We start from the raw sequence: 461,373 nt of genomic DNA on the forward strand, positions 1-461,373 counted from the left end.
ATGAAAAAGCTTGTGAACCGCCCGTCCGATGTCGTGCGAGAAATGCTGGAAGGCATCGCGCGACAATCGCCGCATCTCGCGATCCTCGGCGACGAGCACGTGCTCGTCCGCCAGCCGCTGCCCGAACCATCTCAGCGCCCCGTCGCGATCCTGTCCGGCGGCGGCAGTGGCCACGAGCCCGCACACGGCGGCTATGTCGGCGAAGGGATGCTGAGCGCGGCCGTCTGCGGCGAAGTGTTCACGTCGCCGTCCACCGACGCCGTGCTCGCCGCGATCCGCGCGAGCGCCGGCCCCAACGGCGCGCTGCTGATCGTGAAGAACTACACGGGCGACCGGCTCAATTTCGGGCTCGCCGCCGAGCTTGCACGCGCCGAAGGCATTCCGGTCGAAACGGTCATCGTCGCCGACGACGTATCGCTGCGCGGCCGTGTCGACCGTGGCCAGCGGCGCGGGATCGCCGGCACCGTGCTGATCCACAAGCTCGCCGGCGCGGCCGCAGCGCGCGGGCTGCCGCTTGCCCGCGTCGCGGCCATCGCGCGCGACGCGGCGGCCGAGCTCGGCACGATGGGCGTCGCGCTCGACGGCTGCACGATCCCGGGCGCCGACAAATCGGGCTTCAGCCTCGGCGATCACGAGATCGAGCTCGGTCTCGGCATTCACGGCGAGAAAGGCGTCGAACGCCGTGCGCCGCTGCCGGCCGACGCGCTGGTCGACACGCTGCTGTCGAGCATCGCCGCCGATCTCGTGCTCGACCGCGGCGAACGCGTCGCGCTGTTCGTCAACGGTCTCGGCGCAACGCCGGACATGGAACTCGCGATCGTGCTGCGCGCCGCGTACGACAACCTGGCCCGGCGCGGCATCGTCGTCGCGCGTGCGTGGGCCGGCACGTTCCTGTCCGCGCTGAACATGCCCGGCTGCTCGATCTCGGTGCTGCGGCTGAACGACGAACGCGCGTCGCTGCTCGACGCGCCGACGCAGGCGCGTGCGTGGCCGGGCGGCGGCGCGGTGAATACGCAGATCCGCGTGGCCGCAGCCGCGTCGCAGGATGCACCGCTGCCGCCGCTCGATGCGGCCGGCCGCGCATGGGCCGCGCGTCTGCAGCCGGCGCTGCAGGCGGTTGCACAAACGCTGATCGACCACGAGCAGACGCTGACGGATCTCGATGCGGCGGCCGGCGACGGCGACCTCGGCGCAAGCATGCTGCGCGCCGCGCAAGCGATCCTCGCGTTGCCCGAGACCGCGTACGCCACGCCGGCCGGCGCACTCGCGGCGCTCGGCGCGGCGTTGCGCCGAGCGATCGCCGGCAGCTCCGGGCCGTTCTATGCAACCGCGCTGCTGCGCGCGGCGCGCAGGCTGGCGGATGTCGCCGAGCCGTCGGCGCGCGACTGGGCCGCGGCATTCCGCGCGGCCGTGGATTCGATCAGTGAACTGGGTGGCGCGCATGCCGGCGACCGGACGATGCTCGATGCGCTGGTGCCGGCCGTCGACGCATTCAGTCGCGCGCTCGACAGCGATCGCGACACCGCAAGCGCATGGACGGCGGCCGTCGAAGCGGCCGTCGAAGGCGCGGAGGCCACCGCGCGCATGACACCGCGCGCGGGGCGTGCGAGCTATCTCGGCGAGCGTGCAATCGGCACGCCGGATGGCGGCGCGGTAGCCGTGTCTTATTGGTTGGGTGCGTTGCAGCCGCACGTGCGCTGAGCGGCGACTCGCGCGATGCGGGAAGGCGGCCACGCCGCCCGCATCAGCCTGCCTTCATCCGCCCGGGCAACAGCATCGCGCCGACCAGCGCCGCGCCGAAACTCGCGAGCCAGCACCAGTAGCCGATCGCATCGAGATGAACCGGCTCGACGGTGCCCGCTTCGTTCACGACGATCTGGTGCTGCGACAGGAAGCTCAACCCGAACAGCAACGCAAGCGCGGCCAGCACGGCCGCCTGCACACGCAGGCGCTTCACGGTCAGCAACCACGCGCCGAACACGAGCGGGTTCGCGAGCCACGCAAAGATGCCGCCAAGCACGCCCATCCAGCCCGTCAACAGCACCTGCCAGCCATCGGCCCACGGGTGTGGGTCCGGCGCGCCGACGCGGAACGGCGCGGTGAACATCGCGACGAGATAGCACAGCATGCTGGCGGCGAGCAGCGCGGTGGCCGCGCGGCCCATCGGCTCACGGATGCGCGCGGAGGAAGGCGTCGTCGGGTTCATGGTGTCATCGCGTGCGGGAGATCGTCGCGATTCTGCCATACGCGGGCCGGCCGCCCTTCGGCTCGACGACTTCACCGGTACCGCGCCGCCGACGCATCGACCCGCGCCTGCCGGTGCCCGGCCGCGTTACGCAGGCGGCTTCGTGCCGGTTCAGCGGGACACGGCAGCACCCGCCGCCGCCCCGCTCGCCCGCACGCGCTTCGCCGGATGGGTTTCCGGCATCCGCCAGTACACGAGCAGCGAAATCGCCGCGCAGGCCGCGACGTACCAGAAGAACATCGTCTCGCTGCCGCTCGCCTTTAGCCGCAGTGCGACGAACTCGGTCGTGCCGCCGAGGATCGCCGTCGTCAGCGCATACGGCAGCCCGACCGCCAGCGCACGGATCTGCGGCGGAAACAGCTCGGCCTTGACCAGCATGTGCACCGACGTGAACCCGCTCAGCACGACGAGCCCCGCGAACACCAGCGCGAACGCGGCGAGCGGATCGTGCACGTGTGCGAGCGTCGTGAAGATCGGCACGGACAGCAACGTGCCGCCGATCCCGAACCACAGCAGCACGGGCCGCCGGCCGACGCGGTCCGACACGAGGCCGAACAGCGGCTGCAGCGGCATGTACAGCAGTAGCGCGGCCGTGCAGATCCAGGTCGCCGTCTCCTTGTGCAGCCCGACCGAGTTGACGAGGTACTTCTGCATGTAGACGGTGTACGTGTAGAACGCGACGGTGCCACCGATCGTGATGCCGATCGCGAGCAGCAGTTCGCGCCAGTGGGCCGCGAGATCGGCCGACACGCGCGTCTTCGCCGCACGCGCGCGGCTGGCGATGAACGCGTCGCTCTCGACGACGTTGCGGCGCATGTAGAGCGCGAACAGCGCGAGCACGCCGCCGACGAAGAACGGGATCCGCCAGCCCCAGCGTTCGATGTCGTGCGTGCCGGCGAAGATCCGCTGCATCGCAAGCATCAGGCCGAGCGCGACGAGCTGGCCGGCCACCACGCTCACCTGCAGGAAGCCGACGTAGAAGCCGCGCCGGTTCGGCGGCGCGATCTCGCTCAGGTAGGTTGCGCTGGTGCCGTATTCGCCGCCCATGCTGAGCCCCTGCAGCAACCTTGCGGCAACGAGCAGCACCGGCGCGAGCACGCCGATCGTCGCATAGCCGGGCGTGATAGCGATCAGCATCGATCCGGCGCACATCGCGAGCACCGACTTCGTCAGCGCGGCCTTGCGCCCGCGCCGGTCCGCATACAGGCCGACGAGCCAGCTTCCCGCGGGCCGTGCGATATACCCGACGGCCGCGATCGCTGCGGTGTTCATCAACTGCACGGTCGGCCGGTCGGCGGGAAAGAACGACGGCGCGAAGTAGATCGAGAAGATGCTGTAGGCGAGAAAGTCGTACCACTCGATCAGGTTGCCGGCCAGCCCGCCGACGATCGAGCCGATGCGCGGCGGTTCGCCGGCGGCTTCGGGAGAAGAAGTTGCCACGGTTGTCTCCAGGTTTTTTTCGTATGTGCCGGGCGGCTGCCGACGCCGCCCGTGCCGCCTGCCGATGCGCGTTATGCGCGGTCGGCCGCATAGCGGGCGTCGAGCACGTCGAAGCGCGCCTTGTCGACGAGCCGCTGCCGTTCGGCGAACGGCGCGACGAGCGCGGGATTCTCGTCGAGCCGGCCCGTGTCGCGCAGTTCCGTCAGCGCGGCCTGCATCCCGTGCACCGCGCCTTGCAGCGCCGCGTTCGCATACAGCACCACGCCGTAGCCGAGGCGCGCGAGCGCGTCGCGTGAACGCGTCGGCGTCTTGCCGCCGATCACGATGTTGATGAGCTGCGGCGTATCGAACAGCGCCGGCAGACGCTCGACGTCCTCCGGTGACTCCATCGCCTCGATGAACAGCACGTCGGCGCCCGCTTCCGCATAACGATGGGCGCGCTCGATCGCGTCGTCGATGCCGTGGACCGCGGCCGCATCGGTGCGCGCGACGATCAGCAGGTTCGGATCCACGCGCGCGTCGACGGCCGCCTTCAGCTTGCCGACCATCTCGCCGGCCTCGATCACTTCCTTGCCCGCGAAATGGCCGCACTTCTTCGGCAGCACCTGGTCTTCGAGCTGGATCGCGTCCGCGCCGCTGCGCTCGAGCGTGCGCACCGTGTGCAGCACGTTCAGCGCATTGCCGAAGCCGGTATCGGCGTCGACCATCAGCGGCAGCTCGACCGCATCGCGCACGCGCGCGGTGTGTTCGGCCAGCTCGCCGAGCCCGACGAAGCCGAGATCGGGCAGGCCGAGCGACATGTTGGTGACGCCCGCGCCGCTCAAGTACAGTGCGCCGAAGCCGAGATCGGCCGCGATACGGGCGCTGAGCGCATTGAACGTGCCGGCGACGAGCAGCCCCTGGCGGGCGGCGATGCTGCGCCGGAACCCGGCGCGACGAAGTGCGGTGTGATCGGACATGCGGGGCCTCATTGGTCGAAACGAAACAGGGTGCGCGGCGAATCGCGCAGCACGCGCAGGCGCTCGCCGGAGTCGGGCAGCCAGCGCGCGAGCGCCGCATAGGTGGCGTCGAAATCGACACGTTCGCGGTGCTGCGTGTGCGGCCAGTCGCTGCCCCACACGAGCCGCTCGGCCGTGAACGCGGTGCGCAGCGCGCGCGCGGCACCGAACGCGTCGATCGCGCCGTCGCCCGCCACGCTGTTGCGATACGCTGCCGACAGCTTGACCCAGACGCGGCCGGTATCCGCGAGCAGCAACAGGCGGCGGAAGCTGGGCGCGCGTTCGGCGAGCGCGGGTGACGGGCGGCCGAAATGATCGATCACCAGCGTGCACGACTGCGCGAGCAGCGGCGCGGTGATGGTGTGCAAGTCCTCGATGCCGCGATGGATCTCGACATGCCAGCCCAGCGCGTTGACGCGGGCGAACAGCGCGCGCCACGCCGACGCGCCGAAATCCGGAATCGGCAGCCCGACGAGGTTCAGCCGCATCCCGACCACCCCCGCACGGTCGAGCGCGTCGAGGTCGTGATCCGCAATCGTGGGGTCGACCACCGCGACGCCCCGGAAGCGGCGCGGGTAACGCCGCAGCACGTCGACGAAGAACGTGTTGTCGGTGCCGAGAAAGCTCGGCTGCACCAGCACCGCATGCGTGATGCCGTGTTCGGCGAGATGCGTGACGTACGTGTCGAGCGACGCGTCGTAATCGGGCGCGTGCCGCACCACCGGCGCGAGCGGCAGGCCGCGCGCGAATACATGCGCATGCGCATCGACGGCGGCGACGGCCGGGTCAGCTGCACACCACGCGTCCATCGACCGCGCAGCCGGAATCTGTTCGACGAGGGGAGTCACGAGTCGATCCATGAAGTCTGCAAGAGGCGCCCGGCCGCAGTGCCGGGCGGTTCGGTGGCGACGCGGCGAGCGCTACAGCGACGCCTCGGCGCGCGGCCGGCTTTCCGCATCCGTGTCACCGCCGGACGCGACGCCGGACAACCGGTGGCTGCGCGTTTCCGGCAGGAACCACACCGCGATCACGACGAGCCCGTAGGCAATGCCCGCGTCGATGCCGAGCGCCGTGCCGAGCGGCAGCGACTCGCCCATCCGCCCGACCAGCACCGGGAAACCGGCCGACACGATGCGGCCGAAGTTGTAGCAAAAGCCCACGCCGCGCCCGCGCACGTTGCGCGGGTAAAGCTCGTTGAACAGCGTGCCGAGCGTCGCCGGAATGCCGGCCGAAAACAGTCCGAGCGGGAACCCGAGCAGCAGCATCGCGACATCGTTCAGCGGCAGGAACACATACAGGTTCACCATCACCGCGCAGCACGCGGCGAACAGCATCACGTTGCGGCGGCGGCCGATCCGGTCCTGCAGGTACGCACTCAGGAAACAGCCGCAGATGAACGCGACGATCACGACCGCGAGATACGCGCCGGTGCCGAGCACCGACAGGTGGCGCTCGGTCTTCAGATAGGTCGGCAACCAGATCGTGATGGCGTGATAGCCGCCGTGTGCGCCGACGCCGATCAGCCCGCCGACCACCGTCGCGCGCAGCACCGACCGGTCGAAGATGCCGACGGTCGGCCCTTCGTCGGCATTCGCTTGCGCCGATGCCTGCGCCGCCGTCGCGTGCGGCGGCTCCGGAATCGCACGACGGATATACAGCACCAGCAGCGCGGGCAATGCGCCGATCGCGAACAGCACGCGCCACGCCCACTCGGCCGGCACCCATGCAAACACCAGCATGTACAGCACCACGGCGCCGCCCCAGCCGAACCCCCACGCGCTCTGCACGACGCCCATCGCCTTGCCGCGGTGGCGCGCGCCGACCGTTTCGGCGAGCAGCACGGCGCCCGCGGTCCATTCGCCGCCGAAGCCGAGGCCCTGCAGCGCCTTCAGCACGAGCAACTGCTCGAAGTTCTGCGCGAACGCGCTCAGGAACGTGAATAGCGAAAACCAGCACACGGTGATCTGCAGCGCGCGTACGCGGCCGTAGCGGTCGGCGATCATGCCGGCCAGCAACCCGCCGAGCGCACCGGACACGAGCGTCGCCCCGCCGATCAGCCCGGCCTGCCCCTTGCCGATGCCCCAGGTCGTGAGCAGCACGGGGATCACGAGGCTGAACATCTGCGTGTCGAGGCCGTCGAGTGCCCAGCCGGCAAAGCAGCCGCGCAACGTGCGCCGTTCGGTCGTCGATAGCTCGCGGGTCCAGTTCAATGCGGGTCTCCTCGTGTCGTCATGCCGTCGCGGCGCACGGCAATGCCGTGGCCCGATGTGCATCCTATGAAGCGTGGAGATAATTCGCTACTATGTTTTGAATAATTATTCATAACGCAAGCTTATGGAAATCAGGCACGTCCGCTACTTCCTCGCGATCGTCGATACGGGCAGCTTCACGCGCGCGGCCAACGAGCTCGGCATCGCACAGCCGGCGCTCAGCCAGGCGCTGAACCGGATGGAGAAGGAGTTGGGTGTCCGGCTGTTCGACCGCTCGCGTCGCGGCGCGACGCTGACGCCGGCCGGCCTCGCGATGGTCGACGACCTGCGGCTGAGTCTCGCGCGGCTCGACGCGGCCGCGCACCGGGCCGGCGAGATCGGCGCGCAGCGCGCCGGGCGCCTGACGATCGGCTTCGTCAGCGCCGCGCTGTTCGACACGCTGCCGCGCGCGATCCGCGCGTTACGCGAAAGCGCACCCGACGTCGAGCTCGTGATGCGCGAGATGAGCAATGCCGAACAGGCGATCGCGCTCGAGCGCGGCGAGATCGACATCGGGCTGCTGCACACGCCGGTGGCGGTGAACGGCCGGATGCGCGAGAAGCTGATTCGGCGCGACCCGCTCGTCGCCGTACTCCCGAAGGATTTCCGGCGCCAGCCCGACGGCACGGTTACGCTGCAGAATCTCTCTGCCGTCGGCCTCGTGTGGTTTCCGCACGATCAGCTGCCGCTGATCCGCGCGGGCATCCTCAGCGCGTTCCGTCAGGCCGGGCATCCGGTGGACATCGTGCTCGACGTGAACCGCACGCTGACCGTCGTCGCGTGCGTCGCTGCCGGATGCGGCGTGTCGCTGCTGCCACGCTCGATCCACGCGTTCGCGTTCGACGGCGTCACATACAGCCCGGTCCGCGACGGCGCCGCGCTGCCGAATTTCGAACTGAGCGCGATCTGGCCCGCACGGTCGCGTCCGACGCTCGCGGACCGCTTCGCCGCGCTGCTGCCGTCGGACGATACGCGTGCCTGAGCATCAGGCGCGTCGGCGAACCGGCCGCCACGGCGCGGGAAAGCCCTGGTCCCCACATCGTCACATGGCATCGGGCATCGCGACGCCCGACCACAACGTGCCCTTGCCGCCCGTCGGCAGATAGGCCCAGGTCGCACCGCCGTCGGCCGACTTGAGCACCATCCCCTACTCGGACACGATGTAGAGCGCGTGCGCGGGATCGGCAAACACGTGATAGAGATTGCGGTCGGCCTTGCCGCCGCCCGGCGGCTTCGTCAGCGTCGTCCGCGCCCACGTCTTGCCGCCGTCATGCGTCTGCAGCATCAGCGACCACAGGCCGACCGCGATGCCTTCCTAAGCATTCCTGAACAACACCGAGAACAGCGGCTAGTCGACCGACGTGTCGAGCCGCGGCTTGAGACACTAGGTCGGATAACCTACAATCAGCATCGCATCCGCAAGACCCGGGCAAGCGTTGCCCGCCGGAGGAGAAACTTCGATGGAACCGAAATCGACGAGCCCTGATGACATTCGCGCGGAACCTGCGTCGCCGCGTCGACCAGAGCCCGCGTCAGACGCGAAGTCGGCCGACGGCACGCGTGCGCCAACCCAGCGCGGCCGCAACACGGTCGGCCGCATTCTGGAGAGTGCGTTCGAGATCTTCGTCGTCGACGGCTACGGCGGCCTGACGATGCGCAAGGTCGCGACCGGCGCGGGGCTCGCGCTGTCGAACCTGCAGCACTACTTCCCGTCGCGCGAGGCGCTCTACGCGGCGATCATCAGCGAGACCATCTCCGAGTATTCGAGGAACTACGACAGCGTGCGGACCGACGAGACGCTGTCGCCCGAAGCGCGGCTGGAGAAAGTGGTCCGGATGCTGATCGAGGATGCGAAGCTGCCGCGAACCCAAAGCCTGTTCGTGAACATCTGGGCGCTCGCGCATGCGCACGAGTTTGCGCGGCAGGCGATGGAAGACGCGTACCTGTTCCAGCGCCAGATGATTGCCGGCTTCGTCACGGCGGTGAATCCCGGCCTGACGCCGCAGCAACTCGCGCGCCGCTCCGCGCTGATCACCGCGCAGATCGAGGGGCTGAGCGTATTGATCCCGCAGCGCAATCGCTTCCCGTCCGATATCAAGGGAATGGAAGACGAAGCGGTTAAGGCCGTGCTCGCCGTGGCATCGTTGCCGGGCTGAACGCGCGGCAACGGTCTGCCGCCGCTGCAAACGGGAACGCTTGCGGCCATGCGCCCTTGCCGGCCAGCGGAGCGGAGCCGAGCCAGTCGACATAGAGGTCGACCGTGCGCGCGACGACACCCACCGGAATCGCGTCGAAGCGCAGTTGCGACGCGAACGTCGCGAGCGTGAGGCCGGGTGCGGGAATCGTGCTCGCCATCATGGCGTACGGAAGCGGAATCGGATCGTGCCGTTCGCGCAGCGTGTCGGTCTGTCGCCGCGCGCCGGCGCCGCGCCTGTGACGCGTCTTGCGCCCCGTCGCCGTCAGCGCACCGAAGCGCGTCAGGCAAGCGTCGCGGTCGCCTGCATCGTCAGCCAGCCATCGCGATCCTTCGCCCACAGCTCGATCGTGCGGCCGTCGTCCGACGGCTTGCCGCACAGCGTGAACGGCTCCCCGTCGAAGGTCGGGCGCACCGCGCGGAATGCGAAGCTCGCGAGCGTCGCGTCGGGCCGTTCGCGATGCACGAGATCGACGAGCAGCGTCGCGATCAGCGGACCGTGCACGACGAGCCCCGGATAGCCTTCTTCCTGCGTCACGTAGCTGCGGTCGTAGTGGATACGGTGGCCGTTGAAGGTCAGTGCCGAATAGCGGAACAGCATCACGGCGTCGGCCGTGACGGTGCGCGCCCACGTTTCGCCCGTGGGCGCCGCGACCGGCTTCTGCGCCGGCGCGCCCGGCTGCGGCGCGTCGCGATAGACGATGTCGTGCTCTTCCTCGACGCATAGTGCGTCATCGGATTCGATCCGATGCTGGACCGTCACGAACACGAGCCGCCCGCTGCGGCCCGTCTTGTCCTCGATGTTCGCGATCGTCGATTCGCGCGTCGCGCGCCGCCCCGCACGCAGCGGCGCATGAAACGTCAGCCGGCCGCCGGCCCACATGCGGCGCGGCAGCGGCACGGGCGGCAGGAAGCCGCCGCGCTTCGGGTGGCCGTCGGGGCCAACCTCGGCCAACGGCGCGACGGGCAGGAAGTAGAGCCAGTGCCACATCGGCGGCACGACGTCGCCAGGCGACGGGCGGTCGAGCGTGGCGGCCAGCGCGTTCAGCGGGAACGCGGTGATGTCGTCGCCGAGCGTTTCGGTCTTGCCGACCCACGCGTCGAGTGACACGGGTGCGGCGGGCTGCGAGGATGAGTTCGACACTGATGGAGTCTCCGGTACGCTGGCAATGGCCCTAATATGCACGCCGCACGCCGTTTCGCGAAGTCGGCTTTCCCGAACCGGGGCTTCGAATTTGCTTAACCCATGCGGCCCTGCCGGTCCTGCCGGACGATTTTCGTCTGACCATTCAAACCGTGCAATATAGTCGCCACGCGCGCCGTGTGCGATTCCTGGCGCCAAGCTTACAGCTTGACCACCGTCGGCACGCCGCCTAAATTGCTTCTGACGGACCGGCCGCGCCACGAGCGACATGTCATCCGGGTGAAAAAACGATAGTTTGCTATCGAATATTTTTGCCCCTATCATCTCGGCCATGACCAATCTGCACGACCTCCGCCTCGCCGTCAGCAGCCTGCTCGTGCTGTCCGCGCGCAAGTGGCGCCGCACCAGTGACGGCGTGCTGAACGCGTACAACGTGTCCGAGGCCTGCGCGACGCCGCTCCTGATCGCCGGCCGGCTCGGCGAAGGCGTCCGGCAGGGCGCGCTCGCCGAACACGTCGGCATCGAAGGGCCGTCACTCGTGCGCCTGCTCGACCAGCTGTGCGCGGCCGGCCTCGCGCGTCGCGACGAGGATCCGCACGACCGCCGCGCGAAAACGATCTCGCTGACGGCCGCCGGCCGCGCGGTCACCGCGAAGATGGAAGAAGACCTGCGCGTGCTGCGCGCCCAGGTGCTCAAGGGCGTGTCGCGCGCCGATCTCGAAACGACGCTGCGCGTGCTCGAAGCGTTCAACGCATCCGAGTCGCACTCGCCCGCCACGCGTCTCCCGCACGCCGACGACACCACGTCATGACCTATCCGAGCCTTCGCGACTGGCTGTTCTCGGGCAAGACGTTCGCCGCGTCGATGCTGGCGCTGTACCTCGGCCTGTATTTCCAGCTGCCGCGTCCGTACTGGGCGATGGCGAGCGTCTACATCGTGTCGAACCCGTTCGTCGGCGCGACGCGCTCGAAGGCGCTGTACCGCGCGCTCGGCACCGCGCTCGGCGCGGCCGCCGCGATCTTCTTCGTGCCGCCGTTCGTCGAGACGCCGCTCCTCTTCAGCATCATCGTCGCGACCTGGTGCGGCACGCTGCTCTACCTCGCGATCTCCGACCGCACGGCGCGCAGCTACGTGTTCATGCTTGCCGGCTATACGATGCCGCTGATCGCGCTGCCGACCGTGACCGATCCGTCCACCGTGTTCGACGTCGCGATCGCGCGGACCGAGGAAATCGTGCTCGGCATCGTGTGCGCCAGCGTGGTCGGCAGCGCCGTGTTCCCGAACCGCCTCGCGCCGACACTGATCGAGCGCACCGACGCATGGTTCAAGGACGCGGCGTTCTATGGCCGCGAGACGCTGTCCGGGCAGATCGCCGGCAAGGCGTTGTCGGCATGCCGGCAACGGCTCGCGGCGACGATCACCGGCCTCGAATTTCTGCTGAGCCAGCTGAGCTACGACCATGCGCACCCGCGCATCCTTGCGCGCGCGCAGGCGCTCGCGGGCCGCATGCAGTTGTTCCTGCCGCTGATGTCATCGCTCGCCGATCCCTTGATCGCGTTGATGCGCGACCTGCACGTGCGCCCGCCCGCCCTCGACGCGCTGCTGGTCGATGCCGCGAAGTGGTTCGACGCACCGTTGCCGGCCGTGAAGGCCGGCACCGACGGCGACATGGCCCACGATCCGGTCGCGGACAACCTGCGCGAGCGCATCGCCGCGCTGCAGCCTGACGACAGCGCGCTCGCGAGCTGGGACGGCGCACTGCTGTCGAACGCGCTGTGGCGGTTGCGCCAGGTCATCGATATCTGGCAGGACTGCCGCTCGCTGCGCGCGCTGATCGCAAACGAATCGGGCGTGTGGCAGCCGCGTTACCGGCACTGGCGGCTCGGCGGCACCGAGCGCTTCTTCGATCGCGGGATGATGCTGTTCTCGACGCTGACCGTCGTGCTCGCGATCGTGTTCGCTTGCTGGCTGTGGATCTCGTCCGGCTGGCACGACGGCGCGGCGGCCGTCACGCTCGTGGCCGTGTCGTGCAGCTTCTTCGCCGCGCTCGACGAACCGGCGCCGCTGGTGTTCAAGTTCTTCCTGTCGACCGCCGCGAGCGTCGTGTTCGCGGGTCTGTACCTGTTCGTCGTACTGCCGCACGTGCATGACTTCGCGATGCTCGTGCTGATGTTCGCGGGCCCGTTCATCCTGATCGGCACGCTGCTGCCGCGCCCGCAGTTCAATATGGTGACGATGCTCGTCGCGGTGAACACGGCCACCTTCATCAGCATCCAGAGCGCGTACGAAGCCGACTTCTTCGTGTTCCTGAACAGCAACCTCGCGGGTGTCGCCGGGTTGCTGTTCGCGTACGTGTGGACGCGGGCGACACGGCCGTTCGGCGCGGAGCTCGCGGTGCGGCGCCTGCTGCGCTCGGGCTGGGAAGACGTCGCGCGCTCCGCGTCGACGCAACCGCTCGACGACCAGCGCAACCACGCGTCGCGAATGCTCGATCGTGTCACGCAGCTGCTGCCGCGCCTCGGCGCATCCGACGACCACCGCCACCCGTCAATCGAAAGCTTCCGCGACCTGCGCATCGCGCTGAACGCGCTCGACCTGCGCCGCTCGCGCCGCCGCCTGTCTGGCGACGTGCCCGACGCAATCGATCGTGTGCTCGTCGGCGTCACCGATCACTACGCGCGCTGCGCCGCCGCGAACGCGCGCCAGCCTGCACCGCCCGCGCTGCTCGCGACGATCGACGACGCGCTGCACCGCGTCGCGGGCAGCAACCTGCCGGGCGCCGCACCGGCGGAACACGGCACGGCGCCTGCCGTGCCGGCCACGGCCGCCACGCACCGCCGGCTGCGCGACACGCTGCACGCGCTCGTCGGGCTGCGCCTGTCGCTGTATCCGGCCGCTGCCGGCCAGGCGCCGCAGGCTCCGGACGGAGCACGCGCATGATCCGGCTTTCCAACCTGTCCTTCCGACCGCGACCATGATCGGCGAAATCGACATCTTCGGCGTATTCGTGCCGGCTCCGCTCGTGCTGATGCTGATCGCCTACCTGATCAACATCGTCGTGCGCGCCGCGCTCGAGCGCGTCGGCTTCTACCGCCTCGTCTGGCACCGTTCGATTTTCGACCTCGGCATCTACGTGTTCGTGCTTGCCGCCGTCATCATCGCTTCCCACCATCTCGTGGCTACCTAACGTGAAAAAATCCTGGCTCTCGGCAGGACAAATCCTGCTTACCCTGATCGTCGTCGTCGTGGCCGGCCTCGTGCTGTGGCGGATCATCAACTACTACATGTTCTCGCCGTGGACCCGCGACGGGCACGTGCGCGCCGACGTGATCCAGGTTGCGCCGGACGTATCGGGCCTCATCACGTCGGTGCAGGTCGCCGACAACCAGGAGGTCAAGCGCGGCCAGGTGCTGTTCGTGATCGACCAGGCGCGCTACACGCTTGCGGAACGGCTCGCCGAAGCGACGCTCGCGCAGCGCCGCGCGACGCTGGCCCAGGCGAAGCGCGAATACGCGCGCAACCTGCAGCTCGGCAACCTGGTCGCGAGCGAGCAGGTCGAGGAAAGCCGCACGCGCGTCGAGCAAGGCGAAGCCAGCGTCGCCGACGCGCAGGTGTCGCTCGACACCGCGAAGCTGAACCTGCAGCGCACGACGATCGTGAGTCCCGTAGACGGCTACCTGAACGACCGCGCGCCGCGCGTCGGCGAATACGTGCCGGCCGGCCGCGCGGTACTGTCGGTCGTCGACAGCAATTCGTTCCGCGTCGACGGCTACTTCGAGGAAACCAAGCTGCGCGGCATCCATATCGGCCAGCCGGTCGACATCATCGTGATGGGCGAGCCGCATGCGCTGCGCGGCCACGTGCAGAGCATCGTCGCCGCGATCGAGGATCGCGACCGCACGCAGGGCGCGAACCTGCTGCCGAACGTGAACCCGGCGTTCAGCTGGGTGCGGCTCGCGCAGCGCGTGCCGGTGCGCGTCGTGCTCGACGAAGTGCCCGACGATTTCCGGATGATCGCCGGTCGCACCGCGACCGTCTCGATGCGCGACGCCGACACGCGCCGCAACGACAACGCGAAGCCGGCAGCCGGCGCCAGCGCGGCCTCGACCGCAGTGCCGGTCTCCGCGGCATCCGGGGCAGCCGCCAACGCGGCGGGAGCATCGCAATGAACCGGCACGGTCTGCGCCTCGCGGCTGCATTCGCGCCGCTTGCGCTCGCACTCGGCGCGTGCAAATCCGTCGGCCCCGACTACAAGCTGCCGCAGCAGGCGTACGTGAATGCGCCGCTCGCGAACCATGCGCTCGACGACGCGAACGGTACGCTCGTGTCGCGCGACGCGGTACCCGGTAACTGGTGGCAGCTGTACGACGATCCCGTGCTCGACACGCTCGTGCGCGATGCGCTGAAGTCGAACACCGACCTGCGCGTCGCCGCGGCCAACCTCGCGCGTTCGCGCGCGGCGCTGGAGGTCGCGAGCCAGCAGGGCGGGTTCTCGGGCGGGGCCGAAGCCGCCGTTCAGCGCGCACAGGAATCGGCCGAGCAATACCTGCTCGAGAACAAGCTGCCGGTCGTCAACGAAGGCGCAGTCGGCATCAACGTGTCGTATGAAATCGACCTGTTCGGCAAGCTGCGGCGCGGCGTCGAAGCCGCACGCGCGGACAGCGACGCCGTCAAGGCGGCCGGCGACCTCGCGCGCATCACCGTCGTCGCCGACGTCGTGCGCGCGTACGTCGAATCGTGCTCGGCCGGTGACGAACTCGCGATCGCGAAGCAGTCGCTCGCGCTGCAGAAGCAGCGCGTCGCGCTGTCGCAGCGGCTGCGCGATGCCGGGCGCGGCAACCAGACCGACGTGACGCGCGGCGTGACGCAGGTGCGCACGCTTGCCGCCGACATCCCGCGCTTCGAAGGTCGCCGCAAGGTCGCGCAGTACCAGCTTGCCGCGCTGCTCGCACGCTCGCCGGCCGACCTGCCGAAAGCCGTTGCCGAATGCGAACGGCTGCCGAAGCTGCGCCAGCCGATCCCGATCGGCGACGGCGCCGCGCTGCTGCGCCGCCGCCCCGACGTACGCGAAGCCGAGCGGCAACTCGCCGCCTCGACCGCGCGGATCGGCGTGGCGACCGCTGCGCTGTATCCGTCGGTCAGCATCGGTGCGTCGGCCGGCTCGGTCGGTGTCGCCGCCGACCTGTTCTCGTCCAACACAAATCGCTGGTCGTTCGGCCCGCTGATCAGTTGGTCGTTCCCCGTCAACGGCCAGCGCGCACGCGTGCGCGAAGCCGAGGCCGCGACGGGCGGCGCGCTCGCACATTTCGACGGCGTCGTGCTGAACGCGCTGCGCGAAACGCAGTCGAGCCTCGCGACCTATGCGGCCGACGTGCAACGCACCGATGCGCTGCGCACGGCGTACGAATCGGCTCGCAATTCCGCCGACGAAACGCATCGTCTCTATGCGGCCGGCCGCGAATCGTTCATCTCCGATCTCGATGCGACGCGCACGCTGACGAGCGTGCAGGCGCAGGTTGCGGCGGCCGAAGGCCAGGTCGCGGCCGATCAGGTGCGGCTCTTCCTCGCACTGGGCGGTGGATGGGACAGTGACAACACGGCGAGCGCGCAGGGCGCCCGGCCCGACACCGCGCACGCCGCTTCGGCACCCGCGACGAACGAGTAAAACCCCGAGCGTCATAGACTTCGGTATATAGCGCTGGCATCGCAAAACACCGTGCACAAAGGGGTTTTCGTGATTCGCACCATAGCATCCGGAGGGCGACGGACGCCCGTATCGGCGGTAAACTCGCCGATGCGTTCCACTCATCTTTCGCTGCCGGTCCGGCAGCGACATCCACTCCGGAGATCCATCATGCAAACCAGTGCTCGCAACCATTTCGCCGGCCAGGTCAGCGCCGTCAAGCCCGGTGCCGTCAACGACGAAATCACGCTCCGCACGCAGGACGGTCTCGACATCGTCGCCGTGATCACCCACGGCAGCGCCGCTTCGCTGGGCCTCGCGGCCGGCACGAAGGCGTTCGCACTCGTCAAGGCGTCGTCGGTGATCGTGATGGTCGACGTCGACAGCAGCAAGGTATCGGCGCGCAACTGCGTCGCAGGGACCGTCGCGACGGTCACGAAGGGCGCGGTCAACTCGGAAGTCGTGATCAAGGCCGCGGGCGGCGCCGAGATCGTCGCGATCGTCACCAACGACAGCGTCGATCGTCTCGGCCTCGCGAGCGGCTCGGCCGCGTCCGCGATCTTCAAGGCATCGAGCGTGATCGTCGGCGTCGAGTGATCGCGTGACGGTCGCAATGGCGAACCGTCCTACGCCGCGCATCCGCGCGGCCCGTCTGTCATCCGGAGGCATGCGATGACGGCCACGTTCGGTCGCCCGCGACAACAGGCGTTGCAAACGCTGCATTCAGCGGCGGCCCGCACCGCTACGCCTGACGCACTGCTGTTCAGCGCGCTCATCGCGGCACGCGCGTGCCGCGACGAACTCTCGCTGCTGGGCCTGTCTCCCGGACAGTTCGCCGGCTTGCTGGCCCGGCAGTTTCCGCACCTGACTCCCGCCCATACCACCGCACTCATGCCGACGGTCGCGTTGGCACTATTGCCAGCGGCCCATGCCGAATTCGTCGCGACGCTGCACACGCGGCTGATGGACGACGCGAATCCCGCCGTCGCCCGCGACGATGCCGACTGCCTCGCATCGATCATCGCGCATGCGTGCCTGCGCCCCGACCATCTGTGGCGCGATCTCGGGCTCGACGGGCGTGACGCGGTATCCGCGATGCTCGATCGCTATTTCCCCGCGCTCGCCGCGCGCAACGTCACCCACCTGCGCTGGAAGAAATTCCTCGCACAGGAAGTGGCGGCCTCACTCGGCGTACCGCCGGGCCCGGCACCCGGATGCCCGGGCTGCGAGGATTTCGGTTTCTGCTTTCCGCACGCGCGATAGCCATCGCGGCGACTCGAACGCTGGCGTCATCGCCGTCACGGACGGGTTCGCAACGCATTCCCATAAATGGTCACCTTGAGGCGTGCGTCGCCAGCCGTCCATGGCTGTGATCAATGCCGATGCCGGTGATGAATGTCCGGAAAGTGCGCGTGACTGTGCGTGATCGGCAGATGCACGTGCGGATGCGAGTGCGGCTCGTTGCCGTCGTACTCGAAATCATGCGTGTGCTGGTGATGTTCGTCGTGCCGATGCCGGTGCGTATGCTCGAGCCGCTCGTGCTCATGCGTGTGCTCATGCCGCTCGCGCACGTGCAGCCAGATACCGAGCGCCATCAACGCGGCGGCGACCCAGAAAGTTGCCGGCGGCAACGCAGGCCAGATCAGTAGCGACAGCACGACGCCGAACAGCGGCGCGATCGAGAAATATGCACCGGTGCGCGCGCTACCGAGATGGCGGAGCGCAACGACGAACAGCACCAGGCTGATCCCGTAGCCGCCGAGCCCCGTCAGCATCGCGGCAGCCGTGACCGATGCAGCGGGCAGCGACGCGCCGGTCGCGAGCGCAATACCGATGTTTACCGGCCCGGCGATCAGCCCCTTCGCGCACGCGATGACCATCGCGTCGTTCGCGGCGACCTTGCGGGTCAGGTTGTTGTCGATCGCCCAGCACAGACATGCACCGACGATCAGCAACGCGCCGACCGGCACGCCGACCCGACCCAGCCCCCACGACAGCAGCGTGCCGCCTACGACGATCGCGACCATGCCGAGAAACACCTGCGTATCCACGTTCTCGCGAAACACGACCCATGCGATGACGGCCGTCAGCACGCCCTCGAGATTGAGCAGCAGCGCACTGGTTGCCGCCGGCGTGCTCGACAGCCCGAGCATCAGCAACGCCGGGCCGGCCACGCCACCCGCCACGATCGCGCCGGCCAGCCACGGCAGCTCGGCGCGCTGCAGCGGCGCGGCCTCCGTCACCGGTGCGCGACGATTGTGCAGCCTGCGCAGCAGGATCCCGATGCCGAGCCCGACGCCGCTGCCGAGATAGAACAGGCCGGCGACCATGAACGGCGACATCGCGCCGATCAACGCCTTGGCGAGCGGTGTCGCGGCGCCGAACAGCGCGGCGGCGGTGAGTGCGACAAGAATCGCGGAATGTCTCGGGGTCATGATCCGGCTAGGATTGACGTTGAAAATCGGTGGACGTGACTTCGGATCATGCCGGCACATGCCTTTCACACCTTTCGAAATGCAAGCTGATTCGTGCAGTGCGACGATCCGGTCGGGATTATCGCGCGTCATCGTGTCGCGACGCCCCCGATCGGATCGTTCACATCCCGGCCAATGATTCCGCTATTTATCAGGAAACCGAATTATCAGGCGATAAATCTCTACATTAAGTTATGCAAATCATTAGCCTGAAAATTGCGAGTGCCTGCAGTGCCGATTGACGAACGTCTTTCGTCCGGTTGCGTTGCCTGTCTTGCTCGGGATAAGTGTGTGCTGGCCGGCAAGCGCCGGGAAGGCAGTCCTGACCTGCCTCTATCGAGGCAGGTCAGTCCGTCGCGTGATGCGCCGCTACGACATCCATGCGGGTACGCGCCGTGCAGTAGACGGCAGCGGTATTACTCGTTGCCGGCCACTTGCTGCTCGACCTGTGGTGCGGCATCGGTCTGAACTTCTGCTGCTTCCGCCGCTTGCGGTGCGGCAGCGGCCTCAGCTTGCTGCTCGGCCTTCGGCTGCTGCGGTGCGCCCTTGGCCCCTTGCGCAGCGCCCTTGCCGGGACGGCGCGACTTCAGCCGGCGCGCCCGTGCTGCGTCGTCATGCGTGACGCGCCCTGCTTCGTTGCCCTGCAGGTCGACGCGCACGGCGTCTTCGACGAGGCACGACCAGTAGCGGTTGCCGCGACACCACGTCGACATGGCTTCGCGCAGTTCGGCTTCCGTGAGGCCGACGGCCTGTGCTTCGCGCGCCAGGTCGTCCCAGATGCCGACCTTGAGCGGCACTTTGGGGGCCGGATTCTTCGGGAACGCGCTCGGAAACTTTCGCTGCAGTTTGCCGATCGCGACGATGACCGGATCGACCGGCGCCGATGGCTTGGCCGAAGCGGGCTTCGCGCGATGCGGTGCCTTCGTGCCGGCACCCGCCTTGGCGCCAGCACCCGGCTTGGCACCGCGGGACGGCTGGTCGCCGGACTTCGGCTTCGCACCGGTGTCCGCCGGCGCTGCCGGCCGCTTTGCGTTGCGCTCCTGCTTGGCCTTCGCTGCGAGCTGCGCCCGCAATTCGGCAAGTTGTTCAAAACCCATAAATTCAATCCACCAGGAATATAAGGTGTGGTTCGTGCGGCCATGCCGCGCGGCTCGAAAGCTTCGCCGCCGTGCGGGCGGCCCGTCTGCCGCCGATGCGGAACACTACGGGGCCGCATCGCGCACGCCACTCTGTTTTCAGGCACCCGGCCACGATGCCGGACAAGGCAGGAGTGGAAGTATACCGGTACGCGCGGTGGCCGGTTGACTCGCCGGTCTGCATTTGCCCGACCCCGGAGGCCGAAAAGGCGTCCGCGCGGTCATGTTGCGCATTATATGGATACGTTTCCGGATGTCACGCCATTCGAGGCCGTCGCGGAAATCGGGCCAGGCCCGGCTTCGGCACAGGCGCGCATCCGGCGTGCTGCATTCTGCGTGGCGGACGTCAAACGCCGTCGCGCGACACGTCACCTGAACACCGCCGGTTGTACCGGGCACGCCTTCGACTCGTTGCGTCCGCATCGAACGCGCCTCGGACGAAAATGCCGGAAAATGCGTAGTATGGCCGCATCGACGTCGTCGGCAGCGCGCCTCGGCCTGTTTCGCTGCACGCCCGGCCAGCCGGCGATGTTCGCCTTTGCCTGCGTAAAGAACCGGTTGTACGAAACGGAGCGGATACATGGTTCCCCGACACGACATCGCGCACGACGACATCACGCGCGAGGAAATTCACCATCGGCACATCGACATGCGCGGCTATCGGCGCAGCGACGGCCTGTTCGAAGTGACAGCCTGCCTCGCGGACCGCAAGACCAGCGATTTCACACCGCCGGGCGGCACGCGGACGGTCGCGGCGCTGTCGCCGATCCACGACCTCGGCGTGACGCTCGTCTTCGACGCCGACATGGTCGTTCGCGCGGTATCGACGTTCATTCGCGCGCATCCGTATGCGCAGTGTCCGGGCGGCGGCGACTCGCTGCAGGCACTCGTCGGACTGAACATCGGCGCCGGCTGGAACAGCGAGGTTCGCAAGCGCCTGCCGTCCTGCGATACGTGCACGCACCTGAAGGAATTGCTCGGCCCGATCGCCACCACGGCCTATCAGACGATGGTCGGCGTGCGGCGGTCGTCGCTGGACCACCGCGACAGCAAAGGAAAGCCGCTCAAGATCGACAGTTGCCACGCGTATGGCGCATCGCGCGATCTCGTGAAACGTCTTTGGCCCGAATACCACCGGCCTTCGTCAGCGGCAAAAAGCAGCTAGGGTTTGGGGATTCGGCCGGTTTCGTGTCCTCACGAAGCGCGCCGGCAAGTCGTCGCAGCCACAACCGGCATCAGAAGACGCCCAGCGCGAGTCCCGCGGCAAGACCTGCGCCGAGCTCCGCGCAGCGCTCGAGATCATCGCCGTCGATCGTCTTCGCCGCGAGGATACGCTCCGGTGTCTGCGCGTGAGTACAGACGATCAGGCCCGGCGCCACGTTCTTCAGCCGCCATCCGGTCGCGATCCGGTCGATCTGGCGCAACGCGTTCTGCCCGTCGCTGCCCGCGCAAATCATTGCCGCATACGGGCGGCCGTTCACGCGATCGAGCGCCGCGTAGTAGCAGCGATCGAAGAAGTCCTTCATCAGCCCGGACATCGCCGCGAGATTCTCCGGCGTCGCAAACAGGTATGCGTCGGCGGCCAACACGTCGTCTGCACTCGTCGCGTCCGCGCGCTGCAGCCTGACGTCGATGCCGGGCTGCTCGCGCGCCGCACCGGCAGCGGCTTCGGCCATCTGTTGCGTGCCCCCGGTCATCGTGTGATAGACGATCAACAGCGTCTTCATGCGTAATCGCTCGCGTTCGGCTTCAGGTGCGACGGTTCATCGGTGCTGCGCGCACCGCTCGTGAGCATCGCGCCGGCTTCGCTTCGCGCAGGGCGTCCCGATGCATGGTCAGTCCTGCGTCGCGCGCATTGCATCGCCGTCGTCCAGCCGCGCGTAGTACGCGAGAAACATGTCGGCCGCGGATTCCGCGACTTTCCGTTGCTCCTGCACCGTGAGCGGCGGCTGGCCCATCGTGATCTGCGGCCAGAACGCAAAGGCCTTCACGACGCCATGCAATTGATGCGCGGCGAACACCGGATCGATGACCGACAGGCGGCCGGCCGCGGCGGCCGCACGCACCCAGACCGTCATGTCTTCCTCGCGCTCGCCGAGACGCTCGACCATGTCGCGCGCTCGCTCCGGCGAATGGATCGCCGCTCCGATCGCCACGCGCGCAAGTGCGAGAAACGCCTCGTCGTTCAGCAAGCGAAGTTTGCGATCCAACAACGCGAGCAGTTGCTCGCGTAGCGGCACGTCGGCGCGATAGGTCGGCGAACCGCCGGTCTGCGTCGCATCCCACAGCTTGTGCAGGATCGCGGCAAACAGCGTTTCCTTACCGGGGAAGTGGTTATAGACCGTGCGCTTCGACACGTCCGCGCGCGCAGCGATACGATCCATGCTGGTCGCATCGTAGCCCGCCGCGAGAAATTCCTCGATCGCCGCATCGACGATGGCCGCGCGCTTTCGATCGGTCAGGCGCAGAGGGGGAGTGCTGGTATCCATACGAAAATTTTACACCGGACAGTTTACTTATCCAAAAAATAAACTACACTGTTTAGTGTACTTTATCTTCCGGACGAACCGACATGGCATCGCCTCTCGTTTTGATTCACCGCATTCTGGGTTTTGCAGCCGCCCGGCGCGGCCGCGCGCTGTCCGGCGGCTCGCCGCAGCACAACGGCGAACGCTTCGCCAATGTCGCGCCGCGTCCTGTCGAAGGCCTCGGCAAGACGCTCGGGATCGTGTGGAACATGCTGGTCAACAAGCCGCGCAACACCGTGCCGACCGGTGCGCTGCCCATCGATTCGCTGACTCGCGCGGCGCTCGACGCGGCGCCCGATCGCAGCCTGTACCGGCTTGGCCATTCGACGCTGCTGCTCAAGCTGCGCGGCGAATTCTGGCTGACCGACCCCGTATTCGCCGAGCGTGCGTCGCCGTTCCGGCACGTCGGCCCCAAGCGCTTCCATGCGCCGCCGATCGCGCTTGAAGATCTCCCGCCGCTGCGCGGTGTGATCCTGTCGCACGATCACTACGATCACCTCGACCGCGACACGGTGCTGGCGCTTGCCGCAACCACCGACGTGTTCGTGACCACACTGGGCGTCGGCGATCGCCTGATCGAATGGGGCATCGACGCAACCAAGGTTCGGCAACTCGACTGGTGGCAGAGTGTCGACGTGGCCGGCCTGACGCTGACGGCCACGCCCGCACAGCATTTTTCCGGGCGCAGCCTGTTCGACGGTAACAGCACGCTGTGGGCGTCGTGGGTCATCGTCGACGACGACCTGCGCGTGTTCTTCAGCGGCGACACCGGCTACTTCGACGGGTTCCGGACGATCGGCGAGCGCCTCGGACCGTTCGACGTGACGCTGATCGAAACAGGCGCCTATGATGCGCAATGGCCGTACGTACACATGCAGCCGGAAGAAACCGTGCAGGCTCACATCGATTTGCGCGGACGCTGGCTGGTCCCGATCCATAACGGCACGTTCGATCTTGCAATGCATCGCTGGCAGGAACCGTTCGAGCGTGTCACGGCACTGGCTCTCGTGCGCGGAATCGAACTGTCGACGCCCAACATCGGCGAGCGCCTCGATCTCGGCACGCCGCACCGCGGTGAGCGGTGGTGGCGCACGGTCGACGAGCGCGCAACGGCGCCGGCAACGAAATCGCGCCGCTGGCAGTTTTGCGCATCGCAGGCGACCAAGTAGGTCCGTCGGTCGTTGCGCCTTTCATCCGGAAGCGCGCCCATGGCGCGATTTCCGAAGAATGGCGCATGCGTTGCCGGGGCACCCGCGCCCCGACGGCCGGCCTGACCACCCGATTACCTGAATAGAGAAGTCATGCATCCGGCACCCGTCCGATACACACCCGGCGAACGAGACGACGACGTCGCCATCGCTGCATTCAACCAGGCAGGCCAACCGTCGAGCAATCGCAGCCGCATGTGCGATCTGCGGCAGTCGCTCGCAGCGCGCGTCGCGAGATGGACCGAATGCGCCGACCACGTCACCACGGCCATTCCGAACCTGAGCTTCCATCGCAGGGAAGCGCCGACTCAGCCAATGGAGTGCATGGTCGAGCCGAGCTTCGGTCTCGTCGTTCAGGGCGCGAAGCGGGTCATTCAGAGCGGCGACGCTTATATCTATGACGCCAACCGTTTTCTGATCACGTCACTCGATTTGCCAGGCTCGACGCAAGTCATTGAGGCCAGCCACGAGGAGCCGTTTCTCGGGATCGGGCTCAAGCTCGATTTTCACGTCCTGGCGGAACTGATGATGCAGGTCGCACCGGATCACGATGATGCCCCCGTGGGCCGCGGCCTCGTCGTCGGCGACATGACCGAGCCGCTGTTCGACGCATTGAACCGGTTGCTGGCGTTGCTGGACGACCCGAACGCCATTGCCGTTCTCGCCCCGTACGTCGAACGGGAAATCTACTATCGGCTGCTGACGAGCGACCAGGGCGCTCGCCTGCGTCAGATCGCGTCCGTCGGCAGCCAGGGCAGCCGCGTGTCACGCGCGATCCGGTGGTTGCGGGCCCACTATGACGAGTCGTTGCGGGTCGACGATCTCGCAGCGCAGGTTCAGATGAGCAGTTCAACCTTCCACCACCACTTCCGTCAGCTCACGGGCATGAGTCCGCTGCAATACCAGAAATGGATTCGGCTCAACGAGGCACGTCGACTGATGCTGTCCGAGCGACTCGACGCTGCGTCGGCGTCGTTCAGGGTCGGGTATGCGAGCCCGACCCAGTTCAATCGGGAATACAGCCGGTTGTTCGGCAATTCACCGCGGCGAGATATCGATAGCCTGCGGAGCGGGACGGATGTCGTTCTGTCGATCGCCGCAAGTTATTGATCGCAGGCAGCGATCTCGAAAATGCAGGGTGCCCTGCTTTGGCGGCATCCACAGCATTGCAGGATCGGCTCCGCGCTTGAGTGATCGGGCCGGTTGAATCGAGTGCGCGAATAGATCTGTCTGTCTTGCCCACTCACGGTCAATTGCTGGACATCTGCCCAGTGAATTCCCTTTGAATACCCGGAGCACAGTGATGACCACGTTCAAGGGCGCACGCATCCAGACCCAAACGCCGATTCATTGCCGACACTCAGTTACTCCTCCTCCCCGATCGGATGTGAGCTTCCCCCTCCCGACGATCAAGGCCCTGCTCCAGGATTCAGGCCCTCGGCCGCAGATTTCTTATCGATCTATTTCTCCTGAGACACCGCGCTTCACCGGATCGTGCGACTGACGCGATGCGTTGTCACGTGACAACTCGGGTTGAATATCAGCACGACGTGTCGAGTCCGGGCGCCGGCATGGTCCCATGATTGCCCCGACCAGTAACCAATCTGCCTTCCTCAGGCCTAGGCAACCCCAAACCATCTCATAAACTACGAAATACGTATCATATATTACAAATCAGCCTGCCCATGATCGTGCCAATGGCAACGGCGAGTGAAAATATCATACGCCCCTATTTCCGCGGGGAATTTCGCTCAGTTCGCGTGAAACAACATGAAGAATGTGGCGCAAGCCATTGCCAGACAAGGATTTCCCAGAATGGTCCATTTTTCGAAAATGTTTCACGATGCGGTCCGTATTCGTTGTCGCAGGTCCTCCGACGCCTGAATTTCCGCCGATTTGTCTGCTCCTATGCGCTGCGGTCGCAGATCGACGTCGGGACACATTGCCAGCAACGGTGGTGTACGACGAGGCTCCCCTCCCCTACTGACTGTTGGACGAGAAAACTACAGTGACGCACCGTTTAAATGGGGTCATATCATTCGCATCCGCAGTGCGCTTCGATGGATACGTCTATCCTGGCTGCCGGGGAGCTCATGCGAGGACGAATGCGCGCTTTGGCAGGAGCCCGTAGCGCCGAATTCAGATCGGCAGGTCGCTCGTCGATTCGTCATCTTCAGCCGCGTACCTAAAGCACCACTGGGGACTTCCTATCAATCAAACGATCAAGTGACCACGTCCGGACTTTCTGTTGTCACGTGACAACTCGTCAGCGAACCGCGCGGCGAGCCACGGTTAACGGTGAATCGCCACCGGCGACGCTACTCCTTAAAGGATCGCGTCTACGCTCGACATGCTGTTCAATCCCACTATCTTCGAAGAATTTGCGAAGCCAACTTCGGCGCGCACCACGAGGATTTGTCACGTGACAACTCACCTTAGCGGCAAGCAACGATGCAAGGCCCCATCCCGAATATCGAATCTAGAAGCAGCATTGCGAGCGCCTGCATCACGTCCTGATCAAAAGCCGCCTGGCGATGGAAAGCGACAACACGAATCGATTTCTAGCGACTTGTCACGTGACAACTGCCGAGCTCGTCGACGTTCGAGATCCCAGCCAATCGGAATCTCAATGCGTTGCGATAGAAATGGAAAATTCGTGACGGTTGGCTTTCGTACTTCACCTTCGCTATCGACATAAAAACAAGCGAATTTCTCAGAATCTGGTGGGTGCATTGACAATGTGATCGACAATTTTATTTTTACTCGATCTCTTACTTCTGATACCAACTAGGCCATTTGGCCCACTTGTCACGTGACAACCACATCGACCATCAAGATATGCATTGCATCCAATGCTTTTCTGGACATTTTGACAACAACTGCATATATTACGCAAAACTCCTTGGAGGAATTTAATGGCTTTCAAGATCGCCGTCAGTAATCAAAAAGGTGGGACCGGGAAGACGACCATCTCCGTCAACATCGCGGCTGCGTTCGAAGCCGGCGGCAACAAGGTCGCCCTGATCGATGCCGACCCTCAAGGCACTTCTGTCCGCTGGGTAACGAGCGGCGAGAACACGTTGCCGATGACGGTTCTTTCGCTGGCGCCCGCCGGCCGTGGCATCGGTGGCGAGATCAAGAAGCAGGACGCAAACTTCGACGTGATCGTCGTCGACTGTCCCGGCAACCTCGAAGATCCGCGCATCGCATCCGTCCTTGAAGTAGCCGACTTTTGCCTGGTGCCGCTGTCGCCGTCGCCGGCCGACCTGTACAGCACCGTCGCGATGATCCGCATGATCGAGTCGATGCGCTCCGTTCGAAACCCTAATCTTTCTTCCGCATTGATGCTGAATAGTGTCAATGGAAAAACTAAAATGCGTGAAGAAATTTTAAAAATTCTAAGAGCTGAAGAAATAGGGGAGCATTTGCTCGACAGCCAGATCGCGCAACGCGAGGTCTACCGTCAGACATTCGCGCTCGGCACCACGATCCATCATCACAATCGATACCTGAAGGGCCTGAAAGAAGCCCGTGCGGAAATCGAAAAGCTGGTCACGGAAATGGCCCAATACATCGCGTCGACGCGCGCTACCGGAGCCGCCCATGGCTAAGGACACTTCGAAAGACAAGAAGCCGACCGGCAACCTGCACCTCGCTGCCGGCCTGTTGCGCGGACTCGCGCAGGAAAATGCGGCCCTCGAAACGCGGCTGCCCGAACCGGCGGCCGCTGCGAATGTTGCCGTCGAGGCGGTGCCTGCCAGCGTGCCGGCCGCGGTCACGCCCGCCGGTACGACGGATCTCGGCGCGCCGCAGAAGGTGCTGGTCAAGGACTGCATCCCCAACCCGTTCAACCCGCGCGTGTTCTACTCCGAATCGAGCCTGCACGAACTCGCGCTGACGCTGAAACGGGAAGGGCAGATCGAGCCGATCAAGGTTACGCGGCTCCCGGAATTTCCCGGCAAGCTCGTCGTGATCGACGGGCAACGTCGGCTGCGCGCGACGAGCATCAACGGCGACGAGACCATCAACGCCACGTTCCGCACGGACCACACGCCCGAGCAGCTCTACACGATCGCGTATCGCGCGAACCACGACCACGAGCGCCAGACGATCTTCGACGATGCGGTTGCGTGGAAGCGCCTCCTCGACGAGAAGGTCTTTTCCGACCAGAACACGCTGGCGGAAAAAATCGGCAAGGACAAGGCATCGATCAGCAAAACGCTGTCGCTCAACGCACTGCCTAACACGCTGCTGGAGCGGATGGCCAGCGCGAACGACGTGGTCGGTCTGCAGGCGGCGTATTTCCTGAAGCTGATCTTCGAACGCCTGGGCGAGCCGACGGCCGACCGGCTGCTGACGGCCGTGATCGACCGGAAAAAATCGGTCCGCGATCTCGAGAATTTCTTGCGGGCGCAGAGCGACGGCAACAAGAAAACGGGCCGCACGCGTTACAGCGTTCGTCACGACTTCGCGCTCGAATCGCGCGCGATCGGCCAGTTGAAGACCTACCCGGATGGCCGTCTGGATCTGCAACTCAAGGGGGTCGACGCGTCCCATCAGGAAGCGCTTGCCGACCAGCTCAAGACCGTCATCGATGCTTACGTCGCCGAGCTGGCGACGGCCGCGCAAAAGTAACGCGCCAAAAGCAGAAGGCCTCGCATCCGCCTTGCACCGCGAAACCGGACGACCACATAGTCCGGCGCACGATGCACCCTCGGCTGCGAGGCCTTGATCAGTTGCCTGCGAGGCTGCTTTTGAGCAGGAATTCCAGCAGGTCGTCCGAGGTCGGTTCGCCCCAGGTATCCAGTGCCAGCCATCGGAAGAAGCTGGTCTGCGCGAGCTTGCTCGCCTTCTTCTTCGGCGACAGCGTCAGGTCCTTCGAGCCCACTACCGTCTCGTTGTAGCGTTCGAGCAGCTTGGTCTGGTCGTCGATCTCCAGCTCGCGGAAATACGCGCCGGCTTCCTCGACCTTCGCCGCCAGATACTTGTCGCGAATCTGCTCCTGCTTGCTTTGTGCGGATTCCTTCGCCGGTGCGGCCGCCTCGGTTCCCTGCCCGTCGGCCAGCGTGTAGCCGTGCGTGAGCGCCTTGCGGAAATACGCGGCCACGTTGTCGACCGGCGCCGCATTCTTCTTCGTTGTCCGATTGAGCGTATAGGCGATCGCCGCCTTGATGCGCTGTACGCCGTATTGCGTGATCAGCCGGCGCGCCTCCGAACGCGGAATGCCGAACTTGGCGACTTCCTCGACCAGCGCTTCGTTCTTGACGTCGCCGTCCTCCACCGTATCGGCGCTCTGCTTGCGCGTCACCTTGAACTGCACGGCTTCCACGCTGCGGCCGGACTTGTGTTCGATCAGCTCGAGCGTGTGATCCGATACTTCGTTCACCTCCTGAATGCACGGCACCAGGACCTTGCTCTTGAACAGCTTGTATTCCTTGTACGACTGCGACGCCTTGTCCTGGCCGAGAATGAGGTCACGGAATTTCGGCAGCGGGATCTTTGCGGTGATGCCGATCCCTTCGTAGCGCACCGTGTTTTCCCACAGCGCGAGCGAGTGCGACCGCCGGAACTCGCGAGCGATCCGCATATCGATCAGCGCATAGATTTCGGGGTTCAGCAACTCGCTGCGAATCTGGTCGGAGAAGCTGTACTTCAGCACCGATTGCTCAAGCTCCGCACCGGCCAGCAGACCCGACGCTTTCCAGACCGTCGAACGGTCCGCGGCCAGGTAGTCCCAGTTGACGACGGTACTGATCAACGAGTTGACCGTGTCTTTCACGTACTTCGTGTTGTTGCTGTTCAGCCCGCTCTCGTGCGAAAGCGACGCGATCGAGATCGAGAAGCTGGTCCGGCCAGGCTCGAACGCCTCCTGCCGAAGTGCGTTCTTGATCAACGAGCTGAACATCTTGCGCTGCTGCAGCCCGATCTTTCCCGACTTGGGCGCGATATGAATCGCCTGGACCGCCTTGCGCAGCAAGTCGGGAGGCTCGGGTGTCTGAAACAGTGAAACCTGTTTGTCTGAGCCTTTGCTTGCGGGCTTGCGCGGCATCGTGATGTCCGGATAAGGTGACCTTGTTGATAGCGGACTTTATACCTTTTCTCGCCCCGGAGCAACGTCCTTACTCCAGCATCACTTTCACTACCACGCGTAACTATCAGATATAAAAGGGAAATTGATGATTACGCGACTGGTGATGAACCCCATATCCATCTACCTTTGGAAAAAAAAGCTTCCCAAAAGTCGCTACCTTTGGTGTCTGGACACCGAAACCCGGCACGAGAATTGCCCTCGGGAAGGTAACCATCCATGGGAGGCAAACGAACGGAATCGAGATCGTCGACCGAATTCGTGGTGCCCTGCAGCACAGCTGCGTTTTTCTCCCATAACTTGCTACCTTCATCGTTTCCCATAGGAGGTTACCTGTCGGCTTCATCGATTGCGTTGTTTTCGATCCTCACGGTGGAAATCGCTCCCATAAATGGCAACCATCTACTTTCCCCATAGCAGGTAACCTATCCGCAGCAACGATCCAGTCCATGGGAAGGGGTTCCGGAGCACAGTGATGAAATGCAGCCGATCGGCCCAGAGTTCACCCCATAAACAGGTACCTTCGAGATTCCCCATAACCGGCTACCCGAAGAAAATCGCTGTGCATCAAGGCATCCGAGGATCGAGAGAACTGCCCCATAAAAGGCTACCTTCATGCGTTCCCATAGACGACTACCCTGTGTGATTTATGACCGCTTTCCCATAACCGGGTACGCTCGCCCCATATCCACAACCCCGATTCCCCACAACCCGGTACCCCATTCCCCAAATCCACAGACCTGAAACCCCAGACCCTTCCACCTGTGCTCCCATAAATGGGTACCGAACACCGCTCAAACCCTTGTCGCACAAGGCTGTGAGCTGTCTAAAAGTAGTTAAAGAAGTAAACGTGGTTTACAAAAGATGTAAACACACGTGTGCTGCCACAGAAAGACGAACCCCATAAACCGCTACCAATGGGGAGCCGTCTGTGGTGGGGAAGGCCCGTGAATCCTTCGATCCGGGCCTGCCGAACATGGGATTGGCCCATGTTTTACCGGGCCTTCAGGCCTGATAAGGCTTTCCGGAGAGGTAAGTACCCACTCACAACCCCCAAAAGTAGAAACCTATGGGAGGAAATCAGGAAGAAATCCCCCGATTCCGCGCACAGGTTCCTGTTTATGGGACCGAAGAGTCCACGTCATCATCACCTGCGCACCTGAGATCGGCCGGCAAAGCCGATTCGCAACCGGGTCCGCCAACCTCTTCGGATCCTCCCGCGGCAGTTCGAAATCATCGTGGATTGCACGCGAGTGGTTTTTTGTACTCGAGCTCCCGCGTCCCTGGACAAGTTTTTACCGATCGGCTGTCGACGAGTCTCGACAAATTTAGCCTGTGGCCTGTGCGCAGGTAAGATCGCCACCAGCCGCTTCGCCACGCGGCAGCCTTCCGATTTTCTACCTTTGCATCAACCGAAGCGTCACGCTGTGGCCCTGGCCAGCTGCAACAGACCCGCACAACCGACCTGAAACGAACGTCATGCCGAACGTCATCCGCACAGGTCGTCGGTTCCTGGCCCGATCTGGAGATCGTTGCGAGCCGACGTGATGATTCGATCGACGACGAAGCTCACCGTAGCCGAATCGGAAGTGGCTCCCGAATTTGCTCACCCTCCGGAATGTTCCGATCCCGTAAAAGCTCACCGATCGCCATCGCAACAGGTATCAGCAAGCTGTGATGATCGCAGCACCGTCCGGCTGGCGGACTACCGAAGCGATCCAATGAGAAGCCTGTGGCAAACGTGCGCTGCGTGAGGTATCCGCATGCACAGCTACGCGAACCGACAAGCCTTTTCGCGACTTCGACGCTGAAACAACGTCTGCCAGACAAGCACCGCGCCTTCGCGCAGTTCCTCGACACATACGTGAAGCGATGCCGGCCGACGCATTCACCGAATACACAGCGTTCGGTTTTTTGTCATACGTAACTGTCGGTGTCGACCTTCACGTCTACAGGTAACCAAAGCCACAGGTAGCCATCGACATCACAGCATGGCGACTCGACGCGATCGTCTCGATCGCCGGGCGAATCGAATCGTGACCGTTTATGGGAAGAATCGTCGTTCGAGCCGCGTCGAAAGACAGCATGACGAGCAGGTCGACGGCTGCTGCGGTGATCGTCGGTGCGCGAGGAGGCTCACGTCACACATGAGCGTGTCGACATCACCACCAGTGAAACAGGCGCCAATGTCTCGCATCGTACTGTGCGGGCACAACCCATTGCCGTCACCGAAGCGTGCGATACAGCGTCCCTGTCTCTACTACGCGAAGGCCACGCAGCGTTCCCGTCTTCTCCCATACGTGTATCCCGATTCCGCCATCACGTTCGCGCCACATTTTTCGCGAGGCGGTTATGATGCACAGGTCCCGATCGCGACATGACGACCGATCAGGACTGGGGCGGTATCTCGATGGTTTTTCAATCCGTGATAGTCATCAAAAAAGAGAGTTCAGCGATGCAAATCCAGATCAGAAAATTCGCGCTGGCTGCTACTGCAGCCGCTTTCCTGTTCGGCTCGGCAGTTCCCGCGTTTGCACAGACCGACGCCGCCAGCGCACCTGCTGCACAGGATGCCAAGGCAGCGAAGAGCGAGGCACGCAAGGCGGCCCGGGCCAAACGCAAGGCCGAGCACAAGGCAGCACGTGCGAAGAACACCGCCGAACTGAAGAAACTCGAAGACGCCGGTTACAAGCCGGCGGCCAATGATCCGAACTATCCGCAGAACCTGCAGAACGCAGAGAAGAAAGCCGGCGCTGCAGCAAGCCAGTAAGCGTCGACCGGCGGCAAGCCGCGGCTCGCACCGCGGCTTGCCGTGTGCATCATGCATCGCAGATGCACACCGAAAATCACGTTCCGTGATTTTTCGTTATTTGATTCGGAATCCTTCTTTTCTCGTTGCGCACGACCGGTAACTCGACGCGGTCAGTGGCGCGCGTCCGGCGCAGTCGCGTTCCCCGTCAGTTTCAGCCAGTCCTTGAATGCGCGCACGGCATCGTCGTTCGCACGCGCCGATGCCACGTACGTGAAGTAGCGCCACGGCGGCAGTGCCGGTTCGCTGAACGGCTGCACCAGTCGGCCTTCGGCGATGTCGTCAGCGACAAGCGCGATCGGTCCCATCGCGACACCGAGCCCGTCGAGCGCGCCTTGCAACGTCAGATAGAAATGCTCGAGCGTGAGCGAGTGTCGCGGCACGAGATTCGGATGTCCGGCCGCCGCGAGCCACTCGGGCCACATGCCGGGATAGGTTGCCGCGTGCAGCAGCGTAAAACCCGCGAGATCGGCTGGCGTGTCCAGCGGCCGGCCCTCCAGCAGCTTCGGCGCACACACGGGCAGCCGCACTTCGGACAGGAATTCCTCGGCGACGTACCCGTCGATGGCTTGCGGGCCACCGCGAACGATCAGGTCGACCTTGTCGCGCAATTTCTCGATCGGCTCGTTCGACGTCGACAGCCGCACCTCGATGGCCGGATGGGCGACCTGGAACGATGACAGCTTCGGCACGAGCCAGCGCAGCGAAAACGTCGCGGGCGCGCTGACGCGCAGCACGCGCTGCTGTGCGTGTCCGAAGTGCTGCGCGGTCGCGAGCGCGATCCGGTCGAACGATGCGCCAACTTCGGCGAGATACGCACGGCCGGCGTCGGTCAGCTCGACGCGCCGGTTGTGGCGTTCGAACAGCGGCCGCCCGAGCCACGCTTCGAGTTGTTGCACGTGCCGGCTGATCGCGCCGTGCGTCACGCACAACTCGTCGGCAGCCAGCGTGAAGCTGCCAAGCCGCGCGGCGGCTTCGAACGCGCGCAGTGAATTCAACGGAGGGAGGCGTCGGGCCATTGCATCGTTTCGCGTGAAATTTACTCACACGAAGGTTCAGGATTAATCGTTTGATCGGGCGATTCAGCTCCGCCAATATGGCACACAAACGGCCGGCTTGGCCGAACGAGTGTCTGAATTTCTCACATGGAGTGCGGAGTATGCCGAACGTGGTGGTAGTGGGCGCCCAATGGGGCGACGAGGGCAAGGGGCGCGTCGTGGACTGGCTGGCGGCCCAGGCCGATCTCGTCGCGCGCTACAACGGCGGCCACAACGCGGGCCATACGCTGGTCGTCGGCGGCAAGACGTACAAGCTCGCGCTGCTGCCGAGCGGCGTCGTGCGCGGCAAGCGCGGCGTGATCGGCAACGGCGTGGCGCTCGATCCGGAAGCGCTGCTCGCGGAAATCGGGCGGATGGCCGAGCTCGGGCTGTCGGTGACGCCGGACAATCTGTCGATCGCCGAGAACGCAACGCTGGTGCTGCCGATTCACCGCGCAATCGACCAGGCGCAGGAGCGCCTGCGCCACGAACCGATCGGCACCACGCTGCGCGGGATCGGGCCGGCCTACGAGGACAAGGTCGGGCGCCGCGGTTTGCGCGTCGGCGATCTCGCGGAGCCTGGCCGGCTTGCCGCCAAGCTCGACGTGCTGGTCGATCATCACAACGCGTGGTTCCGTGGCCTGGGGCTCGACGAACATGACCGCGACACGATGCTGGCGACGCTGGTCGACCTCGCGCCGAAGATCCTGCCATTCGTGCGCCCCGTCTGGGCCGACCTCAACGACGCGATCGATCGCGGCGAGCGCATCCTGTTCGAGGGTTCGCAGGCCGTGATGCTGGATATCGACTGGGGCACGTACCCGTTCGTGACGTCGTCGGGCACCGTGGCGTCGGCCGCGGCGGCCGGCACCGGGCTGGGCGCATCGAAGCTCGGCCATGTGCTGGGTGTGACCAAGGCGTATGCGACGCGTGTCGGCGGCGGCCCGTTCCTCACGGAGCTGAACGACCTCACCGGCGAAACGCTGCGCGCGCGCGGGCAGGAATTCGGCGTCAATACGGGCCGGCCGCGACGCTGCGGCTGGCTCGATGCCACACAACTGCGCCAGGCCGTCAGGATCTCGGGTATCGATTCGCTCGCGCTCACGAAGCTCGACGTGCTCGACGGCTTCGCGTCCATCGAGCTGTGCGTCGGTTACGAGCTCGATGGTGCGCGCGTCGACCATCTGCCGGCGAGCCTCGAGGCGCAGTCGCGCGCGACGCCTGTATACGAACGATTCGAAGGCTGGCACGGCACCGTGAAGGGCGTGCGCGAGCGTGCGGCGCTCCCGCGCGCGGCGCAGGATTTCATCGCGCGCATCGAAGCGGTCGCGGGCGTGCCGGTGTCGATGATCACGACCGGTGCGGAGCGTGACGACACGATCGTGTTGTGCAATCCTTTCGATGCGGCCGCTGCTGCATGACGCGCGAGCATGGAAGGACGTAAATTGCGCTGCGGCATCGCGGCCGGCGAGTAGTTTTTGCCGGCCCGATGCCGTTTGCCCGTGGGCGCGTTCGGGGGCGCGCATGGCCGGCCCGGATACCACGAGACGAGCGGTTGCGCGGCATGATTCGGCAGCCGGATCACGCCGCGTACGGCGAACTGGACACGCCTGCAGCGCTGCTGTACTGTTCCGCACAATTCGCGCCAGACCGGCCTGTGCCGGAGCCGCCGGCACTCGGGCCGCACGGTGGCGCGACGTGATCTCAATCCCGGGGACAGGTCGATGGACACGTTACAGATGATGCGCATTTTCGTCCGGGTCGCGGAGGAGGGCAGCTTCACGAGCGCGGCCCATCGCCTGGATATCACGACGGCCTATGCATCGCGCTCGGTCGCGCAACTCGAAACGCATCTGCGCACGCGCCTGCTCAACCGCAGCACGCGCCGCATTGCGCTGACCGACGCCGGGCAGCGCTATCTCGACCGCTGCCAGCGCATCCTCGGCTATATCGACGAAGCGGAAGCCGAAGCGGCCGACGCACAGGCGAAACCGTCGGGACGGCTGCACGTTCACGCGACGACGAGTTTCGGCCAGTCCTACGTGGTGCCCGCGGTCGTGCGCTACCGTGAGCGCTATCCGTCGGTCGCGGTCGAACTGACGCTGTCGCAGCACGTGCCCGACATCATCGACGAAGGCTACGACGTATCGCTGCAGTTAAGCACGACCGAGCTGCCCGATTCCGGCCTCGTGTCACAGCGGCTCGGCGACGTGGGCAGCGTGCTGTGCGCGTCACCGGCGTACCTGAAGGCGCGCGGCACGCCGCACACGGTGAGCGACCTCGAAGGGCATGCGTGCCTGCAGATCGTCACGCCGCTCTTTCCGCGCGACCGCTGGCATCTCGACGGCCCCAACGGACGCGAAACGTTCGAACTGCCGCTGCCGGATTTCCAGGTGAACATCGCCGATGCGCTCGGTGCCGCGCTGCGTGCCGGCCTCGGGATCGGCTCGCTGCCGATGTCGGCCGCATTGCCCGGGCTCGCGAGCGGTGCGCTGGTGCGCGTGCTGCCCGAATACCGGTTGCAGAAGCTGACGGTCTACACGCTGTACGCGTCGCGTCAGTATCTCGACGCGAAGATCCGCACGTTCGTCGATTTCCTGCGCGAATGCGTACCCGAGTTGCTGGCTGCCGACGAGGCTGCGCTGACCGCGTCCTGCGCGTCACGCCATTCCTGATTCAGCCATGGTCGGCGCGTGTGCACCATGTATTGCCTGATCGGTAAAGATAATATGGAGTCCTGTATTTAAGACAGGTGCCATCGCGCGAGCGCACACCCGTTCCGGGAAACGGAACCCGTGCAACGGGCGCGCCCTTATGAAAACGCTTGCTTTCGATATCGAACATCGTTGGTTCGATGCACGGCGCCAACCTCCTAGAATCGGTTCGACCTGCGCGCCATCCGCGCCCTCTTCATCGAACCCGAAACGACATGGCAGATCGACACTCAAGAACCCGCCGCCGGCTCCTTCAAGCTGGCCTGGCGATTGCGGCCGGCGCCGCCGCGCACCCGGGCTTCGCGCTGGCGAGCGCGGCCGGCGCGCGGACGTTGCGCATCGGTTATCAGAAAGGGCCGCTCAGCCTGTTGAAGGCGCGCGGCACGCTGCAAGGCAAGCTCGCGCCGCTCGGCGTGAACGTCACGTGGACCGAGTTCCCGTCGGGGCCGCCGCAACTCGAGGCGCTGAACGCGGGATCGATCGACTTCGGCGATGTTGGCGAAGCGCCGCCGATCTTCGCGCTCGCGGCCGGTGCGCCGCTCGTCTATTACGCACAAACGCCGTCGGGCCCCGCAGCCGAGGCGCTGATCGTCCCGAAGGAGTCGTCGGTCAAGACCTTTGCGGACCTGCGCGGCAAGCGCATCGCGCTGGTGAAGGGATCGAATACGCACTTCCTGCTGGTCAGGCTGCTGCAGGCCGCGAAGCTCAACTATGCGGACGTCACGCCCGTCTGGCTGTCGCCGTCCGACGCGCGCGCCGCATTCGAGAACCGCTCGGTGGACGCGTGGATCATCTGGGATCCGTTTCTCGCGGTAGTCCAGCAGGCGTTCGGTGCGCGTATCGTCGCGGACGGCACGGGGCTCGTCGAGAATCGCGGCTACTACTTCGCGTCGCGCACGTATGCGCAGCACAATGCCGACGTGCTCGACGTCGCCGTGGCGGAATTGACGTCCGTTCAGCGCTGGCTCGATGCGAACCGCGCGCAGGGCGCGGCCGAATTCTCGAAACTCTGGGGGATTCCGGAGCCGGCCGTCGCGCTCGCGTTTCGCCGTGCACGCTTCGGTGTCGAGCCCGTCACGCGCGACACGCTTGCGTATCAGCAGCGCATCGCGGACGTGTTCTACCAGGCCGGCATCCTGCCGAAACGCGTCGACGTCAGCCAGGCTGCGCCGCCCACGCTCGCGTGACGACGCAACCGGCGCGGCACGACATGCTCAGCGGCGAAACGGCAGCGCGACGTCGTCCGGAATCGGGCACACGTACGGCCGGCCGCCGCGCCGCTCGAGCAGTTCCGCCTTCGCGCTGGCGAGCGTGTCGGGTGCGCCGAGCAGGTCGATCGCGGTTGCGGCCATCGTCTTCGCCGCGAGCATCATCCCCTTGTGCGCGAGCGCCGTCTTGCCTTGCGCGACCCACTGCCACGAGTGCGGCGGCGTGCCGAACGCATAGCAGCTCGTGTGGCATTGTGCGGTCGGCGTGACCCAGCTCACGTCGCCGACGTCGGTCGAGCCGCAGATCGGGCGGCCCTTGCCCGGCTCGTACGGGTCGATCCCGTCGAACAGTGCCTTCGGATCGCGCCACGCCTGGTTCAGCGAACGTGACGACGTTTCGATGTCCTGTGCAGTCAGCGTCTGGCGCTGGTATGCATCGGCGAGCGCCGCGTCGTCGGCGTCGAAGCCGGCCGTGCCGATCGCCTGCAGATGGCCGTACATGACCTGATTCAGTACCGCGTTTTCCAGCAGGTTCGAACACGCCTTGTCGAACACGATCTCGAGCTGGCAGTCGGTCATCAGCGCCGCACCGCGCGCGACGTTCTTCACGCGCTCGAACAGTTCGGCTGCCTGGTCGTTGCGGGCCGCGCGCACGAGGTACAGCACTTCCGCATTCGCCTGCACGACGTTCGGCGACAACCCGCCGGTGTTCGTCACCGCGTAGTGCACGCGTGCTTCGGGCAGCATGTGTTCGCGCAGATAGTTGACCCCCACGTTCATCAGTTCGACTGCGTCCAGCGCGCTGCGGCCGAGATGCGGCGACGCGGCTGCGTGCGACGCCTTGCCGGTGAAGCGGAAGTACGCCTGGATGTTCGCGAGCGAACCAGCCGGAAAGATGCCCGTGTATACGTGCGGATGCCACGACAGCGCGGCGTCGAGATCGTCGAACACGCCCGCGCGCGCCATGAAGGTCTTGCCGGAGCCGCCTTCCTCGGCCGGGCAGCCGTAGAAGCGCACGGTGCCGGGTTGGCCCGTGCGTTCGAGATGCGCCTTCACCGCGGCCGCGGCGAGATGCGCAGCCGTGCCGAGCAGGTGGTGGCCGCAGCCGTGACCGTTGCCGTTCGAGATCTCGCCCGACGGCCGGCACGTGAGTGCACCGGCTTCCTGGCTGAGCCCGGACAGCGCATCGTATTCGCCGAGGATGCCGATCACGGGGCCGCCGTGGCCGGCTTCGGCGACGAATGCGGTCGGGATGTCGGCCACTCCGCGCGTCACGCGAAAGCCGGCTTCTTCGAGCATCCGGATGTGCAGGTCGGTCGACGCGAATTCCTCGTAGCGCAGTTCGGCGAGATTCCAGATCCGGTCGGACAGCTCGGTGAATTGCGTACGCTGGCTGTCGATGAAATCGAGGGCGAGTGAAGTCATGAATTGCTCCTGTGAAGAGACTGGCGCGGTCAGAATTTCTGCCGGAGGCCAAGGGCGAAGACGGTGCTGCTCATGCAGGGGGCGGATATCGGCGCGGAGCCGAACGACAGCGCCGACTGTCCGGTGTTCCTGAAGCCGCCGAACCGTACGTACACGCCGGTGAGTTTCGAGAACTGGTAGTCGTAGCCAAGCAGCGCGCCGAGTGCGTGGCTCGCCTGGCCGGCAATGGTGCGATAGGCGAGATCGGCGCGGAGGGCGTGCGGGCCGCGCTGCCAGATCGCGCCCAGCGAATAGACCTGCGCGACGAGCGTGCCAGGCGCGGTGGGACGCATCAGCGTGTACGCGAACGACGCGAGCGTCGGGCCGAACGCATACGACGCGCTGGCCATGACCGAGTCGGTGCGCGGGCCGTCGGGCGTGCCGCCGGGTGTCGACGACGTGCCGGCCCACATCGCGTTGTACGCGCCGCTCAGCATCACCGGGCCGCGCGCAAAGTTGGCGACGGCGCCTGCATTGCTCGCGATCGGGCTCGCGCCCGCCGCGTTGCGAAAGGCATAGAGCACGGTGACGTCGAGCCCGCCGTAGGTCGGCGTCTTGTAGCTGATCGCGTTCTCGATGCGCCCCGGCAGCGATGCGGCGCCACGCCCGAGGTCGCTGCCGATCAGCGCGGTGCTCGCGAACGGCGACAACTGGCCGACCAGGTAGAACGGATCGGCCGCTTCCGGCACGATCGCCGGATACTGCTTGCCGAGCTTGATCGTCCCCCAGTCGTCCGAACCGATCGCGACGTTGGCTTCGCGGTTGTAGAACGACGCCGCGCTTTGCTGACGGCCGGACATCAGATCGAAGCCGCTTTCGAGGCGGAAGCTCGCGCGCAGGCCGCCGCCGAGATCCTCGCTGCCGATGAAGCCGAAGCGCGACGTCGATGCGCCGCCGCTCATCAGGCCGATGCTCGTCTGGCTGCCGACGCGCGCGTATTGCAGGAAGCTGTCGAGTGCGCCGTAGATCTGGACGTTTGCGCGGGCCGGCGCGGCCCACATGCAGGTTGCCGCGCAGCACGCGGCCATCAGGGTTGAATTGCGCACGTTTGTCTCGTCGTGTCGCGATCGTCGGCGCGCGAATCGCAGGCGTGCAACGGCCCGCCCGCGCACGCGTCGACGTCGCGGATTCTGTTGTCGGGTAGAAAGAGGCGGAGCCGGTGCCCGGCGTCGCCGTGAATGAAGCGGTGCGCCGGTCAGCGGCCGTCGTCGAGCGAATCTGCCGGGCGTTCGCGGAAGCGCCACAGCGCGATCATGCTGACGGTGCCGCACGCGAGCACGTACCACGCGGGAGACATCGGATCGCCGGTGCGATGCAGCAGCCACGTGACGTTGAACTGCGCGAAGCCGCCGAAGATCGTCACGCCGAAGCTGTAGATCGTCGCGAGCGCGGTGGCGCGCACGCGAGGCGGGAACGCTTCCATGATCAGCAGCAGGAAGGCGGAACTGCCAGCGGTCGCGAACGCCATCACGACGGTGACGATCGCGACCATCAGCCCGACCGACGGCGCGGTGATCAGCAGCCGGAATGCCGGATACACGCATGCGAGCGACAGCAGCCACGTGACGGCGATCATCGGCTTGCGGCGCGGCAGGCGGTCGATGATCCACAGTCCCGATACGAGCGCGGCAACGATCATCGCGAGCCCCGACGCGCAGCCGGCGAGCAGCGACGTCGCCATCGGCAGGTGGAGCGTGCGTACTGCATAGGCCGGCATGTAGAACACGAAGATGTACAGCGTCGACGTGCCGCCGATGATCATCAGCGTGCCGAGCACGACGCGGCCGAGGTAGCGCGTGAACACTTCGCGTACCGCGCTGCCGCCGGCGTCGTGCGTCGACACATGCGTTTCGTCGAGATGCCGGCGGATATAGAAGCCGACCGGGCCGAGCAGCAGGCCGAGCAGGAACGGCACGCGCCAGCCCCAGCTTTCGAGCGCGTCGGTCGACAGCACGGCCGACAGCAGCGCGCCGCTGAGCGCGCCGAGCAGCGCGGCGACGCCCTGGCTGATCATTTGCCAGCTCACCATGAAGCCGCGGCCGGACAGCGGGCCCGATTCCATCAGGAAGGTGGTCGATGCGCCGATCTCGCCGCCGGCCGACAGGCCCTGCAGCAGCCGGCCGATCACGACCAGCACGGGTGCGACGACGCCGATGCGCGCATAGGACGGCGTCAGTGCGATCAGCGCGGTGCCCGCGATCATCAGCTGGATCGTCAGCGTCAGCGCCGCGCGCCGGCCGGCGCGATCGGCGTAGTTGCCGATCAGCACGCCACCGAGCGGGCGCATCACGAAGCCGACGCCGAACGTCGCCATCGCGAGCAGCAGCGGGCCGGCACCCGAATCGACCGGGAAAAACGTCTTGCCGATCAGCGCGGCGAAGTAGCTGAACACGGTGAAGTCGAACATCTCGAGCGCGTTGCCGGCCGAGGTGGCGATGATCGTCCGGGTCTGCGCCGAGCGGCGGCGCGCGGCGGGCGGCGCGTCGACGAGCGGCGTGGCGGCGTCTTGCATCGGGGGTGTCTCCATGGGTATCGGTATCGTGAGCGCCGCATGGATCGTCAGGCATCCTGCGAGAGCTGGCCGCATGTTAAGACCGGGGAAAACATCGCGATACGCGCAAATTTTTATCCTGATAACATCTGTTTATCCCCTGATGCCCAACGACTGCCTCCCGGCGGCCGTTTCCATTCGTCGCATGAAACTTCACCAGCTCCGCGCGCTCGTGGCCGTCGCCCGCTCGGGCAGCATCCATGAAGCCGCACGCACCCTGCACCTCACGCAACCGGCCGTCACGCGCTCGCTGCGCGATCTCGAGGACGAACTCGGGTTGATGCTGGTCGCGCGCAGTTCGTCCGGCGTGACGTTGACCGATGCGGGGCGCGCGATGCTGCAGCGCGCCGAGCTGGTCGTCAACGAGGTCGCGCGTACCGAGGAGGAAATGGCGCAGCTGCGCGAGAACCGGCAGGGGCAGCTCGCGATCGGGATGACGCCGCTGGCCGGCATCACGGTGCTGCCGGCTGCGTACAACCGCTTTCGCCGCGCGATGCCCGACGTGCAGCTCGAGTTCGTCGAGGGCAGCCCGTCGCAGCTCGTCGAGCAGTTGAAGAACGGCGCGCTCGATTTCGCGCTGGGCGCGGGCGCGGATGCGCAGGACTTCACGTCCGTGCGCTGCGAGCATCTCGACACGTTTCCGATGTGGTTCGCGGTGAGCGGCAAGGGCAAGCTCGCCGGTGCGACGTCGCTTGCCGACCTGCAGGACGCGGAGTGGCTGCATACGGGGCCGTCTGCCGAGTTCCGCGCGTATCTCGCCGAGCTGTTCGGGCAGGCCGGCCTGCCGGTGCCGCGCCGCGTGACGCGTTGCGCGTCGCAGACGTTGTTCTACGCGCTGGCCGTCAACAGCGACGTGGTGACGGCGTGGACGCAGCTGGCGCTGCGCGGCGATGCTTCCGATACGCTGAAGACGCTCGATCTCGTCGGGCAGCCGCCTGCGCGCAACCTGTATCTGCTGTTTCGCGACAGCGCGGTGCTCACGTCGTCGGCCGAATACTTCGTGCGTTGCATCGACGAAGCCGTGCAGGCCGAGCGCGCAAATGCGGGCGGGAAGAAGGGCGGCGCACGCTCGCGGACGCCCCGCGCGTAAAGCTGCCTACGGGGCGACGCGCGACAGCGGCACCGCTTCGCCGCGCAGCCTCGCGACGTCGCGGCCCGGCGCATCGCCGAACAACCGCGCGTATTCGCGGCTGAACTGCGACGCGCTGACATAGCCCACGCTGCGGCATGCTTGTCGCGCATCCATCGCCGACAGGCACATCAGGCGGCGCGCTTCCTGCAGCCGCAGCACCTTCTGGCATTGCAACGGGCTCATCGACGTGACTGCACGGAAGTGGTGATGGAAGGTCGACGGGCTCATGTCGACCTGCTGCGCGAGCGAGTCGACCGTCATCGGATCGAGGTAGTGGTCGCGAATCCATGCGACCGCGCGCGAGATGCGCTGCGTCGTCGAACCGGCCTCGCCGACCTGCGCGACGCGCGCCCCCGACGGGCCGCGTAGCAGCCGGATGAGGATTTCGTCGACGATCAGCGGCGCGAGCAGGTCGAGGTCGTCGGGTTGCGCGATCAACTGCATCAGCCGCGCGACGGCGTCGACGATTTCGGGCGTCGCGTCGAGTGTGTCGAGCGCGCTGCAGTCGACGGCTTTCGGCAATCCGCGCGGAAAGACAACCGGCGTGAGCGCCGCGATGCGCACCGGATCGAGTTCGAGCTGCGCATAAAGGAACGGCTCGGCCGGGTTCGCGCGCGTCACGCGGCCGGTGACGGGCACGTCGGCCGTCGCGACCAGCATCCGCGCTTCGTCGGTCGCGTAGGTGGCATCGCCGACCCGCATCGACTTCGCGCCCTGGCCGACGATGCTCAGGCACGCGTGGTGCACGCCGTGGTTCCACTGCGGCGGCGCGCCGGATGCGCGTGAGATGCGCATGCCGCGCACCGGGAGGTCGAACGACCCGTCGTGCGGCGCATACGCGGCGATCAGCGCCGCAAGCCGGGCCGCGTGCGGCCGTACCGGCGACCGAGGGTCGTGCTCGTGCAGGGGGCGCGGTTGCGATGGCGTTCGGGCGTCGATTTCCATGTTAAGTGAGCGGATGGCGGAGTGAGCGATGCGAGGTGCGCGGCTGCGATTCCCCGTCGAGGTGCAGGCACGGGCGCCGGCACGGCGGTCACATCGTACGGCCAGATGCGTGCGCGAGATTGCCCAAACCTGTCGGAAATTAGCCCGATCATCCGGACCTGCACGGTCGGTGGTCGCATCGACCGTCGTGGCGTGGTGTGCAGCGCACAAATTCGGAAATTAAGGCAAAACAATCGCAGGATCGGGCAAGCCAATTTCCGGCGGTTTTCATACCATTACACCTGCTGAAAGAAATGTGTTCCAGCGTGTCCGGGTGACGCAGGCAAGACCGTCGCATGATGCGCGGTCGCCGCCGCGCAGGTTGCCGTTGCGAACCGCTGGAAAAGACTCAGGACTGCTATCGAATGATCGTGCATCGGGCCAGCCGAGGCCGGCTTGCGTCCGTTGCATGCCGGCGCGCACCCGTGGCGAGCATACCGACCGACCCGGCGTGGCCGGTGTCGGCGCCGCCGCATTGGCCGGGTCGATGCAGATCGGCCGCGAGGTGACGGCGGGCGCCGGTGGAACGGCAGCCGTCCGCGCAGGGGAATCCGGACAAATGGACCAACTTCAATCGATTCGGGCATTCGTGACGGTGGCAAGGGAAGGCGGTTTTCGCCGGGCGGCGACGCGGCTTCGCGTGTCGACGGCGATGGCGAGCCGGCTGGTCGATGCGCTCGAAACGCGACTCGGCGCGCGGCTGCTGCAACGCAGCACCAGCCACCAGTCGCTGACGGAAATCGGCGAGCTGTATCTCGTGCGTGTCGAGCGGATTCTCGGTGCGATCGACGAGATCGACGGCCGTTTCGTCGCGATGGGCAGCAAGCCGGAAGGCGTGTTGCGCGTGGCCGCGCCGGTCGCATTCGGGCTCAGCCAACTGAGCGCGTTGCTCGATCGTTTCGTGCACCTGTTTCCGGACGTGCGGCCGACCGTGACGCTGACCGATGCGCACGTCGACCTGACCGCCGAAGACATCGACGTCGCGTTCCTGACCGACGGCATGCCGTTATCCGGTGCGCACGCACTGCATACGCTTGCCGCGTACGAATCCGTGCGCGTGGCGGCGCCGGGTTACGTCGCCGCGCATGGTGGCGCGGATGTATCGGGCGACTGGCCGGACCTCGCAACCGTACGGCTCGAACTGCCGGCGACCGACAACGACCCTGCAGCGGCGATTCGACCGGGCACGGTGCCCGGCAATGCGGGCGTCGGCCATCTTGAGATGGCACGACGGCTGGCCGTGGCCGGCATGGGTGCGGCGGTGCTCCCCGCGTATCTCGTCGATGGCGATCTGGCGGCCGGCACGCTGGTGCGTATCGCGCCGGTCCGCCCGCTCGCGCCCGTCACGCTGAAGCTTGCGTATGCGCGTGCCGCGCATTTGCCGGCCGCCGCGCGCGCATTCATCGAATTTGCCGGCGCCGCGTTCCGGCCCGCGCGCTAGCGCCCGACCGGCCGCCACGGCAACGCGAGCCCGCCGGGGCCGCGGGCTCGCCGTTCCTTTTTACGGAAGCAGTTCGGCAAACGAACGCTCCGCAGGGTGCAACGCACACCCGAAGCAAGCGCCCGCATGGGCGGCGAACCGGAAGCGACAGCATTCCGTTCGCGCATGCGGGCCGTGAGGAGATCTGGTGATTCCCATTGAAGGTCGTCTATTTGTGAGAGGTCGCTCCATGCGCGTCGAACGGGTTCCATACCGCTTAATCACTGCCGCAACGGCTGCCGTTTTCCTGGCCGCGTGCGGGAAAAAAGAATCGGCGCCGCCGCCGCAAACGCCGGAAGTCGGCGTCGTCACCGTCCAGCCGCAAGCCGTGCCGGCCGTGACCGAACTGCCCGGCCGCACCAGTGCGTTCCTTGTCGCGCAGGTGCGTGCACGGGTCGACGGCATCGTGCTGCGCCGTGAATTCACCGAAGGCACCGACGTCAAGGCTGGCCAGCGTCTGTACAAGATCGACCCGGCGCCGTACGTCGCCGCGCTGAACAGCGCGAAGGCGACGCTTGCGCGGGCGCAGGCGAACCTCGTCACGCAGAACGCACTGGTCGCGCGCTACAAGGTGCTGGTCGCCGCGAACGCGGTCAGCAAGCAGGACTACGACAACGCAGTGGCCACGCAAGGGCAGGCCGCCGCGGACGTCGCGGCCGGCAAGGCGGCGGTCGACACCGCGCAGATCAACCTCGGCTATACGGATGTCGTGTCGCCGGTCTCGGGTCGCGTCGGCATCTCGCAAGTGACGCCGGGTGCCTACGTGCAGGCGAGCCAGGCGACGCTGATGTCGACCGTGCAGCAGCTCGATCCGGTGTACGTCGATCTCACGCAGTCGAGCCTCGACGGCTTGAAGCTGCGCCAGGACGTGCAGAGCGGCCGTCTGAAGACGAGCGGGCCGGGCGCCGCGAAGGTGTCGCTGGTCCTCGAAGACGGCAAGACGTACTCGGAAGCGGGCAAGCTGCAGTTCTCGGACGTGACGGTCGACCAGACCACCGGCTCGGTGACGATCCGCGCGATCTTCCCGAACCCGGGTCGCGTGCTGCTGCCGGGCATGTTCGTGCGCGCACGGATCGAGGAAGGCGTGAACGAGAACGCGTTCCTGGTGCCGCAGATCGGCGTCACGCATGACCAGAAGGGGCAGGCGATCGCGCTCGTCGTGAATGCGGCCAACAAGGTCGAGACGCGTCCGTTGACGACGACTGGTACGTACGGTCAGGACTGGATCGTCGAGGGCGGTCTGCAAGCGGGCGATCACGTGATCGTCCAGGGCGTCGACAAGGTGCGCCCGGGTGCGACCGTGAAGACCGTCGCGGCGCAGCTTGCACCGGCACCGGATGCCGCTTCCGCTGCACCGGCGAACGCCGCGCCGGCGAGTACCGCCGCCAATGCTGCTGCGAGTTCGGCCGCCGCGTCGGCCGCGCAATAACTGGGAGTCCGTTTCATGGCCAAGTTCTTTATCGATCGCCCGATCTTCGCGTGGGTGATCGCGATCGTGCTGATGCTGGCCGGCGTCGCATCGATCTTCAAGATGCCGATCGCGCAGTATCCGACGATCGCACCGCCGACGATCCAGATCCAGGCGAACTATCCGGGCGCTTCCGCGAAGACGGTGGAAGACACGGTGACGCAGGTGATCGAGCAGCAGATGAGCGGTCTCGACAACTTCCTGTACATGTCGTCGACGAGCGACGATTCGGGCAACGCGACGATCACGCTGACCTTCTCGCCGGGCACGAATCCGGACGTCGCGCAGGTGCAGGTGCAGAACAAGCTGTCGCTCGCGACGCCGAACCTGCCGCAGGTCGTGCAGCAGCTCGGCATGCAGGTCACGAAGTCGAGCAGCAACTGGCTGATGTGGTTCGCGTTCAACTCCGAGGACGGCAGGATGTCGAAGGAGGACCTGACGAACTACGTGGCCTCGCACGTGCTCGATCCGCTGAGCCGCGTCAACGGCGTCGGCCAGACGCTGCTGCTCGGTTCGCAGTTCTCGATGCGGATCTGGCTCGACCCGAACCGCCTGACCAACTACGGCCTCACGCCGGTCGACGTGTCGACCGCGATCACGCAGCAGAACGTGCAGATCGCGGGCGGCCAGATCGGCGGCACGCCGGCGAAGCCGGGCACGATGCTGCAGGCGACGATCACCGAATCGACGCTGCTGCGCACGCCCGAGCAGTTCGGCAACATCCTGCTGAAGGTCAACCAGGACGGCTCGCAAGTCCGGCTGAAGGATGTCGGCCGTGCGGCACTGGGTTCGGAGAACTACACGTTCGACACGAAGTACATGGGGCAGCCGACGGCCGGCCTCGGTATCCAGCTCGCGACCGGCGCGAACGCGCTGGCGACCGCGACGGCGCTGCGGGCCAAGATCGACGAGCTGTCGAAGTACTTCCCGCACGGTCTGGTCGTTCACTACCCGTATGACACGACGCCGTTCGTGCGCCTGTCGATCGAGGAAGTGGTCAAGACGCTGATCGAAGGTATCGTGCTCGTGTTCCTCGTGATGTATCTGTTCCTGCAGAACCTGCGGGCGACGATCATCCCGACGATTGCGGTGCCGGTCGTGTTGCTCGGCACGTTCGCGATCATGGGTGTCGCCGGATTCTCGATCAACACGCTGTCGATGTTCGGCCTCGTGCTCGCGATCGGCCTGCTGGTCGACGATGCGATCGTGGTGGTGGAGAACGTCGAGCGCGTGATGGCGGAGGAGGGACTGTCGCCGAAGGAGGCGACCCGCAAGGCGATGGGCCAGATCACCGGCGCACTCGTCGGCGTGGCGCTCGTGCTGTCGGCGGTGTTCGTGCCGGTGGCGTTCTCGGGCGGCTCGGTCGGCGCAATCTATCGTCAGTTCTCGCTGACGATCGTGTCGGCGATGGTGCTGTCGGTGCTCGTCGCGTTGATTCTGACGCCGGCGCTGTGCGCGACGATCCTGAAGCCGATCCCGCAAGGGCATCACGAAGAGAAGAAGGGCTTCTTCGGCTGGTTCAACCGCACCTTCGATCGCAGTCGCGATCGCTACACGGGTGGCGTGAATCACGTGATCCGGCGCTCGGGCCGTTGGCTCGTGATCTACCTGGCCGTGTTCATCGCGGTCGGCGTAATGTTCGCGCGCCTGCCGAAGTCGTTCCTGCCTGATGAAGACCAGGGCTACATGTTCATGATCGTGCAGACGCCGTCCGGTTCCACGCAGGAAACGACCGGCAAGACGCTCGACAACATCAACACGTACCTGACGACCGCGGAGAAGGAAGTGGTCGATTCGGTGTTCACGGTCAACGGATTCAGCTTTGCGGGCCGCGGCCAGAACGCGGGCCTCGTGTTCGTGAAGCTGAAACCGTACGAGCAACGCCAGCGTTCGGACCAGAAGGTCCAGGCGCTGATCGGCCGGACTTTCGCGCACTATTCGACGTACAAGGACGCGATGGTGATTCCGTTCAACCCGCCGTCGATTCCCGAACTCGGTACGGCCGCCGGCTTCGACTTCGAGCTGACGGACAACGCCGGTCTCGGCCACGAGGCGCTGATGGCCGCGCGTGGCCAGTTGCTCGGGATGGCCGCGAAGGATCCGGCGCTCGCGCTCGTGCGTCCGAACGGTCTGAACGATACGCCGCAGTACAAGGTCGACATCGATCGGGAGAAGGCGAATGCACTTGGCGTCACTGCTGCTGCGATCGACCAGACGTTTTCGATCGCGTGGGCCTCGCAGTATGTGAACAACTTCCTCGATACCGATGGCCGGATCAAGAAGGTGTACGTGCAGTCGGACGCGCCGTTCCGGATGACGCCGGAGGACATGAACATCTGGTACGTGCGCAACAGTGCGGGCGGGATGGTTCCGTTCAGCGCGTTCTCGACCGGCCACTGGATCTACGGTTCGCCGAAGCTCGAACGTTACAACGGCGTGTCGTCGATCGAAATCCAGGGGCAGGCCGCGGAAGGCAAGTCGACCGGCCAGGCGATGGCCGCGATGGAAGCGCTCGCAAGCAAGCTGCCGGAAGGCATCGGCTATTCGTGGACGGGGCTGTCGTTCCAGGAAGTCCAGTCCGGTTCGCAGGCGCCGATCCTGTACGCGATCTCGATCCTCGTCGTGTTCCTGTGTCTGGCGGCGCTGTATGAGAGCTGGTCGATCCCGTTCTCGGTGATCATGGTCGTGCCGCTCGGCGTGGTCGGCGCGCTGCTCGCGACGATGCTGCGCGGCCTCGAGAACGACGTGTTCTTCCAGGTCGGCCTGCTGACTACCGTGGGCTTGTCGGCGAAGAACGCGATCCTGATCGTGGAGTTCGCGCGCGAGCTGCAGGCGAAGGAGAACATGGGGCCGGTGCGCGCGGCGATCGAGGCGGCGCGCCTGCGGTTGCGCCCGATCCTGATGACGTCGCTTGCATTCATGCTCGGCGTGCTGCCGCTCGCGATCAGCAACGGCGCAGGCTCGGCCAGCCAGCATGCGATCGGCACGGGCGTGATCGGCGGGATGATCACGGCGACGTTCCTCGCGATCTTCATGATCCCGATGTTCTTCGTGCGGGTTCGCGCGATCTTCAGCGGCGAGACGGAAAACGTCGACGACGCATGGCGTCTCGTGCAGGGCGACCTGCAGCGCGGTCACGGCGACGCACACGATTCGAAGGGGCAGTAATGATGCAAAAACACGCTTTGACTGCAACGGTGGCGGCTTTCGCTGCCGCGCTGTTCGCCACGGGCTGCACGATGGCGCCGCATTACAAGCGGCCCGATGCACCCGTCGCGCAGGCGTACCCGGCCGGCGGCGTCTACGCGAGGCAGCCGGGTGCTGCCGGCGCGCGCAGCGCGAACGGCCAGGCGGCGACCGCCATCGGCTGGCGCGAATTCTTTGTCGATCCGCGCCTGCAGCGGCTGATCGAGATCGCGCTGAAGAACAACCGCGACCTGCGCGTGTCGGTGCTGAACATCGAGGCGGCGCGCGCGCAGTACCAGATCACGCGCGCGGGCCTGTTCCCGACGCTCGACGGCACGGGCTCGGGCAACATCCAGCGCGTGCCGCAGGGCCTGTCGACGACCGGTGCGCCGTACATCTCGCGCAGCTACAACGTCGGGCTGTCGGCGTCGTGGGAGCTCGACCTGTTCGGCCGCGTGCAGAGCCTGAAGGACCAGGCACTCGCGCAGTACCTGTCGACGTCGTACGCACGACAGGCGTCGGAAATCTCGCTGGTCTCGTCGGTGGCTGACCAGTACCTGACGCTGTTGTCGACCGATGACCTGTTGCAGGTCACGGAAAACACGCTGAAGTCCGCTCAGGCGCAGTACGACCTGACGAAGCTGCAGTTCGACAACGGCACGGGTTCCGAACTCGAGCTGCGTCAGGCGCAGACGGTGGTCGAGACGGCGCTCGCGAACCAGCAAGCGCAGGCGCGTGCGCGTGCACAGGCGCTGAACGCGCTGGTTCTGCTGATCGGCGAACCGCTGCCGGACGATCTGCCGGCGGGCATGCCGCTCGACTCGCAAAACCTGCTGACGGACGTGCCGGCCGGGTTGCCGTCGGATCTGCTGACGCGTCGCCCGGACGTGATGCAGGCCGAGCAAACGCTGCTGGCCGCGAACGCGAACATCGGCGCGGCCCGCGCGGCGTTCTTCCCGCGCATCTCGCTGACGGGTGCGTTCGGCACCGGCAGCCCGACGCTCGGCGGGCTGTTCAAGGCCGGCACGGCGGCGTGGTCGTTCGCGCCGCAGATCACGATGCCGATCTTCGAAGGCGGCCAGAACATCGCGAACCTGAACCTCGCGAACGTGCAGAAGCGCATCGAGATCGCCAACTACGAGAAGGCGATCCAGTCGGCATTCCGCGAAGTGTCGGACGGCCTGGCCGCACGCGGCACGTACGACCAGCAGATCGCGGCGCTGGAGCGCAACGAGCACGCGCAGCAGCGACGTTTCGACCTGTCGGACCTGCGCTACAAGAACGGTGTGGACAGCTACCTGTCGGTGCTGACCGCGCAGACGGACCTGTACTCCGCACAGCAGACGCTGATCAACGCGCGTCTGGCGCGCTGGACGAACCTCGTCACGCTGTACCGCGCCTTGGGTGGCGGCTGGATCCAGCGCGCAGGCGAAACGCCGCGCGCGCCGGATGCGCCGGCCGACTACGACAAGGCGGCCGCTCCGGCGGCTGCGTCGGCAGCGGCGACGAACGGGTAAGTGCAACGAAGGGCAGGAGCGGTTTAGCGCGCTTGTCCTTCCAACCGGCTGGTTGCGGAAACGGAAACGCCACGGACGAAAGTCCGTGGCGTTTTCTTTTTGCAGAGCAATTCGAGCGGAAAGCCGCGCTATGTCAGCCCTGCTTCGCCCACAGCGTGCGGCCGAAAAACGTGAGCGTGCGGTCCCACGCGATCTGCGACCAAACCGGATCGAACTGCGTGCCCGCGATGCGGCCGGGGCCGACGGCCGTTTCGTTCGCGAATGCGTGATGGGCGAGATAGCGATGGAATTCGAACCCGACCTTCGCATCGGTCAGCTTCTTTTCCAGCGCGTCGACCTGGTCGATCGCGAAGAACGCATCCTGCGTGCCCCAGTGGCCCATCAGCGGCACCTTGAGCTTCGCCGGATCGATGTAGTCGAGCGGCGGGAGGCCGTACCACGTCACGCCCGCGTCCGCATCGGCGTACTGCAGCGACAGCAGCGTGAGGGCGCCGCCCATGCAGTAGCCCGTGATCGCGACACGCGAGGCCAGCGTCTTCAGATATGTGACGGCGCCGGGAATGTCCTGCGATGCGGCATCGCCGAAATCGAGGCCGGTCATCAGGTGGTGCGCTTCTTCTTCCTCGACCGTCGATTTGCCGCGATACAGGTCGGGCACCAGCGCGAAGTAGCCGCAGCGTGCGAGGCGGTCCGCGACGCCGCGGATCTGGTCGTTCAGCCCCCACCATTCCTGGATGACGACGACGGCAGGCGCGCCTTCGGTCTTTGCGGGCGTCGCGAGATAGCCCTGCAGTTCCTGGCCGTCCGGGCGGCGAAACGTGATCATGGAACTGGATGTTTGAGACATGAAACCGCTCCTTTTCGAAAAATGCGCTGAGTGCGGCATCGGGCCGGCCGGCGGGCACGGCGACGATCGGGCATCCCGAGGTCGAGATTCCGCGCGCGTTCGAGTCGGCCGGCGCCGACCACGCGGCCATTCTATGCGCAAACACCGGCTGCCTGCGTGAACGGTGCCGTGCCGGATGCGATCGGTGCACGGAGCGGGCGACCGGAAAGCAAACACCCCGCCCCGATGAACGGGAGCGGGGTGTTGCGGGTGCGGCGCGCGTATCGGAATACGCGGGCGCGGGTCCGGCTTACTGGCCGAAATAGACGGAGTCGCGGCCTTCCTGCTTGACTGCGATCGCGCGGCCGGCACGCACGCCGGCGGCAGCTTGCGCGCCGTAACCGGCTTCATCGGCGTTCGTCACGCGGGCCTGGGCGGTCTGCAGTGCGCGCGGGTAATACTGATCGGAGACTTCGGGCTTGTAGCCGGCCTGTTCGAGCTGGACGAGTTCCGCACGGACCTGGGCGCGCGTCAGCTGGTCCGACGGGTTCGATTGTGCGAATGCGCCGTACGAGGCGGACAGGGCGGTTGCGGCGACGACAGCGGTGATGAACGACTTCATGGTGACCTCCGGTTTCATTGATTTCTCGCTTCGCTCGTTGCGTTCAGCGGTTGATTGCATCGTAGCGATCGCGTTACCGGTCGGAAATACGCGTTCCAGTGAATCATTATTGCAACTGGGTAAACGATCCACGTGGGCGACTTTTTGTCTGATGATTGTGGGCGTAACGGACGGCTGACCGCGCCGTCGGTGTGCGCAGATGAGGGCGTTGGATCCGGTCCGACAGGGGTTCGGCTCGGTGCCGCCAAAATGCCTGTTGCCGCGCGACATTCAATTGCATCGCATTCCGAAGTATGTGAATGACGCGGCCGGCGTCGTCGATGCGTTGCCGCATCACTCGACAGGAGCCGCCTGCCGTTTCCGGTACTCGGCCGGCGTGATCCCGACGTGCCGGGTGAACGACCGCCTGAGCGTATCGACATTCGCGAAGCCGCATTTCGCGGCGACCTGCTTCGGCGCGTCGTGGCCGTTCTCGAGCAACTGGCGGGCCGCCGAGATGCGGGTTGCCTCGACCCACGCGGCCGGCGTCATGCCGACCTCCGCGCGGAACAGCCGTGCGAAGTGGCGCGGGCTCATGCCTGCATGCTTCGCCAGGTCGGCCACCGAATGCTCGAGTTCCGGATTCGCCGCGATCCAGCGTTGCACCTCCTGCAGCACCGAGCGCCCGGCGGGGCGCGCCTCGCCCTTGCGGCTGAACTGGAGCTGCCCGCCCGGGCGTTTGAAGAACATCACCAGTTGCGCGGCGACGCGCCGCGCGATCTCACGGCCGAGATCCTCCTCGACCAGCGCGAGTGCGAGATCGAGCCCGGCCGTGACGCCGGCGCCCGTGCGCAGCTTGCCGTCGCGCACGTACAGCGCATCGGCATCGACGGCGAGCGACGGAAAGGCTTCGGCGAGCGCGTCGGCAGCGGCCCAGTGCGTGGTCAGGTGGCGCCCTTTCAGCAGGCCGGTGGCGGCGAGGATGAACGCGCCGGTGCAGATCGAGCCGTAGCGCTTGCTCTGTACGGCCGCCGATCGTAGCCACGCGAGGACGTCGGTGCGCAGCGAGAGGTGGCACGCGCTCGGCGCGCCGGCGACCAGCAGCGTGTCGATGCGCTCCGGGACGTCGGGAACGATCCAGTCAGGCAGCAGCTGCGCACCGGATGAACTTCGGATCGGACCGGATTCGCTCGCGATGATCCGCAACGTATAGAACGGCTTCCCGCATTCGGCGTTCGCTTGTGCAAACACGTCGAGCGGTGCGGAGACATCGAGCAGTTGAACGCCAGGAACGGCGAAAATTCCCACGACCTTCGGCATGATCGGATGCTGTGACGAACGTGATGCGTAGCAGTATAGAGGCGCGGATCGGGTATGAGATGCGCAGGCTGAGCCCGTTTCCTGCATCTTTCCGGTCATGCGGGCCCCGTGTCCGTTCGTCATGCAAAATGGCAGGATTTGACGTAGTACGTCTATTGAAGACAGCTATCGGACTACGGAGAATCGGGGGTGTTTTCAATGGAGGTCAATCATGACTGAGAACGTTGCAGGCATCACCATTCCCGATAGCCAGATGACGCGCGAGATCACCGAACTCGTTCGCGATACTGCTTCGCCGCTGCTGTTTCATCATTCGAGCCGCGTCTACTATTTCGCGGCGCTGGCAGGACAGCGTCGCGGGCTCAAGTACGATCCCGAGCTGCTTTACTGCGGCTGCATGTTTCACGACATGGGGCTCACGCACAAGCACAGCAGCGCATGCGAGCGCTTCGAAGTGGACGGCGCCAATGCCGCCCGCGATTTCCTGAAGGGCAAGGGCATCTCGCAGCAGGACATCGACGTCGTGTGGACCTCGATCGCGCTGCACACCACGCCAGGCATTCCGCAGCACATGCATCCGGTGATCGCGCTCGTCACCGCGGGCGTCGAGATGGATGTGCTGGGCCTCACGTATCCGGAATACAGCGACGTCGAGCGCGAGGCCGTCGTCCATGCGCATCCACGGACGCCGCATTTCAAGGAAGACATCCTCCAGGCGTTCTACGACGGGATCAAGCACAAGCCGGACACGACGTTCGGCAACGTGAAGGCCGACGTGATCGCGGACAAGGATCCGCATTTCCACGCAGGTAATTTCTGCAGCGTGATCCGGTCATCGGCGTGGGCCGGATGATCGCGTCAGGTATCGCGCACGGTTCCCTGTACTGAGCGGGAGCGTGCGTGCAATGCGAATCGCGATTCACTCATTACACAGGAGAACGACTATGTTGGATCCATCAAAAGAAAGCTGACCCGCTCGAATGGCGTGACGGACATTCGGCAACCGCACATCGACAACTGCACTAAGGCCGATCCGGCTTATGGCGCGGGCATCGTGGCAGAACTGGCGAGACTGGAGGCCGAGGCGAAATGAGCGGGGCGGGCCGGGCGATGCGGCGCGGGCTGCATCGCCGGTGGCAGGGTAGCCGCCTATGGGAGTGCGGACGTTTCCCTGCCGGATATTCAACCGAGACGAGAGTTCCGATGGCTTCCACGCTTCACGACGTACCCGACAGCCCCTGTGTCGGCGTGTGCTCGACACTGTTCGACGATATCTGCAAGGGATGCGGCCGTACTGCCAACGAGGTTTCGCACTGGGTGTTCATGAGCGACGACGAGAAGCGCGCGATCTGGACGCGCATCCGGGCGGAGGGGACGGCGATGCGTTTTCGTCGTGATGGGCGGTGAGTGGCCATGCCGAGCGTTCCGGTCAATGGATGTTCATTGTGCGATGGCGGACGCGTGTTCGGCAGCGCGATTTAAATCGGTAAAAGAGTTGTTACGTGACAACTAAAAGGCATCCCGATGGACTTTATATACTGAATGACAGCCACACCCCCTCGAGGCGAATCTTCGATTCGCGATCATCCCAACCGGCTACCAGGCAGAAGGGGACATCCGACCCCGTGGCTAACGCCCCAACCGGCGGGCCACAGCGGCACTGCCCACTCCGGCACCGCAAGTTTTCGGCAAAACGCCTATAATGAACGGGCAAATTGCCGGAGACGGGTCATGAGCATCATTGCTTTTCATCCTTCGGGTGTCGCGCATCCGCGCCAGGCCGAATTCACGATTCTCGAGCAGTTACTGGCGATCCGCGTCCGTTCGGGTGCCGATCTCGCCGAGCTGGCGAGCGCGCGCGTAGACGTGTCGGTGATCGACCGGCTGTCCGAGCGCGGGCTGAAATCGGACGAGCTGGCCTTCATCATTCCGCGCCGCACGCTGAGCCATCGTCGCCAGGCGCACGAACGCCTGTCGCCGGAGGAATCCGACAAGGCGATCCGCCTCGCGCGCATCGTCGCACAGGCGACGGCCACGTTCGGTGATCAGGACAAGGCGATGGCGTGGCTGCGCAACGGGTTGCAGCGCTTCGGCGGCCGCACGTCGCTCGACATGGCGAGCACCGAGCATGGCGCGCGGCTTGTCGAAGAAGTCCTCACGCAGATCGACGAGGGGTACTTCGCTTGACGACGCTGTGGCGGATCAGCAATTACGCCGATCTGAAGGGCATCGGCGGGTTGCGGGCCGGCGGGCGCTGGCATTTTGCCGGGCAGCCCGTCGTGTATCTCGCCGAGCATCCGGCACTCGCCCTGCTCGAGACGCTCGTTCATTTCGAAATCACCACCGTTGCCCAATTGCCGAGCGGCTACCAGTTGCTTCGGATCGACGTGCCCGATTCGGTGGATGTCGCCGAAATCGCGGAAGGCGACGCACCGGACGACTGGCAAACGAATGTCGACTGGACCCGTAGCGCCGGCACCGAATGGCTGCACACGCAGCCGAGCGCACTGTTGCGCGTGCCGAGCGTCGTCGTGCCGCACGCGCACAACTTCCTGCTGAATCCGCTGCATCCGGCCGCGTCCGACATCCGCATCGCGGAAGTCATGCAATCGCCGTACGACACACGGATCCTGTGCCTGATCCAGTCGAAACCGGGCGCATAGCGAACGAGAAGGAAAACGATGCGCACCGTGCGCTGTTTAGCGCTCGTGCGCAGCGCGATCCGCGGCTGCGTCCGGCGGCAGCGTCTGCCGGATGCGCGTGACCGTTCGCGTGCTGACGAGACCGAGCATCGCGCTGACCTCGGCATGCGTGTGGCCGGCGAGCAACTGCCGACGCGCATACGTGTTGCGCAGCACGCGTGGGCTCATGTCCGCCGCGTGAAAGCCGATCGCGGTCAGCGCGTCGCGCACCACCAGCAGCAGGAACATGTCGTTCATCGCGCCACCGCCGCGCGGCGCGGGAAACAGCCGCGTCGATGCGGGTGTATCCGCCGAACGCATGCGCCATGCGGCGAGCGGCGCCAGCGCGAACCCGGCAAGTTCGATCCGGCGTGCCGGCCGCGCGCGATCGCGCGGCACGGACAACGCCGGTGGTTGCGCGTCGAGGTCGGGCGCGTGGCAGGGCATCGCACGAATTTCGGCCGACGTGATGCCGCTCGCGAGCAGCAGCGCGACGATCGCGCGATTCCTGCACTCGGTGGGCGTGTCGTCCGGTCGAGGCTGGACATGACGCTGCAGTGCGACGTCGGCGTCGGGCGGCAGGTAGCACGGCTCCGGTTCGCCGTCCGGCCAGGCGAAATCGCGTGTCGTCCGGCCGGCCGGGTGGATCGTCCGCACACCGATGTCGACCAGGTGCCGGCCCAGCCGGTCGATCAACTTCGCATAGCGCACGCGCGTCGATGTGCCGGGCGTGCAGGTACGGTCGAGATCCGCCAGGAAGGCCGCGACGTGGTCGGGCCCGAAGGTGGCCAGCGACACACGGTGTGCGATCAGGTGGCGCAGGAGCCGCTCGAACATCGCGACGTGCTGCACGACCGAACGCGGCGCGAACGGCCGGCGGCCGGCGCCGGTCGCGGCGGTTTCCTGCCACGCGCGAAACGCGCCGACGGGGTCGTGAATCCAGCGATTCGTGTCCATCCACGATTTATAGCCGGAGACGGTGACGCCGGCAATCGTCCCGATGTCGGTCCGGCCAGCGCGACGCCACCGGCGTGTCAGTGCGCGATACGCGTCTCGTCGATACCGTCGTTGTTCATCGTCAGGTAGACGAGCACGAGCAGCAACGTGATGAAGAAGCGGAACGCGTCCGGCACGCCGTTCCATTGCTTCGACATCCACATCCCGAACCATTCGCCGCCGACCGACATGAACGCAACCTGCCATGTGAGGAAGCCGAGCGTCAGGCCGGCGATCGCGTACGCCTTAGCCGCGTGGAACGCCGCTTCGCCGGCGCGGCGCGCGCGCAGCAATCGGACCCCGCCGATCCAGCACAGCACGGCCGTCAGCGTTTCCATCGAGATGATGCCGATATAGCCGGCGTGATGGAGCCACGTCGCGCCGATCGCGCGATACATGATCCCGTTGCCGGGAAAAGTCGTATCCATCAGGAACACATGGTGGACGAACGCGAAATTCGTCGCGTAATCGGTGATGTTGCCGAACGCGACGAGCGACGCGAACAAGGCCATGGCAAGCACCATGGCTGCCTTGGAAAGACGAACGATCATAATGGACTCCGAAATGAATGGGCAGGCGAAAGCGCGACCGCGCGGCAACGAGCCGGCGTTCGGGGCGATACCTGCGTAAATGTGCACGGCCAGGCCGGCGGATTTGCGTGCGTGGGCACGACGGCGCGGAGATCGGGACTGGAAAACCTGAAGCCGGGGCGGCGTCGAGGAGACGCACGTGCCGGCTGGATCGAGTGCCCGCGCCAGGAGGGAGCGGCGATTTTCGGTTGAACCGATGAAGTCGTCAAGCGGACCAGAGCACAGTGGGCACTACGCTAGCCCACTGGCGCCGTCACGCGTCGCGCGAAGGTGCCGGTGTCACGCTCGCCTGCGCCGGTCCGCTCAGCCGTGCAAGCGCGGCGAACGCCAGTTGCGTCGCGATGGCCGCGAGCGTGCCGGCCGCCATGCCGTTGCCGAGCACGATCTGCACGGGCGCGCTGAAATGACGATACAGGTTCGGCACCAGGATCGGCGCGAGGCCGACCACCAGCGCGGCCGCGAGCGTGTACTGGTTGGCGCGCGCGTGCAGGTCGACGCTGGCGAGTAGCCGGATGCCCATCACGCCGATCATCGCGAACACGACCAGCGCGGTGCCGCCGACGACGGCGGCCGGAATCGCATACGCGAGCCGCGCGAGCGGCGCGAACAGCGCAATGACGATCAGGATCGCGCCCGCGGCGGCCGTTACGTAGCGCGAGCGCACACCGGTCGTCTGCACGACGCCGATGTTCTCGGCGCTGGTCACGATCAGCGGCGTGCCGAACAGCGCGCCGGCCAGCGACGCCAGCGCATCGCCGCGTATCGTCTTCGGCACGTCGCGCGTCAGCGAGATCGCCTTGCCGCACGTTTCGCCGACGGCAACTGTCTGCGCCGTCGCCTCGGCCATCGAGATCGCGGTGAAGATCAGTAGCGGCAGCGCGGCCAGCACGTCGAAGCGCGGCATCCCGAACGGCAGCCACACCGGATGCGTGAACCACGGGCCGTGCCACACGTCGGCGAGCGCCGGCATCGCATCGAGCGCCCAGCCGAGCGTCGCGCCGGCCATCAAGCCGACCAGCACCGCGAGGCGGCCGAGCGTGCCGCGGAACGCGCCCGCGACGACGACGGTGGCGACGATCGTCGCCAGCGCGAGCCCCAGCGCGCGCGGCTGCGCGAAGTCGGCCGAGCCGGGCTGGCCGACGACGATCGTCGCGTAGATCCGGATCAGGTTGACCGACACGAGCAACAGCATCGCGCCGACGACGATGCGCGGAAAGAGCCGCAGGCAGCGCGTGAACACGGGCAGCAGCACCCAGTAGAACGCGCTGGCGAGCAGCGCCGCGCCGGCGGCGGTCGGCAGGCCCGACTGCGCGGCGATGCCCGCGAACAGCATCGTCGGTGCGCCACCGGGCACCATCACGAACGGCATGCGCGCGCCGATCGGGCCGGCGCCGAGCGATTGCACCAGCGTGCCGATACCGCACGCGAAAAACGTCGCGCCGATCAGCTGGACCGTCAGGTCGGCCGGCAGCGAGAGGACTTTCGCGATGAGGAAGACGGCCGTGATCGGCGAAGCGGCCATCGACAGCACGTGCTGCAGTCCGAACAGCGCGAGCTGCCACGTGGGCAACCGTGCGTCGACGGGCGGTGAGATTGGATCGTGCGACACGGTAGGCCCCCCGGAAGCGAACGGCGGCGATGGCTGGGATGCAACGGCGAACGGCGCGTCAGGTCCGCAGCCAGGGCAGTTGCGCGGCGCTGTAGCGGAACGTCTGGAACACGCTGTTCAGCTGGCCGGGGCCGGTCTTGCGCGCGGCTTCGTCCGGGTATTCGGCGAACCACGGAATCACGTATTCCCACACGACTTCGCCGGCCGGCGTCACTTCGAACAGCCGGCCCGTCGACGATTCGGTGACGTGCGTGTTGCCGTTCGGCAGGCGCTGCGCGTTGCCCATGAACGGCGTGTAGAACAGGTTCACGACGTCGTCCGCATACGACCACACGACGCGTTGCGTGGCGGGATCGATCTCGACGACGCGCGAGAACACGACGTGCGCGCCGTGGCGGAAATTGCCGTTGTCGAACGCGAGGATGTTGCCGTTCGCGAGCGGCACCGGCGCATGCTGGTGCGACACGACGTCCGGCCCGATCCGCAGGTCGACCTGGCCGGTTTCGCGGTTCACGCCGATGATCCCCGACGTCGTGCGCAGGCTCATCAGCACGCGGCCGTTCGCGTCGACCGCGAGGCCGTTGACGAGCGGCCAGTGATAGCGGCCGAAACCGGCCGCGATCGGAAAATCCTCGGGTCGCAGATGCTCGCGCGCGTGCCATTCCCACACGATCTGTCCGGCCCGATTCACTTCGCGGATCACATCCGTGTACATCACCTCGTCGTCGCCGTGCGGCGTGCCGCCTGGCACGCGCCGCGCGAATGCCGCATCGACCGGTTCGCACGCGGCGTAGAGCAGGTTGCCGTTCGGCAGCCACTGCGCATCGTGGTGATGCGCGGGATCCTCGTAGCGCCACACCGTTTCGCCTTGCGGCGTGACCTCGTAGAAGTCGCCGCCATGCCACATCGACCACGGCGCGTAGCGTGACTCCGATTGCGGATGGTTGCCGTTGTAGCCGAGGTTGCCGTTCGCGAGGATGACCGCGTGGCGGCCGGGGCGCACGGGCATTTTCCACTGATGGGCGACTTCGCCGTCGATGCCGACGAGATAGACGTTGCCGTCGGCCGTCTGCGGCGCGATGAGCGTGTAGCCGCCCGCGGACAGCGCGGGATCGTGGGCGATGAGGCCGACGCCACGGCGGCGCTGGGTAATCTGGTCGACGGTCGTCACTGCAGTCTCCATTCGAATCGGATACGGGAATGCAGCGGAATCTAGACGATTCGGCGTGTCGGTAAAATCGGATTATTCTTGACGGCCTGTTCGAAAAAATCTAACGGTACCTTCATGCGTTCGATATCGCAGACATTCCGCTGTTTCGACGAAGTCGCACGACGCGGCTCGATTCGCAAGGCAGCCGACGCATTGCACCTGACCGCCGCGGCGGTGCACCAGCAGATTCGCAATCTCGAGGAGCAGGTCGGCGTGCCGCTGTTCGACCGGCTGCCGCGCGGCATGCAGCTGACGCTCGCCGGCGAGATCGTGATCGCTGCCGTGCGACGCGGCCAGCGCGACTTCGACAATGCGCTGACGCAGGTCGAGGACTTGCGTGCGCTGCGGCGCGGGCACGTGAACCTGGCCGTGCCGGCATCGACGGCCGAGAAGCTCGTGCCCGACGCGATCCTCGCCGCGATGCAGCGCTACCCGGGCGTCACGTACGGCGTGCGCTCGGGAAACGGCGAAAGCATCGTGCGCTGGGTCGAGACGGGCGAGGTCGACATCGGCTATGCGCTGCGCCGGCGCACGGCAGCGGGCGTGGTCGAGGTACGCGCGTTCGCGCAGCCGCTGGGTGTCGTCACGGCGCCGGGCCATCCGCTGGCGTCGTCCGGCGGCAAGGTGCGGATGCGCGACTGCTTCGCCCATCCGCTGATCCTGATGACACCCGACACCGAACTGCGCGCGATGTTCGACCAGATCGATGCGCGACAACCGCGCAACATGCGGCCGCTGGTCGAGACGGGCTCGGTGTCGATGGTGCGGCGTCTCGCGGCCGAAGGCGCGGGCGTCGGCTTCCTGATCGCGGAGAACGTTGCGGACGACGTCGCCGCCGGCCGGCTCGCGTGGACGCCGCTTGCCGATGCAGGCGCGCGCTCGTTCAGCTGCATCTACCAGCGGGCGGACATGAGCGCAACAGTTGCGATGACGATGTTCCTCGAGTTTTTCTCCGAGGCGATCGAAGCGATGGAACGCGAATTCGCGCCTGACGGCAGGGTGTCCGGCAAGCGTCGCCGGGCGGCAAGATAGCGACACCGGCCGCGCCGCTCCGCTCGATTGCGATGCGGTGCAACAAGCGAACCCGCAGGCCGGCCGCGTGACGTTGCGCACGCAATGCCCGGTAGCATTACGTCATTCCCTTATTGCGGAAAAAATTTTGTTCATGGGACTATCGAACGCGCTGCCCGCGCACCGAGGGGGTCGCAGGCAGCGATGATGCCCATCGCAACGACCCAGAAGAACATCGACACACAATGAACAGAACAGCGATTTTTCCGTATGCATCCATGTTGCTCGCGGCCGCGCTGCTGACCGCATGCGGCGGCGACGTCGAGAACGACGCGGGCCCCACGACAACACCTTCCACCGATGCGAGCTGCCTCGCGGTAGACAACAGCGGCGCGACGGTCGTCGTGGGCTCGAACCAGCCGGGCGATCCGTCGCTGCCGGAAGCGTCGTCGGGTTATCGCACCGGGATGAAGCCCGTCTATGCGAAGACCTACCTGGTGGCCACGTCGAACGCATACGCGAGCGCGGCCGGCTGCGCGGTGCTGAAGAAAGGCGGCACGGCCGCCGATGCGGCCGTCGCCGTGCAGGCCGTGCTCGGCCTGACGGTGCCCGAGGCGACGGGCCTCGGATCGGGCGGCGTGCTGCTCTACTACGATGCGCGCGGCAAGACGCTGCAGGCCTACGACGGCCGCGAGACCGCACCGGCCGCCGCGACGGAAAACTACCTGCGCTACGTCGACGACACGACCGACCATTCGGTGCCGCTGCCGAACGCGCGCGCGAGCGGCCGCTCGATCGGCACGATCGGCGTGCCGCGGCTCATCGAGGCGCTGCAGCAGGATCACGGCCGCCTGCCGTGGCAGAACCTGTTCGGCGATGCGATCACGCTCGCGACCAACGGCTTCCCGATCGGCGGCCGGCTTGCCGACGCGATCGCGGCGAACGCCACGAGCCTGAAGCGCGACCCCGAGGCCGCCGCGTACTTCCTGAACGCCGACGGTTCGCCGAAGACGCTCGGCACCGTGCTGAAGAACCCCGCATACGCGCACACGCTGACGCTGATGGCGCAGTCGGGTGCGAATGCGCTGTACACCGGGCAGATCGCGCAGGACATCGTCGCGAAGATCGCGGTGACGAAGGGCGCGGACGGCTCGACGCTCACGCCGGGCAAGACGACCGTCGCGGATCTGGCCGCGTATCAGGCGAAGCGTCGCGAACCCGTGTGCACGACCTATCGCAGCTACTGGGTGTGCGGGATGCCGCCGCCGTCGTCGGGCGGCATCGCGGTCGCATCGGCGCTCGGCATTCTCGAGAACTTCGACCTGAAGTCGCTGAAGCCGACCGCGATCGATCTCGAAGGCGGCAAGCCGACCGTCGCCGGTGTGCACCTCGTCACCGAGGCCGAGCGGCTCGCCTATGCCGATCGCGACAAGTACGTGGCCGACACGGATTTCGTGCCGCTGCCGGGCGGCACGTGGGACACGCTGCTGAACAAGCCGTACCTGAAATCGCGCGCGGCGCTGATCGACACGACCAAGAGCATGGGCACCGCGCAGCCCGGCAATCTCGGCGCAGTGCCGCTCGGTGTCGACACGACGCTGATCGAGCATGGCACGAACCAGTTCACGATCGTCGACGGTGACGGCAACGTGCTGAGCGCGACGACCACGGTCGAGTCGAGCATGGGCTCGTTCCACATGACCAACGGCTTCCTGCTGAACAACCAGTTGACCGACTTCTCCGCGAACCCGCTCGACACATCCGGCAATCCGGTGGCCAACCGGCTGCAGCCGGGCAAGCGGCCGCGCAGTTCGATGGCGCCGACGATCGTGTTCGGGCAGGCTGCCGACGGCTCGCGCGGCGACTTCGTGATGGCGACCGGTTCGCCGGGTGGCGGCACGATTCCGCAATACGTGGTCAAGACGCTCGTCGGCGCGCTCGACTGGGGCCTGGACGCGCAGCAGTCCGCGGGGCTCGTCGATTTCGGTGCGAGCAACAGCCCGACGACCACGATCGGCGGTGAGCATCCGAATGTCAACACGGCGAACAACGGTGCGAACGATCCGCTGATCACGGGGCTGCTCGCGCTCGGGCACAAGGTGTCGACGTCCGCGCAGGCGAGCGGCGTCAATACGGTGATGCGCGTGACGGTCGGCCAGTCGCCGGCGCTGCAAGGCGGCACCGACCCGCGTCGCGAAGGCGTCGTGCTCGGCGATACGTTCCGGCCGTAATCGGGTGGGACGCGCACGGCCCCGACCTGCCGATGGGCAGTCGGGGCCGTATTTCATGGCGAGGCTGCAGGGATGGCCGAGCAACGTACGTCCTTCGGAGTGCCGATAAAAGCTGCCTGCGCGTCAGCCAGCCGATTCACTGCCGGATGTCCCGATACGTGACGATCGGGCCGATCGCCATCGCGGAGCATCCGCTCCCGTTCACCAGCCAATACGGTGTCCATCCTGCTGCAAGCCCCCGATTGTCAAACAGTGTGAGTCAATCGTCAGCATTTGCAACCGAAGTAACAGTCCCCGCAATTCAATCGTTTTGCGCGTCGGCGCCGCTACATTAGCTCCACCTGCCGCACTTCGCGGTGAGGCATGCGACAAGCCGCACGAAGGCGGCCCGCAGCAACAACGTCTTTGGGGAGAATGACCATGAACAAGATCCATACGATTCTGCTGGGTGCCGCTCTGACGGCGATGGCGACTTCGGCTGCATTTGCACAGACGGCCCAGACCGGCGCACAGGGTTCGGCTGGCGTCGGCGCACAAGTCCAGACGCCGCTGCTCGGCGGCGGTGTGGGTGTGCAGGCTGGTGCCGGCGCGAACGCGGCGGGCTCGGGTTCGGGCGCGGGCAACGTTGTTGGCGGCGCGCTGAACGGCGTCGGCAAGACGGTTGGCGGCGTCGGCTCGGCCGCGGGCAATGCGGTCGGCGGCGCGACGCAGGCGGTCGGTTCGGCAGCCGGCACGGCGAAGGATGCCGCGGCATCGGCCGTTCACTCGACGAAATCGCACGTGAAGCACGTCGCAAGTTCGGCGAAGAGCCACGCGCAAGGCGCGATGTCGACGGCAGGCGACGTTGCGGGCGGCGCGAAGGCGAAGGCCGGCGAAGCGCTTGAAGGCACGACTAACGCAGTGCAGGGCGGCGCATCGGTCGGCGTGAAGGGTTCGGCGTCGGCGCAAGGCGGCGCGCTGTAAGCAGCACGCATTCCGTCAAGGCCCGGCCCGCATTCGTGCGGGCCGGGCTTTTTTTGTTGGCGCGCGGCCCCTGCCCATTGCCCGCTCGCCATGCTTAAATAGCGGGGCACCCGGTTACGGGGCCGCCGGGATGGCGGTACCGGCCAACAAGGGCAAGCATGTCCGATCGACATCGTGACGACAGACGACACCAAAACGCCGCTCCGGCCGGCCCGGCGCGGTCCGATAACATTCCGAGGCATCACGTCATGACCATCCTGTTCCGTCTTCTCGCGCTTGCCTGCGCGCTCTGGCTGGCCGCTTGCGCGGCGCCGCCCCCGCCGTCCGCCAGTAACGCCGCGTCCGCCGCCGCACCTGACGCCAGTGAACGCCGCGGGCTCGGTACCGCGTGGGGCGAGTCGGTGCGATCCGAAACCCGCCAGGTCGAGTTCGAGCGCGCGGATTCCACCAAGCCGACGGATCTCGCGTCGGTCTACTACAACGATGCACTGCCCGGACATCCTCCGGCCTCGCAGGTTCGCCGGCTGCCGACTCGCGTCGCGCTTGCCAATGGCGACATCGCGCTGTCGTTCACGGACGAAAAGGGTGCGCCGCTGCGTCTTGCACGTAGCAACGGCCGCTGGCACATGGCGGGCGTCGAAGGTTCGCGCTACATCATCGTGCTGCGCAATCAGGGGCGCCGCACGTTCGAAGTCGTGTCGACGGTCGACGGGCTCGACGTGCTGTCGGGCCGGCCGGGCAGCTATACGAACGGCGGCTACGTGCTGTATCCGGGCCGCACGTTGACGATCGAGGGCTTCCGCAAGAGCCGCGACGAAGTCGCTGCGTTCCGCTTTGCGGCCGTGCCGGACAGCTACGTCGCGAGCTCGAAGTACGGCGATGCCGCGAACGTCGGCGTGATCGGCGTTGCGCTGTTCGCGCAGAAAGAAAACGACGAGGAAGCACTGCGCCGCAACGCGAATCCGTTCCCCGGCAACGACAACGGCTTCGCACCGCCGCCCGTCCCGCGCGGCGAGTGACGGCATGTAGCCGATCGGCCGTGTGCGTGTTCTCGCATGGCGTGCACGGCGCGGTCCTGGTGATTGATCGAGCTCGACGCGACGGGCAAGAGGACGTCGGCGTTGAGCGTGCCGGCCGCACTTCGGCGTGCGCTGGCCGGCGCATCGAGCGTGGTGTTCCCGTCGGATCGTGCGAAGCGGATCGACGGCAGCGATCATGTGCTGGTCGTCATCAACCGATTGTCAACCGATCGTCAACCAGCCGTCCGGCCGGATATTGCGGCGCAAGCGAAGAAGGTACGCTTTACGTGCTGGCGCGCTGCACGGTACCCGGGCGGTGCAGCGCTTCTCGCTGCCCGTGCAAGGCTGCCTCGACTCCGTTTCGCTCGAAACCGAATCCGGAACCCGATCGCCGTATCGGGCGATCACGTGGCGCGACGCGCCGGCCGGCATCGATATCCGGTGGGAATATGTCGCGTACGACGGCGCCACGCATCGCGTCTATCGATTCGTGAACGGTACGTTTGCCGAGGTCGAAGGTTCGCGGTAACGCGGTCGTGCTGCGGCACAATGGCGGTTCGCATCCATCGCGTGTGCTTCCCGATCATCCGGACCGACGGAGAATTCCATGTCGTTACCCGCTTTCAGGTACCATCCCGACCCGCTCGCGACGGGCAGCGTGATCGCCTCGGACGTACGTTGTGCATGCTGCGGCGATGCGCGCGGTTACGTTTACGCCGGCCCGGTGTATGCGGTCGACGACTACGAGCAGTGCATCTGCCCGTGGTGCATCGCCGACGGCTCGGCGCACACGCGGCTCGACGCAAGTTTTACCGACACGGACGGTATCGGCGGCGACGAATGGGACGCGGTGCCCGAAGCAGTCGTCGACGAGATCGCGAATCGTACGCCGGGTTTTCAGGGCTGGCAGCAGGAGCGATGGTGGACGCATTGCGGTGACGGCGCGCAGTTCATCGGTCGTGCCGGCGCTGACGAACTGAAGGCGTTCGGCCCACAGGCCGTCGCGGCCATCCAGGCCTCGACCGGGCTCGACGACAGCGTTGAGTGGGAACGCTTTTTCGCGGCGCTCGACAAGGACGGCTCGCCAACCGCTTACGTGTTTCGTTGCCGCCATTGCGGCGAACTCGGCGGCTACCAGGATTGCGATTGACGGCTGCACCCGTTCGAGCGGCATCACCCCTTCGTCATGAAACAGAGGAATCTTCGTGAAGTTCATCCACGCGGCAGACATTCACCTTGACAGCCCGTTGCACGGCTTGAGCGCGTATCCCGACGCGCCGGCCGCGCAGTTGCGCAACGCGTCGCGCGAGGCGCTGCGGCAGCTCGTGGATTGTGCAATCGAAGAGGAAGTCGCGTTTCTCGTGATCGCCGGCGACCTGTACGACGGCGACTGGAAGGATCACAACACGGGCATCTTCTTCGGCCAGCAGATGGGGCGGCTGCGCAAGGCCGGCATCCGCGCATTCGTGCTCGGCGGCAACCACGATGCCGAAAGCGAGATGACGAAGAAGCTGACGCTGCCGGACAACGTCACCGTGTTCGGCCACCGCAAGCCGGAAACCGTCAAGCTGCCCGAATTCGACGTCGCGCTGCACGGGCAGAGCTTCAAGGACAAGGCCGTCGTCGACAATCTCGCGATCGGCTATCCGGATCCGGTACCCGGCTACTACAACATCGGCGTGCTGCACACGGCGCTCGAAGGCTATGCCGCGCACGCGAACTACGCGCCGTGCACGCTGGCCGAACTTCACGCGAAGGGCTACGACTACTGGGCGCTCGGCCACGTGCACGAGTTCCAGCAGTGGACGGGGCCGTCCACCGTCGTGTTTCCCGGCAACCTGCAGGGGCGTCACATCCGCGAGACGGGCCGCCGCGGCGCGGTGCTCGTAACGGTCGAGCAAGGCCGTACGCAGGTCGAGCGCCTGTATCTCGACGTACTGCGCTGGGAAGCCGTGTCGGTCGACGCGTCCGATTGCCTGTCGGTCGCCGATCTGTCGAGAAAGATCGGCCAGTCGCTGGAGGCGCTGCTGACCGTCGACGGCCATGTGCCGCGCGCGGTGCGCGTGACGGTCACGGGGCGCACGCCCGCGCACGGTCTCTTTTTTGGCCGCGCGCCGCAGTTGCGCGCGGAGGTGCTGAACCAGATCGGCATCATCGGCAACGAGCGGCTGTGGCTGGAGAAGGTCCGGCTCGCGACGTCCGCCGCCGATCACCAGCCGGGCGAAAGCGAGCAGCTCGAAGCGCTGGAGGATCTGAAGCAGATCCTCGCCGATGCCGCGCACGATCCGGATTTCCTCGCGCTGCTCGAACGCGACCTGAAGCCGTTCGTCGGCAAGGTGCGCAGCGACGTGAAGGAGGAGGTGCCGTTGCTGGCGATGGCGCGCGCCGGCGAGCTGACGGCGCTGGTCGAACAGGTCGGGCCCGCGTTGCTCGCGCGGCTGGCGAGGGGGGAGTAAGCGATGCGCATCAGCCAGCTGGATCTGATCAAGTACGGCAAGTTCACCGACGAGACGCTGCGGTTCCCGTCGGCCGGCGAGGATTTTCACGTGATCGTCGGGCCGAACGAGGCCGGCAAGTCGACGATTCGCACGGCCGTGTCCGAGTTGCTGTTCGGGATGAAGCTCCAGACGCCGCTCGATTTCCTGCACAGCACGCCCGAGCTGCGGATCGGCGGCGTGCTGGAGAACGGCAGCGGCGAACTGTCGTTTCACCGTGCGCGCGGACGCAGTCCGTTGCGCACGCCGGCCGACGACAAGCTGCCCGACGATTACCTTGCCGCGATCCTCGATGGCGCGACGCGTGAATTCTTCGAGCAGATGTTCGGGCTCGATCACGGGCGGCTGGTCGACGGTGGCCGAAGCATTCTCGATGCATCCGACAAGCTCGGGCAGGTGCTGTTCGAATCGGCCGCCGGCGTCGGCAGTCTCGGGCCGGTGCGCGAGGAGCTCGATGCGCGCTCGGTCGAGCTGTGGGCGCCGCGTCGGAGCGGCAGTGCGTTTGCGCTGGCCGAAACATCGTTCAACGAAGCCGTGACCGAATTGAAAACGGTCCAGGTGCGCACGCGCGACTGGGTCGATCGCAAGGACGCGCGCGAAGCGGTCGAACAGCAGATCGAGCAGGCGCGTGCGGAACAGCGCCGGCTCGAAACGCTGCGCTCGAAGCTCGAACGCGTGCGTCGGCTCGCGCCGTATCTGAAGGAGCTGACGGTCAAGGACGCCGCGCTGGCCGAACTGGGCGCGGTCGTCGAGTTGCCGCCGACCGCGTATGCCGATCTGCTGAAGGCGCAGGGCGATCTCGCGGCCGAGCAGAAGGTGCTCGAAGAACGGCGCGCCGACCTGCTCGCGAAACGGCAGGCGCGCGATGCGATCGATGCGGACGCCGACACGCTGGCGCTCGAAGCCGATATTGAAGCGCTCGACCGGTTGCGCGGCGCGTGCATGAATCATGCGCAGGATCTGCTGCTGCTCGGCGCTGACGTCGAGCGGCATGTGTCCGCCGCTTGTGCGGCGGCCGACCAGCTCGACTGGCCGACGGACGAAGCGTCGCTGCGCGCGTCGCTGCCGACGGCGCTGTCGCTGAAGACCGTCGCGAACCTGTTGCGTGAACACGGCGCGCTGCACCAGGCGCTCGCCGGTGCGCGCGAATCGCTCGACGAACGCACGCGCGAGCTTGCGCAAGTGCAGGAACAGCAGGCGCGCCTGTCGACCGTCGACGTGCCGGAGGCGCTGCGCGCGGCGCTGGCCGATGCGCAAGGCTTTCGCAACAGCGGCCAGCGCGAGCAGGCGCTGGAGCACGAGATCGCTGCCGCCGAACGCACGCTGTCGGGCGCGCTCGATGCGCTCGGCCAGTGGCGCATGCCGGTCGATACGCTGCGCGCGCTCGACGTGCCGTCGGCGGCGCGGCTCGGCGCGCTGCTGAAGGAAGACAGCGAGCACGCGAGCGCGGCCGCTGCGGCACGTGACGCACGGGACAGCGCGTTCGAGGAACTCGAGCGGCTCGAACTGCAGGAGAAGCATTTCGCGGAGAACCACAAGGTCGTCACGACCGCCGACGTGCTGGCGGCGCGTGCGCGGCGCGATGGCGCGTGGGGAGATATCCGCAGTGGCGCAGTCGATCTCGCCACGGGCGCACCGGCAGTCGACGACGCGATTCGCCTCGCCGACGAACTCGTCGACGCACAGCTCGGTGCCACGCAGGCGGCCGCGACGCTGCAATCGTTGCGTCAGCAGGTCGAATCCGCACGCGTGGGCGTGGCACGCCGGCAGTCCGCGCTGGACGAACGCGAGCGCGGACTGACTGCACATCGCGACGCCTGGGCCGCACTCGCTACGACGGCCGCAGTGCCGGGCATGCCGCTGGCGGCAATGAGCGACTGGCTCGCGAAGCGCGAAACGGTGTTCGCCGCACAGGCGGATCTCGACCGTCAGCGCCGCGAATTCGATGCGATGCGTGCTGCCCGGGCCGGCGCGGAATCAGCGCTGCGTGCGGCGCTGCGCACGGTATCGCGCGGTGGCGAGTCGGACGGGCTGGCCGCGCTCGTCGCGATCGCCGAGACCTTTGTGCAGTCGGCCGAGAAGGCGATTGCACAGAAGGACAGCCTGGACGACCGCGCGCGGGAAGCCGACCGCGGATGTGCGACGGCGCAATCGCGGGCCGGCCATGCGCAGACGGCCTACGATGCATGGCGTGCGCAATGGCATGACGCGCTGGCTGACGCGAAGCTGTCCGCGAGCGCGACGACGCTGGCCGCGGCGGAAGGTGCGCTCGGGCTCGCGAACGCGGTGACGGCCGAGCTGGCCGATGCCGACGCGCCGCGCAACCGGATCGCCGCGATCCGTGCGGAACTGGCCGCGCTCGAGGCCGGCGCGCGGCGGCTTGCCGAAGCGCTTGCACCGGAATGGCTCGCGAGCGGCGACTGGCCGGACGTCGCGCGACGGTTGACGATGCGCCTCGCGGCCGCCAGGGAAATCGCACGCGCGATCGGGCGTGCCGACGAGGCCGTGCGGCAGGCAGACGGCAAGGTTGCGGACGCGGTCGCCGCGGTGGCCGGTGCGGATGCACGAATTCAGCCGCTGCTTCAGCTGGCCGGTGTCGCGTCGATCGACGCGGCGCTGCCGCTGGCCGAGCGCTCGGATCGTCAGCGCCAGCTTCGGCAGGCGGTCGACGCCGCGCACGAGGCATTGGTGCGCGATGGCGACGGGCTTTCCCGGTCCGCCGTCGAAACGGAGGTCGCGGCGCAGGACATTGCCGACGTGCCGGCGCATCTCGAAGCGGTGAAGCAGTCGCTGGGCGATGTCGGCAAGCGGTTGAACGAGCTGTCGCAGCAGCAGGTCGTGGCCGACCAGGCGTTCGGCGCGATCGACGGCCAGGCGAATGCGGCCGTCGCCGAGTCGAAACGGCAGGAAGCACTGGCGGCGATGGGCGATGCGGCTGAACAGTATCTGGAGGCGGCCACCGCGAGCCGCTTGCTGAAGTGGGCGACGGATCGCTATCGCGACCAGAAGCAGGGGCCGATGCTCAGGCGCGCGGGCGAGATCTTCGCGGGGCTCACGCTCGGCGAATTCGCGAAGCTGACCGTCGATACCGAACGGACGCCGCCTGCGCTGTATGCGCGGCGCACGAAGGGAACGTCGGTCGAGGTTGCGGGATTGAGCGAAGGCACGCGCGACCAGTTGTTCCTCGCGCTGCGCATCGCGGCACTGGAGCTGCAGCTCGGCAGCCGGACCGCGCTGCCGTTCGTCGCCGACGATCTGTTTATCAATTTCGACGATGCGCGCGCGAAGGCCGGGCTCGATGCGCTGCGCGATCTGTCGACGCGAACCCAGGTGCTGTTCCTGACGCACCACGACCACCTGCTGCCGCTTGTGCGGGACGTCTTCGGCGAGCGGGTCAACGTGGTCGAGTTGCAGCGCGCGCCGGCCGGCGCGTGATGCGGGGGCGTGCCGGGATGCCGGCACACGGGAGGGGGCATCGCGTACAGGTAGTATGAGCGGTTCCGAAAGGCGCGCGGCCGGGGCAACCGGTCGCGGGTCTGGCCACACGAGGGGAAAATATGAAAAAGCTGGTAGCCGCCATCGCGTTCGCGGCGGACAAGCATCGCAATCAGCGTCGCAAGGACGAAGAGGCGTCGCCGTACATCAATCATCCGATCGCACTCGCCGACGTGCTGGCCAACGAGGCCGGTATCGAGGACGAGCGCGTGATCGTCGCGGCGGTGCTGCACGACACGGTCGAGGACACGGAGACGACCGAGCAGGAACTGCTGCGGCTGTTCGGCAAGGACGTGGCGGACATCGTGATGGAAGTCACCGACGACAAGTCGTTGCCGAAGGAGGAGCGCAAGCGCCTGCAGGTCGAGCATGCGTCGACCATCAGCCGGCGCGCGAAGCTCGTGAAGCTCGCCGACAAGATCTGCAACCTGCGCGACATCGCGCAGCATCCGCCCGCGGACTGGCCGCTCGAGCGCAAGCAGGCGTATTTCGACTGGGCGAAGTCGGTCGTCGACCCGATGCGTGGCGTGCATCCCGGTCTCGAGATGATCTTCGACACCGCATACGGTGCGCGGCCGGCGGACTGAGGCTCCTGCATGACATCGGCCCGATCCGTCGAAGCCGCCGCGCGGCAAGTGCCCGCTGTGGCGGGTGTCGACGTCGGCGGCGACAAGAAGTTATGCGACCTCGTGATCCTGCGCGGGTCGACGGTCGTCTGCCGCGAAGCGCGGATTGCACCCGAGGCGGTGCCCGCGCTGTGCGTTGCCCATGATGTCGTGGCCGTCGGCGTCGACGCACCGAGCGTGTGGTGGACGGGCGTCGGCCGCCGGGCGGCCGAACAGGCGCTCGCGCGCGAACGGATCTCGTGTTTTCCGACACCGTCGCGGGAGCAGGCCGTCGCAAGCACATCGGGCTTCTTCGACTGGATGTTCATCGGAGAACGCGTGTACCGCGCGCTGGCGGACACCTATCCATTGCTGACCGGCGAGCACTATGCGGGCGGTCGCGCGAGCTTCGAGACCTATCCGTACGCGATTACCTGCGCGATGCTGGGCAAGGCGGTGGCCTCGGCGAAGCAGAAGCGTACCCAGCGCCAGCAATTGCTGGTGCGGCTGGGAGTCGACGTGTCGACGCTGCGCTCCGTCGATGCGCGAGACGCGACCCTTTGCGCGTTGACTGCGCAATATGTGATCGACGGGAACGCGCATGCGTATGGTGATACGGAGGGTGGCTACATCCGCGTGCCGATCGTGAGCGAGTCGATCGTGCTCGACTCACTTTAGCGATGGAACGTGGCGACTGCGGGGCAGGTGCCACGGCAAGGTGAGCTTTTGCAGGAGAGGTTCGGTCTTCGTGGCGCGGATGTCGTCAGGCGTCGAGTGGTCGACCGACAAACATCAGGATTGCCGGCGCGCACGACATGAAGCCGGTGCGCCGCGCAATCCCGGGCGGCGCTGTTCAATCCTCGAGGATGGACTTCGGCACGCTGGACAGGTCGCAGGCTTGCGCTTGTTCGAAGTAGTCTTCCGCATCGTTGATCATCACGACGGCGACGTCGATCAGCTCGTCGAGCCGTTGCAGCAGCGATTCACGCCACTCGATGTCTTCATCGCGCTCGGGCGTCTTGTCCAGCTGCTCGATGATCGAATCGGCCGTCTGCAGGAAGGGGATCGCCTGCTGATAGTTTTCGATCGAGACCATCGCCGCGTTGCGCGCGCCGACCAGTCGTTCGCGGTGCTCGTCCGCCAGTTCGGATTCGCCGCTGATCCGCGGCAGTACATCCGAGATGCGCTGAAGAAGCGGCGGCGTCTGTTCTTCCAGCAGGATGGCGCGTTCGCGCAGCGCCGCATATTCGTCGCGAAGATCGGCGTCGCCGGATTGAGTCGTGCTGTCCATCGTCGATATGAGTGCGTGGTTCGGTCGCGGCATGATACTCGACAGCGCCAGGTTCCTTGTCCGTTCCGCTGGCCTCTATATAGGCGGAAAGGCGGACATACGTCATATCGATAGGGAACCACTCGCGTTGCGATCCGCGCCCGTCGAACCCAAAGCTCTCGTGCGCGTCAGCGCACGAGAGCTTTTTCAAATATTTTTCGCAAAAGGGCTTGCGGAGATCGGGGCGGATGCATAGAATCACGCCTCTTTCGCGCTAACGGAAACACGGCGCGGGAGGGAAGGGAAGCGGTGCTGTTGAGGCAGGTGGTACGGGCCTCGGCGGTACAGGAAGTTGAGCCCCGCAGTCGCAACGATGTAGTAAAAAAGTTGTTGACGAGCTGCGAAACACGGTTCATAATCTCGCTTCTCTGCTGCTGAAAACGCAGCGCTGCCGGGAAACACGAAGTTCCTCGCAGATTGCTCTTTAAAAATTAACAGCCGATAAGTGTGGGCGCTTGATGGAAGCGAGCTGATCCTCGGATCAGATAGCGAAAGTATCAAGAGTCTCACACTAAAGTAAGTCAGGTTTATGAAGTGATTCATATTCCTGTCAGCTTTGAGTGAGCGACCGGTTCTTAACCGAACCGAAAACAGTAACAGGTTTAAACTGAAGAGTTTGATCCTGGCTCAGATTGAACGCTGGCGGCATGCCTTACACATGCAAGTCGAACGGCAGCACGGGTGCTTGCACCTGGTGGCGAGTGGCGAACGGGTGAGTAATACATCGGAACATGTCCTGTAGTGGGGGATAGCCCGGCGAAAGCCGGATTAATACCGCATACGATCTATGGATGAAAGCGGGGGACCTTCGGGCCTCGCGCTATAGGGTTGGCCGATGGCTGATTAGCTAGTTGGTGGGGTAAAGGCCTACCAAGGCGACGATCAGTAGCTGGTCTGAGAGGACGACCAGCCACACTGGGACTGAGACACGGCCCAGACTCCTACGGGAGGCAGCAGTGGGGAATTTTGGACAATGGGCGAAAGCTGATCCAGCAACCTGATCAGCCGCGTGTGTGAAGAAGGCCTTCGGGTTGTAAAGCACTTTTGTCCGGAAAGAAATCCTTGGTCCTAATACGATCGGGGGATGACGGTACCGGAAGAATAAGCACCGGCTAACTACGTGCCAGCAGCCGCGGTAATACGTAGGGTGCGAGCGTTAATCGGAATTACTGGGCGTAAAGCGTGCGCAGGCGGTTTGCTAAGACCGATGTGAAATCCCCGGGCTCAACCTGGGAACTGCATTGGTGACTGGCAGGCTAGAGTATGGCAGAGGGGGGTAGAATTCCACGTGTAGCAGTGAAATGCGTAGAGATGTGGAGGAATACCGATGGCGAAGGCAGCCCCCTGGGCCAATACTGACGCTCATGCACGAAAGCGTGGGGAGCAAACAGGATTAGATACCCTGGTAGTCCACGCCCTAAACGATGTCAACTAGTTGTTGGGGATTCATTTCCTTAGTAACGTAGCTAACGCGTGAAGTTGACCGCCTGGGGAGTACGGTCGCAAGATTAAAACTCAAAGGAATTGACGGGGACCCGCACAAGCGGTGGATGATGTGGATTAATTCGATGCAACGCGAAAAACCTTACCTACCCTTGACATGGTCGGAATCCCGCTGAGAGGTGGGAGTGCTCGAAAGAGAACCGGCGCACAGGTGCTGCATGGCTGTCGTCAGCTCGTGTCGTGAGATGTTGGGTTAAGTCCCGCAACGAGCGCAACCCTTGTCCTTAGTTGCTACGCAAGAGCACTCTAAGGAGACTGCCGGTGACAAACCGGAGGAAGGTGGGGATGACGTCAAGTCCTCATGGCCCTTATGGGTAGGGCTTCACACGTCATACAATGGTCGGAACAGAGGGTTGCCAACCCGCGAGGGGGAGCTAATCCCAGAAAACCGATCGTAGTCCGGATTGCACTCTGCAACTCGAGTGCATGAAGCTGGAATCGCTAGTAATCGCGGATCAGCATGCCGCGGTGAATACGTTCCCGGGTCTTGTACACACCGCCCGTCACACCATGGGAGTGGGTTTTACCAGAAGTGGCTAGTCTAACCGCAAGGAGGACGGTCACCACGGTAGGATTCATGACTGGGGTGAAGTCGTAACAAGGTAGCCGTATCGGAAGGTGCGGCTGGATCACCTCCTTTCCAGAGCTATCTCGCAAAGTTGAGCGCTCACGCTTATCGGCTGTAAATTAAAGACAGACTCAGGGGTCTGTAGCTCAGTCGGTTAGAGCACCGTCTTGATAAGGCGGGGGTCGTTGGTTCGAATCCAACCAGACCCACCATTGTCTGACGTGTCGATGATCGTTAGCGCTTTAGCGCTTACGAGAATCCCATGCCGAGGCTGTAACACACCTGAGGTCATCTGTACTCATGGGGGCATAGCTCAGCTGGGAGAGCACCTGCTTTGCAAGCAGGGGGTCGTCGGTTCGATCCCGTCTGCCTCCACCAATCTTCAATGACAAGCGTTCGACTTGGGTCGAATCTTTGTCATTGGCGATTGAGCCAGTCAGAGTGATACGTAGTACGTATCGGCTGTCGTTCTTTAACAATCTGGAAGAAGTAAGTAATTTGGATAGCGGAAGCGTCTAATGAGATGGACGTGGAAACTATCCGGGTTGTGATTGTATCGATGTATCTCAAGATGATTCGAACTCTATGTTTGACTCAATTGGAATACGGCACAACGCGAGAACTCAACCTGTAGCGACTGTCGATGAGACAGACTCGTTATAGGGTCAAGCGAACAAGTGCATGTGGTGGATGCCTTGGCGATCACAGGCGATGAAGGACGCGGTAGCCTGCGAAAAGCTACGGGGAGCTGGCAAACAAGCTTTGATCCGTAGATGTCCGAATGGGGAAACCCACTCCTTTTGGAGTATCCATGGCTGAATACATAGGCCATGTGAAGCGAACGCGGTGAACTGAAACATCTAAGTAACCGCAGGAAAAGAAATCAACCGAGATTCCCAAAGTAGTGGCGAGCGAAATGGGATGAGCCTTGTACTCTTTATTTGTATTGTTAGCCGAACGCTCTGGAAAGTGCGGCCATAGCGGGTGATAGCCCCGTAGGCGAAAACAGTATGAAAGAACTAAGTGTACGACAAGTAGGGCGGGGACACGTGAAATCCTGTCTGAAGATGGGGGGACCATCCTCCAAGGCTAAATACTCGTGATCGACCGATAGTGAACCAGTACCGTGAGGGAAAGGCGAAAAGAACCCCGGGAGGGGAGTGAAATAGATCCTGAAACCGCATGCATACAAACAGTCGGAGCCTCGTAAGGGGTGACGGCGTACCTTTTGTATAATGGGTCAGCGACTTACGTTCAGTAGCAAGCTTAACCGTATAGGGCAGGCGTAGCGAAAGCGAGTCCGAATAGGGCGTTCAGTTGCTGGGCGTAGACCCGAAACCAAGTGATCTATCCATGGCCAGGATGAAGGTGCGGTAACACGTACTGGAGGTCCGAACCCACTAACGTTGAAAAGTTAGGGGATGAGCTGTGGATAGGGGTGAAAGGCTAAACAAACTTGGAAATAGCTGGTTCTCTCCGAAAACTATTTAGGTAGTGCCTCGTGTCTCACCTTCGGGGGTAGAGCACTGTCATGGTTGGGGGGTCTATTGCAGATTACCCCGCCATAGCAAACTCCGAATACCGAAGAGTGCAATCACGGGAGACAGACATCGGGTGCTAACGTCCGGTGTCAAGAGGGAAACAACCCAGACCGCCAGCTAAGGTCCCCAAATATAGCTAAGTGGGAAACGAAGTGGGAAGGCTAAAACAGTCAGGAGGTTGGCTTAGAAGCAGCCACCCTTTAAAGAAAGCGTAATAGCTCACTGATCGAGTCGTCCTGCGCGGAAGATGTAACGGGGCTAAGCTATATACCGAAGCTGCGGATGCGTGCTTTGCACGCATGGTAGGAGAGCGTTCCGTAAGCCTGCGAAGGTGCGTTGAAAAGCGTGCTGGAGGTATCGGAAGTGCGAATGCTGACATGAGTAGCGATAAAGGGGGTGAAAGGCCCCCTCGCCGTAAGCCCAAGGTTTCCTACGCAACGTTCATCGGCGTAGGGTGAGTCGGCCCCTAAGGCGAGGCAGAAATGCGTAGCTGATGGGAAGCAGGTCAATATTCCTGCACCATTGTTAGATGCGATGGGGGGACGGATCGCGGAAGGTTGTCCGGGTGTTGGAAGTCCCGGTCGCTGCATTGGAGAAGGCGCTTAGGCAAATCCGGGCGCGTAATTCAAGGGTGTGGCGCGAGCTCCTTAGGGAGCGAAGCAATTGGAAGTGGTTCCAAGAAAAGCCTCTAAGCTTCAGTCTAACGATGACCGTACCGCAAACCGACACAGGTGGGCGAGATGAGTATTCTAAGGCGCTTGAGAGAACTCGGGAGAAGGAACTCGGCAAATTGGTACCGTAACTTCGGGATAAGGTACGCCCTTGTAGCTTGATGCCCCTGCGGGCAGAGGGTGAAGGGGTTGCAATAAACTGGTGGCTGCGACTGTTTAATAAAAACACAGCACTCTGCAAACACGAAAGTGGACGTATAGGGTGTGACGCCTGCCCGGTGCCGGAAGATTAAATGATGGGGTGCAAGCTCTTGATTGAAGTCCCGGTAAACGGCGGCCGTAACTATAACGGTCCTAAGGTAGCGAAATTCCTTGTCGGGTAAGTTCCGACCTGCACGAATGGCGTAACGATGGCCACACTGTCTCCTCCCGAGACTCAGCGAAGTTGAAGTGTTTGTGATGATGCAATCTACCCGCGGCTAGACGGAAAGACCCCATGAACCTTTACTGTAGCTTTGCATTGGACTTTGAACCGATCTGTGTAGGATAGGTGGGAGGCTATGAAACCGGAACGCTAGTTTCGGTGGAGCCGTCCTTGAAATACCACCCTGGTTTGTTTGAGGTTCTAACCTTGGCCCGTGATCCGGGTCGGGGACAGTGCATGGTAGGCAGTTTGACTGGGGCGGTCTCCTCCCAAAGCGTAACGGAGGAGTACGAAGGTACGCTAGGTACGGTCGGAAATCGTGCTGATAGTGCAATGGCATAAGCGTGCTTAACTGCGAGACCGACAAGTCGAGCAGGTGCGAAAGCAGGTCATAGTGATCCGGTGGTTCTGTATGGAAGGGCCATCGCTCAACGGATAAAAGGTACTCTGGGGATAACAGGCTGATACCGCCCAAGAGTTCATATCGACGGCGGTGTTTGGCACCTCGATGTCGGCTCATCTCATCCTGGGGCTGTAGCCGGTCCCAAGGGTATGGCTGTTCGCCATTTAAAGAGGTACGTGAGCTGGGTTTAAAACGTCGTGAGACAGTTTGGTCCCTATCTGCCGTGGGCGTTGGATATTTGAAGGGGGCTGCTCCTAGTACGAGAGGACCGGAGTGGACGAACCTCTGGTGTACCGGTTGTCACGCCAGTGGCATCGCCGGGTAGCTATGTTCGGAAGAGATAACCGCTGAAAGCATCTAAGCGGGAAACTCGCCTTAAGATGAGATATCCCTGGGGACTAGATCCCCTTGAAGGGTCGTTCGAGACCAGGACGTTGATAGGTCAGGTGTGTAAGCGCAGTAATGCGTTCAGCTAACTGATACTAATTGCCCGTAAGGCTTGATCCTATAACAAGTCTGCCTTGTAGATCGGCGCCGTGCGCAAGCACTGGCTGCAGGATCCAGAGCGACAAGTTGGATTCTCGTGTGTGATACACACAACTCAAAAATTACTGCTTCTTCCAAGATTGGTTGTGCTGCGAAGCCAGCACAACAACCCTCTTTGCCTGATGACCATAGCGAGTCGGTCCCACCCCTTCCCATCCCGAACAGGACCGTGAAACGACTCTACGCCGATGATAGTGCGGATTCCCGTGTGAAAGTAGGTAATCGTCAGGCTCCCTAAGCCAGAAACCCCCGCCCGAAAGGCGGGGGTTTTTGCATTTCGGCGACGGAAATGCACGTCGAATGGCAGGTGACGACGCGACCAGTGCCAATCCTTCGAAAACACCCCCAGTCAGGAAACGACAACCGTAAATTCGACGCCTGATTCGAAGTCCAGCGTTGTAGTCGAAAACCGCGGATCGTTGTCGAGATAGTGCTTGTACGATCGAACGGCGTCCTCGGCGGTGTACATATTGTCGGCAAGTACCACCGATCCCGGGCGCAGCAGGCGCTCGATCTGCTTGAACAGTTTCAGATAGGCATCGGCCCATACATCGATAAATACCATGTCGAACGTACCCTCCAGATCGGCAACGGTGTCGAATACGTTGGTTCCGTCATCGACGAACCCGGGCGATGCTATGTCCTTCGAGTGAGCGTGATCGCGCGTTCGGGACACGCCGTCACGCAAAGTCCGCATGACTGGCAGGCTTGTGCATTCGGCGTGTAGGCGACTTTCATTCCGTGCACGCGCTGCTTCAGGCGATGCATCAGACCGAGGCCGAGGTAATCGGCGCTGTCGATGCGCCGGATCTCAAACACGTTCTCGGGGCAAACGGCGATGCAATCTCCCTTGCCCTCGCAACGTTTCAGATCGACGATCGGCGCAATCACACCCGGCTTCTGTTTGCAGTCGCCCGTTGATTTCTCGCGCATGATCACTCTCCCGTGCGCGGGTTGCTGTCCGATCGCCATGCGGCCCGAACACGCTCGCGTTCTTCCGGCGTCATGGATTCCCACTTGCGCCAGTGGCGCCGGCCGTGCCAGCCGCGGTGCCCGCGAAATCCGCCGAACAGAATGCGGCTCAACACGAGCAGGCCCAGCGCATGGGCGAAGTCGATCGTACGGGCGCCGACGAACAGCGCCGGAATCACCCAGTTCCACAGCATCATGACGACCCATCCGAGCACGCCTATGGCAATCACCGCGAACAGCGCCTTGCCGGCACATCTGATTCGAAAATTCATTCGTCGACTCCTCTAGATATCCAGTTCATCAAAAATGGGCTGCAGTCGGGCGCGCAGATGCAAGACCGCATAGCGTTTGCGCGCGAGCAGGGTATTGAGCGCGATACCGCTTTGCGCGGTCATCTCCTTGAAGGACTGCCCTTCCAGTTCATGCGCGATAAAAACCTCACGCTGATTCGGTGGCAACTCGTCGAGTGCATCCTGCAACGCCTTGAGCACCAGCGTGCGAGCGTAGAGCGCTTCGGGGCCGGCATCGTGTGCCGGGAGCGCGAGGTCCAGGCGATACTCGCTGCTCGTTTCGTCCTCGGCGTCGAGCAGGTCGGCCAGCGGCTGCTCTTTCTTTTTGCGAAAACGATCGATGATGCGGTTGCGCGCGGTACGGAAAAGCCACGCGCTCGCCTGTTCGATGGGAGCTGGCAGCCGATAGGCTTGTACGAATTCGTAAAACACGTCCTGCAGGATGTCCTCGGCATCGTCCGGGTCGCGGATCCGACGCCGGATGAAATTGGCTAGCCTCGTTCGTTCGCGCATCACCGTCGCAGTGATGTCGCGGTCTGGGTCGGTCATCATGTGCGAAGTGGGTGGCGATTCCATGCCTGTGAAGACGTTTCAGGCGCCCGAATATTGTGACGCGCGTGAAAATCCGCTGCCGAACGCATCGCCTCCATGCACCACGGACAGTTGGCACGGAAGTCCGGTCCTGCCGAATCAGTCCCGCCTTCCTCCCGCGGCTCCGCAGCCTCGCCGGACCCTTGTCCGAACTGGTCAGGCCAGTCAGGCCTTAAGTTCCCGTTGCCGCGGTCGTTAAACAGGTCGTTGCCGGCCTTCGGCGACCCCATTCAAAAAACGCGGTAACGGAGATCGAAGTCATCATGCTGTCCTCGATTCGTGCTCGGATACTTGCGACCTGCGTCGCCATCGTGGTCACGGCGCTGGCCGTGACGGGGGGGCTGGTCTATTACGTCGTCAAGAACCACAACGACGAGACCATCGACCAGAACCACAAGTCGATCCTCGCCGGTCACGCGCTGGCGATCAACGAATGGGTGGCCAGCAGGGGACGGGAAACCCAGGCACTCGCCGACACAATCGCGATCGGCGAAGGCGACCCGCTGCCGGCGTTGAAACTGCTCGGTAAGTCGGGCGGCTTCGAGGTGCTGACGCTTGGTCTTCCGGACAAGACCGCGTTCTCGAACGTCCCGCTCGCGCCCGGCTACGACCCGACCGCACGGCCCTGGTACAAGCAAGCCGTCAGCGCGGGCCAACTGGTCGTGACGGCACTCTACCGCGATGCGACGACCGGCAAGCCGGCGTTCGCGTTCGCGGTGCCCGTGGTGCGCGACGGCACGGTGAAGGGCGTGCTGGCCGCCAGCCTGTTCATGGAGAGCGTGAGCGCGATCGTCACCTCCGTTCACCCGACACCGGCGAGCTTCGCGTTCCTGGTGGACAAGAGCGGGCGCGTGATCGCATCGGCCAAGACCGACCTGATCATGAAGCCTGCGACCGGTCTTTCGCCGGCGCTCGATTCCGATCACCTCGGCGCGCTGCAGACGGCGTCTACGCCTGTCGCGGTCGACATCGACGGGGCCACCAAGCTGGTGCGCGCACAGCCGATCGCCGGCACCGACTGGTCGCTGGTGCTCGCGCTCGACAAGGCCGACGTGACGGCCGGCATGCGCGCGGTCGCGACGACGACGCTGGCTGCCATCCTGATCGTTGCCGTCATCGCGGCGGCGCTCGTCGGCGCGATGACGAACGCGGCCTTCAAGCGCATCCTGCTGGTTCGCGATGCGCTCACGGACGTCTCGAGCGGCAGCGGCGACCTGACGAAACGCCTGCCTGCCGACGGCGAGGACGAAGCCGCGCAGATCGCGCATGCGTTCAACCTGTTTGCCGAAAAGATCAGCACGATCCTGCTGCAGATTCGCGAATTCAGCGAATCCGTCAACCTCGCGAGCGCCGAGATCGCACAGGGCAACCAGGATCTGTCGAGCCGGACTGAACATGCGGCGTCGAGCTTGCAGGAAACGGCCGCCGCACTCGAGGAAATCGCCGGCACGGCCCGCAACTCGGCCGATGCGGCAAGTCAGGTGAGCCGTCTGGCCGAATCCGCGTCGAATGTCGCGCTGCGCGGCGGCTCGGTCGTGAGCGAGGTCGTGTCGACGATGAACGACATCACGCAAGCGTCCGGCGAGATTGCCAACATCGTAGGCGTGATCGACGGCATCGCATTCCAGACCAACATTCTCGCGTTGAACGCTGCCGTCGAGGCCGCACGCGCGAACGAGCACGGCCGCGGTTTTGCGGTCGTTGCCGGCGAGGTGCGTGCACTCGCGCAGCGCAGCGCGCAGGCCGCCAAGGAGATCAAGCAGCTGATTCACTCGTCGGTCGAGAAGATCGAAGGCGGCTCCGGACTCGTCCAGACGGCCGGTGCGACGATGGACGAAATCGTCGAGGGCGTGCGCAGCATCACGGGCGTGATTGCCGAGATTACCGTGGCAGCGAAGGAGCAGAGCACGGGGCTCGAGCAGGTGAATCAGGCTGTGTCGCATCTCGACAATGCGACACAGCAGAATGCGGCGCTCGTCGAGCAGTCGGCGGCCGCGGCAGCGTTGTTGCGCGAGCAGGCCGCCAGGCTTGCGCAGACGGTCGGAGAGTTCAAGCTCGAGGACAACCGTGCATTGACGTTGCAGCCTGCTTGACGAGGTGCGACCGGCTACGTCCATCGGCGGCACGGGCGGGCGCAGCATCCTTCACGTATGCGTGAATGCCCGGACAGCCGGAATCGGGCGTTGCCTACATGACCTGCGAAGCATGCCCGGCGACGATTCTCCAGCCAGTGCCCGAGCGGCGCCAGAGGCGCGTATAGGCAAACGTGCCGCCGAACGCCACGCCGTCGAAATGGCCGGCGAGGGTCGCTTGCGTCGTCGTCAGAATCAGCTCGTCGATCGCGCATGCGCGCATTTCGTGGACGTCGAGCTTCTCCAGGCGCAGAAGCTTTGCGCGATGCGCGGCCAGATCGTCCTCCTTCGAGATGACCTGGCCGGTCGGGACGGTAAATACCAACTGGTCGTCCAGCAGCGCATCGAGCGCGTCGACATCGTTGACCTGCATCGCCGCGCATAACGCAGTTTCAAAAGGTTCGATAACGGTACGGATTGCATCCATGTCGGATCCTCGCTTCATCCTTGAAGGGTTGAGACTGCGCACGCAGTGGCGACGGCGGACGAAGGCTACCGCGCATTCGACAGCGCCTGACGTCGCACCAGCATCACCGCGCAGATGCCGATCGACGCGATGACGTTGACGACCGGATAAAACGCGACCGCGACACTCCACGTGCTCAGTGCCAGTAACGCCAGCGCGTACTTGAGCACGCACAGTGCGAAATAGGCGAGGCTCTCGCTCCACGGATCGCGGATCGTCTTGCGCACGGTCGGGCCGAGGCCGGCCAGCTCGATCAGCGTGACCAGGCAGATCGAGATCGTCGGGTCGTCGGTGAGCATCCACAGCGGAATGGCCGACAGCGCCGCGCCCAGAAAAACCCAGTCGAGGCCGGTCCAGCCGCGTTCGCCGCGAAAGATACTTGCCACCAGCGTCAGAAAGCACGTGACGGCAATCGCCGCCGTGCACCACGCGGACGGCCCCGCACCTGAAACGAACTGGCCGGCCGCCGCGATCGCCGTGACGACCGACCAGACGAGCCACGTGAACAGATGCGGGCGCACGGTGCGTCGGTAGATCGCGAGCGCGTACGGAATCGCCGCCAGCAAGGACACGGCCGTGCCGATCACGCCAAAGATCGATGCGGCACCCTGATCGACACTCACCATCGACGCACCTCGCTCGGACTGGCCGACCAGTATGTGGTCGGACGAATCGCGGCGCAATGTCGTGCTGGCGCTTGTGCTCCGGAACGCCGAAGAAATCCAACCCCAAAACAAACGGCACCGGGATCGTGAAGCGGCAGGAAAACCCACTGTACGACGGTCGAATGAATAGAAATAACCTCTTCAATGAGAAGAAAAACTGTTCTTTCAAATCTCTTTTTGATGACCGACAGTTTGCCAACCGGACGACTGCTGCGATGCCCGGCGGTCATGGCCAAGGTCGTGGCTGCCAACGTCGGTCGTCGGGTCGAATCCAGGCGGAGCGCAACACACAAGCGCCGGGTCGTCACAACGGAGTCTTGAATGAACCCAACTTCAGCAGAAAACCATCAGCACGCGGACTGGAGACGTCTCGCGGCGCAGGTCATCCCGAGAACGCTTGCGCATATCGACGGCCGCAGCGTGCCGGCGCGCAGCGGCCGGACGTTCGCCGCGATGAATCCGGCGACCGAGGCCGTCATCGCGGAGGTCGCGTCGTGCGACGCACCGGATGTCGACGATGCCGTGCGCGCGGCGCGCCACGCGTTCGAATCCGGCGTCTGGTCGCGCTGCGCACCGGCCGAGCGCAAGCGCGTGCTGTGCCGGCTCGGCGAACTCATCGCGGCGCATGGCGAAGAACTCGCGCTGCTCGACTCGCTCAACATGGGCAAGCGAGTCGCGGACGCGTTCAGCATCGACGTGCCGGCCGCCGGCGGCCTGTTCAGCTGGTACGGCGAAGCCGTCGACAAGCTGCATGGCGAAGTCGCGTCGACCGACCCCGGCAACCTCGCGGTCGTCACGCGTGAACCGCTGGGTGTGGTCGGCGCGGTCGTGCCGTGGAATTTCCCGCTCGACATGGTCGCGTGGAAGGTGGCGCCGGCACTCGCGGCCGGCAACAGCGTGGTGCTGAAGCCGGCGGAACAGTCGCCGCTGTCCGCGCTGCGTCTCGCGGAGCTGGCGCTCGAGGCCGGCCTGCCTCCCGGCGTGCTGAACGTCGTGCCCGGTTATGGCGAGACCGCGGGGCGCGCGCTCGGGTTGCATCCCGATGTCGACGTACTCGCGTTCACGGGATCGACGGCTATCGGCAAGAAATTCCTCGAGTATGCCGCGCAGTCGAACATGAAGCAGGTATGGCTCGAATGCGGCGGCAAGAGCCCGAACCTCGTGTTCGACGATACGGACGATCTCGACCTCGCCGCTCGCAAGGCGTGCTTCGGCATCTTCTTCAACCAGGGCGAAGTGTGTTCCGCGAACTCGCGGCTGCTGGTCCAGCGCTCGATCCACGACGCGTTCGTCGACCGGCTGATCTCGCATGCGGCCGCGTTCATGCCTGGCGATCCGCTCGATCCGTCGAGCGGGATGGGTGCGATCGTCGACGAGCAGCAGCATCGGCGCGTGCGCGAGTGGATCGCGCGCGGCCGCGACAGCGCAACGCTCGCGATCGGCGGCGGTGCGCCGCGTGTCGACGGCAAGGGCTACTTCATCGAACCGACGATCTTCATCGACGTGAAGCCTGACGATGCGATCGCGCGCGAGGAGATCTTCGGACCGGTGCTGTCGGTGATAGCGTTCGACACCGAGGACGAGGCCGTGCGGCTCGCGAACGACTCGATCTACGGTCTTGCCGCGTCGGTGTGGACCGGCAGCCTGTCGCGTGCGCATCGCGTAGCGGGCCGGCTGAAGGCCGGGACGGTGTCCGTCAACACGGTCGATGCACTGAGTGCGCAGACGCCGTTCGGCGGGTTCCGCCAGTCGGGCTTCGGCCGCGATCTGTCCTTGCACGCGATCGACAAGTACACGGGCCTGAAGACGACCTGGATCAGCTACTGATTCGACCCGGCGGGCCGCCAGCGGCCGCGCCGGGCTGCACAACCCCATTTTTTATCCATACAACGAACCGGAGACTTGCCCATGAATGCGCCCAACTTTCCGCATCGCACGACGCAGGACTATCAACGCAGCGACGCCGCGCACCACCTGCATGCATTCGTCGACCAGAAGGCACTGAACGAGGAAGGCGCGCGCGTGATGGTGCGCGGCGAAGGTGTATATCTATGGGATAACGACGGCAACCGCTATCTGGACGGCATGTCCGGGCTGTGGTGCACCAACGTCGGCTACGGCCGGCCGGAGCTGGTCGACGCCGCCGCGCGGCAGATGAAGGAACTGTCCTACTACAACATGTTCTTTCACACGACGCACCCGTCGGTGATCGAACTGTCGGAGCGGCTGTTCGCGCTGCTTGGCAATCGCTTCAGCCACGTGGTGTATACCAATTCGGGTTCCGAATCGAATGAGGTGCTGATCCGCACGGTGCGGCGCTTCTGGGACGTGATGGGCAAGCCGGAGAAGAAGGTGCTGATCGGCCGCGTGAACGGCTATCACGGCTCGACGGTCGGCAGTGCGTCGCTGGGCGGGATGGCGTTCATGCATGAAATGGGCGACCTGCCGATTCCGAACATCACGCACGTCGACGAACCATACTGGTACGCGAACGGCGGCGACCTGAGCCCCGAGGCGTTCGGCAAGCAAGCGGCGCTGTCGCTCGAGCGCAAGATCCTCGAGATCGGCGCGGACCGCGTCGCCGCATTCGTCGCGGAACCGTTCCAGGGCGCGGGCGGGATGATTTTCCCGCCGGACGGCTACTGGCAGGAAATCGAACGCATCTGCCGCCAGTACGACGTGCTGCTCTGCGCGGACGAAGTGATCGGCGGCTTCGGCCGTACCGGCGAGTGGTTCGCGCATCGCCACTTCGGCTTCGAGCCCGACCTGATCTGCATGGCAAAGGGGCTGACCTCGGGCTATGTGCCGATGGGCGGCCTGATCATGAGCCGGCGCGTCGGCGAAGCGCTGGTCGACAAGGGCGGCGTCTATGCGCACGGGCTGACGTATTCGGGGCACCCGGTCGCGGCCGCCGTTGCACTGGCGAACCTCGACGTGCTCGAGCGCGAGGGCCTCGTCGAGCGGACGAAGACGGATACGGGACCGTACCTGCAGAAGGCGCTGCGCGATGCGTTCGACGGCCATCCGCTCGTCGGCGAGATCCAGGGCGTAGGCGCGGTCGGCGCGATCCAGTTCGCGAAGAACAAGGCGACGCGCGAGCGCTTCGCGAACGAGGCCGACCTGACCTGGCACAGCCGGACGGTCGGTTTCGAGCTCGGTGCGATCGTGCGTTCGACCAACGGCCGCCTGATCGTGGCGCCCCCGCTGGTGATCGATCATGCGCAAATCGACGAACTGGTCGGCACGATGCGCAAGGCGGTGGATGCGACCGCGCGCGAAGTGCTCGGGATCGACTGCTGACCGGTCAGGCGACGCGCTTTCGTCCGGCGACTGGCTGGCGGAAGCGCGTTTCGCTCCGAAGCGGGTAACCGTGGCGCCGAGAATCGGGCGTCGAAGGTAGCGGGCGATCAAACGACGTGCTTGCGGCCGCGCATCAATTAGGATTGCAAATGACATTGCATTCCGGATGACGATCGTAGGCTTCAATCGGGGCCGAGCGGCCGCGTGACCCTGCTGTCCGCATACCGACACACATCACGACATCAACAAGGAGACGAAATGAGTCAGGGCGAGTCCATTGCTCATCTCGAGGAAAGCACCATCCAGCCGATTCCGCTGACCGAGCGGCATGGCAGTGCGAAGGATCTGTTCACGATCTGGTTCGGATCGAACATCATGATGCTGACGATCGTCACGGGCTCGCTTGCGACGACGGTGTTCAAGCAGCCGTTCTGGTGGGCCGCGCTCGCGACGCTCACCGGCAGCCTGATCGGCGCGGTCTTCATGGCGCTGCATTCCGCGCAGGGGCCGCAGCTCGGCGTGCCGCAGATGATCCAGACACGCGGGCAGTTCGGGTCGTTCGGCGCGCTGCTCGTGGTCGCACTGGTCGTCGTGATGTATGTCGGCTTCTTCGCGTCGAACTGCGTGTTCGGCGGGCAGGCGCTGCACAGCCTGAGTGCCGCGATTCCGCTCGATGCCGGCGTCGTCGTGATCGGCCTGATCAGTCTGCTCGGATCGATCTACGGCTACAAGCTGATCCACGCGTATGCGCGGCTGCTGAGCTGGTGCTCGGGTAGCGTGCTGGTGCTCGCGTTCGTGTGGATCATCTTCGTGCACGGGTTGCCGGGCGATACGTTCTCGAAGCATTCGCTGAACCTGTCCGGTTTCCTCGGCGCGATGTCGGTCGCCGCGCTGTGGCAGATCGCGTACGCGCCGTACGTGTCGGACTATTCGCGCTACCTGCCGCCCGATACGGGGCCGCGTACGGCATTCTGGTCGAGCTACTGGGGCTGCGTGCTCGGCTCGTTCTTTCCGATGCTGCTCGGCTGCCTGGTCGGCCTGGCAACGCCCGACGGCAACGTCGTGAGCGGTCTGACCGGCCTCACGCAGGGGATCAGCGTGCTCGTGATCGTCGTGCTGTCGTTCGGCATCGCGGCGAGCAACGCGATGGAGCTGTATTGCGGTGCGCTGTCGGCCATCACCGTGCTGCAGACGCTCTTTCCGTCGTGGTCGGGCAAGGCGCGCGCGCGGGCGATCACGGCGATCGTCCTGTGCGCCATCGCGCTCGCGATCGCGCTGTTCGGGCAGGACAATTTCCTCGCCGGCTACACGAACTTCATCCTGCTGCTGCTGTACGTGCTCGTACCGTGGACCGCGATCAACCTCGTCGACTACTACCTCGTCTGTCACGGCGAGTACGACGTCGCGTCGTTCTTCCGTCAGGACGGCGGCATCTACGGGCGCTTCAACACGATCGCGGTCGGGTCGTACGTCATCGGGATCGTCGCGCAGGCGCCGTTCATGGCGACCGATCTCTATACGGGCGAACTGGCGAGCCGGCTCGGCGGGGCGGACGTGTCATGGATCGTCGGCCTGTCGCTGACGTCGCTCGTCTACTACGCGGGTTGCAAGCTGTTCTCGCGGCCGCTGCAGGGTGTCGCGGCGAGCGTCGACTGAGTGTGTCGGGGCGTCGGCGCCTGCGCGATGTTACGGGTTGAATGTCCGCAGGCGCTTCAGGTGCGCTTCGAGCCCGAAGTCATGGCCGAGCCTTCCGGTGCGAATCTCGCGGAGGTTCGCGTCGTATTGGCGTCGCGGGACGGGCTCCCCGCGACTTTCGCACGCGTCGCGCGTCATCCGCCTGCGCTTCAAGGCTCCGCCTTCGCTTCAAGGCTCCGCCTTCGCCGCATGCACGTCACGCCGGAATGCGCCGGGGCTCGTGCCCGTCCACTTGCGGAACGCACGATGGAACGCGCTCGGTTCGGTGAAGCCGAGTTCGGTCGCGATCTCCGCGACGCTGAGCGCGTGCCCGCGCAACAGCGACTGGGCCAGCGCGCCGCGCAGTTCGTCCTTGATCGCCGCGAAGCTCTGCCCTTCGCTGCGCAGACGCCGCCGCAGCGTCGCCGGCGTCGTGCCGAGGCGAACGGCCAGCGCATCGAAGTCGGGCCACTCGGCCGCCGGTAGCGCTTTCAGGTGCGCGCGCGTTTTCGCGACCCAGCCGGTATCGTGCCGGTAGCGGACCAGCAGGTTGCCGGGCGCGCCGCGCAGGAAGGTTTTCAGCGCCTGCGCCGAGCGGATCGTCGGCAGCGCGAGATACGCGGCGTTGAACGCGAGCCGGCTGTCGGGCCGGTCGAAATGCACGGGTACGCCGAAGAACTGGTGATAGTCGCTGCGCTGGCCGGGGCTCGGGCACGCGAAATCGATGCGCTGCAGCGGAATGCGTCGGCCGATCAGCCAGCAGGCGACGCCGAGCAGGATCAGCCAGAACGTCCGGTATGCGAACGCCGGATACGGCGCGCCCGACTGCGTCAGCACGATCTGCGCCTGCCCGTCGGCCACGACGAGTTCGCCGCGCGGCTCGTCGAGCACCACGCGCAGGAACTGTAGCGCACGCCGCAGTGCCTGCTCGAGCGTGCCGGCGTGCAGCACCGCGTGGCACAGCAGCGTGAAGCTGCCTTGCCGCATCGGGCGCGCGGCGAGACCGAAGAATTCGTCGTCGAGCGTGGCGGCGATTGCCAGCCACAGCCGGCCGTACTGTTGCGGCGTGACGGGCTCGCGCACGGCGGCCGGCAGGCCGGCGGCGCGCAGCACGGGTTCCGTCGGCAGGCGTTGCCGGCGCAGGCTCGCGAGCGCGTCGTCGACGAAATCCGGCGAAATCATCTGCGGCCCCATTTTCCGCATCCTCCCGACATGGCAAAAACGATCACGATTCTAGATTCTGTTTGTCATTGATTGCAATGTACGGGCTGTCTACTATCGATATATCCCCCGTCGCGCCCCTGGCTCGCCGGCGGCCATAACGCACAGGAGACACGCATGCCTGATGGAGCTACCGCCCGGGCGGTGCCGGCCTACGCCGACGCCGTGGCCCGGTTCAGTATCGAGACCGCCGCCGCGCAGTTGCACGGCGACCTGGAACGCGGCCTGAACGCGTGCGTCGAATGCTGCGACCGGCACGCGACGGCGGACGCGGTCGCACTCGACTGGATCGACCTCGGCGGGCGGCACCACCGCTTCACGTTCGCGCAGATGCAGGCGTTGTCGGCCCGGGTCGCGAACCTGCTCGTCGCGCAGGGCGTGAAGCCGGGCGACGTCGTGGCCGGCCTGCTGCCGCGCACGCCGGAGCTGGTCGCGACGATCCTCGGCACGTGGCGCGCGGGCGCCGTCTATCAGCCGCTGTTCACCGCGTTCGGCCCGAAGGCGATCGAGCACCGGTTGCGCATGAGCGATGCGCGGCTCGTCGTGACCAATGTCGCGAATCGCGCGAAGCTCGACGAGATCGCCGATTGCCCGCCGGTCGCGACGGTGCGCGATGCAGGCGAGACGCTGCCGGCGAACGACATCGATTTCCGCGCGGCGCTCGATGCGCAGTCCGATACGTTCGAACCCGTGCTGCGCAAGGGCACCGACCTGTTCATGATGATGTCGACATCGGGCACGACAGGCCTGCCGAAGGGCGTCCCGGTACCGCTGTACGCGCTGCTCGCGTTCGGTGCGTACACGCGCGACGCGGTCGACCTGCGCGCAGGCGACCGGTTCTGGAACATCGCCGATCCGGGCTGGGCGTACGGCCTGTATTACGCGATCACGGGCCCGCTGGTGCTCGGTCATGCGACGACGCTCTACGAAGGCAGCTTCACGGTCGAGAGCACGTACGACGTGATCGAACGGCTCGGCATCACGAGCCTGGCCGGCTCGCCGACCGCGTACCGGATGCTGATGGCGGCCGGGCCGGAAGCGGCGGCGCGCGTGAAGGGCAAGCTGCGCGTGGTGAGCAGCGCGGGCGAACCGCTGAATCCGGAGGTCGTGCGCTGGTTCGACGCGGCGCTCGGCGCGCCGATTTACGATCACTACGGCCAGACCGAGCTCGGGATGGTCGTGAACAACCATCACGGTCTCGCACACGTGGTGCATGTCGGTTCTGCCGGCTTCGCGATGCCGGGCTACCGGGTCGCGGTGCTCGACGAAGCGGGCCGCGAGCTTGGCCCCGGTGAACCGGGCAACCTCGCGGTCGACATCGCGCGCTCGCCGCTGCTGTGGTTCCGCGGCTACTGGCAACAGGACACGCCGGCGATCGCGGGCGGCTACTACCGGACCGGCGACAACGTCGAGCTGGAGCCGGACGGCACCGTGAGCTTCATCGGCCGCGCGGACGACGTGATCACCTCGTCCGGCTACCGGATCGGCCCGTTCGACGTGGAAAGCGCGCTGATTGAGCATCCCGCCGTCAGCGAAGCCGCGGTGATCGGCGTGCCCGATCCGGAGCGCACGGAGATCGTGAAGGCGTTCGTCGTGCTGTCGAAGGGCGTCGACGGCACGCCGGAACTGGCCGAGGAATTGAGCCTGCATGTGAAGCGGCGGCTGTCCGCTCACGCATATCCGCGCGCGATCGACTTCGTCGACGCGCTGCCGAAAACCCCGAGCGGCAAGATCCAGCGCTTCGTGCTGCGCAAGATGGAAGCCGAGAAGGCCGCTCAACCCTGAATACGGACTGCGAATGAATATCAAGGATCGCGTTTTTCTGATTACGGGCGCCGGTTCGGGCCTCGGCGCCGCGGTGGCGCGCATGGTCGTCGAGCAGGGCGGCAAGGCCGTGCTGCTGGACGTCAATGACGATGCGGGCACGAGCCTCGCGCACGAACTCGGTGCGGCCGCACGCTTCGTGAAGACCGACGTGACGAGCGAAGCCGATGGGCTGGCGGCCGTCGCCGTCGCGCGCGATGCGTTCGGTCGCATCGACGCGCTGGTCAACTGCGCGGGCGTTGCGCCGGGCGAGAAGGTCGTCGGCCGCGAGGGTCCGCACTCGCTCGAGCGCTTCGCGCGTGCTGTGTCGATCAATCTGGTCGGCACGTTCAACATGATCCGGCTGGCCGCCGAAGCGATGTCGAAGCAGGACGCCGATGCGGAAGGTGAGCGCGGCGTGATCGTCAACACCGCATCGGTCGCCGCGTTCGACGGGCAGATCGGGCAGGCGGCGTATGCTGCATCGAAAAGCGGCGTGGTGGGCATGACGCTGCCGATCGCGCGCGAACTCGCGCGCTTCGGCATTCGCGTCGTGACGGTCGCGCCGGGCATCTTCGCGACGCCGATGATGGCCGGCATGCCGCAGGACGTGCAGGATGCGCTCGGCAAGAGCGTGCCGTTCCCGCCGCGGCTCGGCCGCCCGGAAGAATTTGCGGCGCTGGTGCGCCACATCGCCGAGAACACGATGCTGAACGGCGAAGTCATCCGTCTCGATGGCGCGTTGCGCATGGCACCGCGCTGACACTGGAGGAAGCGAATCATGACGACTCAGGATCCGATCGTAATCGTTGGCACGGCGCGTACGCCGATGGGTGGTTTTCAGGGCGACCTGGCGGCGGCCAGCGCGAGCGACCTCGGCGCGGTGGCGATTCGCGCGGCGCTCGAGCGCGCGAACGTGCCGGCCGAGCGCATCGACGAAATCGTGTTCGGCTGCGTGTTGCCGGCCGGCCAGGGCCAGGCGCCGGCGCGACAGGCCGCGCTGAAGGCCGGGCTGCCGCTCGGCGCGGGCGCGACCACGGTCAACAAGATGTGCGGTTCGGGGATGAAGGCCGCGATGTTCGCGCATGACCTGCTGCTCGCCGGTTCGGCGGCGGTGGCCGTCGCGGGCGGGATGGAGAGCATGACGAATGCGCCGTACCTGCTGCCGAAGGCGCGCGCGGGGATGCGCATGGGGCACGGGCAGGTGCTCGACCACATGTTCCTCGACGGGCTCGAAGACGCGTACGAGAAAGGCCGCCTGATGGGCACGTTCGCCGAGGATTGCGCACAGGCGTACCAGTTCACGCGCGAGGCGCAGGATGCGTTCGCGATCGCGTCGCTGACGCGTGCGCAGCGCGCGATTGCCGAAGGGCATTTCGTGTCGGAGATCGCGCCGGTGACCGTGAAGGCCGGCAAGACCGAAAGCGTCGTGTCGATCGACGAGCAGCCGGGCAACGCGAAGCTCGACAAGATCCCGACGCTGAAGCCGGCGTTCCGCGAAGGTGGCACGGTGACGGCCGCGAATGCGTCGTCGATCTCGGACGGTGCGGCCGCGCTCGTGATGATGCGCCGCTCGGAAGCCGAGCGCCTCGGCCTCACGCCGAAGGCCATGATCGTCGGGCATTCGACGTTTGCGGACAAGCCCGGCCTGTTCGCGACCGCGCCGATCGGCGCGCTGCGCAAGCTGTCGGAGAAAACCGGCTGGAACCTGCGCGACGTCGACCTGTTCGAGATCAACGAAGCGTTCGCAGTCGTGCCGATGGCTGCGATGCGCGATCTCGACCTGCCGCACGAGAAGGTCAACGTGCATGGCGGCGCGTGCGCGCTCGGGCATCCGATCGGCGCATCGGGTGCGCGCGTGATGGTGACTTTGCTGGCCGCGCTCGAAACGTACGGCCTGAAGCGCGGCGTCGCATCGCTGTGTATCGGCGGCGGCGAGGCGACGGCGATCGCGATCGAGCGCATCGCGTAACCAACGCCTGCGAAGCGTACGCAGGCGATTCGGCCAGGACGCCGGATCGCCTGTGTCGCCGTCGGCACGCGTACCCTGGCCGCGTGCCGATCCACCGTCGTCATTCGACGGTTTCGCCCCGCGCCTGCAGGTCGGCGTGATAGGACGAACGCACCATCGGCCCCGACGCGACCTGACTGAACCCGAGCGCGAGCGCGCGTTGGCGCAACTGCGCAAATTCCGCCGGGGTGACGAAGCGTTTCACCGGCAGATGATGGCGGGTCGGCTGCAGGTACTGGCCGAGCGTCAGCATGTCCACGCCGTGCGCGCGCAAGTCGCGCATCACCTGTTCGACTTCGTCGAGCTGCTCACCGAGGCCCAGCATCAGCCCGGACTTGGTCGACACGTTCGGCAACGCGGATTTGAACGCCCGCAGCACGTGGAGCGAGTGCTGATAGTCGGCGCCCGGCCGCGCTTCGCGGTACAGGCGCGGCACGGTTTCCAGATTGTGGTTGAACACGTCCGGCGGCGACGTCGTGAGCGAGTTCAGCGCGATGTCGAGCCGCCCGCGAAAATCCGGCGTCAGCGCTTCGATCCTGAGCGCCGGACTGACCCGTCGCGCGTCGCGGATGCATGCGGCGAAGTGTGCGGCGCCGCCGTCGCGCAGGTCGTCGCGGTCGACCGACGTGATCACGACGTACTTGAGCCGCATCGCCGCGATCGTTTCGGCGAGCCGCGCCGGTTCGTCCGGATCGAGCGGAAGCGGTCGGCCATGCCCGACATCGCAGAACGGGCAGCGCCGCGTGCAAATGTCGCCCATGATCATGAAGGTGGCCGTTCCGTGGCTGAAGCATTCGCCGAGGTTCGGACAACTCGCTTCCTCGCAGACCGTATGCAGCTTCTGCTCGCGCAGCACCTGCTTGAGTGCGATCACCTCGCGCGAGCCGGGGAACGCCGCGCGTATCCACTCCGGCTTGCGCAGCATGCCGGCCGGTTCGGTGGCGACGATCTTCACGGGGATGCGCGCCATTTTTTCGGCGGCGGACAACTTGGTTCCCGCGGCCATCGGCGCGGGGCGGGTTTCCGGATGCGCCATGGCTCAGCCTCGATAGTATCGTTGGGGGACGAACGGGGTTTTCGCGACTTCGATCGCGACCGGCCTGCCACGGACGATTGCATGCAGCGCCGTGCCGGGCGTCGCGCATTCGGCGGCGACATAGCCGATTGCCACCGGGCCGCCGTGCGTCGGACCGAATCCGCCGCTCGTCACCGTGCCGATCGACCGGCCGTCGGGCCCGGTGATGTCGGCGCCTTCGCGCACGGGCACCTTGTCTTTCACGACGAAGCCGACGCGCTTTCTTTGCACGCCTTCGCCGAGTTGTCTTGCGACGATATCGGCGCCCGGATAGCCGCCGGCACGCGCGCCGCCCGGACGGCGCACCTTCGAGATGGCCCACAGCAACCCGCCTTCGATCGGTGTCGTGCCGGTGTCGATGTCGTGTCCATACAGGCACAAGCCGGCTTCGAGGCGCAGCGAGTCGCGCGCGCCGAGGCCGATCGGCTCGACTGCCGGATCGGCGAGCAGCAAACGCGCCAGCGCGTCCGCGCGATCGGCCGGTACCGAGATCTCGTAGCCATCCTCACCCGTGTAGCCGGAGCGACTCACGTAGCATGCCGCGCCGGCTAACTCGATGCGCATGCTCTGCATGAAGGTCAAACCGGCCAGCGGCGGCGCGAGGCGGCCCAGCACCGCCGCGGCAACCGGGCCTTGCAGTGCCAGCAGCGCACGGTCGGCCAGTTCGACAACCGCGCAGCGGTGGCCGATCCGGTCCTTCAGATGCGCGATGTCGCGGGCCTTGCACGCGGCGTTGACGACCACGTAGAACACGTCGTCGTCGAGGCGGGTGATCATCAGGTCGTCGAGAATGCCGCCTTGTTCGTTCGTGAACAGCGCATAGCGTTGCATGCCGACCGGCAGGTCGATCACGTCGATCGGCACCAGCGTTTCCAGCGCGGCGGCGGCGTCCGCGCCCGTCAGCATGACCTGGCCCATGTGCGAAACGTCGAACAGGCCTGCATGGTCGCGCGTGTGGAGATGCTCTTTCAGGATGCCGAGCGGATACTGCACGGGCATCTCGTATCCGGCGAACGGAACCATCTTCGCGCCGAGTTCGAGATGCAGGTCATGGAGTGCGGTGCGGGAAAGCGGGTGGGTCATCGTGATTCCATGTAGTTAGGATGTCAAATGTTTCACGCCGTCGTTGCGTCAGCGATGAACGATGTGGACCGCTCGCGGGGCGTTGATTCCGCCCCCGCGAGCGATTGCGTGATGACCGTGGTGCGTTACTTGCCGTATACCGGCAGTGCGCCGCAGAGTTCCGCAACGTGCCGTCTCACGCGTTCGATGACGGCCGGGTTTTCGATGTCGTCGAGAATGTCGCAGATCCAGCCGGCCACCGCGCGCGCTTCGGCTTCCTTGAAGCCGCGGCTGGTGATCGCCGGCGTGCCGATGCGGATTCCGCTGGTCACGAACGGGCTTTGCGGATCGTTCGGCACCGCGTTCTTGTTCACGGTGATGTGCGCACTGCCCAGCGCTGCATCGGCGGCCTTGCCGGTCAGCCCCTGGCGGATCAGGCTCACGAGGAACAGGTGGTTGTCCGTGCCCCCGGAGATGATGTCGTAGCCGCGCGCGACGAACACCGCGGCCATCTCTCGCGCATTGGCGACGACCTGCCGCTGATACACGGTGAATTCGGGCGACAGCGCTTCCTTGAACGCGACGGCCTTCGCGGCAATCACGTGCATCAGCGGGCCGCCCTGAATACCGGGGAACACGATCGAGTTGAGCTTCTTCTCGAGCTCCGGGTTCGCGCGCGCGAGAATCAGGCCGCCGCGCGGGCCGCGCAGCGTCTTGTGCGTCGTCGTCGTCACCACGTCGGCGTGGGGTAGCGGATTCGGATACAGTCCGGCTGCGACGAGGCCGGCCACGTGGGCCATGTCGACGAACAGGTACGCGCCTACCGCGTCGGCGATCTGGCGGAAGCGGGCCCAGTCCACCACGCGCGAATATGCGGAGAAGCCGGCCGTGATCAGTTTCGGCTTGTGCGCTTTTGCCAGTGCTTCGACCTGATCGTAGTCGATCTCGCCGGTTTCGACGTTCAGACCGTATTGCACGGCGCGGTAGATCTTGCCCGAGAAATTCACGTGTGCGCCGTGCGTCAGGTGGCCGCCGTGCGCGAGGCTCATGCCGAGTATCGTGTCGTGCGGCTCGAGCAGCGCCATGTAGACGGCTGCGTTCGCCTGGCTGCCGGAGTGCGGCTGCACGTTCGCATAGTCCGCGCCGAACAGCGCCTTCGCGCGATCGATCGCCAGTTGCTCGGCGACGTCGACGAACTCGCAGCCGCCGTAGTATCGCTTGCCCGGATAGCCTTCCGCGTACTTGTTGGTCAGCACCGAGCCCTGCGCCTGCATCACGCGCGGGCTCGTGTAGTTTTCCGACGCAATGAGTTCGATGTGGTCCTCCTGGCGAATGCGCTCGCGCTCCATCGCCGTCCACAATTCATCGTCGTAACCTTCGATCTTCATGTTTTTGCTGAACATTTGTCTTTCTCCTGATGTCGGAGCCGCGTGGCGGCGCGCGATGCCCGGTCGGGCATCGCGGCCGGCGCGTCGTCTCGGCTCCTTGGCGGGTTGAGTGAGGTCGTGGCCGGAGCGGCCCGTCCTAGGATTGATACGCTTCGATCGGCGGGCACGAGCACACCAGGTTGCGGTCGCCGTATACGTTGTCGACGCGCGAAACCGGTGGCCAGTACTTGGCCGCAGCCATCGCCGCGACGCCATGCGGATAGACGGCCTGCTCGCGCGAATAGGCGTGACGCCATTCGCCGACGAGTTCGGCCGCCGTGTGCGGCGCATGCTTCAGCGGATTGTCGTCGGCGTCCAGCGTGCCGGCTTCGACGGCCGAGATTTCGGCGCGGATCGCGATCATCGCGTCGATGAAGCGGTCGAGTTCCGCCTTCGATTCCGATTCGGTCGGTTCGATCATCAGCGTGCCGGCGACCGGGAAGCTCATCGTCGGTGCGTGGAACCCGAAATCGATCAGTCGCTTCGCGACGTCGTCGACGCTGATGCCGCTGCTGTCCTTCAGCGGCCGCAGGTCGATGATGCACTCGTGCGCGACACGGCCGTTCGGGCCCGCGTAAAGAATCGGATAGTGCGGCGCGAGGCGGCTCGCGACGTAGTTGGCGTTGAGGATCGCCGTCTCGGTCGCGCGCCGGAGGCCTTCGGCGCCCATCAGCGTGATGTAGGTCCACGTGATCGGCAGGATGCTCGCGCTGCCGAGCGGCGCGGCGGACACCGCGCCGATGCCGGGCACGCGGCCTTCCCGGTGGCCGGGCAGGAACGGCGCGAGGTGGGACTTTACGCCGATCGGGCCGACGCCGGGGCCGCCGCCGCCGTGCGGGATGCAGAAGGTCTTGTGCAGGTTCAGGTGCGACACGTCGCCGCCGAATGCGCCGGGTTGCGCGAGGCCGACCAGCGCATTCATGTTTGCGCCATCGATGTACACCTGGCCGCCGTGCGCATGGACGATGTCGCATGCGTCGCGCACGCGTGCCTCGAACACGCCGTGCGTCGACGGGTACGTGATCATGATCGCGGCCAGCCTGCGGCTGTACTGCACGGCCCTGGCCGCGAGGTCGTCGATGTCGACGTTGCCGTCGTCGTCGCATTTGACGACGACGACCTGCATGCCGACCATCTGCGCCGATGCCGGGTTGGTGCCGTGCGCGGACGACGGAATCAGGCACACGTCGCGCTGCGCCTCGCCGCGACTCGCGTGATAGGCGCGGATCGCCAGCAGCCCCGCGTATTCGCCTTGCGAGCCCGCGTTCGGCTGCAGCGACACCGCGTCGTAGCCGGTGATCGCACACAGCATCGCTTCGAGTTCCTGGGCGAGCGCGCGATAGCCTTCGGCCTGTTCCGCCGGCGCGAACGGATGCAGCTTCGCGAACGCCGGCCAGGTGATCGGCATCATCTCGACGGTCGCGTTCAGCTTCATCGTGCAGCTGCCGAGCGGAATCATCGTGCGGTCGAGCGCGAGATCGCGGTCGGCGAGCTGGCGCAGGTAGCGCAGCATCTGCGTTTCCGAATGATGGCTGTTGAATGCAGGATGCGTGAGAAACGCACTGCGGCGCAGCAGCGCGGCGGGCAACGCGTCGGCGGCGGCCGCTTCGACGGCCGCGAAATCGGGCACGGCCCGGCCATCGGCGAAGATCGACCAGAGCGTTACGACATCGTCGGGCGTGGTCGTTTCGTCGAGGGCGATGCCGATCTGCCGCTCGCTGATCGCACGCAGGTTCATGCGGCATGCGTGCGCCGCCGCATGCACGGCGCCGGTATGGCTGCCGCTGTCGACCGTGACGGTATCGAAGCAGTACTCGGTCGGCACCGCATGGCCGAGCTGGCGCAGGCCCGCGGCCAACGTGACGGTGAGGCGATGGACGCGGCGCGCGATCGTGGTCAGTCCGTGCGGGCCATGGTAGGTCGCATAGAAGCCGGCGATGTTGGCGAGCAGTACCTGCGCGGTGCAGATGTTGCTGGTGGCCTTCTCGCGCCGGATGTGCTGCTCGCGCGTCTGCATCGCGAGGCGCAATGCCGGGCGGCCGTGCGCATCGACCGACACGCCGACGAGCCGCCCGGGCATCGTGCGCTTGAACGCATCGCGCGTGGCGAAGTAGCCGGCATGCGGGCCGCCGAAGCCGAGCGGTACGCCGAAGCGCTGGGTGGTGCCGATCGCGACGTCGGCGCCGAATTCGCCCGGCGGCGCGAGCAGCGTCAGCGCGAGCAAATCGGCGGCGACTACCGCCAGCGCGCCGTTCGCGTGCAGCGTCTCGACGACGCCGCGGTAGTCGTGGATGTCGCCGAAGGTGCCCGGATATTGCAGGAGCGCGGCGAAACAGCCGACGCCGGCCAGGTCGCGGCGCGGGTCGCCGACGACGACCTCGATGCCGATCGGCTCCGCGCGCGTGCGGACGATCTCGACAGTCTGCGGATGGCAATCGCGTGCGACGAAGAACACGCGGCTGTCCGACTTCGCCAGGCGTTGGCAGAACGTCATCGCCTCGGCGGCGGCCGTGCCTTCGTCGAGCATCGACGCATTGGCGATTTCGAGGCCGGTCAGCTCGGCGATCATCGTCTGGAAGTTGAGCAGCGCTTCCAGGCGGCCCTGCGAGATCTCCGGCTGATACGGCGTGTAGGCCGTGTACCAGGCCGGGTTCTCCAGCACGTTGCGCTGGATGACCGGAGGCGTATGCGTGTCGTGGTAACCCATCCCGATGAAGGACCGGAACACCTGGTTGCGGCTGGCCAAATCGGCCAGCTTGTCCAGGGCCTCGGCCTCGGTGCAACTCGCCGCCAGCGCGAGCGGTGCACCGCTGCGGATCGTGGCCGGCACCACCTGCGTCATCAGTTCGTCGATGCCGTCCACGCCGAGCTCGGTGAGCATTGCCGCCTGCTCGCCGGCATCGGGGCCGATGTGGCGGCGCACGAACAACTCGCGTTGCGCGAGAGAATCGAAAGCACTCATGGCCGTCTCCGTCATTCGCCGATATACGCGCGATAGGCGGCGGCGTCCATCAGGCCGGCCAGTTGTTCCGGGCGGTCGATGCGCATCCGGAAGAACCAGCCGTCGCCTTCCGCCGCTTCGTTGACGAGGCTCGGCGTGTCGCCGAGGGCGTCGTTCGCCGCCAGCACGGTGCCGGACACCGGCATCTTGACCTCGCCGGCCGCTTTGACCGATTCGACGGTGGCCGCTTCGGCGTGCTGCTCGAACGCATCGCCTTCTCCGGGCAGCGCGACATAGACCAGATCGCCCAGCTGCGACTGCGCATGATCGGTGATGCCGACCGTCGCGCTACCGTCGGTTTCCAGACGCAGCCATTCGTGGGATTCGGTGTACCTGACCTCGCTCATATGCTCTCTTCCTGACAGGGTTGCGTTAAGTGGAACGGCAACGCAAGCCGGAAGGGCGACGGCGGGAGGATGGGCGAGACGCGGCATCCGGACCAGACCGGGGCATTCCAGGCTGCGTGCCTGATGCCCCCTCTGTCCATTTGCCTGAGAGATTCGCGACCCGACGACGGGACGCTTCTCCTTCGGCGAGGCTTGGTCGGCGACCAGAGGCCTACTCTCCAGAGCGCTAATCGATGTGTCAGTCCTTTTGCCTGAGAGTTTCTGGGGCGATTCCCCTTCGGCGCCGCCGGACGGCGGTCTCTCCTGACACATCACGATAGCTGGCGACAATCTAGTCGCACGCGCGCCGCGCTGTCAACACCTCGTTTGACCCGACGCAGGCAGGGGACGGATGCCGGCGCGCGGCGCCGGCATGGCGACGGCGCTGCAATGCGTTGCGCGACAAGGCTTTGCCGCGATCGCGGCGAGCCGATACTTCGGTGGAGTCCGAAGCGAATATCCGATACCGACTATCTGTCCGGGGACGGGGCGTGACGGCCCGCGTGTGCCATCAGATCGTCGACGAACGCACGCAACACGGTCGGCTGCGCGGCGCCGCGCCGAGTGATCGACGAGAACGGCCACGTCGACGTCAGGTGTTCCGCGGCGATCTGGCGCATCCGGCCGGCATCGACCCATTGCTTCGCGTAGTGCGTGGGCAGAAAGCCGATATAGGCGCCGGTCAGGATCAGTATCGCCTGCGCTTCGACGTTGTCGACGGTCGCGGCGGCGCTGCCGCTTTCGAGCAGTTGCAGGTCGCGCTGCTGCAGGAACGCGCGGGCGACCACCTGGCTCTGCCGGATACGCTCGATCAGCGCATCGCCGGTGGCGTCGCTCGAGAACAGCGGGTGATAGCGGCTGCAGTAGAGCCCGTCGGGTTCGTCGTACAGGTGCGTGTAGGACAGGCCGGCGACGGTCAGCGGAAAGTGGCCGATCGCGATGTGCAGCCGCCCGTCGAGCACGCGCGCCTCGAGTTCGGCCGGCGTACCGATGTAGATGTCGAGCTGGACGTCGTGGCCGCGCGACACGAACTGGCGCAGCGCGCGCGGCAGCACGGCGTCGGTGTCGGTGACCGTGTTGTCGATGATGCCGAGATGGAGCTTGCCCGAGATGCGCTGCTTGAGCGCATGGGTGTCCATGCAGAACGCCTCGACGGCGACCAACAGGCGCTGCGCGGATTCGTAGGTCGCGACGCCGTGTTCCGTCAGACGAAAGCCGCTGCGCCCACGTTCGCACAGCTTGACGCCCAGGCGCGTTTCGAGGCTCGTCATCTGTTCGCTGATGGTCGACTGGCTCACGTTCAGCGCCGCCTGCGCGGCGGAGAAGCCGCCGCATTTCACGATGGTCATGAAAATCCTGAGCAGTTTCAGGTCGACGTCCTGCAGTTGCTTCATGTCTCGCTCCGCTCCGTTCATTGCATCGGAAAGTCCGATATGAACATCTGATGCTTGCTATTTTTCCGTTGCAAATTCTTGCCCATAGTGGCTGCAAAGGCAAGCGCACGGACCGCCGTGCGCATGAAAACAGATCCATACGAATGGAGACGGAGACAATGCAGAACAACAGCTATGAGAAAGGCAGGCTGAACCTGCCGTTCGTCGGTCACTGCACGTTCGCGAAAGCGCCGGTGTGTCTCGACTGGGAGCACATCGACGCGGACGTCGCGATCCTCGGTGCACCGAACGACATGGGCACCCAGTGGCGCTCAGGCGCGCGCTTCGGCCCGCGCGGCATCCGCGAAGCGTCGACGCTGTTCTCGTTCGGACACGCAGGTGCATACGATCACGAGGACGACGCGCTCTACCTGACCGAGGACCAGGTCCGGATGGTGGACGTCGGCGATGCCGACATCGTGCACACCGACATGGCCACCAGTAACGCGAACATCGAACTGGCCGTGCGCAAGATCCTCGCCTCCGGCGCGATGCCGGTGGTGCTCGGCGGCGATCATTCGGTGCATGCGCCGGTGATCAAGGCGTTCGAAGGGCGCGGGCCGATTCACATCGTGCATTTCGATGCGCACCTCGACTTCGTCGACGAGCGCCACGGCGTGCGGTATGGGCACGGCAATCCGCTGCGCCGCGCGTCTGAAATGGATCATATCGTCGGCATGACGCAGCTCGGCATCCGCAACGTGTCGTCGTCGAACCGCAGCGACTATGACGCGGCGCGCGCCGCGGGTTCCAGCATCCTGTCGGTGCGTGACGTTCGGCGGCTCGGCACCGAAGGCGTGCTCGAACAGATTCCGCAGCGCGGTGCGTACTACATCACGATCGACATCGACGGCTTCGATCCGTCGATCGCGCCGGGGACGGGCACGCCGAGCCACGGAGGTTTCCAGTACTACGAAGTGCTCGAGATCATCCAGGCCCTCGCGAAACGCAGCCGCGGCAACATCATCGGCATGGATCTGGTGGAAGTGGCGCCGGCCTACGACCCGACCGGTACGACTTCGATTCTCGCTGCGCAGTTGCTGATGAACAGCATCGGCTTCATTTTCCACGCACGCAGTCTCGCGAAGGGGCGCTGAGCGTCCGTATCGGGAAGCGGGACCAACGTTCCGCCACACGTCCGAAGTCATTACCGCTTTGCCCGGCGAACCCTCGTCGCGAGGGGGCGGGCACGCCACAAAGGAAAATCAAAATGGATGCCGTTGTAGCGCAATATCTCGATCGCCATGGCGTTTCGCAGGCGACCCGCAGTTTTCTGGCAACGCCGATGAAGATGTTCATCGGCGGCGCGTGGGTGGATGGCAGCGACGGTCAGTTCGGCACCGTCACCGAACCGTCGACCGAAGGCGTCATCACGCAGATCCCGTTCGCGACGACCGACGATCTCGATCGTGCGGTAGCCGCCGCGCGTCACCAGTTCGATCGCGGCGAATGGCGCCGCCTGAAGCCGCTCGAGCGCGAGCGGCTGCTGCACCGGCTGGCCGACCTGATCGAAGCTCACGCGGACGAACTGGCCGAAATCGAATCGATCGACATGGGCAAGTCCGTCGCGCAAGCCCGCGCGATCGACATCCAGGGCACCGTCGACACGTTCCGCTATTTCGCCGGCTGGGCGTCGAAGCTGCATGGGCGTACGGTCGAGCCGTCGCTGCCCGGCAATTATTTTGCCTATACGCGCAAGGAACCGATCGGCGTCGTCGGCGCGATCGTGCCGTGGAACTACCCGTTGCAGACCATGGCGTGGAAGCTGGCGGCCGCGCTGGCGGTCGGCTGCACGACCGTGGTCAAGCCGGCCGAGCTCACGTCGCTGTCGACGCTGCGCTTCGCCGAGCTGGTCCAGGAAGCCGGCATTCCGGACGGCGTGGTCAATATCGTGACCGGTCGCGGCAGCGTGATCGGCGCCGCGATGGCGAATCATCCGGGCATCGACAAGCTGACCTTCACCGGTTCGACGCCGGTCGGACGCACGGTCGGGCAGAACGCGGTGCAGCACATCAAGCGCGTGACGCTGGAACTCGGCGGGAAGTCGCCGGTGCTCGTGCTCGACGATGCCGATATCGGCGCCGCCGCGCAGGCGGTGGCCAACGGCGTGTTCTTCAACTCCGGGCAGGTGTGCGATGCCGGCACGCGCGCGTATGTTCACCGCGATATCTACGACCGCTTTCTCGCGGCGCTGGCCGACTACACGTCGACGCTGAAGATCGCGCCCGGCCTCGATCGCGACTGCTTCATCAGCCCGCTCGTATCGGCGCGGCAGAAGGATACGGTGCTGTCGTACGTCGAAGCCGGCCGTCGCGAAGGTGCGGAAATCTGCTATGGCGGGCGTCCGCAGGCAGGCCCCGGCCACTTCGTCGAACCGACGATCTTCGCGAACTGCCGCAACGACATGCGCATCGTCCGCGAGGAGATTTTCGGGCCGGTGCTCGTGACCGCGCCGTTCGACACGCTCGATGAGGCCGTTACGCTCGCGAACGATTCGGCGTTCGGCCTGGCCGCGGCGATTTATTCGAACGACCTCGGCCGCGTGCACGGGCTGATTCCGCAGTTGCAGGCGGGCACGGTCTACGTGAATGCGCACAGCACAATCGATCCGGCGCTACCGTTCGGCGGATTCAAGACGTCCGGATTCGGCAAGGACCTCGGACCCGAGCAGCTCGACTACCTGATGGAGACCAAGACGGTTTGCATGACGCTGCCCTGAGCGGCGGCGCGTGACGTGTCGCTTCGTGCCGGCATGCATGGTAAAAACTTGCAGTCGGCCGGACGCGGCACGGTCCTGACATGAAGCCGTCGACCCGTTCGTTCGAACAGGTCTGATGAATTCGCACTGCTTCGCCCTTTGAAAGAAACCATGGGGTACGACATGCAAGCAGAAACAAACGTATTGAAGGCGCCGCGCGGCGACCACGGCGCCATCGAAGCGCATTCGATCGACTTCGTCCCGGAAAGCGAGCGGACCGACAGGCTGGCCAGCCAGGGGCCGTTCTGGTTCGTCGGGAATTTCACGTTCTTCACGATGACCATCGGCTTCGTCGGGCCGAGCGTCGGCCTCGATGCCTTCTGGACGACCGTCGCCGGCACGCTCGGCATCATGTTCGGCACGCTGTTCATGGCTTTCCACGGCTCGCAGGGGCCGCATCTCGGGTTGCCGCAGATGATCCAGTCGCGCGCGCAGTTCGGCTACCGCGGCGTGGTGCTCGTGCTGTTGGCGACGCTGTTCGTGTTCGCGGGCTTCAACATCGTCAACCTCGTGCTGATGATGCAGGGCCTGAAGACGCTGTTCCATTGGGATCCGATGCGGGTCGCGCTGGTCGTGACGGTGCCGGCCACGATCCTGGCGATCCTCGGCCACGACTGGATGCACCGGACGTTCAAATGGTCGCTGTATCTGTCGCTGCCGCTCTACGGCCTCGTGACGCTGGCCGTGCTGACCGGGTGGATTCATGATGCGCCCGCGGCCGCGGCCGCGGGCAGCGCGCCCGCAGTCCGGCTGGGCTTCAACTGGACCGGCTTCATCGCGCAGTTCGCGGCGGCGGCCAGCTACAACATCGCGTATGCGCCGTACGTGTCGGACTATTCGCGCTACCTGCCGAAGAACACGCCGAGCGGCAGGCTGATTGCCGCGGTGTTCGTCGGCGCGTCGCTGTCCGGTGCGTGGATGATCGCGGTGGGCGGATGGCTTGGTGCACACCTGCACGCGACCGACGTGCTCGTCGCACTCCATACGGTCGGCGCCGGGATCGCGCCGCAACTGGGCGGCATCGTCGTTGCGATCACGATCCTGGCGTTCCTCCCGGTGATCGCGATGAACATCTACAGCGCGAAGCTGACGGCCATCACGAGCGTCGATTCGTTCCGGAAGATCGAGCCGACCGCGAAAGTGCGGATCCTCGCGATCCTGTTCGTCGTGCTGCTGCAGTTCGGCGTCGCACTGCGCATCTACGAATCGGGATCGGGCTTGTCGGTACTCAACATCTATCTGGTCGTGATGCTGTATTTCCTCGTGCCGTGGACGGCGGTCAACCTGACCGACTACTTCTTCGTGCGCAAGGGCCGCTACGCGGTGCCGCATTTCTTCCGTCCGCGCGACAGTCTGTACGGAAACTGGGGTGGGCGCGGCCTGCTGTCCTACCTGATCGGATTCGTGTCGATGATCCCGTTCTTCTGCATCTTCGACGGCGATCGCGAGGTGTACGTCGGCCCGCTCGCGAAGGCGATGGGCAGTGTCGACCTGGCCTGGCTGGTCGGGCTGATCGTGTCGGCGCTCGTGTACTACGTGCTCAGCCGCTCGCTGGACCTGCAGCGCGAGGAAGCGGAAATCGCGCAGATCGAAGCGCACATGCCGGAATACACGACCGGCGAGAAGAAGCGCGGCTGACGCAGCGTACGAATACCAATCATCGAGCTAGATAATCAAGATGACTAAGCAATACGACTACATCATCGTGGGCGCCGGGTCGGCCGGCTGCGTGCTGGCCAACCGTCTGACCGAAGATTCGAACGTCAGCGTGCTGGTGCTGGAATACGGCGGCAGCGATCGCAGCGTGATCATCCAGATGCCGAGCGCCTTCTCGATGCCGATGAACACGAAGAAGTTCAACTGGCACTACGAGACCGCGCCCGAGCCGAAGCTGGATGGACGCCGCCTGCACTGCCCGCGCGGCAAGGTGCTCGGCGGCTCGTCGTCGATCAACGGCCTCGTCTATATCCGCGGACATGCGTGTGATTTCGACGAATGGGAATCGCTCGGTGCGCGCGGCTGGGGATACCGCAACTGCCTGCCGTATTTCCGCAAGGCTGAAGGCTACAAGTTCGGCGGCGATGCGTACCGCGGCGCGGACGGCCCGCTCAGCACCAACAACGGCAACAACATGCAGAATCCGTTGTACGGCGCATGGGTGGAAGCGGGCGCCGAGGCGGGCTACATCAAGACCGACGACTGCAACGGCTACATGCAGGAAGGGTTCGGCGCGATGCACATGACGGTCAAGAACGGCGTGCGGTGGTCGACGGCCAACGCGTACCTGCGCCCGGCGATGCAGCGTCCGAACCTGACCGTCGTCACGCACGCGATGACCCGCCAGATCGTGATGGAAGGCAAGCGCGCGGTCGGCGTGATCTATGAACAGGGCGGCGTCCGGCATACGGTGCGCTGCTCGCGCGAAGTGCTGGTGTCGTCCGGGCCGATCGGCTCGCCGCATCTGCTGCAGCGCTCGGGCATCGGGCCGGCCGACGTACTGCGCCAGGCCGGGATCGCGGTCGTGCACGATCTGCCGGGCGTCGGCGAGAACCTGCAGGATCACTCGGAAATCTACATTCAGTACGAGTGCAAGGAACCGGTGTCGCTCAACGGCAAAATGGGCCTGTTCGGCAAGGCGATGATCGGCCTGCGCTGGCTGCTGTTCAAGGACGGGCTCGGCGCGAGCAACCACTTCGAAGCGGGCGGCTTCATCCGGTCCGAAGCAGGCCTGCGCTGGCCGGACATCCAGTTCCATTTCCTGCCGGCGGCCATGCGTTACGACGGCGACAAGCCGTACAAGGGGCACGGCTTCATGGTGCTTACCGGGCCGAACAAGCCGAAGAGCCGCGGGCATGTCCGGGTGCGTTCCGCCGACCCGTACGAACATCCGGAGATCCGCTTCAACTATCTGGATCGGGAAGAGGATCGCGAGGGCTTCCGTCGCTGCGTGCGCCTGACGCGCGAGATCGTCGGGCAGCCGGCGATGGACCGCTTCCGCGGCGTCGAGCTGGCGCCCGGCCCGGACGTAAAGACCGACGACGAAATCGACGCGTTCGTGCGCGCGAACATGGAGAGCACGATGCATCCGTGCGGTTCGTGCCGGATGGGCGAGGACGACATGGCGGTGGTCGATTCGGAACTGCGCGTGCGCGGCGTTCAGGGGCTGCGCGTGATCGATTCGTCGGTATTCCCGACCGAGCCGAACGGGAACCTGAATGCACCAACCATCATGCTCGCCGAGCGCGCCGCCGATCTCGTGCGTGGCCGCAGGATGCTCGCACCGTCCGATGCCGCGGTCGGTTTGGTCGAGAAGTGGGAAGCGCAGCAGCGCACCGGGGCGCCGAAGCGCAAGGTTGCGGTGTAAGTGCGGTGCGACGTCGCGCGTCGGCCTGGCGGCCGGCACGCGGCGGATGTGCTCGCACCGGCAGCCGCGCGCGAGCGGCGGGCTGCCCTGTCACCGCTCGGGCTTCGCGTTCGGCGACACCGCGCCGCATGCGCGAATCACGAGCTGCACGACCTGCTCGGTCTTCTCGTCGAACGCCTTCTTCGTGAAGGTGCGCTTGCCGCTCAGCGCGCGGATCTGCGCATCGAAATCCGCATAGTGCTGCGTGGTCGCCCAGATCAGGTACATCAGCGCATGCGCGTCGATCGGCGCGAGCAGCCCGCGTGCGATCCAGCCGTCGATCACGCTCACGCGCGTGTCGAACCACGGCTTCACGCGTTCCGACAGGATGTCCTGCATGTGCTCCGCGCCGTGGATGATCTCGTTGGCCCAGACCTTCGAGCCGAGCGGGCGCCGCTGCGACAGCGCCATCTTCGCGCGCACGTAGCCGCCGATCGCTTCCACCGGATCGTCACCGGCCTCGAACGAGCCGGCCGCGCGATGCCAGTCCTCGAACAGGTCATCGAGCACGCGGCGGTACAGCGCGAGCTTCGTCGGGAAGTAGTAATGCAGGTTCGCTTTCGGCAAACCGGCGCGTTCCGCGATCATCGCGGTGCTCGCGCCGTCGAGCCCGCGTTCGGCGAACACGGCCTCCGCACAGGCGAGCAGATGCGCTTCGTTGGACTCGCGGATGTGTGCCTTGCGTCGCCGCAAAGGGGCGGACGTTTCGTCGCTGTCGGTGGCTTCGGTTGCCGCCTCGTCATGTCTCATCGTTACCCTCGCGCGGCGGGCATGCCGCGTTGGGCTTCATTCTAGCCGCTGATCCGCGTCGAACGCACGCATGCGGATATCGCGCGTCCGCCGCGATGCTGCATTGCGATGGCACGTTTCTCGCTCTAAAGATTCCCGCAAGAAAGACATTGCTTTGGTCATTTTGATCGTCTAAAACCTGTCCAATCGGACAGGATTCGATGAGCGGCGGAAACCTCTCGACCCGATTCGTCGGACGAACTTCGCGAACGATCGGGGCATGCACCGCGCTTGGGCGGCGTTGCCCCGAAACAGGCATGACACGCACCGGCACAGACCGGCTGACGACATTACCGACCCCACAGGAGCGATACGAATGAATGCGGTATCGGAAACAGTGAAGCGGGCAGCGTTCGACACGTCGATCAAGGTCGACGGGAAGCGGTTGTGGGACAGCCTGATGGAAGTCGCGAAGATCGGCGCAACGCCGAAAGGTGGCGTATGCCGCCTCGCGCTGACCGATCTCGACAAGGCCGGCCGCGACCTGATCGTCGGCTGGGCGAAGGCTGCCGGCTGCACGGTGACGGTCGATACGATGGGCAACGTGTTCATGCGCCGCGCGGGCCGCGTGGCCGACGCGGCGCCGGTCGTCACGGGCTCGCACGCGGATTCGCAGCCGACCGGCGGCCGCTTCGACGGTATCTACGGCGTGCTCGGCGGCCTCGAGGTGATTCGCAGTCTCAACGATCACGGGATCGAGACCGAGCATCCGGTCGAGGTCGTGATCTGGACCAACGAGGAAGGCTCGCGCTTCGCCCCCGCGATGGTCGCGTCCGGCGTGTTCGCCGGCGTTTTTTCGCTCGAATACGGGCTGTCGCGCAAGGACGTGGACGGCAAGACGATCGGCGAGGAACTGGCGCGCATCGGCTACGCGGGCGACGTGCCGTGCGGCGGGCGCAAGCTGCACGCGGCGTTCGAGCTGCATATCGAACAGGGGCCGATTCTCGAAGCGGAATGCAAGACGATCGGCGTCGTGACCGACGCGCAGGGGCAGCGCTGGTACGAGATCACGTTCACCGGCCAGGAAGCGCATGCGGGGCCGACGCCGATGCCGCGTCGCCGCGATGCGTTGCTCGGTGCGGCGCGCGTGGTCGATCTCGTCAACCGGATCGGCCTCGATCACGCGCCGTTCGGCTGCGCGACGGTCGGCATGATGCAGGTTCACCCGAACTCGCGCAACGTGATTCCAGGCCGCGTGTTCTTCACCGTCGACTTCCGGCATCCGGACGACGCCGTGCTCGCGAAGATGGATGCTGCGCTCCGCGACGGTGTCGCGCGCATCGCGGCCGACATCGGGCTCGAAACGGAACTCGAGCAGATCTTCTATTACAAGCCGGTCGCGTTCGATGCCGCGTGCGTCGAAGCCGTGCGTGGCGCGGCCGATCGCTTCGGCTACTCGCATCGCAACATCGTGTCGGGCGCAGGGCACGACGCATGTTATCTGGCTCAGGTCGCGCCGACATCGATGGTGTTCGTGCCGTGTGTCGACGGCATCAGCCACAACGAGATCGAGGACGCGACGCCCGCATGGATCGAAGCCGGCGCAAATGTGTTGCTGCACGCGATGCTGTCGCGCGCATGCGAGCCGGCTTCATGACGCATCGACCGTAGCAGCCCGGAGGCTGCGTATCGCCTGACTACAGGATTCCTCAGCATGACCGCCCCGACTGTGCGCTCGCAGCCGGCGGGGACGGCTTTGTCTCCACTCAGTCGAAGGAACGCGTATGACCACCAAGCCAACCGGCGATATCGCCGCGCATCGCCTGTCGTCCACGCAACTCTCGTGCGAATTCTCCGATATCGCGCCGCTGCTCGATCCGACCGCCGCCGCAGCCGCCGCGAGCCGCTGCCACTACTGCTACGACGCGCCGTGCGTGCAGGCGTGCCCGACGCAGATCGACATCCCGAGCTTCATCCGCAAGATCGGCAACGGCAACCTGAAAGGCGCCGCGACCGACATCCTCTCCGCGAATCCGCTCGGCGGGATGTGCGCGCGCGTGTGCCCGACCGAGATTCTGTGCGAAGGCGCGTGCGTGCGGAATCACCAGGATGCGCAGCCTGTCGCGATCGGCGCGCTGCAGCGCCATGCGACCGACTGGGCGATGGAAACCGGCGCGGTGCAATTCCGGCGCGCGCCCGAGACGGGCCGCCACGTCGCGGTGGTCGGCGCAGGGCCGGCCGGGCTCGCGTGCGCGCACCGGCTCGCGCTGGCCGGGCATCGCGTCACGCTGTTCGATGCGCGACCGAAGGCCGGCGGCCTCAACGAATCCGGGATCGCCGCGTACAAGACGGTCGACGATTTCGCGCAGCGCGAAGTCGAGTGGCTGCTGTCGGTGGGTGGCATCACGCTGGAAACGGGCGTCGCGCTCGGACGCGACGTGACGCTCGACGCGTTGCGCGAGCAGCACGACGCGGTGTTCCTCGCGATGGGCCTCGGCGGCGTGCGGGCGCTTGCGATCGACGGCGAGCAACTCGGCGGCGTGATGAACGCGGTCGACTTCATCGAACAGGTGCGGCAGGCCGACGGGCTCGAGAACGTGCCGGTCGGGCGGCGCGTGGTCGTGATCGGCGGCGGCAATACGGCCATCGATGCGTCCGTGCAGAGCCGCAAGCTCGGCGCCGAGCGTGTGACGATGGTGTATCGGCGCGGCGTCGAAGCGATGAGCGCGACGTGGGCCGAGCGCGAGTTTGCGCAGAAGAGCGGCGTGGCGCTCGTCACGCACGCGAAGCCCGTACGCATCGCGGGCGCGAACGGGCAGGTGACGGGCGTCGAATTCGAGGGCGCATCGGGCGAGCGTTTCACCGTCGATGCGGACATGGTGCTGAAGGCGATCGGCCAGACGCTGGCGCCTGACGGTGTCGCGGCCGCGTTGCTGACGGCCGACGGCACGCGCATCGCGGTGGAAGCGGACGGGCGCACGGCGCTGCCCGACGTATGGGCCGGCGGCGATTGCGCGGCGACGGACGGCGTCGACCTCACGGTGCAGGCCGTGCAGGACGGCAAGCGCGCGGCCGCGTCGATCGACGCGGCGCTCGCCGCACGCGACGCGAAGGCGGCCTGAGCGCGCGGCGCACCCGAGCACTTCGATCACGACCCCATTCTCACGGAGCCGAACATGGCCGACCTTCGCTGCACCATCGCAGGCATTACCTCGCCGAATCCCTTCTGGCTCGCGTCCGCGCCGCCGACCGACAAGGCCTACAACGTCAACCGCGCATTCGAGGCGGGTTGGGGCGGCGTCGTCTGGAAGACGCTCGGGCTCGACCCGCACGTCGTCAACGTCAGTTCGCGCTACGGCGCCGTGCAGTGGAACGGGCAACGCATGGCGGGGCTGAACAACATCGAGCTGATCACCGACCGTCCGCTCGACGTGAACCTGAGAGAGATCGCGCAAGTGAAGCGCGACTGGCCGGATCGTGCGCTGATCGTGTCGCTGATGGTGCCGTGCAACGAACGCGACTGGAAATGGATCCTGCCGCTCGTCGAGGATACGGGGGCCGACGCGGTGGAGCTGAATTTCGGCTGCCCGCACGGGATGAGCGAACGCGGGATGGGCGCGGCCGTCGGGCAGGTGCCCGAATATGTCGAGATGGTCACGCGCTGGGTGAAGGAAGGCACGAAGCTGCCGTGCCTCGTGAAGCTCACGCCGAACATCAGCGACATCCGGATGGGATCGCGCGCCGCGTACAAGGGCGGCGCGGACGGCGTGTCGCTGATCAACACGATCAACTCGATCGTCGCGGTCGATCTCGACCACATGGCGCCGATGCCGACCGTCGACGGCAAGGGCACGCACGGCGGTTATTGCGGCCCGGCGGTCAAGCCGATCGCGCTGAACATGGTGGCCGAGATCGCACGCGATCCGGAAACGCCTGACCTGCCGATCTCGGGCATCGGCGGCATCTCGTCGTGGCGCGACGCGGCCGAGTTCATGGTGCTCGGCGCCGGCAGCGTGCAGGTGTGCACCGCCGCGATGCATTACGGATTCCGGATCGTGTCGGACCTTGCCGACGGGCTGTCGAACTGGATGGACGAGAAGGGCTACGCGACGCTCGACGACATCCGCGGCCGCGCGGTGCCGAACGTCACCGACTGGAAATACCTGAACCTGAAGTACGACATCAAGGCGCGCATCGACCAGGATCGCTGCATCCAGTGCGGGCTGTGCCATATCGCATGCGAGGACACGTCGCACCAGGCGATCACGGCGACGAAGGACGGCGTGCGGCACTTCGAAGTGGTCGATTCGGAATGTGTCGGGTGCAATCTTTGCATGCACGTGTGTCCGGTCGAGCAATGCATCACGATGGAGCGTGTCGATTCGGGCGACTACGCGAACTGGACCACGCATCCGAACAATCCGGCGAGCGCGGATGCGGGTGCAGGTGCGGCGGCGGCACCCGAGAAGCACGCGAAGAAGGCTGCCTGACGACCGGCGTCCGGCGGCGCGGGACCTTCCGCACCGCCGCTTTTCGTTACCCCCTGGGCCGGCATCGCACGATGCCGGCGCTGACGTTTTGCGTGGAGTGCGATCGATGAAATCCGCAGCGAATCCCGCCGATCCCGACAGCGCCGCGGCGCACGGCGGCAGCCTGTACAACGACGACCTCGCGCCGACGACGCCGGCGCAGCGCACGTGGAAGTGGTATCACTTCGCGGCGCTGTGGGTCGGGATGGTGATGAACATCGCGTCGTACATGCTCGCGGCCGGGTTGATCCAGGAAGGCATGTCGCCGTGGCAGGCGGTGATGACGGTGCTGCTCGGCAACCTGATCGTGCTCGTGCCGATGCTGCTGATCGGCCATGCGGGCGCGAAGCACGGGATTCCGTACGCGGTGCTCGTGCGCGCGTCGTTCGGCACGCAGGGTGCGAAGCTGCCGGCGCTGTTGCGCGCGATCGTCGCGTGCGGCTGGTACGGCATCCAGACCTGGCTCGGCGGCAGCGCGATCTACACGCTGCTGAACATCCTGACCGGCAACGCGCTGCACGGCGCGGCGCTGCCGGTCATCGGCATCGGGTTCGGGCAGCTCGCGTGCTTCCTCGTGTTCTGGGCGCTGCAGATCTACTTCATCTGGCACGGCACCGATTCGATCCGCTGGCTCGAGAGCTGGTCCGCGCCGATCAAGGTCGTGATGTGCGTGGCGCTCGTCTGGTGGGCGACGTCGAAGGCGGGCGGGTTCGGCTCGATGCTGTCGGCGCCGTCGCAGTTCGCGGCCGGCGGCAAGAAGGCCGGGCTGTTCTGGGCGACGTTCTGGCCGGGCCTGACCGCGATGGTCGGCTTCTGGGCGACGCTTGCGCTGAACATTCCCGATTTCACGCGCTTCGCGCATTCGCAGCGCGACCAGATGATCGGGCAGTCGATCGGGTTGCCGCTGCCGATGGCGCTGCTGTCGGTGGTGTCGGTCGTCGTGACGTCGGCCACCGTCGTGATCTACGGCAACGCGATCTGGGATCCGATCGACCTGACGAGCCGGATGACGGGGATCGGCGTGGGCATCGCGCTCGTGATCCTCACGCTCGACACGATGTGCTGCAACCTCGCCGCGAATCTGGTCGGTCCCGCGTACGATTTCTCGAGCCTGTGGCCGAAGGCCATCTCGTACCGCACCGGCGGGATGATTACCGCGACGATCGCGATCGTGATGATGCCGTGGAAAATCCTCGCGACGACAGACGGCTATATCTTCACCTGGCTCGTCGGTTATTCGGCGCTGCTCGGGCCCGTCGCGGGCATCCTGATGGTCGACTACTTCCTGATTCGCGGCACGCAGCTCGATACGCGCGCGCTGTTCGACGAACGCGGCGGCTTCAGCTACGCGCGCGGCTGGAACCCGGCCGCGCTGGCCGCGCTCGCGGTCGGCGTGCTGCCGAACCTGCCCGGCTTCCTGCACACGGCATTTCCGGCGTCGTTTCCGAACGTGCCGGCCTTCTTCAACACGCTTTATACGTATGCGTGGTTCGTCGGCCTCGTGTTGGCGTCGTGCGTGTACGGCACCTGGATGAAGTGGCGCGCCGGACAGCGCGCGCAGATCGCGAGCGCATGACGCGCGAGATGCGTGTCGTGCGGCACCCGACAGTCAACGAGGAGGCAACCAAATGGCAATCCTGATTCGCGGCGGCACCGTGGTCGATGCGGACCGCTCCTATCGCGCGGACGTCCTTTGCGCGGACCCGCAGGACGGCGGCACGATCCTGCAGATCGCCGAGAAGATCGACGCGCCCGCCGGCGCAACCGTCGTCGACGCGCACGACCAGTACGTGATGCCGGGCGGCATCGATCCGCATACGCACATGGAACTGCCGTTCATGGGCACGACCGCGAGCGACGATTTCTACTCGGGTACGGCCGCGGGGCTGTCGGGCGGCACGACGAGCATCATCGACTTCGTGATCCCGAGCCCGAAGCAGCCGCTGATGGACGCATTCCGCGAATGGCGCGGCTGGGCCGAGAAGTCGGCTTCCGATTACGGCTTCCACGTGGCCGTGACGTGGTGGGACGAGAGCGTGCACCGCGACATGGGCACGCTCGTGCGTGAGCACGGCGTGTCGAGCTTCAAGCACTTCATGGCGTACAAGAACGCGATCATGGCCGACGACGAGGTTCTCGTGAACAGCTTCACGCGTTCGCTCGAACTCGGCGCGCTGCCGACCGTGCACGCGGAGAACGGCGAGCTGGTGTTCCAGCTGCAAAAGGCGCTGCTCGCGCGCGGGATGACGGGGCCGGAGGCGCATCCGCTGTCGCGGCCGCCGGAGGTCGAGGGCGAGGCCGCGAACCGCGCGATCCGCATCGCACAGGTGCTCGGCGTGCCCGTGTATATCGTGCACGTGTCGGCGAAGGACGCGGTCGATGTGATTACCCGCGCACGCAGCGAAGGGCTGCGCGTGTTCGGCGAGGTGCTGCCGGGCCACCTCGTGATCGACGAGGCGGTCTATCGCGACCCGGACTGGACGCGCGCGGCCGCGCACGTGATGAGCCCGCCGTTCCGCTCGGCCGAGCATCGCGAGGCGCTGTGGCGCGGGCTGCAGTCGGGGCAGTTGCATACGACGGCGACCGATCACTGCGTGTTCTGCGCGTCGCAGAAGGCGATGGGCCGCGACGATTTCACGAAGATCCCGAATGGCTGCGGCGGCGTCGAGGATCGCATGTCGGTGCTGTGGCACCACGGGGTGAATCATGGGCGCATCACGCCGAACGAGTTCGTGCGGATCACGTCGACGAACGCCGCGCAGATCTTCAACCTGTATCCGCGCAAGGGTGCGGTGCAGGTCGGCGCCGATGCCGATCTCGTCGTGTGGGACCCGGCCGCGACGAAGACGATTTCGGCCAAGACCCATCACCAGCAGGTCGACTTCAACGTGTTCGAAGGGATGACGGTGCAGGGCGTGGCGACGCACACGCTCACGCGCGGTGCGCTCGCGTGGGCCGACGGCGAATTGCGCGCGGAGCGCGGCGCGGGCCGCTACCTGAAGCGCCCGCCGGCGGCCGGCTACTACGAGGCCGCACGGATCGCGAACCGGTTGCGCGAGCCGCATCCGGTCGAACGCGCGGGTTGAACGACGCAGGTCATGTGGGGCGTGTCCGTTCTAGCGGCGAACGGCACGCCCCGAACACGTTTACGCATGGCAGGTAGTACAACTGATCGAATCGGCGAAGCACGAAGGAGGAAACGATCGATCCGATTGGATACAGCGATTTTGACGTCGTTGCAGGCGTGCGCATCGAGCGAGTAACATCCACCAACCCCATGAAGGGGCCGCGGGCAAGGGCCGCCCGCCGGACAGTTCAACTAGTGAGAAAGGAGCACAAGGTGGATATTCTGCGCAGTCTCCTCGGTATGCTGTTCCTGTTGCTGGTTGCCTATCTGTTGTCGAATAACCGCCGTGCGGTAAGCGGCCGGACCATGATCGCCGCGCTGCTCACGCAGTTCGCGATCGGCGCGCTGGTGCTGTTCGTGCCGTCGGGCCGCACGGCGCTGGCCGGGGCCGCGAATGGCGTCAATCGCGTGCTCGACATGGGCAATCACGGCATTGCGTTCGTGTTCGGCGGGCTGGTCGACGCCCGGATGTTCCAGCTGTTCGGCGACGGCGGATTCGTATTCGGCCTGCGCGTGCTGCCGATGATCATCTTCGTCACCGCGCTGATCTCGGTGCTGTACTACATCGGCGTGATGAAGTGGATCGTCGCGATCCTCGGCGCGGGGCTCGCGAAAGTGCTCGGCGTGAGCCGCATCGAGGCATGTTCGGCCGTCGCGACGATCTTCCTCGGGCAGAGCGAGATGCCCGCGCTCGTGAAGCCGTTCGTGCGCAACATGACGAGCGCCGAGATCTTCACGGTGATGGCGAGCGGCATGGCATCGGTCGCCGGCTCGGTGCTGGTCGGCTATGCCGGCCTTGGCGTGAAGATGGAGTACCTGCTCGCCGCATCGTTCATGGCGGTGCCGGGCGGGCTGCTGTTCGGCAAGCTGCTGTTTCCGACCGTCGAGCCGAGCCGCGTCGTGGTCGAGGGTCTCGATTTCGACGAAAAGCGGGCCGCGAACGTGATCGAGGCCGCGGCGTCCGGCGCGTCGGTCGGCATGCGGATCGCGATCAACGTCGGCGCGATGCTGATCGCGTTCGTCGGGCTCATCGCACTGATGAACCTGATCGTCGGCGGCGCGGCCGCGTTCGCGGGCTTTCCGCAGGTCACGCTGGTGGGCATCATCGGCCACCTGTTTGCGCCGCTGGCGTGGATCATTGGCGTGCCGTGGCACGATGCGACGCTGGCCGGCAACTTCATCGGCGAGAAACTGATCTTCAACGAATTCGTCGCGTACGGCGACCTGTCGCCGTACCTGAAGGGCGGCGAGCACGTCGCGGCGGCCGGCTTGCAGGTGCTCGACCCGAAGACGCTCGCGATCGTGTCGTTCGCGCTGTGCGGCTTCGCGAACTTCTCGTCCATCGCGATTCTCGCGGGCGGCTTCAGCGCGGTCGCGCCCGAGCGTCGCTCGGAAGTGGCACGCCACGGCCTGCGCGCGCTGACGGCCGCGACGCTGTCGAACCTGATGAGCGCGGCGATTGCCGGCCTGTTCTTTTCGCTGCATTGAATCGTGCAGTAGACTCCGACCGATCGAAGAGAGGCAACGATGTTTCTACCGCAGGAATTCATTCGCAGGAAGCGTGACGGGCAACCGCTCGATCGCGACGGGATTGCCGCGTTCGTGCGCGGCGTGACCGACGGCAGCGTGACCGAGGGCCAGGTGGCGGCGTTCGCGATGGCCGTGTTTTTCAACGACCTGAGCACCGACGAGCGCGTCGCGCTGACGCTCGCGCAGCGCGACTCGGGCGACGTGCTCGACTGGCGTGCGCTCGATCTCGGCGGGCCGGTGATCGACAAGCATTCGACGGGGGGCGTCGGCGACGTCGTGTCGCTGATGCTCGGGCCGATGGTGGCCGCATGCGGCGGCTACGTGCCGATGATCTCGGGGCGAGGGCTCGGCCATACCGGCGGCACGCTCGACAAGCTCAGCGCGATTCCCGGCTATGACGTGATGCCCGCTACGGAGGCGTTTCGCCGCACGGTGCGCGACGTCGGCGTCGCGATCATCGGGCAGACCGCACGGCTCGCGCCGGCCGACAAGCGCATCTATGCGATTCGCGACGTGACGGCGACCGTCGAGTCGGTCGCGATGATTACCGCTTCGATCCTGTCGAAGAAACTCGCGGCGGGGCTCGACGGGCTCGTGATGGACGTGAAGGTCGGCTCCGGCGCGTTCATGCCGACCGCGGAGAAATCGGCGGAACTGGCGCGCAGCATCGTCGACGTCGGCAACGGCGCGGGCATGAAGACGACCGCGATCCTCACCGACATGAACCAGTCGCTCGCGCCGTGTGCGGGCAATGCGCTCGAGGTCGCGTGCGCGATCGACTACCTGACGGGCAAGTCGCGCCCGGCGCGCCTGCATGACGTGACGATGGCGCTGTCGGCGGAACTGCTCGTCACCGGCGGGCTGGCACGCGATGTCGCGGAGGCGCGCGCGAAGCTGCAGCAGGCGCTCGACTCGGGTGCGGCGGCCGAGCGTTTCGCGAGAATGGTCGTGGCGCTCGGCGGCCCCGCGGACCTGATCGATGTTCCCGCCCGGCATCTGGCACGGGCGGCGGTGATCGTGCCGGTTCCGTCGCCTGCGACCGGCGTGGTGCAGCGGGTCGATTGCCGCGGGCTCGGGCTGGCCGTCGTCGCGCTCGGCGGCGGCCGTACGCGCGCGGAAGACGCAATCGACGTCAGCGTTGGACTGACGGCGCTGGCGGAGATCGGGCAGCGCGTCGAGGCCGGCGAGCCGATCGGCTACGTGCATGGGCGCGACGACGCGGCCGCGGCGCACGCGGTGGACGCGGTCCGGCGCAGCTACGTGCTCGGCGAAACGGGCGAAGCACCGCCGACCCTTTACCAGCAGATCGGTTGATTCTGCTCCCGGAGGCACCATGTCGATGGAACGAAACGAACTGATCGAACAGGCCAAGGCGGCGCGCGAACGCGCGTACGCGCCGTATTCGCGCTTCAAGGTCGGCGCGGCGCTGCAGGCGCGCGACGGGACGGTTTTCCACGGCTGCAACGTCGAGAACGCGTCCTACGGATTGTGCAATTGCGCGGAACGCACGGCGATGTTTGCGGCGATCGCGGCCGGCTATCGTCCGGGCGACTTCGCGCGGCTCGCGGTCGTTGGCGACACGGAGGGTCCGATCGCGCCATGCGGCGCGTGCCGTCAGGTGATCATCGAGATCGGCCTGCCCGACATCGAAGTGATCCTGGCCAATCTGAAGGGGGCCGTCGAAGTCACGACGGCCCGTGCGTTGCTGCCGGGCGCGTTCAGCCTGTAACGGCGCGCGCCGCGGCGAGCCGCACGTATCACGCGCCTTCGCGCGCGTCGTGGATCGGAATCACGGTGCGCGCGCCGCACTGGCGCAGCAGGTCGCGCAATTCGTTGATGACCGGAAACACCTCGTGATTCCAGTCGGCGCCCTGGCGATCGTGCGCTTCCTGTTCGCGCTCGACGATCCAGCGATCCTCGCGGAAGATGCGCTCGGTGAACCACACGAGCAGCGGCCACGCGAGATCGAGTGCGAACGGGATGCCGGGCTTGTGGATCGACAGCAGTCCGAACGTGCGGTTGGTGCGCTGTTCGGCGTCGAGCGGCACGTAGACGATCCACAGGTCCATCACGAGCGTGCCTTCGCTCGACCGGATCTGCAGCGTCTGGTACGGGTAGCCGGTGCGTACCGTCATCACGCTCTTGTCGGACTGGTCGGCCGGCTTCTTGCTCGCGCCGAACACGAGCGCCTCGCCGACCGGCTGCTTGCCTTCCATCCGCGCGAACGTGTAGTCGACTTCGACCCAGTCGTCGCCGCGGCGGCGGCCGACCGAGCGCGCGCGCATCTGCCCCATCTGCTTGCGGTGCAGGAACTGATGGTTCATGTCCATCAGGTTCTCGTGCATGAACGAGTAGTGGCACTTGACCTCGCGGCCGAAACGGCGCGTCTTGTACGCGCGATTGTCCGCCGATTCGAGCGCGGGGAACGGCCGTGAGTCGGCAAGCGTTGCGTCGCCCGGGAACACAAAGATCAGCCCGTGAGACTCGCGGCACGGATACGCGCGCACGCCGTTGGGCAGGCGTTCGCGGCCGAGGTAGGGTACATCGACGCAGCGGCCGCTGTCGCACGCGTAGGTCCAGCCGTGATAGCAGCAGCGCAGCGTTTCGCCGCTGACGACGCCCGCGTGCAGCGGCACCTGGCGGTGCGCGCAACGATCTTCGAGCGCGTACACGGCGCCGGACTCGGTGCGCACGAGCACGATCGGCTCGCCGGCGAAGTGCACGCCGAGCGTCTTGCCGCGCTTGAGCTCGCGCGACCATGCGAGCGGGTACCAGTGATCGGGATGAATGGGCACGCGGCGCAGGTCGCGCACCGTCGCGCCGGAGGACGATTCTCCAACGGTGTTGCTGTCAGGCAAGGGCACTGCGAGCATGCGTGACGCCTCCTGGCTGGGCGGGTGGTCCGGGCGCCGCGGGAAGCGGCGGGGATCAGGAGAAGTCTACGCGAAGTTGTCCGCCGCGGCGGACGCGATGCGGGTTTGCCCCGGCACGGCGGCCGGGGTTTCGTTGATGCGGCGCAAACCCGGCGGCAGGCGGCGCGCGGCGGGCGGTCACCCGTCACGCGGCCGGTGGCCGGTCAGGAATGGGCTTCACGCCACAGCACCGCGTCGGTGCGGTACAGCGCCGGGAAGTACTGCTTCAGCCCGGTGATCTTCGGCATGTCGTTGTACGCGATGTACGGCGCATCGGGGTGCAGCTCGAGGTAGTTCTGGTGATAGGCCTCGGCCGCATAGAACCCCTTGTAGTCCTCGACACGCGTGACGACCGGCGACGGGAACACGTGCGCCGTGCCGAGCTGCGCGATGTACGCGGTCGCGACCGCGCGTTGCTGGGCGGTGGTCGGGAAGATCGCGGACCGGTATTGCGACCCTTCATCGGGGCCCTGCCGGTTGAGTTCGGTCGGATCGTGCGCGACCGAGAAGAACACCTGCAGCAGCCGGCCGTACGTGATCTGGGTCGGGTCGTAGACGATGCGCACCGATTCCGCATGCCCCGTCAGCCCCGAGCCGACGAGCGCGTAGTGCGCGGTTTCGGATGCGCCGCCCGCATAGCCGGCCGTGACCTGCTTCACGCCCTTCACGTGTTCGAACACGCCCTGCACGCCCCAGAAGCAGCCGCCGGCGAGCACGGCCGTCTCGTCGTGCGACGTGCCGGGTGTTTCGTCGAGCGTCGGCGCGGGCACGGTGCGCATCGGCTCGGCTGAATTGACGATGCGCTGGTAGCCGAACACGGCGGCGGCCGCGAACGCGACCGCGCCGATGCGGCGCAGCAAAGTCGTGCGCCGTCGGGCTGCAGCATCACGGGTGGAGATCGGGTTCATCATTGGCTCCTTTTCAATGGGTCGGGGAACGCAGTGGCCGGATGGCGGCGGCACCCGCGATCAACCGAAAGTGAATGCGTACGCATCGACACCGGGATCGAGAAACTCGATCGCGAACGTGCGATCGGCGATCGCGCCCGGCTGCCGGACGAGCTGGTACAGGCGCTGGCCGGTGACGGTGCCGTAGCCCTGCGCGTCGACGTCGGCGCCGTGCGCGGCACCGGGCGCTGCACCGTCGAGCGTCACACGAAAGCGCACGGGCTGGCCGTTCGTGCCCGGGCCGAGCACGAGGTGCAGGTCGCGCGCATGGAAGCGGTAGACGATCCGGCCGGCCGGCGCGGCGAGCGACGCGCGTTCGGCCCCGACTCGCCACATGCCGGCGAGGCCCCAGTCGTTCAGATCGGGACGGGCCGGCTCGGCGTAGTGGTACGCCGCATCGCGCACCACGCCGCCGGGCGACACGAAATCCTCGGCGCGTGCGTAGCCGACGTAGGTCTCGGGCGAGCGGACGTCCGCGCTGTCGGCCGCCGCGAGCGCACCCTTCGCGGGCGTCCCGGCCAGCCCGAGCGGCACGTTCAGCGCTTCGGGATGGCCGGCCTCGGCGAGCAGCGACTGGATCGCGCGTTCCGATTCCGCATACTCGCCTTCGCCGAAGTGGTGGCGGCGCACGCGCCCCTGCGCGTCGACGAAGTAGTGCGCGGGCCAGTATTCGTTGTTGAACGCGCGCCAGATCGCGAAGCGGTTGTCGATCGCGACCGGGAAGTCGATGCCGAGGTCGTGCACGGCCTTCTTCACGTTGCCGATGTCGCGCTCGAACGCGAATTCGGGCGCGTGCACGCCGATCACGACGAGCCCGTAGGGCGCGTACTTGCGCGCCCATGCGGTCGTGTACGGCAGCGTGCGCAGGCAGTTGATGCACGAATACGTCCAGAAATCGACCAGCACGACCTTGCCGCGCAGGCCGGCCGCGGTCAGCGGCGGCGAGTTCAGCCACTGCACGGCGCCGTCGAGCGACGGCAGCGTGCCTTCGACGGGCAGCGTGGACGGTGTCGTGACGGCCGCGCGCATCATCGCGCCGCCGGCCATCGCACCGGCGGTGGCTGGTGCGCCATCGGCTGCCGCGGCCATCATTGCACCGCCGGTGGCGTTGCCGGTGGCGTTGTCGGCGGCGTTGCCGGTTGCGGCCATTGCACCCGGTGCGCCGTTCGAGCGTCCGCCGAGGCGATCGACGAGCTTCGTTTCGAGGCCGCCCGTCGTGACGGTCGACAACTGCGCGAGCGCGCCGGTGTCGAGGCCGAGCGCGATCGCGCCGACGCCGGCGAGCAGCGCCGCGCCGATCCCGCGCCGGATCCATTCGCCGGCGCCGAGCGAGCGCTTCATTGCCGCGAACACTTTCCCGCCGATCACGAGCGCCACGCCGAGCGACGTTGCCGCGCCGGCCGCATACGCGACGAGCAGCAGCGTCGTACCGACGCTCGCGCCGCGCAGTGCGGCGCCGGTCAGCACGAGCCCGAGGATCGGGCCCGCGCACGGCGCCCACAGCAGGCCCGTCGCGACGCCGAGCAGCAACGACGACGCAGGGCCGGCCGGGCGGCCGTCGCGTTGCGCGAACCCGGTGAGCCGGTTGCCGGCGGCGACGAGCGGGCGCGTCAGGTGTTCCGCGAAGCGCGGCATCAGCAGCGTCAGGCCGAACACGGCGAGCAACACGATGGCGATCCAGCGGCCGGCCTGGTTCGCCTGCGCGACCCAGCCGCCGCCCACGGCGGCGAGCGTCGCGACGACGGCGAACGTCAGCGCCATACCGGCGAGCAGCGGCAGGCCGGTACGCACGAACGGCTGGTCGGCGCGTGCGAACACGAATGGCAGCACGGGCAGAATGCAGGGGCTCAGGATCGTGAGCACGCCCCCGAGATAGGCAAGGACAATGAGCAGCATGATGCGTTCTCCAGTCGGTCGGGAGTGGGGCCGGATCAGGCGGCAGCCGGGTGGAAGGTGAGCGCGAGGCCGTTCATGCAGTAGCGCAGGCCGGTCGGCTGTGGGCCGTCGTCGAACACGTGGCCGAGATGGCCGCCGCAGCGCCGGCAGTGCACTTCGGTGCGGACCATGCCGAACGTCGTGTCGATATGGGTGTCGACCGCGTGGTCGAGCGGCTTCCAGAAGCTCGGCCAGCCCGTATGGCTGTCGAACTTGGCGGCGGACGAGAACAGCGCGAGGCTGCAGCCGGCACAGGCGAACGTGCCGGTCCGGTGCTCGTCGTTCAGCGGGCTGGTGTACGGCCGCTCGGTGCCGGCTTCGCGCAGGATCGTGTATTGGGCGGGCGTGAGCCGGCGATGCCATTCGGCGTCGCTGAGCGTGACCTCGAAAGGGGCCGCCGGTGTGCTGGCCGGCGGTGCGGCGAACGCACGGCCGACCAGCGCACGGCGGCCGGCGGACGACAGCGCCGCGAGCGCGGCAAGGCCGGTGGCGCCGGCGAACAGCAGATGTCTGCGGGTGGGCATGATGGGCTCCTGGAAGCAGGTCCTGAAAACATGCGCCTATCGTAGGCAGCGGCCGGTGTCGAAGTCCTCACGGAAAGTTAAATGAATTGTGATGATTTACCGGGTGTTCCGACCGTGTCCGACGAAATCCGTCTGAGCCCCGTCGGACAAGGGTTTGCGGGGAATCGGTGGTCCGCCCGATTCCGCCGAAATCCCGCGCGAGCCGCAACTTTTTAGTGTCTTTTTAGTGTTCGTGGTGTGGGGTAGGCTCTGTTCAGGATGCGCGGGCCGATCGGGTCACGATATCGATGGAGGGCGATCATGGGTGCACTGACGGTCAGGCAAATCGAAGCTGCGAAGGCGACCGGAAAGCGGTATTTCCTGTCGGATGGGCGTGGACTGTTCCTGCGCGTCGGCCCGGCCGGTGGGAGGACCGGGTTTGTTCGCGTCAGTATCAATGGCAAGCAACGCGATAAGCCGCTCGGCAAGACGTGGGTGCGCTCGACAACCGATGCGCAGTTATCGCTAGAGGATGCGCGCGCAGCGGCTGAGACGATTCGTTCACAGGCGCGCGACGGTGTGGATTTTCTCGAAGCGAAGAAGCGTGAACGCCAGGCCAAGGTTGAACAAGCGGTGACGGCGGACCTCACGTTCGGCGACTTATTCGATGCGTGGTTCGCGACGATCAACAAGAAACGCGGAAAGAAAGGCCGAAAGGATGGCGGTAAGTCGCTTCGAGGTGCGATGGAGAAGCATGTGCTGCCGACCATTCGTGCGCACCGGATCGCAGGCGTGTTTGCGTCGAACGTTCTGCCGTTGCTTACCGCGATTTCCGATGGGGGGTGCAACCGGCAAGCGGTCGAGATGTTGGTAACCATCCAACAAATGATTCGGTGGGGCGGGCTATCCAACAAGCCAGATCATCGACAAAGTGACGCGTCCAGAGCGCGTGCTGAACACGCACTACATGATGCCGCCCAACGCGCGAGCGGTAGAGCTGATGTCTTGCGGAAAAACGGACGGGCAAGTGATTGCCTTGTTGCAAGACACGTTGCCGCGCTATGGACTCACGCCGTACATCGTGCAACGCGAAAGCATCGGCTTCATCTTTAACCGCATCTGGGCGGCGATCAAGCGCGAAGCGCTCGCCGTCGTTGCCGAAGGTGTCGCGTCGCCGGCGGTCGTCGATGCGATCTACATGCAGACTACGGGTGGCGAGGCCGGGCCATTCCGTCGAATGGGTGCGGTTGGACTGGACGTCGTGCTGGGCATTGAAGAGCATTACGCACACGTGCGTCCCGGGCTCCCCGAAGGGCCGCGCGAGTTGCTCAAGCGCATGATTGCCGACGGGCATTTCGGTATGAAGAGCGGGCAGGGCTTTTACGACGATTATGCGAAGCGCGGCGAAGGAGCGAAGTCATGAGCGGGCACGGGATTCATGCCCGCCTGCTGGTCCTGGAAATCCGGCCGCCGCGTCTGCTGTCGATGGCGGAAGACGGTACAGACCTTCGTGTGTTGATCGCCGATCTCGGCGCAACGCCTGACGGTATCCGGGTCGATCGCCGGCGCGGGCACATCTACTGGACCAACATGGGCGCGGATTTCGATGCGCCGGACGGCACGATCGAGCGATGCGACCTTGATGGCACAAATCGTATCGTGCTGATCGGCGGTGGCCGGATCGTTACGCCGAAGCAGTTGGAACTGACCGATACGCATCTGTACTGGTGCGATCGAGAGGGAATGGCCGTCATGCGTGCGCGGCGTGACGGCAGCGATGTCGAGGTGTTGGTGCGGCGTGGCGAAGGAGAAGCCGATCGCGCAGACGAGATGCGTCACTGCGTCGGCATCGCAGTTGACGTTGCGGGTGGCTATGTCTACTGGACGCAGAAAGGACCGGACAACGGTGACCTGGGCCGCATTTTCCGCGCACCACTTCAACTGCCGATTGGCGCGACGCCGGATGCGCGTCCCGACATCGAATTGCTCATCGACAAACTACCGGAACCGATCGACCTCGAACTCGATGCGCCCGAGGGGTTGCTGTACTGGACGGACCGTGGTTCGCCACCCGACGGCAACAGCTTGAATCGCGCTCGAGTCGACGCTGCCGGTCTGAGCGGCCACGAAATCGTTGCGCGCGGACTGCAGGAGGGCATCGGTTTGGCGCTCGATACATCAGCGCGCGTTGCGTACGTATCCGATCTCGGTGGCAAGATTCGCCGCATCGGGCTCGATGATGGCGTGTCAGCAGTCGTACGCACGTTTGGTCCGACAACAGGGCTGGTGCGCTATGTGCCGGATTGATATTCCACAAGGGCGTCGATCACGTTGATGGTGTCCGGTGGCGCGGGATGGCGGGATTTCGCGCCCTCGGTCCCGCTTCGCTGCAAATCGGCCGCGAATGCAATATATTTCGCGGTGATCGTGGCGTGCGGCAATCGAGTCCCTTCATCGTGGAAACGTATCGCCTTCACCACTACCGACCGACACCTGAAATAAATCAGGCTCAACCGTATCAGCGACTTATGTTCTCGAAGACATTCCGGACCCTCGGCGTGGTTGCCGCGATTTTCGCGCTCCATGCGGAAGCACAATCCACCGAACCGACGACGGTCCCCGAACAACTCCCGTATGACATCCCCTACGGTCCGCCCATCAAGCTGGCGCAGGCACGCACCATCATTTCGGCAGCCGAAGCAGAGGCGCGACGTCGAAACTGGAAATATGCTGTTGCCGTCGTCGATAGCGGCGGGAATCTGGTTTCGTGCGACAAAATGGACGGCACACAACTCGCATCTGTTGAAATCGCGGAAGCAAAGGCGCGAGCGTCGGTGCGTTTTCGAAGACAGACCAGGGATATGCAGAACGCAATCAACAACGGGGCGACCGGCAACCTCAGCATTCCAGGCATTCTCGCCGGAGAAGGAGGTATCCCGATCGTGATCGACGGGCAGCTGATAGGCGCCATCGGGGCCAGCGGCGGTGCGGGTGTGCAGGATAGCGTCATCGCGGCCGCGGGCGCTGGGGCAATCAGGTGAGTCGCAGCGTCATTCGCCCTCGGTCGCCATGCAGTGTCGCTGCCGGTCATTGCGACAGGCATGGTGTCGATACCGCGAGAATACTTTCAAATAAATAATAAAAATCTGACGTTTTTATTTCGGCCAGTTTTTCACTTGCTCTGGGCCGGTGACGGTCCGATGGATTCGGCGTTCGATTCCATCGCGAAAATACGCGAATCGGCCGATATCGATACACTGCTGCCTTCTCGATGAAAATTTTAAGCGAGTACTGGACGCACGAATGGAACCGGTTCCATAATCCGACACCCGTGCCATGTTCAGCTTGAAAGAACCAATCCGATTTACACGACGTATGCAATACTTTGCTCAACCGGCAACGATCGTTTGACGGTGCGTCTGGGCGGGCGGAGCAGTGCCGTGGAGAGGAGCAGGTCGGCTGTTGCGGCCCGAGGCGACTCCCGTCGCGGAACATTCGGAAGAAAGCATGCGAGCAACCTCTCGCGAAAAAGACGAAAACCACATGCCCTCACACGATCATGAAAGGCGCGTCACTGCACGCGCCGGCGTTACCCGGAGAGCGGCCCTGAAGGTCATGGCGGCGGCGCTGACGCAAGTCGGGCTGTTCACCTCTGCGCCCGAATATGCATTCGCGCAGCAGCCGTCGCTCGACGGCAAGACCTTTCTTGCGCTATCGCAAGCGCTGACCGGCCACGCGAATCTCGACCCGGCGACGGCTTTGCGCCTCGCCGACGCATTCCATCGCACGGACGCCGGTTTTGCCGCGCGTGCGGCCGCGCTGGCGCAACGCGTCCGCGCCGGCCAGACCCCCGCACAACTGCTGGCCGATGCCGACGGCGCCGGTCTGCACGACACGGCACTCGCGATCGTCGCTGCGTGGTACACGGGCACCGTCGGGCATGGCCAGAAGGCCGTGATGGTCACGTATGCCGATGCGCTGATGTACGACACCGTCCACGACGGCATGAGCGCGCCGACCTATTGTTCGAACGGACCGCTGTGGTGGACCGCCGAACCGCCGCCGGCCGATGTCGCGCCGCCCCGTAAAACGGTTGCGTCAGCAACCAACCCGCACCTGCAAAAGCGCGTCTGATTCCCATGAGAACTCCCGTATTTGAATCCAGCGGCGACGTGTCTGCCGACGTCGTGATCGTGGGGTCCGGCGTAGTTGGCGGCCTGATCGCCGACCAGTTGGTCAGCCAGGGCCATTCGGTGTTGATCCTCGAATCCGGCCTGCGCATCGAGCGCGGGCAGGCGGTCGAGAACTGGCGCAACATGCCGTTCGACAATCGCGTCGGCTCGGACTTCCAGGGGCTCTATCCGCAGGCGCCGAATGCGCCGGCCCCGCTGTATTTCCCGAAGAACAACTACGTCGGCCTGAGCGGTCGTGACGGGCAGAGCTTCCAGCAAGGCTACCTGCGCACCGTCGGCGGCACGACGTGGCACTGGGCTGCTTCGAGCTGGCGGCATCTGCCGGTTGATTTCCGGATGAAGTCGACGTATGGCGTCGGCCGCGACTGGCCGATCTCCTATGACGATCTCGAGCCGTACTACTGCCGTGCAGAAGAGGAAATGGGTGTCGCCGGGCCGAGCGATCCGGCCATGCAGTCGCCGTCGCAGCGCAGCCGCCCGTATCCGATGGACATGGTGCCGTGGGGGCATGGCGACCGGCGCTTCGCCGAAATCGTCAATGCGCACGGTTATCGGTCGATCCCGATTCCGCAGGCGCGCAGCACGCGGCCATGGCATGGCCGTCCGACCTGTTGCGGCAACAACAACTGCCAGCCGATCTGCCCGATCGGTGCGATGTACAACGGCATTCATCATATCGAGCGCGCGGAACGCAAGGGCGCGAAGGTGCTCGCCGAATCGGTCGTCTACAAGATCGACACCGATGCGCACAACCGCGTGACGGCCGTGCACTGGTACGACGCGTCGCGCAAGTCGCACAAGGCGAGCGGCAAGATGTTCGTGCTCGCGTGCAACGGCATCGAGACGCCGCGCCTGTTGCTGCTCGCCGCGAACGAGCGCAATCCGCGGGGCATCGCGAACGGTTCGGACCAGGTCGGCCGCAACATGATGGATCACTCGGGCTTCCACTGCACGTTCCTTGCGAACGAGCCGATGTGGCTCGGCCGCGGCCCGGCACAGAGCAGCTGCATCGTCGGCCCGCGCGACGGCGATTTCCGCGGGCAGTATTCGGCGAACAAGATGATCCTGAACAATATCTCGCGTGTCGGGCCGGCCACGCAGCAGGCGCTGAAGCTCGGCCTGGTCGGCCAGGCGCTCGACGAGGAAATCCGGCGCCGCGCGATATACGGCGTCGACCTGTCGATCAGCCTCGAACCGCTGCCGGATCCGAACAACCGCCTGACGCTCAGCAAGACGCGCGTCGACCCGCTCGGCCTCGCATGCCCGGACATCCACTACGACGTGGGTGACTACGTGAGGAACGGCTACACCGCCGCATGCAAGCAACTCACGCACATCGGCCGCCTGTTCGATGCAGTCGAGTTCAACATCACGACGACGCTGAACGCGAACAATCACATCATGGGCGGCACCATCATGGGCTCCGATCCGAAGAATTCGGTCGTCGACGGAGACTGCCGCACGCACGATCACGCAAACCTGTGGCTGCCGGGCGGCGGCGCGATGCCGTCGGCATCCGTCGTCAACACGACGTTGTCGATGGCAGCTCTCGGCCTGAAGGCCGCGGATTCGATTTCCGCAAGCCTCGCGAAGGGTTGATGCGATGAAACACACGATTCAACGACAACTTAGGCTGCTGCGCAGCGCCGGCAATCGCACGGCCGTCGCACTTGGACTGTTCGGCATCGTTTGCGGGTCACCCGCGTTTGCGCAGGAGGCGGCGGCCGGTACGACATCGGCGGACGCCGCGCTGATCGACAAGGGCCGTCAGATCGCGGTCGCAGCGGACTGCATGGCATGCCATACGGCGCTCGACGGCGGCAAGCCGTTCGCGGGCGGGTACGGCATCGCGTCGCCGATGGGGCAGATCTATTCGAGCAACATCACACCGTCGAAAACAGCCGGCATCGGCAATTACACGGAGGTACAGTTCGCGCGCGCGCTGCGCGAAGGCGTGCGCGCGGACGGCGCACACCTGTATCCTGCGATGCCGTATACGTCCTACAGCGGCCTCAGCGATGACGACGTGCACGCACTTTACGGCTACTTCATGCATGCCGTGAAGCCGGTCGACGAACCCGCGCCGGTCACGAACCTGCCGTTCCCGTTCGGCATGCGCGTGGCGATGGCGGGCTGGAACATGCTGTTCCTGTCGAACAAGCGTTTCGAACCCGATCCGGCTCACGACGCGCAGTGGAACCGCGGCGCCTACCTGACCAACGTGCTCGCGCACTGCAGCGCGTGCCACACGCCGCGCAACGCGCTGATGGCCGAAGACTTCGGCCGTGACCTGGGCGGTGCGCAGCTCGGCGCGTGGTATGCGCCGAACATCACGTCGGACCCGGTGAGCGGAATCGGCGCGTGGACCGACGACGAACTGGTGTCGTACCTGAAGACTGGCCGCGCACCCGGCAAGAACCAGGCGGCCGGTCCGATGGCGGAAGCCGTGCAGAACAGCCTGCAGTATCTGTCGGACGCGGACCTGCAATCGATCGTCACGTATCTGCGCAGCACGAAGCCGATCCGCGACGAGCGCGAATCCGTCCCGGCATTCACGCATGGCCGAGCGGTCAGCAGCGAAGGGACGCTGCGCGGCACGTCTGCGCTGAATGCGAACGGCACGCTGACGACGGGTGCGGCACTGTTCAGCGGCTATTGCGCGAGCTGCCACCGGGTCGACGGCAAGGGCAGCCCGAGCCAGGCCTATCCGTCGCTGTCGAACAATACCGCCACGGGCTCGCGCAATCCGTCGAACCTGATTGCGGCGATCCTGTACGGCGTCGATCGCGAGGCGGGTGGCCAGCATGTGCTGATGCCTTCTTTCGGCGAGGATTCCTACGTCCAACCGCTGAAGGATGATCAGATCGCCGCGATCGCGACCTACGTGCTCGCGCAGTACGGCAATGCCGACGTGACCGTGACGCCGGAAGACGTTGCCGTCGCGCGCAACGGCGGCCCGGTTCCGCTGCTCGTGCGGGCGCGTCCGCTGATGATGGCGGCGCCGGTCGTTGTCGCGCTGCTGATCATCTTCGGCATTATGTTCCGGCGACATCGGGCAAGTCGTGCTGCCCGCACAGGCATATCGCCTGACAAGGTGGCTGGTCGCAGGTGACGATCGGAGCGTCGGAGATTGATTCGACATCCTGCCCGATTTGCCTGAAGATGTTTGAAGCGCGCCGGATTGTCGTTGACGGCGAATCGCATGCATGGCGCGAAGGCTGGGCCGAGAACAGTATCGATCGCGGCCAGGCGATGATGACGGACGGGCACTGGTCATCCAACCCGCCTGGGTTCCCGCCGTCATAATTTCCTCATCCGGCGGCAGCGGTTGTCGCCGGAGCACGATAGCGCATCGAGGATCATGTCCGACCTGTTTCACACTGACCCGCGCCAGCCGCTCGCCGAGGCGCTGCGGCCGACGACGCTTGCCGACGTGATCGGTCAGTCACACCTGCTCGGCGAGGGTAAGCCGCTATGGCGTGCGTTCGAATCGGGCAAACCTCACTCGATGATCCTGTGGGGACCGCCAGGCGTGGGCAAGACCACGCTTGCGCGGCTCACCGCGCAGGCGTTCGATTGCGAGTTCATCGCGCTGTCCGCGGTACTTGGCAGCATGAAGGACATCCGCGCCGCGATGGCGCGTGCGCAGGATGCACTCGAGCGCAACGGTCGTCGTACGATCCTCTTCGTCGACGAGATCCATCGCTTCAACAAGGGCCAACAGGAAGCGCTACTGCCATTCGTCCAATCGGGGCTCGTGACGTTGATCGGCGCGACTACGGAGAACCCGAGCTTCGAAGTGAGCCGGGCCTTGCTGTCGCACGCGCAGGTCCACGTACTGACACCGTTGACCGACGACGAATTGCGTCGCCTGTTCGAGCGGGCGCGCGACACCGCACCTGGCGAGCTGGCGTTCGACGGCCAGGCGGCCGATACGCTGATCAGCTACGCGGACGGCGACGCGCGACGCCTGCTAAACCTGCTCGAGCAAGCCTGGTCGGCAGCGACGGCGGCAGGTGTGACTACGATCGATGCGGCTTTTGTCACGGGTGCATTGACGGTCGGCGCGCGGCGATTCGACAAGGGCGGCGAGAACTTCTACGACCAGATTTCAGCGTTGCACAAATCGGTGCGTGGCTCGAATCCGGACGCGGCGCTCTATTGGCTGTGCCGGATGCTGGACGGTGGCTGCGATCGCAAATACCTCGCGCGCCGGATCGTCGCGATCGCATGGGACGACATCGGGCTCGCTGATCCTCGCGGGCCCCGGATGGCGAACGCCGCGGTCGAAGCCTGTGAACGGCTTGGTGCGCCGGACGGCGACCTGGCGCTCGCGCAGGCAGTGCTTTACCTCGCGTGTGCGGCGAAGAGCAACGCCGGCGGCATGGCGTTCATGCAGGCGAGGGCGTTTGTTCGGCAAGACCTGCCGCGCAACGTGCCGCAGCATCTGCGGGACGCGCCGGCGCAGGTGCTGCGCGCGCTCGGGCACACGTATCGCGATCCGCATGGTGAACCGCATGGGTACGCGGCGGGAGAAACCTATTTGCCGGACGGAATGTACGAGCCGCATTGGTACCAGCCAGTGCCGCGTGGGGTCGAGGCGAGGATCGCAGAACGGCTTGCCTGGTTATGCACGCTCGACCGAGGCGCAGGCAAGCGCGACTGACGCAGAGCTGCGTTCGTCAAGCGCTGTCCGGTTGATCGAGCGTGCCTGATTGGCTCCCTCGGTATCTCACTATGCGGCACCCAAGGACATGAACAGGAGCGTGTGTTTACTGACCTGCGGTGGAATTTTGTAGTCAATCAGGCAGTGAGTCTCGCGTCGATATTATCGGAATCCAGCCAGGCTCGACGGACCGTGGCAGGAGGTTGATAGCGATGCGCGCTATGGGGCCGACGCTCGTTGTAGAACTGCCGCCAGCGTTCGATGAGCACCTTGGCCTCCGCGCGGCTGCGGAACCATTCCCGGTTCAGCAATTCGTCACGCAGCTTGCCGTTAAAGCTCTCGACGAATCCGTTTTGCCACGGACTGCCGGGCGCGATGAAGGCCGGACCGATTGCAGCGTCTCGTAGCCGGTGCATGACCTTGGCGGCGGTAAACTCAGCGCCGTTGTCAGACCGAACGAACGCGGGCTTACCGTACAGCCGCATCAGTCGCGACAGCGTCAAGATCACATCGTGCGACCGCAAGCTGGCGCCGACTTCGATCGCCAGGCACTCGCGGGTGTATTCATCGATCACGCAAAGTATCTTCAACGCCCGCCCGTCCACCAACTGGTCATGCACGAAGTCGTAGCTCCATACCGAATTCGGCTGTGTCGCACCGGGCAAGCGAATGTCGTTGCCACAACGACGACGGCGAGGACGCCGCCGCGGAATGTTGAGCTGCAAGGCTCGCCACATTCTCCGCACGCGCGATTCGCCCAGCGCCAGCCAGGCCGACATCCGCCGGTAGCCAAAGCGCGGCACTTCCTGAGCGGCCGCAATCAGTCGCTCGCCCAGGCTCCGATCCTTCTCTGGTTGCTTGTTCCTCGCGACGGATGAATTCATGACGCATATCGCAGGTGCTTTTCGGCCGCTTGCGGGTGAAGCAACTGGGCTCGCCGTCCTCGAGCAGTCGTCGACGCGTGACTTCAACTGAGTGAGATGCTGAGTTGTTGCATCCGCAGACTCCGCGAGGATTCCGTTGGAAGTTCCTGACGGTATCGATGACGGTATCCGCGCAGAAATCGTTCTCACGCGTCCAGATTTTATGGTCGTGCAGTGAAAGCGCGGGTTGATGCTCGGACGCAGTCCGTCAAAAGCTGATAACTGTCGACCGGGTTTTTCGGTATCGAGGACGGTATCGCCGGCACCTGCGGTGGCGAGAATCTCTTCCCCACAAGGGTGCGACCGCTGGATTGACAATCGAGTGGGTGTCAAGAACTCCGGCATTGGATCATCGAAGTCAGTTCAGGTCCAATGCCACGGACCTTTTTGAGTCTCTCCCAACTAGACAAGACGTCGTTCAAGATCGGGGGCTCGCCGAGGCGAGAGGCGAGGGTTTGTCTTGCCGACTGGACTCGCGCCGCATGGGGCACCTTGCCCAAGATCGAAGCCAGTTTGGCGACATCAATCAGTTCGATGCGCTCGATCAGGCCTTGGGGGTCACTCCGAGGGCGCAGGGCCAAGATTGCGCCCTCGGTCTGTGCGTAGGCCATCACCGCCTCGAAGTCCTCTTTGGCTTTCAGGCCGCGAAACTTGTGGTACTCGGACAGCGCGGAGTCCGTCAGGGCAGGCCGCCGCACGGTGGCGCCAGCCTCGACGTCGTGGTGCAGGGCAGAGGAACGGCGGGCAGCAGGGATTCTGCTCGGAAATCCGCGGACTCCCATCGCCGCTCGCCACATGTCGCCGTCGCTTTTTAGTGTTTGCGCGAGATGCGAGGAGTCGAGTATTAGGGGGCTGAACGGAAAGCCTTGGGGGCATTGGCTGACGGGACAGGCACAATCCAAAGTTAAATGAATCGTGAGATTGTCAGCGCGCAGGCGCCGCGCCCGCATCCGTCACAGCAGGCACACGCGACGCAGCGCGACCGTCCTCAGATACACCGATTTGTCGAGCCACGGCACGAACACATATTCGTCGTATGCGTCGCAACCGACCAGGATCCAGTGCGACAGAACGTTTGACATGGCGGTCTCCTCGATCCCGCTCGCTTCGAAGTGAAGCGGGGCGGCGCGTCACGATCGCGATCCGTCGTGCCCGCACACGGTATACCCCGCGCACACGGCTTCTATTCCAGCCGCCGCGCGATGCGCTTCATGTGCAGGATGTCGCACGTCGCCGGAATAAACGGGCCCGCGCCGCGGTATGCGGATCAGGTGCCGGACGCATCGACGGGGAGGGGCCAATGAGCGACGGGGAGAAGCAACTCGGGGACGTTCCGGACCGGTCGCAGTGCGATCGCGAATCCGCGTCGAGCGCGAACGACGAACCACGGCCGCCGGGGTTCCGGGACCGGATGCGCAGTGCCGCGCGAAGGCTGCAGCTCGGCTCCGGCATCATGTTGTGGATCTATATTTCCATACACATGGTCAATCACGCGCTCGGCATCTGGTCGATCGACGTCGCCGAGCGCGCCCTGCACCTGGCGATCGGCGTCTGGCAAAGCCGGCCCGGAACGATCCTGCTGTACGGCGCAGCCAGCCTGCATTTCGCGCTGGCGATCCGCACCATCTACGGTCGCCGGCACTGGAGGCTGCCGCCGGCCGAATGGTTGCGTCTGTGGGCCGGACTCAGCCTGCCGCTGCTGTTGATCCGCCACGTCGTCGGCACACGCGTCGCGACGTCGTTCTACGGCTTCGAACCGAACTATGCACGGGTCGTCGTGGCGTTGCTGACGAGTGGCACGCAGGGCCTGCAGATCGCGCTGCTCGCGCCGGGGTGGGTGCACGGCAGCCTCGGGTTGTGGTTTCATTTGCGCCGGCGTGCGTTCTTCCATCGCGCGAGGTTCGTGCTGCTCGGCGTGCTCGTCCTGCTGCCCGTGCTGTCGGCGGCCGGATTCGTGCAGATGACGCGCGCGGTGGTGCCGGGCAGTCTCGCCGCGCCGGTCCCCGACGCCGCGCTGGTTGCCCATCGCGCCGCGCTCGACAGCTGGCGGCATCTGCTCGTCGCCGGCTACCTGTCGCTGATCGTCGTCGCGTTCGCCGGCGGGCATTGGCGAAACCGGTTCGCGGGTGGCGTTTCGCGCGAGCAGCCGTGAACGGCGCGCGCGTCCGTGGCGCCCATGCCGGGGAGACGATCCGCATCTGTCGGCTGCCGGCTGCGTCCCGTGCGGGCGCGTTCCGGCCGGGCACGGTCTACTGACAGGAATTGGCATGGGCTTCGGCGATACTGTGCGCTTTCGTATTCATCGATCCGCGGCGCACGTCGACTCCCTTCCGTCATGACCACCACTCAGGTTTCCGCCCCGCTGAAGGATTCGTTGGGCGAGCAGCAATTCCGAACGCTGTCCGATGCGCTGCATGCGATCGAACCCGGTTTCGACCGCGCGGCATTTCTGGCGACGGCGCTCGACGGTCTCGACGACCTGACGCTGATGGAGCGCGTCAGGCGCGCCAGCGTGGCGATCGACGCGGCGGCGCATTCGTTGGCCGGCGGATACGACGCCGTGCTGGCGTTGCTGCAGGAGGCGGCGCCGCGATTGGGCCGCGGCTTCGTGTCGCTCATCGCGCCCGATTACGTCGGGCAGTACGGTCGGCACGCGTTCGATCGTTCGATGGACGCGCTGAAATGCTTCACGCGGTTCGGCACGTCGGAATTCGCGGTGCGCGAATTCCTGCGCATCGATACGGCGCGTGCGCTCGCAACCATGGAAGCCTGGTCGCACGACGCGGACGATGCCGTGCGCCGGCTGGCGAGCGAGGGAAGCCGTCCGCGCCTGCCCTGGTCGTTCCGCCTGCGCGACATCGAGGCCGACCCGGCGCTCGCGGCGCGGATTCTCGACACGCTGCGCGCGGACCCGAGCGCCTACGTGCGCCGCTCGGTCGCGAATCACCTGAACGATGTGGCGAAGTCGCATCCGGCCTGGGTGCTCGAGCGCGCCGAACGATGGGGCGGCGACCATCCGCATACGCGCTGGATCGTCCGGCATGCGCTGCGCACGCTCGTGAAGCAGGGCGACGCGCGCGCGCTGGCGATACTCGGTGCGGAAAGCGCGCCGCGTCTCGCCATCGGCCCGTTCGGCGTGACGCCCGCGCGGGTGGTGCTCGGCGAGTCGATCACGCTCGACTGTGAGCTGCATTCCACGGCCGACACCGCGCAGCGGCTCGTCGTCGATTACCGGATTGCGTACGTGAAGCAAAATGGCGAGACCTCGCCGAAGGTGTTCAAGCTGAAGGGGTTGACGCTCGAACCCGGCGCGCGCATCGCGCTGCGGCATAGCCGGGCGATCGGCGATTTCACGACGCGCCGGCACTATGCGGGCCGGCACGCGGTCGAGCTGATCGTCAACGGCCAGGTCGTCGCGCGGTCGTTCTTCGAGCTCGCCATGTGAGGATGGCCGGCCGGTTCGATCCAGGCAGGTGAAGCGGCGGGGGCGTGTTCTGGTCCGATCGCCACCCGGCGCACTGCATGTGCGCGACGATCGCGACCGGACAGCGAGCACGTCGAGCATCAGCACGACATCGACTGCGGAACAACCGACCAGTGCGGCCGCGCCATCAATGGTGATTCGCGCTGCCATCCACCCACAAAAGTCGACAAATCGGAACAGATTGGCCCGGCGTTCCTGCCTACCATTCCGACACGCCTCCCGGATTCCCGTACTCCCTCGGTATCGGCAGATGCGCCGCCCGCATCCTGCCGCCCGTCTTTGCCCCGCATCCTGACAAGCCGCCAAAAACGCAAAGGATTCGCCATGTCTGCAAGATCACTCGCTTCAGTCGCGCTGATGCTGCTGCTTGCCGCGTGCGGCGGCGACGCGGATTCGTCCGCACCGGCCGCCTCCGTCGCCGCGGCCGCGATGCGCGCGTCGCCGGCCGCCGCCTGGAAACCGCTCGTGCCCGGCACGAGCTGGCAATGGCAGATCGACGGCAATACGATCAACGAGACCGTGCTCGACCGCGTGAACAATCCCCGCAAGATGTTCGACGTCGACATGGAGCGGACCGATGCGGCGACGATCCGGCGCTTGAAGGCGAAGGGCATCTACGTCGTCTGTTACATGGAGACGGGCGGCCGGGAAGACGGCCGCGGCGATGCCGACCAATTTCCCGACAGCGTGCTCGGCTACCCCGTCGAAGGATACGAAGATCATGAGCGCTGGCTGGACATCCGCCAGACGAAGATCCTGATGCCGATCATGCTGGCGCGTCTCGACCAGGCGAGGAAAAAGGGCTGTGACGGCATCGAACCCGATCTGGACGACGGCTATCGGCAGGAAACGGGCTTTCCGCTGACACGCGACGACCAGCTGCGTTACAACACGGCGCTGATCGCCGCCGCGCACGATCGGGGGATGTCGATGGGCCTGAAGAACGGCTCGGGAATTGCCGTCGCGATGGCGAAGGTTGCCGACTGGGCGCTCAACGAGGAGTGCAACAAGTTCCACGAGTGCGACGGCTACGCGAGTTTCATCGCGCTGAACAAGGCCGTGTTCAATGTCGAGTACACGCACCCGGACGGCATGACGCTCGCCGATTTCTGTCCGGCCGACAACCGTGCCAACTTCGACGGCATCCTGAAGTGGTCGAGCGACACGCTCGCGGCGTTGCCACGTGCCGCGTGCCGGTTCGAGTGAGCGGCATCACTGCATGACGGCGCGGCCAACGCACCTTGCGTTTCGCTGGCCGCGCTTCGTCGTCGACACCCGCCGCAGGAGGATGCCGAAGCCTGCGTGACGCACGGCCGCCCGATGGCGCGCCCGCGGATGGATGCCCGTAAAATCCCGACGGCGTCCGTCACCGCCCCCGCACCGGTAAATCCTTCCCTGAACGGGAGGTCGCGTTTATGATCCGCCATGCAAGCGGTGGTCGCTGGAATCGCCTGATTGGTCGCACGACCAGTCCGTTCCTTCGGACACCGCTTTACTTTTGTGCCCGACCTTCACGCGAATTCACGAAGACCCCGTGTAACGTACGGTCTCGTCACTGCCGAACCGAAAGCGATCTGTAAATAACAATGCTGCCGACAAGTTATAACGCGTTGCTCGTTCTTCTTTCGCTCTTGATCGCCATATTGGCGTCCTACACCGTGCTGGACATGGCCGGGCGTATCAAGACCACGCAGGGGCACGCCGCACATTGGTGGCTGGTCGGCGCGGCTTGCGTGATGGGTACAGGCATCTGGTCGATGCATTTCGTCGGCATGCTCGCTTTCGCGTTGCCGATTCCGGTCGGGTACGATCCGGCCATTACATTGCTGTCCTTGCTGATCGCCATCGCCTGCTCCACGTGTGCGCTGTGGCTCGTCTGCCGGGACACGCTGAAGTGGTACCGACTGTGTGGCGGGGCGATGTTGATGGGGGCCGGCGTAGCGGGGATGCATTACACGGGCATGGCCTCCATGCGCATGTCGCCGGGCATCCAGTACGACCCGTTGCTCGTTTGCCTGTCGGTCGCGATTGCCGTGGCCGCATCGGGCGCCGTGCTGTGGATCGTCTTCATCCGGCGTGCCAACTCGTCTCGCGTGCGCCTGCTCAATCTGGGCTCTGCCGTCCTGATGGGGGCCGCCATCGCCGGGATGCACTACACCGGGATGGCCGCCGCCCGATTCCCGCTGGGCAGCATCTGCGGGGCGGCCGGCTCCCGCATGGACGCCGGCTCGCTGGCGCTGGTCATCATCGTCGCCACGTTGGCCATCCTCGCCATCGCGCTGGTCGTCTCCATCCTTGATCTGCGTCTGGAATCCCGCACAGCGGTACTGGCGACGTCGCTCGCCGAAGCCAATCAGGAACTGACGTATCTGGCGCTGCACGACAACCTCACCAAGCTCCCCAATCGCGTGCTGCTCGAGGACCGGATCGATCAGGCGATCCAGAACACCGACCGCGAGAAAGGGTGTTTCGCGCTGATGTTCATGGACCTCGATGGATTCAAGGCCGTCAACGACGCCTACGGTCATCATGTCGGCGATCTGTTGCTGGTTGACGTGGCGCGGCGCATCGGCGCGAACCTGCGCTCGCAGGACACGATTGCCCGTCTGGGGGGCGACGAATTCGTGCTGGTCGTGGCGGTGGACGAGCCTGCAGATGCAGCCGACGTGGCGGACAAGGTATTGGCGGTGATTCGGAGACCGTTCCGCGTGTCCGAGCACGAATTGCGCGTGTCGGCCAGTATCGGCATTGCGCTCTATCCGGGCAACGGCAGCGATTTCCGGGACCTGATGACCAACGCCGATGCAGCGATGTATCACGCGAAGGCGCTCGGCCGGAACGCGTACTGTTTCTTCGAAGCATCGATGAACGCGAATGTCCGCGAGCACCTGAAAATCGTGCAGGAACTCCGTCTGGCGCTGGAGCGGCGCGAACTGGTGCTGCATTACCAGCCGAAGTTCGAAGTGCCCCATGGACCGATCATCGGCGTCGAGGCGCTGTTGCGGTGGATGCACCCGACGCGCGGCCTCATTTCACCCGACCAGTTCATCTCGATCGCGGAAAAGACCGGCTTGATCGTGCCGATTGGCGAATGGGTGCTGGACGAGGCCTGCCGGCAGATGCGCGCGTGGTGCGATGCAGGTCGTACCGACTGGACGATGGCCGTCAACCTGTCGCCGTTGCAATTCGGTCACGCGAGCCTGATCCAGGTCGTGCAGGCGGCATTGCAACGGCACGCGCTGGAACCGCACTGCCTGACGCTGGAGATCACCGAATCCACCGCGATGCGCGACGCCGACGCCAGCTTGAGAATCCTGCAGCAGCTTCACGACATGGGCGTGCGCATTTCCATCGACGACTTTGGAACGGGTTATTCGAGCCTGCTCTATCTCAAACGCTTGCCGGCCAGCGAGCTCAAGATCGACCGGGGATTCATCCGGGATCTCGAACACGATTCGGAAGATGCCGCGATCATTTCCGCGATCGTCGCGCTCGGCCGGGCACTCGACCTGAAGATCGTCGCGGAGGGCGTCGAAACGACGGCGCAGCAGCAGTTCCTGACGCGGCTCGGTTGCAACTCGCTGCAGGGCTTTCTGCTCGGGCGCCCGATGCCGGCGGATCATTTCATCGAAATGACCACGCAAGGCAATGCGGTCAAGAACAGCTGATCCCGTCGACATCACGCATCCGGCAGCACCTGTGGGTTCGGCGCTGCCGCCGGCACGGGCGACTATGCGACTGGGGGCGAGAATCATGCCGGGCCTGGCTGGCCATAGCCCCGATTATCGGGGCGTGAAGATAGTAACGGGGGCTACACCCGGTGAACTCCACCTCATCCCAATTCGACAAGGGGTTTCGAGAGGTTGGTGGTCGAAGCCGCGTCAAACCATCGCGCGAGGAACACCAATGTGCGCATCGGGAAGAGGCGGTCCCGGTACTTGACGACACGAAGCCGGGTTCGACGCAACGCTCGTCGTCTTTCTCGCAGCCGGACACGACCAAGTGATCCGGTACGGATGGGACCGCCAGCCAGCACAGGTTTTTAGTCTCCCGTCACCGGTCGTACTCGAAGGACTCGGTAAAGAGCGTGTCGACCGGATCGGACCAGCTCAAATTCACGAACGAGAAGTCCGTGCTGCCCGTCCAGCCGGCCACCGATGGGAACGCGACGCCCTGGTCGCCCGGTACGTTAAGCGTTACCGCGGCGCCGGGCTGGACCGGCAACGCCGATGCTGAACCGTTGACGAACGTCGCCGCCGTCTGCCCGGCTGCGGTTGCGCGAATCTGCACGTTGCCGCGCTTGACGAACGGCAGTCCGGTTTTCGACGTCCAGGCCAGCGGGAAGGTCGTCCCACCCGCGAACGTGCCGGCAGTGCCCGGCGTCAGCTTGTCACGCGTGGACTGCGCCAGATCGTGCCACGCGTATTGGCGCAACGCGTCGGGAAGCGGCGACGGCGTACGCAACCGGACCGTATAGTGTTTGGCCGGTGTCGATGTGTTGCCGTTCTGATAAACGTCGATCGTATAGGCGCTGAAGGGCTTGATGTCGGACAGCTCGGTGGCATTCAATTGCGGTTTCGCCCATGCGGTATTGTTGCGCGGCGCGTCGCCAGGCCACGTGAACTGGCTTTGGCTGGCCGGATCCTGCGCGACGCCGGCCAGGCGGAAATTGTTGCGGCACTGCGCATTCTTAGCCAGCGTGGCAAGCTGCGCCGGTGTCTGCCCGCTCGCGATCTGTGCGCGGATGTTCAAGGTGTCGCAGGTGCCGCTCGACGGCTGCAGGAACACGCCGTTGCGCAAGCCGGGGCCGTTGACGATCGCGAAGTCCACGGCGGCACCGGTCGCATCGACAGTGCCCACCTGCAGGTTGAGAGAATCGACGAATGCGTTGGTCCCCGTCGACGGGTTGGCCGGATTCAGCCAGTCCCATTTCTGCGCGTTCGCGTTTACCTTGCTTAGTACTGCACGCTGATTGCCAACCACGCGCCAGCCGTTGTCGCCGCTCGCGAGACTACCCGCCCGCACCGCGAGTTGCACATGCTGCTGCATGCCGTCGCGAATGCCGTCGCTGCGCGTCCATGCGACCTTGACCCACATTGTGTCACTGGCCACGACGCGGATGACCTCGGGCAAGCTGAAGCTGGCGTTGTTCATTGCGTCGTCGGCCACGATACCCGGCGTTCCGCCGGCCGGCGCACCGAACTCCTGAGCGGCCGACATCCCGTTGTTGAGATACGCGGTCGGCACGCCGGAATTCAGCGCACTCGACGCGACGTCGTCCACGAAGATCCGGCCGCACGCCGCTACGCTGCCGCCCTCGCGCGCGGCGCCGGTCGAACCGGCGAAGCACTGGTTAAGTGCGCTCTGCAATGCTGCCAGATCGTCGGCGCTCGGGAGATTCGACACTACCGCGCCGTTGATGGTCGCGGCGGCCGGCAGGCTCGCCTTGTCGCTGGCCTGCGGCGCGACACCAGGTGCGAGCTGAAGCTGTACCGGCGTATCGCTGGATACACCCGCCACCGAGCTGATCTGAACGCCGCCATCCGGCAGCACGTTGACCTTTACCTGGTCGAGCAGCCGATCGAGGCCCGGTGCGCCGGCGGTCAGCGGGCCGGAAATCAGGTCGACACCCGTGTTGCCGGTCGCGGCCAAAAGGTCCGACAGTGCAGACGAATAAGCCTGCACTGTGCTCGCAATCGCCTGGGCGGTGACCTTGCTCTGCAGCAAGCCGGTGTCGGCCAGTAGCTTGGTCGGGTTGTCGCCGATGATCGTGGCGGCGATCGCGTTCGTGATCGGCGTGATGTTGATTGTCTGCGTGCCGGCCTTCGCGCTGAGCGCGATCAGCGTGGCCTGTGAATCTGCGACGTTGCCGTACGCGGACAACGCGAAAGGTGCGCTCAAGCCGGTCACCGTGCAATGAAACGCGCCGGTCGATGCATCGGCAGGGCAGTCTACCGCTTTGCCGGTGGCGTCGAACAGTTTCACGGTAGAACCCTGCATCGCCGCGCCGGCGGCCGCGACCCCGCTGACCGTCTGTGCTGCTGGTTCGGCGGGCGACGAGGACGAACTGCTGCCGCCGCCGCAAGCCGACAGGACGAGCACTGCGATACCGGATACGACAGGTGTGAGCTTCATTGTGTTTTCCCCGAGAGCCTGCTGGTTGATGCGTGTCATCTGCACTGCTCATGCACGCTGAATGGCGAGGATTCTCGCAAAGCCGTTTTTTTTGATCATCATTCAGGTGGATGAAAATCGGGAAATAACATGACACTGCGTAAAAATATCCTGTGTTAGCCTGAAAACATTCGGTATTCGAAATAATATCGTCAGACAAAATTCGCATACGAAGACTGCGAAGCGACGGGGGAAGCATGCAGCGTGACCAACTCATCGGAGACCTCTACGAGGCCGCACTGCATCCAACTGGTTTTCTCGAAGTCTTTCACCGGGTATCCGAATGCCTCGGCGCAAATGTATTTCACATGTTCAGTTGGGACGCCGCACGCAATGCACCGAAATTCTCGATCTATTCGCCGCGTGCGGAATTCGACGAGATCGTCGCGCTCTATGACCAGTATTACGGGGCGCTCGACCCGCGCCGAGGTTTCGTTGAGAATGCACCGCTAGGCGAGTTCGTTTGCTGCCAGGATCACCTGACCGAGCGCGATGTCGAACGCAGCGAATTCTTCCAGGATTATCAGATTCCATCGGGTATTCGCTATCTGATGGGGATTCGCTTCGCGCGCCCCAATAGCGACAACATTTTGCTCGGGCTGCTGCGCGCGCACGGCCGCCCGCCCTATTCACCGGAAGAGCGCGCGACGCTGAGCGGCATGGCCGGGCATCTGCAACGCTCAATCAACCTCTGGCAGGACGCCAAGGTACTGCATCACGACGCGGCGCTCGGTACCGAACTCATGGAGGAACTGGGCCTGTCCGTCTTCGCGCTGGACCGGCATGCACGCATCGTGTTCGTCAACAGGGCGGCCGAAGCGATGCTACGCGCGACCACATGCATCAAGCTCGAGAACGGTCATCTCGGCGCGGTAAGTGCGCGTCAGAATGACGCGCTCAAGGGGGCGCTGGCGCGTGTCGCGAAAACCCGAAAAAGCGAGAGTCTAGCCCTGTCCAGCACCGTGAACGCCGCGCACGACATCTTTCTGAGCATCGCTGCCGTGTCGGGACACTGGGGGCATGCCGTCCTCGGCGACGCGACGCTGCTGGTCACAGCCAGGCAACGCAGCGGGGCGCCGCTCGTCGCCGCGCAACAGCTACGGCAGGCGTTCGGCTTGTCGAGTGCGGAAGCCGTCGTCGCAGAAGCGTTGATTGGTGGCAAGACCCCGGACGAATGCGCGGTCAGCGCAGGCGTGTCACTCGCGACCATTCGCACCCAGTTACGCGCGATCTATGAGAAGACGCATTCCCGCAATCAAGCCGAGGCGGTGGGACGGATGCTCTGGGTGCTACCTCAGCATTCGCGCGGTGATTGATGCTTCAAACCGCTCGCTAAGTGGGGTTGGGGAGGGCAGGACGAATGATTTCCGTGCGCGTGTCACGCAGCGTCGTGGATGCGATCGCCATCGACCATGACAGGAGCTGTTTCGCCGGGGTGGCACTAAGGCGGCATGCAGCGTGGATGCTGGCCGGAAATTCATGCACTAGCGCCGTCGCCCGGCGCATCTGGCGTCTGCTTTTTAGTGTCGATTTTGTGTTCAGGCGGGATAACGCGAATTTTGTTTTAGGGGACAGGGCGGAAAGCGTTGCGGGTATTGGCTCACAGTACGGGCGTGATCCAAAATTAAACGAAATGTGATCACTCCCCACCGCAAAATTTTGCACAATGACGGCAGCGCGGCTTTCCGCCGCGATTCGACCCGGGCGCCCGATCGCCCGCCGACAACCGTTATCGAACCCGGCTTCGACGTGCCTCCGCCCACCACCATGGACCAACCGAAACGCATCCTGATCGTCGAGGACGACGCCGATATCGCCGACGTGCTGAGCCTGCACCTGCGCGACGAGCGCTACGAAGTCGTGCACAGCGCGGACGGCGCCGAAGGGCTGCGCCTGCTCGAACAGGGCGGCTGGGATGCGCTGATCCTCGACCTGATGCTGCCGGGTGTCGACGGCCTCGAAATCTGCCGGCGGGCCCGAGCGATGACGCGCTACACGCCGATCATCATCACGAGCGCGCGGTCGAGCGAGGTACACCGGATCCTCGGTCTCGAACTCGGCGCCGACGATTACCTGGCGAAGCCGTTCTCGGTGCTCGAACTCGTCGCGCGCGTGAAGGCGCTGCTGCGGCGCGTCGATGCGCTCGCACGCGATTCGCGGATCGACGCGGGCACCCTCGACGTCGAGGGGCTCGCGATCGATCCGATCGCGCGCGAGGCAAGCGTCGACGGCGCGCGCATCGACCTCACGCCGCGCGAATTCGACCTGCTGTATTTCTTCGCGCGGCACCCGGGCAAGGTGTTCTCGCGGATGGATCTGCTCAATGCGGTGTGGGGCTACCAGCACGAAGGCTACGAGCACACGGTCAACACTCACATCAACCGGCTGCGCGCGAAGATCGAGGTCGATCCGGCCGAGCCCGTACGGATCCTCACCGTATGGGGACGCGGCTACAAGCTCGCCGCGCCGGGCCAGCGGGACGCATGATGAAGCTCACGCTCACCCAGCGGCTATCGCTCGTATTCTCGATCCTGTTGCTGGCGTGCTCCGGCGCGTCCGCCTGGCTGCAGATCCGCGCGAACGACATGCGTGAAAAAGAAGTCGTGCAGGCGTTGTCGCGCGACCTGGCCGCCAACATCGCCAACAGCGCGCCGCTGATGGATGCGAACGGGCTGCGCCCGGATGCCGTGCGCACGCTGTTCAGCCAGCTGATGGGCGTCAACCCGAGCGTCGAGGTGTACCTGCTCGACAACGCCGGTCGCATCAAGGGCGACGATGCGCCGCCCGGCCACGTGAAGCGCGACCGCATCGACCTCGCGCCCGTGCAGCAATTCATCGCGGGCCGGCCGCTGCCGATCCTCGGCGACGACCCGCGCAGCCCGGACGCGCGCAAGGTGTTCAGCGCCGCGCCGCTGCAGCGCGCGGGGCAGCCGCCGTCGGGCTACATCTACGTGGTGCTGCTCGGCGAGGCGCACGACCGGCTCGCCGCACGCGTCGATGCCGGCAACGTACTGCGCACGACGCTGTGGTCGATGGCGCTCGTCGCGCTGCTCGGCCTGCTGGCGGGCCTCACCGCGTTCAGTTTCATCACGCGCCCGCTGCGCCGGCTGACCGACGCGATGCGCGGTTTCGACGCGAACGGCGCGCCCGACACGCAGCCGCCGGTGCCGCGCTCGCCGGGCCGGCGCGGCGACGACATCGTGGTGCTCGAATCCGCGTTCGCGCAGATGGCCGAGCGGATCGGCGACCAGTGGCGCGCGCTGACGCGCCAGGACCAGCAGCGGCGCGAACTGATCACGAACATCTCGCACGACCTGCGCACGCCGCTGACCTCGCTGCACGGCTATCTGGAAACGCTGTCGCTGAAGGCCGACACGCTCGCCGAGCCCGAGCGGCGGCGCTACCTGTCGATCGCGCTTGCGCAGAGCGCGAAGGTCGGCCGGCTCGCGCAGGCGCTGTTCGAGCTCGCGCGGCTCGAATCGGGCGGCGTGCAGGCCGAACGCGAACCGTTCTCGCTCGTCGATCTCGTGCAGGACGTGTTCCAGAAATTCGAGCTGACCGCGCAGCGCGCGGCGTCGCGCTGCATGCGCGGATTCCGCCGCGCGTGCCGGTCGTGTCGGCCGATCTCGCGATGATCGAGCGCGTGCTGACCAACCTGCTCGACAACGCGCTGCGGCACACGCCTTCGCACGGCGAGGTCGAGGTGGCGCTGGAGCCGCAGGGCGACCGTGTGGTCGTGACGGTGGCCGATACCGGCGAAGGGATTCCGGCCGCGCGCCGCGAAGGGCTGTTCCAGCGGCCGCAGCGGCCGATGAGCGGCGGCACGGTGACGAGCGGCGGTCTTGGCCTGCTGATCGTGCACCGGATGCTTGCGCTCAACGGCAGCGGCATCCGGCTCGTCGATCGGGCCGGGCGCGGCGCGGTGTTCGAGTTTGCGCTGCCGGTCGCGTCGCCGGCGGCCGGCGACGCACACTGACCGCCGTCGGCGGTGGCGTCCGCCGCGCTTATCGGCCGCGCTTGCGCCGCACGTCGCTCGGCGTCGTGCCGGTCCAGCGCTTGAACGCGTGGCGGAAGCCGACGGCATCGCTGAAGCCGAGCGTCAGCGCGATGTCCTCGGTGCTGAGCGTGGTCGTGCTGAGGTAGTCGATCGCGAGCGCCTTGCGCACGCTCGTCAGCAGTTCGCTGTACGACGTGCCTTCGGCTTCGAGCTTGCGGCGCAGTGTGCGCGACGTGATGCACAGGCTGTCAGCGATCGCATCGATGTCGGGAAACTGGCCGGGCGTGCGCGTGAGTTCCTGGTACACGCGCCGCGTGACGCCGGCCTGGCTGCGCAACTCGTCGAGCAGGCTCGCGCAGTGCGACGACACCTGCGCGGCGGTGATCGGGTTCGCGAGCTGCGGCGCGCGCGTGAGCCACGCGGCCGGATAGCTGAGCACATGATGCGGCTGGTCGAACGCGATCGGGCATTCGAGCGCGTCGGCCAGCAGTGCCGCGTGCGGCGGCTCCGGCTGCGCGAACTGCGCGCGCGCCGGCACGCACCACGCGCCCATCACGTCCTTGATGATCGTCACGTGCAGCGCGAACTGCATGTCGATCAGGAAACGGTACAGTGGCTCGTCGAGATCGGGCAGCCCGACTTCGTGCCGATCCGGAAACAGCCACGAAGCGGTGTCGCCCTGTTCGACCCAGCGGATCGCGAGCATGCCGTTCGCGAGCCGGTGATACTTGACGGCCGAATCGAACGCGTGCGCGAGCGATTCCGAGCACAGCATCGCGTAGCCGTACATTCCGTAGCTCGACGCGTGCAGCCGGCGGCCGACGCGCACGCCGAGATCGGTGCCGTCGTACTGGCCGATTGCCTGGCGCGCGGCTGTCAGGAACTGCAGCGGCGACGTGAGCGTGAACGGATCCGCGACGTCGGCCGGCGTGAGGCCGGTGCCGTCGAGCACCGTGGCCGGGTCGAGGCCGGCCTGCGCCGCGACGTCGAGCAGCACGGCCAGCTTGGCCGGCGTGAAGCGTTGCTCGCGCAACGCGTGGGTGGGTGCGGCGTCCGGCAGGCGGGCTGCGCGGGCGGCCGTCGGGTTCAAGAGCGCACTGCGCGGCATGACGGGATCCTGCGTCCGATTCGATATCGTTTACGGCACGCAATTCTGCGCGGGAACGGCCCCGTGCGCATCAGGGTTCACCCTGATGCGCGCGCCGGTGCTACCCGGCGCGCCCGGCCCCGTCCTGCGTCAACCGGCCTGGAACACGCCGGCCTGCCACGCGAACGGCTTGGCGAGCCGGTTCCACGTGTTGATCTGCGCGACGATCAGCGTGAGCGTCGCCAGTTCGTCGCGATCGAAGTGTTCGCGCGTCGCGGCGACGAGCGCGTCGTCGATCGCGTTCTCGCTGATCAGCGTGAGCGCTTCGGCCCAGCGCAATGCGGCCTGTTCCTTCGGGCTGTACAGGTCGGGTGTCTCGTGCCACACGGGCAGCAGGTTGTAGCGTAGCGGATTCTCGCCTGCGTGGATGCCTTCCTTGATGTGACGGTCGAGACAATACGCGCAGCCGTTCAGTTGCGACACGCGTGCACGCACCAGTTCGACGAGCTTGAAGTCGTGTCCGGTGTGGTTCGCGTACTCCTCGACATTGAGCACGACGTCGAGCAGCCGGGCGGGAAGTTGTCCAAACGAGATGCGTTCTGGCATGGCGACTGGCCTCTTGATGGAGCGGGATAGGATCATTGGTTGGATGTGTCGTGTCTCTTGCTCCGGCATCGCACGTCGCCGCGATCGGCGGCAGGTGTGAAGTCATCCTGATCAAAAGGCTGCGGGATCGACCGGCCGGGCCAGGCTATGGCGTACGCGGAAGCCGTTGTGCGGATGCGTATATGCCGGCTTCATCGGTGGCGTCGAGCGGTGCGCTCGGCCGCGGCGAACCGGAAGCGAAGCGATCGTATCAGGCGCGACCGGCGGCAGGAATCGCCTGATCCCGTATGTTGTCCATGCCGATATCGCGATAGTCGGACCGCCGGGCCGGTCAGCCCTGATCGTCGGGGCGAGCACGCAGGATCGCGTCGGCGAACTCGACGAATCCGCTGCCGCCGGGGCCTTGCGTGATCCATCGCGGCAGCACGGGCAACTGCTGCAGATAGTCGACCACGGTGCTTACGCCGGCCGTGTGCGTGAAATAGCCGAACATCGGCGCGTCGTTCGTGGAATCGCCGGAATACGCGACGCACGCCGGCGCTCCATCGGCGTCGACGCCGTAGGTGTCCGACAGCACGCGCAGCGACATCGACAGCTTGTCGTATCCGCCGACCCAGCCGACGATCCACAGGTTATTGATGGTCGCGTCCGCGCCGGCCGCGACCAGCGCGTCGCGTATCCGGTCGTCCTGGCCGGAGCCGGTGCGTGCGTATGCGAGCGACGTCAGCCTGAAGTCCTGGTCGTCCGCGAGGCGTGCGGCAGGTACGGCCTTCGCTACATGCTGCGCGATACGCCGGCGTGCGTCGCGCGCGCCGTCGAGCGCGTCGTCCGCATGCCAGTATCGGCGTTCGACGCCGTGCCCGTGCGGGCTGCGCCGGATGAAGAGTCCGCCGTTCTCCGCGATCACGCCGTCGACCGGCCACATGCGCGCCATCTGGTCGCACCAGCCGGCCGGCGCGGCGGTCACGGGAATCACGCGGATGCCGTGCGCCTGCAGCCGCTCGAGTGCCGCATAGGTTTGCGCGGCCAGGCGGCCGCGATGGGTCAGCGTCTCGTCCATGTCGGTCAGCACGAATCGAACGGACGAGAAGGTGTCGGCGGGGGCCAGGGAAAGCGGCTGCATCTTCTCGACGAATGAATGACGATCGTCGATTATGAAGAAGGGCGGCGGGCCGTGCCATGCCGCTTGATGCTTTGCAATCCGCGCTGTGGAATATGCGGCTGCCCGCCGTTGCAAATGAAGTTGTCTGGACAAGCGCGCCCGCACGCGTGTCCGTTTCGATCATCTTTTCGGCCGCCCGGATCATTTGCAAAGCGCGTCGCGCGGGCGATAGTCGCCGGTCAGGCGACGGCCCGCGTCCTTCCGGCGTGCAGGCCGCCGTGCGAACGGTGTGCTACGGGCGCACCGTCCCCCGAGCCTAGGAGCGAGACATGACGAAGAGACACTGGACCGGGTCGTATGGCTCGATCCCCGCCGAGATCGATGCCGATCGCCATCCATCCGTAAGCGCGCTGCTGGACGACGCGATGCGCCGCTTCGCCGATCGTCCGGCGTTCCATGCGTACGGACGCACGCTCACCTATGCCGATGTCGACCGCCTGTCGACCGCGCTGGCCGCGTATCTGCAGCAGGTCGTCGGCGTGCGCAAGGGCGATCGCGTGGCCGTGATGCTGCCCAACGTGCTCGCGTTTCCGGTCGTGTTCGTCGCCGTCGCGAAGATCGGCGCCATCCAGGTCAACGTCAACCCGCACTACACCGCGCGCGAGCTCGAGCATCAGCTCAACGACGCGGGCGTCGAGGTGGCCGTCGTCTGCGGCGGCTCGATGGGCACGTTCGCCGAGGTGGTTGGCGGCACGCGCGTGCGCACCGTGCTGAGCGTGGGGCGCGGCGATCTCGGCGTCGTCGATGCGCCGGCCGGCACCTGCGACGCACTGCCGCCCGGCTCGATCCCGCTCGCGGACGCGCTCGCCGCAGGCGAATCGCTCGCGTGCGAGCCGGTTGCGCTCGGCGGCGCGGACCTGCTGCTGCTGCAATACACGGGCGGCACGACCGGCCTGTCGAAGGGCGCGGCACTGTCGCACCGCAACCTCGTCGCGAACATCGAACAGTTCGCGGCGATCGTGCCGGCGGCTCGCGAGCCGGGCGAGGAGGTCGTCGTCACGGCGATCCCGCTGTATCACATCTTCGCGCTGACGGTGAACTTCCTGTCCTACTTCGCGATCGGCGCGCAGAACTGGCTCGTCGCGAACCCGCGCGACATGGACGGGTTCATCGACGTCCTGAAGGCGGCGCGGCCGACGGTGTTCGTCGGCGTGAACACGCTGTACGCGGGGCTCGCCGGCCATCCGCGCTTAAAGGAAGTCGACTGGTCGCGGCTGAAGCTGTCGGCCGGCGGCGGCGCGGCGGTGATCGACGTGATCTCGTCGCGCTGGAAGGCCGTGACGGGCAATTTCATCCGCGAGGGCTACGGGCTGTCGGAAACGTCGCCGGTCGTATCGTTCAACCCGCAGTCGATCGATGCGTTCACGGGCACCACGGGCCTGCCGCTGCCGTCGACCGACGTGAAGCTGCTCGACGACCAGGATCGCGAGGCGCCGATCGGCGAAGCGGGCGAGATCTGCGTGAAGGGGCCGCAGGTGATGGGCGGCTACTGGCAGAAGCCGGACGCAAACGCGGCCGCGTTCACGGCGGACGGTTATTTCCGTACCGGCGACGTCGGCGTGTTCGACGAGGCCGGCTTCCTGCGGATCGTCGACCGCAAGAAGGACATGATCATCGTGTCGGGTTTCAACGTGTATCCGAACGAGGTGGAGGCCGTTGCGACCGCGCTGCCGGGCGTCGCCGAATGCGCGTGCATCGGCGTGCCGGACCCGCGCACGGGCGAGGCCGTCAAGCTGTTCGTGGTGCTCGCGCCGGATGCCGACGTGAACGAGGCGCAACTCGTCGAGCATTGCCGCGCGAGCCTGGCGGCGTACAAGTTGCCGAAGATCGTCCGCTTCGTCGACCGGTTGCCGAAGTCGACGGTCGGCAAGATCCTGCGGCGGGAACTGAGCCGCACCGACTGATGGCCGCGACGTTCCGCACGGCCGCGGGCGCGGCCCGGCATGCCGAAGGCCCCGAATGTGCCGAAAGGGCCGCGCGGGCCGCGCGGGCCGCTCAAGTACAATGCGAGCGGTTCGACCGACGGGGACGCGATGACCGGTTCAGACTCACTTGCCGCCCGGGCAGGGCATGCGCTGCCGTCGCCGAGCGCGACGGTGCCGATCTCGCTCGTCAACGGTTTTCTCGCGAGTGCGGGCGCTCAGCGCGATGTGGTCGAACGCTACCTGCGCGGCGCGGGCATCCCGATCGAGCTGCTTGGCGAGCCGCATGCGCGCGTGACGGAGGAGCAGTTCTCGACGCTGTACCGCACGCTCGCGATCGATCTCGACGACGAGATGCCCGGCATCTTCTCGCGCCCGCTGCGAGGCGGCACGCTGAAGTACCTGTGCCTGAGCCTGCTCGATGCGCGCAACCTCGAAACGACGCTGCATCGTTTCGGGCAATTCTTCCATATCCTGCTCGACGACTTTTTCGTCGAAGCGAAGCGCGACGGTCTCGTCGCGCAGGTGCTGCTGCGCCCGAACGACGCGATCGGCCCGATCGGCGCGCTCGGCCAGGAGCTGATGCTCAAGCTCGTGCACGGCGTGTGTTCCTGGCTGATCGGGCAGAAGATCCCGCTGTTGCAGATCGAGTTTGCGTGCCCGCGACCGCGCCATGCGGTCGAGCACCTGTATTTCTTTACCGGCTCGGTGAAGTTCGACTGCGAGCGCACGCTGATGCGCTTCAGCGCCGACTACCTCGACGCGCCGATCCGGCAGAGCAAGCGCAACCTGAGCAAGTTCCTCGCGCGCGCGCCGGGCGACTGGATCTTCGAATCGTTCAGCGAACAGCTCGTGTGCCATCGCGTGCGGCAGTACCTGTCGGCGGCGCTGCCCGACCTGCCCGTGATCGACCAGGCGGCCGAGCACCTGCATTGTTCGGTACGCACGCTGAGCCGGCACCTTGCAGCCGAAGGGACGACGTTCCAGGTACTGAAGGACGAGCTGCGGCGCGACATCGCGATCCAGCGGCTGACGGACACGCCCGACACGATCGCGGCGATCGGCGCCGATATCGGCTTCGATGACCCCAGCGCGTTTCATCGCGCGTTCCGGCACTGGACGGGGAGTACGCCGGGGACCTACCGGCGGCAGGTGTAGTACGCGGGGAGGCCGGTATTCGCGGCCCGTTCCCGTCTCCGGCGCGCGTCGGGAATTCCGTCGCGGGTCGCACGCTGATTTCGAAACATCCACATGATTCTGGTAACTTGACGCACCGGCCCGAGCGCTTTGCGATGGCCATCACCCATCTTTCATAATATGACATTACAGATTGGGATTCCTCTGGAGACAGCCACCGGCGAACGGCGCGTAGCGACCGTCCCCGAAGTGGTCGAGAAGCTGATCAAGCTGGGGTTTTCGGTCGCCGTCCAAAGCGGCGCCGGTGCCGGCGCGAACTTTGATGACGACGCCTACCGTGCGGCCGGCGCAACCGTTGCCACAACGGCGGCCGACCTCTGGTCCGGCAGCGACATCGTGTTCAAGGTGCGCCCACCGACCGGCGAAGAAGTCGCGTTGATGCGCGAGGGCGGTACGCTGATCGGCTTCGTCTGGCCGGCGCAGAACCCCGAACTGATGGAGCAACTGGCCGCCAGGCGGGCCACCGTGCTGGCGATCGATTCGCTGCCGCGCACGCTGTCGCGCGCCCAGAAGATGGACGCGCTCACGTCGATGGCCAGCATCAGCGGCTACCGTGCGGTGATCGAGGCCGCGCACGCATTCGGGCGCTTCCTGAATGGCCAGGTCACGGCGGCCGGCAAGATTCCGCCGGCCAAGGTCTTCATCGCCGGTGCCGGCGTGGCCGGCCTCGCCGCGATCGGCACGGCCGCCAGCCTCGGCGCGATCGTGCGCGCCAACGACACGCGTGCGGAAGTGGCCGATCAGGTCAAGTCGCTGGGCGGCGAGTTCGTCAAGGTCGACTACGAGAGGAAGGCTCGGGTGGCGGCGGCTATGCGAAGGTGATGAGCGAAGGCTTCAGCAGGCGCAGCGCGCGATGTACGCGCAGCAGGCCAAGGACGCCGACATCATCATCACGACCGCGCTGATCCCCGGCAAGCCCGCGCCGAAGCTGATCACGGCCGAGATGGTGCAGTCGATGAAGCCCGGCAGCGTGATCGTCGACATGGCTGCCGAACAGGGCGGCAACTGCGAACTCACGGTGCCCGGCGAGGCCGTCGTGCGCCACGGCGTGACGATCGTCGGCTTCACGGATCTCGCGTCGCGCCTGTCGCGGCAGTCGTCCACGCTGTATGCGACGAACCTGCTGCGCGTGGTCGAGGAGCTGTGCAAGGGCAAGGACGGCACGATCAACGTCGACTTCGACGACGACGCGATCCGCGGCCTCACCGTCATCAAGGAAGGCAACGTCACGTGGCCGCCGCCGCCGATCAAGCAGGCGGTTGTCGCGCCCAAGCCCCAGGCGGCGCCCGCAGCGGCCGCGCCCGCGAAGTCCAAGGGCCATGGACATGCCGGCGAACCGATGTCGGCCAAGGCGCTCGCGATCGTGTTCGCGGTCGGCGCGCTGGCGTTCCTGTTCGTCGGCCAATTCGCGCCGGCGAGCTTCCTGTCGCACTTCACGGTGTTCGTGCTCGCGTGCTTCGTCGGCTACATGGTGATCTGGAACGTCACGCCGTCGCTGCACACGCCGCTGATGAGCGTGACCAACGCGATCTCGTCGATCATCGCGATCGGCGCGCTCGTGCAGGTCGCGCCGCCCCTCGGTGAACTGGCCAACGCAGGCGATCGCCCGTCCGGGCTGATCCTCGGCCTGGCGGTGGGCGCGCTGACGCTCACGGCCGTCAACATGTTCGGCGGCTTCGCGGTCACGCGACGCATGCTGGCGATGTTCCGCAAATAAGGGGACGACAACAATGACTTCAAACCTGACTACCGTCTCCTATATCGGCGCCGCGATCCTCTTCATCCTCAGCCTCGGCGGGCTGGCCAACCCTGAAACGGCACGCCGCGGCAACCTGCTCGGCATGATCGGCATGCTGATCGCGGTGCTGGCCACCGTGGCCGGTCCGCGCGTGTCGGCCGCGGGCATTCCGTATGTGGTCGCCGCGCTGGTCGTCGGTGGCGCCGTCGGCCTGTACGCCGCGAAGAAGGTGCAGATGACGCAGATGCCGGAACTGGTCGCGCTGATGCACAGCCTGGTCGGTCTGGCGGCTTGCCTGGTGGGCTTCGCGAGCTACATCGACACGTCGCTGCAGCTCACGGGCGCCGAGAAGGCCATCCACGAAGTGGAGATCTACGTCGGCATCCTGATTGGCGCGATTACCTTCGCGGGCTCGATCATCGCGTTCGGCAAGCTGTCGGGCAAGATCGGCGGCAAGCCGCTGCTGCTGCCGGCGCGGCACTGGATGAACCTGGCCGCGCTGCTGATCGTGATCTACTTCGGCCGCGCGTTCCTGCATGCGGAAAGCATCCAGGACGGCATGCTGCCGCTCGTCGTGATGACGGTGATCTCGCTGCTGTTCGGCGTGCACATGGTGATGGCGATCGGCGGGGCGGACATGCCGGTCGTGGTGTCGATGCTCAACAGCTACTCGGGCTGGGCGGCGGCGGCCACCGGCTTCATGCTCGGCAATGACCTGCTGATCGTGATCGGCGCGCTGGTCGGCTCGTCCGGTGCGATTCTGTCGTACATCATGTGCCGCGCGATGAACCGCAACTTCATCAGCGTGATCGCGGGCGGCTTCGGCAGCGGCGCAGGCGTTCCGGCGGCAGCCGGTGGCGGCGCGCAGCCGGCCGGCGAGGCGGTTGCGGTGAGCGCGGCGGAAACGGCCGAACTGCTGCGCGAGGCGAAGCGCGTGATCATCGTACCCGGCTATGGGATGGCGGTGGCGCAGGCCCAGCACACGGTGTTCGAGCTGACGAAGCTGCTGCGTGAAAAGGGCGTCGATGTGCGTTTCGCGATTCACCCGGTCGCGGGCCGCATGCCGGGCCACATGAACGTGCTGCTGGCCGAAGCGAAGGTGCCGTACGACATCGTGCTGGAAATGGACGAGATCAACGGCGATTTCCCCGAGGCCGACGTGTCGATGGTGATCGGCGCGAACGACATCGTGAACCCGGCGGCGCAGGACGACCCGACGAGCCCGATCGCCGGCATGCCGGTGCTGGAGGTGTGGAAGGCGAAGACGTCGATCGTGATGAAGCGCAGCATGGCTTCGGGCTATGCAGGCGTCGACAATCCGCTGTTCTACAAGGACAACAACCGCATGTTGTTCGGTGATGCGAAGTCGATGCTGAGCGAGGTGTTCGGCATGCTGAAAGCCTCCTGAGCGCGGCCACGCGACCGGAGCGGGCCGCAGGTCCGTTCCGCAAGCGCATGGCCTCGACATACAGTCGGCCCGCCACGCATCGGTGATGCATGGCGGGCCGATGCACATGTGCGCGGCGCGTGGCTGCCGGTGCTGATGCGTTCCCGTGCCGGCGCCCGCCGGCGGTTCCCATAACCGGCTCCCTTTGCCGCCCGCCCGGGCCGGCTCCGCGGCGTCGGTGCCTGCCGCGGGCACGTCGATTGCTCGTCGAATCCGCCAAACCCGATCCGGCCGAATCCCTGTCCGGCCGGCCGTTCCCGGCAAAGGCTGCAAATTCCGTGGCCGATTTTGTCACTATGTGGGCCGGATATGACAATGGGAATTGGCGACCGCGGCATTACGATGGGTCATCACGTCGCCCCGGGTTCAAAGGGTTTTCCCGTATCGCTCCCCGAGCGCGCCTCATTCACCGCCTGATTGGAACATCGACCATGAGCTATAACGCCCCCGTCAAGGACATGCTGTTCGTGCTGAAGGAACTCGCAGGCATCGACGCCGTTGCGCAGTTGCCGGGCTTCGAGGATGCCGGTTACGACACGGCGCAGGCCGTGCTCGACGAGTCCGCGAAGTTCTGCGGCGAGGTGCTGGCGCCGCTGAACGTCGAAGGCGACCGCAACCCGAGCAGCTGGAAGGACGGCGTCGTGACCGCGACGCCGGGCTTCGCGGAAGCGTTCCGCCAGTTCGTCGAAGGCGGCTGGCAGGGGCTGCAGCATCCGGCCGAATACGACGGCCAGGGGCTGCCGAAGCTGATCGCGACGCCGTGCATCGAGATGCTGAACGCATCGAACCTGTCGTTCGCGCTGTGTCCGCTGTTGACCGACGGCGCGATCGAGGCGCTGCTGACGGCCGGCACCGACGAGCAGAAGCAGCGCTACGTACCGAAGCTGATCTCGGGCGAATGGACGGGTACGATGAACCTGACCGAGCCGCAGGCGGGCTCCGACCTCGCGCTGGTGCGCTCGCGCGCCGAGCCGCAGGGCGACGGCACGTACAAGGTGTTCGGCACGAAGATCTTCATCACGTGGGGCGAGCACGACATGGCGGACAACATCGTCCACCTGGTGCTGGCACGCACGCCGAACGCGCCGGAAGGCGTGAAGGGCATCTCGCTGTTCATCGTGCCGAAGTTCATGGTCAACGAAGACGGTTCGCTGGGCGCGCGCAACGACGTGCACTGCGTGTCGATCGAGCACAAGCTCGGGATCAAGGCGAGCCCGACGGCGGTGCTGCAGTACGGCGACCACGGCGGCGCGATCGGCTACCTGATCGGCGAGGAGAACCGCGGCCTCGAATACATGTTCATCATGATGAACGCGGCGCGCTTCGGCGTCGGGATGCAGGGGATCGGGGTGGCCGACCGCGCGTACCAGAAGGCGGCGGAATTCGCGAAGGAACGCGTGCAGAGCCGCCCGGTGGACGGGTCGGCGAAGCAGTCGGTGACGATCATCCATCACCCGGACGTGCGCCGGATGCTCGGCACGATGCGCGCGCTGACCGAAGGCGCGCGGGCGCTGGCGTACGTGGCAGCGGCGCACAGCGACATTGCCCACCGCCATTCGGACGAGGCGACGCGCAGCCGTCATCAGGCAATCTACGAGTATCTGGTGCCGGTGGTGAAGGGCTGGAGCACGGAGATGGTGAACGATGTGGCGAGCCTGGGCGTGCAGGTGCACGGCGGGATGGGCTTCATCGAGGAGACGGGCGCGGCGCAGTATTACCGCGATGCGCGGATCCTGGCGATCTACGAAGGCACGACGGCGATCCAGGCGAACGACCTGGTGGGGCGCAAGACGATGCGCGACGGCGGCGCGGTGGCGAAGGCGCTGCTCGCGGAAGTCGGCGACACGGTGGCGGCGCTGGGCAAGCTGGACGGCGCGGCGGCCGCGTCGATGAAGGTGCAGCTGGAGAAGGGTGCGCAGGCGCTGTCGTCGGTGGTGGATTACGTGGTGGCGAACGTGAAGCAGGACCCGAATGCGGTGTTCGCGGGCAGCGTGCCGTACCTGAAGCTGGCGGGCGTGGTGCTGTGCGGTTGGCAGATGGCGCGCGCGCTGGTGGCGGCGCAGGCGAACCGCGCGAGCGACCCGGCGTTCTTCGATGCGAAGATCGCGATCGCGCAATGCTATGCGGAGCACATTCTCGTGCAGGCCGGTGCGCTCGAAGCGTCGATCGTCGGCGCGCAGGGCAACGAGAGCGTGCTCGCGTTGACGGAAGATCAGTTCTGACCGGTTGACGGTCGGGACGCAGGAGGAGACAGGATTTTGACCACACAGGACTTGCTCGCGCAATACGGCCCGCGCGAATCGATGGAATACGACGTCGTGATCGTCGGCGGCGGCCCCGCCGGGCTGTCGGCGGCGATCCGGCTCAAGCAGCTGGCCGCCGAGAAAGGCACCGAGATCGGCGTGTGCGTGCTCGAGAAGGGTTCCGAGATCGGCGCGCACATCCTGTCGGGCGCGGTGATGGATCCGCGCGCGATCAACGAACTGTTCCCCGACTGGAAGGAACGCGGCGCCCCGCTCGACGTCGAGGTGACGGAAGACCGCTTCCTGTTCCTGTCCGAGAAGAGCGCGGTCACCACGCCCAACTGGGCACTGCCCGCCAACTTCCAGAACCACGGCAACTACGTGATTTCGCTGGGCAACGTCACGCGCTGGCTGGGCCAGCAGGCCGAAGCGTTGGGCGTCGAGATCTTCCCGGGCTTCCCGGCCGCCGAGATCCTCTATAACGACGACGGCTCGGTCAAAGGCGTCGCGACCGGCAACATGGGCGTGGGCAAGGACGGCGAGCCGACCGAGAACTTCCAGCTCGGCATGGAACTGCACGCGAAGTACACGCTGTTCGCCGAAGGCTGCCGCGGCCATCTCGGCCGCCAGCTGATCTCGAAGTTCAAGCTCGACGCGAACGCCGAGCCGCAGGCGTACGGGATCGGCATCAAGGAACTGTGGGAAATCGATCCCGCGAAGCACAAGCCGGGCCTCGTGATCCACACGGCCGGCTGGCCGTTGAAGTCGGATACCTACGGCGGCTCGTTCCTGTATCACATGGACAACAACCAGGTCGTGGTCGGTTTCGTGGTCGGCCTCGGCTACACGAACCCGTATCTGTCGCCGTTCGAGGAATTCCAGCGCTACAAGACGCACCCGTCGATCCGCGCGTTCCTCGAAGGCGGCAAGCGCGTGTCGTACGGCGCGCGTGCGATCACGGCGGGCGGGCTGCTGTCGTTGCCGAAGACGGTGTTCCCGGGCGGTGCGCTGATCGGCGACGACGCGGGCTTCCTGAACGCGTCGCGAATCAAGGGCAGCCACGCGGCGATCAAGACCGGCATGCTGGCGGCCGACGCGGCATTCGACGCGGTGCAGGCCGGCCGTCAGTCGGACGAGCTCAACGCGTATCCGGATGCCTTCAAGCAATCGTGGCTGTACACGGAACTGTACCGCGCGCGCAACTTCAAGCAATGGATGGCGAAGGGCCTGTACCTGGGCACGCTGATGGTCGGGCTCGAGCAGAAGGTGATGGGCGGCAACGTGCCGTGGACGCTGCATCACAAGCACGCGGACCACGAGATGCTGAAGCCGGCGTCGCAATGCCAGCCGATCGAGTATCCGAAGCCGGACGGCAAGCTGACGTTCGACCGGCTGTCGTCGGTATTCATCTCGAACACGAACCATGAAGAAAACCAGCCGGCGCACCTGACGCTGAAGGATGCGAGCGTGCCGGTGAACGTGAACCTGCGCACGTATGCGGGGCCGGAGGGGCGCTTCTGCCCGGCGGCGGTATATGAATTCGTGAAGAACGACGACGGCAGCGACCGGCTGGTGATCAACGCGCAGAACTGCGTGCACTGCAAGACCTGCGACATCAAGGACCCGACGCAGAACATCGTGTGGGTCACGCCGGAAGGCGGCGGCGGGCCGAATTACCCGAACATGTAACGCAACGCATCCCCGCGCCTGCGGGCGCGAACGAACCGGAGTGAGACGATGAGCAATGCAGCGAAAGAAGTCGTGGTGGTGAGCGGTGTCCGTACCGCGATCGGTGATTTCGGCGGCAGCCTGAAGGATTTCTCGCCGACCGATCTCGGCGCGAAGGTGGTCGCCGAAGTGCTGTCGCGCGCGAACGTGTCGGGCGATGCGGTTGGCCACGTCGTGTTCGGCCACGTCGTGAACACCGAGCCGAAGGACATGTATCTCGCGCGCGTCGCGGCGATCAATGGCGGTGTCGCGCAGCACGCGCCGGCGCTGACCGTGAACCGTCTGTGCGGCTCGGGCCTGCAGGCGATCGTGTCGGCCGCACAGACGATCATGCTAGGCGACGCCGACGTCGCGATCGGCGGCGGCTCGGAGAGCATGAGCCGCGCACCGTACACCGTGCCGGCCGCGCGCTTCGGCCAGCGCATGGGCGACGGCAAGCTCGTCGACATGATGCTCGGCGCGCTGCACGACCCGTTCCAGACGATCCACATGGGCGTGACGGCCGAGAACGTCGCACGCAAGTACGACATCTCGCGCGACGCGCAGGATGCGCTGGCGCTCGAATCGCATCGTCGCGCGGCGCGCGCGATCGCGGAAGGGCGCTTCAAGGATCAGATCCTGCCGATCGCGATCCGCACGAAGAAGGGCGAGGTTGCGTTCGACACCGACGAGCACGTGCGTCACGATGCGAGCGTCGACGATTTCTCGAAGCTGAAGCCGGTGTTCGCGAAGGAAAACGGCACCGTGACGGCCGGCAATGCATCGGGCATCAACGATGCGGCGGCAGCCGTGCTGATGATGAGCGCGGACGCTGCGCGCGCACAGGGCGTGAAGCCGCTCGCACGCCTCGTCGCGTATGCGCACGCGGGTGTCGACCCGGCGTACATGGGCATCGGCCCGGTGCCGGCCACGCAGAAGGCGCTCGAACGCGCGGGCCTGAAGATCAGCGATCTCGACGTGATCGAGGCGAACGAGGCGTTCGCCGCGCAGGCGTGCGCCGTGACGCAGGAGCTCGGCCTCGATCCCGCGAAGGTCAACCCGAACGGCTCGGGCATCTCGCTCGGTCACCCGATCGGTGCGACCGGCGCGCTGATCACGGTGAAGGCGCTGTACGAGCTGAAGCGCATCGGCGGGCGTTACGCGCTCGTGACGATGTGTATCGGCGGCGGCCAGGGGATTGCTGCGATCTTCGAGAACATCTGATAATCGACCGCTCAGCACCCGAACACACAGGAAATTTCATGGCCATCGAAATCGTCGGCGTCGTGGGCGCCGGAACCATGGGTAACGGCATTGCGCAAACCGCAGCCGTTGCCGGACTCAACGTCGTGATGATCGACGTCAGCGACGCCGCGCTCGAGAAAGGCGTCGCGACGCTGAAGGGCAGCCTCGAGCGGCTCGTGTCGAAGGACAAGCTCGACGCGGCTGCACGCGATGCGGCGCTGGCTCGCATCACGACGTCGACCGACTACGCGAAACTCGCATCGGTCGACATCGTGATCGAGGCCGCGACCGAGAACGTCGAGCTGAAGGGCCGCATCCTGAAACAGATCGAGGCCGTCGCGCGTCCGGACGCAATCATCGCGACCAACACGTCGTCGATCTCGATCACCGCGCTTGCGGCACTCCTTGCCGATCCGTCGCGTTTCCTCGGCATGCACTTCTTCAACCCGGTGCCGCTGATGCCGCTCGTCGAGATCATCCGCGGGCTGCAGACAAGCGATGCGACCGCGTCGGCCGTGCGCGCGCTGACCGAGCGTTTCGACAAGTCGCCGATCGGCGTGCGCAATTCGCCGGGCTTCGTCGTGAACCGGATCCTCGTGCCGATGATCAACGAAGCGTTCTTCGTGCTGGCTGAAGGTATCGCGTCGGCCGAGGAGATCGACGCGGGGATGAAGCTCGGCGCGAACCACCCGATCGGGCCGCTCGCGCTGGCAGACCTCGTGGGCCTCGACGTGTGCCTCGCGGTGATGGACGTGTTCCTGAAGGACTTCGGCGATCCTAAATATCGTGCCTGCCCGCTGCTGCGCGAGATGGTGACGGCCGGGCGGCTCGGGCGCAAGACCGGGCGCGGGGTGTACGACTACAGCAAGTAAGCGGCGAATCATGCCACTTCGCGCGGCCGCCTTCGGGCGGCCGCGTGCATTGATCGGTGCGGTTACGCGTCGAGCACTGCCAGATCCCGCGGCAGCGTGTGCTTGAACATCGCGAGGATCTGCCGCGCAGCCTTCGGCGGCAGCATGATGGCGTGACGCACGGCCGCCGCGATCTGGATCATCATCAGCTCGGCGAACGCGCTCCGTTGCGCGCGTGTCGTGTCGGGCGCCACTTCTCCCAACGCATCCGCGAACAGGCCGGCTAGGAACTCGCCGTCTGCCTGGTCGAGTGCCTGCAGCGCGCGGTCGGCTTGCGTCGCACGCCAGATGTCGCGCATCAGCGGCTCGTCGACGAACAGCCGGTAGTAGCTGTCCGTGATGCGGGCGAGCGTGCCGTGCAGGTCGTCGAGCGTCTTCATCGTCGCGAGGTCGCGCCGCACGCATTCGTGCCCGGCCTCGTTGTAGCGCTCCGCGAGCGTACCGATCACGGCCGCCTTGTCCGGAAAGTACTGATACAGCGAACCGAACGAGATGCCCGTGCGTTCCACGATGTCGCTCATCCGGAATGCGTCGCAGCCCTTCTCGATCATCACTTCCGACGCGCACGCAAGGATGCGCTCGAACCGCTCGCGGCTGCGCTGCTGTGTCGGGACGAGCCGCGCGCGCGCCGGCGCGTCCGCGCCCGTCGCTGCAGGCTCGCTGTTCTGCCCCGATTTTTGTCGGCCCATGCCGCCTCCGGAAAAACTTGACGTTGCTAATGCGAGAGTCTATCGTGTTTTTGAAATGAGAGAAAGTCTCGTATTTTCATCAAAGGAGACGCACATGTCGGCACTTCCCATTCTCATCGTCGGCGGCTCGGGCAAGACGGGCGCCCGCGTCGATGCCCGGCTGCGCGCGCGCGGCTTCGCGACGCGGCCTGTGTCGCGTACGTCGGCCATCCGCTTCGACTGGACGGCGCCCGCGACCTGGCCGGCCGCGCTCGATGGCGTGTCGGCTGCGTATGTGACGTACCAGCCTGACTTGTCCGTTGAAGGCGCGGTGGAAGCGATCGCCGCGTTTGCGCGGCTCGCGCGGGAAAGCGGCGTCGAGCGCGTCGTGTTGTTGTCCGGGCGCGGCGAGCCCGGTGCGCAGGCGGCCGAGGCGGCACTGCAGGCGTCGGGCATCGGCTGGGGTGTCGTGCGTGCAAGCTGGTTCAACCAGAACTTCTCGGAGGGCTACCTGATCGACGGTGTGCTGGCCGGGGAGGTTGCGCTGCCGGCGGGCGCCGTGCGCGAGCCGTTCGTCGATGCGGACGACATCGCCGATGTGGCCGTGGCGGCGCTTACCGATGCGCGGTTCGCGGATCGCGTGATCGAAGTCACGGGCCCGCGCGCGCTGACGTTTGCCGAAGCCGTCGGCGAAATCGCGCGTGCCGCCGGGCGGCCGATCGCCTATCGCGAGATTCCGCCCGATGCGTTCGTCGCGGGGCTGCGTGAGGTTGGCGTACCGGAGCCGGTCGTCGAACTGCTCGACGAACTGTTCCGCGTGGTGCTCGACGGGCGCAACAGCGCGGTGGCGCACGGCGTCGAAGAGACGCTCGGGCGGCCGGCGCGCGATTTCGCCGACTATGCGCGTGCGACGGCCGCAACCGGCGTGTGGAGCGCATGACCATGATCGCGTTCGTGACTTCCGCGCTGCTGTGGGGTTCGGCCATCGGCTGCGGGTTGATGGCCGGCGTGTACTTCGCGTTCTCGACGTTCGTGATGACGTCGCTCGGACGGATCGCGCCGCAGGCCGGCGCGGCCGCGATGAATGCGATCAACGTCGACATCGTGCGTTCGCCGTTCATGCCGCTGTTTCTCGGCACGACGCTGATGGCGCTCGCGCTCGTCGTGGTCGCGCTGTTCGATCGCGACCGGCCGGGCGCGATGGCCGCCGCCGCGGGTGGCGTGCTCTATGTGTTCGGCATGTTCGCGGTGACGATGGCCGTCAACGTGCCGCTCAACGACGCGCTTGCCGCGGCCGATCCGGCAACCGCGCAAGGCGTGGCGCAGTGGACGCGCTACGTGCACGACTGGACGATGTGGAATCACGTGCGCACGGTTGCGTCGGCGGCTGCGTGTGTGTGCTTCATCGTGGGGATTGCGGCGCGGTAGCGCTGCCGCTACGCATAAAACGCCGACGGCGACACGCCGAAGTGCCGCTTGAACATCGCGGAGAATGCGCTCTGGCTGCTGTAGCCGTGATCCATCGCGACGGTGACCACCTTCTCGCCGTGCGCAAGACGCTTGAGCGCGAGCAGCAGCCGCGCCTGCTCGCGCCAGCGGCGGAAGCTGAGCCCCGTCTCGCGCCGGAACGCGCGATGCAGCGTGCGAACCGACAGGCCGAGCAGGTCGGCCCATTCGGCGATCGTGCGCAGGTCGTCGGGCGCGGCGACGAGCGTGTCGCAGATCGTCCGCAGGCGTGCATCGTGCGGCCACGGCAGGTACAGCGGCAGTAGCGGCGCGACCGTTACCTCGGCGAGCAGCAGGTGCATCAGGTGATCGTGGCGCGAGCCTGGCGCGTAGTCGAGCGGCACGTCGACCGCGGCGAGGATCAGCTCGCGCAACAGCGGATGCACTTCCACGACGCAACTGCGCGCGGGCAGGTGCTCGACCGCGCCCGGTTCGACGAACACCGTGCGCATCTGCACGTCGCCGCTCATCTGCACCGTATGGTCGAGGCCGGCTTCGAGCCATACGCCGCGCGTCGGCGGCACGACCCACGACGCGCCTTCCGACTGCACGTGCATCACGCCCTCGATCGCATAGAGGAGCTGCGCGCGGCGATGGCTGTGCGTCGGGATCGATGTGCCGTGCGCGTACGCCGCCGCCATGGCCGACACGGGCATCGGTGTCGATTCGTAGCGCAGGTGCGCAAGCGGCTGGGTGGACTCGAATGTCCGATTGGCGATAAGTCCTGACATTTTGGCGTGAGACAGGCAGTGGGCGGGCGGGCACGATGGCGTTCCGATTCACGCCAGATTCCCTGTCAGGATAGTAATCCGTCAAACGCGATGAACAAGTCTCCTTTTCTGTTTCCTTTCTGCGCGATCGCGCTGTGGGCCGGCAACGTCGTGGTGTCGAAGCTGTCGGCGTCGACGATCGACCCGTCTGCCATTACGTTCTACCGGCTGCTGCTGGCGGTCGCGCTGATGAGCGTCTTCACGCTGGCCCCCGCGTGGCGCAATCGCGCGGTACTCGTCGCGCACCTGCCGAAGCTCGCGGTGCTGGGCTTTCTCGCGATGGCGCTGTTCCAGAGTCTGTCCTACGAGGCCGCGAGGACGACCAGCGCGACCAACATGGCGATCATCACCGCGCTCGTGCCGCTGATGACGATGGTGCTCAGTTCGCTGCTGCTCGGCGACCCGCCGGGCGCGGGCATGATCGGCGGCGGGGTGCTGTCGCTCGCGGGTGTCGTCTACCTGATTGCCGAAGGGCACCCGACGGCGATCGCCGCGCGTGGCGTGCACGTGGGCGACCTGCTGATGCTGGCCGCGTCGGCCGCGTACGCGCTGTACGGCGTGCTGCTCAAGCGCTGGCGCATCGGCGCGCTGCCGGCATGGCAGTCGACCTACGTGCAGGCGCTGGCCGCGCTCGTGTTCATGCTGCCGATGCTGCTGCGGTTGCCCGCGCAAGCCGCATGGCCGACGCGCGCGAGTGTGCCGCTGATCCTGTACGCCGGCGTGCTGGCGTCGGTGGTGCTGCCGTATCTGTGGATGCAGGGCGTGCGGCTGCTCGGCCCGAGCCGCTGCGCGATGTTCATGAACCTGCTGCCGCTGATGACGGCCGGCGGCGCGATCGTGTTGCTCGGCGAATCGCTGCGGCTGTATCACCTGATCGGCGGCGGTGTCGCGCTCGTCGGCGTGGCGATCGCGCAGCGATTCCCGTTCCAGGCAAGTGCGTCGCAAGGTGTCCGCCAATGAGCGCCGATTTCGACATGCAGGACCTGATTGCCGCGCTGCCGGATGCGCGTGTGCCCGTTGCCGACCCGTCGCTGTCCCGCCAGCTCGAACGAATCGCGACCGCGCTCGAAGCGATGGCGCACACCGGGCAGCCGGCGGCCGTCGATTTCGATGCGGCGGTCGCGTTTCGCTGGCGCGGTTTCGGCGGCGGCCCTCGAACGGCGCCGCTCGAACCGATCGCCACATCCGCGCTCGCCGGATTCGACGCGCTGCGCAACGTCGGCCGGCAAGCGGCGATCGTCGAACGGAACACGCGGCAGTTCGTGCGCGGGTTCGCGGCCAATCACGTGCTGCTGACCGGCGCGCGCGGCACCGGCAAGTCGTCGATCGTGAAGGCGTGCCTGCACGCGTTCGCCGCGCACGGGTTGCGGCTGATCGAGGTCAGCAAGGAAGGGTTGAACGACCTGCCGGCGATCGTCGAGCTGGTGCGCACGCGGCCCGAGCGCTATATCGTGTTCTGCGACGACCTGTCGTTCGAGGCCGGCGAGACCGGCTACAAGGGGCTGAAGACCGTGCTCGACGGCTCGGTCGCGAGCGACCTGTCGAACGTGCTGGTGTATGCGACCTCCAATCGTCGCCACCTGATGCCCGAGCAGGCGAGCGACAACGCGAACGTGACGCGTGCGGAGAACGGCGAGCTGCATCCGGGCGACGCGGTCGAGGAGCGGATTTCGCTGTCGGAGCGCTTCGGGATCTGGGTCACGTTTTACGGCTTCACGCAGGACGAGTACCTGGCCGTGGTCGAGAGCCGTCTCGGCGCGGCCGGCTTCGATGGCGAGCAGATCCGCGCCGCGCGGGAGCCCGCACTGCAGTGGGCGTTGGAACGCGGCGCGCGCTCGGGCCGGATTGCGGTGCAGTTCGCGCGCGATTACGCGGGGCGGCTTGCGGACGAAGATTCACCCGGGCACCGGCCCGGCTGAATGTCGCGCTACAGCAACCGCTCGGACAATACGCGGAACGCGACGTCGGTGACGACGAAGCACATCGGTTCGCCGGTGGCGCCGATGCGCGCGAGGAAATCGCCGCCGCCGATGGGGCCGACCGTCTTCAGCGGTCGGACCGCGTCGATGTCGATCGGCAGATCGATCGATGCATGGGCCAGACGGTCGCAGTCCGCGACATGCGCGATGGCCGCGTGCTGAAGCGACAGGGATGCGACGGCCGCGCGCCAGTCGCTGAAGAACGGCGCGAATGCGGTGGGCAGCGTGCGGTCGTCCGACGCTTCGGCCGTGCAGCGGAAGTCCGGCGCGCTGCCGCCGCCGCTGGCCAGCAGCGTGTCGTAGCGTCCGTTTCGCACCTCATGCGTGAAGCGCCGCGCCAGATGCGACGGCAGCGCGTCGCTGAAGAGCCGGCTGCCGAGCGCATAGAGCGGGTGGTCGAACACGTTCTTCACGAACAGCACGGTGCGCTCGGCCGGCTTGCCGTCCGGCAGCGCGTCGACGTAGAGCCGCCAGTTGCTCTGCAGAGGCGAAGGAAACACGCGCCGCAACGGGCCCGCGAGACGCGGGCCGAAGTGCCGGTGCGCATAGGTGAGCGTTGTGAACAGCGTGCGGCCGTCGCGGCTAGCGAGCGTGACGCCGCGCGGCACGAGATGCGCGACGGCGGCGACATCGACGATCCATGTGCAATACACGACGTTCTCGACGTCGCTCGCCAACTGCAGGAACGGCAGCCGCGACAGCAGCGCGCGGCGTGCGCGCAAGAGCGGGCCACTCGCGACAATCCGGTTGGCGAGCCGGCCGGCGATGCCGGCGGACGGGTAAACGAAGGTGTTGTCGTAGCGCATGAGCGGCATTGTGCCGGGGTTGCGGCGTGGAATGAAGATGATGTGCGACGACGATCGGCGCCACGCCCGGGTATTGTGGGATTCGTGCGGTGCAGGCATATTGTCCGGGCGATCGGGGCCGGGCCGTACCGGATCGCGTCGGAGATCAAAAAACAGAACACGCACGCACCAATCCACGGGGTTTGCATCATGACCGACTCTCTCGATCGCAGGCGCTTCCTCAAGACGGCATTCGGCTCGGCATTGGGCCTCGGCGGCCTCGGCATGCTGCAGGCATGCGGCGGCGATTCGGTGTCGGCGGACCCGCTCGCGCCGGTGTCCGATGCACGGATCGCGGCGGCCGTCGCACAGCTCGATCCGCTCGTGAGCGCGCTGCTCGGCAGCTCGGGCGTGCCCGGCATCGCGGTGGCCGTCGTGCACGGCGGGAAGACGCTGTTCGCAAAGGGTTACGGCGTGTGCAGCACGGCCACCGGCCAGCCCGTCGACGCCGATACGATCTTTCAGCTTGCCTCGGTCTCGAAGTCGATCGGCGCGACGGTCGTTGCGTCGCAGGTCGGCAAGGGTGTCGTGAGCTGGGACACGCGGATGCAGCAGCTGATGCCGTCGTTCGCGCTGTCCGACCCGTCGGTCACGCAGTCGCTGACGGTCGCCGACCTGTATGCGCACCGTTCGGGGTTGCCGGAGCATGTCGGCGATCAGCTCGAGGAACTCGGGTTCGACCGGGCAACCGTGTTCAACCGGCTGCGCGAGATCCCGCTCGTCGGCTACCGAAGCCATTACGCCTATACGAACATCGGCCTGACAGCCGCGGCGATCGGCGTCGCGAATGCGGCGGGCATCGATTGGGCGACGCTATCGGAGCAGGCCGTTTATGCGCCGCTCGGGATGACGCGCACGAGCTCGCGATATGCGGACTACCAGGCGAGCGCGAACCATGCGGTCGGGCACGTACCCGTCAACGGCGTGTTCGTGCCGGTCGCCGCGCCGCGCGATGCCGACCTGCAATCGCCGGCGGGCGGCGTGAGCTCGTCGGTCAACGATCTCGCGCGATGGATGGCGATGGTGCTGGCCAATGGCCGCGCTGGCGGGACGCAACTGATCCCCGCCGCCGCGCTGTCGCCCGCACTGTCGGCGCAGATCCTGATCCACCCGGCGAGCGCGGACGGCGCCGCCGCGTACTACGGCTACGGCTTCAACGTCGGCACGACCGCCGACGGCGGGCGGCCGATGGTCAGCCACTCCGGCGGCTTCCTGCTGGGCGCCGGTACCTTCTTCGTGCTCGTGCCGTCGCTCGACATCGGCATTGCGGTGCTGACCAACACCTGGCCGGTCGGCGTGGCGGAGGCGATCGGTTTCGCCTTCCTCGACCTGGTCCAGTACGGTGCGCAGCAACGGGACTGGGCGGCCTTCGCGAAAGAGCAGACGGCCCCGCTGACCGCGCCGGCCGGGTCGCTGGCCGGTGCTGCCGCTCCCGTGTCGCCTGCGCCGCCGCAAGCGCTGACCGCCTATGCCGGCACCTACGGCAACGACTACTACGGACCGATGACGGTGAGTGTCGTCAACAACGCGCTGGTGCTGACGATCGGTGCCGGCAACGTGTCGTTCGCGTGCACGCACTGGGACGGCGATACGTTCGCGATCAGCCCGTCGGGTGAAATGGCGCCGCCCGGTTCGAAATATGCACTCACGTTCGCCGGCACACCGCCAACGCGCGTGACGGCCGAACTGTTCAGCGACGGCGGGTTGAACGTCTTCACCCGCTGACGCCGGCGCCGGTCAATACCCCGACCCGCTGCCGCCCTGATCGGTGACGATCGCGACTCCCGAACTCGTGCCGAGCCGCGTCGCGCCGGCCTCGAGCATCGCGAGCGCGGCCGCGCGGTCGCGCACGCCGCCCGATGCCTTCACGCCGAGTGCCGGGCCGACCGTGCGGCGCATCAGCGCGACATCCGCGAGCGTCGCGCCGCCGTGGCCGAACCCGGTCGACGTCTTCACGAACGCGACGCCGAGATCGCGGCACATCTCGCACACACGCACCTTCTCGTCGTCGGTCAGCAGCCCCGTTTCGAGGATTACCTTGAGCGGCACCGCACCGCATGCGCGGTGCACGGCCGCGATGTCGGCCTTCACGTCGTCGCCGCGGCCGCTCTTCAGCGCGCCGAGGTTGATGACCATGTCGATCTCGCCGGCGCCCGCGTCGATCGCGGCGGTGGCTTCGAATGCCTTCGCGGCCGACAGCCCGGCGCCGAGCGGAAAGCCGACCACCGCGCAGACGAGCACGCCGGTATCGGCCAGCTCGCGAGCGGCCAGCGGCACGTTCGCCGAATTCACGCAGACCGAGTAAAAGCGATGCTCGGCCGCCTGGCGGCAGAGTTCGCGGATCTGCGCGTCGCTCGCGTCGGGCGCGAGCAGCGTGTGATCGATGGTTTGGGCGAGTTGGGCGTTGGAAAGCGGCATGTGTCAGGACTCCACGGTTCGTGTGCCGGAAGGGCACACGGAAAGTTGATGTTTTCACATCGGTTTGTTACAAATACGACATTCCGGCCGGGCCTGTGTGCCCGGCACGACACGCGACGGATGCGACGGGTACGCAGGATACTGGCATGGAAACGAAGAAGGGCGAACGGATCAAGACATTGATGAACGTGCTGCAAGGGCAGAACGCGATTCATCTGAAGGAAGTGGCCGAGTTGTTCGGCGTGTCCGAGATGACGATCCGCCGCGATCTCGCGGACAATCCGCACGGCCTCAGCCTGATCGGCGGTTATGTGACGCGCCATTTCGCCGCGCAGCGCAGCGACATCGGCGAATACCTGATCAGCGCGGAGAACAACCGGCAGACCGAGGAGAAGCGCCGCATCGGCAAGCTGGCCGCGCAGTTCGTGACGACCGGCGACACGATCTTCGTCGACTGCGGCTCGACCACGCCGTTCATCGTCGATTTCATCCCGGACGACCTCGAGTTCACGGCGGTCTGCAACTCGCTGAACGTGTTCGCGAAGCTGCAGCAGAAGCCGCATTGCAACGTGATTCTGTGCGGCGGCGCGTATCACCGCCAGAACATGGTGTTCGAATCGGTCGCCGAAACGGGCATCCTCGATTCGGTGCGCGTGTCGAAGGCATTCATCTCGGCGGCTGGCGTCAGCGATCGCTGCGGCGTCACATGCTTCAATTTCCACGAAGTCGATGCGAAGAAGAAGGTGATGGCGCGCGCGCAGAACCGCTTTCTGCTCGTCGACCACACGAAGTTCGACGAAGTGCGCGCGGCCTATTTCGCCGAACTGACCGATTTCAACTACGTGATCTCCGACGGGCAACTGAGCCAACGCTACGAAACGGCGATCCGCGAACACGGGATCGCGCTCGTGACCTGACGCCGCGCGGGCGGCCTTCGCGCTTTGCATCGCATCAGGCATCGCGTGCTTCCGCTGCGCTCAGGTAGCCGGTGAGCACCTCGAAGTGTCGTGTCGCGCCCGGCGCAAGCGTCGCGACATGGCCCTTGCGGCGTTCGGCTTCATACCCCTCTGGCTCGCAGGTCGACGGCAGCGCGAACGCGGCGACCTGCTGGTCCGCGTTGTGCAGGATCCAGCGCGTCGCATGCGGGAATTGCCCGGGGCGATATGCTGTGTGGAAAGCACCGCCGTCCGGATGCGTGAGCCGGAAATGCGCGACGCCGTCGGCGTCCGTTTCCACGCCGTTCATGAAGAACACGATCTCGGGGTCGTACAGCGCGGGCGTATCGAGCGTCGTGAGCCGTTCGGGTTCGCGTGCGAGCGTAGCCGTGTAGTCGCGCCACGCTGCGGTCGGCTTGACGTGGGCGGGCACGCTGTCGCGCAGCCGCAACCCGCCGCGCGACAGCGACTGCACGAAGCGGCCGCCCGGCACGTATGCGTAGTTCAGGTGGGCCATGTACATCAGGTCCATCGGCGTGCCGCCGAGATTCGTCACGTCCATCGCAATCGTCATCTGCGCGTCGCGTTCGGCGAGCCGCACCGACGGGCGCGCGACATAGTGGCTGCCGAAGCCCTGCACGTACTCGTATTCGCCGGTCACTTCGACGATTGCGCCGCGCGCATCCGTGCCGACGACCAGGCTCGCACGGTCCATCGGTGCGCACGGCATCTCGCCGTGCAGCGCATGCGTGTCGTCCGGCCCCGGGCAGCCGTTGCGCAGCAGCCCGCTGTGGAACATGAAGCAGCCGTAGGTGTCGACGATCGATGTTGCGCGCTTCGGCTGCCGGAACATGTGCTTCATCGTCAGGTCGTGGCCGTCGAATTCGGCGGCCCAGATCATCTGGCCAAGATACGGCAGCACGACGAGATGGCCGCGGCGGTTTTCGAGCTTCAGCGCCTCGACGCCGGACGGGTACGCGAACGCGGTGACGGTGAGGCCGTCGGTGCGGTACAGCGTGCGCGGGGCTTCGCGGAAGTCGTCGCGCCGCAGTTCGATCTCGCCTCGCATGGTCACGCTCCGGACGTGTTGCGCGACGCGGCGTAGCGCGCCGGCGCGCGGCCGTCGGCGGCTGCGTCGGGCGTTGCGGCCGGCAGGTGGCGCAGGCAGTAGAAGCCGTAGTAGACGATCACGACGAAGCACGCGAGCGGCACGACGAACGCGAGCTGCATGTTGCCGCCGGTGTGGTCGGAGATCAGCCCCTGGATCAGCGGCACGACCGCGCCGCCGACGATGCTCATCACGAGGATCGAGCCGCCGTATTCGGTGTCCTTGCCGAGACCGTCGATCGTCAGGCCGTAGATCGTCGGCCAGCACGGGCCGAGGAACACGCTTACGCACACGGCCGCATAGACGGCCGTGATGTTGTGCACGCTGATCGTGTACGCGAGCAGCGCGATGCACAGGATGCCGTAGACGATCAGCACCTTGGCCGGGCCGACGCGCTTCATGACGAGCGTTGCGACCAGCTTGCCGACGAAGAACGCGAAGAACGTCGCGAGCAGGTAGTGCGACGCGCCGCGCTCGGTGAGGCCGCCGATCTGCATCGCGAGCCGGATCGTGAAGCTCCACACGCCGACTTGCGCGCCGACATACAGGAATTGCGCGACCACGCCCGCGACGAAGCGCCGGTTGCCGAACAGGCGCGCGAGCGTGCCGCGCGCGTCGATCCGGTGCGTGACCGCGCCGGGCCCGTTGCCCTTGCAGGCCGGGTAGGGCGTGAGCGCGAACACGATGAACACGGCGACGAGCACGACGATCAACCATTTGTACGGCTCGAGCGTGGCCTGGATCATCGCGAGCTGGTGCACGTGCGCTTCGGCGGCCGACATCGCCGCGAGCTGCGCGTGCGACGCGTCGCCTTCCTTGAAGATCAGGAGGCTGCCCATGTAGACGCCGGCCATTGCGCCGAACGGATAGAACGTCTGCGAGATGTTCAGCCGCCGCGTGCTGGTATCGCGCGGGCCCATCAGCGTCGAGTACGAGTTCGACGCCGTTTCGAGGAACGACAGGCCCGCGGCGATCACGAACAGCGCGACGAGGAACATTCCGTATTTCGCCATCGACGCGGCGGGGAAGAACAGCAGGCAGCCGGTCGTGTAGAGCAGCAGGCCAACGAGGATCGTCGTCTTGTAGCTGAACTTCTTCACGACGGTCGCGGCCGGAATCGCGAGGAAGAAGTAGCCGAGATAGAACGCGGACTGCACGAATGCCGATTCGAAATCGGACAGGAAGAACGATTTCTTGAACTGGGCGATCAGCACGTCGTTCAGGTTCGCGGCGGTGCCCCACAGCGCGAACAGGCAGCACAGCAGCGTGAACGCGAAGAGCGGCGTGCGGTTCAGGTAATAGCCGTCGGGTGTGTGTTCGATCCTGGCTCGGCTCATGGGTGTCTCCTTCCCAATGTCTCGTCGATGAAGGCGCCGTTCAGAGGCCGGCGTCGTGGAGGAAGCGTTCGAACGTCGCGGCGTCGGCGTACGACTTCTGCGTGCCGAGGCCCGTGACGGAGTGCGCGGCATACGCGGATGCGTAGCGCATGGCGTCGACGGCATCGCGCGACCTGGCGTAGCAGCGCGCGAAGCAGCCGATGTAGGCGTCGCCCGCGCCCGTCGTGTCGCGCGCGTCGACCGGCACGCCCGGCACGTGCCGCACGCCGTCGCGCGAGACGAGCAGCGAACCGTTGCTGCCGAGCGTGACGAGCACGTGCTTCAGCCCGCGCGCGACCAGCGCTTCGGCGGCGCGGGTGGCGCTCTCGCGCGAATCGACCGGCAGGCCCGACACGATCGCGAGCTCGGTTTCGTTCGGCACGAAGAATTCGACGGAGCGGATCCGTTCGAAATCGAGGTCGGCCACTGCGGGCGCGGGGTTCAGCAGCACGGGGATGCCGTGCCGCGCGCCGAAATCGACCGCGTGATAGACGGTGTCGAGCTCGATTTCGAGTTGCAGCACGATCAGCGCGCATTCGGCGAGCGCCGGCGCGGCCGCGTCGATGTCGGCCGGCTTCAGATGGCGGTTCGCGCCCTTGACGATCAGGATGCTGTTGCTCGAATCGGGTTCGACGAAGATCGGCGCGACGCCGCTCGGTACGCCGGCGACCTTGCGCACGTGCGTGGTGTCGATTCCTTCGCGCTCGAAGTTGCGGATCGTGTTGTCGGCGAACACGTCGTCGCCGACCTTCGTGACCATCACGACGCGCGCGCCGAGACGCGCGGCCGCGACGGCCTGGTTCGCGCCCTTGCCGCCGCAGCCGAGTTCGAAATTCGGCGCCTCGAGCGTTTCGCCCCGCGCGGGCATGCGTGCGACATAGGTCACGAGGTCGACCATGTTGCTGCCGATGACGGCGATTGTCTCCATCTGCGTCTCTTCCTTGGTATGAGGTGGGCCACGCGCGTGGTCGTCGGCGGCCGCAATAAGTGATAATAAAATCACATAAAATGTGAGAATGCAATCTTATGATGTTAGTGGGGTCACTTGCGGAGCCGTGGGGCGAGCGGGTAGTTCGGCGGGAAATCGGGGGTTTCAGCGTGACTTATCGTCAGATGGCGCTTGAAATGGACGAGGCTGTCCCTGTTTTCGCGGGAAGCCGAGCCCCGCGAGCGCGGCGGCGATGAAGGTGTGTTCGCGCGAACGGGCGCGGTGACGCTTACGCGTATGCGTCGATCAGCGTGTCGAGATTGCGTTGCGCGAGCGGCGCGAGCGCCGCAAATTCCGCCGATCGAAACAGCGGCGTCTGTTCGCGCAGGTGTTCGAGCGCGTGCTTGCGACCGGCGCGGAAGGCGGCCGACGGTGCATCGGGATCCTGCGCCCATTCGCGTGCGATCGCGCGATCGTATTCGCGCAGCCGGTCGGGCGTAGCCGCGAGGATCGCGAGATCGGCATCGAGAAAGAGTTGTCCGGCGCGCTGCAGCGCCGGATCGAGCGCGAACGATTCGGGCAACCGGTGCGACTTCGTGGCGAGCACGAGATCGTGTGCGACGGACACGTGCAATGCGTGTGCATGCCGCCAGGATGCCGCGCAGTGTTCGTGCGTGACCTGCACGAGCCATTTCGCGCTATGTGATTCGTTATGCGAATAATCTGGCAGTGTCGTCGCGTAGACGACATCGTGTGCCCAGACGGCGAGTTCGATCGCCGGCCACAGCGGTTCCGCACGATACGGCGCGAGATGCGCGAACAGTTCCACCAGATGTGCGAGCGTGTGGTAGAAGCGCTGCGGCTCGCTGTATGCACGCTCGACGAGCGGCCAGACAGCGGCCGTACCGAAACAGGCATCGCAGGATGAGCGCAGTGTGAGGGTGAGGTCGTTCATGCCGGTGAGCGGATCGGGAGCGGGCGGTGAGATGTCCGTCGGCTGTCCTTACACGTTGACGACGCCGCGTCCGAGCTCCACCACGCGACCGCCGACGCTGATCGCGCCAGCCACGCCGACCGACAACCGCAGCAGGCAAGGCCGCCCGACGGCTTCGCCTTGCTCGACCTGAAACGCGGCAGGCAGATCGCGTCCGGCGGCAAGCAGCCAGCCACCGAGGTTCGCACAGGCCGACCCGGTGCCCGGATCTTCCGACACACCGCCGCCTTGCTTCACGAAGAAGTAACGGGACACCACCGTCCCCGGGCGTTCCGCGTCGAATGCAAACACATACGCGGTCTTGCGGCCGAGGCTGCTGGGCGGCCAGATGTCGAGGCGGGCGCTGTCGGGCCGTGCGCGCCGCACGGCTGCGGGGTCCTTGAGCGCGACCAGCAGTTGATCGGCGCCCGTGTTGACCCAGACCGGCGGCGCGAGCAGATCGTCCTCGGCGAGCCCCAGCAGTGCCGCCGTCTGCGCGTCGGACAATTCGCATGGCGCCGTCTTCGGCATGCCCGCGTGCGGCGCGACGAACGTCCACACGTCGTCACGCGCGTCGACGTTGACGACGCCGGCCTTGAATTCGAGCGACAGCGCGTCGCCCGTTTTCAGCAGGTCGCGCACGACATGCGCGGTGCCGAGCGTCGGATGGCCAGCAAAGGCCATTTCATAGCCCGGCGTGAAGATGCGGACCCGCGCGTGCGCATGCTCGGACGGCAGAACGAAGGTCGTTTCCGACAGGTTGAACTGCACGGCCAGCGCCTGCATGGTCGCGTCGTCCATGCCGCGCGCGTCTTCGAACACGCACAGCGGGTTGCCGCCGAACGTCGATTCGGCGAAGACATTCAGCAGGCGGAAGGCATACGGCATCATTGGAATCTCGCGTAGGGGGCGATTGCCAGACTCTGGTACAGGATCGATCGGTTGCTTGCGCCGACGTTCTCGATGCATGGCGTGGCGATGCGGTATGCCATTGTGCCCGCAAGATGTGAAGAAGGGGGGCGGCGCACCTGCGATCCGCTTTTCATGCATCATCGGGGTGCTCCGATTCGTCGACGGTGACCCGGTCCGGTCGTTCAGGTTGACGCAACGATGGCGGATATTCTTGTGCTGGAGCAGCGAGTCGAGTGTGTGCGCGTGCCATTGGCGAGCGCATCCGGATGCGGATCATCCGGTATTACGACCAAGACTGCGACGCCGCGCCCAGGTCACATGTGTCGGGTTCGGTGTCGCTCGGCGCTTGCCGATTCAGGCGGGCAGGAGGAACACATGGTTTCCGATGGAAACGTGTCGAGCAACGGCGGCGGGCAAGCTGCCCTGGAAGCGATCGTGCGTGGCGTGGAAGGCTTCCGGATTCCGGCCGCAACGGATTGGCCGACGGCGAAGCAATATCTTGCGGACAACGACGGGCAATGGAAATTCTCCGCCGTGCTGGTCGCGATCGTTACGCGGCGCGAGCCGACGATCCTGCTGACCAAGCGTTCGTCGGGGCTCAGCGAATACTCGTCGCAGGTGAGCTTTCCGGGCGGACGTCCGGCGGAGGGAGACGTCGGTATCGGCGCGACGGCGCTGCGCGAAGCGTTCGAGGAAATCGGCCTCGCGTCCGGCGCGGTTCGCGTGGTCGGGTGCTTGCCGATTCATAAAACCCGAAAGCGGAATCACGCGATCTTTCCCGTGATCGGCATCGTGCCGGAAACCGCCGCATGGGAGGCCGCGCCGGCCGAAGTCGAGGAGATTTTCGAGTTTCCGTTCTCCGCGTTGCTGAATCCGGACCTGCCGCGTCAGTACAGCGACGGCGAACGCGTGGGCGGCTGGTACTGGGCGGACCAGCCGCAGGACATTTGGGGCGTGACCGCGTTCATCCTGAAGTCGCTGGCCGGTCTGGCGCTCGATGCCGGGCACGGGGAGCGGGCCCGTCTCGACTAGGTTCACGTAACGGGCGTCAGGCCCGCAAAGGTCGCGCCGGCAGATGGCAGAGACGGTCGGCGACCAAGGCTTCGACATCCCCCGGCGTTACTTTGCCGCCGTCGTGATCCTGATCGGCGTCGGTAACGGTCTCCATCGGGTGATCTTTCCACCCGCTTCGCTAGGTACGGCGTTCGGCGTCAATGCGCTGGCCTTTGCGCCATGGCCGATTGCGGTCGCACTGTGCGCGCCGTTTGCCGGGCGGCTGGCGAACCGCTTGATTGCGACCCCGCGGTCGAACACCGGGGTGTTGATGTTCCGCGTGGGGATCGGTTTGTTGATGTTGTTGCGTGCGCAACCAACTGTCGACGACTTCCCCTGGTGCGTCGCGCTCTGCGACGTGGGGTGCGGGTTCATCCTGCTGGCCGTTTTGGCGATTCTGCATGAAGCCGATTCCGCCGTGCTTGAACAACGCACGTTGCTGGATGCGATGTCGAAAATCGCCGGTAGATGCCGGTGGTTCGCTAGCGCAGCACCAGATCCAACGGCAGCATCGCCGGTCCGACGGATGCCAGCAGGCGATCCTTCGTGACGCCATCGCGGGACTGGACGGAAATGCCATGCAACAGCGCGGCATAAAAATCGGCCAGTGCGTCGACATCGGTGCCAGGCTTGAGCTGGCCCTGGTCCAGCGCTTCTCGCAGGCGCTCGAGGATCGATTGCGTTCGGGCTCGCCGATGCTCGGCCAGCCACGTCATCACGCCTTCGTTACTGGCCGAGTAGTTCGTGGCCGAGGAGACCACCATGCAACCATGGGGGCGGCCGCGCCTCGTATAGGTGGCGATCGCGTCATGCAGCATGGTCTCGATCGCCGCGCGGACATTCGTTTCCTTGAGGGCGTGGTCGGCGAAACTGCCGTCGCTTTGCTCGTAGAGCATCACGGCTTCCTGGAACAGGGCCTCTTTGCTGCCAAAGGCGGCATAGATGCGTGCAGATGCGATGCCCATGACTTCGACCAAGTCGGACATCGACGTGCCTTCGTAACCGCGCCGCCAAAACACGAGCATTGCCTGTTTCAAGGCCGCGTCGCGATCAAATTCCCTCGGTCGTCCTGCCATTGCCCCTCTCGTTTGCAATACGTCGATGCGCTGATTTTATCGCGTGCGGTGTTGACACGACAGATTCCCATGTCCTATTCTTTGTCGATCAATAAACAATAGGACATGCATATGCGTACCCTCAAGGGGCCCAGCCTCCATCTTGCGCAGTTCGCCGCCGACGTCGCGCCCTTCGACAGCTTGCCGAACATCGCGCAATGGGCCGCTGGTCTTGGTTTCAAGGCACTGCAGATTCCCGCTTGGGACCGGCGCTTGTTCGATGTGGAGACCGCTGCGCATAGCCAGGATTACTGCGACGAAGTGCGAGGCACCCTGGCCGAGCACGGCCTGGAGATCAGCGAGTTGACGACGCACATCTTCGGGCAACTGGTTGCCGTGCATCCGGCCTACGACGCGATGTGCGACAGCTTCGTCCCGGAGCCCCTGCGTGGCAATCCTGCCAGGCGCACGGCGTGGGCGCTGGATCGACTCGAGTTGGCGGCACGCGCTTCACGGCGCCTGGGGCTGACCGATATGGGCACCTTCTCGGGCTCGCTGGCGTGGCCCTACCTGTTTCCGTTCCCGCAACGGCCCGCGGGCCTGATCGAGACGGCCTTCGACGAACTGGCGCGCCGCTGGCGGCCGATTCTCGATGTCTGCGATGACAACGGCGTCAACCTTTGTTACGAGATCCACCCCAGCGAAGATCTGCATGACGGCGTCACTTTCGAACGCTTCCATGCGTTGGTCGGCCAGCACGCGCGTTGCAAGATCCTGTTCGATCCCAGCCATTTCGTGATGCAGCAACTGGACTATCTGGCCTACATCGACATCTATCGCGAACACATCCGCATGTTCCATGTGAAAGACGCGGAATTCCGGCCTTCGGGGCGGCAAGGCATCTACGGTGGCTACAGTTCATGGCTTGATCGTGCCGGCCGTTTCCGTTCGCTTGGCGACGGTCAGGTCGACTTCAAGACGATCTTTTCCAAACTCGCGCAGTACGACTACACGGGCTGGGCGGTCCTGGAGTGGGAGTGTTGCCTGAAAAATCAGGAGGACGGCGCACGCGAAGGCGTTGCGTTCATCAACGACCACATGATCCGCGTGACGGAGCGCGCCTTCGACGATTTCGCCGGCGCGGCGGTCAATGCACGGCAAATTCACACCATGCTCGGCATGGCGTGAGCCGCTCCCACCTCACTACGGAAAATCGATATGTCCGCTCAACTTCTGTCGCCGTCGTCTGGCTCCAACGGCTTTACTCATCAATATGTCCGCATCGACGGCCAGCGGGTACATTGCGTCATCGCCGGCACGGGCGCCCCGGTCCTGCTGATTCCCGGTTGGCCGCAGACCTGGTACGCATGGCGCCACGTCATGCGGGCGCTCGAGGAACGTGGGTTCATGGCCATTGCAGTCGACCCGCCAGGCACCGGCTATTCCGACCGGCCTCACGATGGTTACGACACGGGGCACATTGCCGCGATCATGCATCGCGTGATGGTGGAACTTGGCTTCGACACCTACCAGGTGGCAGGCCACGATGTCGGGATGTGGGTGGCCTATGCGTTGGCCAGCGACCAGCCCGAGGCAGTGACGGCGCTGGCATTGACCGAGGCGGTGATCCCCGGGCTGGCGCCCGCGCCTTCGATCTTCGTTCCACCGGAAGAAAACATCTTCCTGTGGCATTTCATGTTCAACCAGCTGGTCGACCTGCCCGAAACGCTGATTGCGGGGCGTGAACGGGCCTACCTGGAGTTCATGTTCAATCGCTGGTCGTTCCGGCGCGACCGCGTGGCCGTCGATGTCTACGTCGATGCCTATTCATCACCGGGTGGCCTGCGTGGCGGTTTCTCCTACTACCGCGCGATCCCGGAGACGGTTCGCCAGAATCAGGCGCGGGCAAAGCGCAAGCTGACGATGCCGGTGCTCGCCATCGGCGCGGAACATGCCACCCGCGATGCGCCGCTGGTTACCATGCGGGACAACGTGACTGATCTGCAGGGCGCGGTCGTGCCCGACTGCGGACACTTCATTATGGAGGAGGCGCCCGAGGTCTTTATCGGGCACCTGATCCCCTTCCTGGAACGGAGCCGCTGATATGCCGGTCGACGCCGACATTGCGGCATTGCTGGAACAACTGGCCTTGGGCGAACCCGCTTCGTCCCTGACCGAGTTGCGCGATGCCACGGATAGCGCGCTGCGGGCGTGGCACGGGCCATTGGAATCCGTCGACCGCGTTGAAACCTTCGCGGTGCCGACGCGCGACGGGCAACAGATACGCATGCGCGCCTATTGGCCATCCGGTATCGGGGATGGCGGGTTACCTCAACCGGCCATCGTTTATGCGCATGGTGGCGGGTGGTGCCTGGGTACACTCGACCTCTACGACAATCCTTGCAGCGCCTTGGCCAGCGCGACGCGCTGTGTCGTGCTTTCAGTCGATTACCGGCTTGCGCCCGAGCATAAATTCCCGGGGCCGCTGGAGGACTTCTGCGATGCGCTGGCCTGGGTGTTTCGACATGCGGGCAGACTGGGGATCGACCTCGGGCGCATCGCCGTCGGCGGCGACAGCGCAGGGGGCAACCTCGCGGCGGCGGCCTGTCTGGTCGCCCGCGAGCAAGGCGGCCCTTCCATCGCGCATCAGCTGCTGCTGTACCCGCCGCTCGATGCGTCCATGGACACGGCGTCCTACCGGACTTACGGGCAGGGCTACTATCTGACGAAAGAGGTCATGCAGTACTGCTATGCAATGTATCTGAACGATCCGGCCGAGGGCGGATCGCCTTACGTGTCGCCGCTGCGCGCGGGCTCGCATGAGGGGTTGCCGCCCGTCACATTGCTCGCGTGTGAATTCGATCCGTTGCACGGCGATGCGCAAGCGTATGCGGAGCGGTTACGGCATGCCAACGTGCCGGTCAATCTGCGTGTGCTGCCCGGAATGGTGCATGGCTGCATTCATATGTGTGGCGTGACGCCGGCAGCGCGCCGTTTGTTCGAGTGGGCCGCAGCGGATATGCGCAACGTGTTCCGATAGCGATCCGCTTGCGCATGGTTCCAATGCGCAGTGTCGCCAGGCGGGGTTGAACGGCTCGCGGGTGCCGCTGCATGCGGCTTTTGCCGTGGCATCCGCATCAATGTCGATCGTCCGACCATGCGGGCTGGCATCGCATTCGGGCCGCTCCAGGTGCTCCAGTCAATGCGACGACACGAACACCGCATCCTCGAATGCTTCCGGAATCGCGAAGCTTGCGCGCATGCGCTGCGTCTCCTTCGCCGGCGTCAGGCCGAACAGGCGCTTGAATTCCCGGCTGAACTGCGACGGGCTCGTATAGCCGACCGCGTAGCCGGCCGCCTCCGCCGTCAGGTCCTGACGCACCATCAACAACCGCGCCTGATGCAAGCGCGTCGACTTCAGGTATTGCATCGGCGATACCTGCGTGATCGCCTTGAAGTGACTGTGAAAGCTCGGCACGCTCATGCCGGCTTCGTCGGCCAGTTGCGACACGTCGAGCGGCTGCGCGTAGTCGGCGTGGATCACGCGCAGTGAACGACCGATCCGGCCGAACTGCCCGCGCATCGCAAGCGCGCTGCGCATCGCGCTGCCCTGCGCGCCGGTGAGCACGCGGAAATACAACTCGCGCAGCAGCGCCGGGCCGAGCACCGCGGCGTCGAGCGGCCGGTGCATGGCCTCGACGAAACGCAGCACCGATGCGTGCATCGTTTGATCCATCGGCGTCGACATCATGCTTCGCGGTGGCTGCACGGGTTCCGCGCTGCCTTCGCGGTCGATCTGCGCCGCGAGTTCGGCGGCCAGCGTGAAATCGAGGTGCAGATTCAGCGCGAGCAGCGGGCGCTCGGGCGTCGCATCGGTTTCCATGCTGAACGGGACGGGCACGGACACGGCCAGGTAATGGTGTTCGTCGTACAGATAGCGCTCGCCGCCGAAGTAGCCGCGCTTGGATCCCTGGCACACGATCACGATGCCCGGGTCGTACAGCACCGGCGTGCGCGACAGCGCGCGGTTCGAGCGCAGGATGCGCACGCTCGGCAGTGCCGTCAGGTTGTAGCCTTCGTCGGGCGCCAGCGTGCGCAGCAGCGTCACCAGGCGCTTCCGGTCGCGCGGCGGCAGCGATGGCGCTGGAGTCGAGGTGGGGGCGGCACTCATAGGTTTGTGCAAGAAAATCAGTGGAATCGGGCTTAATCGGCGTCGATGGTCAGACTAGTATGCATGCTCCAATCGAGATTCGGGAGAAGCACACATGGCATCCGGCAACATCATGCTCATCACGGGCGTCAGCAGTGGCTTCGGCCGCGCGCTGGCACAGGAGGCGCTGGCGGCCGGTCACACGGTGGTCGGGACGGTGCGAGGCGCGCAGGCGGCGCGGGAATTCGAAGCGCTGTCCGCGCAGGCGGCGTTCGCGCGCGTGCTCGACGTGACCGACTTCGAGCGCATCGACGGCGTCGTCGCGGAGATCGAGGCGAACGTCGGGCCCGTCGACGTGCTGGTGAACAACGCTGGCTACGGGCACGAAGGGATCATGGAGGAAGCGCCGCTCGCGGAGATGCGCCGGCAATTCGACGTGAACGTGTTCGGCGCGGTTGCGATGATGAAGGCCGTCGTGCCGTTCATGCGAGAACGCCGGCGCGGGCGCATCCTGAACATCACGTCGATGGGCGGCCACATCACGATGCCGGGTATCGCTTACTACTGCGGCAGCAAATTCGCGCTGGAAGGCATTTCCGAAACGCTCGGCAAGGAGCTCGCGCCGTTCGGCATCGCGGTGACGGCCGTGGCGCCGGGATCGTTCCGAACCGACTGGGCTGGCCGCTCGATGGCGCGCACGCCGCGCTCGATCGCCGACTACGACGCGCTCTTCGACCCGATCCGTCAGGCGCGCGAGGAGAAGAGCGGCAAGCAGCCCGGCGATCCCGCGAAGGCCGCGCGGGCGATGCTCGCCGTCATCGCGGCCGACCACCCGCCCGCGCATCTGCTGCTCGGCAGCGATGCGCTGCGGCTCGTGCGGAACAAGCTGTCGGCACTGGACGACGAAATCCGCGCGTGGGAGGCCGTGACGGTCTCGACGGACGGCTGACGCGCGCGGTGCGCGACGCAACGGCGCCGTTCATTTCCTGCCGGTGGATGATCGGCCGTCGCGTCGCGTCGTGGCGTCGTGGTTTCACAATAATGTCCGATAATGACCGTCGGCCAGTGCGCCACGTTCATCCACCTCACAGGAGTCAATCGCGATGCCATACGTCACCACGAAGGATCACGTCGAGATCTTCTACAAGGACTGGGGCCCGAAGGACGCGCAGCCCATCATGTTCCACCATGGCTGGCCGCTGTCCGGCGACGACTGGGATGCACAGATGCTCTTCTTCGTACAGAAGGGCTATCGCGTGATCGCGCACGACCGGCGCGGCCACGGCCGCTCGGCGCAAGTCTCGGACGGCCACGACATGGATCACTACGCCGCGGACGCATTCGCGGTCGTCGAGGCGCTCGACCTGCGCAATGCCGTGCATATCGGTCACTCGACCGGTGGCGGCGAAGTCGCGCGTTACGTCGCGAAGCACGGCGAGCCGGCCGGCCGCGTCGCGAAGGCCGTGCTGGTCAGCGCGGTACCGCCGCTGATGCTGAAAACCGAATCGAACCCCGAAGGCCTGCCGCTCGAGGTGTTCGACGGCTTCCGGAAAGCGCTCGCCGACAATCGCGCGCAGTTCTTCCTGGACGTGCCGAGCGGCCCGTTCTACGGGTTCAACCGGGAAGGTGCAACCGTGCATCAGGGCGTGATCCGCAACTGGTGGCGCCAGGGCATGGAAGGCAGCGCGAAGGCGCACTACGAAGGCATCAAGGCGTTCTCGGAAACCGATCAGACCGGCGACCTGAAGTCGATCTCCGTCCCGACGCTCGTGCTGCACGGCGAAGACGACCAGATCGTGCCGATCGCGGATTCCGCGCTGAAGTCGGTCAAGCTGCTGAAGAACGGCACGCTGAAAACCTACCCGGGCTATTCGCACGGGATGCTGACGGTCAACGCGGACGTCCTGAACGCCGACCTGCTGGCGTTCGTGCAGGCGTAACGATGTCGGGCGCATGCCTGCTTCGGCGGGCTGCGCCATGATGGGCGGCAGGCGATCCGACCGCCTGCCGCAGGTTTCAGCCCATCCCGTTGAAGCGGACGCCCGGACGCGTCAGGCGCGGCATCCGGCTCGCCAGAAATGCATGCAGCTCGCGCACCTGCGCGGCCTTGCCGGAATCCTCGGGCCAGACGAGGTAGTACGCGTCGCCGGTGCTGACGGCAGTTTTGAACGGCAGCGCGAGTTGCTTCTCGTCGATTGCCTTCGCGCACAGCGCGAGGTCGCCGATCGAAATCCCGTGGCCGGCGATCGCCGCCGCCACCCCCTGTTCGAGCATGTCGAACACCTGCCCGCGCGTGATATCGACGTCCAGATCGTGGCCGCTGCCCTTGAGCCAGCGGCGCCAGTCGCGCCGGTCGGGCGACGGGTGAATCAGCTCGCACGCGGACGGGTTCGCACGTGCGAGCGTCGCGGTCGCGCGCGAGCACACCGGAATCAGCCATTCGTCGAACAACTTCACGCAGTGCGTGCTTTCGCCAAACCTGCCGGCGCCGAGCAGGATCGCGCAATCGTAGGATTCGCTGAAGAAATCGACCGTATCGACATCCATCCACACGCTCGCGATCTGCACTTCGAAGGCCGGCCGTGTGGCGCGAAAGGCGGCGAGCGCGTCGAGCAGCCAGCGCATCGTGAGCGTGGACGGCGCCTTGAGCCGCAGTACGTCGCGTTGCGTCTGGAACAGCATGCACGCTTCCTCGACTTGCCGGAAGCCGCGCCTCAGCCCCGACGCGAAGATGTGCGCCTCCGCCGTCACGGTCATCTTCGGCCCGCGCCGGACGAACAGCTTCCGGCCGAAGTAGGCCTCGAGCGTCTTCACATGCTTGCTGACCGCGCTTTGCGTCAGGCTCAGTTCCTCGGCGGCAAGCGTAAACGAGCCGGTGCGCGCGGCGCTTTCGAATGCGCGCAGCGCGTAGACGGGTGGGATCGGTTTGGCCTTCATGGGTTTCGAATATGAATAAAACTCATGTGATGCAACAGGATTTTCCGTTTTTCAGCAGTGGCCCGGACGCGCAATACTCCAGAAAACGGTGAAATTATGCGTGCTGGATCACCATGATGCCACCGTGACCGGCCCATCCATCAATCGATAGAACAACTTTTTGTCATGCCATTCCATTACCCGCTGCTGTTCGCCTATCTTGCCGCGATCGTGCTGCTCATCGCGACGCCCGGCCCGGTCGTCATGCTCGTGACGGGCACTGTTGCGCGACGCGGCTTCCGTCAGGGCATGCTGACCGCGGTGGGCGCGAATGCCGCGAGCCTCGTGATGATCGCGGGCGCGATGCTGATGGTGTTCGGCGTCGTGCTCGTCAGCGATCGCCTGCTCGACGGGCTGCACGTGATCGGTTGTGTGTTCATCGCGGTGCTGGCGATCCGCACCTTGCTCGGCGAATGGCGCGCCGGCCGCATGCGCGGCAGCGGCGGCGCAGCGGCGGGCGAAGCGGTCCCGCAACCGCGCGGTTTGCCCGGCATCGTGCGCGGCTTTCTCGTCGGCATCGCGAATCCGAAGGACCTGCTGTTCTTCGTCGCGTTCTTTCCGCAGTTCGTCGCGATTACGCCGGACTCGCGCGTGAGCCTGGCGATCCTGGCCGCGCTGTGGATCGTGGTCGATTTCACGATCCTGACCGGCTACATGGCCGCGATCAACCATCCGCTGATTCACCGGAAGCAGCGCTGGATCACCGCATCGTCGGCGCTCGCGCTGCTCGTGATCGCGCTCGCGGGGCTCGCCGGCACGATCGCGGGAGCCGCGTAGGGCATCGGCGATCTGCGTTACGCTTCGTTTGCCCTGACTTCATCCATCGAGATCCCTCATGTCCAGCACCGATCCGACTTTCTCCGAGCATCTTTTTTCCTACGGCACGCTGCAACTCGAACGGGTGCAGCTCGCCACCTTCGGCCGCAAACTCGACGGTCATGAAGATGCGATGCCCGGCTACGCGATGACGATGCTGAAGATCGAAGATCCGGAAGTGGTCGCGACGAGCGGGAAGACCCATCATCCGGTGGCGGCTTATACGGGCTGGGCCGGAGACCGCGTGACCGGCGCCGTGTTCGCGATCACGCGCGAGGAACTGCAGCACGCGGACGACTATGAAGTCGCCGCCTATCGCCGCGATCGCGTCATGCTCGAATCGGGCGTCTCGGCGTGGGTGTACGTCGACGCGAGTTCGCCGCGTCCGGACTGACGCCCATGCACGTACCGGCTCGCCGTCGGCACGTTGCCACCCGCTAGTCGTTACGCAGGAACACGACGTAGCCGCGGAACCACGGATTCGACGCGAGGTAGGGCGGCGCGTCCCACTCGCCGCCCTGGATCACGCCGACGCGAAATGGCAGTTGCAGCCGCGCGACGCGCGGCAGGTAGGCAGCGTAGTCGGGAATCGTGCGGCGCCCCTGGTAGGTCTGCACGACCACCTCGTCGACGATGCCCCTGAGCTGGTTGACCTGGTCGGTATCGATGCGGCTGCTCCAGTCGAGCAGCCCCGTGATGCTCAGCCGGCAATCGGCGGGCAGGGTCGTGCGCAGCGTCCGCAGGAATTCGAGGTAATCCTGCAGATGGCGAGTGCGCGCATCGAAATCGATCTGGATGCCGGTGATCGTGCTGCCCGACGCGCGCCAGCGTTCGAGCTGCGCGAGCATGATCTGCGTGACGCGCGGCGTCCAGCGCAGCGTATGCGCGCGATAGACGAGCCACATGTGCGCGTTGGGTGCCGGCGGCAGCGCGACGCCCTGCGCGATCACGCGGACTTGCGACTCGTCGCGCGGCGCAGCTTCGATCTGCCCTTGCAGCACGTAGACGGTGCGCGCGCCGCGCACGACGGCCTGCGGCTTCACGCCCGCCCACAGCCAGAACGCGTCGTACCGGGCGGCATCGACGGTGCCGGCCAGCGCGACGCGTGCGGCCAGCAACAGTGCGATGCACGCGATGCGCTTCATGCGGCGCTCACCAGTAGTAGCGGAGCTTCTGCGCCCACGGGCTGCCCGGATAGGCGGTCTTCAGCGTGTCGAACCAGCGCTTGCGCGTGTTCTTCGGCACCTCCTTGCCGCCGCATTCGTTGCTGCCCGCCGGCGCATAGCACTTGATCGCGCGGTAGAGCGCGTAGGCGCGGTCGTTCGGGTTCGCCTGCGCATCGGCCATGACCGTCACGTAGCTCGACATCCGTTCGTACGGCTTGCCCGCGAATTGCGACGGTGCGTTGCCGAGGGTCGGCGGCGGCGTGCGCGGGGTGCTCGACGGCGGCGTGTAACGCACCCACGGCGCCGAATCGCCTTCGAGGTTGGCCACGAGCGGATTGAGGCGCACGAAATCGGCGAGACAGTTCAATCCTTTCGCGTCGGCGGGATTCTGCTGGAGTGTCGTCGCGATGTCGCGCGCGGACGGGCAGGTATAGCCGTCGTCTTTCTTTGGGCCGGCCGCGATGAACGGCTTCAGCGGATCGGCCGGCGTGCCGGACACCAGTGCGGTATCGGCGATGAACTCCGCGTAGTGCGAACGCGTGAGTTCCTTGTACAGCAACGCATACAGCGCGGTGTCGCGCAGCGCGCCGCCGGCCGCCTGGTTTTGCGCCTGCGCGCGCAGCAGGTCCGCATTGGCCGCGCGCCTGAGCAGGACTGCACGAATCGCGGCGTTTTGCACGAGCGAATCGTCGGCGAACACGTCGTTGACGAGCCCGGCCTGCTCCAGGTTGATCGCGAGCGCGAGTTCCAGCGCTTCACGCTGGAAACGGAATTTCGCGAGCGGGATCAGGTCGCGCCACAGCTGGCGTGCCTTGTCGCTCTGGCCGCTGTCTTCCAGCGCGAACGCGCGCAGCGCCTGCTGGCTCAGGCCGAAGTAGTCGAGCGGTGCGGCGGGCGTCTGCGGCAGCAGTTCGAGCGCGGCGTCCGGCTTGTGCCCGATCTGGACATACCAGGTCGCGAGCAGATAGTCGTAGAGCACGGGCGCGTTCGCGAAGCGCGGCTTCTGCGCCTGCAGTTCGTCCAGCGTAATCGGCTTGTTGCTGCTCGAATCGCCGCTGTCCGACACGCGCATGCGCATCAGGTCGACGGTCGCGAGCACGGTCGGCGACTGGATCTGGCGTGCGTCGAAATCCGGTCCGAACAGCAGCTTGCTGTCGAGCTCGTTCGCCAGCTGCATCAGCGGCACGTTCGACGTCGCCGGCGACCAGCGCGCAAGCGCGTGCCCGTAAAGGTCGGCCTGCTGCGTGACGTTCCCGCCGAGCCACGCGACACGCCGCAACAGGCCCGTCGCGGACACCGCATAACGCCCTTGCGGATACACCTTCAGGTAGGTGCGAAATACCGTATTCGCGGCGTCGAGCGACACCTTCGCCACGCGCGCGCGCGTCGGCGTCGGGCTGTCGTTGTCGAACACGTTGGCCTGCGCGGCGTTCAGCTGCGCGCGCCCGGCCATGTAGAGCCCGGTTTCCTTCAGCCACGGGTTCGCGCTGTGCGAAGCCTTCGCGAAAGACTGGGTAGCGGTAAGGAAGTCGGCGCGATAGAACGCGTTGGTGCCGTCGAGGTATGCGGCGAACTGCTGGCCGAGCGGCGACTTGACCGGCGGTTTCGCCCACGCGGCGCTCGCACCGCCGGCGGCACAGGTCTTCTGCGCGATGTCGGTACGCGCCGCGCGCAGTCGTGTGGCTTCGTCGGCGGGCAGGCCGCCGGCGCCGGTCAGGGCATCGTCGAACGCATCGGCACCCGCGTTCATGCTGCGGCAGATGCTGCCTTCGCCGTCGGCATACCGGTTCGACGAGGCATCGGCATCCGTCGTGCCGCCGGCCTTCTCGGGCTCCTTCTGGCCGATGTCGATCCATCCGGAGAAGTCCATCGGGAACGGCACGATGATCTGGTTGATTCGGTCCTTCGCCGGGATGGCCTTCGGGTCCGGAAACACCTGCGCGACCTTGGCGCTGTCGACCATCAGCAGCATCGCGTTGACGCGCGTGTCGTTGGCGGGGCTCAGCATCGGCAGGTTGGCGCACGAGTAGCCGGGCTGCCGGAGCGTGGTCGGTGCGTAGCAGCCGTCGTCGCCGCTGGCATGGGCGGCCGGAATCCAGAGCAGGCTGGCCGCCAGCGCGGCGAACAGGTGTCGGTGCAGCAATGGGTTGCTTGGCATTTTTCTTGTGCTGGGTAGGGGGCCGCGACGGCCGGGTCTCTCAGGCGGGGCGCGTCGCCCCGGCGCGTATCGTACCGCACGCGCGGCGACGGTTGCCGGTATGCGCCGGCGGGCCGGTTGCGTCGCTCGCCGCCGGGTGAAATGGAAGTCCACTCAGTGTGGACGCAACGCCACCTTGAATCCGGACTGCCTGAATTAAGATGCAGCCGGCAGTGACGGACATCCGACGATAGACGACCTGTCGTCGTTCTCGCTGAGCGACGGGGGCGGTTTGCCGAAAGCGGCGTTCGCATCGATCCGCACGACGGAGTCGATCGTGACCGGGGCGCGAAAGGATGCCGGTTTCCATGCCTTATAAATAGCATTGCTTATTAATTTATTGGCAATGTGATGCGCTGTTTCGGCAAACGAAACATGAGCGTGCGCCGACAAATGAAAACAAGAGGATTCCGATGAAACCCATTACATGGATGGTCATGGCAGCCGCGCTCGCGCTGACTGCATGCGGCGGCGACGACGTCGCGCCGAACGGCGGTGCGTCGCTGTCGACACCGAACAATCCCGGCTCGCCTTCTAGCCCGACCTCGCCCGGCGGCGGTTCGAGCGGCGGCCCGACGGGCGGTGGTACCACGCAGCCGCAGGCCGGCTGGTCGCAGGCTGTCGCGGCGGATGGCAAGGGGCCGGAGGGCGATCCCAGCGTGACGATCGACGCGAGCGGCAACGCGCTTGCGACCTGGATGACCAACGGCCCGGCCGGCGCGAACGGCAACGAGATGTGGGGTGCGCGTTATGTCGCGGGATCGGGCTGGGGCAGCGCGACACGACTCGACACCGGCGACGGCTCGCATTCGATGAACACCACGAGTTCGAGTCCGCCGCAACTGGTGGGCAACGCGAGCGGGCAGGCCGTCGCGTTCTGGACCGAATGGATGCCGGGCCCCAACACGTACGCGCTATGGGCGCGCCCGTACAGCCCTGCCGGCGGATGGGGCGCGGCATTCGAACTGGTGCCGGACGTGACGGGTTCGACCTATTCGGCCGGGATCGACAGCCAGGGCAACGCGCTCGTCGCCTGGACGCAGTCGATCAGCCTGCTCGATACGCGGATCGCCTGGTCGCGCTACACGCAGGCCGGACAGTGGTCGCCTGCGGCGGTGATCCAGATGCCGGTGCAGAGCGGCCCGGGCGCGGTGACCGGCGATACCGACAACGTGCGGCCGATGATCTCGGTCCTGTCGTCGGGCCGTGCCGTGCTCGCGTGGCGGCAGACCAACCATACGCACTCGGCGCTGTGGACGGCCACGTACGACGCGACCAACGGCTGGACCAACGTCAATCAGGCCGTGTCGAACACGAGCCTGTTCACGACGATCATCTCGCCGGTGGCCGGCATGGACGCGAAGGGCAACATCACGCTGCTCTGGGGGGAGATCGACGTGACGGGCGGCAAGATCTACACCGCCACGATGTCGCAACGCTACGTGTCCGGAACCGGGTGGCAGCCCGCGCAACCCGTCTCGCCGGCGATCGTGGAGCCGACGGGTTTCATCGCCACGCCGATGCTGACCGTCAACGACAACGGCGTGGCCGCTGCGATGTGGGCGGAGGGCGGCGCGGCCCTGCAGGTGAGCGTGTCCGATGCCAGCGGGAACTGGGGGCCGCTGCAGCGACTGACGGAACACCTGAACGGCGCGGCTATCCAGTTCCCGCCGCTCGTGATCGATGCGGCCGGCAACGTAACGGCCGCATGGCAGGACACGGGCTTGCCGGGCGCGTCGGCCGTCATCGCGGCCAGCTACCGGAAGGGCGCGTGGAGCGCGTCGACGGTGGCGGCGCAAAGCGCGTCGTGGCCGGCACTGGCCGTCAACGCGACGGGGGCGATGGCGCTCGCCTGGCTATCGTATGTCCCGAGCATCGGCAGCCAGGTGCAGGCCAGTTTCTATACGCCGGGCTCGTAACGGGCTCGCGCCGCGAATTCGAAGGAGAAACCATGAAAAGAACCTTGCATCGCACCGTCCGGAGCGCACTGGGCATCACGGTCGCCGGCCTCGTGCTGTCCGCGTGCGGCACGACGCAGATGAACATGATCGACGTGCAGACGTCGACCGCGAAAACGCTCGGGCTCGCGTCGTCGGACGAGATCACCGTCGCCAACGTGCAGTACGGGAAAAAGGATGGGCTGGGCGGCCAGAAAGTGAGTTACGACGCGACGACCGGCAAGGGGCGGCGTTTCGGCTGTACGGTGTTCATGATTCCGGGGCTCACGCCGATCGATCGGCCGACGTACAACAACTGGGAATGCCATCCGCAACGCTGATGGCCGCGGTGTCGACGGCGCCCGTCACAGGGCGCCGGTCGACTGCTTGAGTGGACGATATGCCGCGTCGGCCTTGCGCCGGCGCAATTTGGTCCGATAATCGACGAACCGATTCCTCCTTTTCCACCGGTTCGATAAAAAACTGTCATGGATCAAGCGGCATTCGTCCCTGTTTTCAAGTTTCGCACCATCGACTATCCCGAGCCGGACCGGTTCCACGTCTGGGTCAAGGACATGCTGTGCGACTACCGGCTCGATGACGACGGCGGGCTTGGCCCGTTCGACGCGGAGGCGAGCGGTGCGGCACTCGGCCCGCTGATCCTGTCGGGCCGGCAATGGCGCTCGCGCGCGCCGACCTATACGGTCCGCCGGACGCCGCGGCGGATCCGGCTCGACGGCCAGGATTCGATCCGCTTCACGCTGCTGCTCGGCGGGCGGCTCGCGAGTCATACCGGTGGCCCCGAGCTGGTCAAGCGCGCGGGCGACCTGTTCGTCTACGACGTCGCGCAGATCAACGACTGCCGGGTCGACGCCGGCGACGTGATCAGCCTCGTGGTGCCCAGATACCTGTTGCCGAGCCATGCGGCGCAGGCGCACGGCCAGACGCTGACGAGCGGCGTGGGTCGCCTGGTCGGCGACCAGATGCTGTCGCTGTTCCGGAACCTGCCGAACCTGCGCACGCACGAGGTGCCGAGCATTGTCCAGTCGATGTTGCTGCTGCTGGCCGCGGCCGTTGCGCCGACCGCGCAGGCGTTGAACGACGCACGCGGTCCGATCGACCACGCGCTGGTCGACCGGGTCCGGCGCTACATCGACGTGCATCTGCTGGAGCCCGACCTCACGCCCGAGCGGATCTGCCGCGACATCGGGGTGTCGCGGGCGCGGCTCTATCAGTTGTTCAAGGAGGAAGGCGGCGTGATGCGGCAGATCACGCGCCGGCGGTTGCGCCACGCGTACCACGTGCTCGGCGATCCGCAGCGTCGGCACCAGCGCATCGCGGAAATCGCGTGGGCGCACGGCTTCCCCGACGAGAAGTATTTCCACCGGCTGTTCAAGTCGGAATTCGGTCATACGCCGAAGGAAACGCTCGAGTGCGCGGCCGCACCGGTCTTGCTGCCGGTCGATGCGGCCGACGCGCGCTGGGGCGATGGCGGCCGGCTGGCCGGTTGGACGCTACCGTTCGGTGTGCTCACCAACTGAGCGGCCGGTGCCGCTCGTCCGTCACGCGCACACGCTGCTGGCGACGTCCCCGTCATCGGCATCGCCGATCGCGGCACGCAGGTCGTCGATCGCGACCATCAGTTCGCGGACCTGCCGCAACGACGGGTACTGATGCAGCACGGCATGCCATTGCGGCAGTGTCAGCAGTGCGTGCCAGATGACGCCGAGCCCGTCCGGGTCGGCATCCGGCTGCTGCTGCGCGAGCGCGCTCGCGTATTCGAGGCTCGCCTGCGCCGACAGCAATTGCATCCGGCTCGCGGCGCCGAGCAGGCGCGGCGTCGCGTCCGCGGAGGCGTCGCAGCAATAGAGCACTTCGCGTTGCAGCGCGGCGTCGTCGGTCGTCAGCGCGCGCAGCGATGCGCCATGCACGCGCACCGTGCCCTGGTGCGTCTCGAACGCATAGACCGTGTCCGGGTCGGCCTGCGCAAGCAGGTTCAGGCCACGCAGCAGCCGCGGCAAATCGGTGGTCGCGGCATCGGCGGACGCCTTTGCTTCGACGAGGAAGCGGACGTTCCACGCGGACGTCGCGTCATCGCTTCGTGCGCGTTCGAGCAGGATCGCGTCCCATTCGGTTTTTGCGCGGTCGTGGCGGCCGGGGATCGATGACGGCACGCGCATCGACGTGACCACCCGGTAGGTCCGCTCCCCGTCCACCGCATCGAGCCTGCCGGCCAGCGCGTCGAGCGCCTGCGCCGCCAGCGCCTCGACGGCCGCGCCACGCTGTTGGGAGGCGACGCCCTGCGCGACCGCGATCGTGCTGCCTTCGAGCGGCCCCTGGCGGACCCACAGCGCGCGGTATCGACGGACGTCGTCGTCCGATGCCAGCACGTCGAGGCGCAACATGCGTTCGAGCGCGGGGCTGTCCTTCAGCTTGACGATGTCCTGCTCGAAAGCGGCGTCGGTCGCCATGTCGGGCAGGGCGAGCAGTTGCTGCAGCGTCGCATGAAGATCGGCCCACGACGCGGCGGTTGCGGCCGCATGCAGTCGTGCGAGCCCGTCGCGTTGCCACGTCTGCGCGCTGCGTTCGAGTTTGGCCGGGTGCGCGATCGCGTTGACGGCCGAGTACAGCGCGCGCCGATCCTGTTCGGCGTGTGCGGCCAGCGACGCATATTCGCGCACGCTCGGGGCATCGTGCCTCAGCACCGACGCCTGAAAGGACGGATCGCCGGATTGAGGATCCATCGCGTCGCGGATCATCTGCGCGAGTGCATCGATGAAGTGCTGCCGCAATGCCGCGCCGGGCGACTGGCCGTCGGTCCGCATCCGGCGCGCTTCCTCGATCACGATCGCAAGGGCGGTGGCCGGATTCGTGGTGTCGCTCAATGACGACGTGCCGTCGAGCGGCGGCAGCCGGTAACGGCGGGCGACGACGCGCAGGGTTTCGTCGAGCAGGGCGGGAAGCGGTGTCAGTGACATGGCGGGTTCGAGCGTAAAGGCAGTTCGCGTGCGCGGCCCTCGGGCCGGAACGCGCGACGATCTGCAACGGTATCACGGCGGGCAACAGGTGCACGGTGGCGCGGCCCGGCACCCACGCACCCGATCCGTCACGCCGTCAATGTCACCGACAGGCTGCCGAGCTCGCCGAAGCGGACCGTCAGCGCATCGCCGAGCGGCACGTCGATCGCGCCCGCGTACGAACCGGTCGTCACGATCTGCCCGGCGCGCACCGCGTCGCCGCGCGCCGCGAGGAAATTGACGAGCCACACGAGCGGCTTCAGCGGATCGCCGTCCGGATGGCGGCCGTCGATCGCGCGGTTCAGCGCGCCCTCGAACGAGAGCGCCAGCGTCGCGAGCGGCACGTTCAGCCCGTCGGGCACGACGGGGCCGACGCACAGCCCCTGGTTGAATTGCCCGTCGGCCAGCAGCTCGAACTTCGACGCGCGCGCCGGCTCCGCATAGCGGCAGCCGAGCACTTCGAGCACGATGCGCACTTCGCCGATCGCCGCGCGCACGTCGCTTTCTTCATAAGGTCGCTCGCGCGCGGGCAGGTCGCGATCGAGCACGAAGGCGATTTCCGGTTCGATCCGCACGATCGGCCCGCCGACGACGCGGTACGGCGCATCGGCTTCGCGGATCGTCGACGCGAAGATCGGCGCGAGGATCACGCGATCGGGCGGCGGCAGCGCGCATTTCCATCCGCCGACGGGTTCGCCGAGCAGGTCGGCCACGCGCTGCTGGATCGCGAGTGCGGTCTCGACGTCCTCGGGGCGCAGCGCATCGGGCAACAGCGGGCCGGGCGAGCCGGCATGGCGGGCGGCGACGAGATGCTGGGCGGCGCCGTCCACGCGTTCGGTAGTCGTTGTCATGTCGGTTGTGCGAGTTGAAAGTGGGGCCGGCAAAAAAGGGCCGGACGAAAGTCGCAGAGTCGATGATAGCGCCTTCGGCACGATGGCCGCTCGATCCGGTCGCGTCCGGGCGGCTCGCGGCCGCCGCGACAGGCCCTCGGGATATCCCCTAGACGATCGTTTCATGCCGGTGCTTGCACGCCGGGCAGGTTGTGCGACACAATAGGGAAAGCGCTTTCCCAAATGAATCGAACGACGGGAAACGCGGGCTTCCGGCGCGACGGATCAACAACAACGTGGAGACAGCAGATGTTCAACAGGCTTCGGACGATAACTTTCGCAGTCCTTTCAGTGCTGGCGGCGCAGGTGTGCGCCGCGCCGGTCACGCTCGACGTGACGGGCTGGAAGGGCGGCGGCGCCGAGCCCGCCAACATGGCGGCGCTGATCGCAAAGTTCGAGAAGGAAAACCCCGACATCAAGGTCAAGTTCGAATACATGTCGCGCAACGACACGACGACGGTCGTGTCGTCGCGGCTGCAGGGCGGCAACGGCCCCGACGTGTTGATGGTCGATCGCGAGCTGATGCGGCAATGGCAGGGCGCGCATCAACTGCTGGACCTGAGCGGCGAGAAGTGGGTGCCGACGATCTGGCGTGGCGTGCGCGCGCACACGCAGATCGGCGGGAAGACCTACATGCTGCCGATGGAACTGGTCGGCATCGGCCTGTTCGCGAACCTCGACCTGTTCAAGCGCGCGGGCATCGCGACGGTGCCGACCGACGTCGACCAGTTGAAGGCCGCGTGCGGGAAGCTCGCGGCGGCCGGCATCACGCCGATGCTGCTGCCCGCGAAGGAAGGCTGGGCGCCCGCGGCGCTCGTGATCGCGTCGGGGCTCGCCGCCGGCGGCGGCGACGCGGATGCGCGCGCCGAGTCGTTCGTCGGCGCGGGCAGTGCGCGCTTCGCGGCCGATCCGGCGTTCAGGCAATCGATGGCCGCGCTGAAGGTGCTCGCGGACGCGAAGTGCTTCGTGCCGCGCCTGAACAATGGCGTGAGCGCGTGGAGCACGGGGCTGACCGAGTTCCAGGCCGGCCGCGTCGCGATGATGCCGCAGGGCGCGTGGAATATCGCGAAGTTCAGCGCGACGAAGGGACTGTCGTTCCAGTTCGCGCCGCTGCCGGCGCTCGTGCCCGGCAACGGGCCCGTCGCGCTCGACATGCTTGGCACCGCGTGGGCGATCAATGCGGCGTCGCACCAGGCCGACGCCGCGAAGAAATGGCTCGCGTTCTGGGCGCGCTCCGACAACGACCGCCAGTTCCTCGACGCGGAAGCCGGGTTCAGCCCGTTCGAAGGCGGCACCGACGCGATGCCGCCGCAGGCGCAGCCGTACGCGGCCGCGCAGAAGAACGGGCACGTCGTGCTGTATCCGAAGGGCGTGTGGACCGGCACGTTGTTCACGGCGATCTGGAATTCGATGTCCGCGTATTTCCTCGACATCGGGCAGGACCCGGCGAAGCTGCTCGCCCGTTGGGATGCGGCCGCGCGATGAACCGCCCGTCCGCTGACATTTCCCGTGCCGCGCGAGGTCGCGCGGCACGGTTCGACGAAGGAGGCGCACGATGAAGCGCAACCGGACCTTGCTGTGGTGCGCCGTGCCGGCGCTCGCGCTGTACGCGCTGCTGAGCCTGTATCCGCTGTTCAAGGCCGCGCGGATGAGCCTGACGGATTTCTCCGGTGTGGGCGACGCGCACTGGATCGGGCTCGCGAACTACGCGGCCGCGTTTCGCGATCCCGCGAGCCTGCATACGCTCGTCGTCACGTTCGCGTATGCGGCGATCGTCGTGATCGTGCAGAACGGGCTCGGGCTGCTGTTCGCGGCGCTGCTGTTCTCGCTGCCGCGGCTGCGCGGCGCGTTGCGCGTCGGGCTGCTCGTGCCGAGCATGTTCTCGGCGGTGATCGCCGGGTTCGTGTGGGAGTACCTGTACTCGCCGCTCGGCGGCGGCATCAACGAACTGCTGCATCTCGTGCATCTCGACGCGCTGCAACAGGTGTGGCTCGGCGATCCGTCGGTCACGCTGCCGGCCGTCACGGCCGTGCACGTGTGGATGTACGTCGGCTATTCGACGGCGATCTTCCTGGCCGGCTACCTGAACATTCCGACGGAGCTGCACGACGCGGCGAAGCTCGACGGCGCGAATGCGTGGGTACGCTTCACGCGCATCGACCTGCCGCTGCTCGCGCCGGCGTTCACCGTGAACATCACGCTGAGCACGATCGGCACGCTGAAGACCTTCGAGCTGCCGCTCGTGCTGACCAACGGCGGGCCGGACGGCGCGACGACCACGCTCGGGCTGCAGATCTTCCACAGCCTGTTCAACGACTACAAGTTCGGCTTCGCGAGTGCGCTGTCGATGATCATGCTCGCGATCGTCGTGGTGGTTGCCACCACCCAGAACACGATCCTGCGCCGCCGGGAGGACAACCTGTGAACGTCATCCGTCAACGCTTTCATGCGGACCATCCGTCCGCCGGTACGTCGGGCGGCGGGCTGCGCGCGGGCACGCTGCTGCGCCGCGTGCCGGGCCTCGCGCGGCTGGTGGCCGCGATCGCGATCGTCGCGATCGTGCTGCTGCCGACGATCTACATGGTGCTGATGTCGCTGCGCACCGGCGACGACATCATCGCGCGCCCGCTCGGGCTGCCCGATCACGTGTTCTTCGGCAACTACGCGGCGGTGTTCACGCAGATGAACTACTGGCGCAGCGTCGCGAACACGATCGGCATCACGCTCGCGGTCACGTTCCTCGTCGCGCTGCTTTCGTCGCTCGCGGCGTATCCGCTGGCGCGCGTGAAGGGCCGGCTGTCGACCGCGGTCTACATCGTGCTGACGCTCGGCCTGACGATCCCGATGTTCGTCAGCCTGACGCCGCTGTACGTGCTGTTTCGCGACCTGCACCTGCTCAACACGTATCTCGGCGTCGTGCTCGCGTACACCGTGCAGAGCCTGCCGCTCGGCGTGTTCTTCTACACGAGCTTCCTGAAGCGCATCCCGCTCGAACTGGAAGAGGCGGCGGTGATGGACGGCTGCAGCCCGCTGCAGGTGTACTGGTACATCGTGCTGCCGCTGCTGCGTCCGATCACCGGCACGCTCGCGATGTTCGTCACGCTGTCGGTATGGAACGACCTCGTCTATCCGTTGCTGTTCCTCACCGATTCGTCGAAGTTCACGATCACGGTCGCGGTGTTCCGCTTCATCGGCACCAACGACATCGATCCGACCAAGCTGTTCCCGGCGGCCGTGATGGGCACGCTGCCGCTGCTCGTGCTGTTCTTCATTCTCCAGCGCAGGATCGTCGCGGGCATCACGGCCGGCGCGGTCAAGGGGTGACATCATGAATCCATTCGAATCGCTCGACGGCCGCGTGGTCGTCGTCACCGGCGGCGGCGACGGCATCGGCCTCGGCATCGTCGAAGTCCTCGCGTCGTGCGGCGCGCGGGTTGTCGTCGCGGAGAAGAACGCCGCGCGTGCCGACGTGGTGCGCGAACGGCTCGACGGGCGCGACGCGCTGTTCGTCGAAACGGACGTCGCGGACCCGGCGAGCGTCGCCGCGCTGTTCGAGCGCGTGGACGCGCACCACGGCCGACTCGACGGGCTCGTGAACAACGCGGGCATCACGCTGCACGGCCAGTTCGATGCGTTCTCGCTCGACGACTGCGACCGCCTGTACCGCACCAACCTGCGCGCGATGTTCCAGTGCGCGCAGCTCGCGGCGCCGCGCATCGCGCGCGCCGGCGGCGGCGCGATCGTCAACATCGCGTCGAATCACGCGGGCGCGAGCGTGCCGGGCTTCGAGATGTACGCTGCGACCAAGGGCGGCATCGTCGCGATGTCACGTGCGATGGCGACGAGCCTCGCGCCGCAGCACATCCGTGTCAACACGCTGAGCCCCGGTTTCACACTGAACGCGCCGATCGGCGCGGCGCTCGAGCGCGATCCCGCGCTGCTCGACGCGTATCGCGCGCTGCATCCCGCGCAGCGCATCAACGAGCCGGCCGATATCGGCCGCATCGCCGCGTTCCTGCTGTCGGACGCGGCGATCGGCATCGCCGGCGCGGATCTCGTCGCCGACAACGGCATGTCGGCACTGCTGTTCAACCGCACCCGTTCCTCCTCATGAAGATCACCGAAATCGAAACATTCGCGGTCGCACCGCGCTGGCAGTTCGTGAAGGTCAGCACCGACGAGGGCCTCGCCGGCTGGGGCGAGCCGATCGTCGAAGGGCGCGCGGCCACCACGGCCGCCGCCGTGCACGAGCTCGCCGACTACCTGATCGGTCGCGACCCGCGCCACATCGAGGACCTGTTCCAGGTCATGTATCGCGGCGGCTTCTATCGCGGCGGCCCGATCCTGACGAGCGCGATCTCGGGCATCGAGCAGGCGCTGTGGGACATCAAGGCGCGCGCGCTCGGCGTGCCCGTCTACGACCTGCTCGGCGGCCCCGTGCGCGACAAGGCGCGCGTCTATGCGCACGTGAAGGGCGACTCGCCGGAGGAGATGGCCGCGAATGCACGACAGCTCGTCGAGGCCGGCTACACGGCGCTGAAGATGGGCGTCGTCAATGCGACCGACTGGATCGAGTCGCCGGCGGCGATCGATCGCGCGGTCGCGCGCTTCGGCACGGTGCGCGACGCGATCGGCAAGGAGGTTGGGCTCGGCATCGACTTCCACGGCCGTGTGCGCCGGCCGGTGGCGAAGGCGCTTGCAAGGGCGCTCGCGCCGTTCGACCCGATGTTCTACGAGGAATTGCTGCTGCCCGAGCACAACGACGCGCTGCGCGAAGTCGCGCGCGACTGCGCGGTGCCGCTCGCGACCGGCGAACGGCTGTTCACGCGCTGGCAGTTCAAGGAGTTGCTGCAGGAAGGCGTCGTCGACATCGTGCAGCCCGACGTGAGCCATACGGGCGGCATCTGGGAGCTGCGCAAGATCGCGGCGATGGCCGAGGCGTATGACGTTGCGGTCGCGCCGCATTGCCCGCTTGGGCCCCTGACGCTCGCGGCGTCGCTGCAGATCGATTTCTGCACGCCGAACGCGTTCATCCAGGAGCAGTCGACCAATGTGGCCTATCACGACGACAACGCGATGTACGCGTACACGCGCGGCATCCCGTTCGCGTTCGACGCGGGCTACGTCGCGCGCCCGGATGCGCCGGGTCTCGGCGTCGAGATCGACGAGGAGAAGGTGAGGGAAGCCGCCACCACGGGGCACCGCTGGCGCAACCCGGTGTGGCGCCGCGAGGATGGCTCGGTCGCCGAATGGTAAGCGGCGCGAACGGACGAGGAGAAACGCAATCATGGCAAGTGTGTCGCTCAAGCAGATCCGCAAGCGTTACGACGACGGCGCGGATGTGATCAAGGACGTCAGCCTCGACATCGAGGACGGCGAATTCATGGTGTTCGTCGGCCCGTCGGGCTGCGGCAAGTCGACGATGTTGCGGATGCTCGCGGGGCTCGAGGAGATCACGTCGGGCGACCTGCTGATCGACGGCCGCCGCGTCAACGACGTGCCGGCCGCGAAGCGCGGGCTCGCGATGGTGTTCCAGAACTACGCGTTGTATCCGCACATGACGGTGTTCGAGAACATGGCGTTCGGGCTGAAGCTCGCGGGCGTCGATGCGGCCGAGACGCGCACGCGTGTCGGGCAGGCAGCCGAAGCGCTGCGGCTGTCCGCGCTGCTCGAGCGCAAGCCGAAGGCACTGTCGGGCGGCCAGCGGCAGCGCGTCGCGATCGGCCGTGCGATCGTGCGCAAGCCGGGCGTGTTCCTCTTCGACGAACCGCTGTCGAACCTCGACGCGGCGCTGCGCGGCGGGATGCGGCTCGAACTCGCGCGGCTGCATCGCGAACTCGGCAGCACGATGATCTACGTGACGCACGACCAAGTCGAGGCGATGACGCTCGGTGATCGCATCGCGGTGTTCAACGGCGGGCGCATCGAGCAGGTCGGCTCGCCGCTGTCGCTGTACGAGCAGCCGGCGAACCATTTCGTCGCATCGTTCCTCGGTTCGCCGTCGATGAACTTCCTGCCGTGCCGCGCGCACGGCGGCGCCGATGCGCCGCGCTTCGACGTGCCGGGCGGCTCGCTCGCCGCGGCGCCGGACGCGTCGCGCACGTGGCCGGCGGGTTCGCTGCAGCTCGGTATCCGGCCGGAGAACCTCATGGTCGGCGCGCCCGGCACAGGGCTCGACGGCCGCGTCACGCACGCCGAGCATCTGGGTGACGCAACGATCGTCTATGTCGAGCTCGCGGGTCACGACCGGCTGCTGTCGGTACGGCAGAACCGCGACGCCTACGCAGTCGCGTCGGGGCAACCGGTCGGCGTGCGCGTCGATATGCGGCACGCGCACTTCTTCGACGACGCCGGCCGCGCGCTCTGAGTCCGGCCCGGCTGGCAGGTTCCGCCCGCCGTACCGGCGGGCGGCCGAACGCATGCATAAAAACAGAATTTCGATGACGACAGTAAAACTGGTACAGGGCGCGAACGCGATCCTGGGTGAGGGCCCGCTCTGGTGCGAACGCTCGGCGTCGCTCTACTGGATCGACATCAAGCGCACGGCGCTCTACCGCTACACGCCCGGCCACGGGCAGACGGGCTTCTGGCTGCTGCCGGAGCTGGCCGGCTGCGTCGCGGGCGTCGACGACGGGCGGCTGCTCGTCGCGTTGAAGAGCGGCCTGCACCTGTTCGATCCCGCGCACGGCACGCTCGAGCGGCTGGCCGACGCCGCGCATGCACGGCCGTCGCTGCGCTACAACGACGGCGCGGTCGACGCGCGTGGCCGCTTCTGGGTCGGCACGATGGCCGACGACGGCGACGGCCCCGGCGATCTGCATTGCTTCGAGCATCCGCGTGCGTCGCGCGTCGCGGTCGCCGGCTTCGCGTGCGCGAACGGAATGGGCTGGAGCCCCGACGGCGCGACGATGTACGTGACGGATTCCGGCCGCCGCACGATCTTCGCGTACGACTTCGACGTCTCGGCCGGTCAGTTGTCGAATGCGCGGCCGTTCGCGACGTTCGGCGATGCGCGCGGCGTGCCGGACGGGCTCGCGGTCGATGCGCAAGGCGGTGTGTGGTCGGCGATCTGGGACGGCTGGCGGCTGCATCGCTACGCGCCGGACGGCGCGCTCGACAGGGTTGTCGAGATGCCGGTGCAGCGGCCGACCAGCGTCGCGTTCGGCGGCGCCGATCGCGCGACGTTGTTCGTCACGTCGGCGTCGGTCAACGTGAGCGCGGACGGGCTGCTGCGCGGGCCGCTCGCGGGCAGCCTGTTCGAGACGCGCCCGGGCGTGGCCGGGCTCGAACAGCATTGCGTCGCGCGTGCATGGCTCGGCGAAGCGGTCGCGGCCGCGCCGCGTTGAACGGGGAAACGGGCGGTTAGCGGCGCCGCGCGTCGCGCGGCCGCACCGTCGATTCGCGCACGACGAGCCGTGCCTCGAGCATCGTATGCGGTTCCGGTGACTTGCCCGCGAGCGCATCGAGCAACGTCGTCATCGCGACTTCGCCCGCGCGCTCGGTTTCGGTGTCGATCGACGTCAGCGTGGGCGACGTGAGCTTGCCGAGTTCGAGGTTGTCGAAGCCGCACACGGCGACGTCGTGCGGGATCGCGATGCCGAGCCGTTCGGCTTCCTTGATGAAGCCGGCCGCGATCATGTCGTTGTAGCAGATCACCGCATCGGGCGGCTCGGCCGACAGCATCACCGACGCGCACACGCGCTCGCCGTCGGCCACCGTCGCGCGCGGCACGCTGAACGTGCGCAGCGGCAGGCCGGCGCGCGCGAGCACCTGCTCGGCGCCGGCGCGGCGTTCGTCGTCGCCGCGCGCGTTCGGCAGGCTGATGTACGCGAAGCGCTGGTACTTCTCCATCAACAGGTGCTGGCCGAGCATCTCGCCCGCGCGAACCGGATCGGAGTAGAGCGTGAGCAAGCCGTCGCGCGGCGCGGAACCGACCGCGACCACCGGCTTGCCGAGACTCGCGGTCCAGCGCAGGTCGTCGTCGGGCATGCTGGTGTTCAGGATCAGCCCGTCGACGCGCCGGCTCAGCTTCGTCAGCGCCGGCCGTTCGCCCTTGCGGTTTTCGTCGGCATCGACGATCAGGACGACGAAATCGTTGCGCTGCGCGATCCGGTTCACGCCCTTGACCATCGCGGTGAAGTACGGGTTGAGAATGTCCTGGATCACGACGCCGACCGCGCCCGTCTGGCCAGTGGCCATCGAGCGCGCGAGCGGGTTCGACTCGTAGCCGAGCTGCGCGATTGCTTCGGCAATGCGGCGCTCGACGTCAGGCGAGAAGCGCTTCGTCTTGTTGATGAACTTCGAGACGGTTCCGATGGAGACGCCGGCAGCGGCGGCGACTTCGTTGATCTTGGCCACGATGAAAGTGAGTGTCAGTGCATTTTGCCGGCGAGCATAGCATGCGCACCGGCGGTGGCGACCGTGCGGCGGCATCGCATGCGTGCCGCGCGACCGGACTCGGTAGTATCCCTTGGAGGGCCAGAATTTTCTTGAAAAAGCGCAATCGCGCGTCGACAATGAAAGCGCTTTCCCACTTCGCGAGCATAGCACGCGTGCCTTCCGTTCGAGATGCAACGGAAAACGACGCACGACAACCGCCGCGATATTTTTTTGCTTTAGAGGGAAAGCGTTTTCCCAAATCAGACGAGACGTCAACGAAAAGCAGGAGGAGATCTAGATGCGACAGTATGGGTGGATCGCGGCGCTGGCCCTGGCGGTGCCGGCCGTGGCGCAGGCTCAATCGAGCGTGACCGTATGGGGGCGCGTCGGCGGTGACGTGCAGTACCTGAGCGGCGTGCAGAACGGCCCGCATTCGACGGGTTCACGCTTCTCGGAGGGCAACGACTGGGGGACCAGCATCCTCGGCATCACCGGCAAGGAGGATCTCGGCGGCGGCAACCAGGCCGTGTTCTGGCTCGAATCGTCGATCAACGCGGCGAACGGCAACTACGGCGGCGGCGTGCTGTTCCAGCGCGGCGCGTGGGTCGGGCTGAAGAACGAACGCTACGGTTTCCTCCGGCTCGGACAGGGCTCGTTCATCAACAGCTACATCTGGTCGTACGATCCACTGCTCGAGGAGAACTATTCGGTCGAGTCGCTGACGTCGTACCGCAACGGCCCGAAGCTGTCGAACGGGATCCGCTACGAATCGCCGAAGTTCGGCGGTTTCTCGTTCGCGCTGCAGGCGAACCTCGGCAACAGCTCGAACGGCTGGCTGCGCGGCTCGCCGAACAACGTGAACGCGACGGGCTTGTCCGACGGCGCGACGGTCGCGTACACGCACGGCGATTTCGAAGTGCGCGCCATCTGGAACGAGATCCGCAACCAGTACGGCCGCGAGGACAACCTGTTCACCGCATCGCAGGAAGCCTTCATTGGCGTGCGGCAGCGCTTCGGCCCCGCGCTGGTGCAGCTCGGCTATACGCGCTACAGCGCGCCCGACACGCCGGCCGGCCTGTCGCGTACCGCGAACTACTACTGGGGCGGCTTGACGTACGACGCGACGCCGTTCCTGCATCTGCAGGGCGCCGTCTATTCGATGAAGATCGACGCGGGCCAGTGGACCGCCGACCACAGCGGCGAAGGGCGCTCGACGATCCTCGGGCTCGGCACGATGTACGACCTGTCCAAGCGCACGTTCCTGTATGCGACGGCCGCGCACGTGTTCAACAGCGCGAGCGCGAACCTGGGCGTGAACCCGCAGTCGCCGGGGCTCGGCAACGGTAGCGGGCTCGGTGCATCGCCGATGCCGGGGCATGGGCAGACGGGCATCTACGCGGGGATCGAGACGCTCTTCTGATCCACGCATGAATCATGCGGCGAGCCACGACCTTCAAACAGAGGAATCCTATGCAAGATGCAACACCATGCGCCGGCGGGCAATCACCGATGCCTCGCCTGATCGCGCTCGACTGGGGCACCACGTCGCTGCGTGCGTACCTGATGGCGGACGCGCGCACCGTGCTCGACGAGCGCGCGGCCCCGAAGGGCGTGATGCAGATCGGCGGCGCGGGCGTTGCGATCGCCGGCGCATGCGACGAGGCGTTCGAGGACGTCTGCGGTGCGTGGCTCGACGCGTGGCCGGACTTGCCGGTCGTCGCGGCCGGCATGGTCGGCAGCGCGCAGGGTTGGCGGGAGGCACCGTATGCGGACGTGCCGATCGATGCGACGCGGCTCGGCGCGTCGCTGCAGTCGGTGCATGCGACGCGCGGCGTGACCGTGCACATCGTGCCGGGGCTGATCCAGCGCGGCGCGCTCGCGAACGTGATGCGCGGCGAGGAGACGCAGATCGTCGGCGCGTTGCATGCGGGCGGCGCGGCGCACGATTCGGCGCCTGCCCGGTGGATCGGGTTGCCGGGCACGCATTCGAAATGGGTCGCCGTGCGCGGCTCGCGCATCGAGCGCTTCCGCACGTTCATGACGGGCGAGCTGTACGCGCTGCTGTGCACGCACAGTCTGCTCGGCCGCACGATGCGGCCGCCGGCCGCGTTCGCGCGCGACGCATTCGAACGCGGCGTGCGGGCCGCACAGGCCGGCCATGCGACGGGGCTGCTCGCGACGATCTTCGGCAGCCGCGCGCGGCTGCTGGCCGGCGAACTGGCGGCCGACGAGCAGCGCGACTACCTGTCCGGCGTGCTGATCGGGCACGAGCTTGCAGGACTCGCCGCGGAGGGCGACGGGCCGGGCGCCGACACGAGCGCACGTGCGCCGCGGCCGATGCTGATCGGCGATGCCGCGTTGTGTGAGCGTTACCGGCACGCGGCTTCATTGTTCGGCTGGCCGCCGGTGGACACGATCGACGGCGCGGCGGCAGCCGGTTTGTGGGTGCTGGCCGAGCGGGCAGGGCTGTTGCCCGCGGCAAGCGAGGGGGCACCGGGTCGTCTGGACGAACCGGCTGCCGGAATGGGCGGCCGGCATGCGGAACGACCAGCGGTCGACCCGGTGCCGGATCGCGAATGCAATATTTCGGGAGACTGACTTTGAAACACTGGAAGATTGTCGTGGCGCCGCTGATCGGCGCGCTTGCCGCATGCGGCGGTGGAGAATCGGCGGATGGCGTGGCGGGGCAGCAACTCGCCGCTGCGCCCGTGGCCGGACGGGCGGACGGCGCGACGCCGGGCACGCTGCACGTCGACTGTTCGCTCGGCTCGGCTGGAACAGGTTCGCCCGCGACGCTCGGCACCCCGGCGAATCCGATCCATGATCTCGCGACGCTGAACCGGATCGTGCTTGTGCCCGGCACACACGTGCGCTTCAAGCGCGGCACCACCTGCAACGGCAGCTTTACGCCCGCACCGGGCAGTACCGGCGCGGCCGGCGCGCCGATCGTCGTCGACGCGTACGGCGACCCGAAGGCATCGCGCCCCGTGATCGCGGCCGGCTGTACGGATGCGGCGGCCGACCCCGACCAGTCGGTCACCGAGCAGCACAAGACGCCGGGCGGGTTCAGCGGCTATTACTCGCTGTGCAAATCGGATAACCCCACCGTGAACCGTGCGGCGATCTATCTGTACAACACGCAGTACTGGGAGATTCGTTCGCTGGAGTTGACCAACGACGCGACGACGCCAGGCGGTCGCCTCGGGCTGTACGTGCGGCTCGAGGATTACGGCACGGGCAGCCACTATGACGTCGACGACGTGTACGTGCATCACGTTCGCGGCTATCTGAAGGACGTCGCGGGCAATACGGTCGGCTCGTACAAGACGACCGGCGGGATCCTGTTCGAGGTGACGCGCGACAACGAAGTCGTCGGCACGAAGGAGAAGCCGACCAGGTTCGACGACATCGCGGTCGAGAACAGCGAAATCTACAACGTCGATGCAGTCGCACTGTCGACGCGATCCGCGTGGATGTGTCGCGAGGGTGGTGCGCCGTGCGGCGACTATCCGCCGTACAAGGGCAATCCGGCCTACTTGACGAATCCTGCCACGCAGGCAGCGTCGGACTATTTCCCGATGACGCGTGTCGTACTCCGCAACAACCTGATCCACAACGTCGGCGGCGACGGCATCATCGTGCGCACGGCGACCGCGCCGAAGGTCGAGGCGAACCACCTGTACGACATCTGGATGCGTGCACCGGGCAACAGCGCCGGCGCCTGGGCGATCAACACCGACGATGCGCTGTTCCAGTACAACGAGGTCAACGGCGTGCGGTTGCAGAACAACATCGAGGCTGGCGACGGGATGGCGTTCGACGCCGATCTCGGCACGCGCAACACGCGCGTGGCCGCGAATTTCAGCCACGACAACGACGGCGGGCTGATGCTGTTCTGCGGATGCGGTTCCGACGGGCTGGGTCACACGGCGCAGGAGACGGGCGCAATCGTCGAAAACAACCTGAGCCTGAACGACAAGCGGCGGATCATTTCGGCAGCGGGGTCGGCCGATTCCGTCGTGCGCGACAACGTGGTGATCACGCGCACGCCGGGGCTGGTGACGCCGATCGTCGAGAACCTCAGCTATGCGAACGCATTCCAGGTGACGGGCAATCGCTTCTACAACGCATCGGACAGTGGCGCGATCTTCCGGACGAAGAATCCGCAGGGCAGCTACGCGAACATCGTGTGGAGCGGCAACGCCTACTTCGGTTATGCGGCAGATCCCGAGTTCACCGGGCCGAACTATCGGCACGGCGCCCAGCCCGATACGGTGCTGCCGTTCGCGGGACAGGACGTGGATGCGGTCGCCAGCGCATGGTCGAAAGCCAGCGGGTTCGACACGTACAAGTACCGCGCGCCGCACGCGCGATGACGGCACGGGCGCCGGCGTCGCCGCGCGGCGCCCGCGTCGTCCGGTCGCAGGCAGGCTGCCTGCCCGCTTGATCGTCGTCAACATCCGAATCCGTCGTCGGCCGATGATGGTGACATGGCCGCGCGCGATATCGCGCGCGGCAGTTCACCCCAGCGAGGTTCGCATGTACGAAAAGATCATGGTGGCCGTCGACGGCAGCGCTTCGTCGAAACAGGCGCTTGCCGAGGCCGTGAAGGTGGCGCTGGCGGGCGATACGCACGTCAGGGTTGTGTATGTGGTCGACAAGTCGGTGCTGTTCACTTATGCGGGCCGAATCGATCCCCACGCGCTCGTCGAGGAAATCCGCGACGACGGGCGCAAGGTGCTGCGCGAAGCCGAACAGATCATCGCGCTGGCCGGTGCGAGCGGCGAAGCCGAACTCGTCGAGACCGAGAGCATCGGCGAGGATATCGCGGAGCGCCTGCAACGTTACGTGAAGGAGCGCGGCATTGATCTCGCGGTGGTCGGCACGCACGGGCGGCGCGGCATCCGGCGCGTGCTGCTCGGCAGCGTCGCCGAGCGCTTCGTGCGCGGCTCGAACTGTCCGGTGCTGCTGATTCGCGGCGACGACGCCGACGAGCCGGCGGTCGCGGCAGCGTAACGCGGCGAGCGCGCGATGATACGCCGCCAGTACCGCATCGTCGTCGCGGCGATTGCCGTGTTCGTGTCGCTCGCGGGGATGATGGCCGTCGTGACGGGGCTGCTGTTCGATGAAACGATGGCACTGCGCGGCGGCGCGATCGCGTTGATCGTCGGCGTGACCGGCTTCGTCGTGATGCTCAATCCGGGCGCGAAAGGGGAGGAGTGACGCGGGAAGGCGCATCTCTTCTTGAAGGAATGAGCGCAGGCACTATAGTGCTCGAAGAACGACAACAACAACGCGAGCGCGACAACAATGAAAACGAGGGACCTTGCGGCCGTCGCCGTCATCATGGGCGCGGCCGCGCTGCCTGTATTGCCTCGGGCCGACACTGCGGCGGTGCCGGCAGGATTCGGTTCGCAAGCGGCGTCCGGTACGTCGGTGGCGGGTGCTTCCGGCACGACGGCGCAACATCCGGCAGCCGACCGCTATGGCGATCGTTCGACGGACTTCACCGATACCATCGGCGGAATCGACTCGCAGGGTGACGGCATCCGCGACGATGTCCGGAAGTACATTTACGATCAATACCCGGACCCGATACAGCGCGCGGCGATGCTGCACTACGCGGCTGCGCAGCGCGATTTCATGATGCACGGCGACACGCGTGCCGGCGCGATCGAAGGGTTGACGCGCGTATTCGGCACGCTTGAATGCGTCAGAAAGCTGATGGGGAAGCCGGGCCTCGATGAGTCGCAAGTCGTCCTTGCGATGATGTCTAACACCAGGCAGCGCTTTGCCGCCAATGGTCATGCGATGGCGCACGCGTCGGGTCACGTCGATATGTTGTCCCGCGACGATCCCTGTCAGCAGTGATGTCGTCGTCCTGACGATCACCGGTTCCAGCGAGATTACGTGCCGCTCGTACCAGGCGCTGACGCGCCGTCCGGGCGTGTGTCCACGTTCAGCCGCTTCAACGTTTCTTCCAGGTCCGCGTTTTCCGTCTGAATCTTCCACGCCTGCGCGAACGCATCGCGCGCGTCATCGTGGTGCCTCGGTTCGGATCGTCGGCTGTTCCAAACCGGAGCATCGTTCACGGCGTGCGACGCGCGGCGCATACACATGATTCGGCTTCACTGTCCGACAGGAGTCGTGACTGCCCGTGAGTGTTTGTGCCTGTCACCCAGGCCGCTTCGCCCTGCCACGATACCCGGACATTTCGTGGAATCCTTCGATGATCAGCTCATCCCTTTGGTCGGGATCACCCAAGCGAACAAGGACGATTTCGATCGGCTCGGTTGACTTGTGTTGGCACGACGAAACGTTCTACTCGGATGGAGCATCCCGAAATTGCGTAGGCGATACGCCCGTCCATCGCTTGAATGCGCGGGCGAAATTGCTGGTGCTGGTGAATCCGAGCAGGAAAGCGATTTCGGTGACGGAGCTGGTTCGCTGCCTGACGTAGTTGCAGGCAAGTTCCCGGCGCGTGTCGTCCATGATCTGCAGGAAATGGGTGCCGCGCTGGGCCAATCGCACCTGCAACGTAGCCGGGCTCACGCATAACGCTTCGGCCACCTTCTCCCTGCTGCACTCGCCGGAGGGCAGCAGTTCGATGATTTTCTGCGTGACCCCGGTTACCACGTCGTGCTTGTCCAGCCGCGCAAGATATTGATTCGCGATGTTGTCGTTGACTTGTGCCAGTTCCGGGCAGGCGCCGCCGAGCGGTTGCATCAAGTCACGCCGGTCGAAAGTCAGCGTCGTGGCCGGATTCGAAAAGCTGACCGGTGCCCGCATCAGTGCGCGGTACGGCTCGTCGCCTTCGCGCGGCATCGCACGATGGAATTCGACGGACAGCGGGTTGAACCCAGGTCGATGCAGCATGCGCATCGTGTGTACCAGGAACCCGACGAATGCGTCTTCCGTTTCGCCGCAGACCTCGATCCTGAAATCGGTGGCGCGCACGGCGATCGTGTCGCCATCTTCGATGACGCGAACGGTTGCCGCTTGCGACACCAGCCGGAAGTACTGCTCCAACCGCCGACAGAAGTCGAGCAGCGTGCTGCTGGCCGCGAGCGCGTAGCCGAGCGCGTGCAAATGGGAAATGTGGATGTGCCGGGCGACCGACAGGCCGAAGTACGGATTGTGAGTGGCCTCGACGCAGGCACGGTATAGCCTGGCCAATGTCGAGGCGGGCAGCCGGACCATCGGGCCGTTCGCCATCTGCGGCTGCACGCCGACGGAGCGGAAAATGCGCTCGCTGTCCATGCCGCTGGCTTGCAGGGTCTTGGCGATTGCCGTGCAGTACCCCCCTATGGTCGTCGCTTCCTGCGTCGCGGCGCGGGATGGTTGGCGGTCAGGTTTCAAGGCGCGGCAAGGTCGATAGACAGTCTTGCCGCCGATTCTACACCGCGGCCGAACCACTCACGGCACCCTCGTGACGGCCGCCATTCGAACGTGCCGGAACGGCACCGCTTCCTTGCGCGTTCACGTTCGCCCGTGTGTGCTGCGAATCATTACCGCGGATTGCTTTGCGGAATGCACTTTTCGCTCCAAAGAGCCGCGCGGTCGTTTCCCCCTGCCTATGATCACTTCCTATCGCGGGCAGGTCTGGGCCTCTCCGCCACGAAAACATTCCAAGACAATCCGGAGACATCATGACCGAAGAAGCATTGCTGTTTGACACGATTGGCGCGGTCGCGCGCTTGACGTTGAATCGCCCCAAGGCGATGAACGCGATGAATGGCGCGCTGCTGGCCGAACTCGACCGCCGGCTGGCACAGATCGCCGCCGATGATGATATTCGCGTCGTGGTCGTGACCGGCGCGGGTCCCGCCTTCTGCGCCGGCGCGGACTTGAAGGAGGTGCTGGCAAGCCAGAAGGCGGAGGCGGGCGAGGCGGATTTCCTCGACTGCGCCGACGCAACGCTTGCACGCCTGCGCAATTTCCCGAAGCCGGTGATCGCCGCACTCAACGGCGTAACCATGGCCGGCGGCCTGGAACTGGCCATGTGCGCCGACATCGTCATCGCAGCTGAAAGCGCTGCCATCGGGGACGCCCACGCCAACTTCGGCGTCTATCCCGGCGCCGGCGGCGCGGCGGTCCTGCCGCGGCTGATTCCTCAGAATGTTGCCATGTATCTGCTGTTGACCGGCAAGACGCTGTCGGCGAGCGAGATGAAGGCTTACGGCTTTGTATCCGAAGTGCATCCCGACGCCGAATTGTCCGATGCGGCGATGAAGCTGGCCGGCCGGATTGCCGAAAAGAGCCCTGTCGTCTTGCGGCGCATGAAGGAAGTTGCGCGCACCTCCACTGACAAGAGCCGTGACGACGCGTTGCTGCACGAGCAAGTCATGTTGCGTCGCCATCTGCGCAGCTTCGACCTGCAAGAAGGCTTGCAGGCGTTTGCCGAAAAGCGCGCGCCGCGATTCCAGGGCCGTTGAGCCGCTCCGGTTTCCTCAGACCTCATTTCTCATTCCTCTTTCGGGAATTACATGAACGATATCTATGTTGCCGGTGTCGGCATGACGCCGTTCGGCCGCTTGCTGGAGCGCAGCGTCTACGACATGGTCGGCGAAGCCGTCGCCCTTGCCTTGAAGGATGCCGGCGCGGAAGCGGCCGACATCGGTTCGGCATTCTATGCAACGCTGACCAATGGCCTGTTCCAGGGGCAGACCGCGATTCCCGGCCCGATCGCCATGCGCCGCGTCGGCATCGAAGGCATTCCGGTGTTCACTGTCGAGAACGCCTGTGCATCCGGTTCTTCGGCATTCACCCTGGCCGTGATGGCGCTGCGCGCCGGGGCCTGCGACATCGCGCTGGCCGTCGGGGCGGAAAAGATGAACATCGCCGACAAGGCCAAGATGTTCGCCGCGTTCGATGGCGGCTGGGACGTCTCGACCGTCGACGAAAACAAGACGACGCTGCTGGCGATGGGCGAAGGCGTCGAGCCGCCGCCCGGCACCATGTCCGAGCGTCCGTACAGCGTGTTCATGGATGTCTACGCCGCCATCGCGCGCAACCACATGAAGCGCTACGGCACCACGCAGCGCCAGATCGCCGCGGTGGCCGCCAAGAACCACCAGCACTCGGTTCATAACCCGCTGGCGCAATTCCAGCAGCCGATGACGATCGAGCAGGTGCTGGCTTCACCGCCGATCACCTATCCGCTGACGACGACCATGTGCTCGCCGATCAGTGACGGCGCCGCTGCCGCGGTGCTGTGCACCGCCGCCGGCCTCAAGCGTCTGCAAGGCGAGGCTGGACGTGCAGTTCGCGTGCTGGCCAGCGTCATTCAGACCGGCACGACGCGCAGTATCGACGAGCCGCACAAGATCATCGCCCATCTGGCGGCGAAGAAAGCCTACGACCAGGCCGGTGTCACGCCGCAGGACGTCGACGTTGCCGAAGTGCACGACGCGTCGGCGATCGGGGAAATCCTCAACGCCGAATCGCTGATGCTGGTGCCGTTCGGCGAAGGCGGCCCCGCAGCCGAACGCGGCGACTTCACGGTCGGCGGGCGCATCCCGATCAACCCGTCCGGCGGCCTCGAATCGAAGGGCCATCCGATCGGCGCGACCGGTCTCGGCCAGATTCATGAACTGGTGACGCAGCTGCGCGGCGAAGCCGGACAGCGCCAGGTTCGAGATGCACGTATCGCGATCCAGGAAAACGGCGGTGGCCTGTACGGCATCGAAGAGGCCGTGGTCGGCGTCAACATCCTGGCGAAACAATAAGGAGGCTGCCATGGGACACGTATTCCGCAACGAAGAGCAACAGGCAGCCGTCGATGGGCTGAAACGCTTCCTCGACGCCGAGATCGATCCGGTCTTCAGCAAGCAATACCGCGACACGTTCGTGCCGCGCGACAAGATGGCCGACATCATGCGCCGGCTGACGGAATTCGGGCTGGTGTCGGGCATCGCGAGCGAAGCCAACGGCGGCATGGGCCTGGACTGGCTGACGTCGCTGATGCTGTTCGAGGAGGTGGCGACCACCTCGGCTGACCTGTCGGTGCCGGTGTTGATCAACTCGTTCGGCGTCGTGCTGCTCGAGAAGGTCGCGCCTCCGCATTTGCGTGAACGCTACCTGCCCGGCCTGCTGAGCGGGGACAGTTTCGTCTCGATGGGCATTTCGGAACCCGACGTCGGCTCCAACGTGCTGGAGATCAGGACGCGTGCGCGCCGCGATGGCGATCATTTCATCATCAACGGCGAAAAGACCTGGATCAGCAACGGCGAGTACTCGGACTTCCTGATCTGCACCTGCCGCACCAGCGACGATCCGCGCAAGGGGCTGACGCATTTCCTGCTCGACCGCAAGGAACACCCCTACGAAGTACGCGGCATCCACAAGATCGGCTTCAACAGCCAGTCCACCGCACAGATCTTCCTGACCGATGTGCGCGTGCCGGCCACCAACATGATCGGCAATGAAGGCGAGGGGCTGCGCAATACGCTCTCGCTGTTCGAACGGTCGCGCGTGTTCGTCGCCGCACAGGGGCTGGGCATCGGTCGTCGAGCGCTCGAAGAGGCGGTTCGCTATGCAACGGAGCGTCGCCAGCACGGCAAGGTCATCGCGGGTCACCAGTTGATCGCCGCGATGCTGGCCGAAATGGCGACCCACGTGGATGCGGCGCGCCTGCTGACCTACCGCGCAGCGTCGATGATCGAAGCCGGCGTGCCGGCCGAGATGGAAGCGGCGATGGCCAAGTATTTCGCCTGCGAAGCAGCCGTGAAGATCGCCCGCCAGGCCGTGCAGATCCACGGCGGGAACGGTGTCACGACCGAATTCCTTGTCGAGAAGCTCGCGCGCGAGGCGATCATCGCGCCGATTCCGGAAGGCACGACCCAGATTCAGCAACTCATTATCGGCCGCGCGTTGACCGGCGTGCCGGCGTTCTAAGCACCATCGCCACAGGACACATCATGCGTATCGAAGGAAAAGTCATCGTCATTACCGGCGGCGCTTCAGGCCTCGGCCTCGCCACGGCGCGCTATCTGGTACAGGAAAAGGGCGCGCGCGTCGCCATCTTCGATCTGAACGCCGAAGCCGGCGCCAGGGCCGTCGAAGAGATCGGCGCCGAACACGCAATGTTCGTGCAAACCGACGTCGCAAGTGAGGAATCCGTACAGAACGCGATCGCGGCCGTGACTGGCCATTTCGGCACGGTTCACGTCTGCATCAACTGCGCGGCGCTGCCCACGCCGTGCAAGGTGTTGGGCAAGGACGGCAAGGCCACGCCCCTGGCGAAGTTCGCGCAGGTGACGGCGGTCAACGTCGATGGCGTGTTCAACGTCATGTCGAAATGCGCGGAGCAGATGGCCAGGAATGAGCCGGAAGCCGGGGAGGAGCGCGGCGTCGTGATCAACATCTCGTCCGGTGCCGCCTACGAGGCGCAGATCGGTCAAGTCGCCTATGCCGCCTCCAAGGCGGCGCTGCTCGGCATGAACATGCCGGCAGCGCGGGAACTCGGCGACGTCGGCATCCGCGTCAATGCGATTGCGCCGGGCCTGTTCCTGACGCCGATGGTGAAATCGCTCGACGAAAAGATCGTCAACGCACTGACGTCGCAGATCGAAGCGCCCCGGCGCCTCGGCGACATGCGGGAATTTGCGCACTGCTGCGCTTTCATCATCGAAAACGCGTACCTCAACGCGGACACGATCCGTCTGGACGCGGCGTCGCGCCTGCGTGCGCGCTGAGCGCACGGCGCCGGCGGCAGGGCCGCCCTTCCTCCGGGACGAGGAAGGGCGGAGAACAAAGGAGACAAATCCGTGAAGATGAACTTTTGCCGCATCATGCGCCTGATGACGCTGCGTTTTCGCGACCGGCAAGCGATCGTCAATGTGGAGCGCGGCCGCAGCTACAGCTACCACGACTACCACCTGTTGACCAACCGCATCGCCGATGCGCTGCGCAACGCGCTCGGGGTCGGCAAGGGCGACAGGTTCCTGCTCGTCCTGGACAACGACAACCTGAGCCTAATGATGCTGCCGACCGTCCTCAAGCAGGAGGGTACGGTGGTCATGACCAACCTGCGGGACGCGCCGGAAGAACACGCGCGGCAGATCGAACTGGTCAGGCCGAAGGTCGTATTCATCGAAACCCGCCTGCTCGATGGCTACTACGCGATGTTGCGTGCGGCGGGCTGCGAGATCGTCGTGATGGACGATCCGACGTCGGAGCAGGCTGCGCGCCCCGGCGTGCATGCGTTCTGGAACTTGGTCGGTGAGGCGTCCGATCGCGACACCGACGTCGAGCTGGACGACGACGAGCACATCTGCATGTTGCGCTTTACCGGCGGCACGACCGGCCAGGGAAAATGCGCGATGTACTCGATCGACAACCTGATGGCCTGCCGCGACGGCGGTTTCAGCAATCCGGATTTCGGCTTCAACAGCCGTACGCGCATGTTGCACGTGGCGCCGCTCTCGCACGGCACGCTGGTCGCCTTCATCCCGACTTTCTATGCCGGCGGAACCAACCTGACGCTCAACCAACTCGACCTCGAGCAGTGGCGGAAAACGGCCGAGCAGCAGCGCGTGACGCATTCGTTCCTGGTTCCGACGGTGCTGTACCGTCTGCTCGAATTACAGCGCGCCAGCCCGCGCGACCTGTCCTCGCTGAACACCCTGATCTACGGCGCCGCACCGATGAGTCCCGCCAGGCTCGAAGAATTGATCGCATGCTTCGGTCAGATCTTCGCGCAGGTCTACGCCGCTACCGAAGTCCCGATGTTCGTGTCGACGCTGGACAAGGCGGAACACGTGACGGGACCGGCGGCCGTCGAACGTCTGTCTTCGGCCGGCCGGCCGACGCCGGGCGTCGAAGTGTACGTGACCGACGAGCACGGCAATCCGCTGCCGACCGGCCAGCGCGGCGAAATCCGCATCCGCAGCCGGGCCATCATCAAGGGGTATTACAACAATCCGGAATCGACCTCCGCCGAATTTGCGGACGCGTCATGGAAGTCGGGCGACCTCGGTTATATCGACGAGGACGGCTACCTGCACATCGTCGACCGGTTGAAGGACATGATCATCAGCGGCGGCTTCAACGTCTACGCAATCGAAGTGGAAGCGGCGCTGGCCTCGCATCCGGCCGTCATGATGTCCGCCGTGGTCGGCATTCCGCATCCCGAGTGGGGCGAGGCCGTGCACGCGGAAGTGATGCTGCGCGCCGGCGCCGAGGTCGACGCCGCCGAACTGATCGCGCACGCCAAGGAAAAGCTCGGGAGCTACAAGGCGCCGAAATCGATCGTGTTCGTCGAACAGTTGCCGACCTCGGTGGTCGGCAAGGTGTTGCGGCGCGCGGTCAAGGAAAAGTACTGGCAAGACATGCAGCGAAAGGTCAGCTAGGCAGCTCGATGCGGCATGCGGGCAGAAGTTGACGCGGGGTTGTGAAGATTGATCACCTTATTAAGGATGACGGAGCATTCGATGAAAAATATTCAGATGCGCGCGTTGGCGATTGCGGCATTGATTCTGGCCGCGTCCGGCAACGCATGGCCGCAGCCAGGCCAGACTGCCGGCGCACCCGCCGGTATGCCGGCTGCATCCGCTGCGGAAAGCGCAACCGCTCCCGTCGGCACACGGCAATCCGATCGCGCGCTGAGGCGGAAAGTGTATGCCGCGCTCGGCAAGTACAAGAAGATCAGTGCCGGCAGTATCGGCGTCGTCGCGAGCGGCGGTGCGGTGACGCTGAGCGGCACGGTCACGGACGCTGCGCAGGTCAACGAGGTTGCGGAGATTGCGAAGGGCGTGCCGGGAGTCACCTCCGTGACCAACAGGATCGTCGTGCAAAAACCGTTCGATGGTTCGTAAAAGGTTCGCCCATCGGGGGAGCCGGGATGACGGTGCGGAACTGCCGGGTTCCGGTGCCGGAGCGACTCCCCATGGCCACCCGGCCGGAACCCGTGCGCCGCCGAGCATTTGCACGCGTTCGCTCCCGACCGGCGCGATTGCGATGTCGTTGAGGCCGACAGCGCCGCGAATCCGGTGCAGCGCGTTGACGAGTAGCACCAGGCGACCAGGACGCCATCGACGGGCGTAGTGGGCGTCGAGGCGAAACACCCGGCGTGTTCGGTACGTAAAGCGGTCGCAACAGGCCGCTTCCAAGCAAAAAACGGAGACACAATGAAACTGAAATGGATCGCTGCTGCCGTGCTGGCGGCAACAGGTAGTGCAGTACATGCCCAGTCCTCGGTGACGCTGTATGGTGTCATCGATTCCGGGATGTTGTATCAGAGCACGTCGGCGGCCACGTTGAGCCCGAATGCGCCGAATCTCGGCAAGGTCTATCGCTACAAGGACGGTGGTATCTACGCGAGCGCATGGGGCCTCAAGGGATCGGAGGACATCGGTGGCGGGTATCGCGTCAATTTCAAACTGCAGGGCGAATTCGACAGCGGCAGCGGCAGGTTCAACCTGTCCGATACGCCGGGCACGGCGGCCCAGTTCAACCAGATCGCAACGGTTGGCGTATCGGGACCGTTCGGTACGCTGAACTTCGGTCGGCAGATCGTGCCGATTGCCTATGCAATGGCCGACACGGACGTACGGGGCGCGCATTATTTCGGCAGCACGCTGACGGCATGGCTCGGCATGAACCAGGCTGCCGGCTGGCAGGGCGTCAGCACCAACGCGCCGATCGGCGCGTTGTACGACAGCAACGCGATCGTCTATGAATCGCCGAAGTTCGCGGGCCTGTCCGCGGCACTCGAGTACGCACCGGGCGGCGTGCCGGGCAGCTTCCAGGGCGGTACGCGGGAGTCTGCCGTACTGAAATATTCGAACTATGGCCTTCGCCTCGCGGCCGGCTACTACATTGGCCACGACACGAACCCCGGCCCGACGACGGTGGCCACCGGACTGGCCAACAACCGCCTTCTCTATCTGGGTGCGCTTTACACGTACCGTGCCTTGTCGATTTCCGCATCGTATTCGAACGGCAGGAATCCTTCGCATTCCGACCTGATCAACCTCGACCTGTATTCGGTCGGCCTCGGCTACCAGTTCTCGCCTGCGTTCAAGGTGACCAGCGGCGTGTACTACCTGAAGGACCGCAACAATTCGACCAACAAGTCGACCGAAGTTGCAGTCGGCGCGGAGTACAACCTGTCGAAGGCGACGCTCGTCTACGCGCAGGTCGGGCATGTGAACAACCGTGGAACGATGACCCAGCCAATCACGTTCGGACAGCCCGTGGCGGCGGGCATGAGTACGACGGCGGCCATGCTGGGCATCCGTCACGCTTTCTAGCGAGGGCTTCGTCGCAACGCGCGTGGCGAAGTGTGAACCGGGCGACGACGACGTCGCCTGGTATTCCCTGGAGGCTTGATGCGGACGCATGCTTCGAACGATTGATTCGACTCGCCAGCCCGATACTTTGCGAGTGTTGGCTGATCCCCCGAGTTCGCTCACGTCGCGAGCGTCAAGGCGATCCGGAACCTCGCCTTCAACAGGAGTTGTCATCTCATGTCTCATCCCATTTCTACTTTGGGCGCGGTCCACACCATCGTCAGCCTGGTGACGGTTGCAGCAGGTCTCTATAGCGTGGCCCGATATCGGGGGATCGACAGCTCAACCCGGTCCGCCAGGATTTACGTGACGGGGATGGTGGTATCCGTGCTCACGTCGTTCGGCTTGTCCAGTACCGGCGGTTTCAATGTCGGGCACGCACTCGGCATCGTGGCGCTGTTCGCGACATTGGGCGGACTGCTCGTTCCGCGTATCAAGGTTTCGGTGCCTGCGCAGCCGTACCTGGCCCAGTTCGCATTCACGTTCAGCTTCTTTCTGCTGTTGATCCCCGGGATCAACGAGACGCTGACACGGCTGCCGGTCGGTCATCCCCTCGCGAACGGGCCTGAATCCCCGATCGTGCGCGGATCGCTCGCCGTGTGGCTGGGCGTGTTTGTGCTGGGATCGATATTCCAGTTGATTTGGCTTCGCTCGCACCGCAGCCGTACATGAATTCGCCAATTCGTCGGCGCGCGCCCGCCGGACCGTATCAAGCGCTGTCGTGACGCATTTCTTGAAGTCATCAAAGCCCCCCGAGCGCCGTTTTTCCCGGACGATGTCGATTGCCGATACTCGGCCGCACGCGCTTCTGTCAAACTGGCGCCCATGAAACCGCGCCTCATTTCACCGCCTTCCCCCGATTCCGCGCCTGCGCCCGCAGGCTTTCCCGACGCCGACGAACTGGCCGCGCTGCGCGCGTGGTATGCGGGCATGACCGTGCGCCAGGCCGTCGAGCGCTACTTGCCCGATCGCCTGGGCGAGGGGCGATCGGCGCGCGGTGTGATCGGCGCGATTCGCCGCCGCCTCGTGCGCGTCGCGCGGCAGGCCGGTCGGCCCGATCTCGCGGAACGGCTTGGTCATTCCGATGGTGAGCGTTTACGGGAGGCGAAAGCGGCAACCGAAGCGATCGGCCTGCTGCGTCATGCGCGTGCGCCATTCCCGCAGATCAGCGACGACGTCGGCCTGTGGCTGCCTGCGCGCGCGGTCGTCGCGCTGCGTGCGCATGGCATCGCGACGCTGGCCGACCTGACGGTGCGGATTCCGCGCCGGCGCCAGTGGTGGAGTGCGATCACAGGCCTCGGCGTGGCCAGCGCACGGCGCATCGAGGCGTTCTTCGCCGCGCATCCGGACCTGACCGAACGGGCGCGCGCGCTGATCGCCGCGACGCCGCGCGGCAGCATCGTGCCGTGGGAACAGCTGAAGCTGCCGCACGAGGTCGACGGCTCGGCCGGCACGTTCCGCGCGCCGCGCGCGACCAGCACACTCGACGCGGACAACGACTACGCAGCCGTGCACGCATGGCTGTCGCTGCACGAATCGGCCGCGACGCGGCGCGCATACCGCAAGGAGGCCGAGCGGCTGATCCTGTGGGCAATCGTCGAGCGAGGCCGCGCGCTGTCGTCGCTGACGACCGAGGACGCAGTTGCTTATCGCGCGTTCATCCGCCGCCCGACGCCGCACGAGCGCTGGGTCGGGCCCGTGCGGCCGCGCGGTGCGCCCGACTGGCGGCCGTTCTCGGGTGCGCTCTCCGCGCGCTCGGCCGCGTACACGCTGTCGGTGCTCGGCGCGCTGTTCCGCTGGCTGATCGAGCAGCGCTACCTGCTCGCGAATCCGTTCGCGGGCGTGAAGGTGCGCGATACGCGCGGCGCGAACGCACTCGATACATCGCATGCGTTCACCGAAGGCGAGTGGCTGTTGGTCCGCACGATCGCCGACGGGCTCGAGTTCCGCAAGCGCAGCGCTGACGGCGCACCGCAGTCAGGCTGGACGCCGGCTGCCGCGCAACGGTTGCGCTTCATTCTCGATTTCGGCTATGCGACCGGGCTGCGCGCGAGCGAGCTGGTCGGCGCGACGCTCGGCGGCATCGAGACGGACGCGCACGGCGACGCGTGGCTGAAGGTGATCGGCAAGGGGAGCAAGGCCGCACGCGTCGCGCTGCCGCCGCTCGCGCGCACGGCGCTCGACCGCTATCTGGTCGCGCGCCGGCTGCCGGTCACACCTGTGCGCTGGCGGCCCGATACGCCGCTGATCGCGAGCCTGGCGGAAGACGAGGCGGCCGCGATCACGAGCGTGCGGTTGTGGAAGGTGATGCAGCGATTCTTTGCGCAGACGGCCGAGGCCGTCGAGGCCGATAACCCGGCGCTCGCGCAGAAGCTGCGCCAGGCGAGCCCGCACTGGATGCGGCATACGCATGCGACGCACGCGCTTGCGCGCGGCGCAGAGTTGACGACGGTGCGCGACAACCTGCGGCATGCGTCGATCTCGACGACGTCGATTTATCTGCACGGCGACGATGTGAAGCGCGCGCGGCAGATGTCGAGTGCATTTGCCGCCGACAAGTAAGCGGATGGCGCGGCGGCGCTTTCGCTCGTTTGCCCGAGCCGGTCAATCGGCGGCCGGGCCGTCGCGTTCCGCCGCCACGCGCGCGAGCCATTCCGCGTAACTCGATGCGACGTGCTCACGCAGCTCGTCGTCATGCCACACGCGGATCACCTGGCCGATCACGCCGCCTTCCGCGGGATCGAGGTCGAGGCAGAGATGATTGCCGCTGCCGTCGTGCGTGAACGGAATCCACTTGAGGTTGTACCAGTCGTCGCGGATGCCGGCATCGGGTTCCGACGTCATGCCGTCGAAGTCGCCGTCGGAAACGAGTTTCTGCCAGATCGACCATTGCGCGACGATCTCCTGCGCGCCGAGCAATGCGTCGCTTTCGGTGAAGACGGCGTCCGGATCGGCTTGCCCGTCGTGCAGCCGGAGGCTGTCGATCACGTCATCGGGCAGCGTCGAACCCAGTACGGCATGCAGTTCGGCAAGCACATGATCGTCGGCCGGCCCGTTCAGGCCGCCCGGCAAGCTGGCGGGATGGGCGGCGATCGCGTGCTCGATGCGTGTCCACGCGCCGCGAACGTCGGGCGTCGCGGTGCCGGCAACCGGTGCGTCGGGGGAGGGGGCGGTCTGCGGCGGTTGCGCCGGAACGTTCGCGGGGGCGTCCGGCGTCACGGCGGTGGGCGATGCGCGCGTGCCCGTACCGTCCAGCCGCAGAAACAGAACGGGCGTCCCGGCCGGCAGCACATCGACGCCCGCCGGGATTGCGACGAGCACATCGGCCTCGGCGATACCGCGAATCGGTCCGTCACCCTGGAACGGCAGCAGGCGGACTCGCGCTTCGCCGCATTCGGTTGCGGACAGGGTGCCCCACCGCATCCCGTTGCATTCGGCATCGGGTGCGATGTCGTGCGCGGTCAGCGCGGTTTCCCAGTACGGTCCCGGCGCCGCAACATGTTCCAGCAGATCGAGCACGTGCGGGACGATCGCGTGCATCAGCGCGGCGACGCCGCTCGTATGGCCCGGCAGATTGACGAGCACGGTCTGGTCGTAGCTGACGAACGCTTCCGTTCGGTAGACGGAGCCGTCCGGCCTGGTGGATTGCACGGTCCACTTCGTCGGCGGCGAACGGTCGTCGCTCCGTCCGACATTGAACCGGTCGCCGGGTGTCTGCTTGATCCGGATCGTCTCGCGACTGTTCGAGTACATCGTCTGCGCATTCAGGCCGCGAATCTCGAACGGTGCACCAGCCGGCAATCCGGCACCGACAATCAGGTCGTAACGGCCGGAAAGCGCGGCCAGCCGTTGCCTGAATTCTCGTTCGTTGCGCTCCACCTCGGACGACCACGGAAACGACGAGGGCAACGGCAGGATCTCGACGGCCGGCACCTCGTAACCCCATTGCCGCAGCACCGCGCGCAGATACGGCCCGATCGAGTCGAATCGCTGCCAGGGCTCGCGCGCGTGGCCCGGCGGCACGCTGTCGTAGCCGGCGATCACGACGCCGATACGCGGCCGCTTCGTGACGGCAATGTCGCGCACGCCCGCCGCGATCAGCACCGCCTGCCGAGCGGGCGTGATCCGCATCCCTTTCGCGAGCAGCACCTGTCCTTTCCGGAATTCGCTGCCGACGGCGATCACGTGCTGTCCGGCCGCCAGCGGCGCATGGAACCGCAGGCGTGCGCCCGCGTTTGCGTCGATCCATCGATGCTCCGTCTTCGGCGCAACCGTGTCGGCGTGATCCGGCATGGCGACGTAGGCCGGAATGCTGGCCGCTCGCCGTGGGGCGAGCGCACGGGCGGCCGGGCTGGCCGTGCGTGACGCCAGCGGGGCCAGCCCGAGTTCGCAATCGAGCTCGACGGGTTCGGCGCGGGAGGCCGTTGCCGTATCGGCCGCACGCAACGCGTAGCCGTCGCAGGCGGCAAGCGCAACGGAAGGAACGTCGTCGGGTGCGATGACGTCCTCGGCCGTGACACGCAATGCAGCGTCATCGATCGGAATCATCTCACTCAGCATCGCGCCGGGGACGAGATACCTGCATCGTTCGTAGGCTAGCCTGAGCCATGAAGGGAAGTGGGCGGGTACGCTCATCGAAATCCTCGTCGTGATGCTTCGGGGTACACCATTGTCGGGCCAGGCAGCCCGCGCGTCGCATCCGACGCACGATCGAAGCCGGATTTTTGTGAAGCGCTATTGGACGATTCATCGCGCCGTGACGTAACTGTCAGGTGTGTCAGGAGATTGTCGGCTGGGGAGGCGCACCTGTGCTGGAACAGGCTTTCCGTCGACGAAAGGATGATGCGCCGCAGCGTATCCGCCAATGGAGCGGAACGGACGGCGCACACGACGGTCATAGATGCTTTGCGAGGAGCAGTGAATGGCATCGAGCCAGAGCACGGTCGATTTCATCGTCGAGCAGATCGCGGCGGCTGGCGCGGTATCGGCCCGCAAGATGTTCGGAGAATACGGCATCTATTGCGACGGCCGGATGGTCGCGCTCGTCTGCGACGATCGGCTGTTCGTCAAGCCGACACCGGAAGGGCGCGCGTATCTCGGCGCCTGCGAGGAAGGCCCGCCGTATCCGAGCGCGAAACCGCACCTCGTCATCGCCGGCGATCGCTGGGATGACCGCGAATGGCTGTCCGCACTGATCCGGATCACCGCCGCGCAGTTGCCGATGCCGGTGAAGCGGAGCCGATAGCGGTAGTGCGACATGCCGGCGTATTCTGTGACACATGCGCGCGACCCTCGCGCGGCAGGGAGTACAAGAATGGGGACATCCGGACATCCGCGCGGCGCGTGGCGTGCCCGCCGCGTCTGGCACGCGCTCGTTGCGGCCCTGTGTGTCGGCTGGAGCGTGCTGTCGTTCGGCGCCGACGGCACGAACGGCGCGGCCGCGCTGCTCGATCGTTATCACAGCCTCGGCGCGCAACTGAAGGACAACGCGTTTCACCGGCCGCTGGTCCTTGAATCGGCGGAGGCGTCGTCGTCGCTGAAGGGCGACATCTATGCCGTGGTCGACCATCCGTTTGCGGCCGTGAACGGCCAGCTCAACGATCCCGCGCAAGGCCCCGCGAACTGGTGCGCGGTGCTGATCCTGCACCTGAACACGAAATACTGCCATGCGTCGAGCGACAGCAACGGCCCGGTGCTCGACGTGAACCTCGGCCGCAAGATTCAGCAGAAGCTGTCGGATACCTATCGCGTGCAGTTCCGCTATCGCGTGGCGGCCGCGACGCCCGACTACTTCCAGGTCGACCTGACCGCCGACAGCGGCCCGATGGGCACGAAGGATTACCGGATCGCGCTGGAGGCCGTGCCGGTCGGCGCGTCGCGCACGTTCCTGCACCTCACGTATTCGTATGGTTTCGGCACGGTCGGCCGGATGGCGATGAAGACCTACCTCGCGACGGTCGGCAGCGACAAGGTCGGGTTCACGAACGTCGGCGCATCGGCCGCACAGCCGCAGTACATCGGCGGCGTGCGCGGGCTGCTGGAGCGCAACACGATGCGCTACTACCTCGCGATCGACACGTATCTCGCGACGCTCGACAAGCCGCTCGACCAGCGCCTCGCGCGCTGGTTCGACGCAACCGAGCAGTATCCGCAGCAACTGCACGAGGTCGAGCGAAGCGCATATCTGCAGATGAAAGCGCAGGAGGTGCAGCGGCAGCAGGCGGCGCGCTGACGGTGCGATCCGCCGTCGCGCCGCCCGGCGTCAGTTCGATGCGCCGCCGACCGTGCGGATGCTGTGCCATTGCCCCTGTTCGACACGGAACAACGTGTACGGCGGCTTGATCAGGTCACCGCGCTCGTCGAACGAGATCTTGCCGGTCACGCCGGTGACCGACACGCCCGGCAGGCTCGCGACGATCCTGGCGCGATCGAGCGAATCGGCCTTGCGGACCGCCGCGATCATCGCGAGCGCCGCGTCGTATGCGAACGGCGCATACAGCTCGACGTCCTGGTTGAAGCGCGCCTTGTAGCGCTGCGCGAACGCGACGGCGGACGGCAGCTTGTCGAGCGCGGGGCCGGGCTCGAGATCCTGCGTGCCTTCGCCCGCGTTGCCGGCGATCTTCAGGAATGCGTTGCTTTTCAGTGCGCCGGCGCCGAACAGCTGCGCGCGGATGCCGAGCGAGCGCATTTGCTTGACGAGCATCGCGCCCTGTTCGTCGAGCCCGCCGAAGAACAGCAGGTCGACGTTGTTGCTTTTCATCGTCGTCAGGATGCCGCGGAAATCGACGGCCTTGTCGTTCGTGTATTCGCGGCCGACGATGCTGCCGTGCGCGTCCTTCACGCCTTTCTCGAAGGCGTCGGCGAGGCCCTGGCCGAACGCGGTGCGATCGTCGATGATGCCGATCCGCTTCGCCTTCAACTGCTCGACCGCGAAGTGGCCGGCCACCACGCCGCCGACACCGTCGTGCCCCATCGTGCGGAACACGTTCTTGAAGCCCTGCATCGTCAGCTGCGGATTGGTCGAGCCGGGCGTGATCATCGCGACGCTCGCCTGCTTGTAGACGGCCGACGCGGGAATGCTGCAGCCCGAGTTGTAGTGGCCGATCACGCCGACCACACCGTCGTCGACGAGCTTCTGCGCGACCTGGATCGCGATGCGCGGATCGGCCTGATCGTCCTGCACGTCGAGCACGAAGCGCACCGGCTTGCCGCCGATGGTCGGATGCTTCGCGTTTTCCTCGTCGAGTGCGAGCTGCGCACCGTATTGAAGATCCTTGCCGACGCGCGCGACCGGCCCCGTCAGCGGGCCGGCGAAGCCGATCTTGACGGTTTCGGGGTCGGCCGCCTGCGCGGCCCCCGCGATCGTGCCGATCGAGCAGACGGCCAGCCATACCAGCCAGTTTCGACGATGCATGATGCCTCTCCTTGCGTTGGTGGAAGTCGTGGCGCGCGTCAGAATCGCGCGGCCCGGTACGGCGTGAGGTCCAGCGGCGGTGCGCGCTGGGCGACGAGGTCGGCGACGATCCGCCCGGTGATGCCGGCGAGCGTCACGCCGAGATGCTGATGACCGAATGCGTGGATCACGCGTGCGCTGCCACGCGCGCGGCCAATCACGGGCACACCGTCGGGCAATGTCGGCCGGAAACCGAGCCAGTTGCGCGTCGGCGTGCCGAGCGACGGCACGGCTTCGCGTGCGGAGCGCGTGAGCAGCGCGACGAGCGACGGGTTCATCGGCGCGTCGAAGCCGCCGAGTTCGACGGTGCCGGCCGCGCGCAGCCCTTCGTCGAGCGGCGTCATGTAGAAGCCGCGTTCGGCCCAGCCGACCGGCCGCGTGACGATCTGCCCGGGCGTGCCGAACTGCACGTGATAGCCGCGCTCGGTATCGAGCGGCACCGCGTCGCCGCACGCGGCCGCGAAGTCGCGCGAGCGGGCGCCCGCGGCGATGACGACGTGATCGAACGCGCGCACCGTGCCGCCTGCCTGCACGGTCACGCTGTCGCCGGCGGGCGCGATCCGCTCGACGCGCGCGCGTTCGAGCGTCGCGCCGCCGCCGGCGAGTTGCGCGAACAGTTCGCCGAGAAAGCCGTGCGGATCGGAAAAATGCCAGCTGCCGACGAACAGCACGCCGCGCGTGAAGATCGGTGCAAGCGCGGGCTCGAGCGCGCGAATCGCGCTCGCGTCGAGCGTCTCGAACGGTACGCCGAGCCGGCGCCGCAGCGCGAGCGACGGTTGCGCGGCATCGAACGACGCCTGCCGCGCGTACAGGTACAGGCATTCGCGCGGCCGCACGAACGCCGCGAGCCGCGGCGCAGCGAGCAGCGGCGCATAGCCGTCGGCGGCGCGCGACAGCAGCGCGGCCAGCGCGCTCGCGCTGCGTGCGTGGCGCGCGGGCGTCGATGCCAGCAGGAACCGCGCGAGCCACGGTGCGCCATGGAGCAGGTAGGGCCAGCGGATGCGCAGCGGGCTGTCGGCGGCGAACAGGAAGTGCGGCATGTTGCGGAACACGGACGGGCCGTTCACCGGCACGCAGCCGTACGGCGCGAACGTCGCGGCATTGCCGAACGACGCACCCTGGCCGACGCCGGCCGGATCGAACAGGGTCACGCGATGCCCGTCGCGCTGCAGCCATGCCGCCGCGCCGAGCCCGATGAAGCCTGCACCCACGATGGCGACATTCGCCATGACGCTTCCCCTCCGGTCCACGTGATTCACACAAAGTTGCGATCAAGAATCACACAGTAATTTTTTGTGTGCAATCAAAAAGCGATTGTGTGGCGCTAGTGTTTACCCGATTCCAATTCATTGATTCAGCAGACTTTTCCGTAAGCGTTTGACGGGGCGGGGATGTCATATACAATCGCTGGGCAAGTCAAAACGGCAGACAAACGCTTTTTGTGTGGTCACGGGCGACAAATGGCATCAGACAAACTTTCAGGCGAGCGCGACAGCGGCCTGCCGGCGCAGGCGAAGCGGCCGACTTATGTCGAGGTATCGAGCTCGATCGAGGCGGAAATCCGCAACGGCATGTATCCGCCGGGCAGCCGCCTGCCGCCGCAGCGCCAGCTCGCGACCGAACTCGGCATCAACGTGTCGACCGTGTCGCGTGCGTACAAGGAACTGCAGCTGCGCGGCCTCGTGATCGGCAGCAAGCGGCGCGGCTCGCTCGTCACCGGCGGTGCGATGCCGAGCATCGAACCGGCTCGCGCGTCGCTCGCGGCCGGCAACGGTGTGATCGACCTGACCGTCAACCGGCCGGCCACCGGTGAATTTCTCGCGAGCCTCGCGCAGACGTTCGGCACGCTGCCGAACGACCCGCGTTTCGCCGCGTTGCAGGAATACCAACCGCCGCAAGGCCCCGACTGGGCACGCGCGGCCGGCGCGCAGTGGCTCGCCGCGCCCGGCTTCACGCCGTCGCGCGACCAGGTGGTCGTCACGAGCGGTGCGCAGCACGGGCTGTATGCGGTGCTGAACAGCCTGATCGGCACCGACGGCGTGATCGTCGCCGATCGCCTCACGTACTACGGCCTCAAGGCACTCGCGCCGGTATTCCAGTTCGAGATCGTCAGCGCGCCGGCCGACGACGACGGCCTGCTGCCCGACGAGATCGAACGGATCTGCCAGCGCATGCCGGTCAAGGCGATCTTCGTCGTGCCGAACCTGCAGAACCCGACCGTGACGACGATGAGCCTCGCGCGCCGGATGGCGCTCGTCGACATTGCCCGCCGCCATCACGTGACGATCATCGAGGACGATGTATACGGGCCGCTCGTGCGCGACCGGCTGCCGGCGATCGCGGGGCTGTGTCCCGAGCTGACGTTCCATATCGGCGCGACGTCGAAGATCCTCGCGCCGGGGCTGCGCCTCGGCTACCTGAGCTGCCCGCGCGACAGCGTCGCACTGTGCGCGGAAGCCGTGCGCACGACCGCATGGATGCCTGCGCCGACGTCGATGCTGATCGCGACGGTATGGATCGAGGACGGCACGGCCGAGCGGATCATGGCCGCGCAGCTCGCGGAGATCCGCGCACGCGTCGATCTCGCACGAGAGCTGCTGCCGGCCGGGCAACTGAAGTCGGACCCGGCATGCATGTTCGTGTGGCTGCGGCTGCCGCCGCCCTGGCGCGCCGACGATTTCGCCGCGAACGCGAAGGCGCGCGGCGTGATCGTGATGCCGTCGTCGACGTTCGCGGTCGACCGCGCGGAAATCGAGCACGGCGTGCGCATCAACCTCGCGTGCCCGGCCACGCGCGACGAGCTCGTCAACGGGCTGCGGATCCTGTCAGGCACGCTGAAGGACCGGCCGCGCGCGCTGTTCGGCTCGATCTGACCGCGGCCAGGGCGTGAACAGGCCCTAGTCGAGCAGATCCGCGACGACGTCGACGATCCGCTGCAACAGCGCTTCGTCGTAGGGCAGCCACGGCACCGCACGCAGCGGCGACGGCGGCGGCTCGATCGCGGCATCGACAGGCTCGCCGTCGCGTGTCACGCGGCCGGTCGCGCAATGCACCGACCACGCGCCGACACGCACGTGGCGTTCGTCGATCGTGATCTTCCCTTGCGCAACCGGTTCGGCGAACACGAGCGACAGCACGTGCTTGCGATGCCGCGCCATCACGCCGAGCGGCAGATCCGACAACCGGTTCAGGCGCTGCCAGCGTTCGGATTCGAGCTCGCGCAGGCGAGCCGGGTCCGCTGCAAGCGAGGCGGTCGCCGCGCGTGTCGCGTCGTCGTCGAGCGCGAACGCGGCCACGCTGACGAGCAGGTCGACCGCGCGCGCCACTTCGGAGAACACGACCGCGTCGATCTTGCCGATCGGCAGCGGCACCCAGCGCCGGTCGTGCCGGCGCTCGAAATGCAGCCGGCGCGATGTGCCGTGGCCCTCCGTTCCGGGGAAAAGCCGCGCATCGACGAGGAAGGTTGCGCGTACGTCGCCGAATTCGCGGGCGAGCCCGTCGTCGTACGCACGGATCGACCAGCCTTCGCGGCGCGCGACGCCGAGCAGCGGTCGGCTCGACAGCACATGACCTTCGAACATCGCGGAATCGTTGGCCGACGCGTCGCCGTCGGCCGGTACGTAGTACTCGCGGAACGCCTGCCTGACCGGTTGCCGGAGCGTGCGGCCGACGATCGCGCGCTGCCACGCGAGCCGCTCGTCCGCGTCGGCCAGCAGCGGATGCCAGAGCCGGATCTCGCAGTCATCCGCGAGGTCGCATGCGTGCCCGCTCACGTCGCGCAGCACGACCTTGCCTTTCGCGATGTCGGGGATGAACGATTGCGTCGATCCATCACGGTCGCGCGCTTGCCAGATCATCCGCGCGGAGAACGCGGCGCCGGCCGGCGCATCGACGAGCCGCTCGCGCCATTCGGCATGACCGAGCGACATCGGCTGCCAGAATCCGGCTTCCATGCACGTGGCGAGCATCGCGAGCTGCTTTTTGTCCGGTTTCGCGTCGAGCGTCATGCGCAGTGCGGTATGCGGCCGCTCGCCGAGTGCGCGTTCGGCCGGCTTCAGGTTGCGCGCGAGCTTTTTCTGCACGCCGGCGTGACGCACGGCGGCCAGCGCATCGCGCAGCGCCCGCACGCTCTCGGGCGTCGGGATCGTCTCGACCGCGTGGCCGAGTGCGATCGCGAGCGACTGCGACGGCGCCGTCTTCGCGGTTGTCGGCGCCACGCATACGCCGGTCAGCAGCGGCCCGATCAGCGGGCGCAGCCACGCTTCGTCGCGATAGGCGGCCACGCGCGCGGCGCGCGCGACGACCTGCGCGTCGTCGGTCGTGAATGCGCGATCGGCTTCGTACGGCACCGCGCCGGCATGAAGCGCGGTGACCTGTTGCGCGGCCTCGGTCAGCGCGTCGCGCGCGAATCCGACATACGCGGCGTCTTCCGCGAGCGTGACGGCCGGGTCGCCGAGGTCGAGCCACAGCCGCTTCGGCGCGAAATAACCGTCGTTCGTCGCGGCCAGTGCGAGCAGTGCGGGCGCGCCGAGTTCGGGTAGCACGTCGAGTTCGCGTACGCGAAACGGCGAATCCGCCAGCGCCTGCGCATACGCATCGCGCCGTGCGGAGAAGTCGCGGCGGCCGGCGAACCAGTCGAGCGCGTACGCGCCATAGGCGGATGCCGCGCCGATCTCGCCGTCTTCCGGTTCGCCCGCGATGCGCGCGAGCTCGGCCTGCAGCGCGGGCGACGGCAGCGCGTCGAGGCAGGGCAGGTCTTCCAGCGCGCGTTTCCATCCGCCGGGCGGAATGTCGCGGAACAGTTCGAGTGCGGCATCGGCGTCGACGAGCGGCACGAGGCCGAGCGCATCGATTTGCCCGCGCAGCCAGCGTGCGAATTCGGCGCGCGGGTCGTCGTATGCGTGGTCGCGCCGCATGAGCGCGTGCTCGGCGCGACGCAGCGCCGGCCAGACCGTACCGAGCGTGTGGGCATCGAGCGTCGACAGGTCGATCGGCGCGCCGGTGAAGCGCGGATGGTCGGCGCTGCCGGTCAGTCGCGCGACGAGCCGCGCGGCGAGATCGCGATCAGTCATGGGCGGTTTCCTTGCCGGTGGCGCGCGATGCACCAGTGCCGGCGCGGTCGGGCGTTACGTTCTGACACCATTTCATCATCTGTACTGGTCGGGCGGCGCTGATCGCGCCGCCGAGGCCGGCTGCTGGTTCGATCGTGTGCGGCATGGGTCTGACTCCGGCAATGAAAACCGTGCGGTCGCACAGTATTGCACCCCTATCGAGACAGTCGGACGAATACCCGCGCGGCGGGCTTTCCCGGCCGATACGGCCTTGCTGCGCAAGGTTTCCGGCCGTCCGGCCATTTCATAAGACGTACAGTTCTCCCGCAATGCGCGATTCGCGCCGAACTGTACTCTTGTTCGCGTGGTCGATGTGTGTACTCGCCGCCAACTGTTCTGCTCTTAAGATTCCATCATCAAGTGCACAGTGCCGCAGATCCAGTCGTACCGGAACCCTGTCGGCGCATCTTCAAGAGAGAGCCAGTGCGATGGAAAAGGCAAAACCGGAGGGAAAGATCAGGAATCACGACGGCCCGGTCGGCGGGCGAAACACGTGCGTGTCGGACGCACACGGCATGGCGGCGCGGCTGCGCATGCCGGCGGGAGACGCACGATGAAACTCTATGAAAAACTCGCGGACGACATCGAGCGCCTGATCCGCCAGGGCGTGTACCGGCACGGCGACCGGATTCCGTCGGTGCGGCAGGCGAGCCAGCAGCACCGGATCAGCATCACGACCGTGTTGCATGCCTACCTGCTGCTGGAAAGCCGCGGGCTGCTCGAAAGCCGGCCGCAGTCGGGCTATTTCGTGAACCTGCGGCGCGACGACAGCCACGCACCGGTGCGCGAGCTGCGGCCGTCGAAGCCGATCGCGATCTCGTCGTCGGTCGACGTGAGCCGGCTCGTGCTGTCGACGCTGCGCTCGATCGGCACCGACGATGCGGTGCCGCTCGGCTCGCCGTACCCGGACCCGAGCCTGTTTCCGTTCGAGAAGCTGAACCGCTATGCGTACGCTGCCGGCCGCGACAAATCGCTGTGGGGTGTGACGGACGGGCTGCCGCCCGGCCATCCGCGGCTGATTCGTCAAATCGCGCGCCGCTACCTGGAAAACGGGATGTCGGTGGACCCGAACGAGATCATCGTGACGGTCGGCGCGACGGAGGCGATCAACCTGTGTTTGCAGGCGGTCGCGAAGCCGGGCGACACGATCGCGGTGGAGTCGCCGACGTTCTACGCGATGCTGCACGCGATCGAGCGGATGGGGATGAAGGCGATCGAAGTCGCGACGCATCCGGAATACGGGATCGACATCGCGGCGCTGGCCGCGATCGCGAAGTCGCAGCCGATTGCCGCGTGCATGGTGATGCCGAACTTCCAGAACCCGCTCGGCTTCCAGATGCCCGACGAGCGCAAACGCGAGCTGGTTGAGTTCGCAACGAAGACGGGCATGCCGATCATCGAGAACGGCGTGTACAACGAACTGTATTTCGGCGATACGCATCCGAGTTCGCTGAAGTCCTACGACCGGACCGGGATCGTGCTGCATTGCTCGTCGTTCTCGAAGAGCCTGACGGCCGCCTACCGGATTGGCTGGGCGCTGCCGGGCCGTTATCGCGATCAGGTCGAGAAGCTGAAATTCCTGAATACGCTGGCGACGCCGTCGCTGCCGCAGCTGGCGATCGCGGAGTTTCTGGAACGCGACGGCTACGAGCATCACCTGCGGCGCTTGCGCAAGGCGTATGCGCAGCAGGCGAACCTGATGCGGGCGATGGTGTCGCGGTTCTTCCCCGAAGGCACGCGTATTTCCAGCCCGGCGGGCGGCTACGTGTTGTGGGTCGAGTTGCCCGCACAGGTCGATGCGATGCGGCTGTATCAGCTCGCGCTGGAGCAGGGCATCACGATCGGGCCTGGCTACATGTTCTCGATCACCGACAACTACCGGAACTTCATCCGGCTGAACTACAGCAGCCCATGGTCGCCGGAGATCGAGCAGGCGGTGATCATGGTCGGGAAGCTGGCCGCGGCGTGCATGCGGTGAATGGAGGCGCGCGGTGTCGTGCGTGTCGATGACGAAGCCGGCCTTGTGCCGGCTTTGTTTTTTTTGAAGCGTTGCCCGTGCCGCTCGAGCGATTCGGTCGGCGCCCGGGCGAGTCGAAGGCGGCCGGCCGGCAAGCACGTACGGGCGTCCGGGTCGGCCGGTCAGCCCGGGCGCAGCACCCACGCAGCCCAAGCACTGGGCTATGCTTGTGGAATGCTCCGAGACAGGACAGCGCAATGAAAAGATCGTCGATGGCTGCCGCGTGCTGGGTCGCCGCACTGGGTGCGGTGTTTCCGGTCATCGCGCAGGAAGTCCCGCGCGCAACGGTCCCGCTCCACATGGGCCCCGGGCCGGTAATCGGGGGTAGCGCCGATTCCGGTTTGACGAGCCACACCGTCCGGCAGCCGGACGCGCCGTTGACCCGTCTGCTCGTAATTTATGAAGACGACACTGCGGTCCACGCGCCGTCGTCCGGCAACGACCCGACACGCGACACGCGCACGTACGCAACCGACGGAGACGTGGTCGCCCGGCACGTGCCGCCGATCCTGCAGGCATACGGCGTCGACGCACAGGTCCGTTCGGTCGAGACGGACCTCGTCGCCACGCTGCTTGCCGACAACCGGCAGCACGATCGCCTGCCCGTCCTGCTGCTCAGGGATGCCGGCACGCAGGATGGCTTTCGCGCGACGCTGAAGATCACGGCGTCGCTGGCGGACAGCGACGGCACACCGCTTTGGACCGGCGCGGCCGACGCCAGCTACATGGGCGTGCAGTGGGGCAAGCGCGACGTCTACGCGGAGCGGCAGCAAGCAACCGTCGACGCGCTGCTGCGCAAGATCGCCGCCGATCTGCACGACCGGCGGATCATCGGCTGACACGCGCCGTGTGGCCGGCGCGTTGCGGCGGTACCAGCGCGTAGGGGCACGGGATCACGATCAGCCCCGACGACCTGTTCCCGATCGCGGACAACTACCGGAACGGGGTTCGTGCGTTCGTGATCCGCGCGTCGCGTCACCCACCCGTCACCGGCGGAAAAAACGCGACCTCGCTATCCTCGCGCACGACGAATTCCCCGGTCACCATCTCGAGGTTCACGGCTGCCCGCACGGGGCGGTCCATCCGCAGTGCATCCGCACTGCGCGCGTCGCGCGCGGCCAGCGTGCCGCGCAGCGCATCGACGGTGAGTTCGCGTGCATCGATCTCGACGATTTCCTCGTCGCGTTCGAGTTGTTCGCGAATGCTCGCGAAGTATTTGATCGTCAGTTTCATGGCGATGTCTTGAATGGAGTCGGCGGAATCGGAAAGCACATAGAGAATGCAGTCAGCCCCAGCGCCGCATCGCCTGGTCGTCGTGCGTCTTCGCCTCGACCCAGCCGGATTCGCCGTCGTGCCGGATCTCCTTCTTCCAGAACGGCGCGTGCGTCTTCAGGAAGTCCATCAGGAATTCGCAAGCATCGAATGCGGACGCGCGATGCGCGGCGGCCACCACGACCAGCACGACGGCCTGGCCGAGCGGAATGCGGCCGACGCGGTGCACGATCTTGACCGCTTCGAGCCGCCAGCGTGCGCTGGCTTCCTCGACGATGCCCCACAGCGCCTGTTCGGTCATCGTCGGGTAGTGCTCGACTTCCAGCGCGACGACGTCGTCGACGTCGCCTTCCTTGCGCACGACACCGAGGAAATTCACGACGGCACCGACATTCGGATTGCGAACGATCGGCGCGAGCTCGGCGCCTGCATCGATCGGCGCGTACTGCACGCGCACTTCGAAGCCGGCGGCGATCGCGGGCGGCGGTTCGGTGTGCGGGTCGGCCGCATCGGCGGGAAGCGGGTGACCGCCGGCACGCAACGGATCGTCCGGCAGCCCGGCGCGGGATTCGGTGAAGGTTGTCATGACACGTTCTCCTGTAGGCGGCGCGTCCTGTGTCGCGCGGCGGCCGGTCAGCCGCCGACGAGCGACATGCGCACGGTCGGATAGGTCTTGCCCGGCGCGCGGGCCGGCCGTGCGGCCCGGCGCTCGGAATAGCGGTCGTCGCGCCGCATCCAGCGATCGCGGACGGCGGCCGCGAGATCGTTGGTCGACGCTGTTTCGTCGAGCCACGGCCGCAGGTCGGTGCCTTGGGTCGCGAACAGGCACGTATAGAGCTGCCCGTCGGCCGATACGCGGGCGCGCGAGCAGGTGCCGCAGAACGGATGCGACACGCTCGCGATGAAGCCGACTTCACCCGCACCATCGATGTGCGCGCAACGGATCGCGGTCGCGTCGTGCCCCGGTTCGCCGACGAGCACGAGCGGATAGTGTTCGTCGATCAGTTCGCGCATTCGCGCGGCCGGTACGACCTTGTCGCCGGACCAGAAGCTCGCACCGCCGACGTCCATGTATTCGATGAAGCGTATCGCCACGCCGGTATGCCGGAAGTGGCGCACGAGCGGCAGGATCTGGTCGTCGTTCGCGCCGCGCTCGATCACCGCGTTGACCTTGACCGGTGCGAGCCCGGCTGCGTGCGCGGCTTCGATGCCGGAAAGCACGCGCGACACGGGCACGTCGGTGTCGCTCATCCGGCGGAATACGGCATCGTCGAGCGCGTCGAGGCTCACGGTCACGCGTGACAACCCGGCGTCGCGCAACGAGCGCGCCTTCGCGGCGAGCAGCGAGCCGTTGGTCGTCAGCGCGATTTCGACGGGTTTGCCGTCGACGGTCGTCAGTGCGGAGAGCCGCTCGATCAGCGTCTCGAGGTTGCGGCGCAGCAGCGGCTCGCCGCCCGTGATGCGGATCTTCTCGACGCCGAGCGATGTGAACGCGCGTGCGATCCTTTCGAGTTGCGCGAACGACAGCCGCTCGGACGACGGCATGAATGCATAGTCGGCACCGAAACTTTCGCGCGGCATGCAGTAGCCGCAGCGGAAGTTGCACTGGTCGATCACGGACAGGCGCAGGTCGCGCAGCGGGCGCCCGAGCGTGTCGGACGTGCGGGGAAAGGCGCCGGGCGATGCGCCGCCGGATGAAGCGGCGGCGGCCGGCGCGGCTGAAGCGATGGCATTCACGATCGGTTCGTCGGCCTGCATGAAGTAAGCGGAGGGGCGTCGCCGGTCGGCCGTGCGGGTACCGACGTGTCGGCGCACAGGTCGTGACGAGCCTCATCGTGAGCATAGTCCGCCGGGTTTTGCCGGCAGAGGCACAATCGCGCCCGAATTGCAGGAATACAGTTCACCGTGCGGCGGGCGCGGCGCAGGCACCGCATCGGGCGCGTGATCGGCGTCGCGCTCATGCGAGCCAGTGCGCAAATTCGTAATACGGTACGGCGTCGCCGCGCGCGACGGCTCGCCCGGCCGGCAGCCGCGCAAGCCCGCTCGCCTGTACGAGCGACTGCAGCGTGCCGGCGCCTTGCTGGCGCAGCGTATCGAGCACCGGTACGCCATCGGCGCCGACCGTGCAGCGCACCCGCACGAAGCGTTCGCGCTGCGCATCCGGCTCGAAGCCGGTGTCGATCGGCAGCGACGGCACGACCGGCAGGCACGCATCGCGCCCCTGCAGGCGGCGGATCAACGGCGCGACGAGCAGCGCGAATGTCGTCATCGCGGCGCCCGGATTGCCGGGCAGCAGCACGACGGGCCGCGTGTCGAGCCGCGCGAGCGCAACCGGTTTGCCGGGCTTCATCCGCACGCCGGTGACGATGAACGATGCATCGAGCGCGGTCAGCGCGGGGCGCAACAGATCCTTGTCGCCGGCCGATGCGCCGCCGACGCAGATCACCAGGTCGCAACCCGCGTGCAGGTCACGCAGCGCACGATCGACGGCCGCCGCCGTGTCGGCCGCATGCAGGCTCATCGCCGCGCTGGCACCGGTTCCGGACACCAGCGCGGCGAGCATCGGCGCGTTGCTGTTGTAGATCTGCTGCGGCGCACGCGGCTGGCCGCACGCGACGAGCTCGTCGCCGGTCGTCAGGATGCCGACGCGCAGCGCCGGACGCACATCGATGCGCGCGAAACCTTGTGCGGCGGCCACGCCGACGTGCATCGCGCCCATCCGCACACCGGCCGGCACGAGCAGGTCGCCGGCGCGCACTTCCTCGCCACGGCGGCGGATGTGCGATCCGCTGCGCTGCGGCACGTCGAACGTGACCCAGCCGTCCTGTTCGCGTGCATGCTCCTGCATCACGACGGTATCCGCGCCGGGCGGAATCACGCTGCCGGTAAAGATGCGCGCCGCCGTACGCGCGGCCAGCGGCGCCGGCGTGTCGCCTGCATAGCAGCGTTGCGCGACGCGCAGCGGCTCGCCATGCGAGAGATCCGCGTGACGCACGGCATAGCCGTCCATCGCGCTCTGGTCGGCCGGCGGCTGGTCGAGCACGGCGGTCAGCGGCGCGGCCAGCACGTGGCCGGCTGCTTCGGCGACCGGCAGGGAGGCAGTGGTCGCAAGCGCGGCAAACGCGCCGGCGAAGTGCTGTTGCGCGGTATCGAAATCGAACAGGTGTTTCATGACAATAGGGCCGGGTGCGCGGGCGCAAGCGCCGGTTGGTCGGGGTGAACGGCGTCGGGCGACACGTATTCGACGAAGCCGTCGTTGCGGCAGAAGCCGAGCAGCCGGACGCCGGCTTCGCGGGCGACGTCGATCGCGAGCGACGTCGGTGCCGAGATCGTCGCGATCATCGGGATGCCGACCCGCGCGGCCTTGCGCACCAGTTCGTAGCTCGCGCGGCTCGACAGGAACACGAAGCCCGCGTGCAGGTCGGCGCGGCGCCGCGCGAGATGCCCGATCAGCTTGTCGAGCGCGTTGTGGCGGCCGACGTCCTCGAACACGTCGCGCACGGCGCCGTCGCGGTCGCACCACGCGGCTGCGTGGATGCCGCCCGTCTCGCGCATCAGCGCCTGGTGGGCCGGCAGCGTGCGGGCGGCGCGTGCAATCGCGTCGGCGCCGATGCCGGCCGCGGCGCCGGCGGCCGCGATGCGCGGCGGGTGCAGGTCGAGCTGCGCGATGCTTTCGATCCCGCAGACACCGCAACCCGTGCGTCCGGCCAGCGCGCGCCGATGGGCCTTCAGCGCCATGAACGCCTGCTGCGACACGGTGAGCCGCACTTCGGCGCTGCCGGGCCGGCATTCGCTCTCGATGTCGAATACGTCCGACGCACGCTCGACGATGCCTTCGCTCAGCGCGAAGCCGAGGCCGAACGCGTCGAGGTCGATCGGCGTCGCCATCATGACCGTGTGCGAGATGCCGTTGAACACGAGTGCAACCGGGGTTTCCTCGACGACGCGATCGACGGTGTCGCGCGCTTCGCCGGCGCGATGACGCGTCACCTGACACGCGGCGCTGCCGGTCGGATCGTCGAATCGGGTGCGGGACTCCATGCGTTTTTTCTCCAGGCGGATCGTCCGGTGCGTACGCCGGACGACGGGAATCGGTGCCGCCGGGGGGGGCGCCGGGTGGGCGCACTACCGCCTCGGGCAGGCGTTGCATAACATGTTAAGTGGAGTGAACAGCGCGCCGCAGGCACAGCGCTGCAACGCGGAAAGCAGTACAGCTGACCATCCCGCGGGCACGAAATGTGTTTTCCGTACACACATCTTCGGCGACGGAAGCAGCACAGTTTCAGCGCACGTTCGAGTGATTGCGAGTATCGTTGCAAACGCGATATCGTCATTCACGCTTCGATGCCATGCGAGTGACCGTTTGTGTTCGCATGTGTTGTCGCCAAGCCGTCGCGCGATTTCCTGCTTCGGGCGTACGTCCTCACAATCACGAGCAAATTACGGTCATGGAAATCTTCGATGCGTTCCATCTCGCCCGATTGCAATTCGCATTCACGGTGTCGTTCCACATCGTGTTTCCCGCGATCAGCATCGGCATGGCGAGCTTCCTGGCGGTCCTGGAGTGGCGTTATCTCGTCACCGGCGACGCCGCCTACAAATCCATGTTCCAGTTCTGGTCGAAGATCTTCGCGATCGGCTTCGGGATGGGGGTGGTCTCCGGCGTCGTGATGGCGTACGAGTTCGGCACCAACTGGGCCGGCTTCTCGCGCGTCGCGGGCAACATCACGGGGCCGCTGCTTACGTATGAGGTACTGACCGCGTTCTTCCTCGAAGCGGGCTTCCTCGGCGTGATGCTGTTCGGCTGGCAGCGTGTCAGCCCGCGTGCGCACTTCTTCGCGACGCTGATGGTCGCGGTCGGCACGCTGATCTCGACGTTCTGGATCCTCGCGTCGAACAGCTTCATGCAGACCCCGCAGGGCTACAAGATCGAGAACGGCCTCGTCGTGCCGGTCGACTGGTTCAAGATCGTCTTCAATCCGTCGTTCCCGTACCGTCTCGTGCACATGACGATCGCGGCGTTCATCGTCGCAGGCTTCATCGTTGCCGCGTGCGGCGCATGGCACCTGCTGAAGGGGCGCCGCGACGAGCCGGTGAAACGCAGCTTCTCGATGGCGCTGTGGATGCTGCTCGTGCTCGCGCCGATCCAGATCGTCGTCGGCGATGCACACGGGCTGAACACGCGCGAATACCAGCCGGCGAAGATCGCGGCGATCGAGGGGCTGTGGGAAACCGAGAAGGGCGGCACCGCGCTGAATCTCGTCGGGCTGCCCGACATGCAGGCCGAAACCACGCGCTATGCGATCCAGGTGCCGCACCTCGGCAGCCTGATCCTCACGCACAGCTGGGACGGCGAGATTCGCGGGCTGAAGGAATTCCCGCCGCAGGATCGCCCGTACTCGCCGATCATCTTCTGGACTTTCCGGATCATGGCCGGCCTCGGGATGCTGATGTTGCTCACCGCGCTGCTCGGGTTGCTGCTGAGAAAGGGCGGGCGCCTCTATGAAACGCGCTGGTTCCAGTGGTTCGTGGTCTGCATGGGGCCTTCCGGCATCGTCGCGCTGCTGGCCGGCTGGATCACGACCGAGGTCGGGCGGCAGCCGTGGACCGTCTACGGCGTGCTGCGCACCATCGATTCGGTTGCGCCGCTGAGCGCGCAGCAGGTCGGCGTGTCGCTGCTGATCTTCGTGGTCGTCTATTTCCTGGTATTCGGGACGGGTATCTACTACATGCTGAAACTGATGAGGCGCGGGCCGGCTGCCCAGGCCGGGTACATCGAGCTGCACCGGCATCCGGGGCTGCGCAAGAGCGCGCTGTCCACGCCGCTGAACGTCACCGAAGCGGAGTAAAGCCATGCAAATCGATCTTCCTGTCGTGTGGGCCGCGATCATCGGCCTCGGTGTATTCATCTACGTGATGCTGGACGGCTTCGATCTCGGTATCGGCCTGCTGTTTCCGTTCTTCGATGCGAAGGCCGAGCGCCAGGTGATGCTCGACACCGTCGCGCCGGTATGGGACGGCAACGAGACGTTCCTCGTGCTCGGCGGCGCGGGCCTCTATGGCGCGTTCCCGGTCGTGTATTCGACGCTGCTGCCCGCGAACTACCTGCCGCTGGTGCTGATGCTGGTCGGCCTGATCTTCCGCGGTGCGGCGTTCGAATTGCGCGCGAAGGCCACCCGCACGCAACACATGTGGGATCTCGCGTTCATCGGCGGTTCCGCGCTCGCGGCGTTCTGCCAGGGGATCGTGCTCGGTTCGCTGCTGCAGGGCATCAAGATCGAGAACAACCAGTTCGCGGGCGGGCCGTTCGACTGGCTGTCGCCGTTCAGCCTGCTCTGCGGGATCGGCGTGCTCGTCACGTATGCGACGCTTGGTTGCGGCTGGCTGATCCTGAAGGTCGACGGCGAACTGCAGCGCAAGATGCGGCTGCTGATGAAGCCGCTCGCGGGCGTGTTGCTCGCCGTGATGGGCGTGGTGAGCCTGTGGACCGTGATCGGGCTGCCGGCCGTCGCGCACCGCTGGTTCGGCAGCGGCAACCTCGGCTGGTTCCTGCCGGTGCCAGTCCTCGTCGTCGCATGCGTGTGGGGCATTTTCCATACGGTGAAGCGTGAACATGAGGCCACGCCGTTCCTGCTGACGCTCGCGCTCGTGTTCCTCGGCTACACGGGGCTCGTGATCAGCATCTGGCCGAACATCGTGCCGCCTTCGCTGACGATCTGGGCGGCGTCGTCGAGCCATTCGAGCCAGTTGTTCGCGCTTGTCGGCACCGTGATCGTGCTGCCGATCATCCTCGTGTACAACGCGATGCAGTACCGCGTATTCCGCGGCAAGGTGCGCGAGGGCGACGTCGGCTATCACTGAGCAGCATGCGATGTGACGGGGCGCGGCGTGCGCGGGCGTATCATCACGCGCAGCGCGCCTCCGGCACCGCACCCGACCGACAGCGGCCCGCCACGCGCGGGCCGTTGCACATCGGGCGCGGGTGTGCCGCGCCGCGCATTCCTTTGGCAGTCGAGAAAACACCATGATCGTCAGACCACGACAAAACTGGCTCAGGATGCTGTTCGTATGGAACGGCTCCGTGCTGCAATCGATCATTCCGCAACTCGTGTTCATGGCGATCGTCAGCACGCTGGCGGTCTTCACGAACGGGCGCATCTTCGGCGAGAAGATTCCGCTCAACACCGCACCGTTCACGCTGTTCGGGCTCGCACTCGCGATCTTCCTCGCGTTTCGCAACAACGCGAGCTTCGAGCGTTTCAAGGAGGCGCGCCACCTGTGGGGCAACCTGCTGATCGCCGCGCGCACCGTGACGTCCCAACTGAACCGCTACCTGCCCGACAGCGTCAGCACCGTCGAGCGCAACCGGCTCGCCGATCTGCTGATCGCGTTCACGTATGCGCTGAAGCATCAGCTGCGCCATACCGATCCGACCGCGGACCTCCAGCGCATTCTCGGCGCGGAGCGCACGGTCGAGCTTGGCGGCAAATGCTTCAAACCCGTTGCGATCCTCGACGAGCTGCGCGGCGGCATCGTCCGCGCGCTGGGCCGCGCGCCCGGCAGCGACGCGACCTGCTGGATGTTCGAGACGCAGCTCGACGAGCTCGGCAAATCGGTGGGTGGTTGCGAGCGCATCCTGTCGACGCCGATTCCGTTCTCGTACAGCGTGCTGCTGCGCACCGTGTATGCGTACTGCGTGCTGCTGCCGTTCGGGCTCGTCGATTCGACGGAATTCTTCACGCCACTGATCTGCGTGTTCATCTCGTACACGCTGATCGCGCTCGAAGCGATCGCGAACGAGGTCGCCGAACCGTTCGGCCTCGCGCCGAATGCGCTCGCACTCGATGCGATGACGCGCACGATCGAGCGGTCGGTGCTCGAACTGGGCGACCGTCCGATACCGGAGGAATTCGTGCCGGCGTCGACGTACCAGATCACGTAGGCCGGGTGCGCGAAAGCGGGGCGATCATGCGGGGTTGCGGCCGGCGCTAGAATGGCGCTTGCCCGTTTCCCGGAATCAGGATCCTTCGCGATGACCCTCGTCGATACCTATCTCGCCGGCCTGCGCGCCGCGCTGCCCGAGGCCGACAATACGGCGCTCGCCGTCGCCACGGGTGCGACGCCCGCACAGCTCGACGCGCTGCGTGCGGCGTATCCGCTGTGCCCGGCCAGCCTGCTCGAACTGCTCGGCAAGCTTGACGGCACCTACTGGCGCGACTACGGCGATACGACGATCAATGTGCTGGTGCTGGGGTCGGACGTCTACGAATACCCCTATTACCTGCTGTCGGCCGGGCAGATGCTCGAAGAGGGCGCGAAGTACCGCGACAGCATCGCGGAGATCTACGGCGACGATGTGAACGTCGATGGCGAACTCGTCGATTCGCGCATCGACATCGCATTGCCGATGGGCCGGCGCCTGTGCTTCTCGCACTGCATGAACAACGGCGGCACGTCGCAGCTCTACATCGATTTCGCGCCGGCGCCCGGCGGCAAGGTGGGGCAGGTCGTGCGCTTCCTGCACGACCCCGACAGTTACGCGGTGATCGCTGACGACTTCGACGCCTACCTGCGCAAGCTGATCCGACGGTTATGCGTTTGTCATCGATTTCGACGAAGAATAGAGGCGGGCGCCGATTACGGATAGCTGCTTCAGGAGAGTGACATGCGAATCTACGTGACGAGTATCTTTGTCGACGATCAGGACAAGGCGTTGACGTTTTATACCGACAAGCTCGGTTTCAAGCTGAAGAACAACGTGCCGGTGGGGCGACTACCGCTGGTTGACCGTCGTGTCGAAAGACCAGCCGGACGGCACCGAGCTGCTGCTCGAGCCGAGCAACCATCGCGCGGTGGGGCCGTACAAGCAGGCGCTGTACGAGGACGGGATCCCGGCTGCGTCGTTCCAGGTCGACGATCTCGACGGCGAGTTCGCGCGGCTCACGGCACTCGGCGTGCAGTTCAAGCTGGAGCCAATGGATGCGGGGCCCGTGCGCGTCGCGATCGTCGACGATACGTGCGGGAACCTGATTCAACTGATGCAGATGAAGTAACGCGCCGCACGGGCTTTGTCAGAGCGCCGCGACCGGCGGCGCGTTGTGCATCCAGCTGCGCTCCTGCATGCGGCTCTGGATGCGCCACCCGCATTCGGTTCGCACCAGCAGGTCGCGATACCACAGCCCGACGAAGCACACGCGATCGTCGCCGGCTTCATCGGCCGACACCATCATCACCTGGCCGGCCGTTCGCGCGGTTGCGGCGTCGCCGTCGACGATCAGCAACGACGTCGAGATCGTATGCTGCGTGCCGCGCATCGCCGAGGTCATCTGTTCCAGATAGGTGGCGATTTCCGCGCGACTACCGACCGGGCCACCGAATGCCGCGTAGTCGAGACGTGCGTTGGTGGCGAAGAGCCGCTCGAATTCGCGCCAGTCCCGGCGGTCGACGGCGTGGCAGTAGCGCGTCAGCAGATCCTGGATGTCCAGCCGGTCGATCGATTCCTGGGGCGTCATGGTGTCGTGAACTGTGTGGATGACGGGGAAACGATAGCGGGTGCGCAGGGGCGCGACATCGGCGGAGTGGACTAAGTGCCTGGCCGCAATGTGCGAGCGGGCTTCGGCGCAATACGTGGTGCTTGTGTAGACTCGGGCACGTTCAACGGAGCCCACACCATGCAACTTCTTGATCATGTGTCCATCGGCGTGCCGGATATCGACCAGGCGCGCCCCTTCTACGATGCCGTCATGGGCGCGCTGGGCGCAGCCAAGGTCTACGACCGGCCCTCCGCGCTCGGCTATGGCGAACGTTGCAACGCGAACGACATCGCATCGACTTATCTGGCGGTGTATCTGGATCCCGCCGAAGTCGGGACGAGCAAGCGGCACTGGTGTTTCAAGGCGTCTTCGCGCGAGCAGGTGCACGCGTTTTTCGAAGCCGGCCTGTCAACGGGCGGCCAGTCCGACGGCGACCCCGGATTGAGGCCGCACTACCACGGCGACTACTACGCGGCCTTTCTCGTCGACCCGGCCGGTAACCGGATCGAGGCCGTGTGTCACGCCGCTCCGGCGGAGCGCGAGCGGCCGTGACGGTGCCGCTCAATCGAAATACGTGAGCCCCATCGCCCCCTTCACCTCCGCGAGCGTCGCGCCGGCCACTTCCCGCGCGTGCAGCGTGCCGCGCTTGAGGATCGCCATCACCTCGCTCTTGTCGGCCTCGAACTCGCGGCGGCGCGTGCGGATCGGTTCGATCAGCGCCTGCAGTCGCTCGTTCAGTACGCGCTTGACGACGCTGTCGCCGAGGCCGCCGCGGCGGTAGTGGGCCTTCAACTCGTCGACCTTCGCGACGTCCGGCTCGAATGCATCGAGGAACGTGAACACGACGTTGCCCTCGACCTGGCCGGGATCGCTCACGCGCAGATGGTTCGGGTCCGTGTACATGTCCTTCACGGCTTGCGTGATCTCGTCCGGCGTCGAGCCGAGCGTGATCGCGTTGCCCAGCGACTTGCTCATCTTCGCCTTGCCGTCGATGCCCGGCAGTCGCGTGACCGACGACAGCACGGCCTCGCATTCGACCAGTACTTGCTTGTCGACCGTCGCGTTGAAGCGGCGCACGAGTTCGTTGGTCTGTTCGATCATCGGGAGCTGATCGTCGCCGACGGGCACGTGCGTTGCCTTGAACGCGGTGATGTCGGCCGCCTGGCTTACCGGGTAGGTCAGGAAACCGGCCGGGATGTCGCGCTCGAACCCGCGCAGGCGGATCTCTTCCTTGATGGTCGGATTGCGCTCGAGGCGCGCGACCGTGACGAGGTTGAGCAGGTATTGCGACAGTTCGGCGAGTTCGGGCACTTGCGACTGCACGACGATCGTCGAGATCGACGGATCGATGCCGACGGCGAGATAGTCGAGCGCGACCTCGATCACGTTCTCGGTGACGCGCTGGCGGCGGCCCATGTTGTCGGTCAGCGCCTGCGTGTCGGCGAGCAGCAGGAATTGCTGCGCTTCGTGCTGCATCTGCACGCGCGCGCGCAGCGAGCCGATGTAATGGCCGAGATGCAGCGGGCCGGTCGTGCGGTCGCCGGTGAGGATGATCGGTCGGTTCGGGTGAGTCATGGTGGACATTGGCTCCGGGTTATCGAAGCCGCCAGCCATGATGTCGGCGCAGAAACGCAAATGCCGCCATGGCTGGCGGCATCACGTTTGGGACATGCAAAAGGAAACGGGCCGCCTGGGTCAGGCGCGCCACCAGCAATGCACGTTCGGCGAGGCGGGTTTGGTTTCCATCGCGCAAGTATAGCGCAGTGGGCGGCCGATCGAGCGCGTCAGCGGATCACCGACTCCATCGCGAGATACGCGGTTTCGGCGGACGGCCACAGCAGGTACAGCAGGCCGGCCATCAGCAGCAACGCGCCGGCGCGGACCAAAGGCGTACGGTCCTTGTCGCGCGGGGGATGGGTGGGCTGCTTCGATTTCTTCATGCTTGCAGGCGCGGGGTGCGCCACTCCAACGGTTACTGCAACGGGTCGCACGGGGGCGATGCCGGGGTGTTGCGGTGGGGCGCGACGTGCTGCCTGCGGGCGAGACGAAGCGCATGGTGTCCTGTTTGAACTGGTCGCCGATGCGATCGTCGACTCGACGCGCGACAGTCACAGACAGATCGTTCACGTGTCGTTTGTCATCCGGCGATATTGCGGCGCCGGCTGTGCGATTCAGTGATGGGGCCGCGCGGTACCAAAAAGGGGGATGATCAGATGATCCACATGGATTCAGGTGCTCGTGCTGCGCATCGCATATTGCGAAGCGGCACGCATGCTATCAGTTTGACAGTTCGCGAACCGTCAAGAATTGTAGGGCAATGGTCTGATTAAAAGTTGGTCTCAAGCGCTGTCGTTTGAGATTCAGTGCTAACGTTCATAAAACATTAAATAAAATCAATTGGTTGCGTGTCTTTTTGTTGGGGGCGGATGCGGTTGGGCGTCGACCAAACATGATGGCAGCGACGGCAATCCCCTGGTCATCAAGGAAATTTTCATGAAGTGGCAAACACTCATGGAATCGAATGTCAGTCAAAGGAAGCGTGGTCTGGAGCCGGTGGGCTTCCTGATGGCATTTGAAGACGACCGTGCATCCAGCGTTCGGCCAGCCTGGCGCGCTTTCAGATTATGCGAGTTCCGATGAGTACAACAACGTCTAAACGCTTGCGCCTGTCGGGCGTGTTTTCCCTCTTCCTGTTCCTTGCTTGTACCGCTTGCTCGATGAACGATTCCCTTCCGAGAAATATGTCGCTCGACGCTTTCAATCCGCATCGCGAGACGTTTGATTGCGTGCACGAAGCCGCCGTAGTGCCGGCCGTTGATCCTGATGCGGACCGCTGGAATCAGCAGGCGATGACGATGACGAGCGCGTTGTTGTGGCCGAACCAGCGCGACTATGCTGGTGCCGTCGCATTGTGGAGCAAGGCTGCTGAGCGCAAGCACTGGAAGGCGATGCTGAACCTCGCAAATGCTTACGCTCAAGGGCTGGGTGTCGATCGCAATACCGAGCGCGCGGTGCAGATCACCGAGCAGGCAATGAAGCTGGGCATACCCGCGGCCTACGATCTGATGGGTACGTACTACATGAACGGAGTCGGGGTAAAGCAGGATGCGAGCCGTGCGTACGCGTTCTGGCAACTTGCTGCGGACAAGGGCAGCCCGAGTGCCATGGCTTATTTGGGTAGTAAGCTCGATGCGGTTTACGATGATCCGAAATCCGGTTTTTGGGGCAATCGGAAGGTTGCGCTCAACATGCTCGAGTGTGGATTCGCCCAAGGTAGCGGAGATGCAGCATACGCTCTGGGAACAACGCTCGTTGGTTCCGACCGATCGCTCGGCGAAGACAATGTGCAGGCTCTCAAGATCTTGCATGAAGGCGCGAAATACGGCAGCGCCAAGAGTGCGGCCTATTTGTTCGGTGCGTTCGACGACGGTGATCCCGTGGTCGGCAACGTGAAGGATCGTGCCCGGGCCGAGCGTTACAGTGTTCTTGCCGATCGCCTCGAGCGCGACCCCGACCTGCGTTTGCCGAACCTGGACAAGGTTGTGCCGCTGCCGCCTGCCAAATTGCCCAAGTGGGACGGCAACAAGGCGACGTTGATCGACGCGGCGAAGGCCGTGATGTCCGCGCCGGTGTCGCCGACCCAACCCGCGGTGCACCCCGCGTCGTTGCGCACTGGCCGCGCGCATGTGCCCGAATCCGAATGACGCCCGAAACGGGCGAAACGTCACCGCCAGATCGTGTGAAATGCGCGCCGGACGGGCGAGCCACTCACCCGCCCCAGCTTTTTGCTCGTCAACACCAACAAAAATCATCATTTCGCCGTAAGCGGCCTGTCCGCAGAATGTCTCCATTCCAACTCACGCGACAGCAAGACCATCGCACTGAGCCGCACTTCCGAAGGAGACAGCCGTGGCAGTCGAAACAACCTCAATCGATACGCTCGTCGTCGGCGCCGGGCAGGCCGGCGTGGCCATGAGCGAGCACCTGGGCAAGCTGGGCGTGCCCCATCTGGTACTGGAACGCAGCCGCATCGCCGAACGCTGGCGCACGGGGCGCTGGGATTCGCTGGTCGCGAACGGCCCGGCGTGGCACGACCGCTTCCCGGGGCTCGAATTCGACGGTCTCGATCCCGACGCGTTCGCGTCGAAAGACCAGGTCGCGGACTACTTCGAAGCGTATGCGCGCAAGTTCAACGCGCCCATCCGAACCGGCGTCGAAGTGAAGAGCGTCGTGCGCAACACGGGCAAGCCGGGCTTCGTCGTCGAGACCTCCGACGGCACGATCGAGGCGAATCGCGTGGTCGTCGCGACGGGGCCGTTTCAGCGTCCGGTCATCCCGCCGATCGCGCCGGACGACGCGCGCCTCGTGCAGATCCATTCCGCCGACTATCGCAACCCGGGCCAGCTTCCGGAAGGCGCGGTGCTGGTGGTCGGCGCCGGCTCGTCAGGCGTGCAGATCGCCGACGAACTGCAGCGCGCGGGCCGGCAGGTGTACCTGTCGGTCGGGCCGCACGATCGCCCGCCGCGCGCGTATCGCGGCCGCGACTTCTGCTGGTGGCTCGGCGTGCTCGGCGAATGGGACAAGGAAATCGCGACGCCCGGCCGCGAACACGTGACGATCGCGGTGAGCGGCGCGCGCGGCGGCCACACGGTCGATTTCCGCGCGCTCGCGAACCAGGGCGTGACGCTCGTCGGGCTGACGAAGTCGTTCGACGGCGGCGTGGCGGTGTTCGAACGCGATCTCGCGATCAATCTCGCCCGCGGCGACGAAAACTACCTGTCGTTGCTCGACGCGGCCGACGCCTATGCGGCACGCAACGGCCTCGACCTGCCGGAAGAGCCGGAAGCACGCCGCATCCTGCCGAACCCCGAATGCGTCGCGCATCCGATCCTCGCGCTGGACCTCGCCGGTGCTGGCGTCACGTCGATCGTCTGGGCGACCGGCTACGCGGTCGACTACGGCTGGCTCAACGTCGATGCGTTCGCGCCGAACGGCAAACCGCAGCACCAGCGCGGTGTGTCGAAGGAGCCCGGCATCTATTTCGTCGGGCTGCCATGGCTGTCGCGGCGCGGCTCCAGCTTCATCTGGGGCGTGTGGCACGACGCGAAGCACATCGCCGATCACATCGTCACGCAACGAAAGTACCTCGCGTACCACGACGCGTCGCAGCACCGTGCCGCCGCTTCGCAAGCACCGGCCGACGCGCGCCCGCTCGCCGAAGCGACGAGCTGACCACCTGACGAACAGACACGAACCCGCCGCGCCGCGAATGCTTCCGGCGCGGCGGGCGAACACACCGACACTCGAGGGACCTCGATGAGCCAGCCTACCCATACGCGTATCCGCATGTTCAACACGAAGGATACCTACCCGAACCAGACGCTCGACAACGACCTGTGCCAGGCCGTGCGGGCCGGCAACACCGTCTACGTGCGCGGCCAGGTCGGCACCGATTTCGATGGCAACCTGATCGGCCTTGGCGACGCGCGCGCACAGGCCGAGCAGGCAATGAAGAACGTCAAGCAGCTGCTCGAGGAAGCCGGCAGCGACATCACGCACATCGTGAAGACGACGACCTACCTGATCGATCCGCGTTATCGCGAGCCGGTCTACCAGGAAGTCGGCAAGTGGCTGAAGGGCGTGTATCCGATCTCGACAGGGCTCGTCGTGTCGGCGCTCGGTCAGCCGCAGTGGCTGATGGAGATCGACGTGATCGCCGTGATCCCGGACAACTGGCAGCCGAACCGCGCATAGGAGGCGACATGACTTTCTCCATCGTCGGGCGCTGCCCGGAGACGGGTCAGCTCGGGATCGCGATCAGCTCGTCGAGCATCGCGGTCGGCGCGCGCTGCCCGTGGGTGCGCGCGGGCGTCGGCGCGGTCGCGACGCAGAACATCACGCTGCCGGCGCTCGGCCCGCAGATTCTCGACTTGATCGAGCACGACCAGCTCGCGCCCGCCGCCGCGCTCGATCGCGCGCTCAGTGCGAACGGCTGGAGCCAGTACCGGCAGGTCACGGTGATCGACGGGCAGGGGCACACGGCGTGCTTCACCGGCAAGGAGGCGCTCGGCACGCATCACGCGGTGCAGGGCGAGCAGTGCGTGGCGGCCGGCAACTTGCTGGCCGCGCCTGCCGTGATCGACGCGATGGTGCGGGCTTTCGAACAGGCGCCCGGCCTGCTCGCCGATCGTCTGCTGGCCGCGATGCACGCGGCGATGGCAGCCGGCGGTGAAGCCGGGCCGGTGCATTCGGCCGCGCTGAAGGTGGCCGGCGACGTGACCTGGCCGATCGTCGACCTGCGCGTCGACTGGGCCGATGCCGATCCGGTCGGGCAGCTCGAGACGCTCTGGCGTGCGTATCGGCCGCAGATGCAGGACTACCAGACGCGTGCGCTGAACCCGACCGCCGCGCCGAGCTACGGAGTGCCGGGCGATGAGTGATACGTCGAGCCGAGCGCTGCTCGAACGGTTGATCGGCTTCGCGACGGTCAGCCGCGATTCGAACCTCGAGATGATCGGCTTCATCCGCGACTATCTCGCGGGCTGTGGCGTGGAGAGCGAACTGTTCTACAACGCGGAGCGCACGAAGGCGAGCCTGTACGCGACGATCGGGCCGCGCGATCGCGGCGGCATCGCGCTGTCGGGCCATACCGACGTGGTGCCGGTGGACGGGCAGGCGTGGACGGTCGAGCCGTTCCGGTTGACCGAGCGCGATGGCCGCTTGTACGGCCGCGGCACGGCCGACATGAAGGGCTTCATCGCGTCGGCGCTCGCGGCCGTTCCGGCTTTTGTCGCACGGCCGCTGAGCCTGCCCGTGCATCTCGCGTTCTCGTACGACGAGGAAGTCGGCTGCCTCGGCGTGCGGCCGATGCTCGAAGCACTGGCCGCGCGCGAACATCGTCCACGTCTGTGCCTGATCGGCGAGCCGACCGAACTGAAGCCGGTACTCGGTCACAAGGGCAAGCTCGCGATGCGCTGCCATGTGAAGGGCGCCGCATGCCACTCGGCGTACGCGCCGTCGGGTGTCAACGCGATCGACTATGCGGCGAAGCTGATCGGCCGGCTCGGCGAGATCGGCGCGGCGCTCGCGCGGCCCGAGCGGCACGACAGCCGTTTCGATCCGCCGTTCTCGACCGTGCAGACGGGATTGATCAAGGGCGGCCGTGCGTTGAACATCGTGCCGGCCGAATGCGAATTCGATTTCGAGGTGCGCGCGCTGCCGGATTTCGATGCGCACGACGTGCCGAGGAAGCTGCAGGACTATGCGGAATCCGAACTGTTGCCGAAGATGCGTGCGGTGCAGCCCGAGACCGACATTCAATTGCAGCCGCTGGGCGCGTATCCGGGGCTGGCCACTGCGCCGGACAGCGAAGCCGCGCGCCTGCTCGCGATGCTGAGCGGCTCCGATGCGTTCGGCACGGTTGCGTTCGGCACCGAGGGCGGGCTGTTCGGGCAGGCTGGGATTCCGACCGTGGTGTGCGGGCCCGGCAGCATGGACCAGGGGCACAAGCCCGACGAGTTCGTCACGCTCCAACAGCTGCAGGGATGCGACGCGATGCTGGGTCGCCTGGCCGCGCATCTTTCATCGGCGGTCTGAACTTGCAAGCGAAACGCACGCACCGCACCCTGCGGCGCGTGCGTTTTCCATTTGTCTCTATCGAGCCGATTCCGCAACGATCTGCGCAAGCCGTTCGCGGCAGAAATCGACAAACGACTGCGCCTGCTTCGTGAGCTGGCCGCGCCTCAACCGTGCGCTCACGAGCCCTGACGGGCTCACCGTTTCGCTGAGACCGATCGTCACGACGCGCTGGCCGTCGTACGTGAATTCGGAGTGCGGGCGCGTGACGAGCAGCGAGAAACCGAATCCCTGGCCGACCATCCCGCGCACCATCTCGATCGACGGCGAGCCGAACACGATGTTCGGCGTGAGCCCAAGTTCGTGAAACAGGCTGACGAAGTAGGTGCGGCTCGGCTGCACGTCGAGCAGGATCATCGGCTCGACGCACAGGTCGCGCAGCGATACGTGCGACTGGCCCGCGAACCGGTGGTTCTCCGGCAGCAGCACGTATGGCTGCTGCGGCGGCATCAGCGGCTCGGTCTCGATCGTGCCGTCGAGATCGTGGTCGTACATGAGCGCGAGATCGAACGTGCCTGACGTCAGGCCCTGCACGAGTTCCTGTTGGTCGCCGTCGCGCAGCCGGATGTTCACGCCCGGGTAACGCTCGCGAAAGCCCGCGATCAGTTGCGGAAGGTAGAGCGGCGCGACCGTCTCGAAGCAGCCGATGTCGATCTGCCCGGTGATCACGTCGTTGTCGGCGAGCGCGTTCTGTTCGAACTCGTGCGCGATGCGCAGCAGCTCCTGCGCTTTCCGGTAAAAGCGCGTGCCGCTCGGCGTCAGCGACACGCCCTGTGCGTGATGACGGATGAAGAGCTTCACGCCGAAGCTCTCCTCCAGCCCCTTGATCGCGCTGGAGATCGACGGCTGCGCGATGAAGAGCTGGCGTGAGGCCTCGGCAACGCTGCCGGATTCGACCGTCGTGATGAAGTATTTCAGTTGCCGCAAAGTGTAGTGAGCCACAAGCACCTCTGATGCCCGGCCCCGGCGTGCCGCCGCGGGCGCATGCGCGTTCCATAGGGAAACAGACCCTGGCACCTTACCTGAAGTCGATCGGCGCCGGAATTTCCGCTGCAGAGCTTTTTCGTATGTCGCGGAAATATTTTTAGTATTTTCCGGCCGCGATAGTCGTGGCGCACCATCGTCTCCAACCTGGATCACGAAGAATCGCGAAACGGCCGCGCCGGCGGGGCATCTCATCCGTCCCTGCCTGCACGTCGTCCGCTTCGTTCGACACCGCCGCGCGTGCACGCGGCGCGTCGTCGCTCGCGTATCCGGACCCGGTTGCAGGCGCGCACCCCGACGCGCGCCGGCGGAAACGGCAAGCGCGCATCGCCGCGCAAGACAGGAGACGTCACCATGACGAACGCGGAACGCAATGCGTCCCCGATGATAGAGAAGCACACGATCGGCTATGTGCCGCCCGCGGAGCGCCACGGCAAGGTGCGCGACCTGTTCACGCTCTGGTTCGGCGGCAACATCGCGCCGCTGCCGATCGTGACCGGCGCGCTCGGCGTGCAGATGTTTCACCTGAACCTGATGTGGGGCATCGTCGCGATCGTCGTCGGCCAGGCCGTCGGCGGCGTGCTGATGGCGCTGCATTCCGCGCAGGGCCCGCAGATGGGCATCCCGCAGATGATCCAGAGCCGTGCGCAGTTCGGCTCGTGGGGCGCGCTGCTCGTCACGGTGATCGCGGCCGTGATGTACGTCGGCTTCTTCGCGTCGAACATCGTGCTCGCCGGCAAGTCGGTGCACGGCATCGCGTCGTCGGTGCCGGTGCCCGTCGGCATCGTGATCGGCGCGGTGGGCTCGGGGCTGATCGGAATCGTCGGCTACCGGTTCATCCACATCCTGAACCGCATCGGTACGTGGGTGCTCGGCATCGGCATCTTCGTCGGCTTCTGGATGATCCTCACGCACGTGACGACCGACGATTTCCTGACGCGCGGCGGCTTCAACTTCGCGGGCTGGCTCGCGACGGTGTCGCTGTCGGCGTTGTGGCAGATCGCGTTCGCGCCGTACGTGTCGGACTATTCACGCTATCTGCCGGAAAACGTCGGCGTCGCATCGACGTTCTGGGCGACCTATCTCGGCTGCACGATCGGCTCGACGCTCGCGTTCATCTTCGGCGCGGTCGCGGTGCTCGCGGTGCCGGCCGGCATGGACACGATGGATGCCGTCAAGCAGGCGACGGGCCCGCTCGGCCCGTTGATGCTCGTGCTGTTCCTGCTGAGCGTGATCAGCCACAACGCGCTGAACCTGTACGGCGCGGTGCTCGCGGTGATCACGTCGGTTCAGACGTTCGCGTACAAGTGGATTCCGACCGCGAAGGCGCGTGCGGTGGTGTCGGTCGTGATCTTCGTCGGTTGCTGCTACGCGGCGATCGGCGCGTCGACGAACTTCGTCGGCAACCTCGTCGATCTGGTGCTCGCGCTGCTGGTCGTGCTGGTGCCGTGGACGGCGATCAACCTGATCGACTTCTACGTGATCCACAAGGGCAAGTACGACATCAAGTCGATCTTCATGGTGGACGGCGGGATCTACGGCCGCTTCAATCCACAGGCGCTGCTCGCGTATGCGATCGGCATCCTCGTGCAGATTCCGTTCATGAACACGCCGATGTACGCGGGCCCGATTCCCGCGCATCTGGGCGGCGCGGATCTGTCGTGGCTCGTGGGATTGCTGCTGACGTCGCCGCTGTACTACTGGCTCGCGTCGCGCGACAGCGCGTACCGGCGCCGGCAGGGCGGTGCGCATCTGCCGCCGACGGCGGCGCGTTAAAGGAAGGGGAGGGCCGCCGCTTTGGTTGTGGCGCGGCGGCGGCCGGGGGAAGGAGTCGGGCAGGCGCGCGGTGAGCTACGCATCGCGCGCCTGCCCGTCGGTCAGACGACCGCCGAGCGCGCGACGCGTACCGGCACCGACTTGTACGACGGCGTGCCGCTTTCCTTGTCGATGTAGTCGAGCGGCACGAGCACGTTCGCTTCCGGGTAGTACGCGCCGACCGACCCCGGCGCGATGTCGTACTCGATCGCGGTGATCTTCTCGAGGCGCAGCGTGCGGCCCGACGCGGTGATCGTCTCGATGTCGACGAGGTCGCCGTGCTCGAGTCCGTACTTCGCGAGATCGGCCGTGTTCATGAACAGCACGTCACGCCGCCCGAACACGCCGCGATAGCGGTCGTCGAGCCCGTAGATCGTCGTGTTGTACTGGTCGTGGCTGCGCAGCGTGATCAGCCGCAATACCTGCTCGGCGCCGAGTACGTCCGCGTCTTCCTTCACGCCCTTGTAGACCGAGAACATCGCCTTGCCGGTCGGTGTGGGCCACACGCGCTCGGTGGGCGGCAGCGGCAGCCGGAAGCCGCCCGGCGTGCGGATGCGCTCGTTGAACGCCTCGAAGCCGGATACCGTACGGTCGATCAGGTCGCGGATGCGGTCGTAGTCGGCGATCAGGTCGAGCCATGCGACCTTGCTGTTCGGCAGCGTCGCATGCGCGATCCCCGCGACGATCGCGGGCTCCGAGCGCAACTGGTCGGACGCCGGCTTGAGCTTGCCGGCCGACGCATGGACCATCGACATCGAATCCTCGACGGTGATCGACTGCCGGCCGGTAGCCTGCATGTCGAGCTCGGTGCGGCCGAGCACCGGCAGGATGAAGGTTTCCTTGCCGACCAGCAGGTGCGAACGGTTCAGCTTCGTGCCGAGATGCACGCTCAGGTCGAGCTTCGCCATCGCCGGGAACGACAGCTCGGGATCGGGCAGCGCGACCGCGAAGTTGCCGCCGAGGCACAGCAGCGCCTTCGCGGTGCCGTCGATCATGGCCTGCATCGCCTGCACGGCGTCGTGCCCGTGATGCGCGGGCGGCGTGAAGCCGCACACGTCCTCGATCTTCTTCAGGAACTCGGCCGACGGTTTCTCGGTGATGCCGACCGTGCGGTTGCCCTGCACGTTCGAATGGCCGCGCAGCGGGCACACGCCGGCGCCGGGTTTGCCGATGTTGCCGCGCATCAGCAGCAGGTCGGCGATCAGGCGCACGGTTGCCGTGCCCTTGTTGTGCTGCGTGACGCCCATCCCGTACGTGATGATGGTCGCGTTCGACTTCGCGTACGCGAGCGCGACCTGTTCGAGCTGCGCCTGGCTGAGGCCGCTCGCGCGTTCGATGTCGTCCCACGACGTGGCTTCGAGGTCGGTCGAGAACGCGTCGAAGCCGTTGGTGTGCTGCGCGATGAAGTCGCGGTCGAGCACGTCGCCGCGCTCGGCTTCGAGCTGCAGCAGCGCCTTCATGATGCCCTTCAGCGCGGCCGCGTCGCCGCCCGCGTCGACCTGGTAGTACGTCGACGCAATGCGCGTCGAGCCGAACGACGCCATCTCGATCATGTCCTGCGGATCGGCGAAGCGTTCGAGCGCGCGTTCGCGCAGCGGATTGAACACGATGATCGGCACATTGCGGCGCGAGCACTCGTGCAGCGTGCCCATCATCCGCGGGTGGTTCGTGCCGGGGTTGTGGCCGATCGAGATGATCAGCTCGCAGTGGTCGAAATCCTCCAGCGAGACGGTGCCCTTGCCGATGCCGATCGACTGCGGCAGGCCGACGCTGGTCGGCTCGTGGCACATGTTCGAGCAGTCGGGGAAGTTGTTGGTGCCGAGCTCGCGCGCGAACAGCTGGTACAGGTACGCGGCTTCGTTCGACGCGCGGCCCGACGTGTAGAACTCGACCTGCTCGGGCGGCAGCGCGCGCAGCACTTCGCCGATGCGCGCGAATGCGTCGTCCCATTCGATCGGGCGGAACGTGTCGCTTGCGCGGTCGTAGACGAGCGGATGCGTGAGCCGGCCCATGTTCTCCAGTTCGTAGTCCGACATGCGCAGCAGCGACGACACGGTGTTCGCCGCGAAGAACTCGGGCGTCACGCGCTTGGTCGTCGCTTCCCACGTGACGGCCTTCGCGCCGTTCTCGCAGAACTGGAACGTCGACTTGTGTTCCTTGTCGGGCCACGCACAGCCGGGGCAGTCGAAGCCGTCGGGCTGGTTGGTCCGCATCAGCACGATCGGCGCCTCGATGGTTTCCATCTGCGTACGCACCGCATCGGCTGTCGCGCGAAGCGCGCCCCAACCGCCGGCGGGCCCATCGTACTTCCTGATGCCTGGCACTTCGCGTCGATTTGTCATGTGAATCTCCATGAGCCGGGCCCGGTGCGGGCGGCTCGGTTGCGCCATGTCGCGGCGTGGGGCGGCTCCGTCCGGCGGACGGAGCCGGTCATGCGTGCCCCGGATTGCAGGGCACGCGTTTTTTAGTGCGCGTCCTTCTTCGCGCCGGACGACTTCTTGCCGGACTTCGCCGCGGGCGGTGGTGCGTCGGCGGGCGCGTCGTCCGCCTTCGCGTCGCCGGATGCCTTGGCGGCCTTGCCGTTCGACTTGGCCTTGCCGTCGGCGTCCTTCTTCGCGTCCTTCGTGTCTTTCGCTTCCGGCGCGGCGAGCTTGTTGAACTTCACTTCGTCGCTGTCCTTGTCGAAGTCGACTTCGCACCGGTCGCCCGATTTCAGCCGGTCGGCAAGAATCTCCTTCGCAAGCCGCGTCTCGATGGTCTGGCGGATCTGGCGCTTCAACTCGCGTGCGCCGAACTCCGGCTGGTAGCCGACTTCGGTCAGGTGATCGAGGAGCGAGCTACCCATCACGAGCGTGATGTCCTGCGCGGCGGCCGTACGCACCACGCGATCGAGCTGGATCTGCACGATCGAGCGGATGTTGTCCTTCGACAGCGCGTGGAAGACGATCACCTCGTCGATCCGGTTCAGGAACTCGGGGCGGAAATGGCCCTTCAGCACCTGCATCAGTTCCTCGCGGACCGCCTTGTCGGTCTTGCGCGCGGCTTCGGGCTGCGTGAGGTTGTCCATGATGATCGCCGCGCCGAGGTTGCTCGTCGCGATGATGATCGTGTTGCTGAAGTCGACCACGCGGCCCTTGCCGTCGGTCAGCCGGCCATCGTCGAACACCTGCAGCAGCACGTTGTAGACGTCCGGATGCGCCTTCTCGATCTCGTCGAGCAGGATCACGCTGTACGGGCGGCGCCGCACGCGTTCGGTGAGCTGGCCGCCTTCCTCGTAGCCGACGTAGCCGGGCGGCGCGCCGATCAGCCGCGCAACCGCGTGCCGCTCCATGTACTCGGACATGTCGATGCGGATGATCGCCTGCTCGTCGCCGAACACGGTCTCGGCCAGCGCCTTCGCGAGCTCGGTCTTGCCGACGCCCGTCGGCCCGAGGAACAGGAACGTCGCGATCGGCCGGTGCGTCTGGCCGAGCCCCGCGCGCGACAGCCGAACGGCATCGCTGACCGCGACCACGGCGTCGCTCTGGCCGACCACGCGCTCGCGGAGTTGTTCTTCCATCTGCAGCAGCTTCTGGCGCTCTTCCTGCGTGAGTTCGGAGACCGGGATGCCGGTCAGCCGCGACACGACCTCGGCCACCGATTCGACCGTCACTTCGAGCGTCTCGGAGCCGGTCTTGCGCTGCCACGCCTCCATCATCTCGTCGACGGCTTTCTGTTTCTCGTTGATCTGGTCCTCGAACTGCTTCGCCTGGTCGAAGCGCTTGCGCGAGGTTGCGTAATCCTGCTCGCGCTTCAGTTGCGCGATCTGCGCTTCGCCTTCCTGAATGTCGACCGGGCGTGACGTCGCGCCGATCCGCACGCGCGCGGCGGCCTGGTCGATCAGGTCGATCGCCTTGTCGGGCAGGAAGCGCGACGTGATGTAGCGGTCGGCGAACTCGGCGGCCGCGACGAACGCGTCGTCGGAGAACGTCACCTGGTGGTGCGCCTCGAGGCTGTCGCGCAGCCCGCGCAGGATCACGATCGTCTGCTCGACGCTCGGCTCCGGCACGAACACCGGCTGGAAGCGCCGTTCGAGCGCGGCATCCTTCTCGATGTACTTCTGGTATTCGTTGAGCGTCGTCGCGCCGATCAGGCTCAGCTCGCCGCGCGCGAGCGCGGGCTTCAGCACGTTCGCGATGTCGAGGCCGCCTTCGCCGCCGCCCTGGCCCGCGCCGACGATCGTGTGCAGCTCGTCGATGAACAGGATCAGTTCGTCCTGCTTCGCAGTCACTTCGTCGATCAGCTGCTTCGCGCGCTCCTCGAATTCGCCGCGATACTTCGCGCCGGCCACCATCGAGTTGATGTTGACCTCGACGAGCCGCTTGTCGCGCAGCACCTCGGGTACGTCGCCGTTGACGATCCGCTGGGCGAGCCCTTCGACGATCGCCGTCTTGCCGACGCCCGGTTCACCGATCAGCACCGGGTTGTTCTTCTTGCGGCGTGCGAGCACCTCGATCGTGCTCTCGATTTCCTGCGCGCGGCCGAGCACCGGGTCGAGCTTGCCCTGGCGCGCGATCGCGGTGAGGTCGCGGCCGAACTTGTCGAGGTTCGGCGTGCCGGTCGGCGCATCGACGCGGCCATCCTCCGCGCCCTTGCCGACCACCTTCACGACTTTCTGGCGCAACGCCTCAGGCGTCACGCCGTATTTCTTCAGCAGTGTGCCGGCGATGCTGTCCGGCACCGATGCGAGCCCGATCAGCAGGTGCTCGGGGCCGATATACGAGTGGCCGAGATCGCGCGACGCCTGGAACGCGTACTGCACGGCCTTCTTCACGCGCGGCGAGATCGACAGCTTGTCGAGCGGCGCATCGGGGTCGGCCGTGCCGGTGTGCGCATGCTCGTCGATGTACGCCTTGATGTCGTGCGGCGACAGCTTCAGTTCCTTCAGCAGCGCGGCGCACACGTCGGTGTCCGCGAGCGCGTACAGCAGGTGTTCGGAGTCGAGCTCGCTGCGGCGTAGCTCGTGCGCCTTCTCCGCCGCGCGCTGCAGCAGTTCGAGCGTCTGTTCGCTGAACGCGTCGGTCGGGTCGACCGATTCGCGCGGAATCTCGGCGGCAAGCGGCGATTCGTCGCCGAGCTCGCCGAACAGCGACGACGAGCCGCCGCCGCCGAGCAGCGAATCGAACGGGTTCAGCATGCTCTGATGCCGCATCAGCTGACGGAAGTGGTAATCGCAGATCGAGATCGTCTTGCGCTCGCCGTCCTGCATCACGGTTGCGCGCGCGACGGCCGGCCGGGCGTGGCAGATATCGCAAAGTGCGGGCATGGTGGTCTGGCTCCTGTCTGTGAAGGTGGGTCGAAGGGTGAAGTCCCGATGCGGTGCGGCGCTCGCGCGTCCCGACCGCGTACATACGACGCGCGGCGCGGCGGCGCGCGTGCCGCGCCGGTGCGGTCGCGCAGCGCGCGCCGGCGTGGCGCACGGTCGCGGTCGGGGCAGGAAGCGCGAGTGCTGCAAGGAGCCCACGGCATCGCTTCGACTGCGTTCAAAATAGCGAATCGGCGGAGGCCATCCAAGACACAGTTCCACGCCGGACCGGCCGTGAATTGCACCCTCACATCGATGCGCGCGCGGGCGCCAAGGAGTACAGACGGGCGCGCACGCGGCGGCGCGGGCGTGCGCGGCGGGTGGGGGATGCGGTGCCCGGAAGCGGGGGCAAGCGGAACGCGAACGGCGCGCGGTGCGACATCGGCGCGCAGGGGGCCGGCCGCCGGCGCTCGGAAGGGGAAGCGGAGGGTCGCGCGCGGCATGACGCGCGCACCGGTGGCGTGGGCGAACCGGTTACGTCCGGCCGCGCACGCACCGCAGCCGATGCGTGCCGTAGGGCCGGCGAAGGAGAGGGCGGGTTGCACGGATCGGGCCGGACATGGCGCAACCGTGGGGAACCGCGATCAGTCGGAGAGTTTCATCGCGAGCCGTTGCCGGGCGATCTGCTTCACGTCGGTCGCCAATGCCGCATTCGGCAGACCATTGGCCCAGACGGAGAACGAATCCTCGATCAGGTTGCGCGTGTCGGGCGGCAACTCGGCCAGCATCAATGACACGACGGTAAACAGCACGGCTGTGCCGCCAGCCTGGCTGCCCGCGTTCGCGTCGACGGTCCGCTTCAACGTGTCGACCGACGCGTGCAGCGCCTGCAGTGCATCATTCGTATCGCTCATGACAATCTCTCCATGCAGGATGGGCTCGATCGGCGACGAACATGCGGCCGGCAGTGCGGCCGGTCGCGCGCGACGCCCGGGCTCGGGCATCGCATGCGGGCAGCAGGGTCAGGCCGCCGTATTGCCCTGCGGCGCCACGGCCACCGATGCTTCGCTCGTCAGCATCAGGAACGTGAACGTCTCGCGCAGGTACAGGCGGACGCCCTTGTCGGTGTGGCTCGTGTAGCCGATCGATACGTCTTCCCCGAGGTGCAGCTCGTAGTCGCCGCCGCGCATGGACAGCACGCAGCCGCCGCTGATCGCCGGCGCCCAGATGATCTCGCCGCTAACGATGCGTTTGATATGGCCAAGGACCGGATAGCCCTGGTCGCGCGCTTCGCTGAGCGCGGTGTAGGCGTCCGAGCCGAGTACGACCGAGTACGGACCGTCGACACCGGCGAGGCGCAGTGCCTCGAGCGCGTCGCTGATCGCGTCCGGATACGCGCTGACGTCCGCCGGCAGCGTGAGTTTGCGGTTCGACGTGCCTTCGCGGATGCCGACGATGCCGGCGGCCTGATAGCCGTCGAAAATCGCGTTGTCCTCGGCGAACGCGAGCCGCTGCGCGGCTTCCTTCGCCGGTTGCCAGTCGGCGTCGCGCGCGCCGCGCTCGACGCTGTCGATCGCCTCGCGGCTCAGTTCGAACGGCACCGTCAGCTCGACGATCGTGCGCACTTCGCGCAGCCGCGCGTTCACGTGCTCGCGCGGCGCGGCGACCGCCAGCAGGTGCCCCGTGCCGACGGCCGACAGTTCGGGGCCCTCGGGGCCATCGACGTCGACGACGCGGCGGCCGGCCACCGAACGCTTGAAGGTGCGCGCCACCTCCTCCTCGATTTGTTCCCAGGCGGACGACGAGATCGGGGCGAGTTCGCGGTGCAGGTTATTCATGGGTTTTGGTTCCTTTCAGCGAGCCGATTTTCAGCGAGCCGTCGCGATGCGGCGCGGACGACGAGGATTCCGGTTGTGCTGCGTTGGCAGCCGGCGCCGCGCGGTCGGCGAGCGCTTCGAGCAGGTCGGCCGACGGCACGAAGAACAGCGAGCCGGTGACCGCGCGGCTGTAGTCGAGCAGGCGGTCGTAGTTGCCCGGCGGGCGGCCGACGAACATGTTCTCGAGCATTTGCTCGATCGGCGCCGGCGAGCGCGCATAGCCGATGAAAAAGGTGCCGAACTCGCCTGCGCCCGGGCGCCCGAAAGGCATGTTGTCGCGCAGGATCTTCACTTCCTGGCCGCCTTCGTCGAGCGTGGTCAGCGAGCTGTGCGAGCACGACGGCTTCACGTCCGGCGCGAGTTCGATGTCGGACAGCTTGGTGCGGCCGATGATGCGTTCCTGCGTCTCGACCGCGAGCGCGTTCCAGCCGGCCATGTCGTGCAGGTACTTCTGCACGATCACGTAGCTGCCGCCCGTGAATTCCGCGTCCTCGTCGCCGATTACCGTGAAGTCGACCGCCTCGCGGCCTTCCGGGTTCTCGGTGCCGTCGACGAAGCCGATCATCGCGCGCTGGTCGAAATTGCGGAAGCCGTGCACCTCGTCGACGACGGTCACCGCATCGCCGAGCGCGCCGAGCAGTTGCGTCGCGAGTTCGAAGCACAGGTCCATCGCTTCGGCGCGGATGTGCAGCAGGATATCGCCGGGCGTCGCGACCGCGACGCGCTGGCCGGCGCCGAATTCGCGGAACGGATGCAGCGACGCGGGGCGCGGATCGCCGAACAGCGCATCCCACGCGTCGGCGCCGAAGCCGCACACGCACGTGAGGTTGCCGCCCGGCACGCGCTTGCCGACTGAGCGCACGAGCGCGGCGATGTCGCCGCACCATGAACGAATCGTGTCAGCGTGATCGGCACCGGGATTGATCGTCGCCACGAGGAAGATCGCGCTGCGCGTGATCGTGCTGTGAACGGCCTGGGAGAGCGGGGGAGGAGTCTGCATCGCGGCCTGCCGGTCAGTCATGTCGGGACGGACGGGCCGCGGCTGCCGCGGCGCGCGAGGGCGCTCGGTTGAACTGTGTCATGCGACTGTTCTCTTTGTGACATGCGGATGAAGGACGTTGCGCGGGCATCGCGCAACGGGCCGCAGCAGCGGCGGCCGGCCGCCCGGCGCGTGACCTGCCCGCACCGCGTAACGTCGTCGAGCATGCAATCTAGCAGCTTCGGCAGGTCTTTGGAACACGTATCGTCAATCTGTCATTCGATTGCGTCAAACAGGGCCGGATTTTGCGCGGGGCCCGCGCAGCTGTACTCCTGGCGCCCACGGCGCTGTGCTCTTGAGCGTGCGTGCCGCGTGCAGTAGATTAGGTCCCGCTGCGCCGCCGACGAGGAGCGTCACCATGAACCTGCTGGAAGCGATGCGAGTGTTTGTCGCGGTGGTCGAGCACGGCGGCCTGTCCGGCGCCGCGGCGGAGCTGAGGCTCGGCGAGGCGCAGGTGAGCGAGCGGATCGATTCGCTCGAACGCTATCTCGGCTGCCGCCTGCTGCTGTGCCGCGAGCACGACGATGTGGCCTGCACCGACGCGGGCGACGCGTTCCACGTGTGCTGCCGCCGCACGCTGTCCGCGGTCGAGCAGGCGACCGGTGTGGCTCATGTGCCTGTGCCGGATGCATGCGATGCCGCGCATTGCCCCGATTTCCCGCCGCCAGGCGCCGCTTACGCCCCCTCACACCGACTGTCGCCTTGAATACGTCTACCATTTCCTGTTCGCCGGCCGAGCGCATCCGTCGCCGTTTCGGTCACTTCCTTCACGCGGCCGAGCTGGCCGGGTTGATCGTGATCGGGCTCGCGACCGCGTTCGCGATGACGCAGGAAGCGTGGAAGGTCGTGCTCGCGGGCGAGGTGTCGCTGACCGACCTGCTGCTGATGTTCCTGTATCTGGAAGTGCTCGCGATGGACGTGCGTTACCTGCGGCTCGGCCGGCTGCCGGTGCGGTTTCCTCTGTTCATTGCGATGACGTCGCTTGCACGCGACCTGATCCTGCGCGGCGCGACCGACAGCCCCGAGCGGATGCTGATGACGACCTTCGGGATCGTGCTGCTCGCGGTCGGCGTGCTGATCCTCAGTTTCGGGCAGCATCGCTTTCCGGCGGACGTCGACGATGTCGAGGACGATGTGCACGCGCGCAGGTAACCGGCAAGCGGCATGACGCTTGCGTTCGCCATGTTTCCGCAGGAGGTGTTGCATGAAACCGCAATCCGTCGCAACGACGCAGGCCATCGAATTGCAGCGCGCATCGTCGGACGCCTACCGGCAGGCACGCGACGCGTACGACGCCGATGCCGCGCGCGCACGTGCGCCATCGGTCGCCGGGCTGCAGCAGGCGGCCGCGCATGCGTATGCCGATGCGGCCCGCGCACGCGTCGCGGCAACGGGCATCTGAAGGCGAACCGCGGTGTGCCGCACGCGTTGTGGCCGCTATACCTGATCATCCAACCGAGCGAGGTGTCGAATGACCAAGCAACTGATCGTCGCCGTGTTCGGCAGCGTCGACACGGCCCATCGGGCCGTGAACGATTTCGAGGCGCTGTCGGAGAAGAATGAAGGATTCCACATCGAGAACGGCGTCGTCGTCGAGAAGGACGCGGCCGGCAAGCTCGCGGTGCTTGCGGCTGAATCGCGACCGTTCAAGGGCGGCGTGATCGGCGCGATCGCGGGCGGCCTGCTCGGCCTGCTGGCGGGGCCGCTCGGCGTGGTCACCGGCATGGCAGCAGGCGCGGGCGCGGGCATCCTCGCGGATGCGGCCGGCAATGCGCTGCTCGACGGCAGCTTCGTCGAGGCAGTGGCCGCGCGGCTTGCACCCGGCAGCGTCGCGGTCATCGTCGAGGCGAAGGAGGACACGCCGTTCTCGGTCGACAACGTCGTGACGGGATTCGGCGGCAAGGTGTTCCGCCAGGCGCTCGGTTGAGCACACATTATTTCGAACCACTTCGGGAGAACCGCATGCGCATCGATCAATCGTACCGCCGCTTCGACATCGCGGCGACGCTGGCGCCGCTGCCCGGCAACGGCAACCGCGCGATCGCGACCGTCGACGTGACGACCGACGATCCGGGCCGCCTCGCCGATCTCGGCACCGGCCAGTTCCTGCAGATCCGCAAGTGGGTCGAGTCGAACGACGTCGCGCTGCTGACGGTGGTGTTCGACGAGTGCAAGGTCGCGATCGACCATTACGCGGACAACGTCGACGACGCGTGAGTGCATGCGGGCCTGTTCAGGCTCGCGCCGTCGCGTGCGAATCTGTTCACCACGCGCGCCGGATTTGAGGTTTCCTCGCCAAACTGTCACTTACATTCGTCGAAATGACGCAGTAGGATGCCGAACCTTGTCTTGATGAGATTCGCATTGCTACCCGCCTTCAATTTCGGTAACGGACGAGGTTCGAACCGGGACGCCCGCGCCCGGGCACGGCTACCCGGCTTCGTGTGTCGGCGCGGCCGTGCCGCCCATGCATCGCAGGCCGGTTCACCGCTGGCGGGGCGAGGCGGATGAAGCTCTACGAGAAATTTGCAAACGACATAGAGAGACTCATCCGGCAAGGCGTATATCGACACGGCGATCGTGTGCCCTCGGTGCGGCAGGCGAGCCAGCAGCACCGGATCAGCATCACGACCGTGCTGCATGCCTACCTGCTGCTGGAAAGTCGCGGGCTGCTCGAAAGCCGGCCGCAGTCGGGCTATTTCGTGAACCTGCGGCGCGACGACAGCCACGCACCGGTGCGCGAACTGCGGCCGTCGAAGCCGATCGCGATCTCGTCGTCGGTCGACGTGAGCCGGCTCGTGCTGTCGACGCTGCGCTCGATCGGCACCGACGACGCGGTGCCGCTCGGCTCGCCGTATCCGGACCCGAGCCTGTTTCCGTTCGAGAAGCTGAACCGCTATGCGTACGCCGCCGGCCGCGACAAATCGTTGTGGGGCGTGACGGACGGCTTGCCGCCCGGCCATCCGCGGCTGATTCGCCAAATCGCGCGCCGCTACCTGGAAAACGGCATGTCGGTGGACCCGAACGAGATCATCGTGACGGTCGGCGCGACGGAGGCGATCAACCTGTGTTTGCAGGCCGTTGCGAAGCCGGGCGACACGATCGCGGTGGAGTCGCCGACGTTCTACGCGATGCTGCATGCGATCGAGCGGATGGGGATGAAGGCGATCGAGGTCGCGACGCATCCGGAGTACGGAATCGACATTGCCGCGCTGGCCGCGATCGCGAAGTCGCAGCCGATCGCTGCGTGCATGGTGATGCCGAACTTCCAGAACCCGCTCGGCTTCCAGATGCCCGACGAGCGCAAGCGCGAACTGGTAGCGTTCGCAACGAAAGCCGACCTGCCGATCATCGAGAACGGCGTGTACAACGAACTGTACTTCGGCAACATGCATCCGAGCACGCTGAAGTCGTTCGACCGCCACGACATCGTGCTGCACTGCTCGTCGTTCTCGAAGAGCCTGACGGCTGCGTACCGGATCGGCTGGGCCTTGCCGGGCCGCTATCGGGAGCAGGTCGAGAAGCTGAAGTTTCTGAATACGCTCGCCACGCCCTCGCTGCCGCAACTGGCGATCGCGGAGTTTCTCGAACGCGACGGCTATGAGCATCACCTGCGGCGGATTCGCAAGGCATACGCGCAGCAGGCGAACCTGATGCGGGCGATGGTGTCGCGGTTCTTTCCGGAAGGCACGCGCATTTCCAGCCCGGCGGGCGGCTACGTGCTGTGGATCGAGCTGCCCGCGCAGGTCGATGCGATGCGGCTGTACCAGCTCGCGCTGGAGCGGGGCATCACGATCGGCCCAGGCTACATGTTCTCGATCGCGGACAGCTACCGGAACTTCATCCGCCTGAACTACAGCAGCCCGTGGTCGCCGGAAATCGAGCAGGCGGTCGTGACCGTCGGCAAGCTCGCCGCACACTGTCTCGACTGAACGTGCCGTCGTGCGCCGCGCGTTGCGCGTCCCGTCAAGTCAGCCGGTACGATTGCGCGCCCGTCCCCGCGAGCGTGCCGCCGTCGACGATCAGGTATTCATTGCGGATCGGCTTGCCGTCGAACCAGCATTGCAGGATCTCCAGCGTGCCGGCCGCATAGCGTGCCTGCGCGGACAGCGACGTGCCCGAGATATGCGGCGTCATCCCGTTGAACGGCATCGAGCGCCACGGGTGATCGGCCGGCGCCGGCTGCGGAAACCATACGTCGCCGCCGTAGCCTGCGAGATGGTCGGACGTGACGGCATTCACGACCGCGTCGCGGTCGACCAGCTTCGCGCGCGCGGTGTTGATCAGGTACGCGCCGCGCTTCATCCGCGCGATCATTGCCGCGTCGAACAGGTGCTCGGTCGACGGGTACAGCGGAATCTGCAGATTGACGATGTCGACGGCGCTCGCCAGCGACGCGGCGTCGGCGTGATACGTGAGCGCGAGCTCCTGCTCGATCGCGGCGTCGAGCCGGTGGCGCTGCGTGTAGTGCAGTTGCAGGCCGAACGGCTTCAGCCGGCGCAGTACCGCGAGCCCGATGCGCCCGGCGCCGACCGTGCCGAAATGCATCCCTTCGACGTCATAGCTGCGCGCGACGCAATCGGCGATGTTCCAGCCGCCTTGCTGCGCGACCGCATGCGACGGCAGGTAGTTGCGCACCAGCGCGAGCGTCGTCATCACCACGTGTTCGGCGACGCTGATGCTGTTCGAGCCGGTGACCTCGGCGACGGTGATGTTCGCGCGCGCCGCGGCGTCCAGGTCGACGTGATCGGAGCCGATCCCGGCCGTCAGCGCGAGCTTCAGCTTCGGCGCGCGGGCGATCCGTTCGGCCGTCAGGTACGCGGGCCAGAACGGCTGCGAAATCACCACGTCGGCTTCGGGCAGCCGGCGCTCGAATTCGGAATCGGGGCCGTCCTTGTCGCTCGTCACGATCAGCGTGTGGCCGTGCGTTTCCATGTAGCCGCGCAACCCGAGCGCGCCGGACACCGAGCCGACGAGTTCGCCGGGCCGGAAGCCGAGCGGGCCGGCCGGCGTCGGCGCGGTCTGGCCGTCCGCGTACCGGGTGATGACCGGAATCGCGTCGCGCACGTAGCGCGGCGGATAGCCGTCGACGGGATCGGGGTAGAGCACGCACAGGACGGTGGCCATCGGGAGCGCTCCTGGTGAGGAAATGAAGGCGGTACGTGGATTGCGCGGGACACGCGACGTGCCCCGCGGGCGGCTGGCGTGTTGCGCCGCAACGTTGATGACGTTCTACGCCCGTCATGGATCGCATGCAAGCTACAGTCCGTGTTTGCGTGCGCTGCGGGGCGTCTGTACCTGTTCTTTTCAGGCGGGACGTCGATAATGGGATCGTTACCTGACTTTCCGGGAGCCACGTCATGACTGCAAGCGACGATTCGTCTTCGCGCCCCGATCTCGCGGCCGGCATCGCGCTCGACGATATCGCCGACGGCGCGATGATCGAGGGCCATGTCGGCGAGGCGGCGGTGCTGCTCGTGCGCCGTGCCGACGAACTGTTCGCCGTGGGCGCGAATTGCCCGCACTACGGCGCCCCGTTGGCCGACGGTCTGCTGGTCGGCGACACGATCCGCTGTCCTTGGCATCACGCGGCGTTCTGCCTGCGCACGGGCGAGCTGCAGCGCGCACCGGCACTCGACGGGCTGACGTGCTGGCGCGTCGAACGCCGCGATGGCCGCGCCGTCGTGCTCGATGCGCGGCCGGCGGCGCCGCCGCCTGCGCTGACAGCCGCCGGGCTGCCTGCGTCGGTCGTGATCGTCGGCGGCGGCGCCGCTGCGATCGCGGCGGCCGTGACGCTGCGGCAGGAAGGCTATCCGCATTCCGTCACGTTGCTGAGCGCCGATGCCGATCCGCCGTACGACCGGCCGAATCTGTCGAAGGATTACCTCGCGGGTACGGCCGACGCCGACTGGCTGTCGCTGCGCGCGCCGTCGTTCTATACCGACCGGCACATCGATGTCAGGTGCGGCGTTCGAGTCGTGCGGATCGATCCCGCGCAGCATGCGGTCGAGCTGGCCGACGGCAGCCGCGTCGGATACGGCGCGCTGCTGCTCGCGACGGGCGCCGAGCCGAACCGGCTGACCGTGCCTGGCGCCGACCTGCCGCATGTGTGCGTGCTGCGCTCGCGTGCCGATTGCGACGCGCTGATCGACAAGCTGAAAACGGCGCGCCGCTGCGTCGTGGTCGGCGCGAGCTTCATCGGCCTGGAGGCGGCCGCCGCGTTGCGCACGCGCGGGCTCGACGTGCAGGTCGTCGCGCCCGATGCACGTCCGATGGCGCGCGTGCTCGGCGATGCGCTCGGCGATACGATCAAGGCGCTGCACGAATCGCACGGCGTCGTGTTCCATCTCGGCGCGACACCCGTGCAGATCACACCGGACAGCGTGACGCTGTCGACCGGCGACGTGCTGCCGGCTGATGTCGTGGTGGTCGGCATCGGCGTGCATCCGAACGTGGCGCTGGCACAGGACGCCGGGCTCGCCGTCGAGCGCGGCGTGACGGTCGACCGTTTCCTTCAGACGAGCGCACCCGGCATCTACGCGGCCGGCGACATCGCGCGCTGGCCCGATCCGCTGACGGGCGAGCGGATTCGCGTCGAGCACTGGGTCGTCGCCGAGCGGCAGGGCGTCGTCGCGGCGCGCAACATGCTCGGCCAGCAGCGGCCGTTCGATGCGGTGCCGTTTTTCTGGAGCCAGCATTACGACCTGACGATCAACTATGTCGGGCATGCGGAGCAATGGGATCGCGTCGAGATCGACGGCGACCTCGGCGCGCACGACTGCTCGATCGCGTACTGGCGCGGCAACACGCGGCTCGCGGTCGTGACGGTCGGCCGCGATCTCGACAGCCTGAAGGCGGAAGCGGCCTTCGAACAGCAGATTGCAGCTGCGTGACAGCGGTGTGACGACACGATCCGAACCTGGAGTGGAGAAGCGATGAATCCCGACGTCCGTACCCGTTTCGAAACCGAGTTCGCGCCGCGCATCGCGGCGCGCCTGCGCGGCCTGTACCAGCCCGGCGACGTGAGGGTCGACGTCGTGCCACCCGACGGGCAGGACAGCCCGACCTGCGTCGACGTCATCGGCCTCACGTCGACGGTCGGGCTGCCGAACCGGCTGAATGCACGGCTCGCGTGGCGCGACGATGCGATCGCCGATCTGCTGGCCGAGCCCGATCGCAGCCGCTTCGACCGCTATCTCGCGGCGCTGCCGGTCACGATCGAGCGCTGGCAAATGGAATTGCCGGTCGATTTCAGTTCACGGACCCAGCGCGATCGCGAGATCCTGATCGGCGACCTCGATTTCGATGCATGAGACGCGCGCTGCGATGCCGGCCGGCGATGCGCCGATGAACCGCGCGACGTTACCGGTCGCGCGTCTTGATGATCACGCGGCCCTGGTCGATGCCGCCGCGCAGCGCCTCGTCGCACGTGAGCCATTCAGGCGTGACGAGCTCGGGCGCGGGCAGGTCGACCGGCGCGCCGTCGCGGAAGATCCGTACCTGCGCGACCCACGCGCCGTTTGCGTTGCGCGTCGCTTCGACGCGAATCTCGTGATCCATGAAAGTGTCGGTGGCTTGCATCGGTCGGGGCCCTCCGTCGTGCGTGAACGCGGTGCGTCGATCGTATCAGCACGGCGCGCGCCGCGCACCGGAAACCGGCCCGAATCCGTCCTCGACATGCCGCACGATACGGGAGCGACCTGGTGGCCTTCGACCTGACCTTCTCCATCAAGGTATTCGCGGCGCTGTTCGCGATCATGAACCCGATCGCGAACATTCCGGTGTTCCTGTCGCTGACCGAAGGCGCGGCGGACGGCGTGCGCCGCAAGGTCGCGCTGACGGCCGCGATCGGCGTGTCGGTCGGCTGCATCGTGTCGGCCGTCGCGGGCGGCGCGATCCTGCACGTGTTCGGCCTGACGATCGACGACTTCCGCCTCGCGGGCGGGCTGCTGGTACTGCTGATCGCGCTGTCGATGCTGCATGGTTCGCCGAGCCGCCAGCATTCACCGGGCGACGACGAGGGCGCCGATCCGGCGGCGGCCGAGAGCATCGCGATCTATCCGCTGACGATCCCGTTGCTGGTCGGCCCCGGCACGATCGCGACGATGATCGTGCTCGGGCACAGTGCGTTCTCGACCGGGCAGGAACTCGCGTTCGCGCTCGGGCTCGCCGCGTTTCTCGTGCTGCTGGCCGTCTCGCTGCTGTCGGCGCCGCTGATCGGCCACTACCTGTCGCCGCGCGTGACGGCCGTCACGCAGCGGCTGATGGGGATGATTCTCGCGGCGATCGCGATGCAGATGATCGTCGCGAGCCTGAAGGCCGCGTTCGGGCTGCCGCATTGAGCGCGGTGTGTCGGAACGCGGCTATTCGACTGCATGGAGTCGCTGATGAACACGCTGATCGTGTTGTCCTATCCCGATCTCGACGCGGCGCGCCGCGTGATGGCCGAACTCGGAACGTTGCGCGACAGGCACGTCGTCGCGCTGTCGGGCGTCGTGATCGTCGAGTGCGCGACCGACGGACAGTTGCGCACGCATTCGATCGATCCCGGCCGCGTGCCGTCCGGATCGCTGCTCGACAGTGTGGTCGAGCACATCGAATCGTCGCTCGACGCGTGGCGCGAGCGGCCGGTGGACGACGCGCTGACCGACCGCGTCGCGCGCAAGGCGCGCCCCGGCACCGTATCGCTCGGGCTCGCCGCGACGCAACTCGACATCTACGCGCTGAGTGCGGCGCTCGCGCCGTTCGGCGGCGAAGTGACCGATACGACGCTGTCGATCGACGACGAACTGAAACTCGTCGAAGCGATCTCGAACGCACGCGACGGCGGCAGCGGCGCTGCGAGCGGCTGACGCGCTGAACCTTCGATGTGCCGGACAGCGGCTCGGCAGCACGCCGATTCCGACGCCGATCGCTCGGCTGCCGGTCGCGGCCACGACGGCGACGCTCATCGGCGATTCGAGCAGGTCGACGCGTGCGATGTCCGAAGCGCAGGGTCGGAATCGAACGAAAACGCTCCCCGCGGGATCTCGACACACGAAATGCCACGCCGGAAAGTTTGACCTGATAGCGCGACGAAACACGTAAACGCAGTGTCGGAACTGGCTAAACACCGCATGATTCGTTCAACGACGAAGACGTTCTTACCGATCGTGACGCATTGATTCTGGCAATGCAGGCCGCCCGCATGGATAGATTTATTCGATGATCGGCGAATGCGCGACATGCCTCTTCTATACTGGTAAGGACCGCTTTTCACGGGAGGACAGCCAGTCCGCACGAGCGCATCGATCGTGAAGTGTCGTCGCGCAAGCGGCGGCCGGACCGCGCTGCAACCGGCCGCGGTCTCGGCCGTTCCGCGCGCCGGGCCGCCTCACAAGGAGCGACGATGCCTTATGTCCTGATCGTCGAAGACGACGCCGATACGCGCACGATGCTTGCGGCGCTTGCACGCACGCAGCAACTCGCGTGCGATACGGCCGCGACGCTCGAAGAAGCGCGCACGCTTGTCACGACGCACCCCCCCGACCTCGTGCTGTGCGATCTCGTGCTGCCGGACGGCAACGGGATGGATCTGTTCGATGCGTTGCCAAAGCGTTCGCACTGCGAAATGGTGTTGACCACCGGCCACGCGAGCCTCGAAACCGCGATCGACGCACTGCGGCGCGGGGCGACCGACTACTTGGTGAAGCCGCTGAACATGCAGCGGCTGAACAGCATCTTCGCGCGCGTGCCGCGCACGACCGCACTGCATGAGGAAATCGCCGAACTGCGCTCGGAACTGATGCGTCTCGGCCGCTTCGGCCGCATGCTCGGCAGCTCGCCCGCCATGCGGGCCGTCTACGACGCGATCGGCCGTGTCGCGCGTACCGAGGCATCGGTGCTGCTCACCGGCGAATCGGGCACCGGCAAGGAGCTGGCCGCGCAAACCGTGCACGACCTGAGCTTGCGCCGCCGCGGCCCGTTCCTCGCGGTGAACTGCGGGGCGATCGCCGCGAACCTCGTTGAGAGCGAGATGTTCGGCCACGACCGCGGCAGCTTCACCGGCGCCGAGCGCCAGCACAAGGGCTTTTTCGAACGCGCGGACGGCGGCACGCTGTTTCTCGACGAGATCACCGAGATGCCGCCTGAATCGCAGGTCAAGCTGCTGCGCGTGCTGGAGACGGGGCGTCTCACGCGGCTCGGCTCGACGCGCGAGATCGACGTCGACGTGCGCATCGTCGCCGCGACCAACCGCGATCCGGAAGCCGCGATGGCCGATGGCAAGCTGCGGCCCGACCTGTTCCACCGGATCAACGTGTTTCCGATCCCGCTGCCGTCGCTGCGCGATCGCGGCGACGACATCCCGATGCTGGCCGATGCGTTCCTGCAGCAGTTCAACGAGGAAAGCGGCCGGCACCTGCGTTTCGCACCGGCCGCGCGCGATGCACTGAAAACCCATGCATGGCCCGGCAATGTGCGCGAACTGCGCAACTTCGTACAGCGTGCGAGCATCTTCAGCGACGGCGACGTGATCGACACGCTGCCGCCGCCGATCATGGACGAACTGTCGAGCATGGCCGATTCGCACGAGGATCGCGTGACCGTGCCGTTCGGCACGCCGCTCGAGGAGGTCGACCGGCGGCTGATTCTCGGTACGATCGCGCAATGCGGCGGCGTGAAGGCGCAGGCGGCCGAGGTGCTCGACGTCAGCCTGAAGACGATCTACAACCGGCTCGCGCAGCTCGAAGACGAAGCGGGCAAGCCGGATTCCTGATGCCGTCCACCGAACCGGCCGGCAGGAGCGCGACCGATGACTGATCTCTCGCGCACACGCGCCGGCAACTACGTGACGGCCGTGATGCTGGTCGCGATCGCAACCGTGCTGCAGGCGCTCGCGATCCGCTTCGGTGGCGTCAACCTGCCGCTCGTGCTGTATTACCCGCTGCTTGCGGGTGTCGCATGGGCGACGTCGTTCCTGTTCGGCATGGTCGCGACCGTGGTCAGCGGCCTGCTCGTCTGGACGCTGTTCCTGTCCGACCCTGCCGCCTATACGCAGCCGCTGCCCGAGCGGCTCGTGCGCCTCGGCACTTTCGTGCTGGTTTGCGCGCTCGCGTGTGCGATCGCGTCGATGCTGCGTCATGCGCGACTCACCAACGACGCCGCCAGCCGGCGTGAAGCGGCTTCGCGCCGGCGGCTCGACGCCGTGCTGCAGGCGCTGCCGCACGGCGTGATCGCCACCGATACGAACGGGCGGCTCAGCTACCTCAACGCAGCGGCTGCCGCGCTCGTCGGTTGCCGGCCGGAAGACGCAATCGGCCGTGCCGCGCGCGACGTGTTGCGGATCGTGGATCGCGATGGCCGGCGCGTCAGCGCGACGCCGCTCGATCTTGCGCTCGGTGGCGCGGGTGTCGTGTCGGATCGCCACTGGCTGCAGGCGAACGGCGGCGAGCCGGTGCCCGTCGTCGAGGTTGCGTCGCCACTCGGCGATGCGGACGGCAACGTCGACGGCGCCGTGCTGCTGCTGCGCAACGCTGGCGCCGATCGCGCGCGCGCCGACGCGGCACGGCTGCTGCGCGCCGTCGTCGACGCATCGCCGGACGCGATCGTCGGCATCGACATCGACGGCCGCGTCGTCAGCTGGAACCCGGCCGCGCAGCGCATGTTCGGCTACAAGGAAAGCGATGCACGCGGGCGCGCATTCGAATCGCTGATCGCGATGCGTTGGCTGAAGCGCAAACCGTTTGCCGAAGCGTTGGAGGACATGCGCGAAGCGGTCGGGCCGATCGACCTGCTGTGTGTGCGGCGTGACGGCCGGCGCGTTCGCGCGACGGTGTCGGCGGGCCCGGTGCGCGGCGACGCGCACGCGTGCGTCGCGCTGTCGTTGACGCTGCGCGAAACCGGCGCGCAACGCCGCCGGGACTTGCGCGCGCAACGTTCGCTGCAGGGTGCGCGCGACGCACGCGACCAGGCCGATACGTCGAACCGCCTGAAGGACGAACTGTTGGCGACGGTGTCGCACGAACTGCGCACGCCACTGAACGTGATCTACGGCTGGGTCGAGGTGCTGCGCAATTCGGGCGAAAGCGCCCTGCAGCAGCAGGCCATCGATGCGATCGACCGTAGCGCCCGTTCGCTCACGCGGATGGTCGGCGACATCCTCGATGCGTCGTCGCTCGCGACCGGCAAGCTGCAGCTCGACGCGATGCCGGTGGATCTCGTGAAATTGTTCTCCGATTCGGTCGGGGCGTTCCAGACGGCCGCTTCGTCGGCCGGCATCGTGCTCGAGTTCCACTGTGCGGCAACGACCTGCGTCGTATCGGGCGATGCCGAGCGGCTGCGGCAGATGCTGTCGAACCTCGTGTCGAATGCGCTCAAGTTCACGCCGGGCAGCGGTCGCGTGACGGTCGGGCTCGTGCGCGACGGCACGCAGGCCGTGCTGACCGTGTCCGACACGGGGCAGGGCATCGTGCCGGCATTCCTGCCGTACGTGTTCGACATGTTCCGCCGCGCTGACGATTCGCCGGCGTCGCCGCGGCGCGGGCTGGGCCTCGGCCTGTCGATCGTGCGGCATATCGCCGAGCTGCATGGCGGCAGCGTGACCGCCAGGAGCGCGGGCCGCAATCGCGGCGCGACGTTTGCGGTGACGCTGCCGGCCGGCTGGCACGCGAACGGCGCGAGCGCGTGGGGGATCGCCCATGCGGACGGTCATCGCGATGCGCCGCTGCTCGACGCGCAACGCATCCTGATCGTCGACGACGATGCGACGACGCGCGAAAGCCTCACGGCCGCGCTGACGACGTTCGGTGCGGCCGTCGCGATCGCGTCGACGGGCCGCGAGGCGCTCGCCGTGGCCGCGGGCATGCGGCCGACCGTCGTGCTGTCGGATCTCGCGATGCCGGACGGCGACGGCTTCTGGCTGCTCGATGCGTTACGGCGTGAGGGCACGAACGGCAACAATTGCCCGCCCGATGTGCGCGTGCTGGCCGTCACCGCGCATGCGGGCCTTGCCGACGAACGCCGCGCGCTCGAAGCCGGGTTCGACGGCTATCTGTGCAAGCCGGTCGACGTGCGGGCGCTGGCGGATAAGATCGTGCGCGTGACGCGGCACGACTCGTGATGCCGAGGTCGTTCGGACGATCGCGTGCCGAGGCGGCACATGGCCCTTACGTCCGCTTCGATTGCGACAGGCGTTCGAGCGGATGCGTGTCGAAACGAGAAACAGCCGACGCGCGAAATGCGTGCCCAAAACTTTCCGCTGGCTTGTAAAAAAGCGACCCCGATACGTTGCGCGACGGGGTACGAACCCGCGAAAGCCGCGACACGACGTGCGTGGCCGGACTGGCACGAAAGCTGCGTGAATCCTGTAGACGAAATATCGCGAACGAACCGTCAGGAGGACTTTTGATGTCCATCACGCTTGCGCTACAGGTGCGTCAGCATCTGGCACTTACGCCAAGGCTTCAGCAGTCGCTGCGGCTGCTGCAGTTGTCGTCGCTCGAATTTCAACAGGAATTGCGGCAGGCGCTCGACATGAATCCGTTCCTCGAAGACGGCCAGGGTGACGAGGAAACCGCTGCCGGTGCACCGGGGCAGCCGACCGAAGCGGCCGCGCCCGAAGCGGCGCCAGAATCCGATGAAGTCCGCCCGCCGGACGGCGAGGTCCCGTTGACGGCCGCGCCCGCGCCGCGCGGCTCGGGCCGCCAGGGCGACGATGCGGAAGGTTTGTCGCCGGGCGAGTGGATGGCCGCCGAGCCGTCGTTGCATCAGCAACTGCGCGATGCGCTCAGGCTTTACCCGCTGAACAAGCGCGATCGCGAAGCCGCACGCATCGTGATCGACGCGCTCGACGACGACGGCTACCTGCGGCAAACGTTGCCTGAACTGCTGATTGCGGCCGACCCGGCGCTGCTGCTGTCGGAGCAGGATCTAGCGGTCGCGCTGCGCCTCGTGCAGATGCTCGACCGCCCGGGCATGGCCGCGCGTTCGCTGTCCGAATGCCTCGTGCTGCAGCTCGACGCGATGCCGGCCGGCACGCCGGCGCTTGCGGAAGCGAAGGCGATCGCATGCGAGCATCTCGAACGGCTGGCACGCCGCGAGACGGCCGAGATCCAGCGGCGCATCGGCTGCAACCAGCAGACGATGCAGGCGGCCTGCGCGCTGGTGCGCGGGCTCGACCCGCGCCCCGGCGATCACTACGGCAGCACGCGCGGCGACTACGTGGTGCCTGACGTGATCGTGCGCCAGGTGCGCGACGACTGGATCGTGACGATCAATCCGGCTGTGTTGCCGCGCGCGCGCTTGCACGAGCGCTACGCGACACTCTTCGCGCAGTCGAGCGGCGAGCGCGATTCGCCGCTCGGCCAGCAATTGCAGGAAGCGCGCTGGTTGATTCGCAACGTGCAGAAGCGCTTCGACACGATCCAGCGCGTCGGTGAATGCATCGTCGCGCGGCAACGCGACTTCTTCCGCTACGGCGAGATTGCGCTGAAGCCGCTCGTGCTGCGCGACATCGCGGAAGCACTCGACTTGCACGAATCGACCGTGTCGCGCGCGACCGGCAACAAGTACATGGCCACGCCGCACGGCACGTTCGAGTTCAAGCATTTCTTCCCGCGCAAGCTCGAGGCGGCAGGCAAGGGCGTGTGCTCGGCCGCGGCCGCGAAGGTGCTGATCCGCGACATGATCGCGGCCGAGCGGCATACCGATCCGTTGTCCGACGTCGCGCTCACGCACAATCTCGAGGGCCGCGGCATTCTGCTGGCGCGCCGCACCGTGACGAAGTATCGCCAGGCGATGAAGATTCCGCCGGCCGATCTGCGTCGGCGCGACGCCGCGTGACTGTCGCCGTGCAGGAGAAATGGCCGATCGGCTCGATGAGCGGGAACGAGCCAGGGACAATCGCCGCCGCGCCGGTGCGCGGCACACCGGAACGCCCGCACGATGCGTGACCGAAAACGACGTGCGGTGACAAGCGCGGTCATCCAGGAGGTATCGATGCTTCGATACGCGATCATCTTTTTCATCATCGCGATTGTCGCGGGCGTATTCGGCTTCGGCGGCATCGCCGCCGGCGCTGCCGAGATCGCGAAGATCCTGTTCTACATTTTCATCGTGATCTTCGTGGTCACGCTGCTGCTGGGCGTCGTGCGACGATGAGCCGTACGCCCGACCGCTCGCAGCGCGTCGCGGAACTCGAGCACGCGCTCGCGAACGGTTTCCCGTCGCAGTCGGCTGTCGTCGTGCATACGGACCACACATCGGGGCGGCTGACGATCCAGGTGTCGTGGGTGCGCGAGCCAACCGACGAAGGCGTGCGCGCATGGCGCTGCACGTCGAGGCCGCGCCGTTGCCGCGTCGCACGATGCCGTCAACGGAGAAACGAGCATGCTGACTGCCCATGAACTTGCCACGCTGTTCCTCGCGTATCGCGCGCCGGAACAGATTCAGATCGACCGCGAGGACGTTGTCGCGCTGGTCGAGCAGCATCTGATCGTGATGCAACGCGACAACGCGTCGGGCGAGCGCCGGCCCGCGCTGACGGCCAGCGGGCTGTCGGTCGTGCGGCGCGTGCAGCGGCACGACGAGAGCGAGTCCGGGTCCGACATCACCGACGCATGACGCACGAAAGCGGCGCGCATTTTTGCCTTGTCGTCGCAGACAGGCACTGGGGGCCATCATGCAACAGCAACAGGACGCACAGATCCGCGACCCGTATCGCGGCCACGAGATCCGCGTGTGGGCACGGCGCAACGACAGCGGCGCGTGGCGCGACGAGGTACAGGTGTATGTCCGCGGCGAGCGCATCGAGCTGGCCGCGCCGCCGGCCGCCGGGCCCGAGTGGCTGACCGAGAACGAAGCGCTGCTCGCAGGTGTCGAGCGCGGCCGCTATCTGATCGACAAGCGCATCGACGACGACTGACCGGAACGGTTGCGCCGATCCCGACGGCTCAGGGCCGCGCGGCAATTTCGTCGAGATGCCACAGCAGGTCGGCCGGGTCGTCATACACGCGCAGTGCGCCAGCGCGCTCCAGCTCATCGCTGCCGTAGCCGCCCGACAGCAGCCCGACGCCGAGCGCACGGCAGCGGGCGGCGGCGAGCATGTCCCAGATACTGTCGCCGACCACGACCGTGTGTTCGATCGGCACGTTCAGTTGCGCGGCCGCGGTCAGGAACAGGTCGGGGTCCGGCTTCGCATACTTGACCTGGTCGCGCGTGACGACCACCTGCTTCGCCGGATCGACGCCGAGTGCTTCGAGATTGATGGCGGCCGTTTCCATCCGCCCGCTGGTGGCGATCGCCCAGCGGATGCCCGCGCTCGACAGCGCGGCCAGCAGTTCACGCGCGCCCGGCAGTGGGCGCACCTGCGCGCGCAGCCGCTGGTAGGCGGCTGCATGCAGCCGCGCGAGGCGCTCGACGCGCTCGGCGTCGATATCGCCCGCCGTCTCGCGCAGCAGCTGATTCAGGAACAGGCCGCCGCTCATCCCGATCTTGCGGTGGATGCGCCACACCGACAGTTCGATGCCCTCGGCATCGAGCGCCTCCTTCCACGCGAGCACGTGCTGATAGACGCTGTCGACGAGCGTGCCGTCGAGATCGAACAGAAATGACGTTTCAATGCGCATGTGAATCTCCTGGTCCGGTGACAATCGGGCGAAGCGTCCGCAAAAAATCCTGGCCGATACATTATCGGCGCATGGCCGTGTCATCGCCATGTCCCGCCGCCGCGCCATGCCGCGTCGTGTCATGTGCCGCTGGTACAATCGCGCCGATGTGCCGCGCCGGGCCTTCCTCATCGGGTCCGCGCCATACGCACCGTATGCGCCCCCAACCCTCGTCTCGTCGATCCCACGCATGGCAACACCGGACGCCATCAGTTCCAGGCACTCGTGGTGGGGCGTACTGGCCCTGGCACTTACCGCCTTCATTTTCAACACCACCGAATTCGTACCGGTCGCGCTGCTCAGCGCGATCGGCGACAGCCTGCAGATGCAGCCGACCGCCGTCGGCCTGATGCTGACGATTTACGCGTGGGCCGTTGCCGTCGTGTCGCTGCCGCTGACGTTCGTCACGCGGCACGTCGAGCGGCGCAAGCTGCTGGTCGGCGCGTTGCTGGTGTTCATCGGCAGCCACATCGTGACCGGCGTCGCATGGAATTTCACGGTGCTGATGATCGGCCGGCTCGGCATCGCGTGCGCGCATGCGGTGTTCTGGTCGATTTCCGTCCCGCTCGCGGTGCGGCTCGCGCCGAGCGACCGCAAAAGCCGTGCGCTGAGCCTGATCGCGATGGGCTCGGCGATCGCGATGGTCGCCGGCATTCCGCTCGGGCGCGTGATCGGCGAGGCGTTCGGCTGGCGCGTCACGTTCCTGATCATCGCGGGCGCCGCGGGCGGTGCGGCGCTGTTGCTGCGCGCCGCGTTGCCGGTCCTGCCGAGCCAGGGCGCCGGGTCGCTGAGCAGCATCGGCGTGTTCCTGCGCAAGCCGGCACTGGTGGCGCTTTATGCGATCACCGTACTGGTCGTGTCCGCGCACTTCACGTCGTACACGTATATCGAGCCGTTCGTCCAGAGCGTGAACCATGCGAGCAGCAGCCGGATCACGTACGTGCTGATCCTGTTCGGCGTCGCCGGCCTGCCGGCAGCGGTCTGCTTCAATCGCGTGTACCCGCGCGAGCCCGACAAATTCCTGCTGGCGTCGATCGTCGCGCTGTCGGGCTGCCTGCTGATCCTGTTTCCGTGCGCGCTGAACATCGTCACGCTGTCCGTGCATACGCTGGTCTGGGGCGGGGCGATCGTCTGCTTCGGCCTCGCGATGCAGGCATGGGTGCTGAAGCTGGCACCGGAGGCGACCGACCTCGCGGTGTCGATTTTCTCCGGGCTGTACAACGTCGGCATCGGCGCGGGCGCGCTGATCGGCAACCATATCGCCGGCGACTACGGGCTGCCGTGGGTCGGCACGTTCGGCGGTGTGGTCGGCGCGTGCGCGGTCGGGATCGCGTGGATCGCGCTACGGCTTCACGCGAAGCGGGAGGCGGCGGCCGCGGCGCCGTGAAGCCGCGCCGCGGATCGCGCCCGGCGTGTCATGCAACCGAATAGCCGCCGTCGGCCACGAGCGCATGCCCCGACACATAGCTGGAATCGTCCGATGCGAGAAACGCGACGATCGTCGCCATTTCCTCGGCGGAGCCCCATCGCCCCGCCGGTGTCGACGCGGCAAACGCCTGTTGCGCGTCATCCGACGGCCAGATGCCGCGATGATGGAACGGCGTTTCGATCAACCCCGGGCACAGCGCGTTGACGCGGACGCCGCGCTTGAACCACTCGATCGACGCCGTCTTCGTCATCCCGATCACCGCGTGCTTGCTCGCGATATAGACCGACGCATTCTCGAAGCCGATCAGGCCGCCCATCGACGCGTTGTTGATGATGCTGCCCGACCCCTGGCGCAGCATGATCTCGGCCGCGTACTTCATCGAGTTGAAGACGCCGCGCACGTTCGGTTCGAACACCTTGTCGAAAGTCTCGGCATTCTGCTCGAGCAGCGGCGCGAACACGCCTTCCGTGCCGGCATTGTTGAACGCGATGTCGAGGCGACCGTAGGTCGATACCGTGTAATCGAAGAGCTTGCGCAGAGCGTCTTCGTTCGCGACGTCCGCGGCGAATGCGCGGGCTTCGCCGCCGGCCGTCACGATCTCGTCGACCAGTCGATCGAGTTCGGTCTTGCGCCGGGCGCTGACGACGACCTTCGCGCCGCGTCGCGCGAGTTCGATCGCCGACGCACGGCCGATGCCGGAACTGGCGCCCGTCACCACGGCGACGCGGCCTACGAGTTGGGCGGTTTGCGTGCTTGCGTTCATGATGCGTTGCTCCTGAGGGGTTGACCATCCACGTCAATGCGACGTCTGGTGCTCATTGTGGTCGCTCGACCGTCGCAATAAAATGGAACAATCACGCATTCAGAATTCCTGATTTCGGAATTAAACGCGTTGCTCCGGGAACGTCAGAAGGGTTCGCCATGCTCAACCGACTCGATCTCCTCAAGGTCTTTGCCGCGACTGCCGCGGCGCCCACGTTCCGCGAGGCGGCGGCGCGTCTCGGCGTGTCGCCGCAGGTCGTGACGCGCGCGGTGCGCGAACTGGAGGAGATGCTCGGCGAAACGCTGTTTCACCGGACGACCCGCAGCATCCGGATCACTGCGTTCGGCCAGTCGTTCGCACGCGATGCGCAGGCGGCGCTTGCCACCGTCGACGGGCTGTTCGGGCCCGCGGCCGGCCAGGTCGACGAACCGGCTGGTATCGTCAGGATCACGGCGCCGTCGGGCATGGGACGTCATTACGTGCAGCCGGTCCTGACCGACCTGATGCAGCGATATCCGGGCCTCGTGCCCGACCTGCGGCTGTCGGACGTGCCGTCGCCGGTGGTTGACGAACAGATCGACATCGGCGTGCGCGTCGGGGCGATCGGCGACAACCGCTTCGTCGCGCGCATGGTCGGGCCGTTGCCGATGTGGGTCGTGGGCGCGCCGTCGCTGATCGAGCGGCTGGGCGAGCCGAGGAACCGCAAGGAACTCGAAGCGATGCCGGCGACGTGCCTGATCGACCGCGCGAGCGGCCGTGCGTGGCCATGGATCTTTCGCGGAGAGCAACAGTTCGTCCCGTCGTCGCCGGCCTATCTGACGGACGATACCGAGGCGGAGATCGAGGCCGTGTGCGCCGGAGTGGGGTTCGGACAATGCTCGGAGTACCTGGTCAGGCCGCACGTCCGGAAGGGGCGCCTGGTGCGCCTGTTGCCGAGCCTCGAACCCGAGCCGTGGAAGCTGCACGTGTATCGGCCGCGGCGCGGCCCGATGCCGCGGCGTATCCGGGTGGTGTACGACGAACTGGTGGCGAAGCTCGCGCACGCAACGTCGCGGGGGTAGGCGAGGCGGCCGGAAGGTCCGGCCGCCAATCCGGTCATGGCGGGGCGATACACCTGTCCGGATTCGCGTTAAACCGGCAATAACAATCCGAATTGTTTCCGTCCAGTCGATCAAGTTTCCAAAGATTGGGTTTTTGCGCTCAATTACTTAAACCATTAACGACAAGGCGATTGGCCACCGGAAAACCGTCATCTCCCAATATGTGACCGCGTGCTGCAAAGATTGAAACAGGGAAACGAACGTCATTAATCTGCGTACGCGCACGATGCTGATCCGACGTGCGTCGTTCACAATAATCTGGAGACGGAGATGAAGCGTACAAATCATTTAGGAATATTGATGATATGTTTCGCGGCGACGGCGATCGGCCTGTCCGCATGCGGCGGCGACGATGTCGGTTCGTCGCCGGGAACGAGCACGTCGGCGACCGGCACGACCTCGACGACGGGCGGCAGCACGACCACCACGGGTACGTCGCCGACTGCACTGCAGCAGATCGCGGTGAATCCGCCGCCGATGGGCTGGTCGTCATGGAACAGCCTCGAGGAAAACGTCAGTTTCAATACGATCAAGGCGCAGGCGGACGGGCTGGCCGCGCTGAATGCGAACCTCGCGACGGGCAACAAGTACCAGTATGTGAATATCGACGAAGGCTGGTGGACGTCGAGAAAGCGTGACGCGAACGGTAACTTCATCCTCAACGTCGACATGAACGGCAATCCCACCAACCAGTGGCCGGGCGGGATGAAGGCGATGGCCGACTACATTCACGGCAAGGGCTTGAAGGCCGGCATCTATATCGACTCCGGGCCGCAGGGTTGCGGCAACACGAACGGCACGCATTTTGTCGGCAGCGATTACGCGCACTACGATCACGATTTCCTGCAGTTCGCGCAATGGGGCTATGACTTCGTCAAGGTCGACTGGTGCGGCGGCAGCGCGGCCGGATACGATCCGCAGCAAGCCTACACGGCGATCTCGCAGGCGATCCAGAAAGCCTATCTGGCCACCGGAAAGCGGCTGGTACTGAACATGTGCGACTGGGGCACGCTCGGCAAAAGCGGCTATCCCGACTACAACCTGGGTCCCTGGGACTGGGCCGCCGGTATCGCGACGTCGTGGCGCACGACGGGCGACATCTACGGGCCGGGGAGCGGTGTGCCGAAGTTCGGCTCGGTGCTTGGCAACTTCAACGGCAACTATCACCCCGAAGGCCAGCACACCGGTTACTACAACGATCCGGACATGATGGTGGCCGGCATGGGCATGACGGCGGCGAACGATCTTGCGCACGTGAACCTGTGGGCCATCGCCGGCGCGCCGATGATACTCGGCAACGACCTGTCGAAGTCGCTGTCGAGCGACACCGTGAGCCTGCTCACCAATCCCGAGCTAATCGCGATCGACCAGGACATGCTGGGCCTGCAGGGGCTGCAGGTCGCGGACGCCAACGGGCAGCAGGTGTGGGCGAAGCTGCTGGCCGGCGCAGGCAAACGCGCGGTTCTGCTGTTCAACAACGGCACGGCGGCAAGCGACATGACGGTCACGTGGCAGCAACTGGGTTTCGCCGCAGGCACCTCGGCCGCCGTCCGCGACGTCTGGGCGCACAAGGACCTCGGCGCGGCCACCGGATCCTACACGGTCGCGAGTGTGCCGGCCGGCGGCACCGTGATGCTCGTGCTGAGCGGCACGGACCTGCCGTCAACCACGTACCTGCCGGGCACCCTGTCGGGCGGCGCGACGGTTGCGGACTGCGCGGCGTGTGCAAGCGGCAAGAAGGTGACGGGTCTGGGCGCGGTGACGTTCAATAACGTGACCTCGCAAACGGTGGGCGGTTATGTGCAGATCGCCTACCTGAACACCGGGACGGAGAACGTCGAGGCACAGCTCGGTGCGAACGGCGGCAACGGCACGACACTCGCGTTTCCGCCCACGGGCAAGGCCGTCGGCACGGTGACGGTCTTCGTCAACCTGCAGTCCGGACCGAACACGTTGACTTTGTCGGGTCTCGGCGGCACGACCGCGGCGCCCGACGTGACGTCGATCGCCGTGGTGGCCGGCCCGGTGAAGGTTCCGCCGCCGCCGCCGCTGGCCTACGAGGCCGAGGCGGCCGGCAACACGCTCGGCGGTGCGGCGCGCGTGTCGTCATGCGGCGCGTGCTCGGGCGGGCAGGACGTCGGCTATATCGGCAACGGTGACGGGACCAGCAACGGCACGCTGACGATCAACGGCATCTCGGTGGCGGCGGACGGCACCTATAGCGTCGTGATCGCCTACGTGAACGGCGATTCGGCGGCGCGCAGCGCGCAGCTCAGTTTCGACGGCGCGGCACCCGTGTCCGTGTCGTTCCCGTCGACGGGCGGATGGGGGAACGTGTCGACGCTGACGGTGACGGGCGCGTTCAAGCAGGGAAGCGCCAACACGCTGAAGTTCTCCAATCCGACGGGCTGGGCGCCCGATATCGACGGCATCGGCGCGCCGGCCAAGCAATGACGTGCGCGTGGCGCGGCTTCCCGGTCACGGGTGGTCGCGCCATGCGTCGACGGGCACGTTGCAAGCCGACATATTGCGGCATCATCATGGTGCCGACGCACCCGCCCGCGGTGCCCGCTATTCGACTGGAGACGCTGCATGCCGATACCCCGGATTGAAACCCGCGACGCGATGGGCGATCCCGATGTGGTTTATCTCAACCCGGCGCACGTGCTGTGGATGTCGCTGCCGACCGCCGCACACCGGCGGCCGGACAGCATGGCCATCCGCGTGGATGATCGCGTGAAGGGCGGCTCGCTGCTGATGGCCGACAATCCGCCGGCCGCGCAACTGCTGCAGGATCTCGGCCCGTTCGTGACGGTGACGCTGGCGAACCCTTCGTCGGATTATCCGAACGGTGTCGTGCACATCCGGGCGCATGCGATCGTCAAGATTGCGACGGACGACCACGACAAGCCGCTGGCCGGCCGCACGCTCGGCTGGGTTCATGTCCAGGACGGCTCGGCTTTCAAGGTCAACGATTACGCCGGCGTGGCCGCGCAATGGCAGGCGACGGTCGCGGCAGCATCATGAACCTTTCCGTCTCCGAGATCACGCCGGACGAACTCCGGCTGTTCGGCGACATCGTCGCCCGCCTGGAAGCACTGGGGCCGATCGTCGACGTGAGGAGCGTCGTGCTACCCGAGATCACGCAACTGATGCGTGCGGATTTCGCCGCATCGTTCGATTGCGACGCGCAAACCGGGCTCTGGCGCAACGGATTCTCGTACAACCTCGACCCGTCGCAGATCGCGCGGTACGAAGCGTGGTTCCAGCATATCGACCCGGTCACGCCGCAATTGCGCGCGCGCCGCGTGGCGACCTGCGTCGACGAGGTGATGAGCCGCCGCGATCTGGAGCGTACCGCGTTCTACAGCGATTTCCTGAGCCGCGACGGCATGCACCACGGGATCAACGTCTATGCGTTCGACGGCGCGACGCACGTCGGCGACCTGCGCATCTGGCGTGCGCAAGGCCGGCCCGACTTCACCGAGCGCGACAAGCTGCTGCTGAACGGCCTCGAGCCGTTTTTCCGGCGTGCGCTGCTGAGGCGGCAGCGTGCATGTACCGGGCTGACCGAACGCGAGAGCGACGTCGCGCGGCTCGTCGCCGCCGGCTACACCGACAAGGACGTCGCGCGCACGCTCGGGATCGGGCTGTCGACGGTCCGCACGCATCTGCGGCGCGTGATGGCGAAGAAGGGCGTCGCCAACCGGGCGAGCCTGGCGGCCGCGATGGCGTGACCGGTCGCGCGGCGGGCCACGCGGGGTCGTCCATTGTGATGATGGGCGTCAAAATCGGTGCGCCCTACCTTGTAACGATTCCCCCTGTTACGAGGCATGCCGACCATGACCACCCTGGGTTCCCTGACGCTCACCGAAGCCCGGCAGGCGCTCCTGCGCCGGGAGTTTTCCTGTGTCGAATATGCGTATGCGTTGATCGAGCGGCACGCGCGCTGGCGCTACCTGAACGGTTTCACCTGCGTCGACGACGCACGGCTGCTCGCCGAAGCCGCCCGCAGCGACCGTGACCTCGCGAGGTCGACCGCCCCACGCGCGCTGCTTGGCCTGCCGATCGCGATCAAGGACAACATCGACACCGCCTGCCTGCCTACGGCCAACGGCACGCTGGCGCTGCACGACCGCGTGCCGCCGCAGCACGCGCCGGTCGTCGCGCGGCTGCTGGCGCACGGCGCGCTGATCGCGGGCAAGGCGAACCTGCACGAGCTTGCGTTCGGCGTGTCGGGCAACAACCGCGTGACGGGCGCGGTGCGCAATCCGTACGATTTCGACCGGATTCCGGGCGGCAGCAGCAGCGGCTCGGGCGCGCTGGTCGGCGCCGGCGTGGTACCGGCCGCGCTCGGCACGGACACCGGCGGCTCGGTCCGGATCCCGGCGGCGCTGTGCGGCGCGGTCGGCCTCCGGCCGACGGTGGGGCGCTACCCGTCGGGCGGCATCGCGCCGATTTCCCGCACGCGCGACACCGTCGGCCCGATGGCACGGTCGGTCGAGGACATCGCGCTGCTCGACGCGATTCTGGCCGGCGACAGTGCGTCGCTAGCGCCCCCGGTGCGCAGTGGGGCGCGTCCCGTGCGTCTCGCGATTCCGCGTACGACGTTCTGGCGCGGCCTCGCACCGGATGTCGACGCGGTGGCGCAGGCCGCGCTGGCGAAGCTGGAGCAGGCGGGATTCGAATGCGTCGACATCGACCTGAATGACTATCCGGGGTTTTTCGACGACGAGCCGGCCGTCATCGCGATGTATGAATTCCATGCGTCGATGCACGCGTATCTGGTCGAGAACGGTTACGACCTGTCGGTCGACGACATCGTCGCGAACGTCGGGAGCCCGGACGTCGCGCGGATCGCCCGGCATATCACCGGCCCCGACGGCATCGGCGAAACGGCATACCGCACCGCGCTCGACCGGCGGACGCGGTCGCGCGCCGCGTATCGGCAGTGCCTCGCCGACAGTGGCGCCGATGCGCTGGCCTTTCCGGCCACGATCGCGACGGCCTGCCCGATCCCGTCGGGCGACACGATGATCCACAACGGCGAGACCGTTTCGGTGTTCCAGACCTACACCAGGAACACCGAGCCCGGCAGCAATGCCGGCGTGCCGGGCATGACCGTGCCGGCCGGCCTGACGGCGGCCGGTCTGCCGGTCGGCCTGGCGCTGGATGGCGCGGCCGGCACCGATCGCGAACTCATCGCGGTCGCGCTGCAGGTCGAACGGGTGCTCGGGCGGCTGCCGGCGCCGGACGACGGATTCGGGGTGGAAGGCCGGCTGGGCGGTTGGGCAGGCGTCGGCGCGTCGTGACGGTTAAGCGTGCAAATTGCGTTGCGGCTTCACGAGCGGCCGGCAGTGGCTTGGGACCAGAGCAAGCCGCTTATTAGCGTGAACAGGCCCAGGCGCAATCGCTACACGGCCCGTTTCATCCGGAATCGTCAATGCGGTCCGTCGTGCCTGATCCCAGCCGCATCGAGCTGACGAAGCTTCGCATACAGCGTCGTGCGTGAAATGCCGAGCCGCCGCGCGGCCGCCGACACATTGCCGTCGTGCTCGTCGAGCGCGCGCCGGATAGCGTCGAGCGACTGTTCGTGCAGGCTCGCCTGGGCACCGGCGGCCGGTGCCGCGTGGCACACGTCGGCGGCATCCTCCAGCACATCGGCATGGCGCGCCATCGTCGCCCGGTCGAGCGGCGCACGCAGGGTGCGCACCCATACATGGCTACCATCGTCGCGCGCGATCCGCTGCGGCGTGCGTGCCGGTATCAGCAAACGACGCTGCTGCACGGGCGTCGCGCCGGGAAACAGTTGTCGGAGATCGTACGGGGCCACCGGCCCGGCAGCCGCGAGGTCGAGCATCCGGCGCGCCAGCCGGCTCACCGCGCGCACGCGGCCCGCTTCGTCGAGCGCAATGACGCCGGCGAGCGGGGTGCCGAGCCAGCGCGCGTCATGCTGGACCTGCAGCAGATGGCAGTCGCGCAGCAGCGCATACAGACGCTGCTCGGCGGACAGCGCCGCGTGACGAAACTGTTCGCGCAACTGCACGACGTTGCGCTTGCCGACTCCGGTGATGTCGAGCGCGCCGATCACTTCGCCGTCGAAACCCACCAGCGGCACCGCGAGACAGAACACCCGGGACAACTCGTGGAGATAATGCTGCGCGCCCGCGACGATGGCCTCGGCGCCATCGTGAATCACGCAGCTCGGCGCGGTTGTGCCGATGTTCGGCTCGACAATCCGGCGCCCGGCCACGATCGGCGTCAGCAGCGCGTCGTCGCATTGCGGGCTGCGCCGCGCATGGACGATCGTGCCGTGCGGATTGACGCACATGATCGTCCATTCGGTACCGCCGAATGCGGCCCACAGCGGCTCGATCTCCTGCGCGACGCAGCGGGTGAGCCGCCGGTCCGCGCGCGATTCGTCGCGCTCGCGCTGCATTTCATAACGCGCGGTTTGCCATGGTCGCAGCCCGGCATCGCGCGAGCGCAACCACGAGCGCGCGACGCTGGCCGGCAACGCCGTTTCCGGCAGCGGCTCGCCCGCGGCGAAGCGGGCGCGGAGCCGGTCGAGATCGACCGGTCGTGCAGGGGATTCAGGGGCCGTGTTCACGCTGCGCTCCATGTGAGGTCGAATGGTCGGGCCGGGCGTGCCGGCCCGGCGTGTCGCGCGAATGCGTAATATAGCCCGGTGCCCGAAGCCGGGTATTTTCGTGCCCGGCAAGGGTGCCCGTCGTGTGGCGCCGCTTGGCATCGGCGGGCGGCCGGCGGCGCCTGCCTCTAGTGCGGCAACCGCAGGATCGGCTTGAGCGTGATGCCTTTGCTGCTGTCCTCGGCGGCCTGGTTGATCTGCTCGAGCGGATAGAACTTCACCAGCCGGTCGAACGGAAACCGGCCTTGCAGGTGCAGCTGCACGAGTTGCGGAATGAACGTCTGCGGCACGCTGTCGCCTTCGACGATGCCGCGGATCGTATGGCCGCCGAGCAGCAGGCTGTTCACGTCGAATTCGGCCTTCGTGCCGAGCTTCGGCGCGCCGACCACGCCCATCGTACCGCGCGAGCCGAGCGCGTCGATCCCTTGCGACAGCACGGCCGGCAGCCCGGTCGACTCGAGCGCGTAGTCGACGCCGCCGCCGGTGATCTCGCGGATCGCGTCGACGACGTCGACTTCCCGGCTGTTGATCGCGTGCGTGGCGCCCAGCTCCAGCGCCAACGCGAGCCGCGACGGCACGATGTCGACGGCGATGATGGTGGTGGCGCCGGCGATGCGCGCGGCCATCACGGCGCTCATGCCGACCGCGCCGGCGCCGAAGCTCGCGAAGCTGCTGCCGGTGCGCACCGCGAGCGAATTGATGACGGCGCCCGCGCCGGTCTGGATCCCGCAGCCGAGCGGGCCGAGCAGTTCGAGCGGCGCTTCCTTCGGCACCTTGATTGCGTTGTTCTCGCGTGCGAGCGCATAGCTCGCGAACGAAGACTGCGCGAAGAAATGATCGTGCAGTGGTTGTCCGGCCGCGTGGCGGATGGCCGTCTGCCCGTCGGCATCGGCGCCGCCGAAGTTCAGCGCGAAGAACTGCCGGCAATACGCGCCGTGACCGCCGGCGCACGATGCGCAGTGGCCGCACGCGCCGTAGGTCAGCACGACGTGGTCGCCGGCGGCGAGCGTCTTCACATTCGGGCCGACCGCCTCCACCACGCCGGCGCCTTCGTGACCGAGCACGGCCGGTAGCGGTACCGGGTAGTACTGGTCGCGCACGATCAGGTCGGTATGGCACAAGCCGGTCGCGACGACGCGCACCAGCACCTCGTCGCCGCGCGGCGCGCGGATGCGTGCCGTTTCGATCGAGAAGGGCGCGCCGGCGGCGCGCGCGACGGCCGCGGTGACGGCGCGTGTATCGTTTTCGGTGTACATGGTCGGTCTCCTCGTCAAATCGGATACAGCGGCGCATCGCCCTTGATCGTCAGCCACTGCCACTGTGTGAATTCCTCCCAGTTTGCCGCACCGCCGATGCTCGAGCCATTGCCCGAGGCGCCGACGCCGCCGAACGGGTTGATCACCTCGTCGTTGACCGTCTGGTCATTGATGTGCAGCAGCCCCGTGTTCAGGCGCTCGCCGATTCTCAGCGCGCGGCCGACGTCAGCGGACAGGATCGCCATCGACAGCCCGTATTCGGTCCGGTTCGCGAGCGCGATCGCGTCTTCGTCGGTATCGAACGGCACGACAATCGCGACCGGCCCGAAGATCTCCTCGTCGAACGCCGGATTGCCCGGCGCGACGCCGCTCAGCACGGTCGGCTCGAAAAACAGGCCGCGATGGCCGCCGCCCGTCTCGACGCGGGCGCCCGCGCGTCGGGCCGCGTCGACCGTGCTCGCCGCATGGTCGCGTTGTGCGGCGTCGATCAGCGGGCCGAGGCCGACGTCGCCGGTGGCCGGGTCGCCGACGCGCAGGCTTTGCGCCTTCTCGACGAGCTTCGCGACGAAGCGGTCGTGAATGGCGCGTTGCACGAGCACGCGACCGGTCGCCATGCAGATCTGGCCTTGATGCAAATACGCGCCCCATGCGGTGTTGGCAACGGCGCGGTCGAGGTCGGCATCGTCGAGCACGATCAGCGAATTCTTGCCGCCGAGTTCGAGCGACACCTTTTTCAGATGGTGGCCCGCCGCTGCGCCGACCTTGCGCCCGGCCGCGGTGGAGCCTGTGAACTGGATCATCGCGATGTGCGGATCGGCGACCAGCGCCGCGCCGGCTGCGCCGTCGCCGGGCAGCACGTGCAGCACGCCTTCGGGCAAGCCGGCAAGCTCGAACACGCGCGCGATCGCGACGCCGCCGCACACGGCGGTGCGCGGATCGGGTTTCAGCACGACTGCGTTGCCGAGCGCGAGCGCCGGCGCGACCGCACGTATTGCGAGATACAGCGGGAAGTTGAACGGCGAGATCACGCCGACCACGCCGCGCGGGCGGCGGCGTGCGAGCGACAGCCGGCCGGCCGCCGACGGCAGTACTTCGCCGGCCGCGCGCGACGGCAGCCCGGCTGCTTCGTGCAGGGCCTTGATCGTAATCGAGGTTTCGAACGACGCTTTCGCGCGCGTCGAGCCGCTTTCGCGCACGAGCCAGTCGACGATCGCGTCGAAATGCACTTCGGCGACGGCTGCCGCGCGACGTAGCACCGCCGCGCGCTCGTCGTATGGCAGCGCGAACCATGCGGGCTGTGCGCGATGTGCGGCGGCGGCTGCTTCGGCGATGGCCGCGCTGTCGGCGACGCCGATGCGGCCGAGCGTGGCGCCGGTCGCGGGTTCGATCACGTCGGCCGCGTGCGCGCTTGCGTGCCAGCGTCCGTTGAAGGTTTTGCCGCGCCAGATGTCGGTGTCGAACAGTGCGGTGTTGCTGCTGCTAACCATGTACGCTCCTGAGGAATTCGGATCGGCCGGGTCGGGGTTCTTGCCTGGGCGTCGACCGGCATGTGCGCGAGGGTAGGCGGGTGCGGCGAAGCGGGGCTATCCGGGTTTTTTCCCACCCGCGGAGGGCGCGTGGGGTGGGGGGCGTCTGCGATTTTGTGTGCGGAAACTGAACAGTCGTTGTGGGGGGGGGGGGGCGCACGTCGTGTGGGGACACGGCAGGTTATTGCTGGGGTAGTGCGGCGTGCGCTAAGTCTGAAGGCTTAGCGCGTAAATCTGGGGCAAGACGCCTGCGCTCAGGCTTCGTCGGAGCGGTAGTTAGCGACCCGTAACCGTCGTTCGCACTCCTGGCGTGGCGATGGCCACTTCCGGGCTGGATCGGACGCTCGGTACGTCCGGTTCGCAGGCTAGCTGTTGGCCTAATGCCGGTATTGGAGCGGGATGAACTCTGCATCCGCAATGTAAAGGAATGCTACTTCATCGATTTATATAGGCTTCCACGAGGCACACGCCAATTTTTGTCACTTCCTCTGTTGAGATCGATGTCGCCGGGGCCGTGCTATTGACTCTATTTTGCGGCGCCTAGACAGTGCCAAGCGCCGCTCGACTGCCAGTCCCAAACCGGCGTCGATAATCGACAGGCCCCAGACCGACGAATTTCTCGAAGGTTTTGCGAAAGAAGCCGGTGTCCTCATACCCCACTTTCCAGGAAATCTCCTTGATGGACAAGGTCGTGAACTCCAGAAGCTCCCGCGCCTTCTGTATCTTCAGGCGTTGTGCGTATTCGGTAGGCTTGAGGCCGGTCGCCTTTTGAAAGCGGCGCAAGAAAGTTCTATTTCCCAACTGCGCTTTGGCGGCCATTTGCTCGACCGTGACCGCTTGGGCGTGAGTCGTCTGAAGCCAGAGTTGAACGTCCAGGACAGCTTTGTCTCCGTGATGCAGCGAGGGTGAAAAGTTCGCGTAGAAGCGTTGCTGGCGGCCGGCCGGGTCGGCGAGAAAATACTGGGCGGTCTTCACCATGACCATCGGCCCAAGATAGCGATCCACCAATCGCAGCCCCAGATCGACCCACGCCAGGACTCCGCCGGCCGTGATGACGTCGCCCAGATCGATGATGAGCTCGTCGGAATTGACGGAGAGTTCGGGGAACCCGTTCGCGAGTGCCTGCGCATAACTCCAATGCGTAGTGGCTGATCTGCCGTTCAACATGCCGGTGCGGGCGAGCATGAATGCGCCCCCGCATACTGAACAGAGGAGGGTACCCGAGGCGTGCTGCTTCTTTACCCAGCCAAGGAGATGCTCGGTTTCCGCCGTCCGCTGTTCGATATCAATGGTGGGCGCAATGATCAGGCAATCGAGTTGGCTTGGGTTGTCCCCGTGCGACGTAAAAACGCACTCCGGTTGCGCTGTATCCGGGTTCGCTCTCCAGTGACTCACTTCCAGCGTTGCCGGATGTTCTCCACCGAATTTTGCGCTGTAGTGGTTGCCGGCCTCGAACAGGTCAGTGAGGCCGTGGACCGCCGCGAGTCTGGCCCCTCCGTAGACAAGTATCCCGATGCTCGTCTTTTGGGGGAGCGGCCGAATGGCAATTTTGCCCTCCACTTTGTCACTTTCGACTCTCGGCATTGCGCACCCTCCCTGACTATGCTGGTGGCGCCACAGTGTGATGGATCTGAAACATCGATTCGCCAAGCAAAGTTTGCCAAGATCCCTGGGCGCCGACAAACGAATTAACGACCCGCTCCGATCAAGGCAGAAACCGGTGAGACAAGGAGGCGTCATGAAGCAGGCAGTCAAGAACGTGGTGTTGGTCCACGGTGCTTTTGCCGATGGCTCGGGCTGGGAGCCCGTCTTCAACATCCTCCGGAAAGAAGGCTATACGGTCGCCGTCGTTCAACATCCGGAGACATCGTATGCCGAGGATGTGAAGTTTACGATGGCCGTGATTGATCGGCAGCCTGGCCCGGTGGTCCTGGTCGGCCACAGCTACGGCGGGGCGGTCATTACCGAAGCCGGGAACCATCCGCAGGTGGCAGCCCTTGTCTATATCGCCGCGTTCGGTCTGGACACCGGAGAAAGCTGCGCCTCCATCGAGGAGGAACTGCCGCCAGCCACGACAGGGATCAAGGCGACCGATGATGGCTACTTCTACATTGATCCAGCCGCGTTCCACGCAGACTTTGCGGCGGATCTTCCCGAAGCGCAAACCGCCTTCATGGCCGCGTCACAGGTGCTGATCTCCGCCGACTCCTTCACCCACAAGGTGACCAACCCTGCCTGGAAGTCGAAGCCTGCCTGGTACATGGTGGCCACCGAAGACAGGTCCATCAACCCCGACCAGGAGCGCATGATGGCGAAACGCATGAACGCGCAGACGATCGAAGTGAAGTCGAGTCATGTGGCTTACATGTCTCACGCCAAGGAGACAGCCCAACTCATCATTGAGGCTGCCAACGGCGTCCAGGTCAACGAGTCGTTCTCGCGTTGAAGCTGATTTCAGTGAATGACCGCTTCATTGTCAAAGGGCGTGACGGCACACCAAAGAGGACGGTGCAATGTACAGACAATCGATGCAGGTCGAGGTCGCCGATGGGGCCCTCAATGCCTACGTGGTGTATCCCGATCATTCGCCCGCGCCGGCGGTCGTCGTGCTTCAGGAGATCTTCGGCGTCAACGCCGATCTGCGTGCCACCTGCGACGAGCTGGCCGGCAAGGGTTTCATCGCCGTCTCTCCCGAGCTGTTCTGGCGCGAAGCGCCAGGGCTGGACCTGCATTCGTGGAGCCCGGAAGAGTGGAAACAGGGGCTGGCGCTGTACGAACACTACGACTTCGACCGTGGCGTGCGCGATATCGCCGCGGTCGTCGCTGAGACTCGTGCCCTCCAGGGGTGTAACGGCAAGGTTGGCGTCATGGGTTTCTGCCTCGGCGGACTCATGACCTACCTGACGGCCGCGCGCAGCCACGTCGATGCGGCAGCCTGGTACTACGGCGGGCAGACCGAGCGCTTCCTGGGTGAGCGTGCCGGCCTCACCGCGCCGATGATCATGCACGTGGGCGAACAGGACGAGTTTGTCACCCCGGAAGCGCAACTGAGCATCAAGGAAGCGCTCGGCAGCCGTCCCAATGTTGAATTTTTCACTTACATCGGCTGTTACCACGCTTTTGCCCGACATAGCGGGACGCGTTACGACGCTGCCGCCGCGTCCCTGGCCAATGGCAGAACGGAGGCATTTCTGCACCGTCATCTTGCAAACATCTGACTCTTGACCAGGAGTGTTAAGTGACTGACCTGACCTACGAACCCGAACTGACGGGATTGCTGATCGTCGATCCGTACAACGACTTTCTGTCGGAAGGCGGAAAACTGTATCAGCTCAGCAAAGAGACGCTTACAAAGCTCGATGTGGTCGAGCACATGCGTCAGATTCTGGCGGCAGCCCGGTCCCACGGCATACAAGTATTCATCGCGCCCCACCACCGATGGCGCGAAACGGATACGTATGCGCAATGGAAAACGATGCCGCCCGTACAAGCCGGTGCGGCCAATCATCGTGTGTTTGCGGAGGGCACCTGGGGCGGATGCTTCCATCCGGATTTCGAACCGAAACCCGGCGACGTGGTGGCCCAGGAACACTGGATGTCGAGTGGCTTCGCGAATACCGATCTCGATCTCCTGCTGAAGAAATACGGCGTGCGCAAGGTGATCGTGGTTGGCTTGCGTGCCAATACGTGCATCGAGTCGACGGTCCGGTTTGCTGCCGAACTGGGTTACGAGGTGACGCTGGTCAAGGACGCGATCGGGAGTTTCGGCTTCGCGGAAATGGACGCGTCGCTCAAATTCAACTTGCCACAGTACGCGAGCGGGATTGTTTCGACTGCGGAACTCATCGAGAAACTGACCAGCGCGTCCAAGGAATAGCCGAGATGAGCGAAGCCGAGAAAAGTGATGGTTTGATTGCGACGTCCGTGGTTGAAGCCACCATCCATGCGCCGCTCGGAAGGATTGACCTTACCGAATGGGTGTTTACGTTGACCGATGCGGAATATCAGGCATGCTCAACGGCACACATAGCAGGCGGATCAACACTGCACGTAGGCGGCAAACGTATGTCCATCAATGTCGAGCACGTAGGAAATCTCATGATTCAGCACTACGTCGAGGACATCTCCGAAAGATCGCATTGCCGGCTGGTATCCGTGTCCGATTCAATCGGTCCGACGATTGATGATCGGACTAAGGTGATCGTCATCTGGGAGTTCATCGCAGAATCTGTCGATGCGATGACCACCAAGTTCACGAACCGCATCGAGCTTCATGTCGCGCCAGGTTATCTCGACGCACTCAAGAAGCGCGGAATTACGCTTGAACAGGCTCGAGCGTTCGCTGGTAAGGCAATTAGCCTGCACAACTCGGAAGAAGCTCCGCTCTACGGAAAAGATATCGAACGGAAAGCAATCGCAGGCCGATGGGATAAGTCATCAAGATGATCTGCTTATTGAAGAAGGCACCATGAGCGACGTCCAAAAGAAAATCACTGTCGACAAGACAACTCACGGACGTTGGCGGGTCACGCTGGACAATCCCCCGATCAATGCCTTTACCGATGCCATGTACGACGAGTTCTACGATCTCGTCGGCGAGATCGAAACGGACCCGTCGCTCAAGGTGGTAACCATCGAGAGCGCAAATCCGGATTTCTTCATTGCCCACTACAGCACTGCCGAGCCACGCAGCCGTTTCGGAACACCGCGCTGGATCGATGCCGCAACCCGGCTCGCGCACAGTGATGTCATTAGCATCGCCGTTATCCGCGGCAGGGCTCGCGGCGGCGGAAGCGAATTCACCTTGGCGTGCGACATTCGCTTCGCGAGCCAAGAGCGCGCTATTTTTGGTCAACCCGAGGTTGGGACTGGCCTGATCCCAGGCGGCGGCGCATTACAACGTTTACCGCTTCTGGTCGGACGAGCGCGAGCGCTCGAAATCATTCTCGGTGCGGATGACTTCGATGCGTCAACGGCAGAGCGGTACGGCTGGATCAACCGCGCCATTCCGGACGCTCAACTCGATGCATTTGTCGACAACTTCGTCCAGCGCATTCTGTCGTTCGATAAGCAGGCGCTGAGCACCTGCAAAACAACGATCAACCAGATTGGCTTGCCCGACGATACGCAGCTCCAGGCCACCGAAAATACTTTCTTCAAGGCTTTTGGCTGGCCGGGTGCACGCGAGCGTATGCCCAAGCTGCTTGAGCGGGGTATTGGTAAGGCAGGTGAATTCGAGCTGAACCTTGGTCACCACATTGGTAATTTGTGAGTGTCGCGATCAGCCGGTGACTTTAGCCAGCAGATCGAGCAGCTGTGCCCGGTGGCGTTAGGCTTGCGGTGAAACCGGAAATTCGTGGCTGCCGTGGAGCAAACGTCCGTGAAGCACGCTGCAGCCCCAGGTCGGCCATGGCCAACAAGCAACACTTCGCGATTGCGAATTAAATGACCGGTTCCTGAGAGGAACCGACGCCCGAGTGCCTGACCGACGGTGCGGATGAATGACTCCTTCTGGCCGATAGTACCCATCAGCTTCTGACGAACAACGGGCATCGACAACAAACGTCGATATCCGCCCACCCAATTCCTTCCGATTGTTCGCGAAAACCGACGCCGAACCTGAAGGCCGGACGGCCAGCCCCACCATTTTTCCCATCAGGAAAACCCTGATCGACTCCGCAGGCCGCCGGTTTCGGCCGGTTTTCCCGCTGCCACAAGCCGCCGCTGTGCGCCCCCGCCCAAACGATCCCCCGAACCCGCACAACCGCGCCCCATCAAGCCTCTCAGCCCGTATACCTAGCCAAAACGGGTATGGCGCACCGCAGTATTTCCCGTGATGAGCGTGATTTCGATACCTCCAAGGTATCAAAAATCCCACCCAAAAGTATTGGACGGTGGTTTTGGCCGGGGCGTATAAATCCGTTCCATGAACACCCCCCAAGCAGCGTGCCCCATGTCCTCCGTCACCATCGAACGCATTGAAACCCGCCTCGTCGATCTGCCGACGATCCGCCCGCACAAGCTGTCGGTGGCCACGATGCACGGCCAGACGCTGATGCTCGTGAAGGTGTTCTGCAGCGACGGCGTGACGGGCCTCGGCGAAGGCACGACGATCGCAGGCATGGCCTACGGCCCGGAAAGCCCCGAAGCGATGAAGCTCGCGATCGATGCGTACCTCGCACCGGCGATCGTCGGCCGCGACGCGACGCGCGTCCAGACGCTGATGGCGTTCCTCGGCAAGCTCGCAAAGGTCAATCATTTCGCGAAGAGCGCGCTCGAAACCGCGCTGCTCGACGCGCACGGCAAGCGGCTCGGCGTGCCGGTCAGCGAATTGCTCGGCGGCCGCCGGCGCGATCGCCTGCCGGTCGCGTGGACGCTCGCGTCGGGCGATACGGCCACCGACATCGCCGAAGCCGAGCGGATGCTCGACCTGCGCCGCCACAACGTGTTCAAGCTGAAGATCGGCGCGAAGTCGCCGGAGACGGATATCCGGCACGTGGCCGAGATCAAGAAGGCCGTCGGCGATCGCGCATCGGTGCGCGTCGACGTGAACATGGCGTGGAGCGAAACGCAGGCCGCGCGCGCGATTCCGGCGCTGGCCGACGCCGGTTGCGAACTGGTCGAGCAGCCGGTGGCCTCGGCCGCAGCGCTGGCACGCCTGATGCGCCGCTTCCCGGTCGCGCTGATGGCCGATGAAATCCTGCAGGGCCCCGACAGCGCGTTCGAGATCGCGAAGCATCACGGCGCGGACGTGTTCGCGATCAAGATCGAACAGAGCGGCGGCCTCTTTGCCGCGCAGCGCGTGGCCGCGATCGCCGATGCCGCGGGCATCGAGCTGTACGGCGGCACGATGCTCGAAGGCGCGTTCAGCACGGTTGCATCCGCGCACCTGTTCGCGAGCTTCGCGAACCTGCAGTGGGGCACCGAACTGTTCGGGCCGCTGCTGATCACCGAAGAGATCCTGACGCAGCCGCTGGACTACAGCGACTTCGAACTGACCGTGCCGGACGGCCCCGGTCTCGGCATCGAGCTCGACGAAGACAAAGTTAGGCGTTTCACCCGCGACGGACTCACGAGAGTCGTGCGGTAGCCCGAGTCAGGCACAGCCGTCATTCCCCCCAAATACACGTGGAGACACCATCATGAGCGTCAAAGTTTTCGAAACCCGGGAAGTGCAGGACCTGCTGAAGGCCGCGTCGAACGCGGGCGCGGACAACACGAAGGGCGGCAACGCGCGTACGCAGCAGGTCGTGCTGCGCCTGCTTGGCGACCTGTTCAAGGCGATCGACGATCTCGACATCACGCCCGACGAAGTGTGGGCCGGCGTCAACTACCTGAACAAGCTCGGTCAGGATGGCGAAGCAGCGCTGCTCGCGGCCGGCCTCGGTCTCGAGAAGTACCTCGACATTCGCATGGACGCGGCCGACAAGGCCGTCGGCCTCGACGGTGGCACGCCGCGCACGATCGAGGGGCCGCTTTATGTGGCCGGCGCGCCGGTGCGCGACGGCGTGTCGAAGATCGACCTCGACGCGGACGAAGGTGCAGGCCCGCTCGTGATCCACGGCACGGTCACGGGCCTCGACGGCAAGCCGGTCGCGGGCGCACTGGTCGAATGCTGGCACGCGAACTCGAAGGGCTTCTATTCGCACTTCGACCCGACCGGCAAGCAGAGCGATTTCAACCTGCGCGGCGCGGTGAAGACGGGCGCTGACGGCAAGTACGAATTCCGCACGCTGATGCCGGTCGGCTATGGCTGCCCGCCGCAGGGCGCGACGCAGCAACTGCTGGACGGTCTCGGCCGCCACGGCAACCGTCCCGCGCATGTGCACTTCTTCGTCGACAGCAACGATCACCGCAAGCTGACGACACAGTTCAACATCGACGGCGATCCGCTGATCTGGGATGACTTCGCGTATGCAACGCGCGAGGAACTGATTCCGCCGGTGGTCGCGAAGACCGGCGGCACGGCGCTCGGCATGAAGGCCGATGCGTATCAGGACATCGAGTTCAACTTCGTGCTGACGCCGCTGATGCAGGGCAAGGACAACCAGATCGTCCACCGCCCACGCGCAGCCGCGACGGCGTAACCGCCTGGCGGCGCGGCGCGTATGCGCCGCCGCCGGCCGGGTTCCCGCGAGATTCAACCGAAACCGATGCGAGCGTGCTTGCAGGACGCGGCACGCGCATGGGAGGAGCCAACATGTCCGCCACGATCGACCAAGCCAACGAACTGGATCACCTGCTCGCCACCGCCGTGCAGGATGACAAGGAGGCCGGCGTATTCCGCTGCCGCCGCGACATCTTCACGAACGAGGAGCTGTACGAGCTCGAGATGAAGCACATCTTCGAGAGCAACTGGGTGTACCTGGCGCACGAAAGCCAGATCCCGGCCAACAACGACTACTACACGACGTGGATCGGCCGCCAGCCGATCGTGATCACGCGCGACAAGACCGGCGAACTGCACGCGGTCATCAATGCCTGCGCGCACAAGGGCGCGATGCTGTGCCGCCGCAAGCACGGCAACAAGGGCAGCTTCACGTGCCCGTTCCACGGCTGGACCTTCTCGAACACCGGCAAGCTGTTGAAGGTGAAGGACGAGAAGACGACCGAGTATCCGGTGCAGTTCAACACGCACGGCTCGCACGACCTGAAGAAGGTCGCGCGCTTCGAGAACTATCGCGGCTTCCTGTTCGGCAGCCTCAGCGAGGACGTGCTGCCGCTCGAGGACTATCTCGGCGAAGCGCGCGTGATCATCGACCAGATCGTCGACCAGGCGCCGAACGGGCTCGAAGTGCTGCGCGGCAACTCGTCCTACATCTACGAAGGCAACTGGAAGATGCAGATGGAAAACGGCTGCGACGGCTACCACGTCAGCACCGTGCACTGGAACTACGCGGCGACGATGGGCCGCCGCAAGGAAGACGGCACCAAGGCCGTCGACGCGAACAGCTGGAGCAAGTCGGTCGCGGGCGTGTACGGGTTCGACAACGGTCACATCCTGCTGTGGACGCAGACGATGAACCCGGAAGTGCGGCCGGTGTATCAGCACCGTGAAGAGATCAAGGCGCGCGTCGGCGACGTGCAGGCCGATTTCATCGTGAACCAGACGCGCAACCTCTGCGTGTATCCGAACGTGTTCCTGATGGACCAGTTCAGCACGCAGATTCGCGTGGTGCGGCCGCTCGGCGTCGACAAGACCGAAGTCACGATCTTCTGCTTCGCGCCGAAGGGCGAGAGCGAAACCGACCGCACGGTCCGCATCCGCCAGTACGAGGATTTCTTCAACGTGACGGGCATGGGCACCGCAGACGATCTCGAGGAGTTCCGCGCGTGCCAGGCCGGTTATGCGGGCATCACGGCGATGTGGAACGACCTGTCGCGCGGCGCGCCCCTGTGGGTCGACGGGCCGGACGACAACGCGAAGAGGATGGGGCTGAACCCGCGCATCTCGGGCGAGCGCAGCGAGGACGAAGGGCTGTTCGTGTGTCAGCACGAACACTGGGTGCATGTGATGCGCGATGCGCTGAAGAAGGAACGCGGGGAGGTGGCGGCATGAGCTTCGATTACCGGACCATTTGCGCGGCGCTGTATCGCGAAGCGCGCCTGCTCGACGATCGCCAGTGGGACGAGTGGCTGACCTGCTATGCGGAAGACGTCACCTACTGGATGCCCGCGTGGGACGACGACGACCGGCCGACCGACGATCACCAGAGCCAGATCTCGCTGATGTACTACCCGGACCGCGGCGGCCTCGAGGATCGCGTGTTCCGGATCAAGACCGAGCGCAGCGGCGCGTCGACGCCCGAGCCGCGTACCAGCCACAACGTGACGAATGTCGAGGTGCTGGCCGAGCGCGATGACGAAGTGGACGTGCGCTACAACTTTCACACGCTGAACCACCGATACCGCGTGACCGATCACTTCTTCGGCACGATGTTCGTCACGTTGCGCCGAACAGGCGATGCGCTGCTGATCTCGCACAAGAAGATCGTGCTGAAGAACGACTATATCCGGCAGGTGCTCGACGTCTATCACGTCTGACACCCGTTGCCTTGTCATGAAAAGAAGTGGAGGTGACACCATGTCCAGTTACAAGATTGCACTGAATTTCGAGGACGGGGTAACCCGCTTCATCGATTGCAAGGCCGGCGAGAAGGTGCTCGACGCCGCCTTCCGCGCGAAGATCAACCTGCCGATGGATTGCTCCGACGGCGTGTGCGGCACCTGCAAGTGCCGCGCCGAAAGCGGCAGCTACGACCTCGGCGACGACTACATCGACGATGCGCTCACCGAGGATGAAAAGGACGGCGGCCTCGTGCTGACGTGCCAGATGGTGCCGCAAAGCGATTGCGTGATCGCGGTGCCGACTTCGTCGGTCGCGTGCAAGACCGGCCAGAGCGGCTTTGCCGCGACGGTCACGAAGGTGGAGCAGCACAACGATGCGGCCGTCGTGCTCGAGCTCGATGTCGGCACGGCCGCGCCCGTGTTCCTGCCGGGCCAGTACGTGAACATCGACGTGCCCGCGAGCGGCCAGCATCGTTCCTATTCGTTCTCGTCGGCGCCAGCCGACGCGAAGGTCAGCTTCCTGATCAAGAAGATTCCCGGCGGCGTGATGAGTACGTGGCTCGAATCGGCGCAGCCGGGCGACACGCTGGAACTGCACGGCCCGCTCGGCAGCTTCTACCTGCGCGACGTGCAGCGGCCGCTGCTGTTCCTGGCCGGCGGCACGGGTCTCGCGCCGTTCCTGTCGATGCTCGAAGTGCTGGCGCGCAGCGGCTCGCAGCAGAAGGTGCATCTGATCTACGGCGTGACGCGCGATCTCGACCTCGTGCTGGTCGATGCGATCGAAGCGTATGCGGCGAAACTGCCGAACTTCAGTTTCGCGACGGTCATCGCGGATGCCGCGTCGGACCATCCGCGCAAGGGCTGGGTCACGCAGCACATCCCGTCCGATGCGCTGAACGACGGCGACGTCGACGTGTACCTGTGCGGGCCGCCGCCGATGGTCGACGCGGTGCGCAAGTATTTCGACGACGAAGGCGTGAAGCCGAACAGCTTCCACTACGAGAAGTTCACCCCCAACGTCACGGCAAAGGCGGCATGACCATGCAACGATTCTCCGGCAAGGTCGTCGTCGTCACCGGCGCGGCGCAGGGTATCGGCCGAGGCGTCGCGCTGCGTGCGGCGGCCGAGGGCGGCAAGGTGCTGTTCGTCGATCGCGCGGATTTCGTCGCCGAGGTGGCGGCCGAGGCGACCGGCGGCGAGACGGCAGGCTTCGTCGCCGATCTCGAAACCTACGAAGGCGCGCACGCGGCGATGGCGTACGCGGTGCAGACGTTCGGCGGTATTGACATCCTGATCAACGGCGTCGGCGGCGCGATCCGTATGCGCCCGTTCGCCGAATTCGAGCCGGCCCAGATCGACGCGGAGATCCGCCGTTCGCTGATGCCGACGCTCTATACCTGCCACGCGGTGCTGCCGCACCTGCTCGCGCGCGGCGGCGGCACGATCGTCAACATCTCGTCGAACGCGACACGCGGGATTCGCCGCGTGCCGTACTCGGCGGCGAAAGGCGGCGTCAACGCGCTGACGTCGGCACTCGCGATGGAATACGCGGAGCACAACATCCGCGTCGTGGCCACCGCGCCGGGCGGCACCAGTGCGCCGCCGCGTCGCGTGCCGCGCAATGCGGCCGGCGACAGCGCACAGGAACAGGCGTGGATGGGCGAGGCCGTGCGGCAGGTGACCGACTCGACGTACTTCAAGCGCTACGGCAGCCTCGACGAGCAGATCGCGCCGATCCTGTTCCTCGCGTCCGACGAGGCCAGCTACATCACCGGCACGGTGCTGCCGGTCGCGGGCGGCGATACGGGTTGAGCGGCGCGCCGCCTGCCTTCGTTCATCGACAGCCTTCATCGACAACCAGACGGCCGGCGCCACGACGCCGGTCACGGAGACATCCATGCGTGATCGCAAAGCCATCGTTCCGGCCGGAATGGAAGCGGTGTACGAGAAAATCGGCTACGCGCCGGGCCTGCGGGTCGGCGACACGCTGTACGTATCCGGCCAGATCGGTCGCGATGCGGCGATGCAACTGGTCGAAGGGCGCGAAGCACAGATCGTGCAGGCGTTCGAGAACCTGAAGCAGGTGCTGGAGGCGGCCGGCGCGTCGTTCAACGACGTGGTCGACCTGACGACCTTCCATACCGACATGCGCGACCTGCCGCTGTTCATGCAGGTACGCGACCGCTACCTCGACGCCCATCCGAAGCCGGCATGGACGGCGGTCGGTGCGCACATGCTGGGCGGCTCGCCCGGTTACATCGTCGAGATCAAGGCGGTGGCCGTGCTGCGGGACTGACCGCGACGTTGCATCACGGTCCGGCTTCCGAGCGGTCCTGCGAGGCCGGAGGCAGGTACGCCATGCCGTGTTCGTCGTACAGGTCGTAGATGAGCCGCAGCATGCGTTCGATGTCGTCGGATTCGTCGAGCATGCGCATGCTCATGATGATCGGCGACACGAGCCGCGCGTCGTCCAGTTCCTGGTAGGACACGTCGTCACGCTTCAGCCCGTACACGCTCTTCGGCACGATCGACACCCCTTCGCCGGCCGCGACGAGACCGAGCGCAACCTGCAGCTCGCGCGTCTCCAGCACGCGTGCGGGCTTGATCGCGCGGTCATGGAACGCGGCGAGCACCTGGTCCGCATAACTCGGGCGCGGCGCGTTCGGAAACACGATCAGCGTGTCGCCGAGCAGGTCGTGCAGCGACAGCGGCGCGTTCGTTGCGCACAGCCGGTGGCCGAGCGGCAGCGCCGCGATCATCGGCTCCTCACGCAGCACGACGCGGCGCACGCTCGGATCGTTGAGGCGAATGCGCCCGAAGCCCACGTCGATGCGGCCTTCCTTGAGCGCCTTGATCTGATCCATCGTCGACATCTCGTGCAGGCTCAGCTCGACTTCCGCATGCAGCTGGCGATAGCGGCGAATCACTTTCGGCAGCATCCCGTACAGCGTCGAGCCGACGAAGCCGACCGAAAGACTGCGCTCGATCTTGCCGACGCGCCGCGTCATCGATTCGAGTTCGGCTGTTTGAGCGAGCAACTGCACCGCGTGCTGGTGAAAGAAGCGGCCGGTCTCGGTGAGCTTCAGCGGGCGTGATTCGCGCTCGAACAGCAACGCGCCGAGCAACTGTTCCAGTTGCTGGATCTGCCGGCTCAACGGCGGCTGAGCGATGTGAAGCCTTTGTGCGGCGCGTGTGAAGCTGCGCTCTTCCGCGACAGCGACGAAATAGCGCAAATGGCGTAGCTCCATGTTCGTTGCCGTCGAGTGGGGAGGGGGATGAGGGCGCGAGGCGCGAATGGGTTATGTCGATTCTAAGGCAGGGAGGCGACGGCGTGACTGGAATTTCGTAAAAATTAGTTCGGTTTGCAGATCGATTTTTAATGCATGACTGCAATCGATGCACCAAAGGAGGGCGGCATGGCGATGCATACCTCGCAGATATGAACCGATACCCATTCGGTGTTGGACTGGTCATTTTGCGGTCGCTACTATCGCCGCAAACAGGTTGCAAAGCCGAACGGAACAATGCAACAAGGAGACGCCCCCCGATCACATCCCCTTTGGCCGGAAGCCCGCGGCGAGTCGAGCGAAAGCGCGTCGATGCTCGACTGTCACCACGCGATGATCCGGCTCGGTCATTTTTTTCGAAATACCCGGTTACTGATCAGTAATCCAAATCAACAAGAAATACCCATATCAACATTTGGAGACGGAATGAGATTTCAGCATCTCGTAGGCGGAGCTTTGCTTGGATTCACGACGGCTGGTTTTGCGCAAAGCAGCGTGACGCTGTACGGCGTCATCGATACGGGCGTCGAGTATGTGTCGCACGCCAACGCGGAAGGCAAGGGCATCGTCCGGATGCCGTCCGTCACCGGTGAACTGCCGTCGCGGTGGGGGCTGCGCGGGTCGGAGGATCTCGGCGGCGGCTACAAGGCCGTGTTCGCGCTGGAGAGCGGCTTTAACGTCGGCAGCGGCACGATGGGGCAAGGCGGTCGGCTGTTCGGCCGGCAAAGCTGGGTGGGGATCGAAAGCCCGTACGGCACGCTGTCGTTCGGCCGCCAGTACACGATGACGTATTACGCGGTGCTCGATTCCGACCTGCTCGGCCCGAACATCTATGGCTTGCCGTCCCTCGACGCGTATATCCCGAACGGGCGCGCCGACAACGCGGTGGCATGGCGCGGCAAGTTCGGCGGCCTGACGGCCGGCGCGATGTATTCGTTCGGCCGCGATTCGGCCGGGACCGGCAACTCGCCGGGGCAAGGCACATGCGCGGGGCCGACGCCCGGCGAAACGACCGTGTGCCGGCTGTGGTCGGCGATGCTCAAATACGATTCGACGTCGTTCGGCGCGGCCGCTTCGTATGAAGAGCAACGCGGCGGCGGCGCGACGGCGGCCGCGAACTTCTTCGACGGCGTCAAGCCGATGCCGCTGACGTCGAACGGCGACAAGGACGATCGCGCGCAGGTCAACGGCTACGTCAACGCGTTCGGCGTGAAGATCGGCGGCGGCTGGATCGGCCGCTGGGTCGACACCGATTCGTCGGGCGGTCCGAACGTGCATTCGAACCTGTTCTACCTCACCGCGAACTACTACGTGACGCCGGCCTTCCTCGTCGACGGCGGCGTCTATCACGTCAACGTATCGGGCCAGGATGCGCGCGCGACGCTCGGCGCGTTGCGCGGCACCTACTTCCTGTCGAAGCAGACGGCCGTCTATCTGCAAGGCGCGTACCTCGCCAACAGCGCGCATGCCGCGTTCACGATCAGCGCGGGTGGGGGCGGCACGACGCCCGCACCGGGGCAAAACCAGGTTGGCGTGATGGCCGGCATCCGGCACATGTTCTGAGCCGATCGCTTTCATCAACGCAAATAACTCGAGAGAAGACGGAGGGGCAATATGAATTCGACGACAAGCGGCAACGGCAGTCGCCGTGCATGGCGTGTGGGTGCGTTGGCGGTCGCGTCCGCGCTAGGCACGCTGGCGTTGTCCGGCTGTAACGATCACGACGTGGAGGCGTCGGGAAGCGGCACGACGTCCGTCGCGCTGGAATGTAACGACTCGATGAAGGCGCGCTTCGCGCCGGACGCGAACACCTCGGTGATCGCCGTGAAGTCGTTCAAGGCCGGCGATCCGCTGGTGCTGACGGCATCGGCTGCCACGTCCGCGACACCGGTGGCCGGCAGCGACCTGTGTCTCGTCAAGCTGAACGTGGGCCCCGGTCACGCGGGGCCGGCAGGCGCGCCGTCGACGTCGGCCGGCATCGGCATGGAGATCTGGCTGCCTGCGCCGGCGAACTGGAATCACCGGATCCACAATCTCGGCGGTGGCGGCTGGCAAGGCGGCGCGTATGACGACCCGACGCAGGTCGCGAGCGCCGGCGGCGTGCCGGGCGCGGCGACGATCGCGGCCGCCGAGGGCGCGGTGGTCGGCACGACGGATACGGGGCATGCCGTCCCGAACGGTTCGTTCGCGATGAATCCGGACGGCACGATCAACACGGCGCTGTGGAACGACTTCGCGCAGCGCAGCCTGCACGAACTGGCGCTCAAGACGAAGGCGCTGGTCGCCGCGTACTACGCGACGCCGCAGAAGTATGCGTACTGGGACGGCTGTTCGACGGGCGGCCGGCAGGGTTACAACGAGGTGCAGAACAACCCGTCCGACTACGACGGCTACCTGAATGGCGCGCCTGCCTTCAACTGGTCGAAGTTCATCACGGGCGAACTGTATCCGCAGGTCGTCGCGCAAAGCGATTTCGGCGGCGCGACGCTGACCGATGCGCAGCAGTCGCTGCTGTCGGGGGCGGCGGTCAGCGCGTGCGATTCGGTGGGCGGCCAGCATCTCGGTTACCTGATGGACCCGGCCCAGTGTCGTTACGATCCGACCCAGGACGCGACCGTGCTGTGCTCGGGCGTGAAGATCGGCGCCGTCACCGGCACGAATACGACGGCCGCGTGCGTGACGGCCGCCCAGGCGACGGCCATGAACAAGACCTGGTACGGGATGACGCGCGACGGTTCGGTGCCGAGCCCCGCGGCCGACATCGGCACGGCCACGTCGCTCGCCAGCAACCAGCTGTGGTTCGGCCTCATGCGCGGCACGCTGACCGGTGCGCTGGCCGGCGCGTCGCCGTTCAGCATCTCGACCGACCTGGTCGCGCTGGAGCTGCAGGATCCGACGATCGCGGGCACGAACTTCACGAACGCGACCGGGAACGGCGCGAACAAGTGGAAGAGCCTGGGTTATGCCGGTCTCGCGAACGCCTACGACCAGGGGATCGCGCTGCAGCCGTCGTTCGGCAACATCAATACCGACAACCCGGACCTGTCGGGGCTCGTGAAGAGCGGTGCGAAGGTGCTGCATTACCACGGCCTGGCCGATCCGCTGATCACGCCGTCGGGCAGCATCAACTACTACGAACGCGTGGCGAGCCGGATGGGCGGCATTCCCGCCGTGCAGCAGTTCGACCGGCTGTTCCTGGTTCCGGGCATGGGGCATTGCAGCGGCTATGGCGGTGTCAACGGCACGGCCGGCCCGGCGCAAACGGCCGATACGCTGCCGCTGCCGCATGCCGACCGCCAGGACCTGTACGCGCAGCTGGTCAACTGGGTCGAGAACGGCAACGCGCCTGCCAGCATCAAGCTGACGTCGGCGGACGGCAGCGCGAGCCAGCCCGTCTGCATGTATCCGACGAAGGCGACGTACAACGGTTCGGGGTCGATCAAGGACGCGGCGAACTATTCGTGCAAGTAACGGCGGGCGACCGGATGCGCGCGGCGGAGCAGGCCGTGCGCATCCGCATTCCTGGCTGGCATCCATTTCGTGTCCTGCCATCCCTGCGGGCCAGCGGTGCCGTCAAAGTCATGCGGGATGAGAGTACGCTGATCGGGTCGTGCATCGACGAAGCCGGGTGCGTGGCCGCCGTGCGTCGGTGCAACCTGTGTCGCATTGGAACGACGACGGGTGTCCGGACGCGGCATGCGGATTGCTGCATGGCCCGCTCACCCGGCGGCCGTTGCCGGCGCTGTGTCGACAGCCGAACGACATGCATCCGGCGCGCACGGCTGTCGCCCTGACAGCCACGCAGCGTTTCATCCGGAGAAAACCGATGACCGAACGCCAGCCCCCCGATACGACCGCTCCGCACGCGGAGCCCAGTGCGCACGACGCGCTCGAACACCTGCTCGGCAGCCTGCACCGGCACGGCTTCCTGCATTTCGCCAACGAGGTCGTCAGCGCGAACGCGCGGCTGGCCGACACGTTTGTCGACGCGCTCGACAAGCCGGGCATGCAAAGCGGGATGCAGAATCTCGCCGTTCTGCTCACAGCGCTGTCGCGCATTCCGCCCGAACAGTTCGGCAAGGCCGTGTTCGCGGCCGCCGACGCGCTGCATCATGTCGGCGCGTGGCAGCCGTCGCAGCACGAACACGTCGCGCCCGGCGTGCGCGGGGCTTACCGGCTGCTGCACGACGAAGCACTGTGGGATGCGCTGACGCCGTTGCTCGAGGGCCTGAAGGTGTTCGCACAAGGTCTCGCGCGCGATCCTCAGCCGCCCGTTACCGCGCCGGACGAGAAGACGACGGGTACGTAATCCGAAGCACCGCACGTCGGCACACGCGCGGCGTCATTCCCACGCGTGCTTGCTGAACTGATAGCCCTTGGAGCGGATCGTCTTGATCCGTTTCGGCTCGGTCGCGTCGTCGCACAACTTGCGGCGCAGCTTCGAGATGCGGCCGTCGATCGAGCGATCGAGGCCGTCGAACGCGATGCCGCGCAGCAGCAACGTCAGGTCTGCGCGGCTGACCACTTCGCCGGCGCGGCACGCAAGGGCCCAAAGCAGGTCGAATTCGGTCGACGTCAGGCGCGGTACGCTGCCGTCGGGAAGGTGGACGCGGCGATCCGCGCGGTCGATCGAGAACTTGCCGAAGGTGAACCGCTGCGGCGAATCCGGCACGCAGTCGGCCGGCTGCGGGCGTACTCGCCGCAACTGCGCCTTGATCCGCGCGAGCAGGATGCGCGGCTCGACCGGCTTGCGAAGAAAGTCATCGGCGCCCAGTTCCAGGCCGAGCAGCTCGTCGAACGGCTCGTCGCGGGCCGTGACCATGATGACGACGCCGTCGTATTGCGTGCGTGCCGCGCGGCAAATCTCGAAGCCGTCCTTGCCCGGCAGGTTGATGTCGAGCAGCACCACGTCGGGGCGGGTCGCGACGATCGTCGCGGCGGCGCTGGCGCCGTCGAACAGCGTGTCCACCTGGTAATGATGCTTGCGCAGATAGTCGGCAATCAGCGCGGACAGAGGGACGTCGTCTTCGACGAGGAGGATTCGGATGGGCATCGCTGAACGAGGGGGTAAAACGGGAAAGTGGCGAGCGGTCAGGCCCAGTCCGAACGCGCGGTAGCCGACGCGACGTGCATGTTACTGCGCAACATTCCGACGGAATGTGACGAAATCTGATTCGTTCGGTGAGCGTATCGATGTGGAAATCGCAGCTGGCTGGCGGAGCAGTGAATGGCTGGCGACTCGGCGGCGTGCGTCCGGTCGAAACGGTTCGGCGCGATATCCGGCGCGGGGCCGGCGCGGATGCACGATCAGGCATCCTTCAGACGAAAACGTTTGCGGAAATCCGTTGCACCGAACGTCGCCCGCATGGGCGGAACCGAGGCCAGGCAAGGTTACTCGACATATCATTACAAAATATTACCAACATCGCCGAGTATCCGTCCCTACAATTGCAGCACCTGCCACGTGCTGCATGATGGACCGCGATTCGTTGGTGTCCCGGCCGTATTACGCGCTGGCGCTCGCCGGGCAGGCAAGCGGGCTGCGTGTCATTGACGGGGAATGAAATGACGCCGTTGCAAGTCGTCCAGCGTCTCGATGCGCTCACGAACGCGATCGAAATCGCGGTGGCGCGGGCCGACTGGAGCGAGGCCGTTCAGGCCGCTGACGCGCGTTTGAAGTTCGTGATTGCGCTTGCGCCCGAACCACCCGACGAGGTGCTGGCGGCGCTCAGGCGCATGCAGGAGATCGACGTCCGGATCTCCGCGGTCGCACGCGACACGTTGCAGGTGCGCGTTGCCGAAAGCCGGGTTGCGTTGCACGAAACCCGCGCGGCGATGAACGCGCTGAAGGCGAAACAGCAGCCGCTCGGGGTGGGCGCTGCAGCATCGCGCCGTGCTGCCCGCACGGGCATCCGATCCAATTCCCGCCCTGCAACACGAAGCTGATATTCGCTTCCTTCGGGAGTGGCATGAGATTCAGAAAACGCACCAGCTATGTCAATGCAACACGGTGGTTCGCCGAGGGCGATCATGACCGGGTGGAGAGCCGTCACGGCAACTGGGCCGTCGCGACGCCCGAAGGCTGGCGCTCGGTGAAGCCGGGCGACTGGATCCTGCTCGATGAATGCGGAAACTGCTGGCCGATGGACAACAGCCTCTTCAAGCATTTCTACGAACCGGCAGCGGAGTGACCCGGCCGCCGGGTCGACGCGGTGCCCGCGCCTATCGGCTTTTACGCGAGAACAGCAACGAATCGGCGTCGTTGAAGCGGATGCGTTCCGGCTCGCCATAACCGGCCTTCTCCGCCACGCGGATCGACGCGACATTCGTCGGTGCGATCAGGCACACGCTGCGCTCGAACCGCTGCTGCCCGTCGAGCCACGCCAGCGCGGCCGCAAGCGCCTCGGTTGCGTAGCCCTTGCCGTGCGCCCAGGTCGCGAGCGCCCAGCCGGCTTCCGGCACGCCGCGCACCGACGGCTCGATGTTCCGGTGGAAATCCGCGAAGCCGAGATCGCCGACATAACGACCCGATGCCTTCTCGCGAATCGCCCAGTAGCCGTAGCCGAGCAGCGGCCACAGGCCGCGATACGCGAGCATGCGCATCCACGAATCGCGCGGCGCGGACGGCTCGCCGTTGAAGATGTGCGCGACAACAGCCGGTTCCGCCCACATCGTGGCGAGCGCGTCGAAGTCGCCGAGCGGATGGCCTTCGAGGACGAGACGGGGCGTGTCGAGAACGGGCGGGGAAGAGACAGGCGGCATCGAGGTTTCCGGAACAGAGTTGAACAGAACAGCCAGACCGTCAAAGCGCGGAAATCATATCAAAACCCCTGAACGACGGTGGCGGCATGACGATCGGATCCCGCTTCCCGCGCGATAATCGTAATCTCGTGCGGCATGTGCCGCACGACCGGCTCGCCTTCACCACTCAACATGACGCTCGAATCCGACTGGCTCAGCCGCTTGATGGCGCTCGTCACGGTCACGGGGAAGCTCGAGATCCGCTGCGCGTTCGGCGCGCCGTGGGCGATCGCGTACGAGCGCTCGCCCGCGTGCGAGATTCCGTATCACGTCGTGCTGCGCGGCCGCGCGATCCTCGAGAATCCCGATGACGGCGCCGTGCACGAACTCGGCAGCGGCGACATCGTGCTGTTTCCGCACGGCTCGCCGCACGTGCTGCACGACGGCAGCGGGCTGCCGCCGGTGCCGGCCTTCAAGCGGCCGGGCGGTCACGTCCTCATCGGCGAGAACGCGGGCACCGGCGAGCGGCTCGACATGCTGTGCGGCCGTTTCGTGGTGGCGCCGCCGCACGACCGGCTGATCCGGCGCCACTTGCCGCCGGATCTCGTCGTGCGTGCGGCGGCGGACAGCCGAATGCCCGATGCGCTGGCCGTCACCGCCCGGCTGACGGCACTCGTGGAGTTGATGCGTGCCGAGTCGCTCGAACAGCAGCTCGGCGGCCTCGCGATCCTGAATGCGTTGTCGGCGGCGCTGTTCGCGCTCGCGCTGCGCGCAATCAGTGAAACGGGCCAGGCGCCGACCGGCCTGCTTGCGCTGGCCGGCCATCCGCGCCTCGCGCCCGCGATCGTCGCGATGCTCGACGAGCCCGCGCGGCCGTGGACGCTGCCCGAGCTGGCCGGGTTGTGCAGCATGTCGCGCGCGACCTTCATGCGTCATTTCCAGTCGAAGCTCGGGCATTCGGCAGCCGACCTGTTGACCGATATCCGGATGAGTCTTGCCGCGAACGCACTACGCCAGCCGTCGACCAGCGCCGAGGCCGTGGCGTCCGAGGTCGGCTATCAGTCGGTGGCTGCGTTTCGGCGCGTGTTTACGCGCTGGGCGGGCATGACGCCGGGCGACTGGCGGCGCCAGTCGATGGGTGAACTGCGCGATGCGGCGACGCCGGTCGACGACGAGACCGACGCGGAGTAGGCCCGCTGCGGGCAGCGCCTGCCGCGAGCATCGGATTACCCGTTGCGCGTGCGGCATGCCGCATGAAACAAGGACAGGGAGAAGCAGGACATGGATCGACTCACGGCAATGGAAACCTACGTTAGCGTCGTGGAGGCGGGTTCGTTCTCGGCGGCCGCGAAGCGGATGAATCTCGGACAGCCGGCGATCTCGAAGTCGATCGCGCAGCTCGAGGAGCGGCTCGGCGTGCGTCTGTTGCTGCGTTCGACGCGCGGGCTGACGACGACCGACGCCGGCCAACGTTTCTATGAACACGCGAAGGTGGCGATCCGCGAGGCCGACCGGGCCGAGCACGTCGTGCGCGATGCGTCCGCGAGCCTGTCCGGCAAGCTGCGCGTGAGCGCGGCCGTCAGCTTCACGTGCCTGCACGTGCTGCCGAAACTCGACACGTTCCTGAGCCGTCATCCCGATCTGGAGATCGACCTCGGGCTCGACGATCGCAACATCGACCTGCTCGAAGAGGGCACCGACGTCGCGCTGCGAATGGGCACGCTGATCGATTCGTCGATGATCGCGCGCCGCATTGCGCGCAGCCCGCGGCTCGTCGTCGGCACACCGGCGTATTTCGAGCGGGCCGGTGTCCCGCAATCGCCGGCTGATCTCGCCGGTCACCAGGCGATCGTGTATGCGCAACGCGGCGGCGGCGAAGCGTGGTCGTTTAGCCGCAACGGTGCCGAGGTCGCGGTGGCCGTGTCCGGGCGCCTGCGCGTGAGCGCGGCCGAAGGGATGCGGACCGCCGTGATCGGCGGCATGGGGCTGGCGGTCGCGTCGCGCTGGATGTTCTCGCCCGAGCTCGCGTCCGGTGCCGTTCAGGCGGTGCTGACCGACTGGGCGCTGCCGCCGGTCGACCTGTGGGCGGTGTTTCCGGCCGGCCGCCTGGTCACCGCGCGCGCTCGTGCGTTCATCGAATTCGTCGAGCAGGCGCTGGCGGAAGGCGAGCCCGCACCGGCGCCGTGAAGGCTGCCGCTACGGCCGGCACGAGCGCGCCGCTGCTGCTCAGAACGGCGCTTTGCCGATCGACGCGCCGCCGTCGACGTAGAGCGTTTGCCCCGTCATGAAGCCGGCGTCGTCCGACAGCAGGAACGCGATCGTCGCCGCGATCTCGTCGGGCTGGCCGAAGCGGCCCATCGGCACGGCGGCGAGATAGCGCCGTTCGCCTTCGCTGCCGGGCGCGTTGTTCGCGCGGAACAGTTCCGTTTCGGTCGGCCCGGGCGCCACCGCGTTCACGGTGATGCCGGTGCCCGCGAGTTCCAGCGCCCACGATCGCGAGAAGCTCATGAGCGCGGCTTTCGCGGCAGCATACGCGGTGCGCTGCACGATGCCGAGCACGGTCAGGCTCGACAGGTTGACGATCCGCCCCCAGCCGCGCTCACGCATGCCGGGCAGCAGCGCCTGCACGGTCTGGATGGCCGGATGCAGGTTCAGCGCGAGCACGTCGTCGAGGTCGCCGAGCGTCACGTCGTCGACGGACTGCGCACGCACGAGGCCGACGTTGTTCACGACGCCGTCGATCGCGTGCCGCTGCACGAGCGCGTGCAGCGCGGCGTCGGTCGCGTGGCGGTTGGCGAGATCGACGCGCACGAGTTCACCCGGGAATGGCGCGTCGTCACGCGCGAGGCCGATGACGCGATGGCCGGTGCGCACGAGCCGTTCGGACAACGCGCGCCCGATTCCCCTGGTTGCGCCGGTGACGAGAAAGGTACGTGAAGTCATGAAGGATTCCAAACGAAAAGCATCGGAACGCGTGCCGTGCCGCGCACGGCGGCGCGGCGCATCGCGTCACGCGTGCATGGCCTTGTCGATGACCGGGAACATGTCCGACGGATCGGGGCGATGCGTGTAGTCGGGATTGACTTCCGAATACAGCACGATGCCGTCCTGTCCGATCACGTAGCGTGCCGGCATCGGCAGCGTCCAGCCCGGATCGTTGTTGAAGGCGGGCAGGTCGTTCTTCAGTGCCTTGTACAGGTCGACCAGATAGTCGGGCAGGTTGAAGCGCAAACCGAACGCGGCGCCCGTCTCGCCGTTCACGTCGCCGAGCACCGGGAAGTCGAGATGGTTCGTACGCACCGATTTGCGGCTGTTCACGGCCGTTTGCGGCGAGATCGCAACCACGTTCGCGCCAAGCGCGTTGAGCTGCGGCAGCGCTTCGTTCAGCGCCTGCAGTTCGAGGTTGCAATACGGGCACCAGACGCCGCGATAGAACGTGACGACCAGCGGCCCCTTCGCGAGCAACTCGGTCGACGACACCTCGTTGCCGTCCTGGTCCCTCAGGCGGAACGTCGGCGCGCGGTCGCCGGCCTTGATCGCACGGGCGGCCTGGCCGCTCGCGATCAGCTCGGCCGTCGCGCGTTCCATGATCGGGTGGATTTCCGGCGGCGCGTAATACGGCGGCTTGCCGGCCTTGAAGTCGGCCTTGAATGCGTCGAGTTTGTCCTGGAGCGACATGGCGAATCTCCTGTGCGTGGATGGAAGTCCGTTAGCTGGGCGGCGAGCGAGCGGCTCGTCGTGGAACCCATCTTCGGAGAAGCGCGGCCGCGCCGGTAGCGGGCGCGGACTCATAACTTCCATTCCCGGCGGGAATGGCAACGGCGCATCCCGTGCCGCGGCTGTCATCAATGCGACGCGCCCGTCACGGCGGCAAGGCCGGCGGCGGGCGCGATCGCGGCAGCGGCGCTTACTTCACGGGCGGAAAATCGACCACCGTATCGTTGATGCGGTTGAACGTGTTGGTGAAGATCGTCAGCGCGATCGCAAGCGAGATTTCCGCGAGTTGCGCGTCGGTGTAGCCGGCTTCGCGGATCGCCGCGAATTCGTCGCCGGTGATCGTGCCGCTGGTCCGTTGCAGCGTCAGCACGAAGCGGATCAGTGCGTCGCGCTTCGCATCGCCAGTGTTCGGCTCGGCCGAGCGGATCGTGCGCAGTGCGTCGGGCGAGAGCCCGGTCATCTTGCCGAGCAGGCTGTGCGCGGCGACGCAGTAGTCACACCCGGTGTTGGCGCTGACCAGCAGCTTGATCGTCTCGAGGTCCTGCTTGCTCAGCGTGCCGCCGGCGAGCACGCCTTCGCCGTTGAGCACGGCGGCGAGCACGCCAGGCGCGAGATGGCCGACGGCGGCGAACAGGTTCGGGACGGTGCCGCCGGCGACCTTGCGGACCTGGGCGTACACGTCGGCAGTGGCGCCGGTGGCGGATTCGATGGCGGGGATGGCGATGCGGCTCATGACTGGCTCCTTGATCGGAAAGTGGAGGCCCGTTGGTTCGGGGTGACTCCACTTTAGAAGCGCAGGCTGATCCTTATAAGGCTTGAAGTCGCCAAAAAGATGCTCGAAAGTATCAATCGAAAATCGATCGCCTCCGACGCCACGACCGTCCGCCCGCGGGCGGCCTACTTCCGGCTTTTCAGAAACGTCCGCCCTTCGGCCGTGATCGACGCGCCGGAGCGGCCGTGCACGGGGTGGCTGACGAAGCCGGCGCTGACGAGCTCCCGCGCGATCGACCAGCCGAGTGCCGGCGCATCGCGTCCGTAGCGGACGTCGGCGAGGCGTTCGAGCGCCCAGATGGCGGAGGCGGACAGGTTGGGGGTGTTGGACATGTCGGTATCGCTCATCGCTTCCTCGGGGAGTGGAGATTCGGGGTGGGCGGCGCAATGCCGCGAGACGGTCGGCGCACGCATCAGCGCGCCTGAAGCAACGGCAGCAGCGCGTGAAGCGCAGCTTCTTCGTCGGGCCCGGTGGCCAGCACCTGGGCCGACGTGCCGCCGTGTACCTGCAGCGACGCAATGGCGGCGCTGTCCTTCGCGTTCCCGCTGAGCCCGTTCGCGATCAGCTGGATGTCGCTGTCGAAGCGGCGCGCTGCGTCGGCGGTTGCGTCGCGGGCGGCGGCGCCGCGGTTGCGGTTCCATGCGGGGCCGATCTGAACGTACACAACGGTTGCCACGATGCTGGAAATCCTCCGGACGGGGGCGGGATCGGTGTGCGGCGCGGGGCCGGCCACGCACCGCGCGAAATGCGGTGCCGGAACGCGTGCCGCGTGCGCCGGCGGGCCGGGCCCTCGCGGTTTCCCGCGGCGGCGCGGCGCACGATCCGGTGTGAACATGCCGGCAACCTCGGTAAAGCTGCCTTCAAGTTCGCTGAATGTCGCGAAGTCGAGGATTATAATGCATCAGTCAGAACATGTGTATTGCATTATAATGTCGTGTGCGCCGATGCTGGCCTGCCGCTATCGCCGGCAGGCCAGCCCCGGCCGCATGACCGCCCGGGTGCGCAACCTGCTCGCCCGGCATTTTTTTGATCGACCCGACTCCTCCCGAATGGAAGCTGCAATGAACGCCGCCCCCGCCTGCCCGCAATGCGCGATGGAAAACACTTACCCGGACGGCACGCTGACCGTCTGCGCCGACTGCGGCCATGAATGGTCGGCCGGTGCCGGCGTCGAAGCGGGTGACGAACCGGCGGGCGACGTCGTCAAGGACGCGAACGGCAACGTGCTGTCGGACGGCGATTCGGTCGTGCTGATCAAGGACTTGCGCGTGAAGGGCTCGTCGATCACGCTGAAGATGGGTACCAAGGTGAAGAGCATCCGGCTCGTCGGCGGCGATCACGAGGTCGACTGCAAGACCGACATGGGCGGCTTCATGCTCAAGGCCTGCTACCTGAAGAAGGTCTGAGCGCCCTCGCGCCCGGCCGTTTCCTTCCGATTGCCCGACCATGATCGACGATCGAGCTTCCTATGACGCGTTCGTCAACTTCCTGGCGACGCCGCTGAACGACGGCCGACCATTCGTGCTGGAGACGCGGGACGCGCTGTCGCTGCACTTCGATCATTTCGGCACGCAGAGCTTCATGTCGCTGCGCGACCCGGTCCGGCTCGAGCTTGGCTATACGCGCGTGATGATGGGCTTTCTGCTGCTGCAGCCCGAGCCCGCGCACGTGTGCATGCTCGGGCTCGGCGGCGGTTCGCTCGCCAAGTATTGCTACCGGCACCTGCCCGGTACGGCGATCGACGCGGTCGAGATCAATCCGGACGTGATCGCACTGCGCGATGTCTTCAGGATTCCTGCCGATGACGCGCGGTTCGCGGTGATATGCGCCGACGGCGCGGATCATGTGAACCGGGCGGACGTCCGGACGGACGTGATCCTGCACGACGCGTTCGTCGCCGACGGCACGCCGGGCCGGTGTACGGGCGCGGCCTTTCTCGACGCGTGCCGCGCGCGCCTGGGCGAAACCGGCGTGCTGGCGATCAACCTGATGGACGACGATCCGGCGCTGCCGCAGCATCTCGAGCAGTTGCGGGCCGTGTTCGGTGCGTCGTATACGCTGGTGCCGTGCGGCGACGACAACAATTTCGTCGCGTTCGCATGGAAGAACGACGACCGGCTGCCGTCATTGCGGATCCTGCTCGAACGCGCGCTCGCGTGTGCGCAGGCCGGCACGCTCAAGCTGGCGGCCACGGCAAGGCGCATGAAGGCAGGGGAGAACATCGATCCGCGGCGGCTGGCGCGGCGAGCGCAATCGCACGGGCGATGGGAGATCGGCGCGTAACCGGTGCGTGATCGCGCCGAGGGCGTGGCCGGTGCGGCCGCGCTTACTTCACGCGTTTGCCGAGCGCGCTCTTGGTCTTGTACGTGACGCCGTGCCGGTCGAGATATTCGCGGATCAATTGCCGCACGACCTGCGATGGCGTGAGATCCTGCTCCGCGCAGAGCATTTCGAAGGCTTCCTTCTTCGCGGGGTCGATCAGGACGGTCAGGCGGGCGGTTTTCGTTTCCATGACGGAGCAAGCGTGGTCGGTATGTTAATCAAATTATAATCGATCCGCCTTCGGTGCCACCGCCGGAATGACGGTTCCCGGGGCCGATCAGCGGCTGCTGCGGAGCAACGCGAGCAGGTCGTCGATGACGGGCACGATCGCGAGCAGCACGAGCACCGCGGCGAGTGGCACCGTCGACACGTAGCCGACATGCTTGAAGCCGATCGCGCCGGCCAGCCCGCCGACAAAGAACGACGCGAGCATCGTCGCGTGGATCCTCAGTTTCGAACGGTTGGCGATCACCGCATGCGCGTCGACGTCGACGGCCGACCGGTTCCAGTAGAACAGCTTCCCGAGCTCGATGCCGAGATCGGTCACGATGCCCGTCATGTGCGTCGTGCGGATCTCCGCACCCGACAGCTTCGTGATCGTCGCGTTCTGCAGCCCCATGATGAAGCACAGCAGCGTCACGGTCACCGGCACGAAGAAGGTTTCCCACAGCGCCAGATGGCTGCCGAGCAGCCCGAACAGGAGCAGCAGCGCGGCCTCGACCAGCAGCGGCAGCATGAACTGGCTCTGCAGGCCGCGGCGGCGCCCCCAGTTGACGAGGATCGCCGAGCAGCTGGCGCCGATCAGGAACGATCCCAGCGAGCTGATGCCGGCCAGTGCCAGCCGTACGTCGCCGAGTGCCGTCTGGTCGGCGATCGCGGACACGATGCCGCTCATGTGCGACGTGTATTGCTTGACCGCGAGAAAGCCGCCGGCATTGGCTGCGCCGGCGACGAACGCCAGCGAAAACCCGAGCTGACGGTTCGCGGTCGCGCTGCGGTGTTTTCCCGTCAGGTTTCGAAAGTACTGCGCTGGCATAAGGGCTCGGCTCAATCGCCGCGGATCGCGGGCACGGACATGAAAACCGGCGCCTGGCGGCAAGGCGGGCACGCTGCCTGCACCGAAGCCCGGGTCTGTCGAATCATGTGATGAACATGATAATGTCATTATCATACTCTGTTAGCCTGATGGGGCTGACAGTACAATGCGAACGGTACGGCCAGCCTGCGGCCTCGCGGCCTGCGTTCGCACTCCCTTCGACCTACCGCTTCATGACTCCGATCAAGTTCATCCTTCGCTACACGGCGATCCCGTTCACGGCCATCGTGGCCGTGGTGCTCTGGACTGTCATACCATCGTCGAAAGAGATCGATGCGAGACAATATGCGGCGCTGTCGCGCGCGTACGCGAGTTTCCCGCTGCCGTTCCGGCACGAGATCTCGGAAGCAATGGACCACGGCCGGATCAACGACCGGCGTTACCAGACGCTCGTGCGCGACTCGCTGGGCAACGGCGTCGCGCTGGACTGGCCCGCGTCGGGCGTCGGCGGCGTCGCCGATGAACGGAATAAACTGGCCGAACTGATTCAGGCCGATTCGGATCTTCAAAGGCAACAGCAATGAAAACCCTGCTGGTTTCCGTGGCATTCGCGATGATCATCGCGAGCCTCATCTTCGCGCTGTATTTCATGAATCACGATCGCGGCAAGTCCAAGCGGATGGCGTGGTCGCTTGCGGCCCGCGTCGGATTGTCGGTCACGCTGTTTCTGTCGCTGCTGATCGCGTACAAGCTCGGCTGGATCGAACCGACCGGGTTGCCGATCGGCCGCTGACGAGGCGCGCCTCGCGGCATGCGGGGCGTTTTCTCCAATGTGAGTTTCGATCCATGATCGTGATATTGTGATAAGAATACTTATCCCGATATCGTTGATGCGAATGAATCCAGTCGGTGACACTGCAGCTTCGGTCGTGCCACCGAAGCATGTATTCGAGCGGCCCGAATCCCGGCCGCCGCTTGAAATGGAGCGTGAACGTCGAGCGCGATACATGGCAGCACGCTGCCAGTGCGTCGACGGTCGAGCGTTGCGCGCGCCGCGCGCGTGGCCATCTATTGGCGCGCGTTCCGAAGCGCGTGGCCCATCTCCGCAATCGGCATCGCGATGATCGAGTTCAGCAGGCGCATTTCCCCGGCGTCGGGGCGCGCGGCGTCGCGCACTTCGTTGAGAGTCTGCGCGACGCTGCGATCGAGCGGTTCGAGAAAGCGCAGAAGCTCGCTTTCGGCGGCCTTCTCCCGGAGCCCGAGCGCGTTGCCGAATGCGACAAGCGCACCCAGGTCGACGTCGGAGAAGCGCGTCGCCGCGCCGAGCGGCATCGTCAGTTCGCAGTGCGGCCAATGATCGCCGCGATGATTGGGCCGGTGCGTGGGCGTGTGATAGACGACCGTGCTGACGATGTCGTAGAACGGTGCGAGCCGGTAGCCTCGCGCATCGACAAAGAACGACAGGTTCTTCAGGTGCGCGTCGCCGTTGCCGACTACCACGTTGAAGATCGTCCAGCGGAATACCGACAGACGTGCGAGTGCGCGTGTGCTGGTCAGTGCGATCGCGCGGCCGAGTTCTTCCGCGTTTGCGCGCTGGTACTTGAAGCCGCGATCGTAGTTCAGCAACTGCATCGCATCGATCGTATGCAGGCGCGCGGCCGGCTCCGATGCGGTATCGCGGTCGAAGCGGTCGATCACGTAGCACGCGGACGGCGCACGCAGGAAATGCACGTCGGGCACGTCGAGACCCATCCGCTTCGCGAGCTTCATGCAGAAGAACTCGTTGATCGCCGAATGCGGATAGCCGGCGGCGCGCATGTCCGGTTTCAGCAGATGCATCGACGGTTCGCTGCCGACCGGCTCGAACAGCGTGTAGTCCGGCGCGTCGCCGCGCAGGATCAGCAGCAACTTCTGCTGTGCGCCGGCCGCCGACATGCGTTTGGGCGCGGTGGCCGTCAGCGCATGTTCGGGCATCGCCTGGATGCGGCGCTCGAGTTCGTCGAGCGGCAACGGCTGCGTGCTGCCGGCTGCTTCCTGCTCGCCTTCGGCGAGCAGCGTAAGCGCGCCGGCCGATTCACGCCCGAAGTACGCGAGCAGGCCCCATGCGTCGGCGGCATCGACCTTGGCCTCACGCGCAAGCGACGTGCGCATGCCTTCTTCCGGCAGCAGGTTGTCGAAGAACCACTGAACCGGGCGATCGGTCGAGGTGTCGGTGAAGGTGCCGGCGCGCAGCGGGAAGGCGGGTGACAGCGGGTACGCGCGCGGCGATGCCAGCCACTGTGCGTCGTACGTGAACGACCAGACGCCTTTGTCGTCGGTCAGCGTGCCCATGCGCAGCCCGTTCGCGGATGCGGTCAGCGTTCTAGTCGCCATGACGGCTCCTGCGGCGTTGCGCCGCCTTCAGCATGTTTGCCGCCGAAATCTCGATGGACGATTGCGCGAGCAGGCTGATGCCCAGTTCGCCGAGCAGCAGCAGGATCTTCCCGATTTGCGCGGTGGGTTTCCCGGCTTCCACCTGGCTGATGAATTTCGGCGAGAGCCCCGTGGCGTTCGCGAGTTCGTCACGCGTGAACCCCTGCTGGAGCCGTGCCGCGCGGATGAGGTTGGCGAGTGCGCCGATCGTGCTGACGGGCAGGATCTCCTGCATGACGTCCTCCGTGCTTCGTATCTGATCGGGAACAGTATTGCACAACTCGCCGGAGCGGGCGGCAGTTAGTTTCCGTACGGATACGAATTGATCGCATAGGTAACGAAATGCCTTTTTCGTTCCCGATCGGGAACCAGAGACGATGAGCCGACGATCGACGACATGTTCGTATCCGGATGGATATGCGATGGGCCGACTGAATGTCCCGGCGGGGGCAGCGCATGTCGCCACGATTAGAATGACCGACGCACATCCTTTCATTCCGTGGCCCGTCACCGGGTCGACACGCGCCCATGAACTTACAAGAACTCGAAGAACTGATGCGAAGCCTGTTCGAGGATGAGAGCCTCGATGATTTCGGAACAAGCGACTACAGCCTCACGTTCGTCGTGCCCGGCAAGGTCAAGGACGTCAAGGCTGCGTTGCTGACCCGCACGGACCCGGCCGGATGGAGCGGCGAATCGGTGCACTGGTTCTACCGGAACGATGCCGACGACTGGGCGCTGTATCTGCGCGCGGTTCCGCATGCGGTGTTCTGCATCGCGACCGTACAGTCGATGCATGCGCAGCACATGCAGAAACACCTGGACGCATCGGCCGTCACGCCGGAGCAGCAGGCGATCTACGACGCAGAGGAAGCGCAGCGCCGGCAGGAGGCCGAAGCGCGGCAGCGTCGCGACACGCGGACAGCGCCGCTGGCGCCGCTCGGCGGGCCGTTCCATACCGATGGCGAACGCATATGGGCGCGCGTCGGCAGCGGGCATCGCTATCACGCGCTCAACCATTTCGATCTCGGCAGCTTCCGGCATCTGGTCGACAACTTTGCGGTCGATGCATCGGGGCTGCGCTATTACGCGGCCGGCGCCGCGTCCCGCAACGACGACGCGGGCGAAGGGCTCATCGCCGACGGCGATGCGGCCACGCTGGAATCGCTCGGTGGCGACTGGTATTGCGATGCACGGCAGGCGTACTACTTCGATCGCGACATTCACAATCCTGATCGCGGCCAGTGCCATCTGACCGTGGTCAAGGCCGATGTGGCCAGCTTCACGCATATCGGCGGCGCGTACGCACGGGATGCGAAGCACCTGTTCTGTGCAGGCGTGCGCAAGCGCGGCATCGACGATCCGGCCGGTGTGGCCGGCCTCGGCTATCGCTATGCGCGGCTCGGCGGGCAGATTCTTTACGACGGCAAGATCGTGGACAAGCCGGGGCGTATCGACGTCGAAACGGCACGCGCCGTTTTTCACGACGTACTGATCGATGCGAATGGCCACCTGCTATGGGGGAAGAACTACCGCAAGCCGTTGCCGGGGATCGACGTGCCAAGCCTGCGTTTCCTGAACTGGTCGTTCGCGGTCGACGACCAGCGCGTCTACTACCGCACGAATGCGAACCTGGCCGTGTGCGAAGGCGTCGATCGCGCAAGCGTGGAGGCCGTGCCGCCGTCGGGGATCCGCGACAGGCACGGAGCGATCGAGCTCCGCTATCCGGACGGCATCGCACGAGTCCCGGCGCCGCCGACGGAATCCTGAGGGGCGTGAACGGCGGGTTTCGTGCGTCGGGCAATCGCGAGTGGCTGGGCCGTATGTATGCGCTCGGCGAGTTCTGCGCATTCGTGCTGACGTCGCTCGCGGCGCCGACGCGCATTGGCCGCGACCGGTTGTTCGACACGCTCGAGCGCGTGACCGTGCGTCGCTGGGGCATCCAGCACTGACGCGACGGCGGTGCGCGACCAATCCCGGCGCACGCATAACAAAAGCTGAAATCGGCTTTTCACGTGTGCCGGATGCGTCCCTATACTTTGCGAAGCCGCGATCGCGCCACGCCGCGACGCTCCCGCTCTTCTCGCACAAGGATTTTCCCGATGACTGCCCGTGATGCCGTCGATCCGCGCGACGCGTTGCGCGACGCGCTTGCCACGCTGCCCGATCTCGCGAACGCGATCGGTCAGGATGCCGCGCAACGCGAGGCGCGCCGCGAACTGCCGTTCGAGGGTTTCGCGATCTTTCGGCGCTCGGCGCTGGGTGCGCTGCGGATTCCGGTGGAACGTGGCGGCCTCGGCGGCACGCTGGTCGATCTGTTCGACACGATCGCGACACTGGCCGCCGCCGATTCGAATCTCGCGCACGCGCTGCGCATTCACTACGACCAGACCGAGACGCTGCGGCTGTCGCCGCGCACGCCGTTCAACGACGTGCAGCTCGAACGCGTGCTGGCCGGCGCGATCTTCGGCGGCGCGTCGACCGAACTCGGCACGTCGCGGCCGGGCGAGAACACGACCGTGCTGCGCCGGGACGGCGATCACTATCGGTTGACGGGCCGCAAGTACTATTCGACGGGTACCGCATTTTCGGATTTCGCGCGCATCAACGTGGAAGACGAGCGGGGCGACGCGTTGGCCGTGATCGTTCCCGTCGCGCGCGACGGCTTGCAGGTGCTCGACGACTGGGACGGGATGGGGCAGCGCATGACGGCGAGCGGCAGCCTGCTGCTCGAGAACGTGCAGGTGTTCGCGGACGAAGTGGCCGCACGCGACGGCTCGACGCTCGTCGGCCGCCATTGCGGCGCGCTGCGGCAGTTGCATCTCGTCGCGACGGGCGCGGGCATCGTGCGCAACGTGGTGGCCGATGCCCGCCGCTACGTGCTCGCGCACGGACGTCCGGCGCTGCACAGCCCGGCGCCGACCGCGCGCGACGATCATTTCGTCCAGCAAGTCGTCGGCGAGCTGTCGGCGCACAGCCACGCGATCGATGCGCTCGTCCGCGAAAACGCGCGGGCGCTCGATCGCTCCGCCGACGCGATCGAAGCAGGCGACGCCGAAGCGCATGCGCATGTGCTCGACAGCGCGCTCGCGACCGCGCGAACGCAACTGATCGTCAGCAAGCTCGCGCTGCACGCGGCTGAGCGGCTGTTCGAAGTCGGCGGCGCGTCGGCGACCGCGCGCGCACACAACTTCGACCGGCACTGGCGCAACCTGCGCACGATCTTCAGTCACAACCCGCTACTGCACAAGGCGCGCGTGATCGGTGACTACGCGCTGAACGGCGTGACGACGCACCTGACCGAAGGGCGCGTGTTCTGACCGCGCCGTGGCAGGCTGCCGCGGCCGGACCTCAGCGCCGCAGGCCGGCTTCACGCAGCAGCGGCAGCACGCGTTCGCCGAAGAAGTCGAGATCGGGCTTGAAGTCGTAGAAGCTCAACTGGATGCCGTCGATGCCGGCGCGGTGCAGCCGCACGATGGTGTCGGCGACTTCATCGGGCGAACCGGTGATCGAGATGTTGCCGCCGATCGCGCGCGCCGCGGCCTGCGAACGCTGGTCGAAGCCGCCGCGCCACGCATGCGCATCGCTGTCGAAGCGGTGGAAGCTGCCTTCGTCCGCATGCGCGACGATCGCGTCGCGGTACGCGCGCGCCTCCACCGCCGTCTCGCGGCAGATCACGAGCGGATTGAGCAGCGTGCGGATGGTCCGGCCGTGCGCGGCAGCGGCCGCCTTGACGCGAGCGGTATGCGCGGGCAGCGCGTCGATCGCACGTTCGGCGTCGGGGCCGGCCGGGCTCGTGACGAACACAATGTCGGAATAGCGCGCGGCGAATTCGATGCCGGCGTCGGAGCCCGTTGCGTTGATCAGCAACGGGCGGCCGTAGCGCGGCTTCGGCGTCACGAATGCGCCGCCCAGGCGCCAGCTCGACAGCGCCGGCGCATAGCTGAAGTTGTCCGGTTGCGCCCACAACTGCTGGACCGCGTCGAGGAATTCGGCAGCCAGCGCGTAGCGTTGGTCGTGTTCGATTCGGCTCCAGCCGAACATCTCGTGTTCGACCGCGCGGTGGCCCGTCACGACGTTGATGCCCCAGCGCCCGCGCGAGATGTGATCGAGCGTCGCGGAGAATTTCGCGAAATGCAGCGGATGCCACGGCCCGTAGAGCACGTGGCTCGTCGCGACGAGGATGATCCGTTCGGTGCGCGCGGTCAGCGCGGCCAGCGTCATGAACGAGTCGAGCGCGTGGCCGTCGAACACGCCGCCGTAGCCGCCTTTCGGCAACCACTGCGACAGCGCGAACACGAGATCGAAGCCGAGCGCCTCGGCGCGCGCGACCAGGTCGGCGTTGTAGTCGAACGTCCAGTCGGTCGAACGCGGCAAGGTCGACGCACTCCATCCGCCGGCCTGGATCGGCAGGAACAGCCCGAGCATCAGCGGTTGCGCGAGTGCTCGCGATACGGGGCTGTCGGGGAAATCCGCCGGCGAACGGACGTCGACGAACGGCGACGGCGCGAGCGGGGCGGCGAGGGCGATGTCGCTCATGGCAGGCTCCTGGCGAGGATTGCGCACGCCGGGCCGGCCCACGACGACGGGCACGAAGCCGGTGCGGGTCGCCATCTACGCAGGCGGCCGCGCGCGGGGAAACGGACATTCTCGGCAACCGGGCACGGCGCGGCAAACAACGAATCCCGCTTTGCTTATCGTGCCGTGCCCGTTACGCGTGCCGTCAGAATTTCACGCGCAGCCCGCTGACGAATGCGAGCTGCCGGTTCGTCGACGACGCGCTGCCGATGTTCGAGATCGCCGCGATCTTGCGATAGCCGCCCGACGTGGCCGTGCTCGCATCGCCGGCCGCGAGCTGGTAGATGCCCGACACGTAGATATCGGTGCGCTTCGACAGCGCATAGTCGAACCCGAGTGTGAACTGGTGCCAACGCGGCTTCAGCGTCTGGCCGCCGGTGCCCGGCAGGCCGCTCGCGCGCCCGTCGGTGAACGTATAGACGCCGATCAGCGTGGCGGCCGGCGTGATCTGGTAGCGCGCGTTCACGTCGTAGTTGTTGAACTTGCGCGACGAGCCATCGACATAGTCGAGCTGCGTATGGCTCCATGCGAAGCCGAGCGTCGCGCGGCCGAGCGCGTAGTTCGCGCCGAGTGCGCCGATCTGCTGCTTGAGCACGCCGCCGTTCAGCCCGTAGAAGAATGCGCCGCTGTAGTCGTTGCCGGTGGTCGAGGTCGCGCCGCCCACCGCGCCGCTCGTGTTCGACGTCGAGTTCGGGTGGTTGAACCGCACATAGCCGCCGCCGACCGACAGCGGGCCGTTCACGTAGTTCGCCGACGCGCCCCATGCGTTGTTGTTCGAGAATCCCGTGCCCGCACCGCCGTTCGCCTGGTTGCTGAATGCATAGAGCAGGTCGGCCGTGAAGCCGGCGATCGTGTCGCTGCGGAACTTCACCGCGTTGTTCAGCCGGAAGCTCTGGTTCAGGTTGTCGTTGTCGCCCACGTGCGTGGCCGGCGACCAGAAGCCGGCGCCCGAGTACTGCGCGACGAGGTCGGTGATCGGCTCGTACTGGCGGCCGAACGTCAGCGTACCGAGGCCCTTTTTTCCGAGGCCCACGTACGCGGAGCGGCCGAACAGGCGGCCGCCCTGGCCGAGCCCGCCGTCGCTCGGGCGGAAGCCGCTTTCGAGCGTGAAGACCGCCTGCAGGCCGCCACCGAGATCTTCCGCGCCTTTCAGGCCCCAGCGGCTGCCGCTCAGCTTGCCGCTCGTCTGCTGGATGTTGCTTGCGCCGCCCTGGTTGTTCGTATACGCGATACCGGCGTCGACGACGCCGTACAACGTGACCGAACTCTGTGCGTACGCACTGACGGAACCGATCGAAACCAAACCCAGGACTACCGATTTTTTGATCATGACTATCCTCTGTTTTTATGGGTACGTCTGTGAGGATCACGATGCTATTGACGACGGGTGCGCCGACGAACGGTCGATCCGTGGTTTGTAAATCGCTGCGCGGCCGATTTGTAATGTGCGTTGCCGTCGGCCCGGCATGTTCGTCGCGATCGCGTCCGGCGCGCACGCCGCGGCGAATGCATCGCACGGACGGCGTACGCCGGGCGCCGGAAACCCGTGCACGCCGTCATATCGATCGATGAAATCGTTCGATGTCCGCAGCACATGCGGCCGCGATCGCGATGTTTTTACGCAACGCCCGCTTTGCGACGAGCCACCGTTGCGCTAAGCGTGCCCGCATATCGATTCCGCAAAACGTTGGTAGGGCCACGCGAAACGTGACGGTAGAGTCGGGCATCCGGTCGCGGGCCGGCATGCTCCGGGAACGGCAGCGCACGCAAGCGCGTTCATACCGGATGGGTGGATCAACGAACACAGGAGCCGTTTGAGATGAGTCGCGATGTGCTGTTTCTGCTGGAACCGGGCTTTGCCGATCCGAAGCATCCGGGTCAACGCTTCGTCTGTCCGCACGGACTGTCGATCGAAGGGTTGCTGGCCAGTGCCCCCGATCGTGCCGGCCGCCTGGACGTGAAGCGCGTCGGCTTCGAGCGGCCGCGGCCCGCGGTGATCGACGCGCTCGACGATGCGCACCAGGGCCTGCCGGTCCTCGTACTCGGTCGCGACCAGCCGGCGCCGGACGACGCGCAGACGCTCGGCGACGTGCGCTTCGTCACCGACGCGCGCCGTATCCTCGCGCTGCTGGCTGAACGCCACGGATTTCCGGCGCTGCATTGACGCGACGGCCCCAACGACTCATTCGATCGACAGGAGCACCCGATGTCGTCTATCTCGGCGGCACGCCGCCGCCTGCTGCTCGCCGGCGCCGCGATTGCGGCGGCGCCCCTGGCCGGGAGGTCGGTGTTCGCGGCGCCGGCCGTCAACACCGATCTCGCCGGCACGACGTTGCGCGTCGCGACCTACAAGGGCGGCTGGCGTGCGCTGCTGCAGGCGGCCGGGCTCGGCGACACGCCGTACCGGATCGACTGGCGCGAGCTGAACAACGGCGTGCTGCATATCGAGGCGCTCAATGCGGATGCACTCGATATCGGTTCGGGTAGCGAAATACCCGCGGTGTTCGCCGCGCGCCAGAAAGCCAATGTGCGGTTCATTTCGCGGGTGCGCGAAGACCTGAACAACCAGGTCACGCTCGCACGCAAGGACACGCCGATCCGTGGTATCGCCGACCTGAAGGGCAAGCGCGTTGGTTACGTGCGCGCGACGACGTCGCACTATTTCCTGTATCGCCAGCTGACGGAGGCCGGCCTCGGTTTCGACGATATCCAGCCGATTAACCTGTCGCCGACCGACGGACTATCCGCGTACGATCGCGGCGACATCGACGCGTGGGCGATCTACGGCTATAACGGTCAGCTCGCACGCAATCGCTACGGTGCGCGCGTGCTGAAGACGGGGAAGGGCTATCTGTCGGGCAATTTCCCGGTGTACGCGAACCCGCGCACACTCGACGATGCGCGCCGTCGAGCGGCCACCGGCGATCTGCTGCTGCGGTTCCGGCACGCGTATGCGTGGGCGAACGGGCATTTTCGCGACTACGCGCTCGCGCAGAACCGCGAGACGCGCGTGCCGGTTGCCGATCTCGTCACGATGTTCGACCGGCGCAGCGAAGACTTTGCGTTGCTACCGGTGACGGCCGACGTGGTCGCGCAGCATCAACAGGTGGCGGATGTGTTCGCCCGGATCGGCGTGCTCGACGGGCCGGCCAACGTCGCGCCGTTGTGGGATACGTCGTTCAATCCGGTGGTTGCGGCGGGGTGATGCAGCGCCGCGAGACGATGCCCGTGTGAACGGGCGATGCTTCGGACCCGATGCGGGCTGCGTCGAGCGATCGGGCGTGCGGAATCAGGAGAACGTCGTCGCGACCATGATGCCGAATACCAGCCCGAGCGCGATCCCGCTGAGCCGGCCGTAAATCGACGCGCGAACATTGTCGTCGAGCTCGAAAGGCGAGCGCTTGTGCTTCCAGATCGTGCTGAATGCCACCGGGCGGGTGAGCAGCGCGATGCACGCGATCAGCACCGGCGTGGCGACGAGCATCGCGATGCGCTGCCCGTTCCAGTCGACGCCGTGCATGGCCAGCGAAACCAGCGCGGCAAGCGGCACCTCGACGCACAGGCCGAGCAACGAGCCGCTGACGAATGAATCTCCCGGAGACTGGAACATGATCGGTCCTGGCGTTCGAATGAAACCGGCGCCTGGTTCGGGCTGCCGATAGAAAAAACCGTGGCCGTTGCCTGCGGCCGGTCGACCGTGTTCGGCATCAGCGAGGATGACGGCCGGATGGTAAGGCAAATTGCCGGCCGGTTGTCGGTCATTCAAGCTATTTAACAAAAGTACGGAGCAATGACGTGCTTTTGTGCCACATCGGGATAGCGCGTCGTGGTAATAATCGGACCTCGTGTTGCCGTGGGCAGCGCCGGTGCGATCGACTTCGCGATGGCGATACTGTTCCGGCACGAAAATGTGACCGTCGTCGGGTTGCCACGGGGGCAGAACCCGTTCCGGGCGGCGCACCGCGTCGCGCGAGTCGATGGCGATCGCGAAGCGCCACCCATCCAGTCGAACATGAATCAGATCAATGCTACGGGCAACGATGCGCAACGCGTCGACGCGGCGCACGCGGCGTTTGCGGCCGGGGTTGCCGCGCATCATGCCGGTCGGGCAGTCGATGCCATCCGCCATTACCGCGCAGCGATTTCGCTGCACCCCGATCATGCGGAGGCGCTGAACAATCTCGGTATCCTGCTCGAAGCCGACGGCCATGCCGGCGACGCGGAACACTGTTACCGCCGGGCCGTCGGGATTCGCGCCGACTACGTGGATGCCTGCTGCAATCTCGGTCTGTTGCTTCACGACGAACGGCGCCTCGATGAAGCCGAGGCTTGCTACCGCCGCGTACTGGCGATGAAACCCGATCATGGTCCGGTGCTGCGCAGGTTGGGATTGCTGCTGCGGTTCACGGGTCGCCATGCCGAAGCCGAAACCGCGTTTCGCGAGGCCATCGCCATTCGTCCGGACGATGCTGCGGCGCATGTGGATCTGGCCGCCTTGCTTCAGGAAAGCGGGCAATTCGCAGCGGCGGAGCAGCATTATCTGGCGTCGCTCGCGTACGCGCCCAACGACGTGGTGTCGCTGAACAAGCTGGGCACCTTGCTGAACACGCTCGAACGGCTGCCGGAAGCCGAGACCTGTTTCCGGCGCGCGCTTTCGCTGAAACCCGACTATCGCGACGCGCGGGGCAATCTCGGCAACGTGCTGTTTGCCCAGCAGCGATACGGTGAAGCCGAAGCGTGTTACCGCGAAACGCTCGCGCACGATCCGTCGTTTGCGGAGGTGTGGAACAACCTGGGGCGCTTGCTGCATGACGCCGGTCGGCTCGACGAGGCCGCCGACGCGCTGAGACACGCACTGACGCTTGATCACGATCGCGTACCGACCCTGTTCAATCTGAGCCTGGTGCTGCTGGCGATGGGGCAGTACGAAGCAGGCTGGCGGCATTACGAGGCGCGTTTTCAGTTTTCCTCGCAGTGGGGCGATGCTTCGTCGTATCGCGTTCTGGCAAACCTGCCGGCACCGCTCTGGCAGGGCGAACCCCTCGACGGAAAATCGCTTGTCGTGTGGCCCGAGCAGGGGTTCGGCGATGTCGTGCAATTCGCGCGCTACCTGCCGCGGCTCAAACAGCGCGGATTGTCGACGCTGACGGTCGTGTGTCCGGCCGCGTTGACGAGCCTGATTGCGACGGTCGACGGTGTGGATCGTTGTATCGGGCTCGACGAGGCAGCGGCGCTTCCGGCGCACGATTACGCGATCGCGATCATGAGTCTTCCGTTGCGGTGCGGAACGACGCTCGACACGATACCCGCGGCGGTCCCCTATCTGCATGTGCCTGCGCCGCTCGTCGAACACTGGCGGAGCAGCGTCCCCGAAGGAGGATTGAAGGTCGGGTTGGTCTGGGCTGGCGATCCGCGCCCCGATCAGGCGCAGGCACACGCGACGGACCGCCGCCGCTCGCTTCCGGCGAGCGCGTATTTGCCGCTGCTGCAGATGCCGGGGGTGAGCTTCGTGAGCTTGCAGAAGGGCGAAACGACCCGCCGGCAGATCGACACGATTCCGTCGTCGCTGCGTCCCGTCGATCCGATGGAGCACGTGCGCGACTTCGCGGACACGGCGGCGATCATCGCGCATCTGGATCTCGTGATTACTGTCGATACGTCGGTGGCGCACGTGGCGGGCGCATTGGGTAAGCCGGTCTGGATCCTGTCGCGCTTCGACGGCTGCTGGCGCTGGTTGGCCGATCGCGACGATTCGCCGTGGTATCCGCAGGCGCGGCTGTTCCGGCAATCGGAGCCGGGGCGGTGGAGTGATGTTGTCGAGCGTGTGGCGGGGGCCCTCGAGCACCTTCGTGCCGAACGGGAATTGATGAAGCGGCCTATCTATTTTTGTAAGTCATGGTTCCGTGCCAAGAAGCGGCCGACGGAGATTTGGTCTGAGGAGCAAGCCAGGTCGGCTTACGTCAATGGCCAACTTTACACGGTTCTTGTGGACTCCGTTGAGCGGCCATATTGTTTTCTTGAAGTAACAGCCAAGGCGATCGGACTTGGTTTTCTTGACGATTTGTTGAGGGAATCACTTTCATACGACTTCCAGGAAGTTGAGCCCGGTAAGCTATTCCTATCGATGGCCACTTATCGAGAATTTGACGGCCGTACGGATAGGGTGATAAGTGGGACATCATATATATTTGCTCGTGATGGTGGCGTCACGATACGTCGAGAATTTTTCGATCCGCACCGGATTGAGACTGCCACGTCGTCGGCCGACGTGAGGCCTAATTATTCCGCTGTACCTGAGTTCGGCGAGTACGGTGACTTAGTTCGTGTGGAGCGCGGATAAAAGGGGATGGCGTAACACATTTGGACGACAACGCCCGCTTCTGCGGGCGTTGTTGCATCTGCGCTCGAGTCTCAGAAGAGCTGTTTGGCGACACGCCGTCGCTCGTCGTCATCGAGGCGCATAACGCGAATTCCGTCGACCGCGTGACGCAGCCAGTCGTCTGCAATAGTGCGATGCGCGTCGTTCGCGGCGGCGGCCGGCGAGGCAGGTAATTGCCGAATTCCGGCGCTGGCCGTCCCGCCGTCGTCGGTCCTGTTTGCAGTGTAAATCTCGTGTTGGACCAAAACGCACCCCCCCCTTGAAATCGCACAGACATGACGTACGTCCCAACCTGCGTGCAAAACGCGCCGGCACGCGCCGCGGGCAATACAATGGTTTCGCCTCATTCGAGGACAACGCCCGGTTACTTGTCTCTCCCCGCTCGGGCAAGAACCGGTAGCTCGTCGGCGAAAACATCGCGCCGACGAGGTAGTATTTGCGGGTTGGATATTCCCCGACGCATGGCGAGGGGGGCGAATCGGCGCGGCGGCTTGGACGAAAAGGGCGGCCTTGCTTGCTTGTTCACACTTTGACTTCGACACCTCCTGCCCCAGTTGTGTTCAAATTACCGCAATCGTCAGGAGGCCACTATGTTTTCGGAGCAGCGCCCTACATCGTTCATTCTTGCAGCGACCAACCACGGTCCGCTGATCGTCAACCGCAACGATTACGCGATGGTCGACGGACGACCTTGCTATGGTGTCGGTTTTAACCTGCTCGAAACGGGCTCGTTCGACGGATCGGAGGTTGAATTCTTACTGTCGCTGCTGCGCGTTCAGCGACAGCGGTTAGGCGACGGCGTTGTATTCCTCGATTGCGGCGCTAATATCGGCGTATTTTCAATAGAGGCCGGTCGCATGATGACGCGATGGGGGACAGTGCATGCCTTCGAGCCGCAGGACTTCATTTTTTATGCTCTAGCCGGCAACATTGCCCTAAACAATCTTTTTAATGTTCAGGCGCATTGCGTTGCGCTCGGCGCGACAAATGAAATCATCACGATCCCGAGCGTGGACTACACCCGGCCTGGTTCGTACGGCAGTCTCGAGATCAAGGAGCCCGCGACGCCGATGCTGTCGATCGGGCAATCCGTCGATTACTCACCGGAGATCGGACGACAAGTTCGTCAGATCACTCTTGATGGTTTGAACCTGAAAAGGGTCGACCTGCTGAAGATTGATGTTGAATCGATGGAGATCGATGTATTGATGGGTGCGCGCTCAATCATCAAGACATTTCGGCCATTGATCTGGGTGGAGATTCTCAAGTCCGACGCGCAGCGCATCAAGGATCTGCTCGGGGAGTACGACTACCGCTTTTTCGACGCGGGCCTCAACATGCTTGCGGTGCCAGCCGATGACAGCGAGCTACTCAAGCGCTTCTGGGTGAATGAGGAAAACGTTCTATTTGTTACAGTGTGACGTTTATTTCTCACTGTAGCGTTGCGGCGCAGGTGATGCTGCGGAAGGGCGTTATCACATAAATCGAGCGCAATGACGAAGTGAGGTTCATGTTTTCGACTTTAGGCGATGTGAATGAACTGCGGGCGCACAAAATGTTGATCGCTCGCGACGCACTGAAAAGATCGGTCGTACGATTCACTGAGGAATAACGCACGGAACTGGGCCAGGCTTGCGCGGGCAGAGGCGATTAAAACTAGCGCAGATTCTCGCCCAGGTTCATGGTCCATGGGAAAGTATCGGGGGTCAAATTTTGACAGTTTTTAACCGCTCGGAAAAAGGCGAGGGCGGTATGATCTCAGTCGCTACTTGATGAGCACTCCGGAGACCCAATGAGTTCCGCACGATCACTCCACATCGGCATCACAATCGGCCTTCACCACGCCACCGAGAGCCTTTGGGTCAACGGCATCAAGCAGAACGCCCTGTACCTGATGAAGCTCTTTCAACACTCGCCGCTTGGTCATCAGGTCACGCTCGTCAACACAACGAGCATCAAGGTCTCGTCCGATCTTCCGTGGGATCTCGAGCAGTTTCCGGTGTGTTCCTTCGACGACGCGAAAGATTCGCTCGACGTTCTTATCGAGCTCGGCGGGCAAATCGATCAGCAGCAAACCGCGTATCTGCAGGCGCGTGGCACGAAAGTCGTGAGCTACTGTTGCGGTCCCGAATACGTGCACATGATGCAAGCCATGATTTTCGGCAGGCGGCATGCTGAAACGGTATTCATCAACGAGCGTTACGACCAGGTGTGGATCATCCCGCAAGTCGTCGATACCAGCGCCGGCTTCTTCAGCGTATTGCGGCGCCAGCCTGTTCGCGAGGTACCGTTCGTCTGGGATCCGATCTGCGTGGAAGAACGATCGGCCGCGCTCCCGCATCGCGGGGAGTATCGCCCGACCGGACAACCGAAGCGGTTGTCCGTCATGGAGCCGAATATCGACGTCACCAAGTTTTGCCTCTACCCGATCTTGATCGCGGAATTGGGTTACCGGAAGCTCGGCGAAAAAATATCCTATGTGCATGCGACGAACACGGAGCATCTTGCAAAAGGCAGCCCGGAATTCATCGGCGTTGCGCATCATCTGGATCTTGTGCGAGATTCGAAAATAAGCTTCGTCGGGTACCACAATACGCCTCAGTTTCTTTCGGAATTCACCGACATCGTCATCTCCCATCAATCAGGGCTTGCGTTGAATTATTTTTATTTCGACGTTTGCTGGAACGGTTACGCGCTGGTTCATAACGCCGACCTCTGTCGCGAGTTGGGCTACTTTTATAGTAAAAACGATGTGGATGAGGGCTGTCGGCAACTCGAGCGAGCGATCGAATTTCACGACGGGAGTTGGCAAGATTATCGAAATCAGCAACGAGAAAGGATCGGGCGATTTTTGTCCACCAATCCGAAGCAGATCGAAGCGTATGACAAGTTGCTTCTCGGGCTTTTTTGAGTGAATTCGATCGTCGCGCTTCAGGAAACGTTGCGTCCGCTCGTGGCATCAGGTGCCGAGCGCAGACGGACAAATACTACGGCACCATCCCGGAAGCCGCCTGTATGGCACGCGCGCGCCAGAGGATACATGATGCCTGACCGCATGGCCGACCATCCGGTCAACCGCATAGAAGCGCTGCTGCCGTGGCGCGCGGCGCCATCGCTGCTGTCTATTGCTTGCGTTAAGCCCAGCCGATAACGAATGGAATAACGGCCGGCAAATCCTCGTCGAGGCGGGGCATCAACGCGATTCCCCCGCAGCGATCACCCTATCGCGTCATTGCCAGCCAAAGCATCGGCCATCTCCAATACTGGCCTGCTCCAGTCACCTAGTGTTGCTTGCCGATATAGCTGCATGGACCTGTACCACGGCGTATCGCGATGGCTGTTGTACCAGCGTTCGTCGCATGCCGCCGACAGCAACACCCATACTGGCCGTCCAAGCGCTCCAGCGAGGTGGGCCGGCCCCGTATCCACCGTGATCAGCAAGTCCAGCTCATTGAGAATGACGGCCGTATCGCCGAGATCGCGCAACTCGTCGCCGATGATGCCAACGCCGTGTTCATCCAGCAGCGCACGCTCTTCGTCGGTGATCTTGCCAAACTGTAGCGCATGAAAGCGGCATGCCGACGAACTGAACAATGGGGCGAGTTGCTGCAGCGAGATTGACCGATACGGTTCATGACGCACCGCAGTATTGCTGCGCCAGATCAAGCCTATCTCGCGAACCCCGTTGCGTCGATTGCGGAAAGCGTCAGCTGCAAGCGTTGCCATTGCTCGTCCAGCCGGCGCATGTACATAGGCTTCCGCCCAGCTTGGGAAGTATTGCGTTTTTTGATACCGGACAAAGAGATCGAAGGTACTGATGATGCAATCACTTTGGTCAATTGCATCGCCGGCATTCTCGACGATTGTGATCCAGTCATAGGAGGCGAATATCGGCGCCAGTATGGCTGGTGCCTGTAATGTGATAGTCGCCGCACCTTCGTCCCGTAACAAATGCAAGTACCGGGAAAACATGATCACATCGCCCAGGCCACCTTCCTGAATGATGAGTACCCGTTTCCCGGTGGCAGATTCGTCAAATCGAAGTAGTTTGTTGACAATTCGCCGGAACTCGCTGGTATGGGCCGGATAAATATTTGAAACCACACCGGCTTGCCCCCACGCATCGCGCGACCTGCGATTGAGGGCGTGGGCCTCGTGAAACCGACCTTGAGCGTATTGCGAGATCACGAGTTCAGCTTTCAAGGCTCGCCGATCAGGTTCGTGGTGGAGCGCCGAGAGCGATTGAATCAATAGTGTCTCGGCCTGCGAAAAAAGGCCGAGGAGGTTCATGTCAATACCGATCTGCGCGCGAAAAAATGGATCTTCAACCCGGTCTGCGAGTTCTTTCAGTACCCGTATGGCTTCTTCTGCGTGACCGGAAAGTCTGAGCGCCCGACACAGCGCGAGCCCGGCGCTCGCGGATCTGTCGCGGAGGTAGGTCTTGTATGCGCTGTCGAGCGCGGGTTGGTCGCTTGTCACTTTCCCCCCCGGAGAAGTGCGATCCCTTTGTATGGGCGAATAACGTGTGGTTGCCTTCGAAATCTCGCGTGTCCGGAATCAATTCATCCGGAGCCGATCAATTAAGGATTGTCGAGAGGTAATCCGTGTGGCGTGCGGTAAATGTCAGGCAGTGTAGCAAACTGATTCAGCGTTCGAGCGGGTTTTGGAAAGGAATATGGAAGGGTATGCGGTTACGAGGTGGGGCTATCGTTGTCGCACGCGGCGCAGAAGAGAAATGAAGGGGCGTCTATTTCAGGCAAAGTCGGAAACGCGTGATCACGCTTTTCATGAAGCGTTTCACAAGCAACATCGGCGCGCCAGACCGGGTGGCCGTACCACGCCGATTGACCTTTGGTAACGAAGGCCAATCGGTCAGGGGCATGCGCCAACCCTTTTACCGCAATTGTCTGATCACCTCGCCCGCCGCCCTGATCCCGGACTCCAGCGCACCCTCGAAATAGCCGATGCATTCCGTCGCCGTCTCGGTGCCGGCCCAATGAATGCGGCCGAACGGTTCGCGGATACTGTCGCCGTACGAGGTCAGAACACCGGGCGGCATATGGGATGCGTACCCGCCGAGCGCCCATTCATCCGTCGTCCAGTCATGGTCCGCATAGTCGAGCGGGGCCGCCGCGTCGTCGCCGAAGTAGTGCACGAGATCGGCAATGACATGCTCACGGCGCGCTGCCTTGTCGAGCCCGCTCAGTTCAAGCGCGTGGTTTCCTTCGATCAAGCCCACCAGTACACCGACGCTTTCGTCCGCCGGCGACTGGTCGAACACGAAACCCAGATGGCGGCCCACGCTGGCAACCGATCCATTGAGCCCGCGACGCCGCCAGAACGGGGTTGGGTAGGCAACGTGCATCTTGATGACGGCGCCCATCTGCATTCCTTGCAGCAGTCCTGCGCGCTTGACGGGTAGCGGCGGCGTGAAACGGATGCGTGAGGCGAGCGCAGGCGGGGCGGTGACGATTGCATACTTCGCGTCATACGTGCCTTGCGGGCAGATTGCACGAACGCCGTTCGCATCCTGTTCGATCGCGCTCACCGGGGCGTCAAGTACGATGCACCCGTCCAGTCGGTCGGCCATTCTTTTCGGGATCTGCCACGCGCCTCCAATGAACTTGTCCTGCTGAGCGCCCCTTTCGACGCCCATCATCGTTTCCAGGCCGCCGCCCTGTCGCAGGCATTCCAGGAAGAACAGATACGACACGTGCGACGTCTCGGTGCAGGTGATCGCGCTCGTGACGAGGCGGGCGAAGTCGCGCGCAGCGGTGGTGTCCACGTGCTTGTCGATCCATACCTCGATCGACATGGCGTCCCACTGGAGTGCGTTTTCCGCGAGCCACGGCGCGCCGGCGGGGAGCGTCTGCATGTCTCGCTTCCACCGATGCAAGGTCAGGCCAAGTTCCAGGGTCGACAAGAAAGGGAGCTTCGGCGTGCTGGTGTACGCGTGCACTTTGCCATCGATATTGACGAGGCTGTTTCCGTTCGTATATTGGCTGTACATCGGCACGCCGAGCTCCGTCGCTTGCTCTCGCAGCAGCTTTTGCGACGCGCCGACCCATTGCCCGCCAAAGTCGACCGTCTGGCCGCCGACCTCGCCCGGCATGGACCGTCCACCGACTCGGTCGCGTGCCTCGAGAATCAGAACGCGCTTTCCGGCGTTCCTGAGCTCGAGCGCAGCCTTCATGCCCGAGAGGCCGGCACCAATGATTAGTACATCTGATTCATGATTGGCCGACTGATCGACGGTTGCCATGTTTACCTCTCCTGGTCACGTGTCCGCCGCGCCCGGTCACGACGCGCTCGTTTTCCGGTGTAGCCGACTGCACTTCAATAAACCCGCCATCTCCCCGTCGACACGACGCTGACGCCGATGGTGCCTATGGCGTTCTATTGCCCTGCGCTGGCGCATGAGGCTGTCAGGTGGCGCGATGGGTCGGGCGACGCGAGATGCAAGAATTCGTTGTTATAGGTCAATCGACCGAAATTAGCAGGCTCTTGGATGGGGCGGAACCAGGTGTGTGACAGGCAAGAAGTGCTTGTTACCTGCTTCCCGGGCAGTCGCCTCGCGTGCGGTGCGGATTCCTTGTGCCTGGCGATTGGTATTGTCTGAATATTTCTATTTATGACGATTTTCCCGGTGATTTGCGCGAAATTTGTGCGTACCGCAGCAACCGGGCTTCGACTTTATCAGCCTTCAGTCGCCGTGGCGTTTCTCGCAGTGCAGCAGCGATCGGAGTTGCACCACCCATGATTGTGTTGTATAACGCAAACTAGGTCGGATGACACAATTATCATTGTCCCGCCGAGGAGGTACTCCGATTCGGCAGGGAGCGGGACGTGCGATCCACGGGGTTGGCGGATGGCCCCGGAACGCGATCGGGCAGCGGATGACCATGGCGCGTGCATTCGGCACCTCATTTTGAAAGGGAACGACGATGACGTATGAAAAGGCAGAACTGGAACGTATTCTCGACGTTCAGCGTGCGGCATTCCTTGCCGAGGGCGGGGCGTCCGCGGAGGTGCGAAAGTCGCGGGTGGGGCGGCTCGCGATTGCCGTTCTTTCCAACATCGATGCGATTGCGGAAGCGCTCAATGCCGACTACGGTAACCGTCCGCCCGAACTGACCAAGGCGCTCGAAGCGCTGCCGTGGTCCGAGGACATTCTCTACACGCTCGACAACATCGAGAAATGGATGGAACCCGAAGCCATTCCGGGGGGCTTCATTCAGCAAAAACCCAAGGGCGTGGTCGGCGTAATGGGCGCGTGGAATTTTCCGATCACGCTCACGTTCGAGCCGGCCCTGAGCGCGCTCGCCGCCGGGAACCGCGTCATGATGAATTTCCCGGAGTATCAGGTCAGAACCGGGCGCTTGCTGGCGACGATCCTGTCGGACACGTTTGATGAGGCGGAGGTGGCGTTCATCCACGGTGACCTGTCGACGTCGCAATCCTTCTCCGCGTTGCGGTTCGACCATCTCTTTTTCACCGGTTCGCCCAAGATCGGTTCGATCGTCGCGCAGGTGGCAGCCAGGAATCTCGTTCCCGTGACGACCGAGTTGGGCGGCAAGAATCCGGTTGTCGTCGCGCCCGATGCCGATCCGGATCTGGCGGCAAGCAGAATTGCGGCCACACGCGTCGTGAACGGAGGGCAGGTTTGCCTGTGTCCGGACTATGTCTGGGTACCCAGAGGCATCGTGACCGAGTTTGTTGATAAGCTTATTGATCAGTACAACTTTCTATTTGCTTCTTATCTGGATAATCCTGCAGTCGTTTCCATCGTCAACGAGCGAAATTTCGACCGAATCGTTGGCCTCGTGACCAATGCGACGGCGAAGGGTGCAAAAAAATACGTGGCAACGCCGGAAGGCGAGGCTGGGCGGCTGCCCGATCGGGCGTCGCGCAAGATTCCGCCGACCATCCTGGTTGATGTTCCGGCGTCGGCAGAGATAACCGACGAAGAAGTATTTGGCCCGGTGCTCGTCGTGTATGGATACGACGATCTGCAGGAGGCGATCGATTACATCGCGGCTCGCCCCGCGCCGCTTGCCGCCTACTGGTACGGCGACGACGGCGCAGATTTCCGGCGCTTCCTGGATCGCACGACGAGTGGCGGGGTCACGCGCAACGACGGGCTGTTGCATGCACTGCTTCCTGGCGCGCCGTTCGGTGGAATCGGAAACTCCGGCTCGGGCGCTTATCACGGCAAGACAGGATTCGATACGTTCACGCATCGCCGCCCGGTGGCCACGATCATGCGCCCTGACGGTGTCGCGAATCCGCTGGTGGGTGACGCGCTGGTGTCGGAGCAGATGCGGGGTTATCTCGACGGTTCGATTGCTGCCGTCATCAACGCGTTCGAGGCGCGACTGCCCGAGGCGAAATAAGCCGTCACTGCCGCGATGTCACGTTGCAGATTTTCAATGAAAGCGCTGCCTGGAGAAATGGATTCGGCCGAGGCACGCGTTGTGTGAGGTAACTATTTCCATGATTACCAGTCATTTTGCCAAGGGATTCAAAGGCGAAATCCAGAATCGGGCATTTGCAATTCGTGCCATTGCGCGTCTAGCAAATCGTCTCGATGGTGATCCGCGTCAATCGCTTTGGGCGGCTTATCTGAGGCTGGAAGAATTCAATGCCCCCATCTATCGTCAAGCAGCAGCCCGATGGGGGCTCGACGTGGCACCCGATACCGGCACGCTGCTCAAGGCGTGGGTGATCAGCTCGGTTCCGAAATTGCTGCTAAGGCCGTTCCTGAAGCTCGTGTACTCGAAAACGGTCGTCTATTGCGAGGAGTTGCGCCGACTCAGAAATATCGGCCCATCGGATTGCAGGGATTTTCTGGATTACATGGTCGAACAGGAAGATCTGCAGATCGAGATGATGCGTCTGTCGCTTGACGGACAGGATGCCGTTCTGGCTCGAAAGGTTGATTCTTTCGTCAAAAAGTACGATGGAAAATTCATGCTCGAAAAGCGTGGATGAAAGCAGGTGTAATTAAAGCGGCCCGGGCTGTTCCGGAGTCTGATCCCGTCAAGCGAAAACACCACCATGGCATTTGATCAAGCATCGCTGCTTCAAAGCAGATCGTTCTGGCAGCACGCGTATGGCGAGTACGCACCGAATCCGCCCTTGACGGAAGATCTCAAGGTTGACGTTGCGATCGTCGGCGGAGGCTTCACGGGGCTGAACACCGCATGGCAGTTCAAAAAAGACCACCCCAATGCACGCGTGGTCGTGCTTGAAGCCGCTATCGTCGGCTTTGGCGCCAGCGGCCGCAACGCAGGGTTCAGCACGAAGATGTTCGGTCTCGAACCCGAGATGGTCCTGCTGCGCTGGGGCAAGCAGAAAACGATCGATGCCCATCGCTATCTGAAGCTCGCGGTAGCCCATACCAGGCAACTGATCGAGGAAAACGACTTTCAGTCGGAGTACCGCCACAGTGGGCTGGTGCGCGCCACTTATACGAAGCAGCAGCTGGGCCGAATGCAGAAGACCTACGCGTTGTTTCAGAAGCTGGGCATCGACGAGGACATGGTGTGGCGCAGCGCGGAGCAGTTTCAGCAGGACTTCCATTCGGCACGCTTTGCGGGCGGCATCTACGAGTCCGGGACGGGATACCTCAATCCCTGCAAGCAGGTGCGGGCGCTCAAGTCCCTGGCGGAATCCGCCGGTGTTTCCGTGTACGAGACGACCCAGGTCACGAACATGGAAAGGACATCGTCCGCGATCCTGGTTACGACACCGCACGGAAAGATCACGGCGGACAAGCTGGTCGTCGCGACCAACGCCTACTCTCGTGAAGCGCCCGGCCCGGAGCGGCTGCGCACGCGCCAGTATCCCCTCTGGACCTATCAGGTCGTCACCGAGCCGTTGAGCGCTGCGCAATGGGACAGCATCGGCTGGAACGACCGGCAATCATTCGGCGACAACCGGCAGATGCTGCACTACTTCAGGCCGACGGCTGACGGCCGGATCATCATGGGCGGCGGCGACGTGATCGTGCACCGGACAGCCGCTTCGGAAGAGGTTTCCGCGCCGCTGGCCTGGCAGCATTGCGAAGCTCATCTGAAATGGATCTACCCGCAACTGAAGCACACACGCATCGACTATCGATGGGGCGGCCCGGTCTCGGTCACGTTGGACATGGCGCCCGAAATCAGCTTCATCGACGACGAACGCATCATCTATTCGGGCGGATGCTTCGGTCATGGTGTCGCGTTGACGCATCTGAACGGCCGGACCATCGCCGATCTGCTTGGCGGGAAACAATCCGAGCTGACGGATTTCTGGATCGTGAACCGGAAGTCGTTGTCGATGACGAGCGACACGCTCTCGTATCTCGGTGGCAGGGTCGCGCGTCAGGCACTGAAATCCTGGGATTGGTGGGAGGAGAAGGCGCTGAAAAAGTGAAGCGAATCGTGCTTCAGCGCGTCCGCAGCGCCGATGGCGGCACGCCCAGCAGGCGCTGGAAGCTGCGGCGCAGGTTCTCGGTGTCGCCGAAGCCGCATTCGTGCGCTACGCGCTGTAGTGACGCCGCGCCGCTTTCGAGCGCAGCGCGCGCGGCTTCCACACGCAGTTTTTCCACGGCCTTTGCCGGCGTGAGACCTGTTTCGGCCTGAAACGCACGGGCGAAGTGGCGCGGGCTCATGCACGCGCGTTCGGCCAGATCGCCGACGCGGTGACGCGCCGCGAGGTTGCGGCGGACGTGATCGAGCAGTGGCTTGAAGCGGCCGCTCGCGCAGTTCATTTCCATCAGCGCGGAAAACTGCGACTGGCCGCCGGGACGCCGGTAGTAGACCACCAGCTGGCGCGCGACGAGGCGCGCGACCTGCTCGCCGAGGTCGTTGCCGACCAGCGCGAGCGCGAGATCGATGCCGGCGCTGATGCCGGCACTGGTCCAGAACGGACCATCCTCCACGAAGATGCGATCGGGCTCCAGGTGCACCTGGGGAAACTGGCGTGCAAATTGTTCGCTGCAGGACCAGTGCGTGGTTGCGCGCCGATTGTCGAGCACGCCCGCCGCTGCCAACAGCAGGCTGCCCGAGCACACGCTCGTCACGCGCGTGCCGCGTCGCGCGCAGCGCTGCACGAAGCGCAGCAGGCGCGGATCGGACATGCGGTCGTCCATGTTGTCGCCGCCGGCGACGAGCAGCGTGTCGATCGTGCTGGCCGGAGGCAATGCCTCGGCGGCCCAGCTGACACCGGACGAGCTGCGCACGAGGCCGGCCTGCGCGGCGATGGTGCGCAGCGTGTAGTGACCTTGGCGATAGCGGCCGGCGATTTCGAACGCGGCAATGGGGCCGGCCGCGTCGAGCAACTGGAAGTCGGGGTAGACGAGTACGGCGACGCGATGAGGCATGGCAGGAAAAGTGGGAAGGGCGACATTGCAGCCAGCACGATAGAGCGCGACCCTGTGGGTGTCAATCCACCACCAGGAGATTCGTGCAATGACTGCTGCACCGTACGTGGTTGTCTTCGCGCTGTTCGAGAACGTCACACAACTGGATTTCGCCGGCCCCTACGAGGTGTTCCTGCGCCTGCCCGGCGCGCAATGCGTGATGGCGTCGTCGACGGGCGGGACGATCGAGGCCGACGGCGGCCTCACGATCGCGAACGTCCGGCGCCTGGCCGACATCCCGCATGCGGACCTGGTGTGCGTGCCGGGTGGCCTCGGCGTGATCGAGGCGATGGGCGATGAGGAATACGTGCGCGAGCTGCGCCGGCTGGCAGAGGGCGCGCGCTATGTCACGTCGGTGTGCACCGGCTCGCTGTTGTTGGGTGCGGCAGGGTTGCTGCGCGGCAAGCGGGCCGCTTGTCATTGGTCATGGCGCGATCTGGTGCCGGCGTTCGGCGCGACCGTCGACGAGGCACGCGTGGTGCGCGACGGGAATCTGATCACCGGTGGCGGCGTGACGGCGGGCATCGACATGGCGCTGACGGTGATGGCGGAAATTGCGGGGGCCGTGCATGCGCAGTCGGTGCAGCTGTGCATCGAGTACGCGCCTGCGCCGCCGTTCGACAGCGGCCGGCCGGAGCGCGCCGCGCCCGATATTCTGGAGGCGGTGACCGCGCAACTGGGGCGCATGAGGCTGGACCGCTACGATGCGGTGGAGCAGGCGGCGAGGGCGCTTGGATGATCGGAGGCGGCTGCCCGCCAGTCGGTGTCGATTTCGCGAGTTCGAAGTCGGGTAGCAAGAAAACATTGCCCGTCGATCAACCGCCCGCAATTGCAGACGGTTGATCGACCCCGGCCCGTCATTCGCCTGAGCGTCGCGTGAGCTCATTCGGTCCGGCTCGCTTTCCTTCGAAGCGAAGTACCGAAGCGCTGCTACGCGATCTCCGGGCGTTCAACGGGCTCACACACGCGCCGTCAATTCACCCCGACCGCACTCCAGGCGCGTGCGACCGTTGCGCTTTCGGCCGAATTCGCGCCGTACAGGTCGTTTGCCGCCTGGATCGACGCCCGTCGTGCGTTCGGGTAGCTCGAGTTGGCGTTCAGGTACACGGTCAGCGTGCGGTACCAGATCTTGCCGGCCTTCTCGCGGCCGAGGCCGCCGAAGGTCGTGTCGCCGTTGCAGACCAGTTGCGTCCTCGACAGGCCGGTGTCGGTCGACGGCACCGCCGGGCCTTCCGACAGCAGGTAGAAGAAGCGGTTGCCGACGCCCGACGTGAAGTGCGGATCGTGGCGCGGATTCGACCACGAGAAGCCGCCGGACGGGTAGCAGCTGAACGACCGGCCGTCGAGATCCTGCTTGTACATCTTGCGCAGGCCGCCGCTCACCACGCGCGCCCCGATCACGTAGTTGCCGGGATCGTTCGGGTTGTTCGCGTAGTACTTCACGAGCGTGCCGAAAATGTCGGACGTCGATTCGTTCAGGCCGCCCGCGTCCCCCGAATAGTTCAGGTTGGCGGTGGCCTCGGTCACGCCGTGACTCATCTCGTGCCCGGCGACATCGACTGAAACGACCGGTTTCGGCAGGCGGGTGCCCGGATCGCCGTCGCCATACACCATCACGTGCGACGACAGCCATGCCGCGTTCGCGCCGGTCGTGCCGCTGCCGGTGTTGAATACCACGTGAGCGTAGCTCTTCACGCCGCGGCCGTCGTTGAAGATGCCGTTGCGGTTGTGCGTGGTCTTGTAGTAGTCCCAAGTCAATGCAAGACCATAGTCGATGTCCGCAGCGACAGTCTGTCGGTCGGTCGTCGTGTTGTTGCCCCACACGTTCGTGCTGCTCGTGAAGATCGGCAGGTCGGTCGCTTGCTCGACATCGTCCGAGCTCAGGCCGCGACCGTCGTAGACCGAGCCGCTGCCGCGACTCGGATCGAGCATCCGGTACGCGTTCGTGCCGGTCTGGTCCGTGGTGAGCGTCAGGTTGCCGTAGTACAGCGAGCGGCCGGTGCCGGTCGCGGCGGCGGTCTTGATCAGGTCCTGCGCGTCGAGCACGGTGCCGGTGCGCGCGTCGACGTAGTACAGCACCGCATCGCCGTGCGCATCGGTCGCCTTGCCGTATACGCGCACCGCATAGGCCAGAACGGGTGCGGCATCGCGTGCGAACACGACGAGCTCCGCGTCATCGACGCGGCGGACGTCCGAGTTGAAACGCGCGGCCGCGATGTGCCTGGCCTTGACCGTGCCGACGTCGGGCGCGTTGCGTACCACCGAGCGGTTTCCGACCTTGCCGATCGTGGCGGCGAGATTGATCGGCGCGAGCTGGGTCAGGCTCGCTTGCTTCAACTGCCCCTTGCTCGAATGGACGACAACGTCGCCGCCTATCACGGGCAGGCCCGCGTAGAAGCGATCGAAGCGCACGTGCTCGGTGCCGTCGGGATCGACGATCACGTCGCGTACCTGGAACTGATCGCTGTCCGTGGGCGCGTTCGCCTGTGGCCCCGCGAACTTCAACGTGCGTGCTGTGCCGCCGGTAGCCAGGCTGAAGGCGGACGGGTTCTGCTGGATCAGTTGCAGCGCCTTGTCGACCGCGGCCGACTGGTCGCCGGCCTGGGCAAAAGCGCTGAGACTCGCGACGGTAATCGCGGTGATGGGCAGCAGTCGAGACAGTTTCTTCATGTAATTCCCCAGATTATGAATGGGTTTGTGCGAGGAATGAATCAAGTGAAGACTTCTATATAAGACATGTCGCGAACAGCAGAGGCATGCTAGAGGGTTGTTTTTATAATTACAAGATATTTCCAGTTGGATTAAATTTTCATGTCGCTATCGTTAATCAAGTCATGATTTGGTGAGGAATTTGAAATGGTCGCGTCGGCTGCACCGGAGGCGTCGGTAACGTCGCGTCGAGGAGGGGGGCGGCGCGCTTGTGGTGCGCGGAGAAAGGCGGAAGGGATGGTCGAGGTTAAGTAGAGTTGAAACTGGAGTCGGAACTTGCTTTATTAAATATTGATTTTGATTGTTTCCGATCGGTGCGCCTCCATGAAGGTGGATAATGCTGGCGATATTTGATCTTCTTGATAACGATGCATTGAATTCGCAGTGAACGTCTAACCGACGATGGCATCGTTGCGAAATTTGGAATGTGAGCCGGTGAAGTATCTTGTGGCCGTGTTGGGGGGGCTTTGATTCCCGTGCGCTTTTCCGGCTAGGTGATCTTAAGCGGGGCAAAGCTCTGGACTGCAGCCATAAATATTTATCATTTTAAATCAGCATGTTAGTGATCTGTATATCAACGGCGGATCGAGTTCGGACTAATACCCGGCGGCATGCATTCAACGCGTCGCTTCCCTTGAAACCAACGACGCGGCCCGGGTGTTGCCGGGCCGCGCAAGTGGTTCCATTACTTCACCGGCGTGAGGACCGGCGCCCCCTTGTTCTTGATCAGGAACACGACGAATTTTGCCGGCTTCGTGCTGCTGGCGTTCCGTCCGACCGTGTGCACGTCTTCCGGGCCTTCATGGAACGTGTCGCCAGCATGGAGCGTGACCGTCTTGCCGCCGTTCAGACCCATCACGATGCTGCCGTCGAGCACGTAGACGAATGCGTGTGCGTCGTGGCGATGGACGGGGTCGACGCTGCCGGGCGGATAGTCCACGACGATCATCTCGACTTCCTTGCCCGGATATTCGGGCAAGGGCTCCGTGGTCAGCTGCGTAACTTTGGCTTGCGGTGCGGCGGCGGCCGGCTGAGCGGGCATCAGCAGCGACAGCGCAAGCGGTGCAAGCGCGAGCACGATGCGTTTCATGTCGTTACTCCAGGTTGGCCTTGTCGAGCCCGAACATCTTGTCGAACGAGCCGGGCACGATGCGGAACGCGACATTCAGCCGGTTCCAGCTGTTGATCGCCCCCACGAGGAAGGTGAGATCCGACAGTTCCTTCTCGGAGAAGTGGGCCCGCACGCGTTCGTACAGATCGTCCGGCACACCGTGCGACGACAGATGTGTCAGCGCCTCGGTCCATTCGAGTGCGGCGCGCTCGCGCGGCGAGAACAGCGGCGACTCGCGCCAGATCGCGACGTGATGCACGCGCAGTTCGCGCTCACCGTGGATCTTCGCCATCTTGATGTGCATGTCGACGCAGAACGCGCAGCCGTTGAGCTGCGACGCCCGAATCTCGACGAGCTCGCGGACCGGCACCTCGATCGTCGTTTTCTGAAGCAGCCCGTCGAGTTCGACGAGCTTCTTGGTTAGCTCCGGCGATTGCTGAAAGTAGTTGATACGTTGTGTCATGATACGTTCTCCTGATTTTCTGAAGCTGGACTATCGATCCTGCATATGACCATTCATTGCACGACCGCCCCGCAAGCCATCGTAATCGCGGGGCTCGCGGGCCAGTAGTGCCGGCAAGGTGCGCACTCTGTTGCCGCTTCGGCACCAATCGCGCGGCAGGTGCGTGGGTGCGCCATTGACGTTCCGCTGTCGACGTTCGTTACCCCGACACGGCGACGACCCCGCAGATTCCTTGCCGCGCCATCTTCGTATAAGGGACACCGGCGCTCCGCGACCTGCCGGTCGACGCCCGGGATCACCTGGATGATCTATCGCGACCGCGAAACGCAGGTGCGCAAGCTTTCCATCGACAAGGTCGGCCAGATATCGCTGATCGTATGGGGCGCGACGCTGCAGATCATGCTCGACAAGGGCAAGGATCTCGACTGGTTCGGCTCGCCCGTGATCCGCACGCTTGCCGTGATCGCCGCCGTCAGCCTCATGTTCTTCGTGATCCGGAAGCTCGCGGAGCGGAACCGGATCGTCGACATTCGCCTGTTTGCGGTGTGCAATTTCCGCGGCGGCACGATTGCGATCTCGGTTTCATACGCGGTGTTCTTCATGCGCTCGCATGACAGGGCGTCGACCCGTATGTCCAGGCGCTGCCAACCTTGCTGTAAGGCATTCCGATGGCACTCTTCTTCACACCGCTCACCGCGTTCATCCTTCCGGCCTGACGCCCGCCCCGATTCCGGCGGCCGCCGGGCTGTCGAACTTCGCGCGAGTGTTCGCGGGCGGCGTCGGCACGTCGTTGATCGCGACCGGATGGAACGACCGGGCGATCCTGCATCATGCGCGGTTCGCCAAGCAATCAAGCGTGAACAACCCGGCTTGCATGAGTGCCGTCGTGCAGCTCCAGGCGACGCTCTTGCTGCACGACACGCGTCGGGTCAGTCGACGACGGTCACGATATTGACGGTGCCCTGCCGGGCCATCTTCACATACGGGCACAGGCGTTCCGCGGTTCGAACCATTTCTTCCGCGATGCTTCGATTGACGCCCGGCATCCGCACCCGGACGTCGACGAGCAACGCATAGCCGCCATCCACGGGATCGCGGCCGAACGAAACCTGCACCTCGACGACGGTATCGGGTGTCTCCATATCGGCGCGCTTCTCGAGCAGATTGAGCGCACCGTGGAAGCACGCGGCGAAGCCAGCCGCGAACAACTGTTCCGGATTGGTCCCATTGCCGGGTCCGCCAAACTCGGTGGGCAGGCGCAGGTCGACGGCGAGATTGCCGTCATCCGAGCGGGCCACGCCGGACGCGCGGCCATGTCCCGTCTCGCCACCGGACACGGCGACGGTCGTGCTGTAAAGGGGTAGCTTTGATTTCCGTGCATTATTCCGGTTAGGATCCGCTAGGCACAACAAGACTCTGCCTTGCGCCCCCAATTGAATATCATTAAAAATCAGTGATTTGCTGACTACCCTCCGTGCGGCAACTGTACAGGTTTTGCCGATGGTAGCGACACAGCGCGATGATCGCGCCGATCGAGCAGCGAGTGCTCGACGACCTGCGCGAGTTCGTTGATGCGTTTGGACTGTGATGAAGCCGACAGATGGAAGCTGCTGGCGGCCGAGAAGTTTGCGCAGTAGTCGTCCAACTGAAGGTGTCGAGTCACTTGCGAGTTGAGGTCGCCGCGGCTTGAAGCGCCCCGATTGGAGTGGCGCGGCGATTTAGAGTCCAATCGCGCAGTCAAGAGATTGAACGTGAAGAAGTGATTCACCGCGTGAGCGGCACAGTGCGCAGGGAAGCCCCGCACGATTCCCGAACGATGAGCTTGGCAACTCGCTCGATATGGTGACCGCCGGTATGCTGGGCCCGTCCTTCCATTTGCGAGATGAGCAGCCGGACAGCCTCCTTGCCATGTGCGATCGGGTCGGACCGGATCGTCGTGAGCGGTGGATTCGCAAACGCAGCAAGGGGAATGTCGTCGTAGCCGACTATCGCGACATCGTGCGGTACGCGAATTCCGGCCTCGTTGAATGCCTTGATCGCGCCGAACGCAATCGTGTCGTTACCGGCGAACAGACCCGTAAAGCCAATGTTCCTGGCGAGCAATTGCTTGGTGGCAAGATAACCGCTGTATGCATCGATGTCGCCACTCGCCGTCCATGAAGGATCGGGTGTGATGCCGTGCAGTTCAAGCGCGTCCCGCCAGCCTTGCTCCCGTTTTTTAGCCGCATAGTACTCGTGTGGGGCAAAGCTGATATAGGCGATGCGCTTGTGCCCGAGGTTCAGCAGATGCTCCGTGGCAAGCTGCGCCGAACTCTCCGTGTCGTTTCCCATCGTCTCGAAACGCTCGAGATCGGGCGTTGCCTCGCCGAATACGACGAATGGCGTTCCCGCATTCAGAACCTGCCGCAAGTTGCCGTATTCGGTCATGCGCGGATTGACGATGATGAGCCCGTCAATGCTGCGACTTTTGACCAGATGAACGAACGCGCCGGGTTTTCGTCCCTCGTCTTCGGTGGATTCGATCAACAGCTTCAGTTCGCGCCGATGGCATTCCTCGTTGATGCTCGCCACCAGTTGAGCCAGGAACGCGTCGACGTACAGATGGCTGGCTTTCGGAATGACGATCGCGATGGTGCCGCTGCTGCCGCTTGCGAGTGTTCGAGCGGCTGCATTCGGCTCGTAACCGATCTCCTGCGCGATCTGCAGGATCCGCTCACGGGTCGATGCGCTGATGCCTTGGTCGGTGACATTGTTCAGCACAAATGAAACTGCCGTGCGTGACACGCCGGCACGGCGTGCCACTTCCGAAGCTGTGGGGCGACTTTTGGGCGTTTCGGCCATGAATGCGATTCAGGGATGGAGATAGGCTGGCAGATGATCCGCATGCGCGCGCAGCAACTCATCCACCATCGCGCGTATTTGCTCGAGATCGAGGACGGCCGCCGTATGGGGATCCAGCATCGCTGCATGATACACGTGCTCGCGATCCTGATTGAGTACCGCCTCGACGACCAGTTCCTGGACGTTGACGTTGGTGCGCATCAACGCGGCGAGCTGGACCGGCAGCTTACCGACGCGCGTCGGCTGAATCCCGTTCGCGTCGACGAGGCAGGGTACTTCAACCGCGCATCCGTCCGGCAGGTTGTCGATCAGCCGATGATTGAGCACGTTCCCGTAGACGACCCGCGGTGTGCCGGTCACGATCGAATGGATGATGCTGCTGCCGTATTCCACCGAACGCTCGACCGTATGCAAGCCGCCGAGCAGGCGCGACGCGTTTTCGCGCTCCCTTGGCATGACCTGAATATCGGCGGCGGCAAGTTCTGCGGCCAGTGCGCCGGCATCCTGCGAACCGGGATTCTCGAGCTCGCGTTCGATGAATGGCCACGCACGCTCGAATATCTGGCAACGGCCGGGGTACTCGTCGAGCGGGATATTGTATTTTTCGAGCAGTTCCTGACGGTTGTTCTTGATGAACCACGGCACGTATTCGCTGAAATGCTCGCTGGATTCCGTCGGGAAGTAACCGAACTGGGCAAGGATCTCGTAGCGAACCCGGTTCCAGTCGGGCATGGCCTTGCTCTGGTGAAGTTGCTTGAGCCGCGGGATCAGGTCGGCTCCGTTGTGCTCGAGCCGCAGGTAGAACGACATGTGGTTGATGCCGGCGCAGCGATAATCGATTTCGCCCGCCGGAATGCCGAGGTCATCCGCCAGTTCCTGAAGCGTGTGCTGCACGCTGTGGCACAGCCCGATCGTCGGCACGCGTGTCGGCATCCGGTTGAGCGCCCAACTGATCATCGCCATCGGATTGACGTAGTTCAGGTGAAGGACGCGATCGTCACATACCTGTTCCATGTCGCGCACCATGTCCATCTGGACGGGGATCGTCCGGAGCGCGCGCATGATGCCCCCGATGCCCAGCGTATCGCCGATCGTCTGGTCCAGCCCGTATTTTTTCGGAATGTCGAAATCGTTCACGGTCGCGGGGCGGTAGCCGCCTACCTGGATCATGTTGATCACGAATTGCGCACCGTCGAGCGCCTTCAGGCGGTCGGCGGTTGCGGTGATGAGCGGCCGGACATTGAGGATGCTCGCGAGTCGGTGCGCGACTTTCTCGGCGAGCTGCAGCCGGTGCTCGTCGATGTCGTGCAGTGCGATTTCACAATCAGCCAACTCGGGATAGGAAAGAATGTCTCCCAGCAGGTTGCGGGCAAACACGATGCTTCCTGCACCGATCAGGACAATTTTCAGGCGACGTGCATTCATGGCGGATATAAATGGGGTCCAATCTAAAATGCAAGCATCGGGCTTGCTACCGATAGCGGGTCGCTAGATGTCGACCTGGTTGCATGATAGCGCAAAAATAGCGGAACTAACTCGCGTTAGCTTGGGGTTTTCACTCATTGCGATCGATCGGGCCGACACGCCAATATTCGCCCTAAAGCGTGTTAGCTAACGAGCGAACAAATCTGGCAGGGCGACCGCAACGGCAGGCAGGAGACAACGTCACATGAATTCGATCCCGGAACACCTGGGGGCAGACGAAGGGGCGGCGAGGCAGCGCCGGACCCGGGCGGGCGCTCATATGCGTCGTGCTGAAGTGTTGACGGCCTGGCTGCTGATCCTGCCGGCGCTGTTCGGGTTCGCCGTTTTCTACGCGTGGCCGACGGTGCGCGCAGTCGGGATCAGCTTCACGGACTGGAACCTGATGCGCGAGCCGCACTTCGTCGGCCTGGCGAACTACCGGGAAATGCTGTCGGACGGCCAGTTCTGGAACGGCATGAAACTGTCGGCCTACTACGTTGCGCTGAACATTCCGCTGCAAACGGCGCTCGGCCTGTTTCTCGCGGTGGCGATGGATCGACTGACGAAGTCGCTGTTCGTCAAATCCGTCGTACTGTTGCCGTATCTGCTGTCGAACGTGCTCGTCGCGATGCTGTGGCTGTGGATGCTCGACCCGTTGCTCGGTGTCGTCAATGCGGCGATCAGCGGCTTGGGCTTCGAACGCCAGCCGTTCTTCGGCGATGTCGATCAGGCGCTGGTGACGGTCGCGGCGGTCAACATCTGGCGTCATATGGGGCTCACCGCGATGCTGTTCCTGTCCGGGCTGCAGAACATTCCGCGTGACCTGTACGAGGCGGCGGCGCTCGAAGGGGCGGGGGAATGGCAGATTTTCCGGCGCATCACGCTCCCGTTGCTGCGCCCGGTGATGGTCTTCGTGCTGGTCACGAGCGTGACGGGATCGTTCCAGATCTTCGACACGATCGCGGTGGCGACACAGGGCGGGCCGCTGAATTCGACGCGCGTGCTTGTCTACTACATCGTCCAGAACGCTTTCACGTATTACAAGATGGGTTATGCGTCCGCGATGTCGATGACGCTCTGCGTATTGATGCTGCTGTACACCGTGGTGCAGATGCGCGTGATGCGCGCTGCCGAAAACGATCTGGCGTAGTCGCGCCTTTACCCGGACAGAGGTCGTGATGTCACAAGTTACCGCGCGGACGCGCCCCCCGAAACGTGTGCTTGTCGCCGTGCCGATCGACCGCATCGTCGCGTGGATCTTGCTCGTCGCCATGCTGGTGATCACGTTGATGCCCGTCTGGATGGCGATCAAGACCGCGCTGACATCGTCGGGCGATCTGTTCGAGCATTCGGCGGACGTGCTGCCGCGCTCGGTGACGCTCGCGAACTTCAAGCGCGTGCTGGGATTGATGAACGTGAGCGACAGCCTCGCCGCGGGCGGATCGGGCGCCGATATCGATTTCCTGAAAGCACTCGGCAATTCGGCCGTCTTCACGTTGAGCATCGTGGTGATCCAGACCATCTGCAGCGCGATGGCCGCTTACGCATTCGCAAGGCTGCGCTTTCCGGGGCGCAAGACGCTGTTCGGGCTGTTCATCGGCTCGATGATGGTGCCGACGGTCGTGACCTTCATCCCGAACTTCATCCTCATGAAGGAGATCGGCTGGCTCAACACGATGCAGGGAATGGTCGCGCCGTTCTGCCTGATGCAGGGCTTCTCGGTGTTTTTCCTGCGCCAGTTTTTCCTGTCGATACCGCGTGATCTCGAAGAGGCCGCGCTGCTGGACGGCGCATCCCATTTCTACATCTTCGTCCGCATCGTGCTGCCGCTCAGCCTCACGCCGATCGCGACGATCGCGATGCTGACCGGCATCAACATGTGGAATGAATTCTTCTGGCCGTATCTGGTCGCGAAGGACGACGCGCATCTGGTGATTCCGGTCGCGTTGCAAGCGTTCAAGTCCCAGACGCCGCAAGGTCAGCCGGACTGGAGCGGCCTGATGGCGGCAACCGTGATCTCGATCGTCCCGACGATCGCGTTGCTGGTCGCGTTCAGTCGCCGCATCGTCGAATCCGTGCAGTTCAGCGGCGGTAAATAAATCAAACCAACTCGCAAAATAAAGATTCGGAGATAACCATGCGCTTGATTCATCGGGTAACGCTCGCCGCCGCTGTATCGCTCGGCCTTGCAGCCGCCGACGCTTCGGCGGTCGACGTCCGGTATGCCTTGTGGGACTCGAACCAGATGCCGGCGTACCAGCAGTGCGCGGCGGATTTTCACAAGCAGCACCCGGACATCACCATCAAGTTCAACCAGGTCGGGTGGTCCGATTACTGGACGACACTCGCAACCGGGTTCGTCTCGGGCACGGCGCCCGACGTTTTCACCGACCATCTTTCCAAGTATCCGGAGTTTGCGAAGAACGGGCAGATCGTCGATCTCACCTCGTACATCCAGCGTGACAAGGTCGCCGCCGGTTCGTATGCGAACGGGCTCTACGAGATCTGGGGGCGAGACGGGAAGCAGTTCGGGTTGCCGAAGGACTGGGACACCGTTGCCTTTCTCGTCAATCTGGATGCCGCAAAGAAGGCGGGCGTGACGCTTGCCGATCTGCAGAACATGACCTGGAATCCGAAAGACGGCGGAAGCTTCGAACGGATCGTGCGCAAGCTGACGGTCGATGCCAACGGCGTCAATGCGCTCGATCCGAAGTTCGACAAGAAGAAAGTCGCCGTGTACGGCTATCAGACGCCGGCCGACATCAATATGACCGGGCAAAACACCTGGAGCTTTTTCGCCGTTTCCGACGGATTGCAGCTGCAGGCGAAACCCTGGGACGCGAAGTATGCCTACGCCGATCCGAAGCTCGTCGACACGCTTCAATATCTCGCGAGCCTGCCGGCAAAGGGTGTGTCCGACAGCTTCGCGAACGTGAAGGCGCTGGGTTCCGACGCCATGTTCGTCGCCGGCAAGGTTGCAATCGTGCCGCAGGGTTCCTGGATGATCACGTACTTCAAGCAGCACGCGAAGTTCCCGACCGCATGGGTGCCGCTTCCGGTCGGGCCGGCCGGCGTACGGGCGACGATGTTCAACGGTCTGGCAGACTCGATCTGGACGGGTTCGAAGGTCAAGGATCAGGCGTGGGCGTGGGTCAAATACATGGGTTCGCCCGAGTGTCAGAGCGTGGTCGCATCGCGCGGCGTGGTCTTCCCGTCGCTCAATGGCATGGCGGAAAAGACGGTCGCGGCGCAGAAGGCGAGCGGCATCGATTCGACCGCGTTCCTGACGATGGCGAAATCGAAGACGTTCCTGCCTCCGGTCGGAGACAACGGCGCGCAGGTGAACCAGGTGATCAGCGACGCCATCACGTCGGTGCTGATGGGAAAAGCATCGGCTGCGTCGGCGATGCAGGCGGCCAATGCACAGGCCAATCAACTCGTCCACAACTGAGGCGATCATGGCGGACATCGAGCTGAAGCAAGTATTCAAGGGTTACGGTGCAAACTCGCACGTGATCCGGGACGTCAACCTGCATATTTCCCAAGGCGAGTTCTGTGTATTCGTCGGGCCGTCCGGGTGCGGCAAGTCCACGCTGCTCAGGATGATCGCCGGCCTCGAAGAGATTACCGACGGCGAACTGTTGATCGCCGGCCGTCGCATGAATGAGGTTCCGCCCGCCAAGCGGGGGGTTGCGATGGTCTTTCAGAGCTACGCGTTGTTTCCTCACCTGACCGTCTACGAAAATCTCGCGTTCGGCATGACGCTCGCGAAATGCGACAAAGCGGAGATTCGCGAACGGGTGACGAACGCCGCCAAGGTGCTGCATCTCGACACGCTTCTGGAGCGAAAACCCAAGCAACTGTCGGGCGGCCAGCGTCAGCGTGTCGCCATCGGTCGCGCGATCGTGCGGGAGCCGGGCGTATTCCTGTTCGACGAGCCGTTGTCGAATCTCGATGCGGCGCTGCGTGTACAGACGCGTTTCGAGATCGCGAACATCCATCGCAATTTCGGGCGCGCGAGCACCGTCTACGTGACGCATGATCAGGTGGAAGCCATGACGCTCGCCGACCGGATCGTCCTGCTCAACGCAGGCGATGCAGTCGCCCGTGAAGGCAGTGTCGCCCAGTGTGGCGCGCCGCTGGAGCTTTATCACAACCCCCGGAATCTCTTCGTGGCCGGCTTCATCGGGTCGCCGAAGATGAATTTCCTTCCGGGCACGCTGGCCGAATGTCAGCCGAATCGAGCAGTCGTGCATCTTCGTACCGGTGAACTGATCGAGGCATCGGTCGACGCGAGCGGTCGACAGAAGGGGGAGAGTGTCACCGTCGGTATCCGTCCGGAGCATGTCGAATTCGGGGGAGCCCTGCAGTCCATCATCCGGGAAGTCAAGTGGCAGGAGCGGCTCGGAGAATCGACTTTCCTGTATTTGAACGGCAGGGGCGACGGGATGCTGGTGGCCAAAGCGCCCGGGCACATCAATTCGACCACCGGGCAACGGATTGCGTTGACATTGCCGCCCGCGGCACTGCATGTGTTTGGCGAAGACGGTGTCGCGCTCAAGCGATGCGGGTCCGTGCAAGAGGAATCGCTGGCTTGTGTTGCCGGGAAATAGACGGCCATTCAGGGAGGGGAGGTTTTTTCAAAATTAAACATTAGGAGTATAAAACATATAGATTTCTGACGACACGCGAATGATGGTTCGGGTCTTGGTTCCCAATAAAAATCCTGCCTTGTTTGTCTGCCGAACGGTATTGACAACGGATCTCCCTTTGGCGCGCGAACGGCAATCAGATATTCAGGTGGAGGCAACGTGAAAACGAAAATAGCGGCGGTGGCAGTGCTGGGCATGATGGGCGTGTCTGCTTATGCCCAGAGCAGTGTGACGCTTTATGGCCGGCTCGATGCCGGCATCGAGTACATGAGTGGCGTGCCTACCGGCACAGGCGCAAACGGTCAGGCAACCGGAAGTTCCAGTCGCTTTCGTGCGGAAAGCGGGGATTGGGGCACGAGTCTGTGGGGGTTGAAAGGCGTCGAGGATATCGGCGGAGGCTACAAGGTCGAGTTCAAGCTGGAAAACGGCTTCAACACGGGGACAGGCGCAATGGCTTCCGCAGGATCGTTGTGGAATCGCTGGGCCATGATCGATATGTCGAACGACAAGTACGGAACGTTGGGATTCGGCCGGCAATTGACCATCTCGAACGGCTTGTGGGATTTCGATCCATTCGGTCAAACGAACTGGTCTTCCGCGTCGCTGGTACGTGGCCGTAACTGGCCGCAATCGAGCAACAACATTTCGTACCAGTCGCCGAAGTTCGGTGGCTTCGATGTATACGGCCAATACTCGTTTTCGAATGCCACCAACTGGAACGGCAACGGAACGACCAGCCAGGGCCGCGCCAACGGCATCCAGTTGACCTACACGCATCCTGTTTTCCAGATCCGCGGTATTTATGACGAGATCCGCGACTCCACCAACGGGATTCTCGACGATCCGTTTCGTTTTTCTCGTGAATATTTCGTAGGACTGAATGTGTTTCTGGGTCAGTTCAAGATCCAGGGCGCCTATCAGGCGTCACGGACCTCGGCGGGCAGCGGCGTGGCTACCGGTGCGCCCACGACGACGACTCAGGAGTGGGGTGGCCTGACATGGCAGGCATCGCCGGCGCTTGCGGTCATCGGCGCCGTCTACCACGTGAACGCGAACAACAGCGGCGGTAACGCGACGATGTACACCGTGGGCGGCAGCTACAACTTGTCGAAGCGTACGTTGCTGGATCTCCAGATTGCGACGGTTCGCAACAGCAAGAGCGCCAATTTCGCGTTGAACGCAAACAGCGCGGGGACCGCGACGTCGACCGACAACCCGCTTGTCGGCCACAGCCAGTCCGGTGTGTACGCAGGTATCCAGCATATGTTCTAGCCGAAATCGGCCGATATGTTCGGGGCGGCCGATCTGGCGGAACCGCTTCGAGGTCGCGATGGACCGCTGGTCCTTCGCGAGCGTCGGAAAGTGCGGTTCTCGAACGTTGTCTTGGCGGTGCGCGTGCTTCCCGCGGTTGCGCGAAGCACGCCACGTAACGACTGAATCACTTATCGAACAGGGTGGCGGATATGAAGAAGTATGGGTCGACTGCCGCGATCGCCGTGCTGACATGTGCGGGTCTGATGTCGTCGGTGTCGTACGCGCATTCCCAGCCGGATTTCGGCAAGAACGTTTACGTCTTCGATAAAAACACACCGGTTGCGAAAATCAAGTCCACGCTGGATTCGATTTCGGCCGCGCAAGTGTCGAATCAGTTCGGGCCGCAACGATACGCGGTCCTCTTCATGCCCGGAACATATGGCTCCGCATCCGAGCCGTTGAATTTCCAGGTCGGGTATTACACATCGATCGCGGGCCTGGGACGCTCGCCAACCGATGTCACGGTCAACGGTTCGATCAATTCGTACAACATCTGCGGCAACGGAAACTGCACGGCACTCAGCAATTTCTGGCGCTCGGTATCGAACCTGTCGATCTCCGTGAACAACAGCGCCGCCGGGTGCCAATCCGGCGAGTTCTGGGCGGTGTCGCAGGCGGCGCCGCTTCGGCGTGTATCCGTGGATAAAGGGATCACGCTGATGGACTATTGTTCGCAGCCTTCATACGCGAGCGGGGGATTCATTGCCGATTCGATCTTCGGCGGCAGCGTGTTGAGCGGATCGCAGCAGCAATGGTATCTCCGCAACAGCAGCCTGAACGGCTGGTCGAACGGTGTCTGGAATCAGGTTTTCTCGGGCGTCACGGGCGCCCCGGCGACCTGCTTCCCGGGTCAGTCGTCATGCGGAGGCCCGTATACGACGCTCGATACGACACCGGTGGTCAGAGAGGCGCCGTACCTGTATGTGGACGACAAAGGCCGGTATCGCGTGTTCCGTCCGGCGTTGACGCGAAACGCCGCAGGGCCGACCTGGTCGGCCAATCATGCCACGCCCGGAACTTCGGTATCGATCGACGATTTCTATATCGCGAAGCCGACGGACGATGTCGACACGATCAACCGCGCGCTGGACCGCGGTGAAAATCTTCTGCTGACGCCGGGTGTCTATCTCCTGGACAGCGCAATCCGGATACGGCGTCCCGATACGATCGTGCTGGGGCTGGGCTTTCCGACGCTGATCCCGCAACGCGGGACGCCGGCCATGGTGGCGGATGCGGAGCTCGGCGTCGTCATCTCGGGATTGCTGCTCGATGCTGGGCCGAAGACATCTCCGACGCTGCTGGCACTCGGCAGCAACCGACAGAATGGCGGCGGATACGGATACGACCGTTCGAGCCGGTCGAGTGCGTTGAATCCTACTTCCGTGCACGACGTATTCGTTCGCGTAGGGGGAGCAGCCGCCGGCAGCGTCACGAACGCGATCACGGTCAACAGCGACAACGCAATCCTCGACGACCTGTGGATCTGGCGCGCCGATCACGGGGCGGGTGCGGGATGGACGACCAATCCGTCGGCCACCGGCCTGCTGGTCAACGGCGACAACGTCGTCGCGCTCGGATTGGCCGTCGAGCACTTCCAGAAGGATCAGGTGGTCTGGAACGGTCAGAACGGGACCGTGATCTTCTTCCAGAGCGAGCTGCCCTACGATCCGCCCAGTCAGGCTGCGTGGATGTCGGCGCCCGGCGTCAGGGGGTATCCGGCGCTCCATGTCACGGACCGCGTATGGAGTTTTGCGGGCTATGGCATGGGTGCTTACAGCAACTTCAATCTGGGCGTGAACATCTTCTCCGACAACGCCTTCGTTGTGCCGCGCCATCTCGCTCCGGGGAGCGTACAGGATGTTCTGTCGGTGTTCCTGGCCGGGAGCGGGGGGATTGCGAACGTCATCGACGACAAGGGCGGACCGGCGACGCCTGCCAACGCGGCCACTCCGGTATCTGTCACTCACTTTCCATGACGCATCCGGCGTATCGATGCCCCGGGAAACCTCGGGGCGTCACGATGGCTTTTTTGCCGTGACCTGCAAGCGGGTTGCGCCGCGATCCGAGCGAGGTTGCGTTTGCGCGAGCAGCGGGGCGCGCGACAGCGGCGCTGCTTTCGCGCCGACGATGCCGGTGCCTGTCAATTCAAGGAGTCGAGTGCCATGTCTATCCATCAAGCCTGCGACACCGGCCTGGCCATGCCGCGCGGACGAGGAACACCGTTCGACAGCGACACCGCCTACGCTGACGGGCCGCGTCTTCTCGCCGACATCGGCGGCACCAACGCGCGCTTCGGGATCGAGGTCGCACCGGGCGACATCCGGCAGGTCCGGGTTTATCCATGTGAGCATTTCACGAGCATCGAAGACGTGATCGCCCGGTTTCTCGCTGACGTCGGTCCTCCCCGGGTGCGCTGTGCGGCAATCGCGATCGCGAATCCGATGGAGGGTGACGAGGTCGAGATGACCAATCACCACTGGCGTTTTTCGGTGAGCGAGACGCGTCGCGCATTCGGCTTTACCACGTTGCTCGTCGTCAACGATTTCGTTGCGCTCGCAACTGCATTGCCGAATTTGTCGGATTCGGATCGTATTCAGGTAGGCGGCGGCGTACGGCAGGAGAACGGCGTGGTCGGCCTGCTCGGCGCCGGAACGGGGCTCGGGGTGTCCGGCCTGATTCCGGCGGGTTACAAATGGATTGCCCTGAGCAGCGAGGGCGGTCACATGTCGTTCGCACCCAACGACGAGCGCGAGGACTACCTGCTTGCCCATGCGCGCAAGAAGTGGTCGCACGTTTCCTACGAGCGGTTTGCCGCCGGCCCCGGCATCGAACTGATCTACCGCGCACTGTCCGCACGCAACAAGCGGCGCACTAGCACGGCAGGCATGACGACGGCGCGGATCGTCGCGAGCATGCTCGACGACAGCGACCCGGTCGCCACGGAAACGATCGATTGTTTTTGCGGAATTCTCGGGTCGTTCGCCGGCAACATCGCAGTCATGTTCGACGCACTCGGCGGCATTTATATCGGTGGAGGCGTCGTGCCGAAACTGGGCGCCGCGTTCGTGAATTCTCCGTTTCGCGCGAGGTTCGAAGCGAAAGGGCGTTTTCAGAAGCGCCTGAGTCGCATCCAGACATCGGTGATCACGGTCGAGCACATGGCATTGCGCGGCGTTTCATCGGTTCTGGCCGAGCATCTGGAAGGGGCGTGGGCATGACAAGGCGGTATTTGCGCCAGTCGATGCCTGGCATCACTCGAAATGCTGCGGCCGTGTGCGCGGGCTGACCGCGTCCGCATCGATGGTTCGACGTGGTGGCGGGATGGTCGAACATCGTGATCGAGCTGAAATTTCATTCAGTATGGCTAATTTAGGAAAGCGGCGATGAGCACGGAATGGTGGCGTGGCGGGGTGATCTATCAGGTTTATCCGCGCAGCTTCGCCGACGGCAACGACGACGGAATCGGCGACCTGCCGGGCTTGACCGGCAAGCTCGACTACATCCGTTCGCTCGGCGTCGACGCGATCTGGATCTCGCCGTTTTTCACGTCGCCGATGAAGGACTACGGGTACGACGTGTCGAACTACCGCGACGTCGATCCGGTCTTCGGCACGCTCGCCGATTTCGATTGCCTGGTCGAACGTGCGCATGCGCTTGGCCTGAAGGTCGTGATCGATCAGGTGCTCAGCCATTCATCCGATCAGCATCCGTGGTTCGTCGAAAGCCGCTCAAGCCGCGGCAACCCGCACGCCGACTGGTACGTGTGGGCGGACCCGCGCGCCGACGGCACGCCGCCGAACAACTGGCAATCGGTGTTCGGCGGCGCGGCGTGGCAGTGGGAGGCGCGCCGGCGCCAGTATTACCTGCACAACTTCCTCGCGAGCCAGCCGGACCTGAACTTTCACCATCCCGACGTGCAGGCGCGAATGCTCGAGGAGGTGCATTTCTGGCTCGAGCGTGGCGTCGACGGCTTTCGTTTCGATGCGTGCAATTTCCATTTCCATGACGCGCAACTGCGCAGCAACCCGCCCGCGGCGGCGGCGGGCGCGTTCATGGCATCGCCGGACAACCCGTATGCGATGCAGCGGCATGTGTACGACAAGAGCCAGCCGGAGAACCTGGCGTTCTTCCGGCGACTGCGCGCGTTGCTCGACGAATACGGCGCGGCGAGCGTCGGCGAGGTGGGCGACGACGACGCGCTGACCACGATGGCCCGGTACACGGCCGACGGCGACAAGCTTCACATGACGTACAGCTTCAACCTGCTGACACCGGAATTCTCGGCTGCACACGTCCGCGACACCGTCGAGCGGATGGAAGCGAAGCTCGCCGAATACGGCGGTGAGGGCTGGGTCTGCTGGTCCGCCGGCAATCATGACGTCACGCGCGTGATGACCCGTTGGGGCAACGGGGCTGTCGAGCCGCGCCTGGCAGGCCTGGTGCTCGCGCTGTTGACGACGTTGCGCGGCAGCGTTTGCGTGTACCAGGGGGAGGAACTGGCGCTGACGGAAGCGGCGATTCCGTTCGAGCGTCTGAGGGACCCGTTCGGTATCGCGTTCTGGCCGGAATACAAGGGCCGCGACGGCTGCCGCACGCCGATGCCGTGGCGCGCGGACGCGCCGTTCGCCGGCTTTTCCACGGTCGAGCCGTGGTTGCCGATATCCGACGCGCATCTCGCGTGCGCAGTCGATCGGCAAGACAGCGACCCGACGTCGGTGCTGGCGTTCTTCCGGCATTTCCTGGCCTGGCGCAAGCAGCAGCCCGCACTGATCGGCGGCGAGATCCGCTTCCACGACTCGCAGGAGCCGGTGCTCGCGTTCGAGCGACGGCTGGGCGATGAACGTCGGCTGATCGTCTTCAACCTCGGCGACACGCCGCAAAGCTGGACGCCGCCCGCCGGATTGCCGGTCGAGCCGTGTCCGGGGCATTGCCTTGGCGGTGGCCATTTTTCGAATGGCAGGGTCGACCTTGAAGCGTATGGCGGATGGATCGGCAACGTGCCCGGTTGACGGCCCTGGCTGACAGCCCGATACAAGCGCGCCGCGGCAGCGGCGCCCGATTCGACATTCCAGCAGGCGGCAACAGCGAGGCATGGAAACACGATGAACGATGCTCTTCTCGATCAGGCGACGATCGATGCGCTGGGTGCGGCGGAACACGACGATCCGTTCGCCGTGCTCGGCATGCATCGGGTCGGCGCTGAGGTGGTGGTGCGCGCGATGTTGCCGGGCGCGATCACGGTGGACGTCGTCGATCGCACGGTCGACCGCCGGCTGGCCGGGCTACACCGGGTCGGCGACCAGGGATTGTTCTCGGGTGTCGTGCCGCGCCGCACGAAGCCGTTCGCGTACCGGCTGCGGGTCGACTGGGGCACGCATATACAGGACTACGAGGACAGCTATCGCTTCCCGTCGCTGCTCGGCGAACTCGACATCTGGCTCCTGGCAGAAGGCACGCATCGGCGGCCGTACGAAAAGCTCGGCGCGCATCCCGTCGAAGTCGACGGCGTCACGGGCGTGAACTTTGCCGTATGGGCGCCGAATGCGGAACGCGTATCGGTCGTCGGCGACTTCAACAACTGGGACGGCCGTCGCCACATGATGCGGCGACACGCGACGCACGGGGTCTGGGATATCTTCGTGCCGCACGTGAGCGCGGGCGATCTCTACAAGTTCGAGATCCGGACCGGAAGCGGCGAGATTCTGCTCAAGGCCGATCCGTTTGCGTTTCAAGCCGAGTTGCGGCCCGCCACGGCGTCGGTCGTGCACGGGCTGGGGCCCGTCGTCGCGCGCGACCCGGCACGGCGGCGCGCGAACCGGCTCGACGCGCCGCTCAGCATCTACGAAGTGCACGCCGGCTCGTGGCGCCGGGTGCCGGAAGAAGGCGGCCGTTGGCTGACTTACCGCGAACTCGCCGATCAACTGCTGCCGTATGTCGCCGACCTGGGTTTCACGCACGTCGAGCTGCTGCCGCTGGGCGAATACCCGTTCGACGGTTCGTGGGGCTATCAACCGACGAGCCTTTACGCGCCGACTTCGCGCTACGGCTCGCCGGACGACTTCCGCTACTTCGTCGAGTCCGCCCACGCCCGCGGCATCGGCGTGCTGCTCGACTGGGTGCCGGCTCACTTTCCCGTCGATGCACACGGGCTGGCCCGTTTCGACGGCACGTGTCTCTACGAGCACGCCGATCCGCGCGAGGGCTTTCATCCTGACTGGAACACGCTGATCTACAACTACGGCCGCAAGGAAGTCGCGAACTTCCTGGTCGGCAACGCGCTGTTCTGGATCGAGCGCTTCGGTGTCGACGGCTTGCGGGTCGATGCGGTGGCATCGATGCTGTATCGCGACTACAGCCGCGCGCACGGCGAGTGGATACCGAATCGCCTCGGCGGCCGCGAGAACTTCGAGGCGATCGATTTTCTGCGCCACCTGACCCGGATCGTTCGCGCCGAGCGGCCCGAGGCGATCATGCTGGCCGAGGAGTCGACCAGCTTTCCCGGCGTATCGCGGCCACTGGAGGAGAACGGGCTCGGCTTCCATTACAAGTGGAACATGGGCTGGATGAACGACACGCTGAGGTACATGCGTGAAGATCCGGTCAACCGCAAGTATCACCACGACAAGCTGACCTTCGGCCCGTTCTATGCGTTCAGCGAGAATTTCGTGCTGCCGCTGTCGCACGACGAAGTGGTGCACGGCAAGGGTTCGCTCCTCGCGCGCATGCCGGGAGACGAATGGCAGCGCTGCGCGAATCTGCGCGCGTACTACGGGTTCATGTGGGGGCACCCGGGCGCGAAGCTGCTGTTCATGGGCAGTGAATTCGCGCAGCCGGACGAATGGAACGCGGAGCGCAGCCTCGACTGGCATCTGCTCCACGCGCCTTTGCATCAAGGCGTGCAAAACCTCGTGCGCGACCTGAATGCGGTGTATCGCACGCATCGTGCGCTGCACGAGGTCGATTTCGATTCGCGCGGTTTCGAATGGATCTCGCACGACGATTCGCAGCATTCGGTGCTGTCGTTCGTGCGGCGCGCCGACGACGGCGATTTCGTCGTGGTGGTGTCCAACTTCACGCCCGTGCCGAGGCACGACTACCGGATCGGCGTACCGGGTGCGGGCCGCTACCGGGAAATCCTCAATACGGACGCCGAACGCTACGGCGGCAGCGGCGTCGGCAACGACGCGATCGCGACCGATGCGATCGCCGCGCACGGCCGCGACCATTCATTGACGATCGTCGTGCCGCCGCTCGCGACGCTGATGCTCAGGCTCGGGGAGTGACGCGATGAAAGCCACGAAACGATTGATGCGAGGCGCGTCGTATCCTCTCGGCGCGCACTGGGACGGGCAGGGCGTGAATTTCGCGCTGGTGTCGCCGGCAGCGGACGCGGTGACGCTGTGCCTGTTCGATGACGAAGGGCGGCGCGAACTCGCCCGGCTCGCGTTGCCCGGCTGCGAGAACGGCGTATGGCACGGTTATCTCGACGGCGCGCGGCCGGGGTTGATCTACGGTTATCGGGTCGAGGGACCCTACGCACCGGAGGGCGGTCAGCGCTTCAATTCCGCGAAGGTGCTGCTCGATCCTTATGCGCGGCGGGTCGTCGGCCGCTACACCGGGCAGGAGAGTTTCAACGGTCACCGCGCCGACGCCAGGCATCTGCCCGACCCGATCGACAACGCGGCCGATGCGCTGAAGGCGCAGGTCGTCCATGAACCGTATGACTGGTGCGGCGATGCGCCGCCGCGCGTGCCGCTTGCCGATACCGTGCTGTGCGAGCTGCACGTGAAGGGCTACACGCAGCTGCATCCGGACGTGCCCGACGCGTTGCGCGGCAGCCTGGCGGGGCTCGCGCAGCCGGCCGTGCTCGACCGGCTGCAGCGCCTCGGCGTGACGACGCTCAGCCTGCTGCCGGTTCATCATCGCGCCGACGAGGCACGGTTGCAGGCGCTTGGCCTCAGCAACTACTGGGGCTATTCGAGCATCGGCTTTTTCGCGCCGGAAGCCCGCTACGGATCGGGGCGTCATGGCACGACGCCGCTCGGGGAATTCCGTGATCTGGTGCGGGCGTTGCACGCGCGAGGCCTGGAGCTGGTGCTCGACGTCGTCTACAACCATACGGCCGAAACCGACGAAGCAGGGCCGACGCTGAGCTTTCGCGGCATCGACAACGCACTCTATTACCACCTGTGTCCAGGCGATTCCGCCCGATACGAGAACTGGACCGGATGCGGGAACACGCTCGATCTCAGCCGGCCGCGCGTGCTGCAACTGGTGATGGATTCGCTGCGTTACTGGGTCGAGGAGGCGCATGTCGACGGCTTCCGTTTCGACCTCGCGCCGGTACTGGCGCGCGACGCGAAGGGCTTTTCCGCGACGGCCGCGTTCCTTGCGGCGCTCGCGCAGGACCCGGTGCTGTCACGGGTCAAGCTGATCGCGGAGCCGTGGGACCTGGGGCCGGGCGGTTACAGGCTCGGCCATTTTCCGGCCGGCTGGCTCGAGTGGAACGATCAGTACCGCAAAGTGATGCGCGGCTTCTGGCTGCGCCGCGAGCGTTCGCTCGGCGATTTCGCGCGGCGCTTCGCGGGGTCGAGCGACGTGTTCCGCCGCGACGGCCGGCAGCCCGCGGCGAGCGTGAATTTCATCACCGCCCATGACGGTTTTACGCTGCGCGATCTGGTCAGCTACAACCGCAAACACAACGAAGCCAACGGCGAAGGCAATCGCGACGGCCATCACGACAACCTGAGCTGGAACTGCGGCGCGGAGGGCGACACGGACGATCCCGGGATCAATCGGCTGCGCCTGCAGTTGCGGCGCGCGCTGCTGGCGACGCTGCTGTTTTCCCAGGGAACGCCGATGCTGCTCGCGGGAGACGAAATCGGGCACAGCCAGCTCGGCAACAACAATGCGTATTGCCAGGACAACGCGGTGTGCTGGCTCGACTGGGCACACGCCGATCGCGCGCTCGCCGAGTACACGGGCCGCTTGCTCGCTCTGAGAAAGCGCTACCTGAGCGCACGTCATGCGCGCTGGTACGACGGTACCGCTGGCGCGGCCGGATGGGCGGACATCGAATGGCTCGCCCCGGGCGGCGATGCGCCGACCGAAGCCGAATGGAACGATCCGCACAACGCATGCGTCGGCATCCGGTTCAGCGGCGCGCTCGCTTCGGGCGAAGGCGGGTGCCTGCTGCTGTTCAACGCGCATGCGCACGACATCGAGTTCAAGGTGCCTTCCGGCGCGTGGCGCGTGGTGCTGAACAGTGCGGAACCGGATGCGCCACCCGAAACGATTCGCGTACGGCTCGCGGTTCCCGCGCGCGGCGTACTGATGGCGGTCGAGGAAGGTCCGCCGCCACGATGACGACGCGCGGCGCGAGGCCGCCAGGACACGCGCGCCGGCTTGCGGGCGCGGATCGAGTACAGAGGGAGGAACCCATGACCATTCGTACGGTGACGACACGACCATTCCAGGAGCAGCGGCCGGGCACGTCCGGCTTGCGCAGGAAAGTCGGGGTTTTTCAGCAACCCGGCTACCTGGAAAATTTCGTGCAGTCGATTTTCGACTGTCTCGACGGTAGTGCGGGGAAAACGCTCGTGCTGGGCGGCGACGGCCGTTTCTACAATCGCACCGCGACCCGCACCATTCTCCAGATGGCCGCGGCGAACGGGTTCGGCAAGGTGGTCGTCGGGCGCGGCGGGCTGTTGTCGACACCCGCCGCGAGCTGCCTGATTCGCAAGCGAGGTGCCTACGGCGGGATCGTGCTGTCGGCCAGCCACAACCCCGGCGGTCCAGCCGGCGATTTCGGCATCAAGTACAACGTTGCCAACGGCGGCCCCGCGCCCGAGAGAATCACCGATGCGATATACGCGCAAAGCATGCGTATCGCCTGCTACCGGATCAGCGATGCATTCGACGTCGATCTCGACCGGATCGGCCGCTACTGGCTCGAGAACATGCAGGTCGAAGTCGTCGATCCGGTCACGGACTATGCGCAGTTGATGCGCGGCCTGTTCGATTTCGATGCGATCGCGAAGCTGTTCGCGAGCGGCTTCACGATGCGTTTCGACGGCATGAGCGCGATCTCGGGGCCGTATGCAAAAACGATCCTCGAAGGGATGCTCGGCGCACCGGCCGGCACCGTGGTGAACGGCGAGCCTCTCGAGGATTTCGGCGGCTATCACCCGGATCCGAATCCGGTCAACGCCTCCGCGCTGATCGCGTACATGTGCAGCGAGGATGCCGCCGATTTCGCGGCCGCATCGGATGGCGATGCCGATCGCAACATGATCGTCGGCCGGCGTCTGTGCGTGACGCCGTCCGACAGTCTGGCGATTCTGGCCGAACACGCGAAGCTCGTGCCCGGCTATCGCGCGGGCCTGAAAGGGGTCGCCCGATCGATGCCGACCTCGACCGCCGTCGACCGGGTCGCGCGGGAGCTGGGTACGCCGTGTCACGAGACCCCGACGGGCTGGAAGTTCTTCGGCAACCTGATGGACGCCGGCATGGCGACGCTGTGCGGCGAGGAAAGCTACGGCACCGGCTCGGATCACCTGCGGGAGAAGGACGGGGTATGGGCCGTGCTGTTCTGGCTGAACCTGCTTGCCGCAACCGGCAAGAGCGTCGAAACGCTGGTACGCGAGCACTGGACGCGTTTCGGACGCAGTTATTACTCGCGTCACGACTACGAGGCGATCGACGTGGCCGTGGCCGATGAGTTGTTTACTGCGTTGCGCGGCAAGTTGCCGTTTCTTGCCGGGGCGGCGCTCGGTGGCGAGCGTATCGAGCTGGCCGACGACTTCGCCTATGTGGATCCCGTCGATCGTTCGGTGTCGCATCGGCAAGGCGTGCGGCTCGTGTTCGAGAGCGGCTCGCGCGTGATGTTCCGCTTGTCCGGCACGGGCACCGACGGTGCAACGCTGCGGGTCTACCTGGAGCGCGTCGAAACCGACCCGGCCCGCCATGCGATGCCGACCCGGCAGGCGCTCGCCGGTCTTGCCGCGATCGCCGACGACGTGGCGGAAATCCGCGCGCGAACCGGCCGCGTGCGGCCTAGCGTCGTGACCTGACATCCACCGCGCGGCAAAACGAAGAATATTCTGGAGATACGATCATGTCGTCCCACCTTGCCGACCCCGATCTTCCCCGTCAGCTGGTCAACCGCACCGTTGCGCTGGTGCTGGCCGGCGGCCGCGGTTCGCGCCTGCATCAACTGACCCAGCAGCGCGTCAAGCCGGCCGTCTATTTCGGCGGCAAATTCCGCATCATCGATTTCGTGCTGTCCAACTGCCTCAATTCCGGCGTGCGCCGCGTTGCAGTGGTCACCCAGTACAAATCGCATTCGCTGCTGCGCCACCTGCAGCGCGGCTGGAGCTTCCTGCGCGGCGAGATGAACGAATTCATCGATCTGCTGCCGGCCCAGCAGCGGGTCGGCGAGGAGCACTGGTATCGCGGCACGGCGGATGCCGTTTATCAGAATCTCGACATCATCCGTTCCTATCGTCCGGAATACGTGCTGGTCCTGGCGGGTGACCACATCTACAAGATGGACTATTCGCTGATGTTGCGGGACCACGTCGAAACCGGTGCGGGCTGCACGGTCGGCTGTGTCGAAGTGCCGAAAGGAGAGGCAAGTGCATTCGGCGTGATGGAGATCGACCGTGATCGCAAGATCGTCGATTTCGTGGAGAAACCGGCCGAGCCGCCGTCGATGCCGGACAAGCCGGATGTGTCGCTCGCCAGCATGGGCATCTACGTCTTCGACGCGCGTTACCTCGACGAACTGCTCGAGCGGGATCTCGCCGATCCGAATTCGAGTCACGATTTCGGCAAGGACATCATCCCGCATGTGGTGAAGGAAGGGCGCGCGGTCGCGCATCCGTTGAACCTGTCGAGCGTGCCGGCAGCCACGCGGGATGCGCCGTACTGGCGCGACGTCGGTACGGTCGATGCGTTCTGGTCGGCCAATCTGGACCTCGCATCGACGACGCCCGAGCTGAACATCTACGACAGCGAGTGGCCGATCTGGACGCATCAGGCGCAACTGCCGCCCGCCAAGTTCGTCCACGATCGCCACGGCCGGCACGGCGTGGCATTCAACATGCTGGTGTCGGGCGGCTGCATCGTCTCCGGATCGCACATTTCGAATTCCGTATTGTTTTCTCAAGTACGCGTGCATTCGTTCTGCACGATCGATCAGGCGGTGATCCTGCCGAAAACGGATATCGGCCTGAACTGCCGCCTGAGTCGCGTGGTGATCGATCGCGGTTGCCAGATTCCGGAGGGGACGATCATCGGCGAGGACCCCGAGCTCGACGCGCAGCGCTTTTATCGCAGCGAGAACGGCATCGTGCTGGTGACGAGAAGCATGCTTGCGGCAATGGCGCCGCAGCAATAAAAACGGCCTATGGCCGGGTGAATTCAACGATGGAAGCAACGATGCGTGTATTGCATGTGTGTACCGAGATTTATCCGCTGTTGAAAACCGGCGGACTCGCCGACGTCACGGGTGCGCTGCCGGCGGCGCAGGCTCGGCTCGGCTGTGACGCGCGCGTGGTCGTGCCGGGGTTCCCCGCGTTACGGGCGGGCGTGATCGACCCGCAGCTTGTCGCGGAACTGGGGCCGTGCTTCGGCGCGAGGGACGTCAGACTCTATCGCGGCGAGTTGCCCGACAGCGGCGTGACTGCCTACGTGATCGACGCGCCGGATCTGTACGCGAGGCCGGGCAATCCCTACGCCGACGCACAGGATCATGCGTATCCGGACAATCACCGGCGCTTTGCGCTGCTCGGCTGGGCGGCGGCGCGTATCGCGCAAGGGCTCGATCCACAGTGGCACCCGCAGGTCGTGCACTGCCACGACTGGCACGCGGGTCTCGCACCCGCCTATCTGAAGGCGGCCGAAGCGGCCGAACGGCGCAAGCTGCCCGGCAGCGTGCTGACCGTCCACAACCTGGCTTACCAGGGGGTATTCGACGAGTACGTGTTCAACGAGCTCGGTTTGCCGCGGCATTTCTTCGGGATGGACGGCATGGAGTTCCACGGCAAGGTGTCGTTCCTGAAAGCCGGGCTGTTCTTCGCGGATCAACTCACGACCGTGAGCCCGACTTACGCGCGGGAAATCCAGGACAGCCGGCAAGGTTGCGGTCTCGACGGCCTGTTGCGCAGCAGGGCGCGTGATCTCACCGGCATCCTGAACGGGATCGACGACGCGGTCTGGAACCCGGCGGCTGACCCGGCCATCGCCGCGTGCTACGACGTGGAGAAGCTGACGGGAAAGTCGAGGTGTAAATCGGCGTTGCGCAAGGAGCTGGATCTCGCACCGGACACCGCGCCGTTGTTCGGCGTAGTCAGCCGCATCACCGAGCAGAAGGGGCTGCATCTGATTCTTGCGGCGTTGCCGGACCTTGTACGGCGCGGCGGGCAATTCGTGCTGCTCGGAACCGGCGACCTCGAGCTGGAGATGGCATTCAAGCGTGCCGCTGCCGCCTATCCGGGAGCGGTCGCGGTGGTGATCGGTTACGACGAGCAGATGTCGCATCGAATCATCGCGGGCAGCGACGTCATCATGGTGCCGTCGCGCTTCGAGCCGTGCGGGCTCACCCAGCTCTACGGCCTGCGCTACGGCACGCTGCCGCTCGTGCGCCGCATCGGCGGCCTCGCCGATACGGTCGTCGACGCATCGCTCGAAAATCTTGCCGACGAAACGGCCAACGGGTTTGTGTTCGATGCGTTCGACGTCGAGGACCTGAGTGCCGCCGTACGCCGTGCATTCGCACTGTACGCACGCCCCGCGGCGTGGAAGAAGGTGCAGCGGCACGGGATGCGCCTGCATTTCGGCTGGCATGACGCGGCGGGGCAGTTCCTGGAGATTTACCGATCGATTGCCGCGTGACGGCAACCGTGCCGGCCGACGCGCGGCGACCGCGCGTCGGCTTTCCGCAATGCATCTCATCCTGACGAACGCCCGATGAAGCTCGATGAATTCAATTACGATCGCGTCGCCAACGACGTCGGCGCCCTCAAGACCTCGATCTCCAACAAGCTGCTTTACGCGGTGGGCAAGGATCCGCTTGCTGCCCGCCCTCAGGACTGGCTGCATGCGACGGCACTGGCCGTGCGCGACCGGCTGATCGAACGCTGGATGAAGACGACCCGCATGCAGTATGCGAAGGACGTGAAGCGCGTGTATTACCTGTCGATGGAGTTTCTGATCGGCCGGACCTTCACGAACGCGTTGCTCGCGCTCGATATTTATCAGGATGTCAAACAGGCACTGGCCGAGCTCGATGTCGATTTTCAGGTGATTGCCGATCTCGAACACGATGCGGCGCTCGGCAACGGCGGCCTGGGCCGGCTCGCCGCCTGTTTTCTCGATTCGATGGCGACGCTCGGCGTTGCGGGTTTCGGCTACGGCATCCGCTACGACTACGGCATGTTCCGCCAGCAGATCGTCGACGGCAATCAGGTCGAGGCGCCCGACTATTGGCTCGCGGGAGGCAATCCGTGGGAATTTCCGCGCCCTGAAGTCCAGTACCGGATTCGCTTCGGCGGCCGGATCGAGCAGGATGGAGACGCGACCCGCTGGCTCGGCACACAGGATGTTCTTGCGATTGCCTACGACACGATCATCCCGGGCTACGCGACGGAGACGACCAACACGCTGCGTCTCTGGTCGGCCAGGGCGACCAACGAGATCGACCTGGCAGCGTTCAATCGCGGCAACTATTTCGATGCGGTGGAGGACAAGAACCACTCCGAAAACGTGTCGCGCGTGCTGTACCCGGACGATTCGACGGCGTCGGGCCGCGAGCTGCGGCTCAGGCAGGAATATTTCTTCGTTTCGGCGAGCCTGCAGGACCTGATCCGCCGTTACCTGGTCAATCATCCGGGCTTTGAAAACTTGCCCGATTACGTCGCGATTCACCTGAACGACACACACCCCGTACTGGCGATTCCGGAACTCATGCGGCTGCTGATCGACGACCATCGCGTGCCGTGGGAGCAGGCCTGGATGCTGACGCAGCGGATCTTCTCGTATACCAATCACACGCTGATGCACGAGGCGCTCGAAACCTGGCCGGTCGACATGCTGGGCCGCGTGCTGCCGAGGCACCTGGAGATCATCTTCGAAATCAACGCGGACTTCATCGCGCAGGTGACGGCGCGCTTCGGTCCCGACACCGATCTGATGCGACGCGTGTCACTGATCGACGAGCATGGCGAACGGCGCGTGCGGATGGCCTATCTGGCCGTGGTGGCGAGCCACAAGGTGAATGGCGTGTCGAAACTCCATTCGGAATTGATGAAGCGATCGATCTTCGCCGACTTTGCGCGTCTCTTTCCCGAGCGCTTCAACAACAAGACCAACGGCATCACGCCGCGGCGCTGGCTATCGCAGGCGAACCCGGCGCTGTCCTCATGGATCGACGACCGGATCGGGCGCGACTGGCGGCGCCACCTCGACCGGCTGGGTGCGCTTTCCGGGCATCTCGACGATGCCGAATTCGTCGAGGATTTCCGTACGGCAAAGCGCTTGAACAAGCAGCGTCTTGCCGACTGGGCTGGCAGCCATCTCGGCCTCCAAATCGACCCCGATTCGCTGTTCGACGTGCACGCGAAACGCATTCACGAATACAAGCGGCAATTGCTGAACGTGCTGCATGTCGTGACCCGTTACAACCGGATCGCAGAAAATCCTGATGCCGATTGGGTGTCGCGCACGGTGATCTTTGCGGGCAAGGCGGCGTCCGCGTATCGGATGGCGAAGCTCGTCATCAAGTTGATCAACGATGTCGCAAACACGGTCAATAAAGATTCCCGTATGCGTGGGCGGCTGAAGGTGGCGTTCATCCCGAACTACAGCGTGAGCGTGGCCGAACTCGTCATACCTGCCGCAGACCTGTCGGAACAGATATCGACCGCCGGCACGGAAGCGTCGGGCACTGGAAACATGAAATTCGCGCTTAACGGCGCGTTGACCATCGGCACGCTCGACGGCGCTAACGTCGAAATCCTAGAAAGCGTTGGCGAAAATAACATCTTCATCTTCGGCAATACGACCGAGCAGCTTGAGGAGATTCGCACGTTGGGCTATCAGCCCCGCCAGATTTACGAGCAGAATGCCGAACTGAAGCGTGCGCTAGACCAGATTCGCGACGGTTATTTCTCGCCGGACGACCCCGCGCTTTTCCAGCCGATTTTTGACGCGCTGGTGAATTGGGGCGACCACTATCTGCTGCTGGCCGACTATGCGAGTTACGTTGCGACACAGGACCGCGTCGATGCGTTGTATCGAGATCAGGATGCCTGGGCAAGGAAGGCCATTCTGAACGTCGCGAACATCGGAAATTTCTCATCGGACCGGACGATCGGCGAATACGTCGAGGGCATCTGGGGCAGGCGGACGATGAACTGGCAGGAAAGGTCGGCATGATCCTGGAAGCCTCCCGACGTCGCAGGCAGTGTCACGGTGCCGGACATTCATACGCTTACATTGCGTTACCTTAATCCCGTCGTGCCGCGACAATTTCAGTGGGGTTACGCGGCCGATCTTTAATTTTACATAAGCTAAATGATCAATTTTTTGGTTTGTAGCAGCCATCTCCTAATGTCGTGTTCGGGGGTGCAGCAGAACGGCTGGAGTTGGCGACCCGGCAGATTCGCCGACTGGTCGCCCGACTGCGGAAACAGGCGCGGCGGACATGGCCGATTTCGGCGGATCCTCGCACAGCGTTAGAATAGCGCCCTTTGCATGGGAGACGACAATGTCCTGGTTCGTGTATGAAGTGCCCGAATACCACGAAGACGCTGCGCGCATCGAACCTTTCAGCGACCTGCGTAGCCGAGTGCTGAAAGCCGGTGGTCCGGCCATGGCCGACGACCTGGAAAGTGTTCGCGAAAACGCCGCGGCAACGGCGGACACGCCCGAGCACCCCCTGCGAACGCCGGAGAATCCGCAGGTCTTTCCGATTCCTTACGCCGACTCGATGATCCTGGTCGGGTTCATCTTCGATCTGAAACGCGAATTCCGGCAACTGGTCGTGTCACCCGTGGAAATGCCCTGGCTGAAAGACGCGTAACCGGTGGTCGGATCGGAAACTGGCGGGAACGTCGGCAGTAACGCGAAGGCCGACAGTTGCAAGGTGTCTGTCAGCCGCGGTTCTCTAAAGCAACGACAACTGAGCCGGTACGCTTGTGCGACCTGCGTGATCGCTTTCCTTTACTGCCGAGCTCTGCTGGGCCGTGGGCTGAGTGCTCCCGTCGTCCGGTCGATACTTACGCGCCCACTCGACACCAAGCACCTCGGACGAGAACACAACGCCAGGCGCAATCTGCACAAGTTCGCTCATCTACGGATTTCCTGGGCAGGCTGAACATCAAAGTGCGCGGCGGCATACCGCGCACTGCAGTTCCACACTTCGACGCCGTCACGGGTGAAGGTAGCCCATCCGTCCTTGACGGTCATCTCGGCGTACGGAAATACCTCGCCGTGTCCCATCGCCTTCGCAGCCAGGATCGTCCGTTCACGGCACAGCGCCTGATAAATTCCATCCTGCAGCGTTGACGGCATCGCGCTCAACCGACAACCCCACTCATCACTGGATAAAAACCGGTCGCGATTCTTCGCGTTTGCAATCCGGTGAGAAACCTTGCCACGCCCGCTCCAGGCCGCGCCAGTTCTCGGGTCGCGATACTTCGGCGCAACCGGCGCGCGCATGCCCGACGCAGGCGCGCGTCATCGCCCGAAAAGCTGCACAGCCGTGATGCCATACTCGGCGATCTATTCACGGATCGCCGTGATGCTGCTGTCCAGCTCGGCAATCCGCGCTTCTTCCGCTTGTTGCGCCAGCGCTTCTGCTTGAGCTTTCAGTTCGAGATAGGCCGCCATGTACGTGAAGGGACTCCGATTGAGCGGATTGGCCAGTGGGCGAGACGGTATGGACTGCAGGTGCAAGTCTGCTGTCCACGATCGACACATTATATTCCCGCGATTGGGAAAAGCGACCGCTTCAGCGGAGTGCACGGCGACGGTGGCGGGGACCCGGTGAACAATGTGGGTTCGAGTCGGACACCCCTTTCGGCGAATCATTAAATTCGCATTACGAACGATACTTTATATAAATCAAATGAGCACTGGAGTTGGTTGTAGCAGCCATATCCCAATGCCGTGTCTTTGACTGACGGCATGCTGGACGGCTCGTTGAGCAAGCACGGGAGCCGGCCCCATGCCGCCGGCCGGATTGGCGACGCTGACGCGCGAATCACTGCTTGAGCGACGCGACGTATGCAGAGACCTGTGCGATCTCGTCGTTGCTGAGCAACGGAACGATCAGGCTCATCAGCTTGCCCTTGCCGCCGCGCGCGCCGCTTTTCCAGGCATGCAGTTGCTGGCTCACATACGACTCGTGCTGCCCCGTGATACGCGGGAAGTCAGGCGGGATACCGCCGCCGGACTCGCGATGGCAGGAAATGCACGCGGGTGCGCCGCCTGCGCCGCCGTGCGTATAGATCGCCTTGCCCGCCTCGACCAGATCCTGATGCTGGCTCTCGCCCTGCGTGGGCTTTTGCGCGCTGTAATAGTCGCCGAGCGCCCTCATGTCCTCGTCGCTGAGATCCTCGACCATCGCCTGCATGACCGCGCTATGGCGAAGCGGCGGGACGCCCGGCCCGCCCTTGAACTGCGTGAGCTGTTTGTACAGGTATTGCGGATACTGCCCCGCGAGCCGAGGATAGATGTCGACACTGCTGTTGCCGTCGATGCCATGGCACGCGGCGCAACGGGTTGCGGTGATCTCGTGCACGCGCGCCGTGGGATCGACGGCGTGCGCGCCGACGCAAGCCGCGCCGAACGACCCTGCCACCATGGCCCGTACCAACGCTCGCGCGACGCGCCCGCGCCCTACTCGGATTTCCTTCATCGTCGTCACTCCCCCTGATTGGCCAGATCGAGGTTATGCGTGTCCGCTGCGGAAGTCCTTGACGGCTGATCGCGTTGTTTACCAAAGCGTCCGTTTTTTGCGGGAGCATTGCAGGCCGGCATTCCGAACCGGCGGCAATCGATTGCATCGGTCTGTCGCATGCGGGCTCTCGACGAAGTCGCACCGATTGCACGAACCAGCAGCCGGACGACTACGCGCCGCCGGACGGGATGCCGGCGACGCGTCTTTCCACGACGTGCGATTCGAACGATCAGGCGCGCCCGTCGGGCTGGGCATCGCCGAGCATGGTGACGAGGACGAGCGAGGCAATCAGTCCCAGGTGCTCGAAGAAGCTGTTGAGCGCCATGAAGCGCGCCGTGCCTGCCTGGTTCCAGAAATCGTTCGCCACCAGCATCGCGACGAGCGTCAGCATGCCGAGGCCGCCGGCGCCGAGCCACGTGAAGCGGCGAAACACCACGCACAGCGAACCACCGATCTCGACCACAATCGCCAGTGCGGCCCAGAGCGCGGGCGGATGCAGGCCGAAATGCGCCTGCTCCGCGATCGCATCGTCGAAGTGCATCGCCTTGTTGACGCCGCCGATCAGAAAGGCGGAAACCAGCGCAAGCCGCACCAGCGCGCCGACCCACGGCTGCGCGAGCAGGACGCGAATCCACCCAGGGCTGTACCGGCCGGTCGTGGTCGTCATATCAGACCGCCCAGCAGGAGCAACCGAACGCGCCCCAGAAGCCCTTCGCGTCCGACGTCGGCAACGCACTACCCCACGCGCTCGCATGTGCATGCTCGTGCACGCTGCAGGCGCTGGCGCAGCCGCACATCGCGGCGGCAGCTGCACGTTGCAGCGGTGCACCGCCGCGCTGCGTCGCGCCCCAGCCACCGTAGCCGCCGTACTCGCGTACCGGCGACCAGTCCGGCATCGCGGGCGGAATCGGCGCGTCGTGCGACGCGAACGGGCCCGCGCCCCATACGATCCTGCCACCCACCACGGTCAGCAGCGCGGTCGTGTGTGCGATGTCGTCTTCCGCGCATGCGAAGAAGTCGCGATCCGGAACGACCACGTCGGCCAACTGCCCGACCGCGATGCGCCCTTTCTTGCCTTCTTCGTTCGAGAACCACGTCACGTACTCGGTCCACATGCGCAACGCGGTCTCGCGATCGAGCAGGTTGCGCTGCGGGTACATGCGCAGCCCGCCGATCGTCTTGCCCGTGACGAGCCAGGACAGCGATACCCACGGGTTGTACGACGCCACGCGCGTCGCGTCGGTGCCGGCCGACACCTTGAGGCCCTTCGACAGCATCTTCGCGACCGGCGGCGTCGCTTCGGCCGCCTGCGCGCCGTAGCGCTCGACGAAGTATTCGCCCTGGTACGCCATCCGGTGCTGCACCGCGATGCCGCCGCCCAGCGCGGCGATACGATCCATCGATTTTTCGGTGATGGTTTCCGCGTGATCGAAGAACCAGTTCAGCCCTTCGAGCGGGATGTCCTTGTTCACCTTCTCGAACACGTCGAGCGCGCGGCTGATCGTTTCGTCATAGGTCGCATGCATGCGCCACGGCCAGCGGTTCTGCGCGAGCACGCGCACGACGCCTTCGAGATCGTCTTCCATCTGCGCCGGCAGATCCGGGCGCGCAACGCGGAAGTCCTCGAAGTCGGCGGCCGAGAACACCAGCATTTCGCCCGCGCCGTTGTTGCGGAAATAGTCGGTGCCGTCGTGATATTTCGTGCTCTTGGTCCAGTTCACGAAGTCTTCCTTCTCCGCGTTCGGCTTCTGCGTGAACAGGTTGTAAGCAATCCGGATCGTCATCTCGCCCGCGTCGTGCAGCTTGCGGATCACTTCGTAATCGTCGGGGTAATTCTGCGAACCGCCGCCCGCATCGATCACGCCCGTCACGCCGAGACGGTTCAGTTCGCGCATGAAGTGGCGCGTCGAGTTGTATTGGTATTCGAACGGCAGCTTCGGCCCCTTCGCGAGCGTCGCGTACAGGATCGTCGCGTTCGGGTTCGCGAGCAGCAGCCCGGTCGGGTTGCCCGCCGCGTCACGCAGGATCGTGCCGCCCGGCGGCTCCGGCGTGTCCTTGGTATAGCCGACCACGCGCAGCGCGGCCGCGTTCAGCAGCGCACGATCGTACAGGTGCAGGATGAACACCGGCGTATCGGGCGCGGCCGCGTTGAGTTCCTCGATCGTCGGCAGGCGCTTCTCGGCGAACTGGTGTTCGGTGAAGCCGCCGACCACGCGCACCCATTGCGGCGCGGGCGTGATCGCCACCTGCCGCTTGAGCATGTCCATTGCAACCGAGAGCGATGGCACGCCGTCCCAGCGCAGCTCCATGTTGTAGTTCAGGCCGCCGCGAATCACGTGGCAGTGGTTGTCGATCAGGCCCGGCAGTGCGGCGCGGCCCCCCAGGTCGACGACCTTCGTCGCGCGGCTGGCAAGCGGCATCACGTCCGCGTCGGTGCCGACCGCGACGAAGCGGCCGTCCTTGATCGCGACGGCGGTCGCGACGGGGTTCGCGCGGTCAAGGGTCGTGAACCTTCCGTTGTGAAGGATCAGATCCGGTTGGGACTCGGTTGCGGTCATGTGCATCACCTCGTTTCGATCAGAAGCCAAAAATCTGTCTGACGGCGGGAACGGCCTGTACGCCGATCACCATGCCGAGCAACCCGACAAGGGCAATCAGCGGCGGTGCCGGAGAACGAACCTTGATTGCGCTGTAGAGCACGCCGATCAGCAAGCCCGCGCCAAGGGAAACCAGATAAGGTTCCATACGATCAATGTCCCGGTCAGGTTGGAGTGCAGGCGCTACGTCCTGGAAAACAGGCGCGGGCAACATCCGTGAAGCAGTCACGGACGCCGCCCGCGATTTCATGGAGCCGATGACGCGCATTCGTGTACGACGCGCGGCATCGGCGCAGGCAGTCGCAACTGCCCGCGATTACTTCGCCGGTACCGGTGCAATCGCCTCGTGCGGCGTCGCGGTGCGCTGTGCAGTCTTGTGGACCATCGTGTACGCGTAGTCGACACCCATCCCGTACGCGCCCGAATGCTCCTTCGCGATCGCCATCACCGCGTCGTAGGTTTCGCGGTGCGCCCAGTCGCGCTGCCACTCGAGCAGGACCTGCTGCCACGTCACCGGCACGACGCCGGCCTGCACCATCCGCTGCATCGCGAAGTCGTGCGCGTCCTTCGACGTGCCGCCCGATGCGTCGGCGACCATGTAGATTTCGTAGTCGCCTTCGAGCATCGCGCAGAGCGCGAACGTCGTGTTGCAGACCTCCGTCCACAGGCCGGAGACGACCACCTTCTTGCGGCCGTTCGCGGCCAGCGCGTCGCGAACCTTCTGGTCGTCCCACGAGTTCATCGACGTGCGTTCGAGTGTCTTCTGGTTCGGGAACACGTCGAGCAACTCGGGATAGGTGTAACCCGAGAAGCTCTCGCTCTCGACCGTCGTGATCGTGGTCGGGATATTGAACACCTTCGCGGCCTTCGCGAGCCCGACGACGTTGTTCTTCAACACCTGACGATCGATCGACTGCACGCCGAACGCCATCTGCGGCTGCTGGTCGATGAAGATGATCTGGCTGTTGTGGGGGGTGAGTACTTCAAGCTTCGGATTGCTCATGGCGGTCATATCCTTTGACGCGGGAAAAGAGAGAGCCTGCCTCGCCGGCCAACCGGGAGGCGCCCACTGCGCTGTGACGGGAGGTTCGCCTACCAGCCGGTGTCATTCAACACGCGAATTCATCGTAGCGCCAATTAATCGATTTGATTAATAAAAACCCTAAATACAGGCCTTAAAAGATCTTAAAACCGTCGAATTGAATACACGTCGCCGGAGCAGACCTGCTACGCTCCAAAGTGATTTCCCGATCGTCGACCGATCGGTATTTATCCGGATTTTTCACACGGTTGTCATTGCCCTTATCCGTATCATGACGTCCTATATTGCATCGTTATTGGCCGGCATTCTCGCGGGCATCGTCTACGCGCTGATCGGTGTTGCATCGCCGGCGCCGCCCACCGTCGCGCTGGCCGGCCTGCTGGGCATCCTCGCCGGCGAACAGATCCTGCCGGTCGCACGCCGCGTGCTGTCCGGGATCCATCTGAAAACCGCGTGGAGCGACGCGAAGTGCGGCCAGCACATGTTCGGCACACTGCCCGGTGCGCAGGCCACCAGGGCTGCCACGAAGAAAGAGCCGTCGACGCCGGCCTGACGCGCATCGATCGAGGGCGGCCTGCACCCGTACGCGGATGAATTGTCGTGATCCGTCTTGGAGCCGGCGGTGCTTGGCGATAACATGACAGCCCGATGTCCCCCGTGGAATTCATCATGAAGCTGTCATTCGAAGCGCTCGAGGCACTGGACGCGATCGACCGCACCGGCACGTTCGCCGAAGCCGCCGAGTTGCTGCACCGCGTACCGTCCGCGCTGACTTATCTCGTGCAAAAGCTCGAAAGCGATCTCGACGTCGCGCTGTTCGACCGCAGCGGGCGCCGCGCGAAGCTCACGCACGCGGGCCGCGTGGTCGTCGAGGAAGGTCGCCGGCTCCTGCATGCGGCCGAGCAGCTCGAACTGAAGGCGCAGCGCGCGCAGCAAGGCTGGGAAACCGAGGTGCGCATCTGCATCGACGAGATCCTGCCCTTCGAGGCATTGTGGCCCTACGTGCATGCGTTCTACGGGCTCGAGATGAGCACGCGGCTGCGGCTGTCCACCGAAGTCCTCGGCGGCACCTGGGATGCGCTGATTTCGCGTCGCGCGGATCTCGTCGTCGGCGCGGCGGGCGAGCCGCCGGAATTGCCGGACATCGTCGCGCGGCCGATCGGCTCGCTCAAGCATGTGTTCGCCGTCGCACCGACCCATCCGCTCGCGGCGTTGCCCGAACCGCTGTCGATGGCATCCGTCGTCGAGCATCGCGGCGCCGTCATCAGCGATACGTCGCGCGAGCTGCAGCCGCGCTCGGTCGCGATCGACGCCGGGCAGCCGTATCTTGCCGTCCCCACCCTCGCCGCCAAACTGGCCGCGCAATGCGAAGGGCTCGCCGTCGGTACGCTGCCGGATTGCATCGCCGCCCGCGCAATCGCGCAGGGCAAGCTCGTCGCACGGCAGGTGACTGGCATGCGCGACACGACGCAATGCTATATCGCGTGGCGCGGCGACGAGGCCGGGCGCGCACTGCACTGGTGGGTCGACCAGCTCGCGCAGCCCGATCTCGTCGACCGGTTCACCGCGCTCGTCTGACGCTGCCGCCCGCGGACGCCGAACCGCGCGCCCCGTGTCAGCCGAACGAATCATGCAGGCGCTTCATCTCCTTCTCCAGCCACTCGATCAGGTTGAACGACGCGTGCGCACTGGCGGCCGGCGGGATCATCATCTTCTCCTCGGTCGCGATGTGTTCGGACAGCGATTCGCACATCAGCCGCCCGAGCTCGGGTTTGCGCGCGATCAACGGCGACAGGTCGCGGCTGCTCAACTGAAAGGCCGTCACTGTCGTCACCGCGTAGACGCTCGCATGCAGCTGCGTGCCGGCCAGCACGACCGACTGGCCGATCGCGTCGCCCGGCGCCATCCGCCTCACCTCGATATCGCCCGTCGCACCCGGCACGAACACCGACGCGACGCCGGCCCCGACGATCGTCAGCAGGCGCGTATCGGCATTCGAGGCGTAGATCACGTCCCCTTTGTGGAACACGCGTGACGCGAGTGAATCGGCGAGCACCGCCAGGTCGTCGTCGCCGAGCTGCCGGAAGAGTTCGACCGCGTGCAGCAGCCGTTGCGCGCGCGACATCGGCCGGTGCGTCGCGGCCGTCCCGCCCAGCGGGCGCAACGTGATGTCCGCGGCGGCCAGGTGCCGGTGAGCCAGGTCGTAGAGGCGATTGCGCACCGCCACTTTCTTTTGCAGCGCGTCGACGTAACAGACGAGTTCGTATTCGATGGAATTGGTCCGGAATGCCTTGACGACCGACACCGGCGCGGGGCTCGCCAGCACTTCCAGCGAACTGGCGGCGGCGCGATCGAGCGCATCGATCACGATGGCCGGCCGCACTTCCGGATCGATCTCGATCGTCAGCGTCACGCCGTGCACGTTCTCGGGTTCGCTCAGGTTGACGATCGTCGTCTTCGCCGCCGTGCTGTTCGGCACGACGACCAGGTTGCCGAGGCCGTTGATCAGCTTCGTCGCGCGCCAGTTGCTTTCGACGATGCGTCCTTCCAGCTCGCCGATGGTCACCGTGTCGCCGAGCCGGAACGGCTGGGTCGTATTCAGCACGAGGCCGGAAAACACGTCGTTCAGCGTGTTCTGGACGGCCAGCCCGAGGATCACGGCCACCGCGCCGGAAGTCGCGACCAGGCCGCTCAGCGGCAGGCCGAGCACGTAGCCGAGCGCAGCCACCGCAGCCGCGCCGAACACGGCGCCGGCAGCGATGTCGTGAAACAGCCGCTGGGTGCGCCACGCGCGCGGCAGCAGCAGATGGTCGAGCATCAGGCTGAACACGAGCGCGCACTGCAGCCACCACGCGACTCCGATCACCTGGATCGCCAGCCGGTCGAGCCGGTCGGGCGACGGCGGCACCGCGAGCGGGCTCACGCCGGTTGCGAACAGCACATAGGTCAGCGCGGCGAATGACGCGCAGCGCCATATCGCCTTCGTCGTCGAACGGCCGGGCCCGAGCAACCGCCATGCGACGAGATCGACAACGACGATCGGCAAGCCGTAGGCGACCGTGGCGGACAGGTTCAGCATGCGGGAACGGGCTGCGTGCGCGCTTCACGACTGGCGGGGAATTCGCGCGATCGCATGGCTCGCGCTAGCCGATCCGGCGAGCGGCCGCCGGCAGCGAATCGTGATGTGACAGATCGGGCTGGACAGGTTTCATGCGGTCGTGGTTCGATGACGCGCGAAGCTGCCGCGGCAACGCATGTGCCGACCACAGCCCCACGCTGGTTCAATGGCGTCGCGACATCAAGGCGCGGCGGTACGGGCCGATCTGTTGCCCGCACGCGTGCGAATCGCCGACGGTCCGCGTGCATGCAATGTAGACGCACCGGTCGGCCGGGTCCTTTGTCCAGGCTGAATTGTTCTGAATTCGTCAGCGGCGCGCGCCGCTAGGCGTCACGCGGCGGTACCTCGGCCTCGCCCGCCTCGAACCTGAGCGCATGCACCTGGGTCCATGCGTCGTGCACAACGTGCGTCGGCCCCGAGGTATGGGCGAGCGCGGCAGCATAGGCGGCAAGCAGGCGAACGCGTGCATCTTCGAGAGCCCGAGTCTCGGTCATATTCCGCATTGCATCGAGTGCCGCGCGAGCCCGTTCGCGACACTCGTCCACGAGCGAAAGGTCGAACAGGCACGGGACCGCAACAGCCGCAAGCGCGACGCCGATCTCCGCGTCGCCGTTCGGAGAAAACGCCCAGTCGAGTGCCGCGCGCAGATTGCCGAGTTCGCGGCGAATCACGTCGAGCCGCGATTCGTCGAGCGACCCGTGATCGTCGACGGGCGCAAGCCTGAACAGCGCGTGGAAGTAATTCGCGTGCGCGCGCGCTGCGGCCCCGCATTCGCCGTTGTTCGCGAGCTGCTGCAGCGCATAGGCGCGCGTCGTGGTCAGCAGCCTGTAGCGCGGCGCGCCATGCGCGCACTCCAGGCTCAGCAGCGACTTCGAGACAAGGCCGGCAATCGTATCGAGCAGATCCGCATCTTCCAGGCCCTTCGTTCCGACGATATCGCGTACCGCGTCGATCGAGAAGCTGTCTCGGAACACGCCGAGCCATCGCAACAGATGGCGCTCGGCGTCCCCGAGCAGGCGGTAGCTCCAGTCGTACATCGCCTGCAGTGTCTGATGCCGCGGCAAGGCCGTGCGAAAACCACCGGTCAGCAACCTGAAATGATCGTCGAGATGCGCGGCCAGTACGTCGATGCCGAGCACGGCCGCGCGGGCCGCGGCCAGTTCGATGGCGAGCGGCAGGCCGTCGAGGCGGCGGCAGACCGACGCCATCAGCGACAGACTGCGTGCGTCGAGCGGAAAGCGCGGGTCGGCGGCGCATGCGCGCGCCGAGAACAATTGCACCGCGCTTGCGCTGATGGCCTCGTCGTTGCCGGCGCTTTCGCCGGGTACATCGAGCGGTGGAATCGGGCACAGCCGTTCGCCCTGGATGCGCAGCGCCTCGCGGCTGGTCGCGAGAACGCACAGTCCGGCATCCGACTCGGTCAGCGCAGTCGCGATCTGCGCGGCGGCGTCGAGCAGGTGTTCGCAATTGTCGAGCACGAGCAACATCCGGCGATGCGCGACACTCGACAGCACCGCTTCGAGCGTCAACGATCCGCCCGGCTGCTCGATGTCGAATGCAACGGCCAGCGCGTCGGGAACGAATTGCGGACAGGCTACCGTGGCCAGCGACACGAACGCGGCACCGTCCGGAAAGCTCGCCTCGGCCCTCATGGCGGCCTCGATGGCGACCCGCGTCTTGCCGATGCCGCCCGCACCGACCAGCGTCACGACGCGCGCGGTGTCGAGCGCCGCCAGCACGTCGGAGACTGTCTGCTCCCGGCCGACGAGCGCGGTGGGTGTGGGCGCCAGCCGCGATGCCGCGGGCCGCGCTGGCACCGCGCCTTCGGCCTGACCGCCCACCAGCCGATAACCGCGCCCCGGTACCGTCACGATCAGGTTGCGGTCGTCCGCCAGCGCCTTGCGCAACGCGGCGACGTGCACCTGCAGGTTGTTTTCCTCCACGATCGTGTGCGGCCACACGCGCTGCATGATCTCGTCTTTCGAGACCAACGCGCCGTTCGCCCGAATCAGGAGTTCGAGAATTTCGAATGCGCGACTGCCGATGCGCAGCAGTTTGCCGTTCGAGCGAATTTCACGCCTGTCAAGAAATACGTGTAGCGTTCCAATCCGGATCATGAGAATTTTCAATCGATTGCGTGCATCGATGCCCTGTCAAAAGTGACATCGATTTGACGCCAATGCTACGGCATTTGCCTCTTGCGATGATTCAAATAATCAGAATCTATTGAGCAAATTTTTTGAATCGATGAAAACCACGATTTTCCCGGCGTCTCCGCCCCGTGTGCGCCACGACCTGCCTTGTGCGGTGCGGTGTGGCCTCCTCCATTCACAACACGCGAAACAGTGATTCATCCATGAACCTGTTTTGTAGGATAAAACGCGCGATTTACCGGAATTAAATTCTTCGACTCGTTAATTGAAAATGGAATCGCGCCTGATTTTCGGATAAAAACAGGTAAAAAAGACGTGCGGGGTGTAGTGAAACCGATTCCGCGCGGGATGGCCGGTCGGATTTTCCGTTCATAACGATTCAGGCGCCGCTCAGGACATTCACCGGCACGGCGCGCGACGATGCATCGATGGCGCCGGCGTCGAGCGACTGCCGCCCTGCCGCGAGGAGCACGACCATGGGCAACCGTATTGCCGGCATCAGGATTCCCGACGGCCCGCTCGCACGGGAAGCCGCCGACACCGTGCGCGCGTGCGAACCGGAGCTGCTGTTCCGGCACGCGATGCGCGTGTTCGCGTTTGCATCGATCATCGGGCTGCGTCGCGACATCGAATTCAACGCCGAACTGCTGTACGTCGCCGCGCTGTTCCATCACTTCGGATTGACGGAGCGCTACCGGCATTCGCGTCGGCGCTTCGAGATCGACGGCGCGAATGCGGCGCACGCATTCCTCGGAGGATACGGCGTCGCGGCCGACGATGCGGAGGAAGTCTGGCGCGCGATCGCGCTGCATGCGGCGTTCGGGATCCACTCGTACATGACGCCGCTGACGGCGTTGCTCGGCGCCGGCGTCGAGACCGATCTCTTCGCGCATCACTTCGACGAGGTGGGCCGGTCCGAACGCGACGCGATCGTGCGCGCGTGGCCGCGCGGCCCTTGCTTCAAGGAACTGTTTCTCGAAGCGCTCGCCGCTGGCACCGCCCATCGCCCCGCGACTACGTTCGGCAACGTGTACGCCGACGTGCTCGAGCGTTGCGACCCGGACTATCGTCGGACGAATTTCTGCGGCCTGGTGCTCGGGTCGAAATGGACGGAGTGAACCGGCCGTTCGGCCGCGCCCGCTCCGCCGCATCACTGCCGCCGCGGGTCATGCGCGCGCGAACGCCAGCAGTTCGTCGTTCAATCGTTGCGCATGCGTCAGGTACAACGCGTGCGGCCCACCCTCGTAGACGCTCAGCGTCGCGTGCGGTACGCGCTGGGCCGTCACGTCACCCGTGAGCGCGAGCGGTACCGTTTGGTCGTCGTCGCCGTGAATCACGAGCGTCGGCACGTCGAACTTGTCGAGATCCGCGCGGAAATCGGTTTCGGAAAACGCGCCGACACAGTCGAGCGTCCCCTTCAATCCGCCCTGCAGCGCCATGAACGACGTCCAGTCCAGCGCGGCGCGCGAGATCGTCGAAGCGGCCCGGTTCGAACCGGTGAACAGCGGCCAGAATTGCTCGAAGAACGCTGCGCGATCGGCCACGATGCCCGCGCGAATTCCGTCGAACACGGCGACGTCGACGCCGTCCGGATGATCGTCGCGCCGCGCGACCAGCGGCGTCACCGAGCCGATCAGCACGGCTTTCGCAATGTGGCGCGTGCCGTGCCGGCCGATGTAGCGGGCCACCTCGCCGCCGCCCATCGAGAAGCCGACGAGCGTCACGTCGCGCAGGCCGAGCGTTTCGATCAGCGTCGCGAGATCGTCCGCCAGCGTGTCGTAGTCGTATCCCGTCCACGGCTGGCCGGACCGGCCAAAGCCGCGCCGGTCGTAGGCGATGCAACGCAGGCCGTTCGACGCGAGATGATGCATCTGGACGTCCCACATATCCGCGTTCAGCGGCCAGCCGTGAATGAACACGACCGGGCGCCCGGCGCCCCAGTCCTTGTAGTGAATCGAAACGCCGTCGCGGGTCGTGAACGTGCTCATACGGATTCCTCAGTGGTGAAAAGGCGGCGTTCGCCGGCAGCGGCCGGCGGATGGGGTGCAGCGTCCGTGGTCACGCCCGGGACAGCCGGCCGATGAACCGGTCCATCTCGGACGCGAGGATCACCTCCCAGTAATTCGCGGGACGCTTCGATCCGCGCCATTGCGGCTTGTAGATCGCGTCGCCGGTATGGATCGTCATGCCGGTCAGCGCGCAGCGCCCGAGTGCGCGCGACTTCGCGCTGATCCAGCGCTGTTCGTCGTAACGGCAACGCGTCGGGTCGCTCCACGACACGAGGACCGACGAATCGGTCTGCCGCTCGGCGGCGATGATCGCGCAACGACGGCGCACGCCGGCGCTCGACGCGGGCGGTGCGTCGTCGCGATGGCGGCGGCGCGCGGCGTCCGGACCGCGCGACAGCTGCGGCATGCAGCGGCTTGCGGCCGGCGACGGGTCGAGCAGTGTCATCACGTGCTCCCAGCGATTGAATTCATCCATGGTGGCGGATCCAGGCAAGTGGCGCGGGCCGGATGTCTCACACCCGCCCGCAACGCGATCGTCATCCGCCGACGCGAACCGGCACCGAACCGCGACGGGATGACCTGATGCTGACGATAGCGGGCCGCCGCTGAAGAGTCTTGATTCCAAACTTAATTTTTCTGGCGGGCACATCCAGGCGGCGCGCGGCGCGCATCGAATACGGGTTCACGACAATTCAGCGAAATTTCAGTACGGCCCGCGTGGCCGCGGGATAGATTCCAGTCCGCGTCCGTTCGAGCCGTTCGCGCGTCGTGCCGGCGCGCGCGGCGAACGCACGCCGGCTGCCGGCGGGATTGCCGCTTGCGGGCAGAGCCGAACCCATCATCCACAAGCGGCATCGATGTACCGCACGTTCAAGGAGCCTCCATGCGTCCCGCAGATACCGACGCCGTTCCCTCGGCAAGCCGCCGAGACCTGCTGCTCGCCGGCGCAACCGCCGTCGCAGCCGCCGCGCTGCCGGCGGCCGCCGCCGCAGCTGCCCCCAAACACGCCTCTTCCGCCCATCAAGGAGCTCATGCGATGAATACGATCACCACGAAAGACGGTACGCAGATTTACTTCAAGGACTGGGGCAGCGGCCGCCCGGTCGTGTTCTCGCACGGCTGGCCGCTGTGCGCCGACGCGTGGGATCCGCAGATGCTGTTCCTCGTTCAGCACGGCTACCGCGTGATCGCGCACGATCGACGTGGTCACGGGCGCTCGAGCCAGCCGTCGCAGGGCAACGACATGGACACGTATGCCGACGATCTCGCCGCGCTGATGAACGCGCTCGACCTGCGCGAAGCCACGCTCGTCGGCCATTCCACGGGCGGCGGCGAAGTCGCGCACTACATCGGCCGGCACGGCACGAAGCGCGTCGCGAAGGCCGTGCTGATCGGCGCCGTGCCGCCGCAGATGGTGAAGTCGGCATCGAATCCGGGCGGCCTGCCGATGGACGTATTCGACGGCATCCGCAAGAACGTCGCGGAAAACCGCTCGCAGTTCTACAAGGATCTTGCGGTGCCGTTCTTCGGCTTCAACCGGCCGGACGCGAAGGCGTCGCAAGGCACGATCGACGCGTTCTGGGCGCAGGGCATGATGGGCGGCGCATACGGCCAGTACCTGTGCGTGAAGGAATTCTCCGAAGTCGACTACACGGACGACCTGAAGAAGATCGACGTGCCGACGCTGATCCTGCACGGCGACGACGACCAGATCGTGCCGATCGACGATTCGGCCCGGCTGTCCGCGAAGATCGTGAAGCACGCGGAACTCAAGGTGATCCCGGGCGGCGCGCACGGCATGTGCACCGTCAACGCCGACCGGATCAATGCCGAACTGCTCGCGTTCCTGAAGGCGTAAGCCGCGCGACACGGCGCGCCCGGCTGTCATGCCGGCGCGCCTTTCAGCATTTTTCAGGAATTTTCAGGCTGCCGAGATTCCGCTGCCGCGTGCGCCGTCGCTAAGATCGTCGATGCACGCGGCGCCGCCGCTGCGGCGGCGGGCGCTCACGGCGTACGCGCCGGCCTGAGCAGCAAGCCGATCAACGCCCCCGCGATGGCGAACGCCATCGCCACCCGGAAGTTGTCGGCCAGCGCGAGCGTGGTCGCCTGGACGCGAACCGCCCGGTCGAGCAGCGCGTAAGTCGCCTGGTCGCCGGCCGCGAAGGTCGCGCCGTGCGCCACCAGCGACGCGGCGCCGGCACGCAGGCGTTCCAGCGTTTGCGGATCCGACAGCGTGACATGCAGACCGACGAGATTCGAATGGGTAGCCTCCATGATGCGCTGGATGACCGCGATCGACGTCGTGCCGAGCTGCCCGCTCAGCAGGCGGGTGGTCTGCACGACCGCGCCGAACGTCAGCGCGTGCTCGGCCGTCACGTGCTTGCCGAAAAAGAAGATGACCGACGTGAGCGCCATCGTCTGGCCCAATGCCTGGAGCAGCTGCGACGGGATGAAATCGGGTTCGGCCCACGCGGGCGTGAGGCGCGCGCCGAGCGCGAACGCGAACGCGACCATCACGAAGCCGGCGACGATCAGCCGGCGCGGATCGACGCGTTGCAGCAGCCACGCGACGCACGGCGCGAACAGCAGTTGCGGGATCGCGATCCAGCGCAGCGTGTCGCCGATCTGCAGCGGGCGCAGCCCGTAGGTGCTCGCGAGAAACGCCGACGGAATGAAACTCGTGTTGAGCACGGTGAAGCGCACGAGGCCGACCAGCACGATCAGCCACGCGACGTTGGGCAGCGCGAGGTAGCCGAGGTCGAGCCCGGCGCGGCGCGACGCCAGTTCGTGGATCAGGAACGCGGCCACCATCACGATGCCGACACACAGCAGCGCGACGATCAGCGGCGACTGGAACCAGAACAGCCGTTCGCCCTGGTCGAGCGCGACGCACAGGCACGCGAACCCGCCGGCGCCGAGCACCATGCCGCGCGTGTCGATACCGGACGCGAAGCGCTTGATCGGTTCGTTGGACAGCGACAGCATCAGGCACACGATGAACGGCACGGTCAGCAGCGCGTTCTGCCAGAACAGCCAGCGCCAGCTCAGGTGCTCGCTGTACCACCCTTCGAGCGTCGCCGACAGGTTCAGCGACATCTCGAGGTTCATCGCATACGCGGCGATGCCGAACGGAATGAGCCGCGGCGGCAGCGTGCGCACGACGAACCCGACGGTCAGCGGCACGAACACGCCGGACGCGAAGCCGGCGACGCTCTGGAGCGCGATGAACGTGCCGAAGTTCGTGCACAGCGGCAGTACGCTTTCGACGACCAGGAATACCGCGGCGCCCGCCAGCAGTACGCGGCGCGTGCCCAGCACGAAGGCCGCGCCGATCGCGAGCGGCCCGACGAACATCTGCGATGCGGTGAACGCGGTGTTGATCCACGCGCCCTCGTCGAAGCCGACACCGAGCGCGCCGCGTACGTCCGCGAGCCCGAGCGACGTGATGCGCGACGTCAGCGTCGAGATGATCGCGCCGAGCAGCACGGCCGCGATCGCGGCGATCGAACGAAACGTCGGTATGTCGTCCGCCGGCGCGGCGGCTGGCCCCGGTGTCGCGCCACCGGGGGCGAACGTGGTATTCATCGTCGTGCGGCTCCCGCATTTGAGGCTCGCGCAAGCATAGCGCGATGTGAAGAACCCTGTTCGTTCGATGGAGACACCCGATCGTGAGCACGAACCCGCCGAGCGCGTCGAACCCGCCGCCCGCCTCCCCCGCGCGCTCGCGCAGGTGGCCGATCGTCCTGATCGCCGGCGCCGCGCTGCTGCTCGTCGCGCTGCTGGTCTACGAATTCGATGCGCATGAGCGCGGCACCGACGACGCGTACGTGACGGGCCACCTGCATGTGATCTCGCCGCGCGTGGCTGGCACGGTCGAGCGCGTGCTGGTGGACGACAACCAGTTCGTGCATGCGGGCGATCCGCTCGTGCGGCTCGACCCGCGCGATTTCGACGTGCGCGTCGCGCTGCAGCGGGCCCGCGTCGCACAGGCGCGCGCCGATGCGATGCGCACGAAGGCGCTGGTCGAGCAGGCCGACGCGACGCTCGTGTCCGCGCAGGCCGACGCCGAAAAGGCCGAACTCGACTACGCACGGGCGCGCGAACTGACGCGCGAAACGCCGCGCGGGCTGTCGCAACAGGAATTCGATGCGGCCAATGCGGCGCGCAAGTCGGCGCGTGCCCGCATCGATGCGGCGCAAGCGCAACAACGCAGCGCGCAGGCCGCGTGGCAGGCAGCCGATGCGGTGTCGCACCAGGGCGACGCCGACTTGCGCGATGCGGAGCTGCAACTGCAGTACACGACCGTCGTCGCGCCGTCGGACGGCCGCGTCGGCAAGAAGACCGTCGAAACCGGCGAGCACGTCGCGCCGGGCCAGGCGCTGCTCACGCTGGTCGAGCCGCACCCGTGGGTCGTCGCGAACTTCCGCGAAACCCAGCTCAAGCACGTGCGCGCCGGCGACGCCGTGCGCCTGCGTTTCGACGCACTGCCGGACCTGACCTTCAGCGGGCACGTCGACAGCCTTTCGCCCGCGACCGGCGGGCAGTTTGCGCTGTTGCCGCCCGACAACGCGACCGGCAACTTCACGAAGGTCACGCAGCGGGTACCGGTCAAGATCCTGCTCGACGGGCAGGCGTCGACCGAGCCGCGCATCCGGCCCGGCCTGTCGGTCGTCGTCACGCTGCAATCCGGCCGTGACCAGCCATGAGGCGCCTCGCCGTACTGCTCGCCGCTGGCCTGCTGGGCGCCTGCACGATCGCGCCGCAGCCGCTCGTGCCCGTCCCGGTCGGCACCGACCGGTTCCGCCATGCGGATGCGCCCGGCGAACCGGCGCCGTCGCTCGCCGGGTGGCCCGCGTCGTTCGGCGATGCGCCGCTCGTCGCGCTCGTCGATGCGGCGCTCGCCGGCAACTTCGACCTCCGCGCGGCTGCCGCGCGCGTCGATCAGGCGCAGGCGCTGCTCGGCGTGCGCGAAGCCGCGCTGTCGCCTACCGTCGGTGTCGATCCGTCGTTCAACCGTTCGCGCGTGTCCGGCACGGTCGACAACGCGTTGCCGAAGCGCACGATGCACAACTGGTCGGTGCCGCTCAATGCGAGTTATGAAGTCGATCTGTGGGGCCGCCTGCGCGGCGACGCGGAGATCGGCAGGCAGAACGTGCTGCAGGCCGACGCCGATCGCGCGGCCGTGCGGCTGCGCGTCGCGACCGAGGTCGCGAGCGACTACCTGACGCTGCATTTCGTCGAGCAGGATCTGGCGACGCTCGCCCGTGCGATCGAGCTGCGCCGTACCGCGCTCGACGTGATCGCCGCGCGCGTGCGGGCCGGCGCGGCAAGCGATCTCGACGCGCTGCGCGCGGCGGCCGATCTCGATACCGCACGCGCCGATCTCGCGGACAGCCGGCGACTGCGCGAAAACCTCGTCGACGCGCTCGCGGTGCTGGCCGGCGTGTCGCCGACCGGCTTCACGGTCGCGCCGACCGCCGCCGCGATTCGCGTGCCGGCGGTGCCGCCCGGCCTGCCGTCCGCGCTGCTCGCGCAACGGCCGGACGTCTACGCGGCGGCGCGGCGGGTCGATGCGGCATCGCTCGAAACCGGGGTTGCCCGCACCGCGTGGCTGCCCACGCTGACCCTGACAGCCCAGGGCGGGTTCGCGAGCCGCGATCTCGGTTCGTTTCTCGACCGCAACAGCTCGCTGTGGGGGCTCGGGGCGAGCGTGGCCGAAACGCTGTTCGACGGCGGCAAGCGCGACGCGGCGGTCGCCGCCGCGACGGCCGGCACGGCACTGGCCGACGCGAACTATCGCGCGACCGCGCTGGGCGCGCTGCGCGAGGTGCAGGACGCGCTCAACGACATCGCCGCGCAGCACGAGCGGATCGTGCGTTACGACAGCGCGGCGCGCTCGACCGAAGCAGCAGCGCGGCTATCGCTGAGCCGTTACGCACACGGCTATGTCAGTTATCTCGAGGTCATCGACGCGGACCGCGATGCATTGAATGCGCAACGCCAGTTGATCCACAGCCGCCAGGCGCTCGCGATCGCGACGGTCGGTCTGGTGCGCGCGCTGGGCGGTGGGTGGACGCCGCCCGTCAAGGCACCGCAAGACGTTGCGCGACGCGACGACCGGTTCTGAAAGAAACGCACCGCACGGTCGACCGTTGAATCCGGCAGCCTCACGAATCTTAAAGTCGCTCTTAAGCTTACCTAACGTTTTTTGAGTTGCCCGGCACCGGCGCGCTGCCTACATTGAGCGTATCGAATTCACCGAAGCGAGGCCCGTCATGGATCGCCTGAAAACGCTCGAAATACTCAAGACGGTTGCCGAGCAAGGCAGTTTCACGAAAGCCGCCGAGCTTCACGGGCTCGGCGTTCCCTGCATCAGCCGCTCGATCCAGTGCCTCGAAACGTCGCTCGGCGTGCTGTTGTTTCACCGCACGACGCGCAAGGTGACGCTCACCCGCGTCGGTCACGACGTGCTCGAACAGGCGCTCGCGCTGCTGGAGCAATACGAGCACTTTTCCGTCTGCTGTGACGCCAATGCAAGCGAGATGCAGGGCGAGATCTCGATCGAGGTGTCGAACCTGTTCGGCGCCGACCGGCTGGTGCCGGCGCTCGCCGATTTCAACCGGCAGTATCCGCTCGTACGGATCCGGGTCGACTGGGCCGATCATCCGAGCGCGGCACTGAACGGCGCGACGGACCTGTCGATCGTCACCGAACGCACGTCGAGCCTCACGTGCATCGAGCGACGCCTCGTGCGCATCCCGATGGGCCTTTATGCGAGCCCGCGGTATCGCGCCGCGTGCGGCGCGGCGCTCACACCGCAGGCGCTCGAACGCATGGACCCGCACGGCGGCAAGACGGGCGCCGCCGGGTCGGCATGGTCGCTGCGGCACCGGCGCAGCGGCGCGATCGCCGAGCTCCGTCTTGCCGGCGCGATCAGCTCGAACTGCCTCGACACGCTGATTCTCGCGACGGCGCGCGGCGCCGGTTTCGCGGTGCTGCCCGAACATCGGGCACGGCCGCTCGAGCGCGACGGCGTACTCGTTCGCCTGCTGCCCGACTGGCAGGTCGGCGATCTCGATGCATCGCTGCTCTATCACTCGCGCCGCAACCTGCCCGCGCGCATCCGCGCGCTCGCCGACCATCTCGTACGGGCGTTCGACGGTACGGCTACCGCGCGGCCGGCCGTGCAACACGACGTGCGCGCGGTCACGCAAGCCACGGACGCCGACAGCACGGTGGCCGCATGAGCACCGTCGTCCCCGTCGTCGCGGCGCGGCCCGCCACATCGAAGCCCGCGCCGTTGCGCCGCACGGCCGGGCCCGCGCGCTCAGTCGCGCGCGCCGACCGGCCGCACGCCCAGCGCATCGGCTTGCCGCACGAGATCCGGCAGCGTGCGCACTTGCATCTTCTTCATCACCTGGGCCCGATGTACCTTCACGGTGATTTCCTGAAGGCCGAGATTCGCGGCGATCTGCTTGTTCATCAGGCCCGCGACCACCTGGCTCATCACTTCGCGCTCGCGCGGCGTCAACGACGCATAGGCGCCGCGCACCGCGTGCCGCGTGCGGTCGCGCTCCAGCGCGCGGCCGACGGCATCGAGCATTGCCTCGTCGTCGAACGGCTTCGTCAGGAAATCGAGCGCGCCGCCCTTCATCGCCCTGACCGTCGTGGCGACGTCGCCGTACCCCGTCATGAACAGGATCGGCACGTTCAGGCCCGCGCGTACCGCTTCCTCCTGGACGGCCAGCCCGCTCTCGTCGGCGAGCCGCACGTCGAGGATCAGGCAGCTCGGCACGTCGGGCCGCTCGAACGCGAGAAACGCGCGCGACGATGCGAAAGTTTCCACGCGAAATCCCGCCGAACGCAACAGCGCGCTCAACGCGCGCCGCAACGTTTCGTCGTCGTCGACCACATAGACGATCGGCGCGGTATCTCCCGCGCCGCCGTTGCCGCTCGACGTCATATCCGGCGTACTCGCCATTGCATTTCCTGTGTAGGCATCCGCTTCATTATCAAATGATAAACTAACCGGAAGCCGGGTGGAACCGCCGCGCGGCGGACGGCGCGACCGGTTGGTGGGGGCGGCTTACGCGGGGGGCGGGCCGGATGCGACCTGGTCGATCAGGTTGATCATGTCGTCTGACGGAAACGGCTTGCGCAGGAACGCGACCGCGCCTTGCGCCAACGCCCGGCGGACCGATTCGTCGTCGCCGTGCGCCGACATGAAGATGACCGGCAGCGTTGCCTTGCGCTGAATCAGCCGGCGCTGGACGTCGAGCCCGCTCATCCCTTTCATCTTCAGGTCGACCAGCACGCAAACCACGCCGTCCAGCGCATCGGCCGCCAGGAATTCCTCGCCCGACGCAAACGGCAATGCAGTATGGCCAGCCGATTTCAGCAGGCTGGCAAGACTCTTACGGATCGACGCATCGTCATCGATGATGCAAACAATGGCCATGAAATGAGAACCTGAAAATTGTGTCAATCCAGTACATCGCGATGCAGAAGGACGTTGCCCGGCCCCTGCGATCGGTGCGTCATGCCCACGGCACGGCCGCCAGCAGCGGCTGCGCGGATGCCGCGGGCGTCGGCGCCGGCGGCCGCGCATCCACGTGTTCGTCGCCGGAGAAGGATGCACACCGCGCATGCACGCGGCCCGCGTCCCCCGATTCCGCCAGCTTCTCGAGCGCGTACGCGCGCACGACCCCGAGCAGCGAATAGCGCTTCGACAGCCCGACCGAATGAACGACCAGCAACGATTTCGACGCGAGACTGACCAGACAGTCGAGCACCCGCGCGGCACCCAGTTCGTCGCATGCGGCGAGCGCGCATGCCGCGTCGAGCGGGAACGCATCCGGAAACACCGCGAGGCGGCACAGCACGGTGCGCTCCGTGTCGTCGAGCAGCCGGTAGCTCCACTCGATGGTGGCCCGCAACGTCTGCTGGCGCGGATGGGCTGTCCGCAGGCCGCCGGACAACGACAGCACCGACTTGTCGAGATCGGCGGCAAGCCCCTGAATCCCGAGCAGCGCGACGCGCGCCGCGCCGAGTTCGAGCGCGAGCGGCAGGCCGCTCAGGCGGCGGCAGACGGTCGCGATAGCGTCCAGCGTCTTCACGTCCGAGGGCATGTCGGTGCCCATCGCGCGTGCGCGTGCCAGGAACATGCGGACGGCCCCGCATGCGACGATCTCGCCGTCGGTCGCGCCGGCCGGCGGCACCGGCAGCGGCCCGACGCGATACACGCGCTCGCCGGCGACCCGCAGCGGTTCGCGGCTGGTCACGACGAGGATCGCGCCGGCATTCTCGTCGGCGATCGCTTCGCACAGGTCCGCCAGTTCGCCGACATGCTGCTCGGCGTTGTCGAACACCAGCATCACGCGCTGTTCGCCAATCGTGCGCACGACGTCCGCTTGTCCGGCGGTCGGCCCGCCCGGCAGGCCGAGCGCGTCCAGCACCGCGGACTCCAGCGTCGCGCCGCCCGGCCAGCCGGCCAGGTCGATCCGGACCATCTCGATGCCGCGTACGGCCGACCACGCGGCGGCGACCTCCAGCGCGAGATGGCTCTTGCCGACGCCACCGGGGCCGACCAGCGTGACGAACGCCTCGCGTTCGAGCAGCGCGTGCAGCTCGGCTGCTTCCTGCTCGCGGCCGATCAGCGGACATTTGCGCGGTGCGGCACCCGCGCGCATGCCGCGCACCGGCTCGAACACGTCCGGCAGGCGGCCGGCATGGGCTGCGTCCGCCGGCGGCGCGAGGCGGTAGCCGCGGCCCGACTCGGTCCGGATCCAGCCGTGCTTGCCGCCGAACAGCTTGCGCAGCGACGAGATGTGCACCTGGATGTTGTTCTCGACGACGATCGTATTCGGCCATACGGCCGCCATGATCTCGTCCTTCGACACGAGCCTGCCGGCCGCCTTCACCAGCAGCTCGAGAATCTCGAATGCCCGGGCGCCGATATACCGGGGCTGCCCGTCGACGCAGACTTCGCGGCACTCAAGGGAAACCGTCACCCGCCCGAACGTATACATGATCCGCACTCGCCTTATGCTGCTTCGCATCATGCGCCGCCTCGCGAGGCGGCACCCCCTGTTCCGCCTGTCCGGCCGCATCGATGCGGGCCGGCAGGCATGAACCTATCGTATGGCGTGGCGCGCGCGCCGGCCATTATCTATTGGTTTAGTCGGACGCCGTGCGGCGCGCGTGCCGGGAACCGCGGGAGGGGGTACTGCAGATTTCCGCGTGCTGTCGGACAATGCCCGGGCACGCGATGCCCGCGATCGAGCCCGGCCGTTGCCCGTCGACACGCCGATTTTGCCCCGTTCCACCCAGCCTGCCCCGATCGTGAACCAACCCTTGCATAACCCCGACGACACGAAGCGAATGGATGCAGACTGGCTGGCGCGTGCCCGCTTGTCGAATGCAGTCCGCGCAGACGACGTGCTGTGCTTCGACCTGACCGACGCCGAGACCGGGCGCGTGTGGTCCGCGTGCCGGACCGGCTGGGAATCCGACGCGCGCTGCCGGCAATTCGAGCGCGAGTACGCATTGAACGGCGTGCTGGATTCGGCATGGGCGCTGCTGCCGGTCGCGCTGATCCGCGCGGCGGACGGCCCGGTGCTCGTCTATCCGCGCGTCGACGGCGATGCGTTCGACACGCTCGCGGACGGGCGGCTGCCGCTCGACGCCTTGATCGACACGGCGATCCACGCGGTACGCACGCTCGGTGCGCTGCATCGGCTCGGCTGGCTGCACGGCGACCTGCAACCGGCCAGTTTCGTCGCCGCCCCCGACGGCACGGTCATGCTGCGCGCGTTCGCGCATGCGCGAAACCGTCGGGCGGAACACGCCGTGGCGGATCCGCTGCGCGCGGAATTCGCCGCGTATGCGGCACCCGAAGTCTCCGAAGGCACGTACGTCGACGAGCGCTCCGACCTGTACGCGCTCGGCATCACGCTGTACCGCCTGCTGACGGGGGCGCTGCCGTACAAGGCGGCGTCGACGTCCGAATGGGTGCACGCGCACGTCGCGATGCAGCCGTCGCCCGCCACGAGCCTGCGCAGCGGCGTGCCCGCGATCCTGAGCGACCTGCTGCTGAAACTGATCGCGAAGGAACCCGCCGATCGTTACCCGTCCTGCGAAGCGGTACAGCACGATCTCGAACGAATCCGGCGCGACTGGCAGGCCGGCGGCCGCGCCGAGCCGTTCGCGCTCGGCGGCAACGACCCGCTCGCCGGTTTGCGCACGCCCGACCGGCTGGTCGGCCGGGAAGCCGAATCGCACCGGCTCGCGGCCACGCTGGCCGCCGTCCTGCAGACCGGCGAGTCGGCCATCGTCCTGATCGACGGGCCGGCGGGCGTCGGCAAGACCGCGTTGACCGAGACTTTCATGCGCGCGGCGCGTACGGCATCGCGCACGGCCTGGCGCACGTCGGCGAAGGTCGACCAGTTCCAGCCTGCCCGCCCCTACGCGCCGGTGCTGCAGGCGCTGCGCGCGCTGTTCGGCAGCGCGCTTGCGAGGCGCGACGACGAAATCGCCGCGATCGCCGCACGGGTGCGCGCGTGCATCGGCCCCCAGGCCAGCCTGCTGTCCGGCATCTTTCCGGAAATCGCGTGGCTGCTCGATGTCGAGCCCGTCGCGTTCGGCCATACCGATGCGATTCCGGAATTCCACCTGTGCCGGATCGTCGTGAACGCGTTCCGCGCATTCGCGACGCCGGCCGAGCCGCTGGTGATGACGTTCGACGACATCCAGTGGGCCGACGACGCGACGCTCGCGTTTCTCGCGTCGATCGCGCTCGATCCCCCGCCCCACGTCTGCATCGTCGCCGGTTATCGCAGCGGATCGCAGCACGATCACCCGCCGGCGTTCCGCCGCTTCCTGCAGGAGCTCGACCACGCCCGCGTGTCGGCGCTGACACTGGCGCCGCTCGACGCGCCCGGCGTCACGCACATGCTGGCCGGCCTGCTCGGGGAAACGCCGGATCGGCTGTCCGGGCTCGCCAACATCGTGACTCGCCGGACCGGTGGCAATCCGTTCTACGTGCAGCAGTTCGTGCGCACGCTGATCGACGAGCGACTGCTCGCGCACGACCCGGTGCAACGGACGTGGCAGTGGCAGCCGGCCGACCTCGACGCGCACCACCTTGCCGAGAATGTCGTGAGCCTGCTCGCGGTCCGCATGCAGCGGTTGCCGCATGAATCGAGAACGCTGCTGTCGCTGCTGGCCTGCATCGGCACCGATGCCGACGCCGCGCTGTTGTGCGCGGCCGCCGGCAAGACGCCGGAAGAACTCGCGTTCTGGATGGACCCCGTGCACCAGGCGGGGCTCGCGTCGCGCTCCGACAACCGCTGGCGTTGCGTGCACGACCGCGTCGTCGAGTCCGCTCACGCGCTCGCCGGGCGGTCGGAGCGCGCGCGTTGCCACGCCCGGATCGCCGCGGCCATGCTGGTGCGCACGGGCGCGCGGTCGACCGAGGCGCTGCTGGAACTGGCCACCCACATCGAGCAGGCGCAGACCGCACCGCTCGATCGCACGCTCGTGCTTGCGTTCACGAACGCGCTGGTCGCCGCTGCGGAAGCGGCGGCCACGGTCGCCGCGCGCGACCGCGCACTGTCGTTTCTCGCGTGCGCGCAAACACTGCTCGGCCCGCATGCGTGGTCACAGCACTACGGGCTCATGAGCCGCATCGGCATGCTGCGCGGCGGCCTGTTGCTCGCGACCGGTGCAACCGCGCAGGCATCGAGCACGATCGACGAGCTGATGGCGCGCACGCGCACGCCGGCCGACCGCGCCGAGGCCCACCGGCTGAAGGCCGCACAGCTCACGGTCGAGTCGCGCTACCGGCAGGCAGTCGACGTCGCGCTGCAGGGGCTGGCGCTGCTCGGCGTGACGCTGCCGGCCGCGCCGACTGCCGCCGATCTCGCCGCAGCCGGCGACGCCGTGCGCGATGCGCTCGCCGGCCGTGCGATCGGCGATCTGGTCGAGCTGCCCGTGATGACCGACACGCGCGTCGAAGCGACGATGGCCCTGCTGACCGCGCTCGAAGCTGCGATGTTCTATCCGAGCGGCGGGCTGCTGCTGCTGCATTTCGCGACGATGGTCCGGCTCACGCTGCAGCACGGCGTCACCGCCGCATCGGTGCAGGGGCTAGCCTGGTACGGCGTGAGCATTGCCGAGCATCACGGCGCGTATGAAGACGGCTTCGAATTCGCGAAGGTCGCGCTCGCGCTGGTCGATCGCCACGGCTTCGAGCGCTACCGCTCCGCGACGCTGATCGCGCTCGACCAGGTGAGCGTATGGACCCGGCCGCTGTCGTACGCGCTCGAGCGCGCGCGCGAAGCGAAAGCGGCCGGCAATGCGAGCGCCGAGCTGCGCTGGATGTGTTACAGCTGCAACCACATCGTCAGCGACCTGCTGTCGATGGGCGAAGCGCTGCCGGCGATTCGCGACGAGATCGATCCGCTGCTCGCGATCGCGCGCGGCGCGCGTTACGACGACATCGTCGATCTCGTGTCCACCCAGTCGGAATTCGTCGACGCGCTGCAGTTCGGCTACGACCGGCCCGTCGGCACGTGGCGCATGCGCGTGTCGACGAAAACGCCGATGTCGGTCCTGCAGTTCTGGACCGACGTGCTCGCCGGCCAGGCGGCGTTTATCTTCGGCGATGCACCTGCGGCACGCGCGGCGCTCGATGCTGCCGCGGCAAGCGCATGGTCGACACCCGCACACATCATGCTGTCCGATTTCCACCTGTTCAGCGTGCTCGCCGGCATCGCGGCCGACGGCGGCGCGACGCCGCCCGGGCCGCTGCTCGAACGCTTCGCGCCGCAGCATGCGCGCTTTGCCGACTGGAGCGAGCGGAATCCGGCGACGTTCCGCAACAAGCTCGCGCTGATCGACGCCGAATTCGCGCGCGTGCGCGGCGACCACGTCGTGGCGATGCAGCAGTACGAGGCGTCGGCCAGCCTCGCGGCGGAACGCGGTTTCGTGCATGAACAGGCGCTTGCGCACGAACTGGCCGCGCGCCACGCGATGTCGCTCGGGCTCACCGGCCCCGCGCGCCATCAGTGGCGGCTCGCGCATGCGTGCTACCGGCGCTGGGGCGCCACCGGCAAGGCGCAGGCGCTGGAAGCGCAGCACACGTTCCTCGTGATGGAGCCGCCGCCGGGTGGCGCGGCGGTGCCCGCGCGCGAAGACCTCGATTTCGCGCTCGCGATGCGTGCCGCCCATTCGTTATCCGAAGAAATCGTGCTGGAGCGTCTGATCCAGACGCTGATGCGCAACATGATCGTGTACGCGGGAGCCGGCTACGGCCTGCTGCTGCTTGCCCGCAACGACCGGCTGACGATCGAGGCCGCGGCACGGATCGTCGATAGCGACGTGGTCGTCGAGATCGCCCGCAGCGAACCCACCGAGCACGATGTCCCGCTGTCGATCCTGAACACCGTCGCGCGCACCCGCAAGCCGGTCGTGCTCGCGAATGCGCAGCGCGAAGGCCTGCCCGACCACGTCGACAGCCTGCGCGCGCACCCCACGCGTTCGCTGTTCTGCCTGCCGCTGCTGAAACAGGGTGTACTGATCGGCGTGCTGTATCTGGAGAACGCGCTGAGCAACGGCGTGTTTTCGCCGCGCCGCATCGCGATGCTCGAAGTGCTCGCGCCACAGGTGGCGAACGCGCTGGAATCCGCGCGGCTTTACGCGGAACTGATCGACGAAAACGCGCGCCGGCTCGACACCGAGGCCGCGCTGCGGCATGCGCGCACCGAGCTCGCGCGCACCGCGCACATCACGGTGATGGGCGAACTGGCCGCGTCGATCGCGCACGAAATCAACCAGCCGCTGACGAGCATCGTGTCGAGCGTCGGCGCGGCCATGCGTTGGCTGCGCGGCACGCCGCCCGACCTCGGCGAAGCGCTCGCGAGCCTCGACGACATCCGCGCGTCCGGCCTGCGCGCGGCCGACATCGTGCGCGCGTTGCGCTCGCTCGCCCGCCAGGCGCCGCCCGCGCTCGCGCCGCTCGCGCTCGACGATCTGATCCGCGACATGCTGCACCTCACCGCGACCGAAATCGACGCGAAGCAGGTCGCGCTGCGTGTCGACCTGCATTGCGCCGGCATCCGCGTGATGGCCGATCGCACGCAGATCCAGCAGGTGATCCTGAACCTGGTCACCAATGCGCTCGACGCGATGGATGGGCTGGCCGCAGCGCGCGAACTCGACATCGCGTCGCAGGCCGGCAACGGCTACGCGACCGTCGCCATTGCCGACCGCGGCGCCGGCATCGACGCCGGGATCGCGAACCGGATCTTCGACCCGTTCTTCACGACGAAATCGCATGGCATGGGAATGGGGCTCGCGATCTGCCGCTCGATCGTCGAAGCGCATGGCGGCACGCTCGAAGCCGCGCCGCGCGGCGACGGCGGGTCGGTCCTGACGTTCCGGCTGCCGGCGTCGACGGCGGGCTGACCTCACGTGCCGGCGCGCACCGGCGCACGCCGGCACCGGCGCCGCGCGGTTCAGGTCCCGCTCGGACGGTGCGCGTCCTCGCCAAGGAACCGGTGCACGAACGTCACCGCCATCGCCCCTTCGCCGACCGCCGACGCCACCCGCTTGACCGACCCCAAGCGGACGTCGCCCGCCGCGAACGAGCCGGGCACGCTCGTTTCCAGGAAGTACGGCCGGCGCTCGAGCGGCCACACGCGCTCGAAGTCGGGGCAGTCGTACAGGTCGCTGCCCGTCACCAGGTAGCCGCCCGGATTGCGGATGATGTTCGTGTCGCGCGCCCATTCGGTGTTCGGCGCACCGCCGATGCAGACGAACAGGTGCGTGGCCGGCAGCACGTCACGCGCGCCGTCCTCCGTGCGCAGCACGATCGCCTCGAGCCGGCCGTCGCCCTGCAGCGCGTCGACGGTCGTGCCGTAGCGCACCGTCACGTTCGGCATGCGCTCGATCCGGTCGATCAGGTAGCGCGACAGCGTCGCCGCGAGCGACGCGCCGCGGACGATCATCGTGACTTCGCGCGCGTGACGTGCGAAGTTCATCACGGCCTGCCCGGCCGAATTGCCGCCGCCGACGATGAACACGTGCTTGCCCTCGCACATCGGCGCTTCGCTCGATCCCGCGCCGTAGTACAGGCCCGCGTTGAGAAACTTGGGTTCGTCGGGCAGGCCGAGGCTGCGGTATTCGATCCCGGTCGCGCAGATGTTCGATCGTGCGGTCAGGATCGAGCCGTCGGCCATGTCGACGCGGATCTTGCCGTCGACGAAGGTCGCATGCACGCCCTCGCGCATCATCAGCAGCTCGACGCCGAACTTCACCGCCTGCTGGCGCGCGCGCTCGGCCAGCTCGGCGCCCGGAATGCCCTCCGGGAAACCCATGTAGTTCTCGATCAGCGAACTCGTGCCCGCCTGCCCGCCGATCGCGTCGCGCTCGATCACGACGGCCCGCAGCCCCTCGGATGCCGCGTAGACGGCCGCCGACAGGCCGGCCGGGCCGGCGCCGTAAATCGATACGTCGTACTCGATGAAGCGCGGCCGGGAGACCCAGCCGAGCTTCGCGGCGATCTCCGGCAGCGTCGGCTGGTACATGCACGTGCCGTCCGGAAAGACGACCACCGGCAGCCGGACGTCGCGCAGCGGTGCGATGCCCAGCTCGCGCACGCAATCGGTGTCGGACGTCAGCTCGCACCATTCGTACTCGACCACGCCGCGCTTCAGGAAGTCGCGGATCGCGTAGGCCTCCTTGCTGTGAGGCAGGCCGATGACCTTGACATGCTGCGACTGCGCCATGAGCGTCTCCCGGTGACCGCGTGTCGAATCCCGGCCGGTTCCCGCGCCGGCCGTACGTGTGACTGTACGTCGCCGTTGCCGTCGCGGCCGCCACGTTTCATAAGAATTAAGGTTCGCGCGCGATGCGCGCCGTCCACAATGGATCGTGTTCACCCGCTCGCAACTTCGCGCCGGCCGCGTTGCGAGCGCCCTTCGGCGCCGGCATCGGAGCGGATGATGGCCACGACCTGCACCCATCTCGGCGAAGCGCGCATCCTGAACACCGACAAGGACTACTGCGAGGAATGCGTGAAGTCCGGCAGCCGATGGGTGCACCTGCGCCTGTGCCTGAGCTGCGGACACGTCGGCTGTTGCGATTCGTCGCCGAATCGCCACGCCAGCCGGCATTTTCATGAAACGACGCACCCGCTCGCCCGTTCGATCGAGCCCGGCGAACGCTGGGTCTGGTGCTATGCGGACGACGTGATGGCCGGCGAAATCACGTCGTAACGCCCCGCGTACCGGCATCCGGCACCGTTTTCGACCAAGGGTATACACGGTTCGATCTTGGCTTCTACCTGCCGGTTTTTTCGACTAGTATTTATCGAACGATAACTTATCTATCGATAAACAAGGAGTCCACCATGACGGTATCCAGACTCGCGCACTACTCGATCCGCACGCTCGATCTCGAGCGATCGTGCCGGTTCTACGAACGTGTGCTCGGCTTCAGGCGCGGCTACCGGCCGCCGTTCGACTTTCCCGGCGCATGGCTCTACAAGGGCGGCGACGAAAGCGACTACGGCACGGTCCACATCATCGGCGTCGACCCGGCCAACCCGGACGGGCTCGCGGCCTACCTCGGCGACAAGGCGCTGCCTGCGACGGGTACCGGCACCGTCGACCACATCGCCTTCCTCGCGACCGGCGTCGAGGCGATGTGGGACACGCTGCGCGCCGAAAACGTCGCGTGGCGCGACCGCACCGTGCCGAGCCTCGGGCTGCACCAGGTGTTTATCGAGGATCCGTCCGGCGTGACGATCGAACTCAACTTCCCCGCCGCCGAAGTCGCGGGGCTGACACTTCCCGCCGCCGTACCGGCCGGCGACTCCCAAGGACACGGAGACTGACATGAACCACAGCACATCGACCAAACGCAAGGCCGCGATCGTCGGCGGTTCGCTGGGCGGCCTGTTTGCCGCGAATCTCCTGCTGCGCAACGGCTGGGACGTGGACGTGTTCGAACGGGTGCCCGAGGCGCTGTCGGGCCGCGGCGCCGGGATCGTCACGCACCCCGAACTGTTCGACGTGATGCTCGCCGCGGGCGTACGCATCGACGCATCGATCGGCGTGAAGGTCGAATCGCGGATCACGCTCGGCCGCGACGGCACCGTCGTGTCGGAACGCCGGATGCCGCAGACGCTTACCGCGTGGAGCAAGATGTACCACGTGCTGCGCGCGGCGCTGCCCGACCAGCACTACCGCGCCGGCGCGGTCGTCACCGACGTCGCGGACGGCCCCGAACACGCGTCGGTCACGCTGTCCGACGGCTCGGTCGTGCATGCCGACCTGGTCATCGCGGCCGACGGCTTCCGCTCGGCGATCCGCGAGAAATTCCTGCCGGACGCGCGGCTGCAGTACGCGGGCTACGTCGCGTGGCGCGGGCTGGTCGACGAACTCGGGCTGTCGGAGGCCACCCACGCAACGCTGTTCGGGAATTTCGCGTTCGGCCTGCCGCCGCATGAGCAGATCCTCGGTTATCCGGTCGCCGGCCAGGGCAACAGCACGAAGCCGGGCGAGCGCCGCTACAACTACGTGTGGTATCGCGCGACCCGCGAGGATACCGATCTGCCGAACCTGCTGACCGACGCGACCGGCAAGCTCTGGGCGGGCGGCATTCCGCCTACGCTGATCCGGCGCGAGGTGCTCGACGACATGGAAGACGCCGCTCACGCGCTGCTGGCGCCGCAGTTCGCCGAGGTCGTCACGCGTGCGACGCAGCCGCTGTTCCAGCCGATCTACGACCTTGAAGTGCCGAACATGGCGTTCGGCCGGATCGCGCTGCTCGGCGACGCCGCGTTCGTCGCGCGGCCGCATTGCGGGATGGGCGTCACGAAGGCCGCGGGCGACGCGCTCGCGCTCGTCACCGCGCTCGCCACGCGCGCCGACACGCTCGACGCGCTGTGCGAATACAGCGAGACGCGCACGGCATTCGGCGCGGCGATCGTGGAGCACGCGCGCCACCTCGGCGCCTACATGCAGGCGCAACTGAAGAACGACACCGAGCGCGAAATGGCCGAGCGCTATCGCACGCCGGAAGTCGTGATGCGGGAAACCGCCGTTCCGCCGCACTTCTGAGCACGCACGGGCGCCGTGCGCGACACGCGCGGCGCCCGTCGCCAGGTCATTCCAGACGAGAAGGAGACACCGTGAACCACCCGCTTCCGGCTACCGCCGGCACCGCGCCCGAACCGGCCGCACCCTCATCATCCGCGACGCATCCGCTGCTGCGCGACGCCCGCTTTCGCGAGCACGTCCGGCGCCGAAGGCTGTTCGCCTGGTCGCTGACGTTCGTCATGCTCACCCTCTATTTCGCGTTCATCCTGACGCTCGCATTTTCCCCGGCGCTGCTCGGCGCGCCGATCGTGCCGGGCCGGCCGACTCCGTGGGGCATCCCGGTCGGGTTCGGCATGTTCGCCGCGACCTTCGCGCTGGTCGCGCTTTATGTGTTTCGCGCCAATACGGTGTACGACACGATCGTCGCGGCCCTTCGCCACGGAGACGCATCATGAAACGCCTGCTTCTCGCACTGCTCGCCGCCAGCGGCACCGAACCGGCGTTCGCGGCCGGCCCCGCCGCGCTCTCGCACGGGCACAATCCGGTCGCGATCGGCATGTTCCTGGTGTTCGTCGCGTCGACGCTCGTCATCACGCGCTGGGCCGCGCGCAAGAACCATAGCGTGGCCGACCATTACGCGGCCGGTGGCAAGATCACCGCGTTCCAGAACGGCTGGGCGATCGCCGGCGACTACATGTCGGCCGCGTCGCTGCTCGGCATCTCCGCGCTGGTGTTCACGAGCGGCTACGACGGCCTGATCTATTCGGTCGGTTTTCTCGCGAGCTGGCCGATCATCCTGTTCCTGATCGCGGAGCCGCTGCGCAACCTTGGCAAGTACACGCTCGCCGACGTCGTGTCCTATCGCCTGCAGCAACGGCCGATCCGTGCGTTCGCGGCGTCGAGCTCGATCGTCATCGTGCTGCTGTATCTCGTGTCGCAGATGGTCGGCGCGGGCAAGCTGGTCGAGCTGCTGTTCGGCCTGAACTACACGGTCGCGGTGCTGTTCGTCGGCGTGCTGATGGTCGTCTACGTGTTCTTCGGCGGGATGCTGGCCACCACCTGGATCCAGATCATCAAGGCCGTGCTGCTGCTCGCCGGCGCGGCGTTCATGGCGATCATGGTGCTGAGCCGGTTCGGCTTCAGCCTCGACGCGCTGTTCGCGCAGGCGATTCTCGTCCACCCGAAACACGCGGCGATCATGCAGCCCGGCGGGCTGGTGTCCGATCCGGTATCGGCCGTGTCGCTCGGCCTCGCGCTGATCTTCGGCACCGCGGGCCTGCCGCACATCCTGATGCGCTTCTTCACGGTCGGCGACGTCAAGGCGGCTCGCAAGAGCATCCTCTATGCGACCGGCATCGTCGGCGCCGGCTACGTGCTGATCATCATCATCGGCTTCGGCACCATCGCGCTCGTTGCGTCGGACCCGCAGTACCACGACGCGTCCGGCGCGATCACGGGCGGCGCGAACATGGTGGCGATCCACCTCGCGCATGCGGTCGGCGGCAACGTGTTCCTCGGCTTCATCTGCGCGGTCGCGTTCTCGACCATCCTGGCCGTGGTTGCCGGGCTCACGCTCGCGGGCTCGTCGGCGATCTCGCACGACCTCTATGCGAACGTGCTGCGTCGCGGGCAAGCGTCCGACCGGGAGGAAATGCGCGTGGCGCGCGGCACGACCCTGGTACTCGGCGTGCTCGCGATCCTGCTTGGCATCGCGTTCGAAAAGCAGAACATCGCGTTCATCGTCAGCCTCACGTTCTCGATCGCGGCAAGCTCGAACTTCCCCGTGCTGCTGCTTTCGATCTACTGGCGCGGCCTGACCACGCGCGGCGCGGTGCTGGGCGGCCTGACCGGGCTCGCGACCGCCGTGACGCTCACCGTGCTGAGCCCGACCGTGTGGGTGCAGGTGCTCGGTCATGCGCACGCGGTCTATCCGTACGAGTATCCGGCGCTGTTCTCGATGGCGGCGGCGTTCCTCGGCGTCGTCCTGTTCTCCGTCACCGATCGCTCGGCGCGTGCGCAACGCGAGCGCGCGCAGTTCGATACGCAACTCGTCGCGTGCGAGATGGGCACCACGACGCGCCTCACAACGGGCATCACGCCACGCGGCTGAGCCGCATGCCATGCACCCTCGATACACCATGAGAGACACCATGCTGAATTGCACCTGCTGCCCGTCGCCGGGTCGTCGTCGCCTGCTCGGCGCGCTTGCCGCGCTCGCGGGCACCGCCGTCGCCGGACAGTCCGCGTCGGCCGCCGGCACCGCGAGCACACTGGACGCCCCGGCCACGCTGCCGCCGTACCGGCCGCGCTCGATCGACATCCACGCGCATTACTACCCTGAAAGCTTCTGCGACCTGGTCGGCGGCGAAGGCAAGCGCTTCGGCGGGTCGTTCGTGTGCGACGATACGTCGTTCACGTTCCGCACGCCCGCCGGCGGCCTCGGGCCGCTGCCGATGAAGTTCATCGACATCGATGCGCGGCTCAAGGACATGGATGCGTCCGGCGTCGACGTGCAGGCGCTGTCGCTCAGCGTGCCGATGGCGTACTGGGCCGACCGGCCGTTCAACGCGAAGCTCGCGCGCGACTGGAATGCGTCCGCGTCGCGTGTCTACCAGCGGCACCCGACGCGCTTCGTCGTGCTCGCGACGCTGCCGATGCTGAACGCGGCCGACGCGATCGACGAGCTCGAGCGCGCCGCGCAATTGCCGGGCGTGCGCGGTGTGTACATGGGCACCAACATCGACAATCGCGATCTCGACGATCCGCTGTTCGCGCCCGTGTTCGCCCGCATCGAGCAGTTGGGCCTGCCGGTGTTCCTGCATCCGCAGCAGACGGTCGGTGGCGCGCGGCTCGGCGATTTCTACCTGAGCAACCTGCTCGGCAACCCGTTCGATACCGCGATCGCGGGGTCGCACCTGATCCTCGGCGGCGTGCTCGACCGCTATCCGACGCTGGAAGTCACGTTGCCGCACGCGGGCGGCGCGCTGCCGATCCTCGTCGGGCGCCTCGACGCGGGCTGGACCGTGCGTCCCGAAACACGCCGGCTCGCGCAGAAGCCCAGCAGCTACCTGCGGCGCTTCAGCTACGACACGGTGTCGCATTCGGGCCCGGTGCTGAACTTCCTGATCGAGAACGTCGGTGTGGACCGGCTCGTGCTCGGCAGCGACTACTGTTTCGACATGGGCTACGAGCAGCCGGTCCGCTTTCTCGATCGCGTCGACCTGGGCGCGCAGCAGCGCGCGATGATCCTCGGCGGCAACGCGGGCAAGCTGCTGCGGATCTAGCGGGCGCCAAGCGCGGCGTCTTGACTGCCGCGCCTGCACCGTCGGCGCAGCGCGTGGCCGGACATGGCATGATCCGCCGAGCCGCGATGCGCCAGCGCGCGGCGCCGCGCGTCACGACGCCTGGCCGGCGGCGCACGCCACCGGCCGCACACCGGAGTCACCCACGATGAAGATAGTCATTGCAGGCGGATCGATCGCCGGTCTCGCGGCCGCGCTGACGCTCGACTGCGTCGGACACGACGTGACGGTCTGCGAACGCTCGCCGTCGCCGCTGCGCGGCCAGGGCGGCGGCGTGGCGGTGTTGCGCCGGATGATGGCGTTTCTCGAACAGCACGGCCGGCATTGCCGCCACGCGATCAGCGTGCCGACGCACCGGCGGCGCTGGATCGATCGCGACGGCGTCGTCACGCGCGACGAGCCCGAGATGCTGCCGTTTTCGTCGTGGGACGCCGTCTATCGCTCGCTGTGCGAAACGCTGCCGGGCGGGCTCATCCGGTACGGCCGCACGGTCACCGGCTTCGACCAGGACGCGGACGGCGTCGACGTCCACCTCGGCGACGAACGCCTCCGCGCGGACGTGCTGATTGGCGCCGACGGCGCCGGTTCGTCGCTGCGCGCGCAGCTCTTTCCCGGTTATGCCCCATCGTTTGCCGGTTACCTCGCGTGGCGCGGGATCGTCGACGAAGCGGATTTCGACGCCGCATCGATCGCGCCGCTGGTCGAGAACATGACGCTGCACAAGGCGCCGGGCGAGCTGTTCATGGCGTTCCTGATTCCCGCGCTCGACGGTTCGCTCGTGCCGGGCAGACGCCGCTTCAACTGGCTGTGGTATCGCAACGAAGCCGATCGCGATGCGCTGCGCCATCACCTGACCGATCGGGCCGGCCACGCGCATCACGCGTCCGTGCATCCGGGGCAGCTCGCCGACGATGTCGTCGCAACACTACGGCAACTCGCCGGCGAACGGCTGCCGGCCACGCTCGCCCAACTGGTTCACGCGACACGCATGCCGTTCAACCAGGCGATCTTCGATGCGTTGAGCCCCGCGTTCGTCGACGGTCGCGTCGCGCTGATCGGTGACGCCGCATGCACCGTGCGCCCCCACACGGCGTCGGGCACGTCGAAGGCCGCGAGCGATGCGGTGTCGCTTGCCGAAGCGCTGCCGGCGGACGCGACCGATGTCGTCGCGCGCCTCGCGCAATGGTCGGCGCGGCGACGCGACGAGGTGACGTCGCTGCTCGAGAAAGGCCCGCAACTGGCCGCGGCGTTCGGCCTCGGCACGCCGCGCTGACGCGGCGGCGCCCGCGCCGGGGCGCGTCGCAGCAGGGTTCAGAACGTTTCAGCGCAGCTTCAGGAAATGGCGCCAGCGCGCGCGTAGACTGCCTCCATCCTCCGACGCGCGGGCGATGACGCGATTGCGCCATTGCTCGCGCGGCCTCCCCACACCTGGAGCAACGACATGATCTCCGCCGCGAATCGCTGCCGCCGGGCCGGCTTGTCATGGCCGGATCGCCCGGCGATGCACCGCCGTCATCGGACGGCGCCGACCGGAGCGACCGCCGCCGGTACGCGCGCGCCCTGCCTCCGATACGTGCCAGCCCGCGGCGACAGCCGAATCCGCATCGCCGCGCGCGGTCGGCATCCGCTCCATTGCCCCGCCGCTCGAACGAACGCAGGCGAACCGGTTCGCGTGGAGCGCGCATGAAGCACAAACGACTCTGGTTCGGCGCGACCGGCATCGCGGTCGTTGGCCTGGCGATCGCGATCGGCATCATGTTCAAGCCGTCGATTGCGCCGATCGATCCACCGGCCCGCGCGTCGTTCGATCCGCAACTCGTTCGCGCCGGCGCGCGGGTGGTCGCGCTCGGCGACTGCGTCGTGTGCCATACAGCGCAGGACGGCAAGCCGTTCGCCGGCGGGCTGCCGCTCGTGACGCCGTTCGGCACGATCTACGCGACCAACATCACGCCGGATGCCGATACGGGCATCGGCCGCTGGTCGCGCGACGCGTTCGCACGTGCGCTGCGCAGCGGCATCGCCCGCGACGGCCATCCGCTCTACCCGGCGTTTCCGTACATCCACTTCACGCGCATGTCCGACGACGACATCACGGCCGCCTATGCGTACTTGATGACCCGCGAACCGGTGCAGACGAAGACGCCGCCGAACGAACTGATCTTTCCGCTGAACTTCCGGCCGCTGGTCGCGTTCTGGAACGTGCTGTTCCTGCGTGAAGGCGCATATCAGCCCGACCCGTCGCAATCCGCGCAATGGAATCGCGGCAAGCTGCTGGTCGACGGCCTCGGACACTGCGCGTCGTGCCATTCGCCGCTCAATGCGATCGGCGGCGAGCAGGCCGGCAAGGCGTTTGACGGCGGCATCGTCGACGGCTGGGAGGCGCCGCCGCTCAATGCGCTCGGCAACGCGGTCAAGCCGTGGACGCAGGCGCAACTGGTCACCTACCTGCGCACCGGCCGCGCGAGCGAGCATGGTGCGGCGGCCGGCCCGATGCTGCCCGTCACGCGCGATCTCGCGACCGTGCCGCAGGAAGACGTCGAGGCGATCGCCGCGTACATCCTGTCGATCCAGAAGCCGGCGGCCGCACGGCCCGCGGCGAGCGCCGCCGAACGCCATGCGACGACGCCGGCCGGCCAGCGCGGCGCGGTGCTGTTCCAGGCGTCGTGCGCGCAGTGCCACGGGCCGGCAGCGCCGATGCAGTCGATCGGCGAGCGGCCGACGCTCGCGTTCAGCACGGCGGTTGCTGCCGACACGCCGCGCAACGCGATCCAGATGATGTTCAACGGGATCGGCTGGCATGGCGAGGACACGCTGAACTACATGCCGTCCTACCTCGAACAGTACGACGACGCGCAGATCGCGGATCTCGCCGCCTACATCCGCGAAACGTACTCCGAACGCCCCGCGTGGAGCGGTATCGATACCCTGGCCGCGAAGCTCAGAAAGGAGGACAGCGCGCGATGATCACCCTCACCGTCAATGGCGTGCGGCACACGCTCGACATCGATCCGTCCACGCCGCTCCTTTACGCGCTGCGCAACGACCTGCACCTGCACGGCGCGAAGTTCGGCTGCGGCCTCGGGCAATGCGGCGCATGCACCGTGATCGTCGACGACAAGCCGATGTTCTCGTGCCTGATTCCGGTCGCCGCGCTCGGCGAGCGCCGCGTGCGGACCCTTGAAAGCCTCGGCACCGCCGAGCATCCGGGCAAGTTGCAGCAGGCGTTCATCGATCATCAGGCCGCGCAGTGCGGGTATTGCATCGCGGGCATGATCATGCGCGCGCAGGCGCTGCTCGAACGCAACCCGAAACCCACCGAACGCGAACTGCGCGCGCAGATGGAACCGAACCTGTGCCGTTGCGGCACCCACATGCGGATCCTCGCGGCGATCCGCCAGGTCGCCGGCCTGCCGGACCCGGAGCCGGCGGGCGCTCCCGTCATGATCAGCAAGGGACTCTGATGAACCCACCCGACGACATCGACGAAGGCCGCCGTCACTTCATGGTCTCCGGCGCGCTCTTCGTCGCGTTCAGTCTCGCGCCGGTCACGCGTGCCGCCGCGCAGCTCGTGATCGCGGACGAAGGCGCCGCCGTCCACGTCGGCAAGGCGACCGAAACGCTGGCCGGCAGCCTGAAGACCAACCCGCTGCTGGACGCGTGGATCAAGATCACGCCCGAGGGCAAGGTCACCGTGTTCACCGGCAAGGTCGAACTCGGCACCGGCGTGCGTACCGCACTACTGCAGGTCGCGGCCGAGGAGCTGAACATGAAGCCCTCGCTGATCACGTTCCTGACGGCCGACACCGGCGCATCGCCGGACGAGGGCCTGACAGCCGGCAGCCACACGATGGCCGACAGCGGCTCCGCATTGCTGAACGCGGCCGCGCAGGTGCGCGGGCTGCTGGTGGACGGCGCGGCGAAGCAGTTCGGCGTCGATCCGCGCACGCTCACCGTCGCCGATGCGGTGATCAAGGCGCAGGACGGCCGCACGATGCGCTATGGCGACGCGGTGCGCACGGTCGACCTGCACCGCAGCGCCACGCCGACGTCGCCGCTCAAGCCGCCCGCCACGTTCTCGGTGATCGGCACATCGCTGCCGCGCGTGGACATCCCGAACAAGGTCACGGGCGGCGTCAGCTACGTGCAGGACATGGCGCTGCCCGGCATGCTGCATGCGCGCGTCGTGATGCCGCCCGTGTACGACGCGAAACTGCTGTCGTTCGACGAAGCCGCGATCCTGAAGATGCCGGGCGTGGTGCGGATCGTGCGCAACGGCAGCATGCTCGCGGTCGTCGCGCAGGGCGAATGGCAGGCGGTCGTCGCGCAGCGTGCGCTGGCTGCCGGCAGCCGCTGGTCGCCCGGCCGCGCGCTGCCCGATCGTGCGACCGTTCACCAGGACCTGAAACGGATTGCGACGCAGCGCATCGAGATCGCGAACACGAAGGGCGACACCGCGCCGGCCACGAAGACGCTGTCCGCGACGTTCCTGAAGAACTACCTGCTGCACGGCTCGATCGGGCCGTCGTGCTCGGTCGCGCATCTCGAGAACGGCATGCTGACCGTGTGGACGCACTCGCAGGGCGTGTACCCGCTGCGCGACGCGCTCGCCGAGATGCTGTCGATGCCGAAGGCGAACGTGCGTTGCATTCACACCGAGGGTTCCGGCTGCTACGGGCATAACGGCGCGGACGACGTGGCCGCGCATGCGGCGCTGATCGCGGCGGCGATGCCCGGCAAGCCGATCCGCGTGCAATGGATGCGCGAGCAGGAACATACGTGGGACCACTTCACGCCCGCGATGGTCACCGAGCTCAGCGCGTCGCTCGACGCGAGCGGCCATATCGTCGACTGGAACTACGCGCTGTGGAGCAGCTCGCACAACGAACGGATCGTCAATGCCGGCCGGCTGCTGCCCGCGCGGATGCTCGAGCCGCCGTTCGTCTCCGCGCCGTCGACGCCGATGCTGCAGCCCGAAGGCGGCGGCGATCGCAACGCGATCCCGCTGTACGCGCTGCCGACCCAGCAAATCGTCAACAACTTCTCGCCGACGATGCCGCTGCAGACCTCGGCGATGCGCTCGCTCGGCGCACACACCAACGTGTGGGCGATCGAGAGCTTCATGGACGAGCTGGCGCACGCCGCCGGCGTCGATCCGGTCGAATTCCGGCTGCGGCACATGCAGGACCATCGTGCACGCCAGGTGATCCAGCTCGTCGCGACCAAGTTCGGCTGGCCGCGGCCGCCGCGCGCGCGCAACCGCGGCGTCGGCTTCGCGTTCGGCCGCTACAAGAACCTGATGGCCTACGTCGCGATGGCGATCGAGATCACGGTCGTGCCGGAAACGGGCCAGGTGACGCTCGAGCGCGCGGAAGTGGCCGTCGACGCGGGCCAGGTCGTGTCGCCGGACGGCATCCGCAACCAGATCGAAGGCGGCATCGTGCAGGCCGCAAGCTGGACACTGTACGAGGCGTTGAAATACGATACGCAGCGCATCCGCAGCTTCGACTGGAGCAGCTACCCGATCCTGCGTTTCGGCGCGGTGCCGCAAAGCATCAAGGTACACCTGATCAACCGCCCGGGCGCGCCGTTCCTCGGGGCGGCCGAAGCGTCGATGGGGCCGACCGCGGGTGCGCTGGCCAACGCGATCTTCGATGCGACCGGCCAGCGGATGCGCGAAATGCCGTTCGCGGGCGACGGGCTCAGGAAGCGCATCGACGCGTAGCGGCGGCACCTCAACAAAAAAGCCGCGCCGGCATGCACCGGCGCAGGCAACGAACAGGCTGGAGATTTCCCAACGATGGATACCTTGCTTTCGATGCGCGTGTTCACGCGCATCGTCGAGACGGGCAGCTTCACGCGCGCGTCCGACACGACCGGGCTCACGACGCCACGCGTGTCCGCGCTGCTGAGCACGCTCGAACAGCATCTCGGCTGCCGGCTGCTGAACCGCACGACCCGCCGGATTTCGCTGACCGAGGACGGACAGGCCTACTACGAGCGCTGCGTCGGCGTGCTGCGTGAAATCGACGACATGGAGGCAGCCGTCTCGCAGGCGCGCAACGTGCCGCGCGGCCGCCTGAAAGTGAACCTGCCGCCCGCGATGGCCAAGCAGATCATGGTGCCCGCGCTGCCCGACTTCCTCGCCGCGCATCCGGGCATCTCGGTCGAACTCGGCGTGACCGATCGCCAGATCGACCTGGTCGGCGAAGGCGTCGATTGCGTCGTGCGCATCGGCGCGCTCGACGACTCCGGGCTGGTCGCGAAACGGATCGGCAGCCTGACCACCTGCACGTGCGCGGCGCCCGCGTATCTCGAGCGCTGCGGCGCGCCCGAAACGGTCGACGAACTCACGCAGCACATCGCGGTCAGCCACATCTCGGCCGACACGGGCCGCCCGCGGCCCTGGGACTACGTGGTGGACGGCGAAACGCGCATCATGCAGATGTGCGGCACCGTCGCGGTCAACGATGCCGACACCTACATCGCATGCGGCCTCGCCGGCATCGGCCTGATCAAGACCTCGCTGTACCTGGTCGAGCCGTACCTGCAATCGGGGCGCCTGCGCGAGGTGCTGACCGATTTCAACACGCCGCCGCGGCCGATCTCGATCCTGTATCCGCCCAACCGGCATACGCCCGTCAAGCTCAAGGTGTTCGTCGACTGGCTCGCCGGGCTGTTCGCGCAGATTCCGACGCTGCAGGGCGAGCGCCGCTGACGCCCGCCGTCCGCGCCGCCGCGCGCACCGCATAAATCAAGTGAATTAAGGCGCGGTTTAGGACTATTCAGTCGGCCCGATCCAGACTGCTCTCATGGGGCTTCGCTACCCGCGATATCCGCGCCGGAAGCCCGTTTCGAGAGGCGCATCATGAAGATCGCGATCGCCGGCGGCTCCATCGCGGGCCTCGCCGCCGCCGTCACGCTGCATTGCATCGGTCACGAGGTCGTCGTCCACGAGCGGCGCGACCGACGAGTGCCCGATCATGGCGGCGGTGTCGCTGTCCTGCGCCGCATGACGGCATTTCTCGACGCGCACGGCGGCCAGCGGCTGTCGATCGCGACGGTTCCGACGCGCCGCCGGCGCTGGATCGACCGCTCGGGCCGCATCGTCGACGACGCGTGTCAATGGCTGCCGTTCTCGTCGTGGGACATTGTCCATCGCGCGCTGTGCGCGATGCTGCCGGAAGGGATGATCCGCTACGACAGCCCCGTGACGGTCGAGCGCCGCGACCCGGACGGCGTCGACCTGCAGATCGGCGCGACGCGCGAACGGGTGGACCTGCTCGTCGCCGCGGAAGGCGCGGGCTCGCGCATCCGCACGGCGCTATTTCCCGGCTACGCGCCGCGCTATGCCGGCTACTTCGCGTGGCGCGGCGTCGTCGACGAAGCCGCGTTCGATGCCGGGACCATTGAAATGCTGGTCGAGAACCTGACGCTCTACCGGCAGCCCGGCGAACTGTTCATGGCGTTCCAGATTCCCGCCGCCGACGGCATGCCGGGGCCTCGCGCGCAACGCTTCAACTGGATCTGGTACCGCTCCGAAGCGAACCTCGACGCGTTGCGCAGTCATCTGGCCGACCTCGGCGGCCGCCTGCACGGCATGTCGGCCGAACCGGGCCTGTTGTCGACCCGTGCGCACGCCGAATTCGGCGCGCTCGCGCGCGAGCGTCTGCCGCCGGTGCTGTCGCAACTGGTCGGCGCGACTGCCGCGCCGTCCGTTCAGGCCGTCTTCGATGTCTTCAGCCCCGCCTTCGCCCACGGCCGCACCGCGCTCGTCGGCGACGCGGCCTGCACGCTGCGGCCCCATACGGCATCGGGCATGTCGAAGGCCCTCGCCGACGCGGTCACCCTCGCGCAGGCGCTGCCGTCGGGCGCGCACGACGTCACGAGACGCACCGCGTCCTGGGCTGCCGCGCGCCGGGTCGAGTCGGCCGGCCTCGCCGACGCCGGCGTGCGGTTCGCGACCGATCTCGGCCTTGGCGCATGCGCATGAACCCGTCCACGGTCGGACCCCTTTGCGTGCCGCGCAACGCTCGATTGCGCCCCGCACGTATTCCCTTGTTATCGATCGATCAATAATCTTGACGGCAATGCGGCGGCTTCCGTTTCGCCGCGACGAACGACCGAACACCGTTACGCCGGCCCGACGACCGGGCACCCGACATCTCTTTCCAAGGAGTCGACCATGTCAGCAGAATCCAACACGCTCGCGTCCCACGGGCACGCGACCAAGCTCACGCAGGGCCTCATCCTGCTGTTCGCGTTCAGTTGCGGCGCGATCGTCGCGAACCTGTACTACGCGCAACCGATCACCGAACTCATCGCGCCCAGCCTGCACATGTCCGGCGCAACCGCGAGCTTCATCGTGTCGCTGACGCAGATCGGCTACGCGCTCGGCCTGTTCTTCATCGTGCCGCTCGGCGACCTGCTCGAGAACCGCAAGTTGATGATCGTCACGGCCGTCGTGTCGATCGCGAGCCTCGCGGCGGCCGCGGTCGTGCAGACGCCCGGGCTGTTCCTCGCGATCTCGCTGCTGATCGGCTTCAGCTCGGTCGCCGTGCAGATCCTGGTGCCGCTCGCCGCGCACCTCGCGCCCGATCATTCGCGCGGCCGCGTGGTCGGCACGATCATGGGCGGGCTGCTGCTCGGCATCCTGCTCGCGCGCCCGCTGTCGAGCGTGGTGGCCGACGCATTCGGCTGGCGCTTCGTGTTCGCGGCCGCCGCCGTGCTGATGACGCTCGTGACGGCCGTGCTCGCGCTGACGATCCCGTCGCGCCAGCCCGATCATCGCGCCACCTACTTCGAGCTGATCGGCTCGCTGCTGCACCTGGTCCGCACGATGCCGGTGCTGCGCCATCGCGCGTTCTACCAGGGCCTGATGTTTGCGTCGTTCAGCCTGTTCTGGACCGCCGTGCCGGTCGAACTCACGCGTCACTACGGCCTGTCGCAATCGGCTATCGGCCTGTTCGCGCTGGTCGGCGCGATCGGCGCGACGTCGGCCCCGGTCGCGGGCCGCCTCGCCGATGCCGGCCACGGCGTGCGTGCGACGCTGATCGCGCTGGTCGCCGGCGCGCTGTCGTACGCGGTTGCGCTGATCCATGGCGCCGGCCTGTATGGCCTCGTCGTCACCGGCATCGTGCTCGATTTCGCGGTGCAGATGAACATGGTGCTCGGCCAGCGCGAGATCTATGCACTGCACGCGGCAAGCCGCAACCGCCTGAACGCGCTGTACATGACGAGCATCTTCGTTGGCGGCGCAATCGGCTCCGCGCTCGCGAGCCCGCTGTATGAGCATGGCGGCTGGCCGCTCGTGGCCGCGGTCGCCGGTGCGTTCCCGATCGTCGCGCTCGCCCACTACCTCGCGATCGGACGTCCGCACGCACAACGCAACGCACAGTCCTGAACCGGCGCCGGCACCGGTTCACGCGCGACGCCCCCGGGGCCGCCCGCGCGCTGGAACGCCGCCGGCACGTCACCCACGTCGCTTTTGAACTTTCCGCAGGGCCCGTCAAACGATAGGCGGCACTACCCTGCCTCACGCACAAGGAAACCATCATGTCTTCCCTGCTCAACCACTACGATCTGCGCGGCCTGCCGCTTCCCAACCGTGTCGTGATGGGGCCGATGACGCGTTCGCGCGCGCCGTCGCGCGGCCAGCCGACCGAACTCATGGCCGAATACTATGCACAACGCGCATCCGCCGGCCTGATCGTGACCGAGGCGACCAACGTCAGCCCGGCCTCCGCGTCGTTCGAACTGACGCCCGGGCTCGTCACCGACGAACAGGCGGCCGGCTGGAAGCAGATCACGGACGCGGTCCATGCGAACGGCGGCCGCATCTTCGCGCAGTTATGGCACGGCGGCCGCGTGAGCTCGCTGACGCTGCTCGGCGGCGACGCGCCGCTGTCGCCGTCCGGCGTCAACGACGATCTCGAGCAGTTGCAGGTGTGGGCGCAGTTGCAGAACGGCTATTACACGAAGATTCACGCGACGCCGTCGCGCGCGATGACGACGGAGGAAGTCGCCGGGACCGTCGACGAATTCCGCCAGGCCGCCATCCGCGCGATGGCGGCCGGCTTCGACGGCGTCGAGATCCATGCGGCCAACGGTTACCTGCCGCACCAGTTCCTGTCGTCGACGCTGAACCGCCGCGACGACCGTTACGGCGGCTCGATCGCGAACCGCGCGCGCTTCCTCGAGGAAATCGTCGGCGCGGTCGGCGCCGTGATGCCGCTCAGCCGCGTGGGCGTGCGCATCTCGCCGTACGCGAAGTACAACAACGTGCGCGATGCGGATCCGGATGCGACGTACGCCTACGTCGGCCGCATGCTCGACGAAGCCGGCGTCGCCTATGTGCACGCGGCGGACACCAACGGCTGGAGCGGCGAGCCCGACCTGCCGCGCATCGTCGAGAACACGCGCAAGCACTTCCGCGGCACGCTGATCGTCAATGGCGGCATTGCGCCGGATGCCGCGAATGCATTGATCGACGCGGGCGACGCCGATCTCGTCGCTTTCGCGCGTGCCTATATCGCGAACCCCGATCTGGTCGAACGCCTCGCGGCGAACGCGCCGCTCGCCGCACCGAAGACGGTCGGCTGGTACGGCGGCGACCGCGCGGGATACGTCGACTATGCGCGTCACGACGCCGCGGGGGCGAGGGCGTAAGCGAAAAGGCACCTGGGCGCGCGAGCGCCCGGGCACCCAGCCGGCAGCGCGGCGCGTGGCGCGCGCCGCCGGATCCCGCAGGACGCCGTCAGGCGTCCTTCCAGCGCGCGCCGAGTACGCGCCCGCAGAAATTCGGCCGGTGAAAATCCGGATCGGCGCGTTCGAGCACATCGGCGCTCCACGTGCCGAACGTCGACGCCGGCCGGTGCGCGACGCCGCGCGCGACCGCATCGAGGAACGCGTCGCTGAAGCCTTCGCCGCGCGGGTAGGCGGCGAGCAGCGCGCGCCGCTCGTCGGCCGAATACGCGTCGAAGTCGGTCGCCATCAGGTCGGTCGAGACGGCGGCCGCCAGCACGCGCGCGAGCGGCGATACGCGCGCGGCCACGCCGGGCGTCGTATGCAGCGCGATCGCGCGCCACACGTCGTCGCGCATGCGCTGCGACGTCTGGTGGCGCAACAGGAACGTATCGGCGGCATCGGCGCTGTCGAGCTCGTAGCGCGCGGCCGAGCGGCCATACGCGGTGCTCAGTCCCATGTTCGCGTACATCGCGGCCACGTACAGTGCATCGGCATCGCAGGTCTCGCCGGCACGGCGCGCGGCCAGCGACGCGAGTACGAACACCCGGCTCGCATGCTCGGTGATCGCCCGCGGCAGCGACGCGCAGGCTGCTTCGGCCGCTTCGACCGCCATCGGCGTCCGCGGAATGCGGACGCCGGCGACTTCGTCTTCGGCCGATGCGCACGTGTGCGCAGAACTCATCTCGTCTCCTTCTGCCCCTCGCCCGAGGCGAAAAATTGTCCATGCGGCGCACGGCACATACGGACGCCGCCGGCGTTCCTGCCGGTACGGCGTCCGCCTAGAACGCGAAACTGGGATAACCCGATGCTTCGCCGTGCTCGACGGTTTCCGTCGCGGCCGCATGCAGGCGCTGTACGATGCCGCGTGCGGCACCGCCCTGCGCGCCGGCGCCGGGCACGGCGCGCAGCGAAGCCGACTCGGCCGGACGATGCTGCCCGGCGCCGCCGAATTCGGCCACCGGCGACCACGCGGGGCTGACTGTCAGCGACGGCGGGGCGAGCGGCGCGAACTCGTCGTCCGCGTACACGATCTTGCCGCCGACGACCGTCAGCACCGACGACAGCGACTTGATCCGCGCTTCGTCGATCGTGAAGTAGTCGTCCGTCAGCACCGCGAAATCCGCGTAGTGGCCGGGCACCAGCGCGCCCTTGCAGTCGTCCTCGCCGGAAAACCACGCGCTGCCGACCGTATAACAGCGCAGCGCCTCCATCCGGCTGAGCCGGTTGCGTTCCGGATACAGCGCCGTGCCGCCGAGCGTGCGCCCCGACACCATCCAGTACAGCGACACGAACGGGTTGTAGCTCGCGATGCGCGTTGCGTCGGTGCCCGCGCCGACCGGCAGCCCGGCCGCCAGCATCGCGCGGATAGGCGGCGTGCGCATCGCGGCTTCCGCGCCGTAACGCGCGATGAAGTACTCGCCCTGGAACGCCATCCGGTGCTGGACCGTCACACCGCCGCCGAGCGCGGCGATGCGTGCGATGTTCGCGTCCGAGATCGTCTCGCAGTGGTCGAAGAACCAGCGCAGGCCGTCGAACGGCGTCTCGCGGTTCACGGCTTCGAGCACGTTCAGGAAGCGGCCGATCGATTCGTCGTAGGTCGCATGCAGCCGGAACGGCCAGCGGTGCCGCACCAGCAGTCGAATCACCGCGGCCAGTTCGGCCTCCAGCGCCGCCGGCAGATCGGGGCGCGGCTCGAGAAAATTGCCGAAATCGGCGGCCGAATACACCAGCAGCTCGCCCGCGCCGTTCATCCGCAGGAACGCGTCGCCATCGCCGGGCTTCGCGAGCGTCACCCAGTGCGCGTAGTCGTCGAGCTCCCGCCCCGCATGCTGCACGAACAGGCTGTACGCGACGCGCACGGTCATTTCGCCGCGCCGCGCAAGTGCCAGGATCGCGCCGTAGTCGTCCGGAAAGGCCTGGAAATCGCCGCCCGCGTCGATCGCGCTCGTCACGCCGAGCCGGTTCAGCTCGTGCATGAAATGCCGCATCGAATTCATCTGGTCGTCGTGACCGAGCTTCGGGGCTCGTTCGAGCGCCTCGTGCAGCACGGCCATGTCCGGCCGCGCGATCAGCATGCCGGTCGGCCGGCCGAGGCGATCGCGCTGGATCTCGCCGCCGGGCGGGTTCGACGTATCCCGGCCGTAGCCGATCGCGCGCAGCGCGGCCGCGTTCAGGAGCGCGCTGTCGCCCAGGTGCATGATGAAGACCGGCGTGTCGGGCGCGATCGCGTTGAGTTCGGCCGCCGTCGGCCCGCGCTTTTCCGCGAACTGGAATTCGGTCCAGCCGCCGACCACGCGCACCCAGTGCGGCGCGGGCGTACGCAGCACCTGGCGACGCAGCATCGCAAGCGCGTCGGCCAGCGTCGGCACGCCGTCCCAGCGCAGTTCCAGGTTGAAGTTCAGGCCGCCGCGGATCATGTGCAGGTGCGAATCGTTCAGCCCCGGGATCACGGTGCGGCCGTTCAGGTCGATGCACTGCGTACCCGCATGCGCATGGCGCATCACGTCGTGCCCGCTGCCGGCCGCGAGGATCCGGCCGTCCTTCACGGCGAGCGCGGTCACGAACGACTGCCGGTCGTCCTGCGTCGCGATCTTGCCGTTGCATACGATGAGGTCCGCCGCGGCGGCGGATGCCGTCGCCTTAAGCACCGTCAGGCCCTCCGCTTGCGCCGTGAGCCGGCACGCGGCCGCACGCCGCCTGCCTCCGGTTCGACGATACACGGACCATCCACTCCCCCTTGAACATTGAACGATCGGACCGACGGGCCGCGGCGCGATGGCGCGGTGTCGTCCTGTGCGACCCGGGCATGACGTTACGCCACCTGCTGCATCGCATCCACTGCCGCGTGCCGCATGCGCGACCGGCCTGCCGACGGTGCCGGCTCCGGGCGCACGAAGTTCTGCAGGCGCGCGAGCCGGCGCACGTCGAACGCGCGCGACTGCGGATCGAAATGCCCCGACAGGTTGGCCACCAGCGACGACGCCTGGCCGGTCCGCCCGCGCTCGATCAGGTGATCGGCGAGATCGAGCGTGCCGCGCAGCGCCCACATCGCGGCGCCTTGCCCGTTAGCGGCATGGATCCCGGTCAGCAGATGCCGGTGCCCTTCGACCTCATACGCGAGCGCGACGTCCGGATCCGCGGTGCGGGCCTGTTCGAGCATCGCGAGCCCCCTGGCGCGCAGCAGTTCCGGCACGAACAGGTGTTCGCCGTGCGCACGGCAGCGCGTGAGCGTCGCGTCGAGTTTCGCGCACGCCTCGGCCGCGCGGCCCGTGCGCGTCAGCCCTTCCGCGTATGCGACGACCAGCGGCGCGAGCAGGCGCCGGAAGCCGCTCGCTTCGATGCGCCGCAGCGCGGGCTCGAGCCGCGCGAGACCGGCGCCGGGATGCCCGGCCAGCATGTCGAACTGTCCGGCGAGGCCTTCCGCGTGGCTGAGCCAGATGTCGAACCCGTTCGCCTCCGCGGTCGAGCGCAGCGTGCCGAGATAGTCGGAAATCACGTCGTGATCGCCGTAGCGCAACGCGATCGGCACGGCCGCAGCGCCGAGCACGACGCACAGCGCCGGCCCCGACCCGGTGCGGCGCGCGGATTCGACCGTCTGCGCGGCCAGCCGCATCGCGTATTCCGGATCGCCCTGCATCCAGACGAGCCGCATCAGCATCGTGCGGCCGAGCGTTGCGACGTCGATCCCGAGCGCGGCTTGCGCGCAGGACGGTTCGCCGGCCACGGCCAGCTCGGCGGTCGCGGCCTCCAGCCGCTCGCGGGCCTGCGCGTGTTCGCCGAAGTAATGCAGCGACGTCGCGACCATCGCGTTCGCCAGCAGCCGTTGCGGCCGGTCGCCGCGCCGTTCGGCCGCGCGCTCGAAGCGCGTCGCGTAACGCAGCGATTCGTGGATGTCGGAGCGCGTCAGCATCGTATTCCACAGTCCGACCAGCGCGCACGCGTCGAACGCCTCGTCGCCGATCCGGCCCGCGAGCACGAGCGTCCGGTCCCACATCGCGGCGGCCGCGTGCGTATCGCCGTCGGTATGCAGCAGCGCCGTCGCGTAGGCCGCGCGCAAACGCATCTCGCGCACGGCGTCGATGCCTGCGGCGTCGCCGGCCTCGATCGCGTCGATCGCCCGCCGCGCCGGTTGCACGCATTCGCGCATCCGTGCCGGTTCCAGCAACGCGCGCGCCAGCGCGTCCGCTTCCTGCGCCCGCGGCTCGGCCACGACGGGCTCGCGCGACGCCGGCATGCCCACGGCGACACGCGTGCTCGCGAGGTCCACCGCCTGCGCCTGCATCCGCGCATCCCCCTGCTCGCGCTCGTAGCGCGCATGACGCTCGGCAACGACGTCGAATTCACCCTCGTTGTGCAGTTTCTCGAGCGCGTACGCGCGCGTCGATTCCGTCAACCGGTAACGCGCCTGCGCGCCGTGGAACTCGACGGCCACCAGTGACTTGGCGACCAGTTCGCCGAGTACCGCGATCGTCTCGGCGGCCGACCTGTCGGGATCCATCGCGACCTCGCGCGCGGCATCGAACGTGAACGGGCCGGTGAAGCACCCCATGCGGCGAAACAGCGAGCGTGCGGCCGCATCCAGCAGCACGTAGCTCCAGTCGAACGTCGCGCGCAACGTCTGATGGCGCGGCAGCGCCGAGCGCAACCCGCCGGTCAGCAGGTTCAGCCGGTCGTCCAGACGCGCGGCGACGACCTCGAGCCCGAGCGTCGCGACACGCGCGGCGGCCAGTTCGATCGCGAGCGGCAGCCCGTCCAGACGCCGGCAGATGTCGCCAATCAGGCGGAGGCCGGCCGCATCGACCGCGCAGTCGGGCGTGGCGGCGCGGATCCGCGCCAGGAACAGTTCGACGGCCGAGTGACGCATGATCTCGTCGACCGGTGCGCCGCCTTCCGGCACCGCCAGCGGGCTCACGCGAAACACGGCTTCGGCAGAGATATGCAGGGGTTCGCGGCTGGTCGCGAGCACACGCAGCGACGGCACGCGCGACGTCAGCGTATCGACGAGGTCGGCCACCAGATCGACGACGTGTTCCGCGTTGTCGAGCACGATCAGGGCCGGCGACGCGGCGATCGCCGTGGCGATCCGGTCGATGCCCGGCACGCCGTCGGTCTCGACGCCGAGTTCCGCGGCGATCGCGAGCAGCACGTCGTCGCGCGTCGCGGCACTCGCGAGTGCAACGAACAGCACGCATTCGCCGGACCGCTCGCGCAGCTCGCAGGCAATGCGGCCGGCCAGGCTCGTCTTGCCGATGCCGCCCGCCCCGACGAGCGTGACGACCGGCGCGCGTTCGATCATGTCGACGATCTGCCCGATCTCGGCCTGACGTCCGACGAGCGGAACCGGACGCGCCACCGCGACAGGCTCGGCCGGCAACGCGACCGCGCGCGGCGCGGCCTCGCGCGCGACGGCGGGATGCGCGACCAGCAGGTAGCCGCGGCCCGGCACCGTCTTGATCAGGTCGCGGTCCGCGCCCAGCGCCTTGCGCAGCGTCGCGACATGAACCTGCAGCCGGTTTTCCTCGACGATCAGCCCCGGCCACACGGCATCCATGATGTCGTCCTTCGACACGACGGAACCGTTGGCGCGATGCAGTACTTCCAGTATGTCAAGCGCGCGTGCGCCGATACGCAGCGACGCGCCGTGGTGGCGAATGTCCCGCTGCTCGAAATCCACCGACAACGTCCCGATCTGGATCATGGCCGCCTCCAGGTTCCCCACGATGACCGCCATATGAACACGGCCGTTCACTGGGGCGGGAATGCGCACCCGGCCAGCGCTGCCGGCCGGGCGCAAAGTCTCAAAATGTGGAGCGAGTGTAAACGCCGTATAAACAAAAATCTTGAAGGAAAATGCGCTGGCCGCCGTCGCACCGGCGCGCCCGCAGAGGTGTACGCCACGCGATCGTCAACCGGGCAACAGTGACCGGATGGTGGCCACGGCGGCGCATTTGCGTGCCCGTCGAGGCCCGCGCGGTGCGTGTTGGTCAATAGCAAGCATTTCGTCAGCAAGTGGACATTTATTCAAGTTAACTTGGGCCGGCTGAGCGCACCGTATAAACTTCGCGTAAAAATGTTCGCGCGCCGCTTCCATCGAAGGATTGTTCCGTCATGTCAGATTCCCTCGTCGCGCCCCCTGCTGCACTGCCGAAAGACACGCTCGGTTGCCTGTCGAGCCTGCTGTCCAAGGATGTCGAACGCTCGGTCGGCGGGCTCAGGCTCCATCGCAAATGCATGCGCGACGAGCATTTCGAGCGCATCGAGATGGCGGCCAGCGATCGCGGCTTCCTGATCGGCGTGTCGCTCAACGGCGGGCACCGGCGCACGATCTACGGCGGCACCGGCCACTCCCGTTCCGAGCGGCGGTTTCAGCACAATTCGATCTACATTCGCGACTTTTCCCGGAATTTCCGTGCCGACCTGTACGGCAAGTTCGACTTCCTGCTGGTCGAGCTGTCGCACGCCTATCTCGACGATCTCGGCCGCGAGCACGACGGTACGGAAATCGGCGGCCTGACCTGTGCGCCCGACTTGCAGGACGCGGTGCTGGGGCATCTCGCGCACGCGATCGCCGACAGCCTCGACGGGCCCGGTACGCTGAATTCGCTGTTCGTCGAGCAGATGGGGCTCGCGATCGGCACGCACCTCGCTCGCCAGTACGGCAATGCGAGTGCGCGCGACCTGCAGCGCAAGGGCCTGCTGTCGCCGGCGAAGGCGGCGCTCGCGAAAGAGCTGCTGATGGAAAAGGCCGATCTCGGCGTGTCGATCGAGGAGGTCGCGAACGAATGCGATCTGTCGCGCGGCTATTTCATCCGAGCATTCTCGCGAACGACGGGGCGCACGCCGCATCAATGGCTGCTCGAACAGCGCGTGATCCGTGCGCGGCAGCTGATCGAGACGACCGACATGTCGCTCGCGGAAATCGCGGCCGTGTGCGGCTTCGCGGACCAGAGCCACCTGAACCGCGTGTTCGCGCGCATCGTCGGCCACCCGCCCGGCGCCTGGCGGCGCGAACTGTCCCGCTGATTCCGTCACGCGCGGCCACTGCTGCCGCGCGCCATTGCATCATCGAAGCGGTGTCGTGTCGTAGTTGACGGGCACCCAGTCGTACTGCTCCCCGTCCCTGCGCAAATGCCCGAGCCCGGGAAACGCGATGTGCGCGGCGCCGACCAGATAACGCTTGTCCGCGACGCGCTCGAGCGTAGCGCGCCGGGTGCGGCGCGCCGCGTCGGCGTCGCTGTCGTATTGGACGGTCGCGTCCGGATCCCGCAGCTGGATCGCCGCAACGTGCACGATATCGCCCCATGCGAGCAGCCCGGCGTCGCCGCTCTCGATCAGATAAGCCGTGTGGCCCGGCGTATGACCGGGCATCGGCACCGCACGAATGCCGGGGGCGAGCGTGGCTTCGCCGCGAAACGTCTTGAAGCGCCCGGCCGCGACGTACGGCGCGACCGACGCGGCCGCCGCATCGAAAAACGATGCCAGGAACGCCGGCGCCTGTGCCTTGTTATCTGGATCGAGCCAGTATTGCGCCTCGATCTCGTTGACGTGCACCACCGCATTCGGAAAGGTCATCCTGCCGTTCGACGCGATGCCGCCGACATGATCCTTGTGCAGGTGCGTGAGCAGCACTTCGTCGATCTGCTCCGGCGCATAGCCTGCCGCACGCAGGTTGGCGAGCAGCTTGCCGCAGCAGTCGCCGTACAGCACGCCGGCGCCGGTATCGACGAGAATCCGCGTCGTTCCCGTATCGACCAGGAACGCGTTGATCGACCCCTGCACCGGCGGTTCGAGAAACTCGCGATCGAGATCGCGCCGGATTGCTTCCTTCGAGATATCCCGGAAGACCGTGTCGACCGGAAACGCATGCGTGCCGTCGGACAGCGCGACGATCTGCAGGTCGCCGAGCTTCTGCCGATAAAAGCCGGGGGCCTGGTTGCCGCCGCCCGGCTCGCCGGCGAACGCAACCGATGCGAGGATGCCGACGCACCACGCGACGAGCAGCATGCTGCCCGAGCGCGCCGCGCGCGTGTGCCAGATCAGGTTTTTCATGTCGGTTCCCCCGGTTGCGTAGCGACGTTGCGCGCCGGCTCGCCGATCCGGCCGGCGAGGCGCGCGCAACGCCGAGCTTACCGGCAGGGTTCGCAATAATCCTGAGCCGCACATGAATCCTTCTGAAGGCCGGGCCGGGCTGCGGCGGCGCCGGCCCGGATTCAGGCGATCGGGTCGAGCGTGCGCTGCGCGTCGATCAAGGCGTCGCGAAACACCACGGTCGGCTGCGCGCCGCTGACGATCGACGGCCCGATGCGCGTCGACGGTACCGAAGCGATGCCGTCGCGCACCGCCTCCTCCTCGAGCGCGACCACCGCATCGAGCCCTTCGCCGGATGCGAGGAATGCTCGCACCGCGTCGCCCGGCAAGCCCGCGCCGGCCGCGATCTCGACCAGCACGTCCGCGTCGCCGATATCACGGCCGTCGCGGAAATACGCGGCGAACAAAGCGTCGACGAGCGCGACCGCGCTGCCGCGCTGCTGCGCGAACCAGACGAGCCGGTGCGCGAGCCGCGTGTTCGGCGTGCGCGTGATCCGCGCATGATCGAATACGAGGCCGGCTTCCCGGCCAGCGTCGGCCGCATGCGCGTCGAGCGCCTGCGAGCGCGCCCAACTGCCGAACTTCGCGCTCCGGTACGCCTTGCGGTCGATGCCGCCGGCCGGCATCGTCGGGTTCAGTTCGAACGGCACGAACCGGACGCTCACGTTGCCGGCCAGGCCGGCTTGGTCGATTGCCTCAGCGAGCCGGTGCTCGGCGATCCAGCACCACGGGCAGATCAGATCGTAAGTCACCGTTATTTCGAGGGGTTTCATCGCACGCTCCTGTAAATTGCCAGTTCAGAAGATAGCGCTTGCAGGCCGGCGATAGAATGCCAACGGCACGCAACGCTTCGTTGCGACACGCACAAAAGCACGCAGTCACAAAGGCGACGACATGGACAAATTCTCCGCGCTGCGCGCGTTCGTTGAAGTAGCGGAAGCCGGCGGCTTTTCGAGCGCGGGACGGCGTCTCGACCTCGCGGCATCGTCGGTGGTGCGCGCGGTGGATGCACTTGAGGCCTCGCTCGGCACCGTGCTGCTGAACCGCACGACGCGGCAGGTCACGCTGTCCGATGCCGGCGCCATGTACTACGCCCGCGCGAAACGGCTGCTAGAGGAACTCGCGGAAGCCGACGCGCTGGTCTCCGATCGCGGCGACGAGCCGTCCGGGCCGCTGCGCGTGTCGGTGCCGGTCGCGTACGGCGTGCGCCGCATCGCACCGCACGTCGCGGCCTTCCTCGCGCGCCACCCGAAGCTCGACCTCGACCTGCAGCTCACCGACGAACGCGTCGATCTCGTGGCCGGCCGGATCGACGTCGCGATCCGGCTCGGCGAAGCCGCGCCGTCCGCCGAAGTCGTCGCGCGACCGCTCGCCACGTTCCATCGTTATGTCGTCGCGAGCCACGACTACCTCGACGCGCACGGCACGCCGTCGGCGCCGGGCGAGCTGGTCGATCACGGGTGCCTGCGCTTTCACTTCGGCGGCGACCAGCAGGCGTGGACGTTTGCCGATGCGCATGGCACGACCAGGGTGCTCGTCGGCGGGCGCCTGAAGTCGAATCACAGCGAAGTGTTGCGCGATGCGGCGCTCGACGGCGCCGGTATCGCGCTGCTGCCCGACTGGCTGGTCGATGCGGATGTCCAGTCGGGCCGTCTGCGCAGGCTCTTCGAACAGTACGACGTCGTGCCCGACGCGGCCCGCTCGGTCGTCACCGCGCTCTACCTGCCGAATCAGCGCGGTTCGAAGCGCGTCACGGCGTTCATCGATTTCGTCGAAGCGCTGGCGCGCGCGCAGCACTGAGCCGCGCGGCGCGCCACGTTACCAGCCGAATTTCGCTTCGACGCCGACGTAGTCGGCATTGCGCGCACCGAGCGCGCGAATCGAGTCGGCGATCTGGAAGTGCACGGCTTCGACGGCCAGCGCCATGTTCGGATTGACGAGCCAGTCCACGCGGGCCTGCGCATACATCCCCGTGTACGAACCGCCCTTGCCGGCCGTGCCGGGCACCGCCTGCATCCCTTGCGCGTAGACCGCGTCGGCCGTCGTCTGCCGCCACTGGAAACCGACCGCGGTCAGCACTGTCACGTTACTGGCCGGCTTGATCGTCAGCGAAGGCTTTACGTGGATCAGGTTGCTGTAGCCGGTGTAGCCCGCGAGCGTGAAGTAATAGCCGTTCGGGAACAACGGGTTGAAGGTGCCCATGCGCCCGTCGCCCGGATGCTTGTCGCCCGACGCGCCGTCGACCTGGAGGCCGACGCGCGGCGTGCCCGGCGTCTTCGCGAACGTGTAGCCGCCCAGCGCGCCGAACGCCCACGCGCCGATCGTGTCCTGGCCGATATGCCCCGTCTGGTACATCACTTCGGTGTCCCAGTCGAACCCGGAGGATTTTCCCGCGTAGCGCGCATCGAACACGTCACGGCGCTCGGTGCCGGCTCCGTCGAGGTAGCGCGCGTTGTCACGCGTATAACGCGACCAGTAGGCCGACAGTTCGCCGGGCCCCACGCCGTTGTGCTCGATACGCACGCCGTCGAACCGCAGGTGCCGATTCGACACGTCGTCGAACGCCGCGTCGTTGCGGTACTGCACCGGGCGCGTCACATAACCGATCAGCCGCCATTTGCCGATTTCATAGTCCGCCCACAGCGCGTCGAACGCCTGGCGCACGTTCGGGCCGTCGCGCACCGACACGAAACGCTGCAAGTCGTAGGCCATCTCCTGTCGGCCGATCCGCGCCTTGAACGTGCCGCCGCCGATCTGGTCGACATAGGCGACGAACGCCTGCTCGATATCGAGCTGGTCCTTGTCCACCGTGCCGACCGTATCCTTGCCGAACGGCCGCGCATCGACGAACTGGACGAACGCCTGGAAATGCCCGGCATAACGCAGATCCGCATGCACCGTCGCACGCTGGATCACGTAGTTGTCGTCGTGCGCGGGGCCGAGCCCGAACAGCGGTGCGTTGTTCAGCTCGAAGCGCTCGCGCAGGTTCGCGCCGAGCGACAGGTAGGTCGACGGATCACCGCCCAGCGGGATGTACTTCAGCGCATCGCCCGGCTGGCGCGGCACGCATGGATTCGCGAGCACCGACCAGTCTTCCTGCCAGCGGTTGAACAGCACCGTGGGCCGCTTCGCGGTACACGTCGTGCCGGCGGCGGGGGCCGGCGAAGCCGTCGACGCCGCCGAAGCGGCATCCTCGGCCCCGGCCGCCGTACCGGCGTAGCTCGCGACGCCGCCCGCCAGCACGGCGGCCGGCAGCACGCGCCGCCAGGCCCGCCCCATCGACCTGCGCCCCATCACTTCGACCGCGCGTGAATCTCGGCGACGTAGCCGCCCGGAAACTGCACGAGCGCGGCATCGCGCCCGTCCGACGTGAAGGTCGGCACCAGCACGGTCACGCCCGCGGCCTGCGCCTGCTTCAGCGTGGCGGCCAGGTCCGGCACTTCGTAGCCCGTCATCTCGCGGCCGAACGGATAAGGCAGATGGCCATCGGTGGCGAGCACGGTCATCTTGCCGAAACCCGATTCGATGCGGATGCGGCGATAGGTATCGTTCGGCCGGCCGATCTCGATGCCCGGCGCCTTGCGTACGTCGGACACGATCTTGCCGCGCGAGAACGCGGCGAAGTCGTGCGCCAGCTTGCTCGCGCTTTCCGGTGACACGTACACGCGGTTTTCCGGCACCGTCTGCAGCGGGTCGTACTTCGGCGCCTGCGTATGCCAGTACAGCTGCATGTTCACGCCGCCAGGCCAGCGGATGATCGCGTCGCGGCCGATCGGGTCGGGGAACGTATCGACCACCACGTCCGCGCCATGCGCACGCGCCGATTTCATCGCGACGTCCATGTCGGTGACGAGGTAGCCGGTGCGCTCCTGGCAGAACGGATAGGGAATCGGCGTCTTGAAGCCGAACACCGAGATCGTGCCGGCCGGCGTGAACACGAGTTGCGACATCGTCTGGCTCGGCGTCGGCGTGACCTGGAACACGCCCTGCTGCGACTTCTTGCCGCCGAACGTTGCGACGAAGCTGTCGGTGAAGCGGTCGAAATCTTCCGGCGCGACGCACACGTGCGTCGTGTCGTACTGCGGGCCGACCGTGACGGCCGGCACCTTCGCGGACGACGTGTCGAGCAGGCGCGTCTCGTCGGCGTGGGCCGGCGCGGTTGCCAGCAACGCGCCGAGCACGGCCGCCGACGCGGCCGTCAGCCGCCATGCCTGTTGCAATTTCAGTGCGATCATCGGGTTCTCCTTGAAAGTGGCAGGCGCGGCCGTGTGCCGCGCGCGCATTCAGCGTGACGTCGGCCGCCCGTCGGACCGGCCGGATTGATAGGTGAGGAAGCACAGGGCCGCGAGCGGCAGCGCCAGCGCCCAGAAGGCGGCGAACACGTAGGCCGCGGCCCCCGCGCCCGCCCCGATCGCGAAGCCCGCGACCGGCGGCAGCGTACGCCGCAGCCGCGCGCGAGCGGCGTCCCGTTCGGCTGGCGCGGCGAGCGGCACCAGCCAGTCGAATGCATCGATCACGGCCTGCGTGACGTTGCCCGTCATCACCGTGTTGGCGACGACCGAACGCGCCGTCAGCCGGCCGTGCGCGTTCTGCACGCCCATTGCCGCGGCGCCGAGCAGGCCGCACAGGATCGTGCGCGGCGCGTCGGCGTCGGCGATCGGCGACGCCATCACGCCGGCCAGCATGAACCCGGCGAGCAGCACGGCCTGCAGCGCATACAGCGAACGCGCGCGCACGCCGTGGCCTTGCGAACGCATCCGGTGGTCGAGCACGCGCGCACCGACGATGCCGGCGATGAAGGCCGGAAACGCGAGCCACTTGATCATCAACCCTTGCCCGACGCCGGCCAGCCCCGAGCCGATCAGGATGAAGTTGCCGGTGACGTGCGCGGTGAACAGGCCGAACAGCGCGACGAAGCCGAGCGTGTCGACGTAACCCGCGATCGACGCGAGAAACACGTCCTCGCCGCGCACGTGATCGGGCGCGGCGGCGGCGCCCGCGGTTACTTGTTGCGACGGCATGACCGGGCTTCCTGGAAGGTGTCGACTGCGCCGGCGTCCAGCATGCCGGCGCGTGTCGAGATCTGATTGCGCATGTTCCGCTCCGGTTTCGCCGACCGGCCCGGCTTGCCGACTGGCGTCCGGCCGATACGGCGGCTTGGGAGCTAGACTAGTTAAGGAACGCCTTAATGTCATGGCGGCGGCCTGAATTTTTCTGAATGCGTCGCCCGCCCGCCGCGCGCGGCTGCCGGCCCGATTCGACACGGAATGACCCCGCACCGCGACAAAAGCCGCGCCGCAAACCGTATCCCGGGCCCCGATCGTGTTATTTTTCGATCGATAGTTTAGGCATGCGCGCCATCAGGAGCCGATGAATGACCGAAAGAAAACGCAGCACGACGGCCCGCGAGCGCGGAACCGACGCGGACGGCAACGCCGTCACGCCGGGCCGCCGGCTCGCGCCGGAAGCGCGCGAGCGGCAGATCGTCGAGAAGGCGATCGAGCACTTCGCGACGCACGGCTTTTCCGGCAGCACGCGCGAGCTCGCGCGGCAGATCGGCGTGACCCAGCCGCTTTTGTACCGGTACTTCCCGAGCAAGGAGGCGCTGATCGATCGCGTCTACGACGAGATCTACACGTGGAATCCCGACTGGGAAAAGCTGATCGCCGATCGCGCGATCCCGCTGCAGGAGCGGCTCGTCGCGTTCTACCGCGCGTATGCGCAAACCATCCTGAAGCGCGAATGGATCCGTACCTTCATCTTCGCGGGGCTCAGCCGCGAGGGGTTCAACACGCGCTACCTGTCGCGGCTGCGCGAGCGCGTATTCCTGCCGGTGCTGCGCGAGCTGCGGCACGAATACGACCTCGCCACGCCGGCGACCGAGACCCAGCGCAATGCGGAAATCGAACTGGTCTGGAGCCTGCACGCGAGCATCTTCTACATCGGCGTCCGCAAGTGGGTCTACGGCCTGCCGGTGCCCGACGATCTCGATACCGAAATCGAACGGCTGATCGACGCGTTCCTGCACGGCACTCCCGCCGCGCTGAAGCAGCACGCGTCGGACGCGGCCGCCCGGCGCCGCCGGCGCGCGTGACGCGACGGCGGACGGCAGGCGGCGTGCGCACGGCGCGCGTTCGTCATGCGTCGCGCCGCACCGCCGCCGGCGCGACCGGGTTGCGCAACACGCCGAGCCGCTCGATCTCGATTTCGCACACGTCGCCGGCCTTCATCCACAGCTGCGGCTCGCGCGCCATCCCGATGCCGGCCGGCGTGCCTGTGACGATCACGTCGCCGGCCTGTAGCGTCATCACGTCGCTCAGCAGCACGACCAGCGTCTCGACATCGAAAATCATGTCCGACGTCGACGCCTCCTGCACCACCGTGCCGTTCAGGCGCGTCTGGATCTTCAGCCCCCGGCAGCCGCGCGGCAGTTCGTCGGCCGTGACGAACCACGGCCCGAAGGCCCCCGTGCCGTCGAAGTTCTTGCCCATCGTCCACTGCGGCGTGCGGAACTGGTAGTCGCGCAGCGTCGCATCGTTGAAGAGCGAATAACCGGCGACGTGATCGAGCGCCTGCTCGCGTGCGATGCTGCGTCCGCCCTTGCCGATCACCGCCACCAGCTCGCCCTCGTAGTCGAGTTGCGAAGACTGCGCGGGCAGCGCGATCGGGGCGCCGTGGCCGATCAGGCTCGATGCGAACCGCGCGAACACGGTCGGATAGGTCTGCTTCGCAAACCCGGTCTCGGTCGAGTGGTCGAGGTAGTTCAAGCCGACACAGATGATCTTGTGCGGCCGTCCGACCGGCGGCAGCAAGCGCACCGCATCGAGATCGACCGGCGTGCCGCGCGCGAGACGCGCGCCCACCCCGGCAAGATCGGCGCCCTGCGCCAGCAGCGCATCCAGATCGCCCGGATAGGCCGTGTCCGCGGCAGTCAGCCCGGACCAGTGCCCGTTGTGCTCCACGGCCAGGCCGCGGCGTCCATCCTGTTCATACACGGCAAATCGCATGGCACGCTCCTTGTTCGACGTCCACGACGGCGTCGGTTACTCGTCAATATCCTCTCTGGGCGCGCCACCACCCGATGCGGCGGCGCGCCCTCCTTCGTCACGCGGCCGGGCAGCCGTCACGCGACATCGCGCTTGCGGCGCACCGCGACGCTGTCGCGCAATGCGTCGGGCACGGGCCCGCCGGTCGCCCAGTCGAGCAACTGCACGGTATGCACGAACGGCATGCCGACCGCGCCGGCCAGTTGCGTGATGCAGCCGATATTGCCGGCCGCGGCAATCTCGGCCGTCGTCGCACGTATCGCCGCGACCTTGCGCTGTTTCAGCTCGCCCGCGATCTCGGGCTGCAGCAGGTTGTAGACGCCGGCCGATCCGCAGCACATGAAGCTGTCGGACGGCTGGACGACGTCGAACCCAGCGTCGCGCAACAGGTCGAGCGGCGGATGCACGATCCGCTGGCCGTGCTGCATCGAGCATGCGGCGTGATAGACGACCCGCGTCCCCGGGCGGATGACCGGTGCCTGCAGGCCGAGCTGCGCCATGAATTCGGTAATGTCCTTCGCGAGCGCGCTGACGCGAGCCGCCTTGTCCTTCCAGGCCGGATCGAGCCGCAGCGCGTGACCGTAGGCCTTGAGCGACGTCCCGCATCCCGACGTATTGACGATGATCGCGTCGAGCCCCGCCGGCCCGTCGGCCTCGCGCAGCCACGCCTCGATGTTGGCCTTCACCAGCGGCAGCGCCTGCGCCTCGCGCCCCATGTGCTCGGCCGGCGCGCCGCAGCACCCTGCACCGTGCGCGATGACGACTTCGACGCCGTGCCGCTGCAACAACCGGATCGTCGCTTCGTTGATCGCGGGGTCGAGCACCGTCTGCACGCAGCCGTTCAACAGGCTGACCCGTGCGCGGCGCGGCCCCTGTGCCGGAAACACCTGCGCGCGATCGACCGGGCTCGCCGCGGGCAACGGCGCCGCGGGCGCCATCTCCAGCATCGCGCGCAGCGTGCCGCCGAATGCCGAACGCAGCGGACGGAACAGCCGGCCGGCGGCGAGCGCGGCACGAAACAGCGGCCGGCTCGGAATCAGCACGGTCAGCGCGCGACGGATCGCGCCCTGCACCGGCGGCCGGCGGTAATGGGTCTCGACGTATTCGCGGCCGTGCGCGATCAGCTTCGAATACTGGACGTCCGACGGGCAGATCGCCTCGCACGCGAGACACGTCAGGCAGCGATCGAGATGCGCGACCGTCTTCGGGTCCGGCGCGCCGCCCGCCTCGTACATGTTCCTCATCAGCACGATGCGGCCACGCGGGCTGTCGTTCTCGTCGTGGCGGACCTGATAGGTCGGGCAATGCGACAGACACGTGCCGCAATGCACGCAGCTGCGGATGATGTCGTTCGACAGTGCGATGTCGGGGTCGGCCAGAGCGGCGTCGCCGATGCGGGTTCTCATGTCACGCTGCTCCCGTGTCGAGGGGGTCGAGCCGGCCCGGATTGAATACGCGGTTCGGATCGAAACTCGTTCGCACGCGTTCGCCGAGCGCGCGCAGGTTGGCCGGGCGCGGATGGAACGCGCCGACCGAGCGCCGCAACGCCGCCGGCGCACGAAACAGGCACGCGTGCCCGCCGGCCGCCGCGACGGCCTGCCTGAGCGCCGCCGCCTGCCCGGCGACGGCGGCCGCGTCGGTACGCAAGAAGACAAGGCTGCCGCCCCAGTCGTAGATCGCGTCGCCGCCCACCGCCGCGACCACGCGCGCGGCCAGCGTGCCGGGCAGCATCAGGCGCCAGATGCACGCGTCGCGATCGTCCGCGAACGCCCGCAGGTCGCGCAACGCGCGCCAGAACGCGCGGCTCGCGTCGCCGCCGATCGTGCGGATCGCAAGCGAGCGGCCGACCCGCTTCGCGAGTTCCGCCTCGCGCGCCACCACCGATGCGCCGGGGCCTTCCAGCCGCAATGCCGTGGTCGGCACGGCCGACGTATCGCGCCGCACGCCGCCGACGTGCGCGGCCGCGCTGACCTCGAACGGCAGGCGCAACGCGTCGGCGAGCAGGCCGGTCGCCGCGCCGTCGTCGAGCCCGTCGATCAGCAGCGTGCGTTCGTCCGGCCACGCAGGCTGCAGTTTCAGCGTGACGGCCGTCAGCGCGGCCAGCGTGCCGAACGAGCCCGTCAGCAGGCGCGGCACGTCGTAGCCGGTCACGTTCTTCACGGTGCGCCCGCCGGCCTTGAACGCCTCGCCGCGGCCGCTCACGCCTTCCACGCCGAGCACCGCGTCGCGCACGGCGCCCGACAGCACGCGGCGCGGCCCGGCCAGATTGCAGGCGACGACACCGCCGATCGTGCCACGCGCCGCTTCGCCGCCAAATACCGGGCCGTAGTCCGGCGGCTCGAACGCAAGCTGTTGATGGTGCCCGGCCAGCGCCGCGCGCACCGTCTCGACCGGCGTGCCGGCGCGCACCTTGATCACGAGCTCCTCGGGTTCGTAGAAGTCGATGCCGGACAGGCCGGACAGATCGAGCAGCGCATGCGCGTGCACCGGCTCGCCGAACCCGCGCTTGGTACCGCCGCCGATGACCTCGAACGAGCGGCCATGACGATTGGCGTCGGCGACGGCGTCAACCAGTTCCGCCGCGTCGCGCGGGCAAATGCGCGCCTGCGTCGTTCGATCGTCGATCGCGTGCATGGCTGGCTCCTCAGAAGCGCGGAACATCGGCGAACCGCATATTGCCGCCGCGAATCCGCAGGCGGCCGAGTTCGACGCAACGGCACGGTGTCGGGAACACCTTGCCCGGATTGAGCAGCTCGTCCGGATCGAACGCGCACTTGAGCCGCTGTTGCAGTTCGAGGTCGTTCGGTTCGAACTGGTAAGGCATCAGGTCGCGCTTCTCGACGCCGATGCCGTGCTCGCCGCTCAGCACGCCGCCGAGATCGACGCACGCACGCAGGATGTCGGCGCCGAACGCCTCGGCTTTCTCGAGGTCGCCGGGTTTCGCGGAATCGAACAGCACCATCGGGTGCAGGTTGCCGTCGCCGGCATGAAAGCAGTTCGCATAGTCGAGGCCGTGCCGCTTCGACAGGCTGTCGATACGGCTCAGGATTTCGGCGAGCTGGCCGCGGGGAATCGTGCCGTCGGTGACATAGATGTCGCGCGCCACCTTGCCCATCGCGCCGAAGGCGAGCTTGCGCGCGCGCCACAGCTGTTCTCGCTCCGCCTCGGTCCGGCTGATCCGCAGGTCCACGACGCCGGCATCGCGCGCGATGCGCTCGACCTCCGCGGCCAGTGCGTCCACCTCGCTTTCGATGCCGTCCAGCTCGCACAGCAGCAGCGCCTCGACACCCGGCGGCGGCAGTTCGCCGAGCAGCGACGACACCGCGCCAATCACCTTGCGGTCGACGAATTCGAGCCCGGCCGGCACGATGCCGTGCGCGATGATCGCGCCGACGCAGCGGCTCGCCCGCGCGACGTCGGCAAAGCCGAGCGACAGCACGCGCGCGAGCGGCGGCTCCGGCGTCAGGCGCACCACGATCTCGGTCACGACCGCGAGCAGCCCTTCGGAGCCGATCAGTGCGCCGCACAGGTCGAACTCGCCGTCGGCGCCGCCGACGAACGCACCGCCCAGCGTGAGCACTTCGCCCGTCATCAGCACGATGTCCATCCCGGTGACGTGATTCGACGTGACGCCGTATTTCAGGCAATGCACGCCGCCCGAGTTCTCGGCCACGTTGCCGCCGATCGTCGAAATCGCCTGGCTCGACGGGTCCGGCATGTAGCAGAGCCCGAGCGAGCGCACGGCCTCGGTCACGCGCACGTTCTGCACGCCCGGCTGTACGCGCGCCACGCGGTTCGCGGCGTCGACTTCCAGGATCCGGTTCATCCGCGCCGTGCCGAGCAGCACGGCATCCTCGAGCGGCAGCGCGCCGCCCGACAACGACGTACCCGATCCGCGCGGCACGACCTTGATGCGCGCGGCATGGCAATAGGCGAGCACGCGGCTCACCTGTTCGGTCGTTTCGGGCAGCACGACCAGCAGCGGCAATGCGCTGTATGCGGTCAGACCGTCGCTCTCGTACGGGCGCCGCTCCGCTTCGCTGTCGAGCACCCACTCGTCCCCGACGATCGCGCGCAGGTCGCGTGCGATCGCCGCACGGCGCGCGACGACGGTCGAATCGACATCTGGCATCTTCACGCTCGGGCTCCTTGTGCGCCGCTAGAGGCGCGCTTCACCACGAGGATTAGAGGCCGCAGGCGATCCGGCCACAACTTAATCGTTGTGAAGCAATCGATGCTGGCCGCGCGCGGCAACACAACACAAGACGAATTCAGAACAATTTATCCGTCGCGCCGGGCGTTTCGCCTATCCTCGAAAGGCATCTCCGCACGCGCCCGCCGCGCGCAGGCCGAACCGAACAGGGATCCTCACATGACCGCCGCCACGCCTTCGATCACCCATCACACCGTCACCGCGAACGGTATCCGCCAGCACTATATCGATGCCGGCAGCGGGCCCGTCGTCGTCCTGCTGCACGGCTTTCCGGAAACCAGCTTCGCGTGGCGCTTCCAGATTCCCGCGCTGGCGCAGCGCTACCGCGTGATCGCGCCCGATCTGCGCGGCTACGGGGAAACCGACAAGCCGGCCGCCGGTTACGACAAACGCAACATGGCACGCGACATCGCCGGGCTGCTCGATGCACTCGGCATCGGCCGCATCGCGCTCGTTGGGCACGATCGCGGCGCACGCGTCGCGACGCGTTTCTCGAAGGACTTCCCCGAACGCGTCGACCGCCTCGTCGTGATGGACAATGTGCCGACGCGCATCGTCGCGCAGAACATGACCGCGCAAACGGCGCGCGCGTACTGGTTCTTCCTGTTCCACCAGGTGCCCGATCTGCCGGAGGCGCTGATCGCCGGCAAGGAAGCCGAGTGGCTGAGCTACTTCTTCTCCGACTGGTGCTACAACCCGCACGCGATCTCCGGCGACGCGTTCGACACCTACGTGCGCGCGTACCAGCGCCCGGGCGCCGTGCGCGGCGCACTGGCCGACTATCGCGCCAACGCGGAGGACGTGAAGCAGGATCTCGTCGACGCGGACGTCCGGATCGCGTGCCCGACTATGGCCATCTGGGGCGAGGATTTCTATGCGGTCGGCAGGATGTTCGACATGAAATCCGTGTGGGAAGGCATGGCGACGAACTTGCGTGCCGAGCCGATCGCGCAGTGCGGGCACCTGCCGCAGGAGGAGCAGCCGGAGCGCGTAAACGCGCTGCTGCTCGACTTCCTGAAGCACTGGGAAGGCTGAATCGATGCGCGCGCAACGAATGATCGGGAGAAAACCATCATGAGCGACGTTTCCAGTCCGCTGGCGGTCGTCATCGGCGGATCGGTGGGCGGACTATTCACGGCGACCGCACTGCGGGCGGCCGGATGGCGCGTCAAGGTGTTCGAACAATCGCCGAACGACCTCGACAGCCGCGGCGGCGGCATCGTGCTGCAAGCGCCGATCGAACGCGCATTCTCGTTCGGCGGCGTGCCCGTGCCGCACGACGCGGGCGTCGATTCAGGCGACCGGATCTATCTCGACGAACACGACCGCGTCGTGCAACGCCTTTACATGCCGCAAACGCAGACCGCGTGGAATGTGATCTACACGGCCCTGAAGCGCGCGCTGCCCGCGGACGTCGTACAGGCCGGCGTATCGTTCGAGCGGTTCGAGCCCGAAGGCGACGGCGTGATCGCACATTTCGCGGACGGCCGCGTCGAGCGGGCCGACCTGCTGGTCGGCGCCGACGGCGGTCGCTCGAACGTGCGCGCGCAACTGCTGCCCGATGCGCGGCCCACCTATGCCGGTTATGTCGCGTGGCGCGGGCTCGTCGACGAGCACCTGCTTTCCGATACGGTGCTGCAGGTACTGCGCAACCGCTTCACGTTTCAGCAAGGCGATGCGCATCTGTTCCTGACGTATCTGGTGCCTGGCCGCGACGGCGCGATCGAACCGGGCAAGCGTCGCGTGAACTGGGTCTGGTACCGGCGGCTCGCAGCGGACCGCATGCCGTCGCTGTTTCTCGCACAGGACGGCACGCAGCGCGACGGTTCGCTGCCGCCCGGCGCGATGCGGGACGACAACCGGCTCGAACTCGTGGAGGCCGGCAACCGGATGCTCGCGCCGACGCTCGCCGCGCTCGTCGACGCAACGCAGGCGCCGTTCGCCCAGGCGATCCTCGATCTCGCGGTCGACCGCATGGCTTTCGGGCGCGTGGTACTGCTCGGCGACGCGGCCTGCCTCGTGCGGCCGCACACGGCCGCCGGCGTCGCGAAAGCGGCGGAAAATGCGGTCGGGCTTGCCGAGTCGCTGCGCGGCGTCGCGCACGGCCCGGCGTTCGACGCGGCGCTGTCGCGCTGGGAAGCCGTTCAGCTTGCGACCAACGCGTCGCTGTCCGAACTCGGGATTTCGCTCGGCACCCGGATCATGGGGCGCGCGTGACGGGCCGCCGATGAATCGCACGAAGGCGCCTCAGTGCTCATCTGCCCGGTTCAGGAAAAACCGGATGTCGACCGTCTTCCAGATGCCTTCCGTATGGAACGGATCGTCGAGCACGAGTCGCCGCACTGCTTCGATATCGTCTGCGTCGTAGAGGAACAGGCTTCCGCCCACCGAGCCGTCCGGATCGATGAGCGGCCCTGCAATGCGCGCCTTCAACGGAGAAGCGAGCAACCGCGCCTTATGCGCGGCAAAGTGAGCCTGACGACGCTCCGCCATACCCGGATGATCGAGGCAGTAGACGATGAAAAGCATGTTCCTTCCTTATTCCTGGAATCCCGTATTCGATTCGGATTCCTGTATTTAAATAAAATATCTGACGAATTCATGAGCGAAGCTGTTCCGTCAGTTTGAGAACATCGACGCGATCAGCGCCCGTAGCGCAGCAGGAAATCCCGCAGTTTCGGATTGACATCGCGCGCATGGGTCAGGTTCGGCGTGTGTCCGGCCCCGGCTACGCCAACCATTCCCTTGGAGTTCGGCAGCCCTTCGGCAAGCGCCTCGCCGCAACGCAGCGGAATGGCCGCGTCGGCCATGCCATGGACGACGATCGACGCATGCGTGATCTCGGCGAGCCGCGGTGTGATGTCGTCGCGCGACGTCAGCGCATCGACCGGGTATTCGAAGTGGTCGCGCGGGATCTTCAGCCATTTCTCGATCCATGCAGACGCGGGATAGCCGGCGCCAAGCAGGAACCCGGCAAGGTGCTCGGCGACGTTGGTCGCGCCATTTCGCGCCCACTCCGTCTTGAGCTCCTCGAACGACGCGATCACCGGTGCGTCGTCGAGATCGCTGCGCGTCGCGATCAGCGCGAGCGCGCGGAACCTGGCGGGTTCGAGCAGCGCCGCGCGCATCGACACGAAACCGCCCTGCGACATCCCGACCAGCGAAGCCGTCGCGATTTCGAGGTGATCGAGCAGCGCGATCAGGTCGCGGGCCGAATCCCAGTAGCTGAACGCGCGGTCGATCGGCCCCGTCGCGCCGAAGCCGCGCTGATCCCAGACGACACACCGAAACGCGTCGTTCAGTGCGTCGACGTTCGGTCGAAACATGTCGCCGTCCATCAGGAAACCGTGACTGAAAACGACCACCGGCGCGTCCTTCGGGCCGGACTCTTCATATGCGAAACGGATACCCTCGCGTTCAAACCAAGCTTTCATCCTCAGCCTCTCGTCAACTCGGACCAGTCCGGGCAGCGCCGTGCGGCCCGCTCGCTTCACACTCTATCTTTCATGCGTGCGGAGCGATGGTCGTTTGAAGCGACGGCTTACCGGATCGTCCGGATTTTTTGCTGCATTGCATTTCGATGCGTTGCGCAGGCAGCATTTGCGATCTTCCCCGGATTGACGTGCCGCCGCGCATTTGATTTAGTAGATGGCTTGTGCGGACGTTCAGGCGACGCCTCTTTATCGCAACGGTGCCAGCTGTTTGCATCGACGCGAAACGGGCGCAACCTGCGACGGCGTTCCAGCCGCGGCGATACCGGAGAAGGTTGAAATGGTGCAGGCAGCAATGGAATCGGAAAAGCCGGTGTGGATTCTGCAAGGCGAGTTCGGCCGTGCCACGGTGAACTTCATCAGCCGGCCGCTGGTCGCTCATGCGCATTCGCAGTACCAGTTCCTGTTCAAACTCGGCGGGAGCGACTGCGAGTTCCGGATAGGTGCCGAGGAATGCACGCTCAGCGCCGACGCCGCGATCTGCCTGAATCCATGGGTCGAACACGCAAAGTGCGCGAACAAGGACACGCCGTCGCTGATCCTGTCGCTCGTGATCGAAACGCCCTGGCTGCGCAAACGGCTCGGCCTGGCGGACGGCGGCCCGGCCGATATCTTCCCGCGCAAGCTGGTCGTCGTGACACCGGACGTGCAGCATCACGTCGATCGTCTGGCGGCCGCCATCACGAATCATCTGGTTGCGCAGGATGCGGGCTGCCTGCCGATTCTCGAGGATCTCGTCACGGCGCTCGGTCGCGATTTTGCCGATCCGGAGCTGACCACGCGCATCGCGCCGTCAACGCGCCCGGTCGACTTCAGAATCCGGAAAGCGCTTGATTTCATCAAGCGCGCGCCGTCCGCGAACATGACGGTCACGCAGGTCGCGTCCGAGGTCGGGCTGTCGCGGTCGCGCTTTTTCGAGCAATTCCGGCGCTGCATGGGCATCTCGCCGCAGCACTTCATCGACTGGGTTCGCATGTCGCATGCGATCCGGCTGCTTGCGGAGAGCGACCGGCCGCTCGCCGACATCGCGGACGAGCTCGGCTTCGAAGAGCATAGCCACTTCACGCGCTTCTTTGCGCAGCACATGGGCGTGCCGCCCAGCGATTTTCGCCGGCATTCGGTCAAGCTCGATCTCGAATGACTCGACCGACCGGCGCGGTCATTTTTGCCGCACGCGCGCGGATGCGCGCATGCGGCTCAGGTCAGGCCAGCAGTTCCGACGGATCGGCAATCACCGGATTGGCCAGCACGCCCAGTCCGTCGATCTCGATCTCGACCCAGTCGCCCGGGCGCATGTGCACGAGCCCCGGCGTCGGAAACGGGCCGTACTGGCGCGACAGGTCGTTCCCTTCCGCGTCGTCGGGCTCCGGCTTCAGCGCGCCCGGCGTTCCCATCGCGATCAGGTCGCCGGGCCGCAGACGGTAGCCGCGGCTCAGATAGCTGACCGTGCGCGCGACGTCGATCAGCATGTCGTCGAGCGGTGCGCGCTGCCGCACCACGCCGTTGATGCGCGTGAGCACCGTGCGCTTCGCCGGGTCGCCGAACTCGTCCGACGTCATCAGCCACGGTCCGTAGGACCCCGATGCTTCGAAACATTTCCCGAGGCCGAATTGCCGGTTGTGCACCTGGTATTCACGCACCGAGCCCTCGTTCAGGCACGTGTAGCCGGCGACGTAGTCCAGCGCGCGCTCGACGGGGACGTAGCGTCCCGGCTTGCCGATGATCACGCCGAGCTCGCCCTCGTAGTCGAACGCGCGGGCGACCGCTTCCGGCGGCGCGACGATCGGCTCGCCCGCGCCGACGTAAGAAGCGGCCGTGCGCAGGAACAGATGCGGATAGTCGGGATTCGTTTGCAGCCCCGTCTCCGCGATATGGCTCTTGAAGTTCAGCGCGAGCGCCCACATCGCGTTCGGCCTGTCGAGGAACGGCTTCAGCGTCACGGACGAGAGCAGCCGCGTGCCGGTCTTGCCGGCAGCCGATTCGCGCAGGCGTTCGAGCCCGCCGTCCATCTCGAGGATCGCGATCAGATTCGCGGGCAGATCCGGCGCGATTTCCGCGACCGGGACGAAGTGGGTGTCGCTTGTGACGACGCCGAGCGCTTGATGGCCGGCGTCCGAGTAAGCAATGATTTTCATGATTGAGCGTGATTCCGCAAGTTTCCAGGAAGACGTGTCGAGAACGATTCAGTGCCCGGCCGGCGCGCCGCCCGCGGCCGGTTCGCGACCGCCCGCACGGCGGCCGATGATCGCCAGCGCGCCGAGCGCGGCAATCGCGGCGATCGCCGGCACCACGGCGACCAGCACGATGTTGCGCGGATCCCAGCCGGTCGCGAGTAGCGCCCCACCGATCGCCGGGCCGACGAACGAACCGATCCGCCCGATTGCATGCCCCCAGCCGACTCCGGTGGCGCGGATGCTCGGCGGATACACCGCGACCGCCAGCGCGGTCTGCCCCATGATCCCGTTGACGAGCCCCGCGCCGATCACGCCGATCGACAGCAGCACGGCCAACGGCGACAACGCGGCCTGGCTCAGCGCCGCGATGCCGGCGATGACGCAGACGATCCCCACCGCCAGCGCCGACTTCACACGCAACCGCCCGGATACCGTCATCGCCGTGACCGCGGCCGTCATCAGCAGGTTGCCGCTCAATCCGCCGACACTGAACGCGGCCATGCCGGCCGGTGCGCGGTCGAGCGAGAAGCCGAACGAGAGCAGCATGGTCGGCAGCCAGAACAGCAATGCATAGACGTCCATGAAGATCAGGAACGAGAACAGCCACAGCACGGCGGTATAACCCGCGCGGCCGTCGGCGAACAGCGCGCGCACCGGGCTCGCCACCGGCCGCGCCGGATGCTGCGCGCCCCTTGCCGGCGATGCTGCCGCGGGCAGGATCCGGAAGAACGCCGGCGCGACCGCGAACGGCAGTACGCCGCCGACCAGGAACACCGACTGCCAGCCGAACCGGTGCATCAGCGGGCCGCCGATCAGCCCGCCGATCACCGCGCCGACCGACATGCCGGTCGTCACCAGTACCGACGCGGCGACCTTGTGCTTGGTGCCGATGATCGTCGCCGATGCCGTGATCGCGATCGGCAGCGCCGCGCCGAGCCCGATCGCCGCCAGGACGCGCAGCACCGACAGCAACGCCACGCTGCTCGCGGACATCGTCAGCAGCGTGCAGCCGCCGAACAGCGCGACGCTGGCCAGCCCTACCGCACGAAGTCCGAAGCGATTGGCGAGCGAGCCCGTGACGATGAAGCCGATTGCCGCGCCGACATTGGTCGCGACGAATACCGGCGTGAAGGCAGCCGGCGCGAGATGCCAGTCCCGCGCCAGCGTCGGGACGACGAACGAGATCGACGTCGTATTGAAGCCGTCGAGCACGACGACGAGAAAGCAAACGAGCAGCGCGACTGCCCGGCTCATGCCGCCGACCTCGGCCATGCCGGTGTCGACCGCGGTCTGTTGATCATTCTGTTTCACTACGTAACCTCCTGCGGCGCGCCCGCGCCGGTTCGCCGTGAAGCGCGACCCGGCCCGGTCGGCCGCTCGTTCCGAAGCCATGAAGAACATGCGCTTATGCGCGCACGTGGTCCGACAGGCGCCGCAGCATCTCGGCGGAGAAAATGTTCTTCGGCACCATGCAGTGCACGCCTTTCGGCGGTTCCGTCTTGTAGACGGTTCCGGTCTGGTGCGCGTACTGCGTGATCCGGAAGCTCCCCGCCACGCTCAGGATGCCGTAGCAATCGACCGCCGCAATGCCGGTGGCCGATGCCATCCAGCCGATCGTTTGACGAATGCACGCAACCAGCGCGTCGTCGAGGCTGTCGGCGAAACCGAAGCCGATCCAGTGCTCCGGGGTCTCGGCCAGCGGGCCGTTGAGCGACGCTCGCTTGTGAAGCACGAACTGGATGCGCATCTCCTCGAATGCGGATTCGATCGACGTCTGATCGATGTTGCCCTCGCCCGACGCACCCATCGACCCGCCCGTCCAGACACGTGCGCCGGCCACCTGCACCGGCAGAAAGATCGAGGTGCCGACGCCGAGCACCGCGCAGTCGAGATTGCCGCCGTAGCTGCCGGCGAAGTTCGCGCTCGTCACGCGGTCACCGGGCGGCTGGGTGCCGAGATAGGCCTGGAACGGTTTCAGCGGAATCTGCACGCCCGGCACATACGACGCGTAGGTGCGCGCATCGTCGAACTTCAGGTAACGGAGATACGGACCGAAGTCGCCCGGCAGCGCGCCGACGCCCGGGGGCGCGGAGTTCCAGCCCCAGTCGATCGGGCGCATCTTCAGCATGCGGCATTCGACGACGTCGCCGGGTTCGGCGCCTTCGATTTCCACGGGCCCGATCAACGAGAACGCGCCGTTCGGATATTTCTTGCGGATGGGCTCGCGCTCCTTGAACCCCATCCCGTACTTCGCTTCATTACCCCAGTTGGTCCACGTGCCGTCGTACCACACCGTGTCGCCGGACCGGATCGATGCCGCCGCCACCGCATCCGGTGTCATCTGGCCGACCTGCACCGTTTTCCACGATGGCACGAGCTTCACGGTGTTGCCGCCCGGTACCACGCGCATCGTGGCGGCGTGCGCCTTGGGGGCCGCCGTTTGCGCGCGTGCGACGCCGGCGAAACCTGCCGCGATCGCGCCGAAGCCGAGCTTGAGCATCGTGCGGCGGCATTGCGAGGTCCCGTCCATCGTCACCGCGCCACGCGTCTCCATGTCGCTTGCCGGGACGTCGCCCGGGTGTTCCATTTCCATGTTGTGTCTCATACGTCTTCCAGACCTGGTTTTAAGGACAACGCGCGTTCAACGCGCGGATTGAGCGCCGAGCCCGGCGATCGCCTTCAGCACCACCTGATCGTCGGTCTCGGATGGCGCGCCGGCCGCGCCGAGCGCGCCGAGCAGATGGCCGTTCATGAACACGGGGAACGTGCCGCGGCCGGGCAGGAACGGCGCGTAATACCCGGCGCCGGACATGTTGCTGTACTCGGACGGATCGTCGCGATAGCGATGTTCGAGCGTGACGCCGGACTGGCCGCCGAGCGCGACTGATGCGAACGCCTTGCCGCGCGCGAAGTCGACACTCGAAAACGATGCGCCGTCCATCCGCACCGCGGCGAGCAGATGACCGCCGGGATCGACGACGGCGAAGCCCATCGCCAGGTGTCGCGCGTTCGCCTCGGCGACGGCGAGCGAGAGCAGCGTCTGCGTCTGCGCGTAGCTCAGCACATAGGTCGTCACCGCGACGTTGCCGTGCGTGTCTTCGGCGAACGAAGCGTGCATGGCGCCGGCGAGCCCGGCCCAAACGCCCGCCAGCTTCAGCCACCGCCGAACCCGTAACCTGAATTTCACTTCCATTTCCTGACTCCACTTCACCCTGTACGCCCAAGCTCCAGCGTACGTCCGGCCAGGCCGGGCGACCTGACCATCCAGCCTCGCGATTTACCTTCGCGTCCGATCTTCGATGTCACGCGGCGGCAGGGCGTGATGCTCAAAAAAATCCGCGGGAGCCCATCTCCCGCGGACAATCACCACACTGGAGCCCTTACTCCGTCGCGAACACCGCGACGCCGGTTCCCGGGAACTGCGCGGACGAGCCGGCGCCGTACGGAACGAATACGTGATGCGACTCACCGTCGACCGCGACCGAATGCGAGAACTTGCCGGTCGGAACGATCGCCACGAGGCTGCGGGTGCTTGCGTCGATGATCCCGAGCGCGGGGTCGAACTTCGCGTCCTTCGCGCCGACCCGCGAGATGTTGTCGGCCGAGTGGTGGCCGCCGGCGAGGAAGTAGCGATTCGAAACCGCGTCGTAGGCCACCTCGTCGGCGCCGCCGAACGGCAGTTGAGCGAGCGGCGTACCGTTCGTCCGGTCGATGATCAGCGTCGTCTGCTTGCCGCCTTCGTCGGGATCGCAGCCGATCAGCGCATCGTTGCCCGGCCCGAGCGCAAGGCCACTCGGGCTGTCGCAGCCCTTCAGCTTCAGCGCGGCCTGAACGACCGGCTTGCCTTCGAGCACCGATTTCACCGGGATCAGGTCGACCTCACCCTTGGGGTTGGCCTTGGTCCCGTCGTTGTTCAGCACGAAGTTGTCGTTCTTCGCGTCGAACTCGCACGCCTCGAGGCCGGTCGAGTCCGCGAGCGGCATCTTCGCGATCACCGAATGCGTGTCGGTATTGAAGAAGGTCACGAACGGAGGCTGCTCGGCGCCGCTCGCGAACATCGCGACATGGTGCTTCGGTGCGAGACAGCCTTCGTCCACGCGAATGCCCGACGAGCTGACGTCGATGCGCTTGACGAGCTGCTTCGAGGCGACGTCGATCACCTTGACGGAATTCACGTCGCCCACATACACCAGCGACGTGCCGGGAATCGGCAGCACGCCCGACGGGCCCGACTTCTCGTGCGACGGGCCGATACCCGCGAAGTCGGCCTTGATCCGGTCGCGCAGCTGCATCGTCTTCGCGTCGAATACGTCGAGCGTTCCGTTCGCACCGTCGGCGAGGTAATAGTTGCCGTCCGACACGGCGCTGATATCGAAACCGAACGACTTTTCGCTCGTGACCGGAATGGTCGTGATCAACTTCGGGCCGCCGGCATCGGCGCCCCACGCAACGGCGGCGGCCGCCGTCAGGCTCATCATGGCAAATGCGACATAGGCTTTTTTCATCTTTGACTCCTCCTGATACTCATCGATAGACCCGGTACGAACCGGAATGCGAGGCTTGCGCGGTCGGCCGACACCATGCCGGCCGACCGCCGGGCGATACGGTCAGAACGTGTGCGCGAGGCCGACCCGGATGTCCGCCTGATGGCCGGTCGGCGCCGGTGCGAAACTCGCGCCGATCACCGCATCCACACCCGCGGACGCCTTCAGGTAATCGGACGACAGGTAGACCGTCGTGCGCTTCGACAACGAATACAGCGCCGCGGCCGTGACCTGGTTCCACGCGTGCGCTTCGAAGCTGGTGTGCTGATAGCCGCCGACGAGCTGGAACGCAGGTGTCACCTGCCACGTCGCGCCGCCTTCGTAGACGTTCATGACCGACTTCGCGTCCTGGAACTTCAGCACCGTGTTGGTGTAGTCCGCGTACAGCGTGACGTTGCCGATCGCGTACGATCCGCCGACGCCGAGCGTGCCGAGCGAGCGGATCTGGAAGGACGGCGCGGTGTCGGTGACGCTGTCGCCCGAACCGGTCGCGACCGGCAGGCCGAAGAACGAATGCACGCCGATCTGTGCGTACGGGTCGATCGTCGGCGTGGCGACGAACGTGTACATCGTCGCGAGCGTCAGCGGCCCGTTCGTGTACTGCACGCCCGCGCTCCAGCCGCTGCCGTCGTGGAAGCTGCCGGGGGTATTGCTGAACCCGTACATCGCACCGAACTGGAAGCCGCCCCACGTCGGGCTCATGTACTTGATCGAGTTCGTCAGCCGGTCGTTGTTCGTGCGGTCGAAATCGCCGAGGTGAATCGCGTAGCCGCTGCCGGCCGAGCTGACGTTGAGCGGCGCGAGGAATTCGGCGGTGAAGTCGAACTGCTTGCCCAGCGTGATCATCCCGTAGGGCGTCTGCACGCCGACATACGCCTGTTGCCCGAACAGCGTGTCGGGCTGGTTCAACTGCCCGTTGTTCAGGTTGTACAGCGACGACAGCTTGAATATCGCCCGGTAACCGCCGCCCAGCTCTTCGGCCCCCGACATGATCCACAGGTTCGGGAACAGCACGCCGCTGTCCATCTTGAAGTTGTGATGCCCGCCTTCGTTCGTCACGTAAGTCAGGCCGTTGTCGATCTTCCCTGAGAGCGAGATGCTGCTCTGCGCGAAGGCCGAGCCGCTCAATGCCACGCCGATCAGTGCCGCGATCGCTGTTTTTTTCATCTCCACCACTGTCTACCCCTCCATTTCAGTCTTTCGATGCCGGATGCCCGCGGATGGAATGCTTTTTTTATCTGTATAACTAATCATTCCGGTAGCTACTTCGGTAGTGAAAGGTCACGAGAGCCGATCTGATTTTTTGCCAGAACCGGATCGTGCGATGCCGATCACCTGGACTTCATGTTAAGGACACTTCGGCCGGCCACCGTCGCCGAAGAGTCCCGTCGCTTGTCAAATCGTCTCTTTGTTTTCGTCGGGACGGTCTTGACTGCGGACCGTCAGCCGCCGCGCTCGGCATTCCGGCGGCCGAGCGCATCGGTGAGCACTGCTACCAGCAGCACGACGCCGACGACCAGCGGCTGCAGGTTGGCATTGAGGTTCAGCAGGTTCATTCCATCGATGACGAGGGCCAGGGTCAGACAGCCGAGCAGCGTGCCGAGCAGGGTTCCGGTTCCGCCGAACAGCGACGCACCGCCGATCAGGATCGCCGCGATCGCGGGCAGCAGGATCGGATCGCCCATCGCCGAATCGGCCGCATTCACGCGCGCGAGATAAACGACCGCGGCGATCCCTGCCATCAACCCGCTGATCGTGTAGACCGCAATCCGGCGGCGGCGCACCGGAATCCCGGACAGCCGCGCCACTTCCGGATTCGCCCCGATCGCGTAGATCTCGCGGCCGATGTTCAGGCGCGCGGTGACGACCGACCCTGCGACCAGCACGAGCAGCATCATGTAGACCGGAATCGGCACGCCCCACCAGAACCCGGTGCCGAGCGCACGAAAACCGGCCGGGAAGCCGAAGATCTCGTTGCCGCCCATGTAATGAAAGGCGAGCCCCTGCACGACCCAGAGCATCCCGTAGGTCGCTAGGAACGGCGGCAGCCGCAGGAGCGTGACAGCCAGGCCGTTCAGGAGCCCGATCGACGCGCCGCACGACATCGATATCGCGACGGCGAACCACGGGGAGACACCGGCCTTCATCGCGCCGGCCGCCAGACAGGCGGACAGCGTGAGGTTCGCGGCAATCGACAGGTCGAACCCGCCCGACAGGATCACGATCGTCAGACCGGATGCGAGCAGGAACATCAGGCTGGCCTGGCGCAGGACGTTCAGCAGGTTGCCGGACGTGGCGAAACTGTCCGATGCGAACGCGAGCGCGATGGCAACGACACCGACGAACACGGCGCGATAGATCAGCGCGGTCGCGTCTTCGGACAGGCGGCCACGTCGATCGATGCCGATGACGCGCATCGACGCAAGCCGGGATGGGATCTGGATACTCATGCTTGTGCTCCTGCGACGCGGGATTTGAGGACACTGTCGACAACGACGACCGCCAGAACCAGCAGGCCGATCGTCACGACCTGCAGCGACGATTCGATGCCGACCAGGTTGAGCGCATTGCGCAGCACGCCGATCGTCAACACGCCGATCACCGTGCCGGGCAACCACCCTTCCCCGCGCTCGAACGACGTGCCGCCCAGAACGACGGCCGCGATTGCGTCGAACTCCATGCCGATCGCGGCATTCGGCTCCGCCGAGTTCATGCGGCCGACGAGCAGCAGCGCGGCAAGGCCGGCGAACAGGCCGCTCATCACGTAGATCGCGACGTGATAGATACGCGCCCGGACACCGGCCAAAGTCAGTGCGTCCCGGTTGCCGCCGATCGCGAACACATAGGTGCCGAACCGGGTGTGGTAGAGCAGCAGATGCGTAACGGCGTATGCCGCGAGCGCGCAGACGATCGGGAACGGCACGCCGAGTACCGACGAACCGTAAAGCGCTCCGACGAGCGGATTCGTGACGACCACCGCATTGCCGTCCGTCATCACGAGCGCGACACCGTGCGCGACGCCGAGCGTGCCAAGCGTCACGACGAACGGCGGCAGCCCCAGGCGCGCGACGAGCGTGCCGTTCAGCAGGCCGATCGCGATGCCGACCGCCGCCGCCGCGCCGAGCGCGGCAACGATGCCGGCGCCGACGCCGAGCGACTGCGCGAACACGACGCCGCAGAGGCTCAGCAACGCGCCGACCGACAGGTCGAGCCCCTCGCTCAGGATCACCAGGGTCATCGGCATCGCGATCATCACGAGGATCGAGACCTGGAGGCCGATATCGACCAGATTCGCACGCGACGCGAAACCCGGTACGCCGAAAGCCGCCGCCGCGACCAGCGCGACACTGGCCCATACGATCGAAGGCAGCGGCCGTTTGCGCCGCGCTGCCGGATCCCTGCCATTCCGTTTCGTTTCAATCGACATCGTCAACCTCCATGCATGGCCAGACCGAGAATGTTTTGCTCGCTCAATTGTTCGCGCTGCAGTTCGCCCGAAATCGCGCCGCCGCGCATCACGTATGCGCGATCGCATACGTGCACGATCTCCGACAGCTCCGAGCTGATCAGCAGGACGGCCGCCCCCTCCTCGACCAGCCGCTCGATCAGGTTGAAGATCTCGGTCTTCGCACCGATATCGATGCCGCGCGTCGGCTCGTCGAAGATGTACAGGCGACACTCGGCACTGAGCCACTTGCCGATCACGATCTTTTGCTGGTTGCCGCCGCTCAGGTTGCGCGCCCGCTTCGCCGGGTCGCCCGGCGCGATCCGCAGCATGTCGATCAGGTCGCGCGTCGCCCGGGTTGCGCGCGCCGGGCGATACCAGCCCTTCGGGAACAGATGCCACAGGCTCGACACGAGCAAGTTCTCGTGGACCGAGCGACGCAGGGCGAGCCCCTCCTGCTTGCGGTTTTCCGGAATCAGGCCGACGCCGCGCCTGACGACTTCGTGCGGGCCGCCCGACACCGGTTTGCCGAAAATCTCGACGCGCCCGCCTTTGATCGGATCGGCGCCGATCACCGCGCGCGCGACCTCGGTCCGCCCGGCGCCGACCAGGCCCGACAATCCGACGATCTCGCCGCAGCGCACCTGCAAGTCGACCCCGTTCACGCCGGTCGATGTCGTCAGTTCGCGCACGTCGAGCGCCATTTCCCCGCATGCACCGAAATACCGGCGCTCGTAGACCGCGCCGACCTTGCGCCCGACCATCAGCGCAATCAACTGGTCGGGGGTCGCGTCGCCGGCCGGCATCGAGGTCACCAGCCGGCCGTCGCGCAGAACGGTCACGCGATCGCCGAGATCGAACACTTCCTTCATCCGGTGCGAGATGTAGACGATCGCCACGCCTGCGTCGCGCAACCGGTGCACGACCGCGAACAGTGCGTCGGCTTCGCGGTCCGAGATGGCTGCGGTCGGCTCGTCCATCACGAGCACGCGCGCGTCGTGCGACAGCGCTTTCGCAATCTCGACCATCTGTTGCTGCGCAACCCCCAGGTCCGCCGCATGGGTTCGCGTGTCGTACGCGAGCCCGAGTTGCGCGAGCACGACGGCGGCATCCGAATGCATGCGCCGGTGATCGACGAGGCCGAAGCGGTTGCGAGGCTCGCGGCCGAGATAGATGTTCTGCGCGATCGACAGATGCGGCACGAGCGAGAATTCCTGGAAAATCACCGCGATGCCCAGGCGCTTCGCGTCGGCGGGCGATTCGATCGCGACCGGCACGCCGTCGTAGCGGATCTCGCCGCTATCGGCACGGTAGGCGCCGAACAACACCTTCATCAGCGACGACTTCCCGGCGCCGTTTTCGCCGAGCAACATGTGCACCTCGCCCGCGTACAGCGTCAGGTCGACGTCGGTCAGCGCCGCCACGCCAGGAAAATGCTTGCAGATCTTGCGTAATTCGAGACGCGGAACGCGCCCGGTCAAAGTTTCCATGCTCATCTCCACGGTGCAGGTCGGCGCGCGGCCGTGCGTCATGCGGCAGCCGCGGCGCCGTCCCGCGATACGGCCCGCCCGGCCGCGCGCGTCACTTGCTGGCCACGTCGCTCCAGGCCGGGCATTGACGCTGATCGCCCGGCAGCTCGAACGGCGCATAGTTCGTCTTGTCGATCACGATGCCCTTGATCAGCACGGTGTCGGGCACGGGTTCCTTGCGCAGCGTGCGGACCGCGGCCATCGTCGCGATGCAGCCCATCTTGAAGCCGTTGAATTCGGCCGTTGCCAGCAACCGCCCTTCCTTGATCGCCTTGACCGACTCGGGCACGCCGCCGATGCCGACGACCTTCACCTGCTTCTGGCCCGCGGCCTCGAGGGCTTCGATCGCGCCCATCGCCATCACGTCGGCGGCCGCCAGCACGCCGTCGATCTTCGGATTCGACTGGATCAGGTTCTCCATCACCTGAAGCGCCTGCAGCCGCTGATAGTTCGCCGGCTGCGCCGCCAGCAGGTGAACGTCCGGGAATTCCTGAAGGGCTTTCCTGAACCCGCGTTCGCGTTCGTCGCTCGTCGTCGAACCCTTCACGCCTTCGAGGATCACGACATTGCCCTTGCCGCCGAGGCTCTTGAACAGGTAACGCGCGACGTCGAGACCGAGGTTGTAGTCGTCCGCGACCACGACCGAGGAAAACTTGCCGCCCGCCACACGATCGTTGTAGTTGACGACCGGAATGCCGATCGCGTTGATCTTCTGGATCGCAGGCACGACGCCGTGCGGGTTCACGCCCATGAACAGCACGGCGTTCGGTTTCTTCACGCCGACGTCTTCCAGCTCGCTCAGTTGCTCGCCGAGATCGTTCGGCCGCGTCGGCGCGTAGTTCGTGACCGACACGCCGAGCTGCTTCGCCTCGGCGTTGACACCGGCACGAACGAGCGCGAAATGCGGATCGACCTGGTTCTTGTAGAAGGCGGCGATCGTCTCGCTTGCCGCAAGCGCGCTCGCGCCGTGGAAGATGCCGATCGTCGCGGCGGACGCGGCGACGATGCACATCGCGGCCCGCTTGCGCGCCGGCTGGCGTTCGGGTTTAAGGTTCGTCTCCATCCACTGGCTCCTGTACGTCGTTCAGATTGGCCACGCCGCCTGACGGCATGACATCCCGGGTAACAGCGTGCAACCGTTTGCATAAATTCAGACAAAAGATGACCGGGCAACGCATCGACGTTACCTGTCGCATCTTTGAATCGACCGGGGTTTTTCCGGGCTTTTGCGTGCCCGATTGTCGATGGCATCTTCGACTTCGGCCACGGTTCGGCCGATTGCATCCGGCATGTGATTTACTTTATGCAAACGTGTGCATATCCTACTCAATGGAACTGTGCTGTCAATGAGGTTTAGTGCTGAAAACATTAGGGTTTCACCTGCAACATTGATCGCAACCCATTGCATGGATACAATCGGATGCCTATTCTCCAGCGGGTTCCATGAGCCAATCCCCCGAAGCGCGCGGCACCGGCCGCGTCACGATTCGCGAAGTCGCCGCGGCGGCATCCGTCAATGCGTCGACGGTGTCGCGCGTGCTCAATCCGGCCACGCGCCACCTGATCGGCGACGAAGTCGTGCGTCGTGTGCTCGCCGCGGCCAAGTCGCTCGGCTATCGGCAGAACCGGCTTGCCTCCGCGCTGCGC

General features: G+C 65.9%; 387 protein-coding genes, 2 tRNA genes, 3 rRNA genes, 14 pseudogenes and 1 riboswitch (1 of these 407 only partly in view). Of the genes and pseudogenes, 246 read left to right on the top strand and 160 right to left on the bottom strand.

What is annotated here, in order from left to right; all coding sequences use genetic code 11:
* On the top strand, positions 1-1,701 hold the full coding sequence (locus KEC55_RS31145) for a dihydroxyacetone kinase family protein (protein WP_282512365.1): 1,701 nt from the start codon (positions 1-3) through the stop codon (positions 1,699-1,701).
* Between the two features lie 43 nt (positions 1,702-1,744).
* Here KEC55_RS31145 and KEC55_RS31150 read toward each other — a convergent pair whose 3' ends face one another.
* From KEC55_RS31150 to KEC55_RS31170, 5 genes are all read right to left on the bottom strand, one after another.
* A complete protein-coding gene (locus KEC55_RS31150) occupies positions 1,745-2,206 on the bottom strand; it encodes a hypothetical protein (RefSeq protein WP_282512367.1) in 462 nt (153 codons plus the stop codon).
* Between the two features lie 150 nt (positions 2,207-2,356).
* Positions 2,357-3,685: an MFS transporter gene (locus KEC55_RS31155; RefSeq protein WP_282512369.1), complete on the bottom strand. Its 1,329-nt coding sequence runs from the start codon at positions 3,683-3,685 to the stop codon at positions 2,357-2,359.
* A 71-nt stretch (positions 3,686-3,756) separates the two neighbouring features.
* A complete protein-coding gene (locus KEC55_RS31160) occupies positions 3,757-4,644 on the bottom strand; it encodes an isocitrate lyase/PEP mutase family protein (RefSeq protein ID WP_282512371.1) in 888 nt (295 codons plus the stop codon).
* 8 nt (positions 4,645-4,652) lie between these two features.
* A complete protein-coding gene (locus KEC55_RS31165) occupies positions 4,653-5,543 on the bottom strand; it encodes an amidohydrolase family protein (protein ID WP_282512373.1) in 891 nt (296 codons plus the stop codon).
* Between the two features lie 60 nt (positions 5,544-5,603).
* The gene (locus tag KEC55_RS31170; RefSeq protein WP_282512375.1) at positions 5,604-6,893 is read right to left on the bottom strand and encodes an MFS transporter; all 1,290 of its coding nucleotides are present in this window, start codon (positions 6,891-6,893) and stop codon (positions 5,604-5,606) included.
* A 124-nt stretch (positions 6,894-7,017) separates the two neighbouring features.
* Between KEC55_RS31170 and KEC55_RS31175 the strand changes: the two genes are divergently transcribed.
* The gene (locus KEC55_RS31175; RefSeq protein WP_282512377.1) at positions 7,018-7,914 is read left to right on the top strand and encodes a LysR family transcriptional regulator; all 897 of its coding nucleotides are present in this window, start codon (positions 7,018-7,020) and stop codon (positions 7,912-7,914) included.
* Between the two features lie 69 nt (positions 7,915-7,983).
* Here the strand turns inward: KEC55_RS31175 and KEC55_RS31180 are convergent.
* Positions 7,984-8,304, bottom strand: a pseudogene (locus KEC55_RS31180) (WD40/YVTN/BNR-like repeat-containing protein); the annotation flags it as partial.
* A gap of 88 nt (positions 8,305-8,392) precedes the next feature.
* Between KEC55_RS31180 and KEC55_RS31185 the strand changes: the two are divergent.
* Positions 8,393-9,088: a TetR/AcrR family transcriptional regulator gene (locus KEC55_RS31185; protein ID WP_282512379.1), complete on the top strand. Its 696-nt coding sequence runs from the start codon at positions 8,393-8,395 to the stop codon at positions 9,086-9,088.
* 43 nt (positions 9,089-9,131) lie between these two features.
* Here the strand turns inward: KEC55_RS31185 and KEC55_RS31190 are convergent.
* Together KEC55_RS31190 and KEC55_RS31195 are read right to left on the bottom strand one after the other, a co-directional pair.
* Positions 9,132-9,290, bottom strand: a pseudogene (locus KEC55_RS31190) (MmgE/PrpD family protein); the annotation flags it as partial.
* Between the two features lie 119 nt (positions 9,291-9,409).
* Complete coding sequence (locus KEC55_RS31195) at positions 9,410-10,270, bottom strand: FAS1-like dehydratase domain-containing protein (RefSeq protein WP_282512381.1); 861 nt, start codon at positions 10,268-10,270, stop codon at positions 9,410-9,412.
* A gap of 331 nt (positions 10,271-10,601) precedes the next feature.
* Here KEC55_RS31195 and KEC55_RS31200 point away from each other — a divergent pair, with 331 nt between their 5' ends.
* The 7 genes from KEC55_RS31200 to KEC55_RS31230 all read left to right on the top strand — a co-directional run bounded on the left by KEC55_RS31200 (position 10,602) and on the right by KEC55_RS31230 (position 17,216).
* Positions 10,602-11,081 (top strand): MarR family winged helix-turn-helix transcriptional regulator, encoded by a 480-nt coding sequence (locus tag KEC55_RS31200; protein ID WP_282512383.1) that lies wholly within the window; start codon positions 10,602-10,604, stop codon positions 11,079-11,081.
* Entirely contained in the window at positions 11,078-13,210 is a 2,133-nt protein-coding gene (locus KEC55_RS31205; protein ID WP_282512385.1) for an FUSC family protein, read from the top strand. Before KEC55_RS31200 ends, KEC55_RS31205 begins: the two co-directional genes overlap by 4 nt.
* Before the next feature lie 34 nt (positions 13,211-13,244).
* The gene (locus KEC55_RS31210) at positions 13,245-13,457 is read left to right on the top strand and encodes a DUF1656 domain-containing protein (protein ID WP_282512387.1); all 213 of its coding nucleotides are present in this window, start codon (positions 13,245-13,247) and stop codon (positions 13,455-13,457) included.
* A gap of 1 nt (position 13,458) precedes the next feature.
* On the top strand, positions 13,459-14,439 hold the full coding sequence (locus KEC55_RS31215) for an efflux RND transporter periplasmic adaptor subunit (protein ID WP_282512389.1): 981 nt from the start codon (positions 13,459-13,461) through the stop codon (positions 14,437-14,439).
* On the top strand, positions 14,436-15,935 hold the full coding sequence (locus tag KEC55_RS31220; RefSeq protein WP_282512391.1) for an efflux transporter outer membrane subunit: 1,500 nt from the start codon (positions 14,436-14,438) through the stop codon (positions 15,933-15,935). Before KEC55_RS31215 ends, KEC55_RS31220 begins: the two co-directional genes overlap by 4 nt.
* A gap of 189 nt (positions 15,936-16,124) precedes the next feature.
* The gene (locus KEC55_RS31225; RefSeq protein WP_282512393.1) at positions 16,125-16,550 is read left to right on the top strand and encodes a TOBE domain-containing protein; all 426 of its coding nucleotides are present in this window, start codon (positions 16,125-16,127) and stop codon (positions 16,548-16,550) included.
* A 75-nt stretch (positions 16,551-16,625) separates the two neighbouring features.
* On the top strand, positions 16,626-17,216 hold the full coding sequence (locus KEC55_RS31230) for a nitrogen fixation protein NifQ (RefSeq protein ID WP_282512395.1): 591 nt from the start codon (positions 16,626-16,628) through the stop codon (positions 17,214-17,216).
* A 110-nt stretch (positions 17,217-17,326) separates the two neighbouring features.
* Here the strand turns inward: KEC55_RS31230 and KEC55_RS31235 are convergent, their stop codons facing one another.
* Both KEC55_RS31235 and KEC55_RS31240 read right to left on the bottom strand, forming a co-directional pair.
* Positions 17,327-18,388, bottom strand: a complete 1,062-nt coding sequence (locus tag KEC55_RS31235) for a DMT family transporter (RefSeq protein ID WP_282512397.1) — start codon at positions 18,386-18,388, stop codon at positions 17,327-17,329.
* Between the two features lie 455 nt (positions 18,389-18,843).
* Complete coding sequence (locus tag KEC55_RS31240) at positions 18,844-19,524, bottom strand: ProQ/FinO family protein (RefSeq protein ID WP_282512399.1); 681 nt, start codon at positions 19,522-19,524, stop codon at positions 18,844-18,846.
* A 619-nt stretch (positions 19,525-20,143) separates the two neighbouring features.
* On the opposite strand from KEC55_RS31240, the gene KEC55_RS31245 reads away from it, so the two are divergent.
* Entirely contained in the window at positions 20,144-20,728 is a 585-nt protein-coding gene (locus KEC55_RS31245) for a DUF2889 domain-containing protein (protein WP_282512401.1), read from the top strand.
* Between the two features lie 70 nt (positions 20,729-20,798).
* Here KEC55_RS31245 and KEC55_RS31250 read toward each other — a convergent pair whose 3' ends face one another.
* Positions 20,799-21,290: a flavodoxin family protein gene (locus KEC55_RS31250; RefSeq protein WP_282512403.1), complete on the bottom strand. Its 492-nt coding sequence runs from the start codon at positions 21,288-21,290 to the stop codon at positions 20,799-20,801.
* Between the two features lie 108 nt (positions 21,291-21,398).
* Positions 21,399-22,052, bottom strand: coding sequence for a TetR/AcrR family transcriptional regulator (locus KEC55_RS31255; protein WP_282512405.1), 654 nt, complete (start codon positions 22,050-22,052; stop codon positions 21,399-21,401).
* 83 nt (positions 22,053-22,135) lie between these two features.
* Here KEC55_RS31255 and KEC55_RS31260 point away from each other — a divergent pair, with 83 nt between their 5' ends.
* From KEC55_RS31260 to KEC55_RS31275, 4 genes are all read left to right on the top strand, one after another.
* Positions 22,136-23,260 (top strand): MBL fold metallo-hydrolase, encoded by a 1,125-nt coding sequence (locus KEC55_RS31260; protein WP_282512407.1) that lies wholly within the window; start codon positions 22,136-22,138, stop codon positions 23,258-23,260.
* Between the two features lie 132 nt (positions 23,261-23,392).
* Positions 23,393-24,409 carry an AraC family transcriptional regulator gene (locus KEC55_RS31265; RefSeq protein ID WP_282512409.1) on the top strand — a complete coding sequence of 339 codons (1,017 nt, stop codon included), beginning with the start codon at positions 23,393-23,395 and terminating at the stop codon, positions 24,407-24,409.
* Between the two features lie 1,805 nt (positions 24,410-26,214).
* On the top strand, positions 26,215-26,910 hold the full coding sequence (locus KEC55_RS31270) for a ParA family protein (RefSeq protein WP_011350423.1): 696 nt from the start codon (positions 26,215-26,217) through the stop codon (positions 26,908-26,910).
* Positions 26,903-27,934 (top strand): ParB/RepB/Spo0J family partition protein, encoded by a 1,032-nt coding sequence (locus tag KEC55_RS31275; protein WP_282512411.1) that lies wholly within the window; start codon positions 26,903-26,905, stop codon positions 27,932-27,934. The genes KEC55_RS31270 and KEC55_RS31275 overlap by 8 nt, the downstream gene beginning before the upstream one ends.
* A 97-nt stretch (positions 27,935-28,031) precedes the next feature.
* Here the strand turns inward: KEC55_RS31275 and KEC55_RS31280 are convergent, their stop codons facing one another.
* Positions 28,032-29,348, bottom strand: coding sequence for a replication initiation protein (locus tag KEC55_RS31280; protein ID WP_282512413.1), 1,317 nt, complete (start codon positions 29,346-29,348; stop codon positions 28,032-28,034).
* 2,494 nt (positions 29,349-31,842) lie between these two features.
* Here KEC55_RS31280 and KEC55_RS31285 point away from each other — a divergent pair.
* Entirely contained in the window at positions 31,843-32,157 is a 315-nt protein-coding gene (locus KEC55_RS31285) for a DUF4148 domain-containing protein (RefSeq protein ID WP_124456725.1), read from the top strand.
* A 152-nt stretch (positions 32,158-32,309) separates the two neighbouring features.
* On the opposite strand, the gene gcvA is transcribed toward KEC55_RS31285, so the two are convergent.
* Positions 32,310-33,215 (bottom strand): transcriptional regulator GcvA, encoded by a 906-nt coding sequence (gene gcvA, locus KEC55_RS31290; protein WP_282512415.1) that lies wholly within the window; start codon positions 33,213-33,215, stop codon positions 32,310-32,312.
* A 140-nt stretch (positions 33,216-33,355) separates the two neighbouring features.
* Between gcvA and KEC55_RS31295 the strand changes: the two genes are divergently transcribed.
* The 3 genes from KEC55_RS31295 (at position 33,356) to KEC55_RS31305 (ending at position 37,134) form a co-directional block, all read left to right on the top strand.
* The gene (locus tag KEC55_RS31295; RefSeq protein ID WP_282512417.1) at positions 33,356-34,654 is read left to right on the top strand and encodes an adenylosuccinate synthase; all 1,299 of its coding nucleotides are present in this window, start codon (positions 33,356-33,358) and stop codon (positions 34,652-34,654) included.
* Positions 34,655-34,957: 303 nt separating this feature from the next.
* On the top strand, positions 34,958-35,908 hold the full coding sequence (locus tag KEC55_RS31300; RefSeq protein ID WP_282512419.1) for a LysR family transcriptional regulator: 951 nt from the start codon (positions 34,958-34,960) through the stop codon (positions 35,906-35,908).
* Positions 35,909-36,162: 254 nt separating this feature from the next.
* Positions 36,163-37,134, top strand: coding sequence for an aliphatic sulfonate ABC transporter substrate-binding protein (locus tag KEC55_RS31305; RefSeq protein WP_282512421.1), 972 nt, complete (start codon positions 36,163-36,165; stop codon positions 37,132-37,134).
* A 27-nt stretch (positions 37,135-37,161) separates the two neighbouring features.
* Here KEC55_RS31305 and KEC55_RS31310 read toward each other — a convergent pair whose 3' ends face one another.
* From KEC55_RS31310 to KEC55_RS31320, 3 genes are all read right to left on the bottom strand, one after another.
* Complete coding sequence (locus KEC55_RS31310; RefSeq protein WP_282512423.1) at positions 37,162-38,580, bottom strand: M20 family metallopeptidase; 1,419 nt, start codon at positions 38,578-38,580, stop codon at positions 37,162-37,164.
* 29 nt (positions 38,581-38,609) lie between these two features.
* Positions 38,610-39,665, bottom strand: coding sequence for a porin (locus KEC55_RS31315; protein ID WP_282512425.1), 1,056 nt, complete (start codon positions 39,663-39,665; stop codon positions 38,610-38,612).
* 149 nt (positions 39,666-39,814) lie between these two features.
* Positions 39,815-41,131, bottom strand: coding sequence for an MFS transporter (locus tag KEC55_RS31320; protein ID WP_282512428.1), 1,317 nt, complete (start codon positions 41,129-41,131; stop codon positions 39,815-39,817).
* A gap of 184 nt (positions 41,132-41,315) precedes the next feature.
* On the opposite strand from KEC55_RS31320, the gene KEC55_RS31325 reads away from it, so the two are divergent.
* Positions 41,316-42,260: a LysR family transcriptional regulator gene (locus KEC55_RS31325; protein ID WP_282512430.1), complete on the top strand. Its 945-nt coding sequence runs from the start codon at positions 41,316-41,318 to the stop codon at positions 42,258-42,260.
* A gap of 6 nt (positions 42,261-42,266) precedes the next feature.
* Here the strand turns inward: KEC55_RS31325 and KEC55_RS31330 are convergent, their stop codons facing one another.
* Positions 42,267-43,097, bottom strand: coding sequence for an AraC family transcriptional regulator (locus tag KEC55_RS31330; RefSeq protein WP_282512432.1), 831 nt, complete (start codon positions 43,095-43,097; stop codon positions 42,267-42,269).
* Between the two features lie 748 nt (positions 43,098-43,845).
* Here KEC55_RS31330 and KEC55_RS31335 point away from each other — a divergent pair.
* The 4 genes from KEC55_RS31335 to KEC55_RS31350 all read left to right on the top strand — a co-directional run bounded on the left by KEC55_RS31335 (position 43,846) and on the right by KEC55_RS31350 (position 50,937).
* A complete protein-coding gene (locus tag KEC55_RS31335) occupies positions 43,846-44,727 on the top strand; it encodes a LysR family transcriptional regulator (protein ID WP_282512434.1) in 882 nt (293 codons plus the stop codon).
* A gap of 229 nt (positions 44,728-44,956) precedes the next feature.
* Positions 44,957-46,195 carry an efflux RND transporter periplasmic adaptor subunit gene (locus KEC55_RS31340; protein ID WP_282512436.1) on the top strand — a complete coding sequence of 413 codons (1,239 nt, stop codon included), beginning with the start codon at positions 44,957-44,959 and terminating at the stop codon, positions 46,193-46,195.
* A 15-nt stretch (positions 46,196-46,210) separates the two neighbouring features.
* Positions 46,211-49,402 carry an efflux RND transporter permease subunit gene (locus KEC55_RS31345; protein ID WP_282512438.1) on the top strand — a complete coding sequence of 1,064 codons (3,192 nt, stop codon included), beginning with the start codon at positions 46,211-46,213 and terminating at the stop codon, positions 49,400-49,402.
* Positions 49,402-50,937 carry an efflux transporter outer membrane subunit gene (locus KEC55_RS31350; RefSeq protein ID WP_282512440.1) on the top strand — a complete coding sequence of 512 codons (1,536 nt, stop codon included), beginning with the start codon at positions 49,402-49,404 and terminating at the stop codon, positions 50,935-50,937. The genes KEC55_RS31345 and KEC55_RS31350 overlap by 1 nt, the downstream gene beginning before the upstream one ends.
* Before the next feature lie 133 nt (positions 50,938-51,070).
* On the opposite strand, the gene KEC55_RS31355 is transcribed toward KEC55_RS31350, so the two are convergent.
* The 3 genes from KEC55_RS31355 to KEC55_RS31365 all read right to left on the bottom strand — a co-directional run bounded on the left by KEC55_RS31355 (position 51,071) and on the right by KEC55_RS31365 (position 53,684).
* Positions 51,071-51,784: a dienelactone hydrolase family protein gene (locus KEC55_RS31355; protein ID WP_282512442.1), complete on the bottom strand. Its 714-nt coding sequence runs from the start codon at positions 51,782-51,784 to the stop codon at positions 51,071-51,073.
* 289 nt (positions 51,785-52,073) lie between these two features.
* A complete protein-coding gene (locus tag KEC55_RS31360; RefSeq protein ID WP_282512444.1) occupies positions 52,074-52,385 on the bottom strand; it encodes a DUF4148 domain-containing protein in 312 nt (103 codons plus the stop codon).
* 333 nt (positions 52,386-52,718) lie between these two features.
* Positions 52,719-53,684 carry a GlxA family transcriptional regulator gene (locus tag KEC55_RS31365; protein ID WP_282512445.1) on the bottom strand — a complete coding sequence of 322 codons (966 nt, stop codon included), beginning with the start codon at positions 53,682-53,684 and terminating at the stop codon, positions 52,719-52,721.
* Between the two features lie 211 nt (positions 53,685-53,895).
* On the opposite strand from KEC55_RS31365, the gene KEC55_RS31370 reads away from it, so the two are divergent.
* From KEC55_RS31370 to KEC55_RS31385, 4 genes are all read left to right on the top strand, one after another.
* Positions 53,896-54,537 (top strand): HD domain-containing protein, encoded by a 642-nt coding sequence (locus KEC55_RS31370; protein ID WP_282512447.1) that lies wholly within the window; start codon positions 53,896-53,898, stop codon positions 54,535-54,537.
* Positions 54,538-54,887: 350 nt separating this feature from the next.
* Entirely contained in the window at positions 54,888-55,091 is a 204-nt protein-coding gene (locus KEC55_RS31375) for a DUF1289 domain-containing protein (protein ID WP_282512449.1), read from the top strand.
* Between the two features lie 324 nt (positions 55,092-55,415).
* Positions 55,416-55,871 carry a type II RES/Xre toxin-antitoxin system antitoxin gene (gene parS, locus KEC55_RS31380; protein WP_166966364.1) on the top strand — a complete coding sequence of 152 codons (456 nt, stop codon included), beginning with the start codon at positions 55,416-55,418 and terminating at the stop codon, positions 55,869-55,871.
* Positions 55,868-56,347, top strand: coding sequence for an RES family NAD+ phosphorylase (locus KEC55_RS31385; protein ID WP_282512458.1), 480 nt, complete (start codon positions 55,868-55,870; stop codon positions 56,345-56,347). Before parS ends, KEC55_RS31385 begins: the two co-directional genes overlap by 4 nt.
* Positions 56,348-56,383: 36 nt before the next feature.
* Here KEC55_RS31385 and KEC55_RS31390 read toward each other — a convergent pair whose 3' ends face one another.
* The 4 genes from KEC55_RS31390 to KEC55_RS31405 form a co-directional block, all read right to left on the bottom strand.
* Positions 56,384-57,322 carry a tyrosine-type recombinase/integrase gene (locus KEC55_RS31390; protein ID WP_282512460.1) on the bottom strand — a complete coding sequence of 313 codons (939 nt, stop codon included), beginning with the start codon at positions 57,320-57,322 and terminating at the stop codon, positions 56,384-56,386.
* Between the two features lie 77 nt (positions 57,323-57,399).
* Positions 57,400-57,912, bottom strand: coding sequence for a DUF2165 family protein (locus KEC55_RS31395; protein ID WP_282512462.1), 513 nt, complete (start codon positions 57,910-57,912; stop codon positions 57,400-57,402).
* A gap of 292 nt (positions 57,913-58,204) precedes the next feature.
* Positions 58,205-59,560 (bottom strand): uracil-xanthine permease family protein, encoded by a 1,356-nt coding sequence (locus KEC55_RS31400; protein ID WP_282512464.1) that lies wholly within the window; start codon positions 59,558-59,560, stop codon positions 58,205-58,207.
* 58 nt (positions 59,561-59,618) lie between these two features.
* Positions 59,619-60,743 (bottom strand): aryl-sulfate sulfotransferase, encoded by a 1,125-nt coding sequence (locus KEC55_RS31405; RefSeq protein ID WP_282512466.1) that lies wholly within the window; start codon positions 60,741-60,743, stop codon positions 59,619-59,621.
* Between the two features lie 102 nt (positions 60,744-60,845).
* On the opposite strand from KEC55_RS31405, the gene KEC55_RS31410 reads away from it, so the two are divergent.
* The 10 genes from KEC55_RS31410 to KEC55_RS31455 all read left to right on the top strand — a co-directional run bounded on the left by KEC55_RS31410 (position 60,846) and on the right by KEC55_RS31455 (position 73,267).
* Positions 60,846-61,802 (top strand): LysR family transcriptional regulator, encoded by a 957-nt coding sequence (locus KEC55_RS31410; protein WP_282512468.1) that lies wholly within the window; start codon positions 60,846-60,848, stop codon positions 61,800-61,802.
* A 224-nt stretch (positions 61,803-62,026) separates the two neighbouring features.
* Complete coding sequence (locus tag KEC55_RS31415) at positions 62,027-64,012, top strand: gamma-glutamyltransferase family protein (RefSeq protein WP_282512470.1); 1,986 nt, start codon at positions 62,027-62,029, stop codon at positions 64,010-64,012.
* 420 nt (positions 64,013-64,432) lie between these two features.
* A complete protein-coding gene (locus tag KEC55_RS31420; protein WP_282512472.1) occupies positions 64,433-64,975 on the top strand; it encodes a hypothetical protein in 543 nt (180 codons plus the stop codon).
* Between the two features lie 248 nt (positions 64,976-65,223).
* A complete protein-coding gene (locus KEC55_RS31425; protein ID WP_282512474.1) occupies positions 65,224-65,994 on the top strand; it encodes a hypothetical protein in 771 nt (256 codons plus the stop codon).
* 196 nt (positions 65,995-66,190) lie between these two features.
* Positions 66,191-66,523: a hypothetical protein gene (locus KEC55_RS31430; protein WP_282512476.1), complete on the top strand. Its 333-nt coding sequence runs from the start codon at positions 66,191-66,193 to the stop codon at positions 66,521-66,523.
* 78 nt (positions 66,524-66,601) lie between these two features.
* Positions 66,602-67,144 (top strand): CbrC family protein, encoded by a 543-nt coding sequence (locus KEC55_RS31435; RefSeq protein WP_282512478.1) that lies wholly within the window; start codon positions 66,602-66,604, stop codon positions 67,142-67,144.
* Between the two features lie 55 nt (positions 67,145-67,199).
* A complete protein-coding gene (locus KEC55_RS31440) occupies positions 67,200-68,450 on the top strand; it encodes a metallophosphoesterase family protein (protein ID WP_282512480.1) in 1,251 nt (416 codons plus the stop codon).
* Between the two features lie 3 nt (positions 68,451-68,453).
* Positions 68,454-71,924 carry an ATP-binding protein gene (locus tag KEC55_RS31445; RefSeq protein WP_282512482.1) on the top strand — a complete coding sequence of 1,157 codons (3,471 nt, stop codon included), beginning with the start codon at positions 68,454-68,456 and terminating at the stop codon, positions 71,922-71,924.
* 122 nt (positions 71,925-72,046) lie between these two features.
* The gene (locus KEC55_RS31450; protein ID WP_176051800.1) at positions 72,047-72,571 is read left to right on the top strand and encodes an HD domain-containing protein; all 525 of its coding nucleotides are present in this window, start codon (positions 72,047-72,049) and stop codon (positions 72,569-72,571) included.
* Between the two features lie 9 nt (positions 72,572-72,580).
* Positions 72,581-73,267, top strand: a complete 687-nt coding sequence (locus KEC55_RS31455; RefSeq protein WP_282512485.1) for a DUF429 domain-containing protein — start codon at positions 72,581-72,583, stop codon at positions 73,265-73,267.
* 175 nt (positions 73,268-73,442) lie between these two features.
* Here the strand turns inward: KEC55_RS31455 and KEC55_RS31460 are convergent, their stop codons facing one another.
* Complete coding sequence (locus KEC55_RS31460; RefSeq protein ID WP_282512487.1) at positions 73,443-73,880, bottom strand: ATPase; 438 nt, start codon at positions 73,878-73,880, stop codon at positions 73,443-73,445.
* 643 nt (positions 73,881-74,523) lie between these two features.
* On the opposite strand from KEC55_RS31460, the gene KEC55_RS31465 reads away from it, so the two are divergent.
* The 5 genes from KEC55_RS31465 to rrf all read left to right on the top strand — a co-directional run bounded on the left by KEC55_RS31465 (position 74,524) and on the right by rrf (position 79,806).
* Positions 74,524-76,062, top strand: a 16S ribosomal RNA gene (locus KEC55_RS31465).
* A 63-nt stretch (positions 76,063-76,125) separates the two neighbouring features.
* Positions 76,126-76,202, top strand: a tRNA-Ile gene (locus KEC55_RS31470).
* A gap of 90 nt (positions 76,203-76,292) precedes the next feature.
* A tRNA-Ala gene (locus tag KEC55_RS31475) sits at positions 76,293-76,368 on the top strand.
* Between the two features lie 285 nt (positions 76,369-76,653).
* Positions 76,654-79,536, top strand: a 23S ribosomal RNA gene (locus KEC55_RS31480).
* A 157-nt stretch (positions 79,537-79,693) separates the two neighbouring features.
* Positions 79,694-79,806, top strand: a 5S ribosomal RNA gene (rrf, locus tag KEC55_RS31485).
* Together the 16S, 23S and 5S rRNA genes with 2 tRNA genes alongside form the textbook arrangement of a ribosomal RNA operon.
* A 118-nt stretch (positions 79,807-79,924) precedes the next feature.
* Here the strand turns inward: rrf and KEC55_RS31490 are convergent.
* The 4 genes and pseudogenes from KEC55_RS31490 to KEC55_RS31505 all read right to left on the bottom strand — a co-directional run.
* Positions 79,925-80,182, bottom strand: a pseudogene (locus tag KEC55_RS31490) (O-methyltransferase); the annotation flags it as partial.
* A 29-nt stretch (positions 80,183-80,211) separates the two neighbouring features.
* Positions 80,212-80,508, bottom strand: a complete 297-nt coding sequence (locus KEC55_RS31495; RefSeq protein WP_282512489.1) for a 4Fe-4S dicluster domain-containing protein — start codon at positions 80,506-80,508, stop codon at positions 80,212-80,214.
* Positions 80,509-80,510: 2 nt separating this feature from the next.
* The gene (locus KEC55_RS31500; protein WP_282512491.1) at positions 80,511-80,819 is read right to left on the bottom strand and encodes a hypothetical protein; all 309 of its coding nucleotides are present in this window, start codon (positions 80,817-80,819) and stop codon (positions 80,511-80,513) included.
* A gap of 12 nt (positions 80,820-80,831) precedes the next feature.
* Positions 80,832-81,413, bottom strand: coding sequence for an RNA polymerase sigma factor (locus KEC55_RS31505; RefSeq protein ID WP_282512493.1), 582 nt, complete (start codon positions 81,411-81,413; stop codon positions 80,832-80,834).
* 278 nt (positions 81,414-81,691) lie between these two features.
* Between KEC55_RS31505 and KEC55_RS31510 the strand changes: the two genes are divergently transcribed.
* Positions 81,692-83,521, top strand: a complete 1,830-nt coding sequence (locus KEC55_RS31510) for a methyl-accepting chemotaxis protein (protein WP_282512495.1) — start codon at positions 81,692-81,694, stop codon at positions 83,519-83,521.
* Positions 83,522-83,615: 94 nt separating this feature from the next.
* On the opposite strand, the gene KEC55_RS31515 is transcribed toward KEC55_RS31510, so the two are convergent.
* The 3 genes from KEC55_RS31515 to KEC55_RS31525 all read right to left on the bottom strand — a co-directional run bounded on the left by KEC55_RS31515 (position 83,616) and on the right by KEC55_RS31525 (position 84,921).
* Positions 83,616-83,987 (bottom strand): nuclear transport factor 2 family protein, encoded by a 372-nt coding sequence (locus KEC55_RS31515; RefSeq protein WP_282512497.1) that lies wholly within the window; start codon positions 83,985-83,987, stop codon positions 83,616-83,618.
* 65 nt (positions 83,988-84,052) lie between these two features.
* Entirely contained in the window at positions 84,053-84,652 is a 600-nt protein-coding gene (locus tag KEC55_RS31520; RefSeq protein WP_282512499.1) for a hypothetical protein, read from the bottom strand.
* Positions 84,646-84,921, bottom strand: a complete 276-nt coding sequence (locus tag KEC55_RS31525; RefSeq protein WP_282512501.1) for a hypothetical protein — start codon at positions 84,919-84,921, stop codon at positions 84,646-84,648. Before KEC55_RS31525 ends, KEC55_RS31520 begins: the two co-directional genes overlap by 7 nt.
* 91 nt (positions 84,922-85,012) lie before the next feature.
* On the opposite strand from KEC55_RS31525, the gene KEC55_RS31530 reads away from it, so the two are divergent.
* From KEC55_RS31530 to KEC55_RS31540, 3 genes are all read left to right on the top strand, one after another.
* Positions 85,013-86,518, top strand: a complete 1,506-nt coding sequence (locus KEC55_RS31530; protein ID WP_282512503.1) for an aldehyde dehydrogenase — start codon at positions 85,013-85,015, stop codon at positions 86,516-86,518.
* Between the two features lie 81 nt (positions 86,519-86,599).
* Positions 86,600-87,991, top strand: coding sequence for an aspartate aminotransferase family protein (locus KEC55_RS31535; protein WP_282512505.1), 1,392 nt, complete (start codon positions 86,600-86,602; stop codon positions 87,989-87,991).
* 258 nt (positions 87,992-88,249) lie between these two features.
* Positions 88,250-89,647 (top strand): purine-cytosine permease family protein, encoded by a 1,398-nt coding sequence (locus KEC55_RS31540; RefSeq protein ID WP_282512507.1) that lies wholly within the window; start codon positions 88,250-88,252, stop codon positions 89,645-89,647.
* A gap of 207 nt (positions 89,648-89,854) precedes the next feature.
* Here the strand turns inward: KEC55_RS31540 and KEC55_RS31545 are convergent, their stop codons facing one another.
* Positions 89,855-90,859 (bottom strand): AraC family transcriptional regulator, encoded by a 1,005-nt coding sequence (locus KEC55_RS31545; RefSeq protein WP_282512508.1) that lies wholly within the window; start codon positions 90,857-90,859, stop codon positions 89,855-89,857.
* A 144-nt stretch (positions 90,860-91,003) separates the two neighbouring features.
* On the opposite strand from KEC55_RS31545, the gene KEC55_RS31550 reads away from it, so the two are divergent.
* From KEC55_RS31550 to KEC55_RS31560, 3 genes are read left to right on the top strand one after another with little or no spacing between them, the layout of a single operon-like run.
* Positions 91,004-92,671 (top strand): acyl-CoA synthetase, encoded by a 1,668-nt coding sequence (locus KEC55_RS31550; RefSeq protein WP_282512510.1) that lies wholly within the window; start codon positions 91,004-91,006, stop codon positions 92,669-92,671.
* A 13-nt stretch (positions 92,672-92,684) separates the two neighbouring features.
* Entirely contained in the window at positions 92,685-93,452 is a 768-nt protein-coding gene (locus KEC55_RS31555) for a 3-hydroxyacyl-CoA dehydrogenase (protein WP_282512512.1), read from the top strand.
* A gap of 18 nt (positions 93,453-93,470) precedes the next feature.
* On the top strand, positions 93,471-94,661 hold the full coding sequence (locus KEC55_RS31560; RefSeq protein WP_282512514.1) for an acetyl-CoA C-acetyltransferase: 1,191 nt from the start codon (positions 93,471-93,473) through the stop codon (positions 94,659-94,661).
* Positions 94,662-94,761: 100 nt separating this feature from the next.
* On the opposite strand, the gene lipA is transcribed toward KEC55_RS31560, so the two are convergent.
* The 6 genes from lipA to KEC55_RS31590 all read right to left on the bottom strand — a co-directional run bounded on the left by lipA (position 94,762) and on the right by KEC55_RS31590 (position 103,045).
* Positions 94,762-95,736, bottom strand: coding sequence for a lipoyl synthase (lipA, locus tag KEC55_RS31565; protein ID WP_432626330.1), 975 nt, complete (start codon positions 95,734-95,736; stop codon positions 94,762-94,764).
* A 3-nt stretch (positions 95,737-95,739) separates the two neighbouring features.
* Positions 95,740-96,858 (bottom strand): glycine cleavage system aminomethyltransferase GcvT, encoded by a 1,119-nt coding sequence (gene gcvT, locus KEC55_RS31570; RefSeq protein WP_282512516.1) that lies wholly within the window; start codon positions 96,856-96,858, stop codon positions 95,740-95,742.
* Between the two features lie 125 nt (positions 96,859-96,983).
* Positions 96,984-98,240: a serine hydroxymethyltransferase gene (glyA, locus tag KEC55_RS31575; protein WP_282512518.1), complete on the bottom strand. Its 1,257-nt coding sequence runs from the start codon at positions 98,238-98,240 to the stop codon at positions 96,984-96,986.
* Between the two features lie 121 nt (positions 98,241-98,361).
* The gene (gcvP, locus tag KEC55_RS31580; protein WP_432626331.1) at positions 98,362-101,241 is read right to left on the bottom strand and encodes an aminomethyl-transferring glycine dehydrogenase; all 2,880 of its coding nucleotides are present in this window, start codon (positions 101,239-101,241) and stop codon (positions 98,362-98,364) included.
* Positions 101,238-101,612, bottom strand: coding sequence for a glycine cleavage system protein GcvH (gcvH, locus tag KEC55_RS31585; RefSeq protein ID WP_282512522.1), 375 nt, complete (start codon positions 101,610-101,612; stop codon positions 101,238-101,240). The genes gcvP and gcvH overlap by 4 nt, the downstream gene beginning before the upstream one ends.
* A gap of 229 nt (positions 101,613-101,841) precedes the next feature.
* Positions 101,842-101,928: riboswitch (glycine riboswitch) on the bottom strand.
* Positions 101,929-102,121: 193 nt separating this feature from the next.
* On the bottom strand, positions 102,122-103,045 hold the full coding sequence (locus KEC55_RS31590) for a LysR family transcriptional regulator (protein WP_282512524.1): 924 nt from the start codon (positions 103,043-103,045) through the stop codon (positions 102,122-102,124).
* Between the two features lie 158 nt (positions 103,046-103,203).
* On the opposite strand from KEC55_RS31590, the gene speB reads away from it, so the two are divergent.
* The 4 genes from speB to betA all read left to right on the top strand — a co-directional run bounded on the left by speB (position 103,204) and on the right by betA (position 109,206).
* Positions 103,204-104,181: an agmatinase gene (speB, locus tag KEC55_RS31595; RefSeq protein ID WP_282512526.1), complete on the top strand. Its 978-nt coding sequence runs from the start codon at positions 103,204-103,206 to the stop codon at positions 104,179-104,181.
* A gap of 113 nt (positions 104,182-104,294) precedes the next feature.
* Positions 104,295-105,803 carry an aldehyde dehydrogenase family protein gene (locus KEC55_RS31600; RefSeq protein WP_282512528.1) on the top strand — a complete coding sequence of 503 codons (1,509 nt, stop codon included), beginning with the start codon at positions 104,295-104,297 and terminating at the stop codon, positions 105,801-105,803.
* A 162-nt stretch (positions 105,804-105,965) separates the two neighbouring features.
* A complete protein-coding gene (locus KEC55_RS31605; RefSeq protein ID WP_282512530.1) occupies positions 105,966-107,480 on the top strand; it encodes a purine-cytosine permease family protein in 1,515 nt (504 codons plus the stop codon).
* Between the two features lie 40 nt (positions 107,481-107,520).
* Positions 107,521-109,206 carry a choline dehydrogenase gene (betA, locus tag KEC55_RS31610; RefSeq protein ID WP_282512532.1) on the top strand — a complete coding sequence of 562 codons (1,686 nt, stop codon included), beginning with the start codon at positions 107,521-107,523 and terminating at the stop codon, positions 109,204-109,206.
* Positions 109,207-109,296: 90 nt separating this feature from the next.
* Here betA and KEC55_RS31615 read toward each other — a convergent pair whose 3' ends face one another.
* Entirely contained in the window at positions 109,297-109,995 is a 699-nt protein-coding gene (locus KEC55_RS31615; protein WP_282512534.1) for a TetR/AcrR family transcriptional regulator, read from the bottom strand.
* A gap of 355 nt (positions 109,996-110,350) precedes the next feature.
* Here KEC55_RS31615 and KEC55_RS31620 point away from each other — a divergent pair, with 355 nt between their 5' ends.
* The 8 genes from KEC55_RS31620 to KEC55_RS31655 all read left to right on the top strand — a co-directional run bounded on the left by KEC55_RS31620 (position 110,351) and on the right by KEC55_RS31655 (position 120,889).
* Positions 110,351-111,631 carry a Zn-dependent hydrolase gene (locus tag KEC55_RS31620; RefSeq protein ID WP_282512538.1) on the top strand — a complete coding sequence of 427 codons (1,281 nt, stop codon included), beginning with the start codon at positions 110,351-110,353 and terminating at the stop codon, positions 111,629-111,631.
* A gap of 127 nt (positions 111,632-111,758) precedes the next feature.
* Positions 111,759-113,096 carry an NAD(P)-dependent oxidoreductase gene (locus tag KEC55_RS31625; RefSeq protein ID WP_282512540.1) on the top strand — a complete coding sequence of 446 codons (1,338 nt, stop codon included), beginning with the start codon at positions 111,759-111,761 and terminating at the stop codon, positions 113,094-113,096.
* Positions 113,097-113,150: 54 nt separating this feature from the next.
* A complete protein-coding gene (gene preA / locus KEC55_RS31630; protein WP_176051753.1) occupies positions 113,151-114,464 on the top strand; it encodes an NAD-dependent dihydropyrimidine dehydrogenase subunit PreA in 1,314 nt (437 codons plus the stop codon).
* A 106-nt stretch (positions 114,465-114,570) separates the two neighbouring features.
* Positions 114,571-116,079, top strand: coding sequence for an NCS1 family nucleobase:cation symporter-1 (locus KEC55_RS31635; RefSeq protein WP_282512543.1), 1,509 nt, complete (start codon positions 114,571-114,573; stop codon positions 116,077-116,079).
* A 52-nt stretch (positions 116,080-116,131) separates the two neighbouring features.
* The gene (hydA, locus tag KEC55_RS31640) at positions 116,132-117,589 is read left to right on the top strand and encodes a dihydropyrimidinase (protein WP_282512545.1); all 1,458 of its coding nucleotides are present in this window, start codon (positions 116,132-116,134) and stop codon (positions 117,587-117,589) included.
* 254 nt (positions 117,590-117,843) lie between these two features.
* A complete protein-coding gene (locus tag KEC55_RS31645) occupies positions 117,844-119,118 on the top strand; it encodes a NupC/NupG family nucleoside CNT transporter (RefSeq protein ID WP_282512547.1) in 1,275 nt (424 codons plus the stop codon).
* A 39-nt stretch (positions 119,119-119,157) separates the two neighbouring features.
* Positions 119,158-120,474 (top strand): thymidine phosphorylase, encoded by a 1,317-nt coding sequence (deoA, locus tag KEC55_RS31650; protein ID WP_282512549.1) that lies wholly within the window; start codon positions 119,158-119,160, stop codon positions 120,472-120,474.
* 25 nt (positions 120,475-120,499) lie between these two features.
* Positions 120,500-120,889, top strand: a complete 390-nt coding sequence (locus tag KEC55_RS31655; protein ID WP_282513075.1) for a cytidine deaminase — start codon at positions 120,500-120,502, stop codon at positions 120,887-120,889.
* Positions 120,890-120,917: 28 nt separating this feature from the next.
* Here the strand turns inward: KEC55_RS31655 and KEC55_RS31660 are convergent, their stop codons facing one another.
* The 4 genes from KEC55_RS31660 to msrB all read right to left on the bottom strand — a co-directional run bounded on the left by KEC55_RS31660 (position 120,918) and on the right by msrB (position 125,478).
* Positions 120,918-122,033: an aromatic ring-hydroxylating oxygenase subunit alpha gene (locus tag KEC55_RS31660; RefSeq protein ID WP_282512551.1), complete on the bottom strand. Its 1,116-nt coding sequence runs from the start codon at positions 122,031-122,033 to the stop codon at positions 120,918-120,920.
* A gap of 203 nt (positions 122,034-122,236) precedes the next feature.
* Positions 122,237-122,980 carry a peptide-methionine (S)-S-oxide reductase MsrA gene (msrA, locus tag KEC55_RS31665; RefSeq protein ID WP_282512553.1) on the bottom strand — a complete coding sequence of 248 codons (744 nt, stop codon included), beginning with the start codon at positions 122,978-122,980 and terminating at the stop codon, positions 122,237-122,239.
* Positions 122,981-123,040: 60 nt separating this feature from the next.
* Positions 123,041-124,915 carry a cytochrome c biogenesis protein DipZ gene (locus KEC55_RS31670; protein WP_282512555.1) on the bottom strand — a complete coding sequence of 625 codons (1,875 nt, stop codon included), beginning with the start codon at positions 124,913-124,915 and terminating at the stop codon, positions 123,041-123,043.
* A gap of 35 nt (positions 124,916-124,950) precedes the next feature.
* Positions 124,951-125,478, bottom strand: coding sequence for a peptide-methionine (R)-S-oxide reductase MsrB (msrB, locus tag KEC55_RS31675; protein WP_282512557.1), 528 nt, complete (start codon positions 125,476-125,478; stop codon positions 124,951-124,953).
* Between the two features lie 300 nt (positions 125,479-125,778).
* Here msrB and KEC55_RS35175 point away from each other — a divergent pair.
* From KEC55_RS35175 to KEC55_RS31715, 9 genes and pseudogenes are all read left to right on the top strand, one after another.
* Positions 125,779-126,054 (top strand): annotated as a pseudogene (locus KEC55_RS35175) (Arm DNA-binding domain-containing protein); the annotation flags it as partial.
* Between the two features lie 352 nt (positions 126,055-126,406).
* A pseudogene (locus KEC55_RS35180) lies at positions 126,407-126,481 on the top strand (hypothetical protein); the annotation flags it as partial.
* A 57-nt stretch (positions 126,482-126,538) separates the two neighbouring features.
* Positions 126,539-126,880, top strand: coding sequence for a 3-hydroxyacyl-CoA dehydrogenase family protein (locus KEC55_RS31685; RefSeq protein WP_282512561.1), 342 nt, complete (start codon positions 126,539-126,541; stop codon positions 126,878-126,880).
* Positions 126,877-127,764: a hypothetical protein gene (locus tag KEC55_RS31690; protein ID WP_282512563.1), complete on the top strand. Its 888-nt coding sequence runs from the start codon at positions 126,877-126,879 to the stop codon at positions 127,762-127,764. The genes KEC55_RS31685 and KEC55_RS31690 overlap by 4 nt, the downstream gene beginning before the upstream one ends.
* Complete coding sequence (locus tag KEC55_RS31695; protein ID WP_282512565.1) at positions 127,761-128,498, top strand: GlcG/HbpS family heme-binding protein; 738 nt, start codon at positions 127,761-127,763, stop codon at positions 128,496-128,498. The genes KEC55_RS31690 and KEC55_RS31695 overlap by 4 nt, the downstream gene beginning before the upstream one ends.
* Before the next feature lie 421 nt (positions 128,499-128,919).
* A complete protein-coding gene (locus KEC55_RS31700; RefSeq protein ID WP_282512567.1) occupies positions 128,920-129,591 on the top strand; it encodes a sugar dehydrogenase complex small subunit in 672 nt (223 codons plus the stop codon).
* 5 nt (positions 129,592-129,596) lie between these two features.
* Positions 129,597-131,249 (top strand): GMC family oxidoreductase, encoded by a 1,653-nt coding sequence (locus tag KEC55_RS31705; protein WP_282512569.1) that lies wholly within the window; start codon positions 129,597-129,599, stop codon positions 131,247-131,249.
* Between the two features lie 4 nt (positions 131,250-131,253).
* On the top strand, positions 131,254-132,762 hold the full coding sequence (locus KEC55_RS31710; protein ID WP_282512571.1) for a cytochrome c: 1,509 nt from the start codon (positions 131,254-131,256) through the stop codon (positions 132,760-132,762).
* A 249-nt stretch (positions 132,763-133,011) separates the two neighbouring features.
* Entirely contained in the window at positions 133,012-134,316 is a 1,305-nt protein-coding gene (locus KEC55_RS31715) for a replication-associated recombination protein A (protein WP_282512573.1), read from the top strand.
* 137 nt (positions 134,317-134,453) lie between these two features.
* Here KEC55_RS31715 and KEC55_RS31720 read toward each other — a convergent pair.
* The 3 genes and pseudogenes from KEC55_RS31720 to KEC55_RS31730 form a co-directional block, all read right to left on the bottom strand.
* Positions 134,454-135,176, bottom strand: a pseudogene (locus KEC55_RS31720) (IS3 family transposase); the annotation flags it as partial.
* Positions 135,177-135,568: 392 nt separating this feature from the next.
* Positions 135,569-136,021: a hypothetical protein gene (locus KEC55_RS31725; protein ID WP_282512575.1), complete on the bottom strand. Its 453-nt coding sequence runs from the start codon at positions 136,019-136,021 to the stop codon at positions 135,569-135,571.
* A 171-nt stretch (positions 136,022-136,192) separates the two neighbouring features.
* A complete protein-coding gene (locus tag KEC55_RS31730) occupies positions 136,193-136,321 on the bottom strand; it encodes a hypothetical protein (protein ID WP_279612993.1) in 129 nt (42 codons plus the stop codon).
* 329 nt (positions 136,322-136,650) lie between these two features.
* Here KEC55_RS31730 and KEC55_RS31735 point away from each other — a divergent pair, with 329 nt between their 5' ends.
* The 4 genes from KEC55_RS31735 to KEC55_RS31750 all read left to right on the top strand — a co-directional run bounded on the left by KEC55_RS31735 (position 136,651) and on the right by KEC55_RS31750 (position 142,391).
* On the top strand, positions 136,651-137,391 hold the full coding sequence (locus KEC55_RS31735; protein ID WP_282513077.1) for a hypothetical protein: 741 nt from the start codon (positions 136,651-136,653) through the stop codon (positions 137,389-137,391).
* Positions 137,392-137,460: 69 nt separating this feature from the next.
* Entirely contained in the window at positions 137,461-138,684 is a 1,224-nt protein-coding gene (locus KEC55_RS31740) for a DNA alkylation repair protein (protein WP_348996018.1), read from the top strand.
* Positions 138,685-139,047: 363 nt separating this feature from the next.
* Complete coding sequence (locus KEC55_RS31745; protein WP_282512581.1) at positions 139,048-139,929, top strand: endo alpha-1,4 polygalactosaminidase; 882 nt, start codon at positions 139,048-139,050, stop codon at positions 139,927-139,929.
* Between the two features lie 380 nt (positions 139,930-140,309).
* Complete coding sequence (locus KEC55_RS31750) at positions 140,310-142,391, top strand: bifunctional diguanylate cyclase/phosphodiesterase (RefSeq protein WP_282512583.1); 2,082 nt, start codon at positions 140,310-140,312, stop codon at positions 142,389-142,391.
* Positions 142,392-142,776: 385 nt separating this feature from the next.
* On the opposite strand, the gene KEC55_RS31755 is transcribed toward KEC55_RS31750, so the two are convergent.
* Positions 142,777-144,858: a hypothetical protein gene (locus KEC55_RS31755; protein WP_348996028.1), complete on the bottom strand. Its 2,082-nt coding sequence runs from the start codon at positions 144,856-144,858 to the stop codon at positions 142,777-142,779.
* Between the two features lie 236 nt (positions 144,859-145,094).
* On the opposite strand from KEC55_RS31755, the gene KEC55_RS31760 reads away from it, so the two are divergent.
* From KEC55_RS31760 to KEC55_RS31770, 3 genes and pseudogenes are all read left to right on the top strand, one after another.
* The gene (locus KEC55_RS31760) at positions 145,095-146,213 is read left to right on the top strand and encodes a helix-turn-helix transcriptional regulator (RefSeq protein WP_282512586.1); all 1,119 of its coding nucleotides are present in this window, start codon (positions 145,095-145,097) and stop codon (positions 146,211-146,213) included.
* Between the two features lie 451 nt (positions 146,214-146,664).
* Positions 146,665-147,384: a response regulator transcription factor gene (locus KEC55_RS31765; protein WP_124457109.1), complete on the top strand. Its 720-nt coding sequence runs from the start codon at positions 146,665-146,667 to the stop codon at positions 147,382-147,384.
* A pseudogene (locus KEC55_RS31770) lies at positions 147,381-148,873 on the top strand (HAMP domain-containing sensor histidine kinase). The gene KEC55_RS31765 and the pseudogene KEC55_RS31770 overlap by 4 nt, the downstream one beginning before the upstream one ends.
* A 28-nt stretch (positions 148,874-148,901) precedes the next feature.
* Here KEC55_RS31770 and KEC55_RS31775 read toward each other — a convergent pair.
* From KEC55_RS31775 to KEC55_RS31785, 3 genes are all read right to left on the bottom strand, one after another.
* A complete protein-coding gene (locus KEC55_RS31775; RefSeq protein WP_282512590.1) occupies positions 148,902-150,002 on the bottom strand; it encodes an AraC family transcriptional regulator in 1,101 nt (366 codons plus the stop codon).
* A gap of 129 nt (positions 150,003-150,131) precedes the next feature.
* Positions 150,132-150,587: a carboxymuconolactone decarboxylase family protein gene (locus tag KEC55_RS31780; RefSeq protein WP_282512591.1), complete on the bottom strand. Its 456-nt coding sequence runs from the start codon at positions 150,585-150,587 to the stop codon at positions 150,132-150,134.
* A gap of 331 nt (positions 150,588-150,918) precedes the next feature.
* The gene (locus tag KEC55_RS31785; protein WP_282512593.1) at positions 150,919-151,710 is read right to left on the bottom strand and encodes an HAD-IIB family hydrolase; all 792 of its coding nucleotides are present in this window, start codon (positions 151,708-151,710) and stop codon (positions 150,919-150,921) included.
* A 308-nt stretch (positions 151,711-152,018) separates the two neighbouring features.
* On the opposite strand from KEC55_RS31785, the gene KEC55_RS31790 reads away from it, so the two are divergent.
* The 8 genes and pseudogenes from KEC55_RS31790 (at position 152,019) to KEC55_RS31825 (ending at position 164,120) form a co-directional block, all read left to right on the top strand.
* On the top strand, positions 152,019-153,653 hold the full coding sequence (locus tag KEC55_RS31790) for an AMP-binding protein (RefSeq protein WP_282512595.1): 1,635 nt from the start codon (positions 152,019-152,021) through the stop codon (positions 153,651-153,653).
* 39 nt (positions 153,654-153,692) lie between these two features.
* Positions 153,693-154,829: an AraC family transcriptional regulator gene (locus KEC55_RS31795; RefSeq protein WP_282512597.1), complete on the top strand. Its 1,137-nt coding sequence runs from the start codon at positions 153,693-153,695 to the stop codon at positions 154,827-154,829.
* Positions 154,830-154,988: 159 nt separating this feature from the next.
* Positions 154,989-156,585: pseudogene (locus KEC55_RS31800) on the top strand (Re/Si-specific NAD(P)(+) transhydrogenase subunit alpha).
* A 13-nt stretch (positions 156,586-156,598) separates the two neighbouring features.
* Positions 156,599-158,014: a Re/Si-specific NAD(P)(+) transhydrogenase subunit beta gene (gene pntB / locus KEC55_RS31805; RefSeq protein WP_282512599.1), complete on the top strand. Its 1,416-nt coding sequence runs from the start codon at positions 156,599-156,601 to the stop codon at positions 158,012-158,014.
* Between the two features lie 470 nt (positions 158,015-158,484).
* The gene (locus KEC55_RS31810; protein WP_282512600.1) at positions 158,485-160,275 is read left to right on the top strand and encodes an acyl-CoA dehydrogenase; all 1,791 of its coding nucleotides are present in this window, start codon (positions 158,485-158,487) and stop codon (positions 160,273-160,275) included.
* An 81-nt stretch (positions 160,276-160,356) separates the two neighbouring features.
* On the top strand, positions 160,357-161,985 hold the full coding sequence (locus KEC55_RS31815) for an electron transfer flavoprotein-ubiquinone oxidoreductase (RefSeq protein WP_395460122.1): 1,629 nt from the start codon (positions 160,357-160,359) through the stop codon (positions 161,983-161,985).
* Positions 161,986-162,033: 48 nt separating this feature from the next.
* A complete protein-coding gene (gene bktB / locus KEC55_RS31820; RefSeq protein ID WP_282512606.1) occupies positions 162,034-163,227 on the top strand; it encodes a beta-ketothiolase BktB in 1,194 nt (397 codons plus the stop codon).
* A 38-nt stretch (positions 163,228-163,265) separates the two neighbouring features.
* Positions 163,266-164,120, top strand: a complete 855-nt coding sequence (locus KEC55_RS31825; RefSeq protein WP_282512608.1) for a 3-hydroxybutyryl-CoA dehydrogenase — start codon at positions 163,266-163,268, stop codon at positions 164,118-164,120.
* Positions 164,121-164,182: 62 nt separating this feature from the next.
* On the opposite strand, the gene KEC55_RS31830 is transcribed toward KEC55_RS31825, so the two are convergent.
* Positions 164,183-164,848, bottom strand: coding sequence for a TetR/AcrR family transcriptional regulator (locus tag KEC55_RS31830; protein WP_282512610.1), 666 nt, complete (start codon positions 164,846-164,848; stop codon positions 164,183-164,185).
* Positions 164,849-164,942: 94 nt separating this feature from the next.
* On the opposite strand from KEC55_RS31830, the gene KEC55_RS31835 reads away from it, so the two are divergent.
* Both KEC55_RS31835 and KEC55_RS31840 read left to right on the top strand, forming a co-directional pair.
* The gene (locus KEC55_RS31835) at positions 164,943-165,767 is read left to right on the top strand and encodes an NmrA family transcriptional regulator (RefSeq protein WP_282512612.1); all 825 of its coding nucleotides are present in this window, start codon (positions 164,943-164,945) and stop codon (positions 165,765-165,767) included.
* A 2-nt stretch (positions 165,768-165,769) separates the two neighbouring features.
* Positions 165,770-166,255 (top strand): DUF1772 domain-containing protein, encoded by a 486-nt coding sequence (locus KEC55_RS31840; RefSeq protein WP_348996029.1) that lies wholly within the window; start codon positions 165,770-165,772, stop codon positions 166,253-166,255.
* An 8-nt stretch (positions 166,256-166,263) separates the two neighbouring features.
* Here KEC55_RS31840 and KEC55_RS31845 read toward each other — a convergent pair whose 3' ends face one another.
* Positions 166,264-167,064: an AraC family transcriptional regulator gene (locus KEC55_RS31845; protein WP_282512616.1), complete on the bottom strand. Its 801-nt coding sequence runs from the start codon at positions 167,062-167,064 to the stop codon at positions 166,264-166,266.
* Positions 167,065-167,154: 90 nt separating this feature from the next.
* Between KEC55_RS31845 and KEC55_RS31850 the strand changes: the two genes are divergently transcribed.
* Both KEC55_RS31850 and KEC55_RS31855 read left to right on the top strand, forming a co-directional pair.
* Complete coding sequence (locus tag KEC55_RS31850; RefSeq protein WP_176050961.1) at positions 167,155-168,063, top strand: DMT family transporter; 909 nt, start codon at positions 167,155-167,157, stop codon at positions 168,061-168,063.
* Positions 168,060-169,022, top strand: a complete 963-nt coding sequence (locus KEC55_RS31855; protein WP_282512618.1) for an ATP-binding protein — start codon at positions 168,060-168,062, stop codon at positions 169,020-169,022. Before KEC55_RS31850 ends, KEC55_RS31855 begins: the two co-directional genes overlap by 4 nt.
* Before the next feature lie 8 nt (positions 169,023-169,030).
* On the opposite strand, the gene KEC55_RS31860 is transcribed toward KEC55_RS31855, so the two are convergent.
* Positions 169,031-169,897, bottom strand: a complete 867-nt coding sequence (locus KEC55_RS31860; protein ID WP_348996019.1) for a DUF2071 domain-containing protein — start codon at positions 169,895-169,897, stop codon at positions 169,031-169,033.
* 180 nt (positions 169,898-170,077) lie between these two features.
* Here KEC55_RS31860 and KEC55_RS31865 point away from each other — a divergent pair, with 180 nt between their 5' ends.
* Positions 170,078-171,652 (top strand): serine hydrolase, encoded by a 1,575-nt coding sequence (locus KEC55_RS31865; protein WP_282512622.1) that lies wholly within the window; start codon positions 170,078-170,080, stop codon positions 171,650-171,652.
* Positions 171,653-171,664: 12 nt separating this feature from the next.
* On the opposite strand, the gene deoC is transcribed toward KEC55_RS31865, so the two are convergent.
* Complete coding sequence (gene deoC, locus KEC55_RS31870; RefSeq protein ID WP_282512624.1) at positions 171,665-172,345, bottom strand: deoxyribose-phosphate aldolase; 681 nt, start codon at positions 172,343-172,345, stop codon at positions 171,665-171,667.
* A 146-nt stretch (positions 172,346-172,491) separates the two neighbouring features.
* On the opposite strand from deoC, the gene deoR reads away from it, so the two are divergent.
* Positions 172,492-173,262, top strand: coding sequence for a DNA-binding transcriptional repressor DeoR (gene deoR / locus KEC55_RS31875; protein WP_282512626.1), 771 nt, complete (start codon positions 172,492-172,494; stop codon positions 173,260-173,262).
* Between the two features lie 34 nt (positions 173,263-173,296).
* Here the strand turns inward: deoR and KEC55_RS31880 are convergent, their stop codons facing one another.
* From KEC55_RS31880 to KEC55_RS31900, 5 genes are all read right to left on the bottom strand, one after another.
* Positions 173,297-174,349: an aldose 1-epimerase family protein gene (locus KEC55_RS31880; RefSeq protein WP_282512628.1), complete on the bottom strand. Its 1,053-nt coding sequence runs from the start codon at positions 174,347-174,349 to the stop codon at positions 173,297-173,299.
* A 2-nt stretch (positions 174,350-174,351) separates the two neighbouring features.
* Positions 174,352-175,725, bottom strand: coding sequence for an L-fucose:H+ symporter permease (gene fucP, locus KEC55_RS31885; RefSeq protein WP_282512630.1), 1,374 nt, complete (start codon positions 175,723-175,725; stop codon positions 174,352-174,354).
* A 40-nt stretch (positions 175,726-175,765) separates the two neighbouring features.
* Positions 175,766-176,692 (bottom strand): ribokinase, encoded by a 927-nt coding sequence (gene rbsK / locus KEC55_RS31890; RefSeq protein ID WP_282512632.1) that lies wholly within the window; start codon positions 176,690-176,692, stop codon positions 175,766-175,768.
* 289 nt (positions 176,693-176,981) lie between these two features.
* Positions 176,982-177,647: an HD domain-containing protein gene (locus KEC55_RS31895; RefSeq protein ID WP_282512634.1), complete on the bottom strand. Its 666-nt coding sequence runs from the start codon at positions 177,645-177,647 to the stop codon at positions 176,982-176,984.
* Positions 177,648-177,695: 48 nt separating this feature from the next.
* Complete coding sequence (locus KEC55_RS31900) at positions 177,696-178,556, bottom strand: PhzF family phenazine biosynthesis protein (RefSeq protein ID WP_282512636.1); 861 nt, start codon at positions 178,554-178,556, stop codon at positions 177,696-177,698.
* A 396-nt stretch (positions 178,557-178,952) separates the two neighbouring features.
* Between KEC55_RS31900 and KEC55_RS31905 the strand changes: the two genes are divergently transcribed.
* Entirely contained in the window at positions 178,953-179,609 is a 657-nt protein-coding gene (locus KEC55_RS31905; protein WP_282512638.1) for an NUDIX hydrolase, read from the top strand.
* A 43-nt stretch (positions 179,610-179,652) separates the two neighbouring features.
* Positions 179,653-180,180 carry a hypothetical protein gene (locus KEC55_RS31910; protein WP_282512640.1) on the top strand — a complete coding sequence of 176 codons (528 nt, stop codon included), beginning with the start codon at positions 179,653-179,655 and terminating at the stop codon, positions 180,178-180,180.
* Here KEC55_RS31910 and KEC55_RS31915 read toward each other — a convergent pair.
* Positions 180,113-180,706 carry a TetR/AcrR family transcriptional regulator gene (locus KEC55_RS31915; RefSeq protein ID WP_282512642.1) on the bottom strand — a complete coding sequence of 198 codons (594 nt, stop codon included), beginning with the start codon at positions 180,704-180,706 and terminating at the stop codon, positions 180,113-180,115. The genes KEC55_RS31910 and KEC55_RS31915 overlap by 68 nt on opposite strands.
* Before the next feature lie 111 nt (positions 180,707-180,817).
* Between KEC55_RS31915 and KEC55_RS31920 the strand changes: the two genes are divergently transcribed.
* The 3 genes from KEC55_RS31920 to KEC55_RS31930 are packed head-to-tail and all read left to right on the top strand — an operon-like array spanning position 180,818 to position 183,725.
* Positions 180,818-181,873, top strand: coding sequence for a sugar phosphate isomerase/epimerase family protein (locus KEC55_RS31920; RefSeq protein ID WP_282512644.1), 1,056 nt, complete (start codon positions 180,818-180,820; stop codon positions 181,871-181,873).
* A gap of 30 nt (positions 181,874-181,903) precedes the next feature.
* The gene (locus tag KEC55_RS31925) at positions 181,904-182,788 is read left to right on the top strand and encodes an alpha/beta fold hydrolase (RefSeq protein ID WP_282512646.1); all 885 of its coding nucleotides are present in this window, start codon (positions 181,904-181,906) and stop codon (positions 182,786-182,788) included.
* A 1-nt stretch (position 182,789) separates the two neighbouring features.
* The gene (locus KEC55_RS31930; protein WP_282512648.1) at positions 182,790-183,725 is read left to right on the top strand and encodes an alpha/beta hydrolase; all 936 of its coding nucleotides are present in this window, start codon (positions 182,790-182,792) and stop codon (positions 183,723-183,725) included.
* A 159-nt stretch (positions 183,726-183,884) separates the two neighbouring features.
* On the opposite strand, the gene KEC55_RS31935 is transcribed toward KEC55_RS31930, so the two are convergent.
* Complete coding sequence (locus tag KEC55_RS31935; RefSeq protein WP_282512650.1) at positions 183,885-184,856, bottom strand: AraC family transcriptional regulator; 972 nt, start codon at positions 184,854-184,856, stop codon at positions 183,885-183,887.
* Between the two features lie 94 nt (positions 184,857-184,950).
* On the opposite strand from KEC55_RS31935, the gene KEC55_RS31940 reads away from it, so the two are divergent.
* Both KEC55_RS31940 and KEC55_RS31945 read left to right on the top strand, forming a co-directional pair.
* Positions 184,951-185,784, top strand: a complete 834-nt coding sequence (locus KEC55_RS31940) for an oxidoreductase (RefSeq protein ID WP_282512652.1) — start codon at positions 184,951-184,953, stop codon at positions 185,782-185,784.
* A 154-nt stretch (positions 185,785-185,938) separates the two neighbouring features.
* On the top strand, positions 185,939-186,775 hold the full coding sequence (locus tag KEC55_RS31945; protein ID WP_176050979.1) for an alpha/beta fold hydrolase: 837 nt from the start codon (positions 185,939-185,941) through the stop codon (positions 186,773-186,775).
* 76 nt (positions 186,776-186,851) lie between these two features.
* Here the strand turns inward: KEC55_RS31945 and KEC55_RS31950 are convergent, their stop codons facing one another.
* Positions 186,852-187,772: a LysR substrate-binding domain-containing protein gene (locus KEC55_RS31950; protein ID WP_282512654.1), complete on the bottom strand. Its 921-nt coding sequence runs from the start codon at positions 187,770-187,772 to the stop codon at positions 186,852-186,854.
* Between the two features lie 165 nt (positions 187,773-187,937).
* Here KEC55_RS31950 and KEC55_RS31955 point away from each other — a divergent pair, with 165 nt between their 5' ends.
* Both KEC55_RS31955 and KEC55_RS31960 read left to right on the top strand, forming a co-directional pair.
* Positions 187,938-188,588, top strand: a complete 651-nt coding sequence (locus tag KEC55_RS31955) for a LysE family translocator (protein ID WP_282512656.1) — start codon at positions 187,938-187,940, stop codon at positions 188,586-188,588.
* Positions 188,589-188,646: 58 nt separating this feature from the next.
* Positions 188,647-189,021 (top strand): gamma-glutamylcyclotransferase family protein, encoded by a 375-nt coding sequence (locus KEC55_RS31960; RefSeq protein ID WP_282512658.1) that lies wholly within the window; start codon positions 188,647-188,649, stop codon positions 189,019-189,021.
* A 43-nt stretch (positions 189,022-189,064) separates the two neighbouring features.
* On the opposite strand, the gene KEC55_RS31965 is transcribed toward KEC55_RS31960, so the two are convergent.
* Together KEC55_RS31965 and KEC55_RS31970 are read right to left on the bottom strand one after the other, a co-directional pair.
* Positions 189,065-189,772: a DUF3142 domain-containing protein gene (locus KEC55_RS31965; protein ID WP_282512660.1), complete on the bottom strand. Its 708-nt coding sequence runs from the start codon at positions 189,770-189,772 to the stop codon at positions 189,065-189,067.
* Positions 189,773-189,779: 7 nt separating this feature from the next.
* On the bottom strand, positions 189,780-191,951 hold the full coding sequence (locus tag KEC55_RS31970; RefSeq protein WP_282512661.1) for a hypothetical protein: 2,172 nt from the start codon (positions 191,949-191,951) through the stop codon (positions 189,780-189,782).
* 452 nt (positions 191,952-192,403) lie between these two features.
* Between KEC55_RS31970 and KEC55_RS31975 the strand changes: the two genes are divergently transcribed.
* The 3 genes from KEC55_RS31975 to KEC55_RS31985 all read left to right on the top strand — a co-directional run bounded on the left by KEC55_RS31975 (position 192,404) and on the right by KEC55_RS31985 (position 195,468).
* Positions 192,404-193,909, top strand: a complete 1,506-nt coding sequence (locus KEC55_RS31975) for a hypothetical protein (protein ID WP_282512662.1) — start codon at positions 192,404-192,406, stop codon at positions 193,907-193,909.
* 32 nt (positions 193,910-193,941) lie between these two features.
* Positions 193,942-194,268 (top strand): hypothetical protein, encoded by a 327-nt coding sequence (locus KEC55_RS31980; RefSeq protein ID WP_282512667.1) that lies wholly within the window; start codon positions 193,942-193,944, stop codon positions 194,266-194,268.
* A gap of 147 nt (positions 194,269-194,415) precedes the next feature.
* Positions 194,416-195,468 carry an AraC family transcriptional regulator gene (locus KEC55_RS31985; RefSeq protein ID WP_282512670.1) on the top strand — a complete coding sequence of 351 codons (1,053 nt, stop codon included), beginning with the start codon at positions 194,416-194,418 and terminating at the stop codon, positions 195,466-195,468.
* Positions 195,469-195,489: 21 nt separating this feature from the next.
* Here KEC55_RS31985 and KEC55_RS31990 read toward each other — a convergent pair whose 3' ends face one another.
* Positions 195,490-196,905 (bottom strand): 3-deoxy-D-arabino-heptulosonate 7-phosphate synthase, encoded by a 1,416-nt coding sequence (locus KEC55_RS31990; RefSeq protein WP_282512672.1) that lies wholly within the window; start codon positions 196,903-196,905, stop codon positions 195,490-195,492.
* A gap of 128 nt (positions 196,906-197,033) precedes the next feature.
* Entirely contained in the window at positions 197,034-197,795 is a 762-nt protein-coding gene (locus KEC55_RS31995; RefSeq protein WP_282512674.1) for a 2-keto-4-pentenoate hydratase, read from the bottom strand.
* Positions 197,796-198,125: 330 nt separating this feature from the next.
* Here KEC55_RS31995 and KEC55_RS32000 point away from each other — a divergent pair, with 330 nt between their 5' ends.
* The 7 genes from KEC55_RS32000 (at position 198,126) to KEC55_RS32030 (ending at position 205,180) form a co-directional block, all read left to right on the top strand.
* The gene (locus KEC55_RS32000; RefSeq protein WP_282512676.1) at positions 198,126-199,319 is read left to right on the top strand and encodes an ABC transporter substrate-binding protein; all 1,194 of its coding nucleotides are present in this window, start codon (positions 198,126-198,128) and stop codon (positions 199,317-199,319) included.
* Between the two features lie 70 nt (positions 199,320-199,389).
* A complete protein-coding gene (locus tag KEC55_RS32005; RefSeq protein ID WP_166959355.1) occupies positions 199,390-200,259 on the top strand; it encodes a carbohydrate ABC transporter permease in 870 nt (289 codons plus the stop codon).
* Positions 200,256-201,158 (top strand): carbohydrate ABC transporter permease, encoded by a 903-nt coding sequence (locus KEC55_RS32010; RefSeq protein WP_282512685.1) that lies wholly within the window; start codon positions 200,256-200,258, stop codon positions 201,156-201,158. Before KEC55_RS32005 ends, KEC55_RS32010 begins: the two co-directional genes overlap by 4 nt.
* 4 nt (positions 201,159-201,162) lie before the next feature.
* Complete coding sequence (locus KEC55_RS32015) at positions 201,163-201,948, top strand: SDR family NAD(P)-dependent oxidoreductase (RefSeq protein ID WP_282512687.1); 786 nt, start codon at positions 201,163-201,165, stop codon at positions 201,946-201,948.
* Entirely contained in the window at positions 201,945-203,090 is a 1,146-nt protein-coding gene (gene dgoD, locus KEC55_RS32020) for a galactonate dehydratase (RefSeq protein WP_282512688.1), read from the top strand. Before KEC55_RS32015 ends, dgoD begins: the two co-directional genes overlap by 4 nt.
* 31 nt (positions 203,091-203,121) lie before the next feature.
* Complete coding sequence (locus KEC55_RS32025) at positions 203,122-204,201, top strand: ABC transporter ATP-binding protein (RefSeq protein WP_282512690.1); 1,080 nt, start codon at positions 203,122-203,124, stop codon at positions 204,199-204,201.
* Between the two features lie 73 nt (positions 204,202-204,274).
* Complete coding sequence (locus KEC55_RS32030) at positions 204,275-205,180, top strand: SMP-30/gluconolactonase/LRE family protein (RefSeq protein ID WP_282512692.1); 906 nt, start codon at positions 204,275-204,277, stop codon at positions 205,178-205,180.
* A 16-nt stretch (positions 205,181-205,196) separates the two neighbouring features.
* Here the strand turns inward: KEC55_RS32030 and KEC55_RS32035 are convergent, their stop codons facing one another.
* Entirely contained in the window at positions 205,197-206,192 is a 996-nt protein-coding gene (locus tag KEC55_RS32035) for a LacI family DNA-binding transcriptional regulator (protein WP_282512694.1), read from the bottom strand.
* 319 nt (positions 206,193-206,511) lie between these two features.
* On the opposite strand from KEC55_RS32035, the gene KEC55_RS32040 reads away from it, so the two are divergent.
* The 6 genes from KEC55_RS32040 (at position 206,512) to KEC55_RS32065 (ending at position 212,084) form a co-directional block, all read left to right on the top strand.
* Positions 206,512-207,633: a porin gene (locus tag KEC55_RS32040; RefSeq protein WP_282512696.1), complete on the top strand. Its 1,122-nt coding sequence runs from the start codon at positions 206,512-206,514 to the stop codon at positions 207,631-207,633.
* Between the two features lie 89 nt (positions 207,634-207,722).
* Positions 207,723-208,811, top strand: coding sequence for a 2-dehydro-3-deoxygalactonokinase (locus KEC55_RS32045; RefSeq protein ID WP_282512698.1), 1,089 nt, complete (start codon positions 207,723-207,725; stop codon positions 208,809-208,811).
* 2 nt (positions 208,812-208,813) lie between these two features.
* The gene (locus tag KEC55_RS32050; RefSeq protein WP_282512700.1) at positions 208,814-210,589 is read left to right on the top strand and encodes a right-handed parallel beta-helix repeat-containing protein; all 1,776 of its coding nucleotides are present in this window, start codon (positions 208,814-208,816) and stop codon (positions 210,587-210,589) included.
* A gap of 163 nt (positions 210,590-210,752) precedes the next feature.
* A complete protein-coding gene (locus KEC55_RS32055; protein ID WP_282512702.1) occupies positions 210,753-211,229 on the top strand; it encodes a universal stress protein in 477 nt (158 codons plus the stop codon).
* A 15-nt stretch (positions 211,230-211,244) separates the two neighbouring features.
* Complete coding sequence (locus KEC55_RS32060) at positions 211,245-211,436, top strand: DUF2964 family protein (RefSeq protein WP_282512704.1); 192 nt, start codon at positions 211,245-211,247, stop codon at positions 211,434-211,436.
* An 87-nt stretch (positions 211,437-211,523) separates the two neighbouring features.
* A complete protein-coding gene (locus KEC55_RS32065) occupies positions 211,524-212,084 on the top strand; it encodes a hypothetical protein (RefSeq protein ID WP_282512706.1) in 561 nt (186 codons plus the stop codon).
* A gap of 450 nt (positions 212,085-212,534) precedes the next feature.
* Here the strand turns inward: KEC55_RS32065 and KEC55_RS32070 are convergent, their stop codons facing one another.
* Positions 212,535-213,572: an AraC family transcriptional regulator gene (locus KEC55_RS32070; protein WP_282512708.1), complete on the bottom strand. Its 1,038-nt coding sequence runs from the start codon at positions 213,570-213,572 to the stop codon at positions 212,535-212,537.
* Between the two features lie 290 nt (positions 213,573-213,862).
* Between KEC55_RS32070 and KEC55_RS32075 the strand changes: the two genes are divergently transcribed.
* The 9 genes from KEC55_RS32075 (at position 213,863) to KEC55_RS32115 (ending at position 224,068) form a co-directional block, all read left to right on the top strand.
* Positions 213,863-214,648 carry an enoyl-CoA hydratase/isomerase family protein gene (locus KEC55_RS32075; protein ID WP_282512710.1) on the top strand — a complete coding sequence of 262 codons (786 nt, stop codon included), beginning with the start codon at positions 213,863-213,865 and terminating at the stop codon, positions 214,646-214,648.
* Between the two features lie 51 nt (positions 214,649-214,699).
* Positions 214,700-215,941, top strand: coding sequence for a thiolase family protein (locus KEC55_RS32080; RefSeq protein WP_282512712.1), 1,242 nt, complete (start codon positions 214,700-214,702; stop codon positions 215,939-215,941).
* Positions 215,853-217,109, top strand: coding sequence for an acyl-CoA dehydrogenase family protein (locus KEC55_RS32085; protein WP_282512714.1), 1,257 nt, complete (start codon positions 215,853-215,855; stop codon positions 217,107-217,109). Before KEC55_RS32080 ends, KEC55_RS32085 begins: the two co-directional genes overlap by 89 nt.
* A 23-nt stretch (positions 217,110-217,132) precedes the next feature.
* On the top strand, positions 217,133-217,909 hold the full coding sequence (locus tag KEC55_RS32090) for an SDR family NAD(P)-dependent oxidoreductase (RefSeq protein WP_282512716.1): 777 nt from the start codon (positions 217,133-217,135) through the stop codon (positions 217,907-217,909).
* Positions 217,910-218,005: 96 nt separating this feature from the next.
* A complete protein-coding gene (locus KEC55_RS32095; protein ID WP_282512718.1) occupies positions 218,006-219,565 on the top strand; it encodes a class I adenylate-forming enzyme family protein in 1,560 nt (519 codons plus the stop codon).
* An 81-nt stretch (positions 219,566-219,646) separates the two neighbouring features.
* Positions 219,647-220,030, top strand: coding sequence for a BON domain-containing protein (locus KEC55_RS32100; RefSeq protein WP_282512720.1), 384 nt, complete (start codon positions 219,647-219,649; stop codon positions 220,028-220,030).
* Between the two features lie 312 nt (positions 220,031-220,342).
* Positions 220,343-221,467: a porin gene (locus tag KEC55_RS32105; protein ID WP_282512722.1), complete on the top strand. Its 1,125-nt coding sequence runs from the start codon at positions 220,343-220,345 to the stop codon at positions 221,465-221,467.
* A gap of 216 nt (positions 221,468-221,683) precedes the next feature.
* Positions 221,684-222,178 carry a hypothetical protein gene (locus KEC55_RS32110; RefSeq protein WP_282512724.1) on the top strand — a complete coding sequence of 165 codons (495 nt, stop codon included), beginning with the start codon at positions 221,684-221,686 and terminating at the stop codon, positions 222,176-222,178.
* Between the two features lie 153 nt (positions 222,179-222,331).
* Positions 222,332-224,068, top strand: coding sequence for a site-specific integrase (locus tag KEC55_RS32115; protein WP_282512726.1), 1,737 nt, complete (start codon positions 222,332-222,334; stop codon positions 224,066-224,068).
* Positions 224,069-224,110: 42 nt separating this feature from the next.
* Here KEC55_RS32115 and KEC55_RS32120 read toward each other — a convergent pair whose 3' ends face one another.
* A complete protein-coding gene (locus KEC55_RS32120) occupies positions 224,111-226,054 on the bottom strand; it encodes an SMI1/KNR4 family protein (RefSeq protein ID WP_282512728.1) in 1,944 nt (647 codons plus the stop codon).
* Positions 226,055-226,427: 373 nt separating this feature from the next.
* On the opposite strand from KEC55_RS32120, the gene KEC55_RS32125 reads away from it, so the two are divergent.
* A complete protein-coding gene (locus tag KEC55_RS32125; protein WP_282512730.1) occupies positions 226,428-226,751 on the top strand; it encodes a TfoX/Sxy family protein in 324 nt (107 codons plus the stop codon).
* 69 nt (positions 226,752-226,820) lie between these two features.
* Positions 226,821-227,738: a hypothetical protein gene (locus KEC55_RS32130; RefSeq protein ID WP_282512732.1), complete on the top strand. Its 918-nt coding sequence runs from the start codon at positions 226,821-226,823 to the stop codon at positions 227,736-227,738.
* A 30-nt stretch (positions 227,739-227,768) separates the two neighbouring features.
* On the opposite strand, the gene KEC55_RS32135 is transcribed toward KEC55_RS32130, so the two are convergent.
* A complete protein-coding gene (locus KEC55_RS32135) occupies positions 227,769-228,920 on the bottom strand; it encodes a branched-chain amino acid ABC transporter substrate-binding protein (protein WP_282512734.1) in 1,152 nt (383 codons plus the stop codon).
* Positions 228,921-228,958: 38 nt separating this feature from the next.
* Complete coding sequence (locus KEC55_RS32140) at positions 228,959-230,188, bottom strand: NAD(P)/FAD-dependent oxidoreductase (RefSeq protein WP_282512736.1); 1,230 nt, start codon at positions 230,186-230,188, stop codon at positions 228,959-228,961.
* Positions 230,189-230,419: 231 nt separating this feature from the next.
* On the opposite strand from KEC55_RS32140, the gene KEC55_RS32145 reads away from it, so the two are divergent.
* Complete coding sequence (locus tag KEC55_RS32145) at positions 230,420-231,832, top strand: PLP-dependent aminotransferase family protein (protein WP_282512738.1); 1,413 nt, start codon at positions 230,420-230,422, stop codon at positions 231,830-231,832.
* A 24-nt stretch (positions 231,833-231,856) separates the two neighbouring features.
* Here KEC55_RS32145 and KEC55_RS32150 read toward each other — a convergent pair whose 3' ends face one another.
* Both KEC55_RS32150 and KEC55_RS32155 read right to left on the bottom strand, forming a co-directional pair.
* Positions 231,857-234,031 (bottom strand): DUF4132 domain-containing protein, encoded by a 2,175-nt coding sequence (locus KEC55_RS32150; protein ID WP_282512740.1) that lies wholly within the window; start codon positions 234,029-234,031, stop codon positions 231,857-231,859.
* Positions 234,024-234,176, bottom strand: coding sequence for a hypothetical protein (locus tag KEC55_RS32155; RefSeq protein ID WP_282512742.1), 153 nt, complete (start codon positions 234,174-234,176; stop codon positions 234,024-234,026). The genes KEC55_RS32150 and KEC55_RS32155 overlap by 8 nt, the downstream gene beginning before the upstream one ends.
* Before the next feature lie 447 nt (positions 234,177-234,623).
* Here KEC55_RS32155 and KEC55_RS32160 point away from each other — a divergent pair, with 447 nt between their 5' ends.
* Positions 234,624-236,048 carry a PLP-dependent aminotransferase family protein gene (locus KEC55_RS32160; protein ID WP_282512744.1) on the top strand — a complete coding sequence of 475 codons (1,425 nt, stop codon included), beginning with the start codon at positions 234,624-234,626 and terminating at the stop codon, positions 236,046-236,048.
* Between the two features lie 236 nt (positions 236,049-236,284).
* The gene (locus KEC55_RS32165) at positions 236,285-236,926 is read left to right on the top strand and encodes a hypothetical protein (RefSeq protein ID WP_282512746.1); all 642 of its coding nucleotides are present in this window, start codon (positions 236,285-236,287) and stop codon (positions 236,924-236,926) included.
* A gap of 136 nt (positions 236,927-237,062) precedes the next feature.
* On the opposite strand, the gene moaD is transcribed toward KEC55_RS32165, so the two are convergent.
* The 5 genes from moaD to fdhD all read right to left on the bottom strand — a co-directional run bounded on the left by moaD (position 237,063) and on the right by fdhD (position 241,400).
* Positions 237,063-237,320: a molybdopterin converting factor subunit 1 gene (moaD, locus tag KEC55_RS32170; RefSeq protein WP_282512748.1), complete on the bottom strand. Its 258-nt coding sequence runs from the start codon at positions 237,318-237,320 to the stop codon at positions 237,063-237,065.
* A gap of 52 nt (positions 237,321-237,372) precedes the next feature.
* Entirely contained in the window at positions 237,373-237,945 is a 573-nt protein-coding gene (locus KEC55_RS32175) for a molybdenum cofactor biosynthesis protein MoaE (protein ID WP_282512750.1), read from the bottom strand.
* A gap of 47 nt (positions 237,946-237,992) precedes the next feature.
* Positions 237,993-239,117 (bottom strand): GTP 3',8-cyclase MoaA, encoded by a 1,125-nt coding sequence (gene moaA / locus KEC55_RS32180; RefSeq protein ID WP_282512751.1) that lies wholly within the window; start codon positions 239,115-239,117, stop codon positions 237,993-237,995.
* 199 nt (positions 239,118-239,316) lie between these two features.
* Positions 239,317-240,531, bottom strand: coding sequence for a molybdopterin molybdotransferase MoeA (locus KEC55_RS32185; protein WP_282512752.1), 1,215 nt, complete (start codon positions 240,529-240,531; stop codon positions 239,317-239,319).
* The gene (fdhD, locus tag KEC55_RS32190; protein WP_282512754.1) at positions 240,528-241,400 is read right to left on the bottom strand and encodes a formate dehydrogenase accessory sulfurtransferase FdhD; all 873 of its coding nucleotides are present in this window, start codon (positions 241,398-241,400) and stop codon (positions 240,528-240,530) included. The genes KEC55_RS32185 and fdhD overlap by 4 nt, the downstream gene beginning before the upstream one ends.
* A gap of 407 nt (positions 241,401-241,807) precedes the next feature.
* Between fdhD and KEC55_RS32195 the strand changes: the two genes are divergently transcribed.
* The 5 genes and pseudogenes from KEC55_RS32195 (at position 241,808) to KEC55_RS32215 (ending at position 246,412) form a co-directional block, all read left to right on the top strand.
* Entirely contained in the window at positions 241,808-243,208 is a 1,401-nt protein-coding gene (locus tag KEC55_RS32195; RefSeq protein ID WP_282512756.1) for a cytochrome ubiquinol oxidase subunit I, read from the top strand.
* A 4-nt stretch (positions 243,209-243,212) separates the two neighbouring features.
* On the top strand, positions 243,213-244,220 hold the full coding sequence (gene cydB / locus KEC55_RS32200; protein ID WP_282512758.1) for a cytochrome d ubiquinol oxidase subunit II: 1,008 nt from the start codon (positions 243,213-243,215) through the stop codon (positions 244,218-244,220).
* 163 nt (positions 244,221-244,383) lie between these two features.
* Positions 244,384-245,301, top strand: a complete 918-nt coding sequence (locus KEC55_RS32205) for a bestrophin family protein (protein WP_282512760.1) — start codon at positions 244,384-244,386, stop codon at positions 245,299-245,301.
* 90 nt (positions 245,302-245,391) lie between these two features.
* Positions 245,392-246,006, top strand: coding sequence for an SMI1/KNR4 family protein (locus KEC55_RS32210; protein WP_282512762.1), 615 nt, complete (start codon positions 245,392-245,394; stop codon positions 246,004-246,006).
* Positions 246,007-246,024: 18 nt separating this feature from the next.
* Positions 246,025-246,412, top strand: a pseudogene (locus KEC55_RS32215) (VOC family protein).
* Between the two features lie 18 nt (positions 246,413-246,430).
* Here KEC55_RS32215 and KEC55_RS32220 read toward each other — a convergent pair.
* On the bottom strand, positions 246,431-247,048 hold the full coding sequence (locus tag KEC55_RS32220; RefSeq protein ID WP_282512764.1) for a nuclear transport factor 2 family protein: 618 nt from the start codon (positions 247,046-247,048) through the stop codon (positions 246,431-246,433).
* On the opposite strand from KEC55_RS32220, the gene KEC55_RS32225 reads away from it, so the two are divergent.
* Positions 247,031-247,444, top strand: a complete 414-nt coding sequence (locus tag KEC55_RS32225) for a VOC family protein (protein ID WP_282512766.1) — start codon at positions 247,031-247,033, stop codon at positions 247,442-247,444. The two genes, KEC55_RS32220 and KEC55_RS32225, sit on opposite strands and share 18 nt — an antisense overlap.
* Positions 247,445-247,453: 9 nt before the next feature.
* Here the strand turns inward: KEC55_RS32225 and trpS are convergent, their stop codons facing one another.
* On the bottom strand, positions 247,454-248,467 hold the full coding sequence (gene trpS, locus KEC55_RS32230; RefSeq protein ID WP_282512768.1) for a tryptophan--tRNA ligase: 1,014 nt from the start codon (positions 248,465-248,467) through the stop codon (positions 247,454-247,456).
* Positions 248,468-248,676: 209 nt separating this feature from the next.
* Complete coding sequence (locus KEC55_RS32235) at positions 248,677-248,832, bottom strand: hypothetical protein (protein WP_162838121.1); 156 nt, start codon at positions 248,830-248,832, stop codon at positions 248,677-248,679.
* Between the two features lie 696 nt (positions 248,833-249,528).
* On the opposite strand from KEC55_RS32235, the gene KEC55_RS32240 reads away from it, so the two are divergent.
* The 5 genes from KEC55_RS32240 to argE all read left to right on the top strand — a co-directional run bounded on the left by KEC55_RS32240 (position 249,529) and on the right by argE (position 254,488).
* The gene (locus KEC55_RS32240) at positions 249,529-250,596 is read left to right on the top strand and encodes a tetratricopeptide repeat protein (RefSeq protein WP_282512771.1); all 1,068 of its coding nucleotides are present in this window, start codon (positions 249,529-249,531) and stop codon (positions 250,594-250,596) included.
* A 205-nt stretch (positions 250,597-250,801) separates the two neighbouring features.
* On the top strand, positions 250,802-252,124 hold the full coding sequence (locus tag KEC55_RS32245) for a flavin-containing monooxygenase (RefSeq protein ID WP_282512773.1): 1,323 nt from the start codon (positions 250,802-250,804) through the stop codon (positions 252,122-252,124).
* 84 nt (positions 252,125-252,208) lie between these two features.
* Positions 252,209-252,646 (top strand): RidA family protein, encoded by a 438-nt coding sequence (locus KEC55_RS32250; RefSeq protein ID WP_059545953.1) that lies wholly within the window; start codon positions 252,209-252,211, stop codon positions 252,644-252,646.
* Positions 252,647-252,654: 8 nt separating this feature from the next.
* Entirely contained in the window at positions 252,655-253,332 is a 678-nt protein-coding gene (locus tag KEC55_RS32255) for a DUF1028 domain-containing protein (protein ID WP_282512780.1), read from the top strand.
* Positions 253,325-254,488, top strand: a complete 1,164-nt coding sequence (gene argE, locus KEC55_RS32260) for an acetylornithine deacetylase (RefSeq protein ID WP_282512782.1) — start codon at positions 253,325-253,327, stop codon at positions 254,486-254,488. Before KEC55_RS32255 ends, argE begins: the two co-directional genes overlap by 8 nt.
* Before the next feature lie 57 nt (positions 254,489-254,545).
* Here argE and KEC55_RS32265 read toward each other — a convergent pair whose 3' ends face one another.
* Positions 254,546-255,469 carry a LysR substrate-binding domain-containing protein gene (locus tag KEC55_RS32265; protein WP_282512783.1) on the bottom strand — a complete coding sequence of 308 codons (924 nt, stop codon included), beginning with the start codon at positions 255,467-255,469 and terminating at the stop codon, positions 254,546-254,548.
* Between the two features lie 396 nt (positions 255,470-255,865).
* On the opposite strand from KEC55_RS32265, the gene KEC55_RS32270 reads away from it, so the two are divergent.
* On the top strand, positions 255,866-257,287 hold the full coding sequence (locus KEC55_RS32270; RefSeq protein ID WP_282512785.1) for a purine-cytosine permease family protein: 1,422 nt from the start codon (positions 255,866-255,868) through the stop codon (positions 257,285-257,287).
* Between the two features lie 101 nt (positions 257,288-257,388).
* Here KEC55_RS32270 and KEC55_RS32275 read toward each other — a convergent pair whose 3' ends face one another.
* From KEC55_RS32275 to KEC55_RS32295, 5 genes are all read right to left on the bottom strand, one after another.
* Complete coding sequence (locus tag KEC55_RS32275; protein WP_282512787.1) at positions 257,389-259,668, bottom strand: FdhF/YdeP family oxidoreductase; 2,280 nt, start codon at positions 259,666-259,668, stop codon at positions 257,389-257,391.
* Between the two features lie 122 nt (positions 259,669-259,790).
* On the bottom strand, positions 259,791-262,631 hold the full coding sequence (locus KEC55_RS32280; protein ID WP_282512789.1) for an ATP-dependent Clp protease ATP-binding subunit: 2,841 nt from the start codon (positions 262,629-262,631) through the stop codon (positions 259,791-259,793).
* 623 nt (positions 262,632-263,254) lie between these two features.
* On the bottom strand, positions 263,255-263,524 hold the full coding sequence (locus KEC55_RS32285) for a hypothetical protein (RefSeq protein ID WP_282512790.1): 270 nt from the start codon (positions 263,522-263,524) through the stop codon (positions 263,255-263,257).
* A 108-nt stretch (positions 263,525-263,632) separates the two neighbouring features.
* Entirely contained in the window at positions 263,633-264,448 is an 816-nt protein-coding gene (locus KEC55_RS32290; protein ID WP_282512791.1) for a family 1 encapsulin nanocompartment shell protein, read from the bottom strand.
* Complete coding sequence (locus KEC55_RS32295; RefSeq protein ID WP_282512792.1) at positions 264,441-265,508, bottom strand: Dyp-type peroxidase; 1,068 nt, start codon at positions 265,506-265,508, stop codon at positions 264,441-264,443. The genes KEC55_RS32290 and KEC55_RS32295 overlap by 8 nt, the downstream gene beginning before the upstream one ends.
* A gap of 376 nt (positions 265,509-265,884) precedes the next feature.
* Between KEC55_RS32295 and KEC55_RS32300 the strand changes: the two genes are divergently transcribed.
* The 6 genes from KEC55_RS32300 to KEC55_RS32325 all read left to right on the top strand — a co-directional run bounded on the left by KEC55_RS32300 (position 265,885) and on the right by KEC55_RS32325 (position 269,458).
* The gene (locus tag KEC55_RS32300) at positions 265,885-266,232 is read left to right on the top strand and encodes a LysR family transcriptional regulator (RefSeq protein WP_282512794.1); all 348 of its coding nucleotides are present in this window, start codon (positions 265,885-265,887) and stop codon (positions 266,230-266,232) included.
* Positions 266,229-266,678: a phosphate-starvation-inducible protein PsiE gene (locus tag KEC55_RS32305; protein ID WP_282512796.1), complete on the top strand. Its 450-nt coding sequence runs from the start codon at positions 266,229-266,231 to the stop codon at positions 266,676-266,678. Before KEC55_RS32300 ends, KEC55_RS32305 begins: the two co-directional genes overlap by 4 nt.
* 52 nt (positions 266,679-266,730) lie before the next feature.
* The gene (locus KEC55_RS32310) at positions 266,731-266,928 is read left to right on the top strand and encodes a hypothetical protein (protein ID WP_282512798.1); all 198 of its coding nucleotides are present in this window, start codon (positions 266,731-266,733) and stop codon (positions 266,926-266,928) included.
* A 69-nt stretch (positions 266,929-266,997) separates the two neighbouring features.
* Positions 266,998-267,453 carry a DUF1269 domain-containing protein gene (locus KEC55_RS32315; protein ID WP_282512799.1) on the top strand — a complete coding sequence of 152 codons (456 nt, stop codon included), beginning with the start codon at positions 266,998-267,000 and terminating at the stop codon, positions 267,451-267,453.
* Between the two features lie 35 nt (positions 267,454-267,488).
* Positions 267,489-267,743: a hypothetical protein gene (locus KEC55_RS32320; RefSeq protein ID WP_176051034.1), complete on the top strand. Its 255-nt coding sequence runs from the start codon at positions 267,489-267,491 to the stop codon at positions 267,741-267,743.
* Between the two features lie 290 nt (positions 267,744-268,033).
* A complete protein-coding gene (locus KEC55_RS32325; protein ID WP_282512802.1) occupies positions 268,034-269,458 on the top strand; it encodes a PLP-dependent aminotransferase family protein in 1,425 nt (474 codons plus the stop codon).
* Between the two features lie 34 nt (positions 269,459-269,492).
* Here the strand turns inward: KEC55_RS32325 and KEC55_RS32330 are convergent, their stop codons facing one another.
* Positions 269,493-270,653, bottom strand: coding sequence for an NAD-dependent formate dehydrogenase (locus KEC55_RS32330; protein ID WP_282512804.1), 1,161 nt, complete (start codon positions 270,651-270,653; stop codon positions 269,493-269,495).
* A gap of 233 nt (positions 270,654-270,886) precedes the next feature.
* On the opposite strand from KEC55_RS32330, the gene KEC55_RS32335 reads away from it, so the two are divergent.
* The gene (locus KEC55_RS32335; RefSeq protein ID WP_282512806.1) at positions 270,887-272,419 is read left to right on the top strand and encodes an FAD-dependent oxidoreductase; all 1,533 of its coding nucleotides are present in this window, start codon (positions 270,887-270,889) and stop codon (positions 272,417-272,419) included.
* Between the two features lie 42 nt (positions 272,420-272,461).
* Positions 272,462-272,839, top strand: a complete 378-nt coding sequence (locus KEC55_RS32340; protein ID WP_282512808.1) for a DUF5594 family protein — start codon at positions 272,462-272,464, stop codon at positions 272,837-272,839.
* A 49-nt stretch (positions 272,840-272,888) separates the two neighbouring features.
* On the opposite strand, the gene KEC55_RS32345 is transcribed toward KEC55_RS32340, so the two are convergent.
* The gene (locus tag KEC55_RS32345) at positions 272,889-273,107 is read right to left on the bottom strand and encodes a DUF6566 family protein (RefSeq protein ID WP_027792503.1); all 219 of its coding nucleotides are present in this window, start codon (positions 273,105-273,107) and stop codon (positions 272,889-272,891) included.
* Positions 273,108-273,229: 122 nt separating this feature from the next.
* Between KEC55_RS32345 and KEC55_RS32350 the strand changes: the two genes are divergently transcribed.
* The 9 genes and pseudogenes from KEC55_RS32350 (at position 273,230) to KEC55_RS32390 (ending at position 281,427) form a co-directional block, all read left to right on the top strand.
* Positions 273,230-273,868 carry a MarC family protein gene (locus KEC55_RS32350; protein ID WP_282512809.1) on the top strand — a complete coding sequence of 213 codons (639 nt, stop codon included), beginning with the start codon at positions 273,230-273,232 and terminating at the stop codon, positions 273,866-273,868.
* A gap of 45 nt (positions 273,869-273,913) precedes the next feature.
* Positions 273,914-274,378 carry a hypothetical protein gene (locus KEC55_RS32355; RefSeq protein ID WP_282512810.1) on the top strand — a complete coding sequence of 155 codons (465 nt, stop codon included), beginning with the start codon at positions 273,914-273,916 and terminating at the stop codon, positions 274,376-274,378.
* A 536-nt stretch (positions 274,379-274,914) separates the two neighbouring features.
* Positions 274,915-276,282, top strand: coding sequence for a sigma-54-dependent transcriptional regulator (locus KEC55_RS32360; protein ID WP_282512811.1), 1,368 nt, complete (start codon positions 274,915-274,917; stop codon positions 276,280-276,282).
* A 36-nt stretch (positions 276,283-276,318) separates the two neighbouring features.
* The gene (locus KEC55_RS32365) at positions 276,319-278,625 is read left to right on the top strand and encodes a hybrid sensor histidine kinase/response regulator (RefSeq protein WP_282512813.1); all 2,307 of its coding nucleotides are present in this window, start codon (positions 276,319-276,321) and stop codon (positions 278,623-278,625) included.
* Positions 278,626-278,912: 287 nt separating this feature from the next.
* Positions 278,913-280,346 carry an RNA polymerase factor sigma-54 gene (gene rpoN / locus KEC55_RS32370; RefSeq protein ID WP_282512815.1) on the top strand — a complete coding sequence of 478 codons (1,434 nt, stop codon included), beginning with the start codon at positions 278,913-278,915 and terminating at the stop codon, positions 280,344-280,346.
* A gap of 156 nt (positions 280,347-280,502) precedes the next feature.
* Positions 280,503-280,664: a DUF1328 family protein gene (locus KEC55_RS32375; RefSeq protein WP_282512817.1), complete on the top strand. Its 162-nt coding sequence runs from the start codon at positions 280,503-280,505 to the stop codon at positions 280,662-280,664.
* Positions 280,661-280,837: pseudogene (locus KEC55_RS32380) on the top strand (DUF3022 domain-containing protein); the annotation flags it as partial. The gene KEC55_RS32375 and the pseudogene KEC55_RS32380, both read left to right, overlap by 4 nt.
* 55 nt (positions 280,838-280,892) lie before the next feature.
* Positions 280,893-281,126: a hypothetical protein gene (locus KEC55_RS32385; RefSeq protein WP_282512819.1), complete on the top strand. Its 234-nt coding sequence runs from the start codon at positions 280,893-280,895 to the stop codon at positions 281,124-281,126.
* 58 nt (positions 281,127-281,184) lie between these two features.
* Positions 281,185-281,427 carry a DUF6566 family protein gene (locus KEC55_RS32390; RefSeq protein WP_282512821.1) on the top strand — a complete coding sequence of 81 codons (243 nt, stop codon included), beginning with the start codon at positions 281,185-281,187 and terminating at the stop codon, positions 281,425-281,427.
* Between the two features lie 28 nt (positions 281,428-281,455).
* On the opposite strand, the gene KEC55_RS32395 is transcribed toward KEC55_RS32390, so the two are convergent.
* On the bottom strand, positions 281,456-282,130 hold the full coding sequence (locus KEC55_RS32395) for an HAD family hydrolase (protein WP_176051047.1): 675 nt from the start codon (positions 282,128-282,130) through the stop codon (positions 281,456-281,458).
* A gap of 229 nt (positions 282,131-282,359) precedes the next feature.
* Here KEC55_RS32395 and KEC55_RS32400 point away from each other — a divergent pair, with 229 nt between their 5' ends.
* Positions 282,360-283,556, top strand: coding sequence for a sugar transporter (locus tag KEC55_RS32400; RefSeq protein ID WP_282512825.1), 1,197 nt, complete (start codon positions 282,360-282,362; stop codon positions 283,554-283,556).
* Positions 283,557-283,584: 28 nt separating this feature from the next.
* Here KEC55_RS32400 and KEC55_RS32405 read toward each other — a convergent pair whose 3' ends face one another.
* Positions 283,585-284,361: an SDR family NAD(P)-dependent oxidoreductase gene (locus KEC55_RS32405; RefSeq protein WP_282512827.1), complete on the bottom strand. Its 777-nt coding sequence runs from the start codon at positions 284,359-284,361 to the stop codon at positions 283,585-283,587.
* Between the two features lie 158 nt (positions 284,362-284,519).
* Here KEC55_RS32405 and KEC55_RS32410 point away from each other — a divergent pair, with 158 nt between their 5' ends.
* From KEC55_RS32410 to iaaH, 5 genes are all read left to right on the top strand, one after another.
* Positions 284,520-285,422, top strand: coding sequence for a LysR family transcriptional regulator (locus KEC55_RS32410; RefSeq protein WP_282512829.1), 903 nt, complete (start codon positions 284,520-284,522; stop codon positions 285,420-285,422).
* 339 nt (positions 285,423-285,761) lie between these two features.
* A complete protein-coding gene (locus KEC55_RS32415; protein ID WP_282512831.1) occupies positions 285,762-287,915 on the top strand; it encodes an alpha-galactosidase in 2,154 nt (717 codons plus the stop codon).
* Between the two features lie 138 nt (positions 287,916-288,053).
* Positions 288,054-288,488, top strand: a complete 435-nt coding sequence (locus tag KEC55_RS32420; protein WP_282512833.1) for a hypothetical protein — start codon at positions 288,054-288,056, stop codon at positions 288,486-288,488.
* Positions 288,485-289,198, top strand: a complete 714-nt coding sequence (locus tag KEC55_RS32425) for a helix-turn-helix transcriptional regulator (protein WP_282512835.1) — start codon at positions 288,485-288,487, stop codon at positions 289,196-289,198. The genes KEC55_RS32420 and KEC55_RS32425 overlap by 4 nt, the downstream gene beginning before the upstream one ends.
* A 105-nt stretch (positions 289,199-289,303) precedes the next feature.
* On the top strand, positions 289,304-290,773 hold the full coding sequence (iaaH, locus tag KEC55_RS32430) for an indoleacetamide hydrolase (RefSeq protein ID WP_282512837.1): 1,470 nt from the start codon (positions 289,304-289,306) through the stop codon (positions 290,771-290,773).
* A 128-nt stretch (positions 290,774-290,901) separates the two neighbouring features.
* Here the strand turns inward: iaaH and KEC55_RS32435 are convergent, their stop codons facing one another.
* The 4 genes from KEC55_RS32435 to KEC55_RS32450 all read right to left on the bottom strand — a co-directional run bounded on the left by KEC55_RS32435 (position 290,902) and on the right by KEC55_RS32450 (position 296,476).
* Positions 290,902-292,071, bottom strand: a complete 1,170-nt coding sequence (locus tag KEC55_RS32435; protein ID WP_282512839.1) for a helix-turn-helix domain-containing protein — start codon at positions 292,069-292,071, stop codon at positions 290,902-290,904.
* A 167-nt stretch (positions 292,072-292,238) separates the two neighbouring features.
* A complete protein-coding gene (locus KEC55_RS32440) occupies positions 292,239-293,366 on the bottom strand; it encodes an NAD(P)-dependent alcohol dehydrogenase (RefSeq protein WP_282512841.1) in 1,128 nt (375 codons plus the stop codon).
* 14 nt (positions 293,367-293,380) lie between these two features.
* A complete protein-coding gene (locus KEC55_RS32445; RefSeq protein WP_282512843.1) occupies positions 293,381-294,853 on the bottom strand; it encodes a benzaldehyde dehydrogenase in 1,473 nt (490 codons plus the stop codon).
* Positions 294,854-295,432: 579 nt separating this feature from the next.
* Complete coding sequence (locus KEC55_RS32450; RefSeq protein WP_282512845.1) at positions 295,433-296,476, bottom strand: GlxA family transcriptional regulator; 1,044 nt, start codon at positions 296,474-296,476, stop codon at positions 295,433-295,435.
* Between the two features lie 154 nt (positions 296,477-296,630).
* Here KEC55_RS32450 and KEC55_RS32455 point away from each other — a divergent pair, with 154 nt between their 5' ends.
* The 12 genes from KEC55_RS32455 to KEC55_RS32510 all read left to right on the top strand — a co-directional run bounded on the left by KEC55_RS32455 (position 296,631) and on the right by KEC55_RS32510 (position 307,256).
* Positions 296,631-297,338, top strand: a complete 708-nt coding sequence (locus KEC55_RS32455) for an alpha/beta fold hydrolase (protein ID WP_282512847.1) — start codon at positions 296,631-296,633, stop codon at positions 297,336-297,338.
* Positions 297,339-297,405: 67 nt separating this feature from the next.
* The gene (locus tag KEC55_RS32460) at positions 297,406-298,110 is read left to right on the top strand and encodes a dienelactone hydrolase family protein (RefSeq protein WP_282512849.1); all 705 of its coding nucleotides are present in this window, start codon (positions 297,406-297,408) and stop codon (positions 298,108-298,110) included.
* Between the two features lie 20 nt (positions 298,111-298,130).
* On the top strand, positions 298,131-298,769 hold the full coding sequence (locus KEC55_RS32465) for an isochorismatase family cysteine hydrolase (RefSeq protein WP_282512851.1): 639 nt from the start codon (positions 298,131-298,133) through the stop codon (positions 298,767-298,769).
* A gap of 5 nt (positions 298,770-298,774) precedes the next feature.
* Positions 298,775-299,338, top strand: coding sequence for a hypothetical protein (locus tag KEC55_RS32470; RefSeq protein ID WP_282512853.1), 564 nt, complete (start codon positions 298,775-298,777; stop codon positions 299,336-299,338).
* A gap of 22 nt (positions 299,339-299,360) precedes the next feature.
* A complete protein-coding gene (locus KEC55_RS32475; protein WP_282512855.1) occupies positions 299,361-300,164 on the top strand; it encodes an enoyl-CoA hydratase/isomerase family protein in 804 nt (267 codons plus the stop codon).
* 681 nt (positions 300,165-300,845) lie between these two features.
* Complete coding sequence (locus KEC55_RS32480) at positions 300,846-301,982, top strand: muconate/chloromuconate family cycloisomerase (protein ID WP_282512857.1); 1,137 nt, start codon at positions 300,846-300,848, stop codon at positions 301,980-301,982.
* Between the two features lie 52 nt (positions 301,983-302,034).
* Positions 302,035-302,979 (top strand): catechol 1,2-dioxygenase, encoded by a 945-nt coding sequence (gene catA, locus KEC55_RS32485; RefSeq protein WP_282512859.1) that lies wholly within the window; start codon positions 302,035-302,037, stop codon positions 302,977-302,979.
* A 113-nt stretch (positions 302,980-303,092) separates the two neighbouring features.
* Positions 303,093-304,451 (top strand): Rieske 2Fe-2S domain-containing protein, encoded by a 1,359-nt coding sequence (locus KEC55_RS32490; RefSeq protein ID WP_282512861.1) that lies wholly within the window; start codon positions 303,093-303,095, stop codon positions 304,449-304,451.
* Complete coding sequence (gene benB / locus KEC55_RS32495) at positions 304,448-304,936, top strand: benzoate 1,2-dioxygenase small subunit (RefSeq protein WP_282512863.1); 489 nt, start codon at positions 304,448-304,450, stop codon at positions 304,934-304,936. The genes KEC55_RS32490 and benB overlap by 4 nt, the downstream gene beginning before the upstream one ends.
* A 40-nt stretch (positions 304,937-304,976) precedes the next feature.
* Entirely contained in the window at positions 304,977-305,999 is a 1,023-nt protein-coding gene (gene benC / locus KEC55_RS32500; protein ID WP_282512865.1) for a benzoate 1,2-dioxygenase electron transfer component BenC, read from the top strand.
* Positions 305,996-306,772, top strand: a complete 777-nt coding sequence (benD, locus tag KEC55_RS32505) for a benzoate diol dehydrogenase BenD (RefSeq protein ID WP_282512867.1) — start codon at positions 305,996-305,998, stop codon at positions 306,770-306,772. The genes benC and benD overlap by 4 nt, the downstream gene beginning before the upstream one ends.
* Positions 306,773-306,857: 85 nt before the next feature.
* Positions 306,858-307,256: a RidA family protein gene (locus KEC55_RS32510; RefSeq protein ID WP_282512869.1), complete on the top strand. Its 399-nt coding sequence runs from the start codon at positions 306,858-306,860 to the stop codon at positions 307,254-307,256.
* Between the two features lie 13 nt (positions 307,257-307,269).
* Here KEC55_RS32510 and KEC55_RS32515 read toward each other — a convergent pair whose 3' ends face one another.
* The gene (locus KEC55_RS32515) at positions 307,270-308,208 is read right to left on the bottom strand and encodes a LysR family transcriptional regulator (protein ID WP_282512870.1); all 939 of its coding nucleotides are present in this window, start codon (positions 308,206-308,208) and stop codon (positions 307,270-307,272) included.
* 465 nt (positions 308,209-308,673) lie between these two features.
* On the opposite strand from KEC55_RS32515, the gene KEC55_RS32520 reads away from it, so the two are divergent.
* From KEC55_RS32520 to KEC55_RS32530, 3 genes are all read left to right on the top strand, one after another.
* Complete coding sequence (locus KEC55_RS32520) at positions 308,674-309,810, top strand: porin (protein ID WP_282512872.1); 1,137 nt, start codon at positions 308,674-308,676, stop codon at positions 309,808-309,810.
* A gap of 51 nt (positions 309,811-309,861) precedes the next feature.
* Complete coding sequence (locus KEC55_RS32525) at positions 309,862-311,718, top strand: tannase/feruloyl esterase family alpha/beta hydrolase (protein WP_282512874.1); 1,857 nt, start codon at positions 309,862-309,864, stop codon at positions 311,716-311,718.
* A 355-nt stretch (positions 311,719-312,073) separates the two neighbouring features.
* A complete protein-coding gene (locus KEC55_RS32530) occupies positions 312,074-312,556 on the top strand; it encodes a DUF1641 domain-containing protein (RefSeq protein WP_282512875.1) in 483 nt (160 codons plus the stop codon).
* A 33-nt stretch (positions 312,557-312,589) separates the two neighbouring features.
* Here the strand turns inward: KEC55_RS32530 and KEC55_RS32535 are convergent, their stop codons facing one another.
* Positions 312,590-313,300 (bottom strand): response regulator, encoded by a 711-nt coding sequence (locus tag KEC55_RS32535; RefSeq protein ID WP_282512877.1) that lies wholly within the window; start codon positions 313,298-313,300, stop codon positions 312,590-312,592.
* Between the two features lie 512 nt (positions 313,301-313,812).
* Here KEC55_RS32535 and KEC55_RS32540 point away from each other — a divergent pair.
* Complete coding sequence (locus tag KEC55_RS32540; protein WP_282512879.1) at positions 313,813-314,193, top strand: hypothetical protein; 381 nt, start codon at positions 313,813-313,815, stop codon at positions 314,191-314,193.
* 23 nt (positions 314,194-314,216) lie between these two features.
* Positions 314,217-314,438, top strand: coding sequence for a hypothetical protein (locus KEC55_RS32545; protein WP_282512881.1), 222 nt, complete (start codon positions 314,217-314,219; stop codon positions 314,436-314,438).
* A 31-nt stretch (positions 314,439-314,469) separates the two neighbouring features.
* On the opposite strand, the gene KEC55_RS32550 is transcribed toward KEC55_RS32545, so the two are convergent.
* On the bottom strand, positions 314,470-315,009 hold the full coding sequence (locus KEC55_RS32550; protein WP_282512883.1) for a GNAT family N-acetyltransferase: 540 nt from the start codon (positions 315,007-315,009) through the stop codon (positions 314,470-314,472).
* A gap of 171 nt (positions 315,010-315,180) precedes the next feature.
* On the opposite strand from KEC55_RS32550, the gene KEC55_RS32555 reads away from it, so the two are divergent.
* Together KEC55_RS32555 and KEC55_RS32560 are read left to right on the top strand one after the other, a co-directional pair.
* The gene (locus tag KEC55_RS32555; protein ID WP_282512885.1) at positions 315,181-316,179 is read left to right on the top strand and encodes an AraC family transcriptional regulator; all 999 of its coding nucleotides are present in this window, start codon (positions 315,181-315,183) and stop codon (positions 316,177-316,179) included.
* A 90-nt stretch (positions 316,180-316,269) separates the two neighbouring features.
* On the top strand, positions 316,270-317,175 hold the full coding sequence (locus KEC55_RS32560) for a LysR family transcriptional regulator (protein ID WP_282512887.1): 906 nt from the start codon (positions 316,270-316,272) through the stop codon (positions 317,173-317,175).
* A 39-nt stretch (positions 317,176-317,214) separates the two neighbouring features.
* On the opposite strand, the gene KEC55_RS32565 is transcribed toward KEC55_RS32560, so the two are convergent.
* From KEC55_RS32565 to KEC55_RS32585, 5 genes are all read right to left on the bottom strand, one after another.
* Positions 317,215-317,931, bottom strand: coding sequence for an SDR family oxidoreductase (locus tag KEC55_RS32565; RefSeq protein ID WP_282512889.1), 717 nt, complete (start codon positions 317,929-317,931; stop codon positions 317,215-317,217).
* A gap of 66 nt (positions 317,932-317,997) precedes the next feature.
* The gene (locus KEC55_RS32570) at positions 317,998-318,666 is read right to left on the bottom strand and encodes a peroxiredoxin-like family protein (RefSeq protein WP_282512891.1); all 669 of its coding nucleotides are present in this window, start codon (positions 318,664-318,666) and stop codon (positions 317,998-318,000) included.
* Between the two features lie 229 nt (positions 318,667-318,895).
* Positions 318,896-319,438, bottom strand: a complete 543-nt coding sequence (locus KEC55_RS32575; RefSeq protein WP_282512893.1) for a carboxymuconolactone decarboxylase family protein — start codon at positions 319,436-319,438, stop codon at positions 318,896-318,898.
* 164 nt (positions 319,439-319,602) lie between these two features.
* Complete coding sequence (locus KEC55_RS32580) at positions 319,603-319,824, bottom strand: hypothetical protein (RefSeq protein WP_034190041.1); 222 nt, start codon at positions 319,822-319,824, stop codon at positions 319,603-319,605.
* A 65-nt stretch (positions 319,825-319,889) separates the two neighbouring features.
* Positions 319,890-320,153, bottom strand: a complete 264-nt coding sequence (locus KEC55_RS32585; RefSeq protein ID WP_282512895.1) for an HPr family phosphocarrier protein — start codon at positions 320,151-320,153, stop codon at positions 319,890-319,892.
* Positions 320,154-320,538: 385 nt separating this feature from the next.
* On the opposite strand from KEC55_RS32585, the gene KEC55_RS32590 reads away from it, so the two are divergent.
* Positions 320,539-320,883 (top strand): zinc ribbon domain-containing protein YjdM, encoded by a 345-nt coding sequence (locus tag KEC55_RS32590; protein ID WP_282512897.1) that lies wholly within the window; start codon positions 320,539-320,541, stop codon positions 320,881-320,883.
* Positions 320,884-320,923: 40 nt separating this feature from the next.
* Entirely contained in the window at positions 320,924-321,760 is an 837-nt protein-coding gene (locus KEC55_RS32595; RefSeq protein WP_282512899.1) for a spermidine synthase, read from the top strand.
* Between the two features lie 43 nt (positions 321,761-321,803).
* Here the strand turns inward: KEC55_RS32595 and KEC55_RS32600 are convergent, their stop codons facing one another.
* A complete protein-coding gene (locus KEC55_RS32600; RefSeq protein ID WP_021158209.1) occupies positions 321,804-321,989 on the bottom strand; it encodes a ribbon-helix-helix protein, CopG family in 186 nt (61 codons plus the stop codon).
* A gap of 87 nt (positions 321,990-322,076) precedes the next feature.
* The gene (locus KEC55_RS32605) at positions 322,077-322,835 is read right to left on the bottom strand and encodes a YoaK family protein (RefSeq protein WP_176049823.1); all 759 of its coding nucleotides are present in this window, start codon (positions 322,833-322,835) and stop codon (positions 322,077-322,079) included.
* Between the two features lie 233 nt (positions 322,836-323,068).
* On the opposite strand from KEC55_RS32605, the gene KEC55_RS32610 reads away from it, so the two are divergent.
* Positions 323,069-323,419 carry a hypothetical protein gene (locus KEC55_RS32610; protein WP_282513081.1) on the top strand — a complete coding sequence of 117 codons (351 nt, stop codon included), beginning with the start codon at positions 323,069-323,071 and terminating at the stop codon, positions 323,417-323,419.
* Positions 323,416-323,628 (top strand): twin transmembrane helix small protein, encoded by a 213-nt coding sequence (locus tag KEC55_RS32615; protein WP_006489184.1) that lies wholly within the window; start codon positions 323,416-323,418, stop codon positions 323,626-323,628. The genes KEC55_RS32610 and KEC55_RS32615 overlap by 4 nt, the downstream gene beginning before the upstream one ends.
* 275 nt (positions 323,629-323,903) lie before the next feature.
* On the opposite strand, the gene KEC55_RS32620 is transcribed toward KEC55_RS32615, so the two are convergent.
* Together KEC55_RS32620 and KEC55_RS32625 are read right to left on the bottom strand one after the other, a co-directional pair.
* Complete coding sequence (locus tag KEC55_RS32620; RefSeq protein WP_282512904.1) at positions 323,904-325,208, bottom strand: HipA domain-containing protein; 1,305 nt, start codon at positions 325,206-325,208, stop codon at positions 323,904-323,906.
* On the bottom strand, positions 325,198-325,482 hold the full coding sequence (locus tag KEC55_RS32625) for a helix-turn-helix domain-containing protein (protein ID WP_282512906.1): 285 nt from the start codon (positions 325,480-325,482) through the stop codon (positions 325,198-325,200). Before KEC55_RS32625 ends, KEC55_RS32620 begins: the two co-directional genes overlap by 11 nt.
* Positions 325,483-325,775: 293 nt before the next feature.
* Here KEC55_RS32625 and KEC55_RS32630 point away from each other — a divergent pair, with 293 nt between their 5' ends.
* The 3 genes from KEC55_RS32630 (at position 325,776) to KEC55_RS32640 (ending at position 328,567) form a co-directional block, all read left to right on the top strand.
* Positions 325,776-327,017 (top strand): DKNYY domain-containing protein, encoded by a 1,242-nt coding sequence (locus KEC55_RS32630; protein ID WP_282512908.1) that lies wholly within the window; start codon positions 325,776-325,778, stop codon positions 327,015-327,017.
* A 5-nt stretch (positions 327,018-327,022) separates the two neighbouring features.
* Positions 327,023-327,199, top strand: coding sequence for a hypothetical protein (locus tag KEC55_RS32635; RefSeq protein ID WP_282512910.1), 177 nt, complete (start codon positions 327,023-327,025; stop codon positions 327,197-327,199).
* A 150-nt stretch (positions 327,200-327,349) separates the two neighbouring features.
* Complete coding sequence (locus KEC55_RS32640) at positions 327,350-328,567, top strand: acyl-CoA dehydrogenase family protein (protein ID WP_282512912.1); 1,218 nt, start codon at positions 327,350-327,352, stop codon at positions 328,565-328,567.
* Between the two features lie 31 nt (positions 328,568-328,598).
* Here the strand turns inward: KEC55_RS32640 and KEC55_RS32645 are convergent, their stop codons facing one another.
* Positions 328,599-329,786, bottom strand: coding sequence for an LLM class flavin-dependent oxidoreductase (locus tag KEC55_RS32645; RefSeq protein WP_282512914.1), 1,188 nt, complete (start codon positions 329,784-329,786; stop codon positions 328,599-328,601).
* A gap of 184 nt (positions 329,787-329,970) precedes the next feature.
* Complete coding sequence (locus tag KEC55_RS32650) at positions 329,971-331,155, bottom strand: porin (RefSeq protein WP_282512916.1); 1,185 nt, start codon at positions 331,153-331,155, stop codon at positions 329,971-329,973.
* A 489-nt stretch (positions 331,156-331,644) separates the two neighbouring features.
* Here KEC55_RS32650 and KEC55_RS32655 point away from each other — a divergent pair, with 489 nt between their 5' ends.
* Together KEC55_RS32655 and KEC55_RS32660 are read left to right on the top strand one after the other, a co-directional pair.
* Positions 331,645-331,989: a DUF3088 domain-containing protein gene (locus KEC55_RS32655; protein WP_176049800.1), complete on the top strand. Its 345-nt coding sequence runs from the start codon at positions 331,645-331,647 to the stop codon at positions 331,987-331,989.
* 42 nt (positions 331,990-332,031) lie between these two features.
* Positions 332,032-333,030, top strand: coding sequence for an ABC transporter substrate-binding protein (locus tag KEC55_RS32660; protein WP_282512919.1), 999 nt, complete (start codon positions 332,032-332,034; stop codon positions 333,028-333,030).
* A gap of 84 nt (positions 333,031-333,114) precedes the next feature.
* Here the strand turns inward: KEC55_RS32660 and KEC55_RS32665 are convergent, their stop codons facing one another.
* The gene (locus KEC55_RS32665; protein WP_282512921.1) at positions 333,115-333,891 is read right to left on the bottom strand and encodes a hypothetical protein; all 777 of its coding nucleotides are present in this window, start codon (positions 333,889-333,891) and stop codon (positions 333,115-333,117) included.
* Here KEC55_RS32665 and KEC55_RS32670 point away from each other — a divergent pair.
* The 3 genes from KEC55_RS32670 (at position 333,838) to KEC55_RS32680 (ending at position 339,115) form a co-directional block, all read left to right on the top strand.
* Positions 333,838-336,165, top strand: coding sequence for a tetratricopeptide repeat protein (locus tag KEC55_RS32670; RefSeq protein ID WP_282512923.1), 2,328 nt, complete (start codon positions 333,838-333,840; stop codon positions 336,163-336,165). The two genes, KEC55_RS32665 and KEC55_RS32670, sit on opposite strands and share 54 nt — an antisense overlap.
* 629 nt (positions 336,166-336,794) lie before the next feature.
* Positions 336,795-337,625, top strand: coding sequence for an FkbM family methyltransferase (locus KEC55_RS32675; protein WP_282512925.1), 831 nt, complete (start codon positions 336,795-336,797; stop codon positions 337,623-337,625).
* A 371-nt stretch (positions 337,626-337,996) separates the two neighbouring features.
* Positions 337,997-339,115: a DUF2827 domain-containing protein gene (locus KEC55_RS32680; protein WP_282512927.1), complete on the top strand. Its 1,119-nt coding sequence runs from the start codon at positions 337,997-337,999 to the stop codon at positions 339,113-339,115.
* Positions 339,116-339,420: 305 nt separating this feature from the next.
* Here KEC55_RS32680 and KEC55_RS32685 read toward each other — a convergent pair whose 3' ends face one another.
* On the bottom strand, positions 339,421-340,683 hold the full coding sequence (locus KEC55_RS32685) for a glycosyltransferase family 9 protein (protein ID WP_282512929.1): 1,263 nt from the start codon (positions 340,681-340,683) through the stop codon (positions 339,421-339,423).
* Positions 340,684-341,098: 415 nt separating this feature from the next.
* Positions 341,099-342,466, bottom strand: coding sequence for a flavin monoamine oxidase family protein (locus tag KEC55_RS32690; protein WP_282512931.1), 1,368 nt, complete (start codon positions 342,464-342,466; stop codon positions 341,099-341,101).
* Between the two features lie 682 nt (positions 342,467-343,148).
* Here KEC55_RS32690 and KEC55_RS32695 point away from each other — a divergent pair.
* The 3 genes from KEC55_RS32695 (at position 343,149) to KEC55_RS32705 (ending at position 346,623) form a co-directional block, all read left to right on the top strand.
* Entirely contained in the window at positions 343,149-344,597 is a 1,449-nt protein-coding gene (locus KEC55_RS32695) for an aldehyde dehydrogenase family protein (protein WP_282512933.1), read from the top strand.
* Positions 344,598-344,697: 100 nt separating this feature from the next.
* The gene (locus tag KEC55_RS32700) at positions 344,698-345,195 is read left to right on the top strand and encodes a hypothetical protein (protein WP_282512935.1); all 498 of its coding nucleotides are present in this window, start codon (positions 344,698-344,700) and stop codon (positions 345,193-345,195) included.
* 66 nt (positions 345,196-345,261) lie between these two features.
* Positions 345,262-346,623, top strand: a complete 1,362-nt coding sequence (locus KEC55_RS32705; protein WP_282512936.1) for an NAD(P)/FAD-dependent oxidoreductase — start codon at positions 345,262-345,264, stop codon at positions 346,621-346,623.
* Positions 346,624-346,636: 13 nt separating this feature from the next.
* On the opposite strand, the gene KEC55_RS32710 is transcribed toward KEC55_RS32705, so the two are convergent.
* Positions 346,637-347,572 (bottom strand): GlxA family transcriptional regulator, encoded by a 936-nt coding sequence (locus KEC55_RS32710; RefSeq protein WP_282512938.1) that lies wholly within the window; start codon positions 347,570-347,572, stop codon positions 346,637-346,639.
* A gap of 88 nt (positions 347,573-347,660) precedes the next feature.
* On the opposite strand from KEC55_RS32710, the gene KEC55_RS32715 reads away from it, so the two are divergent.
* Positions 347,661-348,350 carry a DJ-1/PfpI family protein gene (locus tag KEC55_RS32715; protein WP_282512940.1) on the top strand — a complete coding sequence of 230 codons (690 nt, stop codon included), beginning with the start codon at positions 347,661-347,663 and terminating at the stop codon, positions 348,348-348,350.
* Between the two features lie 233 nt (positions 348,351-348,583).
* Here the strand turns inward: KEC55_RS32715 and KEC55_RS32720 are convergent, their stop codons facing one another.
* The 3 genes from KEC55_RS32720 to KEC55_RS32730 all read right to left on the bottom strand — a co-directional run bounded on the left by KEC55_RS32720 (position 348,584) and on the right by KEC55_RS32730 (position 351,894).
* Positions 348,584-350,281, bottom strand: a complete 1,698-nt coding sequence (locus KEC55_RS32720) for a M4 family metallopeptidase (RefSeq protein ID WP_282512942.1) — start codon at positions 350,279-350,281, stop codon at positions 348,584-348,586.
* Positions 350,282-351,005: 724 nt separating this feature from the next.
* Positions 351,006-351,410, bottom strand: a complete 405-nt coding sequence (locus KEC55_RS32725; protein ID WP_282512944.1) for a cupin domain-containing protein — start codon at positions 351,408-351,410, stop codon at positions 351,006-351,008.
* Positions 351,411-351,414: 4 nt separating this feature from the next.
* A complete protein-coding gene (locus KEC55_RS32730) occupies positions 351,415-351,894 on the bottom strand; it encodes a carboxymuconolactone decarboxylase family protein (protein WP_282512946.1) in 480 nt (159 codons plus the stop codon).
* Between the two features lie 291 nt (positions 351,895-352,185).
* On the opposite strand from KEC55_RS32730, the pseudogene KEC55_RS32735 reads away from it, so the two are divergent.
* A pseudogene (locus KEC55_RS32735) lies at positions 352,186-352,801 on the top strand (DHA2 family efflux MFS transporter permease subunit); the annotation flags it as partial.
* 22 nt (positions 352,802-352,823) lie between these two features.
* On the opposite strand, the pseudogene KEC55_RS32740 reads toward KEC55_RS32735, so the two are convergent.
* The 3 genes and pseudogenes from KEC55_RS32740 to KEC55_RS32750 form a co-directional block, all read right to left on the bottom strand.
* A pseudogene (locus tag KEC55_RS32740) lies at positions 352,824-353,255 on the bottom strand (Ohr family peroxiredoxin); the annotation flags it as partial.
* A gap of 403 nt (positions 353,256-353,658) precedes the next feature.
* Positions 353,659-354,735 (bottom strand): LacI family DNA-binding transcriptional regulator, encoded by a 1,077-nt coding sequence (locus KEC55_RS32745; protein WP_282512947.1) that lies wholly within the window; start codon positions 354,733-354,735, stop codon positions 353,659-353,661.
* A gap of 9 nt (positions 354,736-354,744) precedes the next feature.
* Positions 354,745-356,160 (bottom strand): alpha-glucosidase/alpha-galactosidase, encoded by a 1,416-nt coding sequence (locus KEC55_RS32750; RefSeq protein ID WP_282512949.1) that lies wholly within the window; start codon positions 356,158-356,160, stop codon positions 354,745-354,747.
* Between the two features lie 319 nt (positions 356,161-356,479).
* Here KEC55_RS32750 and KEC55_RS32755 point away from each other — a divergent pair, with 319 nt between their 5' ends.
* The 15 genes and pseudogenes from KEC55_RS32755 to KEC55_RS32825 all read left to right on the top strand — a co-directional run bounded on the left by KEC55_RS32755 (position 356,480) and on the right by KEC55_RS32825 (position 379,248).
* Entirely contained in the window at positions 356,480-357,349 is an 870-nt protein-coding gene (locus KEC55_RS32755) for a carbohydrate ABC transporter permease (protein WP_282512951.1), read from the top strand.
* Positions 357,350-357,416: 67 nt separating this feature from the next.
* A complete protein-coding gene (locus KEC55_RS32760) occupies positions 357,417-358,298 on the top strand; it encodes a carbohydrate ABC transporter permease (protein ID WP_282512953.1) in 882 nt (293 codons plus the stop codon).
* Positions 358,299-358,336: 38 nt separating this feature from the next.
* Complete coding sequence (locus tag KEC55_RS32765; protein WP_282512955.1) at positions 358,337-359,650, top strand: ABC transporter substrate-binding protein; 1,314 nt, start codon at positions 358,337-358,339, stop codon at positions 359,648-359,650.
* Between the two features lie 7 nt (positions 359,651-359,657).
* Positions 359,658-360,812 carry an ABC transporter ATP-binding protein gene (locus KEC55_RS32770; RefSeq protein WP_282512957.1) on the top strand — a complete coding sequence of 385 codons (1,155 nt, stop codon included), beginning with the start codon at positions 359,658-359,660 and terminating at the stop codon, positions 360,810-360,812.
* Between the two features lie 234 nt (positions 360,813-361,046).
* Positions 361,047-362,123: a porin gene (locus KEC55_RS32775; RefSeq protein ID WP_282513085.1), complete on the top strand. Its 1,077-nt coding sequence runs from the start codon at positions 361,047-361,049 to the stop codon at positions 362,121-362,123.
* A 191-nt stretch (positions 362,124-362,314) separates the two neighbouring features.
* Positions 362,315-364,141: a glycosyl hydrolase family 28-related protein gene (locus KEC55_RS32780; RefSeq protein ID WP_282512958.1), complete on the top strand. Its 1,827-nt coding sequence runs from the start codon at positions 362,315-362,317 to the stop codon at positions 364,139-364,141.
* A 222-nt stretch (positions 364,142-364,363) separates the two neighbouring features.
* A pseudogene (glk, locus tag KEC55_RS32785) lies at positions 364,364-365,365 on the top strand (glucokinase); the annotation flags it as partial.
* A 183-nt stretch (positions 365,366-365,548) separates the two neighbouring features.
* Positions 365,549-367,174 (top strand): alpha-glucosidase, encoded by a 1,626-nt coding sequence (locus tag KEC55_RS32790; RefSeq protein WP_282512960.1) that lies wholly within the window; start codon positions 365,549-365,551, stop codon positions 367,172-367,174.
* 93 nt (positions 367,175-367,267) lie between these two features.
* Entirely contained in the window at positions 367,268-369,448 is a 2,181-nt protein-coding gene (gene glgB / locus KEC55_RS32795) for a 1,4-alpha-glucan branching protein GlgB (protein WP_282512962.1), read from the top strand.
* A 4-nt stretch (positions 369,449-369,452) separates the two neighbouring features.
* Positions 369,453-371,531 (top strand): glycogen debranching protein GlgX, encoded by a 2,079-nt coding sequence (gene glgX / locus KEC55_RS32800; protein WP_282512964.1) that lies wholly within the window; start codon positions 369,453-369,455, stop codon positions 371,529-371,531.
* 74 nt (positions 371,532-371,605) lie between these two features.
* The gene (locus KEC55_RS32805) at positions 371,606-373,237 is read left to right on the top strand and encodes an alpha-D-glucose phosphate-specific phosphoglucomutase (protein ID WP_282512966.1); all 1,632 of its coding nucleotides are present in this window, start codon (positions 371,606-371,608) and stop codon (positions 373,235-373,237) included.
* A gap of 44 nt (positions 373,238-373,281) precedes the next feature.
* Positions 373,282-374,565, top strand: coding sequence for a glucose-1-phosphate adenylyltransferase (glgC, locus tag KEC55_RS32810; protein ID WP_282512967.1), 1,284 nt, complete (start codon positions 373,282-373,284; stop codon positions 374,563-374,565).
* A 41-nt stretch (positions 374,566-374,606) separates the two neighbouring features.
* Entirely contained in the window at positions 374,607-376,061 is a 1,455-nt protein-coding gene (gene glgA / locus KEC55_RS32815; RefSeq protein WP_282512969.1) for a glycogen synthase GlgA, read from the top strand.
* Positions 376,062-376,136: 75 nt separating this feature from the next.
* Positions 376,137-378,602: a glycogen/starch/alpha-glucan phosphorylase gene (locus KEC55_RS32820; RefSeq protein ID WP_282512970.1), complete on the top strand. Its 2,466-nt coding sequence runs from the start codon at positions 376,137-376,139 to the stop codon at positions 378,600-378,602.
* Between the two features lie 331 nt (positions 378,603-378,933).
* On the top strand, positions 378,934-379,248 hold the full coding sequence (locus KEC55_RS32825) for a helicase (RefSeq protein ID WP_176046399.1): 315 nt from the start codon (positions 378,934-378,936) through the stop codon (positions 379,246-379,248).
* Positions 379,249-379,772: 524 nt separating this feature from the next.
* Here KEC55_RS32825 and KEC55_RS32835 read toward each other — a convergent pair.
* The 6 genes and pseudogenes from KEC55_RS32835 to KEC55_RS32860 form a co-directional block, all read right to left on the bottom strand.
* Positions 379,773-380,057: pseudogene (locus tag KEC55_RS32835) on the bottom strand (H-NS histone family protein); the annotation flags it as partial.
* A gap of 373 nt (positions 380,058-380,430) precedes the next feature.
* Complete coding sequence (locus KEC55_RS32840) at positions 380,431-381,087, bottom strand: c-type cytochrome (protein ID WP_282513089.1); 657 nt, start codon at positions 381,085-381,087, stop codon at positions 380,431-380,433.
* Positions 381,088-381,358: 271 nt separating this feature from the next.
* Positions 381,359-381,796 (bottom strand): DoxX family protein, encoded by a 438-nt coding sequence (locus KEC55_RS32845; protein ID WP_282512972.1) that lies wholly within the window; start codon positions 381,794-381,796, stop codon positions 381,359-381,361.
* Position 381,797: 1 nt separating this feature from the next.
* A complete protein-coding gene (locus tag KEC55_RS32850; RefSeq protein ID WP_282512974.1) occupies positions 381,798-383,687 on the bottom strand; it encodes an amidohydrolase in 1,890 nt (629 codons plus the stop codon).
* 19 nt (positions 383,688-383,706) lie between these two features.
* The gene (locus KEC55_RS32855) at positions 383,707-383,874 is read right to left on the bottom strand and encodes a DUF1427 family protein (RefSeq protein WP_282512976.1); all 168 of its coding nucleotides are present in this window, start codon (positions 383,872-383,874) and stop codon (positions 383,707-383,709) included.
* Positions 383,875-384,042: 168 nt separating this feature from the next.
* Positions 384,043-384,729, bottom strand: a complete 687-nt coding sequence (locus KEC55_RS32860) for a hydrolase (protein WP_282512977.1) — start codon at positions 384,727-384,729, stop codon at positions 384,043-384,045.
* A gap of 310 nt (positions 384,730-385,039) precedes the next feature.
* Between KEC55_RS32860 and KEC55_RS32865 the strand changes: the two genes are divergently transcribed.
* A complete protein-coding gene (locus KEC55_RS32865; protein ID WP_282512979.1) occupies positions 385,040-385,321 on the top strand; it encodes a XapX domain-containing protein in 282 nt (93 codons plus the stop codon).
* Between the two features lie 116 nt (positions 385,322-385,437).
* The gene (locus tag KEC55_RS32870) at positions 385,438-386,346 is read left to right on the top strand and encodes a LysR family transcriptional regulator (protein WP_282512981.1); all 909 of its coding nucleotides are present in this window, start codon (positions 385,438-385,440) and stop codon (positions 386,344-386,346) included.
* Between the two features lie 37 nt (positions 386,347-386,383).
* Here the strand turns inward: KEC55_RS32870 and KEC55_RS32875 are convergent, their stop codons facing one another.
* Together KEC55_RS32875 and KEC55_RS32880 are read right to left on the bottom strand one after the other, a co-directional pair.
* Entirely contained in the window at positions 386,384-387,847 is a 1,464-nt protein-coding gene (locus tag KEC55_RS32875; protein WP_282512983.1) for a mechanosensitive ion channel family protein, read from the bottom strand.
* A gap of 362 nt (positions 387,848-388,209) precedes the next feature.
* The gene (locus KEC55_RS32880; RefSeq protein ID WP_282512985.1) at positions 388,210-390,003 is read right to left on the bottom strand and encodes an ATP-binding protein; all 1,794 of its coding nucleotides are present in this window, start codon (positions 390,001-390,003) and stop codon (positions 388,210-388,212) included.
* 512 nt (positions 390,004-390,515) lie between these two features.
* On the opposite strand from KEC55_RS32880, the gene KEC55_RS32885 reads away from it, so the two are divergent.
* Positions 390,516-391,157, top strand: coding sequence for an HD domain-containing protein (locus KEC55_RS32885; protein WP_282512987.1), 642 nt, complete (start codon positions 390,516-390,518; stop codon positions 391,155-391,157).
* A gap of 48 nt (positions 391,158-391,205) precedes the next feature.
* Here KEC55_RS32885 and KEC55_RS32890 read toward each other — a convergent pair whose 3' ends face one another.
* Both KEC55_RS32890 and KEC55_RS32895 read right to left on the bottom strand, forming a co-directional pair.
* The gene (locus KEC55_RS32890) at positions 391,206-392,027 is read right to left on the bottom strand and encodes an alpha/beta fold hydrolase (protein ID WP_282512989.1); all 822 of its coding nucleotides are present in this window, start codon (positions 392,025-392,027) and stop codon (positions 391,206-391,208) included.
* A 70-nt stretch (positions 392,028-392,097) separates the two neighbouring features.
* Positions 392,098-392,523, bottom strand: a complete 426-nt coding sequence (locus tag KEC55_RS32895; protein ID WP_282512991.1) for a DUF3331 domain-containing protein — start codon at positions 392,521-392,523, stop codon at positions 392,098-392,100.
* A 561-nt stretch (positions 392,524-393,084) separates the two neighbouring features.
* Here KEC55_RS32895 and KEC55_RS32900 point away from each other — a divergent pair.
* Positions 393,085-393,906, top strand: coding sequence for an alpha/beta fold hydrolase (locus KEC55_RS32900; RefSeq protein WP_282512993.1), 822 nt, complete (start codon positions 393,085-393,087; stop codon positions 393,904-393,906).
* A gap of 146 nt (positions 393,907-394,052) precedes the next feature.
* Here KEC55_RS32900 and KEC55_RS32905 read toward each other — a convergent pair whose 3' ends face one another.
* Positions 394,053-395,633: an MFS transporter gene (locus tag KEC55_RS32905; protein ID WP_282512994.1), complete on the bottom strand. Its 1,581-nt coding sequence runs from the start codon at positions 395,631-395,633 to the stop codon at positions 394,053-394,055.
* A gap of 83 nt (positions 395,634-395,716) precedes the next feature.
* On the opposite strand from KEC55_RS32905, the gene KEC55_RS32910 reads away from it, so the two are divergent.
* From KEC55_RS32910 to KEC55_RS32920, 3 genes are all read left to right on the top strand, one after another.
* Positions 395,717-396,754: an HlyD family secretion protein gene (locus KEC55_RS32910; protein WP_282512996.1), complete on the top strand. Its 1,038-nt coding sequence runs from the start codon at positions 395,717-395,719 to the stop codon at positions 396,752-396,754.
* Positions 396,751-398,175, top strand: coding sequence for an efflux transporter outer membrane subunit (locus KEC55_RS32915; RefSeq protein ID WP_282512998.1), 1,425 nt, complete (start codon positions 396,751-396,753; stop codon positions 398,173-398,175). Before KEC55_RS32910 ends, KEC55_RS32915 begins: the two co-directional genes overlap by 4 nt.
* Positions 398,176-398,323: 148 nt before the next feature.
* Positions 398,324-399,295, top strand: a complete 972-nt coding sequence (locus KEC55_RS32920) for a LysR family transcriptional regulator (RefSeq protein WP_282513000.1) — start codon at positions 398,324-398,326, stop codon at positions 399,293-399,295.
* An 80-nt stretch (positions 399,296-399,375) separates the two neighbouring features.
* On the opposite strand, the gene KEC55_RS32925 is transcribed toward KEC55_RS32920, so the two are convergent.
* From KEC55_RS32925 to KEC55_RS32935, 3 genes are all read right to left on the bottom strand, one after another.
* Positions 399,376-400,029, bottom strand: a complete 654-nt coding sequence (locus KEC55_RS32925) for a response regulator transcription factor (RefSeq protein ID WP_282513002.1) — start codon at positions 400,027-400,029, stop codon at positions 399,376-399,378.
* Between the two features lie 105 nt (positions 400,030-400,134).
* On the bottom strand, positions 400,135-400,506 hold the full coding sequence (locus tag KEC55_RS32930) for a response regulator transcription factor (protein ID WP_282513004.1): 372 nt from the start codon (positions 400,504-400,506) through the stop codon (positions 400,135-400,137).
* A gap of 79 nt (positions 400,507-400,585) precedes the next feature.
* On the bottom strand, positions 400,586-402,076 hold the full coding sequence (locus KEC55_RS32935; protein ID WP_282513006.1) for a winged helix-turn-helix domain-containing protein: 1,491 nt from the start codon (positions 402,074-402,076) through the stop codon (positions 400,586-400,588).
* A 352-nt stretch (positions 402,077-402,428) separates the two neighbouring features.
* Between KEC55_RS32935 and KEC55_RS32940 the strand changes: the two genes are divergently transcribed.
* Positions 402,429-407,513 (top strand): trifunctional serine/threonine-protein kinase/ATP-binding protein/sensor histidine kinase, encoded by a 5,085-nt coding sequence (locus KEC55_RS32940; RefSeq protein WP_282513008.1) that lies wholly within the window; start codon positions 402,429-402,431, stop codon positions 407,511-407,513.
* Positions 407,514-407,563: 50 nt separating this feature from the next.
* On the opposite strand, the gene KEC55_RS32945 is transcribed toward KEC55_RS32940, so the two are convergent.
* Positions 407,564-408,835: an NAD(P)/FAD-dependent oxidoreductase gene (locus tag KEC55_RS32945; protein WP_282513010.1), complete on the bottom strand. Its 1,272-nt coding sequence runs from the start codon at positions 408,833-408,835 to the stop codon at positions 407,564-407,566.
* A gap of 216 nt (positions 408,836-409,051) precedes the next feature.
* Here KEC55_RS32945 and KEC55_RS32950 point away from each other — a divergent pair, with 216 nt between their 5' ends.
* The 14 genes from KEC55_RS32950 (at position 409,052) to KEC55_RS33015 (ending at position 425,118) form a co-directional block, all read left to right on the top strand.
* Positions 409,052-409,324, top strand: a complete 273-nt coding sequence (locus KEC55_RS32950; RefSeq protein WP_282513012.1) for a ubiquitin carboxyl-terminal hydrolase 14 — start codon at positions 409,052-409,054, stop codon at positions 409,322-409,324.
* Between the two features lie 134 nt (positions 409,325-409,458).
* Positions 409,459-409,944, top strand: coding sequence for a VOC family protein (locus KEC55_RS32955; protein WP_282513014.1), 486 nt, complete (start codon positions 409,459-409,461; stop codon positions 409,942-409,944).
* A 1-nt stretch (position 409,945) separates the two neighbouring features.
* Positions 409,946-411,172, top strand: a complete 1,227-nt coding sequence (locus KEC55_RS32960; RefSeq protein ID WP_282513016.1) for an FAD binding domain-containing protein — start codon at positions 409,946-409,948, stop codon at positions 411,170-411,172.
* A 71-nt stretch (positions 411,173-411,243) separates the two neighbouring features.
* Complete coding sequence (locus KEC55_RS32965) at positions 411,244-411,606, top strand: DUF485 domain-containing protein (protein WP_282513018.1); 363 nt, start codon at positions 411,244-411,246, stop codon at positions 411,604-411,606.
* Positions 411,603-413,261, top strand: coding sequence for a cation acetate symporter (locus KEC55_RS32970; RefSeq protein ID WP_282513020.1), 1,659 nt, complete (start codon positions 411,603-411,605; stop codon positions 413,259-413,261). Before KEC55_RS32965 ends, KEC55_RS32970 begins: the two co-directional genes overlap by 4 nt.
* Before the next feature lie 40 nt (positions 413,262-413,301).
* The gene (locus KEC55_RS32975; protein ID WP_282513022.1) at positions 413,302-414,435 is read left to right on the top strand and encodes an amidohydrolase family protein; all 1,134 of its coding nucleotides are present in this window, start codon (positions 413,302-413,304) and stop codon (positions 414,433-414,435) included.
* 166 nt (positions 414,436-414,601) lie between these two features.
* The gene (locus tag KEC55_RS32980; protein WP_282513023.1) at positions 414,602-415,726 is read left to right on the top strand and encodes an FAD-dependent monooxygenase; all 1,125 of its coding nucleotides are present in this window, start codon (positions 414,602-414,604) and stop codon (positions 415,724-415,726) included.
* A gap of 410 nt (positions 415,727-416,136) precedes the next feature.
* Positions 416,137-417,417 carry a c-type cytochrome gene (locus KEC55_RS32985; RefSeq protein WP_282513024.1) on the top strand — a complete coding sequence of 427 codons (1,281 nt, stop codon included), beginning with the start codon at positions 416,137-416,139 and terminating at the stop codon, positions 417,415-417,417.
* A complete protein-coding gene (locus tag KEC55_RS32990) occupies positions 417,414-417,914 on the top strand; it encodes a (2Fe-2S)-binding protein (protein WP_166957941.1) in 501 nt (166 codons plus the stop codon). The genes KEC55_RS32985 and KEC55_RS32990 overlap by 4 nt, the downstream gene beginning before the upstream one ends.
* Positions 417,914-420,175, top strand: coding sequence for a xanthine dehydrogenase family protein molybdopterin-binding subunit (locus KEC55_RS32995; RefSeq protein ID WP_282513031.1), 2,262 nt, complete (start codon positions 417,914-417,916; stop codon positions 420,173-420,175). Before KEC55_RS32990 ends, KEC55_RS32995 begins: the two co-directional genes overlap by 1 nt.
* 75 nt (positions 420,176-420,250) lie before the next feature.
* Positions 420,251-421,168: a LysR family transcriptional regulator gene (locus tag KEC55_RS33000; protein ID WP_282513033.1), complete on the top strand. Its 918-nt coding sequence runs from the start codon at positions 420,251-420,253 to the stop codon at positions 421,166-421,168.
* A gap of 150 nt (positions 421,169-421,318) precedes the next feature.
* Complete coding sequence (locus KEC55_RS33005) at positions 421,319-422,443, top strand: hypothetical protein (protein WP_282513035.1); 1,125 nt, start codon at positions 421,319-421,321, stop codon at positions 422,441-422,443.
* Between the two features lie 192 nt (positions 422,444-422,635).
* The gene (locus tag KEC55_RS33010; RefSeq protein WP_282513037.1) at positions 422,636-423,853 is read left to right on the top strand and encodes an MFS transporter; all 1,218 of its coding nucleotides are present in this window, start codon (positions 422,636-422,638) and stop codon (positions 423,851-423,853) included.
* A gap of 152 nt (positions 423,854-424,005) precedes the next feature.
* The gene (locus KEC55_RS33015; RefSeq protein WP_282513039.1) at positions 424,006-425,118 is read left to right on the top strand and encodes an alkene reductase; all 1,113 of its coding nucleotides are present in this window, start codon (positions 424,006-424,008) and stop codon (positions 425,116-425,118) included.
* Positions 425,119-425,206: 88 nt separating this feature from the next.
* Here the strand turns inward: KEC55_RS33015 and KEC55_RS33020 are convergent, their stop codons facing one another.
* The 3 genes from KEC55_RS33020 to KEC55_RS33030 all read right to left on the bottom strand — a co-directional run bounded on the left by KEC55_RS33020 (position 425,207) and on the right by KEC55_RS33030 (position 430,894).
* Positions 425,207-425,878: a phosphohydrolase gene (locus KEC55_RS33020; protein WP_282513041.1), complete on the bottom strand. Its 672-nt coding sequence runs from the start codon at positions 425,876-425,878 to the stop codon at positions 425,207-425,209.
* Between the two features lie 97 nt (positions 425,879-425,975).
* On the bottom strand, positions 425,976-427,844 hold the full coding sequence (locus KEC55_RS33025; RefSeq protein ID WP_282513043.1) for an amidohydrolase: 1,869 nt from the start codon (positions 427,842-427,844) through the stop codon (positions 425,976-425,978).
* 164 nt (positions 427,845-428,008) lie between these two features.
* On the bottom strand, positions 428,009-430,894 hold the full coding sequence (locus KEC55_RS33030; protein ID WP_282513045.1) for an ATP-binding protein: 2,886 nt from the start codon (positions 430,892-430,894) through the stop codon (positions 428,009-428,011).
* Positions 430,895-431,304: 410 nt separating this feature from the next.
* Here KEC55_RS33030 and KEC55_RS33035 point away from each other — a divergent pair, with 410 nt between their 5' ends.
* Entirely contained in the window at positions 431,305-432,219 is a 915-nt protein-coding gene (locus KEC55_RS33035) for a helix-turn-helix domain-containing protein (RefSeq protein ID WP_282513047.1), read from the top strand.
* A gap of 39 nt (positions 432,220-432,258) precedes the next feature.
* On the opposite strand, the gene KEC55_RS33040 is transcribed toward KEC55_RS33035, so the two are convergent.
* Together KEC55_RS33040 and KEC55_RS33045 are read right to left on the bottom strand one after the other, a co-directional pair.
* Positions 432,259-433,245, bottom strand: coding sequence for an MBL fold metallo-hydrolase (locus KEC55_RS33040; protein ID WP_282513049.1), 987 nt, complete (start codon positions 433,243-433,245; stop codon positions 432,259-432,261).
* Between the two features lie 161 nt (positions 433,246-433,406).
* Complete coding sequence (locus tag KEC55_RS33045; RefSeq protein WP_282513051.1) at positions 433,407-434,057, bottom strand: DsbA family oxidoreductase; 651 nt, start codon at positions 434,055-434,057, stop codon at positions 433,407-433,409.
* A gap of 121 nt (positions 434,058-434,178) precedes the next feature.
* Between KEC55_RS33045 and KEC55_RS33050 the strand changes: the two genes are divergently transcribed.
* Positions 434,179-435,084: a LysR family transcriptional regulator gene (locus KEC55_RS33050; RefSeq protein ID WP_282513053.1), complete on the top strand. Its 906-nt coding sequence runs from the start codon at positions 434,179-434,181 to the stop codon at positions 435,082-435,084.
* Between the two features lie 18 nt (positions 435,085-435,102).
* Here the strand turns inward: KEC55_RS33050 and KEC55_RS33055 are convergent, their stop codons facing one another.
* From KEC55_RS33055 to KEC55_RS33065, 3 genes are read right to left on the bottom strand one after another with little or no spacing between them, the layout of a single operon-like run.
* Positions 435,103-436,563: an alginate export family protein gene (locus KEC55_RS33055; protein ID WP_282513055.1), complete on the bottom strand. Its 1,461-nt coding sequence runs from the start codon at positions 436,561-436,563 to the stop codon at positions 435,103-435,105.
* A gap of 14 nt (positions 436,564-436,577) precedes the next feature.
* Positions 436,578-437,519 carry a glyoxalase gene (locus KEC55_RS33060; RefSeq protein ID WP_282513057.1) on the bottom strand — a complete coding sequence of 314 codons (942 nt, stop codon included), beginning with the start codon at positions 437,517-437,519 and terminating at the stop codon, positions 436,578-436,580.
* Positions 437,520-437,567: 48 nt separating this feature from the next.
* Complete coding sequence (locus tag KEC55_RS33065) at positions 437,568-438,305, bottom strand: YoaK family protein (protein ID WP_282513059.1); 738 nt, start codon at positions 438,303-438,305, stop codon at positions 437,568-437,570.
* A gap of 353 nt (positions 438,306-438,658) precedes the next feature.
* Here KEC55_RS33065 and KEC55_RS33070 point away from each other — a divergent pair, with 353 nt between their 5' ends.
* Complete coding sequence (locus KEC55_RS33070; RefSeq protein WP_282513061.1) at positions 438,659-439,378, top strand: TetR/AcrR family transcriptional regulator; 720 nt, start codon at positions 438,659-438,661, stop codon at positions 439,376-439,378.
* Between the two features lie 43 nt (positions 439,379-439,421).
* Here KEC55_RS33070 and KEC55_RS33075 read toward each other — a convergent pair whose 3' ends face one another.
* The 4 genes from KEC55_RS33075 to KEC55_RS33090 all read right to left on the bottom strand — a co-directional run bounded on the left by KEC55_RS33075 (position 439,422) and on the right by KEC55_RS33090 (position 444,462).
* Entirely contained in the window at positions 439,422-440,291 is an 870-nt protein-coding gene (locus tag KEC55_RS33075; RefSeq protein ID WP_282513063.1) for a fumarylacetoacetate hydrolase family protein, read from the bottom strand.
* Between the two features lie 116 nt (positions 440,292-440,407).
* A complete protein-coding gene (gene glcF, locus KEC55_RS33080) occupies positions 440,408-441,736 on the bottom strand; it encodes a glycolate oxidase subunit GlcF (protein WP_282513065.1) in 1,329 nt (442 codons plus the stop codon).
* Position 441,737: 1 nt separating this feature from the next.
* Positions 441,738-442,964, bottom strand: a complete 1,227-nt coding sequence (glcE, locus tag KEC55_RS33085; protein ID WP_282513067.1) for a glycolate oxidase subunit GlcE — start codon at positions 442,962-442,964, stop codon at positions 441,738-441,740.
* A gap of 10 nt (positions 442,965-442,974) precedes the next feature.
* Positions 442,975-444,462 (bottom strand): FAD-linked oxidase C-terminal domain-containing protein, encoded by a 1,488-nt coding sequence (locus KEC55_RS33090; RefSeq protein ID WP_282513091.1) that lies wholly within the window; start codon positions 444,460-444,462, stop codon positions 442,975-442,977.
* Between the two features lie 240 nt (positions 444,463-444,702).
* On the opposite strand from KEC55_RS33090, the gene KEC55_RS33095 reads away from it, so the two are divergent.
* Entirely contained in the window at positions 444,703-445,578 is an 876-nt protein-coding gene (locus tag KEC55_RS33095) for an alpha/beta fold hydrolase (RefSeq protein ID WP_282513069.1), read from the top strand.
* 39 nt (positions 445,579-445,617) lie between these two features.
* Entirely contained in the window at positions 445,618-446,760 is a 1,143-nt protein-coding gene (locus tag KEC55_RS33100; protein ID WP_282513071.1) for an FAD binding domain-containing protein, read from the top strand.
* A 30-nt stretch (positions 446,761-446,790) separates the two neighbouring features.
* Here KEC55_RS33100 and KEC55_RS33105 read toward each other — a convergent pair whose 3' ends face one another.
* The gene (locus tag KEC55_RS33105) at positions 446,791-447,072 is read right to left on the bottom strand and encodes a YciI family protein (protein WP_044847093.1); all 282 of its coding nucleotides are present in this window, start codon (positions 447,070-447,072) and stop codon (positions 446,791-446,793) included.
* A 113-nt stretch (positions 447,073-447,185) separates the two neighbouring features.
* Entirely contained in the window at positions 447,186-447,977 is a 792-nt protein-coding gene (locus KEC55_RS33110; RefSeq protein WP_282511533.1) for an alpha/beta fold hydrolase, read from the bottom strand.
* 337 nt (positions 447,978-448,314) lie between these two features.
* Here KEC55_RS33110 and KEC55_RS33115 point away from each other — a divergent pair, with 337 nt between their 5' ends.
* Complete coding sequence (locus KEC55_RS33115) at positions 448,315-449,175, top strand: helix-turn-helix domain-containing protein (protein WP_282511535.1); 861 nt, start codon at positions 448,315-448,317, stop codon at positions 449,173-449,175.
* A 61-nt stretch (positions 449,176-449,236) separates the two neighbouring features.
* Here the strand turns inward: KEC55_RS33115 and KEC55_RS33120 are convergent, their stop codons facing one another.
* The 10 genes from KEC55_RS33120 to KEC55_RS33165 all read right to left on the bottom strand — a co-directional run bounded on the left by KEC55_RS33120 (position 449,237) and on the right by KEC55_RS33165 (position 460,789).
* The gene (locus KEC55_RS33120; RefSeq protein WP_282511537.1) at positions 449,237-450,169 is read right to left on the bottom strand and encodes a fumarylacetoacetate hydrolase family protein; all 933 of its coding nucleotides are present in this window, start codon (positions 450,167-450,169) and stop codon (positions 449,237-449,239) included.
* 48 nt (positions 450,170-450,217) lie between these two features.
* On the bottom strand, positions 450,218-451,519 hold the full coding sequence (locus tag KEC55_RS33125) for an MFS transporter (RefSeq protein ID WP_282511539.1): 1,302 nt from the start codon (positions 451,517-451,519) through the stop codon (positions 450,218-450,220).
* Positions 451,520-451,613: 94 nt separating this feature from the next.
* Positions 451,614-452,801, bottom strand: coding sequence for an acetamidase/formamidase family protein (locus KEC55_RS33130; protein WP_282511543.1), 1,188 nt, complete (start codon positions 452,799-452,801; stop codon positions 451,614-451,616).
* A 48-nt stretch (positions 452,802-452,849) separates the two neighbouring features.
* Positions 452,850-453,401 (bottom strand): GlcG/HbpS family heme-binding protein, encoded by a 552-nt coding sequence (locus KEC55_RS33135; RefSeq protein WP_282511545.1) that lies wholly within the window; start codon positions 453,399-453,401, stop codon positions 452,850-452,852.
* A gap of 187 nt (positions 453,402-453,588) precedes the next feature.
* A complete protein-coding gene (locus tag KEC55_RS33140; RefSeq protein WP_282511546.1) occupies positions 453,589-454,713 on the bottom strand; it encodes a YncE family protein in 1,125 nt (374 codons plus the stop codon).
* Positions 454,714-454,815: 102 nt separating this feature from the next.
* Positions 454,816-455,919, bottom strand: coding sequence for a porin (locus tag KEC55_RS33145; RefSeq protein ID WP_282511548.1), 1,104 nt, complete (start codon positions 455,917-455,919; stop codon positions 454,816-454,818).
* A 275-nt stretch (positions 455,920-456,194) separates the two neighbouring features.
* Positions 456,195-457,202, bottom strand: coding sequence for an ABC transporter permease (locus tag KEC55_RS33150; RefSeq protein ID WP_282511551.1), 1,008 nt, complete (start codon positions 457,200-457,202; stop codon positions 456,195-456,197).
* Complete coding sequence (locus tag KEC55_RS33155) at positions 457,199-458,179, bottom strand: ABC transporter permease (protein ID WP_282511553.1); 981 nt, start codon at positions 458,177-458,179, stop codon at positions 457,199-457,201. The genes KEC55_RS33150 and KEC55_RS33155 overlap by 4 nt, the downstream gene beginning before the upstream one ends.
* 2 nt (positions 458,180-458,181) lie before the next feature.
* Positions 458,182-459,687: a sugar ABC transporter ATP-binding protein gene (locus KEC55_RS33160; RefSeq protein ID WP_282511555.1), complete on the bottom strand. Its 1,506-nt coding sequence runs from the start codon at positions 459,685-459,687 to the stop codon at positions 458,182-458,184.
* Positions 459,688-459,778: 91 nt separating this feature from the next.
* Complete coding sequence (locus KEC55_RS33165; protein WP_282511557.1) at positions 459,779-460,789, bottom strand: sugar ABC transporter substrate-binding protein; 1,011 nt, start codon at positions 460,787-460,789, stop codon at positions 459,779-459,781.
* Positions 460,790-461,169: 380 nt separating this feature from the next.
* On the opposite strand from KEC55_RS33165, the gene KEC55_RS33170 reads away from it, so the two are divergent.
* On the top strand, positions 461,170-461,373 hold the start of the coding sequence (locus tag KEC55_RS33170) for a LacI family DNA-binding transcriptional regulator (RefSeq protein ID WP_282511558.1). Its footprint extends 861 nt past the window's final position; only the first 204 of its 1,065 coding nucleotides appear in the window; it begins with the start codon at positions 461,170-461,172; its stop codon lies beyond the right edge, outside the window.

Origin of the sequence: Burkholderia cepacia (genome assembly GCF_029962485.1) — a bacterium.
GTDB lineage: Bacteria > Pseudomonadota > Gammaproteobacteria > Burkholderiales > Burkholderiaceae > Burkholderia.

Coding starts and splice junctions, on each gene's coding strand:
- KEC55_RS31145 (WP_282512365.1), top strand. CDS start 1: ATGAAAAAGCTTGTGAACCGCCCGTCCGATGTCGTGCGAGAAATGCTG.
- KEC55_RS31150 (WP_282512367.1), bottom strand. CDS start 2,206: ATGAACCCGACGACGCCTTCCTCCGCGCGCATCCGTGAGCCGATGGGC.
- KEC55_RS31160 (WP_282512371.1), bottom strand. CDS start 4,644: ATGTCCGATCACACCGCACTTCGTCGCGCCGGGTTCCGGCGCAGCATC.
- KEC55_RS31165 (WP_282512373.1), bottom strand. CDS start 5,543: ATGGATCGACTCGTGACTCCCCTCGTCGAACAGATTCCGGCTGCGCGG.
- KEC55_RS31175 (WP_282512377.1), top strand. CDS start 7,018: ATGGAAATCAGGCACGTCCGCTACTTCCTCGCGATCGTCGATACGGGC.
- KEC55_RS31185 (WP_282512379.1), top strand. CDS start 8,393: ATGGAACCGAAATCGACGAGCCCTGATGACATTCGCGCGGAACCTGCG.
- KEC55_RS31200 (WP_282512383.1), top strand. CDS start 10,602: ATGACCAATCTGCACGACCTCCGCCTCGCCGTCAGCAGCCTGCTCGTG.
- KEC55_RS31205 (WP_282512385.1), top strand. CDS start 11,078: ATGACCTATCCGAGCCTTCGCGACTGGCTGTTCTCGGGCAAGACGTTC.
- KEC55_RS31210 (WP_282512387.1), top strand. CDS start 13,245: ATGATCGGCGAAATCGACATCTTCGGCGTATTCGTGCCGGCTCCGCTC.
- KEC55_RS31220 (WP_282512391.1), top strand. CDS start 14,436: ATGAACCGGCACGGTCTGCGCCTCGCGGCTGCATTCGCGCCGCTTGCG.
- KEC55_RS31225 (WP_282512393.1), top strand. CDS start 16,125: ATGCAAACCAGTGCTCGCAACCATTTCGCCGGCCAGGTCAGCGCCGTC.
- KEC55_RS31230 (WP_282512395.1), top strand. CDS start 16,626: ATGACGGCCACGTTCGGTCGCCCGCGACAACAGGCGTTGCAAACGCTG.
- KEC55_RS31235 (WP_282512397.1), bottom strand. CDS start 18,388: ATGACCCCGAGACATTCCGCGATTCTTGTCGCACTCACCGCCGCCGCG.
- KEC55_RS31240 (WP_282512399.1), bottom strand. CDS start 19,524: ATGGGTTTTGAACAACTTGCCGAATTGCGGGCGCAGCTCGCAGCGAAG.
- KEC55_RS31245 (WP_282512401.1), top strand. CDS start 20,144: ATGGTTCCCCGACACGACATCGCGCACGACGACATCACGCGCGAGGAA.
- KEC55_RS31250 (WP_282512403.1), bottom strand. CDS start 21,290: ATGAAGACGCTGTTGATCGTCTATCACACGATGACCGGGGGCACGCAA.
- KEC55_RS31255 (WP_282512405.1), bottom strand. CDS start 22,052: ATGGATACCAGCACTCCCCCTCTGCGCCTGACCGATCGAAAGCGCGCG.
- KEC55_RS31260 (WP_282512407.1), top strand. CDS start 22,136: ATGGCATCGCCTCTCGTTTTGATTCACCGCATTCTGGGTTTTGCAGCC.
- KEC55_RS31265 (WP_282512409.1), top strand. CDS start 23,393: ATGCATCCGGCACCCGTCCGATACACACCCGGCGAACGAGACGACGAC.
- KEC55_RS31270 (WP_011350423.1), top strand. CDS start 26,215: ATGGCTTTCAAGATCGCCGTCAGTAATCAAAAAGGTGGGACCGGGAAG.
- KEC55_RS31275 (WP_282512411.1), top strand. CDS start 26,903: ATGGCTAAGGACACTTCGAAAGACAAGAAGCCGACCGGCAACCTGCAC.
- KEC55_RS31280 (WP_282512413.1), bottom strand. CDS start 29,348: ATGCCGCGCAAGCCCGCAAGCAAAGGCTCAGACAAACAGGTTTCACTG.
- KEC55_RS31285 (WP_124456725.1), top strand. CDS start 31,843: ATGCAAATCCAGATCAGAAAATTCGCGCTGGCTGCTACTGCAGCCGCT.
- gcvA (WP_282512415.1), bottom strand. CDS start 33,215: ATGGCCCGACGCCTCCCTCCGTTGAATTCACTGCGCGCGTTCGAAGCC.
- KEC55_RS31295 (WP_282512417.1), top strand. CDS start 33,356: ATGCCGAACGTGGTGGTAGTGGGCGCCCAATGGGGCGACGAGGGCAAG.
- KEC55_RS31300 (WP_282512419.1), top strand. CDS start 34,958: ATGGACACGTTACAGATGATGCGCATTTTCGTCCGGGTCGCGGAGGAG.
- KEC55_RS31305 (WP_282512421.1), top strand. CDS start 36,163: ATGGCAGATCGACACTCAAGAACCCGCCGCCGGCTCCTTCAAGCTGGC.
- KEC55_RS31310 (WP_282512423.1), bottom strand. CDS start 38,580: ATGACTTCACTCGCCCTCGATTTCATCGACAGCCAGCGTACGCAATTC.
- KEC55_RS31320 (WP_282512428.1), bottom strand. CDS start 41,131: ATGCAAGACGCCGCCACGCCGCTCGTCGACGCGCCGCCCGCCGCGCGC.
- KEC55_RS31325 (WP_282512430.1), top strand. CDS start 41,316: ATGAAACTTCACCAGCTCCGCGCGCTCGTGGCCGTCGCCCGCTCGGGC.
- KEC55_RS31330 (WP_282512432.1), bottom strand. CDS start 43,097: ATGCGCATCTCACGCGCATCCGGCGCGCCGCCGCAGTGGAACCACGGC.
- KEC55_RS31335 (WP_282512434.1), top strand. CDS start 43,846: ATGGACCAACTTCAATCGATTCGGGCATTCGTGACGGTGGCAAGGGAA.
- KEC55_RS31340 (WP_282512436.1), top strand. CDS start 44,957: ATGCGCGTCGAACGGGTTCCATACCGCTTAATCACTGCCGCAACGGCT.
- KEC55_RS31345 (WP_282512438.1), top strand. CDS start 46,211: ATGGCCAAGTTCTTTATCGATCGCCCGATCTTCGCGTGGGTGATCGCG.
- KEC55_RS31350 (WP_282512440.1), top strand. CDS start 49,402: ATGATGCAAAAACACGCTTTGACTGCAACGGTGGCGGCTTTCGCTGCC.
- KEC55_RS31355 (WP_282512442.1), bottom strand. CDS start 51,784: ATGTCTCAAACATCCAGTTCCATGATCACGTTTCGCCGCCCGGACGGC.
- KEC55_RS31360 (WP_282512444.1), bottom strand. CDS start 52,385: ATGAAGTCGTTCATCACCGCTGTCGTCGCCGCAACCGCCCTGTCCGCC.
- KEC55_RS31365 (WP_282512445.1), bottom strand. CDS start 53,684: ATGCCGAAGGTCGTGGGAATTTTCGCCGTTCCTGGCGTTCAACTGCTC.
- KEC55_RS31370 (WP_282512447.1), top strand. CDS start 53,896: ATGACTGAGAACGTTGCAGGCATCACCATTCCCGATAGCCAGATGACG.
- KEC55_RS31375 (WP_282512449.1), top strand. CDS start 54,888: ATGGCTTCCACGCTTCACGACGTACCCGACAGCCCCTGTGTCGGCGTG.
- parS (WP_166966364.1), top strand. CDS start 55,416: ATGAGCATCATTGCTTTTCATCCTTCGGGTGTCGCGCATCCGCGCCAG.
- KEC55_RS31390 (WP_282512460.1), bottom strand. CDS start 57,322: ATGGACACGAATCGCTGGATTCACGACCCCGTCGGCGCGTTTCGCGCG.
- KEC55_RS31395 (WP_282512462.1), bottom strand. CDS start 57,912: ATGATCGTTCGTCTTTCCAAGGCAGCCATGGTGCTTGCCATGGCCTTG.
- KEC55_RS31405 (WP_282512466.1), bottom strand. CDS start 60,743: ATGGAGACTGCAGTGACGACCGTCGACCAGATTACCCAGCGCCGCCGT.
- KEC55_RS31410 (WP_282512468.1), top strand. CDS start 60,846: ATGCGTTCGATATCGCAGACATTCCGCTGTTTCGACGAAGTCGCACGA.
- KEC55_RS31415 (WP_282512470.1), top strand. CDS start 62,027: ATGAACAGAACAGCGATTTTTCCGTATGCATCCATGTTGCTCGCGGCC.
- KEC55_RS31420 (WP_282512472.1), top strand. CDS start 64,433: ATGAACAAGATCCATACGATTCTGCTGGGTGCCGCTCTGACGGCGATG.
- KEC55_RS31425 (WP_282512474.1), top strand. CDS start 65,224: ATGACCATCCTGTTCCGTCTTCTCGCGCTTGCCTGCGCGCTCTGGCTG.
- KEC55_RS31430 (WP_282512476.1), top strand. CDS start 66,191: ATGTGCTGGTCGTCATCAACCGATTGTCAACCGATCGTCAACCAGCCG.
- KEC55_RS31435 (WP_282512478.1), top strand. CDS start 66,602: ATGTCGTTACCCGCTTTCAGGTACCATCCCGACCCGCTCGCGACGGGC.
- KEC55_RS31445 (WP_282512482.1), top strand. CDS start 68,454: ATGCGCATCAGCCAGCTGGATCTGATCAAGTACGGCAAGTTCACCGAC.
- KEC55_RS31450 (WP_176051800.1), top strand. CDS start 72,047: ATGAAAAAGCTGGTAGCCGCCATCGCGTTCGCGGCGGACAAGCATCGC.
- KEC55_RS31455 (WP_282512485.1), top strand. CDS start 72,581: ATGACATCGGCCCGATCCGTCGAAGCCGCCGCGCGGCAAGTGCCCGCT.
- KEC55_RS31460 (WP_282512487.1), bottom strand. CDS start 73,880: ATGGACAGCACGACTCAATCCGGCGACGCCGATCTTCGCGACGAATAT.
- KEC55_RS31495 (WP_282512489.1), bottom strand. CDS start 80,508: ATGCGCGAGAAATCAACGGGCGACTGCAAACAGAAGCCGGGTGTGATT.
- KEC55_RS31500 (WP_282512491.1), bottom strand. CDS start 80,819: ATGAATTTTCGAATCAGATGTGCCGGCAAGGCGCTGTTCGCGGTGATT.
- KEC55_RS31505 (WP_282512493.1), bottom strand. CDS start 81,413: ATGGAATCGCCACCCACTTCGCACATGATGACCGACCCAGACCGCGAC.
- KEC55_RS31510 (WP_282512495.1), top strand. CDS start 81,692: ATGCTGTCCTCGATTCGTGCTCGGATACTTGCGACCTGCGTCGCCATC.
- KEC55_RS31515 (WP_282512497.1), bottom strand. CDS start 83,987: ATGGATGCAATCCGTACCGTTATCGAACCTTTTGAAACTGCGTTATGC.
- KEC55_RS31520 (WP_282512499.1), bottom strand. CDS start 84,652: ATGGTGAGTGTCGATCAGGGTGCCGCATCGATCTTTGGCGTGATCGGC.
- KEC55_RS31525 (WP_282512501.1), bottom strand. CDS start 84,921: ATGACCGCCGGGCATCGCAGCAGTCGTCCGGTTGGCAAACTGTCGGTC.
- KEC55_RS31530 (WP_282512503.1), top strand. CDS start 85,013: ATGAACCCAACTTCAGCAGAAAACCATCAGCACGCGGACTGGAGACGT.
- KEC55_RS31535 (WP_282512505.1), top strand. CDS start 86,600: ATGAATGCGCCCAACTTTCCGCATCGCACGACGCAGGACTATCAACGC.
- KEC55_RS31540 (WP_282512507.1), top strand. CDS start 88,250: ATGAGTCAGGGCGAGTCCATTGCTCATCTCGAGGAAAGCACCATCCAG.
- KEC55_RS31545 (WP_282512508.1), bottom strand. CDS start 90,859: ATGGGGCCGCAGATGATTTCGCCGGATTTCGTCGACGACGCGCTCGCG.
- KEC55_RS31550 (WP_282512510.1), top strand. CDS start 91,004: ATGCCTGATGGAGCTACCGCCCGGGCGGTGCCGGCCTACGCCGACGCC.
- KEC55_RS31555 (WP_282512512.1), top strand. CDS start 92,685: ATGAATATCAAGGATCGCGTTTTTCTGATTACGGGCGCCGGTTCGGGC.
- KEC55_RS31560 (WP_282512514.1), top strand. CDS start 93,471: ATGACGACTCAGGATCCGATCGTAATCGTTGGCACGGCGCGTACGCCG.
- lipA (WP_432626330.1), bottom strand. CDS start 95,736: ATGGCGCATCCGGAAACCCGCCCCGCGCCGATGGCCGCGGGAACCAAG.
- gcvT (WP_282512516.1), bottom strand. CDS start 96,858: ATGACCCACCCGCTTTCCCGCACCGCACTCCATGACCTGCATCTCGAA.
- glyA (WP_282512518.1), bottom strand. CDS start 98,240: ATGTTCAGCAAAAACATGAAGATCGAAGGTTACGACGATGAATTGTGG.
- gcvP (WP_432626331.1), bottom strand. CDS start 101,241: ATGACGGAGACGGCCATGAGTGCTTTCGATTCTCTCGCGCAACGCGAG.
- gcvH (WP_282512522.1), bottom strand. CDS start 101,612: ATGAGCGAGGTCAGGTACACCGAATCCCACGAATGGCTGCGTCTGGAA.
- KEC55_RS31590 (WP_282512524.1), bottom strand. CDS start 103,045: ATGAAGCAACTGCAGGACGTCGACCTGAAACTGCTCAGGATTTTCATG.
- speB (WP_282512526.1), top strand. CDS start 103,204: ATGCAGAACAACAGCTATGAGAAAGGCAGGCTGAACCTGCCGTTCGTC.
- KEC55_RS31600 (WP_282512528.1), top strand. CDS start 104,295: ATGGATGCCGTTGTAGCGCAATATCTCGATCGCCATGGCGTTTCGCAG.
- KEC55_RS31605 (WP_282512530.1), top strand. CDS start 105,966: ATGCAAGCAGAAACAAACGTATTGAAGGCGCCGCGCGGCGACCACGGC.
- betA (WP_282512532.1), top strand. CDS start 107,521: ATGACTAAGCAATACGACTACATCATCGTGGGCGCCGGGTCGGCCGGC.
- KEC55_RS31615 (WP_282512534.1), bottom strand. CDS start 109,995: ATGAGACATGACGAGGCGGCAACCGAAGCCACCGACAGCGACGAAACG.
- KEC55_RS31620 (WP_282512538.1), top strand. CDS start 110,351: ATGAATGCGGTATCGGAAACAGTGAAGCGGGCAGCGTTCGACACGTCG.
- KEC55_RS31625 (WP_282512540.1), top strand. CDS start 111,759: ATGACCACCAAGCCAACCGGCGATATCGCCGCGCATCGCCTGTCGTCC.
- preA (WP_176051753.1), top strand. CDS start 113,151: ATGGCCGACCTTCGCTGCACCATCGCAGGCATTACCTCGCCGAATCCC.
- KEC55_RS31635 (WP_282512543.1), top strand. CDS start 114,571: ATGAAATCCGCAGCGAATCCCGCCGATCCCGACAGCGCCGCGGCGCAC.
- hydA (WP_282512545.1), top strand. CDS start 116,132: ATGGCAATCCTGATTCGCGGCGGCACCGTGGTCGATGCGGACCGCTCC.
- deoA (WP_282512549.1), top strand. CDS start 119,158: ATGTTTCTACCGCAGGAATTCATTCGCAGGAAGCGTGACGGGCAACCG.
- KEC55_RS31655 (WP_282513075.1), top strand. CDS start 120,500: ATGGAACGAAACGAACTGATCGAACAGGCCAAGGCGGCGCGCGAACGC.
- KEC55_RS31660 (WP_282512551.1), bottom strand. CDS start 122,033: ATGCTCGCAGTGCCCTTGCCTGACAGCAACACCGTTGGAGAATCGTCC.
- msrA (WP_282512553.1), bottom strand. CDS start 122,980: ATGAACCCGATCTCCACCCGTGATGCTGCAGCCCGACGGCGCACGACT.
- KEC55_RS31670 (WP_282512555.1), bottom strand. CDS start 124,915: ATGCTGCTCATTGTCCTTGCCTATCTCGGGGGCGTGCTCACGATCCTG.
- msrB (WP_282512557.1), bottom strand. CDS start 125,478: ATGCCCACCCGCAGACATCTGCTGTTCGCCGGCGCCACCGGCCTTGCC.
- KEC55_RS31690 (WP_282512563.1), top strand. CDS start 126,877: ATGAGCGGGCACGGGATTCATGCCCGCCTGCTGGTCCTGGAAATCCGG.
- KEC55_RS31705 (WP_282512569.1), top strand. CDS start 129,597: ATGAGAACTCCCGTATTTGAATCCAGCGGCGACGTGTCTGCCGACGTC.
- KEC55_RS31710 (WP_282512571.1), top strand. CDS start 131,254: ATGAAACACACGATTCAACGACAACTTAGGCTGCTGCGCAGCGCCGGC.
- KEC55_RS31715 (WP_282512573.1), top strand. CDS start 133,012: ATGTCCGACCTGTTTCACACTGACCCGCGCCAGCCGCTCGCCGAGGCG.
- KEC55_RS31725 (WP_282512575.1), bottom strand. CDS start 136,021: ATGGGAGTCCGCGGATTTCCGAGCAGAATCCCTGCTGCCCGCCGTTCC.
- KEC55_RS31730 (WP_279612993.1), bottom strand. CDS start 136,321: ATGTCAAACGTTCTGTCGCACTGGATCCTGGTCGGTTGCGACGCATAC.
- KEC55_RS31735 (WP_282513077.1), top strand. CDS start 136,651: ATGCGCAGTGCCGCGCGAAGGCTGCAGCTCGGCTCCGGCATCATGTTG.
- KEC55_RS31745 (WP_282512581.1), top strand. CDS start 139,048: ATGTCTGCAAGATCACTCGCTTCAGTCGCGCTGATGCTGCTGCTTGCC.
- KEC55_RS31750 (WP_282512583.1), top strand. CDS start 140,310: ATGCTGCCGACAAGTTATAACGCGTTGCTCGTTCTTCTTTCGCTCTTG.
- KEC55_RS31755 (WP_348996028.1), bottom strand. CDS start 144,858: ATGAAGCTCACACCTGTCGTATCCGGTATCGCAGTGCTCGTCCTGTCG.
- KEC55_RS31760 (WP_282512586.1), top strand. CDS start 145,095: ATGCAGCGTGACCAACTCATCGGAGACCTCTACGAGGCCGCACTGCAT.
- KEC55_RS31765 (WP_124457109.1), top strand. CDS start 146,665: ATGGACCAACCGAAACGCATCCTGATCGTCGAGGACGACGCCGATATC.
- KEC55_RS31775 (WP_282512590.1), bottom strand. CDS start 150,002: ATGCCGCGCAGTGCGCTCTTGAACCCGACGGCCGCCCGCGCAGCCCGC.
- KEC55_RS31780 (WP_282512591.1), bottom strand. CDS start 150,587: ATGCCAGAACGCATCTCGTTTGGACAACTTCCCGCCCGGCTGCTCGAC.
- KEC55_RS31785 (WP_282512593.1), bottom strand. CDS start 151,710: ATGCAGCCGCTTTCCCTGGCCCCCGCCGACACCTTCTCGTCCGTTCGA.
- KEC55_RS31790 (WP_282512595.1), top strand. CDS start 152,019: ATGACGAAGAGACACTGGACCGGGTCGTATGGCTCGATCCCCGCCGAG.
- KEC55_RS31795 (WP_282512597.1), top strand. CDS start 153,693: ATGCCGAAGGCCCCGAATGTGCCGAAAGGGCCGCGCGGGCCGCGCGGG.
- pntB (WP_282512599.1), top strand. CDS start 156,599: ATGACTTCAAACCTGACTACCGTCTCCTATATCGGCGCCGCGATCCTC.
- KEC55_RS31810 (WP_282512600.1), top strand. CDS start 158,485: ATGAGCTATAACGCCCCCGTCAAGGACATGCTGTTCGTGCTGAAGGAA.
- KEC55_RS31815 (WP_395460122.1), top strand. CDS start 160,357: ATGGAATACGACGTCGTGATCGTCGGCGGCGGCCCCGCCGGGCTGTCG.
- bktB (WP_282512606.1), top strand. CDS start 162,034: ATGAGCAATGCAGCGAAAGAAGTCGTGGTGGTGAGCGGTGTCCGTACC.
- KEC55_RS31825 (WP_282512608.1), top strand. CDS start 163,266: ATGGCCATCGAAATCGTCGGCGTCGTGGGCGCCGGAACCATGGGTAAC.
- KEC55_RS31830 (WP_282512610.1), bottom strand. CDS start 164,848: ATGGGCCGACAAAAATCGGGGCAGAACAGCGAGCCTGCAGCGACGGGC.
- KEC55_RS31835 (WP_282512612.1), top strand. CDS start 164,943: ATGTCGGCACTTCCCATTCTCATCGTCGGCGGCTCGGGCAAGACGGGC.
- KEC55_RS31840 (WP_348996029.1), top strand. CDS start 165,770: ATGATCGCGTTCGTGACTTCCGCGCTGCTGTGGGGTTCGGCCATCGGC.
- KEC55_RS31845 (WP_282512616.1), bottom strand. CDS start 167,064: ATGTCAGGACTTATCGCCAATCGGACATTCGAGTCCACCCAGCCGCTT.
- KEC55_RS31850 (WP_176050961.1), top strand. CDS start 167,155: ATGAACAAGTCTCCTTTTCTGTTTCCTTTCTGCGCGATCGCGCTGTGG.
- KEC55_RS31855 (WP_282512618.1), top strand. CDS start 168,060: ATGAGCGCCGATTTCGACATGCAGGACCTGATTGCCGCGCTGCCGGAT.
- KEC55_RS31860 (WP_348996019.1), bottom strand. CDS start 169,897: ATGCCGCTCATGCGCTACGACAACACCTTCGTTTACCCGTCCGCCGGC.
- KEC55_RS31865 (WP_282512622.1), top strand. CDS start 170,078: ATGACCGACTCTCTCGATCGCAGGCGCTTCCTCAAGACGGCATTCGGC.
- deoC (WP_282512624.1), bottom strand. CDS start 172,345: ATGCCGCTTTCCAACGCCCAACTCGCCCAAACCATCGATCACACGCTG.
- deoR (WP_282512626.1), top strand. CDS start 172,492: ATGGAAACGAAGAAGGGCGAACGGATCAAGACATTGATGAACGTGCTG.
- KEC55_RS31880 (WP_282512628.1), bottom strand. CDS start 174,349: ATGCGAGGCGAGATCGAACTGCGGCGCGACGACTTCCGCGAAGCCCCG.
- fucP (WP_282512630.1), bottom strand. CDS start 175,725: ATGAGCCGAGCCAGGATCGAACACACACCCGACGGCTATTACCTGAAC.
- rbsK (WP_282512632.1), bottom strand. CDS start 176,692: ATGGAGACAATCGCCGTCATCGGCAGCAACATGGTCGACCTCGTGACC.
- KEC55_RS31895 (WP_282512634.1), bottom strand. CDS start 177,647: ATGAACGACCTCACCCTCACACTGCGCTCATCCTGCGATGCCTGTTTC.
- KEC55_RS31900 (WP_282512636.1), bottom strand. CDS start 178,556: ATGATGCCGTATGCCTTCCGCCTGCTGAATGTCTTCGCCGAATCGACG.
- KEC55_RS31905 (WP_282512638.1), top strand. CDS start 178,953: ATGGTTTCCGATGGAAACGTGTCGAGCAACGGCGGCGGGCAAGCTGCC.
- KEC55_RS31910 (WP_282512640.1), top strand. CDS start 179,653: ATGGCAGAGACGGTCGGCGACCAAGGCTTCGACATCCCCCGGCGTTAC.
- KEC55_RS31915 (WP_282512642.1), bottom strand. CDS start 180,706: ATGGCAGGACGACCGAGGGAATTTGATCGCGACGCGGCCTTGAAACAG.
- KEC55_RS31920 (WP_282512644.1), top strand. CDS start 180,818: ATGCGTACCCTCAAGGGGCCCAGCCTCCATCTTGCGCAGTTCGCCGCC.
- KEC55_RS31925 (WP_282512646.1), top strand. CDS start 181,904: ATGTCCGCTCAACTTCTGTCGCCGTCGTCTGGCTCCAACGGCTTTACT.
- KEC55_RS31930 (WP_282512648.1), top strand. CDS start 182,790: ATGCCGGTCGACGCCGACATTGCGGCATTGCTGGAACAACTGGCCTTG.
- KEC55_RS31935 (WP_282512650.1), bottom strand. CDS start 184,856: ATGAGTGCCGCCCCCACCTCGACTCCAGCGCCATCGCTGCCGCCGCGC.
- KEC55_RS31940 (WP_282512652.1), top strand. CDS start 184,951: ATGGCATCCGGCAACATCATGCTCATCACGGGCGTCAGCAGTGGCTTC.
- KEC55_RS31945 (WP_176050979.1), top strand. CDS start 185,939: ATGCCATACGTCACCACGAAGGATCACGTCGAGATCTTCTACAAGGAC.
- KEC55_RS31950 (WP_282512654.1), bottom strand. CDS start 187,772: ATGAAGGCCAAACCGATCCCACCCGTCTACGCGCTGCGCGCATTCGAA.
- KEC55_RS31955 (WP_282512656.1), top strand. CDS start 187,938: ATGCCATTCCATTACCCGCTGCTGTTCGCCTATCTTGCCGCGATCGTG.
- KEC55_RS31960 (WP_282512658.1), top strand. CDS start 188,647: ATGTCCAGCACCGATCCGACTTTCTCCGAGCATCTTTTTTCCTACGGC.
- KEC55_RS31965 (WP_282512660.1), bottom strand. CDS start 189,772: ATGAAGCGCATCGCGTGCATCGCACTGTTGCTGGCCGCACGCGTCGCG.
- KEC55_RS31970 (WP_282512661.1), bottom strand. CDS start 191,951: ATGCCAAGCAACCCATTGCTGCACCGACACCTGTTCGCCGCGCTGGCG.
- KEC55_RS31975 (WP_282512662.1), top strand. CDS start 192,404: ATGAAACCCATTACATGGATGGTCATGGCAGCCGCGCTCGCGCTGACT.
- KEC55_RS31980 (WP_282512667.1), top strand. CDS start 193,942: ATGAAAAGAACCTTGCATCGCACCGTCCGGAGCGCACTGGGCATCACG.
- KEC55_RS31985 (WP_282512670.1), top strand. CDS start 194,416: ATGGATCAAGCGGCATTCGTCCCTGTTTTCAAGTTTCGCACCATCGAC.
- KEC55_RS31990 (WP_282512672.1), bottom strand. CDS start 196,905: ATGTCACTGACACCGCTTCCCGCCCTGCTCGACGAAACCCTGCGCGTC.
- KEC55_RS31995 (WP_282512674.1), bottom strand. CDS start 197,795: ATGACAACGACTACCGAACGCGTGGACGGCGCCGCCCAGCATCTCGTC.
- KEC55_RS32005 (WP_166959355.1), top strand. CDS start 199,390: ATGAAGCGCAACCGGACCTTGCTGTGGTGCGCCGTGCCGGCGCTCGCG.
- KEC55_RS32015 (WP_282512687.1), top strand. CDS start 201,163: ATGAATCCATTCGAATCGCTCGACGGCCGCGTGGTCGTCGTCACCGGC.
- dgoD (WP_282512688.1), top strand. CDS start 201,945: ATGAAGATCACCGAAATCGAAACATTCGCGGTCGCACCGCGCTGGCAG.
- KEC55_RS32025 (WP_282512690.1), top strand. CDS start 203,122: ATGGCAAGTGTGTCGCTCAAGCAGATCCGCAAGCGTTACGACGACGGC.
- KEC55_RS32030 (WP_282512692.1), top strand. CDS start 204,275: ATGACGACAGTAAAACTGGTACAGGGCGCGAACGCGATCCTGGGTGAG.
- KEC55_RS32040 (WP_282512696.1), top strand. CDS start 206,512: ATGCGACAGTATGGGTGGATCGCGGCGCTGGCCCTGGCGGTGCCGGCC.
- KEC55_RS32045 (WP_282512698.1), top strand. CDS start 207,723: ATGCCTCGCCTGATCGCGCTCGACTGGGGCACCACGTCGCTGCGTGCG.
- KEC55_RS32055 (WP_282512702.1), top strand. CDS start 210,753: ATGTACGAAAAGATCATGGTGGCCGTCGACGGCAGCGCTTCGTCGAAA.
- KEC55_RS32060 (WP_282512704.1), top strand. CDS start 211,245: ATGATACGCCGCCAGTACCGCATCGTCGTCGCGGCGATTGCCGTGTTC.
- KEC55_RS32065 (WP_282512706.1), top strand. CDS start 211,524: ATGAAAACGAGGGACCTTGCGGCCGTCGCCGTCATCATGGGCGCGGCC.
- KEC55_RS32075 (WP_282512710.1), top strand. CDS start 213,863: ATGACCGAAGAAGCATTGCTGTTTGACACGATTGGCGCGGTCGCGCGC.
- KEC55_RS32080 (WP_282512712.1), top strand. CDS start 214,700: ATGAACGATATCTATGTTGCCGGTGTCGGCATGACGCCGTTCGGCCGC.
- KEC55_RS32085 (WP_282512714.1), top strand. CDS start 215,853: ATGCACGTATCGCGATCCAGGAAAACGGCGGTGGCCTGTACGGCATCG.
- KEC55_RS32090 (WP_282512716.1), top strand. CDS start 217,133: ATGCGTATCGAAGGAAAAGTCATCGTCATTACCGGCGGCGCTTCAGGC.
- KEC55_RS32095 (WP_282512718.1), top strand. CDS start 218,006: ATGCGCCTGATGACGCTGCGTTTTCGCGACCGGCAAGCGATCGTCAAT.
- KEC55_RS32100 (WP_282512720.1), top strand. CDS start 219,647: ATGAAAAATATTCAGATGCGCGCGTTGGCGATTGCGGCATTGATTCTG.
- KEC55_RS32105 (WP_282512722.1), top strand. CDS start 220,343: ATGAAACTGAAATGGATCGCTGCTGCCGTGCTGGCGGCAACAGGTAGT.
- KEC55_RS32110 (WP_282512724.1), top strand. CDS start 221,684: ATGTCTCATCCCATTTCTACTTTGGGCGCGGTCCACACCATCGTCAGC.
- KEC55_RS32115 (WP_282512726.1), top strand. CDS start 222,332: ATGAAACCGCGCCTCATTTCACCGCCTTCCCCCGATTCCGCGCCTGCG.
- KEC55_RS32120 (WP_282512728.1), bottom strand. CDS start 226,054: ATGATTCCGATCGATGACGCTGCATTGCGTGTCACGGCCGAGGACGTC.
- KEC55_RS32125 (WP_282512730.1), top strand. CDS start 226,428: ATGGCATCGAGCCAGAGCACGGTCGATTTCATCGTCGAGCAGATCGCG.
- KEC55_RS32130 (WP_282512732.1), top strand. CDS start 226,821: ATGGGGACATCCGGACATCCGCGCGGCGCGTGGCGTGCCCGCCGCGTC.
- KEC55_RS32135 (WP_282512734.1), bottom strand. CDS start 228,920: ATGCATCGTCGAAACTGGCTGGTATGGCTGGCCGTCTGCTCGATCGGC.
- KEC55_RS32140 (WP_282512736.1), bottom strand. CDS start 230,188: ATGGCGAATGTCGCCATCGTGGGTGCAGGCTTCATCGGGCTCGGCGCG.
- KEC55_RS32145 (WP_282512738.1), top strand. CDS start 230,420: ATGGCATCAGACAAACTTTCAGGCGAGCGCGACAGCGGCCTGCCGGCG.
- KEC55_RS32150 (WP_282512740.1), bottom strand. CDS start 234,031: ATGACTGATCGCGATCTCGCCGCGCGGCTCGTCGCGCGACTGACCGGC.
- KEC55_RS32155 (WP_282512742.1), bottom strand. CDS start 234,176: ATGCCGCACACGATCGAACCAGCAGCCGGCCTCGGCGGCGCGATCAGC.
- KEC55_RS32160 (WP_282512744.1), top strand. CDS start 234,624: ATGAAACTCTATGAAAAACTCGCGGACGACATCGAGCGCCTGATCCGC.
- KEC55_RS32165 (WP_282512746.1), top strand. CDS start 236,285: ATGAAAAGATCGTCGATGGCTGCCGCGTGCTGGGTCGCCGCACTGGGT.
- moaD (WP_282512748.1), bottom strand. CDS start 237,320: ATGAAACTGACGATCAAATACTTCGCGAGCATTCGCGAACAACTCGAA.
- KEC55_RS32175 (WP_282512750.1), bottom strand. CDS start 237,945: ATGACAACCTTCACCGAATCCCGCGCCGGGCTGCCGGACGATCCGTTG.
- moaA (WP_282512751.1), bottom strand. CDS start 239,117: ATGCAGGCCGACGAACCGATCGTGAATGCCATCGCTTCAGCCGCGCCG.
- KEC55_RS32185 (WP_282512752.1), bottom strand. CDS start 240,531: ATGAAACACCTGTTCGATTTCGATACCGCGCAACAGCACTTCGCCGGC.
- fdhD (WP_282512754.1), bottom strand. CDS start 241,400: ATGGAGTCCCGCACCCGATTCGACGATCCGACCGGCAGCGCCGCGTGT.
- KEC55_RS32195 (WP_282512756.1), top strand. CDS start 241,808: ATGGAAATCTTCGATGCGTTCCATCTCGCCCGATTGCAATTCGCATTC.
- cydB (WP_282512758.1), top strand. CDS start 243,213: ATGCAAATCGATCTTCCTGTCGTGTGGGCCGCGATCATCGGCCTCGGT.
- KEC55_RS32205 (WP_282512760.1), top strand. CDS start 244,384: ATGATCGTCAGACCACGACAAAACTGGCTCAGGATGCTGTTCGTATGG.
- KEC55_RS32210 (WP_282512762.1), top strand. CDS start 245,392: ATGACCCTCGTCGATACCTATCTCGCCGGCCTGCGCGCCGCGCTGCCC.
- KEC55_RS32225 (WP_282512766.1), top strand. CDS start 247,031: ATGCAACTTCTTGATCATGTGTCCATCGGCGTGCCGGATATCGACCAG.
- KEC55_RS32220 (WP_282512764.1), bottom strand. CDS start 247,048: ATGATCAAGAAGTTGCATGGTGTGGGCTCCGTTGAACGTGCCCGAGTC.
- trpS (WP_282512768.1), bottom strand. CDS start 248,467: ATGACTCACCCGAACCGACCGATCATCCTCACCGGCGACCGCACGACC.
- KEC55_RS32235 (WP_162838121.1), bottom strand. CDS start 248,832: ATGAAGAAATCGAAGCAGCCCACCCATCCCCCGCGCGACAAGGACCGT.
- KEC55_RS32240 (WP_282512771.1), top strand. CDS start 249,529: ATGAGTACAACAACGTCTAAACGCTTGCGCCTGTCGGGCGTGTTTTCC.
- KEC55_RS32250 (WP_059545953.1), top strand. CDS start 252,209: ATGAGCCAGCCTACCCATACGCGTATCCGCATGTTCAACACGAAGGAT.
- KEC55_RS32255 (WP_282512780.1), top strand. CDS start 252,655: ATGACTTTCTCCATCGTCGGGCGCTGCCCGGAGACGGGTCAGCTCGGG.
- argE (WP_282512782.1), top strand. CDS start 253,325: ATGAGTGATACGTCGAGCCGAGCGCTGCTCGAACGGTTGATCGGCTTC.
- KEC55_RS32270 (WP_282512785.1), top strand. CDS start 255,866: ATGACGAACGCGGAACGCAATGCGTCCCCGATGATAGAGAAGCACACG.
- KEC55_RS32275 (WP_282512787.1), bottom strand. CDS start 259,668: ATGACAAATCGACGCGAAGTGCCAGGCATCAGGAAGTACGATGGGCCC.
- KEC55_RS32280 (WP_282512789.1), bottom strand. CDS start 262,631: ATGCCCGCACTTTGCGATATCTGCCACGCCCGGCCGGCCGTCGCGCGC.
- KEC55_RS32285 (WP_282512790.1), bottom strand. CDS start 263,524: ATGAGCGATACGAATGATGCACTGCAGGCGCTGCACGCGTCGGTCGAC.
- KEC55_RS32290 (WP_282512791.1), bottom strand. CDS start 264,448: ATGAATAACCTGCACCGCGAACTCGCCCCGATCTCGTCGTCCGCCTGG.
- KEC55_RS32295 (WP_282512792.1), bottom strand. CDS start 265,508: ATGACTGACCGGCAGGCCGCGATGCAGACTCCTCCCCCGCTCTCCCAG.
- KEC55_RS32300 (WP_282512794.1), top strand. CDS start 265,885: ATGAACCTGCTGGAAGCGATGCGAGTGTTTGTCGCGGTGGTCGAGCAC.
- KEC55_RS32310 (WP_282512798.1), top strand. CDS start 266,731: ATGAAACCGCAATCCGTCGCAACGACGCAGGCCATCGAATTGCAGCGC.
- KEC55_RS32315 (WP_282512799.1), top strand. CDS start 266,998: ATGACCAAGCAACTGATCGTCGCCGTGTTCGGCAGCGTCGACACGGCC.
- KEC55_RS32320 (WP_176051034.1), top strand. CDS start 267,489: ATGCGCATCGATCAATCGTACCGCCGCTTCGACATCGCGGCGACGCTG.
- KEC55_RS32325 (WP_282512802.1), top strand. CDS start 268,034: ATGAAGCTCTACGAGAAATTTGCAAACGACATAGAGAGACTCATCCGG.
- KEC55_RS32330 (WP_282512804.1), bottom strand. CDS start 270,653: ATGGCCACCGTCCTGTGCGTGCTCTACCCCGATCCCGTCGACGGCTAT.
- KEC55_RS32335 (WP_282512806.1), top strand. CDS start 270,887: ATGACTGCAAGCGACGATTCGTCTTCGCGCCCCGATCTCGCGGCCGGC.
- KEC55_RS32340 (WP_282512808.1), top strand. CDS start 272,462: ATGAATCCCGACGTCCGTACCCGTTTCGAAACCGAGTTCGCGCCGCGC.
- KEC55_RS32345 (WP_027792503.1), bottom strand. CDS start 273,107: ATGCAAGCCACCGACACTTTCATGGATCACGAGATTCGCGTCGAAGCG.
- KEC55_RS32355 (WP_282512810.1), top strand. CDS start 273,914: ATGAACACGCTGATCGTGTTGTCCTATCCCGATCTCGACGCGGCGCGC.
- KEC55_RS32360 (WP_282512811.1), top strand. CDS start 274,915: ATGCCTTATGTCCTGATCGTCGAAGACGACGCCGATACGCGCACGATG.
- KEC55_RS32365 (WP_282512813.1), top strand. CDS start 276,319: ATGACTGATCTCTCGCGCACACGCGCCGGCAACTACGTGACGGCCGTG.
- rpoN (WP_282512815.1), top strand. CDS start 278,913: ATGTCCATCACGCTTGCGCTACAGGTGCGTCAGCATCTGGCACTTACG.
- KEC55_RS32375 (WP_282512817.1), top strand. CDS start 280,503: ATGCTTCGATACGCGATCATCTTTTTCATCATCGCGATTGTCGCGGGC.
- KEC55_RS32385 (WP_282512819.1), top strand. CDS start 280,893: ATGCTGACTGCCCATGAACTTGCCACGCTGTTCCTCGCGTATCGCGCG.
- KEC55_RS32390 (WP_282512821.1), top strand. CDS start 281,185: ATGCAACAGCAACAGGACGCACAGATCCGCGACCCGTATCGCGGCCAC.
- KEC55_RS32395 (WP_176051047.1), bottom strand. CDS start 282,130: ATGCGCATTGAAACGTCATTTCTGTTCGATCTCGACGGCACGCTCGTC.
- KEC55_RS32400 (WP_282512825.1), top strand. CDS start 282,360: ATGGCAACACCGGACGCCATCAGTTCCAGGCACTCGTGGTGGGGCGTA.
- KEC55_RS32405 (WP_282512827.1), bottom strand. CDS start 284,361: ATGAACGCAAGCACGCAAACCGCCCAACTCGTAGGCCGCGTCGCCGTG.
- KEC55_RS32410 (WP_282512829.1), top strand. CDS start 284,520: ATGCTCAACCGACTCGATCTCCTCAAGGTCTTTGCCGCGACTGCCGCG.
- KEC55_RS32415 (WP_282512831.1), top strand. CDS start 285,762: ATGATATGTTTCGCGGCGACGGCGATCGGCCTGTCCGCATGCGGCGGC.
- KEC55_RS32420 (WP_282512833.1), top strand. CDS start 288,054: ATGCCGATACCCCGGATTGAAACCCGCGACGCGATGGGCGATCCCGAT.
- KEC55_RS32425 (WP_282512835.1), top strand. CDS start 288,485: ATGAACCTTTCCGTCTCCGAGATCACGCCGGACGAACTCCGGCTGTTC.
- iaaH (WP_282512837.1), top strand. CDS start 289,304: ATGACCACCCTGGGTTCCCTGACGCTCACCGAAGCCCGGCAGGCGCTC.
- KEC55_RS32440 (WP_282512841.1), bottom strand. CDS start 293,366: ATGTACACCGAAAACGATACACGCGCCGTCACCGCGGCCGTCGCGCGC.
- KEC55_RS32445 (WP_282512843.1), bottom strand. CDS start 294,853: ATGGTTAGCAGCAGCAACACCGCACTGTTCGACACCGACATCTGGCGC.
- KEC55_RS32450 (WP_282512845.1), bottom strand. CDS start 296,476: ATGCCGAGAGTCGAAAGTGACAAAGTGGAGGGCAAAATTGCCATTCGG.
- KEC55_RS32455 (WP_282512847.1), top strand. CDS start 296,631: ATGAAGCAGGCAGTCAAGAACGTGGTGTTGGTCCACGGTGCTTTTGCC.
- KEC55_RS32460 (WP_282512849.1), top strand. CDS start 297,406: ATGTACAGACAATCGATGCAGGTCGAGGTCGCCGATGGGGCCCTCAAT.
- KEC55_RS32470 (WP_282512853.1), top strand. CDS start 298,775: ATGAGCGAAGCCGAGAAAAGTGATGGTTTGATTGCGACGTCCGTGGTT.
- KEC55_RS32475 (WP_282512855.1), top strand. CDS start 299,361: ATGAGCGACGTCCAAAAGAAAATCACTGTCGACAAGACAACTCACGGA.
- KEC55_RS32480 (WP_282512857.1), top strand. CDS start 300,846: ATGTCCTCCGTCACCATCGAACGCATTGAAACCCGCCTCGTCGATCTG.
- catA (WP_282512859.1), top strand. CDS start 302,035: ATGAGCGTCAAAGTTTTCGAAACCCGGGAAGTGCAGGACCTGCTGAAG.
- KEC55_RS32490 (WP_282512861.1), top strand. CDS start 303,093: ATGTCCGCCACGATCGACCAAGCCAACGAACTGGATCACCTGCTCGCC.
- benB (WP_282512863.1), top strand. CDS start 304,448: ATGAGCTTCGATTACCGGACCATTTGCGCGGCGCTGTATCGCGAAGCG.
- benC (WP_282512865.1), top strand. CDS start 304,977: ATGTCCAGTTACAAGATTGCACTGAATTTCGAGGACGGGGTAACCCGC.
- benD (WP_282512867.1), top strand. CDS start 305,996: ATGACCATGCAACGATTCTCCGGCAAGGTCGTCGTCGTCACCGGCGCG.
- KEC55_RS32510 (WP_282512869.1), top strand. CDS start 306,858: ATGCGTGATCGCAAAGCCATCGTTCCGGCCGGAATGGAAGCGGTGTAC.
- KEC55_RS32515 (WP_282512870.1), bottom strand. CDS start 308,208: ATGGAGCTACGCCATTTGCGCTATTTCGTCGCTGTCGCGGAAGAGCGC.
- KEC55_RS32520 (WP_282512872.1), top strand. CDS start 308,674: ATGAGATTTCAGCATCTCGTAGGCGGAGCTTTGCTTGGATTCACGACG.
- KEC55_RS32525 (WP_282512874.1), top strand. CDS start 309,862: ATGAATTCGACGACAAGCGGCAACGGCAGTCGCCGTGCATGGCGTGTG.
- KEC55_RS32530 (WP_282512875.1), top strand. CDS start 312,074: ATGACCGAACGCCAGCCCCCCGATACGACCGCTCCGCACGCGGAGCCC.
- KEC55_RS32535 (WP_282512877.1), bottom strand. CDS start 313,300: ATGCCCATCCGAATCCTCCTCGTCGAAGACGACGTCCCTCTGTCCGCG.
- KEC55_RS32540 (WP_282512879.1), top strand. CDS start 313,813: ATGACGCCGTTGCAAGTCGTCCAGCGTCTCGATGCGCTCACGAACGCG.
- KEC55_RS32545 (WP_282512881.1), top strand. CDS start 314,217: ATGAGATTCAGAAAACGCACCAGCTATGTCAATGCAACACGGTGGTTC.
- KEC55_RS32550 (WP_282512883.1), bottom strand. CDS start 315,009: ATGCCGCCTGTCTCTTCCCCGCCCGTTCTCGACACGCCCCGTCTCGTC.
- KEC55_RS32555 (WP_282512885.1), top strand. CDS start 315,181: ATGACGCTCGAATCCGACTGGCTCAGCCGCTTGATGGCGCTCGTCACG.
- KEC55_RS32560 (WP_282512887.1), top strand. CDS start 316,270: ATGGATCGACTCACGGCAATGGAAACCTACGTTAGCGTCGTGGAGGCG.
- KEC55_RS32565 (WP_282512889.1), bottom strand. CDS start 317,931: ATGACTTCACGTACCTTTCTCGTCACCGGCGCAACCAGGGGAATCGGG.
- KEC55_RS32570 (WP_282512891.1), bottom strand. CDS start 318,666: ATGTCGCTCCAGGACAAACTCGACGCATTCAAGGCCGACTTCAAGGCC.
- KEC55_RS32575 (WP_282512893.1), bottom strand. CDS start 319,438: ATGAGCCGCATCGCCATCCCCGCCATCGAATCCGCCACCGGCGCCACT.
- KEC55_RS32580 (WP_034190041.1), bottom strand. CDS start 319,824: ATGAGCGATACCGACATGTCCAACACCCCCAACCTGTCCGCCTCCGCC.
- KEC55_RS32590 (WP_282512897.1), top strand. CDS start 320,539: ATGAACGCCGCCCCCGCCTGCCCGCAATGCGCGATGGAAAACACTTAC.
- KEC55_RS32595 (WP_282512899.1), top strand. CDS start 320,924: ATGATCGACGATCGAGCTTCCTATGACGCGTTCGTCAACTTCCTGGCG.
- KEC55_RS32600 (WP_021158209.1), bottom strand. CDS start 321,989: ATGGAAACGAAAACCGCCCGCCTGACCGTCCTGATCGACCCCGCGAAG.
- KEC55_RS32605 (WP_176049823.1), bottom strand. CDS start 322,835: ATGCCAGCGCAGTACTTTCGAAACCTGACGGGAAAACACCGCAGCGCG.
- KEC55_RS32610 (WP_282513081.1), top strand. CDS start 323,069: ATGACTCCGATCAAGTTCATCCTTCGCTACACGGCGATCCCGTTCACG.
- KEC55_RS32615 (WP_006489184.1), top strand. CDS start 323,416: ATGAAAACCCTGCTGGTTTCCGTGGCATTCGCGATGATCATCGCGAGC.
- KEC55_RS32620 (WP_282512904.1), bottom strand. CDS start 325,208: ATGGCGACTAGAACGCTGACCGCATCCGCGAACGGGCTGCGCATGGGC.
- KEC55_RS32625 (WP_282512906.1), bottom strand. CDS start 325,482: ATGCAGGAGATCCTGCCCGTCAGCACGATCGGCGCACTCGCCAACCTC.
- KEC55_RS32630 (WP_282512908.1), top strand. CDS start 325,776: ATGAACTTACAAGAACTCGAAGAACTGATGCGAAGCCTGTTCGAGGAT.
- KEC55_RS32640 (WP_282512912.1), top strand. CDS start 327,350: ATGACTGCCCGTGATGCCGTCGATCCGCGCGACGCGTTGCGCGACGCG.
- KEC55_RS32645 (WP_282512914.1), bottom strand. CDS start 329,786: ATGAGCGACATCGCCCTCGCCGCCCCGCTCGCGCCGTCGCCGTTCGTC.
- KEC55_RS32650 (WP_282512916.1), bottom strand. CDS start 331,155: ATGATCAAAAAATCGGTAGTCCTGGGTTTGGTTTCGATCGGTTCCGTC.
- KEC55_RS32655 (WP_176049800.1), top strand. CDS start 331,645: ATGAGTCGCGATGTGCTGTTTCTGCTGGAACCGGGCTTTGCCGATCCG.
- KEC55_RS32660 (WP_282512919.1), top strand. CDS start 332,032: ATGTCGTCTATCTCGGCGGCACGCCGCCGCCTGCTGCTCGCCGGCGCC.
- KEC55_RS32670 (WP_282512923.1), top strand. CDS start 333,838: ATGAATCAGATCAATGCTACGGGCAACGATGCGCAACGCGTCGACGCG.
- KEC55_RS32675 (WP_282512925.1), top strand. CDS start 336,795: ATGTTTTCGGAGCAGCGCCCTACATCGTTCATTCTTGCAGCGACCAAC.
- KEC55_RS32680 (WP_282512927.1), top strand. CDS start 337,997: ATGAGTTCCGCACGATCACTCCACATCGGCATCACAATCGGCCTTCAC.
- KEC55_RS32690 (WP_282512931.1), bottom strand. CDS start 342,466: ATGGCAACCGTCGATCAGTCGGCCAATCATGAATCAGATGTACTAATC.
- KEC55_RS32695 (WP_282512933.1), top strand. CDS start 343,149: ATGACGTATGAAAAGGCAGAACTGGAACGTATTCTCGACGTTCAGCGT.
- KEC55_RS32700 (WP_282512935.1), top strand. CDS start 344,698: ATGATTACCAGTCATTTTGCCAAGGGATTCAAAGGCGAAATCCAGAAT.
- KEC55_RS32705 (WP_282512936.1), top strand. CDS start 345,262: ATGGCATTTGATCAAGCATCGCTGCTTCAAAGCAGATCGTTCTGGCAG.
- KEC55_RS32710 (WP_282512938.1), bottom strand. CDS start 347,572: ATGCCTCATCGCGTCGCCGTACTCGTCTACCCCGACTTCCAGTTGCTC.
- KEC55_RS32715 (WP_282512940.1), top strand. CDS start 347,661: ATGACTGCTGCACCGTACGTGGTTGTCTTCGCGCTGTTCGAGAACGTC.
- KEC55_RS32720 (WP_282512942.1), bottom strand. CDS start 350,281: ATGAAGAAACTGTCTCGACTGCTGCCCATCACCGCGATTACCGTCGCG.
- KEC55_RS32725 (WP_282512944.1), bottom strand. CDS start 351,410: ATGAAACGCATCGTGCTCGCGCTTGCACCGCTTGCGCTGTCGCTGCTG.
- KEC55_RS32730 (WP_282512946.1), bottom strand. CDS start 351,894: ATGACACAACGTATCAACTACTTTCAGCAATCGCCGGAGCTAACCAAG.
- KEC55_RS32745 (WP_282512947.1), bottom strand. CDS start 354,735: ATGGCCGAAACGCCCAAAAGTCGCCCCACAGCTTCGGAAGTGGCACGC.
- KEC55_RS32750 (WP_282512949.1), bottom strand. CDS start 356,160: ATGAATGCACGTCGCCTGAAAATTGTCCTGATCGGTGCAGGAAGCATC.
- KEC55_RS32755 (WP_282512951.1), top strand. CDS start 356,480: ATGCGTCGTGCTGAAGTGTTGACGGCCTGGCTGCTGATCCTGCCGGCG.
- KEC55_RS32765 (WP_282512955.1), top strand. CDS start 358,337: ATGCGCTTGATTCATCGGGTAACGCTCGCCGCCGCTGTATCGCTCGGC.
- KEC55_RS32770 (WP_282512957.1), top strand. CDS start 359,658: ATGGCGGACATCGAGCTGAAGCAAGTATTCAAGGGTTACGGTGCAAAC.
- KEC55_RS32775 (WP_282513085.1), top strand. CDS start 361,047: ATGATGGGCGTGTCTGCTTATGCCCAGAGCAGTGTGACGCTTTATGGC.
- KEC55_RS32780 (WP_282512958.1), top strand. CDS start 362,315: ATGAAGAAGTATGGGTCGACTGCCGCGATCGCCGTGCTGACATGTGCG.
- KEC55_RS32790 (WP_282512960.1), top strand. CDS start 365,549: ATGAGCACGGAATGGTGGCGTGGCGGGGTGATCTATCAGGTTTATCCG.
- glgB (WP_282512962.1), top strand. CDS start 367,268: ATGAACGATGCTCTTCTCGATCAGGCGACGATCGATGCGCTGGGTGCG.
- glgX (WP_282512964.1), top strand. CDS start 369,453: ATGAAAGCCACGAAACGATTGATGCGAGGCGCGTCGTATCCTCTCGGC.
- KEC55_RS32805 (WP_282512966.1), top strand. CDS start 371,606: ATGACCATTCGTACGGTGACGACACGACCATTCCAGGAGCAGCGGCCG.
- glgC (WP_282512967.1), top strand. CDS start 373,282: ATGTCGTCCCACCTTGCCGACCCCGATCTTCCCCGTCAGCTGGTCAAC.
- glgA (WP_282512969.1), top strand. CDS start 374,607: ATGCGTGTATTGCATGTGTGTACCGAGATTTATCCGCTGTTGAAAACC.
- KEC55_RS32820 (WP_282512970.1), top strand. CDS start 376,137: ATGAAGCTCGATGAATTCAATTACGATCGCGTCGCCAACGACGTCGGC.
- KEC55_RS32825 (WP_176046399.1), top strand. CDS start 378,934: ATGTCCTGGTTCGTGTATGAAGTGCCCGAATACCACGAAGACGCTGCG.
- KEC55_RS32840 (WP_282513089.1), bottom strand. CDS start 381,087: ATGAAGGAAATCCGAGTAGGGCGCGGGCGCGTCGCGCGAGCGTTGGTA.
- KEC55_RS32845 (WP_282512972.1), bottom strand. CDS start 381,796: ATGACGACCACGACCGGCCGGTACAGCCCTGGGTGGATTCGCGTCCTG.
- KEC55_RS32850 (WP_282512974.1), bottom strand. CDS start 383,687: ATGACCGCAACCGAGTCCCAACCGGATCTGATCCTTCACAACGGAAGG.
- KEC55_RS32855 (WP_282512976.1), bottom strand. CDS start 383,874: ATGGAACCTTATCTGGTTTCCCTTGGCGCGGGCTTGCTGATCGGCGTG.
- KEC55_RS32860 (WP_282512977.1), bottom strand. CDS start 384,729: ATGAGCAATCCGAAGCTTGAAGTACTCACCCCCCACAACAGCCAGATC.
- KEC55_RS32865 (WP_282512979.1), top strand. CDS start 385,040: ATGACGTCCTATATTGCATCGTTATTGGCCGGCATTCTCGCGGGCATC.
- KEC55_RS32870 (WP_282512981.1), top strand. CDS start 385,438: ATGAAGCTGTCATTCGAAGCGCTCGAGGCACTGGACGCGATCGACCGC.
- KEC55_RS32875 (WP_282512983.1), bottom strand. CDS start 387,847: ATGCTGAACCTGTCCGCCACGGTCGCCTACGGCTTGCCGATCGTCGTT.
- KEC55_RS32880 (WP_282512985.1), bottom strand. CDS start 390,003: ATGATCCGGATTGGAACGCTACACGTATTTCTTGACAGGCGTGAAATT.
- KEC55_RS32885 (WP_282512987.1), top strand. CDS start 390,516: ATGGGCAACCGTATTGCCGGCATCAGGATTCCCGACGGCCCGCTCGCA.
- KEC55_RS32890 (WP_282512989.1), bottom strand. CDS start 392,027: ATGAGCACGTTCACGACCCGCGACGGCGTTTCGATTCACTACAAGGAC.
- KEC55_RS32895 (WP_282512991.1), bottom strand. CDS start 392,523: ATGGATGAATTCAATCGCTGGGAGCACGTGATGACACTGCTCGACCCG.
- KEC55_RS32900 (WP_282512993.1), top strand. CDS start 393,085: ATGAATACGATCACCACGAAAGACGGTACGCAGATTTACTTCAAGGAC.
- KEC55_RS32905 (WP_282512994.1), bottom strand. CDS start 395,633: ATGAATACCACGTTCGCCCCCGGTGGCGCGACACCGGGGCCAGCCGCC.
- KEC55_RS32915 (WP_282512998.1), top strand. CDS start 396,751: ATGAGGCGCCTCGCCGTACTGCTCGCCGCTGGCCTGCTGGGCGCCTGC.
- KEC55_RS32920 (WP_282513000.1), top strand. CDS start 398,324: ATGGATCGCCTGAAAACGCTCGAAATACTCAAGACGGTTGCCGAGCAA.
- KEC55_RS32925 (WP_282513002.1), bottom strand. CDS start 400,029: ATGGCGAGTACGCCGGATATGACGTCGAGCGGCAACGGCGGCGCGGGA.
- KEC55_RS32930 (WP_282513004.1), bottom strand. CDS start 400,506: ATGGCCATTGTTTGCATCATCGATGACGATGCGTCGATCCGTAAGAGT.
- KEC55_RS32935 (WP_282513006.1), bottom strand. CDS start 402,076: ATGTATACGTTCGGGCGGGTGACGGTTTCCCTTGAGTGCCGCGAAGTC.
- KEC55_RS32940 (WP_282513008.1), top strand. CDS start 402,429: ATGGATGCAGACTGGCTGGCGCGTGCCCGCTTGTCGAATGCAGTCCGC.
- KEC55_RS32945 (WP_282513010.1), bottom strand. CDS start 408,835: ATGGCGCAGTCGCAGCATGTCAAGGTCATCGGCCTGCCTCACAGCAAG.
- KEC55_RS32950 (WP_282513012.1), top strand. CDS start 409,052: ATGGCCACGACCTGCACCCATCTCGGCGAAGCGCGCATCCTGAACACC.
- KEC55_RS32955 (WP_282513014.1), top strand. CDS start 409,459: ATGACGGTATCCAGACTCGCGCACTACTCGATCCGCACGCTCGATCTC.
- KEC55_RS32960 (WP_282513016.1), top strand. CDS start 409,946: ATGAACCACAGCACATCGACCAAACGCAAGGCCGCGATCGTCGGCGGT.
- KEC55_RS32970 (WP_282513020.1), top strand. CDS start 411,603: ATGAAACGCCTGCTTCTCGCACTGCTCGCCGCCAGCGGCACCGAACCG.
- KEC55_RS32975 (WP_282513022.1), top strand. CDS start 413,302: ATGCTGAATTGCACCTGCTGCCCGTCGCCGGGTCGTCGTCGCCTGCTC.
- KEC55_RS32980 (WP_282513023.1), top strand. CDS start 414,602: ATGAAGATAGTCATTGCAGGCGGATCGATCGCCGGTCTCGCGGCCGCG.
- KEC55_RS32985 (WP_282513024.1), top strand. CDS start 416,137: ATGAAGCACAAACGACTCTGGTTCGGCGCGACCGGCATCGCGGTCGTT.
- KEC55_RS32990 (WP_166957941.1), top strand. CDS start 417,414: ATGATCACCCTCACCGTCAATGGCGTGCGGCACACGCTCGACATCGAT.
- KEC55_RS32995 (WP_282513031.1), top strand. CDS start 417,914: ATGAACCCACCCGACGACATCGACGAAGGCCGCCGTCACTTCATGGTC.
- KEC55_RS33000 (WP_282513033.1), top strand. CDS start 420,251: ATGGATACCTTGCTTTCGATGCGCGTGTTCACGCGCATCGTCGAGACG.
- KEC55_RS33005 (WP_282513035.1), top strand. CDS start 421,319: ATGAAGATCGCGATCGCCGGCGGCTCCATCGCGGGCCTCGCCGCCGCC.
- KEC55_RS33010 (WP_282513037.1), top strand. CDS start 422,636: ATGTCAGCAGAATCCAACACGCTCGCGTCCCACGGGCACGCGACCAAG.
- KEC55_RS33015 (WP_282513039.1), top strand. CDS start 424,006: ATGTCTTCCCTGCTCAACCACTACGATCTGCGCGGCCTGCCGCTTCCC.
- KEC55_RS33020 (WP_282513041.1), bottom strand. CDS start 425,878: ATGAGTTCTGCGCACACGTGCGCATCGGCCGAAGACGAAGTCGCCGGC.
- KEC55_RS33030 (WP_282513045.1), bottom strand. CDS start 430,894: ATGATCCAGATCGGGACGTTGTCGGTGGATTTCGAGCAGCGGGACATT.
- KEC55_RS33035 (WP_282513047.1), top strand. CDS start 431,305: ATGTCAGATTCCCTCGTCGCGCCCCCTGCTGCACTGCCGAAAGACACG.
- KEC55_RS33040 (WP_282513049.1), bottom strand. CDS start 433,245: ATGAAAAACCTGATCTGGCACACGCGCGCGGCGCGCTCGGGCAGCATG.
- KEC55_RS33045 (WP_282513051.1), bottom strand. CDS start 434,057: ATGAAACCCCTCGAAATAACGGTGACTTACGATCTGATCTGCCCGTGG.
- KEC55_RS33050 (WP_282513053.1), top strand. CDS start 434,179: ATGGACAAATTCTCCGCGCTGCGCGCGTTCGTTGAAGTAGCGGAAGCC.
- KEC55_RS33055 (WP_282513055.1), bottom strand. CDS start 436,563: ATGGGGCGGGCCTGGCGGCGCGTGCTGCCGGCCGCCGTGCTGGCGGGC.
- KEC55_RS33060 (WP_282513057.1), bottom strand. CDS start 437,519: ATGATCGCACTGAAATTGCAACAGGCATGGCGGCTGACGGCCGCGTCG.
- KEC55_RS33065 (WP_282513059.1), bottom strand. CDS start 438,305: ATGCCGTCGCAACAAGTAACCGCGGGCGCCGCCGCCGCGCCCGATCAC.
- KEC55_RS33070 (WP_282513061.1), top strand. CDS start 438,659: ATGACCGAAAGAAAACGCAGCACGACGGCCCGCGAGCGCGGAACCGAC.
- KEC55_RS33075 (WP_282513063.1), bottom strand. CDS start 440,291: ATGCGATTTGCCGTGTATGAACAGGATGGACGCCGCGGCCTGGCCGTG.
- glcF (WP_282513065.1), bottom strand. CDS start 441,736: ATGAGAACCCGCATCGGCGACGCCGCTCTGGCCGACCCCGACATCGCA.
- glcE (WP_282513067.1), bottom strand. CDS start 442,964: ATGCACGCGATCGACGATCGAACGACGCAGGCGCGCATTTGCCCGCGC.
- KEC55_RS33090 (WP_282513091.1), bottom strand. CDS start 444,462: ATGCCAGATGTCGATTCGACCGTCGTCGCGCGCCGTGCGGCGATCGCA.
- KEC55_RS33095 (WP_282513069.1), top strand. CDS start 444,703: ATGACCGCCGCCACGCCTTCGATCACCCATCACACCGTCACCGCGAAC.
- KEC55_RS33100 (WP_282513071.1), top strand. CDS start 445,618: ATGAGCGACGTTTCCAGTCCGCTGGCGGTCGTCATCGGCGGATCGGTG.
- KEC55_RS33105 (WP_044847093.1), bottom strand. CDS start 447,072: ATGCTTTTCATCGTCTACTGCCTCGATCATCCGGGTATGGCGGAGCGT.
- KEC55_RS33110 (WP_282511533.1), bottom strand. CDS start 447,977: ATGAAAGCTTGGTTTGAACGCGAGGGTATCCGTTTCGCATATGAAGAG.
- KEC55_RS33115 (WP_282511535.1), top strand. CDS start 448,315: ATGGTGCAGGCAGCAATGGAATCGGAAAAGCCGGTGTGGATTCTGCAA.
- KEC55_RS33120 (WP_282511537.1), bottom strand. CDS start 450,169: ATGAAAATCATTGCTTACTCGGACGCCGGCCATCAAGCGCTCGGCGTC.
- KEC55_RS33130 (WP_282511543.1), bottom strand. CDS start 452,801: ATGGAAATGGAACACCCGGGCGACGTCCCGGCAAGCGACATGGAGACG.
- KEC55_RS33135 (WP_282511545.1), bottom strand. CDS start 453,401: ATGGAAGTGAAATTCAGGTTACGGGTTCGGCGGTGGCTGAAGCTGGCG.
- KEC55_RS33140 (WP_282511546.1), bottom strand. CDS start 454,713: ATGAAAAAAGCCTATGTCGCATTTGCCATGATGAGCCTGACGGCGGCC.
- KEC55_RS33145 (WP_282511548.1), bottom strand. CDS start 455,919: ATGAAAAAAACAGCGATCGCGGCACTGATCGGCGTGGCATTGAGCGGC.
- KEC55_RS33150 (WP_282511551.1), bottom strand. CDS start 457,202: ATGAGTATCCAGATCCCATCCCGGCTTGCGTCGATGCGCGTCATCGGC.
- KEC55_RS33155 (WP_282511553.1), bottom strand. CDS start 458,179: ATGTCGATTGAAACGAAACGGAATGGCAGGGATCCGGCAGCGCGGCGC.
- KEC55_RS33160 (WP_282511555.1), bottom strand. CDS start 459,687: ATGGAAACTTTGACCGGGCGCGTTCCGCGTCTCGAATTACGCAAGATC.
- KEC55_RS33165 (WP_282511557.1), bottom strand. CDS start 460,789: ATGGAGACGAACCTTAAACCCGAACGCCAGCCGGCGCGCAAGCGGGCC.